This window comes from Pseudomonas sp. B21-010 (assembly GCF_024749325.1).
In the GTDB taxonomy this organism is placed as follows: domain Bacteria; phylum Pseudomonadota; class Gammaproteobacteria; order Pseudomonadales; family Pseudomonadaceae; genus Aquipseudomonas; species Aquipseudomonas kilonensis.
In genome coordinates, this window is record NZ_CP087198.1 from 2,975,286 (window position 1) to 3,436,658 (window position 461,373).

At 60.9% G+C, this 461,373-nt stretch carries 366 protein-coding genes, 3 tRNA genes and 8 pseudogenes (2 of these 377 running past the window's edge); 197 read left to right on the forward strand and 180 right to left on the reverse strand.

The annotated features are described in order from the left end of the window. The 8 genes from msuE to LOY50_RS13175 all read left to right on the forward strand — a co-directional run. Positions 1–35, forward strand: partial view of an FMN reductase gene (gene msuE, locus LOY50_RS13140; protein ID WP_258691084.1) — the end only. 529 nt of this gene lie to the left of the window's left edge; only the last 35 of its 564 coding nucleotides appear in the window; its start codon lies off the left edge, out of view; its stop codon occupies positions 33–35. A gap of 39 nt (positions 36–74) precedes the next feature. Then, the gene (gene sfnG, locus LOY50_RS13145) at positions 75–1,172 is read left to right on the forward strand and encodes a dimethylsulfone monooxygenase SfnG (protein ID WP_027911753.1); all 1,098 of its coding nucleotides are present in this window, start codon (positions 75–77) and stop codon (positions 1,170–1,172) included. A 14-nt stretch (positions 1,173–1,186) separates the two neighbouring features. Continuing rightward, positions 1,187–2,347: an AMP-binding protein gene (locus tag LOY50_RS13150; RefSeq protein WP_258691085.1), complete on the forward strand. Its 1,161-nt coding sequence runs from the start codon at positions 1,187–1,189 to the stop codon at positions 2,345–2,347. A 13-nt stretch (positions 2,348–2,360) separates the two neighbouring features. Further along, entirely contained in the window at positions 2,361–3,143 is a 783-nt protein-coding gene (locus tag LOY50_RS13155; protein WP_253474315.1) for an ABC transporter ATP-binding protein, read from the forward strand. Positions 3,144–3,360: 217 nt separating this feature from the next. Next, positions 3,361–4,242 (forward strand): branched-chain amino acid ABC transporter permease, encoded by an 882-nt coding sequence (locus LOY50_RS13160; RefSeq protein WP_258691086.1) that lies wholly within the window; start codon positions 3,361–3,363, stop codon positions 4,240–4,242. Positions 4,243–4,253: 11 nt separating this feature from the next. Continuing rightward, positions 4,254–5,321, forward strand: a complete 1,068-nt coding sequence (locus tag LOY50_RS13165; RefSeq protein ID WP_258691234.1) for a branched-chain amino acid ABC transporter permease — start codon at positions 4,254–4,256, stop codon at positions 5,319–5,321. A gap of 72 nt (positions 5,322–5,393) precedes the next feature. Further along, entirely contained in the window at positions 5,394–6,719 is a 1,326-nt protein-coding gene (locus LOY50_RS13170; protein ID WP_253474324.1) for an ABC transporter substrate-binding protein, read from the forward strand. Positions 6,720–6,776: 57 nt separating this feature from the next. Then, positions 6,777–7,571 carry an ABC transporter ATP-binding protein gene (locus LOY50_RS13175; protein ID WP_258691087.1) on the forward strand — a complete coding sequence of 265 codons (795 nt, stop codon included), beginning with the start codon at positions 6,777–6,779 and terminating at the stop codon, positions 7,569–7,571. Between the two features lie 165 nt (positions 7,572–7,736). Here LOY50_RS13175 and LOY50_RS13180 read toward each other — a convergent pair whose 3' ends face one another. From LOY50_RS13180 to LOY50_RS13200, 5 genes are all read right to left on the reverse strand, one after another. Further along, positions 7,737–8,840 carry a sigma-54-dependent Fis family transcriptional regulator gene (locus LOY50_RS13180; protein ID WP_258691088.1) on the reverse strand — a complete coding sequence of 368 codons (1,104 nt, stop codon included), beginning with the start codon at positions 8,838–8,840 and terminating at the stop codon, positions 7,737–7,739. Between the two features lie 327 nt (positions 8,841–9,167). Further along, a complete protein-coding gene (locus LOY50_RS13185; protein WP_258691089.1) occupies positions 9,168–10,199 on the reverse strand; it encodes an HlyD family secretion protein in 1,032 nt (343 codons plus the stop codon). A 6-nt stretch (positions 10,200–10,205) separates the two neighbouring features. Next, a complete protein-coding gene (locus LOY50_RS13190; RefSeq protein ID WP_253474335.1) occupies positions 10,206–11,771 on the reverse strand; it encodes an MFS transporter in 1,566 nt (521 codons plus the stop codon). Next, the gene (locus LOY50_RS13195; protein ID WP_309475812.1) at positions 11,768–13,216 is read right to left on the reverse strand and encodes an efflux transporter outer membrane subunit; all 1,449 of its coding nucleotides are present in this window, start codon (positions 13,214–13,216) and stop codon (positions 11,768–11,770) included. The genes LOY50_RS13190 and LOY50_RS13195 overlap by 4 nt, the downstream gene beginning before the upstream one ends. A 329-nt stretch (positions 13,217–13,545) precedes the next feature. Continuing rightward, complete coding sequence (locus LOY50_RS13200) at positions 13,546–13,917, reverse strand: response regulator transcription factor (RefSeq protein ID WP_253474342.1); 372 nt, start codon at positions 13,915–13,917, stop codon at positions 13,546–13,548. 471 nt (positions 13,918–14,388) lie between these two features. Between LOY50_RS13200 and LOY50_RS13205 the strand changes: the two genes are divergently transcribed. The 6 genes from LOY50_RS13205 (at position 14,389) to LOY50_RS13230 (ending at position 25,349) form a co-directional block, all read left to right on the forward strand. Next, entirely contained in the window at positions 14,389–19,878 is a 5,490-nt protein-coding gene (locus LOY50_RS13205; RefSeq protein WP_258691235.1) for an ATP-binding sensor histidine kinase, read from the forward strand. A 117-nt stretch (positions 19,879–19,995) separates the two neighbouring features. Continuing rightward, positions 19,996–20,574 carry a lecithin retinol acyltransferase family protein gene (locus tag LOY50_RS13210; RefSeq protein ID WP_258691091.1) on the forward strand — a complete coding sequence of 193 codons (579 nt, stop codon included), beginning with the start codon at positions 19,996–19,998 and terminating at the stop codon, positions 20,572–20,574. 95 nt (positions 20,575–20,669) lie between these two features. Next, positions 20,670–21,320 (forward strand): response regulator transcription factor, encoded by a 651-nt coding sequence (locus tag LOY50_RS13215; RefSeq protein WP_018601909.1) that lies wholly within the window; start codon positions 20,670–20,672, stop codon positions 21,318–21,320. 167 nt (positions 21,321–21,487) lie between these two features. After that, positions 21,488–22,750 (forward strand): serine hydrolase, encoded by a 1,263-nt coding sequence (locus LOY50_RS13220; RefSeq protein WP_258691092.1) that lies wholly within the window; start codon positions 21,488–21,490, stop codon positions 22,748–22,750. Between the two features lie 118 nt (positions 22,751–22,868). Continuing rightward, positions 22,869–24,206: an alginate export family protein gene (locus LOY50_RS13225; protein WP_258691093.1), complete on the forward strand. Its 1,338-nt coding sequence runs from the start codon at positions 22,869–22,871 to the stop codon at positions 24,204–24,206. A gap of 39 nt (positions 24,207–24,245) precedes the next feature. Next, positions 24,246–25,349, forward strand: coding sequence for a polyamine ABC transporter substrate-binding protein (locus tag LOY50_RS13230; protein ID WP_253474354.1), 1,104 nt, complete (start codon positions 24,246–24,248; stop codon positions 25,347–25,349). Positions 25,350–25,417: 68 nt separating this feature from the next. On the opposite strand, the gene LOY50_RS13235 is transcribed toward LOY50_RS13230, so the two are convergent. Beyond that, positions 25,418–26,029 (reverse strand): TetR/AcrR family transcriptional regulator, encoded by a 612-nt coding sequence (locus LOY50_RS13235; RefSeq protein ID WP_253474357.1) that lies wholly within the window; start codon positions 26,027–26,029, stop codon positions 25,418–25,420. A gap of 478 nt (positions 26,030–26,507) precedes the next feature. On the opposite strand from LOY50_RS13235, the gene gabP reads away from it, so the two are divergent. The 4 genes from gabP (at position 26,508) to LOY50_RS13255 (ending at position 32,652) form a co-directional block, all read left to right on the forward strand. Further along, positions 26,508–27,908: a GABA permease gene (gene gabP / locus LOY50_RS13240; protein WP_214512255.1), complete on the forward strand. Its 1,401-nt coding sequence runs from the start codon at positions 26,508–26,510 to the stop codon at positions 27,906–27,908. Between the two features lie 307 nt (positions 27,909–28,215). Next, positions 28,216–29,937: a type I secretion system permease/ATPase gene (locus LOY50_RS13245; RefSeq protein ID WP_253474360.1), complete on the forward strand. Its 1,722-nt coding sequence runs from the start codon at positions 28,216–28,218 to the stop codon at positions 29,935–29,937. Continuing rightward, positions 29,930–31,300, forward strand: a complete 1,371-nt coding sequence (locus tag LOY50_RS13250; RefSeq protein WP_214512257.1) for an HlyD family type I secretion periplasmic adaptor subunit — start codon at positions 29,930–29,932, stop codon at positions 31,298–31,300. Before LOY50_RS13245 ends, LOY50_RS13250 begins: the two co-directional genes overlap by 8 nt. 2 nt (positions 31,301–31,302) lie before the next feature. Beyond that, the gene (locus LOY50_RS13255) at positions 31,303–32,652 is read left to right on the forward strand and encodes a TolC family outer membrane protein (RefSeq protein WP_253474363.1); all 1,350 of its coding nucleotides are present in this window, start codon (positions 31,303–31,305) and stop codon (positions 32,650–32,652) included. Positions 32,653–33,233: 581 nt separating this feature from the next. Here LOY50_RS13255 and LOY50_RS13260 read toward each other — a convergent pair. Next, the gene (locus tag LOY50_RS13260) at positions 33,234–38,846 is read right to left on the reverse strand and encodes a putative Ig domain-containing protein (protein WP_258691094.1); all 5,613 of its coding nucleotides are present in this window, start codon (positions 38,844–38,846) and stop codon (positions 33,234–33,236) included. A 548-nt stretch (positions 38,847–39,394) separates the two neighbouring features. On the opposite strand from LOY50_RS13260, the gene LOY50_RS13265 reads away from it, so the two are divergent. The 3 genes from LOY50_RS13265 (at position 39,395) to hemN (ending at position 42,693) form a co-directional block, all read left to right on the forward strand. Then, on the forward strand, positions 39,395–39,838 hold the full coding sequence (locus tag LOY50_RS13265; RefSeq protein WP_214512260.1) for a CopD family copper resistance protein: 444 nt from the start codon (positions 39,395–39,397) through the stop codon (positions 39,836–39,838). A 96-nt stretch (positions 39,839–39,934) separates the two neighbouring features. Next, positions 39,935–41,308 (forward strand): coproporphyrinogen III oxidase, encoded by a 1,374-nt coding sequence (locus LOY50_RS13270; protein WP_258691095.1) that lies wholly within the window; start codon positions 39,935–39,937, stop codon positions 41,306–41,308. Beyond that, on the forward strand, positions 41,305–42,693 hold the full coding sequence (gene hemN / locus LOY50_RS13275; RefSeq protein WP_258691096.1) for an oxygen-independent coproporphyrinogen III oxidase: 1,389 nt from the start codon (positions 41,305–41,307) through the stop codon (positions 42,691–42,693). The genes LOY50_RS13270 and hemN overlap by 4 nt, the downstream gene beginning before the upstream one ends. A gap of 160 nt (positions 42,694–42,853) precedes the next feature. On the opposite strand, the gene LOY50_RS13280 is transcribed toward hemN, so the two are convergent. Further along, entirely contained in the window at positions 42,854–45,511 is a 2,658-nt protein-coding gene (locus tag LOY50_RS13280; RefSeq protein WP_258691097.1) for an excinuclease ABC subunit UvrA, read from the reverse strand. A gap of 195 nt (positions 45,512–45,706) precedes the next feature. Here LOY50_RS13280 and LOY50_RS13285 point away from each other — a divergent pair, with 195 nt between their 5' ends. The 9 genes from LOY50_RS13285 to nahK all read left to right on the forward strand — a co-directional run bounded on the left by LOY50_RS13285 (position 45,707) and on the right by nahK (position 59,295). After that, a complete protein-coding gene (locus LOY50_RS13285) occupies positions 45,707–47,185 on the forward strand; it encodes a hypothetical protein (RefSeq protein ID WP_258691098.1) in 1,479 nt (492 codons plus the stop codon). Between the two features lie 353 nt (positions 47,186–47,538). Continuing rightward, positions 47,539–49,707, forward strand: a complete 2,169-nt coding sequence (gene nosR / locus LOY50_RS13290) for a transcriptional regulator NosR (RefSeq protein ID WP_258691099.1) — start codon at positions 47,539–47,541, stop codon at positions 49,705–49,707. A gap of 53 nt (positions 49,708–49,760) precedes the next feature. After that, positions 49,761–51,680 carry a TAT-dependent nitrous-oxide reductase gene (nosZ, locus tag LOY50_RS13295; RefSeq protein WP_258691100.1) on the forward strand — a complete coding sequence of 640 codons (1,920 nt, stop codon included), beginning with the start codon at positions 49,761–49,763 and terminating at the stop codon, positions 51,678–51,680. 25 nt (positions 51,681–51,705) lie between these two features. Next, positions 51,706–53,019: a nitrous oxide reductase family maturation protein NosD gene (locus LOY50_RS13300; protein WP_258691101.1), complete on the forward strand. Its 1,314-nt coding sequence runs from the start codon at positions 51,706–51,708 to the stop codon at positions 53,017–53,019. Continuing rightward, positions 53,016–53,933, forward strand: coding sequence for an ABC transporter ATP-binding protein (locus tag LOY50_RS13305; RefSeq protein ID WP_258691102.1), 918 nt, complete (start codon positions 53,016–53,018; stop codon positions 53,931–53,933). Before LOY50_RS13300 ends, LOY50_RS13305 begins: the two co-directional genes overlap by 4 nt. Further along, the gene (locus LOY50_RS13310) at positions 53,930–54,760 is read left to right on the forward strand and encodes an ABC transporter permease (RefSeq protein WP_046062341.1); all 831 of its coding nucleotides are present in this window, start codon (positions 53,930–53,932) and stop codon (positions 54,758–54,760) included. Before LOY50_RS13305 ends, LOY50_RS13310 begins: the two co-directional genes overlap by 4 nt. A gap of 30 nt (positions 54,761–54,790) precedes the next feature. After that, on the forward strand, positions 54,791–55,318 hold the full coding sequence (locus LOY50_RS13315; protein ID WP_253474387.1) for a nitrous oxide reductase accessory protein NosL: 528 nt from the start codon (positions 54,791–54,793) through the stop codon (positions 55,316–55,318). Between the two features lie 241 nt (positions 55,319–55,559). Further along, positions 55,560–56,723, forward strand: coding sequence for a nitric oxide-sensing protein NosP (nosP, locus tag LOY50_RS13320; RefSeq protein ID WP_258691103.1), 1,164 nt, complete (start codon positions 55,560–55,562; stop codon positions 56,721–56,723). Beyond that, the gene (gene nahK, locus LOY50_RS13325) at positions 56,653–59,295 is read left to right on the forward strand and encodes a hybrid sensor histidine kinase/response regulator NahK/ErcS' (RefSeq protein ID WP_258691104.1); all 2,643 of its coding nucleotides are present in this window, start codon (positions 56,653–56,655) and stop codon (positions 59,293–59,295) included. The genes nosP and nahK overlap by 71 nt, the downstream gene beginning before the upstream one ends. Positions 59,296–59,448: 153 nt before the next feature. On the opposite strand, the gene LOY50_RS13330 is transcribed toward nahK, so the two are convergent. From LOY50_RS13330 to LOY50_RS13355, 6 genes are all read right to left on the reverse strand, one after another. After that, positions 59,449–60,114, reverse strand: a complete 666-nt coding sequence (locus LOY50_RS13330; protein ID WP_014338437.1) for a response regulator transcription factor — start codon at positions 60,112–60,114, stop codon at positions 59,449–59,451. A gap of 59 nt (positions 60,115–60,173) precedes the next feature. Further along, positions 60,174–60,707: a PQQ-dependent catabolism-associated CXXCW motif protein gene (locus tag LOY50_RS13335; RefSeq protein ID WP_258691105.1), complete on the reverse strand. Its 534-nt coding sequence runs from the start codon at positions 60,705–60,707 to the stop codon at positions 60,174–60,176. A gap of 261 nt (positions 60,708–60,968) precedes the next feature. Beyond that, entirely contained in the window at positions 60,969–61,760 is a 792-nt protein-coding gene (locus LOY50_RS13340; protein ID WP_253474399.1) for an ABC transporter permease, read from the reverse strand. After that, positions 61,757–62,488: an ABC transporter ATP-binding protein gene (locus LOY50_RS13345; protein WP_253474402.1), complete on the reverse strand. Its 732-nt coding sequence runs from the start codon at positions 62,486–62,488 to the stop codon at positions 61,757–61,759. Before LOY50_RS13345 ends, LOY50_RS13340 begins: the two co-directional genes overlap by 4 nt. Then, positions 62,485–63,492 (reverse strand): YVTN family beta-propeller repeat protein, encoded by a 1,008-nt coding sequence (locus LOY50_RS13350; RefSeq protein ID WP_253474405.1) that lies wholly within the window; start codon positions 63,490–63,492, stop codon positions 62,485–62,487. Before LOY50_RS13350 ends, LOY50_RS13345 begins: the two co-directional genes overlap by 4 nt. 26 nt (positions 63,493–63,518) lie before the next feature. Then, positions 63,519–64,685 carry an ABC transporter substrate-binding protein gene (locus tag LOY50_RS13355; protein ID WP_258691106.1) on the reverse strand — a complete coding sequence of 389 codons (1,167 nt, stop codon included), beginning with the start codon at positions 64,683–64,685 and terminating at the stop codon, positions 63,519–63,521. A gap of 754 nt (positions 64,686–65,439) precedes the next feature. Between LOY50_RS13355 and pedF the strand changes: the two genes are divergently transcribed. The 11 genes from pedF to LOY50_RS13410 all read left to right on the forward strand — a co-directional run bounded on the left by pedF (position 65,440) and on the right by LOY50_RS13410 (position 78,065). After that, a complete protein-coding gene (pedF, locus tag LOY50_RS13360) occupies positions 65,440–65,901 on the forward strand; it encodes a cytochrome c-550 PedF (RefSeq protein WP_212796077.1) in 462 nt (153 codons plus the stop codon). Between the two features lie 5 nt (positions 65,902–65,906). Next, positions 65,907–66,782: an ABC transporter substrate-binding protein gene (locus tag LOY50_RS13365; RefSeq protein ID WP_258691107.1), complete on the forward strand. Its 876-nt coding sequence runs from the start codon at positions 65,907–65,909 to the stop codon at positions 66,780–66,782. 10 nt (positions 66,783–66,792) lie between these two features. Next, positions 66,793–67,551 (forward strand): quinoprotein dehydrogenase-associated SoxYZ-like carrier, encoded by a 759-nt coding sequence (locus LOY50_RS13370; protein WP_253474411.1) that lies wholly within the window; start codon positions 66,793–66,795, stop codon positions 67,549–67,551. 16 nt (positions 67,552–67,567) lie between these two features. Then, a complete protein-coding gene (locus tag LOY50_RS13375; protein ID WP_258691108.1) occupies positions 67,568–68,506 on the forward strand; it encodes a quinoprotein relay system zinc metallohydrolase 1 in 939 nt (312 codons plus the stop codon). A 308-nt stretch (positions 68,507–68,814) separates the two neighbouring features. Continuing rightward, on the forward strand, positions 68,815–70,590 hold the full coding sequence (locus LOY50_RS13380) for a PQQ-dependent methanol/ethanol family dehydrogenase (RefSeq protein WP_258691109.1): 1,776 nt from the start codon (positions 68,815–68,817) through the stop codon (positions 70,588–70,590). Between the two features lie 286 nt (positions 70,591–70,876). After that, complete coding sequence (locus LOY50_RS13385; protein WP_253474436.1) at positions 70,877–72,397, forward strand: aldehyde dehydrogenase family protein; 1,521 nt, start codon at positions 70,877–70,879, stop codon at positions 72,395–72,397. 334 nt (positions 72,398–72,731) lie between these two features. Beyond that, the gene (pqqA, locus tag LOY50_RS13390) at positions 72,732–72,803 is read left to right on the forward strand and encodes a pyrroloquinoline quinone precursor peptide PqqA (RefSeq protein WP_003243383.1); all 72 of its coding nucleotides are present in this window, start codon (positions 72,732–72,734) and stop codon (positions 72,801–72,803) included. A gap of 132 nt (positions 72,804–72,935) precedes the next feature. Next, a complete protein-coding gene (ercA, locus tag LOY50_RS13395; RefSeq protein ID WP_095963606.1) occupies positions 72,936–74,093 on the forward strand; it encodes an alcohol dehydrogenase-like regulatory protein ErcA in 1,158 nt (385 codons plus the stop codon). After that, on the forward strand, positions 74,077–75,447 hold the full coding sequence (locus tag LOY50_RS13400; protein WP_253474439.1) for a hybrid sensor histidine kinase/response regulator: 1,371 nt from the start codon (positions 74,077–74,079) through the stop codon (positions 75,445–75,447). The genes ercA and LOY50_RS13400 overlap by 17 nt, the downstream gene beginning before the upstream one ends. 520 nt (positions 75,448–75,967) lie before the next feature. Further along, positions 75,968–77,611 carry a malate dehydrogenase (quinone) gene (gene mqo / locus LOY50_RS13405; protein ID WP_258691110.1) on the forward strand — a complete coding sequence of 548 codons (1,644 nt, stop codon included), beginning with the start codon at positions 75,968–75,970 and terminating at the stop codon, positions 77,609–77,611. Positions 77,612–77,918: 307 nt separating this feature from the next. Further along, the gene (locus tag LOY50_RS13410; RefSeq protein ID WP_258691305.1) at positions 77,919–78,065 is read left to right on the forward strand and encodes a hypothetical protein; all 147 of its coding nucleotides are present in this window, start codon (positions 77,919–77,921) and stop codon (positions 78,063–78,065) included. Between the two features lie 248 nt (positions 78,066–78,313). Here LOY50_RS13410 and LOY50_RS13415 read toward each other — a convergent pair whose 3' ends face one another. The 4 genes from LOY50_RS13415 to LOY50_RS13430 form a co-directional block, all read right to left on the reverse strand. Next, positions 78,314–78,502, reverse strand: a complete 189-nt coding sequence (locus LOY50_RS13415) for a nucleoid-structuring protein H-NS (RefSeq protein ID WP_258691306.1) — start codon at positions 78,500–78,502, stop codon at positions 78,314–78,316. A 194-nt stretch (positions 78,503–78,696) separates the two neighbouring features. Further along, a complete protein-coding gene (locus LOY50_RS13420; RefSeq protein WP_258691111.1) occupies positions 78,697–80,004 on the reverse strand; it encodes a CitMHS family transporter in 1,308 nt (435 codons plus the stop codon). 51 nt (positions 80,005–80,055) lie between these two features. Continuing rightward, the gene (locus LOY50_RS13425) at positions 80,056–80,379 is read right to left on the reverse strand and encodes a hypothetical protein (RefSeq protein WP_253474449.1); all 324 of its coding nucleotides are present in this window, start codon (positions 80,377–80,379) and stop codon (positions 80,056–80,058) included. Continuing rightward, complete coding sequence (locus LOY50_RS13430; protein WP_253474452.1) at positions 80,379–81,728, reverse strand: acyclic terpene utilization AtuA family protein; 1,350 nt, start codon at positions 81,726–81,728, stop codon at positions 80,379–80,381. Before LOY50_RS13430 ends, LOY50_RS13425 begins: the two co-directional genes overlap by 1 nt. A gap of 113 nt (positions 81,729–81,841) precedes the next feature. Between LOY50_RS13430 and LOY50_RS13435 the strand changes: the two genes are divergently transcribed. Then, entirely contained in the window at positions 81,842–82,726 is an 885-nt protein-coding gene (locus tag LOY50_RS13435) for a LysR family transcriptional regulator (protein ID WP_253474455.1), read from the forward strand. Between the two features lie 119 nt (positions 82,727–82,845). Here the strand turns inward: LOY50_RS13435 and LOY50_RS13440 are convergent, their stop codons facing one another. From LOY50_RS13440 to LOY50_RS13450, 3 genes are all read right to left on the reverse strand, one after another. After that, a complete protein-coding gene (locus tag LOY50_RS13440) occupies positions 82,846–83,697 on the reverse strand; it encodes a CAP domain-containing protein (protein ID WP_253474458.1) in 852 nt (283 codons plus the stop codon). A gap of 194 nt (positions 83,698–83,891) precedes the next feature. After that, positions 83,892–84,665 (reverse strand): L-iditol 2-dehydrogenase, encoded by a 774-nt coding sequence (locus LOY50_RS13445; RefSeq protein ID WP_253474461.1) that lies wholly within the window; start codon positions 84,663–84,665, stop codon positions 83,892–83,894. 159 nt (positions 84,666–84,824) lie between these two features. Next, a complete protein-coding gene (locus tag LOY50_RS13450) occupies positions 84,825–86,138 on the reverse strand; it encodes a sugar ABC transporter substrate-binding protein (protein ID WP_258691112.1) in 1,314 nt (437 codons plus the stop codon). A gap of 273 nt (positions 86,139–86,411) precedes the next feature. Between LOY50_RS13450 and LOY50_RS13455 the strand changes: the two genes are divergently transcribed. Together LOY50_RS13455 and LOY50_RS13460 are read left to right on the forward strand one after the other, a co-directional pair. Continuing rightward, positions 86,412–87,314, forward strand: coding sequence for a helix-turn-helix domain-containing protein (locus tag LOY50_RS13455; protein WP_258691113.1), 903 nt, complete (start codon positions 86,412–86,414; stop codon positions 87,312–87,314). An 11-nt stretch (positions 87,315–87,325) separates the two neighbouring features. Then, complete coding sequence (locus LOY50_RS13460; protein ID WP_253474470.1) at positions 87,326–87,955, forward strand: hypothetical protein; 630 nt, start codon at positions 87,326–87,328, stop codon at positions 87,953–87,955. Between the two features lie 532 nt (positions 87,956–88,487). On the opposite strand, the gene LOY50_RS13465 is transcribed toward LOY50_RS13460, so the two are convergent. Continuing rightward, on the reverse strand, positions 88,488–90,263 hold the full coding sequence (locus LOY50_RS13465) for a sigma-54-dependent Fis family transcriptional regulator (RefSeq protein WP_253474473.1): 1,776 nt from the start codon (positions 90,261–90,263) through the stop codon (positions 88,488–88,490). Between the two features lie 284 nt (positions 90,264–90,547). Here LOY50_RS13465 and LOY50_RS13470 point away from each other — a divergent pair, with 284 nt between their 5' ends. From LOY50_RS13470 to LOY50_RS13495, 6 genes are all read left to right on the forward strand, one after another. Beyond that, positions 90,548–92,020 (forward strand): benzaldehyde dehydrogenase, encoded by a 1,473-nt coding sequence (locus LOY50_RS13470; protein ID WP_253474476.1) that lies wholly within the window; start codon positions 90,548–90,550, stop codon positions 92,018–92,020. 69 nt (positions 92,021–92,089) lie between these two features. Further along, positions 92,090–92,857 carry a coniferyl-alcohol dehydrogenase gene (locus tag LOY50_RS13475; protein ID WP_253474479.1) on the forward strand — a complete coding sequence of 256 codons (768 nt, stop codon included), beginning with the start codon at positions 92,090–92,092 and terminating at the stop codon, positions 92,855–92,857. 89 nt (positions 92,858–92,946) lie between these two features. Then, positions 92,947–94,596 (forward strand): DUF1302 domain-containing protein, encoded by a 1,650-nt coding sequence (locus LOY50_RS13480; protein WP_253474482.1) that lies wholly within the window; start codon positions 92,947–92,949, stop codon positions 94,594–94,596. Positions 94,597–94,611: 15 nt separating this feature from the next. Then, positions 94,612–95,973, forward strand: coding sequence for a DUF1329 domain-containing protein (locus tag LOY50_RS13485; protein WP_214512292.1), 1,362 nt, complete (start codon positions 94,612–94,614; stop codon positions 95,971–95,973). A gap of 69 nt (positions 95,974–96,042) precedes the next feature. Further along, on the forward strand, positions 96,043–97,146 hold the full coding sequence (locus tag LOY50_RS13490; protein ID WP_258691114.1) for a YCF48-related protein: 1,104 nt from the start codon (positions 96,043–96,045) through the stop codon (positions 97,144–97,146). 52 nt (positions 97,147–97,198) lie between these two features. Next, positions 97,199–99,619 carry an RND family transporter gene (locus LOY50_RS13495; RefSeq protein WP_258691115.1) on the forward strand — a complete coding sequence of 807 codons (2,421 nt, stop codon included), beginning with the start codon at positions 97,199–97,201 and terminating at the stop codon, positions 99,617–99,619. A gap of 444 nt (positions 99,620–100,063) precedes the next feature. On the opposite strand, the gene LOY50_RS13500 is transcribed toward LOY50_RS13495, so the two are convergent. From LOY50_RS13500 to LOY50_RS13515, 4 genes are read right to left on the reverse strand one after another with little or no spacing between them, the layout of a single operon-like run. Further along, positions 100,064–101,431, reverse strand: a complete 1,368-nt coding sequence (locus tag LOY50_RS13500; protein WP_258691116.1) for a 4Fe-4S binding protein — start codon at positions 101,429–101,431, stop codon at positions 100,064–100,066. Continuing rightward, positions 101,419–102,273, reverse strand: a complete 855-nt coding sequence (locus tag LOY50_RS13505) for an FTR1 family protein (protein ID WP_258691117.1) — start codon at positions 102,271–102,273, stop codon at positions 101,419–101,421. The genes LOY50_RS13500 and LOY50_RS13505 overlap by 13 nt, the downstream gene beginning before the upstream one ends. A 22-nt stretch (positions 102,274–102,295) precedes the next feature. Then, positions 102,296–102,658, reverse strand: coding sequence for a cupredoxin domain-containing protein (locus tag LOY50_RS13510; RefSeq protein WP_258691118.1), 363 nt, complete (start codon positions 102,656–102,658; stop codon positions 102,296–102,298). A 2-nt stretch (positions 102,659–102,660) separates the two neighbouring features. Next, positions 102,661–103,191, reverse strand: a complete 531-nt coding sequence (locus LOY50_RS13515) for an iron transporter (RefSeq protein ID WP_063321427.1) — start codon at positions 103,189–103,191, stop codon at positions 102,661–102,663. Positions 103,192–103,395: 204 nt separating this feature from the next. On the opposite strand from LOY50_RS13515, the gene LOY50_RS13520 reads away from it, so the two are divergent. After that, positions 103,396–103,623 carry a DUF3079 domain-containing protein gene (locus tag LOY50_RS13520; protein ID WP_053179517.1) on the forward strand — a complete coding sequence of 76 codons (228 nt, stop codon included), beginning with the start codon at positions 103,396–103,398 and terminating at the stop codon, positions 103,621–103,623. 140 nt (positions 103,624–103,763) lie between these two features. On the opposite strand, the gene LOY50_RS13525 is transcribed toward LOY50_RS13520, so the two are convergent. The 3 genes from LOY50_RS13525 to LOY50_RS13535 form a co-directional block, all read right to left on the reverse strand. Beyond that, positions 103,764–105,503 (reverse strand): dipeptidase, encoded by a 1,740-nt coding sequence (locus LOY50_RS13525; protein WP_258691119.1) that lies wholly within the window; start codon positions 105,501–105,503, stop codon positions 103,764–103,766. 376 nt (positions 105,504–105,879) lie between these two features. Further along, positions 105,880–107,880 (reverse strand): U32 family peptidase, encoded by a 2,001-nt coding sequence (locus LOY50_RS13530; protein WP_258691120.1) that lies wholly within the window; start codon positions 107,878–107,880, stop codon positions 105,880–105,882. Between the two features lie 118 nt (positions 107,881–107,998). Beyond that, positions 107,999–109,567, reverse strand: a complete 1,569-nt coding sequence (locus tag LOY50_RS13535) for a sensor domain-containing diguanylate cyclase (RefSeq protein WP_258691121.1) — start codon at positions 109,565–109,567, stop codon at positions 107,999–108,001. 127 nt (positions 109,568–109,694) lie between these two features. Here LOY50_RS13535 and LOY50_RS13540 point away from each other — a divergent pair, with 127 nt between their 5' ends. Continuing rightward, a complete protein-coding gene (locus tag LOY50_RS13540; RefSeq protein WP_253474506.1) occupies positions 109,695–110,153 on the forward strand; it encodes a metallophosphoesterase family protein in 459 nt (152 codons plus the stop codon). Positions 110,154–110,162: 9 nt separating this feature from the next. Here the strand turns inward: LOY50_RS13540 and LOY50_RS13545 are convergent, their stop codons facing one another. The 3 genes from LOY50_RS13545 to LOY50_RS13555 all read right to left on the reverse strand — a co-directional run bounded on the left by LOY50_RS13545 (position 110,163) and on the right by LOY50_RS13555 (position 113,390). Continuing rightward, positions 110,163–111,065 carry a sugar phosphate isomerase/epimerase family protein gene (locus LOY50_RS13545; protein WP_253474509.1) on the reverse strand — a complete coding sequence of 301 codons (903 nt, stop codon included), beginning with the start codon at positions 111,063–111,065 and terminating at the stop codon, positions 110,163–110,165. Positions 111,066–111,281: 216 nt separating this feature from the next. Next, positions 111,282–112,451: a Gfo/Idh/MocA family protein gene (locus tag LOY50_RS13550; RefSeq protein WP_258691122.1), complete on the reverse strand. Its 1,170-nt coding sequence runs from the start codon at positions 112,449–112,451 to the stop codon at positions 111,282–111,284. A gap of 18 nt (positions 112,452–112,469) precedes the next feature. Continuing rightward, positions 112,470–113,390, reverse strand: coding sequence for a sugar phosphate isomerase/epimerase (locus LOY50_RS13555; RefSeq protein ID WP_258691123.1), 921 nt, complete (start codon positions 113,388–113,390; stop codon positions 112,470–112,472). Between the two features lie 128 nt (positions 113,391–113,518). Here LOY50_RS13555 and LOY50_RS13560 point away from each other — a divergent pair, with 128 nt between their 5' ends. Beyond that, on the forward strand, positions 113,519–114,574 hold the full coding sequence (locus LOY50_RS13560) for a LacI family DNA-binding transcriptional regulator (protein WP_258691124.1): 1,056 nt from the start codon (positions 113,519–113,521) through the stop codon (positions 114,572–114,574). 197 nt (positions 114,575–114,771) lie between these two features. On the opposite strand, the gene LOY50_RS13565 is transcribed toward LOY50_RS13560, so the two are convergent. After that, entirely contained in the window at positions 114,772–115,866 is a 1,095-nt protein-coding gene (locus LOY50_RS13565; RefSeq protein WP_258691125.1) for an alkene reductase, read from the reverse strand. 51 nt (positions 115,867–115,917) lie between these two features. Further along, positions 115,918–116,757 (reverse strand): pirin family protein, encoded by an 840-nt coding sequence (locus LOY50_RS13570; RefSeq protein WP_258691126.1) that lies wholly within the window; start codon positions 116,755–116,757, stop codon positions 115,918–115,920. Between the two features lie 121 nt (positions 116,758–116,878). On the opposite strand from LOY50_RS13570, the gene LOY50_RS13575 reads away from it, so the two are divergent. Then, entirely contained in the window at positions 116,879–117,793 is a 915-nt protein-coding gene (locus LOY50_RS13575) for a LysR family transcriptional regulator (RefSeq protein WP_258691127.1), read from the forward strand. 134 nt (positions 117,794–117,927) lie between these two features. Further along, positions 117,928–118,545 (forward strand): hypothetical protein, encoded by a 618-nt coding sequence (locus LOY50_RS13580; protein ID WP_018613374.1) that lies wholly within the window; start codon positions 117,928–117,930, stop codon positions 118,543–118,545. Between the two features lie 221 nt (positions 118,546–118,766). Here LOY50_RS13580 and LOY50_RS13585 read toward each other — a convergent pair whose 3' ends face one another. Beyond that, positions 118,767–119,969: an NAD(P)/FAD-dependent oxidoreductase gene (locus LOY50_RS13585; RefSeq protein WP_258691128.1), complete on the reverse strand. Its 1,203-nt coding sequence runs from the start codon at positions 119,967–119,969 to the stop codon at positions 118,767–118,769. 246 nt (positions 119,970–120,215) lie between these two features. Next, the gene (locus LOY50_RS13590; RefSeq protein ID WP_253474531.1) at positions 120,216–120,590 is read right to left on the reverse strand and encodes a response regulator transcription factor; all 375 of its coding nucleotides are present in this window, start codon (positions 120,588–120,590) and stop codon (positions 120,216–120,218) included. 351 nt (positions 120,591–120,941) lie between these two features. On the opposite strand from LOY50_RS13590, the gene LOY50_RS13595 reads away from it, so the two are divergent. The 6 genes from LOY50_RS13595 to LOY50_RS13620 all read left to right on the forward strand — a co-directional run bounded on the left by LOY50_RS13595 (position 120,942) and on the right by LOY50_RS13620 (position 128,023). Beyond that, positions 120,942–121,964 carry a LysR family transcriptional regulator gene (locus LOY50_RS13595; RefSeq protein WP_301300420.1) on the forward strand — a complete coding sequence of 341 codons (1,023 nt, stop codon included), beginning with the start codon at positions 120,942–120,944 and terminating at the stop codon, positions 121,962–121,964. Positions 121,965–122,156: 192 nt separating this feature from the next. Then, on the forward strand, positions 122,157–123,173 hold the full coding sequence (locus LOY50_RS13600; protein WP_258691129.1) for an ABC transporter substrate-binding protein: 1,017 nt from the start codon (positions 122,157–122,159) through the stop codon (positions 123,171–123,173). Positions 123,174–123,284: 111 nt separating this feature from the next. Then, positions 123,285–124,277 (forward strand): helix-turn-helix domain-containing protein, encoded by a 993-nt coding sequence (locus tag LOY50_RS13605; protein ID WP_258691130.1) that lies wholly within the window; start codon positions 123,285–123,287, stop codon positions 124,275–124,277. A gap of 69 nt (positions 124,278–124,346) precedes the next feature. Then, a complete protein-coding gene (locus LOY50_RS13610) occupies positions 124,347–125,279 on the forward strand; it encodes a transporter (protein WP_258691131.1) in 933 nt (310 codons plus the stop codon). Positions 125,280–125,291: 12 nt separating this feature from the next. After that, positions 125,292–126,548, forward strand: coding sequence for an MFS transporter (locus LOY50_RS13615; protein WP_258691132.1), 1,257 nt, complete (start codon positions 125,292–125,294; stop codon positions 126,546–126,548). 17 nt (positions 126,549–126,565) lie between these two features. Further along, complete coding sequence (locus tag LOY50_RS13620) at positions 126,566–128,023, forward strand: amidase (protein WP_258691133.1); 1,458 nt, start codon at positions 126,566–126,568, stop codon at positions 128,021–128,023. 266 nt (positions 128,024–128,289) lie between these two features. Here LOY50_RS13620 and LOY50_RS13625 read toward each other — a convergent pair whose 3' ends face one another. Beyond that, positions 128,290–129,777 carry an aldehyde dehydrogenase family protein gene (locus LOY50_RS13625; RefSeq protein WP_258691134.1) on the reverse strand — a complete coding sequence of 496 codons (1,488 nt, stop codon included), beginning with the start codon at positions 129,775–129,777 and terminating at the stop codon, positions 128,290–128,292. A 628-nt stretch (positions 129,778–130,405) separates the two neighbouring features. Between LOY50_RS13625 and LOY50_RS29145 the strand changes: the two are divergent. Beyond that, positions 130,406–130,945, forward strand: a pseudogene (locus tag LOY50_RS29145) (PAS domain-containing methyl-accepting chemotaxis protein); the annotation flags it as partial. Between the two features lie 180 nt (positions 130,946–131,125). Here LOY50_RS29145 and LOY50_RS13635 read toward each other — a convergent pair. Continuing rightward, on the reverse strand, positions 131,126–132,454 hold the full coding sequence (locus LOY50_RS13635) for an alginate export family protein (protein ID WP_258691135.1): 1,329 nt from the start codon (positions 132,452–132,454) through the stop codon (positions 131,126–131,128). A gap of 292 nt (positions 132,455–132,746) precedes the next feature. Here LOY50_RS13635 and LOY50_RS13640 point away from each other — a divergent pair, with 292 nt between their 5' ends. From LOY50_RS13640 to feaR, 3 genes are all read left to right on the forward strand, one after another. Next, complete coding sequence (locus LOY50_RS13640; RefSeq protein WP_258691136.1) at positions 132,747–134,246, forward strand: APC family permease; 1,500 nt, start codon at positions 132,747–132,749, stop codon at positions 134,244–134,246. Further along, a complete protein-coding gene (locus LOY50_RS13645) occupies positions 134,191–134,811 on the forward strand; it encodes a DUF3156 family protein (RefSeq protein WP_258691137.1) in 621 nt (206 codons plus the stop codon). The genes LOY50_RS13640 and LOY50_RS13645 overlap by 56 nt, the downstream gene beginning before the upstream one ends. Before the next feature lie 123 nt (positions 134,812–134,934). Continuing rightward, positions 134,935–135,897 carry a transcriptional regulator FeaR gene (feaR, locus tag LOY50_RS13650; protein WP_214512321.1) on the forward strand — a complete coding sequence of 321 codons (963 nt, stop codon included), beginning with the start codon at positions 134,935–134,937 and terminating at the stop codon, positions 135,895–135,897. A 152-nt stretch (positions 135,898–136,049) separates the two neighbouring features. On the opposite strand, the gene LOY50_RS13655 is transcribed toward feaR, so the two are convergent. The 6 genes from LOY50_RS13655 to LOY50_RS13680 form a co-directional block, all read right to left on the reverse strand. Next, on the reverse strand, positions 136,050–136,817 hold the full coding sequence (locus tag LOY50_RS13655; RefSeq protein WP_258691138.1) for an SDR family oxidoreductase: 768 nt from the start codon (positions 136,815–136,817) through the stop codon (positions 136,050–136,052). Further along, the gene (locus tag LOY50_RS13660; RefSeq protein WP_258691139.1) at positions 136,810–137,610 is read right to left on the reverse strand and encodes an SDR family NAD(P)-dependent oxidoreductase; all 801 of its coding nucleotides are present in this window, start codon (positions 137,608–137,610) and stop codon (positions 136,810–136,812) included. Before LOY50_RS13660 ends, LOY50_RS13655 begins: the two co-directional genes overlap by 8 nt. Next, positions 137,603–138,424 carry a molybdenum cofactor biosynthesis F family protein gene (locus tag LOY50_RS13665; RefSeq protein WP_258691140.1) on the reverse strand — a complete coding sequence of 274 codons (822 nt, stop codon included), beginning with the start codon at positions 138,422–138,424 and terminating at the stop codon, positions 137,603–137,605. Before LOY50_RS13665 ends, LOY50_RS13660 begins: the two co-directional genes overlap by 8 nt. 78 nt (positions 138,425–138,502) lie before the next feature. Continuing rightward, positions 138,503–139,162: a LuxR C-terminal-related transcriptional regulator gene (locus LOY50_RS13670; protein ID WP_258691141.1), complete on the reverse strand. Its 660-nt coding sequence runs from the start codon at positions 139,160–139,162 to the stop codon at positions 138,503–138,505. Between the two features lie 51 nt (positions 139,163–139,213). Beyond that, complete coding sequence (locus LOY50_RS13675; protein WP_024617864.1) at positions 139,214–139,579, reverse strand: cupin domain-containing protein; 366 nt, start codon at positions 139,577–139,579, stop codon at positions 139,214–139,216. Positions 139,580–139,757: 178 nt separating this feature from the next. After that, positions 139,758–141,056, reverse strand: coding sequence for an FAD-binding oxidoreductase (locus LOY50_RS13680; protein ID WP_014338024.1), 1,299 nt, complete (start codon positions 141,054–141,056; stop codon positions 139,758–139,760). 311 nt (positions 141,057–141,367) lie between these two features. Here LOY50_RS13680 and LOY50_RS13685 point away from each other — a divergent pair, with 311 nt between their 5' ends. From LOY50_RS13685 to hpaR (LOY50_RS13695), 3 genes are all read left to right on the forward strand, one after another. After that, a complete protein-coding gene (locus tag LOY50_RS13685; RefSeq protein WP_258691142.1) occupies positions 141,368–142,537 on the forward strand; it encodes a p-hydroxyphenylacetate 3-hydroxylase oxygenase component in 1,170 nt (389 codons plus the stop codon). 57 nt (positions 142,538–142,594) lie between these two features. Then, positions 142,595–143,536 (forward strand): p-hydroxyphenylacetate 3-hydroxylase reductase component, encoded by a 942-nt coding sequence (locus LOY50_RS13690; protein WP_258691143.1) that lies wholly within the window; start codon positions 142,595–142,597, stop codon positions 143,534–143,536. A gap of 274 nt (positions 143,537–143,810) precedes the next feature. Next, a complete protein-coding gene (hpaR, locus tag LOY50_RS13695; protein ID WP_258691144.1) occupies positions 143,811–144,233 on the forward strand; it encodes a homoprotocatechuate degradation operon regulator HpaR in 423 nt (140 codons plus the stop codon). A 206-nt stretch (positions 144,234–144,439) separates the two neighbouring features. On the opposite strand, the gene hpaI is transcribed toward hpaR (LOY50_RS13695), so the two are convergent. The 8 genes from hpaI to LOY50_RS13735 all read right to left on the reverse strand — a co-directional run bounded on the left by hpaI (position 144,440) and on the right by LOY50_RS13735 (position 151,853). Continuing rightward, positions 144,440–145,237, reverse strand: a complete 798-nt coding sequence (hpaI, locus tag LOY50_RS13700; RefSeq protein ID WP_258691145.1) for a 4-hydroxy-2-oxoheptanedioate aldolase — start codon at positions 145,235–145,237, stop codon at positions 144,440–144,442. Between the two features lie 14 nt (positions 145,238–145,251). Beyond that, entirely contained in the window at positions 145,252–146,055 is an 804-nt protein-coding gene (gene hpaH, locus LOY50_RS13705; protein WP_003201609.1) for a 2-oxo-hept-4-ene-1,7-dioate hydratase, read from the reverse strand. 12 nt (positions 146,056–146,067) lie between these two features. Continuing rightward, entirely contained in the window at positions 146,068–147,372 is a 1,305-nt protein-coding gene (locus LOY50_RS13710; protein WP_258691146.1) for an MFS transporter, read from the reverse strand. A 52-nt stretch (positions 147,373–147,424) separates the two neighbouring features. Further along, a complete protein-coding gene (locus LOY50_RS13715; protein WP_077506944.1) occupies positions 147,425–147,817 on the reverse strand; it encodes a 5-carboxymethyl-2-hydroxymuconate Delta-isomerase in 393 nt (130 codons plus the stop codon). Positions 147,818–147,862: 45 nt separating this feature from the next. After that, positions 147,863–148,720 carry a 3,4-dihydroxyphenylacetate 2,3-dioxygenase gene (gene hpaD / locus LOY50_RS13720; protein ID WP_027911702.1) on the reverse strand — a complete coding sequence of 286 codons (858 nt, stop codon included), beginning with the start codon at positions 148,718–148,720 and terminating at the stop codon, positions 147,863–147,865. Between the two features lie 222 nt (positions 148,721–148,942). Then, the gene (gene hpaE, locus LOY50_RS13725) at positions 148,943–150,403 is read right to left on the reverse strand and encodes a 5-carboxymethyl-2-hydroxymuconate semialdehyde dehydrogenase (RefSeq protein WP_258691147.1); all 1,461 of its coding nucleotides are present in this window, start codon (positions 150,401–150,403) and stop codon (positions 148,943–148,945) included. A gap of 5 nt (positions 150,404–150,408) precedes the next feature. Then, a complete protein-coding gene (locus tag LOY50_RS13730; RefSeq protein ID WP_258691148.1) occupies positions 150,409–151,179 on the reverse strand; it encodes a fumarylacetoacetate hydrolase family protein in 771 nt (256 codons plus the stop codon). Further along, the gene (locus tag LOY50_RS13735; RefSeq protein ID WP_258691149.1) at positions 151,176–151,853 is read right to left on the reverse strand and encodes a fumarylacetoacetate hydrolase family protein; all 678 of its coding nucleotides are present in this window, start codon (positions 151,851–151,853) and stop codon (positions 151,176–151,178) included. Before LOY50_RS13735 ends, LOY50_RS13730 begins: the two co-directional genes overlap by 4 nt. A 187-nt stretch (positions 151,854–152,040) precedes the next feature. On the opposite strand from LOY50_RS13735, the gene hpaA reads away from it, so the two are divergent. Next, entirely contained in the window at positions 152,041–152,946 is a 906-nt protein-coding gene (gene hpaA / locus LOY50_RS13740; RefSeq protein WP_258691150.1) for a 4-hydroxyphenylacetate catabolism regulatory protein HpaA, read from the forward strand. 204 nt (positions 152,947–153,150) lie between these two features. Then, complete coding sequence (hpaR, locus tag LOY50_RS13745; protein ID WP_053179583.1) at positions 153,151–153,573, forward strand: homoprotocatechuate degradation operon regulator HpaR; 423 nt, start codon at positions 153,151–153,153, stop codon at positions 153,571–153,573. 169 nt (positions 153,574–153,742) lie between these two features. Here the strand turns inward: hpaR (LOY50_RS13745) and LOY50_RS13750 are convergent, their stop codons facing one another. The 6 genes from LOY50_RS13750 to wecB all read right to left on the reverse strand — a co-directional run bounded on the left by LOY50_RS13750 (position 153,743) and on the right by wecB (position 163,313). Beyond that, positions 153,743–154,000 carry a phage infection protein gene (locus tag LOY50_RS13750; protein ID WP_258691151.1) on the reverse strand — a complete coding sequence of 86 codons (258 nt, stop codon included), beginning with the start codon at positions 153,998–154,000 and terminating at the stop codon, positions 153,743–153,745. 200 nt (positions 154,001–154,200) lie between these two features. After that, the gene (locus tag LOY50_RS13755; protein ID WP_258691236.1) at positions 154,201–154,980 is read right to left on the reverse strand and encodes a hypothetical protein; all 780 of its coding nucleotides are present in this window, start codon (positions 154,978–154,980) and stop codon (positions 154,201–154,203) included. Positions 154,981–155,160: 180 nt separating this feature from the next. Next, positions 155,161–157,707, reverse strand: coding sequence for an NfrA family protein (locus tag LOY50_RS13760; RefSeq protein ID WP_258691152.1), 2,547 nt, complete (start codon positions 157,705–157,707; stop codon positions 155,161–155,163). Continuing rightward, positions 157,704–159,818 (reverse strand): glycosyl transferase family protein, encoded by a 2,115-nt coding sequence (locus LOY50_RS13765; protein WP_258691153.1) that lies wholly within the window; start codon positions 159,816–159,818, stop codon positions 157,704–157,706. Before LOY50_RS13765 ends, LOY50_RS13760 begins: the two co-directional genes overlap by 4 nt. A gap of 12 nt (positions 159,819–159,830) precedes the next feature. Further along, the gene (locus LOY50_RS13770) at positions 159,831–162,044 is read right to left on the reverse strand and encodes a hypothetical protein (protein ID WP_258691154.1); all 2,214 of its coding nucleotides are present in this window, start codon (positions 162,042–162,044) and stop codon (positions 159,831–159,833) included. A 36-nt stretch (positions 162,045–162,080) separates the two neighbouring features. Next, positions 162,081–163,313 (reverse strand): non-hydrolyzing UDP-N-acetylglucosamine 2-epimerase, encoded by a 1,233-nt coding sequence (gene wecB / locus LOY50_RS13775; protein WP_258691237.1) that lies wholly within the window; start codon positions 163,311–163,313, stop codon positions 162,081–162,083. Positions 163,314–164,240: 927 nt separating this feature from the next. On the opposite strand from wecB, the gene LOY50_RS13780 reads away from it, so the two are divergent. From LOY50_RS13780 to LOY50_RS13790, 3 genes are read left to right on the forward strand one after another with little or no spacing between them, the layout of a single operon-like run. Beyond that, on the forward strand, positions 164,241–164,801 hold the full coding sequence (locus LOY50_RS13780; protein WP_258691155.1) for a TRAP transporter small permease: 561 nt from the start codon (positions 164,241–164,243) through the stop codon (positions 164,799–164,801). Then, the gene (locus tag LOY50_RS13785; RefSeq protein ID WP_253474558.1) at positions 164,798–166,078 is read left to right on the forward strand and encodes a TRAP transporter large permease subunit; all 1,281 of its coding nucleotides are present in this window, start codon (positions 164,798–164,800) and stop codon (positions 166,076–166,078) included. The genes LOY50_RS13780 and LOY50_RS13785 overlap by 4 nt, the downstream gene beginning before the upstream one ends. A gap of 50 nt (positions 166,079–166,128) precedes the next feature. Next, entirely contained in the window at positions 166,129–167,148 is a 1,020-nt protein-coding gene (locus LOY50_RS13790; protein WP_258691156.1) for a TRAP transporter substrate-binding protein, read from the forward strand. A 283-nt stretch (positions 167,149–167,431) separates the two neighbouring features. On the opposite strand, the gene LOY50_RS13795 is transcribed toward LOY50_RS13790, so the two are convergent. Beyond that, complete coding sequence (locus tag LOY50_RS13795; RefSeq protein ID WP_258691157.1) at positions 167,432–168,223, reverse strand: transporter substrate-binding domain-containing protein; 792 nt, start codon at positions 168,221–168,223, stop codon at positions 167,432–167,434. Between the two features lie 92 nt (positions 168,224–168,315). Continuing rightward, complete coding sequence (locus LOY50_RS13800; RefSeq protein ID WP_253474567.1) at positions 168,316–168,969, reverse strand: TetR family transcriptional regulator; 654 nt, start codon at positions 168,967–168,969, stop codon at positions 168,316–168,318. Positions 168,970–169,110: 141 nt separating this feature from the next. Here LOY50_RS13800 and LOY50_RS13805 point away from each other — a divergent pair, with 141 nt between their 5' ends. Both LOY50_RS13805 and LOY50_RS13810 read left to right on the forward strand, forming a co-directional pair. Further along, a complete protein-coding gene (locus LOY50_RS13805; protein ID WP_258691158.1) occupies positions 169,111–170,337 on the forward strand; it encodes an arabinose transporter in 1,227 nt (408 codons plus the stop codon). 54 nt (positions 170,338–170,391) lie between these two features. Further along, positions 170,392–171,261, forward strand: a complete 870-nt coding sequence (locus LOY50_RS13810) for an SDR family oxidoreductase (RefSeq protein WP_258691159.1) — start codon at positions 170,392–170,394, stop codon at positions 171,259–171,261. 105 nt (positions 171,262–171,366) lie between these two features. Here LOY50_RS13810 and LOY50_RS13815 read toward each other — a convergent pair whose 3' ends face one another. Beyond that, the gene (locus tag LOY50_RS13815) at positions 171,367–171,999 is read right to left on the reverse strand and encodes a response regulator transcription factor (protein ID WP_214512347.1); all 633 of its coding nucleotides are present in this window, start codon (positions 171,997–171,999) and stop codon (positions 171,367–171,369) included. 31 nt (positions 172,000–172,030) lie between these two features. Continuing rightward, complete coding sequence (locus LOY50_RS13820; RefSeq protein ID WP_253474575.1) at positions 172,031–173,392, reverse strand: cache domain-containing protein; 1,362 nt, start codon at positions 173,390–173,392, stop codon at positions 172,031–172,033. A 314-nt stretch (positions 173,393–173,706) separates the two neighbouring features. Here LOY50_RS13820 and LOY50_RS13825 point away from each other — a divergent pair, with 314 nt between their 5' ends. Next, the gene (locus LOY50_RS13825) at positions 173,707–175,767 is read left to right on the forward strand and encodes a carbon starvation CstA family protein (protein WP_253474578.1); all 2,061 of its coding nucleotides are present in this window, start codon (positions 173,707–173,709) and stop codon (positions 175,765–175,767) included. A 15-nt stretch (positions 175,768–175,782) separates the two neighbouring features. Next, on the forward strand, positions 175,783–175,980 hold the full coding sequence (locus LOY50_RS13830) for a YbdD/YjiX family protein (protein ID WP_003201656.1): 198 nt from the start codon (positions 175,783–175,785) through the stop codon (positions 175,978–175,980). A 553-nt stretch (positions 175,981–176,533) separates the two neighbouring features. Here LOY50_RS13830 and LOY50_RS13835 read toward each other — a convergent pair. Then, positions 176,534–178,330, reverse strand: a complete 1,797-nt coding sequence (locus tag LOY50_RS13835; protein ID WP_258691160.1) for a methyl-accepting chemotaxis protein — start codon at positions 178,328–178,330, stop codon at positions 176,534–176,536. A 290-nt stretch (positions 178,331–178,620) separates the two neighbouring features. On the opposite strand from LOY50_RS13835, the gene LOY50_RS13840 reads away from it, so the two are divergent. Then, on the forward strand, positions 178,621–180,729 hold the full coding sequence (locus tag LOY50_RS13840) for a TonB-dependent siderophore receptor (protein ID WP_258691161.1): 2,109 nt from the start codon (positions 178,621–178,623) through the stop codon (positions 180,727–180,729). A 68-nt stretch (positions 180,730–180,797) separates the two neighbouring features. Here LOY50_RS13840 and LOY50_RS13845 read toward each other — a convergent pair whose 3' ends face one another. From LOY50_RS13845 to ribBA, 8 genes are all read right to left on the reverse strand, one after another. Beyond that, positions 180,798–181,805 carry an acyltransferase gene (locus tag LOY50_RS13845; protein ID WP_258691162.1) on the reverse strand — a complete coding sequence of 336 codons (1,008 nt, stop codon included), beginning with the start codon at positions 181,803–181,805 and terminating at the stop codon, positions 180,798–180,800. 635 nt (positions 181,806–182,440) lie between these two features. Then, positions 182,441–183,484, reverse strand: coding sequence for an LLM class flavin-dependent oxidoreductase (locus LOY50_RS13850; protein WP_253474590.1), 1,044 nt, complete (start codon positions 183,482–183,484; stop codon positions 182,441–182,443). A gap of 30 nt (positions 183,485–183,514) precedes the next feature. Beyond that, positions 183,515–184,000 (reverse strand): flavin reductase family protein, encoded by a 486-nt coding sequence (locus tag LOY50_RS13855; protein WP_013693314.1) that lies wholly within the window; start codon positions 183,998–184,000, stop codon positions 183,515–183,517. A gap of 44 nt (positions 184,001–184,044) precedes the next feature. Then, on the reverse strand, positions 184,045–185,196 hold the full coding sequence (locus LOY50_RS13860; protein ID WP_003201667.1) for an ABC transporter ATP-binding protein: 1,152 nt from the start codon (positions 185,194–185,196) through the stop codon (positions 184,045–184,047). 17 nt (positions 185,197–185,213) lie between these two features. Beyond that, positions 185,214–186,023, reverse strand: coding sequence for an ABC transporter permease (locus tag LOY50_RS13865; protein WP_253474596.1), 810 nt, complete (start codon positions 186,021–186,023; stop codon positions 185,214–185,216). A 6-nt stretch (positions 186,024–186,029) separates the two neighbouring features. Next, the gene (locus LOY50_RS13870; RefSeq protein WP_253474599.1) at positions 186,030–186,959 is read right to left on the reverse strand and encodes an ABC transporter permease; all 930 of its coding nucleotides are present in this window, start codon (positions 186,957–186,959) and stop codon (positions 186,030–186,032) included. Beyond that, entirely contained in the window at positions 186,956–187,981 is a 1,026-nt protein-coding gene (locus tag LOY50_RS13875) for an ABC transporter substrate-binding protein (protein ID WP_258691163.1), read from the reverse strand. The genes LOY50_RS13870 and LOY50_RS13875 overlap by 4 nt, the downstream gene beginning before the upstream one ends. 320 nt (positions 187,982–188,301) lie before the next feature. Beyond that, a complete protein-coding gene (ribBA, locus tag LOY50_RS13880; RefSeq protein ID WP_214512856.1) occupies positions 188,302–189,411 on the reverse strand; it encodes a bifunctional 3,4-dihydroxy-2-butanone-4-phosphate synthase/GTP cyclohydrolase II in 1,110 nt (369 codons plus the stop codon). A gap of 81 nt (positions 189,412–189,492) precedes the next feature. Between ribBA and LOY50_RS13885 the strand changes: the two genes are divergently transcribed. Continuing rightward, complete coding sequence (locus tag LOY50_RS13885) at positions 189,493–189,789, forward strand: DUF1330 domain-containing protein (RefSeq protein ID WP_258691164.1); 297 nt, start codon at positions 189,493–189,495, stop codon at positions 189,787–189,789. A 111-nt stretch (positions 189,790–189,900) separates the two neighbouring features. Here LOY50_RS13885 and LOY50_RS13890 read toward each other — a convergent pair whose 3' ends face one another. The 7 genes from LOY50_RS13890 to LOY50_RS13920 form a co-directional block, all read right to left on the reverse strand. After that, the gene (locus tag LOY50_RS13890; protein ID WP_253474610.1) at positions 189,901–190,464 is read right to left on the reverse strand and encodes an NUDIX hydrolase; all 564 of its coding nucleotides are present in this window, start codon (positions 190,462–190,464) and stop codon (positions 189,901–189,903) included. Positions 190,465–190,466: 2 nt separating this feature from the next. Beyond that, a complete protein-coding gene (locus LOY50_RS13895) occupies positions 190,467–191,219 on the reverse strand; it encodes a GntR family transcriptional regulator (protein ID WP_103309674.1) in 753 nt (250 codons plus the stop codon). Positions 191,220–191,279: 60 nt separating this feature from the next. Next, complete coding sequence (locus LOY50_RS13900; RefSeq protein ID WP_003201685.1) at positions 191,280–191,684, reverse strand: carboxymuconolactone decarboxylase family protein; 405 nt, start codon at positions 191,682–191,684, stop codon at positions 191,280–191,282. A gap of 136 nt (positions 191,685–191,820) precedes the next feature. Then, positions 191,821–192,306, reverse strand: coding sequence for a flavin reductase family protein (locus LOY50_RS13905; protein ID WP_253474613.1), 486 nt, complete (start codon positions 192,304–192,306; stop codon positions 191,821–191,823). Positions 192,307–192,318: 12 nt separating this feature from the next. After that, positions 192,319–193,800: an aldehyde dehydrogenase gene (locus tag LOY50_RS13910; RefSeq protein WP_258691165.1), complete on the reverse strand. Its 1,482-nt coding sequence runs from the start codon at positions 193,798–193,800 to the stop codon at positions 192,319–192,321. Further along, entirely contained in the window at positions 193,797–194,630 is an 834-nt protein-coding gene (locus tag LOY50_RS13915) for an alpha/beta fold hydrolase (RefSeq protein WP_003201690.1), read from the reverse strand. The genes LOY50_RS13910 and LOY50_RS13915 overlap by 4 nt, the downstream gene beginning before the upstream one ends. A gap of 45 nt (positions 194,631–194,675) precedes the next feature. Continuing rightward, positions 194,676–195,266 (reverse strand): amino acid synthesis family protein, encoded by a 591-nt coding sequence (locus LOY50_RS13920; RefSeq protein WP_253474619.1) that lies wholly within the window; start codon positions 195,264–195,266, stop codon positions 194,676–194,678. Positions 195,267–196,077: 811 nt separating this feature from the next. Here LOY50_RS13920 and LOY50_RS13925 point away from each other — a divergent pair. The 13 genes from LOY50_RS13925 to nudC all read left to right on the forward strand — a co-directional run bounded on the left by LOY50_RS13925 (position 196,078) and on the right by nudC (position 213,165). Further along, entirely contained in the window at positions 196,078–197,487 is a 1,410-nt protein-coding gene (locus tag LOY50_RS13925) for a circularly permuted type 2 ATP-grasp protein (protein ID WP_253474622.1), read from the forward strand. 3 nt (positions 197,488–197,490) lie between these two features. After that, positions 197,491–198,441, forward strand: coding sequence for an alpha-E domain-containing protein (locus LOY50_RS13930; protein ID WP_003201699.1), 951 nt, complete (start codon positions 197,491–197,493; stop codon positions 198,439–198,441). After that, positions 198,438–199,235, forward strand: coding sequence for a transglutaminase family protein (locus tag LOY50_RS13935; protein WP_024619080.1), 798 nt, complete (start codon positions 198,438–198,440; stop codon positions 199,233–199,235). The genes LOY50_RS13930 and LOY50_RS13935 overlap by 4 nt, the downstream gene beginning before the upstream one ends. Positions 199,236–199,432: 197 nt before the next feature. Beyond that, complete coding sequence (locus LOY50_RS13940) at positions 199,433–199,930, forward strand: GNAT family N-acetyltransferase (RefSeq protein ID WP_214512846.1); 498 nt, start codon at positions 199,433–199,435, stop codon at positions 199,928–199,930. Between the two features lie 99 nt (positions 199,931–200,029). Next, the gene (locus LOY50_RS13945; RefSeq protein ID WP_253474628.1) at positions 200,030–200,524 is read left to right on the forward strand and encodes a hypothetical protein; all 495 of its coding nucleotides are present in this window, start codon (positions 200,030–200,032) and stop codon (positions 200,522–200,524) included. Positions 200,525–200,613: 89 nt separating this feature from the next. Further along, on the forward strand, positions 200,614–201,285 hold the full coding sequence (locus LOY50_RS13950; protein ID WP_258691166.1) for a DUF3313 domain-containing protein: 672 nt from the start codon (positions 200,614–200,616) through the stop codon (positions 201,283–201,285). A 125-nt stretch (positions 201,286–201,410) separates the two neighbouring features. Continuing rightward, a complete protein-coding gene (gene tpx / locus LOY50_RS13955; protein WP_013693326.1) occupies positions 201,411–201,911 on the forward strand; it encodes a thiol peroxidase in 501 nt (166 codons plus the stop codon). Positions 201,912–202,088: 177 nt separating this feature from the next. Continuing rightward, positions 202,089–203,405: an MdtA/MuxA family multidrug efflux RND transporter periplasmic adaptor subunit gene (locus tag LOY50_RS13960; protein ID WP_258691167.1), complete on the forward strand. Its 1,317-nt coding sequence runs from the start codon at positions 202,089–202,091 to the stop codon at positions 203,403–203,405. Next, positions 203,402–206,497, forward strand: a complete 3,096-nt coding sequence (locus LOY50_RS13965) for an MdtB/MuxB family multidrug efflux RND transporter permease subunit (protein ID WP_258691168.1) — start codon at positions 203,402–203,404, stop codon at positions 206,495–206,497. The genes LOY50_RS13960 and LOY50_RS13965 overlap by 4 nt, the downstream gene beginning before the upstream one ends. 211 nt (positions 206,498–206,708) lie before the next feature. After that, positions 206,709–209,813, forward strand: coding sequence for an efflux RND transporter permease subunit (locus tag LOY50_RS13970; protein WP_214512842.1), 3,105 nt, complete (start codon positions 206,709–206,711; stop codon positions 209,811–209,813). Then, positions 209,810–211,300, forward strand: coding sequence for an efflux transporter outer membrane subunit (locus tag LOY50_RS13975; RefSeq protein WP_258691169.1), 1,491 nt, complete (start codon positions 209,810–209,812; stop codon positions 211,298–211,300). The genes LOY50_RS13970 and LOY50_RS13975 overlap by 4 nt, the downstream gene beginning before the upstream one ends. 215 nt (positions 211,301–211,515) lie before the next feature. Next, on the forward strand, positions 211,516–212,328 hold the full coding sequence (locus tag LOY50_RS13980) for a crotonase/enoyl-CoA hydratase family protein (protein WP_258691170.1): 813 nt from the start codon (positions 211,516–211,518) through the stop codon (positions 212,326–212,328). A 6-nt stretch (positions 212,329–212,334) separates the two neighbouring features. Next, positions 212,335–213,165 (forward strand): NAD(+) diphosphatase, encoded by an 831-nt coding sequence (gene nudC, locus LOY50_RS13985; protein ID WP_258691171.1) that lies wholly within the window; start codon positions 212,335–212,337, stop codon positions 213,163–213,165. On the opposite strand, the gene LOY50_RS13990 is transcribed toward nudC, so the two are convergent. Beyond that, the gene (locus tag LOY50_RS13990) at positions 213,133–213,912 is read right to left on the reverse strand and encodes a TSUP family transporter (protein ID WP_092143641.1); all 780 of its coding nucleotides are present in this window, start codon (positions 213,910–213,912) and stop codon (positions 213,133–213,135) included. The two genes, nudC and LOY50_RS13990, sit on opposite strands and share 33 nt — an antisense overlap. A gap of 393 nt (positions 213,913–214,305) precedes the next feature. Between LOY50_RS13990 and LOY50_RS13995 the strand changes: the two genes are divergently transcribed. From LOY50_RS13995 to LOY50_RS14005, 3 genes are all read left to right on the forward strand, one after another. Beyond that, positions 214,306–214,379, forward strand: a tRNA-Cys gene (locus LOY50_RS13995). Positions 214,380–214,572: 193 nt separating this feature from the next. Then, a tRNA-Leu gene (locus tag LOY50_RS14000) sits at positions 214,573–214,659 on the forward strand. A 193-nt stretch (positions 214,660–214,852) separates the two neighbouring features. Further along, positions 214,853–215,299, forward strand: coding sequence for a hypothetical protein (locus LOY50_RS14005; protein WP_408980866.1), 447 nt, complete (start codon positions 214,853–214,855; stop codon positions 215,297–215,299). Positions 215,300–215,416: 117 nt separating this feature from the next. Here LOY50_RS14005 and LOY50_RS14010 read toward each other — a convergent pair whose 3' ends face one another. Beyond that, entirely contained in the window at positions 215,417–215,779 is a 363-nt protein-coding gene (locus tag LOY50_RS14010) for an NUDIX hydrolase (protein ID WP_003201745.1), read from the reverse strand. A 285-nt stretch (positions 215,780–216,064) separates the two neighbouring features. Here LOY50_RS14010 and LOY50_RS14015 point away from each other — a divergent pair, with 285 nt between their 5' ends. After that, positions 216,065–216,250 carry a hypothetical protein gene (locus LOY50_RS14015; protein WP_253474650.1) on the forward strand — a complete coding sequence of 62 codons (186 nt, stop codon included), beginning with the start codon at positions 216,065–216,067 and terminating at the stop codon, positions 216,248–216,250. Positions 216,251–216,338: 88 nt separating this feature from the next. Continuing rightward, positions 216,339–216,566, forward strand: coding sequence for a PLD nuclease N-terminal domain-containing protein (locus LOY50_RS14020; RefSeq protein WP_003201749.1), 228 nt, complete (start codon positions 216,339–216,341; stop codon positions 216,564–216,566). 25 nt (positions 216,567–216,591) lie between these two features. On the opposite strand, the gene LOY50_RS14025 is transcribed toward LOY50_RS14020, so the two are convergent. The 3 genes from LOY50_RS14025 to LOY50_RS14035 form a co-directional block, all read right to left on the reverse strand. Further along, positions 216,592–217,017 carry a hypothetical protein gene (locus tag LOY50_RS14025; protein ID WP_253474653.1) on the reverse strand — a complete coding sequence of 142 codons (426 nt, stop codon included), beginning with the start codon at positions 217,015–217,017 and terminating at the stop codon, positions 216,592–216,594. Between the two features lie 121 nt (positions 217,018–217,138). Then, on the reverse strand, positions 217,139–217,369 hold the full coding sequence (locus LOY50_RS14030; RefSeq protein ID WP_003201752.1) for a hypothetical protein: 231 nt from the start codon (positions 217,367–217,369) through the stop codon (positions 217,139–217,141). A 154-nt stretch (positions 217,370–217,523) separates the two neighbouring features. After that, positions 217,524–217,778, reverse strand: coding sequence for a DUF6555 family protein (locus LOY50_RS14035; RefSeq protein ID WP_003201754.1), 255 nt, complete (start codon positions 217,776–217,778; stop codon positions 217,524–217,526). 230 nt (positions 217,779–218,008) lie between these two features. Between LOY50_RS14035 and LOY50_RS14040 the strand changes: the two genes are divergently transcribed. Both LOY50_RS14040 and LOY50_RS14045 read left to right on the forward strand, forming a co-directional pair. Further along, a complete protein-coding gene (locus LOY50_RS14040) occupies positions 218,009–218,908 on the forward strand; it encodes a polysaccharide deacetylase family protein (RefSeq protein WP_258691172.1) in 900 nt (299 codons plus the stop codon). A gap of 103 nt (positions 218,909–219,011) precedes the next feature. Further along, positions 219,012–219,203, forward strand: coding sequence for a DUF2188 domain-containing protein (locus LOY50_RS14045; RefSeq protein WP_258691173.1), 192 nt, complete (start codon positions 219,012–219,014; stop codon positions 219,201–219,203). Between the two features lie 138 nt (positions 219,204–219,341). Here LOY50_RS14045 and LOY50_RS14050 read toward each other — a convergent pair whose 3' ends face one another. From LOY50_RS14050 to LOY50_RS14060, 3 genes are all read right to left on the reverse strand, one after another. Continuing rightward, on the reverse strand, positions 219,342–221,138 hold the full coding sequence (locus LOY50_RS14050) for a DAHL domain-containing protein (RefSeq protein WP_258691174.1): 1,797 nt from the start codon (positions 221,136–221,138) through the stop codon (positions 219,342–219,344). A gap of 267 nt (positions 221,139–221,405) precedes the next feature. Continuing rightward, positions 221,406–222,260, reverse strand: coding sequence for a prohibitin family protein (locus LOY50_RS14055; RefSeq protein WP_214512835.1), 855 nt, complete (start codon positions 222,258–222,260; stop codon positions 221,406–221,408). 124 nt (positions 222,261–222,384) lie between these two features. Then, positions 222,385–222,472, reverse strand: a tRNA-Ser gene (locus LOY50_RS14060). Between the two features lie 124 nt (positions 222,473–222,596). On the opposite strand from LOY50_RS14060, the gene LOY50_RS14065 reads away from it, so the two are divergent. Then, a complete protein-coding gene (locus LOY50_RS14065) occupies positions 222,597–223,268 on the forward strand; it encodes a Bax inhibitor-1/YccA family protein (RefSeq protein ID WP_214512834.1) in 672 nt (223 codons plus the stop codon). A gap of 263 nt (positions 223,269–223,531) precedes the next feature. Here LOY50_RS14065 and LOY50_RS14070 read toward each other — a convergent pair whose 3' ends face one another. Both LOY50_RS14070 and LOY50_RS14075 read right to left on the reverse strand, forming a co-directional pair. Continuing rightward, positions 223,532–223,810, reverse strand: coding sequence for a DUF1652 domain-containing protein (locus LOY50_RS14070; RefSeq protein ID WP_003201764.1), 279 nt, complete (start codon positions 223,808–223,810; stop codon positions 223,532–223,534). A gap of 191 nt (positions 223,811–224,001) precedes the next feature. After that, the gene (locus LOY50_RS14075; protein ID WP_258691175.1) at positions 224,002–225,465 is read right to left on the reverse strand and encodes an MFS transporter; all 1,464 of its coding nucleotides are present in this window, start codon (positions 225,463–225,465) and stop codon (positions 224,002–224,004) included. Positions 225,466–225,597: 132 nt separating this feature from the next. Here LOY50_RS14075 and LOY50_RS14080 point away from each other — a divergent pair, with 132 nt between their 5' ends. The 8 genes from LOY50_RS14080 (at position 225,598) to LOY50_RS14115 (ending at position 238,857) form a co-directional block, all read left to right on the forward strand. After that, on the forward strand, positions 225,598–226,503 hold the full coding sequence (locus LOY50_RS14080) for a LysR family transcriptional regulator (RefSeq protein WP_258691176.1): 906 nt from the start codon (positions 225,598–225,600) through the stop codon (positions 226,501–226,503). 332 nt (positions 226,504–226,835) lie between these two features. Then, complete coding sequence (locus LOY50_RS14085) at positions 226,836–228,293, forward strand: serralysin family metalloprotease (protein ID WP_258691177.1); 1,458 nt, start codon at positions 226,836–226,838, stop codon at positions 228,291–228,293. A gap of 132 nt (positions 228,294–228,425) precedes the next feature. Then, a complete protein-coding gene (locus tag LOY50_RS14090; RefSeq protein WP_408980850.1) occupies positions 228,426–228,863 on the forward strand; it encodes an AprI/Inh family metalloprotease inhibitor in 438 nt (145 codons plus the stop codon). Between the two features lie 138 nt (positions 228,864–229,001). Beyond that, positions 229,002–230,801 carry a type I secretion system permease/ATPase gene (locus tag LOY50_RS14095; protein ID WP_258691178.1) on the forward strand — a complete coding sequence of 600 codons (1,800 nt, stop codon included), beginning with the start codon at positions 229,002–229,004 and terminating at the stop codon, positions 230,799–230,801. Continuing rightward, complete coding sequence (locus tag LOY50_RS14100) at positions 230,798–232,132, forward strand: HlyD family type I secretion periplasmic adaptor subunit (RefSeq protein WP_258691179.1); 1,335 nt, start codon at positions 230,798–230,800, stop codon at positions 232,130–232,132. Before LOY50_RS14095 ends, LOY50_RS14100 begins: the two co-directional genes overlap by 4 nt. Positions 232,133–232,146: 14 nt before the next feature. Continuing rightward, on the forward strand, positions 232,147–233,496 hold the full coding sequence (locus LOY50_RS14105) for a TolC family outer membrane protein (RefSeq protein ID WP_258691180.1): 1,350 nt from the start codon (positions 232,147–232,149) through the stop codon (positions 233,494–233,496). A 261-nt stretch (positions 233,497–233,757) separates the two neighbouring features. Next, on the forward strand, positions 233,758–236,850 hold the full coding sequence (locus LOY50_RS14110; protein ID WP_258691181.1) for an autotransporter serine protease: 3,093 nt from the start codon (positions 233,758–233,760) through the stop codon (positions 236,848–236,850). Between the two features lie 153 nt (positions 236,851–237,003). Further along, entirely contained in the window at positions 237,004–238,857 is a 1,854-nt protein-coding gene (locus LOY50_RS14115) for a polyurethanase (protein WP_258691182.1), read from the forward strand. Between the two features lie 172 nt (positions 238,858–239,029). Here the strand turns inward: LOY50_RS14115 and LOY50_RS14120 are convergent, their stop codons facing one another. Next, a complete protein-coding gene (locus LOY50_RS14120) occupies positions 239,030–239,254 on the reverse strand; it encodes a YgdI/YgdR family lipoprotein (protein WP_258691183.1) in 225 nt (74 codons plus the stop codon). Positions 239,255–239,474: 220 nt separating this feature from the next. Between LOY50_RS14120 and LOY50_RS14125 the strand changes: the two genes are divergently transcribed. The 3 genes from LOY50_RS14125 to LOY50_RS14135 all read left to right on the forward strand — a co-directional run bounded on the left by LOY50_RS14125 (position 239,475) and on the right by LOY50_RS14135 (position 245,650). Further along, positions 239,475–241,244 (forward strand): VRR-NUC domain-containing protein, encoded by a 1,770-nt coding sequence (locus tag LOY50_RS14125; protein ID WP_258691184.1) that lies wholly within the window; start codon positions 239,475–239,477, stop codon positions 241,242–241,244. Next, the gene (locus LOY50_RS14130) at positions 241,241–243,571 is read left to right on the forward strand and encodes an ATP-dependent DNA helicase (protein ID WP_258691185.1); all 2,331 of its coding nucleotides are present in this window, start codon (positions 241,241–241,243) and stop codon (positions 243,569–243,571) included. Before LOY50_RS14125 ends, LOY50_RS14130 begins: the two co-directional genes overlap by 4 nt. Before the next feature lie 150 nt (positions 243,572–243,721). Beyond that, positions 243,722–245,650: a PAS domain-containing sensor histidine kinase gene (locus LOY50_RS14135; protein WP_253474716.1), complete on the forward strand. Its 1,929-nt coding sequence runs from the start codon at positions 243,722–243,724 to the stop codon at positions 245,648–245,650. Positions 245,651–245,803: 153 nt separating this feature from the next. Here the strand turns inward: LOY50_RS14135 and LOY50_RS14140 are convergent, their stop codons facing one another. Next, positions 245,804–246,034 carry a hypothetical protein gene (locus LOY50_RS14140; RefSeq protein ID WP_258691186.1) on the reverse strand — a complete coding sequence of 77 codons (231 nt, stop codon included), beginning with the start codon at positions 246,032–246,034 and terminating at the stop codon, positions 245,804–245,806. A gap of 153 nt (positions 246,035–246,187) precedes the next feature. On the opposite strand from LOY50_RS14140, the gene LOY50_RS14145 reads away from it, so the two are divergent. Further along, complete coding sequence (locus LOY50_RS14145; protein ID WP_003201795.1) at positions 246,188–246,724, forward strand: hypothetical protein; 537 nt, start codon at positions 246,188–246,190, stop codon at positions 246,722–246,724. A 148-nt stretch (positions 246,725–246,872) separates the two neighbouring features. On the opposite strand, the gene LOY50_RS14150 is transcribed toward LOY50_RS14145, so the two are convergent. After that, positions 246,873–248,210: a sodium:proton antiporter gene (locus tag LOY50_RS14150; protein ID WP_258691187.1), complete on the reverse strand. Its 1,338-nt coding sequence runs from the start codon at positions 248,208–248,210 to the stop codon at positions 246,873–246,875. A 324-nt stretch (positions 248,211–248,534) separates the two neighbouring features. Between LOY50_RS14150 and LOY50_RS14155 the strand changes: the two genes are divergently transcribed. The 4 genes from LOY50_RS14155 to ligD are packed head-to-tail and all read left to right on the forward strand — an operon-like array spanning position 248,535 to position 254,685. Further along, entirely contained in the window at positions 248,535–249,920 is a 1,386-nt protein-coding gene (locus LOY50_RS14155; RefSeq protein ID WP_258691188.1) for an iron-containing redox enzyme family protein, read from the forward strand. Between the two features lie 10 nt (positions 249,921–249,930). Further along, a complete protein-coding gene (locus LOY50_RS14160) occupies positions 249,931–250,944 on the forward strand; it encodes a class I SAM-dependent methyltransferase (RefSeq protein WP_258691189.1) in 1,014 nt (337 codons plus the stop codon). Then, on the forward strand, positions 250,916–252,079 hold the full coding sequence (locus tag LOY50_RS14165; protein ID WP_258691190.1) for a carboxylate-amine ligase: 1,164 nt from the start codon (positions 250,916–250,918) through the stop codon (positions 252,077–252,079). The genes LOY50_RS14160 and LOY50_RS14165 overlap by 29 nt, the downstream gene beginning before the upstream one ends. After that, positions 252,076–254,685: a DNA ligase D gene (ligD, locus tag LOY50_RS14170; RefSeq protein WP_258691191.1), complete on the forward strand. Its 2,610-nt coding sequence runs from the start codon at positions 252,076–252,078 to the stop codon at positions 254,683–254,685. The genes LOY50_RS14165 and ligD overlap by 4 nt, the downstream gene beginning before the upstream one ends. Before the next feature lie 403 nt (positions 254,686–255,088). On the opposite strand, the gene LOY50_RS14175 is transcribed toward ligD, so the two are convergent. Then, positions 255,089–255,700 carry a Yip1 family protein gene (locus tag LOY50_RS14175; RefSeq protein ID WP_258691192.1) on the reverse strand — a complete coding sequence of 204 codons (612 nt, stop codon included), beginning with the start codon at positions 255,698–255,700 and terminating at the stop codon, positions 255,089–255,091. Positions 255,701–255,867: 167 nt separating this feature from the next. On the opposite strand from LOY50_RS14175, the gene LOY50_RS14180 reads away from it, so the two are divergent. Genes LOY50_RS14180 through LOY50_RS14190 form a run of 3 tightly spaced genes read left to right on the forward strand, consistent with a single transcriptional unit; the run spans position 255,868 to position 257,353 of the window. Beyond that, on the forward strand, positions 255,868–256,368 hold the full coding sequence (locus LOY50_RS14180; RefSeq protein WP_258691193.1) for a CinA family protein: 501 nt from the start codon (positions 255,868–255,870) through the stop codon (positions 256,366–256,368). A gap of 9 nt (positions 256,369–256,377) precedes the next feature. Then, positions 256,378–256,896 (forward strand): hypothetical protein, encoded by a 519-nt coding sequence (locus tag LOY50_RS14185; protein ID WP_258691194.1) that lies wholly within the window; start codon positions 256,378–256,380, stop codon positions 256,894–256,896. 7 nt (positions 256,897–256,903) lie between these two features. Next, positions 256,904–257,353, forward strand: coding sequence for a DUF421 domain-containing protein (locus LOY50_RS14190; RefSeq protein ID WP_024618528.1), 450 nt, complete (start codon positions 256,904–256,906; stop codon positions 257,351–257,353). Positions 257,354–257,513: 160 nt separating this feature from the next. On the opposite strand, the gene LOY50_RS14195 is transcribed toward LOY50_RS14190, so the two are convergent. Next, entirely contained in the window at positions 257,514–258,371 is an 858-nt protein-coding gene (locus tag LOY50_RS14195; protein ID WP_258691195.1) for an SDR family oxidoreductase, read from the reverse strand. Between the two features lie 187 nt (positions 258,372–258,558). On the opposite strand from LOY50_RS14195, the gene LOY50_RS14200 reads away from it, so the two are divergent. Then, the gene (locus LOY50_RS14200) at positions 258,559–258,963 is read left to right on the forward strand and encodes a VOC family protein (RefSeq protein ID WP_253474750.1); all 405 of its coding nucleotides are present in this window, start codon (positions 258,559–258,561) and stop codon (positions 258,961–258,963) included. A 149-nt stretch (positions 258,964–259,112) separates the two neighbouring features. Here the strand turns inward: LOY50_RS14200 and LOY50_RS14205 are convergent, their stop codons facing one another. Further along, entirely contained in the window at positions 259,113–260,261 is a 1,149-nt protein-coding gene (locus tag LOY50_RS14205; protein ID WP_253474754.1) for a MalY/PatB family protein, read from the reverse strand. Positions 260,262–260,561: 300 nt separating this feature from the next. On the opposite strand from LOY50_RS14205, the gene LOY50_RS14210 reads away from it, so the two are divergent. The 3 genes from LOY50_RS14210 (at position 260,562) to LOY50_RS14220 (ending at position 263,764) form a co-directional block, all read left to right on the forward strand. Beyond that, positions 260,562–261,638, forward strand: coding sequence for an alpha/beta fold hydrolase (locus LOY50_RS14210; protein WP_258691196.1), 1,077 nt, complete (start codon positions 260,562–260,564; stop codon positions 261,636–261,638). A gap of 227 nt (positions 261,639–261,865) precedes the next feature. Further along, complete coding sequence (locus tag LOY50_RS14215) at positions 261,866–262,612, forward strand: YkgJ family cysteine cluster protein (RefSeq protein WP_258687811.1); 747 nt, start codon at positions 261,866–261,868, stop codon at positions 262,610–262,612. A 243-nt stretch (positions 262,613–262,855) separates the two neighbouring features. Beyond that, entirely contained in the window at positions 262,856–263,764 is a 909-nt protein-coding gene (locus tag LOY50_RS14220; RefSeq protein ID WP_258687814.1) for an AraC family transcriptional regulator, read from the forward strand. 46 nt (positions 263,765–263,810) lie between these two features. On the opposite strand, the gene LOY50_RS14225 is transcribed toward LOY50_RS14220, so the two are convergent. Next, the gene (locus LOY50_RS14225; protein ID WP_258687816.1) at positions 263,811–266,048 is read right to left on the reverse strand and encodes a xanthine dehydrogenase family protein molybdopterin-binding subunit; all 2,238 of its coding nucleotides are present in this window, start codon (positions 266,046–266,048) and stop codon (positions 263,811–263,813) included. Between the two features lie 12 nt (positions 266,049–266,060). Further along, a complete protein-coding gene (locus LOY50_RS14230) occupies positions 266,061–266,534 on the reverse strand; it encodes a (2Fe-2S)-binding protein (RefSeq protein ID WP_003201837.1) in 474 nt (157 codons plus the stop codon). Positions 266,535–266,794: 260 nt separating this feature from the next. Here LOY50_RS14230 and LOY50_RS14235 point away from each other — a divergent pair, with 260 nt between their 5' ends. Then, positions 266,795–267,535, forward strand: coding sequence for a hypothetical protein (locus tag LOY50_RS14235; RefSeq protein WP_258687819.1), 741 nt, complete (start codon positions 266,795–266,797; stop codon positions 267,533–267,535). A 102-nt stretch (positions 267,536–267,637) separates the two neighbouring features. Here the strand turns inward: LOY50_RS14235 and LOY50_RS14240 are convergent, their stop codons facing one another. The 8 genes from LOY50_RS14240 to LOY50_RS14275 form a co-directional block, all read right to left on the reverse strand. Beyond that, entirely contained in the window at positions 267,638–268,957 is a 1,320-nt protein-coding gene (locus LOY50_RS14240) for an OprD family porin (RefSeq protein ID WP_258687821.1), read from the reverse strand. A gap of 178 nt (positions 268,958–269,135) precedes the next feature. Beyond that, entirely contained in the window at positions 269,136–269,966 is an 831-nt protein-coding gene (locus LOY50_RS14245; protein ID WP_258687828.1) for a phosphodiesterase, read from the reverse strand. A 25-nt stretch (positions 269,967–269,991) separates the two neighbouring features. Further along, positions 269,992–271,023, reverse strand: coding sequence for an ABC transporter ATP-binding protein (locus tag LOY50_RS14250; protein ID WP_214510432.1), 1,032 nt, complete (start codon positions 271,021–271,023; stop codon positions 269,992–269,994). After that, positions 271,020–271,814: an ABC transporter permease gene (locus LOY50_RS14255; RefSeq protein WP_258687840.1), complete on the reverse strand. Its 795-nt coding sequence runs from the start codon at positions 271,812–271,814 to the stop codon at positions 271,020–271,022. Before LOY50_RS14255 ends, LOY50_RS14250 begins: the two co-directional genes overlap by 4 nt. After that, on the reverse strand, positions 271,811–272,665 hold the full coding sequence (locus LOY50_RS14260) for an ABC transporter permease (RefSeq protein ID WP_309475815.1): 855 nt from the start codon (positions 272,663–272,665) through the stop codon (positions 271,811–271,813). The genes LOY50_RS14255 and LOY50_RS14260 overlap by 4 nt, the downstream gene beginning before the upstream one ends. A 15-nt stretch (positions 272,666–272,680) precedes the next feature. Beyond that, a complete protein-coding gene (locus LOY50_RS14265; RefSeq protein ID WP_258687842.1) occupies positions 272,681–273,685 on the reverse strand; it encodes an ABC transporter substrate-binding protein in 1,005 nt (334 codons plus the stop codon). Further along, positions 273,669–274,688: a LacI family DNA-binding transcriptional regulator gene (locus LOY50_RS14270; RefSeq protein WP_258687843.1), complete on the reverse strand. Its 1,020-nt coding sequence runs from the start codon at positions 274,686–274,688 to the stop codon at positions 273,669–273,671. Before LOY50_RS14270 ends, LOY50_RS14265 begins: the two co-directional genes overlap by 17 nt. 136 nt (positions 274,689–274,824) lie before the next feature. Further along, entirely contained in the window at positions 274,825–276,033 is a 1,209-nt protein-coding gene (locus tag LOY50_RS14275; RefSeq protein WP_258687845.1) for an MFS transporter, read from the reverse strand. A 152-nt stretch (positions 276,034–276,185) separates the two neighbouring features. Between LOY50_RS14275 and LOY50_RS14280 the strand changes: the two genes are divergently transcribed. Then, a complete protein-coding gene (locus LOY50_RS14280) occupies positions 276,186–277,067 on the forward strand; it encodes a LysR family transcriptional regulator (protein ID WP_258687846.1) in 882 nt (293 codons plus the stop codon). Positions 277,068–277,332: 265 nt separating this feature from the next. Here LOY50_RS14280 and LOY50_RS14285 read toward each other — a convergent pair whose 3' ends face one another. The 4 genes from LOY50_RS14285 to LOY50_RS14300 all read right to left on the reverse strand — a co-directional run bounded on the left by LOY50_RS14285 (position 277,333) and on the right by LOY50_RS14300 (position 280,526). After that, positions 277,333–278,034 (reverse strand): YafY family protein, encoded by a 702-nt coding sequence (locus LOY50_RS14285; RefSeq protein WP_258687847.1) that lies wholly within the window; start codon positions 278,032–278,034, stop codon positions 277,333–277,335. Between the two features lie 3 nt (positions 278,035–278,037). Continuing rightward, positions 278,038–278,970 (reverse strand): NAD(P)-dependent alcohol dehydrogenase, encoded by a 933-nt coding sequence (locus LOY50_RS14290; RefSeq protein WP_258687849.1) that lies wholly within the window; start codon positions 278,968–278,970, stop codon positions 278,038–278,040. A 182-nt stretch (positions 278,971–279,152) separates the two neighbouring features. Then, positions 279,153–279,542: a putative quinol monooxygenase gene (locus tag LOY50_RS14295; RefSeq protein WP_258687851.1), complete on the reverse strand. Its 390-nt coding sequence runs from the start codon at positions 279,540–279,542 to the stop codon at positions 279,153–279,155. A gap of 78 nt (positions 279,543–279,620) precedes the next feature. Then, positions 279,621–280,526, reverse strand: coding sequence for a LysR family transcriptional regulator (locus LOY50_RS14300; protein ID WP_253474784.1), 906 nt, complete (start codon positions 280,524–280,526; stop codon positions 279,621–279,623). A gap of 174 nt (positions 280,527–280,700) precedes the next feature. Here LOY50_RS14300 and LOY50_RS14305 point away from each other — a divergent pair, with 174 nt between their 5' ends. From LOY50_RS14305 to LOY50_RS14315, 3 genes are all read left to right on the forward strand, one after another. Continuing rightward, positions 280,701–281,000 (forward strand): superoxide dismutase, encoded by a 300-nt coding sequence (locus tag LOY50_RS14305; RefSeq protein ID WP_253474787.1) that lies wholly within the window; start codon positions 280,701–280,703, stop codon positions 280,998–281,000. A gap of 69 nt (positions 281,001–281,069) precedes the next feature. Further along, the gene (locus LOY50_RS14310; protein ID WP_253474790.1) at positions 281,070–281,765 is read left to right on the forward strand and encodes a type 1 glutamine amidotransferase domain-containing protein; all 696 of its coding nucleotides are present in this window, start codon (positions 281,070–281,072) and stop codon (positions 281,763–281,765) included. Positions 281,766–281,793: 28 nt separating this feature from the next. After that, positions 281,794–282,825, forward strand: a complete 1,032-nt coding sequence (locus LOY50_RS14315) for an amidohydrolase family protein (protein WP_309475770.1) — start codon at positions 281,794–281,796, stop codon at positions 282,823–282,825. Positions 282,826–282,863: 38 nt separating this feature from the next. Here LOY50_RS14315 and LOY50_RS14320 read toward each other — a convergent pair whose 3' ends face one another. From LOY50_RS14320 to LOY50_RS14355, 8 genes are all read right to left on the reverse strand, one after another. Then, positions 282,864–283,643 carry an SDR family NAD(P)-dependent oxidoreductase gene (locus LOY50_RS14320; RefSeq protein WP_258687855.1) on the reverse strand — a complete coding sequence of 260 codons (780 nt, stop codon included), beginning with the start codon at positions 283,641–283,643 and terminating at the stop codon, positions 282,864–282,866. 73 nt (positions 283,644–283,716) lie between these two features. After that, entirely contained in the window at positions 283,717–284,976 is a 1,260-nt protein-coding gene (locus LOY50_RS14325) for a TIGR02270 family protein (protein WP_258687863.1), read from the reverse strand. Between the two features lie 15 nt (positions 284,977–284,991). Beyond that, positions 284,992–285,858: a hypothetical protein gene (locus LOY50_RS14330; protein WP_253474799.1), complete on the reverse strand. Its 867-nt coding sequence runs from the start codon at positions 285,856–285,858 to the stop codon at positions 284,992–284,994. Beyond that, positions 285,858–286,775, reverse strand: coding sequence for a DUF4150 domain-containing protein (locus LOY50_RS28975; protein ID WP_301300437.1), 918 nt, complete (start codon positions 286,773–286,775; stop codon positions 285,858–285,860). The genes LOY50_RS14330 and LOY50_RS28975 overlap by 1 nt, the downstream gene beginning before the upstream one ends. Next, complete coding sequence (locus LOY50_RS14340; protein ID WP_258687871.1) at positions 286,772–287,836, reverse strand: 3-oxoacyl-ACP synthase; 1,065 nt, start codon at positions 287,834–287,836, stop codon at positions 286,772–286,774. The genes LOY50_RS28975 and LOY50_RS14340 overlap by 4 nt, the downstream gene beginning before the upstream one ends. Further along, positions 287,833–288,975 (reverse strand): DUF2169 domain-containing protein, encoded by a 1,143-nt coding sequence (locus LOY50_RS14345; RefSeq protein ID WP_024618951.1) that lies wholly within the window; start codon positions 288,973–288,975, stop codon positions 287,833–287,835. The genes LOY50_RS14340 and LOY50_RS14345 overlap by 4 nt, the downstream gene beginning before the upstream one ends. Positions 288,976–288,987: 12 nt before the next feature. Continuing rightward, the gene (locus LOY50_RS14350) at positions 288,988–289,443 is read right to left on the reverse strand and encodes a DUF6484 domain-containing protein (RefSeq protein WP_024618952.1); all 456 of its coding nucleotides are present in this window, start codon (positions 289,441–289,443) and stop codon (positions 288,988–288,990) included. Positions 289,444–289,459: 16 nt separating this feature from the next. Then, positions 289,460–291,685, reverse strand: a complete 2,226-nt coding sequence (locus LOY50_RS14355) for a type VI secretion system Vgr family protein (RefSeq protein WP_258687881.1) — start codon at positions 291,683–291,685, stop codon at positions 289,460–289,462. A gap of 528 nt (positions 291,686–292,213) precedes the next feature. Here LOY50_RS14355 and LOY50_RS14360 point away from each other — a divergent pair. Beyond that, entirely contained in the window at positions 292,214–292,906 is a 693-nt protein-coding gene (locus LOY50_RS14360) for a type 1 glutamine amidotransferase domain-containing protein (protein WP_258687883.1), read from the forward strand. Positions 292,907–293,001: 95 nt separating this feature from the next. Here LOY50_RS14360 and rtcR read toward each other — a convergent pair whose 3' ends face one another. Further along, complete coding sequence (gene rtcR / locus LOY50_RS14365) at positions 293,002–294,609, reverse strand: RNA repair transcriptional activator RtcR (RefSeq protein ID WP_309475771.1); 1,608 nt, start codon at positions 294,607–294,609, stop codon at positions 293,002–293,004. A gap of 206 nt (positions 294,610–294,815) precedes the next feature. Between rtcR and LOY50_RS14370 the strand changes: the two genes are divergently transcribed. The 3 genes from LOY50_RS14370 (at position 294,816) to LOY50_RS14380 (ending at position 297,898) form a co-directional block, all read left to right on the forward strand. Next, the gene (locus LOY50_RS14370) at positions 294,816–296,042 is read left to right on the forward strand and encodes an RtcB family protein (RefSeq protein ID WP_258687885.1); all 1,227 of its coding nucleotides are present in this window, start codon (positions 294,816–294,818) and stop codon (positions 296,040–296,042) included. Positions 296,043–296,046: 4 nt separating this feature from the next. Continuing rightward, on the forward strand, positions 296,047–297,078 hold the full coding sequence (gene rtcA / locus LOY50_RS14375; RefSeq protein WP_258687897.1) for an RNA 3'-terminal phosphate cyclase: 1,032 nt from the start codon (positions 296,047–296,049) through the stop codon (positions 297,076–297,078). Between the two features lie 184 nt (positions 297,079–297,262). Beyond that, positions 297,263–297,898 carry a hypothetical protein gene (locus LOY50_RS14380; protein WP_214510409.1) on the forward strand — a complete coding sequence of 212 codons (636 nt, stop codon included), beginning with the start codon at positions 297,263–297,265 and terminating at the stop codon, positions 297,896–297,898. A 41-nt stretch (positions 297,899–297,939) separates the two neighbouring features. Here LOY50_RS14380 and LOY50_RS14385 read toward each other — a convergent pair whose 3' ends face one another. From LOY50_RS14385 to LOY50_RS14400, 4 genes are all read right to left on the reverse strand, one after another. Then, entirely contained in the window at positions 297,940–298,485 is a 546-nt protein-coding gene (locus tag LOY50_RS14385; RefSeq protein WP_024618963.1) for a hypothetical protein, read from the reverse strand. Between the two features lie 96 nt (positions 298,486–298,581). Next, positions 298,582–299,997 carry an amino acid permease gene (locus LOY50_RS14390; protein ID WP_214510408.1) on the reverse strand — a complete coding sequence of 472 codons (1,416 nt, stop codon included), beginning with the start codon at positions 299,995–299,997 and terminating at the stop codon, positions 298,582–298,584. 172 nt (positions 299,998–300,169) lie between these two features. Next, on the reverse strand, positions 300,170–301,225 hold the full coding sequence (locus LOY50_RS14395; RefSeq protein WP_258687908.1) for an ornithine cyclodeaminase: 1,056 nt from the start codon (positions 301,223–301,225) through the stop codon (positions 300,170–300,172). A 50-nt stretch (positions 301,226–301,275) separates the two neighbouring features. Next, positions 301,276–302,310, reverse strand: coding sequence for a histone deacetylase family protein (locus tag LOY50_RS14400; RefSeq protein WP_258687909.1), 1,035 nt, complete (start codon positions 302,308–302,310; stop codon positions 301,276–301,278). A gap of 119 nt (positions 302,311–302,429) precedes the next feature. Between LOY50_RS14400 and LOY50_RS14405 the strand changes: the two genes are divergently transcribed. Together LOY50_RS14405 and LOY50_RS14410 are read left to right on the forward strand one after the other, a co-directional pair. Continuing rightward, on the forward strand, positions 302,430–302,930 hold the full coding sequence (locus LOY50_RS14405) for an Lrp/AsnC family transcriptional regulator (RefSeq protein ID WP_046062430.1): 501 nt from the start codon (positions 302,430–302,432) through the stop codon (positions 302,928–302,930). Positions 302,931–302,956: 26 nt separating this feature from the next. Continuing rightward, a pseudogene (locus LOY50_RS14410) lies at positions 302,957–303,148 on the forward strand (MerR family transcriptional regulator); the annotation flags it as partial. Here LOY50_RS14410 and LOY50_RS14415 read toward each other — a convergent pair. From LOY50_RS14415 to LOY50_RS14425, 3 genes are all read right to left on the reverse strand, one after another. Then, a complete protein-coding gene (locus tag LOY50_RS14415; protein WP_258687913.1) occupies positions 303,131–304,672 on the reverse strand; it encodes a hybrid sensor histidine kinase/response regulator in 1,542 nt (513 codons plus the stop codon). The pseudogene LOY50_RS14410 and the gene LOY50_RS14415 sit on opposite strands and share 18 nt — an antisense overlap. Positions 304,673–305,081: 409 nt before the next feature. Continuing rightward, positions 305,082–307,175, reverse strand: coding sequence for a bifunctional diguanylate cyclase/phosphodiesterase (locus LOY50_RS14420; RefSeq protein ID WP_258687921.1), 2,094 nt, complete (start codon positions 307,173–307,175; stop codon positions 305,082–305,084). 298 nt (positions 307,176–307,473) lie between these two features. Continuing rightward, positions 307,474–310,158 (reverse strand): EAL domain-containing protein, encoded by a 2,685-nt coding sequence (locus LOY50_RS14425; RefSeq protein ID WP_258687927.1) that lies wholly within the window; start codon positions 310,156–310,158, stop codon positions 307,474–307,476. A 488-nt stretch (positions 310,159–310,646) separates the two neighbouring features. Here LOY50_RS14425 and LOY50_RS14430 point away from each other — a divergent pair, with 488 nt between their 5' ends. Next, a complete protein-coding gene (locus LOY50_RS14430) occupies positions 310,647–325,436 on the forward strand; it encodes an autotransporter-associated beta strand repeat-containing protein (RefSeq protein ID WP_258687936.1) in 14,790 nt (4,929 codons plus the stop codon). Positions 325,437–325,530: 94 nt separating this feature from the next. Here the strand turns inward: LOY50_RS14430 and LOY50_RS14435 are convergent, their stop codons facing one another. Then, positions 325,531–326,253: a response regulator transcription factor gene (locus tag LOY50_RS14435; RefSeq protein WP_258687937.1), complete on the reverse strand. Its 723-nt coding sequence runs from the start codon at positions 326,251–326,253 to the stop codon at positions 325,531–325,533. Between the two features lie 819 nt (positions 326,254–327,072). On the opposite strand from LOY50_RS14435, the gene LOY50_RS14440 reads away from it, so the two are divergent. The 3 genes from LOY50_RS14440 to LOY50_RS14450 all read left to right on the forward strand — a co-directional run bounded on the left by LOY50_RS14440 (position 327,073) and on the right by LOY50_RS14450 (position 329,816). Then, positions 327,073–327,981, forward strand: a complete 909-nt coding sequence (locus tag LOY50_RS14440; protein WP_258687939.1) for a hypothetical protein — start codon at positions 327,073–327,075, stop codon at positions 327,979–327,981. A 451-nt stretch (positions 327,982–328,432) separates the two neighbouring features. Next, positions 328,433–328,720 (forward strand): putative quinol monooxygenase, encoded by a 288-nt coding sequence (locus tag LOY50_RS14445; protein ID WP_253474841.1) that lies wholly within the window; start codon positions 328,433–328,435, stop codon positions 328,718–328,720. 208 nt (positions 328,721–328,928) lie between these two features. Continuing rightward, complete coding sequence (locus tag LOY50_RS14450) at positions 328,929–329,816, forward strand: AraC family transcriptional regulator (protein WP_258687942.1); 888 nt, start codon at positions 328,929–328,931, stop codon at positions 329,814–329,816. Positions 329,817–329,965: 149 nt separating this feature from the next. Here the strand turns inward: LOY50_RS14450 and LOY50_RS14455 are convergent, their stop codons facing one another. Beyond that, positions 329,966–330,313: a hypothetical protein gene (locus tag LOY50_RS14455; RefSeq protein ID WP_258687944.1), complete on the reverse strand. Its 348-nt coding sequence runs from the start codon at positions 330,311–330,313 to the stop codon at positions 329,966–329,968. Positions 330,314–331,205: 892 nt separating this feature from the next. On the opposite strand from LOY50_RS14455, the gene LOY50_RS14460 reads away from it, so the two are divergent. The 5 genes from LOY50_RS14460 to LOY50_RS14480 all read left to right on the forward strand — a co-directional run bounded on the left by LOY50_RS14460 (position 331,206) and on the right by LOY50_RS14480 (position 336,389). Beyond that, positions 331,206–331,481 (forward strand): helix-turn-helix domain-containing protein, encoded by a 276-nt coding sequence (locus LOY50_RS14460; RefSeq protein WP_258687946.1) that lies wholly within the window; start codon positions 331,206–331,208, stop codon positions 331,479–331,481. Positions 331,482–331,756: 275 nt separating this feature from the next. Further along, positions 331,757–333,166: a DUF2130 domain-containing protein gene (locus LOY50_RS14465; protein WP_258687948.1), complete on the forward strand. Its 1,410-nt coding sequence runs from the start codon at positions 331,757–331,759 to the stop codon at positions 333,164–333,166. A 48-nt stretch (positions 333,167–333,214) separates the two neighbouring features. Beyond that, entirely contained in the window at positions 333,215–334,399 is a 1,185-nt protein-coding gene (locus tag LOY50_RS14470; protein ID WP_258687950.1) for an SIR2 family protein, read from the forward strand. Further along, positions 334,396–336,168, forward strand: a complete 1,773-nt coding sequence (locus LOY50_RS14475) for an ATP-binding protein (RefSeq protein ID WP_258687952.1) — start codon at positions 334,396–334,398, stop codon at positions 336,166–336,168. The genes LOY50_RS14470 and LOY50_RS14475 overlap by 4 nt, the downstream gene beginning before the upstream one ends. An 8-nt stretch (positions 336,169–336,176) precedes the next feature. Further along, positions 336,177–336,389: a KTSC domain-containing protein gene (locus LOY50_RS14480; RefSeq protein ID WP_258687954.1), complete on the forward strand. Its 213-nt coding sequence runs from the start codon at positions 336,177–336,179 to the stop codon at positions 336,387–336,389. Between the two features lie 140 nt (positions 336,390–336,529). Here the strand turns inward: LOY50_RS14480 and LOY50_RS14485 are convergent, their stop codons facing one another. Genes LOY50_RS14485 through LOY50_RS14500 form a run of 4 tightly spaced genes read right to left on the reverse strand, consistent with a single transcriptional unit; the run spans position 336,530 to position 342,025 of the window. Further along, complete coding sequence (locus LOY50_RS14485; protein ID WP_258687956.1) at positions 336,530–336,988, reverse strand: hypothetical protein; 459 nt, start codon at positions 336,986–336,988, stop codon at positions 336,530–336,532. Further along, positions 336,985–339,330, reverse strand: a complete 2,346-nt coding sequence (locus LOY50_RS14490) for a hypothetical protein (protein ID WP_258687958.1) — start codon at positions 339,328–339,330, stop codon at positions 336,985–336,987. Before LOY50_RS14490 ends, LOY50_RS14485 begins: the two co-directional genes overlap by 4 nt. After that, the gene (locus LOY50_RS14495; protein WP_258687960.1) at positions 339,330–340,841 is read right to left on the reverse strand and encodes a site-specific integrase; all 1,512 of its coding nucleotides are present in this window, start codon (positions 340,839–340,841) and stop codon (positions 339,330–339,332) included. The genes LOY50_RS14490 and LOY50_RS14495 overlap by 1 nt, the downstream gene beginning before the upstream one ends. Then, positions 340,838–342,025: a site-specific integrase gene (locus LOY50_RS14500; protein ID WP_258687962.1), complete on the reverse strand. Its 1,188-nt coding sequence runs from the start codon at positions 342,023–342,025 to the stop codon at positions 340,838–340,840. The genes LOY50_RS14495 and LOY50_RS14500 overlap by 4 nt, the downstream gene beginning before the upstream one ends. Positions 342,026–342,470: 445 nt before the next feature. On the opposite strand from LOY50_RS14500, the gene LOY50_RS14505 reads away from it, so the two are divergent. Continuing rightward, positions 342,471–342,731 carry a hypothetical protein gene (locus LOY50_RS14505; protein ID WP_258687964.1) on the forward strand — a complete coding sequence of 87 codons (261 nt, stop codon included), beginning with the start codon at positions 342,471–342,473 and terminating at the stop codon, positions 342,729–342,731. Here LOY50_RS14505 and LOY50_RS14510 read toward each other — a convergent pair. From LOY50_RS14510 to LOY50_RS14525, 4 genes and pseudogenes are all read right to left on the reverse strand, one after another. Further along, the gene (locus tag LOY50_RS14510) at positions 342,728–343,153 is read right to left on the reverse strand and encodes a MarR family winged helix-turn-helix transcriptional regulator (RefSeq protein WP_214510389.1); all 426 of its coding nucleotides are present in this window, start codon (positions 343,151–343,153) and stop codon (positions 342,728–342,730) included. The two genes, LOY50_RS14505 and LOY50_RS14510, sit on opposite strands and share 4 nt — an antisense overlap. Further along, positions 343,146–343,634, reverse strand: coding sequence for an ATP-binding protein (locus LOY50_RS14515; protein ID WP_253474920.1), 489 nt, complete (start codon positions 343,632–343,634; stop codon positions 343,146–343,148). The genes LOY50_RS14510 and LOY50_RS14515 overlap by 8 nt, the downstream gene beginning before the upstream one ends. A 195-nt stretch (positions 343,635–343,829) precedes the next feature. Continuing rightward, on the reverse strand, positions 343,830–344,837 hold the full coding sequence (locus LOY50_RS14520; protein WP_253474922.1) for an NAD(P)-dependent oxidoreductase: 1,008 nt from the start codon (positions 344,835–344,837) through the stop codon (positions 343,830–343,832). A 25-nt stretch (positions 344,838–344,862) separates the two neighbouring features. Then, positions 344,863–345,006: pseudogene (locus LOY50_RS14525) on the reverse strand (hypothetical protein); the annotation flags it as partial. A gap of 19 nt (positions 345,007–345,025) precedes the next feature. Here LOY50_RS14525 and LOY50_RS14530 point away from each other — a divergent pair. Beyond that, positions 345,026–345,121, forward strand: a pseudogene (locus LOY50_RS14530) (DNA-binding protein); the annotation flags it as partial. A 29-nt stretch (positions 345,122–345,150) separates the two neighbouring features. On the opposite strand, the gene LOY50_RS14535 reads toward LOY50_RS14530, so the two are convergent. Then, complete coding sequence (locus LOY50_RS14535; protein WP_258687969.1) at positions 345,151–346,530, reverse strand: XAC2610-related protein; 1,380 nt, start codon at positions 346,528–346,530, stop codon at positions 345,151–345,153. Positions 346,531–346,685: 155 nt separating this feature from the next. On the opposite strand from LOY50_RS14535, the gene LOY50_RS14540 reads away from it, so the two are divergent. Together LOY50_RS14540 and LOY50_RS14545 are read left to right on the forward strand one after the other, a co-directional pair. Further along, complete coding sequence (locus LOY50_RS14540) at positions 346,686–347,315, forward strand: LysE family translocator (protein ID WP_214510382.1); 630 nt, start codon at positions 346,686–346,688, stop codon at positions 347,313–347,315. Between the two features lie 63 nt (positions 347,316–347,378). Beyond that, positions 347,379–348,059 carry a bifunctional 2-polyprenyl-6-hydroxyphenol methylase/3-demethylubiquinol 3-O-methyltransferase UbiG gene (locus LOY50_RS14545; RefSeq protein WP_258687972.1) on the forward strand — a complete coding sequence of 227 codons (681 nt, stop codon included), beginning with the start codon at positions 347,379–347,381 and terminating at the stop codon, positions 348,057–348,059. On the opposite strand, the gene LOY50_RS14550 is transcribed toward LOY50_RS14545, so the two are convergent. The 3 genes from LOY50_RS14550 to LOY50_RS14560 all read right to left on the reverse strand — a co-directional run bounded on the left by LOY50_RS14550 (position 348,048) and on the right by LOY50_RS14560 (position 351,508). Then, positions 348,048–348,677, reverse strand: coding sequence for a histidine phosphatase family protein (locus LOY50_RS14550; protein ID WP_258687974.1), 630 nt, complete (start codon positions 348,675–348,677; stop codon positions 348,048–348,050). The two genes, LOY50_RS14545 and LOY50_RS14550, sit on opposite strands and share 12 nt — an antisense overlap. 189 nt (positions 348,678–348,866) lie before the next feature. After that, on the reverse strand, positions 348,867–350,105 hold the full coding sequence (locus LOY50_RS14555) for an OprD family porin (RefSeq protein WP_258687976.1): 1,239 nt from the start codon (positions 350,103–350,105) through the stop codon (positions 348,867–348,869). 119 nt (positions 350,106–350,224) lie between these two features. Next, positions 350,225–351,508 carry an MFS transporter gene (locus tag LOY50_RS14560; RefSeq protein ID WP_214510379.1) on the reverse strand — a complete coding sequence of 428 codons (1,284 nt, stop codon included), beginning with the start codon at positions 351,506–351,508 and terminating at the stop codon, positions 350,225–350,227. A 251-nt stretch (positions 351,509–351,759) separates the two neighbouring features. On the opposite strand from LOY50_RS14560, the gene LOY50_RS14565 reads away from it, so the two are divergent. The 11 genes from LOY50_RS14565 to LOY50_RS14615 all read left to right on the forward strand — a co-directional run bounded on the left by LOY50_RS14565 (position 351,760) and on the right by LOY50_RS14615 (position 362,411). Further along, on the forward strand, positions 351,760–352,707 hold the full coding sequence (locus LOY50_RS14565; protein WP_253474941.1) for a LysR family transcriptional regulator: 948 nt from the start codon (positions 351,760–351,762) through the stop codon (positions 352,705–352,707). Between the two features lie 92 nt (positions 352,708–352,799). Further along, on the forward strand, positions 352,800–353,591 hold the full coding sequence (locus LOY50_RS14570) for a putative hydro-lyase (protein WP_258687978.1): 792 nt from the start codon (positions 352,800–352,802) through the stop codon (positions 353,589–353,591). Positions 353,592–353,631: 40 nt separating this feature from the next. Beyond that, entirely contained in the window at positions 353,632–354,165 is a 534-nt protein-coding gene (locus tag LOY50_RS14575; protein WP_258687980.1) for a hypothetical protein, read from the forward strand. A 58-nt stretch (positions 354,166–354,223) separates the two neighbouring features. Continuing rightward, entirely contained in the window at positions 354,224–355,144 is a 921-nt protein-coding gene (locus LOY50_RS14580) for a LysR family transcriptional regulator (RefSeq protein ID WP_214510375.1), read from the forward strand. A gap of 93 nt (positions 355,145–355,237) precedes the next feature. Further along, on the forward strand, positions 355,238–356,026 hold the full coding sequence (locus LOY50_RS14585; RefSeq protein ID WP_258687982.1) for a hypothetical protein: 789 nt from the start codon (positions 355,238–355,240) through the stop codon (positions 356,024–356,026). A 77-nt stretch (positions 356,027–356,103) separates the two neighbouring features. After that, the gene (locus tag LOY50_RS14590) at positions 356,104–356,919 is read left to right on the forward strand and encodes a fatty acid desaturase (RefSeq protein ID WP_258687992.1); all 816 of its coding nucleotides are present in this window, start codon (positions 356,104–356,106) and stop codon (positions 356,917–356,919) included. A gap of 3 nt (positions 356,920–356,922) precedes the next feature. Next, positions 356,923–357,657, forward strand: coding sequence for a metal-dependent hydrolase (locus LOY50_RS14595; RefSeq protein ID WP_253474951.1), 735 nt, complete (start codon positions 356,923–356,925; stop codon positions 357,655–357,657). A gap of 94 nt (positions 357,658–357,751) precedes the next feature. Further along, the gene (locus LOY50_RS14600) at positions 357,752–359,131 is read left to right on the forward strand and encodes a UDP-glucose/GDP-mannose dehydrogenase family protein (RefSeq protein ID WP_258687995.1); all 1,380 of its coding nucleotides are present in this window, start codon (positions 357,752–357,754) and stop codon (positions 359,129–359,131) included. Between the two features lie 176 nt (positions 359,132–359,307). Continuing rightward, positions 359,308–360,015, forward strand: coding sequence for an HPP family protein (locus tag LOY50_RS14605; RefSeq protein WP_253474957.1), 708 nt, complete (start codon positions 359,308–359,310; stop codon positions 360,013–360,015). A gap of 134 nt (positions 360,016–360,149) precedes the next feature. After that, positions 360,150–361,256, forward strand: coding sequence for an enoyl-CoA hydratase/isomerase family protein (locus tag LOY50_RS14610; protein WP_214510371.1), 1,107 nt, complete (start codon positions 360,150–360,152; stop codon positions 361,254–361,256). Positions 361,257–361,259: 3 nt separating this feature from the next. Further along, a complete protein-coding gene (locus tag LOY50_RS14615; RefSeq protein WP_003202007.1) occupies positions 361,260–362,411 on the forward strand; it encodes an acyl-CoA dehydrogenase family protein in 1,152 nt (383 codons plus the stop codon). A gap of 445 nt (positions 362,412–362,856) precedes the next feature. Here the strand turns inward: LOY50_RS14615 and LOY50_RS14620 are convergent, their stop codons facing one another. The 11 genes from LOY50_RS14620 to pssA form a co-directional block, all read right to left on the reverse strand. After that, positions 362,857–363,630, reverse strand: a complete 774-nt coding sequence (locus LOY50_RS14620; protein ID WP_003202009.1) for an enoyl-CoA hydratase — start codon at positions 363,628–363,630, stop codon at positions 362,857–362,859. Between the two features lie 13 nt (positions 363,631–363,643). Continuing rightward, the gene (locus tag LOY50_RS14625) at positions 363,644–364,771 is read right to left on the reverse strand and encodes an acyl-CoA dehydrogenase (protein WP_079303339.1); all 1,128 of its coding nucleotides are present in this window, start codon (positions 364,769–364,771) and stop codon (positions 363,644–363,646) included. A gap of 9 nt (positions 364,772–364,780) precedes the next feature. Continuing rightward, positions 364,781–365,971, reverse strand: a complete 1,191-nt coding sequence (locus LOY50_RS14630) for an acetyl-CoA C-acyltransferase (protein ID WP_258688010.1) — start codon at positions 365,969–365,971, stop codon at positions 364,781–364,783. Positions 365,972–365,983: 12 nt separating this feature from the next. After that, the gene (locus LOY50_RS14635) at positions 365,984–366,745 is read right to left on the reverse strand and encodes an SDR family NAD(P)-dependent oxidoreductase (RefSeq protein WP_258688018.1); all 762 of its coding nucleotides are present in this window, start codon (positions 366,743–366,745) and stop codon (positions 365,984–365,986) included. A 16-nt stretch (positions 366,746–366,761) separates the two neighbouring features. Beyond that, entirely contained in the window at positions 366,762–368,426 is a 1,665-nt protein-coding gene (locus LOY50_RS14640) for an AMP-binding protein (RefSeq protein WP_258688025.1), read from the reverse strand. Positions 368,427–368,687: 261 nt separating this feature from the next. Next, a complete protein-coding gene (locus LOY50_RS14645; protein WP_258691243.1) occupies positions 368,688–370,145 on the reverse strand; it encodes a glycosyltransferase family 39 protein in 1,458 nt (485 codons plus the stop codon). 67 nt (positions 370,146–370,212) lie between these two features. After that, entirely contained in the window at positions 370,213–370,506 is a 294-nt protein-coding gene (locus LOY50_RS14650) for a lipid-A-disaccharide synthase N-terminal domain-containing protein (protein WP_092143294.1), read from the reverse strand. A 1-nt stretch (position 370,507) separates the two neighbouring features. Then, positions 370,508–371,251 carry a glycosyltransferase family 2 protein gene (locus tag LOY50_RS14655; protein ID WP_214510366.1) on the reverse strand — a complete coding sequence of 248 codons (744 nt, stop codon included), beginning with the start codon at positions 371,249–371,251 and terminating at the stop codon, positions 370,508–370,510. A gap of 32 nt (positions 371,252–371,283) precedes the next feature. Further along, positions 371,284–372,255 (reverse strand): NAD-dependent epimerase, encoded by a 972-nt coding sequence (locus LOY50_RS14660; protein WP_258688028.1) that lies wholly within the window; start codon positions 372,253–372,255, stop codon positions 371,284–371,286. Positions 372,256–372,503: 248 nt separating this feature from the next. Continuing rightward, complete coding sequence (locus LOY50_RS14665) at positions 372,504–373,520, reverse strand: AraC family transcriptional regulator (RefSeq protein ID WP_214510364.1); 1,017 nt, start codon at positions 373,518–373,520, stop codon at positions 372,504–372,506. Between the two features lie 11 nt (positions 373,521–373,531). Continuing rightward, a complete protein-coding gene (gene pssA, locus LOY50_RS14670) occupies positions 373,532–374,875 on the reverse strand; it encodes a CDP-diacylglycerol--serine O-phosphatidyltransferase (protein ID WP_003202029.1) in 1,344 nt (447 codons plus the stop codon). A 121-nt stretch (positions 374,876–374,996) separates the two neighbouring features. On the opposite strand from pssA, the gene LOY50_RS14675 reads away from it, so the two are divergent. From LOY50_RS14675 to LOY50_RS14690, 4 genes are all read left to right on the forward strand, one after another. After that, complete coding sequence (locus LOY50_RS14675) at positions 374,997–375,560, forward strand: TetR/AcrR family transcriptional regulator (RefSeq protein WP_253474980.1); 564 nt, start codon at positions 374,997–374,999, stop codon at positions 375,558–375,560. Between the two features lie 45 nt (positions 375,561–375,605). Further along, on the forward strand, positions 375,606–376,085 hold the full coding sequence (locus LOY50_RS14680; protein WP_046062452.1) for a nuclear transport factor 2 family protein: 480 nt from the start codon (positions 375,606–375,608) through the stop codon (positions 376,083–376,085). Positions 376,086–376,377: 292 nt separating this feature from the next. Continuing rightward, positions 376,378–376,518 (forward strand): hypothetical protein, encoded by a 141-nt coding sequence (locus LOY50_RS14685; protein WP_258691283.1) that lies wholly within the window; start codon positions 376,378–376,380, stop codon positions 376,516–376,518. A 251-nt stretch (positions 376,519–376,769) separates the two neighbouring features. Continuing rightward, positions 376,770–377,171: a hypothetical protein gene (locus tag LOY50_RS14690; RefSeq protein WP_018610475.1), complete on the forward strand. Its 402-nt coding sequence runs from the start codon at positions 376,770–376,772 to the stop codon at positions 377,169–377,171. A 36-nt stretch (positions 377,172–377,207) separates the two neighbouring features. Here the strand turns inward: LOY50_RS14690 and LOY50_RS14695 are convergent, their stop codons facing one another. From LOY50_RS14695 to LOY50_RS14710, 4 genes are all read right to left on the reverse strand, one after another. Beyond that, a complete protein-coding gene (locus LOY50_RS14695) occupies positions 377,208–379,631 on the reverse strand; it encodes a TonB-dependent receptor (RefSeq protein WP_258688042.1) in 2,424 nt (807 codons plus the stop codon). Positions 379,632–379,901: 270 nt separating this feature from the next. Continuing rightward, positions 379,902–380,846 carry a FecR domain-containing protein gene (locus LOY50_RS14700; protein WP_253474986.1) on the reverse strand — a complete coding sequence of 315 codons (945 nt, stop codon included), beginning with the start codon at positions 380,844–380,846 and terminating at the stop codon, positions 379,902–379,904. After that, positions 380,846–381,355, reverse strand: coding sequence for a sigma-70 family RNA polymerase sigma factor (locus LOY50_RS14705; protein WP_253474988.1), 510 nt, complete (start codon positions 381,353–381,355; stop codon positions 380,846–380,848). The genes LOY50_RS14700 and LOY50_RS14705 overlap by 1 nt, the downstream gene beginning before the upstream one ends. 226 nt (positions 381,356–381,581) lie before the next feature. Continuing rightward, positions 381,582–382,103 carry an SgcJ/EcaC family oxidoreductase gene (locus LOY50_RS14710; protein ID WP_013693409.1) on the reverse strand — a complete coding sequence of 174 codons (522 nt, stop codon included), beginning with the start codon at positions 382,101–382,103 and terminating at the stop codon, positions 381,582–381,584. A 173-nt stretch (positions 382,104–382,276) separates the two neighbouring features. Here LOY50_RS14710 and LOY50_RS14715 point away from each other — a divergent pair, with 173 nt between their 5' ends. The 4 genes from LOY50_RS14715 to LOY50_RS14730 are packed head-to-tail and all read left to right on the forward strand — an operon-like array spanning position 382,277 to position 386,899. Further along, positions 382,277–383,461 (forward strand): sensor histidine kinase, encoded by a 1,185-nt coding sequence (locus LOY50_RS14715; RefSeq protein WP_258688049.1) that lies wholly within the window; start codon positions 382,277–382,279, stop codon positions 383,459–383,461. Further along, the gene (locus LOY50_RS14720) at positions 383,458–384,126 is read left to right on the forward strand and encodes a response regulator transcription factor (protein WP_214510355.1); all 669 of its coding nucleotides are present in this window, start codon (positions 383,458–383,460) and stop codon (positions 384,124–384,126) included. Before LOY50_RS14715 ends, LOY50_RS14720 begins: the two co-directional genes overlap by 4 nt. After that, complete coding sequence (locus LOY50_RS14725) at positions 384,123–386,435, forward strand: ATP-binding protein (protein ID WP_258688059.1); 2,313 nt, start codon at positions 384,123–384,125, stop codon at positions 386,433–386,435. Before LOY50_RS14720 ends, LOY50_RS14725 begins: the two co-directional genes overlap by 4 nt. Then, entirely contained in the window at positions 386,432–386,899 is a 468-nt protein-coding gene (locus LOY50_RS14730; RefSeq protein WP_258688061.1) for a response regulator, read from the forward strand. The genes LOY50_RS14725 and LOY50_RS14730 overlap by 4 nt, the downstream gene beginning before the upstream one ends. 254 nt (positions 386,900–387,153) lie before the next feature. On the opposite strand, the gene LOY50_RS14735 is transcribed toward LOY50_RS14730, so the two are convergent. From LOY50_RS14735 to LOY50_RS14750, 4 genes are all read right to left on the reverse strand, one after another. Further along, a complete protein-coding gene (locus LOY50_RS14735) occupies positions 387,154–387,594 on the reverse strand; it encodes a CBS domain-containing protein (RefSeq protein ID WP_003202071.1) in 441 nt (146 codons plus the stop codon). Between the two features lie 162 nt (positions 387,595–387,756). Next, positions 387,757–388,143 carry a nitrite reductase small subunit NirD gene (gene nirD, locus LOY50_RS14740; protein ID WP_003202074.1) on the reverse strand — a complete coding sequence of 129 codons (387 nt, stop codon included), beginning with the start codon at positions 388,141–388,143 and terminating at the stop codon, positions 387,757–387,759. Beyond that, the gene (gene nirB, locus LOY50_RS14745) at positions 388,143–390,704 is read right to left on the reverse strand and encodes a nitrite reductase large subunit NirB (protein ID WP_253475003.1); all 2,562 of its coding nucleotides are present in this window, start codon (positions 390,702–390,704) and stop codon (positions 388,143–388,145) included. Before nirB ends, nirD begins: the two co-directional genes overlap by 1 nt. A gap of 558 nt (positions 390,705–391,262) precedes the next feature. Beyond that, positions 391,263–391,886 carry a TetR/AcrR family transcriptional regulator gene (locus LOY50_RS14750; protein WP_253475006.1) on the reverse strand — a complete coding sequence of 208 codons (624 nt, stop codon included), beginning with the start codon at positions 391,884–391,886 and terminating at the stop codon, positions 391,263–391,265. A gap of 86 nt (positions 391,887–391,972) precedes the next feature. Between LOY50_RS14750 and LOY50_RS14755 the strand changes: the two genes are divergently transcribed. Continuing rightward, complete coding sequence (locus LOY50_RS14755; RefSeq protein ID WP_258688066.1) at positions 391,973–392,599, forward strand: NAD(P)H-dependent oxidoreductase; 627 nt, start codon at positions 391,973–391,975, stop codon at positions 392,597–392,599. 2 nt (positions 392,600–392,601) lie between these two features. On the opposite strand, the gene LOY50_RS14760 is transcribed toward LOY50_RS14755, so the two are convergent. Further along, a complete protein-coding gene (locus tag LOY50_RS14760; RefSeq protein ID WP_258688073.1) occupies positions 392,602–394,164 on the reverse strand; it encodes a murein L,D-transpeptidase in 1,563 nt (520 codons plus the stop codon). 162 nt (positions 394,165–394,326) lie between these two features. Between LOY50_RS14760 and LOY50_RS14765 the strand changes: the two genes are divergently transcribed. Continuing rightward, on the forward strand, positions 394,327–395,010 hold the full coding sequence (locus LOY50_RS14765) for a murein L,D-transpeptidase catalytic domain family protein (protein WP_214510451.1): 684 nt from the start codon (positions 394,327–394,329) through the stop codon (positions 395,008–395,010). A 107-nt stretch (positions 395,011–395,117) separates the two neighbouring features. Beyond that, complete coding sequence (locus tag LOY50_RS14770) at positions 395,118–396,086, forward strand: class I SAM-dependent methyltransferase (protein ID WP_258688075.1); 969 nt, start codon at positions 395,118–395,120, stop codon at positions 396,084–396,086. Between the two features lie 62 nt (positions 396,087–396,148). Here the strand turns inward: LOY50_RS14770 and LOY50_RS14775 are convergent, their stop codons facing one another. From LOY50_RS14775 to LOY50_RS14785, 3 genes are all read right to left on the reverse strand, one after another. Continuing rightward, on the reverse strand, positions 396,149–396,751 hold the full coding sequence (locus LOY50_RS14775) for a LysE family translocator (RefSeq protein ID WP_253475015.1): 603 nt from the start codon (positions 396,749–396,751) through the stop codon (positions 396,149–396,151). 54 nt (positions 396,752–396,805) lie between these two features. Next, positions 396,806–397,642 (reverse strand): AraC family transcriptional regulator, encoded by an 837-nt coding sequence (locus tag LOY50_RS14780; RefSeq protein ID WP_018610404.1) that lies wholly within the window; start codon positions 397,640–397,642, stop codon positions 396,806–396,808. Between the two features lie 563 nt (positions 397,643–398,205). Continuing rightward, on the reverse strand, positions 398,206–398,631 hold the full coding sequence (locus LOY50_RS14785) for a heme-binding protein (protein ID WP_214510345.1): 426 nt from the start codon (positions 398,629–398,631) through the stop codon (positions 398,206–398,208). Positions 398,632–398,910: 279 nt separating this feature from the next. Between LOY50_RS14785 and LOY50_RS14790 the strand changes: the two genes are divergently transcribed. Both LOY50_RS14790 and LOY50_RS14795 read left to right on the forward strand, forming a co-directional pair. Further along, positions 398,911–399,996 carry an aromatic ring-hydroxylating dioxygenase subunit alpha gene (locus LOY50_RS14790; RefSeq protein WP_253475018.1) on the forward strand — a complete coding sequence of 362 codons (1,086 nt, stop codon included), beginning with the start codon at positions 398,911–398,913 and terminating at the stop codon, positions 399,994–399,996. Beyond that, the gene (locus LOY50_RS14795) at positions 399,993–400,943 is read left to right on the forward strand and encodes a PDR/VanB family oxidoreductase (RefSeq protein ID WP_253475021.1); all 951 of its coding nucleotides are present in this window, start codon (positions 399,993–399,995) and stop codon (positions 400,941–400,943) included. The genes LOY50_RS14790 and LOY50_RS14795 overlap by 4 nt, the downstream gene beginning before the upstream one ends. 681 nt (positions 400,944–401,624) lie before the next feature. Here the strand turns inward: LOY50_RS14795 and LOY50_RS14800 are convergent. Further along, positions 401,625–402,338 (reverse strand): GntR family transcriptional regulator, encoded by a 714-nt coding sequence (locus tag LOY50_RS14800; protein ID WP_003202123.1) that lies wholly within the window; start codon positions 402,336–402,338, stop codon positions 401,625–401,627. A gap of 100 nt (positions 402,339–402,438) precedes the next feature. Beyond that, positions 402,439–403,470 (reverse strand): Ldh family oxidoreductase, encoded by a 1,032-nt coding sequence (locus LOY50_RS14805; protein ID WP_214510341.1) that lies wholly within the window; start codon positions 403,468–403,470, stop codon positions 402,439–402,441. A gap of 234 nt (positions 403,471–403,704) precedes the next feature. Between LOY50_RS14805 and LOY50_RS14810 the strand changes: the two genes are divergently transcribed. Together LOY50_RS14810 and LOY50_RS14815 are read left to right on the forward strand one after the other, a co-directional pair. Next, on the forward strand, positions 403,705–408,537 hold the full coding sequence (locus LOY50_RS14810; protein WP_258688090.1) for a dermonecrotic toxin domain-containing protein: 4,833 nt from the start codon (positions 403,705–403,707) through the stop codon (positions 408,535–408,537). 160 nt (positions 408,538–408,697) lie between these two features. Beyond that, the gene (locus LOY50_RS14815) at positions 408,698–409,699 is read left to right on the forward strand and encodes a FecR family protein (RefSeq protein ID WP_258688098.1); all 1,002 of its coding nucleotides are present in this window, start codon (positions 408,698–408,700) and stop codon (positions 409,697–409,699) included. A gap of 204 nt (positions 409,700–409,903) precedes the next feature. On the opposite strand, the gene LOY50_RS14820 is transcribed toward LOY50_RS14815, so the two are convergent. Then, positions 409,904–412,252 (reverse strand): acylase, encoded by a 2,349-nt coding sequence (locus tag LOY50_RS14820; RefSeq protein WP_258688105.1) that lies wholly within the window; start codon positions 412,250–412,252, stop codon positions 409,904–409,906. 295 nt (positions 412,253–412,547) lie between these two features. Here LOY50_RS14820 and LOY50_RS14825 point away from each other — a divergent pair, with 295 nt between their 5' ends. After that, the gene (locus LOY50_RS14825; protein WP_253475038.1) at positions 412,548–412,928 is read left to right on the forward strand and encodes a fe2+ zn2+ uptake regulation protein; all 381 of its coding nucleotides are present in this window, start codon (positions 412,548–412,550) and stop codon (positions 412,926–412,928) included. Between the two features lie 9 nt (positions 412,929–412,937). On the opposite strand, the gene LOY50_RS14830 is transcribed toward LOY50_RS14825, so the two are convergent. After that, positions 412,938–413,126 (reverse strand): hypothetical protein, encoded by a 189-nt coding sequence (locus LOY50_RS14830; protein ID WP_003202135.1) that lies wholly within the window; start codon positions 413,124–413,126, stop codon positions 412,938–412,940. Between the two features lie 158 nt (positions 413,127–413,284). Here LOY50_RS14830 and LOY50_RS14835 point away from each other — a divergent pair. The 16 genes and pseudogenes from LOY50_RS14835 to LOY50_RS14910 all read left to right on the forward strand — a co-directional run. After that, positions 413,285–413,488, forward strand: a pseudogene (locus tag LOY50_RS14835) (methyl-accepting chemotaxis protein); the annotation flags it as partial. 696 nt (positions 413,489–414,184) lie between these two features. Beyond that, positions 414,185–414,631, forward strand: a complete 447-nt coding sequence (locus tag LOY50_RS14840; protein ID WP_258688112.1) for a DUF411 domain-containing protein — start codon at positions 414,185–414,187, stop codon at positions 414,629–414,631. Beyond that, complete coding sequence (locus LOY50_RS14845) at positions 414,631–415,065, forward strand: YqaA family protein (RefSeq protein WP_258688119.1); 435 nt, start codon at positions 414,631–414,633, stop codon at positions 415,063–415,065. Before LOY50_RS14840 ends, LOY50_RS14845 begins: the two co-directional genes overlap by 1 nt. A gap of 85 nt (positions 415,066–415,150) precedes the next feature. Further along, the gene (locus LOY50_RS14850) at positions 415,151–416,182 is read left to right on the forward strand and encodes an alpha/beta fold hydrolase (protein WP_258688121.1); all 1,032 of its coding nucleotides are present in this window, start codon (positions 415,151–415,153) and stop codon (positions 416,180–416,182) included. A gap of 11 nt (positions 416,183–416,193) precedes the next feature. Further along, a complete protein-coding gene (locus LOY50_RS14855) occupies positions 416,194–417,156 on the forward strand; it encodes a D-2-hydroxyacid dehydrogenase family protein (protein ID WP_258688123.1) in 963 nt (320 codons plus the stop codon). Between the two features lie 634 nt (positions 417,157–417,790). Next, complete coding sequence (gene glgA, locus LOY50_RS14860) at positions 417,791–419,362, forward strand: glycogen synthase GlgA (protein WP_214510334.1); 1,572 nt, start codon at positions 417,791–417,793, stop codon at positions 419,360–419,362. Positions 419,363–419,369: 7 nt separating this feature from the next. Next, positions 419,370–421,172 (forward strand): malto-oligosyltrehalose trehalohydrolase, encoded by a 1,803-nt coding sequence (gene treZ / locus LOY50_RS14865; RefSeq protein WP_253475049.1) that lies wholly within the window; start codon positions 419,370–419,372, stop codon positions 421,170–421,172. Beyond that, a complete protein-coding gene (gene malQ, locus LOY50_RS14870) occupies positions 421,169–423,247 on the forward strand; it encodes a 4-alpha-glucanotransferase (protein ID WP_258688131.1) in 2,079 nt (692 codons plus the stop codon). Before treZ ends, malQ begins: the two co-directional genes overlap by 4 nt. Continuing rightward, positions 423,244–426,030 carry a malto-oligosyltrehalose synthase gene (locus LOY50_RS14875; protein WP_258688135.1) on the forward strand — a complete coding sequence of 929 codons (2,787 nt, stop codon included), beginning with the start codon at positions 423,244–423,246 and terminating at the stop codon, positions 426,028–426,030. Before malQ ends, LOY50_RS14875 begins: the two co-directional genes overlap by 4 nt. Before the next feature lie 20 nt (positions 426,031–426,050). Then, entirely contained in the window at positions 426,051–426,395 is a 345-nt protein-coding gene (locus LOY50_RS14880; protein WP_253475056.1) for a DUF2934 domain-containing protein, read from the forward strand. A 243-nt stretch (positions 426,396–426,638) separates the two neighbouring features. Beyond that, on the forward strand, positions 426,639–428,798 hold the full coding sequence (glgX, locus tag LOY50_RS14885) for a glycogen debranching protein GlgX (protein WP_253475059.1): 2,160 nt from the start codon (positions 426,639–426,641) through the stop codon (positions 428,796–428,798). A 250-nt stretch (positions 428,799–429,048) separates the two neighbouring features. Further along, entirely contained in the window at positions 429,049–429,813 is a 765-nt protein-coding gene (locus LOY50_RS14890; RefSeq protein ID WP_258688136.1) for a PIG-L deacetylase family protein, read from the forward strand. Between the two features lie 200 nt (positions 429,814–430,013). After that, entirely contained in the window at positions 430,014–430,814 is an 801-nt protein-coding gene (locus tag LOY50_RS14895) for an endonuclease/exonuclease/phosphatase family protein (RefSeq protein WP_253475065.1), read from the forward strand. A gap of 180 nt (positions 430,815–430,994) precedes the next feature. After that, positions 430,995–433,418, forward strand: a complete 2,424-nt coding sequence (locus LOY50_RS14900) for an autotransporter outer membrane beta-barrel domain-containing protein (protein ID WP_258688138.1) — start codon at positions 430,995–430,997, stop codon at positions 433,416–433,418. A 294-nt stretch (positions 433,419–433,712) separates the two neighbouring features. Continuing rightward, the gene (locus LOY50_RS14905; RefSeq protein WP_258688139.1) at positions 433,713–434,630 is read left to right on the forward strand and encodes an autotransporter outer membrane beta-barrel domain-containing protein; all 918 of its coding nucleotides are present in this window, start codon (positions 433,713–433,715) and stop codon (positions 434,628–434,630) included. 258 nt (positions 434,631–434,888) lie between these two features. Beyond that, a complete protein-coding gene (locus tag LOY50_RS14910) occupies positions 434,889–436,514 on the forward strand; it encodes an NADP-dependent glyceraldehyde-3-phosphate dehydrogenase (protein ID WP_253475074.1) in 1,626 nt (541 codons plus the stop codon). Between the two features lie 19 nt (positions 436,515–436,533). Here the strand turns inward: LOY50_RS14910 and LOY50_RS14915 are convergent, their stop codons facing one another. Beyond that, positions 436,534–437,427, reverse strand: coding sequence for a DMT family transporter (locus tag LOY50_RS14915; RefSeq protein WP_253475077.1), 894 nt, complete (start codon positions 437,425–437,427; stop codon positions 436,534–436,536). A 133-nt stretch (positions 437,428–437,560) separates the two neighbouring features. Between LOY50_RS14915 and LOY50_RS14920 the strand changes: the two genes are divergently transcribed. Further along, positions 437,561–437,998: an Lrp/AsnC family transcriptional regulator gene (locus LOY50_RS14920; protein WP_018601377.1), complete on the forward strand. Its 438-nt coding sequence runs from the start codon at positions 437,561–437,563 to the stop codon at positions 437,996–437,998. Between the two features lie 156 nt (positions 437,999–438,154). Here the strand turns inward: LOY50_RS14920 and LOY50_RS14925 are convergent, their stop codons facing one another. Together LOY50_RS14925 and LOY50_RS14930 are read right to left on the reverse strand one after the other, a co-directional pair. Next, entirely contained in the window at positions 438,155–439,504 is a 1,350-nt protein-coding gene (locus tag LOY50_RS14925) for a hypothetical protein (RefSeq protein WP_258688141.1), read from the reverse strand. Between the two features lie 311 nt (positions 439,505–439,815). Further along, a complete protein-coding gene (locus LOY50_RS14930) occupies positions 439,816–442,302 on the reverse strand; it encodes a UvrD-helicase domain-containing protein (RefSeq protein WP_258688143.1) in 2,487 nt (828 codons plus the stop codon). 237 nt (positions 442,303–442,539) lie between these two features. Here LOY50_RS14930 and LOY50_RS14935 point away from each other — a divergent pair, with 237 nt between their 5' ends. After that, entirely contained in the window at positions 442,540–443,235 is a 696-nt protein-coding gene (locus LOY50_RS14935) for a pirin family protein (protein WP_053180015.1), read from the forward strand. Positions 443,236–443,318: 83 nt separating this feature from the next. On the opposite strand, the gene pgm is transcribed toward LOY50_RS14935, so the two are convergent. The 4 genes from pgm to LOY50_RS14955 all read right to left on the reverse strand — a co-directional run bounded on the left by pgm (position 443,319) and on the right by LOY50_RS14955 (position 449,730). Then, on the reverse strand, positions 443,319–444,965 hold the full coding sequence (gene pgm, locus LOY50_RS14940; RefSeq protein ID WP_258688146.1) for a phosphoglucomutase (alpha-D-glucose-1,6-bisphosphate-dependent): 1,647 nt from the start codon (positions 444,963–444,965) through the stop codon (positions 443,319–443,321). A gap of 91 nt (positions 444,966–445,056) precedes the next feature. Next, positions 445,057–446,454 (reverse strand): aminotransferase class I/II-fold pyridoxal phosphate-dependent enzyme, encoded by a 1,398-nt coding sequence (locus LOY50_RS14945; protein ID WP_258688147.1) that lies wholly within the window; start codon positions 446,452–446,454, stop codon positions 445,057–445,059. A gap of 81 nt (positions 446,455–446,535) precedes the next feature. Continuing rightward, positions 446,536–448,026, reverse strand: a complete 1,491-nt coding sequence (locus LOY50_RS14950; protein WP_253475092.1) for a hypothetical protein — start codon at positions 448,024–448,026, stop codon at positions 446,536–446,538. 678 nt (positions 448,027–448,704) lie between these two features. Beyond that, the gene (locus tag LOY50_RS14955; RefSeq protein WP_003202189.1) at positions 448,705–449,730 is read right to left on the reverse strand and encodes a zinc-dependent alcohol dehydrogenase family protein; all 1,026 of its coding nucleotides are present in this window, start codon (positions 449,728–449,730) and stop codon (positions 448,705–448,707) included. Between the two features lie 257 nt (positions 449,731–449,987). Between LOY50_RS14955 and LOY50_RS14960 the strand changes: the two genes are divergently transcribed. From LOY50_RS14960 to LOY50_RS14970, 3 genes and pseudogenes are all read left to right on the forward strand, one after another. Then, entirely contained in the window at positions 449,988–450,902 is a 915-nt protein-coding gene (locus LOY50_RS14960) for a LysR family transcriptional regulator (RefSeq protein WP_014338228.1), read from the forward strand. An 89-nt stretch (positions 450,903–450,991) separates the two neighbouring features. Further along, positions 450,992–451,149, forward strand: a pseudogene (locus tag LOY50_RS14965) (NAD-dependent phenylacetaldehyde dehydrogenase); the annotation flags it as partial. A gap of 30 nt (positions 451,150–451,179) precedes the next feature. Further along, positions 451,180–451,488 (forward strand): annotated as a pseudogene (locus LOY50_RS14970) (MerR family transcriptional regulator); the annotation flags it as partial. A 13-nt stretch (positions 451,489–451,501) separates the two neighbouring features. Here LOY50_RS14970 and LOY50_RS14975 read toward each other — a convergent pair. After that, positions 451,502–452,545, reverse strand: a complete 1,044-nt coding sequence (locus LOY50_RS14975; protein ID WP_024618784.1) for an NAD-dependent epimerase/dehydratase family protein — start codon at positions 452,543–452,545, stop codon at positions 451,502–451,504. A gap of 118 nt (positions 452,546–452,663) precedes the next feature. Between LOY50_RS14975 and LOY50_RS14980 the strand changes: the two are divergent. Continuing rightward, positions 452,664–452,849, forward strand: a pseudogene (locus tag LOY50_RS14980) (GTP-binding protein); the annotation flags it as partial. A gap of 90 nt (positions 452,850–452,939) precedes the next feature. Here LOY50_RS14980 and LOY50_RS14985 read toward each other — a convergent pair. From LOY50_RS14985 to LOY50_RS15015, 7 genes are all read right to left on the reverse strand, one after another. Then, on the reverse strand, positions 452,940–453,644 hold the full coding sequence (locus tag LOY50_RS14985) for a phosphoribosyltransferase (RefSeq protein ID WP_253475095.1): 705 nt from the start codon (positions 453,642–453,644) through the stop codon (positions 452,940–452,942). A 56-nt stretch (positions 453,645–453,700) separates the two neighbouring features. Then, complete coding sequence (locus LOY50_RS14990; protein ID WP_253475098.1) at positions 453,701–454,591, reverse strand: universal stress protein; 891 nt, start codon at positions 454,589–454,591, stop codon at positions 453,701–453,703. Positions 454,592–454,769: 178 nt separating this feature from the next. Continuing rightward, positions 454,770–455,492 (reverse strand): haloacid dehalogenase type II, encoded by a 723-nt coding sequence (locus LOY50_RS14995; RefSeq protein WP_253475101.1) that lies wholly within the window; start codon positions 455,490–455,492, stop codon positions 454,770–454,772. A gap of 71 nt (positions 455,493–455,563) precedes the next feature. After that, positions 455,564–456,826 (reverse strand): DUF1173 family protein, encoded by a 1,263-nt coding sequence (locus LOY50_RS15000; protein ID WP_253475104.1) that lies wholly within the window; start codon positions 456,824–456,826, stop codon positions 455,564–455,566. Between the two features lie 149 nt (positions 456,827–456,975). Then, positions 456,976–458,424 carry an APC family permease gene (locus LOY50_RS15005; protein WP_258688152.1) on the reverse strand — a complete coding sequence of 483 codons (1,449 nt, stop codon included), beginning with the start codon at positions 458,422–458,424 and terminating at the stop codon, positions 456,976–456,978. A gap of 204 nt (positions 458,425–458,628) precedes the next feature. Beyond that, positions 458,629–459,369: an IclR family transcriptional regulator gene (locus LOY50_RS15010; RefSeq protein ID WP_214510289.1), complete on the reverse strand. Its 741-nt coding sequence runs from the start codon at positions 459,367–459,369 to the stop codon at positions 458,629–458,631. Between the two features lie 58 nt (positions 459,370–459,427). Then, positions 459,428–460,396: a helix-turn-helix domain-containing protein gene (locus LOY50_RS15015; protein WP_258688156.1), complete on the reverse strand. Its 969-nt coding sequence runs from the start codon at positions 460,394–460,396 to the stop codon at positions 459,428–459,430. Positions 460,397–460,610: 214 nt separating this feature from the next. Here LOY50_RS15015 and LOY50_RS15020 point away from each other — a divergent pair, with 214 nt between their 5' ends. After that, positions 460,611–461,373 carry the 5' portion of an aspartate aminotransferase family protein gene (locus tag LOY50_RS15020; RefSeq protein WP_258688158.1) on the forward strand. Its footprint extends 611 nt past the window's final position, so only the first 763 of its 1,374 coding nucleotides appear in the window; its start codon is at positions 460,611–460,613; its stop codon lies beyond the right edge, outside the window.

Here is a 461,373-nt window from a genome sequence, read left to right on the forward strand (position 1 = left end):
TCCCGAGCGTTCGACGCGACGCCAGTGCCGCCTGATCAATTTCTTCTTTCAAAACGAGCCGTGGAGTACATGCAATGAGCCAGGACACGATCAAATTTGCCTACTGGGTGCCCAACGTCAGTGGCGGGCTGGTGGTCAGCAAAATCGAGCAACGCACCGACTGGGGCATCGACTACAACCGCAAGCTGGCGCAGATCGCTGAAGCGGCCGGCTTCGACTACGCCCTGTCCCAAGTGCGCTTTACCGCCGGTTACGGTGCCGAATACCAGCATGAGTCCGTGGCGTTCAGTCATGCCTTGCTGGCCGCCACCACGCGCCTGAAAGTCATCGCCGCAGTGTTGCCTGGGCCGTGGACACCCTCGGTGTTGGCCAAGCAGATCGCAACCATCGATCACCTGACCGGCGGGCGGGTGGCGGTCAACATCGTGTCGGGCTGGTTCAAGGGCGAGTTCACCGCCATTGGCGAGCCATGGTTGGAACACGATGAGCGCTATCGCCGTTCCGAAGAATTCATCACCGCCCTCAAGGGCATCTGGACCACCGACAACTTCACCTTGCGCGGTGACTTCTACCGCTTCCACGACTACACCCTCAAGCCAAAACCACTGCAGCAGCACCCGGAGATCTTCCAGGGCGGCAGCTCGCGGGCGGCGCGGGACATGGCGGCCCGGGTATCGGACTGGTACTTCACCAACGGCAATACCGTGGAAGGCGTCAAGGCGCAGATCGATGACCTCCAGGCAAAAGCCGCGGCCAACAATCACAAGGTCAAGGTCGGTGTAAACGCCTTCGTCATTGCTCGTGACACCGAAGAAGAGGCGCGTGCGGTCCTTGCCCAGATCATCGACCAGGCCGACCCCGAGGCCGTCAATGCCTTCGGCGATGCGGCGAAGCAGGCCGGCAAGTCCAGCCCGGAAGGCGAGGGCAACTGGGCCAAGTCCAGCTTCGAGGACCTGGTGCAGTACAACGATGGCTTCAAGACCAACCTGATCGGCACACCGCAGCAAATCGCCGAACGCATCGTCGCGCTCAAGGCCGTGGGTGTGGATCTGGTGCTCGCCGGCTTTCTGCACTTCCAGGAAGAAGTCGAGTATTTCGGCCGTAAGGTCCTGCCGCTGGTGCGTGAGCTGGAGCAACGCAAAGTGGCAGCCAAAACGGCGGCAGTCGCTTAGGCGCGGGAGGCAGCATGGGCACGTTCACCGACACTCTCGACGCGGCACCGGCCAGCTTGCCCCAGTGGTTGCAGCAACAGGCGCATCGGCATGGCGCGGATGTCGCGCTGCGCCATAAGTACCTGGGTGTCTGGCAGGAGCGGACCTGGGCGCAAGTGGCCGATGAGGTGCGCCGTTTGGCGAGTGCCCTGCAAGCCCGCGGTTTTTCAGCGGGCGCGACCCTGACGATCATCAGCCGACCCAGGCCGCAGGCGCTGCTTGCAGCCTTGGCCGCGCAGTGGCTGGGTGGCGTGGCGAGTCTCTTCGACCCTTTGGAGGTACCGGCCGAACAGGTGCAATTGCTCGGCACGCTGCAGCCGGATTTCGTCCTGGTCGAAGGCCTGGAGGAGATGCTGCGTCTGCGTGCGGCGCAGGTGGTTGCACGTGTACTGGTTTATCTCGACAAGCGTGGCCTGGCCGATTCGACGCCATTCGTTCAAGCGCTGGATTACGCCGCGCTGGTTGCCGAGCGACCAACCGATGAACGGGCACCGCAAGGGCAAGTGCTGCAAACGGCCTTTGTGTTTTATCGCGGGGCTGGGCAGGCGATTGAAGAGCAACGCGTCAGCCACGCCGAGCTGCTGCAGGAGGGCCAGCGGTTGGTGACGCGCGAAGGCCTGGGACGGCAGGAAGAGGCATTGGCCGCCCGGGCGTTCGCCTCGGGCGGACAAGCCCGCTATCTGCTGGCGCCCTGGTTGATAGCCGGTTTTCGCCTGAATTTTCCAGAAAACCTGGCGACCCGTGATCGCGACCGCCGCGAGCTGGGCCCGACGCTGGTGGCTGGAACGCGCGAAACCTATGAGCGTTTGTACCGTTATGCGCTGGAGCGTTTGCCGGTGCCGGGCAGTTGGTCGCGTGGGCTGGTGGACTGGGCGTTGGCGGCCCATCCCGACGTCTTGCAACGGCATTTGGGTGACTGGCTGGTGCGCCGGCCTTTGCGCGACGTGCTGGGGTTCTCCCGGACCCGCGCGCCGCTGCTGGTGGGCGATGCGTTGCTGCCCCAGACCCAGGCGTTTTTCCAGGCATTGGGTATCAGGGTTCGCCAGTGGAGCGATGCGGCCCACTGGGAAGCGCCGACGCATCTTGTGCAGCAAACCACCGATGACTGGAGCGGGCTCCAGTCGCAACTGGCCTGAGAGGAGACGCGCCATGACCCAGACGGCCACCGCGCATTTGCTGGAGCTGGACCATATTTCACTGTCATTCAAAGGCGTCAAAGCGGTCACGGACATCAGTTTTCGTGTCGCCACCGCAGAGATCTGCGCCTTGATCGGCCCCAACGGTGCAGGCAAGAGCTCGCTGCTGAATGTCATCAGCGGCGTGTACCAGGCCCAGGAGGGGCATATCCGTTTTGATCGACAGGAGCGGCGCCGGATGCGCCCCCACGATGTGGCGGTACGCGGCATCGCCCGCACGTTCCAGAACATTGCGCTGTTCAAGGGCATGAGCGTGCTCGACAACGTGCTCACCGGACGCAACCTCAAGCGGCGCAGCACTTGGATCGAGCAGGCGCTGCGCATCGGTCGCGCCAGGGCCGAGGATGACCGCCAGCGCGAAGCGGCCGAGCGCGTTATCGCGTTCCTGCACTTGCAGCCCTGGCGCGACACCCTGGTGGGCACGTTGCCCTATGGCTTGCAGAAGCGCGTGGAGCTGGCCCGGGCGCTGGCGGCGGAGCCTCGGCTGTTGCTGCTGGACGAACCCATGGCCGGAATGAACGCCGACGAGAAGCAGCAGATGAGCCGCTTCATCGTCGATATCAATCGTGAACTGGGCACCACCGTGGTGTTGATCGAGCACGATATCGGCGTGGTCATGGACATCAGCGACCACGTGGTGGTGCTCGATTACGGTCGCAAGATCGGCGACGGCTCGCCCGAAGACGTACGGCAGAACCCCGAGGTCATTTCGGCCTACCTGGGCACTCGCCACTGACACCGGATATTCGACGCCTTCCCGCTGGGCTCTGTAGGAGCTGGCGAAGACTCGGGCCGCGTTCGGACGATCTTTTGACTTTTCGCTTGAGACTTAAGTGTCTGGGGAAAGATCGCAGCCTCGCTCCGCTCGACAGCTCCTACCGCGCAGCCCAGCGGGAGCAATCTCTGGCCACAGGATCCTCGTTTGTATTGACCGAACAGTATTAGGAACAGCGATGGAATTTTTCTTTGAAGTATTGATTGGCGGGTTGTTGGCGGGGGTGATGTACGCCTTGGTGGCCATCGGTTTTGTGCTGATCTACAAGGCCTCCGGGGTATTCAATTTCGCCCAGGGCGCGATGGTGCTGTTCTCGGCGCTGACTTTCGTCAGCCTGCTGGAACGCGGCGTGCCGTTCTGGCTAGCGTTTCTCATCAGCCTGGCGGCAATGCTGCTCATCGCCGTGGCCGTGGAGCGTGTGGTGCTGCGCCCTTTGGTCAACCGTTCGCCGATCACGCTGTTCATGGCCACCCTCGGGCTGTCCTACGTCATCGAAGGGTTCGCCCAGGCGCTGTGGGGCGCCCAGGTGCATGGCCTGGAGCTGGGCATCAGTGACGAACCGCTGGAGCTGGGCGGGATGTTGTTGTCGCAGTTCGACATTTTTGCCGCGTTGACTGCGGCGTTCCTGGTGCTGCTGCTGTCCTGGCTGTTCAACAAGACCCGGCTCGGATTGTCGTTGCGGGCGGTGGCCGATGACCCGCTGGCGGCACTGGCCGTGGGCATCCGCTTGCAGCGAGTGTGGGTGGTGGTGTGGGCGGTGGCGGGGTTTGTCGGGTTGGTCGCCGGGCTGCTCTGGGGCGCTCGCCTCGGTGTGCAGTTCTCGCTCTCGCTGGTGGTGCTCAAGGCCTTGCCGGTGCTGATCATCGGCGGCTTCACCTCCATCACCGGCGCGATTGTCGGCGGCTTGATCATCGGCGCCTCGGAGAAGCTGGCGGAGGTTTACCTCGGGCCCTTCATCGGCAGCGGCATCGAGAACTGGTTTCCCTACGTGCTGGCGCTGCTGTTTTTGCTGGTGCGTCCGGCGGGGTTGTTTGGCGAACGGGCCATCGAACGGGTTTAGGGGAGCGCATGATGTTTTATCGAGAAGCAGGCCAGTTCAACACCCGCTATGCCCAGGACCGCCGAGTCTTCGCGCTGCGCCAGGACCGTCATGGGCTGATCGCGTTGCTGCTGTTTGCCTTTGTCGTGGTGCCCTGGCTGGGCAATGACTACTGGTTCAGCGCGATCCTGATTCCATTCCTGGTGCTGTCCCTGGCCGGGTTGGGGCTCAATTTGCTCACTGGTTATGCCGGGCAACTGTCCCTCGGTTCTGCGGCGTTCATGGCGGTGGGCGCCTTTGCCACTTACAACCTCGAAGTACGGGTCGCCGGTTTGCCGTTGTTGGTCAGTATCGCCCTGGGCGGGTTGACGGCGGCGTTGGTGGCGGTGCTGTTCGGCCTGCCGAGTTTACGCATCAAGGGCTTCTACCTGCTGGTCTCGACCCTGGCGGCGCAGTTCTTCGTGACCTGGGCGCTGACCCGGTTCAGTTGGTTTTCCAACAACAGCGCCTCGGGCGTGATCAGCGCGCCGCGCCTGGAGGTATTGGGGGTGAACCTCGACGCGCCGGCCGGCCGCTATCTGCTGACCCTGACGGTGGTGGTGGCGCTGTTCTGGCTGGGCAAGAACCTGGTGCGCAGCGAGTTGGGGCGCAACTGGATGGCGGTGCGCGACATGGACACCGCCGCCGCGGTCATCGGCATTGCATTGGCAAAAACCAAGTTGCTGGCGTTCGCCATCAGCGGTTTTTTCCTCGGGGTGGCCGGCGCGCTCTGGGCCTTCGCTTACCTGGGCACGGTGGAGCCCCACGGGTTCGACCTCAATCGGTCGTTCCAGATCCTGTTCATCATCATTATCGGCGGCCTCGGCAGCCTGCTGGGCAACTTCCTCGGCGCGGCCTTCATCGTGCTGTTTCCGGTGTTGCTCTCGAACCTGGTGTCGCTGCTGCCCGGCGGGCTGGTGGACGCCGGCCAGGTGGAGAACCTGCAGAAGATGATATTCGGCGCCCTGATCATCCTGTTTCTGATCAAGGAGCCAGAGGGCCTTGCGCGCCTCTGGCAGAGATTTCGCCAGCGCGCTCGGCTGTGGCCGTTGCGCTACTGAGCGATGCGCGCAGCGCGGGTTTGCAGTTCCATTTTGTTGGCTTACCTATGGCTTCATAACAAGGAAAATCCGATGTTCAAACGATCATTCGCCAGCAGCCTGGCACTGGCCCTGAGCCTCACCGCCGCGGCCTTCACCGTCCAGGCGGACAACGAACAATACTTCCCGCTGCAAAGCTATCGCGTCGGCCCTTATGCGGCCGGCGGCACCGGTTTTTTCGGCGGTTTCATCGACTACCTCAAGTACGTCAACGCCAATGGCGGCGTGAATGGCGTCAAGTTGACCTGGAGCGAGTGCGAGACCGAATACGTGGTCGAAAAAGGCGTCGAGTGCTACGAGCGCCTGAAGAAAGGTTTGAACGGCGCGCCAGCGGCGGCCACCAACCCACTGTCGGTGGGTATTGCCTACGCCACCCTGGAGCGTTCGACGGCCGACAAACTGCCGCTGATCACCATCAACCACGGTCGCACGGACTCCACCGACGGCAGCGTGTTTCCCTACGTCTTCCCGTTGCAGTTGAACCCGTATTCCGAAGTGTCGGCGATCATCAACTACATCGGCCAAAGGGCCGGGGGGCTGGACAAACTCAAGGGCCTGAAGATCGTCACCCTGTATCACGGTTCGCCCTACGGCAAGGAAACCAACGAGGTGCTGCAAACCCTGGCCGACAAGTACGGTTTTGCGCTGACCTTGCTGGAGGTGCCGCACCCGGGCAACGAGCAACAATCGCAATGGCTGAATATCCGTCGGGAAAAGCCTGATTGGGTGATCCTGCGCGGTTGGGGCGTGATGAACCCGGTGGCGCTGAAAACCGCACAGAAAGTCGGTTTCCCGGCCGACCACATCATCGGCAACATCTGGAGCAATTCCGAGGATGACGCTGCACCGGCCGGTGCCGCGGCCAAGGGCTTCATCGCCATCACCACGCACCCTTCGGGCACCGATTTCCCGGTGCTGCAGGGCATCAAGAAACAAGTGGTCGACGCCGGCCATGGCGACCTGGCCGACCCCAAGCGTTTCGGCACGGTGTATTACAACCTCGGCGTGGTCAACGGCATTCTCAACGTAGAAGCGCTGCGCATTGCCCAGCAGAAATTCGGCAAGCAACCCCTGACGGGTGAGCAGGTGCGTTGGGGCTTCGAGAACCTCAAGCTCGACGATGCACGACTCAAGGAACTGGGGGCGTTGGGCCTGGTGCAGCCGTTGCAGTTGTCGTGCTCGGACCATGAAGGCGGTGGTGCGGTGCGCTTCCAGCAATGGGACGGTACGCAGTGGAAGCTGATCAGTGACTGGGTACAGGCTGACCGCGCCTTGCTGCGACCGATCATCGAAGCGTCTTCGCACCAGTACGCCCGGGAAAAAGGCATTACCCCGCGTGATTGCAGCAAGCAATCCTGAGGCGTCACGGCGACCGGGCGTGCGTGTCCGGTCGCTACTTGAAAAAGGCGAAACAGCATGACGACGAACGTGCCGATCCTGCAGATCGACGATATTGAAGTCCTCTACGAACAGACCATCCTGGCCGTGCGCAGCGTGTCGCTGGAGGTCGCAGAAGGGCAGGTCGTGGTGTTGCTGGGCGCCAACGGCGCGGGTAAAAGCACCACCTTGAAAGCCGCCTCCAACCTGGTGCGTGCTGAACGGGGCGAAGTGGTGCGGGGGCGGATCGTCTACCAGGGACGGGAGGTGACCCACAGCGCGCCTCACACCTTGGCGGCGAACGGCTTGGTGCAAGTGCTCGAAGGGCGGCATTGTTTTGCCCAGTTGACCGTGGAGGAAAACCTTCTGGCCGGCGCCCTGGCGCGCCAGGTGCCGCGGCGCCAGTTGCTGGCTGACCTGGAGTTGGTCTATGGCCATTTTCCGCGGCTGAAGCTGCGGCGCAAAAGCCTGGCCGGCTACACCTCGGGCGGCGAGCAACAGATGATCGCGATAGGCCGTGCACTGATGGCCAAGCCGCAACTGGTCTTGCTCGACGAACCGTCGATGGGCCTGGCGCCGCAGATCGTCGAGGAAATCTTCGAGATCGTGCGCCAACTCAATCAGCACGAAGGCGTCAGTTTCCTGATTGCCGAACAGAACATCAACGTCGCCCTGCGCTACGCCCACTATGGCTACGTGTTGGAAAGCGGTCGTGTGGTCAGCGAAGGCAGCGCCGAACAACTGGCGGCTCGCGGCGATCTGCAGGATTTCTATCTGGGAGCGAGGGCGAGGGGGCAGGACACGGCCGGGATTGAAGCACAGAGCTCCCCCTAATTGGGCCACTGTCTGGGTTCTGTAGGAGCTGGCGAAGCCTGCGATCTTTTGATCTTTCGCTTGAGGCTCAAGTGTCTGGGGAAAGATCGCAGCCTCGCTCCGCTCGATAGCTCCTACCGTGCCCCCAGCGGGAGCAAGCTCCCTCGCCACGGAGCCCTTTGGAACTCAGGTCGACAGGTTGATCACCCGGCCATCCCGGGTGTCCAGTGCCGGGCGGCGTCGATTGACCACCAGTTCGCCGATCCTGATCAACAACGTGCGGGTGACATTGCGGCTCAGGCCCAACAGGCTGGCGGTGTGGACCTGATTGCAGTTGGCGTAGCGGTAGGCGGTGCGCAGCAACTCGGCCTCGACCTTTTCATACAAGTCGCCATGCTCTTGCTCGAGCAGTTTCTCGAAGGCTTTCTGCAACAGCGTCTCTGCGCTTTGAGGGGCCGACTCCTGCGAGTTGTCCTGGCGTTCGATACGGAAGTTCGACAGGTGCAGGTCCTGTACGCCGATCACGTTGTTGCGGCAAATCAACAGGGTGTGGTGGATGACATTTTCCAGTTCGCGGATGTTCCCCGGCCAGGAATAGTCGAGCAATTTGCGCTGTGCCTGGGCATCCAGCGTCACCTCGCCGTGCCCGAGCCTGCGGCTGTACTCGGCAATGAAGTGGCGGATCAGCGGCAGGATGTCACCGGGGCGTTCGCGCAGCGGCTTGAGCACCAGGCTGACCACGTTCAGACGGTAATAGAGGTCTTCACGAAAGTGCCCGGCATTGATGGCTTTTTCCAACTGTACGTTGGTGGCCGCCAACACGCGCACATTGATCTTGATGCTCTTGCGCGAACCCAGCCGGACCACCTCGCGCTCCTGTAGCACCCGGAGCAACTTGACCTGGATCGGCAACGGCAAATCACCGATTTCATCCAGGAACAGCGTGCCGCCGTCCGCTTCCTCGAACCATCCGGCCTTGGTCGTCAGTGCGCCGGTGAACGCGCCTTTCTCATGGCCGAACAGCTCGGCCTCCACCAAGGTTTCGGAAAACGCCCCGCAGTTGACCGCAACAAACGGTTTGTGGCGACGGGCGCTGAGGTTGTGTACGTGGCGCGCCACCAGTTCCTTGCCGGTCCCGGTCTGGCCGATGATCAGCACGCTGGCGTCACTGGGCGCGACTTGCTGCAAGTGAGCCAGCAAAGCGCGGGAGGTGGGGTCTTCGAAGACCTGGGCCGTGGCACGAATCGAGGTGGCCAGGCCAGGGGAGGGAGGAAGCGTTAGAAGCTGCATGACGGTGGCCCGTTAATGAGATTGCCGTGACTGAAAATGGGTAAATGCCAACGTTCTTGAGGCAGTACCACGAAGCCATTGGGCTTAAGGCTTAATCTAAATGATCTAAAAAACAGACAACAAATAACCTTTAGTTATTTGCTTAGGGCTTCACCTGCACATAGCGAGGGGATCTGTCCTACCGGGTTCTGTAGGAGCTGGCGAAGCCTGCGATCTTTTGATCTTTTGATCTTTCGCTTGCGATTCAAATGTCTGGGGAAAGATCGCAGCCTCGTTGCACTCGTCAGCTCCTACACAACCCAGCTCGTCACAAAAGCCCTGATGGATTTATTCACCAATACGGATATGCGGTGTGACGGACATCCCCACGCGCAGTTTCGCCGCCCCGGGCTGGTCGGGGTCGATGCGAATGCGCACGGGCAAGCGCTGGACGATCTTGGTGAAGTTGCCTGTGGCATTGTGCGGGGCAATGGCGGAGTAGCTGACGCCGCTGGCCGGCCCCAGGCTTTGCACCGTGCCTTCCAGTGCCTGGCCCGGCAAGGCATCCACTTCGATATCCACGGTTTGTCCGGTCTCTACGTGCGCCAGTTGCGTTTCGCGAAAGTTGGCGGTGATGTAGACGGCGTCCAGTGGCACGATTGCCAGCAAGGGTTTTCCGGCATTGACGAAAGCACCGACGCGTATCGATTTCTCCCCGACGGTGCCGCTGATCGGTGCGGTGATGCGGGTATAGGAAAGTTGCAGTTGCGCGATGGCTTGCGCCGCCTCGGCATGGGCGAGGGCCGCCTTGGCCTTTTCCAGATCGGCCTTGAGGATATCCACGTATTGCCGGGCAGCCTGCAACCCCGCCTGGCTCTTGTCCCGGCTGGCCAGTTGGACGCTCAATTGCGCTTCGGCCTGCTGCTGGGCCTGCACGGTGCCCGACCCGTCGGTGGCCAGGTTGCGATAACGGGCCTGATTGACGCTGGCCAGTTTGAGCGCCGCCTCGTCTGCGGTTACCACCGCTTGGGCCTGACGTATGGTGGTTTCCTGTTGGATCAAGTGCGCTTGCAGGCTGGCGATGCCGGCCCGGGCGCTGGCGACCTGGGCTTGCGCCGCGTTCACGGCAGCGACGAAATCGCGGTCGTCGATGGTTGCCAGCAGGTCGCCTTTGTTCACCGGTTGGTTGTCGTCGACCAATACTGTCTCAACCGTGCCCGACACTTGCGGCGCTACCGTGGTGAAGTCGGCGTGGACGTAGGCATCGTCCGTAGACTGTATCGATGCACTGGATTCAGGACGATTGAAATAGAACGCCGCGCCGATGGCCACTGCGAGCAGTGTGGCGCTGATGATCTGGGCTTTCTTCGGTAATGCCATGATGAGTCACCCGTGTGAGGAGGAAGGTGATGAGGCTGCGTGCATGACAGGGGCGGGGATGTAGGTCAGTCGCAACACCAGAGGAATCAACAGCAGCGCCATCAGGCCCAACACGCGATAGGCATCGGCGATCGACAGCACCAGCGATTGCTGGCCGATGAGACTCATCAGTTGCGTCGGCTCAGGCACAAACGCCAGGCTGTTACCGACCAGTGCTCCCTGGTCCAGCAACATTTCTCCATGGAAGCGACCGCGCACGGTGATGAGCTGGGTAACCGCCGCTGCACCGGCCAGCGATCCGAAGGCGCGCAACGTGTTGATCGTGCCGGACACATAAGGCCCTTCAGCAGGCTGTACCACGCTGGTGATCAGGAACAGCATCGAGACCACCGCCATCGGTTGTCCGAGGGCCTGCAGGGTCTGCGCCATGACGAACTGGTCGCGGTTCCATTCGCTGGTCAGTTGTGAGCCGGCCAGACACGCCAGCGCGATCAAGCACAACCCCAGGGCGAACACGACACGCGCATCGATCTTTTTCTGGTACAGCAGCAGCGCCACCACGGGCCCCAGGACCAGTTGCGGCAGCGCGACGATCAGGCCGACCGACGCCATCTGGAAGGGGCGATAGTCCTGCAGTGCGCCGAGATAGTTGGCCGGTAGCAGCGAGCTGGACATCAACACCACCAGCAGCGCGAAGAACAGGGTGCAGCCCAGTCCCAGGTTGCGACGCCCGAGGATCTGCAACTTGATAAACGGTGATGGGTGATACCACTCGGTCAACAAATAGACCGCCAGCAAGGCCAGGCCAACCAGCAGCGAAGACGTGATCAGCGGTGAATGAAACCAGTCCAGCCGCACGCCTTGGTCCAGTGCGACAGTGATCAAACCGAACGCCGGCACACCGCAGGCCATGCCAAACCAATTGGCCTGTCGAAAACGTGGGACCTGGACGGGTTCCTTCGCCAGCCCCCAGGCGATCAGGCCTGCGGCGATGAGGGCGAGGGGAACGATCTGCCAGTACACCCAGCGCCAGTCCTGCAACCCATCCGTCCAGCGCCCGGCCAACCAGATGGACAGATTAGGCGCGAAGGTCGCGGTCATGGCATACAGCGCCAGGCCATACAGCCGTATGGGGGGCGGCAGGAATTTGAGCGCCGCCATCATCAGCAGCGGGATGGTGGTGCCGCTGGCAATGCCTTGCACAAAGCGCAAGGTCAGCAAAAGCTCCAGGTCGTGGATAAAAGGCAGGATCAAGGCGAGTAGCGTACAACTGCCGAGCATCCACAATTCGAAGCGACGAACCGAGAGCGTGATGGCGAACCACGCCGAAAAGGGCATGGCAATCAACTCGCCGGCGCTGTACACGGTGGTGAGCCAGGAGCCGTCGTCGAAGCCCAAGCCCATCGCGCCTCGCACATCTGCCAGGGCCAATGCGCCGACCCGGGTATTCAACCCCGCCATCATGGCGGCGAGAAAAATGCCGACCAGGCCGACCATCGAGCGTTTCGAGGACGAGGCCTGAGGCCCTGCGCTGGCCGCGACGTGCGCTGGCGACAGTGCGACGCTGTTCATTGGGCAACCTCCGGATTCCAGCCGCCACCCAGGGACTTGTAGAGATTGACCACGGTCAGCGTGGCGTCGGTCGTGTTGGCATTGAGGCGGGTTTGGCTGGCAAGCAGGTTGGACTGGGCCGTCAGTACACTCAAATAGTCGGCGGCGCCTTGCTGATAACCTCGCTCGGCGGCATGCAGCGCCTGCTTGTTCTGTTCATAGGACACCAGCAGCTCATCGTGTTGACGCTGTTGGGCCCCCCAGGCATCCAGGGCGTTGTCCACTTCATGCCAGGCTCGCAAGACGGTCTGGCGATAAGCGAGTGCCGCGGTTTTTTGCCGTGACTCGTTCAGGGCCAGGCGTTGCATCAAGCGTCCGCCCTGGAAGATCGGCAGGTAAACCGTGGGGCCGATGGAGAAGAACCGGGAATCCCAACTGGCGAGATCGCCACTGTCGAAGGCTTCCACGCCGATCTTTCCTTTCAGGCCAATGCGCGGATAGAAATCAGCCTTGGCCACACCAATGGCAGCCGTGGCGGCATGCAGTTGGGCTTCGGCGCGCAGGATGTCGGGGCGCCTGTGGGCCAGTTCAGAGGGGACACCAACCGGGACCCCGGAGGGCAGGGCAGGCAAGGGCAGTGCCTTACCCAGTTGCCCATCGAGGGCACGGGGCTGCTCACCCATCAGCAAGGCCAGTGCGTTCATCTGGGCGTTGCGACGTTGGTCCAGTTCAGGAACCATGGCCTTGATCGTGGCCAACTGCGCCCGGGCGGAGGAGGTTTCGAAGCGTGTCCCGACGCCGTTACGCTCGCGGCTTTCAGCCAGGCCGAGGGTGCGCTCCGCGACCGTCAGGTTTTGCCGGGTGATGTCCAGTTGCGCCTGGGTTCCGCGCAATTGCAGGTAGGTGCGTGCCACTTCGGCGGCCAGGGCCACCTGTGCGGCTTCGCGATCATAAATCGTGGCTTCCAGCGTCGCGGCGGCGCCTTCGCGGCCCCGTTGTGCACGGCCCCACAGATCGATCTCCCAACTGGCATCGAAGCCCAGTTGCCAGAAATTGTTGGGCCCGGTCGGAGCACCCAGGGCTGCGAACTTGCCATGTTCGCTGAGGGCCTCCCGCGTGTAGCTGGCATTGGCGCCTACGCTGGGTAGTAATTGCGACGCGGCGATGCCCAGTTGGGCGCGGCTTTGCTCGATGCGTTCGGCGGCCATCTGCAGATCAAGGTTGCCCGCCAGTGCGCGCGATTGCAGCCCGGTGAGCACGGCGTCATTGAACAGTGTCCACCACTGGGACGGCACCGCGGCAGTGGACGTCGGGATGACGCTTGCGTGCTCTTGTCGGGGCGACAGTTGCACAGCGTCAAGCCCGCTCTCAGGTTTCACGAAGTCTGGGCCTACCGTACAGGCGGTCAGGAAAATCGCGCCGATGAGCGTCAAAATGTGTCGAGGTATTCCGAAGAAAGCCGACATAGCCAGTTCCCCGTAAGGTTGCTGCGTCGCTCGACGAGCGCACGCCTGGGGTCAATGAATCAGCGATTGGCTCGCTGTGAATTCATGGTATTGGGGGACGTTTCCAGGCGCACTTCTACATCGGTTCAGCGAAACCATACGTCAGTGGCGGGGGATCTATACGAAGGTGTGGGGTCGGTGGCGTGATGGAAGCATCGTGGCGAGGTGCTGCTCCCGTTCGACGGCTGTAGGAGCTGGCGAAGCCTGCGATCTTTTGATCTTTCGCTTGAGATTCAAGTGTCTGGGGAAAGATCGCAGCCTCGTTGCACTCGACAGCTCCTACACAGCTCCTACTGGCGCAGGGCAGTGTTGATACAGGCCAGCAGTTTGTCGGCATCACAGGGTTTAGGCAGGCAGGCGATCAGCCTTGGTATGTGCGCCCCAAGGTCCGGGTAAGCGGTAATGAAGATGGTAGGGATTTGAAAGCCCATGGCGCCGAGCTGTTCATGCAGTTCCAGGCCACTCATCCCCGGCATCTGGATATCGGAAATCAGGCAGTGGGTAGCCGCCAGGGCGTTTGCGTCGAGGAAGTCCATGGCGCTGCAATAGGTTCGCACGTCATAACCGCTGGACCGTAACAGGCTTTTGAGGGCGGCCCGAACGGATTCGTCATCATCGACAACGGCAATCGTCGTCGTATTGCGCATCGGGGTGTCATGCATATCGGGTCGCTCGCACAAGCGCCTGTCGTCGTTACAAGATACGCGGTCTCCTGGGGCGCAAAAGTATACCTAGGTATAGCGCGCTAAGACCAAAGGGTTGGCGTTGGATACAACGGTTTGTCCCAGGGCTGCTTCCACTGTACGCAGGTACAACTGACCTGGGCTGACGGCTCACCTAGACTGGCACGCATCGTTCCCCCGGGGTTCAACACCAAACCCCTATGGCGCGTTAATTCGCTGTTCCTCTATGAAATCACTTGAAGGGCTTTCATGAGGGGTTAATCTAGAGATCGGCAACACGACCCGTTCTGGATCCCGACAGAGCCCATCCTCATCGGGCGGCCAGCGCAGCCACGGACGTCGCCCCAGCGCGACGATATCGGCCATGCGACGTGACACTGGATGCCAGCCCGACGGCAACGTGCGACGGATAACTCACTACAAATTGCTCGCGTGCCGATGGAAAACCACATGCAGATTTTATGGGACGATGGTGAACGTGTCTTCTGCCGGGAACTGCGTCCGGGTGTCGAGGGCGATTGCAGCGTACTGGTTGCGCGGCCCGCTGCCGAACAACCGCGTCCCGGCTGCCTTGGCCGTCTGGCCCACGAGTTTGGCCTGAAAGACGAACTCGATGGCACCTGGTCGGTGCGACCGTTGGAGATGGTGCGCGAAGGCGCCCAGACGCAGCTGGTGCTTGAGGATCCAGGCGGCACGCCACTCGTGCAATTGCTGATTGCGCCCATGGAGACGGCCACGTTCTTGCGTCTGGCGGTGAGCATCGCCGTGGCCCTGGATAAGCTCCACCAGCGCGGTCTCGTCCATAAAGACATCAAGCCCAGTCATATTCTGGTGAACTGCTTCGACGGACAGGCCAGGCTCACCGGGTTCGGCCTCGCCTCACGGCTGCCACGGGAGCGGCAGGCGCCCGAGACCCTCGCGGGGACGCTCGCCTATATGGCACCCGAGCAGACCGGCAGGATGAATCGCTCGATCGATTCACGCAGTGATCTCTATTCCTTCGGCGTCACGCTGTACCAGATGCTGACCGGCTCGCTGCCGTTCACGGCATCCGACCCGATCGAGTGGGTGCACTACCATATCGCCAAGAAACCCTTGCCACCTCGCGAGCGGGTTGGAACCATCCCTGAGGTGCTGTCCGACATTGTCATGAAGCTGCTCGCCAAGACGGCCGAGGAGCGTTATCAGACCGCCGCGAGTGTGGAATATGATCTGCGGCGCTGCCTCGCCGACTGGCAGCAACAGCACCACATCAATGCCTTTGCGTTGGGCGAGCATGGCCCGTCCGATCGGTTGTTGATTCCCGAGAAACTCTATGGTCGCGAGCATGAGGTCGACACCCTGGTCGAAGCGTTCTCACGGGTCGTTGCAAGCAGTGCGCCGGAGCTCGTCCTGGTCACCGGCTATTCCGGTATCGGCAAATCCTCGGTGGTCAATGAGTTGCACAAGGTGCTGGTTCCGCCGAGGGGACTGTTCGCCAGCGGCAAGTTCGATCAGTACCGCCGCGACATCCCCTATGCGACGCTGGTGCAGGCCTTCCAGAGCCTGGTGCGCACCCTGCTTGGCAAGAGCGACACGGAACTGGCGAGTTGGCGTGACGCGCTGCAGGAGGCGCTGGATGTCAATGCGCGGCTCATGACCGACCTCATCCCTGAGCTCAAGCTCATCATCGGTGAACCACCACCGGTTTCGGCACTTGATCCACAGCAGGAGCAACGTCGCTTCCTGCTGGTGTTCCGGCGTTTTATCGGTGTGTTCGCCCACGAAGATCATCCGCTGGCGCTGTTTCTCGACGATTTGCAGTGGCTCGATGCGGCCACGCTCGATTTGCTGGAGGATCTGTTGACCAGCGCTGATGTGCGACACCTGTTGCTGGTGGGCGCTTACCGCAGCAACGAGGTGGATGTCACCCACCCGCTGACAGGCAAGCTCCAGACCATTCGGAACGCGGGAGGCAACGTCGTCGAGATCATGCTGGCGCCGCTCGCCAAGGTGCACATCGAGCAGTTAATCGTCGAGGCGCTGCATGATGAGCGGGCCCGCATCGAGCCCCTGGCGCAGTTGGTGCTGGACAAAACCGCCGGCAATCCGTTCTTCGTGATTCAGTTCCTGCAAACGCTCGCCGACGGGCAACTGCTGGCCTTCGATCATGACGCCCGGCAGTGGTGGTGGGACCCGGACCGCATTCATACCGAGGGCTACACCGACAATGTCGTGGACCTGATGGTCGGCAAGCTGGTGCGCCTGCCGGGCGAGACGCAGCAGGCGCTGCAGCAGCTGGCTTGCCTGGGTAACGTCGCCGGGATCGAGGCGCTTTCGACCGTGCTGGGCATTCCCGGGACGCAGGTCCGCGGGATGCTCTGGGAGGCGATTCGCCTGGAACTGGTCGAGCGGCTGGACGATGCTTATGGTTTTGTCCACGACCGTATTCATGAAGCCGCTTATTCGTTGATCCCCCAGGAATCGCGCGCCGAGACGCACCTGCGAATCGGACGATTGCTCGCCGCGCAGACATCCGCGCAAGGGCAGGAAGAGGCGATTTTTGAAATCGTCGGCCAGCTCAATCGCGGCGCCGTGTTGATCACCGACCCGGCTGAGCGGGAGCAGTTGGCTGCGTTCAACCTGATTGCCGGCCAACGCGCCAAGGCGTCGACGGCTTATGCGTCGGCGCTCAACTATTTCACCACCGGGACGCAGTTGTTGGGCGAGGACTGCTGGGCGCGTCGCCATGGGCTGATTTTCGCGCTGGAGTTGAATTGCGCCGAATGCGAGCTCCTGACCGGGCAGCTGTCTGCCGCCGACGAGCGTCTCACGGCGTTGTCGGATCACGCCATGACCGTGATCGAGCGGGCCAATGTCGCGTGCCTGCTAATGGATGTCTACTTGCTCCTGGATCGCAGTGACGGTGCGGTTGCGGTCTGCCTGGCCTACCTGCGGCATGTGGGGATCGAGTGGTCGGCCCATCCGAGCGACGATGACGTGCGCAGCGAGTACGACCGCATCGCAGCGTTACTGGGGGACCGGGCAATCGAGGACCTTATCGACTTGCCGTTGATGGAGGATGCGACATCCCTGGTGACCGTCAATGCGTTGGGGAAACTCTTCGCGCCGGCCCTGCAGAGTGAAGCGAACCTGGCGGACCTGTTGATCTGCAAAGCGGTCACCCTGAGCCTTGAGCATGGCAACTGCGATGCTTCATGTTTGCTCTACGCCAATTTATTCAGGGTCGCCGGTCGCCGGTTCGGTGATTACCAAGTGGGCTTCCGATTCGGTCAGCTTGGCTGCGAGCTCGTTGAAAAACGTGGTTTGGCTCGATTCGAGGCGAGCACCTATCTTTGCTTCTCGTGCTTTGCCGTACGCTGGATGAAGCCTGTGGAGCAATGCCGCGACCTGTTGCGTCGTTCGTTTACGGCGGCGAATCGAATCGGCGATCTACCGTATGGGGCCTACGCGGGCAACAACCTCACTGCCGATCTGCTCTTCGCCGGCGAGCTGTTGTCCGATATACAAGGCGAAGCCCAGCGGGGTCTTGTTTACGCCAGGAAAGTACGCTTCGGGTTGGTGACTGATTTCATCATCACGCAACTGGCGCTGATCCGGATGCTCCGAGGCTCGACGCTAACCTTTGGTCGCCTGGACGACGGCGAGCTAATCGAGCCAGGCTTCGAAACCCACTTGACCAGTAACCCGGATCTGGTACTGGCTGAGTGTTTGTACTGGGTCCGAAAATTACAGGCTCGCTACATGGCCGACGATGCTGAGGCGGCATTGGAGGCCGCTGCAAAGGCGCAGCGTTTACTCTGGGTTTGCCAGTCGTTCTTCGAGGAAGCCGAGTTTCATTTCTATGGTGCCCTGGCCCGGGCCGCTCGCTGCGATAGCCTCCCTGTAGACGAGCATGGGCAGCACTTGCTGGCGATAGTTGCCGATCAGCAATGGCTCCAGACCTGGGCGCAGCAGTGTCCGGAAAATTTCGCCAGCCGCGCCGCGCTGGTGGATGCCGAAATCGCCCGTGTTGAAGGGCGCATGATCGACGCCGAGTTGCTTTACGAGCAGGCTATCGATTGCGCGCAAGAGAGTGGCTTCGTGCACATCGAGGCGCTTGCCAATGAACTCGCGTCGCGCTTCTACGCGGCGCGGGGCTTCGGGAAAATTGCTCGGGTCTATTTGCAGGATGCCCGCTACGGTTACCAGTGTTGGGGTGCCGATGGCAAGGTGCGGCAACTGGAGAACAAGTACCCATCGTTGAGGGCCGAAGCGCCTGAACTCGGCCCGACGACAACGATGGCGACACCGGTCGAACATCTTGACCTTGCCACTGTACTCAAGGTCTCCCAAGCCGTATCGGGCGAAATCGTCCTGGAAAAGCTGATCGATATGATCCTGTGCACGGCCATCGAACAGGCCGGCGCCGAACGCGGGCTGTTGATCCTGTCCGATGGCGGCGAGCACCGTGTCGCGGCGCAAGTGACTACTGGCGGCAAAACAACGCAGTTACGCGATGAGCGGGTGAGTGCGGCGCTGTTGCCCGAGTCGATTCTCTATCATGTGCTGCGCACCCGAGAGAGCGTTTTCCTTGACGATGCCGTGGCCGAGGCGCCGTTCGCCACAGACCCCTATATCCGGCAGCAGCGGGCCCGTTCGATTCTCTGCCTGCCGTTGATGAACCAGGCCAAGCTCGTCGGCGCGCTCTATCTCGAAAACAATCTGGCGGCCCGTGTGTTCAGTCCGACCCGGATCGCCGTGTTGAAGCTGGTGGCTTCACAGGCTGCCATCTCGCTGGAAAATGCTCGCTTGTACCGTGAGGTCGCGGAACGCGAAGCGAAGATCCGGCGCCTCGTGGACGCCAACATCATTGGGATCCTCGTGTGGAACGCCGACGGCGAGATCATCGAAGCCAACGATGCGTTCCTTCGTATGCTGGGATACGAACGAGCAGACCTTGCCTCGGGCCATCTGCGCTGGACAGACCTGACGGTCCCTGAGTTTCGAGAACTCAGCGAACGCAGGTTGGCTCACGCTTTGCTGACCGGGCATGCTCGACCCTACGAGAAAGAATATTTGCGCAAGGATGGCAGCCGACTGCCGGTCATCGTCGGCCTGGCGATGTTCGAAGCCGGCAGCAGGGAAGGGGTCGCCTTTGTGCTGGACCTGACCGAGCGCAGGCAGGCGGAGGAAAAGATCCGCGAAAGCGAGCGGCGCTATCGCGAAGTACAGACCGAGCTGGCCCATGCCAACCGTGTCGCGACCATGGGGCAGTTGGTGGCTTCGATCGCCCATGAGGTCAACCAACCAATTGCCGCGGCCATCCTCAACGCCAATGCCGCATTGCGCTGGTTGAACGTGCAACCGCCGGAGATCGGGGAGGTCCGGCAGGTGCTGGACCGCCTCATCTTCGATGCCAACCGAGCGGCGGACGTGCTGGGTCGCATCCGTGGACATATCCGCAAGGCACCACCGCAAAAGGGACCGGTAGACATCAACGCGGCGATCAGCGAGATGATCGACTTCACCCGTGGCCAGATCAGCAAGAGTGGCGCCTCGATACAGACGCAGCTCATGGACGGTTTGCCCGCCATCGAAGGCGACCGTGTAGAGCTGCAACAGGTGTTGCTCAACCTGATCATGAATGCGCTCGAGGCCATGAGCGGTGTCAGCGAAGGCAAGCGGCAGTTGCTGATCTGCACGGTGCGCGATGATGCCGGGTGCATCGTGGTGAGTGTCAGTGACACCGGGCCGGGGTTCGCCTCGGACAGTACCGACCTGGTCTTCACTTCCTTCTACACCACCAAGCCTACGGGCTTGGGGTTGGGGTTATCGATCTGTCGTTCGATCATCGAATCCCATGGCGGCAGTTTGAGGGCAAGCGTCAACCCACCCCGCGGTGCCACTGTTCAATTCACGCTGCCCATCGCAGTCTTGAGCTCAACGACAGCGTCTTGATTAATACTTAGGTTTAAGACCTGTATATCAACCGCTCATTGAAATCAGTCCCATGTACAAATGAAACTCCGCAACCCCGGCGATACAGTGTTTTCAAGGGTTGCGGAGTCTCTTCTCATGAATAATCTAACTGCCCATGCCGTGGATGAGTTTTCATCACTGCGTTCCGTTGTGCTTATTTTCCTGGCACTGATGACAACGAATGTTTGCTATCGCTTGAGTGCGCCCACGTCCCTGGGTCAACTGCCGAAGGACATGTCGGATGTCTCATTGAAACCGGTCAACATCGAGCAAGCCCTGGGCAGCGTGCCCATAGGCGCCCACCTGGTCAGCCCTCGCCGGTTCTACCTGCATCACGGCATATACCTTGGCGGCGCAGAAGTTGCCCATTACTCGGGGTTCAGCGGTTCCCTCAAGTCGGGGCCTATCGAAGTGACCGATCTTGAGCATTTCGCCAAAGGCAAGCCCGTGTGGATAGTTGACGAGCACTGTGAATATTGCGCCGAAGAAGTGGCCCATCGGGCGCGTTCGCGACTAGGCGAAGACCAATACAGGGTCTTATCCAATAACTGCGAGCACTTTTGCAGTTGGTGCACCACCGGGGAAAGTTACAGCAGCCAGATCAATGCATACTTGCATCGGCCTCGTCATCTTTTTGCACTGATATCAGCGCTGCATCCCCAGCTCATTGCATAGCGCCTACATCACGGTTCGGGCCATTACTACCGTACTTTCCGGGCCGAGGCGCTGTGCTACAATTTTTTTCCGCCCACTCCCCAAGAGGATCGTGCATGAACGGCAATTCCCCATCCAATGACCCGAGCAGCAAGGATTCAATTGTGTTCGTGGTGGATGACGATGCCTCAATGCGCGATGCATTAAGCAACCTCTTGCGCTCGGTCGGCATACGCGTCGAGACGTTCGCCTCCACGGCGGACTTTCTCCAACAACCCAAGACCGAAGGTGCCAGTTGCCTGGTGCTCGATGTACGGCTTCAAGGTAGCAGCGGCCTGGACTTTCAACGTCAGTTGGCGGGGTCGAACGTCACTATCCCCATCATTTTCATCACCGGCCATGGCGACATCGAAATGTCGGTCAAGGCAATGAAAGCCGGTGCCGTGGATTTCCTGGCCAAACCCTTTCGTGAACAGGATTTGTTGGACGCGGTGTCAGCCGCACTCCAGGCCGACGTCAAGCGCCGGGCCGTCGAGGGTCAGCTTGCGGACCTGCATGCCCGCTACGAAACGCTGACGGCCCGTGAAAAAGAGGTGATGACGTTCGCAGCCAAAGGCCTGATGAACAAACAGATTGCCGGGCAGATGAACCTGAGCGAAATCACCGTGAAAATCCACCGCGGCCACGCGATGAAAAAAATGCATGCCAAATCCTTCGCTGACCTGGTGCGGATGGCGGAGTCATTAGGTGCCGGGCAGGGCCATTGAACAGAGCGACAGGCCTGCATGAACGCCAGTTCCTGGACTTGCGACGCCGCGCAGGCGGCGACGGTTAGCTAATTGCTGATAAAAAGATTTATTGACTAAAGAATTACATCGGGTAATTATTTCCCTGCATCTGCTTTCACGCAGAGTCATTTTGCAGGGGCAACCCGATGAATCAGAACACCGTGCCTTCACTGGCCAGTCTTTACGTCGAGACTCACGAATCGCCATTTGACGCACGCCTGGCGCCTTCGCTCATGCAAGGCTTTCCCGCCGAACCCCACCGCCGCGTCACCTGGCACAACTGGATGAGCCCACCGTTCAGCCAATGGGGTTTCCGCAACCTGGCGCGCTTGCGTCCTTCCATCGACGTGCAGGCCGGCAGCGGGCCGGTCAGCGCGTTCAAGCAGGCGTTCCAGCCGCTGGATGAGCTGCACTTCGACAGCGAGTGTGGCTTGAGCATCAGCGTGATCGATCACCTGGTCGCCAGCCAGACCGATGCTTTCCTGGTCCTGCAGGGCGACACCGTACTGTTTGAGCGCTACTTCAACGGCCAGCGTCCCGAGGACCGACACATCATGTTTTCGGTGACCAAGTCGCTGATCGGTGCCTTGGGCGAGCAACTGGTCTGCGAAGGCCTGCTGGACCCTACGTTGATGGCCACGCATTACGTACCGGAACTGGCGGGCAGCGCGTTCGGCGATGCGACCGTGCGCCAGTTGTTCGACATGGCGGTGGCCGTCGATTACAGCGAGGTCTATGAGGATCCGGATTCAGAGAGTTCCCAATACGGTTACGCCTGTGGTTTCCAGCCGGCACCAGCACAGTATGCGACCTTCGAATCCCTGTATCAGTACTTGCCCTCACTGAGGAAACGCGGCAGTCACGGCGGCTTTTTCCATTACGTGACGGCCACCACCGAGGCGTTGGCCTGGGTCATGGAGCGGGCGACTGGCAAGGCTTGTCACCAGTTGCTGCAAGAGGTCTGGAGCCAGTTGGGTTGTGAACGTGACGGCTACTTCCTGGCCGATCCCTGGGGCCGCAGCGTCGCCGGTGCCGGTTTCAGTGCGACCTTGCGTGACATGGCGCGCTTCGGTCGCCTGCTGGCCAACGATGGCCGCCAGGGTGGGACACAACTGCTCTCGGCCGAGGCCCTCGCCGGCATCGCCGCAGGGGCCGACCCGGCGATCTATGCCGCATGCGCCGATTTCTCGAGCTGGACCCCAGGCGCGTCCTACCGCAGCCAATGGTATGTCTTCAACGACCACAGCCAGGCGCTCATGGCCGGTGGCATCCATGGTCAATACCTGTTCATCGACAAACCGTCCGGCGTGGTGATCGTCAAGCAGTCGTCCCTGGGCGAGGCTGTCAGCCCATTCGACGGCGACAGCGTGCGCATGTTGCGCGCCATCGCGGCACACCTGACGCCCTGACTTCACCCGATAAACACAACAATTTTGCGTTCCGCTCACCTGGCCCCACCAGGTGTTGGCGCGGGTTTGCGCCGCCATTTACTGCCCTGTAACAACAATAATCACACAGGAGCTCCATATGGTTTCCATGATGCGTTTGTCCCGAACGTTCCTCGTGCTCGGGTTACCCTTGACCGCCCAGGTTGCCTGGGCGGGCTACACCTTCGAGGAGGGCAACCTCAAGGGCGAAGTCAACTTAACGGCCGGTGGCGCAGCCCTGTCCACCCGCAACGTCAATTTTGGCGGCGGCGTGGTGGACATGCGCAGCGGCAAGAATGGCGGCACGAAAATCGACTGGCAGGAGTTCTACGTCAAGCCGGGCATCAAGTTGGAATACGCCGTGCAGCCGGATTTCAGCCTGTTGGCTGGCGGCTCCCTGGTGGGCGCGACCACCTTCGGTGATGGCGATGCCGGTGGCTTCACCCGTAGCTCCGACGGCAAGGTGTCGACCGAAGAGTTCTATGGCGGTTTCCGCGCTGGTGAATGGACGGTCACCGGCGGTCGCCAGAACTACATGATCGGCAACGGTTTCATCGTGATGGATGGCAACCTCGACCAGTTGAACGACGGCGCCTACTGGCTCGCCCCACGCACCGCCTTCAAGGATTCGGCGGTGGTCGCCTGGGACCATGGCGCGTTGAAGGTCCAGGGCTTCAGCCTGGGCACCGACAGCGACCTGGGTGATTTCCGCATGAGTGGCGTGAACCTGGACTACAACCTCGACGACCAGGTGACGCTGGGCGCCACCGCGTTGAAGGTCAAGGCCATGGGGCCCAAGGGCAGCACGTTGCCGCGCCGCCGCGACGGCATGCAGGTGTACAACGTCAGGGCGTTGAACGCCAAGCTGCCGGGCATCGCGGACCTGACCCTCAATGCCGAATATGCCCTGGAGCGAGGCAGCGGCGAAGGCGTGGATTACGACGCCAAGGCCTGGTACGGCCAGGCGGATTACACCTTCGGCACGCTGCCGTTGACCCCGGTGATCGGCTACCGCTACGCGAGCTTTTCCGGCGACGACAACCTCACGGACAACCGACAGAAAGCCTGGGATCCGTTGAGCAAGGGCTTCGTCGACTGGAGCACCTGGCTGATCGGTGATGTCGTCGGCAACTACCTGCTGTTCAACAGCAACGAAAACGTCCAGCAGTTCTCACTCAAGACCCACCTCAACGAAACCCTTACGCTCGGTGCGATCCACTACCAGTTCTGGCTCGACGAAAAAAACTACATGGGCACCGCCGTCAGCGACAAACGGTTTGCCGACGAGAGTGTAGTCTTCCTGGATTGGGCGCCTTCGAAGTCGCTGTCCACCTCGCTGTCCTATAACTGGGTCAAGCCGATGGCAGCGGCCAAGCAAATCTTCGGCGACGACCGGAAATTCAGCGCGCTGGAACTCTACTTCACCTACCGCTATTAAGTGCCGCGAGCCTTCGCGGCCGCGCTGGAGTGTTTGATCATGCGTACATCTTTGCGTAATACCTTGTTGGGCGCTGTCGTTTCGATGCTGGTCAGTGGCGCAAGCCTGGCCGAAGAGCGGACGGTGCGAATCTACAACTGGATCGAGTACCTGCCGCCTGAAATCCTCAAGAGTTTCGAGGAGGAAACCGGCATCCGTCCCATCTACGATGTGTTCGACAGCGTCGAGACCTTGGAGTCCAAACTCCTGACCGGCAACTCCGGGTATGACGTGGTCTACCCGAGCAGTTCCAACGTCAGCCACCTGATTGCCGCCGGTGCCGTCCAACCCCTGGACCGCAGCCAACTGCCGAACTGGGAGCATCTGGACCCCGAGTTCATGAAGTCCCTGGAAGCGGTGGGCGACCCGGGTAACCGCTATGCGGCGCCGTACCTGTGGGGCACGACCCTGATCGGCTACAACGTCGACAAGGTGCGCCAGGTGCTGGGTGCCGATGTGCAAATGAACACCTGGGACATCCTGTTCAAGGAAGAGAACATGGCCAAGCTGGCCAGTTGTGGCGTGGGTCTGCTGGACGCCGCCAACGAGATCGTGCCCATTGCCTTGCACTACGAAGGGTTGGACCCCAACAGCGAGAAACGTGAGGATTACGCCAAGGCACAGGCAGCCATGCTCAAGGTTCGACCGTACATCACCTACTTCAATTCATCGCGCTATGGCATGGACCTGGCCAACGGTGAGATCTGTGTCGGGGTGGGTTGGTCCGGTGGGGTGGCCCTGGCCAAGCGACTGGCCGAAGACGCAGGGAAGGGGGTCAAGGTGGAGATGGCGCTGCCCAAGGAAGGCGCACCGATGTGGTCGGACGTGATGATGGTGCCCACCAATGCGCCTCATGCCAAGGAGGCTTACGCGTTCATCAACTACATCTTGCGTCCCGACGTCATTGCCCGGATCAGCAACAAGATCGGTTACCCCAACCCGAACAAGGACTCCACGACGCTGGTCAATGCTGAAATTCGCAACAACCCCGCCATGTATATACCGGACGAGGCGCGCAAGACTCTGTTCGCGTTGGAGCCGGTGCCGGCGGCGGTGGAGCGGATCCGCACCCGCACCTGGACCAGCATCAAGACGCATCGCTGATCAGTGTGACCCGGCGTTGCGGCGCCGGGTCCGTATCGGTGGAGTGTTCGTATCGGTGAAGTGTTCGCTCAGGCGCGCATGCCCAGGAAGAGCAATTCGGTGATACGTCGGACCTGGGTAGAGTGGGCCTCGATGTCCGGCTGTTCCTGGTTGACCAACCTGAACAGCTGCAAGTGCGAATAGTCGTTCAACAGGAAGGCGGCGAGGTCGACGTCGAGGTCGGCGCGCAGCTTTCCGGCCTGTTGCAATTCCCTGATCAGCCCACTGATTTCGGCCCTGAGCGCATCGTTCATGGCGCGATAACCCTCGGGCAGCCCGTTGTCGCCGCCAAACAGAATCAGCGGCAGCAACTCGCGCCAAAGGCTCGGATGCATGACCTCCAGCGCGTAACCGGTCAACAGTCGTTCCAGATAACACAGTGCTTCGACCGGGTCTTCGATTTCAGGGATCTGGTTGCGGGTGTCCGTGAGTGCGCGCTGGTCGGCGTCGTGCAGGATCTCCAGGATGATCTCCTGCTTGTTGCCGAAGTACTTGAAGACGGTAGGCGCCGATACACCGGCCTGGTTGGCGATCTGCTCGATGGTGGTGTTCTGGAAACCCTGGCGCTCGAACAGTTCGACCGCCGCCTTGCTGATGGCTTGGCGGCGTTCGGCTTTTTGACGTTCACGCAGTCCGCTCACGGGAGGTCCTTGTTGGAAAGCAGCGATTAAAGGCCTTGGTACACCAGCCCTGTGGGAGCGAGCTTGCTCGCGATAGCGTTGGATCAGTCGCATTGAAGTCGACTGAAATACCGCCATCGCGAGCAAGCTCGCTCCCACAGGGTTCCTGGTTAACAACAGACCGGGCATAGGCATGCAAAATACTTAACCCAGTAAAGTTTTTAAAGGGTTTATTTCATGGCTCTCCCTCAAGGACGGGGCTGAATGCCGCGATCCAGACGCCTGGCATGAGGCAAAACGCCATTCCTACTTGGCGAAATCAGGCACGGGGATGGCGCGTTCAGGTAACTAACTCGGGAGGGAAGACAGGTAACGTGGCGCGACTTTTCAACGGCCATGCACACGTTCGCGACGGGGACCGTCTTCAGGAGAGGATGAAATCACAAGCACCGACCGTCCCTAAGCGCGTCTCAATGTTCGATCACAAGAGAATAAGAAAATGACCAGCCCCAGCTTCAAGGATTCGAACGGCCATTTGGCACAGGGCTTCAAGCCTCGTCACGTCACCATGCTGTCTATTGCCGGAATCATCGGTGCGGGTCTGTTCGTGGGATCGGGCCATGCCATTGCCGCCGCCGGCCCGGCCGTCATGCTGGCCTATCTGTTCTCCGGGCTGTTGGTGGTCCTGGTCATGCGCATGCTGGGCGAGATGGCGGTTGCCAATCCGGACACCGGCTCCTTCTCCACCTATGCCGACCAGGCCATCGGACGCTGGGCAGGCTTCACCATCGGTTGGCTCTACTGGTGGTTCTGGGTGCTGGTGATTCCCATCGAAGCGTTGGCCGCCGGTCATGTGCTGAACCAGTGGTTTCCCGCCGTTGATGCCTGGCTGTTCGCCTCGGTGTCGATCGTTCTGTTGGCCGTGACGAATCTGTTCAGCGTGTCCAAATACGGCGAGTTCGAGTTCTGGTTCGCCATGGCCAAGGTCGTGGCAATCATCGGCTTCATCTCCCTGGGTTTCGCGGTGCTGATGGGGTGGATTCCCGAGCGTGAAGCCAGCGGCCTGAGTCGCTTGATGGAGGAGCATGGCGGGTTCGCCCCCAATGGCCTGTCGGCGGTGGTGGGCGCGTTCATTACCATCATGTTCAGCTTCATCGGTACGGAGGCAGTGACCATCGCAGCAGCCGAATCCGATAACCCTGCGCAGAACATTGCCAAGGCCACCCGTTCGGTGATCTGGCGCATTGGTGTGTTCTACCTGCTGTCGATCTTCGTGGTCATTTCCGTGGTCCCCTGGAACGATCCGCTCCTGGCTTCAGTGGGTTCCTACCAGCGGGCGCTGGAGCTGATGAACATTCCCCACGCCAAATTCCTGGTGGACGTGGTGGTGTTGATCGCCGTGGCCAGTTGCATGAACTCCTCGATCTACATCGCCTCGCGGATGCTGTACTCCCTGGGGCGCCGCGGCGATGCGCCAAAGGCACTGAAGGTCACGTCCTCGGCCGGTGTGCCACGGTCGGCGGTGATTGCCAGTACCGTGCTGGGCGCGGGTGTCACCTTGTTCAGCTACTTCATGCCCGCCGGCCTGTTCCAGTTCCTGCTCGCCAGCTCCGGCGCGATCGCCTTGCTGGTGTATCTGGTGATCGCCATCTCGCAACTGCGCATGCGCCGGATGTTGCAACGGCAGAATATCGAGCTGCCTTTTCGCATGTGGTTGTTCCCCTGGCTGACGTGGTTGGTCATCGTGTTCATCTCGGCGGCGCTGGCGGTCATGATGGTCACGCCCGAGCACCGCAGCGAGGTCAGTACCACCCTGGGCCTGGCGCTGATCATTTCCTTTATCGGCCTGGCAACATCGCGGCATTCGCCCCAGCCTGAGAGCGTCGCCTCCCTCGGTTAGCCTGTCATTTCTGCCCTGTTGACGTCACGTTACTGGCGTCAACAAAACCGCCTTTTCAGCCCATTCAGGACGCAAAAACCTCCGTCTTGAAGCGCGGCCCGTCCGCCTGTCACCCACTTGCAAGCACACCCCTGCAAACCGGCACTAACCCGCGCCTGCGTTGTCAGTAATTGGCGCCTGTAGGGATGAGGATCGCCCCTGATAACAGCACGCCAGCTGGATTAGTTTTTTCTCGATCACTCTCGGGAAAAAAGCCTTGCGATGGATTGCGTCCTGGACCGACCATTTCTCTTGCAGGCGATTTCCCATGGGGTTTCTACTCGATCCGCGTCATGACATTGATGCTGCCTTATTGAGCTACCGCCGGGTGTTCTGGGCGCTGGCATTGTTCAGTGGCGTGATCAATCTGCTGGTGCTGGTGCCGTCGCTCTACATGATGCAGGTCTACGACCGGGTCCTGACCAGCCGCAACGAAACCACCTTGTTCATGCTCACCTTGATGGCCCTGGGGCTGTTCATGTTCAGTGCCCTGATCGAGTGGGTCCGTGGCGAGGTGATGATTCGCATGAGCGCGGGGCTGGACGAAGCCTTGGGCGAGCGGATTTTCGACGCCGCTTTTGCCCGCAGCCTGCGCGAGCACAACGCCAACCCGGCGCAGGTGCTCACCGACCTGGCGACGTTGCGCCAGTTGATCACCGGGCAGGGTTTGATCGCGTTGCTCGACGCCCCTTGGCTGCCGATCTTCCTGCTGGTGGCGTTCATCTTTCATCCCTGGTTCGGCGTGCTGACGCTGGTGCTCGCCCTGGTGCTGATCGGCTTGGCGCTATGGGGTGAACTGGCGACGCGCACGCGCCTGGGCGAAGCCAATCGCCTGGGGGTGCAGTCGTCGATCTATGTCAACAGCACGCTGCAGAATGCCGAAGTCATCCAGGCCCTGGGCATGCTTGGACCATTGCGCCAGCGCTGGAGCTTGTTGCAGCAGCGCATCATTGCCGCCCAGGCCCATGCCAGCGACCGCGGCGCGCGCATCACCTCGGCGACGCGGTTCGTGCGCATCTCCGGGCAGTCCCTGTCCCTGGGCCTGGGAGCCTTGCTGGTGCTCGAAGGCCAACTGTCGGCGGGCATGATGATTGCGATGTCGCTGTTGCTGGGGCGGGCCCTGGCGCCCGTGGAAATCGCCATCGGCTCGTGGAAACAATTCAACGCCGGGCGCCAGAGCTACCAGCGCCTGAGCCAACTGCTGGCCCAGCACCCGCGCGAGCGCCTGCGCATGCCGTTGCCACCGCCCACCGGCGCGGTGCGCCTGGAACAGTTGTATGTCGGTCCGCCAGGTGCTTCGCAGCCGATCCTGCGCGGGATCAATTTCAGCCTCGCCAAAGGCGATGTGCTGGCGGTGGTCGGGCCCAGCGCCAGTGGTAAATCGACACTGGCGCGCGCCTTGGTCGGGGTCTGGCCGGCCATGGGCGGGTCGGTGCGGCTGGACGATGCCGAGATCAGCCAGTGGTCCCACGACGCCTTGGGTCCCTACCTTGGATACCTGCCACAGGACATCGAGTTGTTCGATGGCACGGTCGCCGACAACATCGCCCGCTTCGGTGAGCAGGACGCCGACAAGATCATCGCCGCCGGGCGTCATGCCGGCATCCACGAAATGATCCTGCGCTTTCCCAAGGGCTACGACACGCCGCTGGGCCCTGGTGGGCTTGGCTTGTCCGGTGGGCAAAAACAACGCCTGGGCCTGGCTCGCGCGCTCTACGGGCGGCCATCGCTGATCGTGCTCGATGAGCCCAACTCCAACCTCGATGAAGCCGGAGAATTGGCGCTTGTGCAGGCCATCAGTACGCTCAAGGCGGCTGGCAGTACCGTGGTGTTGATTACCCACCGTCCCAACGTACTGGCGGTGGTCGATCACATCCTGGTGCTCAAGGACGGTACTCAACAAGCGTTCGGCCCTCGGGACCGGGTGCTCAAGGCATTGATGCCGGGGCCGAGACCGGCCGCGGTCAGGGAGGCGGGCGGCGATGCGTGATCTGACTCCGGGGGCGCAAGCGTATAGCGAGCAAGGGCTGAGCGTGCGCAGCACCACGACGCTGCCCAGCGCCAGCACCGACGCCGGGAGCGCGGCGCGTTATGGCGTGGGATTCCTGGTCCTGACGCTGGGCGGTTTCCTGCTCTGGGCCTGCCTGGCGCCGCTCGACCAAGGGGTGGTAGGCAGTGGCACCGTGGTGGTGGCGGGGGAGCGCAAGGCCGTGCAGTCGCTGGTCGGCGGAGTAGTGGAAAAGCTACTGGTCAGCGACGGCGACCGCGTCACCCAGGGGCAATTGCTCGTGCAGCTCAATACGGTGCAGGCGCAATCGCAACTGGACGTGACCCTGGGCAAGCTTCTCAATGATCGCAGCATCGAAGCGCGCTTGATTGCCGAGCGCCTGGGCAACGCCGAGATCCAATGGCCCGCGGACCTGCTGGCCCACGCCGACGAACCGCGAGTCAAGGCGGCCATGGCCTTGCAGAGCCAGTTGTTCATCACCCGCCGCGCGGAGCTGGGCAGCCGCTTGCAGATCATCGAGCACGAAGCCGCGGCCTTGCAGCAGCAATTGCTTGGCTACGAAGGCGTCAAGCGCAACTACGACGCGCAGATGCGCTTCCAGCAGCAGGAGCTCGAAGGCCTGCGTGATTTGGCCCGGGAGGGCTACGTTCCGCGCAACAAACTCTTCGAGGCCGAGCGCAACGCAGCCCAGTTGGCGGGGCAGATCGCCTCGGGGGTGGGTGATGTCGGCAGGACTCGCCAGGCGATCAACGAAAGCCGGCTCAAGGCCTTGCAGGCGCAGCAGGAGTTCCGTCGCGATGCCGAAACCCAGCTCAGCGAAGTCTCGGCCGAGGCCGCCGGTTATGCCGATCAGATTCGTGCCTTGCAGTTTGAAGTCGACAACGGTGCGATCCGTGCGCCGGTGGCCGGGCAAGTCATGGACGTGAGCATTCATACCGTCGGCGGTGTGGCACAGGCCGGCCAGACCCTGATGCAGGTCGTGCCGCTGGATGCACCGATGGCGATCACCGCGCGTTTCGAGCCGCTGATGGCCAACAAACTGCGCCCGGGCCTGCCGGTGCATGTGCATTTCACCGCGCTGCAACGGGTGGATACGCCGACGGTGACCGGCACGGTGACGACGGTGTCGGCGGACCAGTTGATCAATGAGCAGACACACCAACCGTACTTCTCCGCCAAGGTCGAGATTCCCGCCGACACCGTGGTTGCGTTGCAGAGCGCCGGCCTGCTGGTGCGCCCGGGCATGCTCGCCGACGTCACGGTGGTGACGGGCGAGCGCACCTTGATGAATTACCTGATGAAGCCTTTGCGTGAACGCTTGCTTGCAGCCTTCAAGGAGGAATGAGCATGGTCGATCGTTGTCGCTACCGTTTGCGTGTATTGCTGAGCCTGTGTGCGGGTTGGGCGGCGCTCAGTCCGGTGTGGGCCGCTGAGGGAGGCCTGAGCCTGACCGCCGCCTATGATGCCTCGCGCCTCAACGATCCGACCGTGCAGTCGGCTGCCCACGCTTTTGAAGCTTCGCGGCATGAAGAGGACATCGGGCGTGGCGGCCTTTACCCGCAAGTGTCGCTAAGCTCGCGCTACGGCTACGGCGGGCGGACCGACGGCGGTGACGACAACACCTACGTCAACAGCAACGATTACCAGGCGAACAACGTGACCCTGGCGGCGCAACAGCCACTCTACGACAAGGCACGCTGGGCGGCGTATCAGGAGGGCAAGGCGCGCGGTCAACTGGGCACCCAGGTGTTCGATGTGGCCGGCCAGACCCTGTATGACCGGGTGGCGAAGGGGTATTTCGATGTCGCTCGGGCCGAGAACGAGATCAAGTTGATCGTCCAGCAGAAGAGCGCCATCCAAGGTTTGGTCGTTCAAAGTAAAAAGCTTTATGAAGGCGGCCAAGGCGCGATCACCGATATCGACGAAGCCCAGGCGCGGCTCGACCTGGTGCAAGCCCAGGAGGCTGAAGCCCAGGCGCGGCGCGTGGCGGCGTTGCGGGCCTTGTCCGGGCGTGCCAGCGTGCCCATCGATGACATCCTGCCGATGCGCGAAGAACTGGCCGCCGGTAGTCCGATCCCGCCGGAGCAGGATTTGCCGTACTGGACGGCGATTGCCCGTGAAGCCAGCCCCGAGCTGGCTGCCCGGCTGGCGGCGGTGAAAGTCGCCGAGGCCCAGGCTGACAGCCAGCGCGCCGGGCATTATCCAACCTTGTCGCTGACCACCCAGTTGACCCGCCGGGAAACCCGTCAATACCAGGAACTCGACCCGCGCCAGGACACCTACTACGTGGGTGTGCAATTGGATATTCCGTTGTACCGCGGCGGGGCGGTACGGGCCTCGGTGGCCAAGGCCGAAGCGCAACTGGCCGGCGCCCAGTCCGACTACGACGTGCAACGCCAGCAACTGGCCGAGGATATCGAGACCGATTACCTGGGCGTCGTCGCCGGGTTTACCAAGAGCAAGGCGATGCAGCGGGCGGTGGAGTCGAACCAGCGAGCACTGACCTCGACGGAAAAAGGCTTCCAGGGCGGTGTGCGCTCCACGGTGGATATTCTTGACGCGCAGCAGCGGCTGTTCCAGGCCCGTCGAGACCTGCTCAATACCAAGCTCGACATGCTGCAAAGCTATGTGAGCCTGCACACTCACACTGGCCAGATGAATCGTGCGGTGCTGGAGCAGGTACAAAGCTTGTTCTAGACCATCAGTGCTCAAGTTTGCACTTATCCCTGTGGCGAGGGAGCTTGCTCCCGCTGGGCTGCGATCTTTTGATCTTTCACTTAACACTCAACAAGGCCTGAAAAGATCGCAGCCTCGCTTCGCTCGACAGCTCCTACAGCGCAGCCGAGCGGGAGCAAGCTCCCTCGCCACAAAAACGGTCCGGGCCCAGTGCTTGCCTTCAGCACAACACGCCCCCCTGTGGCGAGCTTGCTCGCGATTGCGGTGGGTCAGCCAGCATCAATGTTGAATATTCCGAGGCCTTCGCGAGCAAGCTCGCTCCCACTGTTTGATCTGTGGTTGTCCTTGATTTTTATGGCGCCGCCAGTCCCCTTGTGGGAGCGAGCTTGCTCGCGATTGCGGTGGGTCAGCCAGCATCAATGTTGAATATTCCGAGGCCTTCGCGAGCAAGCTCGCTCCCACAGTTTGATCTGTGGTTGTCCTGGAATTTTCTGGCACAGCACGACCCTGTGGGAGCGAGCTTGCTCGCGATTGCGGTGGGTCAGTCAGCATCCTTGCTGAATGTGCCGCCGCTATTGCGGGCAAGCCTGCTCAGGGGGCAATCAGGCGGTGAAGTCGCTGGCGTGCAGCTCCTTGACGCCGACCAGTTCGAATTCGAACTCGGGGGTGGCGTTGGCGTTGGTACTGCCGGAGAGGATGCCATCGACGAAGCGCAGCTGGCCGGTGGCGTTGGTGGGGTCGAAGGCGTTGCTGCCAATGAACGTGAAGGCATCGACTGTGGCGGTCAGCGGGTTGGCGTCCAGGCCGGTGAGGTCCAACTTGTCGAACTCCGCGCTTTTGAAGCCGCTGATCACATCGCGCAAGGCCCCGACGCCCATGTCCGACAGCGCACCAAACGCGTAGGTGTCCGCGCCAGTGCCACCGTTGAGGTTGTCGGTGCCTGCGCCGCCGATCAATCGGTCATCGCCCGAACCACCCACCAGCGTATCGTTGCCGGCCCCACCGTCGAGGACGTTCGCCGCGCTGTTCCCCGACAGCGTGTCGGCGTAGGCGCTTCCCTTCAGGTTCTCGATGAACTTCAAGGTGTCGAGCCCGGACCCCACGGTGTTCTGTTGCGCCGACGTCGAGAGGTTGACGGTCACGCCGGACAGCGCGCGCTCGAAGCTGGCCGTGTCAATGCCATCGCGTCCATCCAGTACATTGTTGCCGGCCCCGGCGAACAGCGTATTGTCCAGCGCATTGCCGGTGCCATTGGCGGCGCCGGTGCTATCGACATACAGGTTCTCGACGTTGTTGCCCAAGGTATAGGCCGCCAGGCTGCTGTGTACGCTGTCGATCCCGCCGGTCACGGTGTTGCTGTTGGTCTCGATCACACTGTCATCGGCATTGTCGACAAAGTAGCTGTCGTTGCCATCGCCACCGCTCATGCTGTCGGCCCCCGCAGCGCCGTCGAGTACGTTATGGGCGGCATTGCCGGTGATGAAGTTGCGCCGTTCATTGCCGGTGCCGTCGATCTCCGACACGCCGGTGAGCACCAGGTTTTCCAGATTGGCGCCCAGGGTCCAACTGACCGAGGCTTGCACCGTGTCGATCTGCGACGTCGAGGTGTTGGTTTCCACCACGCTGTCGAAGGCATTGTCGACCACGTAGATGTCGTTGCCGTCGCCACCGGTGAGGGTGTCGGCGCCCAGGTCGCCGTTCAGCGTGTCGTTGCCCGAACTGCCCACCAGGGTGTCGTCCTGGTCGGTACCGGAGATCATCCCGCCCTGGTTCTGGGCGTTGTCGAAGATGTCCTGCACGCTGTTGTTGTCGTTGGGATTGCCATGGAAGCCCAGGTCATCGGCAATGTAGTCCGCCAGGCGTTGACCGACGATTTCCGCCGACTCCTCGTGCAGGTGCCAGACGTCATCGGGATACACCAGCGGGTCGACTTCGTAGCGCAAGGGCAGGTCGGTGTAGTCCACCGCCAGCTTGACGTCGGCGCGCTCGGCGGCCATGGCTTCCTGGGCGGCGCGCACATAACCGACGCCCTCGACGATGGACGCGATCTTCTCTTCCGAATATCCCCGGGCCCGAGCCGCGTCTTCTGAGTAATGACCGGTTTCCATCAGGTACACACTGAAATTGCCGAACTGGGCGTGCAGGTAATCGAAGACTTTCAGGGTCGCGGCCTTGTACGCCGCCGCAGCTGCGGCTTTGTCCGTGGCGCGGGCGATTTCCTGGGCGGCTTCCTCGCCCTGGCCCCAGATGATGCCCATGGTGACGTTATCGATCGCCTGCAGTTCGGTGCGCTGGTCGCGCAGCAATGTCACTGCCCGCAACAGCGCCTGCCCGGGTTGGTTGGTGTCGGTCAGCCACCAGCACAGCTTGAGTTCCTCGGCGCTGAGCGTGGACAGGCCGTTGACCGTGCTGCCGCCCACCGCGATGTCGATGCCGTTGCCATCGGCATCGGTGAACTGGCTGCGCACGTCATAGGTGGTATAGCGGTCCAGGTCGTTGACCAGCATCGAGGTGCCGGATTGGTTGTCGTCCTCGGTCATGCGCAGCAGGCGCGCGTTGGATTGGCCGAGGGTCGGCAGGTAGAGAATGTCCTGCTGGGCGCGCTCGCCGAAGACGAAGTCGCTGGCGGTGAGGGTGTTGAGGTAGTTGCCGTTGAGGGCGATTTCGAAGCGATTGCCGTCGGCATCGGCTTCGGCGGACTTGATGTAGGTCTTGTCGCCGGCCGCGTTCAGGGTCATGTACAGCGTGCCGTTGCTGCCATCGCCGAGGCCGAGAAAGCCCAGCCCCGAGACGTTGATTTTGTCGACGCCGACGGTGAAGTCATAAATCGTGTCGGTGGCCGTGACGCCCCCGGTGTCGTAGTCGCGGTAGCTGTCGAGCAGGTTGCTGTAGCGGAACGTGTCGGCACCGTCGCCGCCGTACAGCGAGTCGCGTCCGGCGCCGCCATCGACGATGTCCGCACCGGTGCCGGCCTTGATCGTGTCGTTGCCGCCCAGGCCAAGGATCAGGTCCGCGCCGGTCGTGCCGTTGAGGGTCTCGGCATTGTTGGTGCCGGTGATCGTGTTGGCGGGCGCATCGGCCACCACCAGGGCGAAGTTGTCACTGACCGAGGCGCCCGACGGGTCGGTGGCCTTGACCAGCACGTCGTAGTTGCCTGCCGCAGTGCTGGTCGGCGTGCCGCTGAAGGTCAGGCTGGTGGCATTGAAACTCAGCCAGGCGGGCAGGGCGCTGCCGTTGGCGAGGGTCGCGGTGTAGGTCAGTACATCCTGGTTGGCGTCGGTGAAGCTGTTGCTGGCCACGGTGTAGCTGAACGGCGTGCTTTCACTGGCGTTCTGGTCAAGCAGCGGGGTGGCCACGACTGGCGCCACGTGGGTTGGGGTGTTCTGGTCGGCGAAGACAAAGTGACTGGCCGTCAGGCTGCTGAGGAAGTTGCCTGCCATCGAGACCTCAAACCGGTTGCCGTTGGCATCGACCGTCAGGTCCTTGAGGTAGGTGCGGTTGGTCGACGAACTGTAAGTGACCTGCAGGGTGCCGTTGAGCCCGTTGCCCAGGCCGGTATAGCCAAGCGCCGACACATCGATCTTGTCCGCAGTCAGGTCGAAGTCGAGGATCTGGTCACTGGCGCTGGTGGAACTGGTGCGGTAGCTGTCGAGTTTCGAGGTGTAGCGGAACACATCGGCCCCCGTGCCGCCGGTGAGCTTGTCCACCCCGGTGCCGCCGACCAGGATGTCGTTGCCGGCGCCGCCATTGAGGGTGTCGTTGCCCGCGCCACCGAATAATTGCTCATTGGCTGCGGTGCCGGTCAGCGTGTCGTTGTTCGGCGTGCCATTGATCACAATGGCGGTGGGAACGTCCTGCACGGCGAGGGTAAAGCTGTCGCTGACGGTGGCGTTGCTGCCGTCGCTCGCAGTGACCTGGATAGCGTAGGTGCCCGACGCGGTGTCGGGTGGCGTGCCGCTGAAGGTGCGGGTGGCGGCATCGAAGACCAGCCAGCTGGGCAGGGCGCTGCCGTTGGCGAGTTTGGCGGTGTAGCTCAGGCTGTCGTTGTCCGGATCGGTGAAACTGGTGGCCGGCACCACGTAGCTGAACGGAGTGTTTTCGGTCGCGTTCTGGTCCACCAGTGGCGTTGCCAGTACCGGCGCCTGGTTGGTCGGCGAGGTGGTGGCGAAGACGAAGTTGGCGCTGGTCAGGGTGTTGAGGTAATTGCCATCCAGCGCCACTTCGAAGCGGTTGCCATTGGCGTCGGCTTCCAGGGACTTGATGTAGGTCTTGGTGCCGGCACTGTTGAGCACCAGGTACACGGTGTTGTTCTTGCCGTCCCCCAGGCCGGTGAAGCCCATGGCCGAGAGGTCGATCTTGTCGGCGCTGATGTTGAAGTCGGTGATCAGGTCGCCGAGGTTGGCGCCGCCGGTGTTGTAGTTGCGGTAGCTGTCCAGGCGGTTGGCGAACACGAAGGTGTCCGCCCCGGCGCCCCCGGTGAGGGTGTCCATGCCAGCACCGCCGTCGAGCTTGTCGTCGCCGGCGGCGCCACTGAGGCTGTCATTGCCCGCCAGGCCGAGCAGGGTGTCGGCTGCATCGCTACCCAGCAGCGAGTCGCTGCCGTTGGTGCCGGTGATCACGCGATTGAAGATGAAATTACTGGCGGTCAGGGTACTGGCGAGGTTGCCCGTGAGGATCAGTTCGAAGCGATTGCCGCTGGCATCGGCGTCGAAGTCCTTGATGTAGGTGCGGTTGTTGCTGGCGCTGTAGCTGACCTGCAGGGTGCCGCCACGGCCGTTGCCCAGGCCGGTGAAACCGAGGCCGGCGAGGTCGATCTTGTCCTGGGTGACGTCGAAGTCGGTGATGGTGTCATCGAAACTGGTGGTCGCGTTGCGGTAACTGTCCGACTGGGCGACGAACCGGAACGTATCGGCACCGGTGCCACCGGTGAGTTTGTCGATATCGGCGCCACCGACGAGGATGTCGCCACCGGCCGCGCCATTGATCGTGTCGTTGCCCGCGCCGCCATAGAAAATCTCGCTGGCGGCGCTGCCGAGCAGGGTGTCGTTGCCCGCCGTTCCTTGCACGGTGGTCATCGGCACCGTCGCACTGACGTAGCTGCCGTCGCCATAGACCAGCGTGGCGCCATTGCTCGTGTGGCTGATGGTGTTGGCGATGATCGCGTTACGGTCGGTGCCGTCTTCGTTGCGCTCTGCAACGCCGTAGGTCGACAGGTTGCTGCCGCTGATGATGTTGCCCTGGATGGTGTTATCGCTGCCGTTGAAGTACTTGCCGGACACGCCCAGGGTGTCGTCGTAGGACTGGATGATGATTTCCGGTACGGCGCCGCCCAGGGAATTATTGTTGAGGGTGTTGTCGATGATTTCGACGTGGTTGCTGCCGTAGATGCGGATCCCGGCGCTGCTGTTGTCGTGGATGTCGACGCCGGTGACGGTCACTTCGCTGGAGAGCTTTATCAGCACGCCTTCGGCGCCGTTGCCATACACCTCGCCGCCGGTGATGGTGATGTTGTTGGGCGAGGGGATGTCCTCGCTGCCGCGCTGGATCACGATGCCATTGCCGCCGTTGTCGTAGGCGACGTTATTGGTCATGGTGAAATCGTGGGTGCTGGTGACGACGTTGAAGCCGTGGCGGTCGTTGTCGTAGGCGACGTTGTTTTCGAAGGTGCTGTCGCTGAGGAAGTCGGCGACGAAGCCGTCCAGGCCGTTGCCGTGGGACACGCTGTTCTTGATGACCATGTTGACGGTTTGCTCGTGGGGGTCGAAACCGTACCCGGAGCAATCCTTGATCTCGACGCTGTCGAGGGTGACGTTGGAATCGTAGCCTTCCTGGCCTGGAATGTAGCCGTTGAACCAGCCGTCGACCTTGCCGGTGGTGCTGTCACGGTTGCCGTCGATGGTGAGGTTGCTGACGCCGAAGTCGTGGGTCTCCTCGCCGTAGGCCGAGCGGATGATGCCGGTGATCTTGGTGTCGGAGCCGTCGACCAGCTTGACCGTGGTCTCGCCCATGCCGTCGCCGTACAGATAGACGTTGCTCTTGAGCATCAGGCAGCCATCGGAAGGTTCCACTCCTCCCGAAACGATGTAGGTGCCGGTCGGCATGTACACCTGCCCACCGCCGGCCGCGGCCGCCGCATCAATCGCACTTTGGATGGCTGCCGTGTCGTCGGTGATGCCATCTCCTTTGGCGCCAAAATTTTGTACGTTGAAAATCATGAGCTTATCTCCGTATCAGGCTTAAACCTAGGTAGACGTCAACATTCCATCGACGACCTTCGTGTTATGACCCAACGGAGCGCAAAAGTTGTGACCGCATATCGGGGAAAGTGTCAAAAAGCCGGACTAACTGATCAGCGGTTGTGTATGGCTTGCGCAGGCGCAACGTTCCGTTGACGCTTTCTCAACGCCGACGATGCTCTTTCCTGTGGGAGCGAGCTTGCTCGCGATAGCGGTGCACCAGTCAACCTCGATGTAACTGATCCGACGCTTTCGCGAGCAAGCTCGCTCCCACAGAGTTCGTGCTATGCCAAAAATCCAGGACAACCACAGATCAAAATGTGGGAGCGAGCTTGCTCGCGATAGCGGTGCACCAGTCAACCTTGATGCAACTGATCCGACGCTTTCGCGAGCAAGCTCGCTCCCACAGGGTTTGGTGGTGTGGCAGGCAGTGCGGTTTCCTTGATTGGCATCAACCCCACTTTCGGGATGGCGCGATAACCTCGAATAAACCATCGCCCCACTGAAGAGGGCGACTGAGGAACCCCATGAGTTATCCGCTGTTTCTGACCTTGCACCTGTTTGCCGCGCTGGTTTTCATCGGCACGGTTTTCTTCGAAGTCCTGTTCCTGGAGAGCATTCGCAAGCAATTGCCTGCCAAGGTCATGGTGCTGCTGGAGCAAGGCATCAGCCAACGCGCCCGGCAGTTGATGCCGTGGGTGCTGCTGGTGCTGTTCGGCGCGGGCATTGGCATGGTCTGGCTGCGCTATTGGCCGGTGCTCTCGTCACCGTTGCAATCGTCCTTCGGTTTGCTGCTGGGGCTCAAGATCCTGTTGGCGGGCAGTGTGCTGGGCCATTTCCTCTGGGCCATGTGGCTGTTCAGGAGCGGGCGCATGAACGCCCGCTACGTGCACATCATCCATACCAGCGTGTTCCTGCACATGGTCGCGATCGTGCTGCTGGCCAAGGCCATGTTCTACGTCACCTGGTAAGCGCCGGTGGCGTGGTTCCAAGGCGCTTGATACAGGTCAAGGTGACCCGGCGGGTTACCCCGCAAACTGCTTGCGCACAGCCACTCGGAGATTGTCATGTTCGACCCGTTCCATACCCTCGGTGAGCGACCTTCGGGCCGTGCGCCTGTGGTGGCTGATTTCGATTGTCCGGTCGGTACACGTAGATTCCACACAGGCATCGGTTCGCTCGACCTGCTTCGAGGGTTGCGCAGCAGCCGTCAGAAACGACGGCCCCTATCCGTGGCGGTGCACCTGCCTTCGCGCTTGCGGCTGGCGTCGTGTTCGCCCCTGGCCAGTGACTGCCGGTGCGGCGAGATCGAGGGCTACCTGCAACGCCTGACGTATGAGATGGGGCTGGTCGGTTGCCACTTGGGCGCAGGGCGGCACGTCGAGCAGTTTTGCCTGACCGGTGGCACACCGGTGATCGCTCATCTGCAGAAGTTGATGAATGACCTGCGCAAGCGCTTCGACTTCAGTGAATACGATGGCGGCGACCACAGCATCGAGGTGGACCTGCACCACACGGATTGGTCGACCATGGGCCTGATCCGTGACCAGGGTTTCACTCATGTCAGCATCGGCGTCCCCGACATTGGCGTCGACAGCGACCTGTCGGTCGATTGCTACCAGAATCCGGCTCCGATCCATTCGTTGATCGATGCGGCGCGCACCTTTGGTTTTCGCTCCATCAACATTGACCTGGGCTACGGTCACGCTTGGCAGACACCCAGCAGTTTCGCCCTGAAACTGGCGACGCTGATCGAACTGGAACCGGACCGGCTGCACGTTTTCGACTATGCCCGCGCGCCTTATCGTTACCGCTCGAAGAACACCGGGGTGGCCGGTGCCTTTTGCAGCCCGGCTGATAAGGACGCCATGCGGCGGATCTGCTGCGAGCAACTGATTGGCGCCGGTTATCACTACATCGGCCTGGGCCAGTTCGTCAGGGCCGACGATGACCTGGCGGTGGCCCAGGAGCACGGACGCCTGCATCGCAATTGCCAGGGTTTTACCCGTCACGGTTGCTGCGATCACGTGGGCTTCGGGCTGTCGGCCATTACTCAGATCGAGCACCTGTACGTACAGAACACCGACGACCTGCATCAATATTGCCAACAGCTGGACGCCGGGCAGTTGCCGGTGCGTCGCGGCTGGCGCTGTGACGCGCAGGATCAGGTCAAGGCGAGCGTGACCGAGCAGCTGTCCTGTGACCTGGAGCTGGATATCCTGGCCATCGAGGCACGCTTCGGCCTGGTGTTTCGCGAGCATTTCGCGTCCGTCTGGCCGTCGCTGGAAGTGTTGCATGACCAGGGATTGATCGAACTGTCGAGCCGGTTTATCGGCATCCTGCCCGCCGGGCGCTTGAACGTGGATGCGATCTGCAATCTGTTCGACTCAGGACTGGATGACGCAGGCCCACACCCTTTTGAAAAGTTGAACCCATCATGAATGCTGCATCCGGTTTCAATCGTGCCCTGGTGGAGAAATACGACCGCCCGGGGCCGCGCTACACCTCTTATCCGACGGCGCCGCAGTTCCACCAGGCCTTTGCCATGGACGAATACCAGCAGGCTGCCCTGCGCAGCAACCAGGCGCCGCAGCCCAAGCCGTTATCGGTGTACATCCATATCCCGTTCTGCCAGAGCCTCTGCTATTACTGCGCATGCAATAAGATCATCACGCGCAAGACCCATCGTGCCGTCGAATACCTGACCTACCTCAAGCGCGAAATTGCCCTGCAGGCGGGCTTGTTCGATCGCTCGCGCAAACTGACCCAGCTGCATCTGGGCGGGGGCACGCCGACTTACCTGACCCATGAGCAACTGGCCGACCTGATGGACTGCCTGCACCAGTCGTTCGACATGGACGACAGCGACGCCCATGAGTTTTCCATCGAGGTCGATCCGCGGACCATCGATGCGCAACAGATCCAAGGCCTGCGTCAGCTGGGGTTCAACCGCCTGAGCTTCGGCGTCCAGGATTTCGATGCCCAGGTGCAGATCGCCGTCAATCGAGTGCAAAGCGAAACCCAGGTCGTCGAGCTGGTGGAAGCCGCGCGCGTGGCGCGCTTCAAGTCGGTCAGCGTCGATCTGATCTATGGCCTGCCTTTGCAGACCATCGCCAGTTTCGATGTCACCTTGAGCAAGATCATCGCCCTGCGTCCGGACCGGATCGCGGCCTACAGCTACGCCCACCTGCCGCAACGGGTGCGGGCGCAACGGATGATCCGACCAGAAGACATGCCGCCGCCAGAGCGCAAGCTGGAGTTGCTCGAGCTGACCATCAATCGCCTGACTGAAGCCGGCTACGTCTACATCGGCATGGACCACTTTGCCTTGCCGGATGACGAACTGGTGCGCGCCCGCGCCCAGGGCAGCCTGCAGCGTAATTTCCAGGGTTATTCCACCCACGCCGACTGCGACCTGATTGGCCTGGGGGTCTCCTCGATCGGCAAGGTGGGCGACAGCTACAACCAGAACGTCAAGGAGCTTTCCCAGTATTACGCCCGGTTGGATCAAGGCTTGCTGGCGGTGCAGCGTGGTTATCGGCTGAGCGACGACGATCGCCTGCGGCGCGAGGTCATCAGCGAATTGATGTGTCACGCACGCATCGATTTCGGCCGGATCGAGAGCGCCCACGGAATTCGATTTACCGAGTACTTCGCCGATGCCCTGGAGCGGCTCCAGGAGCTGGTGCGCGACGGGTTGCTGGACCTTCGCGACGACGAGCTGGTGTTGTTGCCCCAGGGGCAATTGATGATGCGCAACGTGGCCATGGCTTTCGACGCGTACCTGGGGGCGGACCAGACGGTTCAGTATTCGCGTACGGTCTGATAACCGCTCTTGTGGCGAGGGAGCTTGCTCCCGCTGGGCTGCGTAGCAGCCCCCAGGCCAGTCACCGAGGTGTATCAGTTTGATGTCGTCAGCTTCATTGGGGGCGCTTCGCACCCCAGCGGGAGCAAGCTCCCTCGCCACGGGGGATTTGGGCCAGGTTTTATCTTCCAGGCTGCAAAGCCCTTTTCAGAAACTCCGCCGTCCGGCTTTCCCGGCAGGCCGCGACTTCCTCCGGAGCCCCGCAGGCCACGACGTTCCCACCTTGGGAACCCGCGCCCGGGCCGATGTCGATGACCCAGTCACTCTGCGCCACGACGCGCATGTCATGTTCCACCACAACCACCGTGTGACCGTCCTCCACCAGGCGATTCAACTGCACCAGCAAGCGATCCACGTCTTGGGGATGCAGCCCATTGGTGGGCTCATCCAACACATACAACGTCGCCCCCCGGGCCTTGCGCTGCAGTTCTGTCGCCAGCTTGATCCGCTGGGCTTCGCCGCCGGACAGCTCCGTGGCCGGTTGGCCCAGGCGCAGGTAGCCCAACCCGATATCCTGCAGCACCTGCAATGAGCGCCTGGCCGCCGCTTGTTCGGCAAACACCTCGAGTGCCTGGTTTACGGTCAGTTGCAGCACTTGGGAAATGTCCAGGCCTTGCCAGTTCACCGCCAGGGTCTGCGGGTTGTAGCGCGCGCCGTGGCAGGTGGGGCAGGGCGCGTACACGCTGGGCATGAACAACAATTCCACGCTGACGAAACCTTCACCTTCACAGGTCTCGCAACGGCCCTTGGCGACGTTGAAGGAAAACCGTCCGGCATCGAACCCCAGTGCTTGCGCCTGCGCTGTCGCGGCGAACAGTTTGCGCACGTGATCGAACAGCCCGGTGTAGGTGGCGAGGTTGGAACGCGGGGTGCGGCCGATGGGTTTCTGGTCCACCTGCACCAGCCGCCTGACCGCTTCAAGCCCAGCGGTAACGCGCCCGCCGCTGGTTTGCACGGGTTCGTCTTCCAGGCTTTGCTCATCGGGTTCGGCGCTGGGGCTGGCTTGGCCCAGGTGGGCGCCGACCAGATCCAGCAGAGCCTGGCTGACGAGGCTGGATTTGCCTGAGCCGGAGATGCCGGTCACGGCGGTGAAGCAACCCAAGGGAAAGGCCGCGCTCAAGTTGTCGAGGTTGTTGCGGGTGATGCCTTCCAGGCGCAGCCAATCCCTGGGCGTCCGAGGGCTGCGTGCCGTAACGTGTTCCTCACCAAAGAGGTAGGCGCGGGTGCGTGATTCCGGCACTTGGCCAAGGCCTGCTGGCGGGCCGCTGTAGAGGACTTTCCCGCCTTGTTCGCCGGCGTCCGGGCCGACGTCGATGAGCCAGTCGGCGCGGCGCATGGTATCGAGGTCATGTTCGACCACAAACACCGAGTTGCCCGCTGCCTTGAGGCGTTGCAAGGCGCCAAACAGCGCCTCGCTGTCGGCCGGATGCAGGCCGGCGGAGGGTTCGTCCAGCACGTAGATCACCCCGAACAACTGGGAATTGAGCTGGGTCGCCAGGCGCAGGCGTTGCAGTTCGCCGGACGAAAGCGTCGGCGTGCTGCGTTCCAGGGCGAGGTAGCCCAGGCCCAGGTCGATCAGGGTGACGATCCGCTCCAGCAGCTCGGCGGCGATGCGTTGGGCGGCCAGGCGTTTCTCCAGGGAGAGGTTGGGAGTGTGGCGCGCGTCGGGCCCACCCGCGTGCGGGTTGTCGCCCCTGGCGGCGCGTTGCTCGCGGGCTTCTCGGGTTTGCTGGTGGCTGAGGACGTCCCCGGTTTCTTCGGCCTGTTCCAGGTAGTCGGGTGCCAGGACACGCTTGAGCACTTCGGCCAGTTCAAGCAACGGCAGGTGCGACAGTTCGGCGATGTCCAGGCCGGCAAAGGTCACGGTCAACGCCTGGCGTTTGAGGCGCTTGCCTTCGCACACGGGGCAGGGGCTGGCGCGCATGTATTGCGCCACGCGTTTGCGCATCTGCGCGCTTTGGGAGTGCATGAACGTGTGCAGCAGGTAGCGTCGGGCGCCGCTGAACGTGCCCTGGTAGCTCGGTTCGAGCTTGCGTTTGAGAGCGGCGCGGGTCTGGGCCGGGGTGAGCCCGGCGTATACGGGAACGGTAGGGGTTTGTTCGGTGAAGAGAATCCAGTCCCGCTGCTTCTTCGGCAGTTCGCGCCAGGGGATGTCGACGTCATAGCCCAGCGTCACCAGGATGTCCCGCAGGTTCTGGCCCTGCCAAGCCATGGGCCAGGCGGCCACGGCGCGCTCGCGGATGGTCAGCGACGGGTCCGGCACCATGGACGCTTCGGTCACCTCATAGACCCGGCCCAGGCCATGGCATTCCTGGCAGGCACCTTGTGGCGTGTTGGGCGAGAAGTCTTCGGCGTAGAGCATCGGCTGGTCGGCCGGGTAGCTGCCGGCGCGGGAGTAGAGCATGCGAATCAGGCTCGACAGGGTGGTGACGCTGCCCACCGATGAGCGTGCGCTGGGGGTGCCGCGCTGTTGCTGCAAGGCGACTGCCGGCGGCAGGCCCTCGATGCTGTCCACGTCCGGCACGCCCACCTGATCGATCAGGCGTCGTGCATAGGGTGCGACGGACTCGAAGTAGCGACGCTGGGCTTCGGCGTAAAGCGTGGAGAAGGCCAGCGACGATTTGCCGGACCCCGACACACCGGTGAACACCACCAGGGCATCGCGGGGGATGTCCACGTCGACGTTCTTGAGGTTGTGTTCGCGGGCGCCACGCACCCGGACGAAACCGGTGCCTTGCGGCACGTCAGCGGTTGAAGCGTGGGCGGAGCGTGGGGGCATCGGGCATTCCTTGTGGACGTTGGTGCAACGCTTCAGGGCGTTATGGCGCTGCATTATGGCGATGGCAGAGTGGACTGGATCACAGCGCTGACAATTATGCGACCGGGTTCAACCGTTCGCGTGCGATAAAAATTTACTCCGGGCGCAAGAGATGAGAAAAGCTCTGCAGATTTTTCCCATGGATACGGACGCCTCATGCCTCGATCGAAGTTGTTCTCCACACTGTTCGTCGCGCTGCTGGCCGGTGCCGCGCTCTGGTACATCTGGATGATTGCCAGCGCCAAGCTGGAGTTGGGCGGCGACAGTCCTGACGAGCAACAAGTCGGTGAAGTGAAGGACACCGAGTTGCGAGCGATGACCTCGTATTGCACGGGCGTGACGGTGACGCCACAGGGAACCTGGCTGGTGGCGCGCCTGGAGAGGGAGGCCCGGGAGCTCGAACCGTCCGCGGAGGTGTTGGACCTGGATGCGCTGGTCTATGGCCAGCCGAAGCAGCCCAATGAACCGGAAGAGTCTGGAACCTTTGCCGGTTTGTTTTCTCATGGTGACAAGGAAACCACCTTCATTTCCCGCCTGGACGCCCAAGGGCAATTTCAGCTGGTGGCACATGTCAGCGGCAGCGCTTGTATGGTGGCCAGCCCCGACGGCACCAGTGTGTTCCTGCTCACGGGCCTTCGTCGGCCTGAAACGGCGAATACCCATGATCCCGATCAGACCGTGGTCTTTCGCACGGATGATCAAGGCCAGCGCTGGACCTGGTTGACCAAGGGTTGGTTTCCCGAGGCCGAATCGTTGGCCTGGAGCCTGGCTCCCTATTTCCACGGCTCGAATGAAGTCTGGGCCGTGGGCACGCCGGACGCGGTGGATGAAGACGGCGATGAAGAGAAGCCGACTGCCGTTTCCACCGGTATCTTCTACTCGGCTGATCGGGGGGCGAACAGCGCGCCGATAATGGCGCCCGAGTCGCTGCTGGTGCCCGCCAAATACGCCCACGGCAAACGCCCTGACATCACTGACTGGGGCACGAATACAGATGAACATGGGGAAATCCAGACCAATATCCTGCAACTGGATGCACAGACGGCCTTTATCTGGGTGTCCCAACGCTTCTGGGGCGTCCATCCAGATGGCGTGAGCGACAATATCGCGATCAACGTCACCACACGGGCCCGGTTGCAAGCCAAGGCCGGGCATTGGCAGGTGGCCGACGTACAGCGTGCCGACAACCTGTTTGTGAGCAAGCTGATACAGAACGACGCCGGGCGGGTGATTGGGCTGATTGAGCAGGGTGACGGCGGGCGAGATGTTGTCGCCGAACTGGATACCGCCGCGCTGACCTGGACGACCATGGGTGAGCTGCCCAGTGTGTTTGCACCCCTGGCATCGCAGACCCAGGTGCGCGGCGACAATCTCTGGCTGGGCCAGAACACCCTGCTGATCAACACGACCAGCGATCACCATCCGCCGCGCTGGCTCTACTGGTGGTCGGACGCGAACATCTCCGCCGATGGGGTGTTCTATTCCAGGGATTGGGGGCGCTCCTGGCAGCGCCTCGCCATCGACGGTTACCTGGGCATTCTCGGCTTTCAACCGGCGCAGGACCGGGTGTTCTGGGCCAATGGCAATTGGTACGACAATAATGACGGTCGTATCTATTCCTATGGGTTGCGCTGAGCACAGATAGTCCCTGACACACGCACCGCCGAACCGCTCTTGTGGCGAGGGAGCTTGCTCCCGCTGGGCTGCGGTAGGAGCTGCCGAAGGCTGCGATCTTTTGATCTTTTGACCTTTGACTCAACACTCAACAAGGCCTGAAAAGATCGCAGCCTCGCTTCGCTCGACAGCTCCTACAGCGCACCCCAGCGGGAGCAAGCTCCCTCGCCACAAAAGCAGTTTTCATCTGCTGGACGTCCGCGTCTGCTTACGGATTCAGGGTTAAGTCTCCCAAGTTGATTTCAATCAAGGGCCGAAGAAGGGGCCGGCCCCTACCATGATCGCCAAGATCCTGTCTTTAAGCCCTGGCGTCCATGACCCGTTCCTCTGTGATGTTGTACCCATCCCGCTCCTGGCTCCCCGGGCTGTTCGTTTTCCTGCTGTTGTTCACGGGCCTGGCCCAGGCCAAGGACTACGGCGACACCCCGCAACAGCGCATCCACCACGTCCTGAACCAGACCGACTCGATCTCCGAGCCCGAGGGGCGGTTCAAGGTGCGCACGCTGTCCGCTGCCGGCAAGGTCCTGGGCTATGTGTTCCAGAGCCTGGACGTGGTGGACATTCCCGCCTATTCCGGCAAGCCGATCAACGTCCAGGTCATTCTCGATCCTGCGGGGGTGATCCTCGATGCCTATGTGCTCGAACACCATGAGCCGATTCTGCTGATCGGCATCGCCGAAGAAAAACTCCACGCGTTCAGCGCGCGCTACAGCGGCATCAAGGTCAACCAGCGGGTGGTGGTGGGGCATTCCAGCGACCCGAATGCCGTGACCGTGGATGCCATCGCCGGGGCTACCGTGACGGCAATGGTGGTCAACGAAGTCATCATGCGCGCCGCCCACGATGTCGCGGTGTCCCTGGGCCTGGTCAAGGGCGATGCGGGGTTGGCCGTGGCGCCGGCGCGTGTGCGCGAGGACATCTACGAGGCCGCCGACTGGAAGACCCTGACCGGCAACGGCGCTATCCGCCGTCTGCTCCTGACCCGCGGCCAGGTCGATGCGTCCTTCAAGGGCACCGAAGCCGAACAGGTCGAGACCGCCAGCGGCGAGCAGGTGAATGACACGTTCATCGACCTCTATGCCACCCACCTCAATCCACCCACCATCGGCCGCAACCTGCTGGGCGAGGCGCAATACCGCACACTGATGGCCGAGCTCAAGCCGGGCGAGCAGGCCATAGCGGTGATGGGCAGCGGTCGTTATTCCTTCAAGGGCTCGGGATACGTGCGTGGCGGCATCTTCGACCGGGTGCAGCTGCGTCAGTCCGGCGACACCATCAGCTTTCGCGACTTGGATTTTCAGCGCCTGAATGACGTGGCCCTCGATGACATGCCGGACTTCGATGAAATGGCGATTTTCATCATCCGTGCCTCCCACCGTTTCGACCCTGGCTCACCCTGGAACCTGGAACTGCTGGTGCGCCGCCAGACCGGACCGGTCAGCGGCACCTTCAGCAGCTTCGAGCTGGCCTATCAGTTGCCGGAGCCCTACCTGGAGCGCCCATTGCCCACCGCCGAGCAACTGGCGGCCGCCGAAGAAGCCAGCCGGCCGATGTGGCTGACGCTCTGGTATCAGAAGAGTGTCGAAATCAGCGTGCTTGGGGCCGCGTTGCTGGTGCTGACGGCGATCCTGTTTTTCCAGGATTCACTGGCCCGGCGGCCGACGCTGTTGCATTGGCTGCGGCGTGGATACCTGGTGTTCACTGTGGTGTTCCTGGGCGGCTTTGCGCTGGCACAGTTGTCAGTGGTCAACGTGCTGACCTTCGTCCACGCCTTGTTCGAAGGCTTTCGCTGGGAGCTGTTCCTCACCGATCCGCTGATCTTCATTCTCTGGGTGTTCACCGCCGGCAGCATCCTGCTGTGGGGGCGTGGGGTGTTCTGTGGCTGGCTGTGTCCGTTCGGCGCGTTGCAGGAGTTGATCAACGAACTGGCGCGCAAGCTCAAGGTGCCCCAATACGAGTTGCCGTTCGTCGTGCATGAGCGGCTGTGGGCGATCAAGTACATCATTTTGCTGGTGCTGTTCGGCGTTTCGCTGGAGTCGATGGCCACCGCCGAACGGCTGGCCGAAGTGGAACCCTTCAAGACCGCCATCACCCTCAGGTTCGACCGCCAGTGGTGGTTCGTGGCGTACGCCGTGGGCCTGCTGGTGATCAATATCTTTACCCGCAAAGTCTATTGCCGCTACGTCTGCCCGCTGGGTGCGGCCCTGGCGATGCCGACCCGGTTGCGGCTGTTCGACTGGCTCAAGCGCCGCAAGGAATGTGGCAACCCCTGCCAACTGTGCGCCAAGGAATGCGAGATCCAGGCGATTCATCCCGATGGCCGGATCAATGCCAACGAATGCCATTACTGCCTCGACTGCCAGATGACCTGGCACAACGAAAACAAATGCCCGCCGCTGATCAACAAGCGCAAGAAGCGCGGCAAGGCAACCGCGACCGATCCGCAACTGATTCCCGTGGTGCAGGTGAACCCGGCGCCTTGAGGCACCCCAATGGCCTGTCCCTTGACCGTTTCATTCTTCATGGAGCACACAGCATGAGCGACAAAAAAAACCAGACCCCAGGCTCGGTGGAAGAACCCAGGGGTGTCAGCCGGCGCAGTTTTCTCGGCACTGGCGCGGTAACCGGTGCCGTACTGGCCGGCGCGACGGCGCTGGGGGGCGGGACGTTCACCCGTGAGTCGTGGGCTGCGGCGGCCAAGGAGGCCAAGTCCAAGATCCACGTCGGGCCTGGGGAGCTGGACGAGTACTACGGTTTCTGGAGCGGCGGCCACCAGGGCGAGGTGCGGGTGCTGGGCGTGCCGTCGATGCGTGAGCTGATGCGCATCCCGGTGTTCAACGTCGACTCGGCCACCGGTTGGGGCCTGACCAATGAAAGCAAGCGCATCCTGGGCGACAGCGCCAAGTACCAGAACGGCGATTGCCACCACCCGCACATCTCCATGACCGACGGCAAGTACGACGGCAAATACCTGTTCATCAACGATAAGGCCAACTCCCGGGTCGCGCGCATTCGCCTGGACATCATGAAGTGCGACAAGATCCTCACCGTGCCCAACGTGCAAGCCATCCACGGCCTGCGCCTGCAAAAGGTGCCGTACACCAAGTACGTGTTCGCCAACGCCGAGTTCGTGATCCCGCACCCCAACGACGGCCACACCTTTGATCTGCAGGACAAAAACAGCTTCACGATGTTCAACGCCATCGATGCCGAGAGAATGGAAATGGCGTTCCAGGTGATCGTCGACGGCAACCTGGACAACTCCGATGCTGACTACACCGGCAAATACGCCGCCAGCACCTGCTACAACTCCGAGAAGGCCTACGACCTGGGTGGCATGATGCGCAACGAGCGCGACTGGGTGGTGGTGTTCAACATCCCGCGTATCGAGGCGGCGATCAAGGCTGGCAAGTTCATCAACCTGGACGGCTCCAAGGTGCCGGTGGTCGATGGCCGCAAGACCGATGGCAAGGACTCCGAATTCACCCGCTACATTCCCGTGCCGAAGAACCCCCACGGGCTCAATACCTCGTCGGACGGCAAATACTTCATCGCCAACGGCAAGCTGTCGCCTACGGTCTCGATGATCGCCATCGATCGCCTGGACGATTTGTTCGCCGACCGCTTCAAGGACCCCCGCGAGGTGATCGTCGCCGAGCCGGAACTGGGACTCGGGCCGTTGCACACCACGTTCGACGGGCGCGGCAATGCCTACACCACCTTGTTCATCGACAGCCAGGTGGTGAAGTGGAACATGGACGAGGCCATCCGTGCCTACAAGGGCGAGAAGGTCAACTACATCAAGCAGAAACTCGACGTCCAGTACCAGCCTGGCCACAACCATGCGTCTCTCACCGAAACCAGCGAGGCGGACGGCAAGTGGCTGGTGGTGTTGTGCAAATTCTCCAAGGACCGCTTCCTGCCCACCGGCCCATTACACCCGGAAAACGATCAGTTGATCGACATTTCCGGTGAAGAAATGAAGCTGGTGCACGACGGCCCGGCGTTCGCCGAACCGCATGACTGCATTCTCGCCCGGCGTGACCAGATCAAGACCCAGAAAATCTGGAACCGCAACGATCCGTTTTTCGCCGACACCGTGGCCCGGGCGAAGAAGGACGGCATCAACCTGGAAACCGACAACAAGGTCATCCGCGACGGCAACAAGGTGCGGGTGTACATGACGTCGATGGCGCCGGCCTATGGCCTGACGGAGTTCACCGTCAAGCAAGGCAACGAGGTGACGGTGACCATCACCAACATCGACCAGATCGAAGACGTCACCCATGGTTTTGTCATGACCAACCACGGCGCGAGCATGGAGATCAGCCCGCAACAGACCTCGTCGATCACCTTCACCGCCGACAAGGCCGGTTTGCACTGGTACTACTGCAGCTGGTTCTGCCACGCCCTGCACATGGAAATGGTCGGGCGCATGCTGGTTGAAAAGGCCTGAGTCATTCACTAGGGAGACAGGCGCAATGACCGGGAATATGCAGCATCCAAACGTTCGTCGACTGGTCATTGCCCTGGTGTTCAGCCTGTTGTCGGGCGGCGCGCTCGGTGCGCCGCAGCCGATCACCGATTTGCCTTTGCAGGCCGAGGGCGACCAGCAATGGCGCCTGCCTGCGGGCCAGTACCGGGGCTCGTTCAGTATCGACCAGCCCATGACCCTCACGTGTGCGCCGGATGCGGTATTCCAAGGGCAGGGCGAGGGCAATGGGCTGATCATTCGCGCCCCGAACGTTCAGGTCCAGGGCTGTACCTTCCTGGACTGGGGCCACGACCTGACGGCCATGAACGCGGCCGTGTTCATCCAACCGGTCGCCCAAGGAGCGGTGGTGCGTGGCAACCGCATGCAAGGCCAGGGCTTCGGTATCTGGGTCGATGGCACGCGGGACGTCAGCCTGATCGACAACCGCATCCAGGGCGACCCCAGCCTGCGCTCCCAGGACCGTGGCAATGGCATCCATTTGTATGCCGTACACGGCGCCCGGGTCATCGGTAACCAGGTGCGTGAAACCCGCGACGGTATCTACATCGATACCTCCAGCGGCAATCTGCTCCAGGGCAATGTCCTGGAGGACCTGCGCTACGGCGTGCATTACATGTTCGCCAACGATAATCGCCTGCTGGATAACGTCACCCGGCGTACCCGCACCGGGTATGCCTTGATGCAAAGCCGCCAGTTGACGGTCATCGGCAATCGCTCCGAACAGGATCAGAACTACGGGATCCTGATGAACTACATCACCTATTCGACCCTGCGCGACAACTTCGTCACCGACGTGCGCGACGGGTCCACCGGCGACACCATGATCAGCGGCGCCGAGGGCAAGGCCCTGTTCATCTACAACTCATTGTTCAACCGCATCGAAGGCAACCATTTCGAGCGCAGCGCCGTGGGTATCCACCTGACGGCCGGCTCGGAGGACAACCGCATCGCCGGCAATGCCTTCGTCCACAACCAGCGCCAGGTCAAATACGTGGCCACGCGGTTGCAGGAGTGGTCGGTGGATGGCCGCGGCAATTACTGGAGCGACTACCTGGGCTGGGATCGCAACGGCGACGGCCTGGGCGATGTCGCCTATGAGCCCAACGACAACGTCGATCGCCTGCTGTGGCTGTACCCCCAGGTGCGGCTGTTGATGAACAGTCCGGGGATCGAACTGCTGCGTTGGGTGCAGCGAGCCTTCCCGGTGATGAAATCCCCCGGGGTGATGGACAGCTATCCGCTGATGGAAACGCCTGTCCAGCCCCCGTCACGCAACAGTGCCCAGGAGGACGCGTCTTGAACGTCGTCGAGATCGAAGGGGTCAGCCAGCGCTATGGCGATGTCGCCGTGCTGCGCGGGTTGGACTTGAACCTGGCCCAGGGCGAGGTGCTCGGCCTGTTCGGGCACAACGGTGCGGGCAAGACCACCACCATGAAGTTGATCCTCGGTTTGCTGCAAGCCAGCGAGGGCGAGGTGCGTGTCTTCGGTCGCGCGCCCAGCGACCCGAGGGTGCGGCAGATGCTCGGGTACCTGCCCGAGAACGTGATGTTCTATCCGCAGTTGAGTGGGCTGGAAACCTTGCGCCATTTTGCCCGGCTCAAAGGTGCCGCGCCGGAGCAGGTGGAGCGTTTGCTGGAAGAGGTCGGGCTGGCGGCTGCCGCGACACGGCGCGTGAAAACGTATTCCAAGGGCATGCGCCAGCGTCTCGGTCTGGCCCAGGCGCTGCTCGGCCAACCGCGCCTGTTGTTGCTGGATGAACCGACCGTGGGCCTGGACCCTATCGCAACCCAGGACCTCTATCAGTTGCTCGACCGCCTGCGTTGGCAGGGCACCAGCATCATTCTCTGTTCTCACGTCTTGCCTGGCGTGGAAGCGCACATCAACCGCGCCGCGATTCTCACCCGCGGGCGCCTGTTGGCCCTGGGCAGCCTGGCCCGGCTGCGCGAGGACGCCGGGTTGCCGACGTTGATCCGCGCCTCGGGCCTGTCGCGGGCCGACTGGCTTCGCCAGCATTGGCGCAGCGAAGGGCACGCCACCCAGGGCTGGGGCGCCGAAGGGGTGCAGGTGTCCGCGCCGGATGGCAGCAAGCTTAAACTGCTGCGCCAGTTACTGGCCCAGGATGACCCGACGGATGTCGAGATCAAGCCGCCGTCGCTGGAGGATTTGTACCGGCATTACATGGTCCGTGCCGCAGCCGAGGAGACCAGCCTATGAATCCGGTCTGGAACATGGCCCGCAAGGAATTCAGCGATGGCCTGCGCAATCGCTGGTTGTTGGCGATCAGCCTGTTGTTCGCGGTGCTGGCGATCGGCATCGCCTGGCTCGGCGCGGCGGCGTCCGGTCAATTGGGGTTCACCTCGGTGCCGGCCACGGTGGCGAGCCTGTCCAGCCTGGCGACCTTCCTGATGCCGCTGATTGCCTTGCTGTTGGCCTATGACGCGATTGTCGGCGAGGACGAGAGCGGCACCTTGCTGCTGTTGCTGACCTACCCGTTGGGTCGCGGCCAATTGTTGCTGGGCAAGTTTGTTGGGCACGGCTTGATCCTGGCCCTGGCCACCTTCATCGGTTTTGGCTGCGCGATGCTGGCCATCGCCCTGTGGGTGGACGATGTCCAGTTGAGCCTGCTGCTCTGGGCCTTCGGTCGGTTCATGGTGTCCAGCACGCTGCTGGGCTGGGTGTTCCTCGGGCTGGCCTATGTGCTGAGCAGCTTGTCGGCAGAGAAATCCACCGCGGCCGGATTGGCGCTGGGGGTGTGGTTTTTCTTCGTGCTGGTGTTCGACCTGGCCTTGCTGGCGTTGCTGGTGCTGAGCGAAGGGCGCTTCAGCCCGGAACTGTTGCCATGGTTGCTGCTGTTCAACCCTACCGACGTGTATCGGTTGATCAACCTGTCCGGGTTCGATGCGGCGTCTAGCGGCGCCGCGGTGCTGACCTTGGGCAGCGACCTGCCGGTGTCGGCGCCTTTGCTCTGGCTGTGCCTGGGCCTGTGGATGGCGGTGCCGTTGTGGTTGGCCTATCGGTTGTTCAATCGCCGGTGCCCGTGAATTTCAATCTTGATAAGGGAGCATGCAACGATGAACAGGGTGTATTTCAAGGCGGGTCGCCTTTGGGTCGGGGTGTTGATGTGCCTGGCACTGGCGGCCTGCGGCAAGGCCGAGCCACCTGCGGCCAGCGAGGCGGCGCTGGCGTTCCATCCCAGTGACGAGTGCCATGTGTGCGGGATGGTCATCACTGACTTCCCCGGGCCCAAGGGCGCGGCGGTCGGGGCAGGGGGCGTGAAGAAATTCTGCTCGCCGGCGGAGATGCTGGGCTGGTGGTTGCAGCCGGAAAACCATCGGGCCGACGTCAAGCTGTATGTCCACGACATGGGCCGCAGCCATTGGGATACGCCGGATGACGCCCACCTGATCGACGCCCGGACCGCCTACTTCGTCATCGGCAGCGGGCTTAAAGGCGCCATGGGCGTTGTCCTGGCCTCGTTCTCCGACCCCCAGGCGGCACAAAAACTCGCCAGCGACACCGGCGGCCGGGTGCTGCGCCTGGAAGACATCGACCAGAAACTGCTGGGGCAGGCGACTGCCATGGCGCCGATGAGTCACTGATATTGCTTGTTCGGCAAACCACGCTTGTGGCAGGGGCGGTTGTGGGAGCAAAGCTTGCTCGCGAAACAGGCGCCTCGATTCTGCCAGACCGCATCGCCTCTATCGCGGGCAAGCCTTGCTCCCACATAGAGGGAGCAATCTCATCCCATGGAAGCGTCCACCCGCTACCCAAGTAGCATTCGTCGACCCGGCGCGGCTTCGTACACTCAGGGCTCCTATCACGCACCCGTCGGAGGCGAAGATGCAGCAGGCCCAGAGCGAAGGTGTGGTGAGCGCCATGTCCCAGGCAACGGACGTCCAGCAGGTGGCCCAGGCGTTGGCGCGGCAGCTGTTGCACCCGCACCTGGGCTTCGTGCTGTTTTTCTGTTCCGCCGAATACGACCTCCCGGCCCTGGGCCAGGCGCTGTCCCAGAGTTTCGGTGGGATTCGCCTGGTGGGCTGTACCAGCGCCGGCGAAATCACCGCGCAAGGTTATGGTCGCAACTGCGTGACGGCTGTGGGGTTCGATCACCGGCACTTTTCCATCGCCGCCGAACTGATCGGCGAAATGGAGCACTTCAGCCTGATCGACGCCCAGCAAATGGTCGAGCGCCTGGCGAGCGGCTGTCGCAGCAACGCCTTGGCGCCGATCAAGGGCCACAGTTTCGCCTTGACCCTGCTCGATGGCCTGTCCAGCCGCGAGGAAATGGTGCTGGCGGCCTTGAGCGCTGCGCTGGGGGACATCCCGCATTTCGGCGGTTCGGCCGGCGATGACAACTACCTGACCCACACCCACGTGTTCTTCGAAGGCCAGTTCCACAGTGGCGCGGCCGTGGTGGTGTTGATCAATACCTGGCTGGAATTCGAAGTCTTCACCACCCATCACATCCTGCCCCGGAAGGAGAAACTGGTGGTGACCGGCGCCGACAGCGCCTCGCGACGGGTCTACGAACTCAACGCCGAACCCGCCGCCGAAGAATACGCCCGGCACATCGGCGTGCCCGTGAGCGCCCTCGACTACCGGGTTTTCGCCGCCCATCCACTGGCGGTGCGCATCAACGACCAGTACTACGTGCGGGCGATCCAGCAGGTGCACTCGGACCTGAGCCTGAGTTTCTACTGTGCGGTGGAGAACGGCATCGTTCTCACTGCGATGACCCCCGGGCCCTTGCTGCACAACCTGCAAACGCTGTTCGACGGTTTGCAGGCACGCCTCGGTGACCTGTTGCTGACCATCGGCTGCGATTGCTTTCTCCGGCGCCTGGAGCTGGAAGATCGCGGCGGCCTGGAGCAGATCGGCCAGTTCCTGCGCGAAAAACGGGTGATGGGGTTCAACACCTATGGAGAACAGTTCAATGGCATGCACATCAACCAGACGTTCACCGGAGTTGCCATTGCCCGAAATCGCGTCCCCGGCCATCGCTGAGCTGCAGGCCCAGCTCGCTGCCCTGCAGAATGAAAACCGCAAGTTGCGGCGTATCAATGAGGCGCTGATCGAGCGGGTGGAGTCCGGCATAACCCGGGGCAACGACCCGTATGCGGCGTTCCAGCACTCGGTGGTGCTGGCCGAGCAGGTGCGTGAGCGCACCGATGCGCTGAACCAGGCCATGGCTGAACTCAAGGCCGGCAATCACTTGTTGGGCGAGGCGCGGCTGCGGGCGGAAACGGCCCACCGGCACCTGATCGACGCCATCGAAAGCATCTCCGATGCGTTTGTGCTGTTCGACGAGCAGCAACGCATCGTCCTGTTCAATAGCCGCTTCAAGGCCTTCTGGGCCAACAGCCGGGTGCGCATCATCGCCGGCATGCGCCTTTCCGAGGTCAAGCGCTTGATGACCGCCAACGGGCTGTTCAGCGAAGAACCCCGGGGCCAGGCCGACGAGCATGTGCTGTATCGCTTGCAGAACGGGCGCTGGTTGCAAGTCAGCGAGCGGCCGACCCAGGAGGGCGGCCGGGTAATTCTGTTTACCGACATCACCGACGTCAAACTCAGCGAAACCGTGCGCCGCGAGCAGGCCATCGCGCAGAAATCCCACCTGTTGCAGCGGGCGGTGGACAACCTGTCCCAGGGCGTGGCGATGGTCAACGCCCAAGGCGTGCTGGAGTTGTGGAACCGACGCTTCCTCGAACTCAGCGGCCTGGCACCGGTAGCGGCACACCGGCCATTCAATGAAGTGATCGGCGACAGTGAATTGCAACTGCTGACCCCGGCCAGTCGCGACAGCAACGGCCGGCTGATCCACGAATCCGAGCAGCGCCTGTCCGATGGCCGGGTCCTGGAGATCCGTACGCATCCCTTGCCCACTGGCGGCTACGTCAACACCTTCACCGACATCACCGAACGCTACCAGCACGCCGAGGCGCTGAGCGAAAGCGAACGCTGGATTCGCCTGATCACCGACCATGTGCCGGCGCTGATCGCCTACCTCAACGCCGACCTGGTCTACGAATTCACCAACAAGGTCTACGAGCAGTGGTATTGCTGGCCCCGTGGCGTGATGCTTGGCCAGAGCTTGCGCGAAGCCCATAGCGAGCAGCATTACCAGCGCCTGGAAGCCTACGTGGCGCGGGCGTTGGCGGGTGAGAGCGTGACGTTCGAGTTCGCCGAGACCAACATCAACAACCAGGAGCGCTACATGCTGCGCTCCTATGTGCCCAACCGCCTGGCCAACGGCGAAGTGGTGGGGATTTTCGTGCTGATCCGCGACATCACCGAACGCCGGCGCACCGCCGAGGCGCTGCACCAGGCCTACCAGAACCTGGAACAGCGGGTCCAGGAGCGCACGGCCGAACTGACCACTCTCAACGACCAGTTGCTGCGCGAGATCGACGAGCGCAGCCGGGTGGAGTTGCGCCTGCGCGAAGCCAAGCGCGAGGCTGAGCAGGCCAACCTGTCGAAGACCAAATTCCTCGCAGCGGTCAGCCATGACCTGCTGCAACCGCTCAACGCCGCTCGGCTGTTCACCAGTGCCTTGCTCGAGCGCCGCGAGCCGGTCGCCAACGCGCAACTGGTGCGTAACGTCAGCCATTCGCTGCAGGACGTGGAGAACCTCCTGGGCACTCTGGTGGACATCTCCAAGCTGGACGCCGGAGTGATCAAGGCCGATGTCGCGCCGTTCGCCCTCAGCGAGCTACTCGACAACCTGGCCGCCGAATACGCCCAGATCGCCGGCAGCGAGGGGCTGGCGCTGCACTTTGTCGGCTGTTCGGTGTTGGTGCGCAGCGACATGCAATTGCTCGCGCGTATCTTGCGCAATCTGCTCAGCAACGCGATTCGCTACACCCCCAGCGGCCGGGTGGTGCTCGGTTGTCGGCGACACCGCCAGCGCGTGTCGATCCAGGTCTGGGACAGCGGCATCGGCATTGCCGAGAACCGCCTGGAGGAAATATTCCAGGAGTTCAAGCGCGGCGACGTGCAGCGCCCGAACCAGGACCGTGGGTTGGGCCTGGGCCTGGCGATTGTCGAGAAAATCGCCGGGATCCTCGGGCACCGGATCCAGGTGCGCTCCTGGCCGGGCAAGGGCTCGATGTTCTCTATCGACGTGCCGCTGAGCGCCACCGCGCCCAAGCCGCTGCCATGCCTGGACATGAGCGAGCCGATGCTCGAACGACTGCGTGGGGCGCGGGTCTGGGTACTGGATAACGATGCGGCGATCTGCGCCGGCATGCGTACGTTGCTGGAGGGCTGGGGTTGCCAGGTAGTGACCGCGTTGTCGGAACAGGACCTGGCCCGCCAGGTGGACAACTACCATGCCGAGGCCGACCTGCTGATCGCCGATTATCACCTGGACAACGATCAGAACGGCGTCGATGCGGTGGCCCGGATCAACGCCCGACGGGCCTCACCGATCCCGGCCATGATGATCACCGCCAACTACAGCAACGAGCTCAAGCAGCAGATCCGCGAACGCGGGCATACACTGATGCACAAGCCGGTGCGGCCGATGAAGCTGAAGATTGCGATGAGTCATCTGCTAGGCCAGACCCAGGAGCATTGAGCGAGCGCTGTTGTGGCGAGGGAGCTTGCTCCCGCTGGGCTGCGCAGCAGCCCCGTCCTGAACAAGCCTGACACACCGGCCGCTTCGCGCCCCAGCGGGAGCAAGCTCCCTCGCCACAGGGGTGTTCGGCCTGTCCCTGTAGCGTTCAGCGGTTCAACGCCGCAGGTAAGCCCCGAAATCAATATCCCCGGCACTGAGGATCGCCTGCACCCGGTTGTGCACGTTGAGTTTGCGCAGGATCGCCGAGACGTGGGCCTTGACCGTGGTTTCGGCGATGTCCAGGGTGTAGGCGATCTGTTTGTTCGACTCACCCTTGGTCATGCGTTCGAGCACCAGCAGTTGCTTGCGGGTCAAGGCCTGGAGCAGTTCCGGTGGGAAACTCGGGTTTTCGTTCAGGCGCCGACCCATCGGGCTTTTTTGCGTGCGAATGATGTCGGGCGGCAGGTACACGTTGCCGTTGAGGATCTGCTCGATGGCGTCGGTCATCTGCGAGCGTGGCGAGGATTTGGTGATGAAACCCACCGCACCATAGGTAATGGCTTGCAGCACCACCTGCTTGTCCTGCTCGGCGGAAACAATCACCACGGGGATGGTCGGTGCCTCGTTGCGCAGGTTGATCAGGCCATTGAGTCCGTGCATGCCGGGCATGTTCAGGTCCAGCAGGATCAGGTCCAGGTCGTCGTGCTCGGCAGTCAAGGCCAGGGCACTGTCCAGGTCGGCGGTCTCCATGACCTCGCTGCCAGGAAAACCGTCGCTGATGACGTTGTGGATGGCTTCGCGAAACAGTGGGTGATCGTCGGCTATCAGGATTTTATACATGGCCATTCACCTCGTTATTGTCGTGTGGGGCAGGGCAGTTGCACGCACTTCTTGCAAGATCAGGGAAAGGGTTCGGGCCGGGCCGCTTGCAGGGGCAGGTTGGCCGCCTCCCAGGCATCGAGGCCATCGCGATACCAGTACACATGGTTATAGCCCATGGCAGCGGCGCGTTTTACCGCGTTCCAGCTCAGCCAGCAATCGGCGCGGCAATAAAAGACCAACGGCGAATCCAACCGCCCGCCGGTGGCCGTGCGCAGGTGATGGCTGAAGTAGTCCTGCCAGGTCGGATCGAGGTCGCCATCACCGGTATTGGCCAGCCACAGGCTGCCAGGGAGGTTGGCATGGGGTTCGTTGTCGATGAAACGCCCTTGGACCCACGGCCGGCGATAAACGTCGATCAGCACTGGGGGCGAGGCTTGGCCGAGCAGCTGTTGCAGGGCCTGGGTGTCAAGGGTCTGGGCGCCGTCGACGGTGGCGGGCGTCGGGCTGCGGTATTGGGCGATGCGATAACCCTGCGCTGAAAACAGCGTGGTATCGGCCTGCGCGACATTCAGCGCCAGGCCCAGCAAGAGGATTGCCAGTAAACGGGGCATAGGATTTATCCTTTTTGTTATGCGCCCATTACATGCCAGGGTCGAGGTCTTGTGAATGCGACCATAGACAGGAAAACCAGTACTAAAGTAGTAATTTCGGCCATGGGCCCTGTACAGAAGCCTTGTGGAGAACCTTGTGGGAGCGAGCTTGCTCGCGATAGCGACGGATCATTCGGCAATGATGTTGACTGATACACCGCTATCGCGAGCAAGCTCGCTCCCACAGGGGAGTCCACCCACAAGGGAATTGTGTCAGACAGTTCAACTGGCCTTGCGCAACGCCGCATGCTGCGGATTGAACGTCCACACCGCCAACAGCGCGAACACCAGGGTCAACCCCACGCACACCGCCATCGCCAGCAGGTTGAACTGCTCGTACAGCGCAAAACGCACCAACTCCACGCCGTGGGTGAACGGGCTGACCGCGCAAAGCCAGTACAGCCAAGGGCTGGCTTCCTGCATTTTCCACAGCGGGTACAGCGCCGAAGACAGGAAGAACATCGGGAAGATCACGAAATTCATTACCCCGGCGAAGTTTTCCAGTTGCCGGATGGCATTGGACAGCAGCAAGCCCAGGGCGCTGAGCATCAGGGCCACCAGTAACAGGGCCGGCAGGGCCAGCAGCAGGCCCATGGTCGGTGGCTGGATGCCGTACAGCCAGGCGATGGCGAGAAAGGCATAGACCTGCAACAGCGAGATCAACGACGTCGCCAACAACTTGCTCGCCAGCAGGAACGCCCGGGGCAGGGGACTGGTGAGCAACACGCGCATGCTGCCCATCTCCCGGTCGTAGACCATCGACAGCGAGCCCTGCATGCCGTTGAACAACAGGATCATGCAGGCCAGCCCGGGCACGATGTACACCTCGTAGGGGATGTAGGTGTCGTAGGGCGCGATGATGGCGATGCCCAGCGCCGCGCGAAAACCGGCGGCGAACACCAGCAGCCACAGCAGGGGCCGCACCAGGGCACTGAGCAGCCGGGTGCGTTGCAGCACGAAGCGCAGCCATTCGCGCGTCACGATGCCGCTGAAACATTGCCAGTACGCATTCATGGCCGGACTCCCGAGGTGGTCAAGCGGGTGAAAGCCGAGCCGAGGCTGCCCCCGTGTTCCAGGCTCACCGCGTCGGCCTGGCCGCTGGCGACCAGACGGCCCTGGTGCACGATCAACAGGTCGTCGCTGGGCTGTACTTCGTCCAGCAGGTGAGTGGTCCAGAGCACGCTGATGCCTTGCTCGCTGCACAGTTGCCGGATGTGCAGACCCAGGGCGAGGCGGCTGGCCGGATCGAGGCCGACGCTGGGTTCGTCGAGCAGCAACAGGCGCGGTTCGTGGAGCAGGGCGCGGGCGATCTCGACCCGGCGGCGATGGCCACCGTTGAGGTCGCGCACCCGTTCATGGCGCCGCTCGGTCAGGTGCTGGCGGGTCAGTTCGGCGTCGATGCGGGCGCTGCCCTGGCGCCGCGAAAACCCGTGCAGCGCCAGGTGATAGCGCAGGTTCTGTTCAATGCTCAGGTCCAGGTCCAGGGTGCTCTGTTGGAACACCACGCCCAACTGGCGCAGGGCCGGTCTTGGTGATTTCTGCAGGGAATGACCACCGATGCGGATCTCGCCGCGTTGCAGGTCGTACAGGCGTGTGAGCAGGGCGATCAGCGTCGACTTACCAGCACCGTTGGGTCCCAGCAGCGCGGCGAAACGTCCGGCCGGCAAGCTGAAACTCATCTGCTTGAGGGCTTCGCGCGCGCCATAGGCAAAGCTCAAGTCGCTGACCTCCAGGGCGTTCATGGCGTGACCACCACGCCCCAAGGGTAGCGCCCGACTTTCACCGACTTCAGGACCTTGCGGCTCTCTACATCGATCACCGAGACATCGCCGCTGACGCCGTTGGTCGCCAGCAGCTGCTTCTGGTCCGGGGTGAACGCCAGTTGCCAGACCCGCCGGCCCACCAGCAGGTAATCCAGCACTTCGAAGGTCTTGGCGTCGATCACCGCCACATGGTTGGCCGGGCCCAGGGCGACGAACGCCAGCTTGCCGTCGGCGCTGAGCTTGATGCCCACCGGTTGGACCTTGTCCGGGTGCACGCCCTTGATCTGGAACGTCAGGGTCTTGAGGATCTTGCGCGTCGCCACGTCGAGCACGGTCAACGTGCCGCCGATCTCCGCCGAGGCCCAGAGCTGCGTACCGTCGCGATTGAACTCGACGAAACGTGGCCGCTGGTCCACCAGGGTGTTGTCGGCCAGGGTCTGGGTACTGGTGTCGATCCAGTGCAGCATGTTCGTGGTTTCACTGGTGTTGACCGCCCATTTGCCGTCAGGGCTGACGGCCATGCCCTCGGGTTCGACACCCACGCCGATCTGGCCGAGCACTTCGGAGGTCTGGGTGTCGATCACCGTGACCAGGGCATCGTCTTCGTTGGAGACATACAGCCAGCGGTCGTTGGGGTGCAGGGCGAATTGCTCGGGGTCCTTGCCGGAGGGCAGTTCCTTGATGATCTTGCGGGTGGCGACGTCCATCACCTGGACCCGGTCCGAGTCGCTGGCGCAGATGTACAGCAGGCGATTGTCGTGGGACAGCAGCAGGCCCCGGGGGCGCTGGCCCACCGGCAGGGTCTCGATGACTTCCAGGCTCTGCATGTCGATCAGGCTCAGGCTATTGTCTTTCTCGTTGGAGACCCAGGCGATGCTGGCGGCGGCGCAGGGACCGGCGGCAAGCAACGCGGCGCCCAGGGCGAGGGCTTTGCATAACCGGGTCGGGCAGAGCCGGGCCGGGTGAATCAGGGAGCGGCGCATGGCGGTTTCCTTATTGTTGTTATCGATCAGGGGTAACGGCAGCTCACTTCGGGCTGGTCGTAACCCAGGCTGTCCATTTCATTGGAAGGGTGCAGAAAGCCGTCCTGGGGCGAGGTGCTGACCAGTGCCCGTGGCTGGACCAGCGCAATGGGTTGGCGCAACTGGCCGTTCCAGGGCCGGTAGCTGAGCTTGCGACCCTTGAAACCGTCCAGGGGTAACTGGTCGCTGAGGGCCAGTTGGCGGATGGCGAGCGGGTCGTCCTGACGCAATTTGCCCACGGCGCTGGCGATGCTGCGCACGGCGATCCAGGCAGCAAAGTCGCGGTCGTTCATCCAGCGTCCGGCCAGGGCTTCGAAGCGTTTTTGCAGTTGCGCCGCGCCGTAGGTTTCCACGGTCTTGTGCCAGCCGGTGGGCGTCAGCCCTTGGGTGCCGGCCACCGGGCGTGGGTACCAGGTCTGGTAGGGCAGGTATTCACCGAAGTCGCCGCGCTCGTCGGCCACCAGCACCACGTCGTACTCGGCGGTCTGGGTGAACAGCGGCATGTCGGCTTGGGCGCTGCGGCGCTGGTCGTTGTCGAACTGCCAGGCCTTTTCGGCGACGATCTTCATGCCGAAGCGTTTCATGGCCCGGCGCAATGCGGCGGCGTAGGCCTGGTCCTCGGGCGTCTGGCCGACGATCAGCAAGGCCCGCTGCCATTTGCGCACGACGCTGAACTGCACCAGGGCATCGGCGAGCATGGCGCGGTCGGGCAGGCTGTGCAGCACGTTGCCCAGGCAGTCGGTGGTGCGCAGGCTGTCGTCGGGGCTACCGGCGTTGAACAGCAGGCTGTCGGGCAGGGCGGCGCTGAGTTGGCGCAGGCTGGCGGCCGGTGCGTTGACCACGAACAGCCGCAGGCCCTGGTCGTGTTGGGCCCGGGCGGCCTGGAGCAGCGCCTCGGGCGTGTCGACGCTGGCGCTTTCCAGGCGGTAGTCGTGCTTGAGGAAACGCCCGGTGCTGTTGCTGTCGACGATCGCCAGTTCAGCGCCGCGCAACCCGGCATCGGCCGGTTCGGCAATGACGTTGGACAGCAACGGGCCCGGATCGGGACGATAACCCAGGTAGCCGATGCGCACTTGCAGCGGCGTGATATCGCCCGCGTGAGCGGTTGCCGCTGCCAGCAGAGAAACCAGGGCGTAACTGACGAGCCAGCGCATGACATCCTCCATTGCAGGTAGCGCCAGCATAGGAAGCCCAGGGGCATGGGGAAATATGCAGAAAGTACCGCCGGTGCAGTACCAAGGTAGTAACCCACCGCCGGTGTTGGGGTTTTACGGTACGGGAAATGGTCATTCATCAGGAGTGGACAAAACCTGCAAACCGCCGCAACCCCAGGTGGGAGCGAGCCTGCTCGCGAAGGCGGCGTTACATTCAGCATCTCAGTGACAGGTGCTCCGCCATCGCGAGCAAGCTCGCTCCCACATTTGATTTCATTGAACACCGATGTTGTGTACGGCACAGATCCCCTGTGGGAGCGAGCTTGCTCGCGAAGCCGTCGGCACATTCAACATCACTGCCAGCTGAGCCACCGCCATCGCGAGCAAGCTCGCTCCCACATTTGATTTCATTGAACACAGATGTTGTGTACGGCACAGATCCCATGTGGGAGCGAGCTTGCTCGCGAAGTCGTCGGCACATTCAACATCACTGCCAGCTGAGCCACCGCCATCGCGAGCAGGCTCGCTCCCACAAGATTTATTGGCGGGCCGCCTACAACGACACGGCGGCGCCGTAGCCTACTGCCGGGAAGACTTCCCGAGCCGCCTGTCTTTACGACCTGCATCGGATGGCTTGCTACCAAGGAACTAGACCCCGACCACCAAAGCAGCATTCGGCTGGGGCAAGGGGGTTCCTAAGATGACGGCACGGCTTCTTCACAGAGGTCTGCGTGCAATCTGAGAGGGCATAACAATGACAACAAAACGCAACGCCATCATCGCTACCGCATTACTGATGGGGCTGACCGGCGCAGGCTCCGCATGGGCCCATGGCAACGTAGTGCCCCAGGCAGTGGAAACCAAGGGACTGACCCCGATCAAGGACACCGGTGTCGCACTGGACGGTGACGGCTGGGCCACGGTGAACCCTTACCGCACCTCCCCCGAACACGACCGGGCGCTGGAGATCGGCTCATCGGCCTACAACCAGAACTGCGCGGCCTGCCATGGCCTGGAAGCCAAGTCGGGCGGCATCGCTCCGGACTTGCGCATGCTCGACGCCGCCGACGCCGGTGATGAGTGGTTTGTCGAGCGCGTACGTCACGGTGCGGTGCGCGACGGCCGGGTCTACATGCCGAAAATGGCCGACTACCTGAGCCAGGAAGCCTTGTGGGCGGTGCGCACCTATCTCGACAGCGTGCACGTCGAGGAGTGATCGCCATGCGCCTGTTCGCGTGGGTAATGTGCAGCCTGCTCCTGTGGGGCCAGACGGTACAGGCGCAGGTGCGCAGCTACGACCAGATGATCGCCGCCGGTGAGTTGAAGGTCGCGGTCTACAAGGACTTCGCGCCCTACAGTTTCGAGGACCACGGCCAACCCAGGGGCGTGGACGTGGAACTGGCCCAGGCCCTGGCCAAAGCGCTTGGCGTGCGCCTGCAATTGATGTGGGCTCCGCCGGGCGAAAAACTCGATGACGACCTGCGCGATTACATCTGGCGCAGCAGTCCGTTGCACGAGCGGCAATTGGCCGACTTGATGATGCGTGTCCCGTACGATCACGACTACGTGCAAAGGCGCAACGACGTTGGCGAACTGGCAAACGCCCAGGTGGTGATGTTCGGCCCTTACCAGCAGGAATGCTGGCAAGTGGCATTTGACCGCCGCCGATTGGATTCGGTGGGCAGTGTCGCGGTGTTCCAGGAGCATCCCATTGGCGTTGAAGTCGACAGCGTGCCGTCGTTCTACCTGACATCGGTGTTCAACGGCATGCTCAGCGCCAGGACCCACCATTACCCCGCTGTCAGCCAGGCCTTCAAGGCCATGCAGGCCGGGGAGGTGGACGCCGTCATGGCCATGCGCGGTGAGGTCGATTGGCAAGTGCACGAGGCGGCTGATCCGCAACTGGCGCTGGCGGAAAACGCCTACCCGAACATGGGCAAGCAACGTTGGGAAATCGGCATGGCGGTGCATGAAAGCAACCGTCAACTGGCCTATGCGGTGGAAGAGGCGCTGGAAGGCTTGATCCGCGACGGCAGCGTCAAGACGGTCTATGCCCATTACGGCCTGCGTTACGAAGTGCCGGAGATGTATCAATAGGAGCGCAGGGATGAAATGGGCCATGTGGTGCCTGCTGTGGTGCGGCCTGCCGACGATTGCGCTGGCGGCGGTCGAACCGGGGAAGGACCCGGTGCCGTCGGTGATGTGGGCCTTCTATCACAAGCAATTGCTGGGGGACGCGTCGTTCGTGTTCGACGAACGGGTGCGCCTGCTGGCGCCACCGTTTGCCGAAGACGCACGCCAGGTGCCACTGGAGATCGATGCCCGGGCCTTCACCGGCGACGTCGTGCGGGTGCTGGCCTGGGCCGAACTGAACCCGTTGCCGAAAATCGTCGACTTCCAACCAGGGGAGCGGGTGCTGCCCTGGCTGTCGATCCGCATTCGCATCGAGCAAGCCACGCCGTTGCGCGCCGCCGTGCAGACCCGCGATGGCCTGTGGCACGTCGGCTCGACCCTGATCGACGCGGCCGGTGGTGGCTGCACCGCGCCCAGCGTGGTGCGTACCCAGCCGGGTTGGGAAGAACACTTGGGCGAGGTGCTGGGCGCCCGCTATCCCCGGGGCGATTCGAGCCGCCTGCGCCTGCAGGTGGCGCATCCGATGGATAACGGCCTGGTGAGCGGCATCCCGGAGTTTTTCCTCAACCAGGCGCAACTGCTGGACGCCGACGGTCAGGTGCTGGCGCGACTGGAGCTGTTCCCGGCGGTCAGCGAAAACCCCAACCTGGGCTTCGACATCCGAGGCCCGGGCCAGACCCGCCTGCTGCTGCGCGACAACAGCGGCAATACGTTCGAGGCGGCGATCCCCTGACCACAAGGAGCGCGCCATGCGCTGGTTGTTGCTGATGTTCCTGAGCCTGTGCTGGCCGACGTGGGCCGGTACGGACTACGCACTCAAGCCCCGGCAGATCGCCGAAGGCACCTGGCTGCTGGAAGGCAGCACCGAGAATTTTGCCAAGGCCAACGGCGGCAACATCGTCAATACCGCGTTCATCGTCACCGATGCCGGCGTGGTGGTGATCGACACCGGGCCGTCGAAGCGCTACGGCGAGGCGCTGCGCCAGGCCATTGCCGCGACCACCGATAAACCGGTGACCCAGGTCCTGCTGACCCATCATCACCCCGACCACGTATTGGGCAACCAGGCCTTCAGCGACGTGCCCATCGGTGCCTTGGCGGGCACCACCGATCTGCTGCGACAGCAGGGTGATGCGCTGGCGGAAAACATGTACCGGCTGGTGGGCGACTGGATGCGCGGCACCGAGGTGGTGTTGCCGACCCGGGAGCTGGCGGCCGGGACGTTGAAGGTGGGCAATCATTCGTTGCATCTGCTGCAACTGGCCGGGCACACCGGGGCCGACCTGGCGATTTTCGACGAAACCACCGGTGTGCTGTTTGCCGGCGACCTGGTGTTTTACGAACGCGCCCTGACCACCCCCAACAGCCCGGGCCTGGAGGTCTGGCTCCAGGACCTGGACACCTTGCAGGCCTTGCCCTGGAAGCAGATCGTGCCCGGCCACGGCCCGGTCGCGAACGACGCCCGGCCTTTTACCCAGATGCGCGACTACCTGGGCTGGCTCGACCAACTGCTGCGCAACGGCGCGGCCCGGGGCGACGACATGGCCGAGATGATCCGCAGCCCCATTCCCGAGCGCTTTGCCGGGATCAGCCTGAGTCGCTATGAGTTGATTCGCAGTGTCAGTCATCTCTATCCACGTTATGAGCGGGCGGGGATGAAACGGGTGGATACCCACGACCCTGACTGAACACATACCCCGTGGCGAGGGAGCTTGCTCCCGCTGGGCTGCGCAGCAGCCCCTATGTCAGTCAACCTGGCTATCAATGTTGGCTGGGCTATTTTTAGGGCCGCTGCGCGCCCCAGCGGGAGCAAGCTCCCTCGCGACGGGGGTTGGTGTCACCAGCAAAGAAGCTGGATGCGACGACTCCACATGTGTACCAAGGAACTAGAAAACTCAACACAGCGGGCAATTGTTGGCAACGGCTCCGAGCCCAAGAATCTGTGGCAGACCGGGAAAAATTCCCGGGTATAACAATAACCGCAGAGGTAGCCGTCATGAGTCATCCCGCACGTCGCCAACCCTTCGCCGTGAGCCTGCTGCTCAGTGCCATGCTGCTGTCCGGTTCGGCCCTTGCAGCCGTGACCGATCAGGAAATTCTCCAGGACCCGAAAAACCCGCAGCAGATCGTGACCAACGGCCTGGGTGTCCAGGGCCAGCGCTACAGCCCGCTCGATACCCTCAATGTCGATAACGTGAAGGACCTGCGACCGGTCTGGGCGTTCTCCTTCGGCGGTGAAAAACAGCGCGGCCAGCAAGCCCAGCCGATGATCAAGGACGGGGTGATGTACCTCACCGGTTCCTACTCGCGGGTATTCGCAGTGGATGCGCGCACCGGCAAGAAGCTGTGGCAATACGATGCGCGCCTGCCCGATGACATCCGTCCTTGCTGCGACGTGATCAACCGTGGCGTGGCGTTGTACGGCGACCTGGTGTTCTTCGGCACTCTCGACGCCAAGCTGGTGGCCTTGAACAAGGACACCGGCAAGGTGGTGTGGAGCAAGAAAGTGGCCGACCACAAGGAAGGCTATTCCATCAGCGCCGCGCCACTGGTCATCAACGGCAAGCTGATCACCGGCGTGGCCGGGGGCGAGTTCGGTGTGGTGGGCCAGATCAGTGCCTACGACCCGAAAAATGGCGAACTGCTGTGGACCCGCCCAACGGTGGAAGGCCACATGGGCTACGTCTACAAAGATGGCAAAGCCATCGAGAATGGTATTTCCGGCGGCGAGGCGGGCAAGACCTGGCCGGGGGATCTCTGGAAAACCGGCGGTGCCGCGCCTTGGCTGGGCGGCTACTACGACCCGGAAACCAACCTGCTGCTGTTCGGCACCGGCAACCCGGCCCCCTGGAACTCCCACCTGCGTCCTGGCGACAACCTCTATTCGTCGTCGCGCCTGGCCCTGAACCCGGACGACGGGACTATCAAGTGGCACTTCCAGAGCACGCCTCACGACGGCTGGGACTATGACGGCGTCAATGAACTGATCTCGTTCAACTACAAGGAAGGCGGCAAGGACATCAAGGCGGCAGCGACTGCTGACCGTAACGGCTTCTTCTACGTGCTCGACCGCACCAACGGCAAGTTCATCCGCGGCTTCCCGTTTGTCGACAAGATCACCTGGGCCACTGGCCTGGACAAGGATGGGCGGCCGATCTACAACGAGGCCAGCCGTCCGGGTGCGCCGGGCAGCGAAGCCAAGGGCAGTTCGGTGTTCGTCGCACCGGCGTTCCTCGGCGCGAAAAACTGGATGCCGATGGCCTACAACCAGGACACAGGCCTGTTCTACGTGCCGTCCAACGAATGGGGCATGGACATCTGGAACGAAGGCATCGCCTACAAGAAAGGCGCGGCGTTCCTCGGGGCCGGCTTCACCATCAAGCCGCTGAACGAGGATTACATCGGCGTGCTGCGGGCCATCGACCCCAAGACCGGCAAGGAAGTCTGGCGCCACAAGAACTACGCGCCGCTGTGGGGTGGGGTCCTGACCACCAAGGGCAACCTGGTGTTCACCGGCACGCCTGAAGGGTTCCTGCAGGCCTTCAACGCCAAGACCGGGGAAAAGGTCTGGGAATTCCAGACCGGCTCCGGCGTGCTCGGTTCGCCCATCACCTGGGAAATGGACGGCGAGCAATACGTCTCCGTGGTCTCCGGCTGGGGCGGCGCGGTGCCGCTGTGGGGGGGCGAGGTGGCCAAGCGCGTGAAGGACTTCAACCAGGGCGGCATGCTCTGGACCTTCAAGTTGCCAAAGGATTTGGTGGTCAAGCGCTGAGCCAACTCTGGCAAATGCAGAACCTGTGGAAAATGTAGCACCTGTGGGAGCGAGCTTGCTCGCGATAGCGGTCGATCAGTCACCCTCCATGCTGGATGTGCCGACCTCATCGCGAGCAAGCTCGCTCCCACAAAAAAGCCCGGGTCATCCTCGGATCGCGGCAAAACCTACGACCAAATAACGAGAGTCCCCCCTGCCAACGACGCATTCGTCCGGCAGCCGGGGCTCTCTACCATCGGCCTATCGCCTGTCCCGTGACAGGCATCGACCAGGCAGAGGCCCCATCATGATCTACGCACAACCCGGAACCCCAGGCGCCGTCGTTTCCTTCAAGCCGCGCTATGGCAATTTCATCGGCGGCGAATTCGTCGCGCCGGTCAACGGCGAATACTTCACCAACACCTCCCCGGTCAATGGCGAAGTCATTGCCGAATTCCCACGTTCCAGCGCCGCCGACATCGACAAGGCCCTGGATGCCGCCCATGCCGCAGCCGATGCCTGGGGAAAGACTTCGGTGCAGGACCGTTCCCTGGTGCTGTTGAAAATCGCCGACCGTATCGAGCAGAACCTTGAAATCCTCGCTGTCAGCGAGACCTGGGACAACGGCAAGGCCGTGCGCGAAACCCTCAATGCCGACGTACCGCTGGCGGCCGACCATTTCCGTTATTTCGCCGGCTGTATCCGCGCCCAAGAGGGTGGGGCGGCCGAGATCAACGAACTGACCACGGCCTATCATTTCCACGAGCCGCTGGGTGTGGTCGGGCAGATCATCCCGTGGAACTTCCCGCTGCTGATGGCCGCCTGGAAACTCGCCCCGGCCCTGGCTGCCGGTAACTGCATCGTGCTCAAGCCGGCTGAACAGACGCCGTTGTCGATCATGGTCTTCATCGAGCTGGTCGCCGACCTGCTGCCGCCCGGCGTGCTGAACATCGTCCATGGTTACGGTCGTGAAGCCGGTGAAGCCCTGGCCACCAGCAAGCGCATCGCCAAGATCGCCTTCACCGGTTCCACTCCGGTGGGCTCGCACATCATGAAATGCGCCGCCGAGAACATCATCCCGTCCACCGTGGAACTGGGCGGCAAGTCGCCGAACATCTTCTTCGAAGACATCATGCAGGCCGAGCCGGCCTTCATCGAAAAAGCCGCCGAAGGTCTGGTGCTGGCGTTCTTCAACCAGGGCGAAGTCTGCACCTGCCCATCTCGCGCCCTGGTGCAAGAGTCGATCTACGTGCCGTTCATGGCCGAGGTGATGAAAAAAATCGCCAAGATCAAGCGTGGCAACCCGCTGGACACCGAAACCATGGTCGGCGCCCAGGCGTCCGAGCAGCAATTCGACAAGATCCTCTCGTACCTTGAAATTGCCCAGCAAGAGGGCGCCGAGCTGCTCACTGGCGGTGCTGCCGAGCGACTCGAGGGGGATTTGTCGAGTGGTTATTACATCCAGCCGACCCTGCTCAAGGGCCACAACAAAATGCGCGTGTTCCAGGAAGAGATCTTCGGCCCGGTAGTGGGCGTGACCACCTTCAAGGACGAAGCCGAAGCCCTGGCAATCGCCAACGACACCGAGTTCGGCCTTGGCGCTGGCCTGTGGACCCGCGACATCAACCGCGCCTACCGCATGGGCAGGGCGATCAAGGCCGGTCGCGTCTGGACCAACTGCTACCACCTGTACCCGGCGCACGCCGCGTTCGGTGGCTACAAGAAGTCTGGCGTGGGTCGTGAAACCCACAAGATGATGCTCGACCACTACCAGCAGACCAAGAACCTGCTGGTGAGCTACGACATCAATCCACTGGGGTTCTTCTAACCCTGGGAGATAGCAAGCAGGGCAGTTGCTGTGACCCTGTAGGAGCTGGCGAAGCCTGCGATCTTTTGATCTTTTGATCTTTTGATCTTTTGATCTTTTGATCTTTTGGTCTTTTGGTCTTTCGCTTGAGATTCAAGTGTATTGGGAAAGATCGCAGCCTCGTTGCACTCGACAGCTCCTACACAGCTCCTGCAATTTAGGGGGAGCAAGTGCTCGCTGCTCCAGTAGTACCAACGCACCCCACCCACCGCTTCGAAAGTAGCATTCGAGCCCCAGGCGTGGCGTGCATTAATGACCTTGCCGGAATCGCCCGGTACAAGAAGAGGAAAGACCCATGTGGACTAAACCCGCGTACACCGACCTGCGTATTGGCTTTGAAGTGACGATGTACTTCGCCAACCGATGAGTGCCGGCCCGGCCTGACGCGTTCAGGCCGGGCTACACATTGGTCTGATTGCAATCACGGTGGGATGCTTTAGGCTCAAGGTATCCCAAGACAATAACAACAGGCTTACCGATGAGCCACGTACCTGAAAAGATGAGCCTCAGCCCGCTGCGCAAGTTCGTTTCCCCTGAAATCATGTTCGGTGCCGGTTGTCGGCACAATGTCGGCAACTACGCCAAGACCTTCGGTGCACGCAAGGTGCTGATCGTCACCGATCCCGGGGTCATCGCCGCCGGTTGGGTGGCTGACGTCGAAGCCAGTCTCCAGGCCCAAGGCATCGACTATTGCGTCTACAGCGCGGTCTCGCCCAATCCGCGGGTCGAGGAAGTGATGCTCGGCGCTGACCTTTACCGGGAAAACCATTGCGATGTCATCGTCGCGGTGGGCGGTGGCAGCCCGATGGATTGCGGCAAAGGCATCGGCATTGTCGTTGCCCACGGCCGCAACATCCTCGAGTTCGAAGGCGTCGATACCCTGCACGTACCCAGCCCGCCGCTTATCCTGATTCCCACCACGGCGGGGACGTCGGCTGACGTGTCGCAATTCGTGATCATTTCCAACCAGCAAGAACGCATGAAGTTTTCCATCGTCAGCAAGGCGGCGGTGCCGGATGTATCGTTGATCGACCCGGAAACCACCCTGAGCATGGACCCGTTCCTGTCCGCCTGTACCGGCATCGACGCCCTGGTGCATGCCATCGAGGCGTTCGTGTCCACCGGTCATGGCCCGTTGACCGACCCCCATGCGCTGGAAGCGATGCGCCTGATCAACGGCAACCTGGTGCAGATGATCGCCAACCCGGCGGACATCGCCCTGCGGGAAAAAATCATGCTGGGCAGCATGCAGGCCGGGCTGGCGTTCTCCAACGCAATCCTCGGCGCGGTGCACGCGATGTCCCATAGCCTGGGTGGTTTCCTCGATTTGCCCCATGGCTTGTGCAACGCGGTACTGGTGGAGCACGTGGTGGCGTTCAACTACAACTCGGCGCCGGAGCGTTTCAAGGTGATTGCCGAGACGCTGGGCATCGACTGCCGGGGGCTCAACCACCGGCAGATCCGCACTCGGCTGGTGGAACACCTGATTGCCCTCAAGCGCACCATCGGTTTCCACGAGACCCTGGGCCTGCATGGCGTGAGCACCTCGGACATTCCGTTCCTGTCGCAGCATGCGATGCACGACCCGTGCATCCTCACCAACCCTCGGGAGTCGAGCCAGCGAGATGTCGAGGTCGTCTATGGCGAAGCCCTCTGACGAGCAGCAAAAAGCCCTGGAAGGGCTGCTGGGGCTGGGCAATCACTCGACGCGCAAGAGTCACTATCCGGAACTGGCGGCACGCCTCGATGAGCTGGAGCAGGCCCGGCAACACTTGCAACAGCTCAATGACCAACTGGAACAGCGGGTGGCCGAGCGCACCGACGCGTTGCTGGAGGCCAACCACAACCTGCAGCAGCAGATTGCCCAGCGCGAGCTGGTCGAACAGCAATTGCGCGATGCCCGGGACGTCGCCCAGGCCGCCAACCGCAGCAAGGACAAATACCTGGCCGCTGCCAGCCATGACCTGTTGCAGCCACTCAACGCGGCCCGCTTGCTGATCGCCACGTTGCGTGAACGCGAACTACCTGCCGCCGAGCACGTGCTGGTGGAACGCACTCATCAGGCGCTCGAAGGGGCCGAAGACCTGCTCACCGACCTGCTGGACATTTCCCGGCTGGACCAGGCCGCCGTCAAGCCCGACCTGGCGCCGTATCGGCTGGATGAGTTGTTGGGGCCGCTGGTTTCCGAGTTTCAATCGGTGGCCGGCGCCGCGGGGTTGGAGTTGCGGGTACGGTTTGGCGACGAAGCGGTGCTGACCGACCTGCGATTGATCAGCCGTATCCTGCGCAACCTGCTGAGCAATGCCTGCCGCTACACCGCTCAGGGCGGTATTCTCCTGGCGGCCCGGCGCCGGGGAGGGCAGTTGAGCATCGAGGTCTGGGACACAGGGCGTGGCATCGCTGCCGATTGCCTGGAGTCGATTTTCCTGGAATTCAACCAACTCGACGTTGGCCGGGCGGCGGATCGCAAAGGCGTGGGCCTGGGGTTGGCGATTGTCGAACGCATCGCCCACATCCTCGGTTACCGGGTCCAGGTGCGTTCTCGGCCGGGGCGGGGCTCGGTGTTCAGTATCGAGGTGCCGTTGTCCAGCGAAAAACCCCTGCCCGTGTCCCTGGTTCCGGTACAGGCGGTCGCCGGCAACCCGCTACCGGGGCGCCGTTTGTTGGTGATCGACAATGAATTGAGCATTTTGCAAAGCATGGCGGCGCTGTTGGGGCAGTGGGGCTGTGAAGTCTTGACCGCCACCGACGAAGCGGGCGCCCTTGATGTGCTGCAAGGGCGTGCGCCGGAGCTGATCCTGGCGGATTTCCACCTGGATCACGGGGTCGTGGGCTGCGAAGTGGTCAAGCACCTGCGCGAGCATTTTCACCAGGCGATCCCGGCGGTGATCATCACCGCCGACCGCAGCGACCAGTGCCGCCGCGCCTTGCGCAAGCTGGATGCACCGCTGCTCAACAAACCGGTCAAGCCTGGCAAGTTGCGGGCGGTGTTGAGTCAGATGCTTGGGTAGGTTGGTGCTGTAGATACTCTGTAGGAGCTGTGTAGGAGCTGTCGAGTGAAACGAGGCTGCGATCTTTTAATTCATTCGCTTAAGACTCAAGCGGCCAGGGCAAGATCGCAGCCTCGCTGCACTCGACAGCTCCTACACAGCTCCCACTCAGCTCCTACGCGAATCGGTCCCGTGGGCCATTAAAATGCCGTCATTTGGTCGGCGTTTTTGCCAGGAATGTAAAAAGACGCTTCGGTCTGTTTATTTCCTTATGTAAACTCCCCCTGGCTGCGACAATCGGGCACGGCCATGTCAGGCCCGATGAACACCGTTGCAGCGTCCCTCACCCCAGCTGAAGCCAAGACCTACAAGAAGTCAGCGCCGGAGAGACATAAACGAGAGGCCGACGTATTGCTCGGCCCTGTAGGTCCATCCTCCGGTCCTTCTCGATAGCCGCCCTGCTGGCGTTGCCGGCCATGGACGTGGGCTATCCTTGATCAGGACAGGTGGACGGAATGGCGTTCATCCTAGGGATACACACATGTTGAAGAAAACACACACGGCGCTACTGGGCCTGGCGATGGCGATGGGTCTTGCGACCACGCACGCCGCCGAGCCAAAAAAAGTGGATGTCTTGCTCATTGGTGGGGGCATCATGAGCTCGACACTCGGCGTCTGGCTCAATGAGCTGGAGCCGGGCTGGACCATGGAAATGGTCGAGCGCCTGGACGGTGTTGCCGAAGAGAGCTCCAACGGCTGGAACAATGCCGGTACCGGTCACTCCGCGCTGGCCGAGCTGAACTACACGCCGGAAGACAAGAACGGCAAGGTCGATATCTCCAAGGCCATCGAAATCAACGAAGCCTTCCAGATCTCCCGTCAGTTCTGGTCCTGGCAGGTCAAGAACGGCGTGTTGAAGAACCCGCGTTCGTTCATCAACTCCACGCCGCACATGAGCTTTTTGTGGGGCGACGAGAACATCGTGTTCCTGAAGAAGCGCTACGAAGCCCTCCAGGCCAGCCCGTTGTTCGCCGGCATGCAGTATTCCGAAGATCGCGAGCAGATCAGCAAGTGGGTGCCGCTGATGATGCAAGGGCGTGACCCGAGCCAGAAAGTCGCGGCCACTTGGAGTCCACTGGGCACCGACGTGAACTTCGGCGAAATCACCCGCCAGTTCGCGGCTTATCTGCAAACCAAGCCGAACTTCTCCCTCAAGCTGTCCAGCGAAGTGGAAGAGATCACCCGCAACGAAGACGGCACCTGGCGCGTTTCGTACAAGAACCTGAAAGACGGTACCGAAACCGAGACCGACGCCAAGTTCGTGTTCATCGGCGCCGGCGGTGGTGCCTTGCACCTGCTGCAGAAGTCCGACATCCCGGAAGCGCGTGAATACGCAGGTTTCCCGGTGGGTGGTTCGTTCCTGGTCACCGAAAATCCGACCGTCGCCCAGCTGCACCTGGCCAAGGCCTACGGCAAGGCTTCGGTGGGCGCACCGCCGATGTCGGTTCCGCACCTGGACACCCGCGTGCTCGATGGCAAGCGCGTGATCCTGTTTGGCCCATTCGCAACCTTCTCTACCAAGTTCCTGAAGAACGGTTCGTACTTCGACCTGCTGACCAGCACCACCACCCACAACGTGTGGCCGATGACCAAGGTTGGTATCGAACAGTACCCACTGGTCGAGTACCTGGCCGGCCAGCTGATGCTGTCGGATGAAGATCGCTTCAACGCCCTGAAAGAGTACTTCCCGGAGGCCAAGCAGGAAGACTGGCGCCTGTGGCAGGCTGGCCAGCGCGTACAGATCATCAAGCGTGACGAAGAGAAGGGCGGCGTGCTGAAACTCGGCACCGAAGTGGTCGCGTCCCAGGACGGCAGCATCGCCGGCCTGCTGGGTGCCTCGCCAGGCGCCTCGACTGCCGCACCGATCATGCTGACCGTGCTTGAGAAAGTCTTCAAGGACAAGGTCGCCAGCCCGGCCTGGCAGGAAAAACTGCATCAGATCGTGCCAAGCTACGGCACCAAGCTCAACGACAGTCCTGAGCGTGTTGCCCAGGAATGGGCTTACACCAGCGATGTCCTGCAACTGGACCCGCCACCGGTGATCGGCAAGCCAGGCACCACGGCGGTACCGGCCAAGCCGGCGGCTGCCCCGCAAGCGAATCCAGCGGCTGACATGGCGCTGTAAGCCGGACGCTGTCTGGTGAGGTACAAGAACGCTGCGCATTGAGCGTAATGCTGTTCACTTAAGGATACGGCGCTTTTTCCGAGGGAGGGGAAGGCGCCGTTTTCTTTGGTGTTGGTTTGGTGTTGGTTTGGGGTGGGGTGGGTTGGGTTGGATTGGGTACATATCCGTTGCTGCGGTAACGGCGGCTTAGGGTTCCGCCCTGACGGCGGGTCACTTTTGGAAGAGCGCCAAAAGTAACCAAAAGCGCTTTGCCCCACCACTCGGTGCCTCGCTTAGGCTCGGCATGCCCTCACTCCGGCATTGCTCCGTGGGCCGCCGCGAAGGGCCATCCATGGCCCAGCGCGGCTACCTCGGCATCCATGCCGAGGTGCCCACTGCGCAATGCCTGCGTTCGGCCATCGTGGTTAACGGGGCGCCCCAGATCAAAATCAAGATCAAAAGCGAGGCGGCCTAACGGCCGGCCTGGTTCTCCCGGTCGTACACCCGTCAGCTCTGTGGGAGCAAAGCTTGCTCGCGAGGCGGCCTGACAGCCGGCCTATCTCTTCGGCCGTACCCGATCTTATTGTGGGAGCGAGCTTGCTCGCGATAGCGGTGTGTCAGTCAATATTTGGATTGAATGATGAATTGCAATCGCGAGCAAGCTCGCTCCCACAGGAGAAGTTCCCACAGGAGAAACGCGATCACCCAGAACCAGGTCGGCTACTAGGCCGCCTCGCGGTGGAGGTTGATCTCGGGCGCCCCGTTAACCACGATGGCCGAACGCAGGCATTGCGCAGTGGGCATCCCGGCATGGATGCCGGGATAGCCGCGCTGGGCCATGGATGGCCCTTCGCGGCGGGCCCACGGAGCAATGCCGGAGTGAGGGCACACCGAGCCTAGGCGAGGTGCCAAGTGGTGGGGCAAAAGCGTTTTGGTTACTTTTGACTGGGCCGGCTTCCGGGCTTCTCAAAAGTGACCCGCCGTCAGGGCGGAACCCTAAGCCGCCATGACCGCAACAACGGATATACACACCGCCCCCAAACGCTTGACGCACCAGTGCCTGGACCTCATCAACCGCATCCATCAGCACCGCATTCACCGCTTATTCACACCTGTACCGCTCCAGTCGCCACGGCAAAGGCGAGCATCACCAGGCTGACGCCCCAGGCCCAGAAGAACGTATAGGCGATGTGCTTGCGCAGCTCTACACCAGACAACGCCAGCGCCAGGTACACGCTGGGCACCACCGGGCTGATGGAGAATCCGGTGTTCTCACCGATCAGCATGGCCCGGGCCACGGCCTCGAGGGGGACACCCGCGGCGGCGGCCACGTCCCTGATCACCGGTAGCAAGGCGAAATAGTAGGCGTCCGGTGAGAAGATCATCCCCAGCGGAACGCCGAAGAAACCGACGATCACATGCAGATATTGGGCAGAACCGGCTGGCATGATATCGATCAGTGCCAATGCCATGCCGTCGGACATCTTTGCGCCAGAGAGGACGCCCAGCAGAACGGCGGCGGCCATCATCACCAGGACCATTTGCAGCGCATCGGCCGCATGGGCCTTGAGGCGTTCGGCCTGGGCGTCCAGGGACGGGAAGTTCAAGGGCAGGGCGATGCCCAGTCCCACCATGAAACAGGCATACAAGGGAAAAATGCCGGTGAACAGGCACGCCAGGATCCCACCGGTCAGCGCCACGTTCAGCCAGTAACGCAGTTCTCGTGGGGAGAGGGCGAATTCACGGTCTTGGGGTTGCAGGCTGTCCATGTCACAGGTTGCAGCCGCGCCCAGCGACATCGGTTGGCGACGCTGGGCGCGCAAGCCCAACACGGTCGCGATAACGAGCATGCACGTCAGGCCCACCATCTGCACCGGCAGCAAGCCTAGCCACAGTTGGGTGGCATCCAGCCCCGACACAGCGGCGGCGCGGGCAGTCGTGCCACCCCAAGGGACCATATTGATCACGCCAGCCGTGGTGCCGACCAGGCACAACAGCATCGCCGGGCTCATGTTCAGGCGTTTATACAAGGGCAGCAGGGCCGGGATGGTCAGCAAGAACGTGGCGGCGCCGACGCCGTCGAGATGGACCACTGACGTCACCAAAACCGTCACCAGTGCCACGGCCAGGGGCTTGCCGCCCGTGCTGCGGATCAGCAGATTGACCAAGGGATCGAACAATCCCCGGTCACGCATGATGCCGAAGAACAGGATGGCAAACAGAAACAGTGCTGCGGTCGGGGCCACCGTGATCAGGCCGGCCTTGATGAATTCGCCGATCTGCCCGAGATTGAAACCGGCCAGCAGGCAAACGATCACGGGAAGGGTGGTGAACGCCACCACCGGGCTGATCCTGCGTAGCAATATCAATCCGATAATGGCGAGCATCATCAGGAAACCCAGGGTTGTAATCATGTTGCAGCCTCTCTTTTTATTGTTGTCGAAGGTTCGTGGGCGGTGAGTCGATCAGCCATGCGGTCCGGGCAGGCGCAAGGCCAGAAGCAGGTAACTCAGGCTCTTGCCGTGACGATCAAGACCGCAACTGCGGTTCACACCGCCCTCCAGGGCGTCCTCGAGCACGAAATTCAGCGCATTCAGGTTCGGCAGTTCATAGCGATGCACCTTGGAAGGCTGTCGCGTCGCGAATTGCTCGGCCACTCGGGCGCAGGTCAACTCCCGTAGCAGCCATGGATAGTGGGACGGATCGTGGGGGAACAGGGCGATGCTGAGAATGTTGCCCTTGTCGCCAGCACGGGCATGGGCATAGTCGGCGAGGGTGACCAGGTTCATCAGTACCACTCCAGGGTTGTATGGATTTCATCTCGCGGCAGCAGGAAGCTGCGGGTGGTAACGGTCTCGGCGAGGTGTCGCCGGACGCCACCGCCGCCCGCCGGCCCGTTGGTGTAGAGCGACTCGACCTCTGCCAGCAGGGCCTCCACCAGCTGTCGGTCGGTGTGAGTCAGGCCGATCCGCACGCGCACATCCTCCAGGGCGGGCGCCTGGGCCAGTTGCTGTTGCAGATATCGACCGGCCTGGTCGTTGAAGAGGCTGGCGACCCCGGACAGGTCGATCCAGGGCTGGACCCCGGGTGCCAACAGGTCGAAGCGCTGCAGCAGGATTTCCCGCGCCAGCGCGGCACGCGCCACGGCGCCGGGGCCTGCGTAGGATATTTCCGCCTCGCCGAACCAGAGGCCGCGCACACCCGCCAGGCCCTTGAGCGTGTCGGGACGCGGATGACCCAGCAGGCCGCTGATTTCAACACGGTCATCGCCCAAGTCCTGTACACGGGCCTGGCCCAGGTCCAGGACCACGTCCGGCGTCAGGTAGCGTCGAGGGTCGTGCACTTCGTAAAGGAGCTGCTCCTTGACGGTCTGTTCGCTGACCCGTCCGCCGCAGTGGCGGGTCTTGCCGATGATCAGGCGGCCATCCTGATGGATTTGCGCAATGGGGCAGCCGAGATTGGCCGGGTCCGGAATGTCTTTCATTCCAGGATGGGCAAAATAGCCCCCCGTGACCTGGGTGCAGCACTCCAGCAGATGGCCGGCCGTGGTGGCGATGGCCATTTTCTGCCAATCGTCGGCCGACCAACCCAACCCATGGCGGATCGCCCCCACGGCCAGCGACGGATCCGCGACCCGGCCACACAGCACGATGCCAGCGCCCTCGGCCAACGCCTGGGCGATTCCGTCGGCCCCGGTGTAGACGTTCACCGACACGGGGTGCTCCAAGGGCTCCGAGGACAGCCATTGTTCGTAACGGGGCGGTGATTCTTCCAACAGATCATCACCCAGCACGCAGGCGATTTTCAGTGCAGGGAAGCGGCCGGCCAGCGTCTGGCGCAGCCGTTGCGCGGCCGCCCTCGGATTGGCGGCGCCGCCGTTGGTGATAATCGGGATGCCAGCCTCGATGCACAGGTCCAGCATGGGCTCGAGAAAATCGAACAGGCGCGCGGAGTATCCCGCTTGTGGATCCAGGCGCTTGCGTAGTTGCGCCTCGGCCAGGGTCCGTTCAGCCAGCAGTTCCAGCATGATGTAGCGCTGGCCGCCGCGTTGTGCCAGGTCCTGGGCCAGGCGCAGGGCGGCGTCGGGTCGATCATTGGCGAAACCGGCGCCGCAGCCGACGAGAATTGTTTTTGTCATGTCGCTTTCCACTGAGGGGTGGCACTGAAGAGTGGCCCCATAGTGGAGAGGCTGGATTATTCTGTGAATTTTAAAGATAGAATCAATTGATTCATTAATTTTATGAGTGGGTCATGAACGTTTCTTTTCGTCAGCTTCGTGCCTTCATCCTTATTGCCGAGACTTCGAGCTTTACCCGCACGGCCGAACAGTTGCACCTGTCCCAGCCAGCGCTGAGCTATAGCGTCCGCAAACTGGAAGAGAGCATGGGGTTGCAGTTGCTCGCACGTAACACCCGCAGCGTCGAGCTGACGCCCGCCGGTGAGCACTTCTTGCCCCAGGCCCGGCGCATGCTCCGGGACATGAACGACGCCGTGCGCGATGCTCGCGACACCCTGAGCCTGAGCCGTGGCACGCTCCGACTGGCAGCCTTGCCGACCGCTGCGGCGTCATTCCTGCCGACCGCCATTGCTGCTTTCCAGCATGAAAACCCTGGCGTGACGGTGAGCTTGCTGGACGGCCGCGCCGGGGAAATCATGGGCTGGGTGCAGCGAGGAGAGGTGGACGCCGGCATCAGCTCGTTGCCTGACGATCTGTCCGGACTGAGCTTTGTGCGCCTGTTGGATGACAATCTGGTGTTGCTGAGCCACAAAGACCCGCAGCGTGACGGCCAGGACGACTGGAAGCGGCAACCCTATATTGCCCTCACGCCTGACACCAGCATCCGGCCCCTGGCTGACGCTGCGTTGCGCTATTTGAACATCGACCCTGTGCCGGCCTGGGAAGTGGCGCACATGAGCACGGCCACGGCCCTGGTGCGCGAAGGCTTGGGATTTTCTCTGTTGCCGGCCAGCTGCACGGCGGTGTTCAACATCGGTGAGCAGTGTGCTGTCACCACCATCGACCAGCCGGCGAAGCGCTCGATCGGCCTGTTGCAACGCAAGCCGGTGGCCCAATCACCTTCGTTGAGTCAGTTCATGCAGCATTTGCGGCAGGTGCTGCTCAGCCACGGCCACTGAGGTTGATGGAGCAATGGCTATCGCGAGCAAGCTCGCTCCCACAAGGTGGCGCGTCATGAACATCACTCGCCCCCTGTGGGAGCGAGCCTGCTCGCGAAAGCGATGGCCCGGCCACCGCGCTATTGAGTGCCAAACATCGCCGTCCAATAGATCCCGGCATCGCTTTTCGGATCGCTCGCGTATCCGGCGCCCAATTCGCGGAACTTCGGGTTCATCAGGTTGGCGCAGTGCCCCGGGCTGGCCAGCCAGCCGTCCACCACCTTGAGCGCGGTGTCCTGTCCGGCGGCGATGTTCTCGCCGATCAACTGGCCCAGATAGCCGGCCAGTTCGGCGCGGTCGCCCGGCATGCGGTTGTCGCGGTCCTTGTGGTCGAAGAAATTGTTGTTGGCCATGGCCCGGGTGTGGGTCACGGCGGCCAGGGCCAAGGTGGCGTTCCAGGCCAGCGGCGTGGTGGCGGCGAAGGTTTCGGTGCCACAGCGACGCGGCTGGGTGCGGGCACTGTTGATCAGTTTCAGCAGCTTCTGGCCCTCGGCTTGCCAATCACCCAGGCGCGCCGACAGCAGTGGGCGCGCCAGCACGATGCGCCATTCGCGGTCCAGGCGGCTGACGCCGATGTCGACGAACTGCGGGTCGAGTACCACCTGGCAGAAGCTTTCCTGGACAGCTTTCATGGCCGATTGCGCGTCGCGCGGCCCGGACAGGCTGATGGCCTGCACATTGACCATTGGGTAGGCCGCCCGCGCCAGCGCCTGCTGCAGGTCGCCGATGCCATTGGCCGACAGGATCAGCCGGGAATCCATCGCCAGCGGTGGCAACTCCAGCGAGGCCTGGCCGGCACAGCTCTGGGACTGGCTGCGGTAAAGGTTGATGGACTCGACCAGTTGTGTCTCTTCGGTGGCCGTGGCACTGGTGGCGAACACCAGGCCCAGCGACAGCACGACAAGACCCACGACGGATGAAATGGCACGCATGTAAATCTCCCTTGAGCGGACGGCGCCTATGATGCGCAATTTTTGCCCCGCTGGGGCAACGGTATTCACGCTCTTTTGAAATCCCTTTGAACGGCACCGTTGGGTAGCGTTCGGGATGATCCTCAAATAGTGGGATCAACTTTCAGGCGAATAAGTCCATTTCCGTCGTTTCAAGGCCATAAAAACCCAGATTATCAGCTCATCCAGTTCCCGCCATCGACGTTATAGGTCTGCGCCACCACGTATTCGCTCTCCGCCGAGGCGAGGAAAATCGCCATGCCGGTGAGGTCCTCCGCAGTCCCCATCCGGCCATAGGGCACCTGTTGCCCCACCTGGCGCTTCTTTTCCCCCAGCGGCAGCTTTTCGTGGCGGGCGAACAGCGCGTCCACACCGTCCCAATGCTCGCCATCCACCACGCCGGGGGCGATGGCGTTGACGTTGATCCGATGCTTGATCAGATCCAGCCCGGCGGACTGGGTGAGGCTGATCACCGCTGCCTTGGTGGCGCAATAGACACCGACCAGCGCTTCGCCACGGCGACCGGCCTGGCTGGCCATGTTGATGATCCGGCCGCCATGGCCCTGGCGGATCATCTGCCGCGCCGCCGCTTGCAGGGTGAACAGCGTGCCGGCGACGTTGATGGAAAACAGCCGCTCGTAGCTCTGGCGGGTGATTTCCACGATGGGCGCCAGGTCGAACAGCGCGGCGTTGTTGATCAGGATATCCAGCTTGCCCACCCGGGCCACCACGGCCTCGATGGCCTGGTCGATCGAAGCCTGGTCCGTCACGTCCATTTTGACCGCGTAGGCGCTATCGCCCAGTTCGGCGGCGGTGGCCTGGGCCCGCTCCAGGTCGATATCGGCGATCGCCACTGTGGCGCCCTCGTTGATATAGGCTTGGGCGAACGTCCTGCCGATACCACGGGCGGCACCGGTCACCAGGGCACTTTTTCCTTCCAGTCGTTTCATGGGGTTGTCCTTTTCGAAGTACGAAAAAAGTCCTGTGGGAGCAAGGCTTGCCCGCGATGAAGCAAATGCGGTCACTCAGAAATCGATGTGCCTGTATCGCGAGCAAGCTTTGCTCCCACAGAGGGGTAAACCTTCTAGCCGCAGGGCCGGTGCCAATCATTATTGCTTTGGATACCCGGCCCGCTTCATTTCCCGCTCGGTACTCGATTGCGCCGAGGCCAGTGCCTGTTCCACCGTGATCTGTCCGGTGAGGGCGGCCGTAAACAGCTTGCCGACGGCGGTGCCGATGGCCTGGAACTCTGGAATCGTCACGTACTGGATGCCCACATACGGCACCGGTTCGGCGGTGGGATGGGCCGGATCGGCGTTCTGCATCATTTTCAAGGTGATCCGGGCGAACGGTGCGGCGTTCAGGTAGGCGTCGCTGTAGGTGGACATGCGCGTGCCGGGCGGGACATTGCTGATACCGTCCTGCTGGGCGACCAATTGGATGTAGTCCTTGGACGTGGCCCAGGCCACGAACGCCTTGGCGGCGTCCTTGTGCCGGGAGCTGGTGGGAATCGCCAGTGACCAGGCATACAGCCAGGAAGCACCTTTATGGGTTACTTCGATGGGGGCGGCAGCGAAGCCCACACGGTCGGCGACCTTGCTTTGACTGGTGTCGGTGATGAAGGAGCCGGCGACGCTGGCATCGACCCAGATCGCACATTTACCGCTGTTGAACAGCGCCAGGGTTTCGTTGAACCCGTTGCTGGTCAGGCCCGGCGGGCCGTATTTTTTCAGCGTATCGACGTAGAACTGCGCGGCGGCCTTCCATTGCGGGCTGTCGAACTGCGGTTTCCATTGTTCATCGAACCAACGGGCACCGAAGGTGTTGGCCAGGGTGCTGAGCAGCGCCATGTTCTCGCCCCAACCGGCCTTGCCCCGCAGGCACAGACCGTACTGGCCCTGGTCAGGTTGGTGCAACTTGGCGGCGAATTCACCGAGCTGGCTCCAGGTCGGTTGCTCGGGCATGCTCAGGCCGGCCTGCTTGAACAGGTCCGTGCGGTAATAGGTGACGGTGCTTTCGCCGTAGAAGGGCAGGGCGTAAAGCGTGTCGTTGACCGAGAGACCTTGGCGAACGGCAGGGAAAATGTCCTCCAGGTCATACTCGGCGGGCAGGTTGGTCATCGGTTCGAGCCAGTGCTTGGCCCCCCACAGCGGGGTTTCGTAGGTGCCGATGGTCAGCACGTCGAACTGCCCGCCCTGGGTCGCGATGTCGGTGGTCAGGCGCTGGCGCAGGACATTTTCTTCGAGTACCACCCAGTTCAACGTGATGTCCGGGTGCTCGCTCTCGAAGGTGTTCGAGAGTTTCTGCATGCGGATCATGTCGGCGTTGTTCACCGTGGCGATGGTGAGGGTCTCGGCGGCATGTCCGGCCAGGGCAAAAGACAATCCCGCGAACATGACAAGCGCCTTGGGCACTGTTTTCATGAGCTTCTCCAGAGCTGCGCCTGGGCGCAGAATTATTATTGTTGTGGGGGCCGTGGCGTCGAGCTGGGCGGTTCGTCGCCAATGGCAGGCCGATTACAGCAGCGCCCGTGGAGGCCGACAAACGCAGGGAGGATCGTGCGCTGATACTTTTTTAACGCCCTTGAGTGCGACAGGATCGGGTTAAAAAAGTATCAGTGGCCGGTCAGGCCGAGGCTGGCGAAGCGCTGCGCACTCGGCGTAAGGTGCCCGCTATAACGATAAAAGAGGCGCGACATGCCTGATCACCGAACGCCGCTGTTCGAGCAGCGACCAGCCGAACTGGAAGTCATCCTGCCTGAGCCCGAACACAGTTTTCGCTGGTACGAACATGACTACCCGTACCCGATGGCGCGCTGGAACCATCACCCTGAATTTGAAATCCACCTGATCCGCCAGGGCAGCGGCAAACTGTTGGCGGGCGACTACATCGGTCCGTTTGGCCCTGGCCATGTGGCGATGATTGGCCCGGACTTGCCCCACGACTGGATGGGCGACCTGGCGCCGGGCGAGCACCTGCCCGGGCGTGACGTGGTCTTGCAATTCGACGGTGCAACGCTGCTGACCTTGCGCCGAACCCTGCCCGAACTGGGCGATCTGCAGGGCCTGTTCGAACGCGCCCGCCGTGGCTTGGCCTTCGATGGCAACACCGCGCGGCAGGCCGCGCACCTGCTGGAAGCCATCGGTCCGGCCCAGGGACTGGCGCGGTTGGCGCTGTTCCTGGAACTGCTGCACACCCTCAACCAAGCCCCTGGCGACGAGGTCTTGAGCCTGGCGAGCCCTTGCTACGCGCCAAGCCTCGATGCGCGCAGCTCCGAGCGCATCCATAAAGCCTTCGAATACTTGCAAGCCGAACTCACCGGCGACCTGCGCCTGTCGGTGATCGCCCGCCAATTGGACATGAGCGAGCCGGGCTTCTCGCGGTTCTTCAAGCGCATCACCGGGCACGGCTTCATTGACCTGATGCGCAAGCTGCGGGTCCAGCGTGCCTGTCGCTTGCTGCTGCAGAGCGAAATGCCGGTGACCGATATCTGTTTTGAAGTGGGCTACAACAATTTGTCCAACTTCAACCGGCATTTTCGGATAGAGATGAACCAGACCCCCAGCGAGTACCGGCGGGGCGCTTTTTCCCCTGCTTGATGGAGACGGTCATGTTGCGCATCGTGGAACAGCAAGCCAGTGCATCCCTGCGCCAGCGGATGGAAAAGGCCGGTTGCGCCTTCGATTTCCTGGTGCTTGTGCCCGAGGCGAGTGATGCCGCTGATGAGGTGCTTCATCGTCAGGCTGTGGACCTGTTGTTCCAGCACCTCAAGGCTCAATGGCTGGAGCGTCATCGCCAACTGACCCAAGACCCTCGCTATACCGAGGCTGCGCCCCCCACCATGGATTGGGATTTGAGCAAGGCCGTCGCCAAGCCGCTGAGCCGGGACGAACGGGCCCGACTCATGCGGATCGACAAAGAGGATCAGCACACTTATGCCTTGTACGCGGCCTTCTGCGACCCGCCCTATGGCACCCGTTTCAGCGACGACACCCCGCAAGCGCTGTTCAGCGAATGGCTTGACCTGCTGGGGCTCGAGGACGGCACTGATGGGGTGGTGTTGAGCTGGGTCGACAATTTCAACCTCAACTGGACGGCCAGCGACGAGTACGATCAGGCACGGGAACCCTGGAGCGATTATTTCGACGATGGCCTGGAGTGGTGGGGCGTCTGGTGCCTGAGCATCTGGAACCCGAAGCGCCGAACGCTTGCCGTACTGGCGGCGAGCACGACGGATTGAGTTGCCGTCAATACGAACCCCTGTGGGAGCGAGCTTGCTCGCGATGGCGTCAGCAAGCCGAAATCAATGCCAGCTGACCCACCGCTATCGCGAGCAAGCTCGCTCCCACAGGGGGGTGTGGTGGACACAGACCTTGCAGTCACCCAGAAACTAATGTGGGAGCGAGCCTGCTCGCGATGGCGTCAGCACAGCCAGCATCAATGTCAGCTGACCCACCGCTATCGCGAGCAAGCTCGCTCCCACAGGGGGGTGTGGTGGACACAGACCTTGCAGTCACCCAGAAACTAATGTGGGAGCGAGCCTGCTCGCGATGGCGTCAGCACAGCCAGCATCAATGTCAGCTGACCCACCGCTATCGCGAGCAGGCTCGCTCCCACAGGGAGGGTGGTGGACACAGACCTTGCAGTCACCCAGAAACTAATGTGGGAGCGAGCTTGCTCGCGATGGCGTCAGCACAGCCAGCATCAATGTCAGCTGACCCACCGCTATCGCGAGCAAGCTCGCTCCCACAGAGGGATTTGTGATTGACCCGTTAGTCGGGGACACCCCGTTGATGCTTCTTCAACCGATAGGCGAATTGTGCCCGGCTCAGCCCCAATGAGCGGGCGGCCGCTGCCAGGTTGCCGCTGCTCAGTTGCAGGGCTTCGTTGATCAGCCGTGACTCCAGGCCGTCAATGGAGAAGTCCGAGTCCAGTTGGCTGAGGGACTGGAGCAGCGCCGGTTTTTCCGCAGCGTCGTTGGCGGCCTGGCCCATCGGCGAGAGACCGCCGTGCAGGTCCACGGAATACGCGTCCACTGGCAGTTGTTCATTGCGAAACAGGTGGACCAGGTCAATCGCCTGGCCTTCTTCGCTGGCGATCAGGCCGCGCTCGATGAGGTTCTGCAATTCCCGCACGTTGCCCGGAAAGTCATAGCGCAGCAGGACCTTCAACGCGCGCATGGTCAGGCCCATCGGGGTGCGGCCGTATTCCTGGCAAAAGCGCTTGAGGAAGGCATTGATCAGCAGCGGTATGTCATCGCGACGCTCGCGCAAGGGCGGCAGGGCGATGGGGTAGACGTTGAGCCGGTAGAACAGGTCTTCACGGAACGCGCCGTCGGCCACGGCCTTGCGCAGGTCGATGTTGGTGGCCGCCACGACCCGCACATCGACCTTGATGCCGTGGCCACCGCCGACCCGTTCGATTTCCCGTTCCTGCAAGGCGCGCAGCAACTTGCTTTGCCCGGCCAGGCTCAGGCAGGTGATCTCATCCAGGAACAACGTGCCGCCATGGGCTCGCTCGAAACGCCCGGGGCGTGAATGGGTGGCCCCGGTATAGGCCCCGCGTTCGACGCCAAACAGTTCGGCCTCGATCAGGTTGTCGGGGATGGCCGCGCAGTTGAGGGCGATGAACGGACCATCACGTCGGCGACTCAGTTGGTGCAGCTGGCGGGCGAACATCTCCTTGCCGACGCCGGATTCGCCGCTGACCAGCACGGTGGCGGGGGTCAAGGCCACCCGTTGCAGGGCCTGGGTCGCGGCGTTGAAGGCGGCGCTGGCACCAATCAGCGGCTGTTCGCTGTCCGGCAGCGGGGCGGTGCCGGCAACGCTGTCGGACTGGCTGTCGGTGCGCGCGACGACTGCTGGCGGTGAGGCGTTGAGGTAATTGAGGTCCTGCTCGACATCGCCCCATTGCTCGGCGGTCTTGCCGACGACACGGCAGCGTTCATGCCCCATGCCTCGGCATTCCACTTCGCGGAAGATCACCAGTTGCCCGAACAATCCGCTGACGAAACCGATGGCGTAGCCCAGTTCGGTCCAGCACACCGGATCCTGCCCGGTGCCATAGGCGGCGACATGCTCGTCGGCTTCACAGGAGTGGTGCCAGAGAAATTCCCCTTCATAGAACCCGGAGTCGGCATCGAACTTGAAATGCAGCGGCTCGACCTTGGTCATGCCTTCAAGGGTGTGCAGATGCGTGCCGGCGCGAAATACCGCCGCGGCATCGGCGTGGGGCCAGCGTTCGCGAATCAGCCGGGCATCGCGGGCACCGGAGGAATAGCCGGTGCGGGTGAGCATCCCACGGGCCTGCTCCAGCCCCTGGCGTTCGATGATTTCCCGGCGCAACGCACCGAAGGATGAACTGTGCAGCAGCAACATGCGTTGGTCGTTAAGCCAGATACGGCCGTCGTCGGGGGAGAAAAACAGACACGCGGTGAGTTCTGCCGTCGTGGGCGAACTGTTGTCGGTCAGCTCGTTGCTGTCACCCCGTGGACGGAAGTGCTCGGTGGTGATCCGGTGATCCGGCAACTGGCAGTGGGGATTATTCATTGTTATGCCCCTGATGGCGGGTGATCGAAATGATCATCTGGCGAGATAGTTATTAAGCATAACTTTATCAAATGAACAAGCGGCGGCTGGCCAACGGCCACGTCGGCAGAGGTTGCCTGAGCCTTGTACTCGATGCAGAGTATTGATCCAGAGCCCTGCGCCAGGTTTATCAAGGTCCGCAGGCAAAACCGGCACAGCGCTTGCTCAAGCACTAGCACGGCGTTTGCGTCGATACCTTCCAGGTGCGGCAAACGATGACAACAACAAAGAGCCGGGAGTGTTAAATGTCTGCATCCAAAAGCCACCTGTTGTCCCAGGTGATCGAGTCGGAATGTGTCTTCAACGGTGACTGGGTGCCTGCGTCGGGTCCGCTGCAATCGATCATTGAACCGGCCACCGGTGAGCGGCTGATGCGCTGTGCCACGGCCGACTCCGCCGACATTGCCAAGGCCAGCCGCGACGCAGCCCTGGCGCAGCCGGGGTGGGCGGCGCTGGGCCCGCGGCAGCGCGCGGCGATCTTCCGCAAGGCCGCCGACGTGGCTGAGCAGTCCTTCGAAGAACTGGCGCTGTACGTGGCTCGGGAGACCGGCGCCGCGCTGTTCAAGGGCCAACATGAAGTGCGCGAAGCCATCGTGCTGTTGCATCAGGCCGCCGGCCTGCTGTCCCAGGCCCATGGGGTGGTCCTGCCTAGCGAGGCGGGGCGCCTGTCCTATGCGCGGCGCCAGCCCCATGGTGTGGTCGGCGTGATTTCGCCCTTCAACTTTCCCCTGGTTCTGTCCATGCGCTCCGTTGCGCCAGCCCTGGCGGCGGGCAACGCCGTGGTGCTCAAGCCGGATCCGCAGACCCCGGTGAGCGGTGGTTTCCTCATTGCCCGGTTGTTCGAGGTGGCAGGGCTGCCCAAGGGCTTGTTGCAAGTGTTGCCCGGCGCGGCGGATGCCGGTGAGGCGCTGTGCCGCGACCCTAACGTGCGCATGATCGCCTTTACCGGTTCCACTGGTGCCGGTCGCAAGGTCGCTGAAGTCGCCGGGCGCAACCTGAAGAAGGTCGCGCTGGAGTTGGGTGGCAAGAACCCGCTGATCATTCTTGAAGACGCCGATCTCGACCTCGCCGCCCGCAACGCGGCCTGGGGCGCCTGGCTGCATCAAGGGCAGATCTGCATGGCCACCGGGTTGATCCTCGCCCATGAATCCATCGCTGAAGAACTGACCCGTAAGCTGGTGGAAAAAGCCCGGGCCTTGACCGTCGGCAACGCTGCCCAGGGCGAAGCCGCGTTGGGGCCGCTGATCAATCAGCGGCAACTGAAACGGGTGCATGACATCGTCAGTGACTCCGTGCGCGCCGGGGCTAGGCTGGAGGCAGGCGGCGAGCACGATCGACTGTTCTACCAGGCCACCGTGCTCAGCGGCGTGAAACCGGGCATGCGGGCCTTCGACGAGGAGGTCTTCGGGCCCGTGGCAACGGTGGTCAGCTTCGCCACCGATGATGAAGCTGTCGAGTTGGCCAACCGCACCGAGTACGGTTTGGCGGCGGCGATCATTTCGCCGTCGGTGGGCCGGGCCATGGCCATCGGTGAGCGGTTGCAGTGCGGCATGTTGCACATCAATGACCAGACCGTCGCTGATGAGTGCATCAACCCGTTCGGCGGACGCGGCGCCTCGGGCAATGGCGGCAGCGTCGGCGGCCCGGCGGACTGGGACGAATACACCCAATGGCAGTGGGTGACGGTCAAGGACAAGGCGCCGGTCTATCCTTTCTGACAGGCAGGTTTACAGGGCCTGATGAGCTGAGGGCCCTGCGAGTACACAAAAATAATAAGAGGACTCAACATGAAACTCGACAACAAGATTGTGCTGGTCACCGGTGTCTCGTCAGGCATTGGTGCTGCCACGGCAAGCCTGCTGCGCAGTCATGGCGCCCACGTGATTGGCGTCGACCTCAAGGCGCCGCACATGACCCTGGACGGTTTTGTACAGGGCGATTTGAGTAGCGCCGAAAACATCGAACGGTTGCTGCCGCAGCTACCCGCACGGCTCGACAGCCTGTGCAACATCGCCGGGGTGCCGGGCACCGCAAACCCGCAATTGCTGGCGCGGGTCAACTACCTCGGGTTGCGCCACTTGAGCCGTGCGCTGCTGCCGCGCATCAACGCTGGCGGCAGCATCGTCAATATCGCCTCGATCCTCGGCGCCGAATGGCCGTTGCGCCTGGAACAGCACAAGGCGCTGGCGCGCATCGAAGATTTTACCGCCGCGCAAGCCTGGCTGGCCGACCACCGGGTGCCGGACCAGACCTGCTACCAGTACTTCAAGGAAGCCTTGATCGTCTGGACCTATCTGCAGGCCCAACCCTGGTTTCTTGAGCATTCGGTGCGCATGAACAGTGTTGCGCCAGGCCCGGTGTTCACGCCCATCCTCGACGACTTCGTGAGCATGCTCGGCGAGGCCCGGACCCAGGCCGATGCCCATCGCATGAAACGTCCCGCTTACGCCGATGAGGTGGCGGCGGTGATCGCTTTCCTGTGTGCCGACGAGTCGCGCTGGATCAACGGCGTCAACCTGCCGGTCGATGGTGGATTGGCCTCCACCTACATCTGAATGCGCATCCGTAGAACGCGGTGCAAGCCGCTACCCGAGCGTGTTGGCTGCAAAGCCATGCCAAAAAATAACAATAATGAGAAGCGTCCATGGATAACCTCAAAGATTGCTTTGGTTTCAAGCATTGCGCCCTGTTCCTGGCGTTATGCAGCACCGGTGTGATGGTCGAAAGGGTCCAGGCCATGCAAATGGACCTGGGTGACTCCGACTGGAAACTGCGCTGGGACAACACCATCAAGTACAGCCAGGCCTGGCGCCTGCATGGGCAGGACAGTCGCTTGGTCAACGCGCCAACCGCCAACGGCCTGTACCCCTCGATCCAGAGCCAGGGCGACAAGAATTTCAGCAGTGGCCTGGTCTCCAACCGCCTGGACCTGTTTTCCGAAATGGACCTGAGCCGGCAAAACTATGGGCTGCGCGTGAGCGGCGCAGCCTGGTACGACGATATCTACAACCAGGACACCGACAGCAGCGAGCAACCGCATTTCCTCAGTGAAACCCGCAAGCTCCATGGTCGCGACGCGGAAATTCTCGATGCCTTCGTGTTCTTGCGCGGGGATCTGGGTGAAGACTCCCAGGGCGTGGCGCGCCTGGGCCGACACAGCCTGATCTATGGGGAAAGCCTGTTCTACGGTGGCAACGGCATTGCCAATGCCCAGGGCCCGACCGACGTCGTCAAGTTGCTCAGCGTGCCGGGGACTCAGTTCAAGGAGATCCTGCGCCCGGTCAATCAGATCTCCGGGCAGTTGCAGATCAACCCGCAACTGTCGGTGGGCGCTTACTATCAGTTTGAGTGGGAGCGTTCCAATCTGCCCGGCGCCGGCAGCTACCTGAGCGACGTCGATGCCATCGGCTACGGCAGTGGCCCTCTGCGCGAAGTGTTCGGCAACGACACGGTCAATGGCGGCGATTTGAAACCGCGCAATTCGGGGCAGGGCGGCATGCAGATCCGGTTCAAGCCAACCGGCACCGAGCTGGAGCTGGGTTTCTACGCGGCCCAGTATCACGATAAAGCGCCGATCGGGCTGTACGCGTACCTGGACGGTCCGGCGTCTGCGGCCACTGGCTTGCCGATCCTGGGTTCCTATCGCCAGGTCTACGCCGAAGACATCAAGACTGCCGGCGTCAGCTTCTCCACGGCCTACGGTCCGTTCAACTTTGCCGGTGAAACGTCGGTGCGCTGGAACGCGCCGCTGGTGAGTAATCTGCAAGTAGTGACCCCCGGCATGGTGGCCGATGGTGGCGACAATGAGTTGTTCGCCAGGGGCAAGACCGCCCACGCCAACCTGTCGGCGATCTACCTGTTATCGCCCACCGCGTTCTGGGACGGCGGATCGGCCCTGGCCGAACTGGCCTGGAACCGCACCCTGAGCGTGACCAAGAACGCTGCCGCGCTGGACTCCAACACCACCCGCGATGCCACCGCGCTGCGGGTACTGATCGAGCCGGCGTACTTCCAGATTGTCGACGGAATCGACCTGACCGTGCCGATCGGCATGGGTGTGGTACTCGACGGGCGCTCATCGGCGGTCAACAAATCCGGCTTCGGCAACACCCATTCCGGTGACTGGAGTGTCGGGCTCAAAGCCACCTATCTGCAACGCTGGGATGTCGGCCTCAACTACGTGAACTTCTTCGGCGCACCGAAAGCCGGGCTGCGCGAGGACGGCAATTTCAGTTACGGACAGTCGTTGGCCGACCGCGACTTCGTCTCGCTCTACGTGAAAACCTCATTCTAATAAGGTGGATTCGCCATGCAGAACACAACATTCCTGAACACCTGCGTCCTGACCCTGGCCCTTGCCGGCATGGGATTGGCGCAGGCGGCGGTGTCGCCTGAACAGGCCGCGCGCTTGAAAACCGATCTGACCCCCCTGGGTGGCGAGCGCGCCGGCAATGCCGATGGCAGTATCCCGGCTTGGCAGGGTGGTTATACCCAGGTCACGCCTGGCTACAAACCGGGCGACAAGCGCCCCGATCCATTCGCTGGCGAGAAGCCGCTGTATTCGATCAAAGCCTCGAACATGGAGCAGTACGCCGGCGAATTGGCCGAAGGGACCAAGCTGCTGTTGAAGAAATACCCGGGCTATCGCCTGGACGTGTACCCGACCCATCGCTCGGCCGCCGCTCCGCAATGGGTGTATGACAACACCAGCAAGAACGCCACCCGCGCCGCGCTGGACGTGGACAGCGAGAAGGTCTCCAACGCCTACGGCGGCATTCCGTTCCCGATCCCGGAAAACGGTGCGCAAGTGCTGTGGAATTATCGGTTGTCCTGGCAGGGCGGCGACACCATCAGCGCGCCTTTCGATACCTGGCTGATGACCGCCGGTGGCAAGAAAGTCCAGGCGACCCGGGCTCAGTTCTCCTATCAGTTTCCCTACTACTTCGAAGGCGGCAGCCTGGAAAACTATGCGGGCAAGTACCAGGTGGGCAAGCTGTTGACTGAGTTGCCGTCATCCAAGGCCGGCGAGGGCCTGATGACCCATTGGGACATGGACCCGGCCAATCGGGCGGCCTGGCAGTATCTGGTCGGCCAGCGCCGGGTTCGCCGGGCGCCAAACATTGCCTATGACACGCCGGACTTCGTGACCTCTGGCGTCGGCCTGTTCGACGAAGCATTCATGCTGTTCGGGCCTACCGATCGCTATGACCTCAAGCTGGTGGGCAAGAAAGAGCTGATCGTCGGCTACAACAATAACCGCGCCGCGCTGGCCAAGAGCGACGACCTGGTCAAGGAAAACTTCCTCAATCCTGATCTGGTGCGTTGGGAGAAGCACCGTGTCTGGGTGGTCGAGGCCACGCTCAAATCCGGCAAGCGCCATGTCGTGCCGCGTCGGACCTACTACGTCGACGAAGACTCCTGGCAGATCCTGATGGCCGACGGTTATGACGCCCAGGGCAAACTCGGCCGGCAGATGTATTCACTGACGCTGCTGGCGCCGGATATGCCGGTCCTCACCGCACAGGTCATGTGGGGCAGCTACAACCTCGACACCGGGGCCTACTTCCTCAACGCATCGAGCAATGACCTGGCGGTTCAGTACCAGAAGATCGCGAGACCTTCGGCGTCCTATTTCACGCCGGATGCCATGGCCAACGAAAACATGCGTTGAACCTGTGGCGACCGTGGCGAGGAGGAGGTTCGCCGCGGTCGCTTACGATTTTCCAGGCGGAATAACGATATGAACGTTGAAAAATTTTTTGCGCGCCGCAGTCCGCTGTGGGGTGTTTGCGCCTTGGTGGGGAGCCTGTTGGTGAGCGTGCCCTTGGTTGCACAGGCCACGACATTGGCCGTGCTGCAACAGCCGGCATTGCCGACCGCCAAGGCGCAGCGCTCGGTGTTGCTCGGGCTGGCCCGGGCCGGCGAGCGTCTGGTGGCGGTCGGTGAGCGCGGGATCGTGCTGCTCTCCGATGACGCTGGAGTCAATTGGCGCCAGGCCAAGGTGCCAGTCAGCGTCAGCCTGACGGCGGTGCAGTTCGTCGATGCCGAGCAGGGCTGGGCGGTCGGTCATCTGGGCGTGGTGCTGCACACCCAGGACGGCGGGGAAACCTGGCAGAAGCAACTCGACGGTCAGCGTGCCATCGCCTCGGCGGTGCAGTTCGCTGAGCGCGATGTCAATCAACCCGACGGTTCCAGCCACTTGGCGCAGGCACGGCGCATGCTCGATGACGGACCGGATAAACCGTTTCTCGACCTGTACTTCAGTGACCGCCTGCACGGCTACGTCGTGGGCGCCTACAACCAGATCTTCCGTACCGACGACGGCGGGCTGAGCTGGCAGCCGTGGATGCGGCATGTGGACAATCCGCAGGGCTTGAATTTGTACGGCATCCGCGCCTTGGGCAACGATCTGTGGCTGGTGGGGGAGCGCGGTTTGCTGTTGCGTTCGACCGACGCCGGGCAGTCATTCCAGGCCTTGAAGTCGCCGTATGAGGGCAGTTTCTTCGGTTTGCTCGGCACCCGCGACGGGGCCTTGGTGGTCTATGGCTTGCGCGGCAACGCCTGGTGGTCCGGGGATCGTGGCAACACTTGGCGACGCCTTGACACCGGTATCGAGTCGACGCTGGCGAGCGCCCTCCAACTGCGCGACGGCGGCCTGTTGTTGGCCAGCCAGAGTGGTGAACTTTTATTCAGCCATGACCAAGGGCGAAGCTTTGACAAGCGTCAGAGCCGCAGCGGCGGGACGCTCGCTGCCGTGCAACAGGCGGTCGACGGCAGCCTGACCAGCGTCGGTTTGTCCGGTGTCGCCGCTGACCAGGATCCACGGGCCGCGGGTAAACCTTGAAACTTCACGGTGTAGCGCTATCGGGCCAAGGCTCGTGCAACAGGAGTCAAACTTGAAAGACGACAGAACCCAAACCGTGATCGGCCGCCAGGAAGACTTCGACCGGGCGTCAGGCAACTTTGCTGAGCGGGCGATCTTCAACCATCGACCGCTGGTGATCCTGCTGTGTCTGTTGGTGACGTTGGTGCTCGGTTGGCAAGCCACGCGCATCGGCATCAATGCCAGCTACGAGAAGACCATCCCCACCGGGCATCCCTATGTCGCCAATTTCCTGGAGAATCGCAAGGAACTGAGCGGCCTGGGCAACTCGCTGCGCATCGCCGTGGAGGTCAAGCAGGGGAGTATTTTTACCAAGGACTACCTCGACACCCTGGCCAGGCTCAACGATGAGCTCTATCTGCTGCCGGGCGTCGACCGCCCCTACATGAAATCGTTATGGACCCCGACCACGCGCTGGACCGCCGTGACCGAAGACGGCCTCGACGGCGGCACGGTGATCCCCGACGACTACGATGGCTCGGCCACCAGCCTCGAGCAGGTGCGGACCAACGTGGCCCGCTCCGGGGAAGTCGGGCAATTGGTCGCCGGCAACTTCAAGTCCAGCGTGATCTTCGTGCCGTTGCTGGAAATCAATCCGCAGACGGGCAAGGCGCTGGACTATGGCGAGTTCTCCCGGCAACTGGAGGCGCTGCGAGACAAGTACCAGAGCGATGACCTGCGGATTCATGTCACCGGCTTTACCAAGATCGTCGGCGACCTGATCGAGGGCATGACCCAGGTATTGCTGTTTTTCGTGGTGGCGGTGCTGGTGACTGTATTGGTGCTGTTTGGCTACACCCGTTGCGCGCGAAGCACCTTGGTGGTGGTGATCTGTTCACTGGCGGCGGTGCTTTGGCAACTGGGGCTGCTAGCGCTGCTCGGTTATGAACTGGACCCTTACTCGGCCTTGGTGCCGTTCCTGGTGTTCGCCATTGGCATGAGCCATGGCGCGCAGAAGATGAACGGCATCATGCAGGACATCGGCCGTGGCACCCACCGGGTGGTCGCCGCGCGCTATACCTTCCGCCGCCTGTTCGCCGCCGGTATCACCGCTTTGCTCTGTGATGCGGTGGGCTTCGCGGTGTTGCTGCTGATCAACATTCGGGTGATCCAGGACCTGGCAATCACCGCCAGCCTCGGGGTGGCGGTGCTGATTTTCACCAACCTGATCCTGCTGCCGATCCTGCTCAGCTATATCGGCGTCAGCCCGGCGGCGGCGCAACGCAGCCTGAGTGCGGAAACCACCGAGCAACAGGCGCAGATCAAGCATCCCCTGTGGCGTGTGCTCGATTTGTTCACCCAACGGCGCTGGGCCACGGGCGCCATGTTGACTGGCTTGCTGTTGGCCGCGTTTGGTTTTGCCGTGAGCCTGCACCTGAAAATCGGCGACCTGGACCCTGGGGCTCCAGAGTTGCGTGCCGATTCGCGCTACAACCGCGATGCGTTGTTCATGACCCAGAACTATGCGGCCAGCTCGGATATTTTCGTGGTCATGATCAAGACCCCCGAGGATCAATGCACCCGTTACGCCAGCCTGTCCGCGGTAGACGCGCTGGCCTGGCAACTGGAGCAATTGCCCGGCGTGGAATCGACCACCTCGATGGCCGCGCTGAGCAAGATCGCCACGGCCGGTTATAACGAAGGCAACTTCAAATGGTATGAACTGATCCCCAATGACGGCGCGCTGGGTGCCGTGCAAACCCGTGCCCCGCGAGAACTGTTCAATCAGGGCTGTTCGATGCTGTCGCTGTACGTTTACCTGGCCGATCACAAGGCTGACACCTTGAACCGGGTGGTGGAGGCCAGTGAGCAGTTTATTGCCGGGCACCAGATGCCAGAGGTCAAGTTCATGCTCGCGGCCGGCAGTGCGGGGATCGAAGCGGCGACCAATATCGTGGTGAAGAAGTCCATGCGCGAGATGCTGTTCTGGGTCTATGGCGCAGTCAGTCTGCTGTGCCTGGTGACCTTCCGCAGCTGGCGCGCGACCCTGTGCGCGATGCTGCCGCTGATGCTCACCTCGATCCTGTGCGAGGCGCTGATGGTGGGGCTGGGCATGGGGGTGAAAGTCGCGACACTGCCGGTCATCGCACTGGGTGTGGGCATCGGGGTCGATTATGCGCTCTATGTGTTGAGCGTGATCCTGGCGCGAATGCGGGCAGGTGATACCTTGGCCCAGGCGTATTACCAGGCACTTTTGTTCACCGGCAAAGTGGTGTTGTTGACGGGTATGACTTTGGCTGTGGCGGTGTCGACCTGGGCGTTCTCGCCGATCAAGTTTCAGGCTGATATGGGGATTTTGCTGGCCTTCATGTTTTTGGTGAACATGCTGGGGGCCTTGATCTTGCTGCCGGCGTTGGCTTGGTTGCTGTTGCCGCAGAGGGTGTTTTTAAAAAAGCCTGAGTTGAGTCGGCAGGGGCGGTGGGTTCGGGGCTGAGGGCTTTTGGGGTGAATATCCGTTATTTAGGTAACGGCTACTTATGGTTCCGCTCTTACAGCGGGTCACTTTTGGAAAAGCGCCAAAAGTAACCAAAAGCGCTTTGCCCCACCACTCGGTGCCTCGCCTAGGCTCGGCATGCCTGAACGAAGGCATTGCTCCGTGGGCCGCCGCGAAGGGCCATCCATGGCCCAGCGCGGCTAACCCGGCATCCATGCCGGGTTGCCCACTGCGCAATACCTTCGTTCAGCCAGCGTGGTTAACGGGGCGTCCCAGATCAAGATCAAGATCAAGATCAAGATCAAGATCAAAAGCGAGGCGGTCTGGCGGGTTTCTCCTGTGGGAGCGAGCTTGCTCGCGATGGCGGTGTGTCAGTTTTTGGTGATGTTGAATGTGCCGGCCTCATCGCGAGCAAGCTCGCTCCCACAGGGTGTTGTGAACACATCACCATCCCCAGAACTGCAGCCACCAGCCATAACCCACCAGGCTACTGGCCAAGACCAGGCATGCCATGGCTGGCAATCGTTGGGTCGGTGGAGCCTGCGTCTGCTGCAGGCGTTTGTAGCCCAGCCATAAACTCCAGGCTATCGCCGCTATCAGCAATACGGCCCGAGCCGGTTGTACCCATTCCAGCAGCAGTCCTTCATAGCGCAGCAGTTTGACCGTGGTGGCCGACAAGCCGAGGAACAACCCTGCACCGCCAAGGGGTGTCAGGGTGATGGCTAAGGGCGGATATTGTGTGCTGTCACCCGAGAGGCGTGCCGCCAGGCGCATCAGCAGCATCAGCGAAGTGCCTATCACCAGTGCACTCATGGCCAGGTACGCGACGATGCAAAAACCATCGAGCCAACTGAAACTGTCATTGAGTTGCGGATAGTGCGTCAACAGCCACCAGGGCGCGTTGTCCTGGAGTGCCCAGAGCCAATCATGACTGACCAGCCATTGGGCCAGGCTTTGCTTGAGGTCGATGAACCAGGGGCTGACAGTCCACTGGAAGGCGCCCATGGCCAGGCCGATGACACCGAACAACAGCAAGCGAACATCCCAGGGCGAGAGGGTGTCAGCCGTCGAGTGCAGGATTTCCTCGCTGCTGGAGCGGGCAATCAGCCGTACCGCATCGCGCTGGCCGCTGCAGCGACCACAGGCGTGGCAATCGGCGGCGCCACGCATGCGGCGGATGTCCAGCAAGGGCGCGCAGTTGGGAGGAGGGCGACGCGGTGCCGGGTTTTCCAGCCAGCGTTGTTCGTTCACCTGAAAGTGCACAGGCGCCAAGCGAGCAAGCAGCGAGAAGACGCCACTGACTGGGCACAGGTAACGGCACCACACCCGCTTGCCCCGGGCGAACAACAGGCCGACGATCACCGCGGCGACGGTCGAGCCGCCCAGGATCAGCAACGCCGCCTGGGCGTAGTCGTAGACGCTGATCAGTTGACCGTAGAGGGTGGTCAGGCAGAACGCCAAGGTCGGCCAGCCAGCCCAGCGCAATCCGCGCGGCACCCCGAAGCCTTTGCCGTACTGGCTGGCCCATTCGCTCAAGGCGCCTTCCGGGCACAGCACGCCACACCAGAGTCGCCCGAACAACACGATCGACAGCAACACGAACGGCCACCACAGGCCCCAGAACAGAAACTGCGCCAGCAGCGTGAGATTATCGAACAGGCGTGCCTGGGCGCTGGGCAATGGCAGCAGGGCCGGCACCACCAGCAGCACCGCGTAGAACAGCACCACCGCCCATTGCACGGCACGAATGGTTGCACCGTGGCGCCGCATGCCGTCGCCCAGGCGTTGGAGCCAGGGGTTCAGGTCGGGCATGGCAGGTTTTCCGTCTTACGCGGCCGCAGCCAGCCCGCGACAACGGCCCAATAGCCCAGCCACACCAGCAGCGTCATCGCACTCGGGCTGGCCCGATAGCCGGTGAAGTCCGCCAGGAACCCGCCCAAACCATGGCCGTCGTCGAGTATCGTGCTGCTGTCCCACAGCGCGTCGCCAATGGCGCGATACACCGCCTCGGGCCAATCCATCGCGAGCAGTTGCCCGCCGACCCGCTCGATACCGCTGACCAGCAACGCTGCCCCCAACAGCAGCAGGATCGCTTCGCTGATGGCAAAGAAACGCGGCCATGAGATGAACCGGCGACTGCTGTGCAGCAAGGAGACGGTCAGCAGCGACAGCACCAGCCCGGCCAGCGCGCCCACAGCGAACAAGCCCAGTTGCGGCCCTTGCAGACGCGCACCGGCACCATACAGGAACACCACGGTTTCACTGCCTTCGCGGCTGACCGCCAGCAGCGCCAGCACCAACAGTCCCAGGCCGCCCTGGCGGCTCAGGCGCTGGTCGGCGTGGCGTGTCAGGTCATGTTTGAGCGTCCTCGCGTTTCGATGCATCCAGCCGACCATCTGCACGATCAGCAGGCTGGCGACCAGCGCCAGCGACGCCTGGAACCATTCATTGGCCGTCCCGCTCATGGCCTCGCCGGCCAGCAGGATCAGGCCGGCCAGCACGCCCGAAAGCAGCAGGCCCAGCGCCGCGCCGGTCCATACATAGCGCAGCAGTTGGCTGGCCTGTTGTTGCCGGCTGACCCAGGCCTGGAGAATCCCGATCACCAACAACGCCTCGACGCTTTCGCGCCAGACAATAAACATCGATTGAGTCATGCAAACGCCTCCTGCTGACCGATTACTGGGCGAGAATCCCGCCCTCGGGCAGTTGCGGATTGAATTCGTCGAAAAACGGATAGCGCCCGGGGCGCAACGGGTGGATGACCACGAAGGTCGTGACGCCGGGCGAAAGCACTTTCTCGACGCGCAAAGGCGTGCTTTCGAACTCCGCCGGGCCCTGGCCGATGTTTTTCAGCACGATCTTGAACCGTTGCCCGGCCGGCACTTCCAGTTGCGAGGGCGTGAAATGCCCGTCGCGTATGCTCAGTTCGTAAGTCGGCAATTCGGCTTGGGCGATCGAGGGCAGCAGCAAACCGGCCAGCATCAACCAGGCCAGGTGTCGATGAGGCGCGACGTGCCGTGGGCAGGATGAGCGGCGCATGCTCAGTACCCGCCTTTTTTACCGATCCCGGCGTAGACGAATTCGTAATGCAGTTCGCAGCGTTCGAACCATGGCGCCACACCGGTTTCCTTGTCGGTATGACGGCCGAGCGAGCCATGGCCGCCAGGCGGCAGGAGGGTGAACGTCAGTTGATATTTGCCAGGGCCGAGCAGCTTGACGTTGTCGCCGTAGTGCGGCCCGTCGTTGGCGACCATGGCGTGGAAGTCACCCTTGAGCTCGGTGTCGTTGCCTTGTTTTTTCAGTTGGAACGACACATTGAGGTAGGGCACGAAACTGCCTTCCTGGAAGCCCTGCTTATTGTCCGCCGTGGCGCGGATATCGGCTTCCAGGTGCACGTCGGAATCGGCCGTGGCTCGCATCATCCCGGCCGGGGCCATTTCAATCGGCTGCAAATACACCGCACCGACCTCCAGTCCTGGGCACAGTTGCGGTTCGCCGATGGGGTATTCCTTGGCCTGGGCCAGCGGTGCGAGAAACAGCAGGGCCAGAGGCAGAGTTGCAAGTGTGCGCATGATGACTTCCTGGTTGGCTAAATAATGGCGCCGAGTCTAGGAAGCTTTGCTGCGAATAATAATGATTCTTGTCAATTTTTAGCGCGAATTTTCCCACAACGAATGCCGACTCGTTCCTGCACGGTTGTTCTTGATCGGGATCAAGGGGCACGGCGCCCCGACGCGGTAGGGTGCGGGTACACCCATCAGTTATACGGGGTCGTCATGGCAAAGCCCTTTCCCATCAGTCCCAAACATCCCGAGCGTATTTGCTGGGGGTGTGATCGTTACTGTCCGACCAGTGCGCTGGCCTGCGGCAACGGTGCCGATCGAACGATGCACCCGGCCGAGATGATCGGAGAGGATTGGTACCTGCACGGGGATTGGGGGTTGGAGCTGGTCGATATTACCGCCAAGGTCATCGATCCAAGCGCCACTCACCCGAAGGTGTAGGAGCTGTCGAGTGCAACGAGGCTGCGATCTTCCCAAAGACACTTGAATCTCAAGCGAAAGATCAAAAGATCGCAGGCTTCGCCAGCTCCTACAGAACCGAGCGGGAGCAAGCTCCCTCGCCACAATGGATCACACGCGCCTTAGAGCTTCGGCAACTGCCCGATCCGCCCCATCATCTCGGTCACGATCTGCAAGTCCAACAGGAACTGCTCGACCGTCTTGAACTCGTTGTCGTTGTGACCGGTGTACTTGACGTCGGGCATGGCCAGGCCGAACTGCACGCCATTGGGCAAGTCATGAACCGAAGTGGCGCCGGCAGAGGTGCCGTACTTGTGTTCCATGCCCAGGTTTTCACTTGCCACGGCCAACAGTGCCTTGACCCATTCGCCCTCAGGGTTGCGGTACATCGGCTCGTCAATGGAATAGTCGAAGGCCACCGCAACGTGGGACTTCTTGCTCCAGGCGGCCAGTTTGTCGGCGATTTCAGTCTTGAGGACTTCTGTGCTCTTGCCCACTGGCACCCGCAGGTTGACCGCCAACTTGAAGGTTTTCTCATCCATGCCGACGTAGGTCAGGGACGCGGTGAGCGGGCCCATGAAAGCATCGGAAAAACCAATTCCCAGTTTGCTGCCCAGATAGTCCAGGCCCCAGTTGTCGGCGGCATAGCGGGCGGCGTCGGTGATGTGGTTTCGTTTGAGCGCGACCTTGCCGTCCAGGCTGTTGATGAAGTCCAGCATCCTTGCCACCGGGTTGACGCCTGACTCGGGTTCGGAGGAGTGGGCGGACACGCCAGTGAAGGTCAGTTGGACGTCCTTGCCGACGACCTGGCTGGCCACCTCGAAGTTACCGCCATTGCGCTTGGCATAGTCGGTGCCGGCCTTGAGCAGGCTGGCGGCCAGTTCGGCGGGCTTGTCGCTGGCGAAGGTGGCAACGGACGTCGACGGAATCTGATTGGTCGCCAGGCCGCCCGTCAGCGCGGTCATTTCTGCCCCCTTGCCCTGTGCAGCGCGCCGGGTGAAGTTCGCCATGACGGTGCCATAGCCTTTCTCGGCAATCACTACGGGGTAGCCGCCATCCAGCGCCAGGTTGTAGTTGGGCGTCGGGTTGCGTTCGAAATAATAGGGGATGGCGTCGCCAGTGGTTTCCTCGGTGGTGTCGACCAGCAGCTTGAAGTTGCGCGCCAGCGGCAGTTTCTCTTCCTTGATGATTTTCATGGCATAGAGCGCGACCACGATGCCGTTCTTGTCGTCCTCGGTACCGCGGCCATACATGCGGTCGCCCACCAGGGTGACCTTGAACGGGTCGAGGCGGGTGCCATCTTTCAATACCCAGTTTTCCGGGGTTACCGGCACCACGTCGGCATGGGCGTGAATGCCGACGACTTCGTCGCCGTTGCCTTCGAGGGAAATCTCATAGACGCGGTTGTCGACATTGCGGAAGTTGAGGTTGAACGCCTCGGCCAGGCTTTTGATCTTGTCGGCTATCTTGAGGAATTCGGGGTTCTCGTGCTGGGCGACGCCGTCCTTGCGAAAAGTCGGGATGGCGACCAGTTCCTTCAGCGTCTGGGTGGCCGCCTGGCCGTATTTCACTCGGGCATAGAGGCCCAGCAGGCGATGGATTTCATTCTGCTGTTCAGCTGAAAGGGTTTTGTTGCCTTGGAACGCGCTGATGGCCGGGCCGAGGTTGGCGGTTTTGCCCAGGTCGCTCTTGGCCACGTCGGCCAGGAACTGCCTGAAATCGGTGACTGAGGTGTTGGAGAAGGTTTTGACGATGGCTGCGCCCTGTTGGGCGGTGATGTTGGCGAATGCTGGTGTGGTGATCGAAGCGAGGCTGGACAACAGCAGGGTGGTCACGGCCAGGTGTTTGAGCGAGAAGTCCATTGCTGGGCATTCCTTTGCAGGCGGTAGGAGGGAAGTGTCTGATTTGATGACACAAACGCTTGCAACCTAACACCGCGAGGAAGTGGTGGGGGAGTCCTGTAGGAAAATCTGTCGCACAGCGAAGCAAAAACGGCGCAGAAATGAAAAATGGCGCAGGGCCATCAACCACCTGATATTCAACATCAATGCAAGCAGGCCCACCGCTATCGCGAGCAAGCTCGCTCCCACAGGGGATCAGTGGCGGGCCCAAGTGCCGTGAACACCCGCAACCCACTGTGGGAGCGAGCTTGCTCGCGAAGGCGGCGATACATTCAACATCAATGCAGGCAGGCCTACCGCTATCGCGAGCAAGCTCGCTCCCTCAGGTGCGCATTGCTCAATGCGGCGCGCGGGGGATCGTCTTGAGCAGGTCTTCAGGGCTGATGTGGCCGACCACGGGCTGCGCTGTGCTGCCGGGCAACGGCAGGTCCAGGATGTGCCCCTTGATCTTGCCGACCACATGCATTTCGCAGGGTTTGCAGTCGAACTTCAGCGTCAGTACTTCATCACCGTGGATCAGCTGCATCGGTGCCACCTTGGTGCGCACGCCGGTGACGCCCTTGGCCTGCTTGGGGCAGAGGTTGAACGAGAAGCGCAGGCAGTGCTTGGTGATCATCACCGGCACTTCACCAGTTTCCTCGTGGGCCTCGAACGCCGCGTCGATCAGCTTGACGCCGTGACGATGATAGAAGTCCCGGGCCTTCTGGTTGTAGACGTTGGCCAGGAACGACAGGTGCGACTCCGGGTACACCGGCGGCGGGTTGGTCTCGGCCTTGCGGCCACCGCGTGGGTGGGCTTCGATGCGGGCGGCGGTCAGGGCCTCGATGGCTTCGCGGCGCAAGGCCTTGAGCTGCGAGTTGGGGACGAAGAACGCCTGGGGCGCATCCAGCTCGATCGCGGTGGCGTGGTATTCGGTGGTGCCCAGTTGGCCGAGCAGGTCGTGCAATTGCTCCAGGGCCTGTTCCGGCTTGTTGGCCTGGCCGAACGGTCCGTCCAGGGCGACGCTGGCGCTGATGCCTTCTTCGCTGGTGGCGGTCAGTTCCAGGCGCTCTTCACGCAGGCGTGCAACCCAGGCCAGGCCGACGCGGCGTTCGGAGGAGGTCTTGAGCAACGCTTGCTGCCAGTTGTGGTCCAGGTTGCGGCTCAACGGGTGGTTGGGGCGCAACTGGTACATGCCGGCCGGCATTTCGTTGGGTTCGACACGGTAGCGATAACGCTTCTGGCCGTCCTCTTCGAACTCACCCTTGGGCTCGGCGATGTTGGCGCGGAAACCGACGACTTCGCGCTTGACCAGCACATTGAGGCCGTCGCCGTTGGACAGCGGATCGAAGGTCACCACTTGCAGGTCGCGCTTGCCGACTTTTTCCACCACGCCCACCGGCACGCCGGTAAAGGTCGGCGAATCGAAGGCGCCAATGTCGATCTTGCGGTCGCTGACGAAATAGTCGGTGCTGCCACGGTGGAAGGTCTTGTCCGGGTCGGGGACGAAGAAGTGTGCGGTGCGGCCGCTGGACGCGCGGGCCAGGTCCGGGCGGTCTTCGAGGACATCGTCCAGGCGCTGGCGGTAATAGGCGGTGATGTTCTTCACATAACCCATGTCCTTGTAGCGGCCTTCGATCTTGAATGAACGCACGCCGGCTTCGACCAGGGCGCGGATGTTGGCGCTCTGGTTGTTGTCTTTCATCGACAGCAGGTGTTTTTCGTAGGCAACCACCCGGCCCTGGTCGTCCTTGAGGGTGTAGGGCAGGCGACAGGCCTGGGAACAGTCGCCACGGTTGGCGCTGCGGCCATTCTGGGCGTGGGAGATGTTGCACTGGCCGGAAAACGCCACGCACAGCGCGCCGTGGATGAAGAATTCGATGGCCGCGTCGGTCTCATCGGCGATGGCGCGGATTTCCTGCAGGTTCAGCTCACGGGCCAAGACCAGTTGCGAGAAACCGGCCTGGTCGAGGAACTTTGCTCGGGCCAGGGTACGGATGTCGGTCTGGGTGCTGGCGTGCAGCTCGATGGGTGGAATATCCAGCTCCATCACCCCCAGGTCCTGGACGATCAGCGCATCGACGCCGGCATCGTACAACTGGTGGATCAGTTGGCGGGCTGGCTCCAGCTCGTTGTCGTGCAGGATGGTGTTGATGGTCGTGAACACACGCGCGTGGTAGCGATGGGCGAACTCCACCAGCCGGGCAATATCACCCACTTCGTTGCAGGCGTTGTGACGCGCGCCGAAACTCGGGCCACCGATGTACACGGCGTCGGCGCCATGCAGGATGGCCTCGCGGGCGATGGTTACGTCGCGGGCGGGGCTGAGCAATTCCAGATGATGTTTGGGCAAGGACATTTGTTTTTAGTCAGGCTGGTCACGGTCGAAGCGAGCATTGTAGCCGCCAGGCGCCTTGCAGGCACCTGTGGACTTGGGTTTGCCCGACCTTGACCGATGCGCGGCGGTCCCGCTGGGGTCACCCAGGTGTCGAGTCGGCGCTGCACCAACGGTTGCGCCCGGTGTTCTTGGCCAGGTACAAGAAGGCATCGGCGGCCCTGATCAGCATGGCCGGGGTGACGTCCTCTCCGCTCGGCTGGCAGGTGGTGACACCCGCGCTGATGGTCACGATGCCCAAGGGATGGTCGCCATGTTCAATGTTCAAGGCCCTGACGGCTTCGAGGATTTGCTGCGCGACCTTGGCGGCACCGGCGCTGTCGGTGTTGGGCAGCAACACGGTGAACTCTTCACCGCCATACCGGACCGCCAGGTCACCAGGCCGCTTGATCGTTTGCCCAATGGTACCGGCAATCGCGCGCAGGCAATCGTCCCCGGCAGCATGGCCGTATCTGTCGTTGAAGCGCTTGAAGTAATCGACATCGAGCATGATCAACGCCAGGGAAGAACCCTGGCGCTTGGCCAGGCGTATCTCGTCGGCCAAGGCGATGTCCAGCCGCCTGCGGTTGCCCAGCCCGGTCAGGCTGTCGGTCAGCGCCATGTCGCGCATGGCCTGGTGCGCAGTGCGAATCTGTTTCTCCATGGTCATCCGGTGGCGCAACTGGCTCAGCACGATGAGCCCGAAGACGACGAGGATCATGATCAGGAAAATCAGCACGAAGCTGGTCTTGAACAGGTCGCGCCGCCACGGAGCGATGATGGATTCGCGCGACAACCCGGCTTCCACCACCAACGGGTAGGTGGTCAAGGCCCGAAAGCCATACAGGCGCTCGGTATCGTCGACCACGGCCCTGGCCTCCGCGATGCCCTGGTTCGAGGTGGGCAGGTAGTTCCTGAAGATCACGCTGTTGACCAGGCTCTTGCCGATCACTGATTCGACGAAGGGGCGACGTACCAGAATGGTCCCGCTGCGTGTGGCCAGGACCAGCGCCCCCTTGTCGTCGATCTTGAAGTCGCCGTAGTAGTCGACGAAATAGCTGACCTTGACCGTTCCGAGCAACACACCGGCGAACGAGCCGTCGGGATTGTTCAAGCGACGGGACACCGGAATGATCAGGTCGTTGGTGGACCGGCTCTTGATCACTTCGCCGATGCGCACGCCCCGGTCCTCGTGGGTCCGGTGATACTGGAAGTAGTCGCGGTCGGCGTTGTTCGCCGTTTCCGGGATGACTTCCTTGTCCGTCACCAGCCATTGGCCGTCCGGGCCATAGATAAACAACCCGTGCAGTTGCGGCATGATGGCGGCCTGTTGCACCAATAGCCTATGGATGCGCGCAACGTCCATGTTCTGCAGGCCATCGCCCTCCACCCGTTCACTGAGGGCGGCGGTGACCACATCCACTTGTCGGATGGTATCTTCGGCGTGCTGGGCCGTCGCCCGTGCCAGGTTCGTCACCGAATCCTGGGCGGACGAAAAGGCCGCGCGATAATCCCGCCAGGTGCGCCAGCCTTCGACGGCCAGAAACGCGATGATGACCACCACCATGAAACTCACGGTCAGGCGCAATGCCGCTCCAGCCCGTGCGCTCTGGGGAGAGAAGTGCTCATCAGTGTTTTCGATCTTTGGCTCTGGCCGTTTGCGTCCGAGCATCAATATTTCCTTTTACGACGGGTCTGCGCATTATTGATGCGCAGCCTATCTTATTCGATTTCAGCACGTTAGCTCGCTACGACGAGGCAGGTACAGCCGGCGACACACGATTGGGGAGAAAGATTTCATGAAAGTTGGCGTCATTTCCGACACCCACGGTCTGCTCCGCCCGCAAGCGCTGACAGCATTGCAAGGGTGTGAGCGGATCATCCATGCCGGTGACATCGGCAGCCCCGGGATTCTGGATCAATTGGCGTCGATTGCGCCATTGTACGTGGTGCGCGGCAATAACGACCTGGGGGCCGATTGGGCTGGGCCGCTCGCTGACCGCCTGCAATTCGACCTGTGTGGATGGCAGGTCTTGCTGGTTCATGACATCGCCGATGTACAGGACTCGCTCGACCCGGGCGTGAAGTGGGTGATCAGCGGCCATTCCCACAAGCCGGGCATCGAATGGCGTGGCGACCGGCTGTACCTGAACCCTGGCAGCGCCGGCCGGCGGCGGTTCACGCTGCCGGTGACGCTGGCGTTGGTCGAGGTGAGTGCTGGCGCGATCGAGCCGCGGCTGGTCCGGTTGCTGGAGTGATGGAGACGCTTACTTGAAGTATTTGTCGACGTAGGACTGGATTTCCTTGCGCATGAAGCGCCCGGATTCATCCGCCCGTTCTTCCCAGCCGAACACGCAAGCGGTGACGATGCCGTCGAAGCCGGTCTTGGCCAGTTCACTGAAGAACAGGTCCCAGTCGATCTCGCCCTGGTGCATGTCCATGTGCTGGTGGACGGTGACCTTGGCGCCGGGCGGGTTGACGATGTAGCGCAGGCCGGACGAGGCCTTGTGGTTGTAGGTGTCGGCGATGTGGACATGGGCGATCATCGACCCGGCCTCGGCGATCATGGCTTTCATGTCATCGCCGAAATAGAAGGTGTGCGGCGTGCAATAGAGGAACTTGACGTTGTCCGAGCCGAGGGTCTTGAGCATGTCGAGGGCCGGATTCAGGGTTTCGCACCAGTCTTCGGGGTGAGGTTCGACGTTCAGCGTGACCCCCTCGCTTTCCAGGATCGGCACCAGTTCCTCCATCGAACGCCACCAGGCCGCTTCGCTCGACTCATGGCTGTGCACGCCACCGCAGCAGCTGACTTTATGCCCACGATCAGGCGACGGCCCCCGGCCAAACTCCGAGTTCATCGTCGTGCAACCCATTTCCACGGCGATCTGGATGGCCTCCTTCCAGTAGTTCACCGCTGCCCGGCGTTCGTCTTCGTGGGGGCTGGCCCAGCGATACATCGGCAGTAGCGAGGCCAGTTGCAGATCGTGGTCGCACAGGGCTTTCTTGAACTCGGCGATGCGTTCCTTGTGGGCGCGAGGGCGGACCCACCAGGGCAGGAAATCTTCCCGTGGCGACAGTTCGAGGTATTCGAAACCGAGCTCGGCGGTCTTGCGGCACAGGTCCGGCAGGCTCAGGTGGCGATGCATGTAGGGGTCGAGGGCGATTTTCATTGTTGTTCTCCGTTAAGCAACGCTTATTACCGTGGCCAGAGATTGCTCCCGCTGGACTGCGTGTAGGAGCTGTCGAGTGAAACGAGGCTGCGATCCTTCCCCAGACACTTGAGTCTCAAGCGAAAGATCAAAAGATCGCAGGCTTCGCCAGCTCCTACAGGTCCAGTGGGAGCAAGCTTCCTCGCCACAGGGTTATTTTGACTGACTGGCGTCGGGTCAATAGGCGACCCAACTTGAATCCTGGTTGGCTGACTCCACACAGCGTTCGACCCAGCGCACGCCTTCCACGCCGGCGTCGATGTCGGGGTAGCGCACGGCGGCCAGCGCCTCGCTGTCGCCACGGTTCGCCGCATCCATGGCCAGGGCGAAGCGCCGATAGAGATTGGACCAGGCTTCGAACAGCCCTTCGGGATGGCCGCCACCGATGCGGTCGTCCTCCAGCGCGTCGGCGTGCAGGTAGCCCATGCCGCGTTCCAGGGTCTGCGCGGGTTGGCCCTGGATTTCGAAGCTCAGCTGGTTGGGCCGCTCGTCCCACCATTCAAGGCTGGCCCGGGAGCCGATCACGCGAATCTTCTGCCCGTGCATGGAGCCGGCATTCACAGCGCTGGACCAGACCATGCCCATGGCGCCGCCTTCGTATTCCATCAAGGTGTAGGCGTTGTCTTCCAGCGGGGCGCGGCTGGCGACGAAGCTCTGTCGGCTGCACATCAAGCGTTTGATCTTGAGATCGGGCAGCATCACCTTGGACAAATACAACGGGTGCGTGCCGACATCCCCCAGCACGTAGCTGGGCCCGGCCTGGCGCGGGTCGACGCGCCACTGCGTGGCCTGGTTCCGGGCCTCCACCGGTGCGCTGTGAAAACCATGGGCAAACTGCATGTGCACCATGCGGATCTCGCCCAATTCCTGGGCCGCGATCATCGCCCGGGCCTGTTCTATCAACTGGTGCCCGGCATAGCCGTAGGTCAAGCCAACGATGCGTCCCTTGGCGTGCGCCAGGCTGCGCAGGGCCTCGGCCTGTTCGAGGGTAAAGCACAGCGGCTTTTCGCAGACCACATGCAGCCCGGCTTCCAGGGCGGCCCGGGTGATGGCGTAGTGGGTGCCGTTGGGCGTGGCGATTGACACCGCTTCAATCCCGTCGGGACGTTGTGCTTCCAGCTCGAACAGGCTGAGGTAGTCCGAATAGCAGCGCTGGGGCTCGATACCCAGTTGCTCACCAAAGGCTTGGCCGCGTGCAGGGTCGATATCCAGCGCCGCGGCAACCAGTTCGAAGTTCCGGTCGCGCAGGGCGGCCGAGCGGTGGATGTAGCCGATCTGGCTGTGCTCGCCGCCACCGACCATGGCCCAACGGATGGGCCGCGTGATTGTTTTGCTGCCGTTGATCATGACGTTGTCCTTGTGTGATCAGAAACCGATGCGGGCCAGGTAGGTGCGGCTGGCGGCCACGTCGTCGAGGCTACTCCCGGCGTTGCGCGGGTCACGCTCCTGTTCGACGGTGATGCAGCCCACATAACCCAGTTCATGCACCAGGCTGTGCAGCGCCGGGTAATCGATGACGCCGCGCCCGATGGGGCACATCACGCCCCGGGCGCAGGCGGCGAAGAAGCGGATGCGTTCGTTCAGCACCTGGTCGAACACCACCGGGTCGATGTCCTTGAAGTGCAGGTAGTCCAGGCGATGGGCGTAGGTGCGCAGCGACGCGACCGGGTCCATGCCCGCGTAATAGAGATGCCCGGTGTCCAGGCACAGCCCGGCGACTTCATCGGGAATGTCGTCCACCAGGCGCGCCAACTCGTCGGCGAACTCGATGTAGCCACCGGCGTGGGGATGGATGACGGCGCGAATGCCGTATTGATGCCAGGCAATGTCAGCGATGGCGCGGATGTGCGCCATCATCGTGTTCCAGCGAGCATCGTCCAGGCGCGGGGCGCGGTCCGAGTGACCGGCTGCGTAGTCGCGCGCCTCGTGGCCCCAGTCGATGATCACCAGATAAGGCCCGGCATGGCGCTGGCCGGATTGCTGCGCCATGGGCGGCAGTTGTTTGAGCAGGGCGCAGATGTCGTGAGTCTGGCGCAGCAATTCAGGCAGGTTGGCGGGGTTGACCAAGTCGTCGAAAATCGTCCCGGCGACGATCTGGAGATCGTGTTCAGACAAGGCCTGAACAAGGGTTCCGTCCAGCGGCAGGTAACCATAAGGCCCCAGCTCGATGCCGCGATAGCCAGCCTTGGCCGCTTCGCCAAGCACCCGGCGCCACGGTGGCAGGAACGGGTTCTTGACGTCGTCGACGCCCCAACAGCAGGGCGCTGTGCAGATGTGGATCGCCATGGAGGTACTCCGGCTGTGTTTATTGTTATGGGCTGGGCCTGATGCTATTGCGTCGCCGGGGAGGGGGCCATGGGGCAATGGCTAAATCTGTCAAAACCCCTCATCATGGTCGGAAGAGGTGTCAAGACATGTCAGAAAAACCACGGCGAATGCTTCGCCCCACCATGGCCGATGTCGCCCGGGAAGCCGGGGTCAGCTTGTCTACCGTCGACCGGGTGTTGAACCTGCGCGCCGACGTGCGCGCCGACACCGCCCAACGCATTGCCGCGGCGGCCGCGCGGTTGGGGTTCCATGCCAAGGGCGTTATCGAACAGCGGGTGCTCAACGACCGCCCGACCTTGCGGCTTGGCTTCCTGTTGCAGAAAAGCGGCGTGCCTTTTTACCAAGGGCTTGCCCACGCGTTGTCGAACGCTGCCGCGACCTGCACGCGAGCACGGATTCGCGTGGTCATTGGCTACTTGGACGACCTCGATCCGGTCATCGTGGCGCAACGCATCCTGGCCCTGCGCGATCAAGTGGACGGGCTGGGCGTGGTGGCGGTGGATCATCCCCGGGTCCGGGAGGCGGTTGCGCAATTGCGCGAGACAGGTGTTTCGGTGGTGGCGCTGCTGTCGGAGTTGTCCAGCGCCAGCGGCACGGGGTATGTCGGGTTGGACAATCGACTCACAGGCCGCACGGCAGGCTGGTTCATCAGTCGTCTGGCGAGTCGCCCCGGGGCGGCGGCCGTCATGCTCAGCAGCCAGCGTTTCCAGTGCCAGGAATTGTGTGAGCTGAGCTTTCGCAGTTATCTGGCCGAGCACTCCAGCGAATGGGAGCTGCTCGCGTCGCGCCTGACGCTGGAGGACGATGAGTTCGCGTATGGCAACACGCTGGACTTGCTTACCGCAGAGCCTGACCTGGTGGGGCTTTATGTGGCCGGTGGTGGCATCGCCGGCGTATTGCGGGCCTTGCGCAGCCTCCAGGAACAGCGGATTCGCTTGCCGGTGGTGGTGTGCCACGACCTGACGCCGTTGACACGCGAGGCGTTGAAGACGGGCCTGGTCCAGGCGGTGCTGTCGCATCCTGTCGCGGCGTTGGCTGGGCAGGCCGTCGATACGTTGGTCGAAGCCGCGACAGCCACGCCACCAGGCCTGGCACCGAGGCGGGTGGTGCCGCTTCAGATCGATGTGCCGGAAAGCACCTGACTGTTTGATTGCAGTCTGAGCCATCGCTATCGCGAGCAAGCTCGCTCCCACAAGGGGCTTGCGCCAACTGGAAGATCCGGGAGGACCAGAATCAAATGTGGGAGCGAGCCTGCTCGCGATGGCGCCGGGTCAGTCGGTATGGCCGGTGACTGATACACCGCTATCGCGAGCAGGCTCGCTCCCACAGGTCTTGAACATTAAGCTTCTTGGCCTGCTTGAGCGCCGGCCAAGGTCGGATAGTCCGTATAACCACGCTCGTCACCCTGGTAGAACGTCGATGCATCAGGGGTGTTCAGCGCCTGGCCTTGTTTGAAACGCTCCACCAAATCCGGGTTTGCCAAAAACGGCGTGCCGAATGCCACCAGGTCAGTTTCTCCACGGCTGATGGCAGTGGCGGCCCGTTCGGCGCTGTAGCCGCCATTGGCAATGTACGTTCCGCCGAAGCGACGCTTGAGTTCCAGGAAGTCGAACGGGCCTTCGCCCAATTCCACGATGTGCAGGTAAGCCAGGCCATAGCGGCTGAGCATCCTGGCCGTGTAGTCGAATGTTGCTTGCGGGTTGCTGTCGCTCATCGAGAAGTAGCTGAAGATCGGCGACAGGCGAACGCCGACACGGCTGGCGCCGAAGACTTCGATCACCGACTCGACCACTTCCTTGAGCAAACGTGCACGGTTCTCGATCGAGCCGCCGTAGGCATCGGTCCGTTGGTTGGTGCCGTCACGCAGGAACTGGTCGATCAAGTAGCCGTTGGCGCCATGAATCTCCACACCGTCAAAGCCGGCCAGCTTCGCGTTGGTCGCGGCCTGGCGGAAGTCGGCGACCACGCCGGGGATTTCATCGAGCTCCAGGGCCCGTGGCAGTTCATAGGGCTTGAGGCCTTCAGGGGTGTAGATCTCGCCATCGGCCTTGATTGCCGAGGGGGCTACGGGTTGGGCGCCGTTGACCTGCACCAACGGATGGGAAAGACGGCCTACATGCCAGAGCTGCAAGAAGATCTGCCCGCCCTCGGCGTGGACCGCGTCGGTCACCTGTTTCCAGCCGGTGATCTGCTCAGGGGTAAAGATCCCTGGCGTTCTCAGGTAGCCCTTGCCCTGGGCCGACACCTGGGAACCTTCGCTGACGATCAGGCCGGCGCTGGCCCGTTGGCTGTAGTACTCGGCCATCAGGGGCGTCGCTGCATCGCCAGCGCCCGCGCGGCTACGGGTCATCGGTGCCATGATCATGCGGTTTTTCAGGGACAGCTTGCCGACTTGAGTGCGGGACAACAGAAGATCGAGACCGATGTCAGTCATGATTCACCTCTAAGGGATCGGGTATGAATTAGGGATTGAGTCGAGGGGCGGTCAGGCCAACCGACCCTCTTGTTGCAAAAGGGCGCCGATGCGCTGGATTTCTTTCTCGCCTTTTTCCAGGGCTGCCTGGCTGGTGTGCACCGAGTAGTAGCCCATCACCAGGTCATGGGGATGCTTGACCGCCGAACCGAGCACGAAGGAGGTCGCGCCCCGGGCAACGATGTCGATGGCCTTGCCGGACGCTTCGAATACCACCATCTCTGCGGCATTGACGTGGCCGCCGGCATCCAGGCCGCCGCTGTTGACCACCAGCCAGGCGACGGTGTGCCCGGCCGGCGGCGTGTAGCGCCAGTGCTCGTTGTCCTGCAACTGCACGGCGAGGTAGTTCATGCCTGCTGGCGCCGCAACATTGCTGCGGGCTGCGCCGTATTGGCCGAGCAACACCAGCGCCGGACCTTCACGGGGGATCTCGGAGGGGGCCAGGTAGACGCTGCGGGCCGGGGCATTTTCTTCTGCCGCCGGCAGTGCAACCCAGAGCTGGAAGCCTTGGATCGGCGAACCCGCAACCGGTCGGGCGGTGTGCCATACGCCGTTACCGGCTTGCATCCACTCCATGCCGCCGCTGGGCAGCGTGCCTGACTGCCCCGTGGTGTCTTCGTAGATCACCTGGCCTTCGATCATGTAGGTCAGCGTGGCGATCCCGGAATGAGGGTGCATGCCGAAGCCTCTTTGCATGGCATCGGCGTTGAAGGCGAAGTGATCGAGAAACACGAATGGCTTGCAGAGCTGGCCCAGGTCACCGGGACTCATGAGCCGGGTGATCGGCCCATGGCTGCTGCCGGAGGTGCGGTGGACGATGGCGCGGGGCGGTGCTGCGACGATGCTGTTCATGGGGTGCCTCCAAGTCTTGGGCGCTGGGCCTCGATGCGAGAAGGATAAGTGCCTGCCAATAGATTGATTAGTCGATACAATCGGATTGAACTCATCCACAAAACGAAGGAATGTGCGCGCCATGCTCGATCTCAACGATGTTGCGCTGTTCGTCCAGGTGGTCCGCAGCGGCAGCTTCGCCGAAGCCGCCAGGCGCTTGGGCATGCCTTCCAACACCGTCAGCCGACGGGTCCAGCAGTTGGAGGCGCAGCTTGAATCGCGACTTCTGCAGCGCTCGACCCGCAAACTCACGCTGACCCATGCGGGCCAGGGGTTTTATGACCGCTGCGTGGATGCGGTAGACGGCCTGATGGATGCCGGACAGGAACTGATGATGGGCAGCGAGGAGCCCAGCGGCCTGGTGCGCATCGCGGCGATGGCGGACTTTTTCGATTTCTTCCCGATGGAGTGGGTGGCCGACTTTTTAGCCGCGCATCCGCGAGTGCAGCTTGATTTCGTGCTCAGCGATGCCCGGGTCGATCTGATTGCCGACCGCATTGACGTGGCCTTTCGCGGCGGTCCCTTGCAGGACTCGGGGTATGTCGGTCGCCAACTGCTCAAGAACGACGGTGACGGCATGGTTGCCAGCCCCGCGTACATTGCCGCGCGCGGCGCACCGCTTTCGTTGCAGGACCTGGCTCACCACGACGGCGTGAGTTTCGCTCATCCCGGCGGCATGACCCATTGGCGATTCGTTGGCCCGGACGGCATCGAGGAACAGGTGCAGATCGCCAGCCGCTTCCACGCCAACACCGCCCAGGCGCTGCGCAGGGCGACCGTCGCCGGCCTGGGCATCGCCGTGTTGCCGGGGGCGCTGAGCAGCCTCGACCTGGAAGCCGGAAGGCTGGTGCGGGTGCTTCCGCAATACCAGCGCATCGGCTTCGGCCTGAATGTGCTCTATCCGAGCCGGCGGCAGTTGCCGCTGGCGGTTTCGGCATTCATCGGGTTGGTGATGGAGAAGCTTGAGCTCAAGGCGTTTCCGGCGCGGATGATGTAGACAAGCCTGGGTGCTCCATTTTGCATTTTTCATCCCCGCGGCTAGTCTCACCTGCGTGTTCTGAGGCGCCCTTGAAACTCTGGACGAGTTCAGCTGTGGCCCCATGTCAACCCGATCAAGACAGGGATAATCTTATGCCGGTTGTTTTGCATCAGTTCACCGTGGCCATGGGCGGCGTCATGAACCCAGGTTATCTCGAAGCGTTGGAACTCGCCCGGCAATGCGCGACGCATGCCCATACCCAGGCCCTGCCGGGAGCTGGCATTGCCCACGGCTCCTGTTGGGCCGCATTGGCAACGGTGTCCAATCCGGGCGCAGGTTTTCCCTTGGGGAATGCGGTAGCGGGCGGGGCGGCCTTGCCTTATGGCGTGGTATTTGGAAATTCACGCTTTTCAATCGTTGGCGCCTTCGCTGTTGTGCCCGGCGCGCCTGCGGTCGGGTTTTCCGGTCATGCGGAGCGTAACGCCTTGGTGGTGGCGGGCGGCAATGGCTTGGTGCCCTATGGCCTTGTCGCGCCAAATGCCGGGGACTGGGTGATGTATGTTCAACTGCATCCCTGCCAATACTGCTTGCCATGGCTGCAAGGCGCCGGAGGCGGCGGACTGCTCAATCCTTTTGCGGGGCTGATCGCCGGGGCCCAGAACCTTCATGTCTGGTATCGGTGGGCACACAACCCGGTCGGGTGCGCAGCCAAGGACACCTGGAACGGCCTGCCCCTGGCGACCAAGCTCGCGCAGATCAATACCTGGTGAACAGACGCAGCGATTAGAGAAACAGGTGGGAGTGAGCCTGCTCGCGATGGCGGCGGATCAACCAACATCAATGTTGATTGACACAGCTATCGCCAGTAGCCTCGCTCCCATCGGTTTGGTGCTGGTTTTTCATCAAAAAAACGCCCGCCGAAGAATCATTGGCAGGCGTCTGGGAAAGACCGGCGCAGAAAGGAGAGACTGGCCGGGTTAGGCAGTAAGGGTCAGGCCACCGGAATCAACGGGTCAGCCGCCGCCAGGGCCGCGGTGCGGTCAGCAGCGGGCGGGTAGATCCACACGCTGTTGATCTGGGTCTTGAGATCCTTGGCTTCCTGCCCGACCAGCTTGAGTTGGCGATCCCAACCTTCGGTATACACCGCACCCCAGGCGCCCAGGTCCAGGCAGGTCACGTACTTGGGTTGGCTGTAGGGCATCGGCGCCACACCCAGCAGGTCGGCCGCGACGTTGTTGCCGGCGTAGCGACCCAGGGATATGGCGTGCTGGCAAGACATCGCCGCGTAATTGCCCAGTGTGTCGGTGGCGGCATAGGCCACGTCACCGGTGGCGAATATGTCGTTTTGCCCCAACACTTTCAGATGGCCGTCGACGTGCAGGCGACCCTGCTGATCGCGGGTGCCTGGCACTTGCTGGGTCAGTGGGTGGGCACGGAAACCCACGGTCCAGATCACGGTATTGGACTCGATACGCTGGCCGTTCGACAGGGTGACACCGCCGGCATCCACCGAATCGACTGAAGCATTGAGGATCCACTCGATGCCCAGGTGATCGGACGCTTCGATCACGGAGGGGCGAATGCCGTCGCCCAACGATGCGCCGATCTGCGGCGCGCGATCCACCACGATGACCCGGATGTTCGCGTCCTCACCCAGGGCTGCCCGCAGGCGAGTTGGCATTTCGGTGGCGGTTTCGATGCCGGTGAAGCCGCCGCCGGCCACCACCACGGTGTTGCGGGCAGGGCTGTCCGGCAGGTTCTTGAGGGACTTGATGTGGGCTTCGAGGCGCGTTGCCTGTTCGATTTCATCGACGTCGAAGGCATGTTCGAGCATGCCTTTGAGATCGGGGCGAAACAGTTTGCTGCCTGCCGCCAGTACCAATCGGTCGTAACCCAGGCTGCCCTGGGTGCCGAACACGTCCACGTAGCCGACCTGTTTACCCTCGACGTCGATACTGCTCGCCGAGCCCTGTACGAACTTCACGCCCACTGCATCGAACAGTCCGTCCAGCGGAGCCAGCATGGTGTGGACGTCCGGCTCATAGAAACGAGGCCGGATGCGCAATTCCGCCTGGGGCGCCAGGACAGTAATCTGCACGTCATTTCGATCATGCTGGTCCAGCAGGCGGGCCGCGCTCAATGCGCTCCATACTCCGCCGAAGCCAGCACCAATAACCAGAATTTGCTGTTTCATGATTTGCTCCCGAAGACAAAATCGATACGTTGAATGAATTGAACTGTTCAGCGTGACCGTGGCGCGAAGTACCCAAAAGTGTCTGGCTCAATGATTGAGCATCAAGCACCTTCAACTTTGGTTCGCTGTAGAAGATCGTATGCGCCGGCGCAACATCCGACACTTCTACGTAAGGTCAGTGGTGATATGTCTGGGTATGACGGATCTATACGAAGGTATTAAGGCCAGGTGATCGGCATTGCGGCATCACGTCGGACGATTGAGGACTGATTCGAGACAAGCGATCAGTTCTGCACAGTTGAACGGCTTTGGAAAAAACGCCACTGGCTCCACCGCGTACGCCCTTGTTCTTGGCGGCGCGCTGGGGTGGCCGGTGATAAAAATGGCTGGGATATGAATGCCCCGGGCAGACAGTTCATCGTACATCTGGAGGCCGGTCATTCCCGGCATCTGGATATCCGATATCAGGCAGGCTGTGTTTTCAAATCCGGGTGAAGCCAGAAAGTCGATGGCACTGGCATAAGTTTTAACGCGATGGCCGTGGGAGCGTAACAAACCATCCAATGCAACTCGAACCGATTCATCATCATCAATAATTGAAATAATCGCAGTGTGGGACATTTCGATACCTGGTGGTGATAGCAGGTTGCCGTACAGGCGCCGCTATTACTGCAAGATACGCTGTCCAATAACTCCGCCAAGTATACCTGGGTATGAATTTTTACTGATGACGGCGAACTCCCTGAACCCGCTGGTAGTTCAGGCCGCACACGATTGTGCAGGATCGTCCTGCATACCGAAGTATCAGTGAACCTGCCTAAGGCATGAGTTGGGTGTCCCTACGTACGACAGACATCGGCCTGTCACGGGAATAGCCTTTCAAACATCCCATCGCTGCTGCGCCTTGATGAGGGCTCAAGCGATGATCCTGTCCTCTCCTGATTCAATGGCCTGGCGCCTGGGACGGCTATCATGATGAACAGAAATGACCTGCGTCGTGCTGACATCAATCTGCTGGTTGTCTTCGAAACCATGATGCACGAGCGAAATGTCACTCGCGTGAGCGAAAAGCTTTTTCTCGGTCAGCCAACGATCAGCAGTGCCCTGGCGCGCTTGCGGTTGATGTTCGATGACCCGTTGTTTATTCGTGCAGGCCGGTTGATGGAGCCGACGTCCCGGGCACAGGAGATCTTTTCCAATCTCTCTCCAGCGCTGGACGGCATCGCCGCGGCCTTGAGTCGTTGTCAGGCGTTCGACCCGGGCACCAGCGAGGCGACCTTTCATATCGGGCTCTGCGACGACGTCGAATACGCGTTGTTGCCCGATCTGTTGCGGCGCCTGCGAGTCGAGGCACCGGGCACGACCTTGGTGGTGCGTCGGGTCGATCAATGGCAGATGTCACAGTTGCTGGCCTGCGGGGATATTTCACTGGGGATCAGCCACACCTTGGAGCTGCCGGCCAATGCCCGACGCAAGGCCCTGCGTTCGATTCGACCGATGTTGTTGCGGGCCGATGCGCAGCCTGGCGAACTGACCTTGGACGAATTCTGCCGCCGACCCCATGCGGTGGTCTCATCCATGGGCAATGTTATTGATGACTCGGACCGCGCCTTATGCCTGATGAACCGGCAACGCCGGGTGGTGCTGACGGTGCCTCAGTTCAGCGCCTTGCCAGTGTTGCTGGCCCGGAGCGACATGATCGCCATCGTGCCGGATTACGTGGCGCGGGCGATGGCGGTGGGGACAGGTTTGCGGGCCGAGCCGGCGCCGATATGCTTGCCCGAGCACGAGCTGTCCATGGTCTGGCGCGGCGCCTCGCACAATGACCCGGGGGAACGCTGGTTGCGCGACCGTTGCAGCACGTTCGTCGCCGAGCATGCCGACTCGCAGATAGAGCCCAGGAAGGCTCCGCTGCACACCGATGCGGTGCGCCAGGCCTTGACGGCGGCCACACGCAGCCAGTCCAACAGATCGACACCATCGATCAGCGCCTGACGGATGTTCGGCGCGCCGCGCACGATCAGCGTGTGCGGTTGGGGAGCCGATTAGCGATTCGGTGCTTGTCGGAGGCGTTGGAGTGCACTGAATATTTAAGTGCTATTGATATTCCATACCAGTATTTAAATTAATTTTTTTATAGCTTTAAAGTCAGCCCCCTCGGTTTCTTTCATTTCCTGTGAGGTTTCCATGGCTATGGCTTTCAAGCGTTCTGCGCTCACGGTGTGGTTCGTCTCCGTGGCGGCAGCGGCATTGCTCGGTCCCACGGCCCAGGCAGAGGGCAAGATCAGCATTGCCCAGCAATTCGGTATCGGCTACCTGATCCTCGACGTGGTGCGTGACCAGCAGTTGATCGAGAAGCATGGCAAGGCCCAGGGCCTCGATATCAAGGTGGACTGGAACAGCATTTCCGGCGCAACGGCGATGAACGAAGCCTTGCTGACCGGTGCCCTGGATGTGGTCTCGGCCGGCGTTCCGCCGATGCTGACGATCTGGGATCGGACCCGCGGCAAGCAGAACGTCAAGGCCATCGCCTCGCTGGGGTCGATGCCCAACTATCTGTTGACCAATAACCCGAACGTGAAGAGCCTCAAGGACTTCACCGACGAGGACCGGATCGCTGTCCCGGCGGCGGGCGTCGGGTTCCAGTCACGCACGCTGCAGATCGAAACCGCCAAGGTGTTCGGGAACGATCACTTCAAGAAGTTCGATGATATCTCGGTCAGCCTCCCGCACCCGGATGCGACGGCGGCGCTGATCGCCGGTCAGTCGGAAATCAATTCGCACTTCTCCAGCCCACCGTTCCAGTACCAGGCACTGCAAAGCCCCAACGTACACAAGGTGCTCAGCTCCTATGATGTGCTGGGCGGGCCGGCGACGTTCAACGTGCTCTACACCACGGAAAAATTCCACGACGAAAATCCCAAGACCTACAAGGCGTTCTACGACGCCCTGGTGGAGGCGCAAGGCATCATCAAGGCCGACAAGCCGGCCGCTGCCCAGACCTACATCCGCGTAGAGCAGTCCAAGTTGCCGCTGCCACTGGTGGAAAAAATCGTCACTGACCCCGAAATCGACTTCACTGTCGTCCCGCAACGCACCTACATCTATGCCAAGAAACTGCACGAACTGGGCGTGCTGAAAAACCAGGCCGACAGCTGGAAGGACTATTTCTTTGAAGAGGCCCATGCCGACGCCGGCAGTTGAGTCCTGAGCGATTATCCGTTTTCGGCACAATTGCCCGACCGGCCCACGGGGCGGAATGGAACTTGCCTGAGCTTTGACCCGTATGCCCTGGAATCATCAAAGGTCGGGTCAATGAACAACTCCAACATGGCGCAGCCAGCGATCTCGTCGGACCTGTTGCCGACGCTGCCGATCAATCGGTTTCGTACCGCAGACATCGACGAGCACGCCCGCAACATGGGCGGCTGGCAGGTTTGCTATGACCAGTTGACCCCCGGGCGCTTCGAAGGCGAGTTGGTCGAGTTCCGCTCGGACTGGATGCAACTGGTGCGCGACCGCTCTAATCAGGCACTGACCAAGCAAGGCATGGCCTGGGAGGGCGCCATCACCTTTAGCGTGCCGCTGAGTGCCGATGGGCCGGTCTTTTGCTCCGGGCATCCGATTATCGAGCCCAGCCTATTGGTCGCCCGTGGCCAGAACCTGCCCGAGCTGCGCACACCCCAGCATCTCGACCTGCTCAGTGTCGCCATCGACGAGCAGGCGTTGGAGCATGTGCTGGAACGACAGGGCAGTCGCTTTCGAATTACCGATCTTCCCAAGTGTTACCGTCTCGGCAACTCGACGCTGCCCGCCGAGCTGGCGGCGTTGTTCGATGAGCTTGAAGGTGGCGAGCAGGGGCGTGACTCGTTACTGGGTTACGAGTCGATCCGCCGTGGCCTGCGTGACACGGTGATGCTGCACATACTGGAACTGGTGGCACCGGATGAGGCGCCGCCGCTCAACCCCACGGCGCGCAAGCGCATGGTCGACCGCGCCCGGGAATATGCCTTGACCCATGTCGATGAGCCGCTGTCGATCCTCGACCTGTGCAACCACATCGGTGCCAGCCGACGAAAACTGCAGTATTGCTTCCAGGAGACGCTGGGTATCAACCCCGTGGCCTATTTGCGGGCGTTGCGCCTCAATGCCGTGCGTCGTGAACTGCGCAGCGGCGGCCATGCCCAGGGTGTACAGGAGGTAGCGGCGCGCTGGGGCTTCTGGCATTTGAGTCGGTTTTCCAGCGACTATCGGGTGCTGTTCGGCGAGACCCCTTCACAAACCCTGCGTCGCACGTATCTGTGCTGAAAACGGATAACGGCTGACCGGCCGGCTCCCTAGGATGACCCCAACACCACATGGTTGGAGGGGCATTCGATGTATCAAAATAATAAAACCAACGTCTTGCGCTGTACCTGGTTAAGCCTGGGGTTGATTGCTGCTTGTGGCGCTGCCCATGGCACCGAAAACGGCGCGCCGACCACGGCGTTCGGGGTCTACGACTTCGGCGCGGGAATGATGCCGCCGGCCACGCCCTTTGGCACCGTCGGCCTGCGCACCGCGTTCTACTCGACCAACGTGCAGAAGGATCGTCACGGTAAGTCCGTGGACAACAATTTGTCCCTGGATATCTTGTCCATCGGCGTTGCCTACATGCGCATGACCGATTACACCGTGCTGGGCGCCAAGTATGGCTTCGGCGCCGTCGTACCGTTTTTCCAGATGGACGCTTCGCTACAGGTGCAGACCCCTGTCGGGCCGCTGGACCTGGAAGCCGATCCGTTCCGCATGGCCGATATACAGGTGCTGCCGGTGATCCTGCAGTGGACCTTGTCGCCGAACCTGTTCGTCAACGCCCAGTTCCAGATCCAGACCCCCACGGGCGACTACGACAAGGATCGCTTGATCTCACCGGGTCTCAACCACTGGACCTTCTCGCCGATCCTCAACGCCACCTACATCTCCGACAGCGGCTTCGAAGTGTCTTCCAGCTTCGAAGCCGACATCAACACCCGCAACCACGCCACCGACTACAAGAATGGCGTCGAGTACCGCCACGAGTTTGCCGTGGGTCAACACGTTGGCCCGTGGACCGTGGGTGTGGGCGGCTTTTACTACCGGCAATTCACCGATGACGATGCGCCGGGCCTGGAGGCGGGCAATCGTGCCCGTGTGCTGGCGGTCGGGCCGGCAGTGAGCTACTTCAAGCCCGGCATCCCCCCGGTGTGGCTGCATGTCTACAAGGAACTCGATGCGCGAAACCGCGCCGAGGGCTACACCGCGGCGCTGCGTATTTCTCAAAGTTTCTAAAAGGGGCTCGCCATGAACCAATCACGTTCCGTTTCAACCGCGGCCACCCCGTCCCGCCAGGCCAGTTGGCGTGAAGGGCTGGTGCTGATGCTGGGCAGCAGCCTGACGATCATGGGGGCGGTGATGGTCACGCCCATCCTGCCCAGGTTGGGCGCCGAATTCGGCCCCCTGGAGCCGCGCGCCGATCTGCTGGTGCCGTTGGCGATTACCGGCCCGGCTTTGGCGATTGCCGTGTGCGCACCGTTGGCTGGCTGGTTGGCCGACCGGGTTGGGCGCAAGGCCTTGCTGGTGATTGCCACGGTGCTCTACGCCTTGCTCGGCGCGTTGCCGGCGCTTCTCGATAGCCTGCCTTCGATTGTCGGTGCGCGGCTGTTGTTCGGTTGTACGGAGGCGGCGGTGATGACCTGCTGCGCAACCTTGATCGCGGACTATTGGCAGGGCGAGGAGCGGTTGCGCTACGTCAATCGGCAGGTGGTGACCATTGGCCTGGTGGGGGCGCTGTTTTTCGTGGTGGGCGGGGTGCTCGGCGAGCACTCGTGGCGCACGCCGTTCCTCCTGTATTTGCTGCCATTGCTGCTGGTGCCGGCCATGATGAAAGTGCTCTGGGAGCCGCCAGTGGCGAAGCTGCAGAGGGTCGAGCAGAGCATCGATGCACCGGGTCCGGCCAAGGTCGCCGTGCTGCAGCTGCTGGTTGGCTACCTGATGATCCTGGGCGGCATGATCCTGACGTTCATCATGCCGATCCAGGCGCCGATGCTGTTGGTCAGCCTGGGTATCACCTCCAGCACGATGATCGGCCTGGCCGCGGGGTTGAGCCTGTTGGCGACCCTGGGCGGTTCGCTGATGTGGCCGTTGCTGCGCCGCCGCTTCGGCATCGCTGGTTGCAACGCACTGTTGCTAGGCCTGATGGGCCTGGGGCTGTGGCTGCTGATGCGCGGGCAAAGCTACAACGAAGTGCTCGTGGCGGTGTTCATCCAGGGCCTGGGGGCCGGCCTGCTGGTACCCAACGTGATGGCGCCAGTGATGAATGCGCTGACCGCCAGCACCCGGGGCCGAGGCTTGGGCGGGTTTACCTCGTGCCTGTACATCGGTCAGTTCGTCAGTCCGCTGGTGGTGGCCTCGGTGGTTGTCTTCGCCGGCGACCTGCGTCACGCCATCCAGTGGCTGTCCCTGGCCAGTCTTGCCTTGGCGCTGCTCTGGGTCGTGGCCGGCCTGCGAGCACGGGGCCAGGGGCAGGCGAGCACTCTCGGATCACATCAATCGTCATGACATAAGGAACCTGAGACATGGGTATGCAAGACATCCACCACTTGATGGACATTGAAGATGCCACGGCGCTGGCCGAGTGGGTCAGGCGTGGCGAGGTTCAGCCCGGCGAACTGCTGGAGACGGCCATCGAACGCCTGGAGCGGGTCGAGCCGCAGCTCAATGCGGTGGCCGAGCGCTTGTACGATTCGGCCCGGGAGGCGGCGCGCAAGCCTCAGGCTGGACAAGGCCTGCTGGCCGGTGTGCCGACCTTGATCAAAGACCTGTTTTCACCGGTCAACGGCGCGGCGATGACGAACGGTTCGCGCGCACTGGGCGACTGTCGTGCGGATTTTGATTCGGAAGTCGTCGCGCGGTTGCGGCGTGCCGGATGCCAACTGATGGGCACCAGTACTTCTCCTGAGTTCGGCACCTCGTACTCCACTGAGTCCGTGCGCTTCGGCGCCACCCGCAACCCTTGGAACACCGATCATAGCGCCGGTGGCTCCAGTGGTGGCGCGGCGGCACTGGTGGCGGCCCGCGTGGTGCCGTTTGCCCATGGCAACGACGGTGGCGGTTCATTGCGCGTGCCGGCCTCTTGCTGTGGCGTGTTCGGGTTCAAGCCCAGCCGTGGCCTGATGCCGTCGGGGCCGATAATGGGCGAGGGCTGGGCCGGGATGGGCACGCCTCATGCGATCACCTTGTCGGTGCGTGACAGTGCAGCTCTGCTGGATGCCACCGCTGGGATGGACCTGGGCGCGCCGTACGCCGCGCCGATCCAAGCGTTGCCGTATGTGATGGCGGTGCAGGTTGATCCCAAGCCGCTGCGCATTGCCCTGGTCGAGCAACTCGAGCCCTGGCCTACGTCACCCCAGAGCCTTCAGGCGGTGGGCGAGGCCGCGCGGTTGTGCGAGTCCTTGGGGCACCGTGTCGAACCGGTGAGCCTGCCGGTGGGGTTGCTGGAGTTTCTCGACCACGTGTTCAGCATTATTGGTGCAAGCACCCGTCGCTATGTCGACCTGCTGGGCCAGATGCGTGGGTTCGCCGTGCAGGCGGAAGAACTGGAGGTGCGGACCCGGATCATCCTGCGGGACAAGGGCAACGTCAGCGGCGCCCAATATGTCGCGGCGGTGGAATGGATTCATGCGCTGGGCCGGCAGTTGGCAGTGTTCATGCAGGATTACGACGTGATCCTGACCCCGGTCCTGACCCGTGAACCGGTGCCGATTGGCGAACTGGATCTGCAGGATGTGTGCATGAGCCTGGATCAACTGCTTGAGCGCTACCACAGCTATTCGCCGTTCACCGCGCTGTTCAACGCCAGCGGCCAGCCGGCGATGTCAGTGCCGTTGTCCTGGAGCGCCAATGGCCTGCCGATGGGGGCGCATTTTGCCGGTCGCTTTGGCGAGGAAAGCACCTTGCTGGCCTTGGCCGCCCAATTGGAACGCGCCCAACCCTGGCGCGGCCGAGTCCCACCGGTCAACGCCTGCCGGCGTTAAAACTGTGGGAGCGGGATTGCTCGCGAAAGCGGCGTCAGATTCAGCATCATGGTTGGCTGATAGTCCGCTATCGCGAGCAAGCTCGCTCCCACAGGGGATTTGTGTTGGTCGCGGATGCCTTGGGCGACTCGGAAAAAAAACTGTGGGAGCGAGCTTGCTCGCGATGGCGGCGTCAGATTCAGCATCATGGCTGGCTGATAGACCGCTATCGCGAGCAAGCTCGCTCCCACATGGGGGCTCTGAAGGGGGGCCAGAGCCTTTGAAGGTCAGTAGCGGATCATCACCGACTTCAGTTCGGTGTAGTCGTCGATGAATGCACTGCCGAATTCACGGCCTATCCCTGAAGATTTGCTGCCACCAAAAGGCACCGCCGGGTCGAGCAGGGTGTGCATGTTCACCCAGACCGTGCCTGCTTCGATGGCGGGGACCATGCGCAGGGCTTTGCCCAGGTCGTTGGTCCAGAGGCTGGCGCTCAGGCCGTAGGGGGTGTCGTTCATCAGTTCCAGCAACTCCTCCTCGGTGTCGTACGGGAAGAACGTGGCGATCGGGCCGAAGGTTTCTTCGTTGAGCAGGCTGTCGTCGCGGCGATTAGCGAGGATGATGGTCGGCTCGACATAGCAACCCGGTCCATCGATCAGCTTGCCACCGTGGACGATGGTGTTGTTCTGTGCGCGGGCCTTGGCGAAGAATTCCGCGAGTTTGTGCTGGTGCTGGCGGTTGGTTACCGGGCCGAATTCGGTGCGCTCGTCCAGGGGCGAGCCGATGGTGAGTTTGCTCAGGCGCTGGGCCAGTTTGTCCATGATCGACTCGATCTGCGAGCGATGGACAAAGAACCGTTCCGCTGCAGCACAGATCTGTCCCGAATGCAGGAAGCCCGCCTCGATGATGCCGTTGACCGCTACCTCGGGATCGATATCTCGCAGGAACCCCGCCGCATTCTTCCCGCCCAGTTCCAAGGTTGCACGGGTCAACCCGGCGCCCATGGCCGCTTGGCCCACCGCCAGGCCGGTGGGCACGGAACCGGTGAATGAGACCTTGTTGGTGCCCGGGTGTTCGATCAGCGCTTTGCCCACCAGACCGCCGCCGGTCAGCACATTCAGGGCACCGGCTGGAAGGCCGGCCTCGATGGCCAGTTCAGCGATGCGCAAGATGGTCAGCGGGGTGAACTCGCTGGGCTTGATGATGATGCTGCAACCGGTCACCAGGGCTGAGGCCAGTTTCCAGATGGCGATCATGGTGGAAAAATTCCACGGCACGATACCGACTACCACTCCGACCGGTTCGCGCAAGGTGAAGGCGGTGTAGCGTTCGCCAGCGAAGGAGGGCAGTGATGGGGTGATCGTCTCGCCGTTGATCTTGGTCGCCCAGCCAGCGTAGTAACGCAGGAAATGAGCGGCCTGGTCGACTTCGAAGGCCCGGGAGATGTGGATGATCTTCCCCGATTGGCAGGTTTCGATCTGCGCCAGTTCTTCGCGGTTGCGTTCCAGCAGGTCCGCTAACTTGAGCAGCACATGGCCGCGCACCGCCGGAGCCGTTTGGGACCACTGCTTGAAGCCGCGGCGGGACGACTCCACCGCCACGCCAATGTCGCCGTGGGTGGCGTCGCTGACCTGGGCGATGACTTGGCCGGTGGCGGGGTTGACGACGTCCAGCGTCTGGTTGCTCTGGCTTTCGACGTAGCCACCGTCGATGAACAGGGCGTGATGTCTGCCGAGGAAGGCTTCGACCTGAGGCAGCAGGGCAATATCGCTCATGAGGGTTTCCTGATCACGAATAGGGAAAGCCCCGAGGGTAATCCCGGCAGGACCGTCCAGCTTGACTGTGCCTGCCGCGCCGTATGTCTGTGGCTGCCAGCCTGGGTGGTTGGCAGCCAGGTGCAAGGCCCCGTGCAGGCAGGGACAAGCCAGCCTGGCCGGTTTGCGATCAGATCCGGGTTTCGACTTGATGGCATAGGGGCGGGCGATGTTTCTCCAGACCAACAAACAGAAACGGGCGTTGATCGCACAGGTGCAGCGCGTACTGGCCGGCGAAACGGAGGACACACCGCTGCTCGACGCGTATCCGCCACTGCGCACCGTCCTTGAGCAGCATGCACGGCAGATGGCGAGCGCGACTGCACATCTGCATCAGGTCGAGGCACAAGTGGAGACGCAAACCCTGCACTGGCAGCAAAGCGAGCATGAGTTGCACAAGGTTCGCCAGCAATTGGAGCAAGCCCACGAGCGCGAGCAGGTGCTTGAAATTCGCTTGGGCGAACTCAGCCAGCAGCTGCAGCAACAACGCCGGGATGCGCAGATCTGGGAGCTGCTGCAGTCGACCCTGACAGAAGGCTGCTGGGATATCACGGTCGTCAACGGTGACCTCCAGCACCCGGCCAGTGGCATGCGCTTTTCCAGTCAGTTCCGTGCGCTGCTGGGCTATGGGCCGGATGACTTGCCCGATGGCTGGGATGCCCAGGTCGGCATCACCCACCCGGACGACTTGCCCAAGATCATGGCCATTTTCGACCGGGAAATCCTTGGCTCCCAGGGCAGCGGTGAATACGTCTTCGAATACCGGATGCGCCACAAGACCCGGGATTACATCTGGTGTCGTGAGCGCGGTCGGGCGGTACGCGATTCGCATGGGCAACTGGTGCGGGTCATTGGTGCGGTGCGCGATATCAGCGATGAGCGTTCGGCCCAGTCCACCCATCAGCGCATGCTCGAACAGAACCAGGTGACCTACGCCCAGATTGCCACGGTGGTGGGGGTGATCAAGGGCATTGCCGACCAGACCAATCTGCTCGCCTTGAACGCCGCCATTGAAGCCGCCAGGGCCGGAGATGTCGGGCGCGGTTTCTCAGTGGTGGCCGATGAGGTGCGCAAGCTGGCGCAGAGCACCCGGCAGGCGACCCATCAGATCCAGACCATGTTGCACCAACACAGATAACAGACCAATCGCTATCCCGTAGGACCCGCGTAGGAGCTGTGTAGGAGCTGTGTAGGAGCTGACGAGTGCAACGAGGCTGCGATCTTTCCAAAGACACTTGCATCGAAAGCGAAAGATCAAAAGATCGTCCGAACGCGGCCCGAGCCTGCGGCAGCTCCTACGGTCGGCCTGTCAGAAAGGAACCGCCACCACCAACTGGCTATAGACGTTGGTGCCATTGCCTCCGACCTGATTGCCATCGCTGTGCGCATCCTTCTCAGGCTTGTACAGGCCCACCAGCGGCGTGACGATCAGGTGTTCATTCACCGCCCATTCCACGTACAGGTCCAGCTCCTGCGCATCGAGGTTCAGCGCGTCACGGGTATGCAGGGTCTGGTAGTCGAAGAACAGTGCACCAATGGTCACGGTTTCTGCCGGCTTGAGCTTGAGGCCCACGTGCTGGATGGCGGTGTTGCTGTTGAACGGGCCGGCATAGTTGCCCGCCACCTCACCCTGGAACCAGGTGCCATAGCCGCGGTTCTGGCCGTTGAACATCGAGTCCCAGTCTTTGGAATAGCGGCTGTAGCGATAGGTCAGGTCCGGCGTCCAGGGCAGGTCGGCGAAGGTGTAGCCGGCTTCGGTGTACCAGGCTTTCTCCGGTCCCGCGTCCTTGTCCTGCCAGGCATACTCGAAGGCGAAGTGGGCATTCTCGATGCCAGCATTCCCGGCGCCGCGCAGACTGTAGATGTCCATGCCTTCGCGCTGTTTCTGGAAGTCGCTGGCGTAGCGGTCATCGACATTGATGCCGTGGATGTAGGTCAGCCCCAGGGTGCCAGGTGCGGCGGTGTATTCCAGGGTGCTGGCGGCCATCTCGGTGTTGGCTTGGGCGCGGTTGTCGGACTTGATCCACATCAGGCTGCCATGCACGCCTTCCTTGCCGCCCAGGCGCACGACAGCGGTTTCGTCGAAGGCATGCCGGGCCGCCAGGTAATAGGCGCCGCCACGGTTGAGCTCGCCATCGGCCACGCCTTTGCCCAGGTTCAAGCCATCGTCGTTGATGATGAAACCGTCCCCCAGGGTGATCACCTGGCGGCCGTAGGAAAGATCGACACCGTCCTTGCCCAATGCCGGGAACAGATCCCCCGAACGCCAGCCGGCAAAGGCTTCATCGAACTTGGTGGTGCGTTCCGAGCCGTCGCTCAAGCCGGCTGCGTCGCCATCGCCCCAAGTGCCGGAGCTGACCAGGTTGGCTGTCCCGTAGACACTGCCCAGGCCGCCGAGTGTCTGGTCGATACTCAGGCCATACTTGATGAAGCCTTCGCGCCAGCTCGAACCACCGGCGGTGCCGTCGTAGTTCTTGCGGCTGTTGAACAGCCCGTAGACCGCCAGGAAGTTGCCGGTGATGGTGGTGTCTGCGTCGGTGTAAAGCTCATAGGCCTGGGCCGATGAATCGGCGACCAGCAGGGCAATGCCCAGGCCGATGGCGTTGCGCAGCAAAGGTGTACGGCGTGTGTGCTCCATGGTGGATTCCCCAGTGTGATAGGACAGCAGAGCGCGCATTAAGGGGAGTGGTACCCGGGGAAGTCTTTCACCTGCCTGCCATGGAGTTGACTCAGGCCGCCAGCGCCGCGGTGTTGGCAGGCAGCAACAAAACCGGCGGCAGACATGGGCAAGACGCCCGGGGCGGGGCGGCGCAGAGTAAGGCTGCACGCAACGCCGTTTCGATCAGGGACTGGTTGGGGAAGGCATGATCGCCGGTTCCTGGACGGCTGTGGCATCCATACTAAAAATCCGCTTTCGAGGACCTTGCACCATGTCGATCAATGACAGGCTCACCGAGCACTTGAACCGGGGGGCGGTGGGTTTTCCCACCGCGTTGGCCAGCACCATTGGCCTGATCATGGCAAGCCCCGTGATTCTCACCGCGACCATGGGCTTTGGCATTGGCGGCAGCGCCTTTGCCGTGGCGATGCTGATCGCCGTAGTGATGATGCTGGCCCAGGCGACGACGTTCGCCGAGGCCGCGTCGATGCTTCCGACCACCGGCTCGGTCTACGACTACATCAACTGTGGCATGGGCCGTTTCTTCGCGATTACCGGGACGTTGTCGGCCTATCTGATTGTCCATGTGTTCGCCGGCACCGCCGAGACCATCCTGGCCGGGGTCATGGCCCTGGTGAACTTCGAACACCTCAACACCTTGGCCGAATCGGCAGGCGGCTCCTGGTTGCTGGGCGTGGGGTTCGTGGTGGTGTTTGGCGTACTCAACGCGTTCGGCGTCAGTGCCTTTGGCCGGGCCGAAATCATCCTGACGTTCGGCATGTGGACCACCCTGATGGTGTTCGGCGTGCTGGGCCTGATCGCTGCGCCGGCGGTGGAGCTGGAGGGCTGGTTTGGCGCGTCCGTGGTGGGCACCGATCTGGTCACGGTGTTGTCGCTGGTGGGCATGGCCATGTTCATGTTTGTCGGCTGCGAATTCGTCACACCGCTGGCGCCGGACCTGCGCAACTCTGCGAAAACCATGCCCCGGGCGATGATGCTGGGCTTGTTCAGCGTCGCCACCTGCATGTTCATCTACGGCGCGGCGATGAAGCGCCAGGTGGAAAACGTGCTGCTTGATGCCACCAGCGGCGTTCATCTGCTCGACACCCCCATGGCGATTCCACGCTTCGCCGAACAGGTCATGGGCGATATCGGCCCGATGTGGCTGGGTATCGGCTTTCTGTTTGCCGGTGCGGCGACCATCAACACCCTGATGGCCGGTGTACCGCGGATTCTCTACGGCATGGCGGTGGACGGTGCGTTGCCGAAGGTCTTCACCTATCTGCACCCGCGCTTCAAGACGCCATTGCTGTGCATCCTGGTGGCGATGCTGATTCCGTGCCTGCATGCGTTGTGGCTGGGCGGCAATACCGACAACATCATGCACCTGGTGCTGGCTGCGGTGTGCGCCTGGAGTTTTGCCTACCTGCTGGTGACCGTGTCGGTGGTCAGCCTGCGGATTCGCCGCCCTGATCTGCCTCGGGCCTATCGCTCGCCGTGGTTCCCGTTGCCACAGATCCTGTCCAGTGTCGGCATTGTGTTGGGCATGTGGTTCATCACGCCGCCCGGCATGAACCCGGCAGACATCTACGTGCCCTTCGCGGTGATGCTCGGTGGCACGGCAGCGTACGCCTTGTTCTGGACCCTGGTGGTACAGAAGGTCAATCCATTCAAGCCAGCGTCGGTAGAAGACGTGCTGGCCAAGGAGTTCTCCCATGAGCCAGGGCAACCTGCGGGCGAGTTTATCGACCCTGCTGCAAAAACTGTCTGAATTGTTCAGCGCCCAGCGCGCCCCGGCCGGTTATCGGCCTGGGGCAACCCTGGAACACCTGCGGCGCAACCTGGCGCTGGCGCGATTCGAGGTGGCGGGCCCGGCTACGGCCACGGCAGCAACCGACGACGGCAGCTTGCAGTTGGAGATTGTCGAACGCACCGAGTCGCAGCTGTTGATGCACCTGGTGATGACCGAGTTCGTCCTGCGCGTGCCTGCCTCCCGAGAGGGCACGGCGCGTCTGGAACTGCACCACGGCGGGGCTGTTCGGCGTAGCGGCATTCGTTGCCGGCAGCGGGACGGGCGCAGTGACCTGGCGGCCCGGTTGCAGGCGGCCGTGGAGCAGGATCTTGTGCTGTATCAGGCGCTCATGCCGCTGGATTTCAAACGTCTGCGCATCGATCTGCAAGGACGCCAGTGGTGCGTGCGCCTGGAACACATGGGCGGTAGCGAAGTGGTCAATCGCATGCCGGCCTTTCGTCGCTATATCCCGTTGAGCCGGGAGCAGCGCACCGTCTTGCTGGCGACCTTGAGCGGCCTGCAGCGGGTGTTGGCAACGCTCTGATTCCTTTGTCCTGCCCTGGCATCATTCCTGCTACTGCTCTGGCGATCAGGTACTTGTTGCGCGCATATAGATAACATGTTAACTATTGCCGCACAAAAACAATAAGCCACTGCGGAGAATGCCATGAGCATGCAACAGGTAGGGCAGGACGGTCTGGACACCTGGAACCGGGATCTGCGGGCAACTTGCGGCCACTTCGATACCGAGTTGGCCTTCAATCGTGCGCTGTTCATTGGTGAAGTGTCGAACTTCCATCGGGGGGGCCTTGCCCTCGCGAACCTGCGCACCAACGCCGGTAACATCAAGCGTCACTCGCCCAACGCCGATCACGATGATGACCAGGATTGCCTCCTGGTCAGCCAGCGCAGTGGCCACTGCCGCATTACCCAGAACGGTCGGAGCATCCAGTTGGCGCCCGGTGAATTGTTGTTGATGGATTCCGTTGGGGCGCTTGAAATCACTCCGTTCGGCCTGATCGAGCACGCGGTGCTGTCCTTGTCGCGCCAGGACGTGTCGAGGCAGCTGGGCGGGGAAGCCAAGACCTTCGGCAAGGTGTCGTCCAGCAAGGCGTGTGGGCGGATGCTGCATGTGTTGATGGACCAACTGTGCAAGGACACACCGGATGGCGAGGGCGCGGCGGGAGAGGGTGAAGCCTTGCAGAGTGCCTTCGTTTCGCTGTTGGGCTCGGCCCTGGAACAGGATAGTGATGGCCGTGACGAAGGGGTGGCGTTGCAGGGTAGTCACTTGCGCAGCTATGTGCAGAAGGTCATCGACGAGTCGCTGACCCAGCCGGGCCTCAGCCCGGTGGGCCTGGCCAATCGGCTGAATATTTCGGTGCGGCATCTGTATCGCTTGTTCGAAGAGCAGGATGACAGCGTTTGCCGCTACATCCAGCGGGCCCGGCTCAAGCGCAGCGCCGATGACCTGACCAACCCGTTCCTGCGGGACGAGTCCATTACCTCGATCGCCTACAAATGGGGCTTTACCGATTCGGCGCATTTCAGCCGTTCGTTCAAGAAGCAGTTCGAGCTGTCGCCCAAGGAATTTCGTTCCAGCCGTTTGCAGGTGGGGCAGGGAGTGGCTTGAACAAGGTCGTCGCTGGCTGGACGACCGCTACCGCGAGCAAACTCGCTCCCACAGCGAGGGCTGATGAGGTGGATAAAATGTGGGAGCGAGCTTGCTCGCGATGACGGTGGTCCATCCACCCTCACCGCAAGCTGACTCACCCCCACACAGGTTCAAACCTCCGGCAAGGTCGAACCCCCATCGACCACCAAGGTCTGCCCGGTCACATAACTGGCCAGGCTCGACGCCAGGAACAGCATGGCGCCAGCGATGTCGCTCGGTTGGCCCAATCGACCCAGCGGCACCCGGCGGGCGATGTCCTGATTGACCACATCGTCGCCAAGATTCGCCATGGCCGGTGTTGCAATCATGCCCGGCTCGACGCCATTGACGCGGACATTCTCGGCCGCCAGCTCCAGCGCGGCATTGCGAATGAAACCATTGACCCCGGCCTTGGAGGCCGCGTAGTGGCTGAGCCCTGGATACGCCACCCGCGGGCCGGTAACCGAGGAGGTCACCAGCACGCAGCCTTGGCCCTGGCGCCGGAACATCGGCAACGCCGCCTGGGTCAGCCAGAACAGCGCCGACAAGTTCACCGCCAGCGTTCGCTCAAGTATCGACGGGGTGATCTCGGCGAACGGTGTCAGCGGAAAATAGCCGGCGTTGTGCACCAGGATATCCAGCCTCCCCAAGCGCTGCTCCAGCTCGGCCATCATCCCGAAGACCGCCGTTGCGTCGGCCAGGTCAACCCCCACCGCTTGCACCTGACAGCCCTCGGCGGTCAATTCGCTGGCCACTGCTTCGGCCCGGGCCAGGCCCAGGTCGGCAATGACCACGCGAGCCCCGCGCAGGGCAAACGCTTCGACGATGGCCCGGCCAATGCCCTGGGCGCCGCCCGTGACCAGTACGGTTTGGCCGCTGAAATCCAGATCCTCAGGCATTGCTGGCCTCCATCCGGCTGAAGGCCAGTGTCGGTACGTCGACAATGCTGGAGCCACCATCGGCCACCAGCGTCGCCCCGGTGATGATCGATGCATCAGGCGAGGCCAGGAAACGACAGACGCTGGCGATTTCCTCGGCGCTGGCAGCCCTGCGCAACGGCACATCGGCGCAGACCCGGTCATACGCCTGTTGCAACGTTTCGCCATGGAACTGCATCAATGCCTGCATTTCTTCATCGGCCATGGGCGTGCGGACCCAACCTGGGCAGACTGCATTGACCCGTACGCCGTGAGGCCCGTAATCCCTTGCCAGGGAGCGGTTGAGGCCCAGCAGCGCATGCTTGGCGGTGGTGTAGCCGCACACGTGCGGGCCTGCCGCCAAGGAAGCAATGGAGGCGATCAGCACAATGTTGCCGGCGCTTTCCTGCAGCAGCGGCAGGCACGCCCGGGCGCTGTAGAAGGCGCTGTCGAGATTGCTGCGCAGTGCCGCTTCCCAGGCCGATGGCTGAGTCTCGGTGGCGCTGCCCATGCCCAAGCCACCGGCACAGGCCAGCAGCACGTCGAGTCGGCCATAACGCGTGCGAATCTGCTCGGCGAAGCCGTCCCAGGTGTTCGGACAGGCCGCGTCGCCCACCAGCACCAGGCCGCCGATGTCCTCGGCGAGGGTTTCCAGGGGCTCGCGGCGTCGACCGATCAGCACCAGGTTGGCGCCTTCGGCGGCATACAGGCGGGCGCAGGCCGTACCGATACCGCTGCCGGCGCCCGTGATCACGACGGTGCGTAATTCAGGCATCGGGATACTCCGTCTGGTTGAGCACCTGGCAGTACGAACTGACCGGGAAATTGGAGAACTCATCGAACGACGCACCGGCGTAACCGAAGATCTTGCCGTCGCTGCGATGCTGTTGCAGGTCGATCAGCACCAGGCCCAGGGTCGGGATGATTTTTTCCCGCCAGACGAACAGGTACAGCTGATCGGCGATCTTGTAGGTGTCGCAGCGATCGGTGTCGCACAGGCCTTGTTCAACGCCTTTGAGGCATTGCCACGAGTAGAACTGGTCGTTGAGGTAAATGTGCTCGTAGACTTCGCTCGGGCTGTAGCGATACAGGTTGCGCAGCCCCACCAGTTCGGTGGTCGGTGCATGCGGGCACAGGCCAGGCTGCCAGGGACGATCGAGGCTGCCGTGCAGGAACTGCGCTTGAACCGAGGTCAGGGGCTTGCCGGTCAACGCGCGGCTGTAGAGGCCTTCACCGGTTTCTTGCTGGCTTGGCATGCGGCCGATCACGGCGGTGAAGGACGTGCTGGCGGTATCGAGCACCAGGCTTATCGACGACGTCAGCTCGCCTTCGCGCTTGATGAAGTCCACCAGGTACAGCCCCGGGCGTACGGATGTGGCCCGGTAGGTCGCGGTGCCGCTGGAATGCCCATCGGTGGCGTTCCAGGTCAAGGTGTCCTGTTCGAAGCGATGTTCGATCTGCCAGCTGTTGGCGAAATGCAGGGTGAAGGTCTTGCCGTCCAGGTCAGCCAGGTTTGGCAGGATGAAGGCTTCGGGGGCAAAGCCATCGGCCAGGGCGCCGACGGTGATCCAGTCTGAAGAGGTGCTCATTGCAAGGCTCCGGTGGTTGAATTAGCCACTCGGATCATGCGGTGCCGGGCAACGGCGGCCTATCAACCAAATGGTTGATCAGAGGAACAGTGCGCTGACCAATTCGGTGCGACTGCTCACACCGACTTTGCGGAACAGGTGGATCAGGTGCGTCTTGATGGTCGGCAAGCCCACCTCCAGCTCCCGGGCCAATTGCTTGTTGCTGACGCCCTGGCGCAGCAACCAGGCAATCTGGCGCTCCTTGGGCGTCAAGTCGCCCAGTGGGTCCTCATGGTTAGGCAAATGGGCCACGGCCAGTTGCAGCATGGCCTGCAACGCACTGAGTTGACTCAACTGCTGGCTGGTGAAGACACCTTGCTCGGCAGTGCGCAGCAACGAAATCGCGGCTTGGGGCTGACCGTCCCGATGGGCGAAGACTTCCACAACGTCGACCACGCCGTAGCGCTGCAGGAAGTCGTGATAGCGATGGTTGTCACGTCGCGGTTGGCGGCTCATCGCCAGGCTCAACGGCACCACGGAAAACTCGCTGGACACGCAGTGGCGCGGGTGCAGCGGGTCGAATTGGCGATAGTTGTCCAGGTAGTCGCGGTGCATCTCGCCGCTCATCCCATGCAGGCTGAAGTCATGGACCTGCAGTTGCCGATCAACGCAGTAGAACGCCGCCCGGCTGACGGGAACAAGCTGGGTAAAGGCGTGCAGGCACTGGCCGGCGATGTCCTGGGTGAGGATGACGTTCATGCTTGCACCTTCGCCGAGAGGGCTGCCGGTGGGGCCGGCAGCCAAGTCCGATCAGGCTACCGCGAAGTAGTGTTTGACGAAACTCTCGCTGAGCACTTCCCACAGCACCGGCGTGCCCTTGGTCACGAACCAGCTGTCGCCGGCCTTGTAGCGGGTGCTCTGGCCGGTGGCCTCGTCGGTGAGCACTACTTCACCGGTGACCACGGTGGCTTGTTCGGCGAAGGGGTAGACCATCCGGAACTTGCCTTGGGTGGTGCCGAAGTAGGCGCTGCTGACGGGATCGGTCGGTGCGCCGAAGGTCATCTTGCCGAAGGCTTTGACTTCGCCTTCGAGAATCTGCGAACCGAGATCGGCGACGGTGCCCCAGGCGTCCAGGTCGGACAGCTGGATGTCTTTTTCGAGGGTGATAAGGGGCATGGCAGTGACTCCTGATGATTGAAAAATAGTGAAGTTGGGTGGCGTGCTGTAGGAGCTGGCGAAGCCTGCGATCTTTTGATTTTGACCTTTCGCTCTAGACTCAATGGTCAATGGAAAGATCGCAGCCTCGTTTCACTCGACAGCTCCTACGGCAGCGCAGCGGGATAAATCCCCTCCCTCAGCGACGGCCGTTCCAGTAGCCCGACAGCTGATGCCAGGACTTGCCGGCGGTCAGCAGCAATGGACGAATGGCGTCTTTGCCGATGATGGTCGGGCGATGGATCGAGCTGACCAGGTCGTAGCGCGCCGAGCCTTCGCTCATGCCTTCGGCCAGCACCTTGCAGATGATGTGGCTCGGCGTGACGCCAAAGCCTGAGTAACCCTGGACGAAAAACGCGTTGCTGCGGCCGGGCAGGGTGCCGATCTGCGGGAACAGGTTCGGGCTGCACGCCATCGGGCCACCCCAGGCCAGGTCGATCTTCACGTCCTTGAGGTACGGGAAGATTTTCAGCATCAGGCGCCGGTTCCAGGCCTTGAGGTCCTGGGGGATGTGCTCCACCAACGGCGTCGCGGCACCGAACAGCAGGCGGTTTTCGTTGGTGACGCGGTAGTAGTCGATCACCGGGCGAATGTCACTGTAGGCACCGCGAATCGGGCTGATGCGCTGGATCAGTTCGTCCGACAACGGCTCGGTCATCATCTGGAAGGCGTAGGTGTTGATGGTCGAGCGGTGCAGTTCCGGTTCCAGCTTGTTGAGGAAACTGTCGCAGGCCCACAGCAGCTTGCTGGCCCTGACCGAGCCACGCCCGGTACGCACGGTGATGCGCTCGCCATAACTGACTTCCAGGGCTGGGCTGTTCTCGAAAATCCGCACGCCGTGGCTGACCAGGGCCTTGGCCTCACCCAGCAGCAGGTTCAACGAGTGCACATGCCCGCCGCCCATGTGCAGCAAGGCGCTGCCGTAGGCCTTGGAACCGATGATCTGCTGCACGTCGGAGCCGCCGAGAAAGCGGATCTCGTGTTTGCTGTTGACTGACTTGAAGTCTTTTTCCCAGGCCCGCAGGGTTTTCTCCTGGCGCGCGTTGAAGCCCATGTAGCCGTAGCCGTGGCAGAAGTCGGCGTCGATGGCGTACTTGGCGATACGGTCCTTGATGATGTCGGCGCCCAGGTCGCTGATCTCGAAGATCTGGCGCAGGCCGTCTTCACCCACGTCCTTCTTGATCTTTTCCAGGTCATGACCGATGCCGGCCATGATCTGCCCGCCATTGCGCCCGGTGCCGCCGAACCCCAGGTAACGCGCCTCCAGCACCACGATGTTGGTGATGCCTTTTTCGGCGAGCTCCAGCGCGGTATTGATGCCGGAGAAACCGCCGCCAATGACCACTACATCGGCGTCCACGTCCTGTTCCAGCGTGGGGAAGCTGAGGTTGTATTTCTTGGTGGCCGTGTAATAGGTGGGCGTTTCGATATTGATCATGACGCAACCTGACAAAGTGAAAGGAAACTCCGTTGCAATGCCTACGCAAGGCATTGCAGGGGATGGCCCTATTAAGAGCCCGGATGGGGGCGCGTGTCTTGATCATCCGTGCCGGGGTATTTGACCGAGCGCGCCATGGAGCCGAAGCCTGCCCACGAAAAGTACAATCTTGGATCTGGAAGGTGCATTTTTCACCCGCCGGTGATTGCCCATACTGGACTGGCCTTAATCACTGATCCCGTTGTTTGTGCAGCCTCAGGTTGCCGGGCAAAGGCGGGATTGGCAGATGCCAATAATAAAAGAGCCTGTCCATGAAAAAGCCAAACCCGCTGCTCGAAGACCTCAAGCCCATCCTGCCGGTCATTGCCGCCAATGCCTTCCAGGCGGAGAAAGACCGTACCGTCCCTGCCGAGAATATAGCCTTGCTCAAAAGCATCGGCATGCACCGGGCCTTCCAACCGAAACCGTACGGTGGCATGGAGATTTCCCTGCCGCAGTTCGCCGATTGCATCGCGCTGCTGGCCGGAGCCTGTGCCAGCACGGCCTGGGCCATGAGCCTGTTGTGCACCCACAGCCATCAGTTGGCAATGTTCCCGGCCAAGGCCCAGCAGGAAATCTGGGGCGATGATCCCGATGCCACCGCCAGCAGCAGCATCGCGCCGTTTGGCCGCACCGAGGACGTCGACGGCGGTGTGATGTTCAGCGGTGAAATGGGCTGGAGCAGCGGCTGCGATCATGCCGAATGGGCGATCGTGGGGTTTCGCCGTAAAAACGCCGAAGGCGCCCAGGACTATTGCTTTGCGGTGCTGCCGCGCAGCGACTATGCGATTCGCGATGACTGGTTCGCGGTGGGCATGCGCGGCAGTGGCAGCAAGACGTTGATCATCGACAATGCTTTCGTGCCGGAACACCGGATCCAGAAAGCCAAGGACATGATGGAGGGCAAGTCCGGCGGATTCGGCCTCTACCCCGACAGCAAGATTTTCTACTCGCCATACCGGCCCTACTTCGCCAGTGGTTTCTCCACGGTCAGCCTCGGTGTGGCCGAACGCATGCTGGAGGTCTTTCGCGAGAAAACCAGGAACCGCGTGCGGGCCTACACCGGCGCGGCAGTCGGTGCCGCTACCCCGGCGTTGATGCGCCTGGCCGAGTCGACCCATCAGGTGGCGGCGGCCCGTGCCTTCCTGGAGAAAACCTGGCAGGAGCATGCCGAATACGGCGAGCGCCACGAATACCCCAGCCGGGAAACCCTGGCGTTCTGGCGGACCAACCAGGGCTACGCCACCAAGATGTGCATCCAGGCCGTCGATCGCTTGATGGAGGCGGCTGGCGGCGGTGCCTGGTTCGAAAGCAATGAGTTGCAACGGCTGTTCCGCGACGCCCACCTGACCGGCGCCCATGCCTATACCGACTACGACGTCTGCGCGCAGATTCTCGGTCGTGAGCTGATGGGCCTTGAGCCTGATCCTTCCATGGTTTGACCGCCTGTCCTTAGAACAATAATCGAGGCCGTCCCTTGAGGCGGCCGGGAGTCTTGCATGTCCATTCTTTGTGCTACCGCTTTCGATACCCGCGCGTTCCGCCGGGCCCTGGGTAACTTCGCCACCGGCGTGACCGTGGTCACCGCTGCCACTGAAGATGGCCGCAAGGTCGGTGTGACGGCCAACAGTTTCAACTCGGTGTCCCTGGAGCCGCCTCTGATCCTGTGGAGCATCGACAAGCGTTCCAGTAGCCATGAGGTGTTCGAAGCTGCCAGCCATTTTGCGGTGAACGTGCTGGCCGCCGACCAGATCGACCTGTCGAACAACTTCGCACGACCCAAGGAGAACCGCTTCGCTGAAATCGAATTCGAGACCGGCGAAGGCGGCGCCCCGGTGTTTGTCGATTGCTCCGCGCGTTTTCACTGTGAAAAATTCCAGCAGGTCGATGGCGGCGATCACTGGATCATGATCGGCAAGGTCGTGGCGTTTGATGATTTCGGCCGCTCGCCATTGCTCTATCACCAGGGCGCCTACTCGATGGTGCTGCCTCACACGCGCATGACCAAACGGGAAGAGGACCAGTCCCCCAGCAGTCACTTCCAGGGACGCTTGAGCCATAACCTGTATTACCTGATGACCCAGGCACTGCGGGCCTATCAGGCCAGCTACCAGCCGCGTCAGTTGTCCACCGGTTTGCGCACCAGTGAGGCGCGAATGTTGATGGTGCTGGAGAACGACGCCGGGCTGAACCTGTGCGACCTGCAGCGGGAAGTGGCGATGCCGGCGCGCGAGATCGAAGAAGCCGTGGCCAACCTCAAGCGCAAGGGCCTGGTGAGCGATGAAGGCGAGCGGGTACGCCTGACCGCCAAGGGTATCGATGAGACCGAAGGGCTCTGGGCGATTGCCAAGGAGCAGCAGGACAACGTGTTCGGCCCGTTCAGCGAGGAACAGGTCGAGCATTTCAAGCAAGTGCTCAAGGGCGTGATCAAGGGCGCTTGAGTTCGCAGCGATACCTTCCCTTGCCCCCCGCTGGGCTCTGTAGGAGCTGGCGAAGCCTGCGATCTTTTGATCTTGATCTTTTCGCTCTCGACTCAATTGTCTGGGACAAGATCGCAGCCTCGTTGCACTCGACAGCTCCTACACCGCTCATACAAGCGTCCTTGTCACAGGGCCATCGCTTGATCCAGATTCTGTGAACGGATGGTCCGGCAGGGGTTGGAAGCTGTTAAGATTTAGTTAACTCATTAACTAAATCTTTCTCGCGAACACACTCATGCCCAAGCTGCGCCAATCCTTGACCCTGACCCTGCTCCAGGCCCGTGAAGCGGCCATGGGTTTTTTCCGGCCTTCCCTCAATCAACATGGCTTGACCGAGCAGCAATGGCGAGTCATCCGTATTCTCAGCCAGCACGTTGAGCTGGAGATCAATCGCCTGGCCGAATTGGCCTGCATCCTCAAGCCCAGCATGACCGGCGTGTTGGTGCGCATGGAAGCGGCGGGCATGGTGGTGCGGCGCAAGGCTGAACAGGATCAGCGGCGAGTGCTGGTACGCCTGGCGCCGCAAGGGCAGGCGAGCTTCGATTCGATGAGCCAGAGCATGGAAGAGAATTACCAGCGTCTGCAGGACAAGTTAGGGGAGGAAAAATTGCAGACGTTGCTGGGGTTGCTCAATGAGCTGAAGGCGATCAGGCGCTGATGTCTGCGGAAGGCATAGGGCTTTTGTGGCGAGGGAGCTTGCTCCCGCTGGGCCTGTAGGAGCTGTCGAGCGGAGCGAGGCTGCGATCTTTCCAAAGACGCTTGAATCCCAAGTGAAAGATCAAGATCAAAAGATCGCAGGCTTCGCCAGCTCCTACAGAGTCCAGCGGGCGCAAGCTCCCTCGCCACAGAGAAATGTGATGTTGTTCAGTACACGCCGCCAACCGCAGGCTTCGGTGTGTCCTTGAACATCGCCGCCAGTGTCTGCAAGCCCCGCATCAACACCGTAGTATCCACGCCCACCGCGACAAACGCCGCGCCAAGTTCGATATAGCGCCGGGCCAGTTTTTCATCGGCGCTGAGAATCCCGGCGGCCTTGCCGGCCTGGCGGATGCGGGCGATGGCGTCTTCGATGGCCGCTTGCACCTCCGGGTGACCGGGGTTGCCACGAAAACCCATGGATGCGCTCAGGTCCGCCGGGCCGATAAAGACCCCATCCACACCTTCCACTGCCGCAATTTCATCCAGGTTGGCCAGGCCTTCGCGGCTTTCGATCTGGACCAACAGGCACATCTGCTCATCGGCCTTGTCGAGGTAACCGGGGATGCTGTTCCAGCGTGATGCCCGGGCCAGTGCGCTGCCGACACCGCGGACGCCATGGGGCGGGTAGTGGATGGCGCGCACCAGTTCGCGCGCCTGCTCGGCGCGTTCCACCATCGGCACCAGCAGGGTCTGCACGCCAATATCGAGCACTTGCTTGATCAGCGCCGTGTCACCGATCACCGGGCGTATCACCGGCTGGCTGGGGTAGGGGGCCACGGCCTGGAGCTGGCCGAGCAAGGTGCGCAAGTCGTTGGGCGCGTGTTCACCGTCGATCAGCAGCCAGTCGAAGCCGGCGTTGGCCGCCAGTTCCGCACAGTAGGCATCGGCCAATCCCAGCCACAGGCCGATCTGCGCCTCGCCGCTGCGCAGGCGTTGCTTGAAGGTATTGATGGGCATGTCCATGAAACGGTCTCCGATCAGACGAAACGGCAGGCGATGGAACCGAGCATGTCGTAGTCGACATGGAAGGTATCGCCGGGGTTGGCTGCCACGGGGCGGGTGAAGGAACCACCGAGGATGATCTGTCCCGGTTGCAGGGTGACGTCATAGGCCGCCAGTTTGTTCGCCAGCCAGGCCACGCCTTTGGCCGGGTGATTGAGCACCGCCGCCGAGACGCCGGACTCTTCGATCACGCCGTTGCGGTAGAGCACCGCCGGCACCTTGCGCAGGTCGATCTCGGTCGGGCGTACGGCGCGACCGCCCATGACCACGCCGGCATTGGCGGCGTTGTCGGAGATGGTGTCGAAGACCTTGCGGGTCGCCTTGGTCTGCGGGTCGATCTGCTGGATGCGCGCATCGATGATTTCCAGCGCCGGGATCACCCATTCGGTGGCGTCGAGCACGTCGAATACCGTCACGTTCGGGCCTTTCAATGGCTTGCCGAGAATGAACGCCAGCTCCACTTCTACCCGCGGCACGATGAAACGCTCGAACGGGATGTCGGTGCCTTCGTCAAAGAACATGTCGTCCAGCAGCGCGCCGTAGTCCGGCTCGGTGATGTTCGACGACACCTGCATGGCCCGGGAGGTCAGGCCGATCTTGTGGCCGACCAGCTTGCGGCCATCCTTGATTTTCTGCGCGACCCAGGCGCGCTGGATGGCGTAGGCATCCTCGATCGTGATGTCCGGGTGATCGAGGGAAAACTGCCGCACCTGTTCGCGGGAGCGTTCGGCATGGTCGAGGCGGGCGGCGGCTTGTTGGATGAGGTTCTGGTCAAGCATGGCAAGGGTCTCTTATTGAGGGTTGACGATGGCGGCCCGGGTGCGCAGCACCAGCAAGCCGCCAAGGGCGATGAGCAGGGCCAGCACATACAAGGCGAGGCTGGCGCTCTGGGTGGTGTCGCGCATCCAGCCGATCAGGTAGGGCGCGAAGAATGAGGCGATGCTGCCGAAGGAGCTGATCAGAGCGATGCCGGCAGCCTGGGTGCCGTTGGACAGGAAGGCCGGCGGCAATTGCCAGAACATCGGCAACGCCGCACTGGCGCCCATGCCGGCGACAATCAGGCCGCTGAGCACCAGGGTCGGATTGCCGGGTGAGAGCCCGGTGACCGCAATACCCAGCGCTGCCATCCACAGCGGCACACACAGGTGCCAACGGCGTTCGCGGTGGCGGTCGGAGGAACGCCCGCAGCCGATCATGAAGAAACAGCCGGCCAGGTAGGGCACCGCGCTGAGCAGCCCGACCTTGCCGTCGCTGCCGATGCCGGCGCCATGGATCAGGGTCGGCATCCAGAAGGCCAGGGTGTTCACCGCCAGCATCACGGCGAAGTAAACCGCCACCAACAACCAGACCTGCGGATTGTTGAGGATCGCCGAAAACGAGGTGATGGATTTGCGCTGTTCTTCAAGGCTCAGTTGTTCGCGCAGCTGCTGCTTGGCGTGCGGTGTGAGCCACCTGACCGTCTCGAAATTGTCCGGCAGGCACTTGAGCACAACAAGGCCGAGCAGGATCACCGGCAGCCCTTCGATGACGAACATCCACTGCCAGCCGCGCAAACCGCCAACATCATGGAAGTGCTCGAGAATGCCGCCGGACAAAGGCCCGCCAAGCACCCCGGCCATCGGCACGGCGATGGCAAACAACGCGGTCACCTGGGCCCGGCGCCGGGCCGGATACCAACGGTTGAGAAAGACCAGGATGCCAGGAAAGAAACCGGCCTCGGCCACGCCCAGCAGAAAGCGCAACACGTAGAAACCGGCGGCGCTGTTGATAAGGAACATGCCGGTGGACAAGGCGCCCCAGACCACCATCAGCGTGGCGATCCAGCGCCGCGGACCGACCCGGTCCAGGGCCATGTTGCTGGGCACCCCAAACAGCGCGTAGGCGATGAAGAACAGCCCTGCGCCGAAGCCGTAGACTGTATCGCTGAACTGCAGGTCGGCGCTCATCTGCATCTTCGCGAAGCCGATGTTGATGCGATCCAGGTGGGCAAAGAGGTAACAGACCAGCAGCAGCGGCATCAGCCGCCAGGTGATGGTGGCGTGGGTGCGGTCGTGCGCGATGGTGCCGGCCGTGTTGGCGGTATTGGCTGTGCTCATGATCTTGTACTTTTTGTCAGAGAGGCCGATGGGGAACGCGAGGCAGACGGATTCAGGTGGCCTGGCCCTTGAGGAAGGCGTGGACGTTGTTGGCCTTGAAATTGAGCTGTTCGTGCAGCTCGATCATCTCGAACGACAGGGCCAGCAGGCGTTGGGCCTGGAGCTCGGCGAAGTGCGCGGTGATCACCTCGAAGAGTTTTTCCGCGACTTTCTGGCGCGTGGCCAGGTCACGGCCGTGGCCGACTTTCAAGGTCATGTGTACGAAGGCGTAGTCGTGCTTGCCGTCGGCCATGCGCCAGGTGTCCAGGCGCACGCCGCGGCTGCGGATGCCGCCCAGGGGGAACACGCCGCTGTCGCCCAGCAAGGCGTGGACCTTTTCAAACAGGCCGGGCAGGTCGGCTTGTTGTTCGATGTTGTCGGTGTATTCAGCGATGAAATGCGGCATGAACGGCTCCTTCAGGCCGCACGGAAATGCCATGCGGCCGCAGTATCAAACAGGGAAGACAGCGTTGATCTGTCCGGTGCCGGAGCTGCCGAAAGGCTCGGTGATGATTTCGGCAGGTTTGTCGTAGTCCGGCCCGCCGAGCAACCCCAGCAGCATCGCCGTGTCATGCATCTTGCCTTCGCCGAAGCAGTGTTCGGCGTAGTCCGGGAGCATGGCGCAGAACTCTTTCCAGCGGCCTTGGCGCCACATCTCGACGACGTGCAGGTCGACTTGCTTGTCGAACTCCCGCGTCCAGTTGTGGATGTTGGCTTCAGCGTTGCGATCGTCGGAAAAACGGTGCGACAGCGACCCGGAGGCGAGTACCAGCACCTTGCGGTCGCTTTTTTCGATGGCCCGGCGCACGGCGGCGCCGAAGGTGAAGCTGTCTTGCAGGCGGTGCCAGGCGCACCAGGCGGCAATCGACACGACGTTGAATTTCTGTTCCTGAGGAACATCCATGTGCATGTAGCGCATGGGCACCAGCGTGCCGTATTCCAGCTCAAGACTCGGGATGTTGTGGGCCAGGGTGCGCACGTCGGCGGCATTGGCCTCGGCGGCGATCAGCTCGCCCAGTTCCGGGGCGCCTGAGTATTCGTACTCCATGTTCTTGATGAAGTGCGGCAGCTCGTTGCTGGTGTAGATGCCCTTGAAGTGCGCGCCGCTGTTGACGTGATAGGCGCTGTTGACCAGCCAGTGCACGTCGAACACCACGGCGGTATCGGCCCCCAGTTCCCGGGCGCGGCGACCGATTTCCTTGTGGCCGGCAATCGCGGCGGCGCGGCAACCGTGGTGCTTGCCGGGCAGCTCCGACAGGTACATCGAGGGAACGTGGCAGATTTTGGCAGCCAGGACGACTTCGCCCATGATGATTCTCCTGAAAAATTGTTCTTGTTGAATCTTGGATAACGGGTGAACCGGGTCTCGATGATGAACCGTGGCGAGGGAGCTTGCTCCCGCTCGATTGCGCAGCAATCGCCAGGAAAAGCGGGGCCGCTTCGCAGCCCAGCGGGAGCAAGCTCCCTCGCCACAGGGTGTATCTCTTGCCACAGATGCATCACCTGCTACAGACGGATTACCCGACCTGGGTCATACACCCCACCGCGGTATGTGATGACTGCCCATGGAGATGCAAACGTTCTTGATCTCGGCAAACACTTCAAAGCTGTACTGTCCGCCTTCGCGGCCGGTTCCGGAACCCTTTACGCCGCCGAAAGGCTGGCGCAGGTCGCGCACGTTCTGGCTGTTGATGAACACCATGCCGGCCTCGATGCCATGGGCCAGGCGATGGGCCTTGCCGATGTCCTGGGTCCAGATGTACGAGGCCAGGCCGTATTCGGTGTCGTTGGCCAATTGCAGGGCTTGGGCCTCGTCCTTGAACGGGATCAGGCACACCACCGGGCCGAAGATTTCTTCCTGGGCGATGCGCATGTTGTTGTTCACGTCGGCGAACACCGTTGGCTGGATGAACTGGCCGCGGCTCAAGTGCGCCGGCAAATTGGCCGGGCGCTCCAGGCCGCCGGCCAGGAGGGTGGCGCCTTCTTCGAGGCCGATCTTGATGTAGCCGGTGACCTTGTCGTAGTGGGCCTGGGTGATCATCGAGCCGACCTGGGTTTTCGGGTCCTGCGGATCACCGACGATCAGGCGCTTGGCGCGGGCGGCGAACTCGGCCACGAACTGCGGGTAGACGCTTTCCTGGATGAAGATCCGGCTGCCGGCGGTGCAGCGTTCGCCATTGAGGGAAAAAATCGTGAACAGCGCGGCGTCGAGGGCGCGTTCGAGGTCGGCGTCTTCGAAAATCAACACCGGCGACTTGCCACCCAGCTCCATCGAATACTTCTTCAACCCGGCGGTCTGCATGATTTTCTTGCCAGTGGCGGTGCCGCCGGTGAAAGAGATCGCCCGCACATCCGGGTGGCGCACCAACGCATCGCCGGCGGTTGCGCCGTAACCCTGGATCACGTTCAACACGCCATTGGGCAGGCCTGCCTCGACCGCCAGGCGACCCAGCTCGTTGGCGGTCAGCGGCGACAGCTCGGACATCTTCAGCACGGCCGTGTTGCCCAGCGCCAGGCACGGCGCGGTCTTCCAGGTCGCGGTCATGAACGGTACGTTCCAGGGCGATACCAGCGCGCAGACACCCACCGGTTGGTACAGGGTGTAGTTGAGCATCTGGTCGTCGACCGGATAGGTGTGACCGTCCATCCGCGTGCAGACTTCGGCAAAGAAATCGAAGTTGTGGGAGGCACGCGGAATCAGCACGTTCTTGGTCTGGTGGATCGGCAAGCCCGTGTCGAGGGTTTCCAGTTCGGCCAGTTTCGGCACGTTCTGCTCGATCAGTTCACCGAGCTTGCGCATCAGCCGGGCGCGTTCCTTGGCGGGCGTATTGGCCCACGTTGGAAAGGCCTCCTTGGCGGCGGCCACGGCTTGGGCGACTTCCTCGGCACCGCCGCTGGCGACTTCACCGATGGCCTCGCCGGTGGCCGGATTGTAGTTGACGAACACGTCTTTGCTTTCGACCTCACGGCCGTTGATCCAGTGTTTGATCATGCTGCTCAAGCCTCTTTACGGGATGCGAAGAACTCGGCTTCGCTGACAATTCGATTGACCAGACGGCCGACACCTTCCACTTCCACCACCACTTCATCGCCGGGCACCACGTCCGCCAGGCCTTCCGGGGTGCCGGTGGCGATCATGTCGCCGGGGTGCAAGGTCATGAAGCTGGACAGGTACTCGATCAGATACGGGATATCGAAAATCATGTCCTTGGTGCTGCCTTCCTGGCGCAGTTCGCCATTGATCCAGGTGCGCAGCGTCAGGTTGCTCGGGTCCGGCACATCGGCCACATCGACGATCCATGGGCCGACGGGGGTGGTGGCATCACGGTTCTTCACCCGCAGGTTGGGGCGGTAGTAGTTTTCCAGGTAATCGCGGATCGCGTAGTCGTTGCACACGGTGTAGCCGGCCAGGTATTCCAACGCATCCTCGCGCTTGACGTTGCGCGCCGCTTTGCCGATGACCGCCACGAGCTCGCACTCGTAGTGCATGTAGGCGACGTTGTCGGGACGCCAGGTCGCCTGGTTGTGGCCGGTGTAAGTGCCGGGGGACTTGATGAATGCCAGGGGCTCGGTCGGCGGCTTGAACGCCAGTTCGGCGGCGTGATCGGCATAGTTCAGGCCCAGGGCGAACATGCTGCCGGTGGCCGGTGGCAGCCACTGGACCTGGTCCTCGGCCAGCAGGCGACCGTCGGCCAGGCGTACAGCGTTGTGAGCTTCAACGGTGACGGCTTGATCCTGGCCTTCAAAACGAATGCGCGCGTGTTTCATGAGCCTGCTCCTGTTTCCTCGGCCACGATGGTATTGACCAGACGGCCCAGGCCGCTGATGTCCACTTCGACACGGTCACCGGGCAGTACGTCGACCCGGCCTTCAGGCGTGCCGGTGATCAGCACGTCGCCGGCATGCAGGGTCATGAACTCGCTGATCTCGGCGATCAGTTGGGGAATGTTGCGAACGAAGTTGGCCGTGCTGTTCTGCTGGCGAACCTCGCCGTTGACGTACAGCGTGATCGCCAGGCTGTGCGGGTCGGGCACCTGGGCGGTGGGCAGAAGTTCCGGGCCGATGGCACAGAAACCGTCCCGGCACTTGGCCTTGACGGCGGGGCGGTAATAGCTGTCTTCCGGGAGGCTGAATTCGTTGACGATGGTGTAGCCGGCCACGTAGTCGAGGGCTTCGGCGGCGCTGACGCGACTGGCTGACTTGCCCATGACCACGCCAAGCGCCGGCCCTGGTTGCAGTGTTTCGCCGCGACCGGGGTGAACCACCTCGGCACCGTGCCAGTTGCGGGTGTTGGGGGTCTTGATGAACAGCACGGGCTTGAGCGGCGGTTTCTGATAGGGCGGTTGCTCGAACTCGGCGAGGCGCTGTTTCAGCAGCCCCTGGTAGTTCAGCGCGACCCCGAACAGGGTGCCGGTCGCGACGTCATGCAGGGCACGGCTCATGCTTGTCTCCTGGCGATGCAGAGAGGTGAGGGCTCTGCGGTTATTGTTAATGTGTTAACAGTTATAATTAAGATGTTAACTATCGTCAAGCGTGACAGAATGAGCGGGCACTGGTTGCCTTGCCGGATTCGGTGCAGGATGGGTGCGGCAGGTGCCTGGACCAGAATAAGAAAACGAGTACTGCGTGATGACTGACCGTCAGCCGATCCCCAACATCAACATTGGTCAGGTGTACGACCAGCGCTACAGCGACGCCGAAGTGCATTACGACCGACTCGCCAACCTGGCGGATTTTTTCGGCCGCAACATGCCGGTTCATCGCCACGACCGGTTCTTCCAGGTGCACTACGTCAAGAGCGGCACCGTGCGGGTGTATCTCGATGACCAGCAGTACGTCGAATCCGGCCCGATGTTCTTCCTCACGCCACCGACCATTCCCCATTCCTTCGTGACCGAGGCCGACAGTGACGGACATGTGCTGACGGTGCGCCAGCAATTGGTGTGGCAGTTGATCGACGCCGACCCGAGCCTGGCGCCGGCGGGCGTGCAAATGCCGGCGGCCTGCGTGGCGCTGGCGCAACTGGGGCCCGGGCAGGCGGGGGAGGTGCGGCGGTTGGAATACCTGTTCGAGGAATTGAGCGAGGAGGTGACGCCCGGGCGCCCGGGGCGTAGCGCAGCACTGGACGCTTTGACGCGGCTGATCATGATCAGTCTGCTGAGGTTGTGTTCCAACTCCCTGGAGGCCAGGCCGGCCCGGCATGAAGACCTGAAGATCTTTCACCGCTTCAACGAGTTGATCGAGGCTCACTACCTGCAGCATTGGCCGTTGTCGCGCTACGCCGAAGGCATCGGCGTGACCGAGGCGCGCCTCAATGACGTGTGCCGACGCATCGCCGACCTGCCTTCCAAGCGCCTGATCATGGAGCGGCTGATGCAAGAGGCCAAGCGCCTGTTGTTGTTCACCGGCAGCTCGGCCAATGAAATCTGCTACCAGCTCGGGTTCAAGGACCCGGCGTATTTCAGTCGGTTTTTCCAGCGTTACGCCCAGCTCACGCCGGGGGAGTATCGCCAGCGGCAGTCGGGGTTGCGCTGAATGGTGGGGAGAGGGATTTCTGTGGGAGCAAAGCTTGCTCGCGATGCAGGCGTCTCAATTTCTGAAAGACCGCATCGCCAGTATTCGCGAGCAAGCTTTGCTCCCACACAATCCCCTTCCACAGTGACATAGCGCGGCCATGCTTCTTGCAGCAGCCTGGCTGCCCAACTAAGCTGCCGACTCGCCCATCCACACAGTTCGAACATGGCCAACCCCAGACCCTCATTGACCCTGACGCTGTTGCAAGCCCGCGAAGCGGCGATGGCTTTTTTTCGACCTGCGCTGAACCAACATGACCTCACGGAACAGCAATGGCGGGTGATCCGCATCCTGCATCAGCAAGGGGAGCTGGAAAGCCATCAACTCGCCCACCAGGCGTGCATCCTCAAGCCGAGCATGACCGGTGTGCTCAGTCGCCTGGAGCGTGACGGCCTGGTGCGGCGGCAGAAGTCCAGCCAGGATCAGCGACGGGTCTTTGTCGGGCTGACCGAGCGCGGCCAGCAGTGCTTCGTGTCCATGAGCGAGGGCATGGAAAGCAACTATCAACGGATCGAAGAGCAGTTTGGCGAGGAAAAGATGCAGCAGCTGCTCGCGTTGCTCAATGAGCTGAAGAACATCAAGCCCTGAGCCGACCTGTCAGGCAATCACAGCGAGGACGCGCTGTAGGAGCTGACGAGCGAAGCGAGGCTGCGATCTTTCCACTGCTCATCGAGTCGAAAGCTCAAGATCAAAAGATCGCAGGCTTCGCCAGCTCCTACAGAGCCCAGCGGGAGCAATCTCTGGCCACAAAAACACTTCACACCGCGCTGTGCTCACGCAACTCCTGCAACCGATCAGCCCCACCTTCAGCCACGCGATTCTCGAGCAACCGATCGGAGCCGCCTTCGGCCACGCGATTTTCCAGCAAGCGATCAGACCCGCCTTCAGCCAGCTGTTGCGCCTGGTCGTGAGTCGATGCACTGGCGGCGGTGGCCGAGGCGACATTGGCCAGGCCGACACCGCCAACCAATGTCAGGGCGATAGCCAGGGACGATACTTTCGAGAAATTGAACATGGTGATTTTCCTTGCGCTTGATTGAGTGGGTCCGTGGCAGCGAATGTGTTGCTGTCCGGTGATCACAGTTAAACGCGCGGATGTATCGACGATGTGTGCCAGGAGAGGGTGAGATCCATTGTTTCGTATCGGTCCGCATCTCAGATACAGACCGATACAAACTCAGCAAGCGAGGGCAAGCGAATGGCGTTAAGCCCTGATCAAGGCAGGGCCAGGGCTTGTTTCAACTGGTCCACCAAGGTTGGCGTCATGTAGTGCGGCCCGTCGAACAGGTAGAGCGGATAGCCTGCATAGGCCGCCAGTTGTGGCTTGAGCTCCTCGACCGTGGCGGAGCGGAAGCCACCGCCGTATTTGGGGCGAAAGGCTTCGACGATGATCCGCACGCGATTCTGGCCAAGCCGATCACGCAGGGCGTCGGCGTAGTTGCGGGCAACCGGGGCGGTGCGGGCATAGACGCCAACGCCGTCCTGGAAGAACACGCCGATGTCGTTCGGCAACCATTGCTTGAGCCAGTCTGCGGTAGCGGCGGGGCCGATGTTGGCGCCGTCATAGACGCTGATCCACAGTGGGCGTGGCAGCTTGGCCAGCAAGGCCGGCAGCTCTGTGGCGCCCGACCAGCTGGGGTCGACCTCAGCCGGAAAGTACCAACCGGTGACATGCAATGGCGTCGGCAACCCGGCAATGCGCTCCGACAGCGTCGCCAGTTGCTCGATGTTTTCTCGTGAGCGGTTTTCGCTGAAATAGCCGGCCAGCCCGAGGATGACATCCTGGGCCCACGGCGTCTTGGCGATGCGTGCCCAGTCGGGCAGTACCGGTACGCTGGGCAGGCCGGTGCCGGACACGAAGGCCTGGTCGTCCACCACCGTCCATTGCACGAGCAGCTCGTGCACCCCCAGTTTTTCCCAATTGCCGCTGATGCCGACGGTCTGGTTGTCCGGCTGCCAGACGATGCCGACGATGTTCGGTGTCGTGGTGGTCATTATGTAGTACGTCCCTGTACCTGCGCTGAGGAGTGCGGCCACAAACAGCGCCGCGATGGTCTTGCGATTGATGAACTTTGCGAAGCTATTCAAACAAGTCCCTTCTGGATGCAGTGTAGTCGCGGCTCGGCAAAGCGAGCCGCTTTTCGTACGGACGAACCGAATATCCCACCAACGTCCTCAGTAGGAGTAGGTCAGGCGCGCGAACACGCCTTTGGCGCGATCCTCGCCAAACACCCTGGCCCGGTATTGCAGGGACAGGTCCACATAGGAGCGTGGCGCGTTGTAGACGTCTTCCCGGAACCAGTAACGTACGTTGTTTCCTATCCCGATTCCCCCGGCGTCGCCGGAAGAAAAACCGCCGCCGGCTTCGCTCTTCATCTTGGAATCGTAGTCGATCGCTGCGACAACATGGGGGAAGGTCACCCAGCGCGAGCCGGTTCCACCGATGGCATAGCTGCGGCCCACTTGCCATTCGCTGTTGAAGTAGTCTCGCGAGTCGTTGATGTAGTGGCCGACCTCGGCGTACAGCTGCGAAGTCCACCAGCTCGGCACATCGACCCGCAGATCGGTGCCGATGCTCGAACCGTAGCCCAGTCGCACCAGCCAGTCGCCGTCGACATTGGAAGAACCCAGCGGGAAGGTCCGTTCAAGGGCGGCCATGATGTTGACCGAACTGAAGGGCTTGACCCGCACGCCGAGGGCACCTTGCAAGGCATCCGCGCCCGTGTCCGAATCGCTGTTCTTGCTCCATAGGGTGTCGGTGATGCGTCCGTAGAGTTCGACAAAGCGGCCATTGCGATAGCCCAGCGGACGCCACGACAGTTCGGTGCTGTTTTGCAGCAGGTCATTGCTTTCGCTGCCGCTGCTGCTGGTGCCCGGGGCGGCGCTCAGGCCACTGGAACTGTTGCCGCGATAGCTGGTGGTGCTGGTCAGGCCGATAGTGCGCGAAACATCGCCCACGGTGCGACGGGTATCGAACAGCTGTTGTGCAGACAGCGGAGCCTCCGCGGTTTTTTGCCCATCGATGACACGCTTGAAGTACCCCACGGCTTCGTCGTCTTCATGCAGGCGCATGGCGTTGTAGGCGGCGTCCTGGGCCGCCGTCGTGGTCAGTGGCGTGCTGGCGTCGGCCTTGCGGAACGCCGCGTGGGCCGCCTCGTCGTCGCCGGCCTGCATCGAGAGGTAGGCGACCTGCAGGTCACTCACCGATGCCAGTTCGCCGCTGGCCCGGGCTTCTTGCAGGCGTTCGCGGGCGGTGCGGCGCTGGCCGATGGCGGCATACAGCCCGGCTTCTTCGTAGGCCGGCAGGCTGCCTAGCGCCAGGGCGCGGGTAAAGTCATCCCGGGCACCGGCATCGTCCCCGGACTGCTGGCGCAGGCGTCCACGCATGACCAATAGCCGCGCGTCGTCGCCATGGGTTTGCAGGCCTTCGCTGGCGGCGCTGATGGCTTCGGGCAGATGTTTTTGCTCCGTCAGGGCGCTGACCAGCAGGTGCCGATAAGCCGGGTTCTGCGGCGCGCGCGCCACGGCCTGGTTCGCCAGGGCGACTGCGGTCGCCGGGTCTTTGCGGGCGAGGGCGGCATAGGCCTGGGACGCCAGCGCAGTACCGGCATCATGGGAGCTGCCCGGCCAGATCGCACAGGTCAGGCCGAAGGTGCTTTCCTGGCACTCCAGGGGCGGTGGTGGAAATTGGGCCAGGCTGTTCGGGCCTTTGTTTTTCTGGCGCAGCGCTGCACGGGCTGCACCGCTGCGACGGGTCACCTCATCGCTGTCGTCGTTGCCCAGCGTCTGTAACTGCTCCAACGCGTGCTGAGGCTCGCCGCGTGCCAGGGCGGCGTCGACGGCAAAGAGACGGATGTCCCGGCGCTCGCTTGGCGACAAGCCGGGCAGGGACAGGGCTCGGTTCAGATCGGCCTGGGCTGGCTGTAACTTGCCCTGGCGATCCCGGGCATAGCTGCGCAGGATCCATGGCGCGGCTTGGCGATCGTCCAGCGCCAGCGAGCCCGCGGCAGCCTGTTCGGCAGCGGGGTAATCCTTCGCCGCGAGCAGGGCACTGATGAGCAGTTGCTGGTTGGCGGTGATCTCTGGCGCCCAGGCCACGGCTTTGCGCGCCTGGTCCACGGCGAGGGCGGCGTTGCCTTGCTCCAGGGCGCGATAGCCCTGGATCGCCAGTGGCACGGCCAGTTGACGGCGAATGGCTTTGCGGCGCATCAACAACGTGTTGTCGTTGGCAAAGACGCCAAGGGCATCGGTGGTGGCCCGGTCGGCTTCTTCCAGGCGTTGTTGGCGCTGCAAGGAGTCGATCAGCAACAGGCGATATTCACGGCGACGGGGTGCTTGAGTGATTGCCTTGCGGGCCGATTGCGCGGCCAGGCCGAATTGTTCGCGGTCATAGGCCTTGAACCCCCGGGACGCGGCGACAAAACCCGGTGCCGCGCTGGCGGGGCGAGACGCTGCCAGGGGCTGGGGTTGGTCGCGCAGTTTCTTGTCCCGCTCGGCCAACTCAATCAGGGTGTTCAGGCGTGTTACGTCGGCACGTTGGCGCAGGGCTTCGCGTGCCTTGGCGATGGCCAGGTCGTAGTCCTTGCGTTCGTAGGCGCTGTAGGCTTCGTTGGCGGCGGTATAGGCCGGACCGGACAGCGGCAGCGGCAACGTTTCGGCAAGTGCAAACGCTGGTATCAGGCTCAGCCCCGTGGCCAAAAGGGTCAGGAAGGGGCGGTTCATGCCGGGAGCTCCGTTGGGTAGAGGTCGTGCTGACGGGCCACGGCCTGTTCGATCGTCGAACGTGGCAGCACACCGCTGTCGACCAGGTAATCGCCGATGCGGCCGTGGTGTTGCGGCCGGTACTGGAGCATGACGCGACTGAATTCGTCGCGATCGAGCAGGCCCATTTCGATCAACAGGTCGCCCAGCAGCGGCGCCCGGGCATTTGGCACAGTGCGGCCGTTGCGTACAGGCAGCTTGCGCAACAGCGCGAGAATTTCGCTTTCCCGGGCGATCAGTTGCACCGGCTCGCTGCCTAGCTCGGCGCTGACCTGTTGCAGGCCTTCATCGGGCAAGGGGTTGGCGACGGCGATCTGTTCGCAGCCTTCGCTATTGCGTCCCAGGGGCACGACCCGCCAGCGCAAGGCAAATTCGGGGCTCAACGAGGACGTCGAGGCAGCGGCTTTCTCAGCGACATCAAAGACCCGGGGCAGGTCATTCTGGAACGCGATGGCTTCGGCCAGGGTTTCATCGTCCAGCCAGCCGTTATTGAGCAGAATTCGCCCTAAAGGCACGTTGCGCGACTTTTGTTCGTCGAGCGCGCTTTGCAGGGCCGTGTCGCTGATGGCCTGCCAGGACAGCAACACGCTGCCCAGGCGGCGTGGCGCGATGGCGACCAGGTCGGTGGAAGGAAAGTCGTGCATGGTCTTGTCCCAGACCAGCTTGCGATTCATCACCTTGCCCACCAGGAACATGCGCCAGGCCCGGGAGGCGGCCATGAAGTTGACGAAGTTGCCCACCAGCATGCGGGGCATGGACAGCAAGCCATGCTGCCAACCGTACAGCACGGTGGTGAAGTAATAGCGGTGCAGGATGCGCCAGGCCAAGGCGACGCCGTTGGCCAACAGCAGGTATTTGACCAGACCATTGGTTTCAAACGGGGTGGGGAAGGTGACATCCCACAAGCCGCTGTTGCGCAAAATGATCAAGCCCAGCAGTTGCACCAGAATGATGTAGGCGATGATGCTGACAAACGCCGTCACCACCCCCTTGCGATCACGAAACAGCAGGTATCGGTTGGCCAGCGAGCCGTGCCAGCCCATCTGCTCCCAGCCTTGCAAGCCGATGCCCAGGGTCCAGCGGGCTTTCTGCCGGAAGGCGGTGCGGAACGTGTCCGGGAAAAACTCGCGCACGCACAGTGGCATCGTCAGGGTCGATTCGTAAGGTTTGCGGAACCAGGATTTGCGCAGCACCCGGAACTGCACCGGGAAACGTACGAAAATCGCATTCATGCCGACCTTGGCCAGGCGCGCGCCAACGTCGTAGTCCTCGGTGAGGCTGTCGGTGTTGAACGGCTGGTTTTCGGTTTCACCGGCCAGCACCCGCAGGGCGCGATGGGAAAAGCAAGTGCCAACGCCGGCCGAGGGCACGGTGTCGGTCATGCTTTCACGCACCACCAGGTCCTTGCCGTGCCATTCGGCGAACTCGTCCATGTAGACGCCCGCCACCCATTCGTACCAGTTGCGCTCCAGCGACACCACAGGCAACTGGATCATGTCCTTGCGTGGCAACAGATAGTTGAACAGACGCAGTTCCAGCGGATGCAGCACGTCCTCGCTGTCGTGCAGGACGACGCCAGCGAAGGTCATGCCATGGGTTTTCTCATGCAGGAAAATCGCCTGGATCACCCAGTTCAGGCAGTCGGCCTTGCAGGTCGGCCCGGCATGGGGCACTTCCACGCGATGCAGTTGCTTGTAACGCCTGCGCATCCGTTCGACTTCGTCGATGGTGCGCTGGTCGTTGATGTACGTACCGACGAAGACCACGTAGTTCTGGTAGTCGAGTGTCGACACCATGTTCTCGATCATCGGCGCGATGACGTCGTATTCCAGCCAGGCCGGCACCATGATCGCCAGGGGCTGTTCGTCCCGGGCCAACAATTGCTCGACGGTCAGCGGCCGGTAGCGGCGGTCCACGGTGAACTTGCGGTACAGGCGACGAGACCAGTACCACACGTCAACGATCAGATCGTCCAGGCTGGAGATCAGGATCAGCACCGCGACCACGATGGTCGCGATCTCCAGGTAGTTGTAGTAATGGGCCAGCCAATAGGGCCAATAAAGCGACGTCATCGAAAGGTACCGTTACTGGCGATTGCGACGGGCACTACGGCCTGCCAGCAACAAGAGGAGGAACAGGATAAAGGCGCCTGGAATCAGCCAGAGCAGCGAAGGTTTACGCCAGGCGTCCAGGCCCTTGGGTTCTTCGCGGCCGATCAGCAGGCTACCGCTTGGGTCTTGGGTATCGAAGATCGCCACGGCCCCGTTGTTGCCCAGGATCGCCACGTCGCCACGGGTCAGCACAATCGGCTTGGCCAGGCTTGGCGGCTGGTTGCCCAGGGCCCGGTAGACCAGGCCATGCTGGCCTGCGGTCTGCACCACTTGCAGCGAGGCCAATTGGTTGAGGGGTTGTACGTCCAGCAACACCTGGTCCTTGTGGTTGATGCGCAAGCGACCTTGCTCGTCGACCTGGACCGATTCCTTGCTGTCCTTGAGCGGCAACTCGAAGGCCAGGAAGGCTTTGTCCGGGCTGACGACGGCTTTCGGATCAGCGCTGACCTTGAGCTGCGCGCGCAGCGGCGATACACCGCTGGTATCGGCCACCGAAATGACCCGCGCCAGGCTGCTGGCCGGTTGGTCGAGGTAGGCCTGGGGAACCAGGATCTGGGTGTCCACCGCGAAGCGTGCGGCCATGCCGGAGAAGTCGTCGTCCAGCGAGGTTTTTTCCAGGACGATGTGGCTGGTCGGCAGGACCGATACCGGGAAGGCTTGCGGCGTTTCCAGGCAGCGGTCGCTGACTGGCTGGCGCTGGAACGATACGCGCAAGGTGTTCTTCGAGCCCAAGGCGTAGCGTGGGATGTGGGCCTGGATGCGCTGTGACTCACCATCGGTGGTCAGTTGTTGCGCGCCGATCAGGAAATCATTGAAAAACAGTGAGGCCACCGGTGCTGTAGCGGAAGCCCCCGGTGCTGCGGAGACGTCCACCACGGCCGTGACCGGCAGGCGACCGTCGTAGGCCACGCTGCCCAGAGGGAACGAAGTGCTCCAGTCGAATCGCGAGGCTACGTCGAAGTTGCCAGGGGCGCCGCCCAGCCGCGCCAGGGCCACACGGCCATCGTCGCTCAACGGTGTTTGCGCTTCGCTGACGGTCAATTGGCGACTTTTCGCCAGTTTGCTCCACGCCGAACCGAGCAGCGACAAGGCTTTGCCAGTGGATTGCGGGACGATCATCAGGACCGGGCGAGTGCCGAGCAGCGCCAGGCTTACGTTGTCGGTGCCGGCGCTCGCCAGCGCCGCGTTGACGTGCTGTTCGCGCCATTGGGTCAGTGCGCTGGCGGCCGTTGCGTCGAGGCCTTGGACCTGGCTTTGCAAGGCGTCCAGGGACTGGTTGATGGCCTTGAGCAGTTCCGGGTCGTTGATCGCCAGGTCTGCCTGTACGTTCGGGGTCTGGCCCAACACCAGCAGTGCACCGATCTCGGCCGGGTTGGCCAAGGTGTGCGGGCCTTTGCCGTTGAGGCTGGCGAAGGCTGGAATGCTCAATAACTCGGCAGGGATGCGCAGGCCGCTCAGGTCCACGCTGTCCTGCACGACAGGGAAGGGCAGGATGCGGCTGTGTTTGCCGATGCGCTCCAGTGCGACACCCAGGCGCCAGGCCGAATCGTAGCTGGCGGCGGACAACGAGCCAGGGGCGACGAGGATGCCGGGCTCACCGGGCAGGGCGGCCCAAGCCGCACCGACGTCGCGCAACTGGCTGGCGTCGTAGCTGTAGTTCAGGCGCGTTTCAGGCTGGATGCGCAGCACGTTGCCGATGACCCGATCGTCTTGACACAACGGCCGAGACACTATCGAGGACCAGGCAATGCCCAGGCGCACCAGGCCGTTGTCACGCGCGGCCTTGTCGACGCCGAGTGTGGCGCTGGCATCGCCTTGTGCCTCGCTGAGCCCTTCGGCACGCACCGGGTAGCCATCAAGGGACAGCAGCAGGGTGTTGCGACCGCCTTCGCCGTTGAGGTAGTTGGCATCCAGTTGCAAGGTTGCGTCATTGAGGGCAACGCCGGCGGGCACCGGCAGGTAGAGCTCGCGGCGGGCGTCGCTGGCGCTCAAGAGGATCGGCGCAGTGATGCCCAGGTCGCTCAAGCGCACTTCACGTGTCTGGCGGGTATCGGCGTTGAGTCGATGAATAGCCTGGGTCAGCGGGCTGTCCGCAGCCAGGGCAAAGGTCGGCATGAGCGCGAGCAGGCTCAGGCCACAGGCAAGGGCGCTGAGCGCGCCCGTAGGGATGGCAACGGAAGGCTTCATTCAGGCAAATCTCGATCTGATAAGGGTGGATAGCAGTTATGAGGTGAAATCGGCGAGCAACTCTTGTGGTTCGGACGTTGGCGCGTGTGCCAATTCCTGGAACGAATGCGCCTGGCCCACGACAAAGTCGCTGACCGGGCGGCCCATCAGGGTATCGACGATGCGTTGGCTGGCCTTGCCATCGCCATAGGGGTTGGCGGCCTGTGACGCACGACGCCACAAGGCCTGGTCGTTGAACAGCGCGTCCACACCGGCGATGATCGAGGCCGGGGAGGTGCCTACCAGGCGCACAGTGCCTGCGGCTACGGCTTCGGGGCGTTCGGTGACGTCGCGCATCACCAGCACCGGCTTGCCCAGGGACGGCGCTTCTTCCTGCACGCCGCCAGAGTCGGTGAGGATGACGTGGGCGTGTTGCATCAGGCGCACAAAGGCCAGGTAGTCCAGCGGCTTGATCAAGTGCACATTGAGCAGGTCGCCCAGCTGTTCGGTAACCGGCCCGAGCACGTTCGGGTTGAGGTGCACCGGGTAGACGATCTGGATATCCGGGCGCTGGGCCAGTTGGCGCAGGGCCTTGCAGATGTCCAGGAAACCCTCGCCGAAATTCTCCCGGCGGTGGCCGGTCACTAGCAGCAGCTTGCGTCCGGTTTGCAGGAACGGGAACTGTTGGTCCAGTTCGTCACGCAACCGGGCATCGTCATCGATGCGTCGGGCCGTCAGTTGCAGCGCGTCGATCACGGTATTGCCGGTCACCAGGCAACGGCCTTGCAGACGCTCGCCCAGCAGGTTGTCGCGCGATTGTTCGGTGGGAGCAAACAGCAGGTCGGCGCTGAGGTCGATGCAGCGGCGGTTCATCTCTTCCGGCCAGGGGCTGTAGATGTCACCGGTGCGCAGACCGGCTTCCACATGGCCGACGGGAATGCGTCGATGGAAGGCGGCCATCGAAGCGACCATGGCCGAAGTGGTATCGCCATGGACCAGTACCCGATCCGGCCGGGTCTGCTCCAGTACCGGGTCGATGGCGCTGTACAACGCGGCGGTCAGGGAGTTGAGCGTCTGGTGCGGCGTCATCACGTCGAGGGTGAAGTCGGCCTTGAGGTCGAACAGGTCCAGCACCTGCTTGAGCATGCTTTGATGCTGGCCGGTGACGCAGATCAGCGACTCGATACCGGGTTCTGCGGCGAGGGCCTTGACCAAAGGTGCCATCTTGATGGCTTCTGGACGGGTACCGAAGATCGAAAGGATCTTGATCCGTGAGTCTTGAATAGCGATGACGTCCTTCCTCGCGCAGTTTTCTGCGCCGCACAACAGCCGTCCAAGCACAACAATGTGGTTGGGCAAGCCAGCGGTCTAAGTTAATTGGATCCAATATCAGTTAGATACTTACGAGCACGGGAAGTGACGTAGTGGCATCTTGATCTGGGCCGTCAAATTAATAACATTAAAGCTCGTTGCCGCAAAGTTTTATATGTGAAGTTTAAATATTTTTTTAAAAGGGGCTTCGTGGAAGGGCGAAAAAGAGGCTCTCCTGGAGATCTTTAGAATCTTATTACTATTTGATTAATAAGGATTTTTTTGTCTTTTTTCGAGATGCAGCGTGGCTGCGCGGGCGACAGTAGGCGATGCTGACGGTTTTTTGACAGGCGGCGCCAATGTTTTTGTAAGAGATTTGCTCGCCATTAAAATGGCGCCTACATATTGTCAAAGTTGCTTAGTTCTCTAGTACCTTAGTGCCAATTCTTATAAGTGTGTAAAAAGTTCCATTTAAATTACGTTTTTATTTTAAAAGATTCACGCATGTGCACATTGTCGATGTTTATAAGCGGCGTGATTCTTAATTGGACTGAGTGATGTTTGATACGTTCTTGAATAGCTCTAATGCCCTCGCAAACCCAATTCGCCTCTAGCCGATAATCGCACGCTTTGTAATGTGTTCGCGCCAGGGATATTGACCGAACTAACTGGTTGGTACATTTTAGGCGCCGTACGTCTTGCGACGCATTGCCAAGACCATAATAAAAAAGTAGAGGAACACCTCATGCGGATCTATCTGCAAACCCCCGATGCCTTTCCCTCGCTCTGTCGCACCTGGTCTGGAGCCCCCGGCAATACCTGCGTCTGGATTCGATAGCGGACACCGCTACCGTTCCACCGCGCCGGTTGGACCCCCGGCATCCGACAATCCGAGAGGCCTTCAAGATGACAAAAGTCGTCGATCTGTATTTCAAGCTGCTCAAGCTACTGATCGTGTTGTGCATGGTCGCGATGATCGTGCTGGTGTTCGGCAATGTGGTGCTGCGTTATGCCTTCAACTCTGGCATCAGTGTGTCGGAGGAGCTGTCGCGCTGGTTCTTCGTCTGGATGATTTTTCTCGGTGCCCTGGTGGCGCTCAAGGACCGTGCTCACCTGGGCATGGACAGCCTGGTCAAGCGCCTGCCGCCGGCCGGCAAGCGTATCTGCCTGGTCATCAGCCATCTTTTGATGTTGTACATCTGCTGGCTGATTTTCAGTGGCAGTTGGCAACAGGCAGCGATCAACCTGAATGTAGTTGCCCCGGCGTCAGGATTGTCCATGGCGCTGTTCTATGGTGCCGGCCTGGTGTTTGGCGCCAGTGCCGCAGCGATCCTGCTTTACGAGCTCTACCTGGCGCTGTTCGGCAAGCTGGGGGATGACGAGTTGGTGATGGTCAAGGACAACGACGCCGAGGTGATCACGCCTAATCCCATCACCCCCGACCACATCAAGAGTACCCGCCCATGACACTGGTTATTTTCCTCGGGTCCTTGATTGGCAGCATGGCACTGGGCATGCCCATCGCGTTTGCCTTGCTGGTGGTCAGCGTGGCGTTGATGTTCTACCTGGATCTGTTTGACGCGCAAATCATTGCCCAGAACCTGCTCAACGGGGCGGACAGCTTCCCGCTGATGGCCGTGCCGTTCTTCATGTTGGCCGGCGAAATCATGAATGTCGGCGGCCTGTCCAAACGCATCGTCAACATTGCCATGGCGCTGGTGGGGCACAAGCGCGGAGGTCTCGGTTACGTGGCGATCATCGCTTCATGCCTGCTGGCATCGCTCTCCGGTTCGGCCGTGGCCGATGCGGCGGCACTGGCGGCGTTGCTGGTGCCGATGATGGTGTTGGCCGGGCATAACCGAGGGCGCTCGGCCGGTCTGATCGCTGCCGGTAGCATCATCGCACCGGTCATTCCGCCAAGCATTGGCTTCATCGTCTTTGGCGTGGCGTCCGGGGTGTCGATTTCCAAGCTGTTCCTGGCCGGTATTGTGCCGGGTCTGATGCTGGGGGCTTCGCTGGCCGTTGCCTGGTGGTACATCTCCCGCAGCGAGAACGTCGAGACGCCGCCCAAGCGTTCCCGTGCCGAAGTGCTGCGCACATTGCTCGACGGCAGTTGGGCGATGGGCCTGCCCTTGATCATCATCCTGGGCCTCAAGTTCGGCATCTTCACCCCCACGGAAGCCGCCGTGGTCGCGGCGGTCTATTCGCTGTTCGTGTCCCTGGTGATCTACCGGGAAATGAAAATCAGCCAGTTGTACGAAGTGATTCTGTCGTCGGCCAAGACCACCTCGGTGGTGATGCTCCTGGTGGCGGCGGCCATGGTTTCATCGTGGCTGGTGACCATCGCCGACCTGCCGGGCCAGTTGGCGGAAATGCTGGCGCCCTTCATGGACAACCAGACCCTTTTGTTGCTGGTGATGATGGCGCTGATCATCCTGGTGGGAACGGTGATGGACATGACCCCGACCATCCTCATCCTCACCCCGGTGCTGATGCCGGCGGTCATCCAGGCGGGGATAGACCCGGTGTACTTCGGCGTGCTGTTCCTGATCAACACAGCCATCGGCCTGATCACGCCTCCCGTGGGCACGGTGCTCAACGTGGTCTGCGGGGTGGCGAAGCTGGACTTCGAGGAAATCGTGCGCGGGGTGTGGCCGTTCATGTTTGCGCAGTTTGTGGTGCTGTTCTTGTTGGTCCTGTTTCCGCAATTGGTCCTGGGACCGTTGAAATTCTTCACCGGATAACACCGGTGCTGGCTAGCTCGACCTTAAAACAATAATGATCGGAGAGTGACATGGGACAACTGATGAAAACCCTGTTGGTCGGGGCGTGCGCAACGGGACTGCTGCTGGGTAGCGTGGTCAGTCACGCCGATGAAATTCGCGAGCGCACCCTGCGATTCGCGTTCCAGAACGTCAAGGAACATCCACAAGGGCAGGGCGCGCAAAAGTTCGCCGACCTGCTCAGCGAAAAGAGCGGTGGCAAGATCAAGGTCCGCCTGTTCCCCGGCGGTACCCTAGGCGGCGACGTGCAAACGGTGTCGGCGTTGCAGGGCGGTACGCTGGACATCACCGTGCTCAACTCCGGCATCCTGGCCGCCCAGGCACCGGATTATGCCATGCTCGATTTCCCGTTCCTGTTCAACAACGTCGAGGAAGCCCATGCGGTCATCGATGGGCCGGTCGGGCAGAAACTGGCTGCGCAACTGGACAGCAAAGGGCTGGTCGGGCTGGGTTATTGGGACCTGGGTTTCCGTAACCTGACCAACAGCAAGCACCCGGTGACCAAGCTTGAAGACATGCAGGGCTTGAAGATTCGCGTCATCCAGTCGCCGATCTACCTGGAGACCTTCTCCGCCCTGGGCGCCAACCCGGTGCCGATGGCGTTCCCCGAGGTCTACACGGGCCTTGAGCAGCACACCATCGACGGTCAGGAAAACCCGTTCACCGTGATTGAGGGCAACAAGTTCTACGAGGTGCAGAAGTATCTCTCCGTCACGGGCCACATCTTCAACCCGCAGTCGTTGATCATCAGCCAGAAAACCTGGAACCGCCTCAACGACGATGAGAAGGCGATGATTCGCGCGGCTGCGACTGAGGCGCAGAAGTTCCAGCGTGAAGTCACGGCGGCGGGCATGGACAAGGCCAAGGTGACGTTGGCCGGCGCGATGACGGTGAATGAAATCACCCCGGCCGAGAAAGATCGCTTTCGTGAGCGTGTGCAACCGGTGATCGACAAGTTTGCCAAATCCCTGGACGGCGACCTGGTGAAGACGATGTACGACGAAATCGCCAAGGTGCGGGCGGCGCAGTGAGGCAGATAGGTCAGTCCTGAACAGACCCAACCCCATGTGGGAGCGAGCTTGCTCGCGATAGCGGTGCGTCAGCCAGCATCAATGAGGCTGACCTGACGCCATCGCGAGCGAGCTCGCTCCCACAGGAAATTTGCGGTGGACGCTAATCCCAAGGCCTGCACGACCCCATGTGGGAGCGAGCTTGCTCGCGATAGCGGTGCGTCAGCCAACATCAATGCGGTAGACGTGACGCCATCGCGAGCGAGCTCGCTCCCACAGGTTTTTTTGTTTCGTCAGCGAACGGTTATTGGGCGGCGGGAACGGCCAGCCATTGCCCAATCACTTTCTGGTAGCTGCCATTGGCCTTGCTCAGGTGCAGCCACTGATCGACGTACATCTTCCAGGTGTTGTCATCCCGAGGCAGCAGGTAGGCCTTCTCGCCATATTGCAGGTAGCGGGTCGGGTTGACCGCGCACAGGCCGGGCTTGAGCTTTTGCTGGTAGAGCGCTTCTGACGCGTCGGTAATCATCACGTCGGCTTTCTTGTCCAGCAGTTGCTGGAAGATGGTCACGTTGTCGTGGAAGTTCAACTGGCCGTTGGGCAGGAACGCCCGGACGAAGGCTTCGTTGGTGCCGCCGGCAGGCTCGACAAGACGCACCGAAGGCTGGTTCATCTGCTCGAGGGTCTGGTAGCGCTCCTTGTCTTCGCAACGCACCAGCGGGATCTTGCCATCCACGTCCAGGGTGTTACTGAAATAGGCTTTCTTCTGGCGCTCCAGCGTCACCGAAATCCCACCCATGCCGATGTCGCATTGACCGGCAACCATATCCGGCATCAGGGTTTTCCAAGTGGTCTGCACCCATTGCACTTTGACGCCCAGGCTGGCGGCCAGCGAGCGCGCCATGTCGATGTCGATGCCTTCGTATTCGCCGGTTTCGGTTTTAAAGGTATAGGGCTTGTAGTCGCCGGTGGTGCACACCTTCAGTTCGCCGCGTTGCAGGACCTGGTCCAGCAGCGAAGGTGCCGGTTCGGCCAGGGCGCCGCCGGAGAGCGCCAACAGGCCACAGAGCGTCATCGAGCTTGTTATGTTTTTCATAGTGATTGGACGTCTCGTAACGGAAGGGAACAAGACCGGGGAGTGTAGTGAAAGCGGCTGCTCGCTGTCACGGCGGTGTTGATCGTGAACAGTCAGCCGAGCGTAGTCTCGGGAGGCTGTCGCTGCAGGCTGTCCAGGTAGGCGCAGAACATATCGGCCATGGCGTCGCTATAGATGGCAACTTCCACGGGAGAACGGGGTGCGGATGAAAATCGCTTGCCCACGGTACTCAGCGTGGTGATCACCAGGTCACCTGCCAGGGCGCGGGCCTGTGCCGGGACGGCTGGCAGTGCTTGCAGCATGAAGGTGTCCACCGACTGCTGTACCGCCATCCGTGCGGCCTGGTGCTCGGGGGCGTCGCGGTAGAGTGGTGCGGCGTCGTTGAGCGCGACGCGTATCTGGGCCTCGTCGCATTCGGACTGGATGAACGCCCGCACGAGGTTGCGCAGTCGCTCGAAGGGTGGCTTGCGGTTGTCCTCAAGGATCTCGCGCAGCATATCGCTGGTTTGTCGCCATTCATCACTTTGCAGGCGGAACAGGATCGCCGCTTTGTTCGGGAAGTACTGATACACCGAGCCGACGCTGACGCCGGCTCGCTCGGCAACCCGGGCCACCGTGAAACGTGCCGCGCCCTGGGTCGCCAGAACCTGAACAGCCGCCTCCAGAACGGCGGCGACGAGCTCGGTGGAGCGTGCCTGTTGCGGCTGTTTGCGCGAGGAAATCTGCGGGCTTGAGCGTTCGGACATACGGGCATGAGCCTCGGAAGGGAATGCGAATAGGAAATGCGACGGATTGTTCGTATCTTGAATGCGACGAATTGATCGCATTCTAGTCGGCTCCACAGACAACGTTCAACGTCACATCGCATCCTTTCTGTGAGTAGGGTTATGACTCAAAAAAACGTTCATCAGGGCGCCTCCTTCGCGCCCCAGGCAACCGTTGACGCCAAGCCGGTGCTCAAGCTGTTGCCACTCACGCTGACGGTATTCATCGGTTTTCTGACCCTGGGCATGCAATTGCCGGTCTTGCCCTTGCACCTGCATGACACGCTGGGTATGGGCACGCTGGTCATCGGCCTGGTGGTCGGCGCACAATTTGCCGCGGCGCTGTTGTCCCGCGCCTGGGCCGGCAACTTCGCCGACATGCGCGGTGGCAAGCGCGCCGTCATGGTCGGCCTGGTGACGGCGGCGGTTTCCGGGCTGGCTTATCTGGTTTCCCTGGCGTTCGTTGCCACGCCCGTCACGTCGGTCTGGCTCTTGCTGGGAGGGCGTGTCCTGTTGGCGCTGGGCGAAAGCCTGATCGTCACCGGCGCGTTGGGGTGGGGCATCGGCCTGGTCGGCGCGCAGCATGCCGGCAAAGTCATGGCCTGGAATGGTATCGCCATGTACGGCGCCTATGCCCTGGGCGCTCCGCTCGGCGTGGCGCTGAATAGCGGCTGGGGATTCACCGGCATTGCCGTCGCGACGATTTTCATCCCGCTGCTGGCGCTGGCGATTGTCGCGGGTGTCCGGGCTGTCGCCCCTACGGCGACCCGGCGGGCACCGTTCTACAAGGTGCTGGGCGCGGTGTGGGTGCCAGGCATGGGGTTGGCGTTTTGCAGCGTTGGCTTCGGTGTCATCACGGCTTTTATCGCACTGTTGTTTGCGGCCAGGGATTGGGGCAATGCCTCTCTGGCGTTCACCGCGTTCGGGCTGGCGTTCATCGGTGCGCGCCTGCTCTTTGGGCACCTTCCAGACAAGATCGGCGGCGCGCGTGTCGCCCTGGTCTGTGTGGTGATCGAAGCCGTCGGGCAATTGCTGATCTGGGGTGCCGACACTGCGGTGATGGCCTATCTGGGCGCAGCGCTCACCGGCTTCGGCTATTCCCTGGCCTTCCCGGGCTTTGGGGTGGAGGCGGTGAAGCGTGCGCCACCGCAGAACCGCAGTCTCGCCATGGGGGCCTATGTCGCGTTCCTGGACATTTCCCTGGGGCTGAGCAGCCCGTTGGCTGGGGCGTTGGCGGGCACATGGGGGATCGGCGCGGTTTACCTGGGCGGGGCCGTGACGGTGATGCTGGCCTTTGTCGTGGCGCTGACATTGATGATGCCAGGGGTACAAGGCCGGCAGCCGGCTTGAGCTGCGCCAGAAGTGAGTCTGTGTTGCTCGATGGTTCTAATCAGGAGTTGAAACATGCATGTATTCGTTACCGGTGCCACGGGCTGGGTTGGGTCTGCCGTGGTCCAGGAATTGATCGGTGCCGGCTATCAGGTCACCGGCCTGGCCCGTTCCGATGACAAGGTTGCCGCACTGGCCGCGACCGGCGCGAAGGTGGTCCGCGGGACATTGGATGACCTCGACGTCCTATACCAGGCGGCTTCGACGGCGGACGCGGTGATTCACACCGCGTTCAATCATGACTTCTCGCGGTTTGCCGAGAACGCTGAGCAGGACCGCCATGTGATCGAAGTATTGGGCAGCGCGCTGCAGGGAACCGAACGGCCGCTGCTGGTGACGTCCGGCCTGCTGGGCTTGACCCAGGGGGCGAGCGAGCTGGAGGTGCCCAGCCCAGCTTCGCCGCGTAAATCCGAAACGGCGGCCCGGACGCTGGTCGAGCGCGGTGTGCGCTGCGCGACCGTGCGGCTGGCACCCTCGGTCCATGGCCTCGGCGACCACGGGTTCGTTCCGATCCTGATTCGCCTGGCCCGGGAGACGGGCGTTTCGGCCTATCTTGGAGATGGCGTCCACTGCTGGTCGGGCGTGCACCGGCTGGACGCCGCACGGGTCTATCGGCTGGCGCTGGAGCAGGGCGTGACGCAGTCCGTCTACCATGCCGTCACCGACGAGGCTGTGCCGTTCAAGGACATTGCCCAGGCGATCGGTCGTGGCCTGGGGTTGCCGGTGGAATCCCGGGAGCGTGAGCATTTCGGCTGGTTCGCCCACATGGCGGGCGCGAACATGGCAGTGTCCAGCGCATACACCCGTGCCTTGTTGGGCTGGACGCCGAGCGGCCCGAGTCTGTTGGCCGATCTTGAACAGCCTGGCTATTACCACGCCGATTGAAATGAATAACCTGTGGCGAGGGAGCTTGCTCCCGCTGGGTTGCGCAGCGACCCCAATATCTTACGGTCGCTGCGCAACCGAGCGGGAGCAAGGGCTGTGTGAGGCCTAGCGGGAAATGATCCCGTGGTCGATCGCGTATTTCACCAGGGCTGCGGGTTTGTCGATGTTCAGCTTGCGGCGAATGCTCAGGCGATGGGTCTCGACGGTGCGTACGCTGATGTCCAATTCACGGGCCATTTCCTTGTTGTTCAGGCCCTGGACCATTTTGGACAACACCTGGCTCTCGCGCGGCGTCAGCTCGTTATCGGTGTGCGGGTCGGTGGCGAGCCGCTGGGCGATCTCGGCACTGTAGAACGTGCCGCCGCTGATGATGGCTTCGATGGCCGCGATGATTTCCCGCGACGGCGCGTTCTTGAGTACGTAGCCGCTGGCACCGGAGCGCACGGACTCGCTCACGTACTCGTAATTGTCGTACATGCTGAGGATGAGGATCTTGAGGCTGGGGTATTGCTTGCCCAGCAGCCGGGTCAACTCGAGCCCGTTCATGTCCTTGAGGCTGATGTCCATCAGCAGCAGGTCCGGTTGGCTGCGACCGACCATTTCAATCGCTTGCGCACCGTTCTCGGCTTCGCCCACCACGTCCAGTCGGGGCATTACGGACAGCAGCGCCTTGATGCCGTCGCGGACCAGGGAGTGATCATCGACCAGCGCGACGCGAATCACCGGAGGCAGGTTCATCGGCAGGTGCTCTTGTTGGAAGGGGCGCGCATCAGTTTTCCGTTACCGAGAGGTTCATGGGCAGCAGGATGTCCAGTTCGCTTCGTCCCGGTGCCGAGGTCACCTCCAGGCGTCCGCCGAAATGCTCGACCCGTTCGCGGATATTGCGCAGGCCGATGCCGGCGTGGCCGCGTTCTACTTGCGGGACGTTGAAGCCCATCCCGTCATCCACCACCGTCAGGCGCAAGGACTGGCTGGAGCCGAACAGAGTGATGCCGACGCTTTTCGCCCCGGCATGGCGCTCGATGTTGGTCAGGGCTTCCTGGGCAATGCGGAACAGTGAGACAGGGGCGCCATTTTCCAGGCGGCAATCGAATTCGTTGCTTCGGTAGGACACTTCAAGCCCGCTGCGCTGTTGGAACTCGGTCGCGAGCTGCCCGATGGCGGCGGGCAGGCCCAGGGTGTCGAGCAGGGACGAGCGCAAGTCGTGGGAGATGCTACGGATCTCGCCGATGGCTTCGCCCAACCGGTCGGTCGCGTTCTTGAGGATGCCCAGGCCGTTTTCCTGGCCGTTTTCCAACACATGGCTGGCCAGTTCGAACTGGAATTTTATCGACACCAGCAACTGGCTGATGCCGTCGTGGAGCTCGCGAGAGACCCGCGAGCGCTCTTCTTCCTGCAAGCTGACGATGCGCTGGTTCAGCCGCTGCAGCTTTTTATCGGCCAGGCGATGTTCGCTGACGTTGAGGGTCATGCCGCCGGCAAATACCAGCAGGACCGCTACCAAGGCGATCGCGGCGATGGCTTGCATGGTGCTGTGGATGCCACGGGCAACTTCGTCGCGGGCTTGCTGGGTGGCGCGTTCGACATCCTCCAGGTAAATCCCGGTGCCGAGCATCCAGCCCCATTGATCGAGCATCACGACATAGGCCAGCTTGTCGGTCACCTGGCCGGAGGAGGGCTTGTTCCAGGCATAGCGCTGGAACCCTTCGCCTGACTCGGCGCTTTTGAGCAATGCCTGGATGACCGGCAGGCCGTGGGGGTCCTTCATGTCCCAGAGGTATTGCCCCACCAGTTCCGACTGGCGGGCATGCATGAGGCTGCGGCCCTGGCGGTCATACACGAAAAAATAACCGTTGATGCCGAAGCTGAGCTTGCGCAGTTCTTCCAGGACCTGCTGCTGTGCGCGCTCGTCCCCCCGGCCGTTGTCGTACAGCGGGGCGATCAGGCTCTGCGCCATCTCGACATAGTTCTTCAGCTCCGCGCGCTTGCTCGCCAGGATGCTGTCTTCGATCAGTTGCGCCTGTTGATCGCCCAACTGGCGATTGAGCGAGATCACCAAGGCACAGATGACCGCGATGGCCAGGACCAGCGGCAAAATCCCGAGGGCGACGATTTTGTGTTTGAGCAGCATCTGTACTCCTGTCCGGACTCGGCGGGGAGGCGAATGGCGGCATCATATGCCAAACCCATGGGTGAGGCATAAAACCTGTGGCGCAAGACATGTGGGAGCAAAGCTTGCTCGCGATGCAGGCGCCGCGGTTTATGAAAGACCGTATTGACTCTATCGCGGGCAAGCCTTGCTCCCACAGGGGGAATTGGGGTTCTACGTAGTACTACGGATTTATTTATTGACCCATTACAGGGATATTGGGCCGGCTCCGAATAGCCGGGGCACACTATAAAAACAATCGCCGCAATCCACTGGATATCGGCAGGAGACACGCAATGACAACCCGTCTGGTTAAACACCTCGCCTGGTTTGCCGTGGCTGTTCTGGGAGCCTGTGCGTTGAGTGTCGTGGCCTTGCGCCGCGGCGAACCCATCAACGCCCTCTGGATCGTCGTCGCAGCCGTGGCCATCTACCTGGTCGCCTACCGCTACTACAGCCTCTTCATCGCCAACAACGTGATGCAACTCGATGCGCGCCGGGCCACCCCTGCCGTGCTCAACAACGATGGCCTGGACTACGTCCCGACCAACAAACACATTCTTTTCGGTCACCACTTCGCGGCCATTGCCGGCGCGGGGCCGTTGGTCGGGCCGGTGCTGGCGGCGCAGATGGGCTACCTGCCCGGTACGCTCTGGCTGATCGCCGGCGTGGTGCTGGCCGGTGCGGTGCAGGACTTCATGGTTCTGTTCCTGTCCACCCGCCGCAACGGGCGTTCCCTGGGTGACATGGTCCGTGAGGAAATGGGCCGCGTCCCTGGCACCATCGCGCTGTTCGGCTGCTTCCTGATCATGATCATCATCCTCGCGGTGCTGGCGCTGATCGTGGTCAAGGCCCTGGCCGAGAGCCCATGGGGCATCTTCACGGTGATGGCGACCATCCCGATCGCGATGTTCATGGGCATCTACATGCGCTACATCCGCCCGGGCCGCATTGGTGAAATCTCGGTGATTGGCGTGCTGTTGCTGCTGGGCTCGATCTGGCTGGGCGGGCAAATTGCTGCCGATCCGGTCTGGGCCAAGGCCTTTTCCTTCACCGGGATCCAGATCACCTGGATGCTGATCGGCTACGGTTTTGTCGCGGCGGTGCTGCCGGTGTGGCTGATCCTGGCGCCGCGGGACTACCTGTCGACATTCCTCAAGATCGGCACCATCGTCGCCCTGGCGATCGGCATCCTGGTCACCATGCCCGAGCTGAAAATGCCGGCGCTGACCCAGTTCACCGACGGCACCGGGCCGGTATGGAAGGGCGGTCTGTTCCCGTTCCTGTTCATCACCATCGCCTGCGGCGCGGTCTCGGGTTTCCACGCGCTGATCTCCTCGGGCACCACGCCCAAGCTCTTGGATAACGAAACCAACGCCCGCTACATCGGTTACGGCGGCATGCTGATGGAGTCCTTCGTGGCGATCATGGCCATGGTCGCGGCTTCGGTCATCGAGCCGGGCGTGTACTTCGCCATGAACAGCCCGGCGGCGATCGTCGGCGGTGACGTGGTGGCCGTGGCCCAGACCGTCAGCAGCTGGGGTTTTGCAATCACCCCCGAGGCGCTGCAAGCGGTGGCCAAGGACATCGGCGAGACCACCGTGCTGGCCCGTGCCGGCGGTGCGCCGACCCTGGCGGTCGGTATTGCGCAGATCCTGCACTCGGTGCTGCCGGGTGAGAACACCATGGCGTTCTGGTACCACTTCGCGATCCTGTTCGAAGCGCTGTTCATCCTCACCGCCGTGGACGCCGGCACCCGTGCCGGGCGGTTCATGCTGCAGGACTTGCTCGGCTCGTTCGTGCCTTCGCTCAAGCGCACCGAATCCTGGCCGGCCAACCTGATCGCCACCGCCGGTTGCGTAGCGATGTGGGGCTACCTGCTGTACCAGGGCGTGATCGATCCGCTGGGCGGCATCAATACCTTGTGGCCACTGTTCGGCATCTCCAACCAGATGCTGGCCGGTATCGCCCTGATGCTCGCCACCGTGGTCCTGATCAAGATGAAGCGCCAGCGCTACGTCTGGGTCACGCTGCTGCCGGCGGCCTGGCTGCTGATCTGCACCACCACCGCGGGCCTGATCAAGCTGTTCGACGCCAATCCGGCGATCGGCTTCCTGGCCCTGGCGCGCAAATACAACGATGCCCTGGCCGCCGGCCAGGTCCTGGCCCCGGCCAAGAGCATTGAGCAGATGCAGCACGTGGTGTTCAACGCCTACACCAATGCGACGCTGACGGCATTGTTCCTGTTCGTGGTCTTCAGCATCCTGTTCTACGCGCTCAAGGTCGGCATCGCCGCCTGGGGCACCAAGGAACGCACGGACAAGGAAGCGCCATTCCAGGCCTTGCCGGACGCTTGATAGGGGATTGCAACGATGTTCAATGACTTGAGTCGCCTCGGTAAATACCTCGGTCAGGCCGCCCGCCTGATGGTCGGCATGCCCGACTACGACAACTACGTCGAGCACATGCAAACCAAGCACCCGGACAAACCGTTGATGGACTACGAGGCGTTCTTTCGCGAACGCCAGGAGGCCCGTTACGGCGGCAAGGGTGGGCCCAAGTGCTGTTGAGCTGAGGTCGATCCCCTTGTGGGAGCGAGCTTGCTCGCGATAGCGGAGTATCAGTCACGATGATGGCGACTGACCCGACGCCATCGCGAGCAAGCTCGCTCCCACAGTTGTTTTGGGGGGCTCAGAACTTCCATACCCCACAGTTGTTTTGGGTGGGGCTCAGAACTTCCATACCCCACAGTTGTTTTGGATGGGGCTCAGGACTTCCATACCCCACAGTTGTTTTTGGGTGGGGCTCTCAGGACTTCCATACCCCACAGATCCCTTGTGGGAGCGAGCTTGCTCGCGATAGCGGAGTGTCAGTCACGATGATGGCGACTGACCCGACGCCTTCGCGAGCAAGCTCGCTCCCACATTTTTTTTGGGGTGTTCTCAGGATTGTTTACGCCACAAATTCCCTGTGGCGAGGGAGCTTGCTCCCGCTGGCCTGCGAAGCAGGCCCCCGGCTGTTCGTCAGGCCGACCGTATCAGCCGGTTTTGCGACTGCTGCGCAGCTGAGCGGGAGCAAGCTCCCTCGCCACAGGGTAGTTGTCTGGCTTGGTTCCGGTGTTGATCACTCCGCCAACAACACCGCCGCATCGAAGCCCACTCGCAAATTGCCCCAATGACGGCCGCCGAAGAAGAACGGTACGTCGATCTCGGTCATGATTTCCCCGGTATCGCGCAGGTAGGTCTGGAGCAGGAAACGCTGGACGTTGCCCGCCGCGCGCAGGCCGATCGGGTCGTTGAAGATTCGCTTGTTGCGGCACACCGGCAAATCCACCGCCCGGTCGCCGGTCGGCGGCTTGGAGACCCAGCTGTTGTTCACCGGGCAATAGCCCTTGCTGTCGACAATGAACGAAACCTTGCCACCCGGCGTGCTGCGGGTGAGTTTGTCGCATTCTTCCTGGCAGACCTGGGCAAAGCGTTCGGTATAGCTGGCCATGTACTGCTTGGGATCGGTGCCGGGAATCAGTTGGTAATTCTGATCGAACAGGTTCTGACCTTCGCGTTGCAGCGCCTCCAGGCGGACCTGGAGCGTGTCGCGGCACTCGCTGGCGCGGGTGATGGCGGCATCCAGCTTGCCGTGGCCGAGCACGAAACGACCCAACAGCGCCTGGACCTTTTCGGCCACGCCGGACAGGTCGCGGGTGGCCGTTGCCGAATGCTGCATGCGCTGGTCGATCAACTGGCTGTCGGCGTGGATCTGGGTGACCCGGTCGTTGATCCCCGTGTTGCTGTCGGCGAACTGCTGGATATGGGTCGCGATGTCCGCCAGCTTGCCGTTGGTGGATTCGAAATCGACGATCATGCTTTCAAAATGACCGGAGGCACGCTCCACCACTTTCTGGGTTTCCCGGGCGCTGTGGCTGATCTGGGTGGTCTGTTCGTGGGTGGAGCTGACTTCATCGAGCATGGCGTCGATGTTGCGTGAGATGTCATCGGTGGCCCGGCTGACGTTTTGTGCCAGGGTCCGCACTTCATCGGCGACCACCGCGAAGCCCCGGCCGCTTTCGCCGGCCCGGGCGGCTTCGATGGCGGCATTGAGCGCCAGCAGGTTGGTCTGGGCAGAGATCTGCTGGATCAACCCGACAATCGACTTGATGCTTGAGGAACGCTGGTTCAAGGCGCTCACCAGTGTGGCAAATTCACCGAGGCTGCTGGAGATTTCGCTGATGTTGCCAGTCACTTCCAGCAGCTCGGCATAGGAGTCGCGGGCCATGCTCAGGTTCTGGGCGGTGGTGCTGGAGATGCCCTGGGTCTGGCGCGAGACTTCTTCGATGCGGCCCACGGCGGTGTTGCTCTGGTCCATGACTTCCTTGGCGAAGCGGGCCTGGTGGGTGGCACTGTCGCTGGAATCGCTGATGTTCTTCAACGAGCGGGCCGATTCGACGGCGATGTGCACGGTCAGTGCCTGGACGTTGCTGATGATCTCCCGCTGCTTGGCCAGGAAACGGTTGCAAGTGCCGGCCAGCACGCGGATCTCGTCGTGGGTCACCAGCGGCAGGTCCTTGGACAGGTCACCTTCGCCGTTGGCGATCTCTTCCAGGGCCTTGGTCATGGCGGTGACGGGGCGCACGATGAGGTGACGGAAATACCAGACCATGAAGCTGATCATGCACAGCGTCAGGAACGCGCCGAAGAGCAGGGCATGGGTGAGGCTGTCGAGCCGACCTTCGATCTGCCCCAGCAAGGCGCCGTCCAACTGCGCGTTGCGCAGCTGCAGCAGGATCTCGGCACGGGCGTTGAGGGCCACCCAGTACAGCAAGCCACTGACCAGCACCAACAGGAAAAGGCTCGACAGTTTTTTGGTGAGGGTATCGAAAAACTGCATCTCGATAGACTCGTACAAGGCCTTTAACGTCTGCATGCCGCTGCTCCTGGGCAAAAAAATCTCTCAATGGAATACATTCGACCGCGCGCGCCAAAGCTTTAGGGCAGTTGGGCGATTTGATATCACTGTTCGCGAAATCTGTGGGAGCGAGCCTGCTCGCGATAGCGGTGGGTCTGTTGCATTGGTGTTGAATGTACCGCTGCTATCGCGCGCAAGCTCGCTCCCACAGGGGTTCGGGGGGATCATCATTTGATACAAAAGATTTACTGGGAATCATTCTCAAAGTATATTTGCTCTCATTAACGTCCCTTCTATGAGTGCGCGTCTTGAAACGTTCCACCTCCCTCGCTAATCGCAACGCCTTTATCAAGTGTGTGTTGCCAACGCTGTCCTGCTGCTTTATTGCCAGCCCATTGTGGGCGCAGGACACTCTCGAACTGCCGGCCACGGACATCCAGGGCAGTCGCGTCACTCAGGACGAGGGCTATACGACGTCGCAAGCCAGCACGGCGAGCAAGAGCGATGTGCCGATCAAGGAAGAAGCGCAATCGATCAACGTGGTGACCCAGCAGACCCTGGCCGACTATCAGGTGCGCTCGCTGAGCGACGCGATGAAGTTCGTCAGCGGGGTTAGCCAGGGCAACACCCTGGGCGGCTCGCGAGACTCGCTGGTCAAGCGCGGGTTTGGCACCAACGACGACGGCTCGATCCTGCGCGACGGCGTGCGTTCGAACCTGGGGCACAACTTCAGTGCTACCACCGAGCGGGTCGAAGTGCTCAAGGGCCCGGCCTCGATGCTGTACGGCGCGCTGGAGCCTGGCGGCCTGGTCAACGTCATCAGCAAGAAACCGGAGTACACGCAAACCGCCACGTTGAGCGGCTCGGCCTACAGCGAAGGCGGCGGCACCATGGCCCTGGACACCACTGGGCCGCTGGGGGACACCGGGTTGGCTTATCGCTTGATTGCCGAGCGTGGTCATGAGGACTACTGGCGCAACTATGGGGTCAATGAGAGCACGCTGGTGGCGCCGTCCCTGGCCTGGACGGGGGAGCGGGCTTCGTTGAATCTCAGCTATGAGTACAACGAATATTCCAATCCGTTTGATCGGGGGACGGTGTTCACTGATGGTCATCCAGCAGACATTGACTACAACAAGCGCCTGGATGAGCCGTGGGCCAAGAGCGTGGGGATTCGTGAGACGGCCACCGCTCGGTTCGAGTATGAATTGAGTGAAGCGTGGAAAACTCGTGTGACCTACGGGTGGAACAACGACCGGTACAGTCTTTCGATTGCGCAGCCGCGGCTGTCAAACGGAGTTTTCCAGCGTGCCGCCAACGGCGCGCATTATGACGATGAAACCCGCTACGCCAGTTGGGATTTCATGGGCAAGCAGGAACTGTTCGGCCAGCGTCATGACCTGTTAATCGGCGTCGACAATCAGGTGTCCGATCAATTCCGTGGCAAAACCTATCGCGGCGCTTATCAACCAGGCTTTGACCCTGCGGCACCGGTGTATGGTGGCCTGGGGGAGCCGAGCAGGGTGGATGCGCCGCAAAGCAACTTGAGCAACAAACTGACCTCCAGCTCGGTGTATCTGAAGGACAACTGGCACCTTGATGATCGCTGGATCCTGGTCTTCGGGGGGCGCTACCAGCATTACGATCAATACGCTAACCAAGGCATGATCAAGCGGGTCAATGTTCGCGACGACAATGGCGACGCCTTCGTTCCGTTCCTGGGACTGGTCTATAAAGCCACCGAGACCCTGTCGTTGTATGGCAACTACAGCCGGTCGTTCAAGCCTAATGATGTGGTCGACAAGAATAGTCGTACCTTCCAACCAGAGGAGGGCCGCAGCTACGAAATCGGCGCCAAGTACGATCCGCTGCCGGGATTGAACATCAACCTCGCTTTGTTCGACATCGTCAAAAAGAACGTAGTCACCACCGTTGACGAAGTCTCGGAAGCCGCCGGCAAAGTCGGCTCCCAAGGCCTGGAACTCGACATCACCGGCCGCCTAGCCGACCGCTGGGACCTGATCGGCACCTACGCCTACACCCACACGGAAATCCTCGACGATCCGGATGACGAAGGCCATCGCTTAGCCAACGCCCCAAAACACACCGCCAGCCTGTACCTGAGCCACCATCTGAACGTGCCAGCCGAATTCGGTGCCTGGCACGCCGGTGCCGGCGCCCGCTACGTCGGCGAACGCGCCGCCAACAACGCCAACGATTTCTGGCTCAGCAGCTACACGGTCGCCGACGCCTTCCTGCGCTGGGAGTCGCCGGTGCTGGGGCACAAAACCTCGCTGCAACTGAACGTCGACAACCTGTTCGACAAGCAGTACTACCCGTCTTCCACGGGGAGCGAATTGCAGGTCAACGTCGGCGAGCCGCGTACCGCCAGGCTGAGCGCCAGCGTGACGTTCTGATTCGGCTGCGCTGAAACACAAAATGCCCGGGACCTGCGTTCCGGGCATTTTTGTATGGCAGTCAAAGGCTAAGCCGTCGTGCTGCCAACGGAAACCTGCGTGGCGTCGTACTTAACGCCCGCCCTGAGGGCATGACGAAGCTTCAGCGCCGGTCGCTCGACCCAGTAGTACGAAATACCACTCAAGGCGAACGACAGCACCAGCACTGCCGTGATGATCAGGATGCTGTACTCCACCGGCCAGAATGCCCGCAACACGTACATCACCACAAAATGGTTGAGGAACACGCCGTAGCTGATATTTCCCAGGAACTCATCCAGCCGGTGATGCTTCAACCTGCTGAGCAGAAAAACCGCCGGCAGGCCCAGGGCAATGCCCAGGGTCACCTCGGCGTTGAACGGCCGACGCGGAATGATCCCCACGACAATGGCGAGAAACATCAATGCTGCAACGAATCCGGTAACGAACGCGATCCACAGCCCCCTGGCCTGGGCCCGATACAGGTAGCTGCCGCAGAGGAAAATGAACAGCACACCCGGCAGCAGGCGGTAGCCATAGATGTCGGTGTTGAGGTAACCCAGCGAGGCGACCATGAACACCGTTACGGACAGCGCAAAGGCGATACCTCGTGTCCTGTAGAGGATCAGGAGCGGGATCAACAGGTAAAAGCACATTTCCAGGCCCAGGGACCAAGCGGGTGGCAGGATCTCGGGCACGGTGATGCCAAACATGTAGAAGCCCAGCGGCACGATCGGCAGGCTGGTGGCGATGTTTTCGAGTGTCAGCGCGGCTGCCTGGGGTGTTCCCGGCAGAAGGAAATGGATCACCGCGCAGGACAGGACGAAGTACACCAGAAACTGTGGGTACAACCTTAGCAATCGATCCATGTAGAACAGGCCGATTTGTCCTGGGGTGTTGTAGGTCCTCTCGATCAACGAGGTCATCACGAAGCCGCTGATGATCAAAAAGGACACCACGGCAACGACGCCGGGGTTAATACCCATGAACGTCACGCCCATATGAGAAACCGCTACCAGCATGGCCAGCAGCAACCGATAAACCCCCACGCGCATCATCCTTAATCAGAGTTGATCCGTTTGCGCGGTACGGTATGTGGCTTTGCGAGCCGTTAATAGCGGTTTGCGGAGCGATGGCGGGGCAGTGGGGGCAATTGTCACATTTGACACACATGTTTCAGTTGGAGGGCCATCGCGAGCAGGCTCGCTCCCACAGGACTGGTGGCGTACCCGGATGTTGCGTACGCCGCAGGACCCTTGTGGGAGCGAGCCTGCTCGCGATGGCGGAGTGTCCTTCACAGAGATGTTGAATGTACTGGCCCAATCGCGAGCAAGCTCGCTCCCACAGGACTGGTGGCGTACCCGGATGTCGCGTACGCCGCAGGACCCTCTGTGGGAGCGAGCCTGCTCGCGATGGCGGAGTGTCCTTCACAGGGATGTTGAATGTACTGGCCCAATCGCGAGCAAGCTCGCTCCCACAGGACTGGTGGCGTACCCGGATGTCGCGTACGCCGCAGGACCCTCTGTGGGAGCGAGCCTGCTCGCGATGGCGGAGTGTCTGTCACAGAGATGTTGAATGTACTGGCCCAATCGCGAGCAAGCTCGCTCCCACAGGACTGGTGGCGTACCCGGATGTTGCGTACGCCGCAGGACCCTTGTGGGAGCGAGCTTGCTCGCGATGGCGATGTCACTGATCACCGAAACACCGGCACCACCTGCTGGATAAACAGCTCCAGGGATTTTTTCTTTTCGGCATGGGGCAAGCTGTTGTCGCACCAGAAGCTGAACTCATCCACCCCCAGTTCCTGGTAATACTTGATCCGCTCAATGATTTCCTGCGGAGTGCCGATCATGGTGTTCTTGCGGATGTTCTCCAGTTGGAACTCCGGGCGCTCGGCGAACTTTTCTTCCGGGCTTGGCGCGAGGAAGCCGTTGACCGGCACTTGTTTGTTGCCGAACCAGGCATCGAAGGTGCGATAGAACTTCGAGATCGCCTGGGCGCCGACCTTCCAGCCTTCGGGATCATCCGCCGCATGCACATGGGTGTGGCGCAGCACCATCAATTGCGGGCGCGGTACGTCGGGGTTGTTGTCCAGGGCGGCCTGGAACTTGTTCTTCAGGTCCAGGACTTCCTCATCGCCCTTCATCAACGGCGTGACCATCACGTTGCAGCCGTTGGCGACGGCGAAGTTGTGGGAGTCCGGGTCGCGGGCGGCGATCCACATCGGCGGGTGAGGTTTGCGGATTGGCTTGGGCACGCAGGTGGAAGTGGGGAATTTCCAGATCTCGCCGTCATGGGCGTAGTCGCCTTGCCACAGGGCGCGCACCACCGGAACCATTTCCCGCAGGGCCTGGCCGCCGGAGGAAGCCGGCATGCCGCCGGCCATGCGGTCGAACTCCACCTGATAGGCGCCCCGGGCCAGCCCGACTTCCATGCGGCCATTGCTGATCACGTCCAGCAGCGCGCATTCGCCGGCCACCCGCAGCGGGTGCCAGAACGGCGCGATGATGGTGCCGGCACCCAGGTGGATGGTGGTGGTCTTGCCGGCCAGGTACGCCAGCAGCGGCATCGGGCTTGGCGAGATGGTGTATTCCATGGCGTGGTGTTCGCCGATCCACACGGTGCTGAAGCCGCCGGCCTCGGCCAACAGGGTCAGCTCGCTCAGGTCTTCGAACAACTGGCGATGGCTGACGCTTTCGTCCCAGCGCTCCATGTGTACGAACAGGGAAAATTTCATGGCGCTTTCTCTTTATTGTTGACGATCGGTTCAGGCGAGGACGGGCAGGGCGCCCATCTTGCCGTGGCAATAAACCAGCGGCCCTGGTGTGTGCTGCGGGACGATCAGGTTCTTTACGGCGCCGACCATGATGGCGTGGTCGCCGCCTTCGTATTCGCGCCACAGTTCGCACTCGATGATGGCGGTGGCGTTGCTCAGCAGTGGGTTACCCAACTCGCTCAAGGTCCATTCGATGCCCTGGGCCTTGTCCTTGCCTTTGCGGGCGAAGGCGTAGGCTTCATTCTGCTGGCCGCCGGAGAGCAGGTGGATGGCGAAGCGCTTGTTCTTGATCAGTACCGGATAGGAGTCGGAGCTGTAGTTGGGGCAGAACAGCACCAGCGCCGGTTCCATCGACAATGAGCTGAAGGCGCTGGCGGTGAGGCCGACGATCTGGCCGTCGTCATCGAGGGTGGTGATCACGGTCACGCCGGACGGGAACGAGCCCATGACTTGCTTGTAGACGCTGGCATCGATCATCGGACGATCCTCGGGCTTTATCGGTTGTGAACGCGCAATGTTCATCAGTGGGCACCCGCGGCCTTGTTCAGGTCGCTCTCGGCCCATTGGGTGTAGACGCAGGCGTCGGCGGTGGCCCAGCGCACACGCACCGGGTCGCCGGCCTTGAGAGGCATGCCGGCGGCGGACAGCGCCTTGACGGTCATGGCTGTGCCGCCGGACGTCACTACGCTGCAGGTCTGGCTTTCACCCAGGAACAGCACTTCGACGACCTTGGCCGAGACTTCATTCCAGCCGGCCGCCAAGGGTTCCTGGGCGGCTTGTTCGACGCTCAGGGCAAGGGCTTTTTCCGGACGCACCATCAGCAGCACGTCCTGGTCCGTTTGCAGGCCGGCGGTCAGGCGAATCGACAGTGACTGGCCTTCGAAGGTCGCCACCGCGTTGCCCTGGGCCTTGAGCTTGAGGAAGTTGGAATTGCCCAGGAACGAGGCCACGAAGGCGTTCGGCGGGTTCTGGTAGAGGTCATAGCCGCTGCCCAGGCCGACGATCTTGCCGTGGCTGAAAATGGCGATGCGCTGGGACAGGCGCATGGCTTCTTCCTGGTCATGGGTGACGTAGACGATGGTGATGCCCAGGCGTCGATGCAATTGACGCAGTTCATCCTGCAAGTCTTCCCGGAGCTTTTTGTCCAGGGCCCCGAGCGGTTCGTCCATCAGCAGGATGCGTGGCTCATAGACCAGCGCCCGGGCAATCGCCACACGCTGCTGCTGGCCGCCGGACAGTTGCGAAGGGCGGCGATGGGCGAACTCTCCCAGTTGCACCAGTTTGAGCATGGCGTCGACCCGGCGTTCGCGCTCGGCGCTGGCCAGTTTGCGAATCGCCAGCGGAAAGGCAATGTTGTCGCGCACCGACAGATGAGGGAACAACGAGTAGCGCTGGAACACCATGCCGATGTCGCGTTTGTGCGGCGGTACGTTGACCAGGGATTTGCCGCCCACCAGGATCTCGCCGCTGCTGGGGGTTTCAAAGCCGGCCAGCATCGACAGCGTGGTGCTTTTGCCCGAGCCGCTGGAGCCGAGGAAGGTCAGGAATTCGCCGTCCTGGATCTCCAGGGAAATGTCGTCCACGGCGGCAAAGTCGCCATAGTGCTTGTTCAGGTTGCGCAGGCTGACCAGGGTCTTGTTGTTCTGTTGTGCGGGGTCTTTGACGGCACTCATCGTGTTCTCCTAGGCGCTCAGGCGCTGATTTCATTGCGCCGGCGCAGGGCGGCGGCGATCACCATCACCAAGACCGAGAGGCCGATCAGCAGCGTCGAAGCGACGGCGATCACAGGCGTCAGGTCCTGGCGCAGGGTGGTCCACATCTTGACGGGCAAGGTTTGCAGGGTCGGGCTGGCCATCATCACGCTCAGCACCACCTCGTCCCACGACACCAGGAACGCGAACAGGGCACCGGCGACCATGCCCGGGCGAATGGCCGGGAAGGTCACCTTGAACACCGCTTGCAGGCGTGAGGCGCCGCAGATCACCGCTGCGTCCTCGATGGACTGGTCGAACAGCTTGAGTGAGTTGATGATCGAGATGATGGTGAACGGCAGCGCGACGATGACGTGGCTGACCACGAAGGCGAACATCGTCCCGGTGTAGCCCAGCTTGAGGAACAGCGCATACACCGCCACGGCGATGATCACCAAGGGCACGATCATCGGCAGGGTGAACAGGCCATAGAGCATTTCCCGGCCCGGGAAACGTCCACGCACCAGGGCAAACGCGGTTGGCAGGCCCAGCGCCACGGCGCAGGCAGTGGTCAGTACCGCGACCTTGAGGCTGGTCAGTGCCGCGTTCATCCAGTCGGGGTTGGAAAAGAACTGGCCGTACCATTTGAGCGTCCAGCCCGGTGGCGGGAAGACCAGCCATTGGGACGAACCGAACGACAGCAGTACGATGAACACGATCGGCAGCAGCAGGAACAGCGCGATCAGGCCGGTGGTGAAATACAGGCCGAACCGCATGCGCCGGCTCATGGCATTGGGAGTCAGGAGCATGACGGCTTACCTCGCGTTGCTGGCACCCACCGGGGATTCCGGCTGGAGCTTCAGGTAGAAGTAGAACAACACCAGGGTGATCGCCACCAACAAGGCGGCACCGGCGCTGGCCAGGCCCCAGTTGAGGAACGACTGCACCTGCTGGATGATGAATTCAGGCAACATCATGTTCTGCGCGCCGCCCAGCAGTGCCGGGGTCACGTAGTAACCGAGGGACATCACGAACACCATCAGCCCACCGGAGAACAGCCCCGGCCGGCACAGCGGCAGGAACACCCGGAAGAAGTTGGTCCAGGGGCTGGCGCCGCAAATCGAACCGGCCTGCAGGATCATCGGGTCGATGGCCTGCATGGTCGCCTGCAACGGCAGGACGATGAACGGAATCATGATGTAGCTCATGCCGATCACCACGCCGGTGAGGTTGTGCACCATCTCCAGCGGCTGGTCGATGATGCCCAGCGCCATCAACGCCTTGTTCACCACCCCGGAGGCCTGCAGCAGCACCAGCCAGGAGTAGGTGCGGGCCAACAGGCTGGTCCACATCGACAGCAGTACGATGTTCAGCATCCAGCGCCCCCAACCGCGGGGTACCAGGGTAATGGCCCAGGCCAGGGGGAAACCCAACAGCAGGCTGAACAGTGTCACCAGCCCGGCCACCGAAAAGGTGTTGAACAACACCCGGGCGTAGGCTGAGTTGGCGAACAGTTGCTCGTAGTTGCCCAACCCAGGCACGGGCTCCAGCACACCGCGCAGCAGCAGGCCGATCAGCGGCGCCAGGAAGAACAGACCGAGGAACAGCAGGGCGGGGAGCAGGTTGCCGGCCCCACGCCAGCGCTGTGCCAGCGACGGGGTTTGCGTCGCCGCCTTGGCCTGTACCGCACCGGCAGCGCCAATGGCGCTCCCAGTGCGAGGGGTTGTCGTTGCCGACATTTTCATTTGACCAGCCATTCGTTCCACCGTGTCGCGATGTCCTGACCGTTCTTGGCCCAGTACGCGAAATCAAGCGTGATCTGATCCTTGGCGTAGGCGGTCGGCAGGTTGGGGGCGAGCACCGAATCCAGGCGTGCAACGCTGTCGACGTTGACCGGCGCATAGGCGGTCAGGTTGGAAAAATCGGCCTGGCCCTTGGCGCTGCTGGCGTTGGCCAGGAATTTCATGGCCGCGGCCTTGTTTTTCGAACCCTTTGGAATGACCAGGATGTCGGCCATGACCAGGTTCTGCTTCCAGCTTACGCCGACGGGGGCGCCGTCCTGTTGCAAGGCATAGATGCGACCGTTCCAGAATTGCCCGATGCTGGCTTCGCCGGAGGCGAGCAGTTGCTGGGACTGAGCGCCGCCGCCCCACCAGACGATGTCTTTCTTGATGGTGTCGAGTTTCTTGAAGGCGCGGTCCAGGTCCAGCGGGTAGAGCTTGTCTGCAGCTACGCCGTCGGCCAGCAGGGCCAACTCAAGCACGCCGGGACTAGGCCATTTGTACAGGGCGCGTTTACCGGGATAGGTCTTGGTGTCGAACAGTGCGGTCCAGTCCTGGGGCTTGCCGGAACCGAGCTTGCCTTCGTTGTAGCCGAGGACGAACGAGAAGTAGAACGAGCCGACGCCATGGTCGGAGACGAAGCGCGGGTCAATCTTGTCGCGCTGCACCACCGAGAAGTCGAGGGGTTCGAGCAGGCCTTCGGCGGCGGCGCGCAAGGCGAAGTCCGCCTCGACGTCAACCACGTCCCACTGCACGTTGCCACTTTCGACCATGGCCTTGAGCTTGCCGTAGTCGGTGGGGCCATCCTGGACCACGGTGATGCCGCTGGCCTTGCTGAACGGGTCGGCCCAGGCCTGCTTCTGCGCGTCCTGGGTGCTACCGCCCCAACTGACGAAGTTGACGCTTTCAGCGGCCATCGTCGCCTGGCTGGTGACACTCAGCAGGCCGGCAAAAAGAATTGCGGCTGCACTTTTCTTCAACACCATTTTCACGCCCTCATTGTTGTGTTTATTGAGCGGGCTTTTGTTCGCCCACTTATCGGGAGCATTGGTTCAACTGGCCTTGCGGGCGACCGTGCCAACGGTTGGCTGGAGCGTTCGGTCTATGGAATATCATATTATGGTATTCCAAACTTTCTGCAAGCGTTTTGCCGTACCGGCTATCTGTCCGGGGGCAGATTTTCCCTGTCATTGCAGGGTCGAACCCTGTGGGAGCGAGCTTGCTCGCGATGGCGGTGTGTCAGTCAATATTCATGTCGGCTGATCCTTGGCTATCGCGAGCAAGCTCGCTCCCACAGGTTTTTCTGTTATCCGGTGAAGGGAATGCTCTCCACTACTTCCAAGTCATACCCCGTCAACCCCGCGTACTTGAGCGGTGGTCCCAGGTGGCGCAATTTGCCGACGCCCAGGTCCTGCAGAATCTGCGCCCCGGTGCCCACTTCAGAATAGATTCGCGATTGCGACCGGCTGAATTGTCGTGGCGGCTGGGTCAGTTGCGGCACACGCTCAAGCAGCGCCTGGGAGGACTCGTGGTTGGCCAGCACGACCACCACGCCGCGACCTTCTTCGGCCACTCGTTGCAGGGCCGCCCACAGCGTCCAATTGGAAGGGCCGTGGTATTCAGCACCGACCAGGTCCCGCAGCGGGTCGATCACATGCACCCGCACCAGCGTCGGCTCATCCCGGCGAATCTCACCCATCACCATCGCCATGTGCACGCCGCCTTCGATGCGGTCTTCGAAGGTGAACAAGCGGAAGGTGCCATGCACTGTAGGCAGTTCCCGTTCACCAATGCGCGCCACGGTGTGCTCGGTGCTCAAACGGTAGTGGATCAGGTCGGCGATGGTGCCGATCTTGATCCCGTGCTTGCGGGCGAAAATCTCCAGGTCCGGCCGGCGGGCCATGGTGCCGTCATCGTTCATCACTTCGACGATCACCGACGCCGGCGTGAAGCCCGCCAGGCGCGCCAGGTCGCAACCGGCTTCGGTGTGCCCGGCGCGGGTCAATACACCGCCTTCCTTGGCCCGCAACGGGAAGATATGCCCCGGCTGCACGATGTCGCTGGGCCCCGCATCAGCGGCCACGGCGGCGGCAACGGTGCGTGCCCGGTCGGCGGCGGAAATACCGGTGGTCACGCCGGTGGCGGCCTCGATGGACACGGTGAACGCGGTGCTGAACACACTGCCGTTACTCGGCACCATTTGCTCAAGACCCAGGCGCTGGCAGTGTTCGTCGGTCAGGGTCAGGCAAATCAACCCGCGCGCTTCGCGGGCCATGAAGCTGATGGCCTGGGCGTTGCAACAGTCGGCGGCCAGCAGCAGGTCGCCTTCGTTTTCCCGATCTTCGTCATCCACCAGCAACACCATCTTGCCCAGGCGGTAGTCTTCGATGATTTCCTGAATGCTGTTAAAGGCCATGTCGGGCTCTCTTTGTTCTGATGGGGCTTGCTGGAATGATTCTGTGGTATACCATAATACAAAACAAGCCAAGAGGTCACTATGAAGGCGTACTGGATTGCTCATGTGGATGTCACCGACCCCGATCAATACAGCCAATACACCCAACGGGCGCCGGCGGCGTTTGCCTTGTATGGCGGTCGGATGTTGGCCCGGGGTGGGCGTAGCGAAGCGATGGAGGGCAGGGCCACGCCGCAGCGCAGCGTGGTGATCGAGTTCGACTCCTACGAACAGGCGCTGGCCTGCTATCACTCGGCGCAGTATCAGGAGGCCAAGCACCATCGCGAAGGCGTGGCCCGGGCCGAGGTGATCATTGTCGAGGGTGTGATTCCACTGTAGGAGCTGTCGAGTGCAACGAGGCTGCGATCTTGTCCCAGACAGTTGAGTCTCAAGCGAAAGACCAAGATCAAGATCAAAAGATCGCAGGCTTCGCCAGCTCCTACAGGGGCGTCAGCGGATGAAGTGAATCTTGCCGCTGTCGTCGTTGCCCATGTAGATGCCATAGACCCCGGCCTGGCGTTCCTCGATATAACGTTCGAGGATCTGCCGGATGGCCGGGTAGTAGATGCTGTCCCAGGGAATGTCTTCGGGGGCGAAGAACTGGCAGGCGAGGGTTTCCGGGCCGAACTGGCCGGTGATCTCCAGCGCGATGGCGCGGAAGATGATGTACACCTCGCTGATCTTCGGCACGCTGAAGATCGAGTAGGGCGAAACGATTTCAGCGCGTACGCCGGTTTCTTCCCAGACTTCGCGCAGCGCGGCCTGTTCGGTGGTCTCACCGCCTTCCATGAAACCGGCCGGCAGTGTCCAGGTGCCCGGGCGCGGCGGGATGGCGCGCTGGCACAGCAGGTATTTGCCGTCCTGCTCGATGATGCAGCCGGCAATGATCTTCGGGTTGACGTAGTGGATGTAGCCGCAACCGCCACACATCAGTCGCTCATGGGTATCGCCCGTTGGCAGGCGATGACTCAAGTCATTGCCGCCGCACTTTGGACAAAAGCTCGGGCTGAACATGGTTAGCGACCTATGCGCGGTTCTTTGAGGGCGATGGGCGGGATGATCTCGGGGATTTCACCGGTCTCTTCCTGTTTGCGCTTGAGGTATTCCAGGGCGACCTTGGCGGCGGCGCGCACGTGGTCGACGCAGGCCTGGTGGGCCGCCAAGGGATCGCCGCTCTTGATCGCCTCGACCATGCGTTCCATTTCCTGGTTGCTGTCGCCGCGACGGTTTTCCTGGGACACCGAGGTCGCCCGCAAATAGCTGATGCGTGCCTGCAACTGGCGCAGCTGGGTGGCGGCGACATGGTTGCCGGAGCCTTCGAGCAACACGTCGTAGAAGCCTTGCACCGAATCGATGACCTGCTGCAGTTCGCCCTCCTTGAGGGCCTTGCGGTTTTCCGCGAGGGCTTTTTCCAGGGCCTTGATGTCCTTGGCCTTGGCCCGCAGGGTGAACAACTGGACGATCAGGCCTTCAAGCACGCAACGCAGCTCATAGATGTCCACGGCGTCGGCCAACGTAATAATGGCGACCCGTGGCCCCTTGGCATCGGCAAACTCCACCAGGCCTTCGGATTCCAGGTGGCGCAGCGCTTCGCGTACCGACGTGCGGCTCACACCCAGGCGATCGCACAGATCGCGTTCGACCAGGCGATCACCCGGCAGAAGCTGGAAGTTCATGATGGCGCTTCGCAGTTTATCCAGCACGATTTCGCGCAGGGTAACGGGGTTGCGATTGACCTTGAAGCTGTCGTCGAGTGGCAGGCGTTTCATGGGGTCCGCTCTGTAATATGGCTGTCCATGCCAAACGGGCAACATCCGTGCACGTTCAGATCAAACAGCCGAGGGTTGACTGGAGGCCTCGGCATCGGCTTCGGCGAAGGCTTCGCGGGCAAGCCGGAAACTGTCCACGGCAGCGGGAACACCGCAATAGATACCGACTTGAAGCAGAATTTCGCGTATTTGCTCACGACTCAGGCCGTTACGCAAGGCGCCGCGCACATGCAGCTTGAGTTCGTGCGGACGATTGAGCGCCGAGATCATTGCCAGGTTGATCATGCTGCGCTCCTTGAGCGACAAGCCCTCGCGACCCCAGACATGGCCCCAGCAATACTCGGTGACCATTTCCTGTAATGGCCGGGTGAAATCGTCGGCGTTCTCGATGGAGCGGTTGACGTAGTCCTGGCCCAGCACCTGGGTGCGGATCTTCAGGCCTTGTTCGTACTTGTCGTTGCTCATGCGGACTCCCTGAAAAAAGTGATGAACCTGTGGGAGCGAGCTTGCTCGCGATAGCGGTGTGTCAGGTACATCAATGTCGACTGTTCCACCGCTATCGCGAGCAAGCTCGCTCCCACAGGGGAGGCGTGTACGGTGATCAGGCCAGGGTGGGCAGCGGGCCCAGCTTGCCTTTGTGGTAGATCATCGGCGTTACCGGCTGTTCAGGCAGGATCAGGTTCTTCACTGCGCCGACGATGATCGCGTGGTCGCCGCCATCGTATTCGCGCCACAGCTCGCATTCGATGATCGCCGTGGCTTTGCTCAGCAATGGATTGCCCAGGTCGCTCAGGTGCCAATCGATGCCCTTGGCCTTGTCCTTGCCTTTACCGGCAAAGGCATAGGCTTCGGCGGTCTGGTCGGCGGACAGCAGGTGGATCGCGAACTGCTTGCTGTCGCGCAGCACCGGGTAGGTGTCGGAGGCGTAGTTGGGACAGAACAGCACCAGCGCCGGGTCGATCGACAGCGCGCTGAAGGCACTGGCGGTGATGCCGACGATATTGCCGTCCGGGTCCAGGGTGGTGACCACCGTGACGCCGGACGGGAAGGAGCTCATGACTTCTTTGTAGATGCCGGGTTCGATCATTTCTCTGGACTCCTAGCGCATCACGAACGGATCAGGCATAGGCGCCTGGGACAGGTTGATCCACACCGTTTTCAGTTCGGTATAGGCCAGCACCGAATCGATGCCGCTTTCGCGTCCATAGCCACTGTTCTTGAAACCACCGATGGGCGCCATGGCCGACACGGCTCGGTAGGTGTTGACCCAGATGATGCCCGAGCGCACATCTCGGGCCAGGCGATGGGCACGGCCCAGGTCGCGGGTCCAGATGCCGGCGGCGAGGCCGAATTGCGAGTCGTTGGCGATCGCCAGGGCTTCGGCTTCGTCCTTGAAACGAATCACCGAGGCCACCGGGCCGAAGACTTCTTCCTGCATGATCTTCATCGAGTTGCGGTCGCATTCGAACAGCGTCGGCTCATAAAACCAGCCATCCCCCAGATTCTCTGGACGCTTGCCGCCAGTGCGCAGGCGCGCCCCTTCGGCGATGGCATCGGCCACCAGGCCTTCGACCACGGCCAGTTGCTGCGCGGTGGCCATGGGGCCCATTTCGCTGGCGTCTTCCTGCGGGTTGCCGATGCGGATGCGCTGGGCCCGTTCGACCAGGCGCGAGACGAACTCATCGTAGATTTCGTCCTGTACCAGCAGGCGTGAGCCGGACACGCAGCTCTGGCCGGATGCCGCATAGATCCCGGCAATTGCGCCGTTGATCGCGCTGTCGAGGTCGGCGTCGGCAAAGATAATGTTCGGCGACTTGCCGCCCAGTTCCAGTGACAGCTTGGCGAAGTTCTCGGCGCTGCTGCGCACCACATGGCGAGCCGTGGCCGCGCCGCCGGTGAAAGCGATCTTGCGCACCAGCGGATGGCGGGTGAGGGCGGCGCCGGTGCTCGGGCCGTAACCGGTGACGACGTTGACCACGCCCGGCGGGATACCGGCTTCCAGCGCCAGGCGAGCCAGCTCGAGAATGGTGGCCGAAGCGTGCTCGGACGGCTTGATCACGATGGTGTTACCGGCCGCCAGTGCTGGGGCGAGCTTGATCGCGGTCAGGTACAGCGGGCTGTTCCAGGGAATGATCGCCGCGACCACGCCCATGGCTTCGTGCACGGTGTAGGCAAACAGGTCGGGCTTGTCCAGCGGCAGGGTGCCGCCTTCGAGCTTGTCGGCCAGGCCTGCGGTGTAATGAAAGAACTCCGGCAGGTAGCCGACCTGGCCGCGGGTTTCACGGATCAGCTTGCCGTTGTCGCGGCTTTCCAACTGGGCCAGTTGTTCTTTGTTCTCGGCGATCAGGTCACCGAGGCGACGCAGTAGCTTGCCGCGTGCGGTGGCGGTCAGGCCGCGCCAGGCCGGGCTGTCGAAAGCGCTCTGTGCAGCCTGGACGGCGCGATCTACATCGGCTTCGTCGGCGTCGGGCAACTCGGCCCAGGGTTGGGCCAGGGCCGGGTTCAGGCTTTCGAAGGTCTTGCCGGACAAGGCATCGACCCATTCACCGCCGATGCACATCGAAAAACGTGCGAGTGTCATGCAACGATCCCCTTTATTTGGTTTTGTCGGGCGTTTGCTGTGTCGAGAAATTCCAGCAACAGCTGGTTGACCAGGCGCGGCGACTCTACCGGCATCATATGCCGCTGTTCGGCGAGCACGGCAACCGTGGCGCCGGGAATTCGCTCGGCCAGTTGCCGGGCCATTTCCGGTGTCGAGCCGGGGTCCAGTTCGCCAGTGGCGATCAGCGTCGGCACCTGGATGTTGCCCAGGTCATCGGCGCGGTACATGTCCTGGGTGGCGAACAGTTCATAGGTGGTCAGGTAACCCTGGGGATCATTCTGCGCCAGGGTCTGGCGCAGTGCGGCAATTTGCGCCGGGTTGGCCGCCTGGTATTCACGGCTGAACCAGCGCGACAACGCGGCCTCGGCATTGGCGTCCGGCCCATGCTCGGCGGCCTGGGCCGTGCGGGCGATGACCCCGGCGCGCTGTTCGGCGCTGCGGTTGAACACACTGTTGAGCACCACCAGGCCTTGCAGGCGTTGCGGGTAATGCAAGGCAAACGCACGGGCTACCAGCCCGCCCATGGAAAAGCCGATCACCGTCGCCTGGGGCAGTTGCAAATGATCGAGCAACTCCAGCAACTGGTCGGCGTAGCCCAGCAGCGCGGTACCGCTTTGCGGACGCGGGCTGGCGCCATGGCCGAGCATGTCGTAGGCAATCACACGGTATTGCGTGGCCAGGCCAACGACCTGGCCACCCCACATTTCTTTGTTCAGGCCCACGCCATGGATCAAGACCACGGGTTGGCCTTGGCCGGTTGCCAGGTAGCTGGTGCCGGCCGGGGTGAGTTCAGCGGTGAGCCGAATCATGGAGCGCTCCTGCATGCCTTTTTTATTGTGGTTACCGAGCCTGGATTACTGCGCATTCTCGGCAGCCAGTTCTTCCAGATCGATGTAGCGGTTGCCGATGCGCGGGTGCAGGCGGCCGCCATCGGCGCAGCCCAGCACCACGACGATTTCGTCGGCGCGTGGGGCGTCTTCAATTTGCATCTCCAGGGTGATGTAGTGCGAACGCAGGCCTTCGTCGTCCTTGTGCATCATCGGGATCTGAATCGAGGTGCCAGGGCCGCCGCGCTTGTTGGTGAAGCTCAGGTAGCTCTTGGCCTTGACCGCTTCGCGGTAATGGTTGCCGAAGCGCAGGGTGTGGATCACGGCGGAGGCGTGCTCGATTTCGCCGTCGGCACCGACTACCGCAGCCTTGCCGTAGGCTTCAATCTTCTCGGCGCCGCCGATGATGCCCACCAGACGCTCGACCATCAGCGCGCCGAGGTCGGAGCAGTTGGCGCGGATTTCCGGCTTCAGGTCTTCGACGAAACCGCGACCCAGCCAAGGGTTTTTCATCACCACCGCCAAACCGACCATGGTCACCGGTTTGTCGGTGGTCTTGCCGCCTTCGATAAAGGTTTCTTCGACATAGCTGACGATCTTGCGAATTTCGAAACTCATGAGCTGCTCCCTGGGTGGGTGAATAGGTCTTTGCGTATGATGGTATACCATAATACTGTCGGTGCAAGTGCTGCTGTTGGATTTGTTCGAAGGGAGGCGACGGAAGGCTGGGCTACCCATGTCAGGTAGATAGAGGGCTTGAAGCTGAACAGGACTTTGTGGCGAGGGAGCTTGCTCCCGCTGGTCTGTAGGAGCTGTCGAGCGAAGCGAGGCTGCGATCTTTTCCCAGACACTTGAATCCCGAGCGAAAGATCAAAAGATCGCAGGCTTCGCCAGCTCCTACAGAGCCCAGCGGGAGCAAGTTCCCTTGCCACGGAGTATTCATTCCTTCGAAGTTCGGCGCGTCAGCTATCGTTGGGTCAAGGCCTGCGTTTTAGCGGTGGGTATAAATTTCCCCTTTTCAGGGCATTCGACGCTGGCTTCCCGCCTGGCTGCACCGATTCGACTCGTTCATGGCCTCGACGCCGGAAATGGCAATAAACGTTTCAGCCTCCAAACAGATTTTCGTCGCAAAATCGAAAATAAATTTCGCTTTTTTGTCGTTATGCGACAGTTTTTCCAGCATTGTCTCGATGCACCGCACTTAGGCACAGCCCTTGCTACGACTCCAGGACGAAAGTGCCAGCGAGGGGGTATTCGATACGTAGATAAACAGGGGGGGCGCACGTCATCCGGACGCAAAGGCCTGATCAGAGACCCATTGCCTAACGAGGTACTCAGAGAACCAGGGCTCATAAAAAAGGCAAGGCCGTACTGAGTGGAATGACGACGTAATAAGAAATGCCGTGTACGACACGGCTGGGAGTTGGCTATGCCCCACGCTTTTTTTAATGAAATGTATGACGCCAAGGGTGACTGCCGCCCGCACTACCAAGCCTTCTCGCGCTGGCTGGCGGACACACCGCTTGAGCTGCTGGAGCAACGCCGCCGCGAAGCCGACCTGCTGTTCCATCGAGCCGGTATCACTTTCACCCTCTACGGGGACGAGCAGGGCACAGAGCGGTTGATTCCTTTCGACATCATCCCGCGCAGCATCAAGGCCAGCGAATGGCAGATGGTCGAGCGTGGCTGCATTCAGCGGGTCCAGGCCCTGAACATGTTCCTGGCCGACATCTACCATGGGCAACACATCCTCAAGGAAGGCATCATTCCTCCCGAACAGGTGCTCGCCAACGAGGGTTATCAGATTGCGATGCAGGGCCTGAACCTGCACCGGGGCATTTACGCCCATATCGCCGGTGTCGACCTGGTTCGCGACGGCGACGGCAGCTACTACGTGCTGGAGGACAACCTGCGTACCCCCAGCGGCGTGAGCTACATGCTCGAAGATCGCAAGATGATGATGCGCCTGTTCCCCGAGCTCTTCGCCGCCCAGCGCGTGGCCCCCATCGATCATTACCCGAACCTGCTGCTCGACACCCTCAAGAGCTCAAGCCCCCTCGAGAACCCCACCGCCGTGGTGTTGACCCCGGGGCGCTTCAACAGTGCCTATTTCGAGCACGCGTTCCTGGCCCGTGAAATGGGCGTGGAGTTGGTGGAGGGCGCTGACCTGTTCGTGCGTGACGACCATGTGTACATGCGCACCACCGCCGGCCCCCGGCAGGTGGACGTGATTTATCGTCGCCTTGACGATGCCTACCTCGACCCGCTGTCGTTCAACCCCGATTCGATGCTCGGCGTGCCCGGGCTGATCGCCGTGTATCGCGCGGGCAATGTGGTGCTGGCGAACGCGGTCGGCACCGGCGTGGCCGATGACAAATCGATCTATCCCTACGTCGACGAGATGATCCGCTTCTACCTCACCGAAGAACCGATCCTGAAGAACGTGCCCACCTGGCAGTGTCGCAAGCCCCAGGACCTGTCCCATGTGCTGGCCAACCTGCCGGATCTGGTGGTCAAGGAAACCCAGGGTTCCGGCGGCTACGGCATGCTGGTCGGGCCAGCGGCCACTGCCGCGGAAATCGAAGATTTCCGCGCACGCCTCAAGGCCCGTCCCGAAGCCTACATCGCCCAGCCAACCTTGAGCCTGTCCACGTGCCCGACCTTTGTCGAGAGCGGCATCGCGCCGCGCCACATCGACCTGCGTCCGTTCGTGCTGTCGGGCAAGGAAACGCGCCTGGTGCCCGGCGGGCTGACCCGCGTGGCACTGCGCGAAGGCTCGCTGGTGGTGAACTCGTCCCAGGGCGGTGGCACCAAAGACACTTGGGTAGTGGAGGACTAAGACATGCTTTCAAGAACTGCTTCGGACCTCTATTGGATGTCCCGCTACCTGGAGCGCGCCGAGAACCTGGCGCGCATGCTCGAAGTCAGCTATTCGCTGTCGCTGATGCCCCAGGCCGGGCGCAGCGATGGCCATGCTGAGCTGGCGATGTCGCTGCTGGCGGCCGGTACGCTGGACGACTACAACGCCCGTTATGACGCGCTCAACACCGAGCGCATGCTGCATTTCTTCGCGCTGGATGAAACCAACCCCGGCAGTATCTACAGCTGCCTGCGGGCCGCGCGGACCAACGCCCATGCCGTGCGCGGGCGCATCACCGCCGACATGTGGGAAAACATCAACGCCACCTGGCTGGAAATGCGCAACATCGCCAGCAACGGCCTGGGACGCTACGGCATCAGCCATTTCTGCGAATGGGTCAAGGAGCGCTCGCACCTGTTCCGTGGCGCGACGTCGGGCACCATCATGCGCAACGATGCCTACTGCTTCATTCGCCTGGGGACCTTTATCGAACGGGCCGACAACACGCTGCGCCTGCTGGACGCCCGCTATGAAATGTTCGGCGAGGAATCGGAGGAGGTCAGCGACAACTCGGCCCGCGGCTACTACCAGTGGAGTGCCTTGTTGCGCGCGTTGTCTTCGTTCGAGGCGTTCAACGAGATCTACCGCAATGCGCCCAATGCCGAGCAGGTTTCCGAGATGTTGCTGTTGCGCGCTGACGTCCCGCGCTCGCTGCATGCCTGCATCGAAGAGCTGGACCACATTCTCGCCAGCTTGCCGGGCAACAACGGCCGGCCAGCGCAACGCCTGGCCGCCGAACTGAATGCACGCCTGCGTTATTCGGGGATCGATGAGATCCTGGCGTCGGGCCTGCATCAATGGTTGACCGACTTGATTGGGCAGATCCGCCACTTGGGCCAGACCGTCCATGAGTCTTACCTGGAGGTCGTATGAAACTGTCCATACGCCACGACACGACCTACAGCTACGCCGATGAAGTCTGCACCAGCATCCAGTTCCTGCGCCTGACGCCCCGGGACACTCAGCGCCAGCGCATCCTGGAATGGCACCTGGAACTGCCGCGACTGGTACGCAGCCAGCTTGATCCCTATGGCAACATCCTGCATGTGATGACCATGGACGAGCCCCACGGTGCCTTGGTACTGACGGCTTATGGCGAGGTGGAAATCCATCAGTCCATCGCAATGGAGCCGGACAGCCAGTCGCCGCTGCCTTTTCTGCGCACCAGTCGCCTGACCCAGGCGGATGAAACTCTCAGTGCCTTCGCCGTCGAGCAATGTGCCGGCCGGCGCGATCGCTCGGCCTTGACCGATTTGATGAACGGTTTGGCGGCGCGGATGCCCTACAGCCCCGGCACGACGGCGGTCAACAGCACGGCCGCCGAGGCGTTTGCCGGTGGGACGGGAGTTTGCCAGGACCATACCCACGCGTTCCTGGCCTGCGCCCGCAGCCTGGGTATTCCTGCGCGCTATGTTTCCGGCTATTTGTGCACCGAAGATGAAAGCCACCTGGCGAGCCACGCCTGGGCGGAAGCCTGGCTGGATGATGGCTGGTACAGCTTCGACGTGACCAACCGCCTGACCCTTCCAGACCGCCACCTGAAACTGGCGGTCGGCCTGGACTACCTCGACGCCTGCCCAGTACGCGGCATGCGCCGGGGTGGCGGAGCGGAGCAGATGCAGGCAAGGGTGCAGGTCAGCTCGATGGTGCAGGTGCAACACCAATAGAGGCGGGCTGTATCGCCAACACTCGATCCCACATGGAATGGGTGGCGGACACCCGAGCCCCCTGTGGGAGCGAGCCTGCTCGCGATACCGGCGTATCCGTCAACACGGATGCCAAAACCACCGCTCCCACAGGTTCCTCATAGCGCCTGGCGCGGCTTATAGTGATCGGCCTTGTCACGTCTCCAGGGAGGAGCCGCATGTCCGAATCATCGATCACCCTCGTACGCTTCACTGAAGCCCACATCGCCGGTGTCACCGCGCTCTACAACGATCCGGCGGTGACTCGCCAGGTGCTGCAGATGCCTTTCCAGTCCGCCGAAGTCTGGCGCAAGCGCCTGGCAATGGACGACGAGCGTTTATTGAAACTGGTGGCCCTGCACGAGGGTGAAGTCATCGGCAACCTGGGGCTGGAGCAGTTTTCGCGCGTGCGTCGTGCCCATTGCGGCAGCCTCGGCATGGGCGTGGCTGTCGCCTGGCAGGGCAAGGGTGTGGGCTCGATGTTGCTGGCCGCCGCGCTGGAGGTCGCGGACAACTGGATGAACCTGCGGCGGGTCGAGTTGACGGTGTACGCCGACAACGAAGCGGCCATCGGCCTGTACCGCAAGTTTGGCTTCGAAACCGAAGGCCTGATGCGCGACTATGCCGTGCGTGATGGCCGCTGGGTGGACACCCTGGCCATGGCGCGGCTGCGTTGAAGGACCCAGCGCGCAGGCAAAGAGGGCTTTTACGTACGCCAACGTCTTGAACCTGTCATCATCGCGCTTCGCAGCACTCCCTTAATCGAGGACCGGCCCATGGACGATGTACAGCAATTGGGCGAGATGCTTCGTCACTACGCCGACAGCGAAGCGCACAAGAAACAATTGCACCAGGCCCAGTCGATGGTTTGGGCAGAGCAGATCAAGGCGTTGTACGGGCAAATCGAGCAATGGCTGGCGCCCGTCATGGCGCTCGGCCTGCTGGAATTGAGCCGTGAGACTTATGTGGCGCACGGGCCGAGCGCCCCGGTAGAAACGTCCGGTTTCAAGACTGAAAAACTGACCTTGACCATTACCGGTAAGCCGGTGGAGTTCGTGCCGGAGGTGATGGGCGCGGGCGGGCTGATTTCTTTGTCGATCATGGGCCTGGCCGCGACCCGTCACGGCAGCATTTCCCTGGTTTGCCAACCGCCATCGGTGCAATGGCAATGGCGCCGGACCAACGGGTTGAAGGACCCCGACACGTTTGCGTTCGATGCCAACTTCCTCGCACAACAGTTGCAGAGCCTGATACCGCGCGAGCGCGGCTGAGTCACGCATTCTCAGAGCAGGCAAAAACCTGTCCATTGGCTATACCTGTAGTTCCGGCCCCGCCTCGTGTGGCTTACAGGAGTGACAGCATGAAGTTTTCGTCGATGATCGGCACTGTTTGCATGGCCTCGCTCGCCTTGGCGGGTTGCTCTAGCAAAGTCACCCAGCCGGATGAGTACTCCGGGTTCCTGGGGGATTACAGCCGGCTCAAGGAAGAAAAGTCGCCGTCGGGGGCCGAAGTGATGCGTTGGGTCGATCCGAAGATCGACCCGGGCAAGTACACCAGCCTCTATATCGAGCCGACACAGCTTTACCCCAAGCCGCAGCCGACCGTGAAGATCCCCCAGGCCACGCTGTCGGGTATCACCGCTTATTACGATCAGGCCCTCAAGCGGGAAGCGGGAAAATCCTTGCCCCTGGCGACAGCTCCTGGGCCGGGTGTATTGGTGATGCGGGCGGCCATCACGGCTGTCAGCAGCAAGACCGAAGGCTTGAAACCTTATGAGGTGATCCCGATTGCGCTGGTGGCGGCCGCTGTCAGCACGGCCAGCGGCATTCGCGACCAGGAAACCACCCTGGGCACCGAAGCGGTTTTTCTCGACGGTGGCAACAACGCGGTGGTCGCCCAGGTGGTGCGCAAAGGCACGGGCAAGCCGTTGTCCAACGAGTCCCAGGTGATGAAACCCGATGACGTCAAAGGGGTCATCGATGGTTGGGCGTCGGATTTGCATCAGTCGTTTCTGAAATTCAAGGCTAAATAGCCACCGCCGTTACCTCACGCGCCGGCGTCCAAACCACGACTTTTTATGTCCAACCATAGGTCGCGCAAGCATTTCGTGGTTAACTCCGGCCTCACCATTTTCAAACTGTCAGAAGGAATCCGTTCATGGCTCAAGTCACCCTCAAAGGCAACCCGGTCCAAGTCAACGGCCAGTTGCCACAAGCCGGTTCCAAGGCACCAGCCTTTTCCCTGGTTGCCGGCAATCTGTCGGACGTTTCCCTGAAGGACTTCGCCGGCAAGCGCAAAGTGCTGAACATTTTCCCAAGTGTCGACACGCCGACCTGCGCCACCTCCGTGCGCAAGTTCAATGCCCAGGCCAACGGCCTGACCAACACTGTGGTGCTCTGCATCTCCGCCGACCTGCCGTTTGCCCAGGCGCGTTTCTGCGGCGCCGAAGGCCTGGAAAACGTCCAGAACCTGTCGACCCTGCGCGGTGCCGAGTTCATCCAGGACTACGGCGTGGCAATCGCCGATGGCCCGCTCAAAGGCCTGACCGCCCGTGCTGTGGTGGTGCTGGACGAAAACGACACCGTGCTGCACAGCGAGCTGGTCAAGGAAATCGGTGAAGAGCCGAACTACGACGCTGCGTTGGCCGTTCTGAAATAAGGTATTTATTACAATTGTTAACGGCCTGGCCCTGTCCAGGCCGTTTTCTTTTGTGCGTCAAGGCGTTAGCCGACTATGTGCCAGGTAAGCCCAACGTAAATTGCCGGTAAAGGCGCTTTGCTAAACACCCGCCAGTGCTTATCGTTCAGCCTCCCGTAAAAGAAGTCCACGCGCCCAATGGTTGATCACTCCATGCAATCCTCTGTTTCCCGCAATTCCCGTCGCTGGCTGTTCGGCCTGTTCATCGTATTGGTCGTCGCAGCGCTGGCCTGGAAATTCTGGCCCAGTGGTTCGGCACAGAAGCCTGGGGCAGGGGATAAAGCCGCGGCGGGGCATGTGGGGCGCTCGGGTGGCATGCGGCCAGGGTTTGGTGGGGCGACGGGGCCGATTCCGGTGCGGGTGGCGCCGGCGGTGACCGGGGATTTCCCGCTGTACTTCAAGGCGCTGGGCACGGTCACGGCCCTCAATACGATCAACGTGCGCAGCCGCGTGGGTGGCGAACTGGTCAAGATCGCCTTCGAAGAAGGGCAGATGGTCAAGGCTGGGGACTTGCTGGCCGAGATCGACCCGCGTCCGTACCAGAACGCCTTGCTCCAGGCCGAAGGCACATTGTTGCAGAACCAGGCCCAGCTGAAAAATGCCCAGGTAGACTTTGAGCGGTATCGCGGCCTGTACGCCGAAGACAGTATCGCCAAGCAGACCCTCGACACTGCCGCGGCGCTGGTGGGCCAGTACCAGGGCACGGTCAAGACCAACCAGGCGGCCGTCAACGACGCCAAGCTCAACCTCGAATTCACCAAGATCCGCGCGCCCATCTCCGGGCGGGTCGGCTTGCGGCAACTGGATATCGGCAACCTGGTGGCGGCCAACGACACCACGGCCCTGGCGGTCATCACCCAGACCCAACCCATCAGCGTCGTGTTCACCTTGCCGGAAAACAACCTCGACACAGTGCTCGCCCGTTACCGCAGCGGGGCGAAACTGCCCGTCGAAGCCTGGGACCGGGGCGATGTGAAGCTGCAGGCCAGCGGCGTGCTGCAAAGCCTGGACAACCAGATCGATGTCACCACCGGCACCTTGAAGTTCAAGGCTCGCTACGAGAACCGCGACCAGTCGCTGTTTCCCAACCAGTTCGTCAATGTCCGCCTGCTGGCCGACACCCTCAAAGGCGTGACCCTGGCGCCGACGGCGGCTATTCAGTTCGGCACCAATGGCACCTTCGTCTATGCCCTGGATGGCGACAAGAAGGTCACCATCAAAAAGCTGAAGATCGGCGCCAGCGACGGTGCGAATACCGTGGTCACCGAAGGCTTGGCCGCCGGTGACCGGGTGGTGCTCGAAGGCACCGATCGCTTGAAGGAAGGCAGTGAAGTGGAAGTGGTCAGCGACAGCCAGGAAGTGCCCACCACGCCGACCGAGCACCTGCAGGGCAAGTCCGCAGCGATGCCCGCTGAGCCGGTTGCGGCCGACAAGGCGAAAAAGGGCGGCGCATGAATCTCTCGCGGCTGTTCATCCTTCGCCCGGTCGCCACCACCCTGAGCATGCTGGCGATCATCCTGGCCGGCCTGATCGCCTATCGGCTGCTGCCGGTATCGGCATTGCCCCAGGTCGATTACCCGACCATCCGCGTGATGACCCTGTACCCGGGCGCCAGCCCCGATGTGATGACCAGCGCGGTGACCGCGCCCCTGGAGCGCCAGTTCGGACAGATGCCGGGCCTGACGCAAATGGCCTCCACCAGTTCCGGTGGCGCCTCGGTGATTACCCTGCGCTTCAACCTCGACATCAACATGGACGTCGCCGAGCAGCAGGTGCAGGCCGCGATCAACGCGGCCACCAACCTGCTGCCCAAGGACCTGCCGGCGCCGCCGGTGTACAACAAGGTCAACCCGGCCGACACCCCGGTGCTGACCCTGGCTATCACCTCCAAGACCATGCTGCTGCCCAAGCTCAACGACTTGGTGGACACCCGCATGGCGCAGAAAATCGCCCAGATCAGCGGCGTCGGCATGGTCACCATCGCCGGTGGCCAGCGCCAGGCCGTGCGAATCAAGGTTAATCCCGAGGCCCTGGCGGCCAACGGCCTGAACCTGGCGGACGTGCGCACATTGATCGGCGCTTCCAACGTCAACCAGCCCAAGGGCAACTTCGACGGCCCGACCCGGGTCTCGATGCTCGACGCCAACGACCAGTTGACCTCGCCCAAGGACTACGCCGAACTGATCCTGGCCTACGCCAACGGCGCGCCGTTGCGGCTCAAGGACGTGGCACAGATCGTCGACGGCGCCGAAAACGAACGCCTTGCCGCCTGGGCCAACGAAAACCAGGCCGTGCTGCTGAACATCCAGCGTCAGCCGGGGGCCAACGTCATCGAAGTGGTGGACCGGATCAAGGCCCTGTTGCCGAGCATCACCGACAACCTGCCGGCCGGCCTGGATGTCACCGTGCTGACCGACCGCACCCAGACCATCCGCGCTTCGGTCACCGACGTGCAGCATGAATTGCTGATCTCCATCGTGCTGGTGGTCATGGTGACGTTCCTGTTCCTGCGTCGCGTCAGCGCCACCATCATCCCCTCGGTGGCTGTGCCGTTGTCGCTGATCGGCACCTTCGGCGTGATGTACCTGGCCGGTTTTTCCGTCAATAACCTGACCCTGATGGCCCTGACCATCGCCACCGGTTTCGTGGTGGACGATGCCATCGTCATGCTGGAGAACATCGCTCGCTTCATCGAGGAGGGCGACAGCCCGCTGCAGGCTGCGCTCAAGGGCGCGAAGCAGATTGGCTTCACGCTGATTTCCCTGACGCTGTCGCTGATCGCCGTGTTGATCCCGCTGCTGTTCATGGCCGACGTGGTCGGACGCTTGTTCCGCGAGTTCGCCATCACCCTGGCGGTGGCGATCCTGATTTCCCTGGTGGTGTCCCTGACCCTGACGCCGATGATGTGCGCCCGCTTGCTCAAGCGTGAGCCCAAGGAAGCAGAGCAGGGCCGTTTCTATCGCGCCAGCGGCGCCTGGATCGACTGGTTGATCGCCGCCTACGGACGCAAGTTGCAATGGGTGCTCAAGCACCAGCCGCTGACCCTGCTGGTGGCGGTGGGCACCCTGGTGTTGACGGTGGTGCTGTACCTGGCCGTGCCCAAGGGGTTCTTTCCGGTGCAGGATACCGGCGTGATCCAGGGCATTTCCGAGGCGCCACAATCGATCTCCTTTGCCGCCATGAGCGAGCGCCAGCAGCAACTGGCGAAAGTGATCCTGGCGGACCCGGCGGTGGAAAGCCTGTCGTCCTACATCGGCGTGGACGGCGACAACGCCACGCTCAACAGCGGTCGCCTGCTGATCAACCTCAAGCCCCACAGTGAACGGGATGACAGCGCCACCGAGATCATTGCCCGCTTGCAGCCGCAGTTGGATCGGCTGGTGGGCATTCGCCTGTTCATGCAGCCGGTGCAGGACTTGACCATTGAAGACCGGGTCAGCCGCACCCAATACCAGTTCAGCCTGTCATCGCCGGACGCCGAGTTGCTCAGCCTATGGAGCGGGCGCCTGGTCGAAGCCCTGGCCCAACAGGCGGAGCTGACCGATGTGGCCAGCGACCTGCAGGACAAGGGTTTGCAGGTCTACCTGGTGATCGATCGCGACGCAGCCTCACGCCTGGGCGTCTCGGTGTCGAACATCACCGATGCGCTCTATGACGCCTTCGGCCAGCGGCAGATCTCTACCATCTACACCCAGGCCAGCCAGTACCGCGTGGTGTTGCAGGCCCAGGCCGGGGAACGGATCGGGCCCCAGGCGCTGGACCAGATTCACGTCAAGACCACCGACGGTGGGCAGGTGCGGCTGTCGAGCCTGGCTCGGGTCGAAGAACGCCAGGCGCAACTGGCGATTGCCCACATTGGCCAGTTCCCGGCGGTGATGATGTCGTTCAACCTGGCGCCGGGCGTGGCCCTGGGGCATGCGGTGGACGTGATCGAAAAGGTCCAGCGGGACATCGGCATGCCGGTGGGCGTGCAGACCGAGTTCCAGGGCGCGGCCCAGGCATTCCAGGCGTCACTGTCGAGTACCTTGCTGCTGATCCTGGCGGCGGTGGTGACCATGTACATCGTGCTGGGCGTGTTGTACGAAAGCTACATCCACCCGATCACCATTCTTTCCACCTTGCCCTCGGCGGCCATCGGCGCCTTGCTGGCCTTGATCCTCAGCGGCAATGACCTGGGCATGATCGCGATCATCGGCATCATCCTGCTGATCGGTATCGTCAAGAAAAACGCGATCATGATGATCGACTTCGCCCTCGACGCCGAACGCAACCAGGGCGTCGACCCGCAGACGGCGATCTATCAGGCTGCATTACTGCGCTTCCGCCCGATCCTGATGACCACCCTGGCGGCCTTGTTCGGCGCAATACCGCTGATGTTCGCCACCGGTTCCGGCGCCGAACTGCGCCAGCCCCTGGGCTTGGTGATGGTAGGTGGGTTGTTGGTGAGCCAGGTATTGACGCTGTTCACCACCCCGGTGATCTACCTGTATTTCGATCGATTGGGACGCCGGTTTGCCAGGCCGGATGGGAAAGAGGTGCGGGTGTGACGGCGGTGCAGCGCTTTTCGTGGCGAGGGAGCTTGCTCCCGCTGGGCTGTGGGAGCAAAGCTTGCTCGCGAGACAGGCGCCTCGATTCTGCAAGACCGCATCGCGTCCATCGCGGGCAAGCCTTGCTCCCACATAGCGGGAGCAAGCTCCCTCGCCACAAAAGCCCCGCCAATTCTTGCTGCCAGTGGCTTGAAGTCTGGAGCGGCCGTCAATGAACCTCTCCGGCCCCTTCATCCGCCGCCCCGTAGCAACCATGCTCCTGAGCTTCGCCATCATGCTGCTCGGTGGTGTGAGCTTCGGGCTGCTGCCGGTTGCGCCGCTGCCGCAAATGGATTTCCCGGTGATCGTGGTCCAGGCCAACTTGCCAGGGGCCAGCCCCGAGGTGATGGCTTCGACGGTGGCTACGCCCCTGGAGCGTTCCTTCGGCGCCATCGCCGGGGTCAACACCATGAGCAGCCGTTCCAGCCAGGGTTCTACCCGCGTCATCCTGCAATTCGACCTGGACCGTGACATCAACGGTGCCGCCCGGGAAGTGCAGGCGGCCATCAATGCGTCGCGCAACCTGTTGCCCAGCGGCATGCGCAGTATGCCGACCTATAAGAAGGTCAACCCGTCCCAGGCGCCGATCATGGTGCTGTCGCTGACCTCGGATGTGTTGAAAAAAGGCCAGCTCTACGACCTGGCTTCGACCATCCTGTCCCAGAGCCTGTCCCAGGTTTCGGGCGTCGGCGAGGTACAGATCGGCGGCAGCTCGTTGCCGGCGGTGCGCATCGAACTGGAACCACATCTGCTCAACCAGTACGGCGTGGCCCTCGATGATGTGCGCACCGCCGTTGCCGATAGCAACGTGCGCCGGCCCAAGGGGTCGGTGGAGGACGATCGGCGCATGTGGCAGGTCCAGGCCAACGATCAACTGGAGAAGGCCAAGGACTACGAAACGCTGATCATCCGTTACCAGGATGGCTCGGTACTGCGACTCAAGGACGTGGCGAAAGTCACCGACAGCGTCGAGGATCGCTACAACAGCGGTTTCTTCAACAACGATGCCGCCGTGTTGCTGGTGATCAACCGCCAGGCCGGGGCCAACATCATCGAGACGGTCAACGAAATCAAGGCGCAACTGCCGGCGTTACAGGCCGTGCTGCCGGCCAGCGTCAAGCTGAACCTGGCGATGGACCGCTCGCCGGTGATCAAGGCCACCCTGCATGAAGCGGAAATGACCTTGCTGATCGCCGTGGCCCTGGTGGTGCTGGTGGTGTTCCTGTTCCTCGGCAACTTCCGCGCCTCGCTGATCCCGACCCTGGCGGTGCCGGTGTCGCTGGTGGGCACGTTTGCGGTGATGTACCTGTACGGTTTCTCCCTGAACAACCTGTCCTTGATGGCGTTGATCCTCGCGACCGGGTTGGTGGTGGACGATGCCATCGTGGTGCTGGAGAACATTTCCCGGCATATCGACGAAGGCGTCCCCCCTATGACGGCGGCGTACAGGGGGGCTGAAGAGGTGGGTTTCACCTTGCTGTCGATGAACGTCTCGCTGGTGGCGGTGTTCCTGTCGATCCTGTTCATGGGCGGGATCATCGAGAGCCTGTTTCGCGAATTTTCCATCACCCTGGCGGCGTCCATCGTGGTTTCGCTGGTGGTCTCGTTGACTCTCACACCGATGCTTTGTGCCCGTTGGCTCAAGCCTCACGTGCCGGGGCAGGAAAACCGCCTGCAGCGCTGGAGCCAGCGGCTCAATGAGCGGATGGTCCGTGGCTACGCCATCAGCCTGGACTGGGTGCTGCGCCATCGACGCCTGACCTTGTTGAGCCTGCTGGTGACCATCGGCGTGAACGTCGCGTTGTATGTGGTGGTGCCGAAAACCTTCATGCCGCAGCAGGACACCGGCCAGTTGATCGGTTTTGTACGCGGCGACGACGGGCTGTCGTTCAACGTGATGCAGCCGAAGATGGAAATTTTCCGCCGCGCCGTGCTCAAGGACGAGGCGGTGCAAAGCGTCGCCGGTTTCATCGGTGGCAACAACGGTACCAACAACGCCTTCATGCTGGTGCGCCTCAAGCCGATCAAGGAGCGTAATATTTCTGCACAAAAGGTCATCGAGCGCCTTCGTAAAGAAATGCCCAAGGTCCCCGGCGCTCAGTTGATGTTGATGGCCGACCAGGACCTGCAGTTCGGTGGCGGTCGCGAGCAGACCACCTCGCAGTATTCCTACATCCTGCAAAGCGCTGACCTGGCGTCGCTGCGCGCGTGGTATCCCAAGGTCGTGGCGGCCTTCCGGGCCTTGCCGGAACTCACCGCCATCGATGCCCGCGACGGTGGTGGGGCGCAACAGGTGACGCTGGTGGTGGACCGCGACCAGGCCAAGCGCCTGGGCATCGACATGGACATGGTTACCGCAGTGCTCAACAACGCCTACAGCCAGCGGCAGATCTCGACCATCTACGACAGCCTCAACCAGTACCAGGTGGTGATGGAGGTCAATCCCAAGTATGCCCAGGACCCGAGTACCCTCGAGCAGGTCCAGGTGATCACCGCCGATGGCGCGCGCGTACCGCTGTCGGCCATTGCCCACTACGAGAACAGCCTGGAGGACGACCGGGTCAGCCATGAAGGCCAGTTCGCGTCCGAGGGCATTTCCTTCGACATGGCCGAAGGTGTCACGGTGGAGCAGGGCACCGCGGCCATCGAGCGGGCACTTGCCAAGCTTGGGTTGCCCGAGGATGTCATCGCGAAAATGGCCGGCACCGCCGATGCGTTCGCCGCCACCCAGAAGAGCCAGCCGTTCATGATCCTCGGGGCATTGCTGGCGGTGTACCTGGTGCTGGGTGTGCTCTATGAAAGCTACATCCATCCGCTGACCATCCTGTCTACGTTGCCATCGGCCGGGGTCGGCGCGTTGCTGTCGATCTACGCGCTGGGTGGCGAGTTCAGCCTGATCTCGCTGTTGGGGCTGTTCCTGCTGATCGGTGTGGTGAAGAAAAACGCCATCCTGATGATCGATCTGGCGCTGCAACTCGAACGCGCCGGGCAGACGCCGCTGGAGTCGATCCGCAGCGCTTGCCTGCTGCGATTGCGGCCAATCCTGATGACCACGCTGGCGGCGATCCTTGGCGCCTTGCCGCTGTTGCTCGGTGCTGCCGAGGGCTCGGAAATGCGCCGGCCACTGGGCCTGACCATCATCGGTGGGTTGGTGTTCAGCCAGGTACTGACGCTCTACACCACCCCGGTGGTTTACCTCTATCTCGACAAGCTGCGCCATCGCTTCAATCGCTGGCGCGGCGTGCGCACTGATGCTGCCCTGGAAACTCCGCTATGACCGACCGTTCGCCTTTCAATCTTGTCGCAACACTGGCGACTGCCCGTGGCTCGCGGGTGCTGAGCCTGGTGCTGTGCGTGGCGATGCTCAGTGCCTGTGCCGTCGGCCCGGATTATCAACGTCCCCAGGCCGCCGCCCCGGTGCAATACAAGGAGGCCCAGGGCTGGCGCCAGGCCAACCCCAGCGATGCGTTGGCCAGGGGCGCCTGGTGGGAGCTGTACGGCGATGCGCAACTCAATGGCCTGGTGGACCAGCTCAATGCGTCCAACCAGACCGTGGCCCAGGCCGACGCCCAATACCGGCAGGCCCGGGCACTGGTGCGCAACGCTCGTGGCGCATTTTTCCCCACCGTGGACCTGACCGTTGGCAAGACCCGCTCCAGTCAGGGCACCGGCAGCAGCAGTTCGAGCCTGAGCAGTTCGTCCAGCGGCATTCGCGATACCTATAACGCCCAGGCCGGCGTCAGCTGGGAGGCGGACGTATGGGGCAAGTTGCGCCGCACCCTGGAAGCCGACGAGGCGAGCGCGCAAGCCAGTTTTGCCGACCTGGCGGCGATGCGCCTGAGCCAGCAATCGGAACTGGTGCAGAACTACTTGCAGTTGCGGGTGATCGATGAACAGAAGCGCCTGTTGCAGACCACCGTCGACAACTATCAGCGCTCCCTGAAAATGACCGAAAACCAGTACCGCGCCGGGGTGTCCGGCAAGGATGCGGTGGCCCAGGCGCAAAACCAGCTCAAGACCACCCAGGGCGACCTGATCGACCTGATCTGGCAACGGGCCCAGTTTGAAAACGCCATTGCCGTGCTGGTCGGCCTGCCGCCGGCCGAGTTCAACCTGGCCGAGACCCAGGACATCCCGTCGCTGCCGCAGATCCCGGTGGCGCTGCCGTCGCAACTGCTCGAACGCCGGCCGGATATCGCCTCGGCAGAACGCTCGGTGATGGCCGCCAACGCCAACATCGGGGTCGCCAAGGCCGCGTATTACCCAGACCTGACCCTGAGCCTCAGTGGCGGCTACAGCAGCAGTACCTACGACAACTGGGTGAGCGTGCCGAACCGCTTCTGGTCGGTAGGGCCACAACTGGCGATGACGCTGTTCGATGGCGGCCAGCGTTCGGCAGAGGTCGACCGTACTGTCGCAGCCTACGACCAGACCGTCGCGACCTATCGCCAGACCGTGCTCGACGGCTTGCGCGAGGTGGAAAACTACATGATCCAGCTCAAGGTGCTGGAAGACGAAGCCCGCGTACGCCAGGAAGCCCTGGACGCCGCCCGGGAATCCCTGCGCTTGACGCAGAACCAGTACAAGGCAGGGTTGATTGCCTACCTCGACGTGGTGACCGTCCAGGCGACGGCCTTGAGCAATGAGCGCAGTGTGCTGAGCCTGCAGCAGAGTCGATTGATTGCCAGCGTGCAGTTGATTGCGGCGCTGGGGGGTGGTTGGGACGGGCAACTGCAGGCGAGCGAACAAGCTCCAGCGGACTGATACACACCACTGTCCCTGTGGGAGCGAGCTTGCTCGCGATAGCGGTGGGTCAGCTTGCAGAAATGTTGACTGAGCTGGCCCCATCGCGAGCAAGCTCGCTCCCACAATGGCTTGCGGTGAGGTCAGTCCCGCTTTTGGCCGATGCACTGCCTACGTCCTGTCGCGCTGGCTTGTTATAGTTCAAGCCTCTTTTCAGCCGGTAAAGGATCACTGCCATGTCGCAATACCAAGCGTTCAACGTCGAACTTGCAGACAACATTGCCCATGTGCAGATCAATCGCCCGGAAAAGATCAATTCGATGAACGCCGCGTTCTGGAGCGAGATCATCGAGATCTTCCAATGGATCGACGACACCGATGCTGCACGGGTGGTGGTGCTGAGCGGCGCCGGCAAGCATTTTTCCTCGGGGATCGACCTGATGATGCTGGCGGGCGTGGCCAACGAGCTGGGCAAGGACGTAGGGCGCAATGCACGCCTGCTGCGGCGCAAGATCCTGCAACTGCAAGCCTCGTTCAACGCCGTGGACAACTGCCGCAAACCCGTGCTCGCGGCGATCCAGGGCTACTGCCTGGGCGGGGCCATCGACCTGATTGCCGCCTGCGACATGCGTTACGCGGCCGAGGACGCCCAGTTCTCCATCAAGGAGATCGATATCGGCATGGCCGCCGATGTTGGCACACTGCAACGCTTGCCCCGGATCATCGGGGACGGCATGCTGCGTGAACTCGCTTATACGGGGCGCACCTTCGGTGCCGACGAAGCGCGCAGCATCGGCCTGGTCAATCGTGTCTACAGCGACACCGCCAGCCTGCTCGACGGCGTGATGGGCATTGCCCGGGAAATCGCCGCCAAGTCGCCGATTGCCGTGACCGGTACCAAGGAAATGATCAGCTACATGCGCGGCCACCGCATCGACGACGGCTTGGAATACGTCGCCACCTGGAACGCCGCCATGTTGCAATCGACCGACCTGCGCGTGGCCATGGCCGCCCATATGAGCAAACAGAAACCTGAATTTCAGGATTGATTGACCATGATTTCACGCTGGACCACCGCAGTACTCGATACCGCTCTTGCTGGCGGCTGGGCCGTTGCCCGTAGCCCTGAGGGCTTTCTGTTCGATGACAACGGCGCGCTGTTTCCCCGCGAATGGCTCAAGCGCCAAGACCTGTCGATTCTCGCCGAGCACGGCATCGGTCACCTGGATGGCGAACCGGTCTACCTGTTGGAGCTGCACAGCCCACTGGCCATTCCTGGCTGTAACTGGAAAGGCCTGCGGGCGTTCATGCTCGAGGATGACCACACACTCTACAAAGTGTTGGGCTATGCCGCGCAGATCGGCACCTGGGCCCGGGAGCATCGCTTCTGTGGCAGTTGCGGCAAGCGCATGAGCCAGATTCCGTTGGAACGGGCCATGTATTGCGACGCCTGTGAGCTGCGGCACTATCCGCGGATTTCACCGAGCATGATCGTGTTGATTACCCGCGGCGACGAAGTCCTGCTGGCCCGTTCGCCGCGTTTCGTCCCGGGCGTCTACAGCACCCTGGCGGGGTTTGCCGAGCCTGGCGAGTCGGCTGAGGATTGCCTGGTGCGCGAGGTTCGCGAAGAAGTCAGCATCGAGGTGAAGAACATCCAGTACATGGGCAGCCAGTGCTGGCCGTTCCCCCATTCGATGATGCTCGGTTTCCACGCTGAATATGCCGGTGGCGACATTGTGCCCCAGGAAGATGAAATCGAGGACGCCCAGTGGTTCAACGTCCATGACCTGCCACCGTTGCCGGCTTCGCGCTCCATCGCCCGCTACCTGATCGACCTGTATGTGGCGCGGCGCTTAGGCCACGCTGAACCAGTGCTGCCAGGCTAGGCGCACGGTCAAGCCCAGCACCACGGTGATGAACACCGGTCGGATGAACTTCGCACCGCCGCTGATGGCGGTGCGAGCGCCGAAGAACGCGCCGATCATCACCGACAGGCCCATGCTCAGGCCGATGACCCAGTCCACTTGCCCGGAAAAGATGAACACCGACAGCGCCGCGATGTTGCTGACGAAGTTCATGCTGCGGGCCACACCGCTGGCCTTGACCAGGTCGATGGGGTAGAGCAGCAGGCTGCTCACCGTCCAGAACGCCCCCGTACCCGGCCCGGCCACGCCGTCATAAAAACCCAGGCTAAAGCCTTGGGGCGACTGCCATGTCTTCTTGATCGGTGCGTCGCTGTCCAGTGGTGCCTTGGGCGTGCCGCCGAACAACAGGTACAAACCGCAGGCGAAGACGATCACCGGCAGCATCTTGTTCAGCCACTCGGCGGGCAAGTAATGGGCGACGATGGCGCCGGTCAGGGCCCCGACCAGGGTGCCGACGAGGGCATGAGTCCACTGCCTTGGGTGGAACAGCTTGCGCTTGTAGAAGGTGAAGCTGGCCGTCGCCGAGCCGAAGGTCGAACTGAGTTTGTTGGTCCCCAGGACCAGATGAGGCGGCAAGCCTGCCGTCAGCAGGGCTGGCGTGGTCAGCAACCCACCGCCACCGGCAATGGCATCGATGAAACCGGCAATGAAGGCGACAACAGCAAGGATAGCGAGGGTAGTGAGGTCAACGCTGAGTTCAAAAGGCATGGAATAGGCTTATTTAGCAGGTCGCAGAAGGGCTGCGGGGAAGGCCGGTATGTTACCCATAATGGTGCAGGGCTGCGACAGCCTCTAGGATCGGCGACATTCCCGTGGCGAGGGAGCTTGCTCCCGCTGGGCTGCGCAGCAGCCCCAAAAGCCTTCCACCCGCCACCTGACAGCCGAATGTGTTTGTCTGGCGGAAGCTGGGCCGCTGGACGATTTTTTTTTGAAATCAAGGGGTTGTCAGCCTAGGCAAATGAGTACATAATTGCGCCCATCGAACGCACTGAGACGTAAAAAATCTCAATGTTTTCAAGGAGATAGCGGCACCTAGATGCCCTGCATCCTGATCAGGTTTGTACCGCGGTTGATGTAGCAGCATCGCATCAAGCGTTCTGAGGCCGAATAGCAAAATGGTTATGCAGTGGATTGCAAATCCACCTACGCCGGTTCGATTCCGACTTCGGCCTCCACTTTTAAAAAGCTCTGTAGATCTATGATTTACGGAGCTTTTTTATTTGCGAAGCATTGAAAGCTTTTGTCTTGAAAAGGACATGAGCTACCTTGCTTCGCAGGGGAGGGATGTATATATTCCCCCTCTTGCTGCACCAGCCAGCACATCGGCCATTGGATTTTGCCGATGTTTCCATGGCTAACCGCGCTACCGCCCGAATGGCGAAACTGGTAGACGCATGGGACTTAAAATCCCCCGCTCGTAAGGGCGTGCCGGTTCGATTCCGGCTTCGGGCACCATCTAAAATCAAGGGTTTGCGGGCGAAAGCTAATGCAAACCCTTGTTCGTTTCTGCTTCTGGAAATTGCTGCGGAAATGGAGTCCAAGCCTGCGGGTATTTTCAAGCGCAAGCCTCTACACTGGGTGTCGAGATCCTTTAACCATGGAGAGGTAACGAGTGAAAACAATCGCAACGATGAGTCTATTGGCCTTGATGAGCAGCAGCGCTGACGCCGGGGAGACAACCTCCGTTGATGGGAAAACGCTGGCCGTGAACTTTGGCGAGCCGACCGTCAAGCAGGTTCTGCACTATCGGAAAATGTACGATAAGAAGCCTTTTCCCGATGCAGAAATTTATTACTACAGCAACGGTTTGTACAAGATCATCTCTCAGGGAGAAAACCATTACGGTGTCTACGTCTTGCAGGGCCAACACACCGACGAGACATACACCGTGAAGTTCATCTCCCTGCCTTCCCCGGACTGGGGAAATGAAACGGCGTATCACCAGCTCACCTTTATTCGAGGTGATGCACAAAACGTATTTATCCAGAACGCAATTGTCGACACTGGCGAGGCGATAGCCCAGCAGAATGGGACCTATACGCAGGAAAAAAATACTGTGGTGAATCCGATCAGTACTGCCTGGCAGAAGAAGTGAGCCCGTTGTCCCCAGCGGTTTGAGGGCAGACTTTTGATCATCTAATATTTATAAAACAATGGGTTGCATGATATTCCTCATGCAACCTGTTTGGTGCTGACCGTCGGTGTCGGCGCCTTACAACCGCCGCCGGAACGCCTCGAGAATGTCCCGCGTCCCCTTTTTCATTTGCAGTTGGGCAATGGCGTCCAGCGGGTGCCAGAGGCAATCGCTGATTTCATTCTGTGGCTTGGCCGCCGTCGAGTCGCTGACCGATGCTTCGAACACATGATGTTCGGTCTGCCCGTCACTGATTCGCATCAAGTAGAGCAGGTTCTCGACGTCCAGGCCGGTTTCCTCTGCCAACTCCCGGATGGCTGCCCCTGCATGGGTTTCGCCGCGCTCGACGGTACCGCCTGGCAACGCCCAGCGGCTATTGGCTTTGCGAACCAGGAGGATGTGGCGATTTTCCTCGCAGATGACGGTCGCTCGAATTTTCATGGAGGTGCTCGATCTGTGACTGTCATTAAAGTGAAATATAACTGCAATATTTGCGCCTGGCATTAGCTGCTTCGTTCAAATGTCGAGTTTTTCAAGGTCTTATCCACTACGACCGCGACGGAACGGGAAACACTGAGCTTATTTGTGCCTATCATCGCTTCACTCAATCTCTCCGACCGCTAGCACTAGGTTTTCGACCGGTTATCGCCTCAAATGAATCAGCTTCAAAAAAATGAATCCATGTTGGGTGCATTGGCCGGCCCCGATAGGGGAAGGAAGCGAGAAATGACCACCGTTGAAGACTTCAAGCTCAAATCCCATGAGCTCCTGGTAGAGCTCGATACGGCGACATCGGAAATGATGAAGCTCATATGTGTTCATCAAATGAGCGGATCGACCTGGGATGAGGCGGTCCAGCGTCAACATGAGGCCTATGAGCAATGGGTCGCTTATCTGAACGAGCGGGGATAGCTGCCAATGCGCGTCCCGAAGGTGCAAATTCTTTGAACGGCGCCTCAACGGCTCTGCCTAATCCTTGAACCGACAAGAGGATTAGGCCATGTCTGAATTAGCCAGTTATTTCTGGATCGCTGTTGCGGTGCTTTTGCTGCTCGTCGATTTGTGGGCGATCGTCAGTGTCTTTCGAAGCGACAAGTCGGTCGGGACCAAGGCGGGCTGGGCCCTGCTGCTGATCGTTTTGCCAGTGCTGGGCCTGGTCATCTGGGGCGTAGCCGGGCCTCGCGGAGTCAAGGAAGGTCCGTCATCGCCAGAGCACAGCAAGGGCTAGCCGAGAAGCGGCTGTGGGAGCCACCTCACCGGTTTATCCAATTGCCGCCGGTGGTTTCGCAGTCTTCCTGGGCCTGCTGCAACTGCTCGACGCCGTAGTAGTACCACGTCACTTTTGCATTATCGGGAAGGGTGGCCGACCCACCGCGCTTGTCCTTGCTGGTTGCGTGCGGGTTGGCCAACGCTTCCTGGGTCGGCTTCGCCTGGCATGTCGCCACGTATCCCTCGGCACAACGCTCGACTTTACGCTTTTGGGTCGTGAGCGTTCCCTTGCTTTCATTGCTGCAAGACCAATCGAGGGTTTCGGCGGGCATGCCTTTATATTCGTAGCAACTGTGGCTTTCGATCACTGGAACGGCCTGGCTCTGGGACCGTGTGATGACGTCGCAGCCTTGGGCCAAGGCGGCGGCGGGGCTCGCGCAAACGATCAATAGCAGGATTCTGGCATTCATGAGTTTCTCCCTTTGCGGATTCTGCACCGGTGCCTATCAATTTCGAGGTGCAAAAAAAGCCCACGTTCCATCAGTTTTCCAACCGGTAGAACTCAGGGAGAAACGGGGCTGGCGCAGCGCGTCAGCGAAACTTGGGTAGAGGGGGTTCAGCAGGCTTGAGCGACGTCAGCGCGCTCTGGATCGACGGAGCGTCCTTGTCGATGTCGTTGAGCCGGTCCCGGATGCGCACTGCGGTGGGATGCCCACCTTGGTGGTCGACCCAGTCGGCGATTTCCTTGCAGGCTGCCGTGAGCCTGGCCTGACGCGATTCGAGCAAGGTGAGCAGGGTGGTGATGGACTCTTTTTCGGACATGTCACACCTCCATTCAGGGGTTGATGAGGCAGCACAAAACCCGCCAGGGGGGCGGGCTGCGCCGTGGTTTAAGCGTAGTTGAGTTATTTCAGGTCCGTCGAAGAATCCGGCGTCCGGCTAGACAGCCGGCGTGCCGGAAACAATCCCTGTGTTGTCAGCTGGACTCCTTGACCCAGGACGGCGTGACGCTCGCCCGCCAGCGCACGTCGGTAATACCGTATTTCTCAGCAAGGGGCTTGGAGACCCGCTTGACCTTTTCTCTCCCGAATTTCGGTATGCGCCCGACCCCTGCGTCGCAACTGGCCCAATGCCAAGCCTCGGAGTTATTCATCACTTCTGCGCGAATAATGAATGACTTGGGTTCGCCATGGAGTATGTAGTCGATGATGTAAAGCGATGGCCCGCCCATAAATCCTCCCTAATTAGTCCTATACGGATGGATACAAAGGCATTCGGAAAATTCCATCGAATTTCCAGACGGTCAAATTAATTCCGCCCAGGCTCATGCATCGAGCAGCAGCAAAACAGTCGGAACTCGCGGCAAGGAACCAAACCCGGTTACCCTTCTCCAAGATGAGCTTCAACACCATGGGCCAGGGATCAAAGGCGACGCAGTGCGGCATCAACAAAAGGCAAAACATGAAAAACATCGCCAGGGTGCTGTTCATCGCAGCCCTCGCCATCGGTTTGTCGGGCTGCATTGGCGCCCCCATCGAACTGACGCCGCAAACCGAGCAACGCTTGCGCGAACAACCCCCGATCCGTTTCCTGCTGACATTCGATGATGGGCCCAGCGCCTCGTCTATCTGGAACCCTAGCCTGGAGGTGCTCGACGCACTGGCAGACAATCCGGTACAGCCCGGCATCAAGGCGGTGTTTTTCCTGCAGACCCGCGCACCACGGGCCGGTGGCAGTGATATTGGCCGCTCGGTAATGCGCCGTGAACAGCAGGAAGGTCATTTGCTGGCCTTTCATACGGCGACCTACTGGCACACCAATCACCGGTCGCTGAGCCCTGATGAGCTGGAGCAATCGCTCAGCAATGGCGGGAGCGATATCGCCGCCATTAGCGGCGCGGCACCGATCTTGGTGAGGCCGCCATTCTGGAGCTTCGACAAGCGCACCGCGGCCGCCTACCGACAACATGGCCTGCACATTCTGTTGACCGACTTGAGCGCAAATGACGGCAAAGTCTGGGGCATCACCATGAGCCCGCGGCGGCGGATCAACCTGACCCGGCAACTTTCCGAAGTGCGCGAGCGCATCGCCGCCGGGCAACTGCCAGCGGTGGACGGAGTGATTCCGGTGGTGGTGACGTTTCACGACATCAATCGTTATACGGCCCGGCATGCTCGCGAATACCTGCAAATCCTGCTCGACAGTGCCAAGGCTACCGGCGTGAGGACCGACGCCAAGCCATTCTATGATGACCACCAGGCGCTGGAGCGAGCAGCCTTGGCCCGGACAGTCGATCACAGCACCGAGCCCGTGCATTTGCCGGGGCTGTGGGACTGGTTGTGGGATTCGGACTCCCACTGAGGGCGCCACGAATGCGGCGGGTGTCGCGACATTCGGTTGGTCGCCCGGCGCAATCCGCGTGTATGGTAGGCCGTGCACCCTTGGTTAAAGTCGGAGGTGACCGATGAGTACTGCGATGCTGACGAAAATGCACATCAACGGTTATGACGTGCTTAGCGTAAACAGCGGCTCGTGGAGGGTCTGCACCCAGGCTGACCGGTTGGGTTCCTTTGCTTCCCGTGAGGAAGCGCTGGCCTACGCCGCCGCGTTGCCGACCCGAAGGGCCCGTAGCGGCCGGCCTGTAAACACGAAATAGATGGGGCCGGTACAGCCAGCCTCTTGGTGACAGGTAGGCCGCTATCGCGAGCAAGCTCGCTCCCACAGTTTTTCGGTTGTTCACCAAAAATCCCCTGTGGGAGCGAGCTTGCTCGCGATGGCGTTGGGTCAGCTGTGATCAGGCGCGGGCCAGTTCCAGCGGGACTTCCAGGGTAAACAGGGCGCCTTGCCCCGGTCCGTCGCTCTGTACATGGAGGCGGCCATTCATTTCAACCGCCGCCAGGGCGCAGCTGTGCAAGCCAAACCCATGGCCGTCCTTGCGGGTCGTAAAACCGTGATTGAAGATGCGGGCCAGGTTCTCCGGGGAAATGCCTTCGCCTCGGTCCTTGACGCTCAGGCTCAGTGTCGTTTCGTCGAGGATGCGGATCCCCAGGGTCATCTCCCGCGGATGCTCGCTGATGTGCGACATCGCGAATTTGGCGTTGCTGATCAGGTTGATCAGGATCAGCAGCAACCTGTGTTTGTCCCCCATGATCGCAGGAACGTCCTGATATTCCTTGATGACGGTGACGTGATGCCGACTGAGCGCGCCCGAGTTCATGCGTAGCGCATCTTCGAACAGATCGCTGACATTGAGCGGTTCGATCAGCCTGGCGGCCCCTGCATAGGTTTGTTGAGTGGTGACGATTTCCTTGATGTGATCGATGCTCTTGGTCAACTGCGCCAGCTCATCGATAAGCACGGTTTGTTCTGCGGCGATGGAGTCGACCAGTTCGTTGAAGTAACGCGGCAGCAACCGACCTTTTTCATCATGGGTGATGAACTGGCCAAGATCTTCGGCATGTTCATTCATCATTTTGACCGCCTTGGTGAGCCCGATCGTCTTGCTGTTCCTCAACTTGCGGGTTACGAGTTCGGCTGAAATGTTCACGCTGTTGAGCACATTCCCGACGTTGTGCAACACATTCGTGGCTATTTCGGCCATGCCCGCCATTCGGGCCGCATCCACCAGTTCGCGCTCGGCCTCCATCAGCTCTCGGGTGCGCTCCTGCACGCGCTCTTCGAGCCGCTCGTTGGACGTTTGCAGTTGCTGGTTGATCTGGTTGATGACGGCGTAACTGCGAACCAGCCGCACCGCCAGGTAGATCATCAACAGCGCCATGAGGCTGGCACACGCGCCCAGGTAGATATGGTATTGACGGTCCGCAGCGGCGGTCCTGCGCTGGGTCTCGTTCAATAGTTCGGTGATGCTGTCCAGTTCCTGGGCCACCGGAATCACGCTGATGCGATCCAGCAGATCATTGACGATCGGTTGTTCCTGGATAACGGATTTGACGTGCTGGGCCAGGGCAATGAAAAGGGGCTGGCTGGTCGCGGGCAGTCGGTCGACGTACTTCTCCAGATCACTCAATTGGCGCTGCACTTCCTCGGCTTTGTCCGAGGTGACATAAAGTGCGTACTCCAGCGTCGTCAGTGTCAGCTCACGAACATTGGAAGCTGTTGCCAGACGTTCCGTCGGGCTTTCGGCGCTCATCCCGTCGAGCAAGGTTTGAATACCGTCCTCGACGATCGGCAACTCATCCAGGGCGGTGCGTAGATTGGCGTTGTGTTGCTGGAATTGATCGACCAGCACCGTTTTGTTCTTGACCGCGTCCACGTAGCCGTTGCGTCTGGATGCCCAAAGAGCTGCCAGTGGGCCAGTGTTATTGAGCTGCTCCAACTGCTCCCATCGACTGCCGGCCTCAAGCGGCGGTGCCAACGACAGGTTGTTGTTCACGCCGATCTTTTTCCTGAGGATCTTGACGTTCCAGTTAGCGTCGGCCTGCTTGAGCTGGCGAATGAAGTCGCGGGATTCGAAGTAGGTCGATGAGTCGTACGTGTATGACTTGATCAAAAAGAATATCAGTGCAGCAAACACAATCAGCGCGACGGCCAATAGGGCGGGCCATTTATATTTTTTGATAATAGTGGTCACGCTATTCTCCTGTTCAGGGCGCTTATCGAAGGAGTCGGTGAATTCCCGAGGGGGGAGAGATGCTCGAGGGAGGAGCCGGAAGAGGGGAAAGGTAAACGTCGTACGGATTGGTGTGCCGGTTTGCTGTGGCCTGGGTACACGTTGGGCTCCCTGCTAACGATGAACGTCGGGTTCATGGCTGAGTGTAGCGCTAACGAGAGGGGCGATGCTGCTGCGCGAGTGCGCCGCAGTGAAGCAGGCGCGGCCGGGCAGGCCGCGCCAGTGGCGTTACTTGATGTCGATGAAGGGCAGGGTGCCGTTTGGCAGCACGGTGGTTGGCAAGACGCCATTCCAGCGTTCGGCCTTGGTCAGTTCCACCAGGTTCTGGTTGCTGGCCAGGGCCTGGGCCCGCGCCTTGATGGCTTCGGCTTCGGCTTTGCCGCGCAACTCAGTCGCCAGTGCATCTGCCTTGGCCTGCGCAACTTGCGAATCGGCCTCTGCCTGGGCCTGGGTCACGCGAATCTGTGCTTGCACCTGTTCGGTGGCTAGCTGTTGCTCGCGGGTCTTGACCTGGACTTCCGCGGCCATGCGCGCTTCGATGGCTTTTTCATAGGCATCACTGAAGTCGATGTTCTCGACCTGGACGCTGTCGATGATCACCGGCCCGGTAATGGTGGCCTTGATGGCCGTGGAAATATCGTTGACCAGTTGGACGCGGTTCTGCACGGCAGCCACGGCGTTGAACTTGCCGAATACGTTTTCCACCTGGGTAGGCACTTGGCGGCTGATCATCCGGTCGCGGATACCTTCCAGGTCCTTGAACTGGGTATAGACCTTCGCGACATCGGAAGGCGCGATGTGCCAGGACACGGACACCTTGAGCTGGGCGGACTGTTGGTCCTTGCTGTAGGCCTGCAGGTCTTCATAAGCCGTCACTTGGCTCTGGACGCTGATCAGTCGTACCGACTCGATAAATGGCGTCTTGAAGGACAGTCCCGGTTCAATGACGCCGACCAGCGCCCCGTTGCGCAGCAGCACACCACGCTCGGTTTCGTCGATCGTGTACCAACTGCCAAAGAACACGCACAACAGGACGATGCCCGCGATTGCAGCAAGGATGGAACCGATGGTTTTACTGGTCACTTTTCTTTCCTTGATTGGCTGGGGAGGGTTTGCCATAGCTGTGTCCAATGTTGAAGCTGCAATCGGCATTCTGAATGCCAGACACGAAAAAGCCCTGAATAATCAGGGCTTTAACGTTAGAAAATGGCGGAGGCGATGGGATTCGAACTCATGGACCTGTTACAGTCGACGGTTTTCAAGACCGTTGCCTTAAACCACTCGGCCACACCTCCATATTGCGTTGCGGGCGCCATAATACCCGAATGAAACACACTGTCAAACTCTCTACGTAGCTTGTTACAGAGCGTCTGTTATGATCCTTGCCACTGAATGTTTCAAAACCGGAGGAGTGTCGCCATGCGCGAACAGGATTACGCAGTGAACAACAGCGTGCAGGCTGAGCAGCTAGAGGTTAGCCGCGTCCTGCGCAACACTTATGGCCTGCTGGCACTCACGCTCGCTTTCAGCGGTGTGATGGCCTACGTCGCACAACAGATGCGGGTGGGTTACCCGAACGTCTTCGTCGTGCTGATCGGTTTCTACGGCCTTTTCTTCCTCACCAACAAACTCCGTGATTCGGCCTGGGGTTTGGTGTCGGCTTTCGCCCTGACCGGCTTCATGGGCTTTTTGCTCGGCCCGATCCTCAATCGCTACCTGCAAATGCAGGGCGGTGCCGAAGTGGTCAGCTCGGCCTTCGCAATGACCGCACTGGTATTTGGTGGCCTGTCGGCCTACGTGCTGATTTCCCGCAAGGACATGAGCTTCCTGGGTGGCTTCATCACCGCAGGTTTCTTCGTGTTGCTGGGGGCGACGCTGGCCAGCTTCTTCTTCCAGATCAGCGGCCTGCAACTGGCGATCAGCGCCGGCTTCGTGCTGTTCTCGTCTGTCTGCATCCTGTATCAGACCAGCGCCATCATTCACGGCGGCGAGCGTAACTACATCATGGCCACCATCAGCCTGTATGTATCGATCTACAACCTGTTCGTCAGCCTGCTGCAGCTGTTCGGCCTGATGGGGCGTGACGACTGATTGCATTTGTGATGAGTGAGCAGCCCGCTTTGGCGTGATGCTGTTCACATAGAAACAACGGCGTTTTTCAGAGATGAAAAGCGCCGTTTTTTTTGGTTTTAGGTGCGTTTTTTTGGGGGGCATATCCGTTACCGCAGAAACGGATATACACCCCAAAGCAAGAAAATCCCGAGCCCTCTCAAAAAAAAAACGGCACCTCCCTTGGAAAAAGGGAAGTGCCGCTTTTGGAACCTAGATGAACGGTATCGCCACATGAAGTGGACTTAAGAGGCAAACCGCCGCAACCCCACCGGTGGTACAAAGGCTTCCAGCTCAGCCTCCACCGCCTCGATTATTCGTTCAACATCCGGGGCATTCATCACAGTTGCGCAGGGGATACCCGCAATGGCGATCATGGTCTCGCCGCTGGCACGGTCAAACAGCCGGGCAACCATGCTGCCAGGCGCATCCATGCTCGCTTCGAATCCCATGGGATGGAAGTGCCAGCGCATCAACTGGCAAGCGTTGGGGAACGTAACCTTGCTGAAAGATCCTTTATTCATGTTGCCCGCCTTCTTCAATCGAGCGCTTCCTTTTGCTCATGTCAGGAAGGAAGAGCCATCATGGCTCTACCAGTGAGAACTAAAAATAGCACCTGAAAATGAAGCTCATGTGGATTTTTTCAGTCCATTTTGCGATTGGTTCACTTTTTTTGATCTGGATCACGACTTAAGCGGCTATGTACAGAATGCCATCACGCTTGGCTGGGGTTATCCCGAGACTCGGGCAATGGCTCTGGCACGTGGCTTTTCCAGGCGATGAGCAGGGCCAGGATCATCATCGCCAGGGCGACGGCGAAGGTCGTGTGCAGACCGTTCGTCACGGCGGCAGGGCTGGCGCGGGTGATGTCATTTGTCGCCGCCGCGGCTGCAAACACCGCGCCGAGCACGGAGGCTCCGGTGAAGAAACCCAGGTTGCGCGACAGGTTGAGCAGCCCGGCGATGACGCCTCGCCTCTGGGCAGCTACATCGGCCATGACTGCCGTGTTGTTGGCCGTCTGGAAGAACGCGTAGCCGAGGGTCGTCACCACGATGGCCGCGAGGTAGCCGACGGTGCCAAGGGCAGGGGGAACCAGTGACAGCATCAGGCAGCCGAGGACCATGGCCCCCAGGCCGGCGAGCCGCATGGGCTGCACGCCGAAGCGATCCGCCAGGCGTCCGGCAGGCACTCCGGCCAACGCCGCGACAGCTGGGCCTGCGGCCAGCGCCAGCCCCACGAAGACCGCCGGCAGTCCGAGGGTGATGGACAAGTAAAAAGGCCCCACCAGCAGCGTCGCCATCATGACCGTCGCAACCAGGGCGCTCGTCGCCAGGCCTGATACCAATGATTTGTCGCGAAACACCGTCAAGGGAATCAACGGCGATAAGGCCCGGGACTGGGCCCGAATGAACAGCCCGCCGCCCACGAGTGCGATCAGCAGCAACGCAAGATTCAATCCGCCAAAGCTTCCGCGTCCGGAAGTCATGGACAAGGCATAGGCGGCGAGCGTCATTGCCAACAGCAATGTACCGGTTACATCGAAGCGGGTTCCTTCGGGCTTCGGCGGCACTTCACGCACCGGTAGCGAATACCACGCCAGCCCTAGCGTCAGCAGGCCGAGAGGGATATTGACCAGGAACAAGGCCGGCCAACCGAACCCGCTGATCAACATGCCGCCAAAGGACGGTCCGAGGGCCGTGCCCACTGCCGACAGCGTTGCCAGCAGCCCCATGGCACTGCCGGTTTTTCCCTGATCGACCGTTTCGCCAACCAGCGCCAGGGTCAGCGTCATCATGATGGCGGCCCCCAGGCCTTGCAGCGCCCGACCTGCGACCAATAGCCAGAGCGAGGGCGCCAAGCCGCATACCGCCGATGCCAAGGTGAACAGGGCGATACCGGCCAATAGCAGCTTGCGCCGGCCCATCAGGTCTCCCAAGCGGCCAACACTGACAATCAGCGTGGTGATGGCCAGCAGATAGGCCAGCACCACCCATTGGATCTGCTGGAAAGAGGCCCCGAGCACCTCGGCCAGCGTCGGCAGTGCCACCGCAGCCACACTGGCGCCAAGGGAGGCTAGCAGCGTCGAGAGCGCAAGGCTGGCCAGGGCCCAACGAGGTGAAAAGAGCCGGTGTGCGGGCGCGGTTGCCGGCCGGCTTTGTTGCGTGTTGACGGGTTTCATCGTGTCACCTGTATCCGTGGCGCTCGAAACGGAGCTGTCAGAACGTTACGCCTGGGCATAACATGGCGGAAGACGCAGCATTTGCACGTTATAGCTGCAGCAAACGCCATCTGTTCAATTCGAGATACCGCCATGTCCTCGCCTGACCTCAATCTGCTCATCACCCTTGATGTGCTGCTCTCGGAAGGCAGCGTGGCCCGGGCCGCCCGGCGCTTGCAGCTGAGCCCGTCGGCCATGAGCCGGGCACTGGCGCGGCTGCGTGAAACCACCGGTGACCCGCTGTTGGTTCGGGCCGGGCGAGGGCTGGTGCCGACGCCCCGTGCGCTGGAATTGCGCGAACAGGTCAGCCACCTGGTGCAGCAGGCCCAGGCGGTGCTGCGGCCAGTGACGACCCCGGATCTTGGCCGCTTGAGCCGAACTTTCACGTTGCGCACCCGCGAAGGGTTCGTGGAGAACTTTGCCATCGACCTGATCACTCGCATTCACGAACAAGCGCCCGGCGTGCGCCTGCGTTTCGTGGAAAAGACCGACCGCGACAGCACGGCGCTTCGCGAAGGCACCGTGGACCTGGAGACCGCCGTCGTGGACAAGGACACCAGCCCGGAACTGCGAACCCAGGCGTTGTTCAGCGACCGCTTGATTGGCGTAGTGCGCGCGGGACACCCGCTGAGCCAGACAACAGTGAGCGCCGCCGGTTATGCCGCAGGTGGGCATGTCGGTGTGTCGATGCGCGGCCTGGATCATGGCCTCATCGACCAGGCCCTGGCGGCGCTGAATCTGTCCCGGGAAATCGTCACCACCGTGCCAGGCTTTTCCTCGGCGCTGGGACTGGCCCGCTCCAGTGACCTGATCGCCAGCGTGCCTGAACGCTACACCGCGAGCCTGCGGATCGGCCTGCACAGTTTTACGCTGCCGTTTCCCGTGCCTGGGTTCACGATCGCCGTGCTCTGGCATCCGCGGATGGACGCCGATCCTGTGCATCGTTGGTTTCGAGGTTGTCTGCGAGAAGTGTGTGCACGTAAAACCGTAGAGGTTTAGTAGATATTCATTAATAGCATTACGCTGGCACTTAGTTGGCGAAAGTGCGACGCCGTACGCAAATTACTAGTTATCGATATTTAATATTTAAATAGATTTTTGTCCGACAATCCGCAACTCGGGCGATTTAGTCGGGGCACTAACGAGGCAGAACCCTATTGTTTATGGGCGTTAAGGGCAGTGCGTGAAATTGAACGAAAAAAATTGCTAGACGTTTGATTTCCAATTGTGTCAGGTTTCTTACGTCCTCATTGGGCGAGTGATAGGACGATCTCGCCAGAGATTGTCTGTCTGACTAAAACTGTTCCATTTGCAAACAAGGAAGTATGTTTATGTCGAAAGTCAAAAGCAGCGCTATTGATTCTGCCGAGCAACTCCTCTGGGCGCCGCAATCATTGGCGGCTGCCAGCAATGCGTTCAACCAGATCAATAGTTTCAGCCACCAATACGACCGGGGCGGTAACCTGACCGTCAACGGCAAACCGTCGTACTCTGTCGACGAGGCGGCCACTCAGTTGCTGCGCGACGGCGCGGCTTACCAGGACCGGGACGGCAGCGGCAAGATCGAGCTGACCTACACCTTCCTGACTTCCGCTTCTTCCAGCACCATGAACAAGCATGGGATCAGCGGCTTCAGCCAGTTCAGTGCGCAGCAGAAAGGCCAGGCAGCCCTGGCCATGCAATCCTGGGCGGACGTGGCCAATGTCACCTTCACCGAAAAAGCCAGCGGCGGCGACGGTCACATGACCTTCGGCAACTACAGCGGCGGCCAGGATGGCGCGGCGGCGTTCGCTTATCTGCCAGGGACGGGTGCCGGCTATGACGGGACCTCCTGGTACCTGATCAACAGCAGCTACACCCAGAACAAGAACCCGGACCTGAACAACTACGGCCGCCAGACCCTGACCCACGAAATCGGTCACACCCTCGGCCTGGCCCACCCCGGTGACTACAACGCTGGCGAAGGCAGCCCGACCTACGATGACGCCACTTATGGCCAGGACACCCGTGGCTACAGCGTCATGAGCTACTGGAGCGAAAGCAATACCGACCAGAACTTCAGCAAGGGCGGCGTCGAAGCCTACGCCTCCGGTCCGCTGATGGATGACATCGCGGCCATCCAGAAGCTCTACGGTGCCAACACCACGACCCGTACCGGCGATTCGACCTACGGTTTCAACTCCAATACCGGTCGCGATTTTCTCAGTGCGTCTTCGTCGTCGGACAAAGTGGTGTTTTCGGTATGGGATGCGGGCGGTCGCGATACCCTGGATTTCTCCGGTTTCACCCAGAACCAGAAAATCAACCTCAATGACGCCTCGTTCTCCGATGTTGGCGGCATGGTAGGCAACGTCTCCATCGCCAAGGGTGCCGTCATCGAAAACGCCATCGGCGGCGCGGGCAGCGACTTGCTGATCGGCAACACGGTGGCCAACGAGCTCAAGGGCGGCGCGGGCAACGATATCCTTTGGGGGGCCGGCGGTGCAGACAAGCTCTGGGGGGGCTCGGGGGCGGACACGTTCGTGTTCGCCGCCAGTTCCGATTCGCGGCCGGGGGCGACGGACCAGCTCCTCGATTTCGTCAGCGGCCTGGACAAGATCGACCTGACCGGTATCACCAAGGGCGCGGGCCTGCACTTCGTGAGCGCATTCACCGGTGCGGCGGGCGATGCGGTGTTGTCGACATCGGGTAGCAACAGCCTGCTGTCGGTGGACTTCTCCGGACACGGCGTGGCTGACTTCCTGGTCAGCACCGTTGGCCAGGCAGCGGTCTCGGATATCGTGGCCTGATGCTAAACCCTGTAGGAGCTGTCGAGCGGAGCGAGGCTGCGATCTTTCCCCAGGCACCTGAGTCTCAAGCGAAAAGATCGCAGCCTCGCTTTGCTCGACAGCTCCTACAGGACCCCGGCCAGGATGGAAAAAATGCGTAGAAAATTTATGCCCAGTAGCGTTCAGGCAACCGCCGGGTTGCTCGCTACGCTGATGATGTTTTGTGGAGAAGTCGCCATGGCGCGCAGCCTGTTGTTAGCAGAACCCTCGCAGTTGGCCGGTCAATGGCAGGCTGTTTTGTCGAGCCCGCAGGACAACGCGCAAACCCAGGCGATGCAGGACAAGCCGTCCAACAGTTGCCTCGTCGAACTCAAGATGGACCAGACCCTGGGCGGGCAAACCGACTGCCTGGGCCAATGGTTGGGGGATGAACCGGTTCGTTGGTTCACCGAACCCGACGGACTTTCCCTGATTGGCAAACAAGACTCCAGGACTCACTTGGGGCTGCGTCAGGGAGACCATTATCAAATGACGTTGAAGTCCGGCTTGATACTCAGGCTTGAACGCAATAAATCCCAGAGTGCTCATTAACGAGTGAGTACAGTTGAGTCTTGATCGAAGTGCGCTTGTTTGAACAGGCGTGCTTTTCGGTGTGGGCCGAATTTAAAAACAAAGATTGGTAAGTTGAATAACGGCCCATTCGCGGGCAAGCCAACAGCAAGGAAGATCATGAATAGGGTAAGGAGCGTTGCCGCGGTGCCGCTGTTTAAAGCGCTGGGTGATTATAAAAATATTCTGATCAGTGTTGGATGTTTTACCGCACTGATTAATGTCCTGATGCTCGCGCCTTCGATTTATATGCTCCAAGTATATGACCGCGGGTTGTCATCACAGAACGAGACCACGCTGGCGATGTTGTCATTGATGGTTGTCGGCTTCTTCGTATTCATCGGGCTGCTGGAAATGGTCCGTAGCTTCGTCGTCATCCGCATCGGCAGCCAGTTGGAGAGACGTTTCAATCTCCAGGTGTACAAGGCCGCGTTCGAGCGCAATCTGCGCCAGGGTGAAGGCAACGCCGGGCAATCGCTGGGCGACCTCACGCATATTCGCCAGTTCCTCACCGGGCCGGCGCTGTTCGCTTTCTTCGACGCGCCGTGGTTTCCCATCTATCTGCTGGTGATCTACCTGTTCAACGTGTGGCTCGGCGTGTTTGCCTCCGTCGGCACGCTGCTGCTGATCGGCCTGGCCTGCCTTAACGAGGCCATGACCAAAAAAGCCTTGGGGCAGGCCAGCGTCTACTCGCAACAATCCAGCCAGCTGGCTACCAGCCATTTGCACAACGCCGAGACGATCCAGGCCATGGGCATGCTCGGCGCGCTGCGCAGCCGCTGGTTCGCCGTGCACTCACGGTTTCTCGGCCTGCAGAACCAGGCCAGCGACACCGGCGCGGTAATCAGCTCCCTGAGCAAGACCCTGCGCCTGTGCCTGCAATCGCTGGTGCTGGGCTTGGGCGCACTGCTGGTGATCAAGGGCGACATGACCGCCGGGATGATGATTGCCGGCTCGATCCTGATGGGACGGGTATTGAGCCCCATCGACCAGTTGATCGCCGTGTGGAAGCAATGGAGCGGCGCCAAACTGGCTTACCGGCGTCTCGACGCGCTGTTGCAAGCGTTTGCGCCCCAGGATGACGGCATGATGCTGCCAGCGCCCAAGGGCCAGGTGAGCTTCGAACAAGTGAGCGCGGGACCACCTGGGCAACGCAGCGCGACGCTGCAGCAGGTCAGCTTCAGCTTGGCTGCCGGGGAAGTGCTCGGTGTGCTGGGGGCTTCCGGTTCCGGCAAGTCGACCCTGGCCCGAGTCCTGGTGGGTGTGTGGCCGACCCTCGCGGGTACGGTGCGCCTCGACGGGGCCGACATTCATCGCTGGAATCGCGAGCAACTCGGCCCGCACATCGGCTACCTGCCCCAGGACATCGAGCTGTTCAGCGGCAGTATTGCCGAGAACATCGCCCGGTTTCGCCAAGCCGATCCGCAAAAAGTCGTCGCTGCCGCGCAGCAGGCCGGGGTTCATGAGCTGATCCTGCGCCTGCCCCAGGGCTATGACACGGTGCTGGGGGAGGACGGCGGTGGTTTGTCCGGCGGGCAGAAACAACGGGTTGCGCTGGCCCGGGCGATGTACGACCGGCCGAGCCTGGTGGTGCTCGACGAACCCAACTCCAACCTCGACACGGTTGGCGAAGCGGCGCTCGCCAGTGCCATCGCGCAGATGAAGGCCCAGGGCACCAGCGTCGTGTTGGTCACCCATCGTTCCTCGGCACTGGCCCAGGCCGACAAGTTGTTGGTGCTCGACGAAGGCCGGCTACAAGCCTTCGGCCCAAGCCAGCAAGTGCTGCGGGCGCTTTCCGGCCAGTCGGGCTCACAGGACAACGCGCCGCGCAGCTCACCGCCGAACAGTCCCCAGGCGGCCCCCAACGGACTGAGCATGAGTCGCCAGTACCAGGCCGCCAGCAAACCGGGTGGCGCATGAGCAAGGAGCGCGACATGAATCTCGAACATTCTCAGGACGTTGAGCAGCCGGAGCGCGACGCCCGTTTCTTCACCCGCATGGGCTGGGCATTGGCGCTCGTTGGCGCGGGCAGTTTTTTCACCTGGGCCAGCCTCGCGCCGCTGGACCAGGGCATCCCCGTGCAGGGCACCGTGGTGGTTTCAGGCAAGCGCAAGGCGGTGCAATCGATGAGCAGCGGCGTCGTCAGCCGGATCCTGGTGCGCGAAGGCGAAGCGGTGAAGCAGGGCCAGCCGCTGTTCCGCCTGGACCAGACCCAGGCCGCCGCCGATGTGCAATCGCTACAGGCACAGTACCGGATGACCTGGGCGAGCCTGGCGCGCTGGCAAAGTGAGCGGGACAACCTGTTGCAGGTGAGTTTTCCGGCCGAGCTGAGTCGCGATCCCGATCCACGCCTGGCCCTGGTGCTCGAAGGCCAGCGGCAACTGTTCAGCAGCCGCCGCGAAGCCTTCGCCCGGGAACAGGCGGCGTTGCGTGCAAGCATCGAGGGCGCCGCGGCGCAATTGGCGGGCATGCGTCGGGCCCGCAGCGACCTGACCGCCCAGGCCGAATCCCTGCGCCTGCAACTGGGCAACCTGCAACCCTTGGCCGACAACGGCTACATCCCGCGCAACCGCTTGCTGGACTATCAACGCCAACTGTCGCAAGTACAGCAGGAACTGGCGCAGAACAGCGGCGAAAGCGGAAGGGTGGAGCAGGGGATCGTCGAGTCGCGGCTGAAGCTGCAGCAGCACAACGAGGAATACCAGAAAGAGGTGCGCAGCCAGTTGGCCGACGCCCAGCTCAAGAGCGAAACCCTGCAAGAGCAACTGAAATCCGCCGGCTTCGAGCTGCAGCACAGCGAAATCCTCGCCACCGCCGATGGCATCGCCGTCAACCTGGGGGTGCACACCGAGGGCGCAGTGGTGCGCCAGGGCGACACCTTGCTGGAAATCGTTCCCCAGGGCACGCGGTTGGAAGTGGAAGGGCATCTGCCGGTGCACCTGATCGACAAGGTCGGCCCGCATTTGCCGGTGGACATCCTGTTTACCGCCTTCAACCAGAACCGCACGCCGAGGGTGCCGGGGGAAGTCAGCTTGATTTCCGCCGACCAGATGCTCGATGAGAAGACCGGCGCGCCGTATTACGTCCTGCGCAGCAGCGTCAGCGACGTGGCGATGGACAAGCTCAACGGCCTGGTGATCAAGCCCGGCATGCCGGCCGAGATGTTCGTGCGCACGGGCGAGCGCTCGTTGCTCAACTACCTGTTCAAACCGCTGCTCGACCGAGCCGGCTCTGCGTTGACCGAAGAATAAGGATGTCCGGCGGTATGAAGCGTTTCTATTGGGTGGCCGTGCTGGCCGTTTCCGTGTGCAACAACGCCTGGGCCATGGGACCGTTCGAGTTCTACGAGCAGGCCCTGCGCAATGACCCGGTCTACCTGGGCGCGATCAAGGAGCGCGATGCGGGCCTGGAAAATCGCGCCATAGGCCGCGCCGGGCTGTTGCCACACCTGGGCTACAGCTACAACAAGGGGCGCAACCAGTCCAAGGTCACGTACCTCAACGATCGCGGCGCCAGCCAGCATGACGATCGCAACTACAGCAGCTACGGCTCCAGCCTGACGCTGCAACAACCGCTGCTGGACTATGAGGCTTACGCCGCCTATCGCAAGGGCGTGGCCCAGGCGTTGTTCGCTGACGAAAGTTTTCGTGGCAAGAGCCAGGAGTTGTTGGTGCGGGTGCTGAGTCATTACACCCAGGCGCTGTTCGCCCAGGACCAGATCGACATTGCCCAGGCCAAGAAAAAGGCGTTCGAGCAGCAATTTCGCCAGAACGAGCATCTGTTTCGCCAGGGCGAAGGTACGCGCACCGACATCCTCGAGGCGCAGGCGCGTTATGAGCTGGCAATCGCCGAAGAGATCGAGGCACGCGATGAGCAGGATGCCGCCTTGCGTGAGCTGGGCTCGCTGATTGGCGTCCCGGCCCTGGATATCGGCGACCTGGCGCCGCTGCACGACACCTTCCAGACCTTTGCCTTGCAACCGGCCAGTTTCGACACCTGGCACGAGCTGGCGGTGAGCAATAACCCGAACCTGGCGTCCCAGCGCCAAGCGGTGGATGTGGCGCGTTTCGAGGTGGAGCGCAACCGCGCCGGGCACCTGCCCAAGGTCAGCGCCTACGCGACGATGCGCCAGAACGAATCGGAAAGTGGCAATACCTACAACCAGCGCTACGACACCAACACCATCGGCCTGGAAGTCAGTGTGCCGCTGTACGCCGGTGGCGGGGTCTCGGCGTCGACCCGCCAGGCCAGCCGCAACATGGAACAGGCCGAATACGAGCTGGATGCCAAGACCCGCGAGACGCTGATCGAATTGCGCCGCCAGTTCAGCGCTTGCGTATCGGGGATGAACAAACTGCGTGCCTACCAGAAGGCCCTGAGTTCCGCCGAAGCGCTGGTGGTCTCGACCCGGCAGAGCATCCTTGGCGGCGAGCGGGTCAACCTCGACGCACTCAATGCCGAACAACAGCTCTACACCACCCGCCGCGACCTGGCCCAGGCCCGTTACGACTACCTCATGGCCTGGACCAAGCTGCATTACTACGCCGGCACCCTCGGCCCGCAGGACCTGGCGAAGGTGGATGAGGCGTTTGTGTCCCAGGCGTCAATTCAATGATCGGCGCGTTGTTTTTGTGGCGAGGGATTGTTCCCGCTGGGCTGCGCAACGGCCCCAAAAAAGCCTGCGAGCGCTTCGCACTCGAGCGGGAGCAAGCTCCCTCGCCACAAAAGCCAAGGCAAGCCACAAAGCCAAGGCAAGGCAAGGCAAGCCACAAAACTTAGGTCAGCCAAAAAGCCAAGGCTGCCACAGTGGTTGGGGTAAGTCCCATCAGGCCGCGCAAACCAAAAGGATTTTTGCAACAACTAAGGATGGTTCGTGATGAAAGTCGATAACAAAAAACAGCCCGGACAGACGGGCCGCGTGTTCCTGCTCAAGACCCTCAACCGCGCAGTGCTCTGCGCCCTGGCGACCTTGGGCACGGCCCAGGCGGCGCCTTATGTCGAGAGCGGCAGGGCGGACAATCCGGACAGCTGGCGCAGCAGCGAATTCAACGCCGAATGGGGGCTGGGGGCAATCAACGCGCAGCAGGCCTACGCCGCCGGGTATACCGGCAAGGGCGTCAAGCTGGGGATCTTCGACCAGCCGGTCTACGCGGCGCACCCGGAGTTCTCCGGTACCGGTAAAGTCGTGACCCTGGTCACCAGCGGCATCCGTGAGTACACCGACCCCTACATTCCGGTGAAGGCCGGTGATGCGTTCCGCTACGACGGTTCACCCACCGTCGGTTCCGATGGCAAGCTGGGTTCCCACGGCACCCATGTCGGCGGGATCGCTGCCGGCAGTCGCGATGGCAGCCCGATGCACGGCGTGGCGTACGATGCGCAGATCATCAGCGCCGACAACGGCGATCCGGGCCCAGAAGACGGCATCATCCTGGGCAACGACGGCGCGGTGTACAAGGCGGGATGGGATGCGTTGATTGCCAGCGGCGCACGCATCATCAACAACAGCTGGGGCATTGGCATCACCGATCGCTTCGACCAGGGCGGCCGCGATCCGGCGTTCCCGCACTTCACCGTGCAGGACGCGCAACTGCAATTCGACCAGATCCAGCCGTTGCTGGGCACCAAGCCCGGCGGCGCCTACGAGGGCGCCATCGCCGCGGCCCGCAGCGGGATCGTGACGATCTTCGCCGCTGGCAACGACTACAACCTCAATAACCCCGATGCCATCGCGGGCCTGGCTTATTTTGTGCCGGACATCGCGCCGAACTGGCTCACCGTGGCGGCGCTGCAAGTCAATCCGGACACCGCCAGCGCCGATCCGTACACCATCAGTACCTTCTCGTCGCGCTGCGGCTACACCGCCAGTTTCTGCGTGTCGGCACCGGGCACCCGGGTCTACAGCGCCGTGATCGGCGGCACCAGTGCCGACGACCTGACTGTCGGCTACGCCAACAAGAGCGGCACCTCCATGGCCGCGCCCCATGTCGCCGGCAGCGTGGCGGTGTTGATGGAGCGTTTCCCGTACATGACCGGCGCCCAGGTCGCCAGCGTACTGCGCACCACCGCCACCGACATGGGCGCGCCGGGCGTCGATGCGTTGTATGGCTGGGGCATGATCAACCTGGGCAAGGCCATCGACGGTCCAGCGATGCTGGTGACCGAGCAGGACATCCCCGAGGAATTCCGCATCGAGGGTGCTTATGGCTCCGGTCAGTTCGTGGTGGACCTGCCGGGCATTGGCGCGATCATCGATGCCGGCAAATCCACGGAGCGGGTGTGCAGTGGCATCCAATGTGGCCTGGACGTTTGGCGCAACGACATCGCCGGCCACGGCGGGCTGACCAAGGAGGGCATCGGCACCCTTGTGCTTACCGGCGCAAACACCTACAGCGGGCCAACTCTGGTCAATCAAGGACGACTGGCAATCAATGGCTCGCTGGCGTCGGCCGTTACGGTCAACGACGGCGGCATCCTCGGCGGCAACGGGCGCATCGCCAGCCTCACCGCCAACCGCGGCGGCAGCGTGGCGCCAGGTAACTCCATCGGCACGTTGCAAGTGGCCGGTGATGTGACGTTCCAGCCCGGTTCGAACTACGCGGTGGAAGTCTCGCCCACCTCCAGTGACCAGATCGTGGCCGACGGCAAGGCGTCCATTGACGGGGCGACGGTGTCGTTGTCCCTGGAAAACAGCCCGACGCTGCTGACGGCCAGCGAAGTGAAAAGCCTGCTGGGCAGGCAGTTCAACATCCTCCAGGCCGCCGATGGTATTGACGGGCGCTTCGCTGAAGTCTTGCCCAACTATGCGTTTCTGGGGGGCGACCTGGCGTACAGCGCCAGTGGCATTCAACTGGCGGTCGAGCGTAACGACGCGTCATTTGCCAGCCTCGGCCTGACGCCTAACCAGCGCTCCGTCGCCTCGGCCGCCGAACAACTGGGCGCGGGCAACGGACTCTACGAAGCCTTGCTGCTTTCGCCCAGCGCCGCCGTGGCGCAACAGGCATTCCAGCAACTGTCTGGTGAAATCCATCCGGCCATCGGCACGCTGCTGATCAACGACAGCCGTCAATTGCGCGACGCCGTGGGTGATCGCCTGCGCCAGGACGCGCTGTACGACGCCGGTACGCCGACCGATGCCAGCAGCAATGCCTGGTTCAAGGTGCTGGGCGCTTGGGGCAAGAACGATGGCGGAAATGATCACGCCGGTACGACCAGCTCCATCGGTGGCTTGCTGGCCGGTGTCGACGGCCTGATCAGCGACCAGACACGACTGGGCTTCGTCACCGGCTACAGCGACAGTTCGTTGAGCATGGGCGACGGCACCCATTCCTCGGCCAAGGCCGACAGCTATCACCTGGGTGTCTATCTGGGGCATGAGATCGACGCGCTGCGCCTGACCGTCGGCGGCGCCCACAGTTGGCATCGCATCGACGTCAAGCGTGACCTGCAATGGGGTGACGTCAGCGGCCGGGAGAAAACCAAGCGCGATGCCCGGACCACCCAGCTCTTCACCGAAGCGGCGTATCGCCTCGACGTGCAACCGGTAGACCTGGAGCCGTTTGCCAACCTGGCCTATGTGCACCTGGACAGCGACAGCTTCCATGAAAAAGGCGACAACGCAGCCCTGCATGCTGGCGACGATCGTCGCGATGCCGTGCTCTCGACCCTGGGCGTGCGGGCCAGCCACACCTTGGTCCTGTCGGATCAACAGCAACTGCAGCTGTCCGGCTCCCTCGGCTGGCAGCACAACCTGAGCAGCACCACGTCCGAACAGGACCTGGCATTTGCCGGCAGCAGCAACACCTTCGCGGTGCAGAGCGTGTCCATGGACCGCAACGCGGCCGTGATCGGTGCCCGTGCCGGGCTCGCGGTCGCCAAGGATGTGCGGGTCAATCTCGATTACAACGGCTTGCTCGGCGCCCGGGATAAAACCCATGGCGTGGGCCTGACGCTGGATTGGCAGTTCTGACCAAGAGGAGGCGTTGAACAGGCATCTCCGTGGCGAGGGAGCTTGCTCCCGCTTGAGTGCGAAGCGCTCACAAGAGGGGCCTGCTGCGCAGTCCAGCGGGAGCAAGCTCCCTCGCCACCACAGCATTCCAACAACAAAAAGAGAGCAACAACCATGGGTATCTACGACTACAAGAACCTCGGCACTGCCGAATCCAAGGCTCTGGTCAGTGACGCAATGGCGATCATGCTGTATTCCTACCACAACCTCGACAACGGCTTTGCCACCGGTTACCAGCACAACGGCTTCGGTGCTGGGCTGCCGGCGACCCTGGTCACCGCGCTGCTGGGTGGCACCGATTCCCAAGGGGTGATTCCCGGCGTGCCGTGGAACCCCGACTCGGAAAAACTGGCCCTGGAGGCGGTACAGAAGGCCGGCTGGACGCCCATCAGCGCCGCGCAGCTGGGTTACGCCGGCAAGGTGGATGGCCGCGGGACGTTTTTCGGTGAAAAGGCCGGCTACACCACCGCGCAGGTAGAGATCCTCGGCAAGTACGACACCGAGGGTCACTTGCAGGAAGTCGGCGTGTCGTTTCGCGGCACCAGCGGCCCTCGGGAAAACCTGATTGGCGATTCCATCGGTGACGTGATCAACGACCTGATGGCCGCGCTGGGGCCCAAGGACTATGCGAAAAACTACGTCGGCGAAGCCTTTGGCAACCTGCTCGGGGATGTCGCGAAGTTTGCCCAGGCCCATGGCCTGACAGGCAACGACGTGCTGGTCAGCGGTCACAGCCTGGGGGGGCTGGCGGTCAACAGCCTGGCGGACTTGAGCGCCAGCCAATGGTCGGGGTTCTACTCCAGTGCCAACTACATCGCCTACGCCTCGCCAACCCAGAGCAGTACCGACAAGGTCTTGAACATCGGTTACGAGAACGATCCGGTGTTCCGCGCCCTGGACGGCTCGACGTTCAACCTCGCGTCGGTGGGTGTGCACGATGGGCAGCAGGAATCGGCCACCAACAACATCGTCAGCTTCAACGACCACTACGCTTCGACGGCATGGAACGTGTTGCCGTTTTCCATTCTCAACATCCCCACCTGGGTTTCCCACCTGCCTACCGGCTACGGCGATGGCATGGGCCGGATCATGGGCTCGGTGTTCTACGACCTCACCGAAAAAGACTCCACCATCATCGTCGCCAACCTGTCGGACCCCGCGCGCGCCAATACCTGGGTGCAGGACCTCAACCGCAATGCTGAAACCCACACCGGCAGCACGTTCATCATCGGCAGCGACAGCAATGACCTGATCCAGGGCGGACAGGGCAACGACTACCTGGAAGGCCGCGCCGGCAATGACACTTTTCGCGATGGCGGTGGCTACAACGTGATCGTGGGCGGGCAGGGCAGCAACAGCCTGCAACTGCAGCAGTCGGTGAAGGATTTCAGTTTTGCCCATGACGGGGCCGGGACGCTGTATATGCGCGACGCCCATGGCGCGATCAGCATCACTCGCGACATTGGCACGCTGGTCAGTAAGGAGTCCGGGTCGTTCTGGGGGCTGCTCAAGGATGAGGTGAGCCACAGCGTCACCGCCAATGGCCTGGTGGCCGGCGCCAACCTGACGGCGTATGCCTCTTCGATCAAGGGCAGCGCGGCCAACGACACACTGGTAGCGGGAGCAAAGGGGGACTGGCTGTTCGGGCAGGACGGCAACGATGTGCTGGTGGGCGGCGCGGGTAACGACACCTTCGTCGGTGGTGCGGGCAATGACCAGATGCAAGCGGGGGGCGGCAGTGACACCTTCCTCTTCAACGGCACTTTCGGCCAGGACCGGATCAGCGGCTACGACGCGGGGGACAAGCTGGTGTTCCTCGGCGTGCCGGGCGCCGGGGCAGGTCATGACTACAGCCAGTACCTGTCACAAGTGGGCAATGACACGCTGTTCAAGGTCGGCGACAGTTCCGTGACCCTGGTGGGCGTTGGTCTGGGTCAGGTGGGGGGCGAAGGGATCGTGTTCGCCTGATATCGCTATCGCGAGCAGGCACATCCAGCCTAGCTGTGACTGACTCACCGCTATCGCGAGCAAGCTCGCTCCCACAGTGGATTTGGGGTGTATGCAGTGTTTGTATTCACCACCGAGTCTTTGTGGGAGCGAGCCTGCTCGCGATGGCGGTGCAGAGGCCCGTCACTGGAAATCAGTCTTCCTTGCGAATGGTTGCCACATCATCGGCGCGGACCCGGACTTTCCTGCCGGAAATATCCTCGAACTCGTAGAAACCGTCGACGGTGCGAGTGTTGGGGGTATCCTTGGTCAAATACTGGGTACCGTTCTGCAAAGTCACCACGGTTTGCGACGCGCAGCCAGCCAGAGCCAGAAATGCCACGGCGACCATGGGCAGGCCCAGAAACCTGATGTTCATAACCATAACCTCTCAATCAAAAGGACACGGAGCAGCTGATTCGACCGCGCCATCACATTAGCTAACCGCCATTGGTCTCGCTTGCCGTAGGAAAGTTCATCGCTGGCTGAAGGATTTCACCTTAAATATAGGAGACCGTTCATCTTTTGCTGTTGCCTGGCTGGTTTACAGCTGCTATCTGTATGCATAACCAGTACCCGATATCCTTGGCGTTCTTTCTGTGGCAGTCCGTTCCCTCGACGACCCGTTTTACTACCTGAACAACTTCCAGCAAGTGCTCGCTTGGTTGACGCAGCGTTATGCCGATGTGCTCAGCACCGACGAGCAGCGCTTCATCGAGCACTTCGCCGCGCTGCCGCGTGGCGCCCAGGGCTTGCTGGTGCGGATGGTGATGCGCAAGGGGCTACGGTTTCGCCATAGCAAGCTGCATTACCCGGAAATTGGCGACATCGGCGCCGCCGTCGCGCCACTGTTGGCGCTGGGTTGGGTCGAGGAACAGGTCCCCATCGGGCTCGTCGAGCTGTTCGAGGTGCTGCTCAAGCCGGAAATCCTCCTGTGCCTGGGCCACCTGATCGAACACCCCAAGGCGAAAAAGACCGAATGGCTCCAGGCCTTGGACGAACGCCTCAACCAGCCCCAGCCGTTCGATGCCTGGTGCCCGCAGTTGGACGACCGGCTGTACAGCCTGACGATCATGAGTCTGTGTGACCGGCTGCGGTTGATGTTTTTCGGCAACCTTTACCAGGACTGGTCGGAATTCGTCCTCGCGGACCTGGGCATCTTCACCTACGAAACCGTCGAGTTCAGCGCCGAGTCACGAGGCTTGCGCAGCCGCGAGGACGTCGATGCCTGCCTGTTCCTGCACGACTGCCAGCAGCGCTTCGAAGCTGGCGAACCCCTGGAAGAGATCGTCGCCCAGGTCAACGAACTGTCCCTGGACAATCCGTGGCTGGAGCGGCGCCGGGGCAAGTTGTTGTTCCAGATTGGCCAGCACGGCGAGCGCATCGGCGACTTCGCCTTGGCCTTGGGCATCTATCGCCATTGCACCTACCCGGGCGCGCGGTTGCGGATGATCCGGGTGCTGGAGCGCATCGGCGAATACGCCCTGGCCCTTGAACTGGGCGAGGCGGCGGCCCTCGCACCGCAAAGTGCCGCCGAAACCCAGGCCTTGCTGCGGATCGTGCCCCGCCTGCGGCGCAAGTTGGGCGGCCCGCCAGTGCCACGGGCCATGGCCCGGGAAGTGGAACGCCTGGAGCTGCAGCTGCCGCGCGTCGATCCGACCTTGTCCGTGGAGTACCACGTCCAGGCCCACCTGCACGACGACAGCGCGCCAGTGCATTACGTCGAGAACAGCCTGATCAATTCGCTGTTCGGCCTGCTGTGCTGGCCGGCGATCTTCGCGCCATTGCCGGGCGCGTTTTTTCACCCGTTCCAGCGGGGGCCGGTGGACCTGCTCAACGAAGATTTCCATGCCCGTCGCGCCGAGCTGTTCGCCGCTTGCCTGGCAGAGTTGGACGATGGCCGCTATCGACAGACCATCGGCCGTCGCTACGCCGAAAAGTGGGGCGTGCAGTCGCCTTTCGTATTCTGGGGCGCGCTGTCCGAGCCCTTGCTGGAGCAAGCCCTCGATTGCCTGCCGGCCGCGCATCTCAAGCATTGGTTTGACCGTCTGCTGCTGGACATCAAGGCCAATCGCGCCGGCATGCCGGACCTGATCCAGTTCTGGCCGCAGCACAAGACCTACCGCATGATCGAAGTCAAAGGCCCTGGCGATCGGTTGCAAGACAATCAGCTACGCTGGCTGGAGTTCTGTCATGAACACCAGATGCCCGTTGCCGTTTGTTATGTGCAATGGGCAGAGTCAGCCATCGCGAGCGAGCTCGCTCCCACAGTGGACGAACCACCACAGCCCACCTGTGGCAGTGAACTCGGGGATGAGTCATCACAGATCACCTGTGGGAGCGAGCTTGCTCGCGATGGGGCCGCATGACCCCTGCACCCAGCTACAGCATCGCCGTGCGGGCGATGTGCGAGTTCACCGCCAAGGTGGGTGATCTCGACCTGCGCTTCACGCCCACGCCCACGGCCCTGGAAGGCATTGCCGGCCATCGCACCGTGGCCTCGCGGCGCAGCGAGGGTTATCAGGCTGAAGTGGCCCTCGAAGGTCATTACCAGACACTGACAGTCAAAGGCCGGGCCGATGGCTACGACCCGGCCCGCCAGTGCCTTGAGGAAGTGAAAACCTACCGCGGCGACCTGAGCAAACAACCGGCCAATCATCGCCAACTGCATTGGGCCCAGGCGAAAATCTATGGCTGGCTGATGTGCCAGAAACTGCAGTTGCCGCACATCGACGTGGCCCTGGTGTATTTCGACATCGTCAGCGAAAAGGAAACCTGCATCACCCAACGTTTCGAGTCGACACAGCTGCAAGCCTTCTTCGAAGCGCAATGCGCGTTGTTCCTGGCCTGGGCCGAACAGGAAATGGCCCATCGACAGGCGCGCAATCTCGGCGCGCAATCGCTGGTATTTCCCCATGCGGGTTTCAGGCCGGGGCAACGGCACCTGGCTGAATCGGTGTTCAAGGCCGTCAGTACCGGCCGCTGCCTGATGGCCCAGGCGCCCACAGGCATCGGCAAGACCGTTGGCACGCTGTTTCCGCTGCTCAAGGCCCTGGCGCCGCAGCAACTGGATAAGGTGTACTTCCTCACGGCGAAAACCCCGGGGCGCAAGCTGGCCCTGGATGCGGCGCGCGTGATCACTCACGGCGAGTCGTCAATGCCATTGCGGGTGCTGGAAATGATCGCCCGGGACAAGGCTTGCGAACACCCGGACAAAGCCTGCCATGGCGAATCCTGCCCACTGGCCCGGGGTTTTTACGACCGCTTGCCGGGCGCCCGGGCAGCGGCGAGCCAGGTCACCTTGCTCGACCAGGCGGCGTTGCGCGAGATTGCCCTGGCCCATGAGGTCTGCCCGTATTACCTCAGCCAGGAAATGGCCCGCTGGGCCGACGTGGTGGTGGCCGACTACAACTATTACTTCGACTTCAGCGCATTGCTCTTCGGCCTGGCCCAGGCCAACGGCTGGATTGTCGCGACCTTGGTGGATGAAGCCCATAACCTGGTGGAGCGCGGGCGGCAGATGTACAGCGCGACCCTCGACCAGGCCACGCTGACCAGCGTGCGCAAAACCGCCCCCGAACCGCTGAAGAAATCCCTGGACAGGGTCAATCGCCAGTGGAATGCCTTGCATGCGCCCCAGGTGGCGGCCTATCAGGCCTATGAAAAACTGCCGGAAAAACTGCTCCAGGCCCTGGCCACCTGCACGACGGCTATCGGCGATTACCTCAACGATCATCCCCAGGGCCTGGACAGCGGATTGCAGACGTTCTACTTCGAGGCGTTGCAGTTTGGCCGGGTGGCGGAAACCTTCGACGAGCACTTTTTGTTCGACATCCACAAGCGCGAACTTGGCCGCCAGCGCAGCCTGTCTACGCTGTGCCTGCGCAACGTGGTGCCGGCCGCGTTCCTGCGGCCCAGGCTGACCGCCGCGCGCAGCACCGTGCTGTTCTCGGCGACCTTGAGCCCTCGGCATTACTACGCAGACTTGTTGGGGACGCCGGGCGACACGGTATGGATCGACGTGGAATCGCCGTTCAAGGCCGAACAACTGGACGTGCAGGTTGTCAGCCGCATTTCCACCCGTTTTGCCCATCGCCAGGCGTCCCTGGAGCCCATTGCCGCGTTGATGGCCCGCCAGTTCAACGAGCGCCCAGGCAACTACCTGGCTTTTTTCAGCAGCTTCGATTACTTGCAGCAAGTGGCTGGACTGTTTGCCGAGCGGTACCCGCAAATTGCGCTCTGGACGCAATCGCGCGGCATGGGCGAAGCCCCCCGGCAGGCGTTTCTCGAGCGGTTCATGGAGCACAGCCAGGGCATTGGCTTTGCGGTGCTGGGTGGCGCGTTCGGCGAGGGCATCGATTTGCCGGGTTCACGCCTGATCGGCGCGTTCATCGCCACCTTGGGGCTGGCGCAGTTCAACCCGGTCAATGAGCAGATAAAACAGCGCATGGCCGCGATCTTCGGCGATGGCTACGACTACACGTACCTGTATCCCGGCCTGCAAAAAGTCGTGCAGGCGGCCGGTCGCGTGATCCGCACCCAGCAGGATCGCGGGGTGGTGATGCTGATCGATGACCGGTTTGGCGAGGCCCGGGTGCAGCACTTATTGCCGCAGTGGTGGTCTGTCACTCAGGAAGCACACCCCGCCACCTGTGGGAGCGAGCTTGCTCGCGATAGCGGCCTGCCAGTGACATGAAGGCTGGCTGAAACACCACCATCGCCAGCAAGCTCGCTCCCACAGGGGAATCCATCAGGGCTGGGGTTTGTGAATAGCCTGGGAATAATTTTTCCTGGCACCAGACTTGTTCCATACTCCGAAAAAAGTCCACACGGATGCCCCGGCCAGATGCTTGAGAACGCCCCCAAGACCCCACTCATGAACGAGGAACAGCGCTTTCGCCTGCTCATCGACGCTGTGGTCGACTACGCCATCTACATGACCGACCCCTCGGGCATCATCACCAGCTGGAACTCTGGCGCCAGGCGCTTCAAGGGCTACGAGGAATCCGAGATCCTGGGCCAGCATTTCTCCCGTTTCTACACCGATCAGGACCGCGCTGCCGGCCTGCCGCAACGGGCGCTGGACACGGCCGTGCATGAGGGGCGCTTTGAAGGCGAGGGCTGGCGGGTGCGCAAGGACGGCACGCTGTTCTGGTCCCATGTGGTGATCGATCCGATCATCGACAGCCAGAGCGGCACCTTGCTTGGTTTCGCCAAGATCACCCGCGACCTGACCGATCGCAAGATGGCCGAGGAAACCCTCAAGCAAAGCGAGCAGCAGTTCCGCCTGCTGGTGCAAAGCGTCACCGATTACGCCATCTACATGCTCGACCCGCAAGGCCAGGTCACCAACTGGAACCTGGGGGCGCAGCGGATCAAGGGTTATCTTCCGGCCGAGGCTATCGGCCGGCATTTCTCGATGTTCTACACCCCCGAGGATCGCGATGCCGGCGAACCACAGCGCGCGTTGAGCATCGCCGCCAGCGAAGGGCGCTTCGAGAAGAAAGGTTGGCGCATGCGCAAGGATGGCACGCGCTTCATGGCCCACGTGGTCATCGATGCGATCCGCAGCGACACCGGCATGCTGTTGGGCTTTGCCAAGATCACCCGCGACATTACCGATGCCACCCAGGCCCAGCAGGCCCTCGAGCAGGCCCGCGAGGCGCTGTTCCAATCCCAGAAACTGCAAGCCATCGGCCAGCTCACCGGCGGCATCGCCCATGATTTCAACAACCTGTTGACGGTCATCCTTGGCAACCTGGAGATCGTGCGCAAGCGCATGCCCAACGAGCCGAAACTCACTCAATTGCTGGACAACGCGACCCAGGGCGCGCTGCGCGGGGTTTCGCTGACCCAGCGCATGCTGGCGTTTGCCCGTCGGCAAAAACTGACCTACGAGTCGGTCGAGCTGTCGGCTTTGGTGCAGGGTATCAGCGGCCTGCTGCAAAGCTCCCTGGGCCCGTCGATACACATCCAGACCCGTTTCGCCGAGGCGCTGTCGCCGGTGCTGGCCGATGTCAACCAACTGGAACTGGCGATTCTCAACCTGGCGACCAACGCCCGGGACGCCATGCCCCATGGCGGCCAGCTCATGATTACCGCCGATGAGCGGCAAGGGTGTGATGCGGCCCCGGACAAGCCGATGGTCCCTGGGCGCTACATTTGCCTGGCGATTACCGATGAAGGCGAGGGCATGGATGAAGCCACGCTGGCCTCGGCCGTGGACCCGTTCTTCACCACCAAGGGTGTCGGCAAGGGCACGGGCCTGGGGTTGTCCATGGTGCATGGCCTGGCGGAGCAGCTGGGGGGACGCCTGACGCTCAGGAGCCAGAAAGGTGTCGGTACCACCGCGCAGTTGTGGCTACCGGTGGCGAACAACCCGGCACCGGGCAAAGCGTCGATCCAGGAAGCAACGCAGCCAGTCGATGAGCTGAAAGTGCTGGTGGTCGATGATGACAGCCTGGTGCTGACCAGCACGCGCCTGTTGATCGAGGACCTCGGGCACCGGGTCCTTTGCGCGCCATCGGGCGCCCAGGCACTGGAGCTGTATGAGCGCAACCCAGACATCGACCTGGTAATCACCGACATGGCCATGCCGCAGATGGACGGTGCGCAGTTGGCGAAGCTGTTGCGCGACCGCCAACCGAACCTGCCCATCATCCTGGCCACCGGTTATGCCGAACGCCTGGAAGGTTTCGCCACGCAATTGCCTCGGTTGATCAAGCCGTTCAAGCAGATTGACCTGGTGCAGATCATTGGGCAGACGATGAAATAGTCAGCAATGCAACGTCCGCCTCCTGTGGCAAGGGAGCTGTGTAGGAGCTGTCGAGGGCAACGAGGCTGCGATCTTTCCCCAGACACTTGAGTCCCAAGCGAAAGATCAAAAGATCGCAGCCTTCGGCAACTCCTACAGCACAAGAGCCGGGGCTTATTCGGTATTTTTCTTGAACCCACGCAAATTCATCGCACACAGGCAAAACTGCAACACGATCAATGCATACGCGTGGGTATGAAGCCCCCAGATCACCCACAGAATATTGCTGGCAATAAAACAACTGAATCCCGCCACCCGGTGTCGCGGTTGGCGGGAGCCGATCAACCAGGCGGCCAGCACCGTGACGAGCATCGCTGGCCATTGCACCCATCCAAGATAATCCACACAAGCGTCCTCTTGCCCTTACGAACTAGAGACCCTGGCGGTTGGGGAGCGTTTCCTCGGACGTTGGATGCACCTGCGGTCCATTGGCTTGAACTTGCCGTTTGCCGGGTTCTTCTAATGAGTCCGAATCATCACCGAGGCTCAGCCTGCGCAATGCCCAGAATACTCACCGGGCCAACCCCGGAAGAAGAACTGACGGAACACAACGCCAAACTGTTCGGTTCACCCAAGGAACGACTGGATTTCTATCGCCGGGAGATCCAGTACGAAACCAGCATCCTGGCCAACCGAACCGATGCTTACCTGGCCGCCCAATCTTTCCTGGTGATCGCCTTTGCCTCGTGCATGGCCAACCTGAACCCGGAGTGGGGCAAGTTGTTCACGCTGATCGTGCCGCCATTCCTGGCCTTGCTGGGGTTCCTGAGCTCGCTCAATGCCTGGCCGGGCATCAAGGCGGCCTACGAAATCATCGATCATTGGCATTTCAAACAGAGCGAGTTATTGCGCGCCGAACCCTTGATGGGCCTGGCCTACGACGAATCACCGCTGTTCAGCGAGCGGGAGTCGACGCACAAAGGCTACCGCAAGTCGCTGCTGTTCTCGGTGCGTACGCCATGGATCTTCGCCACCTTCTGGGTATTGCTGGGGGTGTATTCGGTCTATATCCAGATGGGCGATCCTGGCGGTTGAGCCACGCTCTCTTGAGGACGAACATCATTGTGGCGAGGGAGCTTGCTCCCGCTGGGCTGCGAAGCGGCCCCAAGCTTTGCGGTTGCTGCGCAACCGAGCGGGAGCAAGCTCCCTCGCCACAACAGCGTTCATCTCCTGCCGCAGTGCCTCACCTCGGCTGCTTGCGGCGCTCATACCATGCCAGGGTCGGTTGGGTCGTGACGCCATGGGCCAGAATGCTCAACGCCACCACCGACAGGGTGAGGTTGATGCAAAGTTGCGCCACCTCCGGCTGCAGGTCATGGTTCAAGGCGAAAAACAGATAAAACAGGCTGCCGATCCCGCGGATGCCAAACCAGCCGATCAGCAGCCGTTGCGGTCCGTCGAGCAGTCGCCCCCAGGGTAACGCCAGCACACTCAACGGGCGGATGACGGCAAACAGCAGGGCACCGATCGCCAAGGCCCGCCAGTCCCAGTGGTTGGCCAGCACGACCCCAAGCAGGGTGACCAGGAACACTTCCATCGATCGCTCCACCAGGCTGCCGAATGCGAGCATGTCGCTCATCATGACCCCTGCGGCCAATTGACCATCGTCCAGCGACTCGGTGTCACCGAGGACAGCCTGCTGGGGATCGACGGTTTCGTGGCCCACCACCGGTTGCACCAGGTGTTCTGCCGGCGGCGCCGCTTCGTCGGTGGACTTGACCTCGGCCTGGCGCAGCCCCAGGCCGGCGGCGAACACTGATAGAAAGCCGTAGCCCTGGATCCACTCGGCCACGACGTAGGCCAGGGCAATCAGCGCCAGGGCCAGGTAGTCATTGGGCGACAGCGTGCTGTCGGCATTCTTGATGCGCATCGACAAGGTCAGCTTGCCAATGCCGCGGCCCATCCAGTAGCCGACCAGCAAACCGGCCGGCACCGCCCAGAGGACGTTACGCAACAACCATTCACCGAGAAAACCGCTGCCGTCGTCGCGCAGCATCAACAGGCCGAGGATCACAAAAGGAAACGCCGTCCCGTCGTTCAGTCCCGCTTCGCCCGACAGGCCGAAACGTACCCGGTCGTCATCCCGCGCATCGTTGACCTGCACCAGCGCCGCCAGCACCGGATCGGTAGGTGCCAGCATCGCGCCGATCAGCATCGACACGCCCCAACTGAGGCCGAACAGATAATGCAATGCCAGGCACAGGCCGGCGATGCACAGGATCATCACCGGCCCGGCCAGCCCAAAGGCGACACGCCAGGTACGGTTCTTGAGGGGCAAACGCAACTTGAGGCCGCTGACGAACAACGAAAACACCACCGCGACCTCCGTGAGGTGCTCCATCCAGACCGACGAGTCGCTGATGTCCAGCTTCAGCACGTCCAATCCCATCGGCCCGATGACGACGCCCAGCACCAGGCACATCGCCGAGGTGGTGACCGGCATCCAGCGCAGATAGGAGGAGGTCAAGGCCAGGGTCAGCAACACCGCACCAAGCACCGCTACCCATACTGTGAAAGTCATCGTTGCTCCTTGGATAACCGGGTGCCGACTAACCCCGTGGCGAGGGAGCTTGCTCCCGCTCGAGTGCGAAGCGCTCGCGGCATTGGGGCCGCTTCGCGACCCAGCGGGAGCAAGCTCCCTCGCCACAACAGCGTTTTTGTCACATTCAACAGCTGGGCGGTTCTCAATATTCGAGGGCTGGAACGAAACGAGGGTTCCCCTCGTGAACGGACAACCCGTTTATCCGCCTGCCTTTCAACCCAACGGAATTTTTCGCCGTTGCCAGCGCTCTGCAACAGAAGAGACGTTCTGATTCAGCGTCCGCCGAGAACCCAAGAGGCCCTTATGACTGCGCTGACACCCCTTCAATCCCGGCCGGCAACCGTCCAGGCTGTCACCCATAACGGACACGTGCGCCAATGCTATGAACAACTGTTCCAGGGCCCCGACGACGCTGACAAGCAAGCCGTCGCCCAAGCGTTCCTCCAGGAATGCATCGCAAAGGCCGCGGCGCTTCCCCAGGAGATGCCCGATGACCCCATGGCGCTGCCGGCCTGGGTCGAGCAGCACAGCGCCGGAGTGGCCCGGCAATACGCTGACTACCTGGAGCGGCGCAAAAAGGGCGGCGCGCGGGAGTTCTTCAGCGGCAAGGCCCACGCCCTGTACTTCCTGCAGGCGGTGGCGCCGACCAAACGGGTGGACGGCGCCTGGCTGTATGGCGTGGTCAAGCACTGGCACGATCACCGTTTCGAAGGGTTGCTATGCACCTACCTGGAAGAGCTGGGGGACGGTCATCCCGCGCAAAACCACGTGGTGCTCTATCGCAAATTGCTCGCCGAACACGACCTGTCGGATGCCCCGGACATCGACGACGACCTTTATCTGCAAGGCGCCGTGCAACTGGCCTTGGGTTACGCCGGCGACGAATACCTGCCAGAGGTCATCGGCTACAACCTGGGCTATGAGCAATTGCCCCTGCATCTGTTGATCAGCGCCTATGAGCTGAGCGAGCTGGACATCGATCCGTACTATTTCACCCTCCACGTCACCATCGACAATGCCAGTACCGGCCACGCCCACAAGGCCGTGCAAGCGCTGCTGCAATTGATGCCGATGGAAGCCGACCGTGAGGCCTTCTGGCAGCGGGTCACGTTGGGCTATCGCCTCAATGACCTGGGGCAGGGCAGCCGGGCCATCATCGGCACCTTCGACCTGGATCGCGAAGTGCTGGACATGCTCGAACGCAAGCGACCGTTCGGCCAGCACATGCATTCCGATTACTGCAAGTTCGAAGGCAAGACCGTCAACCAGTGGCTCTCAGCGCCGGGCCAGTTGGAAGGATTCCTGGCGGCCATGCAGAACAAAGGCTGGATCAAGCGCCATGAAGACCCGCAAAACAGCCGTTTCTGGACGCTGATCGACGGCGCAGGGGCGGCCATGTTCGGGGTGTTCAGCCCCTACGAAAAACAGCTGCTGCACGACTGGATTGCCGGTGACTGGCTGGACGAGGGCACGAAGTCCGGCGTCCGGCGTGCCCCGGTTGCGGCGTGCGCGCCCGCGACGCCGATGGATGATCCCGATGTGCAAAGTCTGCAACAGGCACTGCAAGGCCGGGCGCCCAACGAACAGATGCAGGTTCTGATGCCGTGGCTCTGTGCTCGGCGTCATAGCCATCCGGCGGGGCTGTTGGCGACTCGCCGCTTCATCGAACTCAAATCCGCACTTCGCTAGGGAGCCCTGCATGAATGAGGAAGAACGCCTGTCCGAGACGGACCTTGCGCTGTTGCAACTGGGCCGGCGCCTGCAAGCCGACGGCTACCGTTTCATTACCCCGACGCCGTTGACCCACGAGCGGGTCAACCAGCGGCCCGGCAATGAACGCGCCAAGACCTTGCGGGACGTGTTCGGCTGGTCGCGGCCGTTTGCGCCGGGACTGATCAGCGCCGATGAACAGCGGCAACTGCAAGAAGCCCAAGTGCTGGAAGAGCGCGACGGCCTGCTGCGCAGCCGGGTGCGCTGGTCGAGCCTGGATGGCTTGCTGTTCGCTCATTCGCAGTTTCCCACGCAGACCACCGATGCGGTGTTTTTCGGCCCTGACAGCTACCGCTTCGCCCAACTGATCCATACTCATCTGCAACAGAACTTCACGGCGGTGCATCGCGCCGTGGACATCGGTTGTGGCGCCGGCGTCGGTGCGATCGTGATTGCCCGCGCCCGGCGTGAAGCGCAAGTGCTGGCGGTGGACATCAACCCACAAGCCTTGCGCCTGAGCGCTGTGAACGCTGCGCTGGCCGAGGTGGGCAATGTCGAGGTCGCTCGCAGCGACGTGCTGCAGGACGTGCCAGGCAACTTCGACCTGATCGTCGCCAACCCGCCGTACATGGCTGATCCATCCGAACGCGCCTATCGCCATGGCGGCGGCGCACTGGGCGCCGGGCTGTCGTTGCGCATCGTCGAACAGGCTTTGCCCCGTCTCACACCGGGCGGCTCGCTGGTGCTCTACACCGGCGTGGCGATGGTGGATGGGCGCGACCCGTTCCTGGAGGCGCTGGGCCAATGGCGTGACTCGGCGGATTTCGGCTGGACCTACAAGGAATTGGACCCGGACGTGTTTGGTGAGGAATTGCTGACGCCGGGTTATCAGGACGTGGAAAGGATCGCCGTGGTGGCGTTGGTTGTAACCCGCATTGGCGCAGGTATCGGCGGGGTTATCGGAGGGATTATCGATGAACAGGCGCATGAAATTCGGCATTGAAGAGGAGTACTTCATCACCGATCTGCAAACCCGTTGCATGCCGGGTGAGCCACCCGCAGAGGCTGTCGCTGCGTGCCAGGCCGAGCTGGGCAAGCATTTCGCGCATGAAATGTTCCTGTGCCAGGTCGAGATGGCATCGCCCATCTTTCGCAGCCTGCCAGAGGCTGCCGACTACCTGAGCCAGGTGCGTACGGGCTTGAACCAGCGGCTGGCACCGTATGGCCTGGGTCTGCTCAGCGCCGGTTCACACCCGATGACGACCCAAGTGCTGCAGCCGACCGACGAGCTGCATTTCCAGCAACTGTTCGATGATTACCAGAGGGTGGCGCGGCGCAGCGTGCTGTCGGGCCTGCATGTCCATGTGGAAGTTCCGGCCACCCAGGATCGGGTGCGGGTCATGAATGAGATCCTGCCCTGGTTGCCGATGTTCCTGGCCTTGAGCGCTTCATCGCCGTTCTGGAACGGTGGCTACAGTGGCTTCAGCAGCTATCGACAAGTGGCCTGCGATGAATGGCCGCGCATGGGCGTGCCGGAGTATTTCGAAGACGAGTCGACGTTCGCCAGCTACGTCGACATGCTCATGCGCACCGGGTCCATTCGCCAGCCCAGCGATTGCTGGTGGGTGATACGGCCGTCCTCACGTTATCCCACGCTGGAACTGCGCATTTGTGATGCCTGTCCGCGGGTCGACGACGTCCTCTGTCTGGTCTCGCTGTTTCGCCTGATGGTGGCCCATGCCGTGGCGCAGCGCCGGCCTGGTGCCCACTACAGCCAGATGTCCCAGTGGGTCCTCAAGGAAAATCGCTGGCGGGCCAAGCGTCACGGGATTCTTGCGGAGTTTATCGTCGAGGGGCAGGAGCAGCCGATGCTGATCGGTGAATGGTTGACCCTGGCCGAGCAAACCTTCGGTGAGACCGCAGCAGAGCTGGGTGTCCAGGACGTATTCAAGCAGGTGCGCCGCATGGTGCAGGAAGGCACCAGCGCCGACCGGCAAATCGTCCTCTTCGAACAGGGGCTGCTGCTGGGCGATTCCGTCGAACAGGCCTTGAGCCGCGTGGTCGATCAATTGCTCGCGGAAACCGCCGGGCTGCCGGTCGCCGATCCGGCGTTGCTACAGGTGGCAGGTGGGCCATGAGCAGCAAGACCCTGGATGACTACAATCGCATGCGTGACTTCGCCGCCACCCCGGAGCCGGCGGCGAAGCGCTCGCGCAAATCGGCGAAGACTGCCCATGCCTTGCAGTTCTGCATTCAAAAACACGACGCCTCGCGGCTGCATTACGATTTTCGGCTGGAGCTGGACGGCGCACTCAAGAGCTGGGCGGTGCCCAAAGGCCCCTCCCTGGACCCGAAAGCCAAGCGCCTGGCGGTGCATGTCGAAGACCATCCGCTGGATTACGCCACGTTCGAAGGCAACATTCCCGAGGGCCATTATGGCGCCGGTGACGTTATCGTCTGGGACCGGGGCGTCTGGATTCCCCAGGATGATCCCCATGAGGCCTATGAAAAAGGCCGGCTCAAGTTCGAACTGCAAGGCGAAAAGCTCAGCGGCCTGTGGAACCTGGTGCGCACCCACATGCCCGGCAAGCAGGAGCAGTGGTTCCTGATCAAGCATCAGGACCAGGCCGCCCGCCCCGAGAGCGAATACGACGTGGTCCAGGCCGAACCGGACAGCGTGCTCAGCGATCGCACCCTCGTGCCCAAGCGTCGCGGCAAGGCCGCCGCAGCCAAAGCGGTGAAACAACCGGAAAAAGCCGTCCAGCCGAAACCGCCGAAACGCCCCTCGAAAACCACCCTCAGTGGCGTGGTCGCCGGGCCGTTGCCGGAAACCCTCAAGCCGGAACTGGCAACGCTGGTGGAAAGCGCGCCCGACGGCGAATGGCTCTATGAGATCAAGTTCGACGGTTACCGGGTCATGGCACGCATCGAAAACGGCGACGTAAGGCTGCTGACTCGCAACGGCCATGATTGGACCCACAAATTGCCAAGGCAGGCCGAAGCCTTGGCTGCGCTGGGCTTGGAATCGGCCTGGCTCGACGGCGAGATGGTGGTTGCCAACGACCAGGGCGTGCCGGACTTCCAGGCCTTGCAAAATGCCTTCGAGGCCGGCAGCAGCGGCAAGATCGCCTATTACCTGTTCGACATGCCTTACCTCAACGGCATGGATTTGCGCAAAGTGCCGGTGCAAGAACGCCGGGCGGCATTGGCTGCAGTGCTGGAGCCCAATGAAAGCCCCTTGCTGCGGTTTTCCGATGCTTTCGAGCAACCCCCCGAAGCGCTGCTCGACAGCGCCTGCCAGATGCAGATGGAAGGGTTGATCGGCAAGCGCATCGGCAGTGCCTATGTGTCCAGGCGCAGCAATGACTGGATCAAGCTCAAGTGCAAGAATCGCCAGGAGTTCGTGGTGGTGGGCTTCAGCGATCCCAAGGGCGCTCGCAGCGCCTTCGGTGCCTTGCTGCTGGGGCTGCATGATGCCGACAGCGGCCAGTTACGCTACGCCGGCAAGGTCGGCACCGGATTCAACGAAACCACCCTTAAAAGCATCTACCAGCAACTGCTGCCCTTGGAGACGAAAAAGGCCGCCGTGGTGAATCCGCCCACCGGTTACGAAGCCAAGGGCGTGCACTGGCTCGAACCGACGCTGTTGGCCGAAGTGGCCTTTGCCGAAATGACCAAGGACGGCTCGGTGCGCCATGCGGTCTTCCACGGCTTGCGCAACGACAAGCCGGCCAAGGACATCACCCAGGAGCTGGCCAAGCCCGTGAAAAAAAACGCTGCCGCAAAAAAAACCAAAGCCAAGGATGAGCCTGGCGCGACACCGGCCAAAACCAAGAGCAAGGCCAAGGCACCGGCCTTGGACGGCAAGGTCCGCATCACCCATCCGGAGCGGGTCATTGACGCCAGCAGCGGCACCACCAAACTGCAACTGGCCGAGTACTACGCCAGTGTGGCCGAATTCATCCTGCCGGAACTGGCGGATCGCCCGGTGGCCTTGGTCAGGGCGCCGGATGGCATCGCCGGGGAACTGTTCTTCCAGAAGAACGCCGAGCGCCTGGCGATTCCCGGCATTACCAGTCTGGACAAGGCGCTGACCGGGCAGCCGGTGATGATCATCAACAACGCCGAGGCGCTGATCGGCGCGGTGCAGATGAGCACGGTGGAGCTGCACACCTGGAATGCCACCTCCGTCGACCTGGACAAGCCTGACCGCTTCGTCCTCGACCTTGACCCGGATCCGGCGCTGCCCTGGAAAAGCATGGTCGAGGCGACGCAGCTCACCTTATCGGTACTCGATGAGCTGGGGCTCAAGGCATTTCTCAAGACCAGCGGTGGCAAGGGCATCCATGTGGTGGTGCCGCTGACGCGCAAGCTGGGTTGGGATGAGGTCAAGGGGTTCAGCCATGCGATTGTCAGTCACATGGCCAAGCTGCTGCCGGACCGTTTTTCGGCGGTGTCGGGGCCGAAGAACCGTGTGGGGCGGATTTTCATCGATTACCTGCGCAATGGGTTAGGCGCTACCACCATTTGTGCCTACGCGGCTCGGACCCGGGAAGGGTTGCCGGTGTCGGTGCCTATTTTTCGTGAGGAGGTGGCTGAGCTCAAGGGGGCGAATTTGTGGAATGTACATAACGTTCATGAGCGTTTGGCGCAAGTGGGGCATGAGCCTTGGGCTGGGCTTAAGCGGACTCGGCAGAGTATTACGGCTGAGATGCGGAGGCGTATTGGTATGAGGAAGACTTGAGGTGTTTTGGGGGGTGAATATCCATTGCTGCGGTCACGGCGGCTTATGGTTCCGCCCTTACGGCGGGTCACTTTTGGAAGAGCGCCAAAAGTAACCAAAAGCGCTTTGCCCCACCACTCGGCACCTCGCCTAGGCTCGGTGTGCCCTCACTCCGGCATTGCTCCGTGGGCCGCCACGAGGCGGCCTAACAGCCGACCTGGTTCCTGTGGGAGCGAGCTTGCTTGCGATGGCGGTGGTTCAGTTATATGGATTTTGAGCTTGCTGGCCTCATCGCGAGCAAGCTCGCTCCCACAGGTTTTTTGGTGTGTCCAGATACTGTGAACACCCGTAAACCCATGTGGGAGCGAGCTTGCTCGCGATGAGCACTGCAACACCGCTGTCATTGGCGGGTGCAGTATTACCTTCAGCCCACCGGCAGTCGCAGATATTCCGGCTGCAGGTAGTTGAACCACAGCAGGATCATTTCCACCAGGATTGTCACCAGGACCAGCAAGCCGACGCCCCAGACACTCGTCGAGTAGAGCAGGCCCTGTTCTTTCCTGAGGTTCATGAACTTGGGCAATCCGACGAACAGCAGGAATGTCGAGTAGGCCGAGGCCAGTAACAACACCGCCACCGCCAGCCAGCGATTCGGGTAGAGCCCGAAGATCCCGGCCAGGAAGTATGGCGTCGCGGTGTAGGCGGCGAAGCCGATGCATTGGTTGACCGTCGGGCGAACGTCGAAGGTGCGGGACATCCAGCGAATGAACAGTCCCATCAGCGCAACGCCGACCACGATGGTCAGGTACAGCAGCACGCACAATTGAAATGCGCTGGCGCGGCTGAGACGTACCGTTTCGTTTTCGGCCAGGCTCCAACCGGTCCAGGTGGTGCCGATGAACAGGCACACCGCGGGAATCAGGGCCAGCAATAGCAAATGATTCAGGTAGTGGCGCGGATGAGCCTGTTCCTGCTCGCGAATGTCTGTCCAGGCGAAATCAGGGTGCGTGAACAGTTTGACGAAAGGTGCAGACATGACGACCTCCTGATCGGGATGGCCTCTGCATGAGGCCCTTATAGGTTTGAGGTACAGCAAAAGACAGGGGTTTCATTTATTTCTCGGCGCAGGGCGAGGGCGCGATAAAGGGAATGAATCACAACGGCAAGAGTCAACCCATCAGCATCCCTGAAGGACCCTTTGCCATGACTGCTGCTCAAATCCTGGTTGATTATCTACGCGAGCATGACCTGCGCCTGACCACGGCCGAGTCCTGTACCGCCGGGCAGATCGTCACGTTGTTGGCCGAGGTCCCGGGCAGTGGTTCACTGATCGAAAGCGGCTATGTGGTGTATTCCCCTGAAGCCAAGCAGCGCTTGCTTGGTGTCAGTCCACGCACCATCGATACCTTCAATCTCACCAGTCGTGAAGTGGCCGAGGAGATGGCCCTTGGCGCCTTGCGCGACGCCAATGCCAATGTCGCAGTGGCGACCACCGGGCTGCTCGGGCCAGACGACAGGGACGGCATACCTGCCGGCACCGTGTGTTTTGCCTGGGCGTTCGATGTGAATGGCCAGCGATCGCTGTTCAGCCGCTGCGAACGCTTCTTTGGCAGTCGCGGCCAGGTGCAACTGTGGGCAGCGCAGTACGCGTTGCAGCAATTGCCGGCCTTTCACCAGCGGGCTGTGGCCGGTGAGCGTCGGTAGGAAGAGATCATGACCGATCAATACGAGCAGGACGACCACCGCAGCCGGCAGTTTCCGGTGCGTGAAGACATGGCCTTCCAGAACAAGGTCTGGCGCTTCGAGCGAGTGGGCTGGTACGTGTTGGTGCTGCTGGTGATCCTGACCTTGCTGGGGCTGTTTTCCCGTGGGCCATTGAGCAGCCGGGAGCTGCAAAGCCGCGACGGTAGCCTCGGCGTCGAATACGAGGCCTTCCACCGCAACGGCTCCACCAACGCCATGGTCATTCGTCTCAAGGGACAACCCAGCGCCGTGCTGGAAGTCGAGTTGGGCGGCGACTGGCTGGAAGGTTTCGAGGTGCAAGCGTTACAACCGGCGCCAATACATTCGGCAGGCGCGGGGCAGGGCATGACACTCCGGGTCCAGGCCGATGAGCGGGGGCAGGCCAGCCTGCATCTGTCATTGCTCGGCGAAGGGCTGGGCACCTACCACAGCCGCATCGCCATCTCCGGCGGTGCTGCGGTCAGTTTCAATCAGTTCATTTTCCCTTAGGTGACCTATGGATTCGGTGCTGCGGGCAACTGCGATTTACCTGGCATTGCTGGTGTTGTTCAAGATCGCCGGACGCCGGTCGCTGGCGGAACTCACCACCTTCGACTTCGTGTTGTTGATGATCATCGGCGAGGCGACGCAGCAGGCGTTGCTAGGGGATGATTTTTCGCTCACCAACGCGCTGATGGTGATCGTGACGCTGATCGCCATCGATGTGGGATTGTCGTTGCTCAAGCAACGTTCCCAATGGGTGTCACAACTGATCGATGGTGGCCCGACTGTCATCGTCGAGGACGGGCGAATCCTCCAGGGCCGGATGCGTCATGCCCGGCTGGTAGAAGCCGACATCATGGAGGCGGCGCGCTCGAGCCAGGGTATCGAGACCCTGGCGCAGATCAAGTTTGCGATCATCGAGCGCAATGGGAAGATTTCGGTGATTGCCAAGGAGCCGTCCTGAGCGCTGTCGTCGGGCACTTTTTTGTGGCGAGAACTTGCTCCCGTCGGGTCTGTAGGAGCTGGCGAAGCCTGCGATCTTTTGATCTTTCACTTGAGCCCCAGGTGTCTTGGTAAAGATCGCAGCCTCGTTGCACTCGACAGCTCCTACGCCGCTTCTATCCCTACAGTATCGGCTTGCCTCCGGTAATCCCGTAGCGAGTCCCGGAGATGTAGCTGGCTTCGTCCGAGGCCAGCAGCACATAGATCGGCGCCACTTCCACCGGTTGGCCGGGGCGCCCGAGCGGGGTCTGGGAGCCGAAATGCTGTACCTCTTCCTCGGGCATGGTCGCCACGATCAGCGGCGTCCAGATCGGTCCTGGTGCCACGCTGTTCACTCGGATGCCCTTGGGGCCGAGCATTTGCGCCAGGCCGCCGGTGAAGTTGGCAATGGCGCCCTTGGTGGTGGCATACGCCAGCAGCGTCGGCTTGGGCATGTCGGAGTTGACCGAACTGGTGTTGATGATCGAGCCACCCGGCTTCATGTGCGGCACGGCAGCCTGGCAGATCCTGAACATCGCCGTGATGTTGATATCGAACGTACGCACCCATTCTTCGTCGGATATTTGCTCGAGACTTTCATGGGTCATCTGGAACGCGGCATTGTTGACCAGGACGTCGATATGCCCGAAGCGGGCGACGGTTTCGTCGACGATTTTGCGGCACTGGTCTTTGTTTGCCAGGTCACCGGGCAGCAACAGGCATTGGCGTCCGGCCTGCTCGACCCAGCGCGCGGTTTCCTTGGCGTCTTCATGCTCGTCCAGGTAGGCAATCGCCACGTCCGCGCCTTCACGGGCAAAGGCAATGGCGACGGCGCGACCGATGCCGCTGTCGGCGCCGGTGATCAGGGCGATTTTGTTCGCCAGTCGTCCGGAGCCGGTGTAGCTCTGTTCGCCGCAGTCCGGGTAGGGGTCCATTTTCCGTTGGTTGCCGGGCACCGGCTGGCTTTGTTTCGGGAAAGGTGGGAAAGGGTATTCGACCATTGTCGTTCTCCAGGCTTGGTTGCGATGGAGGGTGGACTGTGGGGTTTCGGGCAGAGTTCGGTCGGATTTTATTGTCAGTCGATGAGCGTGATGACGAGCGTTTCGTCGGTGAACAGAGCGCTGCGACGAGCGTCAGATGAAGCGATGTTCTTCAATGAACGTACGGGTTTCGATAAGGAGCAGGACCATGTTCAGTCACATACAGATCGGCGCGCGCGACCTGCCGAAAATGGTCGCTTTCTATGACGCCGTCCTCGGCTGCCTGGGACTGGAGCGCATCGAGGGTGAACACGACTCAGGCCCGCCGGGGGAGGGGTGGCAGCGCCCCGGCAAGCATTGGCCACAGGTTTTCGTCCAGTTGCCTTTCAATGGCCTGCCCGCTACGTGGGGCAATGGCATGCAAGTGAGCTTCGCCGCTGACTCGCCGCAAACCGTGCGTGCTGCCTGGGAGCAGGCGATTGCCATGGGCGGTATCGACGAAGGCCCACCCGGCCCGAGGCCACAGTATTGCGAAGGTTATTTCGGGGCCTATTGCCGCGATCCGGAGGGCAACAAGCTGTGCTTTGTCCATGCGCCGGATATGCATGAATAACGCACAAATCCAGCATGGCTAGGCGCTTGTGTGGCGAGGGCGCTTGCTCCCGCTGGGGCGCGTAGCGGCCCCCAAACTATCTGAGGGCTGCTTCGCAGCCCAGCGGGAGCAAGCGCCCTCGCCACAATGGATTGTTGGCGCCTGTTGGATCAGCCCCTGGCCTTCAGGCTACGCTCCATTCGCGCAATCCCTTCCTCCAGCAGCGCCCGCGGGCAGCCGAAGTTCAAGCGCACGAACTGACCGGCGTCGTCGCCAAAATCCAGGCCTGCACTGAGCCCCACCTTGGCTTCTTTCAGGAAAAAGCCTTGCGGGTCATCCAGCCCCAACCCGGAGCAATCCAGCCAAGCCAGGTAAGTGCCTTGGGGCACGGTCATGGTGATGCCCGGCAGGCGAGAGTTCACCGCTTCGACCAGGTAATCGCGGTTGGCTTGCAGATATGCCTTCAAGGCCTCTAGCCACGGGCCGGCCTCGCTATAGGCCGCACGGGTCGCTTCAAGGCCCAGGGCATTGACGCTGTCGACCATGCCGGCCCGGGCGCTGTTGACCCGTTCGCGCAGCTTGGCGTTCTGGATAATCGCGAACGAGGTTTTCAACCCGGCGATATTGAAGGCCTTGCTGGCGGACATCAGGGTGATGGTGCGCTCGGCAATCTCCGGGCTGAGGGAGGCGGTTGGAATGTGCACACGGCCGTCGAAGCACAGTTCGGCATGGATTTCGTCGGAGATGATCCAGGCGTCCTGCTCCAGGCAAATGTCTGCCACGGCCTTGAGTTCCTGGCGGTCAAACACCTTGCCCAACGGGTTGTGAGGATTGCTCAGCAACAGCGCGCCACCGCCCTGCAATGCTTCGCGCAACGCAGCCAATGGCGTGTGGAATTCACCGTTGACCGGGTTGAATGGCAATTCCACTTTGTTCAACTGCCAGTGACCCGGGGCGTTGCGCAGCGGCGGGTAGTTGGGCACCTGCACCACGACATTCTGCTGGGGTTCTACCAAGGCATGCAGCGCCATGTTGAAGCCCGGTTCGACACCCGGCAGGAACACAATCTGCTGGGGTTCGACGCGCCAGGCGTACTTGCTCCACAGGTCGGCCACGACGGCGGCACGCAGATCGTCCTGGGCCACGCTGTAGCCCAGCATCGGATGTTCCAGGCGCTTGTGCAGCGCTTCGATGATCACGGGGGGGGCAGGGAAGTCCATATCGGCAACCCACATTGGCAACACATCGGCCGGGTAGCGGCTCCATTTGGTACTGCCGGTGCCGTGGCGCTCCAATACCGTGTCGAAATCGAAAGTCATGGGGGCTCCCATCAGTCAGCGAGTTGAGATGGCGAACATCATAAAGCAAAGGCCAATGAGAAATGCCGACAACATTGGCATCCTGACCCAGGTGATTCCCTGCACCTCTCGGTTTGTCCGGCAAACCGAGCCTTGCGCATACGCATGTATCTCTGTGTATCCACCACCTGTACAGATACGGATTGTTTCTTTTAAGCGCTTCGATGACACATCCGGGATACCTCGCCAGCGTCAAATGAACCCATCGAGACCGTCCAAGGGGTCTCACGGGCTCACCCGTCGTTTGCAAGGAGATCCACCATGGATACGACTCTGACGCACCACACGTTTGTACCACGCCTTCATCGCCTGCTCGCGCCTTCCATCCTGGTGCTCGCCATGATGCAACTCTGTCCCCTGGGGCTTGCCTCGTCGCAGGCAAACGCCGCCGAAGTACCTGCCAGCACCATCGGCGCCATTACCCCGGGTAGTCACACGTCGTTCGGCCCGTTGAAGCACGTCAAGGCCGGCCTGTTGGACGTTTCCTATGCCGAGGTCGGTCCCGCCGATGGGCCGGTGGTCATCCTGCTGCATGGTTGGCCCTATGACATTCACAGCTACGCGGATGTGGCGCCAGCGCTGGCAGAGAAGGGCTATCGCGTGCTGATTCCGTACGCCCGCGGTTATGGCGATACGCGTTTCCTGTCGGCCAAGACCCTGCGCAACGGCCAGCCTTCTGCACTGGCAAGCGATCTGATTGATTTCATGGACGCACTGAATATCAAGCAGGCCGTGCTCGGCGGTTATGACTGGGGCGCACGCACCGCCGACATTGTCGCGGCCCTTTGGCCGGAGCGGGTGAAGGCGCTGGTGGCGGTGAGTGGCTACCTGATCGGCAGCCAAGAGGCCGGCAAGGCACCGCTGCCACCGGCCGCCGAACTGCAGTGGTGGTATCAGTTCTACTTTGCGACAGAACGTGGCCGCCTCGGCTACGAGAAAAACACCCACGACTTCGCCAAGCTGATCTGGAAGCTGGCGTCACCCAAGTGGAACTTCGATGACGCGACGTATGAGCGAAGCGCCGCCGCCTTGCAGAACCCCGATCATGTCGCCGTTTCAATCTTCAACTATCGCTGGCGCCTGGGCCTGGTCAAGGGCGAGGCCAAATACGACGCGCTGGAAAAGAAACTGGCGACGTTCCCGTCGATCGGCGTGCCGACCATCACCTTGGAAGGTGATGCCAATGGCGCTCCGCACCCGCCTGCCGAAGCCTATGCCAAGCGTTTCACTGGCCAATACGAGCATCGCCTGATCGATGGCGGTGTCGGCCACAACTTGCCGCAAGAAGCGCCGCAGGCGTTCGCCCAGGCGGTGATCGACGCCGATCATCTTCAATGATGCCGCGTTCCCGGCATCTGAAGTGAAGGGTTGCCTGAAACAACGGATTTTCCGCCCAAGGGCTGATACTTGAAATCACCTTGGATCAGGCAAACATGCCGGCGGATCCGGCAAGCGGATTGGCATTTCGCTCCACATACTCTCGCGGTCCTGAGGCCCTGCCACGGATGTCTCCGAGTGGCAGGGGCTTCTGTAGGCCATCGAAAACATGTGTGCGAGTGCTTGATATGGAAAACAACGCGATCCGCTTTGCCTGCAACGGCTGCGGGATTTGCTGCAAAGGTCGGCTGATTCCACTGACGCTGGACGAGGCAAGGCAGTGGCTGCAACGCGGACATGAGGTGGCGGTCGTACTGGAGGCGTTCGATGAGTCGACCTGGCCTTCGGAGCCTCGACAATTTGCCCATAGCGCCCAACGGGCCGTGGAAGTCACCAGTGGCGATGCCCAGATTCGAGTCGTTGCGGTACTGGCGGGCAATGCGCTGACGCAGTGCCGCAATCTCGGCGACGATGGCCGTTGCGGTATTTATGAAGAGCGGCCGTTGGTCTGTCGAATCTACCCGATGGAAATCAATCCGCTCATTGCCTTGCGTCCTGCCGACAAGGTCTGTCCGCCGGAGGTCTGGGAGGCGGAAGAGGTCTTGTTTACCGACCGCGTGGTCGATCCGATCCTGGCCGATCAGATCGAACGTTCCCGCCAGGCGGACAGGGACGATGCCCAGGCCAAGATTGCGCTGTGTGAAGCGCTGGGCATGAACGTCGCCGCTTGGAAGGGCAACGCGTTGGCGGTGTACTTGCCTGATCGGGCGCGGTTGGCTGAAGCGATCATTCGCTACGATCGCGCCCCCGTGGCACCGACAGGCCTGGATTGGAAAGTGCGGGTCGAAACGCCGGACCTGGCCCAACGACTGCAGCAAGTGGGGGTCGCGCTGGATGATCAACAGTCAACCGGCTACATCTTCCAGAATCTTTAGGCACCCAGCCAAACCATCACTTTGTGCCCAGCCAACTCCTGAAACACATAGTCATTTCTGGCCCGAGGTGACTGATGCGAGCTACGGATCGTTAAATCGAGTAAGAAATTGCCTCAATCAGGCAAGCGACTCGAACCGCCGACCCAGCATACTGCGTCCATATTGATCAACGACTTAGGGTGATGCCGAACAGTGTTCGCCATCACCGCAAGTCGTGGGTCCGATGTTTTCAAGGAGTGAACTGTGCACACCGATTTCAACAGCGACCAGGGCGCCAGCGACATCAGTCGCCTGGCCGGCTCGGTCAGCCAGCTTGTGCCCAGCGAAGGCGACCAGATCACCGCCATTGCCGGCTTGAGCCTGCATCGGCGCAACGCGATCACCGCGCCGACGCACTGCATCTATGGCCTGGGTATCGGCGTGACCTTGCAAGGCCGCAAGCAAGCCATGCTCGGGGACGAGATACTGACCTACGCACCCGGCCAGTCCATGGTGACCTGCGTGGATCTGCCGGTCATTTCCCATGTCTCCCAAGCCAGCGTCGCCAAGCCGTTCCTGGGCATGATGCTGAGATTCGACGGCACGATGGTGATGCAGGTGGCCGAGCGCATGCAGTTGTCGCAACGCATGAGGGACGACGCGTTTCGACCGGTTACCGTACAAGCGCTGGATGCCGGGGTGCTGGACGCCCTGCGACGCTTGATAGACCTGCTGGACGAACCGTCGCTGCTTGAGACAGTGGCGCCGCTGATCAAGGAAGAGATCATCGCTCGGCTGTTGAGCGGTGCCCACGCGCCACAGTTGCTGCATGTGATCGCTGCCGGGTCACCCAGCCAGCACATCGCCAAGACAGTCGCCTGGCTGAAACTGAATTTTCGCCAGGCGTTGCGTATGGACGATCTGGCGGCACAAGCGCACATGAGTCCATCCACGTTTCGCCAGCATTTTCGCACCGTGACCGGAATGAGTCCGTTGCAATACCAGAAGCAGCTGCGGCTACAAGCCGCTCGGCAGTTGATGTTGAGCCAGAATGTCGACGCGAACAGTGCAGGGGGCTTGGTTGGCTATGAAAGTGCCTCGCAGTTCAGCCGTGAATACAGCCGCTTGTTTGGTGCGCCACCGCAGCGGGATATCAAGCGCATTCGCTTGTGATCGTGAGGCTTGCCTGGCATTGCGACCAGACAGCCTCACACGCCTGTCACGCCAGTTTGAAAGGCAACTCACGCAACGGTTTCCCCGTCAGGCTCGCCAACGCGTTGGCAAAAGCCGGGGCCAACGCTGGCAGGCCGGGTTCACCCATCCCCGTAGGAGGCTCGGCGCTGGGCACGATGTGGACGGCAAATGTCGGCATGTCGGTAATGCGCGGCACGCTGAAGTCAGCAAAATTGCTCTGCTGCACCACGCCATCTTTCAGGGTGATCGCGCCACCTGGCAGGCACATCGACAATCCCATCAGCGCCGCGCCCTGGACCTGGGCCTCGACACTGCGAGGGTTGACCGCCAGGTTGCAGTGCACACCGGCCGTCACGTTGTGCAGTACCGGACGACCGTCCTGCACCGAGGCTTCGACGACGTAGGCCACCACCGAGCTGAACGACTCGTGGACCGCCACGCCCCAGGCATGGCCCGCCGGTAACTGGCGCTTGCCATACTCGCTCTTGTCCACGGCCAATTGCAGCGCCTCGCGATGGCGTGGGCTCTGCTCGCCAAACAGTTTCATCCGGTAAGCCACTGGATCCTGCTTGGTCGTGCGGGCAATCTCATCGATCAGCGTTTCCATCACAAACGCCGTATGGGTGGAGCCCACGCTGCGCCACCACAGCACGGGAACGTTGAGCTTGGGGTGATGAACCGTCAGCCGCATGGGCACCGGGTACGGATTGCGCAGGCCTTCCGTGGCGGTCGGGTCGATACCGTTTTTCACCCGCCCGCCAAACACGGTGCCGGTGATGATCGATTGACCCACCAGGGCGTGGTCCCAGGCGAGCACCTTGCCGCTGTCGTCAAAACCGATGCGCGCACGGTGCAAGTGCATGGGCCGATAGTAACCGCCCTTGATGTCGTCCTCCCGGCTCCAAAGAGTGCGGATAGGGGCGTTGACCCCGGCGGTGCGCGCGGCCTTGGCGACCTCGCAAGCCAGTACGACAAAATCGTTGGTGGGCACGCCGCGCCGGCCAAAACCACCGCCGGCGGTCTGCACGTTCACCTGGATCTGCTCTGGCTTGAGGCCCAGCACCTTGGCGGCCGCGGCACCATCACCGCCGGGGAACTGCGTACCGACCCACAGTTGAGCACCATCCCCGGCTAGCTGCACGGTGCAATTGAGCGGTTCCATGGGGGCATGGGCGAGGTAGGGGAACACGAACTCGGCGTCCAGTTGATGCGGCGCGGTGGCAAGCGGTGTCATGTCGGCATCAAAGTGCAATGGGCCGGGCTGGCTGGCCAGTTCCCGGTATTGAGCCAATTGTTTCTCGCTGTCCACTTTTTCTACAGCGCTCGCATCCCACTCCACCTTCAGCGCATCGCGTGCCAGCTTTGCCTGCCAGTAACTGTCGGCGACCACCGCAACACCTTCGGCTCCGCCGTCCAGTGGTACGCGCAACACCGCTTTTACACCTTTCGTGGCACGTGCCGCGCTGTCATCCAGGGATGCGATTTTGGCGCCGAACACCGGCGGTCGGGCGACGACAGCGGTGAGCTGCCCCGGCAGATGCATGTCGATGCCAAAATCCTGCTGGCCGCTGCTCTTGGCCTTGGCATCGATACGGGTGGTGGCCTGGCCGATGATGCGGAAGTCCTTGGGATCCTTGAGCGTGATCTGCTCGGGCACCGGCATCGCCATCGCGGCTTCGGCCAGTTCGCCGTAGTTCGCTTTACGGCCTGCCGGGCCGAGTACCATACCGGCCTGGGTGCTCAGGCTCGCCACGTCCACGTTCCAGCGCGCGGCGGCGGCACTCAGCAGCATGGCGCGGGCACGGGCGCCGAGTTCGCGGTACTGGGTATAGCTGTTCTTGATCGAGTTGGAACCGCCGGTGAGGTGGATGCCGAAGGCCGGGTCCATGTAGGCGGCGTCACTGTTGCCGTTGCGACTGCGGACCAGGCTCCAGTCGGCATCGAGTTCTTCGGCAAGAATCATCGGCAAGCCGGTCTGTACGCCCTGGCCGAACTCCAACCGGTTGATGGTCACCGTGACCTCGCCGCTGGGGGCGATTTGCACGAATGCCGAGGGTTGCTGGGTCGGTTTGAGCGACGCAGCGGCGCCATTGGCCTCCTGCGCCAGGGCCAAGTGTGGAAACGCCCCCAAGGCCAGCCCGCCGATGCCGACGATCTTGAGAAAGCTGCGGCGCGGCAGCGTAGCGGGGCCGTCAGCCTCGTCGCGTTCAAGCAGGTGCTGCAAGGCGCGAGGTTGCTCGTTCGGAAAAATCTCGTTCAACATGGTCAGCTCCGATCAGGCAAGGGCTTTGGCGGCATCAGCCACCGCAGCGCGGATACGGGCGTAGGTGCCACAGCGGCAGATGTTGCCGGCCATGGCCGAGTCGATCTCGGCGGCCGTGGGCTGCTTGCCCTTGGGCTGGGCCTTGAGGAAAGCGGTGGCGCTCATGATCTGGCCGCTCTGGCAGTAGCCACATTGCGCCACGTCATGCTTGACCCACGCTTCGTGCACGGCGCTGCCAACCGGGTCGCTGCCGTTGGTTGCCGCTTCGATGGTGGTGATCTTCTTGCCTTCGGCGGCGGCAATGGGCGTCACGCAGGAACGAATGGCCTGGCCATCCAGGTGCACGGTGCAGGCGCCACACAACGCCGCACCGCAGCCGAACTTGGTGCCGGTCATGCCTAGCGTGTCGCGTAGGGTCCAGAGAATCGGGGTGCTTGGGTCTACGTCGACCGTGTATTCACGGCCGTTTATGTTCAGGGCGCTCATAGGGGGACCAGCTCCAGATGGTTTGGCTCTGGTTAACTATAGAAAGCAATGCCGAGGGGCGATTGCACGATCCGGGCGGATAATTGCCTGATCGTGCGAATAGCTGCCGGACATGTCGGCTCAAGTTTCTGTTTTGAAGTACCAGCTTTGCCGGAGCCAGCCTCTAAATTGACGGTAACGTGAGCGTGTGACTTAATGATTGCCACTATATTGGCATCATCTTTGAGAGCGCGACATGACGATTTGGAGCTTTTCAAACAATGGACAGTAATTTCATTTTTACCGGTGATTACCCCGAGCCCCTTAAGCAATGGATTCGCGATGAAGTAAATCACGCGTTCCAAAAATGTCGCACTCAGTTTGGTGGCGCACCGGATAGCCATGGGATATCAAGGGTAAGAATCGCGCCAGGTTACGGTGGTACCGCACATTTCGAGTATCTGCAGCTTTTCATTTCCCCAGGCCTTGAGATCAATCCGAACCATGATGGGGAAAGCAAGGCCCTGGAAGAGATTCAGCGACTCATTCACCATGAAATGGTCCATGTCTTCCAGCATCATTTGCTCGGCAAAGACAAAATATATGCTCTGCCTACGTGGTTCTCTGAAGGAATGGCAGTCGCATTTTCCGGACAATCGATCATTTGGAAACCAAGTGACTTCAAGCAGGAGCTCACGGCGTTCAATTCCCTGCCAGATGCAGAAACTTATTTGCTGATGCAGCAACACGAGCCATTCGATATGAAAAGCGCGCCGTTCGACTCGCTCTACGACATCTGGGGGATTGCCTTTATATATTCGATAGCCGAGGGTGAACGCATGCACCCCGACTACAAAAAAACTGACGGCCCGCACCTGAGCTCAGAGGAATTGCTGCGCGCCGTGGATATAGTTCGCGACACTCCGGAACTAGGCTTTCCTAACTCGCTGCAAAAGCATAGCAACAAGCAAAGCCTGACCCTCTCCAGTCTGGACAACGTAATCTGTGCTTTCATGGCTTAGAGCGTTGTCGTTATCGTAGCCTGCCCCAACTGCCCCAACTGCCCCAGGGCCAGGAAAGCTTCACGTATGAGCGTTGCTCCCTGGCCCTGAAACACTGACCGCTTACATCAACGGAATGCTATAGCTCACGATCAGGCGATTCTGGTCCTGGTCGCGAGCAATATCGCTTCGCGACATGCCGTTGCGCCAGCCGAAACCGACGTTCTTCAACGCGCCGCTCTGGACCACGTAGTCCAGGGAAATATCACGCTCCCATTCACTGGCGTCCTGGCCGCTGGCGGTCTGGATGTTATCGCCCTTGAGGTACATCACTGACGCCTTCAAGCCCGGCACGCCAAGCCCTGCGAAGTCATAGGCATACTGAGCGAATGCCGTGCGCTCGCCGGCCTGGATGAACGTCTGGATGGTGCGGTCGGTGTAGAGATAAAGACTCGCGCCACCTTCACCTTTGCCCACCAGGCCGCCCTGGTTCAGTTGCGTGAAGTTGCTGTCCTCGGACACGCTTTGATAACCGGCGGTAATGGCATGGCCACCCAACGAGTAAATGAACGCTGCGCTCCAGGTGTCGTTGTCGATTTCACCGCTGCCGTCCTTGGTATAACCGCCAAGTTTGTAACCACTGGCGCGACCGGCTGCGCTGCTGTTCTTGCCATCGGACGTGGTCTTGAAATAACGCAGGTCGGTTTTCAACGAGCCGTATTCACCCAACGGTAATACATGCAGCAAACCGGCGAAATGCTGCTGGTAATAATCTTCCAGATTGGCGTAGTAATACTGGGCGGTCAGGTCCTTGGTCAGTTTGTAATCGCCACCGGCAAAGGTGAATTTGTTGCTTTCCTGGATGCCGCCCGCCACGGCCAGGCCGGCGCTGTCACTGGAGGCACGGCCGGTGGCGTGTTCCAGTTGTCCGGCAGTGACGGTCAGGTTGTCGATTTCATTGCTGGTGACTTGGCCACCCTCGAAGGTTTGCGGCAGCAGGCGACCATCGTTGGAAACCAGAATCGGCAATTTTGGTTGCAAGGTGCCATAACGCAGCTCGGTCTTGGAAACACGCATCTTCGCTGTTGCACCGAGACGCGACCATTGGTCCGCCGCCTTGTCACCATTGTTTGGGAACATCGAGCCGCCAACATGACGACCCGCGCCGCTGTCGAGTTTCAGGCCCAGCAGACCCATGGCATCCAGGCCGAACCCCACGGTACCGTCGGTGAACCCGGATTGATAATTGAGCATGAAGGCCTGACCCCACTCTTCGGTCTTCGAAGGTGCAGCGGCGCCGTCACGGTTATCGTTGTTGAAGTAGAAGTTGCGCAAGTTCAAGTTGGCTTTGCTGTCGCTGATAAAATCAGCCGACGCCAATGGACTCAGGACCAGACTCACACCGCCAGTTAAAACACTCAGTACTTGAAATAGAGCTTTCATCAGGACGAACTCCACCGCGGAATCACTGTTCCGGGCATGTTGGAAAGGCAGCAGGAAGCTCTCGGCCGATCACCTGATTGGCCGATGCGTTAAATGACTCGTTAGAAAATCTTCAATGCATAGAGTGGGGTAGGGGATAGATCTCCAAAGAATGCCGTCAATGAAAGTCCCTGGGTTATCAGTCGATCAATCCATGAGCGTCATAAAAGGGGTACGGCCCGGGATATTCGCCAAACACGCCGTTATGGGTCACCAACCCCTGTCCATGCCAGTGATGCAGCAGGTAGCCGGGTGGTTCCAGGTTGAAATGCGCGGGAGCGGTTGGCTGCAGATCCAGAACAATTTGATGGGAGGTGCCGGGACACACGCAGCTCAGGCTGCCGCCAAAGCGTCGCTGCATCGGCCGATGCAAATGCCCGCACAGCAAGCGCTCCACCTGCGGATGACGGGCGATGACCTGCTCCAGCGCCGAGGCGTTGATGAACGGTTCGCGGTCCATGTGGCCGATGCCGCTGATAAACGGCGGATGGTGCAGGACCAGCAGCGTTGGCACGTCGGGACGACCGGCCAACTGTTCATCGAGCCAGCTCAACTGGTTGTCCAGCAACCGGCCGCCATGGCCGCCGGGAATGGTGCTGTCCAGGCCGATCAGACGCAGCGGATGCTCGTCAACCACCCAATCCAACGGGGCGCAGGCCACGCTTGGCAGATAGTCATGATCGGCAAATGCCGCCCGCAAATGCTCGCGGTTGTCATGGTTACCGGGCACCAGGTAGCAAGGCATGTGCAGGCGCGCCAGTTCGGGATGCAGCACGGAGTATTCATCAGGGCGACCGAAGTCCACCAGGTCGCCACTGATCACCACGATGTCGGGACGCGGCACCCGGGCATTCAAATGATCAACGGCATGACGCAACGCGGCGAGGGTGTCGACGACGCCATAGGTCAGTTTTCCCCCGGCCTTGAGATGCAAGTCGCTGATCTGCGCAATGAGAAACGGATGATTCAAAATAAGCCCTCTGAAAACACGAAGATCACGATGACAGGGTGAACAGCACCTGCGGCTCAACGGCCAAGGCAACCAGGGCGCCGGGGGTGTGTATGACGCCGTCGGTACTGTCCACCAGCAATGGTTGGGCGGCGCCGACGTCCACCAACAGGCGGCTTTGGGCCCCCTGGAAAAACTGGCCCACCAGGCGCCCGCGCAGATGCCCCTCGTTGTCCATTACCCGCAAATGCTCGGGACGGCAATAGACGGTGGCGGGCAGCCCGGCACCCAGCCATGGCAACTCTCCGCCATGGACTTTCAAGCCCAGGGGCGTGTGCTTGAGCACTGGAAAAGCGTTGAGGTTGCCGACAAAACTGGCGACGAACGTGTTGGCCGGTTGTTGGTAGATGTCCCTTGGACTGGCCAACTGCGCGACGCGACCGTGTTCCATGACCAGGATCCGATTGCCCAGGGCCATGGCTTCGCCCTGGTCGTGGGTGACGAACACGGCGGTAATGCCCAGATGGCGTAGCAACTGATCCAACTCGCTGCGCAGGCGCTCACGCAACTGCGCGTCCAGTGCCGCCAAGGGTTCGTCGAGCAGCAATACCCGGGGCTTGGGCGCCAGGGCACGGGCGAGGGCGACCCGCTGGCGCTGGCCGCCGGACAACTCGTGGATGCTGCGCTTGCCATGGTCCTGAAGGCCCACCAGTTCCAGCAGCTCCGCGCAGCGCTTGTTCCGTTCGGCAGGCGCCATACCGCGAATCTTCAAGCCATAGACGATGTTGCCGGCCACATCCAGGTTGGGAAACAACGCATAGTTCTGGAACACCATGCCCACGTCGCGCCGTTCGATGGGCAGGCGGGTAACGTCGGTGTCGCCAAAAAACACCTGCCCCACATCCGGGCGTTCGAGCCCGGCGATCAGCCGCAGGGTGGTGGTTTTACCGCAACCGGACGGGCCGAGGATCGCCAGGGTTTCGCCGGCCTCTATGGTCAGGTCCAGGTCATGCACGGCAACGGTGCCGTCCGAGAACGCCTTGCGGCAACCCGCCAGGCGAATGGTGGTTCCGGTCATCGTTTTTCTCCACGGGAAAGGCGCGCGCTGATGGCCTGCAACGCAATCAGCAGCGGCACGATCATCAGCAGGAATATGAGGGTGTAGGCACTGGCGACTTCCAGCCTGGCCGAGGCATAGCTGTCGGCCAGGCCCACCGGTAATGTCTTGGTCATCGGCGTGTGGAGCATCCAGGTCAGGTTGAACTCGCCCAGCGACAGCGTGACAACCATGAGTACCCCGGCGAGGATCCCTGCCTGGCAATTGGGTACCACCACACTGAAGAATCGTCGCAGTGGCCCGGCGCCAAGGCTGGCCGCAGCTTCTTCCAGGATGGGCAGGTGCTGGCGTTGCATCACCGCCATCACCGGACGCACGAGGAACGGCAGGGTGAACAGCACATGGCCAACGAGAATGAACAGCCAACTGCTGCGAAATCCGCCGAACTGCCCATACGTGAGCAGCAAAGCCAAGGCGCTGGCCAGGCCTGGCATCGCCACCGGAAGCACCATCAACTCCTCGAACGCACGGCTGAAGCGGTTGTTCATCCGAACCAGCGCGTAAGCCGCCGGAACACCCACCACGCAGACGCACAGTGCGCAGGCCACGGCCAGTTGCAGGGAGAGCCAGACCGTCGGCGAATAGGCCTGCCAGACTTGCACCAGCCAATCGAACGTCAGGCCGCTGGACACGCCCTGGAAATAATTGCGTGTCAGCCCGGCCAGCAGCGACATCAGCACCGGCACCAACATGAACGCGCAGACCAGCAGGGTGAACAGCAACTGGCCGATAAACAGCGTTGAGCGTCTCACAAGACTGTCCTCGAATTTTTCGCCAGGCGCCTGGCCAATAGCAGCATCGCCCAGGTCAGCGCCCCCAGCACCACCGATAGCGCAGCGGCCACGGCGAAATTGGCGTAGTTGGTGAACACGTTGTAGATCGCCACCGGGGTCACGTTCAGGCGGGTGCCCAGGGTGAAGGCCGTACCGAACGCGCCCATGGAGGTGGCAAAGCAGATCGCTGCGCACGAGACCAGCGCCGGCGCCAGGCCTGGGATGATGACATCGCAGATCACTCGCCAGTGGCCAGCGCCCAATGAATGCGCGGCTTCTTCCAGGCTGCGATCCAGGCTCTCACAAGCGGCCATCACCGTGAGGATCACCCGCGGAATCGAGAAGTACAGGTAACCGATACAAAGGCCCATCAGCGAGTAGGCAAAGATCCAGCGTTCATCCGCCAGCTCGAGGCCAAGGCTGGCGAACAAGCCTTGGCGCCCAGCCAGCAGAATCACCAGGAAACCGACGACCACGCCGGGGAATGCCAGCGGGAAGGTCAACAAGGCGACCAACAACGAACGACCGAAGAAGCGCTGGCGACTGAGGAAAACCCCACTGATGCCACCCACCAACAGCGCCGCGAGGGTCGTCGCCAGAGCCAGCAGGCAAGTCTGTGCCAGACTGCCCAGGTATTGCGCACTGCCCAGTACCTGCCAATAACCGTTTTCGCCGCCGTCGCGACGCTGCCCGCCCAGCACGATCAGGTGCGCCAGCGGCAACAGCCAGAACGCGAACAGCACCGCTGCCGCAGGCGCCAGGGCCCAGGCCGCGGTCAGCCGCAAACGCGGCACCGTGGCCTGGCCCGACGAGACTCCCCGGGCTTTTATTACCGAGGCGGTCACTTACTTGACCTCTTTGAGATAACGCGCGGAAAAGGCTTCCTGCGCCGCCGCCATCTGCTCGTAGTTGACCACGCCGGCCCGGGCGTAATCGCTGTCCGGCAGGAACTGCGCGGCGATGTCGGCAGGCATCTTCATCGCCCGCACCGGCCGCAGGTACGCCTTGGCCCAGAGCGCCTGGCCTTGCTCGGACAGGACGAAATCCAGGACCTTCTCGGCGTTGGTCCGATGGGGCGCGTGGTCGACGATGCTCATCACGTAAGGCACGCTGATGCTGCCTTCCTTGGGAATCACGAAAGCGACGTTGGCCTTGTCCTTGTAGCGCGCCCGGTAGGCGTTGAAATCGTAATCGACCAGGATCGGCAACTCGCCGGACAATACCCGCGCATAAGCGGTCTGCTTAGGCACGATGGGCGCGTTTTTCGCCAGTTTCTGGAAGTAGTCGATTGCTGGCGTGAAGTCATTGAGACTGCCGCCCATGGCCTGGTTGATCGCTACTGCAGACACGTAGCCGACGAACGCGCTGGACGGATCAAGGTAGCCGACCATGCCTTTGTACTCAGGCTTGAGCAGATCGCCCCAGCTTTGCGGCACGGGCAGGCCGCCCAGTGCATCGACGTTGACCATGATGCCCAGGGTGCCGGAGTGAATGGCAAACCAGCGTCCTTGCGGGTCCTTCAAACCGTCCGGGATCTGCTCCCAGCCCTTGGGTTTATAGGTGCCGACTACCCCGGCTTTTTGCGCCTGCAAACCGAAGGTCACGCCGTAATACACCACATCCGCCACTGGCGCGGCCTGCTCGGCCACCAGTTGTGCCAAGGCCTGCCCGGAGTTCTTGTTGTCCAGCGGGACCTGCACGCCCGTGGTATCGGCAATGGCCTTGAGCTGCGTGCCCCAGTCGGCCCATTCCGGTGGGCAGTTGTAGCAAATCGCCGTTTCGGCGGCCTGGGCCAGGCTGGCAACGCCGCAAAGCAGCAACGTCGCCAGGGTTTTACTGAAGCGGATCATCAAGCGTCTCCTCGTAGGGTTGAGTACTTTCGCCCGGCCGGATATGGCAGGGCAGGCAATGGGAAACCGGTGTGGCGCCGCCGATCTGCGCCAGCAGTTGGTCGATCACGGTGCGGGCCAGGGCCTCGATGGGCTGGACGACGCTGCACAGCGTCGGGTGCATCTGAGTGCCGAGGGCGATGCCGTCAAAGCCAATGACCGAAAGCTGCTGGGGAACGTGCCAGCCGTTGCGGCGCAGCTGTGCAATCAGGCTGATTGCCAACAGATCGTTGGAGCAAACCAATGCACTGAGGGCTTGCGGGCCTTGCAGCAATGGCTCGATGGCGGCGAAGTCGGCTTGGGTATGGGCCGGCATTTCAATCACCGGCAGGCAGTCGAGACCGGCCTCACGCATGGCGTCGCAATAACCGGCGTAACGCAGGCGAGCACGGTCCGATTGCAGGGCAGGGCCAGCAACCATGCCAATGCGCCAATGCCCGGCGTCCAGCAGATAACGCGTGGCGAGGGCCATGCCGGCGCGGTTGTCCACCGACACGGCGCTGTAGTCCGGATTGCCCGGCTGGTGATAGGCCAGCACAAAAGGCGTGTCCTCGTTGTCCAGGCTTTGCAGCACGCGGTTGCTCTCGGCGTCGGTCACCGTGAGGACCAGGCCATCGACGCGCTGGCGCAACAACTCCTCGACCACCACGCTTTCGCGCTCGCTGCTGTAATCGGTCGTCGCCAGGAGCAGGTTGTAGCCGCGCAAGCGCGCAGCGCGCTCCATGGCCTGGAATTGTTCGGCGAACACTGGATTGAGCAGGTTAGGGACCACCACACCAATCAGCTTGGTCACCTGCAAGCGCAGTTGGCGGCCAAGACGATTGGGTCGAAAACCCAGCTGGCGCGCAGCGGCGAACACCTGCTCGCGGGTGGCCGGACGCACCACTTCAGGGGAGGCAAAGGTGCGCGCCGCGGTTGCCCGCGAAACCCCTGCCAAACGTGCCACTTCTTTCAAATCAGTCATTGTCACTCGCTTGAGATCGATCTCATTGGCGAGGACAGTACTCAGGGCTTATGGCGTTTTGGCGACGCAGTGATGACGATTTGATGTCAGTGACTGTCGTCTATCGTTGAGGGCTATCCAGGGCGCATCTGCAGACTCAGCGCAGGCTTGCGGTAAACCCGTACTGCCTGGCGGACCACACCACCGTCAACGTCAGCAGCAAGAGCGCGACCAGCACAGGCGCAAACGCAACGACACCCAGGTGATCGAGCAGGATGCCCCCCACGATCCCGCCGCCGGCAATGGCGATGTTCCAGGCCGTGACCAACATCGACTGGGCGAGATCCGCTGCCTCTGCGGCCGTCTTGGCGATTGCCGTCTGGAACAACGTCCCGGCCCCTCCAAAGGCGATTCCCCAGGCCGCTACCGCGATATAGATCGCGGCAGGGCTGTCGCTCATGACGCCTAGCGTCAGTGCCGAGATGGCGAACAGCGCCGTGCTGGCAAGGGTCAATGCCCGTAGATGGCGATCGATCAGCACGCCGACGACCCAGATGCCCAGCAACGATGCGACCCCGAAGACCAGCAGGACCAGGTCGGTCCGCTCGCCCAGGCCCGCCGTCATCAGGAACGGTGCGATATAGGTAAAGAGGATGTTGTGCGCCAGGACAAAAGCCAACACCACGAACAACACCGAGCGAACGCCCGGTAGGGTGAAGACCTGGCCCAAGGCAAGGCGTTTGCCGGTGGTTTGCCCAGGAAAGTCAGGCAGCTTGAGTCGTACCCAGACCATCAAGGCGACGGCGAACAGGCTCATGATGGCGAAGCTCATCCGCCAACCGATCAAATTACCGAGCAAGGTGCCGGCCGGTACGCCCAGGGATAACGCCAAGGGTGCGCCCACCATGGCGATCGCAATCGCCCGACCTTTCTGGCTCTCGGGCACCATGCGGGCGGCATAACCGGCCAACAAGGCCCAGAGCAGCCCGGCCGATACGCCACCCAGCAAGCGGGCGACGATCGTCAAACCATAGTGGGTGGACAGCGTCGTGACGGTATTGGCAACGGCGAAACCGGCGATGGCCAACAGCAAGAGCGACCGGCGTCGCATGCCTTGGGTCGCAGCCGTCAAGGGAATGGCCGCCAGCAAGGAACCTATTGCGTAGACCGTGACCAACTGGCCGGCGAGGGCTTCGGAGATCGCCAGCCCTTCGCTGATCTGTGAGAGAAGGCCGGCGGGCAAGGCTTCGGTGAGGATGGTCACGAACGCCGCCAGCGCGAGGGCAAACAGTGATCCGATGGGGAGCGGCGCAGCGTCGTGAACGACCTCGGCATCAGCGTCGATATGGGTATTGGCAATCGTCATGTGTCACCTGCCTGGAACGCTTCTGAGCCGCCGGATAGCGGCGTCAATCGCAGATTGATAAGTGCCGACTACGGTAAGTGCCCCTCCTTGGCGAGACAAGAATGCTAGAGTGCGCAACACATCGGAAAAAATGTCCGCAATTGGAGCCTGGCGTGGAATCATTGAGCGGAATTGATTTTTTTGTTCGCGCGGCTGAAACCCGCAGTTTTTCAGAAGCGGGCAGGGCGCTTGGCATTTCGTCTTCGGCGGTGGGCAAAAGCGTCGCCCGGCTCGAGGAGCGGCTGGGCGTGCGGTTGTTTCATCGCAGCACGCGCAGTATCACGCTGACGGCGGAAGGGGCGCTTTTCCTTGAGCGTTGCCGGCGCATTCTCTGCGAAGTCGAGGCGGCCGAACTGGAGCTGTCGGAAACCCGCAAAGCGCCACGGGGCAAACTGCGGGTGAGTTTGCCCCTGGTTGCAGACCTGGTCATGCCGACGCTGATCGCCTTCATGCGTCGCTACCCCAGTATCGAACTGGACCTGGATTTCTCCGACAGGTTGGTAGACATCATCGAGGAAGGTTTTGATGCCGTCATTCGGACTGGAGAACCGAACGACTCCCGGCTGATGTCCCGCCCGTTGGGCCCGTTCAAGCTCGTTGTGGTCGGTTCGCCCGAGTACTTCGCCGAACACGGTACGCCGCAGGTGCCGGCGGATCTGCTGCGCCATGCCTGCCTGCTATACAAGTTTCCCAGTACTGGCAGGATGCAGGTCTGGCCGATAAACGGGGAAGGGCAGTCCGATCTCAACCTGCCGGCCACCCTGGTCTGCAACACCACCGAGGCGTTGCTGTACGTCGTGCGCGATGCCTTGGGGATTGCCTGCGTGCCGGACTTCACCGTGCGCGAGGCCATCGCCAGCGGTGAGCTGGTCACCGTCCTCGACGACTTCAATCGGCATCAGAACACCTTCCGCATGCTCTGGCCTTCAAGCAAGCACCTGGCGCCGAAACTGCGGGTGTTCATTGATTTCATGAACAGTGAGTTGTTCAAGTAACTCACCAACTATATGCCCCAATCCCTTGTGGGAGCGAGCTTGCTCGCGATAGCGGTGGTCCAGATACATGGATGTCGGGTTGACTGCCCTCATCGCGAGCAAGCTCGCTCCCACAATGGTTTTTCGGGATAGCAGGATTTGTATTCACCACAAATCCCCTGTGGGAGCGAGCTTGCTCGCGATAGCGGTGGTCCAGATGCATGGATGTTGGATTGACTGCCCTCATCGCGAGCAAGCTCGCTCCCACAAGGGAAATGTGCTGGTCCTAGCTGCAGTCTTTCTGTTTGCACGGGTGCGTTTCCCGGGAGCGCCACTCCTTGACCAGCTGTTGCCTCGGTCGGGCGTAGCGCTCCTCCAGGATAGCCACCTCGACGATCCGGTCCGTTCGGAATAAACGATAGTCGCCACGCAGCTCACACCAGCCGGCGATATAGCGCTGCGATTCGACAAACCCCAGCATGATCGGCCAGAAGGTTCGCTGCGTCTGCTCTCCATTCTCGTCCTTGTAGACGATCCGCATTTTTCGCTGCTCGCGAAGCGCCAGCCGGACCTGCGCCAGATCCAACGCAGCCGGCGCGCCTTGATTGCGACTGACATAGATCGTGTCGTTGTCCAATGTTCGCCGCATGTGCGGCGGCAGGACACTGTCGATTTTTGCCAGGGCGTTTTGAACGGCGCGGGCTAGGCCTTCATCGGTTTGGCGGCTGACCCACTGTGCGCCGGCCATCAACGCCTGGATCTCTTCCTCGGTAAAACTCAACGGCGGCAACAGAAAACCCGGGCGCAAAATGTAGCCAACGCCGGGTTCGCCAACGATGTCCGCCCCCATCGACTGCAGCGTGATGACGTCCCGCCGGATGGTACGCAACGACACATTCAGCTCACGGGACAGCGTGACACCGGAAACCGTCCCGCGATGGCGCCGAAGGACTTGCATGAGGTCGAATAATCTATGGCTTCTTGACACGCTTCAGTCCATCGCCACGAGGGCCTTGCCACGGAGCTTCCTGCCGCCCTCGATGGCCGTGATAAGCTGGATCGCATCGCTGAGCGGCACCACCTCCGCCACAGGAAGCCGGAAGCTGCCATTCTGGGCGGCGCGGGCGAGCGTGTCGAGGACGTCGGGGCGCGGTGTGCAGATGACCGGTTTCAAGCGCTTGTCAAAGAACGAGCGAATGAACTTGCCAGGGCTTGGGTCCAGGTCCAGCAGTACGCCACCTTTGCGCAGCAGGCTGAAGCCGAGCGACAGGGGCATTGTGGCCGCCGTGTCATACACCACATCGAAACGTTCCGGCAGCTTGGAGAGATCGGTTTTGCGATAGTCATAAACCGTATCGACCCCCAGCTGCCGCGCCCGCTCCAGCGTCTCTTCACTGCAAGAACCGGTGACAGTGGCCCCCACCATGCGGGCTATTTGCACGCAGGCTTCACCAACCGCGCCACTGCAACCGTTGATGAAGACACGCTGGCCCGCGCTCAGCCCAGCCTTGTCCCGCAGCCCGTTCCAAGCGGTCATTCCCGGCGTCCCGAGGCAAGCGGCCTGCTCGAAGGAGACGTCATCGGGTTTGCTGGCCAGCAGCGATTCCTTCGTGACCACGGCTTGCGCCAGCGCACCACTTTCCTTGAAGCGAGCGAGACCAAAAACAGCATCACCCACTTTAAACCGCGTCACGTCGCTGCCCACCGCCATGACGGTGCCGGAGAAATCCATCCCCATGGCCCGGGGGAAGGCCCTGCCCGTGACGATCTTCATCTGGCCGCCGCGCAACTTCCAGTCGATAGGATTGATGGCAGCGAAGCTGATTTTCACAGCGACTTCGCGCGGGCCCGGTGAAGCCAACGTGAATGACTCGAGTTTCATCACATCCGGTCCGCCGTAATTGTAATACTGGATACGCTTCATAGCTGACGCTTACTCTGGATGATTGATGAGATAGAAGTAGGGCCGGGGGCAGGGGCGCTGTTTCCAGCGCATCGTTGAGCCTGCGGCCAATCACTTCACTCTAACCATCGACAGGGTCAGTTTTTGTCACCATTGTTTTTCCGCAGGGCACCTGCCTGGCACGGGAAGACATCGTCCCGGTTTCACTTCGAACTCAGTTGGATCGGCGTCGTCTCGATCAATTGCCTGGAGAGGATCATCGACTGGGTTTGCTCTACATACCGTTTGAAATGCGCAGACCCGATGTGGGATAGGTAGGCTTGCTCGTCAGCGTAGATTTCGAAGAAATGGAGCATGTGAGGGCGGTCTTTATCCGCCACCGAATAGATGGCAATCACCCCGGGTTCCACGCGCGCGGAGATCTCCATCTCTTCCTTGACGATCTGGGTATAGCGTTGCAGTTGCTCCGGATCGATTTCGAGCTGTGCGACACGCACCACCACCGTGGATGGATATGTCTGCGCGCTGGCCCCGCCGGATGCAAACAGGCAAAGCACCATCGCGCACTTGGAAAACCACTGACGAATGTTCATGACAAACTCCTGGCAAGGGCTGGGTGAATTCAATGACTCACTCACGGGCGACACGCTGTGGGCGACGGTTTCTCTGGCTCACAGCTTCATGATGTCTGGCAGTCGGCTGGCCAGCACATCAATGATGTGCCGCAGCCGCATGGGCATTTGCCGCATCTGGGGTGAGACGGCATGACAATCCATCGTGGTGGGCGGATGCGTTTCCAGCAGTTGAACGAGAGCGCCCGAGCGCAAGCGATCACGCACCAGCCATGAAGGCAGCCAGCCAATGCCCATGTCGGCCTCGACCGCATCGGCGATCAATGAAAGGTCATTCAAACGAATACGCGGGGAAAGGGACACCGTCTTGAGTTGGCCATCGGTGTCCGTAACGGCCCAGGGCTGCGTGTAATCGCGCCGGTGATACAGCACCGCGTCGTGACCGAGCAATTCTGGCAGGCTGTGGGGCTGCCCGTTTTTGGCCAGGTAACCGGGTGATGCGCATAGCAGTTTTTGCTGGACCGCCAGATGTTGTGTACGTAGGCCGCTGAGTTGCGCCAGCGGGCCAAAGCGAATCGCCAGATCGAAGCCTTCGGCAATCAGGTCTACGGACTGGTCGCTGAAGTGCAATTCAAGTTCCAGCTTGGGATGTTGGCGGGCCTGTTCCAGCAGGATCGGGCCGGCACAGTATTGGCCGAACAGGACCGGCATCGTCACGCGCAGGCGCCCCGTGATCTCTTGCTGGCCCGACTCCAGCAGGGACTGAGCCGAGCGGACTTCTTCCAAGGCGCGCAGGCAATGTTCGTAATACACCTGGCCAGCCTCGGTCAGGCTTTGGGTCCGGGTGGTCCGATGGAACAGGCGAACGCCCAGCCGCTCCTCCACCCGGCCAATCGCTTTGCCCACCGCCGATCGCGTCAGCGACAACTGTTCAGCCGCGCGGGCAAAGCCGCCAGCGTGAACGACTTCGACGAACAGTGCTACGCCATCCAATGGATCTCTCATACGGCCCTGGCTCCTGGATTGGTTCCCTTGATTCAACTTTATGGAGAAAAAATATCGTTAATGGTGATTATTATTCAACTATAAGCTACAGGTTCATTGATATTGGTGTCCAGGCGGAGCCAGTGCGTCGATTCCACTGCGCCTAAGCCCTGCACCCGACCAAGGAGCCGAACCATGAAACTGCTTTGTCTCGACATTCCTCAACCTGGCGCCAGTCTTGAGAAATATCAGCCGCACCTGTTCGACGAAGCCCGACACGCCTGGCAGCTCTACAAGGGCGGCATCGTGCGCGACTTCTATTTTCGCCAGGATCGCCCAGGTGTCGCGATCATCGCTGAGGCCGACACCGTGGAATCCGCGAGGGCGGCATTGAACGAATTCCCCCTGGTCAAAGCGGGGCTCATCGACTGGGAAATCATTCCCCTCGGACCCTTCATGAACTGGGAAATGCTCTTCGCGCCTGGTAACGCCTGACGCTTATTGCGGCGCAGACATCGTGATGAACGCGCCTGTCTTCTTCGTCTCAACCAAGAGCCCGAGACCATGAACAAACAAGCTTCCGAGCTCAAGCCGGTCCTTTTCGTCGTTACCAGCAACGCGGTGAAGGGCGCTTCCGGCATCCCCACCGGCTTCAACCTGGCCGAGGTCACTCATCCATTGGAGAAGCTGCAGGAGGCGGGTATCCGTGTCGAACTGGCCTCCATCAATGGCGGTGCCGCGCCCTTGGACGGGCTGGAGGATATGAGTGATCCCGTCATCGCCCGCTATTGGGCCGATGCGGATTTCCGGCATGCGCTTGAGCACACCTTGCCCATGAACGAGGTAGATCCATCACGCTATTCGGCCATTTTCTTCGCCGGTGGTCACGGCACGATGTGGGACTTTCCTGATAACCCTGCCGTACAAGCGGCGATCCGCGAAATCGATGCGGCCGGCGGCATCGTTTCGGCGGTCTGTCATGGGCCGGCGGCCTTGGTCAACGCACGTCGTGCCGACGGCAGCCTGCTGGTGGCCGGTAAACGGGTCGCAGCTTTCACTGACAACGAGGAAGAAGAAGTGCAGTCCACCCACGTTGTGCCATTCCTGTTGGCGTCGACGCTCAACAGACGCGGTGCGCATCACCAGCTGGCGGCGAACTGGGCCGACAATGTGGTTGTCGACGGTCGCCTCATCACCGGTCAAAACCCGCAGTCCGCCGCCAGCCTGGGCGAAGCACTGCGAGATGCCCTGTTAGGGTGATGACCTGTAACCATGCAAGGGGTGCGACATGAGACTGATCTGTGTTGAAGAGCACGTACTCGACCCCGCCATGGGCGTCGCCACGCAGGCGCTCGTGCAGGCCGAGGCACCCTATCTTTCGGGTTGGGGCAGTCGGGTGATCGATGGTGTACAGGTAGCGGACCTTAGTCGGCCGCATGTTGTTGCGCCCAACGAATCAGCGCGCCAGGCGCTGGAAACAGGCCGGTCACGCTTGGCCGATATGGACGCGGCAGGAATCAGCATGCAGGTGCTTTCCTATGGCGGGTTTCCTCAGCTATTGCCCGCCTCGCAAGCCATTGAGCTGTGTCGTGCCGCCAATGACCAGCTGGCAGAGACGGCGCATGCTCATCCCGATCGTTTCAGCGGTTTTGCCACGCTCCCGTGGCAAGCACCCGAGGCGGCGGCGCGTGAGCTGGAGAGGGCGGTGACGGAGCTGGGCCTCAAAGGCGCGCTGATCAACGGTCGGCCGGGGGATACGTTCATCGACGACGCCCGTTATGCCCCGATTCTTGCCGCCCTCAATGAGTTGAAGGTTGCGTTGTACGTCCATCCGGGGTTGCCGCTGCCTGCCGTTCAAACGGCGTATTACGGCGGGTTCGAGCGTGAACTCAGTGCACGTCTTTCGATGTTTGCCTGGGGGTGGCACAACGAGGCAGGTATTCAAGTCGTGCGGATGTTGCTCGCGGGCGTGTTCGACCAGTATCCCCATCTGCAAGTCATCAGCGGGCACTGGGGCGAAATGGTGCCGTTTTTCCTGCAGCGCCTGGAGGACGCTATTCCCCAGGATGCCAGCGGCCTGAAACGTCCCATCGGGCAGACTTACCGCGAGCATGTCTACGTTTCGCCCAGTGGCATGCTCACGCTCCCGCATTTCCAGTTCATTCACGCGGTCATGGGCGCGGAGCGTATCCTGTATTCCATCGATTATCCCTACCAGAGCCTGGATGGCGCCCGCGCTTTCCTCGATAGCCTGCCCATCACTGAAGCGGACAAGGCGCTCATCGCCCACGGTAACGCCGAGCGATTGCTGGGCCTATGACGCGAATCGTGGCGAGTGCCTGGGGGGGCCTGTTCAGATCAAGGAGCCTTGTTCTCGACCAGGCAGTTTCCGCCATCCACCACCATGACTTCGCCCGTGATGTAGCTCGCCTCTGAAGACGCAAGGAACGCCACCAGCGCAGCGACCTCTTCGGGACGTCCGGCGCGGCCCATCGGCGTATAAGCGGCCGCTTTGGCTTCCTCTGTGGTGGTCGATCCTGTGGTGATCCAGCCGGGAGCGACGCTGTTCACCGTGATCCCTTGCTGGGCGACTTCCAGCGCCAGGCTCATGCTCATTCCAACCATCGCGGCCTTCGCGGCGCTGTAAGCCGCTTCACCGGGGTTACTGCAGCGGGTGCCGGTCGTGGAGCTGATGTTGACGATGCGCCCGTAACGGCGCGCCCGCATGCCGGGCAGAACAGCCCGTGTCAGCAGAAAAGCCGTGGTCAGGTTTCGCGCCAGTGTCAGGTTCCAGGTGTGCAGATCCATGCTTGCCAAGTCGGAAAAAAACTCCGGGCTGCCTTGCATGGCCATGCCCGCGTTGTTGACCAGAATATCGATCTGTCCCCAGAGGGACTCTGCCCACACCATAAACTCACGGACCAGGTTTTCATCGGTAAGGTCGAGGGCCCGGCCTTCGACTTCGAACCCTTCGGCACGCAGTTCTGCAACTCGATCATTGATTCGCGCACTGCTGGCGGTGACGATCAGTCTGGCACCTGCAGTACCCAGTCTGCGGGCGATGGCCATGCCGATTCCGATCTCGCTTCCAACCCCACTGATGAGTGCCACGGGGTTCTGTCCGGTTGGGTTTGGCATGGTGTCTCCAAAGGTTGAAAGTGATGATTAGGTGTCGGAGCCTGAGTTGCGCCTGCCACTATAAACACCCGGATCAACGCCCGAACACCCCCGGCCTTCCCAACAGCTGCTTTTGCCGCCAGGCCGGCGCGCTCGTGGGGAAAAGCACTTCGTTTGGCCGATAGCGGGCGATGCCGAAGGCGGCAGCGATGCGCTGGCGTTGTTGGCCTCGGGCAAGGGCTTGCTGAAAACTGCTTTCACTCTGGGGCTGTCCCAGCACATAACCGACGCCCGCCTGGAAATCGCCACCGTGGGCCTGCCACCAGGCGGTGATTGACTGTGGGTCGGGCCAGGGGAGATTTTCGTCGGGGTCCATCGCCACGTTGGGGTCTTGCGGGTCATCGTTCGGGCCTGCATCGAAATCGGGCAGGTCCTGCAGTTCCAGGTCGAGTAGCGCCAGGTCCGCGCCGGTGATCAGGCTGAAGGCTTCACCGGCGACCCGGGCATAGGGCAGGTCGCTCATCTGCTGGATCAACCACGGTACGCAGACCGGATCGCCCAGCAGCCCAAGGGCTTGGATGCCGATGCGCCGATCCCTGGGATCCTGTACCAACTGGCGTATCCAGGCGATGCTGGGCTCGCGTTCCTGCCAGGCCAGCAGTACGCAGAGCGCGCGGTACTGAAACTCGCCCGGTTGTTCGGCGAATGAGCGCAGAGGCTCCAAGGCCTGCTGATCTCCCATTTGGGTGGTGGCCCAGTTGGCCCAGAAGCGCGCGGCGGCGTCTTCATGCTGGCGGTGGGCACGAATCGCCGGCAGCAGGTCACGCCGGCGCAGCTCGCCAGCCGTGCGCGCGGCACGTGCCAGCACGCTGGGGTCGGCGTGGGACAGTTCGGTCAGCAGGATAGGGCCGGGATCCTGGCGATGCATGCCGCAGGCCGCCAGGCCGAGGCGGCGGAACAAGAGCTCGGGGGAGGCGAGCATGCGCTCGATCCAGGGCGATACACGCTCCCAGTCGAGCCACCCCAGGGCCATCAGGTAACCTCGTTCAGTTTCCGTGGCACTTCTTAAGTGCTCGCTGAGCCGCGACAGCACCTTCGCATTGGCCGCCTCGAAGGCCAGCAGCACACTGGCGAACATCTCGCCGACGGTGTGCGGGTCGAGCTGGGTCAGCAGAGTCTCCAGGCCTGTTGAGCCGGCAATGCGCAGGCCATCGAGATGAGCGTCGATGCGTTCGTCCAGTTTGCTGAGGTCATCAAGGTCATAGTGGGGCGCGCGCACGGCGTGATCGTGCAGGAGGATGAGGAAGCAAGCTTCTTCGGCGTGTTGCTCGATCATTGATGAGATGGGGACCATGACGTCTCTGTCTTGTTACGGCACCAGGTTTCCAAAGAAGTAACGTTTACCGACTTCAAAGTGCAGGGGAGAGGCCATGTATCGGTCCAGGATAGCGGCCGCATTCAGCGGTTGAAACTCGCCGTTTTTTCCGTAGAAGCTGGAACAGTCGACGCCGGAATACACCTCGAATTTACGCCTCCAGATGAGAAAGTTGCTCCAATCGATCCATTCGTCAGTGCCTGAAGGAACCAGGGACTTTCTCATGACCCAGACTTGTTTGTTCATGTCGACGGGCATCCCCCCGGAGATTGAGCAGCGGTCGCTGCCATAAGCGTTCTGCAGTTCGCTAAGTCGTGAATCGACAGCCGCTTTGTATTCGACTTCGTTCAGGCCACTGTCAAAGAACTCGGGCTCGTTTTCGATGGGGTCAAGAAGATTGGTCAAGTTGGCTTCCACGGCGGCTCGGTCGGCCCGACGTGCAAACGTACGCCATGCCTCAACCATGAAAGGTATCAGCCACAGCACACCGGACCACTGGGCTGCCAGGCACGCCTCGATGCGAAGGTAGGTGGGGCCTTCGAGTATGAGCTCGGCAAGGAAATCCAGGTCAGTGTCGAGCCCAGCATCAGCGGTCAGACCGAGACAGGCCGATACCAGCGTTGGATCGCAATCGGGGTCCACTATCCATTTGCGCAGTTGGGCTACGTGGCTGTAGTCGCCATGCTTGGCCTGTTCCAGAATCGCAGCAAGGGCAATCCACGGGTCATCGTTCATCCAGCCGTCAGGTGACAATACTTCTGCCGGAGCGGAGCCACTGTAGTGATATCCACGGCCCTTCCAATAGAAGCTGTCTTGAAGGAAACCGGGTCTTTGGGTGTACTTGTAAATAGAGGCTTTCATCATTCGGGCCTTGGAAAACTATTGATGCGTGTCTCTTGAAGTGCACTCAGCTCTCCTTCGAGCTTCTCACACTTCTTGCCAGTAGGGGCGAGATTCCCTTGCCCGGACGGACAACCACCGGCTGCCTTGGGGACTCTATGTGCCACTGGCTCTCCTTGGCCCACTTCTGGTTTCCAACGCATATAGCCTGGCCGGTTAATTGCCCAATCATTTTCAATGTTGGCTTTCTCTCGTTTGCTCGTTACGTAGTACTTATTGCATCCGCTCGGTTGCTTTCCGGCAGGTGGCAACAGGTGCCTGCACTTGGAGTTGGCCCGGACTTTGGCGAGGACGGCTGCGTTCTTGGGATTTTGTGCGGTGCCGTAGAACTGGTCTTCCGTCATGTACTCCCCGTTCGCTTGAGCCTTGGAGTGCGCCGCGCCGCCACAACATTCACATTTATGTTTGCCCGGCACTTTGGAGTCTTGTTGCACCGGACTGTATTTGGCGGTGTTGACCATGGGCACAGCCGCATTCGCTGCGGGGCTGGCATGATTCGATGTGGTGAGATCGGTATGTCGATCTACGTTCTGACCTTCGAAAAGAACATCCATTGACCATGAAACAAAATAGGTCTTGCCGGTGATGACGTGGGTGATGACACCGGCACCCTGGCTTCTTGTGGCGGCTTCATCGCCCAGCGGTGAGGTTTTATAAAAGGAGCGATTTTTTAACATGATCTCCTTGTTTTCGATCTTGACGGTCTTGCTACCTTTCTTCATATCCTTGGAAAACGAGGTGTCCGGATAGGGCACCGGGATGGGCCCCCCCGGAGGCGGTGGTGGCGTCAGGCAGACATCCGGGAACGCCGCGATGACCTTGCCGCCACCTGCTTTGCATGCGATCTCATCGCCGTTTGCGTAAACGTCGCAGCTCATAGGCCGCCCTCTGGCTGGCTAAGGTCGCGCACGACGGCGGCCGCGCGTGCACCGGCCAGGGCACTGCTCAGACAGATCGCGGTGGTTCCCGGTGCATAGCCTTTGCGAAACGCCTGGTCGGCGAGTATCAATTGGACGATTCCAGCAATGGCCCCGGTGTCACCCATGGCCTCAGCCCAATGCCACAGTGGCTGATCCTCTTTTCGGACTGTCCGAAAAAGCCGGGCCTCCATTAACGGAAGTTCCTTGAACCCGTATTGCTCTCCCGTGACATCGGACAGGCGCAGATCAATTTCATGCAGACCCAGTTTGGCCTGTGCGAGCGCCGTACGAGCGGCGTCGGTCAACCCGCCTGCTCGCAGGGGTTTGCTCGACAAAAGAGGCGCCTCTTCTTGCCCAAAGCCCAGGCCTGAGATTTGCAAGCAGGTGCCAGGTTGCCGATAGGACTGAATCAGGATGGCCGCAGCCCCTTCGCCAGGAAACAAGCCGTCATTGTGAGTGGCCGTTTTCAGCCGGCGATGTTCGTCCAGCCACTGCAGCGTCAAGGCGCTGAGCAGCGAGTCAACACCCGCCACCACACAGGCGGGGACCCGTGTTTCCTGCATTAATCGACTGGTTTCATGAAGTGCATGCATGCCGGCAACGTGGCCGGAGGGGATGACCCTGGAATGCGTTGGATGGAACTGTATGCCCAACTTGGAAGATACGTCCTGTATGACGGCCTGGGCTATTTCCCTGATATTGATTCCGGGGCGCTCCGGTTCAGCCAGGCACAGGAGAAATGGCACTTCTGTCCAATCCAGCTTCGGCGCACCCTGTATCAACTCGACCAGTGCATGCATCATGAGCCCGGACATCCGCACTGCTGCCGGCAGAGCCAAGTCAAGGCTGGGCACCGCCGCGCCGATGATGGGTTCGCACGCGTTGTCAAAAAACGGCAGTTCCTGGAGTGCTGACAGCCCGGCGCGCTTGGCAGCACAGGCGCTGGCGACGCATAAGCCCACGGGACACGCCATGCCCATGCTGGTGACGAAGAGGGGGTGCCCCTGCATGGACGTCATATCTCCTCTTCCGCGGGAGGATAGGCTTCCTTTGTCCACGCGATGAGTTGAGCCAATGACTTGAAGTGTTGTTTTCCTCGCATGCGTTCTTCGTTGGCCTTGGCCTGTTCGAACTGATCGGCGGTTTGCCCGACGATGACCTTGGCCACTTCCTTGATGTTGCGCCCGAGGGGCGAAGAGGCTCGCCATGTCAGCGTCAGGCGATTCGCGTCAGGTTCAAGAATGACTGTGTCGACCACGGCGGCTGCCTCCCGTGTGCTGTCGTCGTGAAAAACGACAAGCATCGCCAGTTTCAGGTTTGCCGGAAGCCTGAATGCCGAGCGGCCTTTATCGCTCAGGTTAAGCAGCGCGACTTCTTCGCCCCCTCGGGGATAATCGATTTGCTGGTCCTCGGGTGCGCATTGGAAATAGCGCAAGTCAAAATCTTCGGGAAGAAATGGAAATTGATGATCAAGCCACGCCTGATCATAAGTGCCGGCCCATTGGATACGCTGCCGCCATGCCCGACCAATCGGGCCAAATGCCATTGGCTTGTAATGTTCGTGGGGAGCGGTGACCGGCCTGTCCAGTTCTTCGGTATTTGGGAGCGGCAAGCCATTGGTCTGGGCACTGCTTGCTGCGGGGTAAAATCCGGCGCCAACCGGGTTCCATGGGTACCATTTGTGTTTGGCCGGGTCTGCATGCGTGCGATCCACGCCGCCAAAAGCCTGCGCGTAGGTAATCGGCATTGTGGTGAATGGAACAGGTTTGCTTATCGAGTGTGAGAGGGCGCTATCCTCATAGATTCGTGCCCCAATCACTTTGAATGCTTTGACGAGAGTCCCCACTTTCAGCGCTACGTTCACCTCCGTCGCCGGCTCTCCATTGGGGGCGTGGCAGTGACCATTGAGCAGAACATCGCAGCGGGGCTTGTGCAGCGCAAAATCGTTTTCGTATAACGCGGCTGATTCGCAGGGCTCCCCTGGGAATACATCGGCCATGATCAGCGGAACCTGTTGTTCGAGCAGGCGCGGCGGATGTCCAGGGTGATCTGGAATGCCGTAGGTTCCTTTCGCCACCACAACCAGCCATTCACGACCCGTTTTATCGGTTGAGGTCGTATAGCCGCCGACGAGGCGGGTCTTGTTTACCAATTCCATGGCGTCACTGCCTCAGTTGATCTGCACCGAACCGCCCTTGATGCGGTTTACACCAGATGATCGGCTCGAGAGGTAGGCCCCTCGGATCAACACCTTGCCTTCGCGCGTGAGGGTAATGCTCGCCTTGCCGCAGCGCAGGACGATCTCCCGTTCTGCGGTGAACTCCAAGCGTTCGCCGTCCAGGTGCGCGACGGCGGGCGTCGTGGTTTGCGGCAGGCGCTGGATACGGCCGATCACCAGTGGCCGGGCCAGGTCGCCGGCCTCGAACATCAGCGCGACCTGGGCGCCAATGTCCTCGCGGCTGAGCGGTGTGGTGGTGCGTGCGGCGAGGCCACCGTCAGCAGGGCAGCCGGGAAATGCCACGACCGGTGCGTCGGCCTTGGGCACATCCAGCAGCAGGCCGATCACGACGCCATCCACGCGCGTCGGCGCAGCGGAGGAGGCGGGCAGGTAGTATTCGACAGTCATCGCACACGCTCCATGGCTAGTTCTGCAGAATCTTCTGGCCTTTGACGACCACATTCTTGCTGGCCTTGATCTTGATGGCGCCGGAGCCGTCGATGGTGATGTTTTTGCCGCTGATCATGATCGTGCCGTCCTTCTTCATGGTGATGCTGGCGTCGCCCGTGGTCAGGCTGATGGAGTCGCCGGCGGTGAGGGCAAAGTGCTTGCCCACGTCCAGGCTGTCGTTCTGCTTGATGTTGGTGGTGCGGTTCTGGGCGACGTCGCGGGATTCGTTCTGGCCAATCTGGGTGCTCTGGTTGCCGCTGATCTCGATGCCTTCGTTGCCCTGGACCGTTTCGTTACGGTTGCCGGTGATGCTGATCGTTTCGTTGCCGCCCACGTCCTCGGTGCGGTTGCTGGCGATGCTGATTTTCTCGTTGGCACCGACTTTTTCCGTGCGGTCGGCACCGATGGTGATGGTCTCGTTACTGCCCACGCTCTCGGTGCGATTGGCGCCAATGGTGATTTTCTCGTTGCTGCCGACATCCTCGGTACGGTTCACACCGATGGAAATGGTTTCGTTATTGCCGACCTTTTCCTTGCGATCCACACCGATGGTGATGGTTTCGTTGTTGTCGACGGTTTCAGTGCGGTCGTGTTTGACGTGCACGGTCTCGTCGTTGTCGATGGTCTTGCTGCGGTCGTGGCCCACCCAGTGGGTCTCGTCGTTCTCGACCTCGATGTCCTGGTTTTTTTCGGCGTGGATAAACAGCTGCTCGGCGCCTTTCTTGTCCTCCATGCGGATTTCATTGAAGTTGGCCGGTGAACCGCCCTTGCTTGAACGGCTTTTCGTCCCGCTCTGAGTGGCATTGGCGGGCAGCGCGTAGGGCACAGTCTGTTCGGCGTTGTAGACGCGGCCGGTGATGATAGGCCGATCCGGATCGCCCTCGAGGAAACTGACGATCACTTCCTGGCCGATCCGCGGGAGCTGCACGGAGCCCCAGTTCTTGCCGGCCCAGGCCTGGGAAACGCGAATCCAGCAGGAGCTGTTTTCGTTGGACTGGTCATGGCGATCCCAATGGAAATGCACTTTGACCCGGCCATACTGGTCGGTCCAGATCTCCTCGCCGCTGGGGCCGACCACCACGGCAGTCTGCGGCCCGCGAACAATGGGCATGGGCGTGAGGGGCAGAGGGCGGAAGGACTGGCTGGCATCCATGCAGTCCAGCTCGCTGACGAACTGTTCGGCGACGTCCGACTGGCCGCTTTCATAGGCTTCCTGACGGATCTGATAACGGGCGACCACCACCAGGTACTCGCGGTTCTGGTCTGCACGGTCGTATCCCGTCAGCGTAAACACATGACCGCAACCGATTCCGCGGGCGCGACCGCGTAATTGCACACGCTCGAACTGGCTGTGAATGGCTTCGATGCGGGTACGCGCGTAGTGATCGCCGTCGTTGCTCTGGACGTATTCACCCGGGTAGTCGTAGAGCGGGTAGTCGGCGTTGGTGTGGGTGCGCGGCACACTGGAACGCACCTCAAGGCTGGCACGTGGGCGCAGGAAGTCATAGTCGTTCAGCGCCAGCGAACCGGGTTGCACTTCCCGCGCCAGTTGCCAGTCGTAGAAATGATCGCGCTCGCGCATTTGCCGATCAGGTGGATAGAAGGGCACCGAGGCATAGTCTGGCGCCGTGGTGTGGGCGCCATAGGCGTCGGCCAACACCAACACATGACGCGCCTCTTCATGGCGAAAGAAGTAATAGATACCTTCCTGCTCCATCAACCGACTGACGAAGTCGAAGCTGGTTTCGCGGTACTGCACGCAATACTCCCACTCGCGGTAGCTGCCGCTCAGGCTGTCCTCGAAATCGGAGAAGCCGAGGTCGCGGAACACCTGCTTGATGATGTCCGGCACCGTCTTGTTCTGGAAAATCCGGCAGTCGGAGGTGCGCGTGAGCAGCCAGAACCAGGGCCGTAGACTGACGCGATAACCGGCGAACTGGCCGTGCCCGGTCAGTTGCCGGCAACTGCAGACGATGCCGTGGAAGTAGCGCTTGCCACCGTCGTACAGCTCCAGGGTCAGGCCCATCGGCTTGCCCAACAACTGGTCGAACGTGATCGCCCGGTCTTCAGAAGTGAGATCCAACTCGTAGTGGAACAACCGCCCCAGCTCTTCGCTGCCGTCCATGCTTTGCAACAACAGGACATCGCCGCCGAGAGGACTGTCGACCTGCACCAAACGGTTGTTTTGCGTGATAGCCATGAACGGCTTCCTTTGGCTCGTGTTCGGGCGTCAGTTGGCCGTCGTAAAGAAGGTGGCGCCGCACGCATAGTCGTCGCCATAGGGGATGCCAGGGGGAATCGAGTCCAACACTTGCTGTACATCCACCACAGGGGGATCTCCTTATCGGTCTTGCAGTCTTCAATCAAACTGAACGTACGAGCAGATCCTTATGCTGCGGATTAACGTGTGTCCGAAGCCATTTGATGGCGTTTCCGAGCCGTCGGATACGTTCCAGCATCCAGCTCGAATTGGCAGATGCTGAGGTCAAGATAGGTGACTGAAAGGGCGTTTGCTTAGTTTCGTTGGCTATATATACGATTATTAAATCGAATAACCAGGAAAGGTACTGACGTCAAAACTCCCGGCCAAAGGCTGCCCATCCGGCGCCGTTGCAGCGGATGGCACTGCTGGACCGTACAACACTTTGAACGTCTCCCCCCACACAGCCTCTGACACTCATGCAGGGCGAGCGCACTTCGTTCATTCACGCGAGGAGGATAGGTTTACATGAAAATTCTAATGGTCCTTACATCTCACGATCAGTTGGGCGACACCGGCAAGAAGACTGGATTCTGGCTGGAAGAATTCGCTGCTCCCTATTACGCGTTCGTCGACGTCAATGCGACGGTGACGCTTGCGTCTCCAAAGGGTGGACAACCGCCACTGGACCCCAAGAGTGACGAAGAGGAGGCCCAGACCGATGCAACACGTCGCTTCGCGTCCGATGCCAAGGCCCAAGCGGCGTTGGCCAACACCGTGCCGCTGGCTGAGGCCGATCCCTATGCATTCGATGCCGTGTTTTATCCAGGAGGCCATGGGCCCCTGTGGGATCTCGCCGAGAACGCCGACTCCAAGACCCTCATCGAAGCGTTTTATGCTGCGAATAAACCCATCGCGGCCGTCTGCCACGCGCCCGGGGTGTTCAAGAACGTCAACGCACCGGATGGCGAGCCCGTGGTCAAGGGTAAAAAAGTGACCGGATTCACCAATTCCGAGGAGGAGGCGGTGGGGCTGACCCAGGTGGTTCCGTTTCTGGTGGAGGACATGCTCAAGGCCAAGGGCGGCGAGTATTCCAAAGGTGCTGATTGGGGAAGCTATGTGGTCGAGGATGGGCACCTGATCACGGGTCAGAATCCCGCTTCGTCCGAAGCTGCGGCCATTGCCCTGCTCAAGCGACTGAAGCAGGAACAGACGGGCTGAATCAACGTTGCAGGGCGGTCAACTCGGCCGCCTGATGACGGGGCTGGGAGAGCCAATAGCGGTGCGGACGATTAAGGCCCATGGTCGATTCCTGTCTATATAAGCTCACTGACCTGGCTCCATGTGATGTTGAATCGAGCCAGAAATTTTCGGATTCGATCGGAGTCGTTAGATGATGCCTTGGCTGATCGGGTATGTGAAAAGAGCTTGCGCCCCGCATCCGCCTGGCTTGCCGCGGTGCTGCATACCTTCAAGACCGACTCCAGTTGCAGGCGATCAAACAAGTCAATCTCAAGACCAGCATTAGCCAAGTGTTCCGACAGCGGGTCGGAGGCGGTCGGTATCCGCCAGTCCAGACGCAGTCGTTCCAGTTCATCCTCCACCAGCGCCATATCGATCCGGCCACTGTCAGCCAATGTGGCCATCCGGGTGATCGACGCAGAGAGTTGTCGGAAGTTTCCTGGCCAACTGGCATCTTTGCCGGTAGCAAAGGACACATATCGGCGCCGAGCTTCTGCATTGAAGCGAACCATTTGAGCATGATCCCTGGCATACCGCAGTAGTTCAAAATCGATGTTCGGCTCGATGTCCTCCCTCCGGTTGGCCAGTCCGGGCAGGACAAAGGTCCAAATGTTGATTCGGGCTAACAAGTCCTCGCGAAACAGGCCTTCGATAACGCGCGCTTGCAGATCACGATTAGTACCGGCGATCAGAGTGAAGTCAGACTCGACCTCTTTATCAGAGCCCATCGGCAAGAACCTCTTCTCCTCAATCGCTTTCAGAAGCATTGCTTGCTCGTCGAGCGGTAACTCTCCAATCTCGTCGAGAAACAGAACGCCTTTGTGCGCCGAGCGCAGCAAGCCCTCTCGCGCCTGTTGAGCGCCGGTGAACGCACCTCTCGTGTGACCGAACAATGTCGACATCGCTGTATCACCACGTAACGTGGCGCAGTTCACCGCGACGAACGGGCCAACGATCTGGTGACGCCCCCGTTTGAGCTCGTAGACCTGCCGTGCCAGAAAGGACTTTCCCGCCCCCGTTGGGCCGCTGATCAAAATCGGCGCCCGGGATCGAACGGCGACCCGTTCGATCTGCTCTATCGTACGGTTGAAGGCCGCGTTGCGGGTCGCAATGCCAGACTTGAGCAGTTCTGTGCCTTCCAAGCGCTCAGCGTGGAATCGCTTCGCGATCTGGTCGTAGCGCTGAAGGTCGAGATCGGTAACAACGTGCTTGCCTGCCGGCGCCGAGTCATCATTGCGCAGGCCATTTGGCTGCGTCTGTATCAGTTTGGCAGGGACGTGCCGGGACTCGGCCAGCAGGAACCAGACGATCTGCTGAACATGGGTGCCCGTGGTGATGTGAACAAGATAATCCTCACTCGCTGTGTCAAAGGGGTAGTCCGCCGCAAAATCATGGAGCGAGGCATAAACCTCTTCGAAATCCCAGGCGTTTTGCATCGCCATGGTGTGCAGGCGGACCTCGGTCTCTGGCGACACCTGAGCAATATCAGCCGCTACCTTCAAGGCGAGATCGGTATCAAAGCGCGCTTGCCCGTGAATCAGTTCAAGGCGATCAATTACCAGGTCGGGCTGTTGGCACAGCGAGACAGTCGGACGCCATTTGTTCCAGCGCTGCTCACCCTTGCCAACTCGGTCGAGCTTGGAGCCTAGGATTCCAATGGCGACTGTCTTCTTGATCTGCATTGCGGAGTATCTCAAAAGATAGGTTGCGATAATAAATTATAGTTTTCTTGTCATGATCATGGATAGCACCGCTGCTTCACGATCTGTTCATTAGAATTTAAAACGTTAAATATCAATCAGATAGTGAAAATTTGCTCCGCCGGCCATAACGTTGGCATGCCGCTCGCTATGGAGCTCCCAAACAGAAAATCACAGGAGCGAAAATAATGACCACCCAAACCTTCGAGCTGCTTGAGGTCGAAAACGGCAAGCCCATCAAAATGTGGACCCGAGGCGTCCCGGTTGAGCCAGAAGCCAAGCAACAGTTGAGGAACACAGCGCAGATGCCATTCGTGTTCAAACACATGGCTGTCATGCCCGACGTTCATTTGGGGAAAGGCTCGACTATTGGGAGTGTGATTCCTACCAAAGGCGCGGTCATTCCGGCTGCCGTCGGGGTCGACCTCGGTTGCGGGATGTCGGCTGTGCGCACGTCGCTGCGCGCCGGCGATCTTCCCGACAGCCTATTCGGCCTGCGTACCGCCATCGAGAAGGCTGTTCCCCATGGACGCACCTCGGGGCGTAGCGGCCGAGATAAAGGGGCCTGGGAAACCGCCCCGGCGCTTGTTGATCAAGCCTGGTCGGCGCTTGAGGGGCGTTTCAGCCTGATCACCGACAAGCATCCAAGCTTGGAAAAATCCAACAACCGCAAACACCTCGGAACACTGGGTACAGGGAACCACTTCGTGGAGGTGTGCCTGGACGAGACCGACCACGTGTGGATCATGCTGCACACCGGTTCCCGTGGCGTAGGCAACATGATCGGTACCTACTTCATCGAAAAGGCCCGCGAGGAAATGCGCAAGCACATGGTAAACCTGCCTGACCGGGACCTGGCCTACCTTCGAGAAGGCACCTCGAGCTTCGATGATTACGTTGAAGCTGTGGAGTGGGCCCAGGACTTCGCCAAGCAGAACCGCGCAGTCATGATGGTGGCGGTGTTGGACGCCGTACGATCGATTATCACCAAGCCTTTTGAGTCACGGCTGATCGCCGTCGACTGCCATCATAACTATGTGGAGCGGGGCACCTACTTTGGAGAAGACATTCTCCTCACCCGTAAAGGAGCCGTCTCTGCGCAGAAGGGGCAGATGGGGATCATCCCCGGGTCGATGGGCGCCAAGAGCTTCATCGTGCGCGGCCTGGGGAATGAGGAGGCATTCTGCAGTTGTTCACACGGTGCAGGCCGGGTGATGAGTCGTACCAAGGCCAAGGCGGTGTTCACTGTCGAGGATCAGGTGCGGGCCACCGCTCATGTGGAGTGCCGTAAGGATGAGGCTGTTATCGACGAGATACCGATGGCTTACAAGGACATCGATGCGGTGATGGCTGCCCAGCGCGATCTGGTTGAAGTGGTTCATACCCTGCGCCAAGTCGTATGCGTGAAGGGTTAATGTAATGCACCAGGACCTGATTCTGATCGACGGCACCCATGGAGGAGGGCAGGTGCTTCGTACGGCCCTCAGCCTCTCGATGATCACCGGGCAGGCATTCCGGATGACAGGAATACGCGGCAAACGCTCCCGCCCCGGATTGTTGCGTCAGCACCTGACCGCAGTACGAGCAGCGACTGAGATTTGTGGCGCCAGAACTGTTGGGGCGGAACTCAACTCGACAGCTATTGAGTTCCATCCCGCAAGCATAAAGAGCGGTGAGTATTCATTCGCGATCGGAACGGCGGGTAGCACGATGTTGGTATTGCAGACGTTGTTGCCTGCACTTTTGCAGGCTGACGGGCCGAGCACAGTCCGGATCACTGGCGGGACACATAATCCCGCGGCGCCGCCCTTCGAGTTCATACAGCGCGCGTGGTTGCCATTGGTACGGCGTATGGGCGCGCAGGTGGAACTGGTGCTACTCAACTATGGTTTCGTCCCCGGCGGTGGGGGCCTGGTCGAAGCCACTATCAGACCTTCGCTCCTCAAACCGCTGGAGCTGGACGGAGGAATGGACCCCGTCACAATCATTTCGGCTGGAGCGCTGGTTTCAGCCATTCCTGTCTCAATTGGGCACCGAGAAGTCAATCGACTTTCGGCAAGGCTGAGGATCGAACAGCACGACCTCTCCGTGACCGACCTGGGCGACCGGGCGGGACCAGGGAATGCTGTGTCTATCACTGCCTTGAGGGCTGGAGTCATCGCAGTTTTCACCAGTATCGGCCAAGAACGAGTGCGCGCGGAGCAGGTAGCGGACGTGGCGATAGACGAGTTCACCGCGTGGACCCAATCGAATACAGCCGTAGAAAACCACCTGGCGGATCAGATGATGTTGCCGATGGCAATTGCCGGCGCTGGCAAGCTGACAACGATGCGCCTGAGCAATCACATCCGAACGAACGCTGTTGTTATCCAGCAGTTCCTCGATATTGGAGTACGCCTCACTCAATTTTGTGATCAAGGGGGCGTTGTTGTTGAGCTTCATGCTCGGTAGGTTGGATTGATCACGCGCCGGTGAACGACACTCAGCCGTAAGCGCCTTCCACAGTAATTGCATGCATTGGAGAAAGCGAATGGACGGGAGTACGGTGTGGTGGCCTTTTGATTTTGAGCGGATCCCGCTAGAATTCGTCCCCTCTCTGTGAGCGGCATTAGTCAAATTACGCAAGGAAGTCGATATGCAATTTGCAAAAGCCATAGGCCTCGCCTTGGCCTTGAGCCTGAGTGGATGCGCCAGTTTCACCAAAGATGAAGTAGCCCCCGTGAATCTGCCTTCAATGGCCAGCTACTCGAACAAGCCGAACGTCTATGTCGATTTCGATTTCTATCAGGGCGACCCCGACAATGCCAAGGCCACCGAGGTGCCGCAGGCTCGCGACATGCTCAAGCCCGATCTGAAGCGAACCTTCGATGAGTCAGGGCTTTTTGGGCGCGTGGTCTTTGACGAATTCCAGAAGCAACCAGGCGATTACAATCTTCGATTGAAGGTCTATAACCATGCGCCAGGCGGTGGGCAAATGGTCCTGGCGTTCCTCAGTGGCTTCACGTTCACGATCATTCCTGCGTTGGCAACCGACCAGTACACCATGAGCCTGGAAACCCTGGACGAGCAGGGCCAGCCGTTGGGCAAGGCCAGCAATCATGATGCGATCAACACCTGGATGGGCATCTGGTTCCTGCCCCTGGCAGGTAATACGCCCAAGGCGGCCATCACCGACACCTTCAACCGCCAGGTCAATGCGCTGTTGAAGAACTGGGTCGACAACAACCGCATAAAATACTCCGCTGTCGACACCCGCATTCCACGGGGCTGACACCGATAGAAAAAGAGCCGCAATCGCGGCTCTTTTTTTGATCACTTCAACGCTTGCGTGAACTGCGGGTCGTTGTACAAGCTCTTGAGCAGGTCTTGCACCATTGGGTTGTAGTTGTTCGCGGCCGCCGGAATGGCGATCGGACCGAAGAAACTGCTGTCCCAATCACGCTGCACGTCTTTAGTGGTTTCGTATAAAACCTGATCACCTTTACGCAGCGTGAAGCGCGCAGCCACTTCGCCATGGCCGCTGCTCATGCCTGCGGTGAGCTGGCTCTTGACCAACTGAACCTGCAGCTGCCGGTCAGCCCGAGGGTCCAACAGACCCGCCTGGCGGAGCTCATCGTTGATCGCGGCCTGGATGTGCAGTGGAACGCTGCCCTCGGGCGATGAAATCGGGTTCAGGCGTACCATCAGCGACCCTTGACCTGAATCCGCATTCACCTGCGTCTCGCGCAAGGGCTGCATGGGTGCATTTTTCTTGAGCTGCTGAACGTTCTGAAAGTTGGGTTCATAGCGGGTCATGGTCACACCACAACCTTGTAGCAGCAGCGCGCAGAACGGTAGAGCCAAGTAGAGCTTCTTCACAGCAAATCCTTATGTGCTTTTTTAGAAGGCGTGATTATCGATAGATGGCCCTGAGCTATCAAGGATGAGTTGAGGTTTACGGTGCCCCCAACCATCTCAGCCGTATTGGCTGGCAGATCCAGCTGCGGTTTTAGGCTTTCTGGAACAGGTCAGCTGGTAAGCAATTGCCAACCATATGAACCACGCCGGCATGACCATCAACGCAATACGGGTGTCAGGTCTCAATGCCAGCAGACAAAGAACAAAGCTCAGAAACGCGAGGGAAAACCAGGCCATTGGCACGCCGCCAGGCATTTTATAGGCCGATTTCGCATGCAGCTCAGGTCGCTTTTTGCGGTAGGCAATATACGACGCAAGGATGGTCGACCAAGTAAAAATCACCAGGATTGCCGATACAGTGGAAACAATGGTGAAGGCGGTCATCACTTCTGGAACGATGAAAAGCAACAGCACGCCCACGAGCATTAATAGCGTGGTAAAGGCCAGACTCAGCAGAGGCACGCTATTGCTCGACAGACGCCGAAAAATCCCCGGGGCGTTGTCCTGGTTGGCCAGTCCGAACAGCATGCGGCTAGACGAAAATACACCACTGTTGGCCGAGGAAGCGGCAGACGTCAGCACCACAAAGTTGACGATACCGGCTGCCGCGGGAAAACCTGCAACCAGAAACAGCTCGACGAAAGGGCTCTTGTTGGGCGAAACCTGTTGCCACGAAGTCACTGCAATAATGCAGGCCAGTGCCAGCACATAGAACAGGATGATTCGCAGCGGAATCGAGTTGATGGCTTTCGGCAGGGTTTTCTCGGGGTTGCGGGTTTCGGCGGCGGCGGTCCCGATCAGTTCGGTGCCGGCAAATGAGAAGATCGCCATCTGGAAACCGGCAAAGAAGCCGAACAGGCCGTTGGGGAAGGCCGCTTGTTTATCCAGCAGATGGTTCAGCGACGCAGTAACACCGCTGGGTGAGACAAAGGAGCTGGCAATCAGCACCATGCTGACGCCAATCAGGGTGATGACGGCAATGATCTTGATGATCGCGAACCAGAACTCCACTTCACCAAAAAGCCTGACCGTCAGCACATTCAAGGCGAACAGGGTCATCAGCATACCGATGGCCGGTATCCAGGCGGGTACATCGGGGAACCAATACTGAAAAAATCCGCCGACCACAACGCAATCGCCTATCACCGCCACGCTCCAACTCAGCCAATACGACCAGCCAAGAAAGAATGCCGCGCGCGGGCCGAGGTAGGCACCGGCAAAATCCGCGAAGGTTTTGAAGTTCAAGTTGGAGAGCAGCATTTCGCCCATGGCACGCATGACGAAATAAACGAACAGACCGATGATCATGTAGATAAGGATGATCGACGTGCCCGAGAGGGCGATGATCTTCCCGGAACCCATGAACAGGCCTGTACCGATGGCGCCTCCCATGGCCATTAACTGAATGTGACGATTGCTGAGGGTGCGCTGCAGCGCGGGCTGTTCAATCAGCCCTGAGGGAGTCGATTTCATTACAAAACCTCTTGATTTTATGTTTTTGAGTTTTGGCAGAAAAGTGGTGTCTTGCGTTTTTGTTAGAGATGCAACGGCTACTGACGGTGGTTTGTGGATAGCGAGATTTGCCGCGTACCCACAGTGGTGCGTAGCCCCTTGGCACTTTGCTCAGGGGCATCGCCTAGGGTTTTCAGCTCACTGTGCGCAGGCGTGAGGGGACGATTGCTGGCTGCTGGTCCAGGATCTGGTAGAGGTCTTTTATGTTGGCAGGCCTCGGCACCAGATGGATGTGCTCACCGATTGCATGCTCTTGGGCCAGGTCTAGCACGTAGCGCAGTGACGAAAAGTCTTCGAGGGCAAAACCGACCGAATCGAACACGGTGACCTGCGCGTCGTTCTCGCGACCCTTGATTTCGCCCTGAACAATCCGGAAAAACTCGACGACGGGAAAGTCGGCGTCCAATTGCTGGATGTCACCTTCAATCCGGGTCTGAGGTTCAAATTCAACGATGACCCGGGCATTGCGCAAGATCTCGGCGTGCAGCTCGGTTTTCCCCGGACAGTCACCCCCTACGGCATTGATATGCATGCCGGGCTCGATCATCTCGGGCGTCAGGATCGTTGCGTAGGCTTTATCTGCGGTGACCGTGGTGACGATGTCTGCGCCCTTGACCGCTTCTTGCACCGAGCCGGCCAGGATGACTTCAAGATCCGGGAACGCGGCCAGGTTGCGCTTCAACTTAAGCGAGGCGTCGCGATCGATATCGAATATGCGCAGTTCCTTGATCGATAGCATTTCATGGAAGGCGAGGGCCTGGAATTCGCTCTGGGCACCATTGCCGATGATTGCCACGATGCGGGCATCCGGGCGCGCCAGGGACTTCGCGACCAAGGCGGAGGTCGCCGCAGTGCGCACAGCGGTGGTCAGCGTCAGTTCACTGAGCAGGGTTGGATAGCCGCTGTGGACATCGGCCAGGACACCAAAGGCCATGACCGTCAGCAAGTTGCTTTGACCGTTGTCCGGATGACCATTGACGTATTTGAACGAGTACTGCTGGCCATCGTCGGTCGGCATCAACTCGATCACACCCTTGGCCGAATGATTGGCGGTGCGAGGCGACTTATCAAACTGCGCCCAACGTGAATAATCGGCTTCGATGTAACCCGCCATTTCGCGGATTGCGCGACGGATGCCCACCGTGGCGAACAGGCGTGCGGCATGATCGACGTCTATGAAAAGAGTCATGTTTTTATTCTCCGGTTCAGTAGTAACAACGTTGCGGGGCAGGGGACGGCTCAGCTGCGTTTGCTCTCGAAACCATGCAGCACATTGACTGCATTGATTCCGATTTCATCGACCATGTAGCCGCCTTCCATCACGAACAGAGTGGGGCAGCCCACACCCGCTATCAGCTCGCCGATGCCGATGAAGTCTTCGCTTTCCAGCAGGAAGTGGCTGATGGGGTCGTCCTTGAACGTGTCGACGCCAAGTGAAATAACCAGCACTTCAGGGGCGAATTGCTGGAGTTTCCTGCAGGCGTGGAGCAGGGCATTGCGATAGCTTTCCCAGATGGTGTTTTTCGGCAACGGGTAGTTGAGGTTGTAACCTTCGCCATGGCCGGCGCCGACTTCGTGACTGAAGCCTGAGTAGTACGGATAAGACACCGCAGGTTCGCCGTGCAGCGACACGAACATGACGTCACTGCGTTCGTAGAAGATGTTTTGGGTGCCGTTGCCATGATGGAAGTCGACGTCCAGTACCGCGACACGTTTCGCGCCTTGAGTGATGGCCTGTTGTGCGGCAATGGCGGCGTTATTGAGATAGCAATAACCACCCATGTACTCACGCGCTGCGTGATGGCCGGGCGGACGGCACAGGGCGAAGGCACTGTCGTGGCCTTCATCGATCAGCGCCAGGCCGGTGAGGGCGATGTCTGCGCTGGTCTTTACGGCTTGCCACGTGGTCGCGGTAATCGGAGAACCGGCATCCATGGCGAAGAAGCCGAGCTTTCCGTCGATGAAAGTCGGGACTTGATCGTTGGACAAATCGCGCACTGGCCACACCAGCGGCAAGGCGTCGTGGGTACGCCCGGTCGCACACCATTCGGACCATGCGCTTTCAAGAAAGCTGACGTAGCGCTCGCTGTGCGCATTGACGTAACACGCCCGGTCAAATGTCCGTGGTTCGACGATCTGGCCAAGGCCTACCTGCTTGACTCGATCATGTACGGTATCGGCCCTGCTGGGCTGTTCGAACGACGGCTTGAGCACACCGTCCTTCAATTCGGTGCCGTGGTGCAAACGGTGGGAATCACTGAAAACTGTAAACATTCTGCGCATCCGTTAATGTGAGCCAGTGCAAATATTCTGTTCTGGACTGGATGCGCTTTCTTTGCTTTATATTCGTGGTTTGCTAGATTTTTCGGGCGTTTTTACTCAGGAATTGCGAAATGCAGAAAAAATCATCCAAACGCATCAGCCTCGACGAGACGGACCTGGCGATACTCACATTGCTGCAAGATGATGCGAGCATTTCCAACGCCGAGCTCAGTGAGCGCCTGTCATTAAGCCTCACGCCTTGCTGGCGCCGGCGTAAGCGAATGGAGGAAGCGGGCGTGATCAAGGGCTATCAGGCCAACCTTGATCGACGCATGTTGGGGTTGGATATCATGGCGTTCGTGCACATCCGTTTTTCCACCCACGCCGATCACGCTCCCGACGCCTTCGAGGCGGTGATTGCGCAATTGCCTGAAGTGTTGTCTTGCCACAAGATCACCGGGGATGCCGACTACGTGCTGCAAGTGTTGGCAGAGGATCTTGATAGCTACAGTGATTTTATCGAGCAGGTGCTCAGGCGCCAGGTGGGTATTGCATCCATTCAGTCGAGCCTGGCGTTGCGCGAGGTCAAGACCAGTAGCCGTATTGCGATACCCAAATCGAGCAAGGAGTGAGTGGGTTGACGATTTTCTCCTCTGCACAACTTTTACACTTAGCTGACGGGGCTAAGCTCATTGAAAAGAAGAGGGTGGAAATCAAATAGAAAATCGCCAACTTACGAAGCATTTATCGGTATCTGGATGAAGAGCGTAAAAACCTCAAGGCCAGTGCTGCCAGGCAACTTGAGCTTCAGCGGTTGAACAACTCGTCCCGCTCAACTGTCAGCTTCTAGAACCGGCAGCTGCAACCGTAAGCGTGTCAGATTCGCTTCGTCGTCAATCTCCAGCTCCAAGCTTCCTTTCTGGGCTTCAGCTAGTAATTTCGCTGAGTAGGTACCAAGCCCCGTACCGCCAGATTTGCCGTTGCTTGCGTATTTTTCGAAAAACCGTGATCGAAATTCTACGGGTACAGCTGGCTGGTTCTCCATTACCAATTCGATATGCTCGGCAGGTATCAATGTCAGCCGCACGCGGCTTTTCTCAGGAGCCGCCTCGCAGGCATTCTTCAGCAGGTTGTTCAGTAGAGAAAAGCACAGCAATTCGTCTCCACTGGCTAGCACCGGTGTTGATTCGTTGGTGTGTTCCGCCACGACCTCGATGGTCAGTTTTTTTGCCTGATAGGTCAGCCTGGCCGATTCGCATAGGCGCCGTACCAGGGGCAACAGTTCGACCGCGACCGGCTTAAGTTCGAAACTACCGGTCTCGATTTTGTAGATGTCGCCAGCCATGTCGATCATTCCTAGCAGGTTCTGGCTGTCGGTTTCCAGGCTTTGCAATATTTGCAACTGGCGCGGCAGCAGATTGCCGCCATCAAGCAGGCTGCGGGCCAAGCCGAGGATATTGCACAGCGGCGCCTTCAGATCATGACGTGAAATACAGCTGGCCTCCTCGCGCAAGCGTTCCAGCTCCAGCATGGTGTCGTATTCCTGCTGTAGAGCGTTGCGCTGTTCGACCAGGCGCAACAGATTGCTCACCCTAAGGTGTAGCGACTTGGGATCGATCGGCTTACTGACAAAATCCACTGCGCCCAGCTCCAACCCGCGTAGCTGGGCTGCCGGATCGCTCATGGCGGTGATAAAGATGATCGGGATGCGGCTAGCGCTGGGATGGCTGCGCAGGTGCTGGGCCAGCTCGAAACCATCCATGTTCGGCATCATTACATCCAGCAGAAGAAGATCTGGCGGGGTCTCGGAAGTACAGATGGCCAACGCACGGCGTCCGTCGCGCGCTGCCAGTATGCGGTACTCGTCCTGAAACAACCCGGCAATCAGCGCTAGGTTGTCCGGTACGTCATCGACAACCAGCAATGTCGGACGGTATTCCTCCTTTGACTCTTGAGTTGGTTCAGCAATTACTGGTGATGAATGCAGCCGAGGACGGTGGGTCATTGCACGCGTTATGCGCTGCGAAAGGTCGTTGGCGGTAAAGGGCTTGATAAGAATGTTGCTGACCCCGGCAGCGATGGCTTCGGTGATTTGGGAGCGGGAGCTCTCTGCGGTAATCATGATGAAAGGCAGCATGGCCAACTTGGGGTCACTGCGGACCTTGCGCAACAGGGTGAGGCCATCCATGACTGGCATGTTCCAGTCGGAAAGAATGACGTCGACCTTACGCGTCCTTAGTAGCGCGAATGCCTCTTTACCATTGGCGGCGGTTAGTATGTGTCGTGCCCCCAAGCGCTCTAGTTGGCTACTGTTGACTCTGCGCATGGTGTCTGCGTCGTCGACGACTAAGAATACGGTATCGGCGGTGATCATAACGCCTAGAGCTCCAAGTAGAAGGATGGGGCAACGCCAGTCAGGTGCCTTTAGCTGACTCTCCCAGCAGCAATTCCGGGGCTCGGTCGAAGTCAAACAGCCCGTTATCGATAAGACAGGTCAAGACCGCCAGGATTGGCGCCAAGCAGTACTGCACCTGGATCAATAAGGAATCTGAAAGAAAGGTTAGACCAGTATTAGGAGCGTAGGAGGCTCGTACCGCCGAGTACGCAATCTTGTTGCGGCGACTCAAAACTGTCCGACCGTCAAGCTGAGTGGTCTCGGATCCCTGGCTGGCCGAGCAACTGCGTCGGATCGTCAGGCACGCCGAGCAGTTCGATGTCGACCAAGCCTTGGAGCTGTTGGAGAACCTGACCTGATATCTTGAACATAAATCGTGCCTGTACTGCTAGTGCTGGGCCTGTGGCCGCTGCAGGATTGCGCCTGAGTCTTTGGAGGTGTTAAAGCTTTCCAGCACCGCCTGTGCGCTCATCGGTTTGCCCAGTAGGTAACCCTGCAAGATGTCGCAACCCAGCTCTGTAAGCATCTCTTGTTGTTCAGAGGTTTCCACACCCTCGGCGACGATCCTCAGGCCCAGCGTTTTGCCAAGCGCCACTATCGCCGAAACGATGGCCGCGTCGTCGTTGTTTTTAGCCAGTTCGGTGATGAAGCCTCGGTCGATCTTCAGCTCATTGGCTGGTAGGCGCTTGAGGTAAAGCAGGCTGGAATATCCGGTACCGAAGTCGTCAATGGAAATACTTACTCCCAGCGATGACAACTGATCGAGGACGATCAGCGCGGCTTCCGCGTCGCGCATGGCAGTAGACTCGGTTACCTCCAGGGTCAGAAAGCGAGGTGGCAGACCGTTGCTTTGCAGTGCTGTACGCACGATGTCAACCAGTCCTGCATTGGCCAATTGTACCGTCGATAGATTGACCGCAATATTCCAGCCTTCTTTACCTAGGGCGTGCCATTCGGCCATCTGCCGACAGGCTTCATTTATTACCCAATTCCCGATTGGCACTATCAGCCCAGTTCGTTCGGCCAGGGGCAAAAAGCGGTCGGGCGGCACTAGGCCCCAGTTTGGACTGTTCCATCGCAACAGGGCCTCAACACCCGTCATAGGGCCGTCGGGAGCAATCATTTTCGGCTGGTAGTGCAGGACGAACTCATTCTGCTCGAGGGCCTTGCGTAGATCCTGCTGCAACTGCAGTTGCTGGTGGGCATTGATATTCATGGTTCTTTCGAAGAAACAGTAGCAGTTTCGACCTTGTTCTTTAGCGTGATACATGGCGGCATCAGCGTTGACCATAAGCTCATGCTCGGTATGACCATCGACTGGAAAAATGGCAATACCAATGCTTGTGGAAACATGTACTGTCTGCCGCCCCAAGACGAATGGAGCCTTGATATCTTCCACCAGGCGTTGGGCGAGAGCCGCAGCGTCATCCGGCTCGGCGAGGTCGATCAGCAGTACGAATTCGTCGCCCCCTAAGCGCGCGCCCGTATCTTCGCCGCGCTTGGCATTATTGATACGCGTAGCCACTTCTACCAGCAACTGGTCGCCGGTGTGATGGCCGTAGGTATCGTTCACCATTTTGAATCCGTCCAAGTCCATGAACAGCACGGCAAACTGGCTCTTTTGCCGGGCGGCTTTCTGAATTGCCTGCTCAAGGCGGTCGTTGAGTAGGATGCGATTGGGCAGACGTGTCAGATTGTCGTGCAGGGCCAGTTCCACTAGCTCACTGTTGGCACGATCAAGGGAGTTGGCCAGTAGGCTGGTACGGACGTCGAGCATCGAGATAATCAGGGCAATTGCGCAGACGGCCAAGGTGACCAGAATCACCAGCACCACCAGCCATTTACTATCGATACCTGTGTTGACCGCACCGCATACACTACCCAGTGGGAATTTTGCTGCTGACATGCCTGTGTAGTGCATTCCGACAATGGCGCAACCCATCACCAGGGACGAGCAGAGGCGCGCGCGATTGATGTACTTGCCTTCTCCGCGCAGGCGGAAGGCTATCCATAGCGCCGCTCCAGAGGCGAGGATGGCGATCAGCACCGACAGTACAAACAGCGACGGAACGTATTCCACCACGGGATTCATCAGCAGCGCCGCCATGCCGGTATAGTGCATGGCTGCAATGCCGATCCCCATCAACACCGCGCCCACCAGCAGCCAGGACAGCGGCATTTCCTTTTGGCATACCAGCCAAAGGGCGAAGGCCGAGGAGGCGATGGCGATCACCAGCGATAGGCCAGTGAGGGTCAAGTCATAGCTCAATTCGATGGGCAGTTGGAAGGCCAGCATACCGATGAAGTGCATTGACCAGATGCCGGTGCCCATGGCGAATGAACCACCAGCCAGCCAAAGTGCCGAGGCTTTTCCTTGGGTGCGCGTGACACGACCAGCCATGTTCAGCGCAGTATAGGAGGCCAAGATCGCGACAATCAGGGATAGCAGGACATATAGTCCGTTATAACTGCTTACAAGCATTGAAACTCCGAAAGTGTAGTCCAGCTCTTTTAGTTATCGGCGGCACGGAAAATTTCTGAAGGAATCAGCTTTGGTGTAGTGACCTGTCAAAGTTGCCTGCGAAAGGTAAGCGTTCAGGCAATACACGCTGCTCACCAGTACTCTATTTTGATCAAGGTGATGTGCTCGCCGAATTTAAATTTACCAGGCCCTGAAAGAATCATGCCGCTTGACAAATCGACGCTCATCGAGCGTGTAACTTCTGCTTTTGAGAGGAGGGAAGGGTGCATCATGCGTGCCCAACGCTACTATAGATGACTCACTTGTTCCGATCCCCCAAACGGCCTAGACGAACTAGATCAATTCCACCTTCGATGTAATCCTCTAATGCATCTATGTCCATGGGGCGACCAAATAAATATCCCTGATAGTTATGGCAACCAATAACAGCCAGCATGTCACGCTGTGCTCGTGTTTCAACCCCCTCGGCAATGACCGACAAGTTCATACTGTTTGCCAATGCGACCACCGTCTTGGCGATCGCAGCGTCGTTTGGGTCCACTAGGATATCGCGTACAAATCCCTGGTCGATCTTGAGTTGGTCCAGCGGCAGGCGCTTGAGATACGACAGGGAGGAATAACCGGTGCCAAAGTCGTCCAGCGAAAAGCCAACACCGATGGATTTCAACGCATTCATCTTGGCAATCACATCCTCGACGTTGGAGACCAGCATACTTTCAGTAATTTCCAACTTGAGACGATGAGGATTGGCACCGCTGCGATTGAGTACAGACCGTATTTGTTCGACAAAGTCATCCTGATTAAACTGTCGAGTACTGACGTTGACGGCGATGGTCAGGTGCGAGAATCCGGATCTCTCTGCCCATACCGCCAACTGCTGACAGGCCATTATCAATACCTGCTGGCCTAGCGGAAAAATCAAGCCAGTCGCCTCTGCCAGTGGAATGAACTCTGCCGGAGAAATCATGCCGTCGCGCAGGCTTTTCCAGCGCACTAACGCTTCCACGCCTGTAATGCGACCTTCATCCGTGACCTGCGGCTGATAGTGCAACAGGATCCGGTGTTGCTTGATGGCCTCGCGCAAACCATCCTCAAGCGTGATTCGCGCGCTGACGATCGCCTGCATTTTGGGGTCGAAAAAGCGCAAGACATTGCGTCCGCACGCTTTGGCCTGGTACATGGCCAACTCGGCGCGTTTCAAGGGCTCGCTTGCATCCTCATTCTGCTCGCCAAACAGAGTAATGCCGATACTGCAGGTTCGGTGCAGTGTAGAGGTACACAGCTGATAAGGCTGCCCGATCTCCAGCAGCGTTTTTTTGCCAATGTTTTCAGCATGGCTCGCCGCCGCCTGCGGATGGGTGCTCTGGTTCTCCAAAATAAAAGCGAATTTGTCGCCCCCAAGGCGGGCGACGGTGTCGCCCTCCCGTACACAGCGCCTCAATCGTCGGGCGATTTCATTCAGGAATAAGTCACCCTGGCCGTGGCCCAAGGTTTCGTTGATGGACTTGAAATCATCAAGGTCGACAAACATCAATGCGCCTATCCATTGATGGCGAGCACTCGAAATCAATGCCTGTTCCAGCCGATCCATAAAGAGTCGGCGATTTGGAAGCCCCGTGAGCTGGTCAGAGAACGATAGTTTCTGGATCTGTTGCTCGGCAGCCTTTCGGTCACTGATGTCCCGGATGATCGCTTGAATGCACAGAGTGTCATCCAGAGTCATAACGTGCGCCGAAACCAGACCGGGCCACGTGCGGCCATCCTTGCTTACAAATTCAGCTTCACGATCAATGAAATATTCATTTTGCTGCAAGAGACGAACCGACGTATGACGCTCTTCCGGATAGCGCCAGATATCGATGTCAAAAACCGTTTTGCCAGTAGTATCCTCCCTCGTCCAGCCAAATACGGGTGTAAATCCGTCATTGACCTCAAGAATTCGCCCATCCTCAAGGCAGGTGATGAATTGACTATCCGGGCTGGTGCGAAACGCGGTACGAAAGAGCTCCATTTTTTTCGCCCTACGCGATTCAGTTTCACGTCTGTAGCTGGTGCGCGTGAAAACAAGAATAACCAGGGTGAAAACGGCCAGTAGTAAAAGCGTTATATCCACTTCCTTTCGCCAGGGAACAAGAAAGTCGTCGGTGCTCTTTGCGACGAAAATATAGAGAGGATAATTCGCAATTTTTCGATAGGTGTAGAGTCGCTCGATGCCGTCTACTGGGGTAACTGCGGTGTAGCTCCCAGCCTCCGGGGACGATCGAGTCGCTTCGGTAGCCTTGGCTGAAACCAACCTGGCGCCAACTTGCCCGCTTTCATTGGCTACTGTCGGATACCGGACGATGAGCGCCATTTCATCATCACGAATAGCAATGACCCCGTGCTTTCCAATCTCAATAGTGGAAAACATGTTGCTGAAATATTCCATCATGCGCAACGAACCCAGCGCCACACCTGCAAAGGAGCCATCAGCGTTGTTGATGCGTCGGGACAGGAGGACCGACCAGGTTTTTGTGGAGCGTCCTATCACAGGCTTGGATACCACCATTCCGAGATGCGAATTCTCATGCAGGCGCTGGAAATACTCTCGATCGGTTATATTCGTTATTTTGCCGGCGGTCATTATTGTTCCCCAGGGAACATCACCTTTCTCATCCGCCACCCACAGCCCTTCGCAGTCCCGAATCTGCGCCTGCTGCTGTGTTAGAAACCCGTTCAGCAACGCCCCATTGATGCCTCCGGCAGCCATTTGCTGTTCTACTTCGCTGGTTATAGCAAACAAGCCGACGTCAACTTTATCAAGGACGCCGGAAACGTTGATTGCCAAGGATCGCGCCAGGTTCTCCGTTGTGGTCACCGCTTGAAGCTCATGCTGGTGTTTGCTCTGGTAGAGCGCCAACCCCGCCAGCGCATAGACAAACAAAATGATGGAAGCAATACCTGCCGTAAGTCGGACCGCTAAAGAATGTGATGGCCACTGCATAATGAAGTCTCGACAAAACCAATTGAGGGCGTAGCGGGACTCTTCGTAGGTTAGTCGGTCAGGAAATACTTGCGTCGAAAAAAATTGACTGCTCGGACGAGATTTTTCGTAGCAACATGCAAGATGGATGCTTTCCAAATCCTCCACGGATAGACATTTTGCGCGTGGTCGTCATTACCCTTAACTTGAGTTGCGCCACTGCCGGATAGCGTCTTTTTTTCGGCATTGCGCGCGCGAACCGCCCCCCGAGGGTGCTCAACCTCCAGAGCGCTCGCAAACTTTAGCCAATCAATTCATGTGCCGCTGGGCATTTCTCCGACCGCCTGTTGGGCGACGCTACGGGCAATTGCGCATTTTCAGAATTTTCTTAGTGATATTTCTGCCTAGATTTGACGTATCGGTGTGCATTGCTGCGTGGGGCGGTCAGCGCGCATCTGTTGAGCGGGAAGCTCGGCAGGGCACACCCAATAAGAAAAAAGGGAAAGTCCATGAATCATGTATTTCGCCTTGTCTGGAATGGACGTGCAGGTACTTTCGTAGCAGTCAGCGAGTATGCGAAATCCCATGGCAAAGGTCGCAGCGGTGGGCGGCGGGGTCGCAGGCTCCAAATACTCGCCTTGTTGCTGTCGGTGGGCATGGCGTTCAGCTCGATGTTGCAGGCAGCCGATCGGTATTGGGATACCAACGGCACGGCACTGGGCTCCGGTGGTACCGGCACCTGGAGTCTTTCCGGCGCTTTCTGGAGTCCCAACAACGACGGTGTCAGCGGCCCCTACAGCATCTGGAACAACGCCGCCCTGGACGACGCCTTCTTCGGTGGCACCGCCGGCACCGTGACCCTGGGCACGCCGATCACCGTGCACAACCTCACCTTCCAGAGCACCGGTTACACACTCAACGGCAGCACCCTGACCCTGGGGGGGATCACGCCCACCATCACCGTCACTGGCGCAGCCACGATCAACTCGATCCTGGCTGGCAGCGCGGGTTTGACCAAGGCGGGGACCGGTACCCTCAGTCTCAACGGCGCCAACACCTTCAGCGGTGGTGTTGTGGTCAATGCCGGCGGCCTGGCCCTCAACGGCGATTCCGCGCTGGGTGCGGCGGGCAACGGCGTCACCATCGCCGGCGGCACAAGCTTGAGCAGTACAGGTGCCCTCGCCACGAGCCGGAACATCACCCTCACCAGCGGCAGCGTCCTGCTGAGCGGCGCCGGCGTGGGCTCGGCCCGCTTCACCGGCGCAGGCGGACTCAGGCTCAATAGCGGTGTCAGCCTCACCAACGCCGCTAGCACCTATACCGGGGCGACCATTTTCGGCAATGGGAATGGCGGTAGCTTTTCGTTCAACTCCATCGCCGATCTGGGCGTGGCCAGTTCCCTGGGTGCGGCAACGACGGTGGCCAATGGCACCATCACGCTTGGGTCCGGCGGTGGCGTTGGTGCAACACTGAGTTATACCGGCAGTGGCAGCAGTTCCAACCGCAACTGGCAACTCAACGCCGCGGGCACCGTGGCGCCGCTCACCTTCCGCAACATTGGGACGGGCGCGTTGACACTGACCGGCAACATGGTCGTGGCCGGTGGTAGCACCTATGGAACTAACTTCAATGCCAATTCGGCCGACATGTCATTGCTGGGCATCATTTCAGGCAATGGGTTGGTCTCCTATACCGGTAGCGCCGGAAGAACCATCACGCTTGGCAACGTCAATACGTATACGACCGCGACCGGCATCAACGGCGTAACCGTGCGGGCCGGTTCGTTCAAGGACATCGGCACCGCCAGTTCCTTTGGCGCCGGCGCGGTGGGGAATAGCATCGGCATCACCAATGGCGCAGTGACCTACACCGGCGCTGGCGACAGCAGCAATCGGACATGGGGGCTAAACGGCGGCGCGATCAACAACGACGGCACCGGCGCGCTTGCGCTCAGCGGCACCCTGGCGCTCACCAACACCGGCACGCTCGGCGGCAGTTACGTGGGTACCGACAACCTCTTCTCGGGCGTCATTTCTGGTACGGGCGGCCTGGCCAAGAGCGACGCCTCCACCTGGGTGGTCAGTGGCGCCAATACCTATACCGGCAGCACCACGGTCAATGGCGGCACGCTCCGCGCCGGTAGCACCACGGCCTTTGGAGCAACCAGTGGGGTCGCCGTGAACAGCGGGGGTACGCTGGACCTCAACGATCTGAACATCACGGTGCGCTCGTTGGCCGGTACGGGCGGCACCGTCGACCTGGGATCGGGGACGCTGACCCTGAACGATGCTGCGGGTATCAGTACCGCCTACGCCGGCAACGTCACCGGCAGCGGCGGCTTCGTCAAGACCGGAGCCAGCACGCAGACCCTCACTGGGACCAACACCTATACGGGCGCGACCACGATCAACGGCGGCACGCTGCGGTTGGACTACGGTGCAGCCACCGCGCCCACCAGCAACATCATTTCCAGCGCCTCGACCCTGAACATGGGCGGCGGGGTGCTCAATGCGATCGGTGCTGCTGGCGAGGCCAACACGCAGACGTTCAACGGTCTCTCCGTCACCGGAGGCAACAACACGATCGGCGCGACATCCGGCACCGGCGGCAGCATGGCGCTCAACCTGGGGACGATCACCCGCACCAGTGGCCTGGTCAACTTCAACCTGCCGGGCAGCGGCAACCTCACCACCACCAATAGCACCCTGGGCGGTTGGGCCACGGTCAATGGCACCAATTACGCCAAGGTGGTCGGTGGCAACATCCTTGCCTTCACCACGGCTGACTATGTCAACAAGGACAATGCGTCCACCTGGCTGAACAACGAGATCCTCAGCGATGCCGGTGGCACTGCGAACTCGCCTTATTCCGGCACGGTGAGCGGCAGCAAGCAGATCGGCGGCTTGCAGTACACCGCGGCAGCCAACTCCACCGTGACCGTGGGCGCCGGTAATACCCTAGGTGTGGACGGCACCATCATCGTCGCGCCGTCGGTCGGGGCCACCAATCAGACAATCACGGGAGGTTCGCTCACCGGTACCTCCGGCGGTGGTGTGCTGGGTATCCAGCAGAACGGAACCGGCAACTTTACCATCGCGTCCCAGATCGTCGATAACGGCGGCAGCATTGGCTTCACCAAGGCCGGCACCGGGCTGGTCACGCTGACTAATGCCAACAACACCCACACCGGCGCCACCACCGTATCGCAGGGGATCCTCTCGGTCGGCAACATCACCAACGGCGGTACGGCGAGCGGCATCGGCGCCTCGTCTGCGGCGTCGTCCAACCTGTTCCTGGGAGGCAGCACACTGCGCTACACCGGTCTTACGACGACCAGCGACCGCGGTTTCACCATCGCCAAATCCGGCGCAATCCTGGGCAGTACCGTCGATGTCACCAGTGCCGCCAGCAACCTGAGTCTCAACGGCCTGGTCACCAGCACCGATGGCGCCAATTTCACCAAGACCGGCGCCGGCACGCTGACGCTGGGCAACGCGGGCAACGACTACACCGGCATCACCTCCGTCACCGGCGGTACGCTGGCGGTCAACGCCCTGGCCGCTGGCGGCCTGGTCAGTGGCATCGGTGCGTCCAGCAATGCCTCGGGCAATCTCATCCTCAATGGCGGCACACTCGATTACCTCGGTGGTACGACCAGCACTGATCGTGGCTTCACCCTCGGCACCCCCGGTGCTGGCGGCAGCGTGGGTGCCATTGGTGTCAACAACGCGGCCACCACCTTGACTGTCAGCGGTACGGCAGTGGGTGATGATGGTTTTCGCAAGGACGGGGCGGGTACCCTGGTGCTCTCCGGCACCAATACCTACTCGGGCGGTACCTCGGTTACTGCCGGTACGCTGCGCGCAGGGTCTACCACCGCTTTTGGCAGCACAAATAACAACCTGAGCGTGGCGAGCGGAGCCACGGCGGATCTCAATGGTTTCAACACCTCGATCGGGGCGCTCCAGGGTCTTGGCAACGTGAACCTGGGCTCCGCCACGTTAACGGCGCTCGCCGGCGGGAGCTACGGCGGAGTCATCAGTGGTAGCGGCGGCTACACGCAGGCCGGTGGCGTTCAGGTCATGTCCGGTTGCAACAATACCTACACCGGCGCTACCGCCATCAACAGCCAGATTACCGTCGACTGCCTGGCCAATGGCGGGCAGGCAAGCGGTATCGGCGCATCGACTGGCGCCGCTTCCAACCTACTGTTCAATAACGGTTTTCTCAATTACACAGGTGGCAGCGTCAGCACCGATCACGGATTCACGTTGCAGGGCGGGTATGGCGTGCTTAACGTCACCAACGCGGCGACCACCCTCAGTATCAGTGGGGCGGTGGGCGGCGCCGGTCCCCTGTACAAGAGAGGGCCCGGCACGGTGGTGCTGTCCGGCAACAATACGTATACCGGTGGCACGGTGGTTGATCAGGCCGGCATCCTGCGCGCCGGCTCAGCCACGGCCTTTGGCAACGGCTACCTGAGCATGGGCAACGTGGCCGGCGCCACGCTGGATGCCAACGGTTTCAATCCTGCGTTCACGTGGTTACAAGGTGGCGGCACCACGGGCGGCAACATCAACCTGGGCGGGCAGACGCTGACGATCAACACCGGCAACAATACAGCTGGCGTTGCCTATGCAGGCAACATCAATGGCACCGGCAACCTGGTCAAGAACGGCGCGCAGACCCAGCGAATGACCGGATGCAACAACGGCTACATCGGCACCACTACCATCAACGGCGGCACCCTGGCCGTCGACTGCGTGGCCGACGGCGGCAGCAACAGTGGTACCGGAGCCAGCAGCGCGGCCGCAAGCAATCTGGTCATCAACGGTGGCGCCACCCTGTCTTACAGCGGCGCGGGCCAAAGCAGCGACCGCCTGTTCACGCTCGGCGCGGGCGGTGGCACGCTGGATTCCTCGGGCACAGGCGCATGGAACCTGACCAGCGTCGGCGCCATTGCGTTGAGCGGCACCGGCGTCGCGCGCACGTTGACCCTTAACGGTACCAACACCGACAACAACACGCTGTCGGCGCAGCTCGACAACAACGGCGCGGGCGTCAGCTCGCTGACCAAGACCGGCACCGGCACCTGGATCCTGACCAACAATAACAGCAGCTATACCGGTGTCACCACCATCAGCGGCGGCGTGCTTGGGGTCAGCAAACTCAGCAATGGCGGTGCGGCCAGCGGTATCGGTGCAGCGTCCAGTGCGGCCTCCAATCTGGTGATCGGCAATGGCTCGACCCTGCGCTACACCGGCGCGGGCGACAGCAGCAATCGACTGTTCACGCTGGCGAGCGGCGTTTCGTTCCTCGAGTCGTCGGGTACGGGCGCAGTCAACTTCACCAATACCGGCACGATCGGGCTATTGAGTCCGAACTTGGCGCGCACCGTTGCCCTGGGCGGCACCAACACTGGCAACAACACCGTGGCCGGTGTGATCGGCAACAGCGGCACCGGTATCACCACGCTGGCCAAGAACGGCAGCGGCTCCTGGACCCTGACCGGCAATAACACGTACACCGGCAACACCGTCATCAACGACGGCAACCTGACGATTGGCGACGGCAACACGTCGGGCAATCTCGGCACCGGCAACGTGATCGTCGATGCGGCGACCTCGAGGTTGTCGATGAACCGCAGTGACACGGTCATCTTCAATGCCACCCTGAGCGGCCCGGGCACTTTTGCTCAAATCGGCACCGGCACCACCACGCTGACCGCGGACAATAGCATCGGCGCCACCACGGTGAGCGCGGGCACACTGGACGCGAATGGCGTGCTGAACACCAGCTCCATCGCCATGACTGGCACCTCGACTCTCAACGTGGACGGCACGGTGCAGGCGGCGGGCGGAACGACTGCCGCAATCACCGGTGACGCAGGCGTCAGCACGATCAACGTCAACAGCGGTGCGACCCTGCGCGCCAGCGGCGACCTGGGCGACGGCAGCGATGCCCTTACCGTGACCGGCACACTGGATACGGGTGCCGCGGTGTTGAACCTGGGCGCAGGCAACGACACCCTGAGCATCAATGACGGCGTGATCAACGGCGCCGGCGTCGACGCGGGTGCCGGTACCGCCGACAGCCTGGTGATCAACGACGTCCTGGCGAAGACCTTCGGTGGTTTCAGTGGCTTCGAGCAACTGACCAAGCAGAGCGCGGGCACGCTGACCTTGACCGGTAACCAGAATTACAGTGCCGGTACCGCGATCAACGGCGGCACGCTGGATGTGAACGGCACGCTTGATACCTCGACCCTCGCGATGACGGACGCCACCACCTTGAACGTGGATGGCACAGTGCGGGGCATGAGCGGGACGACCGCCATCCTCACCGGCAGCGCCGGCGCCAACACAATCAACATCAACAGCGGCGCGACGCTGCAAGCAAACGGCAGCCTTGGCAACGGCACCGACAACGTCATCCTCGCAGGGACGCTCAACACTGGTGGCGCCGCCCTCGATCTGGGTGCGGGGGACGAAACCTTGACCCTGCGTGACGGCGCCGCGATCAGCGGCGTGGGCATCAACGCCGGAATCGGCAACGACCAGTTGCTGCTCGACAATGCCTTGGCGCTGACTTTCAACGGCGGCGCGACCGCGGGTTTCGAAAACCTGCTCAAGCAGAACAGCGGCGTCACCACCCTGACCGGCAGTACAAGCTTCAGTGTCGGTGCCACGATCAACGGCGGCGGGATGAATGTGGTGGGTGCGCTGGAAACGCCGTCGGTGAGTCTGGCCGACAATGTGACGCTCGATGTCGATGGCTCGCTGCAGGGTGTTGGCGGAGCAGCGGCCACGCTCACCGGCAGTGCCGGCGCGAATACTTTGACGGTGGGGGCTGGCGGCAACCTGGTCGCCAGTGGCGATCTGGATGGCGGCAACGATGTCCTGGACGTGGCCGGCACGCTCGACACCGGCGGCGGTACTTTCGCACTCGGCGGCGGCGATGACACGCTGAGCATCCACGACGGCACCCACATCATCGGCGCCGTGACGGCGGGTACGGGCACCGATACTTTCGCCACTGATATCAGTACCAGCGCAGACGTGGGTGCAGTGCAAGGGTTTGAAACCCTGACCAAGATCGGTGTCGGCGCACTTAACTTCAATGGCCCTACGGGTTCGGACTTCACGACCGTCAACGTGCTGGCCGGCATGTTGAACATCAATGCCGCTGCAGGCTTCACCGGCGTATCCGACGCGATGGTCGCCAGCGGCGCGGCGCTGAACGTCAACGGCAGCCTGGGTTTCACCACAAGTTCTGACAGCCTCACCGTTGCCGGCAATGTAGCGGGGACAGGCACCGTCGACATGCTCAATGGCGACGATCAGTTAACGCTACAGGATGGCGCTGATCTAAGCGGTCTGACGACCGCGATCAACGGCGGCCTCGGAATCGATACGCTGACGGCTGACATCGCCACCACCGTGGCCCTGGGGGGCGCGGTCAATTTCGAAACCCTGATCAAATCCAATGTCGGCACGCTCAACATCAACGGCCCGGTGACTTCGCAGTTCGATACGGTGCTGGTGCAGGGCGGGACGCTGAACATCGCCCCGGGGACGATCGTCGATCCGCAGACCACCGTGGTGTCCTCGGGCGCGACCATGACCGTGGACGGGACGTACCAAGGCACCGCAGGCAACGACACATTCACAGTGTCGGGCACGGTCAATGGCACGGGCACGATCAACCTGCTTGGCGGCGACGATGTACTGACCTTGAACGACGGCGCTGACCTGAGTGGGCTGGCCAATCCACTCGACGGTGGCGCGCATGGCGCAGGCGACACGGTCGTGTTGAACAACGCCGGTGCACTTGCCCTCAATGGCGGCAGCATCGTCAACTTCGAATTCCTGCAGAAGGACAACACCGGCACGGCGACGCTGACCGGGACACAGAGCTTCAGCGGCGGCACCGCGATCAATGGCGGCACGCTGGATGTGGAAGGCGCACTGACTACGCCGACCGTGACGCTTGCCGACAATACGACGCTCAATGTCGATGGTTCGCTGCAGGGCGCGGGCGGTACGGCCGCGACGATTACTGGCAGCGCCGGCATCAATACGGTGGCGGTCAATGGCACGCTGGACGCGACCGGCGACCTCGGGGCCGGCGACGATGTGCTCGATGTGGTTGGCACGCTCGATACGCTGGGCGGAACCTTCGCGCTGGGCGATGGCGACGACACCTTCACGGTGCACGACGGCACTGATGTCATCGGCACCATCGACGGTGGCGCCGGCGTGGATACCCGCGTCTACGACATCAATCTGGCCGTCGACCTGGGCCAGTTGCTCAACTTCGAAGGCGTGACCAAGACCGGTACCGGCACTCTCAACCTCAACGGCCCCGGCGCGACCGATCTGCAGGAAGTCAGCGTGCTGGGCGGTACGTTGAACATCGGGCCCGCCGGCAGCGTGACGGCGACCCTGGGCAGCACGCTCAGCACCGTGGTTGGCAGCGGCGCCACCTTGAACGTCGGCGGCAGCTATGGCTGCGGCGATGGCGACGATTCCATGACAGTGTCCGGCACGGTGTCGGGCACCGGCACCATCGACCTGTGTGACGGCGATGACACGCTGACCCTCAACGACGGCGCGGTACTGAGCAACGTCGTCAGCGGCGGCAACTCCATAACCGTCGGCGATATTGTGCTGCTGAACAACGCCAATGCCTTTACGTTCGACGCTGGCAACACGACCAACTTCGAGCGCCTGCAAAAGGAAAACGCGGGTATCGCGACCCTGATCGGAACACAGGGTTTCAACAGCGTTAATGTGATGGCGGGCACGCTGGATGTAGACGGCACGCTGGAGACGTCGAATATGCTTCTGCTCGGCGGCACGACGTTCAACGTTGACGGCGTGGTACGAGGCTCCAATGGCGCCGAAGCGGTCATCTTAGGTGACGATGACGTCAACACGGTAACGATCGGGGCTGGCGGCTTGCTGTTCGCGACAGGCGACTTGGCGGGCGGCAACGACGTGTTGGACGTGTACGGTGAACTCAACACGAATGGCGGCAACTTCAGCGGCGTGCTCTCGCTGGGCGACGGCGACGATTTGTTCACTCTGCACGATGGGGGGAGGGTGGATGGCGTCGTCTACGGCGGCGACGGCACCGACACCGCCATCGCCGATATCAACCTGACCGCTGATCTCGGCGCACTGGTGCAGTTCGAAGTCCTGACCAAGACCGGGAGCGGCACCCTCAACATCAACGGCGATACCGACGGCGTGTTGTTCCCGTCTACCATCCAGAGCGTCAACGTGCTGGAGGGCACGTTGAACATCGGGCCGGATGGCATCGTGGCGGGGCCCGACGACGGTAGTCCGTTCAGCACGCTTGTTGCGAGCGGCGCCACCCTCAACGTGGACGGCAGTTACGGCTGCGGCACCGGCAACGACACAATGACTGTTGGCGGCGCGGTGACAGGCAGCGGCACCATCGATCTGTGTGACGGCGACGACACGTTGACCCTAAACGACGGCGCGGACCTGTCGGGTCTGGCCAACGCGCTGAGTGGCGGAAACGGAACGGATACGGTGTTGGCCGACATCGCCGGCAGTGCGATCCTGGGTGGCGTGGTCAACTTCGAGACGCTGACCAAGACCAACATCGGCACGCTCAATGTCGATGGCCCGGCGTCTTCGTCGTTCACCACGGTCAATGTCCTCGGCGGCACGCTGGATCTCGGTGCCGCCGGCGCGATCAACGGCGTGGTCACCACGACGGTGGCAAGCGGCGCGACCTTGAATGTCGATGGCGTCTACACAGGCAGCGCGGGCAACGACAGCTTCGATGTGTCCGGCACGGTCAGTGGCACTGGTACCATCGACTTGGCCGCCGGCGACGACACGCTGACCCTCAACGACGACGCGCTGCTGAACAACGTCATCGACGGCGGCGCGCATGGCGCAGGCGACACCGTCGTGCTGAACAACGCCAATGTATTGAGCTTCGACGCCGGCAACACGATCAACTTCGAATTGCTTCAGAAGGACAACACCGGCACAGCGACGTTAACCGGGACACAGAGCTTCAGCGGCGGCACCACCATCAACGGCGGTACGCTGGATGTGGACGGTGCCCTGACTACGCCGACCGTGACGCTTGCCGACAACACGACGCTCAATGTCGATGGTTCGCTGCAGGGCGCGGGTGGCACGGCCGCGACAATCAACGGCAGCGTGGGCATTAACACCGTGGCTGTGGGGGCGGGCGGAACGTTGCTCGCCAGCGCCGACCTGGGCGCCGGCAACGATGTGCTCGACGTGGTCGGCACGCTCGACACGCAGGGCGGAACCTTCGCGCTGGGCGATGGCAACGATAGCTTCATCGTGCACGACGGCACTGATGTCATCGGCACCATCGACGGTGGTGCCGGCCTGGACACCCGCGTCTACAACATCAACCTGACCGCCGATCTGGGCGCATTGGTCAACTTCGAAGGCGTGACCAAGACCGGTATCGGCACTCTTAACATCAACGGCCCCGCCGCGACCGACCTGCTGCAAGTCGACGTGCTCGGCGGCACGCTGAATATCAGTCCAAGCGCCACGGTATCGGTGCAGGACACCACGGTCGGCAACGGCGCGACGTTGAACGTGGACGGCAGCTTCACCGGCACGAGCGGTAACGACACAATGACCGTAGCCGGTATGGTAACCGGTACGGGTACCGTGGACCTGCTCGACGGCGACGACACCTTCACTGTCCAGGACGGCGCCGATCTGTCGGGCCTGGCGAATGCCGTGGACGGAGGGGCGGGCACTGATACCTTCCTGGCGGACATCACAGGCATCGCCACGTTGGGCGGGGCGATTAATTTCGAGACCCTGACCAAGACCAACACAGGCACGCTCCACGTCGATGGGCCTGCGAGCTCGAGCTTCACTGTCGTCAATGTGGAGGGGGGCACGCTGGACATCGGTGCCGGCGGTGCGATCAACGGCGTGGTCACCACGACGGTGGAGAGTGGCACGACCTTGAATGTCGATGGCAGCTACACCGGTAGTGCGGGCAACGACAGCTTCGACGTGTCCGGAACGGTCAGCGGCAGTGGCAGCATCGACCTGGCCGCCGGCGACGACACACTGACCCTCAACGATGGCGCGGTGCTGAACAACGTCATCGACGGCGGCACGAATGGCGCCGGCGACACTGTCGTGTTGAACAATGCAGCTTCGATGACATTCGACGGCGGCTACACAACCAACTTCGAATTCCTCACCAAGGACAATATCGGCGTCGCGACCCTGGCCGGCACCAGTACCTTCTCTGGCGGGACTGCGCTCAATGCCGGCACCCTGGACGTGGACGGCACGTTGAATACACCCACCGTCACGCTGGGTGACGACACCACGCTGAATGTCGACGGCAGGTTGCAGGCTGTCGGCGGTACGGCGGCGACGATCACCGGCAGCGCCGGCACCAATACGGTGTCGATCGGTGTGGGCGGCACGCTACTGGCCAGTGGCGATCTGGGCGCGGGTAACGACGTGCTGGATGTCGTCGGCACATTCGATACCGGGAGCGGGACCTTTGCACTGGGTGATGGCGACGACCGTTTCGTGGTCCACGACGCCACTGTGGTGCTGGGCACGGTCGATGGCGGCGCGGGGCTGGACACCCGCGTCTACGACATCAACCTGACCGCCAACCTGGGCGAATTGCTGAGCTTCGAAGGGGTGACCAAGACCGGAACCGGCGTGCTCAACATCAACGGACCGGGCGCAACCGATCTCCAGGAAGTCAGCGTGCTGGGCGGTACCCTGAATGTCGGCCCCAGCGCCAGTGTGGTGGCGACCGTTGGCAACACGCTCGCTACCGTGGTGGGCAGCGGTGCGACGTTGAATGTGGACGGCAGCTACGGCTGCGGTGCCGGCAACGACACGATGAGCGTGTCGGGCACTGTCAGTGGTAGCGGCACCATCGATCTGTGTGACGGTGACGACACGCTGACCCTCAACGATGGCGCGGTACTGAACAACGTCATCGACGGTGGCACGAATGGCGCCGGCGATACTGTCGTGTTGAACAACGCAGTTTCGATGACATTCGACGGCGTCAACACAACCAACTTCGAATTACTCACCAAAGACAATATCGGCGTCGCGACCCTGGTCGGCACCAGTACCTTCTCCGGTGGTACCGCGCTCAATGCCGGCACCCTGAACGTGGATGGCACGTTGAATACGCCGACCGTCACGCTGGGTGACAACACCACACTGAATGTCGATGGCAGGTTGCAGGCAGTCGGTAGCACGGTCGCGACGCTCACCGGCAGCGCCGGCACCAATACGGTGTCGATCGGTGCGGGCGGCACGCTGCTGGCCAGTGGCGACCTGGGCGCGGGCAACGACGTGCTGGATGTCGCCGGCACATTCGACACCGGGAGCGGGACCTTTGCACTGGGTGATGGCGACGACCGTTTCGTGGTCCACGACGCCACTGTGGTGCTGGGCACGGTCGATGGCGGCGCAGGGCTGGACACCCGCGTCTACGACATCAACCTGACCGCCAACCTGGGCGAATTGCTGAACTTCGAAGGTGTGACCAAGACCGGAACCGGCGTGCTCAACATCAACGGGCCGGGCGCAACCGATCTCCAGGAAGTCAGCGTGCTGGGCGGTACCCTGAATGTCGGCCCCAACGCCGGTGTGGTGGCGACCGCTGGCAACACGCTCGCTACCGTGGTGGGCAGCGGTGCGACGTTGAATGTGGATGGCAGCTACGGCTGCGGTGCCGGCAACGACACGATGAGCGTGTCGGGTACCGTCAGTGGTAGCGGCACCATCGATCTGTGTGACGGTGACGACACGCTGACCTTGAACGACGGCGCGGTGCTGGCTGCCGTGATTGACGGCGGCGGCCACGCCATCGGCGATACGGTGGTGTTGAACAATGCCGCGTCGATGACATTCGACAGCGTCAACACAACCAACTTCGAATTCCTCACCAAAGACAATATCGGCGTCGCGACCCTGGTCGGCACCAGTAACTTCTCTGGTGGTACCGCGCTCAATGCCGGCACCCTGAACGTGAATGGCACGTTGAATACGCCGACCGTCACGCTGGGTGACAACACCACGCTGAATGTCGATGGCAGGTTGCAGGCAGTCGGTGGCACGGTCGCGACGCTCACCGGTAGCGCCGGCACCAATACGGTGTCGATCGGTGCGGGCGGCACGCTGCTGGCCAGCGGCGATCTGGGTGCGGGTAACGACGTGCTGGATGTCGCCGGCACACTCGATACCGGGAGCGGGATCTTTGCATTGGGCGATGGCGACGATACGCTGACCATCCACGACGGCACCAACCTCCTGGGCACGGTGGCAGCAGGTGCAGGCACTGACGTCTTCAATGCCGACATCTCGGTGAGTGCTGACCTGGGCGCGGTGCAGAGCTTCGAGACCTTGAACAAGACCGATGTCGGCGTGCTCAACATCAACGGCCCGTTGGGGTCGGAATTCATCACGGTCAATGTGCTCGCCGGCACCTTGATCGTGGGCGCCAACGGCAGCGTCGTGGCGCAAAACACGACGGTCGCCGGCGGTGCCACGCTCGACGCGCAGGGCAGTTACAGCGGTACCGCCGCAGATGATAGCTTCACCTCGAGAGGCACTGTGCGCGGCATGCTGGACTTCGGTGCCGGTAATGACTCGGTCAGCTTCATCGGCGGCGATCTGAGCGGTCTACGCAGTCTGGGTGGGGGGGATGGCGATGACCGCCTCAGTTTCAGCGGTCTGGACCTCAGTACCGGTGCTCCGGTGCTGAACAATTGGGAGCGGGTCGAATTAGCCGACAGCAGCGTCTTCTCGCTGGCCAGTCCGCTCGACCTGAACGGTGGTCTACTGACCATTGGCAGCACTTCGCGCCTGCTCGCCCGCGCCGGTGCAAATGTTGGAGGAAGCGTTCATAACGACGGCCAGATTGATGTCGGATCGCACCGTCTGGCGATCAGCGGCGACTACAGCGGTAACGGTGCCCTCGACGTGCAGGTCGCTGCCTCCGCCGGTACGTCTGGTGGGTTGGACATAGGCGGTGATGTGCTCGGTACGACTCGCGTCAGTTTCGCCAACGATGGTACTGAGGCCCAGCCAGGGGCAACGATCCGAGTCATCAGCAGCCCCAATGACAATCCGTCAACCGCCGGAGGCTTCGTTTCGGACCAGACCGTGCGTTTAAACGGCAGTGTCCTGGCTTGGAATTTCGCTCAGGGCAAGAACGACTCGGACTGGTATTTGAGTTCGGCCGACAAGCTGCTGTTGCCGGAGATTCCCGGCTATACGGTGGTGCCGGATATCGGCTACAGCATGACTCTGGATAACAACCGACTGCTGTTTGACCGCATGGCCGGAGGCCGTGGAGATAACCCCTACTGCAATCGCAGCGAGGAAGAACGCACGCGCATTGGTCTGGAGTGGTTCGGCACCTGCGAAGGGCTGTGGCTGGCCACCATCGGCAGTCACTTGTCGATGGAATCGAATCCGGGGTTTGAATTCGATGGCAACAGCACAGGGCTATATGCCGGCTACGACCACCTGTTTGTGGACGAACAGGCTTACCGCTTGCGTGGTGGCCTGTTCATCGGCCAGCAGCAGGGCAATTACTCGACCACAGGTGACAGTTCGACCGGTCTGGTGAGTGTGGGCAGATCCAATGTGGACATGGAAGCACTGGCGTTTGGCGCCTATGGAAGCCTGGATTGGCAGAACGGCACCTATGCCGACATGAGCCTGACGGTTCTGCTGCCCGATACACATGTCCGCTCGGCCGATGGCTTCAGTGAGCAGATACGCGGCGACATCTTGAGTCTCAGTGGGCAAGTGGGGCACCGATATCCCCTGAGCAACGGATGGGTAGTAGAGCCGCAGTTCCAAGCGAGTGCCATCCAAATGCGCTGGGACGACAAGACTGACTCAAGCGGCAAGCAACTGAATATAAAGGACGATGTACTGGGGTTAGTGAGGACCGCGGTGCGCGTCGAAAAGACCGTCAAGACAGATGGCGGCGCGACCCTAACGCCTTGGCTGGCCGTAGGGTTGCAGGACACCCTGGGGGAGAACTCGACAAACCTGGAAGTCACACTGCCAGGCGGGACTCGGCAGAACTTCTCTGGGCATGACCTGGGATTGAACGCAACACTGGATGTGGGGCTGGAGGCCCAGGTCACTCAGGATCTGAGGGTATTTGGCACAGCTTCGGTAATAGGCGCGAACCTGGGAGGCAACGATGTGAGTCAGCAGCAGGTTAGCGTCGGAGTGCGCTGGTCCTGGTAGGGGAGGCTGACGAGTTGCCGAGATCGCGGTTGCGATCGCCCGGTGTTCCGGGACGATCGCGCTTCACACCACGCGCAGAAAAACCGCTGCAGCGCTACTGCTCCTGTGACGGGTGGAAACAACTGCGACTGGCCGTAGAAACGTTCTGTAATGGCCGTTTTACGCCGCTTGGATCCGTGCAGTCGACCGTCATATCGTTGAGTAGATAGCCCAATCCCTGCGTAGCGAGATAGTTCGCCAGCTCGACGCCGGTCCTCAGTCCGAGTTTATTCAGCGCGTTGTATTTGTGAGCGGCGATGGTCTTGTAGTCGCGGCTCTGGCGTTTAGCTACCAGGTGCAAGCATTCGCCACGGGCCAGCGACAGTAGGACATGCCACTCGAGGTCGCTGAGTGAATACCAGGGATGCTTGTGGGCGCTGCCAAGGTCGATCGCCGGATCGCAAAAAGCCTTCCCAGCTTTGAGCGCTTGGATGGCCTCGATGATCATACGATGTCCGCTGGATTTGCAGACGTAGGCACAAGCGCCTTGTTCCAGTGCAGCGAGCGCCAGGCAGGGTGACTTGTTCCCCGAGAAGACCACCACGCCGAGATGCGGCGCCTCACTCAGCGCAGCCCGTAGCATGGCGATACTTTGTCCGGCGCCAGGCATATTCAGATCCAGAATGAGAAAGTCGTAATGCTTGCTCGTCAAACATTTGAGCATTGTCAGACTATCGGCAGCCGCGTCGATGTGAGTTGCATCGGGAAATGCGCCCTTAAGCAGTTCACTCAAGGCATAGGTGATGATGGGTTGATCGTCTACCAACAAAAAGGCCATTTTTCTACCCCTGCCATCGTGCTGTTGGCGCTGATAGAAAATTGCCCCATCCTGCCAATTGCAATTTGACCCACGGCGGATTGCTGATTTCAACCTCAGCAACTGTGGGTAAATTTAGCAACGGTGCTGCTTTTGAAGCCTTCTTCGATCGTCCAAAACTGCGACTGAATATCTGCCACAAGTGGTCATGCATCGGGTCATCCTTTCCCTAAGATCAAAACGTTTCGTCGTCCGTCGACTGCTAATTTTCTTGTCCGACCAATGCCGTGCTTTTACTCACTACTAGTGAATGAGTGTACTCAGGACGCACCTCGGTGTTTTGCTCGCGGCACCCGGTGACAGCTCTGACGCCGGTATTGGCCGCTCGCATGACCAAAGGATGCGCGTTGGAGGGCAAAGGCTGCAAGATGTTGGACACCCTGTTTTGTTTCGACAATGCCGTAACAACAGCCTGGTTGGCAGCCTGCGGACGCGGCATGAGTGTAAGCAGGTTTACGCGATTCCACACCATCATCCCCCGTGCGACGAGCTTGTAAGCGTCTGCGAAACATCTTGCTCATGTTCAGCGTTTGTCTGGGAGAAGAAAATCTACTTCGTAGATCCCCCGTGCCGCGCGGACGGTGGCAGAACCTAGGCTGTTCGCTGTGCCATTTTCGAAGTCCACTTTCGGATCCATCTACCGGCCAATCATCTGTAAGTCGTTGTAAAAAAATAACAAACTGACAGTGGCAGCCTCTCAAAAGGTGGCCTATACATGGACAGGCTGGCAAATAGAAGTGCCAGCGCTTTTCCAATTTGATCGGACAAGGAGTCCGTTTTATGGCTACAGAACTGGACGCGTTGCTCTCAAGTATTCGCGACTGCAAAACCTACGACGCGGTAAAAAATCGCCTCGCTATCATCACAGAAAAAAAGGACGCTGCTACTGACCCTGATGTGGTGCGGGCCCTGCGGGATGCCCAGGTGTATGCGCTGGTCTGGGGGGTGTTTACTGTCGCTCTCGACCAGGGGGCGCCGATTGTCGCCTACGACAAAGCCCTCAAGGTACTCGAGGCCGCTCAAGCGAGCGCAGATAACAAAACTCTTGAAGCTGCCTACATCGCCTACGAGGCAGCTTATACCGCCCGCCAAGGGGCCCTAGATGCTGACAACAACCTCATCAACGACGCCATCAAATCCGTAACCGATGATGCTGCCAAGGCTGCACCCGGTAAGAACGGCATCGACGCCATTGCCGATGCTGCCGCCGCCGAAATGGCCTCGGCCGACATCGAGCATCACCTCGAAAGCCAAAACGTCATCTACTCCTCCGAAGGGCCTAGTGGAGACTCCTATCAGGAATACTATGACAGGGAGCGGCAGATCAGAAATATCACCAACCCTGTGAAGCAAGCGTGTGATGCTTATGTCAATGAGTATGTCACCCGTGTTCAAGTGGCGGCCCAACTCAAGCAATCACTCAATCGATATCTGCTCGTCTGGCGCGTGAAAACTACCGGAAACGGGAATCCACTGGCCGTACAAGGCATACTGGAAAGCATCGATGAGAAGAGCGGAACGTTCGTGCTGAGAAGTACTGTCTATGAAGGTCAACGCGACACGGTTTCGTTTTCCGACATAGGAACCATCGATAAATCACGGACGGGCTCAGGGGCACTATCCAGTGCAGTCGCACCCGGCTGGAGGAACGTAGATCTGGGCAAATGGGTTCGCTCCGACAAATATTAAAAATACAAAAGCGCTTAATGCCTGCATAGCGTAACCCTTCACGACAGCGCCCGGAGCTAGCATCCGGGCGCTGTTTTTTCGAAACCCGTCCGCTGGGCGTAAGCGTCAGTCCCTCTCGTAACCAAAGATAGGCCGTTTTTTTACCACGCCTGACTCCCCGTTCCCGCAGGCGCCACACGCCATCGGCCGTCACGCAAAAAAAACGCAAGAGTGACTGGAATCGTGCATTTTTAATAATTTTTAATCATTTTCATTTTTTAGCTATATATATAGTAGTTGCTTTCATAGCGAACTTTTTGCGTCATATCGAATCGACACAAAAAACTTTACGTGATGATCTCTAACGAAAGAGGGTTTTTCGCTAGCTGCGCATTATGGCAAAGGAAAAGTCAATTTGCGGTTCCTGCAATCGACGATGTTTCTTGTATTAAAACCCAACTGGAGAAGTAATATGCCTGTCAATCTCATCATCAGCTTTAATGTAAAAGAAGAAAAACTGCAATCGTTCAAGGACATCATGAACGACGTGAAGATCAATCTGCCGAAGGTGGACGGTTGTCAAACGGTCAAGATCCTCAACCATTTGGAAGATCCGCTCGCGTTCACGCTGGTGGAAGCCTGGGATTCGCCTGAAATGCACGGCACCCACGTCGACCAGATGATCTCAAGCGGTCAGTGGAAGGTCATCGTCGAGCATCTGAGCAGTGCGCCGGTCAGCGGCTACTTCAGCGAAGTTTGATGCCGTAACGTCAGCGGCAGGGCGCGTGCGCCGAGTCCGGCTGCGCCATCTCGGACATACACGCGCTACTGCTGTTACTTATTTTCTGCTATTTTCCTGGATGTCCTATTCCGTCCCGAACGTTCTACTCGCTTGGGCAGCAGCGTGTCGCGCTACTGGATGCCGTCTTGTCCAAATAGGGCGGCCAATTTGTTGAGAAGCCATAGCAATGACACTCGAAGTAGTACCGGCGGCGCTTTATTCGATGCGCAACGTAAAGCCTATCCTCGCTGACGGTAGCTCGTCCATCCTCCATAAAACACTTGAAACGAACCTGGAAAACAAGGCGATCTATATCGCCACGCCGTTGATCGTCTACATCAAGCAGGGCAAGCAGATTATTCGCGACTATGACGCCATGGCCAATGTAGTCGACGAGAATCATTTGATTTTCCTCTCCAAAGGTATTTATACGGTATCGGACTACGTCACTGGCAAAGATATCTTCGAGGCGGTGCTGCTGTTTTTCGACGACAAGCTGATCGCCAAATACCTGTCGCGAGCGCCCGGCACAGGCAATTCGAACACGGACGGCCCGCAGAAAAACGTACACGGCACTTATACCCTGCACGCCAATGAACAGATTAAGCGCTATATCGAATCGCTGAATTATGTCTACAAAGGCGCGGAGGGCTCCGACGCGCTGCTGGAATTGAAACTGCTCGAACTACTGCATCTGATCGCCATCCAGGACAAGTCCTTCCGTTTCCTGCGCGAGTTGTCCTGCGGCGGCAGCCGCAAACGCCGCCTCATCACCGATTTCATGGAGCAGTACTATTCGCACAAGCTGAAAATTGAAGACTATGCGCTGCTGACGGGACGCAGCGTATCGACCTTTATCCGCGACTTCAGGCGCAGCTACAACACCACCCCGAACCGCTGGATCATCGAAAAAAAAGTCGACATCGCGCATCAGCTGTTGACGGCAAAAAATTATTCCGTCACCGACGCAGCTGCGGAGGTGGGATATGAAAATACCTCCCACTTCATCAAGGTTTACAAGCAACGGTACGGTGTCACGCCGAAGAAAGCCAAGACCTTCGCGGCAGAACTGTAATGCGACAAGGCTCAAAGGCTGCAAAAGAGGAGGGCGGCCACCCGCAGATGATCCTGAATGATTTTATGAAGGCTACGATCCGGCTCCGTGTCAATGATCATGTCGTTGCTCTGTCAGCATGGAATGTCCACTTATTCCTCAACATTCATTCAGAAGCACATGCCGTGGCTTGAAGGCCAAAAGACCGCTACCAAAAGGCCACCGCAGGTACTGGTCACGGGGACGCGATCGATCTGCGGAAAAAGTACCGTTACAGCTTTGCCGATTCGGGCGACCAGGTTGTCGGTTTGACGACTGCTTTGAAGCCAAATGGCGTAGCCGTCCAATAAAGCCAGAATCGCGTAAAAATGGCAGGACAAGATGGTCTCATCGATATCCAGACCTCGAGTTTCGGCATAGGTGTAGAAAGCCTGGATTGCGTGCAGATGTGCCGCTCCGGTCTGCACGAGCAACGGTACACGCTGGCCAGATGAGTAACGGCACTGAATCAGCTTCATCGGCAGCCACCTCATTCAAGGACTCGCCATGAACACGAGCACATGACCCGTTGAGAGAGCGGACGTCAGAAGCGGGTTTGTCGAATCAGCGCCTTGCGAGGCTCATAAACACATTGTTTAACAAAGAAGGCCGTTTAGGTGCCTGTTGCAATGCCGTGAAAACTAAAATATTCAATTATATCAACAGGATATTCATAAATTATCATCGCATCGGACACAACCTCCTGTTGCGTCATGAAACAACCCGCTTTGTTGCACCAAATGGCAGCCTAGTGAACCCAATTTTTTTCTCAAAAAAAATGGTTCTTGTATCTTAGCTGGCTAGGTCCTTAGGTGCCGAGGCAGTTAGCCTACTCTTTGCGCCTACGGGACTGCACTATTGTCCAAAGTGACCACAACCCTGCCTCGGCTTGAATACTCGGCTTCTAGGCCCGGATCACAATCATTTGTATAGCTCCGACCTCCATCCACGACATAGCAGTAATGGGAGCGGCCTAGCGGAGAGCACGGAACGTAATGAATCTGACGGAGTGGTTCCATCAGCCACCTTCCTCTACCGTTCATTGGTCCTGGCGAAACGAGCAAGATTTCCTCCACACGCCCCGGGCTACGCCTTTGTTGGAGTGATTCCAGTGTGAGGACATCAGAAATCAGTAACATCTCCCTCAATTCCACATCATTACAGGTGTGGACCATCGTCGCGTAGAACCAAGGAAGGTGCAGAATTTGTTCCACGTAGGGCCAGATCTGGAGATCAGGCTCAAGCCGGGAGCTGAGTGGAACGGTAGCGTGGGCGTAGGTTCGAAACATAATGATCTCCAAATGAACACTATAGATTGTAGCCCTATAGTGTTCACAAAGGCTTCATCGTTCCATTTGCGAGCGATGAAAAATGGAACTGAAGAAAGCTTTTGGCTCAGCGTTGAGAAACCTGCGTGTACGCAAGGGGCTCACTCAGGAAGACTTCTCAATTGTCAGCAGTCGGACCTTCCTTAGCTCTCTAGAGCGAGGTATCAAAGGGGTTACCCTTGAAAAAATTGACGAATTGGCCTCGACTATCGGAGTCCACCCTGTGACGCTCATTGTGGCCTGTTATCTTGAGCTTGAGAAAGACACACCTGACGTTCTTGAGAAGCTACTTAACCGCGTCCGTACAGAACTGAAATGACCCCGAAATCTGCCCTGGTAACCCAACAGAAGTAAGGATTGCGCCCCGAGCGTGAGGAAGTCGACCCACTAGACAGAGTGGTGGCAAACAGCTAGCTTCAGCCTTACGTATCGAGTGATCAGTGCTGCTCGCGCTTTGCACTCTACAAAGCCAAGCTCAACACCGACACGTCTTGATATGCCTATGCCGAACGCATGCACGCGAACGAAGCGCGAAGGCCTGAGACCGGGCCGCAGGTGCCAGGAAAACTCAGGAAACTGCACGGAGGCGAAAACATGCATGAGATTATCTGTCCCCATTGCACAAAGGCATTCAAAATTGATGAGGCTGGATACGCAGATATCCTGAAACAAGTTCGAGATACCGATTTCGAGAAGCAGTTGCATGAGCGACTTGAATTGGCAGAGCAAGAAAAGCGGAATGCCGTTGAGCTAGCCATGGCCAAGGCCGCTGCCGAAATGCAGAGGTCAGCGACAACCAAGGATGCAGAAATTCAAGAACTGCGGTCTAGGATTGATGTTGAAGAAGTCGCGCGAAAACTCGCAGTCAGTGAGGCGCTAAGCGCTGTTGGGAAGGAACGGGACACGCTTGCTCACGAGCTTGAACAGACACGCCGCGAGCAAGAGACTGCCTCAAAGTTGGCGGAGGCGAAGCTGCTAAATGAATTGCAGAGGAGCGAAGCGACCAAAGACTCTGAAATTCTGGAACTAAAATCCAAGCTCGAGTTTTTAGAACTCGGCAAAAAGCTCGCGATTACGGAGGCCATTAACTCTGTCGAGAGAGAGCGAGATAAGCTGCAAAGTGGCCTCGAAAAAGCAGAACTAGAAAAGCAGCTTGCAGAAAAATCGCTCAAGGACAAATACGAAACGCAGATAAAAGATCGTGATGATGCTATCGAGCGTCTCCGAGATTTGAAAGCGCGTCTATCGACAAAGATGGTTGGCGAGACACTTGAACAACACTGCGAAACAGAATTTAATCGTATTAGAGCCACAGCCTTTCCAAAAGCATACTTCGAAAAAGACAATGATGCACGGGCCGGAAGTAAAGGGGACTATATATTTCGCGACTCGGATGAGGCAGGAACAGAAATAGTTTCCGTTATGTTCGAAATGAAAAATGAAGATGACCGAACAGCAACTAAAAACAAGAATGAAGATTTCCTAAAAGAACTTGATAAAGACCGCGTCGAAAAAGGGTGCGAGTACGCTGTGCTGGTATCCCTTCTGGAGCCTGAGAGCGAGCTATACAACACTGGAATCGTTGACGTTTTTCACCGTTTTCCGAAAATGTATATCGTCAGGCCTCAATTCTTCATTCCAATCATAACGCTGCTGCGAAACGCGGCCATGAACTCCCTAAAATACAAATCAGAGCTTGCGCTTATGAAAGCGCAAAACATCGACATCACCAGCTTTGAATCTGAACTTGATGGATTTAAATCAGCATTTGCAAAAAATTATGACTTGGCCTCAAAGCGATTTCAAACCGCAATTAGTGAAATTGATAAGTCGATCGAACATCTCCAAAAGACGAAGGAGGCATTACTAGGTACTGACCGAAATCTTCGTCTAGCGAACGACAAAGCGCAGGATGTCACGATAAAAAAACTTACGCGCAGCAACCCAACCATGGCTGCGAAATTTTCCGATCTTAAAAACGATGTCGCAAACCCAGAAAAATAGAATCTACGTAATCACCTGGGTATTCGAATTAATATATTAGGTAAAGAAATGGAAAATACTTCGCACAACCCCGATCAACACATGTTTGGATTTCGCCAGCTTGCCACAAATGGAAGAAAGAGAATAGGAATACTGATCGGTGCAGGAGCCCCCGTTAGCATCAACGTAGGTGGGGAGGGCACGTGGAAGCCGTTAATACCAAATATCGCCGGACTTGAGAAGATTGTGCTAGATGAGCTTTCGGAAAACCAACGAGAAGTTTACAATCAAATAAAATCTTCATTTCCGGATTCAAATCTGGAGAAGGTTCTGTCACGCGTCAGAATGCTTGCAGAGGTTGTTGGCGAAGGAAAGTTGTTTGGCTTCACAGAAAAAGATTTTTCCGAGTTGTCCGAGGCAATATGTAGTTCGATCCGGGAAGTGGTTGCGCAGGACTTGCCATTGGGCGCAAATCCATACTCTGAACTCGTATCCTGGATTAATGGCATTAATAGAAAGTATGCGGTTGAAATATTTACAACGAATTATGATCTTTTAATCGAAAATGCATTGGAGCGGGCTCGAACACCGTATTTTGATGGATTCAGCGGTTCAAAGAGCGCTTTTTTTGATCCTTCAAGCATTTCGAAAAATGATCTACCCCCGCGCTGGGTAAGGCTTTGGAAGCTCCATGGCTCCATTGGCTGGGAGTCAAATGCTAATGGTGAGGTTATACGTGTACCGGATTCTAAAAATGCCAATATGGTTTATCCGTCACACATAAAGTACGATCAAACACAGGCAGCCCCATTTTCTTCGCTTTTTGAACGCTTGAAGAACTTCATACTTGAGCCAGACACATTAATTTTAAGCACCGGATTTTCTTTTGCTGATGCCCACATTTCATCGCGGCTGCTTGAGTGCCTGATGGCGAACCCCACTGCAGCGTTATTTGCCTTTCAGTTCAATTGCTTGGCGGATGAAAGTGCCGCCAAAGAATTAGCACTGAAGTGCCCAGGAATTAGTGTTTTTTGTAGCGATGGCGCTGTGATTAATGGTGTGGAAGCGAAGTGGAAAATCGGTACCCCTCCAACCAAAAATTGGCATGAAATTCGAGCAGAATACTATAAAGACAATAAATTCTTGCTTGGAGACTTCCTGCGGTTAGCTCGTTTCCTGGCAACTGCTGGTAGCGACATATCTCAAGATGCAGTTCCTCCTACACCACAGGAAGTGGGGGGGGAAATAGTATGACAACTATCCAGCCAACGTTTTTGGGCCTTGTAAGCGCCGTTTCAAGCTCCTCAGTGGCCGTTGAACTCGCGGCGTCAGTCGAATCTGGAATTATTGTTCTGGAAGGACGTAATTACCGAATCGGGCAAGTCGGTAGTTTCGTGAAAATCCCCTTAGGGTATAACCACCTATACGGAGTTATTTCAGAATCGAGCGAAACCTCAACTCTCGACGCGGATTCCAAAATGTCCTCCGATCGAAAGTGGATCAGAGTGGAGTTAGTGGGAGAATCCATCGGGGGGAACTTTGATCGGGGAATAAGCGAGTACCCAAGCATTGGCGATCACGTTCACTTTGTCGTCGAGAGTGATCTGAAGTTAATTTTTAGAAAGCACTTGAATAGTCACTTCCAAGTTGGCCGCCTTTCTAGTTCAGAAGGAATTCAAATAAGTTTGGATCTGGACAAGCTTGTCGCTCGCCATTCTGCAATTTTAGGGTCTACTGGATCTGGGAAGTCAACCAGTACGGCTAGCATTCTTCGGTCGATGGTGATCAAGTCTGATCAATCTCCTTTACCATCTGCAAGAGTTTTGCTGATAGATATTCACGGTGAATATGGCCCAGCACTAAGCGATGTCGCCAAGACCTTTTCAATCATGCCCTCGGGTGAAAACCAGCTGTACATACCGTTTTGGTCCATTTCCCCAGATAAGCTTATTGACTTTCTCTGCAATAATCCAAACGACTCTCAGCGTTCATTGTTCATGGATAAAACCGTTGATGAAAAAAGGCTTGGCATCGTTGAGAATGACATCCCTAATATAGATGCAGATAGAATCACAAGTAATACACCGCTCCCGTATAGATTAAAAAAAATATGGTATGACCTTTGTCATGAAGACGGTATAAATTACAGTGATACAGCCATGACTGCACCGGCATATGCTCCTGGCGGAGAGGGGGCTTTTGATGATTTGATAGCACCTAAATTTCTCCCTCCTGGGGCTGGGCAAGCATTACCAAAGAAGGGCGGAACTGGAGCAATGAAAAGGCAGCTTGACTTAATGAAGTCTAGGCTGCTTGATACGCAATACTCATTCTTGCTGGAGCCTGGCGATTGGAATCCAGACAAAGAAGGCAAGATCAAGAAAGATTTAGATGGACTTCTAGAAGATTGGCTGGGGCATGATAAGCCGATAACGATATTTGATTTGTCCGGAATGCCCTCGGCGCGACTGACGCTTCTTTTGGGCGCAGTCCTCGATATTATCTTCGAGGCTGCTATTTGGGGGAGAAATGTCACTGAGGGGATGCGTGAGCGCCCCCTTCTCGTCGTTCTTGAAGAAGCCCACCGTTATCTTGGTAAGTCAGAGAGTGGACACGCAAAAGAAATGGTACAGCGGATCGCTAAAGAAGGGCGCAAGTTTGGTGTCGGTGCCATGATTGTTAGTCAGCGTCCATCCGAGATAGATGAAACTATTTTATCTCAGTGCGGAACCATTATATCGCTCCGCATAAATAACTCAACAGATCGTGGAATAGTTAAAGCAGCCATGTCCGATGGATTGGCCGGAATTGTTGATTCGCTACCCATCCTTAGAACTGGAGAGGCCATTATAGTGGGGGAGGCAGCTCAGCTTCCTACTCGGTGCAGGTTTAATGTTTTACCAGATGATAAATATCCCAATAGCGGAGATCCTAAGATTGGTGAAAAGTGGAACTCTGTACGCAACGAAGAAGACTATTCCAAGCTCGTTAGGGCGTGGAGAAACCAAGATAGTGCACAATAGGAAAAATCATGGAACGTGTATCTGTTAGCTCTTCAAATATCGCCTCTGTTGGACATGATGAGTCATCGCAAATTCTCGAGGTCGAGTTCTTGGACGGAGCGGTGTACGAATATTACGACGTACCTGAACATGTCTACCAAGAGTTGATAACCGCATCTTCCGTTGGGGGTTATCTCGCGCAGCGGGTAAAAAATGTTTACAGCTTCTCTCGTACGGGGTAACCCGTTACGTAACGCTTTTTTTGGAGTGACTTTGGCGGATTATGCTTTAATTAGAGGAGGTTCGCATCACGATGCGAGCCTCCTCTCCGAGTCATGGTTCTATAATGAGCTTTACGAAATGACTTAACAAGACGCCGAGGTTATTCGTTTGTAAGCTTTTTCGGGCTAGGGCCAGAGTAGATTTCAGCGCTTGGCAACGCCCGCAGTTCTATTAGCTTGGCCCTCGTACGCTCCCAATCTTGGAAAAATTTCCGCCATACCGCGATGCCACCCAATTCACCAACCGCTAACAGCATTGCTTTATGGGATGCAATTAGTAAGTCCCGTTCGCTACGTAACTCTTGATACTCTTGCGAAAGCACAGCTAAGCGTTGTTGCAAGTTGGTTCGTGAATGACTATCTGTTTTTTCTACCAGGGCCATTATTTCCTGTTGTCGGGCCTGATATTCATCGAGTACCGCGCGACGCATGGGTTGCCGAGTTATATCACTCGGATTTTTTAGCACGCAGTCGGCCTCTCTAATCACAGAGCGGGCTGTTATTTTAACACCGTTACTAAGCATTCTCTGCAGAATAACCTTTAATTCGTCGGGCTTCATTCAGGACTCCATTTCTTCGAAGTGTCCATAATGCTGCCGCTGACAATTCGCTCTAAGGGGCGGTATCGATCCTGTCCATCTGGAAAAGCTTGCATTGATGGTGGTGTGCTAATCAAAACTTCTAGGCTGCTAAGTCTAGATTTTGCATGATTAAGCTGGTTTTGCCAGCCAATGTTCCGCGCTTCTTGCGGGCTGCGCTCAATGATATTTACAACTTCGACCATCTTAAGCTTCATTTTCTCTAGCGTGTCTTGTTCTTGCGGATTTTCGGAGCGGGCCAAGTGGCGGCAGTCGAAGCATTCTAGGTGTTTGGAGCACGGGTCCACTGTGAAGCTATTAACACAAAACCCATAAGGCGTTACATGTAAACCATCAGCTTCTACCGATAAGTAGTTAAACGCGTGCTCATCACCTAACTCACTCTGGATTTTCAAAAACTCATCAACTATAGGGCCGCGTATTTTTCCAGCCATGATCATTTTCAGAGTCTCACGTGCTCTAGGCGCGATTGACTCTGCTTCTTCTGGAATATCTATGTTTGCAAGCGACTCTGACAGACTCCGGTGGTCATAAACGTAGCTCTGGGCGACACTTTTCCGATTAAATCTTTTTGTAATAATCGTGTCAGCAACGCCAAGCCTGAACAACTCCGCATTTTGAAGGTGCCTAAGTGAATGCGTGTTGAGTTTGAGTTCGCGGTCTACGTCATCTTGGCCGTAACGTGAAAAAACATTATTAGCATTACCTCCAAGATGATTTTGCATGTCGAGGGCCGAGGCTCGCCCTACGGACAAATATCGATTCACATCGAGAATTCCTCCATTTCTCTCCTCGATAAGTGCACGTATAGGCATAAGAAACATCAATTCAGATGGGTATAAAACTTCTGTATTACTCAATCTGAAAGGTGCACAGTCTGGAAGCTTTGTGATCATTGTTTCGCGGATTAGAGCTTCAACCTCGCTTACTCGGAGATACGCATTTTTCCAGTCCACCGTTCCTTCAAATGCATCTCCATTCTTATGCCTAATCACGATAGGCAGTTTCTTTAAATACTTCATGCAGTTTAGCGATACGCCATGCACTGGAATCTGCGCTATCTGTATTCTGCGCATCTCATCAAGATAGACTGGATCAAATGACACACGATATTTATCTATCAAATCCGATGGGAGAGGAGGGGAGGCAAACCATAAAGAGCCCGACATCCGATTATAGATATCCCACGCCGGGACCAATTCAGATTGATTAAACTCTGGCAATAATCGCCCAGTTTTTATTTGGAGCCGGAGCCGGTCACGCAATGGTCTGGTAAGTCTTTCCGCTTCACCAAACGCTTCCGAAACGAGCTCTTCAAAAATGGTCGGGACGTGCTGTATTGTTTCATACAGTAGTACTCCTGACGCATCAGTATCACTAGCCTGTTTTTCCGCGAAATGGCGGATAGCGAGCGAACGCGAGATCCCTCCTTGAGTTCCAGCTAGATTTCCATTGGGTGTATAGTAGTCGTGCCATTTGGCCCAGTTAAGTGGAAGAAGGATGCTCTCTCCGATTCGAAAACCTGTGGCAACCGCCAATTTTAATTGGTTGAATCGGATGGCATCAACGAATGTTTTAGGCTGCTCAGTAAATATTATACGAATTAGCTCCCAAAATGCTTTTTCGCTTGGTAATTTTGCGCTATCTTTTCGTTCTGCCAGCTCCAATTTAACCTTGTCTGTTCGGCGGTATGTATTATTCCCTTTCTTTAGACTAACGACGGATTCATTAGTACCGCCTGCTGCTGATTGGTGAGCGCAATATTGCGCAAGTGGTGAGCGATTAGCGATATGCTGCCCATCAATTATTGTACGCACAATCATCGCGACGTTAGCGGCGAGCTTGCCTGACGTTCCGATGCTTAGAGCTACACGATAGGCGAGAGCCACGGATGCAGCTGTTAAATCCCAAGGTTCTTCGTTTCCCGCACAGGTAGCAATAATCCTCAACGGCCGACCTATATTATTTAAGGCGTGGCCTGGTTTATTCTTTTTTACCAAAATTTCATTTATCAAGACTGCCTGGTAGTAATCTCGCCAGTGCTTAGATAGTGGCTGCGCGCACATCGGCGTAAGAGATTGCTTTTGGCGCAAGTCGTTTAGAACCTCCAAGGCATTGTCATCGTATGATAAGTTGGAATGCCAAAAATAGGGCGGTGTCACCATTCCTGCGATACTAGCAAGGTCCCAGCGTGCGGTTTTTGGTACTTTACCTGACGTGTCGAACGGCAATTCCCATTGAAGCCTCTTCTTCGAGGCTATCGTCTGCGCAGACAGAATGTAATTATTATAAAACGTATTCATCAATTTACCTTGCCATTGCCGCGCTTAATCGTCTCTGAAACGTCAAGTGCTGCCTGGAACATTCGTTTGAGCTGCGTGTACGCTGGACTTTCGTCATTGAATCGAGATGCACTAAGGAACTCGTTCACTATTGGCCTTAAGGTTTCGACGACGGACTCATGGATAACTGGGTCCGCTAAGGGCATAAATTTTCGGCAGGTATAGCAACTTAATATTGGATTTTTCGTGCACACTGACTGGCCTACTGCACACCCTCCAATCCCTGCTATTGGGATACCGTGAGGTACTCCACCTATTTGCTGATCAGCTGGTAAGTTTAGAAGGCTGTTTTTATCGATCGTACGAGTTTTCGCAACATTCGCTACCGTTGAATATATATGAGAGATACCGAGCGCTTGATTGATTCTTTGAGCTTGAGTTTGTGAGGCGTCAAAATAGACATTTGCGCTCAATGTAGTTGAATGCCCCATGAATTCAGATAGAACAATGTGAGCCGTCCCGGCATCGGCTAAGCGCTGAGCTGCGGTGTGTCTCAGATCTGTTGGCGACCAACGGGTACCGGTTAATTGCTCCATAAGGTCACTTAGTTTTATCGAAAGTTGTTTTGGAGCCAGCTTAAAATAGCTATCCAAAGGCACATTGCTACTTATTACTGTGTGGCACCTTTTGGTATACTCTATAAATATAGGGCACCATTCTAGTTTTATTTTTCGAGTGACTTTCCTCATTGCTTCTGTTCCCCTTTGCTTCAAAAGAGGAAGCGACAGATGAACAACACCACTCTCATACGAGCGAACATCAATGCATTTAACTCGTGCAGATTGCCCAGGCCTTAGGCCGTACTGGTGACCGAGTATTAAGAGGCAAGCGTCACGCAGCACAGTGGTCGATATGGAATCCTTGTTTTTCAATACGCGCGCTGCCAGTGTATCTAAATGATCGATGATCAGTGACTGATGTTCCAACGGAAGAAAGCATTCGCCGGTGCGAACGGTTTTATAGATATCCCGCTGGGGTGATTCCAATAGGCTAACGTAGGAGCTTAACTCTGGCCTCCAACCAGCTATAGACAGGTTGCAAAGTGAGTGAAGCATTACTCTTATGTCCCGACAATAGCTCCAGGTCTCAGAAGCTGAGATTTCATTAATCCAGATTCTTCTATATTCCTCAGGGCTTACAGTCAGGGCGCTTATAATATGATTGCGCTTAGTGGAATTATTGATAAGCCCCCGACAGATCTTTTCTGCTCCGGATGGGTCCATCCTTGAAAAAATATCCGCCGCTATATGTTTAATTATACTTTTTAGCGGTACAGGTATCCCTGAAAAATCGAGACGACATTTTTCACCGTCATATTTGATATCCCAGCAATCTGAATGTTCAGGGTCTCGGATCGAATTAAATCCGTCTTCGAAGTCATCATAATATCGAATCACCGCTGAAAGCTTCGGCAGCTCTGCGGCTATGCTTGAGATGCACTCAACTGCTATTTTTTCCTCTGCGTCCATCATAGCGTAACTCCACCGATAGATCTAAGCGTTGAAACTAAACGATCATACGTTTCGCTCCATATATCTGCGGAATCTGATTCGAAATATGCTCTCGCGTAATGCCGAGGCATAGGAGAGGAGGGTGACCATCCAAAAAAGACTCGGAGCTTTTCGCTTGCAAGGTCTAGCTCGTCACCGAGAGCTACATACCGGCCTAGCCGGTAAACTGCACACGTATGGCGTAAATCATGCGCGCTGACATGCGACCTTCCCTGATTTGATAACGCTTTGCTAGCGTGCGGTGAAAGCCGTTCGCTCGCTATCTCAAAGATCCGATGAATAGATCGAAGCGACAAAGGCTTTAGTTTCTGCGAACCTAATAAATAGCTATGAGGAACCCGACGCCGGTTGCCTTGAACAACATCGGCAACCGCCACAATTTCTTCTGATAACGGTAATTGTCTCCGTGAATTTGCAGTTTTAAGGCTCGGTGCGTTGAAACGCGGATCTTCTTCGTGATAGGGATTTTCGGTGATGTTAATCCAATATTTTTCACGCGCCGCGCTGGGATCATAGTCCGACTTGATCGCATCTGAGGACAACATGGCTACTTCGCCGCGTCGCAAACCAAGGTGGAGCATCAATAGAAAGATAAGGAAGTTACGCCACTGGAGTATGGGGCTCCGAAACGGATTACGCTCCGACTCTGGGGAAAATATTTCGAATAGATCTTCAACTACCAAAGCCGGTAACGCGCGAATACTTGCTGGTGGCCTAGGGCGTGTAGGTGAAACTTGAGAGTAAAGGCGATCAAGCCTCAAGAGACGGCTTTGAATATTGCCGTAGTGTGTTTCATTTGAAGCACTAAGGTGCGAGACGATATCGGAAACGAAACTAGTCGCCGAAGCCCAGGCTTGATTGTTGTTGATCCCTCGAAGGTTGCCGTCGTTTCTGAGTGTCGACAGAAAAGTAGTTAACGCGGTTTCGATCAAGGGCATATCAAGCGCGAAGAGCATCCGATCTAACGACCCCGCGCCAATTTTCAGGTCAGTTACCTGGTAGAGCCTTTCAATGGCGTAAAGGTGAGCCCCTCGGGTGGTTTGGGCAAGATTCGCTCTGAGCACATCCGCCCATAAGGTAGCCCAATATCTGGGCAGACTAAGATCGTCGACCAGAAGCCAGCCTTTGGTCGATTGGGGAATCATGGTGTTGCGTAAGTTTATGCATGTCATGGGCCGGGATGCTAGGGACTAACACCTAGACCTGGCAAGAGCTTGGTTTTCACCCAAACCGTTTCAAAGGGGTCCGATGCGCCTATGATTGCAACACCATTGAAACGGCATTCGTTTAACATAATATACATTATGTGTACTTATAGATATTCCCACGGCCCCCATCGATGGCTGGATTTGAAGCCAAGCTCATCCTCTGAATACCGTACTGTGAAGTCTCCGATATTCTTCAGCCAACGGTCGCATAGCTTTGGCATACGCACTGGCATGACCTTGCATTCTTTTTCCCCAATCCAAGTTTCTCCACGCTCCCACAACCCACAACCCACATAACGTACTAAGGTTTAAATCGCCTGCTGAATCGGCGCGACTTCCTGCACGCAGCCACCATGCGACAAACAAGGAAGGAACGAACAGTATGAATGCCAGATCGGAACCTGGCGGTGACGGCATCGTCCTGTTTCGTCCTTATGCACTCGCCGGACAAGGCCTGGCGCGCTACTCCGAAGTATCGTGTGGAGACACGCTGCTGGGGCGTGGCACGGCCGAAGCGAACGACGATATCGTCCGGCCGCTGGAGTCAACCGCCGATGACATCACCGTACGCGTAACCTTTGACGGCTTCTCCCGCACCTACCAATTATTGAGGCTTCGCGCGCTCGACCCGATCTTTTTTTAACCAGACTTACTCCACTCCCCAACCATCGCCTCATAAACCTCTTGGCAAGCGAACTCCGCCGAGACCTTCGCGTCGGCAAAAACCTGATCGCCTGCTGGCGTGAGGCAGGCGTAACCTACACGCGCATCCCGTGGATCACTTTGTCGAGACACCAACCCTATCTTTTCAAGCGGCAGCAGGGACTTGGTGACCGCCGATGCTGTCAGCCCCATGCTGTCAGCCAGATCAGCTCGGCGCAGTCGAGAGTTGTGCGCATGTTTCAAGTGGTACAGGATCATGAAGTCACTGAAGCTCAGGCCGTGCACAGCAGAGAGCTTGGCATCAACTCGCCGAGCCGCTGAGGTGTATGCGCGGGAGAAGCGTATACAGCGATCAAGCGTCGAGCCGTTCGCGACAGGTGCGGTAGATTCGTTGTCAGACATTGCAGCATTGCTCCAATTCTTGTGAGGAAGGACGTTCAAATCGGGACTCCATGAAATCAAACATGATTCCCGTCACCTCGAAGGCGTAGGTCTCGCCTTTATCGGTATTCCTACGCATGACCCGCTCACGCCGCAGTTGAGGTACTGCGTCGATGAAATAGCTGGACACTGGGTATCCGGCTTTACCGGCCAACAGACGAATACGTGTGCGATCAGCTTCAGTCATGAAGCCTTGATCAAGCACTACGTCGCGCCCCGCTTCCAGAACCTGTAGAGACATCTCCCACATCAGGGCTTCGCAACGTTGTACGCGGGCCGATATCCACGCCAGGCTCATAGGCGTCGGCAGATCCGGGCCATAAAGCCCGTGCATCCATTCATCGATGGAGAAGCGTACGCCGGTCACTTTGGTATTTAACTGCCTGGCGAACGTCGACTTCCCGGCCCCAAGAGGGCCAAAAACCATATGGACTGATTGCATGCCCGTCTACTTTCTAAATACTTGAACGCTACAGTATCAAGAAATAAGGTTGCCGCAACCCATGTTCGACGAACGGCCGAAGCTGCCCAAACACGAAACGGGGAAACCAAGCGCACCTCGATGTTGTTTTTGGATAACAATTGATTCAGGACAGTCAGGCCGTCACCTCAGGCGGCCTGACTTGCGATTGATCGCTCATGATTCCTGCAACTGGCGCAACTCACCGCCCTCCTCCTTCAGACGCTCCAGATACGCGGCGGCATCCAACAGTTGATATGGGAAATAAAGCCCTGGCGCCGTTGGTGGCTGACCATCCAACCCTAGCAACCGCTCAAGAATCATTGCGACGCTGAGGCCAGTCAGAGGTGCAGCGCCTGCAGGGTGGACGACGGCATGACGCGTGCGTAGCGGTTCGCCCTTCAGGTCCTCGCCAACGAGTTCGATGATGATCTCGGTAGACATCGGCCTCCCCAGACGTCGGGTTGAGCTAACCGCGGTGGCCAGGTTGAACTGGACATTGGGTGCACCCGTCGCAGCCGCCAGGCCGACGACATCGATGGACGAGAAGCCGGAAGCTTCGATTTGCGTGCCATCCACCGCGCGGAATATTGCCTTGGAGTCGTCCCCTTCGCGCCAGACGAACACACCGTCACGTCGTGTCAGCGCGGCGGGCAGCATTCTGTTCAGGTGCTCGAAGTCGGTGGCGACGGTAGGGCCACCGGTGTCCTGCTCATCGACCAGCGCACTGATACGGATGTCGTGGACCCGGCCGAATGCCCGGGCAATGCTTAGCGTCGACACTGTCGTCGCACCTGCCATCCATTCATAACCGAGAACAATCGGCGAGGCATCAGGCGTGTGCATGTACGTCGCGATTTCCGGCGCAATCTCGAAAACGCCAGAGGAAATGCTGAGGTGCGGCACTGCGCGCTTCTGCGCAAAACGCAATCCGGTAAGGGCGTGATCCATATAAAAGACTGCAACACCGCTGACCGAGCGATCGCCGAGGCCCAGGTCATCTGCGGCGGAATCAATCACCACGCCCTGCGCCCCGCCCATTTGCTCGGCGGCCCGCTGAGCCTTGGCAAGATCGCGACCACCGATCAATAGTGGTACGTCGGGATGGGCGGCGCGCAGCGCCCGGGCGGTGTGATGACCAATAGCGCCAGAACCGCCCATTAACAAGATAGGATCAAGTGACATCGTGTGTTCTCCTTGTTTCCGGGTTTCAACCTATCCGGAGCGTCAAACTCCAACCGGGTGATACTTGGCCGGGAACTCGAGCGATGACCTTGATCTCGAAGTCGAACCCCGCGAGCCAGTTGACACCGATTGCCGTCCAGTTCGGATAGGGTGCTTGCGGGAAGAGTTCACTTTTATAACGCGCCAGCGACGCCCTCCATTTCAACGCACAGAAATCTCACCGCCTGCGCACCGTTTCTGACGAGCAGGCAGAGTTGCTGGTTGTCGTGCATAGCTCGGATTAGGCGGTTTGGATTCGATCAGGCCTGGAGGCTCAACGCTGCTTCAAATACACCCCGGCCAGCCCATCCTTTGAATCCGGTACCGCGTTGTAGCCAACGACCGCGAAGCCTTTCACCAATTGAATGTGATACGGACCGTTCTTCTCCAAGGCTTGCGGCTCGCGCACGATGATCAGGTTTTCGGTGTCCATCGGTACGATGTGATGCTCGGTCACGCTGTCCTTCGTGGTCACAGTGAATTCGGCGACTTCTTTTCCGTTGGCGTCACGGTCCGGCAGGATCTTCAAGTCCAGGTCCGCGTCCCGTCCCAGGGCATCCTGGCGCATCTGGTAATGGCCGCTGCGCTGGTCAGCGTCGACGTCGTCGATGTTGTCGCCATCCAACTCCCGTTCTTCATCGTGCAGCAGGATCGCCAACTTGCGGTCGTCGCCCTGAGTGCCTCTAAACCAGGTGCCGGTGTGATTGTAGGGTTCGACGTTTTCCCGGGAGATCCTCCAGGTACCCGTTTGACGACCATCGCCGGCATATTCATGGAGGCTGACAACGTCGTCATCGTCCTCACGAGTCCCCAACAGCTTGATCGCTTCTCCGTTGCCAGCCTGGGTATAGCGCACCTCGCCAATGATCACTGCGCCTTGCGCCTGGTACCAGAGTTCTACCGGGGTCTTGGCGTCGAGGGTTCCGGCAAGAATCACTGGATCCTCCTTTTCCGGACCTTCCAGGCGTGATTGTTCGCGCCACTGGCCATCTTTCAATTCGCCGGTCGTGCGTAGCGTGTAGCCGCTGGGCATGCTGATATTTTCGCCTGGCTCGGTCGGCTGGATCTGTTCCTCGGTGTCCGAGTAAAGCAGGACCAACTCGTCGTCGCGCATTTTCCAGTGGGTGGCGCGCGTCCAGCAGCAGTCGCGGTCGGTTTGCGAAAGCAGGACGCCGTCCAGCGGGCTGACGGCGAACATGCCTTTGCTATCCTCCTTTGCCAGGCCCGTCAGCGCGGGGTTGAGGACCCATTGGGTTTTCTGCGGGTCTTGCAGGTAGACGTCGAACGCCGGTTTGTAGCTCGCGTCGGGATCGTTGCCGTTACGAATCGCCAAGTCCAGGCGGCCATCGAAGTTGAAGTCGTCGAAGTACAACAGGCTCTGGGGGCCGAGCAGCCAGTTATCGACCTTGCCGTTGCGGTCCACGGGCACATTGCCGGCGGCTGTCTGCAATTGCTGCAGGGTTTCGTGGGTGGCGTTGTCGCGAATGGTGATGAACGCGTGCGCCAGTTGATGCGGGTCTTCCGGCGGCTCCGGGAACAACACTTCAACCAGGTATTGGCCGCTGCGATCATTCACCGAAAACGCCCTTGGCTCGGCCATGACCGGGGTTGCCAGCGTCATGGAAAAAAGCACACTGCTGACGAGCGAACGCATCCACCCACTTCCTTGCTGAAATTCGGGCCAGCAGTTTAGCGATTACCGTGATGCATCGCGAGGAACGACTGTTGCTATCAGATTGGCCCGGACTGTAACTGACGCCCTCCTCGTCATTCGCTTACTGTCGTGGCTCATCCCTCGGAGTGATCCCCATGCCGGATACCGCCAATCTCTACCTGTTCGTGGTTGCTGTCGTGCTTCTGCTGATCGTCCCAGGGCCCAACATGGCCTTCGTCACCAGCCATGCGCTGGCCCACGGCTGGCGTGCCGGCGTTGCCGCCGCCCTTGGCATTTCCTTTTCGGACGTGCTGATGACGATGATGGTCAGCGCGGGCATTGGTGCGCTGGTGATGAGCTGGGCGCCGGCGTTCGACATCCTGCGCCTGGCCGGGGCTGGTTATCTGCTGTGGCTTGCCTGGCAAGCACTGAGAACACCAGCAGCGACTCAGGATAGCCAGCTCCAGGCGGCTTCGCTGTGGAAAATCTTCTGCCGAGGCGCCCTCAACAGCCTCTTGAATCCCAAGGCGCTGCTGTTCTTCATGGTGTTCCTGCCCCAGTTCGTCAACGTCAAGGCTGGCGGCGTCAGTGTGCAGTTGATCTTCCTGGGCGCTTTGCTCGCGCTGATTGCACTCGTATTCCATACGCTGCTGGGTGTTTGCGCCGCTCAGCTCAGGGCGAAGCTGGCAAGCGGCGGGATTTCAAGGCGCCTGGGTACGTATGGTTTTGCCGGGGTCATGGCAGCGCTGGCCGCACGCCTGTTGTTTCTTGATCGCCCGCTTTGACCACTGGCTTCCCTGCGCCAGCGATTGGCCTATGCTTAGCCAATCCATTGCGGAGCTGGATCAATGTCGTCCTCGGAAACCACCCTCCTCCAAAGCTGGCACCACAACGCCCAATCCTGGATCGAAGCCATCCGCACGGGTGCCATCGAAAGCCGGCTGACGGTCACGGACCAGGCCATGCTACTGGCGGTACAGAGCCGTCAACCTGCGCGCGTGCTCGATCTGGGTTGCGGCGAAGGCTGGCTGTTGCGGGCGCTGGCTGAACGGGGCATCGAAGCGGTTGGTGTGGATGGCGACACGACGCTGGTCGATGCGGCGCGGGCGGCGGGTTCCTCGCCGGTGCATCTGGCAAGCTATGACGCGCTGGTGGAGGCAAAGGTGGACGTCGGCAGCGGCTACGACCTGATCTGCGCCAACTTCGCCCTGTTGCACCAGGACATTATCCCATTGCTCGCCGCGATGAATGCCCTGCTCAGCCCAGGCGGCGCGCTGGTGGTGCAGACGCTGCATCCATGGACCGTGGCGGCGGGCGATTATCAGGACGGTTGGCGAGAAGAAACCTTCGATGGGTTCAAGGGCCAATGGCAACGTATGCCGTGGTACTTCCGCACCTTGTCCAGTTGGCTCAATGCCTTGGACATGGCCGGTTTCCGATTGGTGGTCCTGCAGGAACCGCAGCATCCACAAAGCCCGGTGCCGCAGTCGTTACTGCTGGTGGCCGAGCAATCCCCGTCATGGCGTTAGCGACTCGACGGTAAAACACCCCGAGCGATACACCCTGCGCGCCTGCAGTCCGCGCTTTTGCAGGGTTTTCCTGACGGTTCTGAGAAACATGCCGTGAGAGACAACGATCGTGGTCTTCCCCGGTTCGCCGCAACTGTTGTAAAGCTCATCGGCGATACCGAGCGCCCGCTGGTGTTCGGCTTTTCGGCTGGCGGCGCCCAGTGAAATCCCCAGCAACCACAGGATCCTGTGCAAGGCGAACCAATGCCTCACGCCCATTTTCAAGACGGGAATGCTGCTCAGCCGCAAGTCGTATTCACGTAGTCGAGCATCCTGTTGGATACGTGTGGCTTCGAATAGCCGGCATGCCGTCGCGTAGGCTCTGTTGACGGGCGAGGAAATGATGTTGGCTTCGGTCGCCAAAAGCACTTGGGACAAATCCGGTTGGCTCAGGAATGCGGCAATTTCGTCTTCATCGATGGATGAGGTCTGGTTGTATTCATCCAGCAGCAGCTTGGCTGAACGCGCATTGCAGGGTTTGTAATCGATCAGTGGCGTGGCATGGCGTATCAGGTAAATCACAGCGACAGCTCCCTTGTGTTGTCTTGAAAATCCCTTTCGAAGCGCATCTGTATACACGTAACGACGCCATTGATCGAGTTTGGTAAATATCGTGGCGAGGGAGCTGGGTAGGAGCTGTCGAGTGCAACGAGGCTGCGATCTTTCCCCTGACACTTAAATCTCAAGCGAAAGATCAAAAGATCGCAGGCTTCGCCAGCTCCTACAGAGTCCTGCGAGAGCAAGCTCTGGCCAGAAATTGCCGGGAGCTTACCAAAGCGCCATCGTGTAGCTGACGATCAACCGGTTCTCATCCAGGTCGTTGCCAAAATTCGAGCGCACCGTTGCGTTGCGCCATTTCAAGCCCAGGCCCTTCAAGGTTCCATCCTGTACCACATAGGCGATATCCGTGTTGCGCTCCCATTCCTTGCCTTCGCCCGGTGCGCTGCGCTGGACGTTGTCGCCGGTGATGTAGCGGGTCATGAAGGTCAACCCGGGTACGCCAATGGCCGCAAAGTTGTAGTCATAGCGCGCTTGCCAGGAACGCTCGTCGATGTTGGCGAAGTCGCCGATCTGCACGAAGTTGACCAGGTAGGGATCGCTGCGTCCGATGTACGGGAACGGATCGTCGCCGCTCATGCGCTGGTAGCCCAGGCCCAACGCATGGCCCGCCAGGCTGTAGGTGAACATGGCGCCGAAGGCCTGGTTGTCGAGTTCGCGAAAACTGCCGTCTTCGGTGCTGCGCGAATAGCGCACGTCACTCTTGAACGACTGGCCTGCGCCCAGGTCCAGGGTGTGGACGAAGCCGAGGTAGTTCTGCTGGTAGATGTCTTCCAACAGGCTATAGCGGTATTGCGCCGTGAGGTTCGGCAGGAACTGATAGTCCGCTCCGGCGAACTGGAACTTGTCGCTGCTACCGCCGATGCGGTTGGCGGTCATGTCCTGGTAGTCGGTGGAGTCGACAAAATTGATCTGCGTGAGTTGCCCGGCAGTCAGCTTCAAACGATCGATTTCCTGCACGCTCAGCAAGCCGCCCTTGAACGTTCCCGGCAACAGGCGCGTATCGTTGGAACTCACCGCAGGGTCCTTGATCTGCAACGTTCCCAGCTTCAAGGTGCTGTTGGACACACGGACTTTGGCCGTCAGGCCCAGCTCGCCATAGCGGTCTTGCGAACCGCCAGACAGATCCGCTGGCAGCAGGTTGGTGCCCGCCGTACCGCCCCCGGAGTCCAGTTTGAAACCGGCCATGCCCAAGGCATCGAGGCCGAAACCCACGGTCCCGGCGGTGTATCCCGACTCCATCCGCAGCAGAAAGCCCTGCGCCCATTCTTCGGCCTTGTCCCGTGCCCCTTCCTGGCGGAAGTCGCGGTTGAAGTAGAAATTGCGGGCCTCCAGGCTGCCTTTGCTGTCGGCGATGAAGTCGGCCTGGGCGTTCGGTACGCCGATCAGGCTCAGGCCCAGCAACGTACCGGCGGGGGTATAAAACCAGGTGGATGTGAAATGCCCCATGGCATGCTCCTTTTTTATGGACACGAGCGAACCCTCTCGGGGGCGTAGCAATCGCGTCCGATGGTTGTTGTTTTAAGAGTTGTTGTGGCGTCCGCGCTGTGCGCGGACGTCACGGTTGGTCAGGACTCGAGCTGTCTGCCGCGGGTTTCCGGCAGGCTCAACGCCGCCAGGATCACCACGCCATAGGCGCCGGCGGCAAACACGCCGATCCCGGTGCCGATGGGCAAGGTGTTGCTCAACGCGCCGATGAACAATGGGAACAGCGCCGCGATGGAACGCCCGGCGTTGTAGCAGAAGCCCTGCCCCGACCCGCGCATGCGGGTGGGAAACAGCTCGGTCAGGAATGCGCCCATGCCGGCGAAGATGCCCGAGGCGAAGAAGCCCAGTGGAAAGCCCAGCCAGAGCATCCAGGTGTTATCGATGGGCAGTTGGGTGTAGGCCAGGACGATTGCCATGGAGCCGACTGCGAACAGGATGAAGTTCTTCTTGCGGCCGATGGCATCGGTCAGCAACGCACTGGTCACGTAGCCGATGTAGGAACCGACGATGACCATCGCCAGGTAGCCGCCCGTGCCGAGCACACTCAGGCCGCGTTCGGTTTTCAGGTACGTCGGCAACCACGTAGTGATGGCGTAGTAGCCGCCCAGCGCACCGGTGGTCAACAGCGAGGCGCGCAACGTCGTGCTGAGCATCCGTGGGGCAAATATCTCGAAGAATGCCCAGCGAGAGCCCAGTTCCGGCTTGGCCTGGCGCTCCCGCACCGCATGTTCGAAGGTATCCGACTCCTTGACCAGTCGACGGATCACCAGCACAAACAGCGCCGGCACCAGGCCGATCATGAACAATGCCCGCCAGGCGTCTTCCGGCGGCAGGAAACTGAACAGTCCGGCATACAACAGCGCGGTCAGCCCCCAGCCCAGCGCCCATCCGGCCTGCACCATGCCCACTGCTTTGCCACGGTCCTTGGAGCGGATCACCTCGCCGATCAATACCGCCCCCGCGGTCCATTCACCGCCGAAGCCAAAGCCCATCAAGGTCCGGGCCACCAGCAATTGCTCGTAGTTCTGCGCCAGCCCACACAGGAAGGTGAAGAATGCGAACCACAGGACCGTCAATTGCAGGGTCCGTACCCGGCCGATACGGTCGGACAGGATCCCGGCGATCCAACCGCCGGCCGCCGAGGCCAGCAGCGTGCAGGTGCCGATCATGCCGGCGTCGCCCTTGGAAATCCCCCAGGTCGCGATCAGGGTCGGGATGACGAAGCTCAGCATCTGCGTATCCATGCCGTCCAGGGCATAGCCGATCTTGCAGCTCCAGAATGTACGTTTTTCATTTTTCGACAGGGGGCCGTACCAACTGAACGGGCCCGTGCGCCCTGTCCCGGTGGTTACGCAGTCAGTCATGGTCTTTTCCATGGAAGGTTCCTGCGGCAGCAAGCGAAGATGACGGACACGCCTCGTTATTTTTTTGTGAAGGCGTTGTCGTTGGGGATGCGGACGCAGTGGCTGCGTCGTGGAGCGGATTCTTGGTGGCGGATCGGCACAGCGTCAAACGGGAAAAACAACAGATGGGACATAAGAAAATTTGATGCCCCAACGGCCCGATCTGGAGTAACAATTGCAACATAAGAACCACCCGCACCCAGAGAGCCTTCATGAACCTCAAATTCCTCGAAACCTTTGTCTGGGTCGCCCGGCTACAGAGTTTCAGCCTCACCGCCGAGAAGATGTTCAGCACCCAGGCGGCGATCTCCAGCCGAATCGCTTCGCTGGAAGAGGAGTTGGGCCTGCGCCTGTTCGTACGGGATTCGCGCGGGGTTTCGCTGACACCTGAAGGCCTCAAGGTGCTCGACTACGCCGAACAGATGCTCGAAGTGCAGCGGGCGTTGAAGCAGTCACTGGACACCACCAGCCCGCAGCAAGGCCTGGTGCGCATCGGCGTGATGGATACGGTGATCCACACCTGGCTCAGCCCGTTGATGTCGATGCTGATGCAAGCCTTCCCCGCCGTGGAAATCGAAATCACCGCCGACGCCGCGCGCAATCTCTGTGACCAATTGCAAAAAGGCTACCTGGACATCGTGTTCCAGACCGATCTGGTCCGCCACGAAAGCGTGCGCAACCTGGAACTGGGTCACTACCCCATGCACTGGATCGCCGCCAGCCAGTCGATCTATGCCCGCCCCTATGCGTCGCTGGTGGAGATGGCCGGCGAGCGCATCATCACCTTCGTCAAGCATTCGCGACCGCATCAGGATGTACTCAACCTGTTGTACGCCCATGGCGTGGGTGCGCCGCGGGTCAGTTGCGTCAACTCAGTGTCGGCCATGACCCGGCTGATTCGCGACGGATTCGGCATCGGCGCCTTGCCCGCCGCGCTGGTGGCCAAGCCCCTGGCCAGCGGCGAATTGATCCAGCTCGAACCCGGCACCGCCCTGCCCCAGCTCGACGTCGTCGCCTCGTGGCGCGCTGGTGTCGGCCTGGAACTGGTCGAGAATATCGTGCAGATGAGTCGCCAGGTGGTCAGCCAATACGCCGTTGATGTCGGGCCGCAACGCATGGTGGCGGCTCCCGGGCTGAACAGCCAACCACCTCTTGAATAACTTTTAGTTGTCACGGGGTAGCAATATTCCTTGTTGGACGTCATCGCCACGGTGTTCTCAAAGTAGCGAACGAACGCTTGGAGAGCCCCGTAATGATGTCCTTCGAACAACTGCAGCAATGCACGCCCCTGGCCCTGCGCCAAAGCATCGCCGCCGGCCAGTACCAGGGCCACACCAGCGGCCTGGGCCAGGGCCGCGTGCAAGCCAATATCGTGATTCTGCCCGGCGACTGGGCCAATGAATTCCTGCGCTACTGCACCCTCAATCGCCAGGCCTGTCCGGTGCTTGATGTGACCGAGCCAGGCGATCCGTTCTTCCGCAACCTGGGCGTCGCCATCGATATCCGCCACGAGGTGCCTCAATACCGGGTCTACCGCCACGGCGAGTTGAGCGAAGCGCCGCTGGACATCGAACACCTGTGGCAGGACGACCTGGTGGCCTTCGCCCTCGGTTGCTCGTTCTCGTTCGAACAACCCCTGCTGGAGGCCGGCATCCGTTTGCGGCACATTGAGTTGGGGCGCAATGTCGCGATGTTCCAGACCAACATCGACACACGCCCCACCGCTCGCCTGTCTGGCAAAATGGTGGTGACCATGCGGCCGATGAAAGCCGCCGCGGCCATCCAGGCGATCCAGATTACCGGGCGCATGCCCAACGTTCACGGCGCCCCGGTGCACATCGGCGATCCGTCACTGATCGGCATTCAATCCCTGGACTCGCCGGATTACGGCGATGCCGTGCCGGTGGAAGCGGACGAGATCCCGGTGTTCTGGGCCTGCGGCGTGACGCCTCAATCGGTGGTCCAGGCCTCGCGTCCACCGTTGTGCATCACCCACGCCCCGGGCTGCATGCTGGTGACGGACTTATGGAACAGTGATTTGTAAACCTCGGACGAGGCTGTTTTTCAACTTGAAGGGACACACGATGAACACCGCTCAGCAATCGATTCAACAGTACATCAGCGCCAAGGACGGCAACCGCCCTCACCTGCTGGACCAGGCTTTTACGCCGACTGCTATTCTGCACATGGTGGTGCGCACCGGTTCCATCACGTTTCCCGACCACGTCGAAGGCCGTACCGCCATTGGCGACGTGCTGGTCAGTCGCTTTGGCCAGACCTTCGAAAACGTCTACACGTTCTGCCTGGCCGCCCCGCCACCGGCCAACGCCGAGGCGTTCCAGTGCAAATGGCTGGTGGCGATGTCCGACAAGAACAGCGGCGAGGCACGCGTCGGTTGCGGCCTGTATGACTGGCAGTTCGATCCGGCGTCAAGCCTGGCCAAGCGACTGACCATCACCATCGAACACATGAAGACCCTGCCGGCGACCGATCTGCCGATGATCATGGCCTGGGCATCACGGCTGGAGTACCCATGGTGCCAGCCTGAAGCGGTTATCGATAACGTGCCGGACTCAGGCGCGCTTCAGGATGTTATCCGGTACCTGGAAGATCTTTGATCAGGCTGCCCATGCGCTTTCAGGAGTCTTCCACGACTGTTTCAAGGAATCGCCCCAAATGAACATCAAGTTTCTCGAAACCTTCGTCTGGGTCGCCCGCCTGAAGAGCTTTCGCCTCACCGCGGAAAAGCTGTTCACCACCCAGGCGTCCATTTCCAGTCGGATCGCCGCCCTGGAGGACGAAATGGGTGTGCGCCTGTTCGTGCGCGATTCCAAAGGTGTGTCGCTGACCTCCGAAGGCCAGCGCGTGCTGGAGTACGCCGAGCGCATCATGGACACCATGCAAAGCATGAAAGCCGTGATCAAGGATCCGCGCCAGGTGCGCGGTCGGATCCGCATCGGTGCGATGGATACGGTGATCCACACCTGGCTCAGCCCCTTGGTTACGCGCCTGATGGAATGTTACCCAGCCCTGGAAATCGAACTGTCGGCCGACACCGCGAGCAACCTGTGCTCGCAACTGGAGAAAGGCTACCAGGACATCATTTTCCAGACCGACATCCTGCGCCTGGACAGCGTACGCAACGCGCTGCTGGCGCGTTACCCGATGCACTGGGTGGTGCGCACCGGCTCCGCCTATGACCGCTCCTATGCGTCGCTGGAGGACTTGTCGCAGGAACGCATCGTGACGTTCTCGCGCAACTCTCGCCCCCACCAGGACATTCTCAACCTGCTGCACTCGGCCAACATCGTCTCGCCCCGCATCAACTGCGTGAACTCGGCCTCGGCCATTACCCGCCTGGTTCGCGACGGCTTTGGCATTGGCGCCATGCCCGCGGCGCTGGTCGTCGGCGAACTGGCCCAAGGCACATTGACGTTGGTGGACGGTGTGCCGCTGCCCTCGGTCATGGACATCGTGGCCAGTTGGCGGACCGGCGCGGGAATGGAACGGGTGGAAGACATCGTCAGCCTGACCCGCGAAGTGGTCAGCGAATTCGTCGCACAATTACCGGCCGAGTACCGACTCGATATGAATTAAGCCGCCCATTCATTTCGTCATCAGATATTCACACCGGTGACATACCGTGGGCACCGATTGATCCCGTCCCTCGATCGGTGAGCCATCTGCCTGATGCAAGCATTCCTGAAAAACAGCCCCCCCGAAGCGCCGACTAAAACGCCAACTCATAGGGAACACAGGCATGACGCGCAGAACAGCGACAGGTCCCGTGAAGGTGAGATCTGTGTTCGGTTCCTGTCGTGTGCAGACATTCCCTCGCTGCTTGAGCTCGAACAAAAGAAATGGACGGACGATCAGCGGGCCGATGCCGCCATGCTGGCCTCCCGAATCGCCGCATTCCCTGCCCTGAGTGTCGGTGCGTTTTGCACTCGCAGCGGCACCGCGCAGGCATCGCTGTTCATGAAACCGACCCGGCACGACCATATTCGCCAGTGCCCGACCTGGGCAGATTGCGCGAGGAAACAGCACGGTGACGAATCGGCCAGAACGGATGCGTTGTTTGGCATCAGCCTGAGCAGCGTCGATCCGAAAGCGGCCAATGCGATTTTCGAGTTCTTCTGGCCCTATGCGCTGAAACAAGGCTGGTCGGTCATCTATCTGGGATCCCCTGTCCCGGGCCTGAGGGATTGGCGCTCGAAAAACCCCGGTAGCACAGTTGCACACTACATCCTGGGTAAACGCCAGGGAGTGCCGTTGGACCCACAACTGCGGTACTACTTCAAGAAAGGCTTTCGCAAGATCGTCGCCATCAAAGACAACTACTTCCCCCATGAGCCTTCGCTGGATGTCGGCGTGCTGATCCAAGGCAAAGTGCCGCTGTCGGGCCTTTCGTTCATCTGGAAGAGAGTTCCGTTGCCCTGGTTGCAACGCATGAAAAAACTGGTCTTCGTGTGCCTGTGAACACTTCCCGGGCTGTAGCCGTTGCCCGTGCAGTGGCTTTTGCTTCATCGAGCAGCAATCTTCCCAGCTACCTGTTCATGGCACTGTGCGTCCTGAATACCGCCGCGATTGCCTGGTTGGCGACGCACGAGGCATTCGTATGGCTGGCTGTCGCACCGCTGATCGTGCTCCAGGCGATCCTGATGATCGGTGTCCAGGAGATCAAGCATCAAGGCGTGCATCGCCAGTTCCTCGTGGGCACACGCCTCAATGACGCAGTGGGGGTGTTCGCGGCAGGCATTTTTGCGGCCAACTTCGTGGGCTACCGCTACTTCCACCTCGAACACCACCGCAAGACCTGCCAGGCCGATGATCCCGAAGGCTTGATGTACGAACAGACCTGGCCCACCCGCTGGATCAGCCTGCTGGGCGCCGCAGAGCAATTCTGGGTGGCGATCTCCACCAACAGGATCTCCCGCCGCTACCTGCCGCCGAACGCGGTCTGGCGCTGGCGCTGGAACAACGCCTTGATCGTCGTTTTTGCCGGTGCGCTGGCGTTCGGTCTCTATGAGGTGCCTCGCCTGGTCGTCTGCGTCTATCTGCTCCCTTATTGCCTGTTTGCCTGGATGGATTTCTGGCTGACGCAAGCCGAGCACTATGGCGTACGGATCTCGGCCCAAGGCCCGCGCCGCGCGCCCTGTGAGATCACCACGGACGTGCGCCTGCCAAAGGCCCTCTCCTGGCTGATCCTGCATCGTTCGCTGCATCGCACCCACCATCATGCGCCTGCAACCCGCTGGTTCCACGCGCACGCGCAATCGAGGGTGCTCGCCAAAGACAAGCCCGGTGGCATGACAGACCTGCCCACGTTCGTTGCGACATGGATGCGACTCGGTCCCAGACTCTGGAAATAAGCCATGAAAAACAACTGCGAGCCCTTCTGGAACGACACACCGATCAGGACCTACCTGTTCGATGCCTTTTCGGTGCTGCTGCCTGCCGGCGAACAATTTGTGATTTCGGTGGTGGAATCATCCGCGTTGCAGTTGCCGCCAACCTCGCCACTGGCTGACCAGTCACGCGACTTCGTGGCCGAGGAACGCGCCCACCAGCGAGCTCATCGCCTCTACAACCAACAACTGGAAAAGCAGGGTTTTGCAGTCAAGAAATACGAACACGAGATCGAAAAGGACCTCGATGCCCTGCGTGCCAAACTGTCACTCCATGCGCAGCTGTCCCTGGCCGCGGCGTTCGAGCATGTGACGGCCGTCACCTCGCGGATCGCCTTGCGCAGTGGCGGGCTGCTTTCCACCAGCGCCTCCCCGCAAACACGCCTGTGGCGCTGGCACTGCACTGAAGAAGTGGCTCATCAGCACGTCACCACCGATCTGCTCCAGGCGTTGGGTGTCCCCTATTGGCAGCGGATTGTCTATTTCTTGGCCGCATCGGCGCTGATGACCTTCGATGTCCTGCGGCATCTGCATGGTTTTGCTCGCTGGGACATTGCCCGCGGCCGCGTCAGCGCCAGGCAGTTGGGATGGGCCACGGGGCGCCTGCTGCTGCGCGACGGCGCGAACCTGGTGCTGCTGGCAAGCGGATGGGCCGCCTACTTTCTTCCGCTGAAAACGAATGCGGTGGCGGACTGTAAGTGAACTGCAATATCGCCGACTTATTCTGGACCGAGCGCACGGCGGCGAATGGCTGGTTGTGCATGTCGCCCGCTCGGAATGATCCAGGGAGTTCGCCATGAAAATCAGTGTATTCGGAAGTGGTTACGTAGGCTTGGTGCAAGCTGCCGTGTTGGCCGAAGTGGGCCATGACGTGGTGTGCATGGACATCGACGAGCGCAAGGTCGACAGCCTGCGCCAAGGCCAGGTGAGCATTTACGAGCCGGGCCTGGCCGCGCTGGTGCGTGAAGGCCTGGAGGCTGGCCGTTTGCATTTCACCTGCGACGAACAGCTCGCCGTGCAGCACGGCCAAGTGCTGTTTATCGCCGTGGGCACGCCTTCCCGGGACGATGGCAGTGCCGATCTGAGCCAGGTCCTGGCCGTCGGCGAGGCCGTCGCCCGCTACCGCGAGCAACCGCTCATTGTGGTGGAGAAGTCCACCGTGCCGGTGGGCACCGGCGACGTTCTGCGGGCGCACATCGACAAATGCCTGCTCAAGGCCAGTCGCCTGCTGCAGTTCGATATCGTCTCCAACCCCGAATTCCTCAAGGAAGGCTCGGCGGTCGCCGATTGCCGTCGTCCGGATCGCATCGTGATCGGCTGCGAGCGCGAGGAAGTGCGCGAAACCATGCGCGACCTGTACGCCCCGTTCAACCGCAACCACGACCGGGTCCTGTTCATGGACCTGCGCAGCGCCGAGCTGACCAAATACGCCGCCAACGGCATGCTGGCGACCAAGATCAGTTTTATCAACCAGATCGCCGAACTGGCCGAACACCTGGGGGCCGACATCGAGTCCGTGCGCCTGGGCATCGGCGCCGACTCGCGCATCGGCTATCACTTCATCTACCCGGGATGTGGCTACGGCGGCTCGTGCTTTCCCAAGGACATGCGTGCCCTGATCCACACGGCCGAGCAGGCTCATTGCTCCAGCGACCTGCTGCAAGCGGTGGAAGCCATCAACGGGCGGCAGAAACACAAGCTGTTCGAGCGGATCAACGCGTTCTACCAGGGCGACCTGCGCGGCAAGACCTTCGCCCTCTGGGGCCTGGCCTTCAAGCCCAATACCGACGATATGCGCGACGCACCGAGCCGCACCTTGCTGGAATCGCTTTGGGCCGCAGGTGCCAGCGTCCGCGCGTTCGACCCGGAGGCGATGCAGCAGACGCAATTGCTCTACCCCGACGAGCCCCGACTCATGCTGATGGGCACGCCGGAATCGGTGTTGCCGGGGGCCGACGCGTTGGTCATCTGCACCGAATGGCAGCCCTTCAAGGCGCCGGACTTCGACCTGATCCAGCAACGGCTCAAGGCCCCAGTGATTTTTGACGGTCGTAACCTGTTCGATCCGGAGCGCATGGACGACAAGGGTTTCACCTATTTTCCGATGGGTCGCGGGCAGTCGCGCAACCTGCCTATCGCCCAGCAAACGTGGTTCCCAGCTTCGAGAAGCGCGTGACCTGTGGCGTTACCTCAAAATTAATGCACTCAAGCAGCATTAATATGAATTTGTAAGCAAGGGTTGTGAACGGCACACTGTGCAGCGTTCCTCCCCCAACTGTTGGAACACTTAAAGGGCTTTCTGGGACCTCCCCGTAAGCCCCTTTTTTTGTTCGTTTTTTGGATTGTCGCTTAATGCTTTCTCGCTGGTTCCCCGCCGCTATCAATACCCGCCCCACCGAATGGAGCCGCGCCGCCATCGGCATGGCGCTGGGGACGATGTTCAGTGTCTGGCTCTGTGGCCAGGTATTCGGCCTTGAGGTGGCGCAACACCTGATCGGCCCGCTCGGCGCCTCGGCGGTGCTGTTGTTTGCGGTGTCATCGGGCGCCCTCGCCCAGCCCTGGTCGATTGTCGGCGGTTACCTGTGTGCGTCGGTCGTCGCGCTGCTGGTGGCCCATGTATTGGGTCGCACGCTGGGTAGCGCCTGCCTGGCGGCGGGCATGGCGCTGGTGTTGATGTGCTGGCTGCGTTGCTTGCATCCACCGGCAGGCGCCCTGGCGGCGACGCTGGTACTGGCCGCCCCGTCTATCATTACCTTGGACTGGCAAGCCGTTGGCGCGGCGATGCTGGCCGGTTCCGGGCTGCTGGCCTTTGCCCTGGCCTACAACAACCTGACGCGGGTGCGCTATCCCAAGCGAGCCAGCGAACCGGTGGCCGTCATACCGGCTGACCACCCTCCCGTCGACCGCCAGGCGATCACCGCCGAAGACCTGAAACTGGCCTTGGCAGAAATGGAAGCATTCTTTGACGTCACACCGGAAGATCTCGAACAATTGATCCACGTCAGCGAGCGAAATGCCAAGCGCCGCAGCATCGCGGAGGTTCTCTCTAGTCGCGGTTGAGCCTGTGGCTGCTATAAATATGCAGAAAGGACCTGCACGTATCCCTGTTGTGCAATGCAAATTTGCACTGGTACGATCCTGAATGGGTACGCGCGACACAATTCATAAAGAAGAATAAAAGCAGGGAGTTAGCGATGACAGCTCAGGTTTCATCACACGCTGCGGGAACCATCGAAACCGCGGCCTATGAGGTGCTGGTCGAAGTTCGCAATCACATTGGCCATTTGACCCTGAACCGCCCCGCCGGCCTCAATGCCCTCACCCTGGGCATGGTGCGCAGCTTGCAGCAACAACTCGATACCTGGGCTCTGGACCCACAGATCCGCGCCGTGGTGCTGCGTGGCGCGGGCGAGAAGGCGTTTTGCGCCGGCGGTGATATCCGTTCGTTGTACGACAGCCACAAGCAGGGTGACACCCTGCATGAAGACTTCTTCGTCGAGGAATACGCCCTCGACCTGACGATTCATCACTACCGCAAACCGATCGTTGCCTTGATGGATGGCTTCGTGCTGGGCGGCGGCATGGGACTGGCCCAAGGTGCCGACCTGCGGGTGGTGACCGAGCGCAGCCGCCTGGGCATGCCGGAAGTCGGCATCGGGTATTTCCCGGACGTGGGCGGCAGTTACTTCCTGCCGCGCATTCCTGGCGAACTGGGTATCTACCTGGGCGTCAGCGGCGTGCAGATCCGTGCGTCTGACGCCTTGTATTGCGGGCTGGCCGACTGGTATCTGGACAGTCGCAAGCTTGAACAGCTCGATGCGCGCCTCGATCGCCTGGCGTGGGGTGATACGCCACTCAAGGACCTGCAAAGCTTGCTGGCCAAGCTTGGTGTGCAACAGCTGCCTGCCCCGCCCCTGGCCGACCTGCGGCCAGCCATCGACCATTTCTTTGGCCTGCCCGACGTGCCGAGCATGGTCGAGCAGTTGCGCCAGGTCACCGTCGCCAACAGCCACGAATGGGCGATTAAGACCGCCGACCTGCTGGACAGCCGCTCTCCCCTGGCCACGGCCGTGACCCTGGAAATGCTGCGGCGCGGTCGGCATTTGAGCCTGGAAGACTGTTTTGCCCTGGAACTGCATCTGGATCAGCAATGGTTCGAGCGCGGTGACCTGATCGAAGGTGTGCGCGCCTTGCTGATCGACAAAGACAAGAACCCGCGTTGGAACCCGCCGACCCTGGAGGCGCTGGACGCTGACCATGTGGCGAGTTTCTTCGACGGCTTCGACGACCACGGGAACTGAGCCATGCATGACCTCGAACTGACCGAAGAACAAGTGATGATCCGCGACATGGCCCGGGACTTCGCCCGTGGTGAAATCGCCCCCCATGCCCAGGCGTGGGAAAAGGCCGGCTGGATTGACGATGGCCTGGTGGCGAAGATGGGGGAACTGGGCCTGTTGGGAATGGTAGTGCCGGAAGAATGGGGCGGTACCTACGTCGATTACGTCGCCTATGCCCTGGCCGTGGAAGAAATCTCCGCAGGCGACGGTGCTACCGGCGCACTGATGAGCATCCACAATTCGGTGGGTTGCGGGCCGGTGCTGAATTTCGGCACCGATGAACAAAAACAGACGTGGCTGGCCGACCTCGCCAGTGGCCAGGCCATTGGCTGCTTCTGCCTGACCGAACCCCAGGCCGGCTCCGAAGCCCACAACCTGCGCACCCGGGCCGAATTGCGCGATGGCCAGTGGGTCATCAACGGCGCCAAGCAGTTCGTCAGCAATGGCAAGCGAGCAAAACTGGCGATCGTGTTTGCCGTGACGGACCCGGAACTGGGCAAGAAAGGCATTTCGGCGTTCCTGGTGCCCACCGATACGCCGGGTTTTATCGTTGATCGCACCGAACACAAGATGGGCATCCGCGCCTCGGACACCTGCGCGGTCACCTTGAGCAATTGCACCATCCCCGAGGCCAATCTGTTGGGGGCTCGCGGTAAAGGCCTGGCCATCGCCCTGTCCAACCTGGAAGGTGGCCGCATCGGCATTGCTGCGCAAGCCTTGGGCATCGCCCGTGCTGCCTTTGAAGCGGCGCTGGCTTACGCGCGTGATCGCGTACAGTTCGACAAACCGATCATCGAGCACCAGAGCATCGCCAACCTGCTGGCCGACATGCACACCCGCATCAACGCCACCCGCCTGCTCATCCTCCACGCCGCCCGCCTGCGCAGCGCCGGCAAGCCGTGCCTGTCAGAAGCCTCCCAGGCCAAGCTGTTTGCCTCGGAAATGGCCGAGAAAGTCTGCTCCTCGGCCATACAGATTCATGGTGGGTATGGGTATCTCGAGGATTATCCGGTAGAGCGCTATTACCGCGATGCGCGGATTACCCAGATTTATGAAGGGTCGAGCGAGATACAACGCATGGTCATCGCCCGGGAGTTGAAACACTACCTGGTGTGATGGCTGTAAAAGCATCGCGAGCAAGCTTTGCTCCCACTGAATCTGTGCTGCACACAGAATACTGTGCCAGGTCACGGCCCCTGTGGGGCCCGCGATAGCGGTGTATCAGTCATTTATAGGCTGAATGTACCGCCGCCATCGCGGGCAAGCCCAGCTCCCACAGGGTTTAGCGGCGCACACAAATGCTGCGTATCCCTCCGATCTCCTGTGGGAGCGAGCCTGCTCGCGATGGCGGTGTATCTGTCACTGAGATGCCGAATGTTCAGGCCCAATCGCGAGCAAGCTCGCGATGGCGGTGTATCTGTCGCTGAGATGCTGAATGTTCAGGCCCAATCGCGAGCAAGCTCGCTCCCACGGGGTTTGATGGCGCACACAAAGGCTGCATACACCCCAAATCCCCTGTGGGAGCGAGCTTGCTCGCGATGGCGTCAGTGAAAACGCCGCCTTACTTGTCCTGGAACTCCGCCGCACGCTTGGCTACGAATGCCGCCATGCCTTCCTTCTGATCCTGCGTCGCAAACGCCGCGTGGAATACTCGGCGCTCGAAGCGCACGCCTTCGGACAGGCTGACTTCAAAGGCGCGGTTGACGCTTTCCTTGACCATCATGCTGATGGGCACCGACTTGGAGGCGATCAACGCTGCAGTCTTCAGCGCCTCGTCCAGCAACTCATCGGCCGGTAGGATCCGCGCGACGATGCCGCAACGCTCGGCTTCCACCGCGTCGATGAAGCGTCCGGTCAGGCACATTTCCATGGCCTTGGCCTTGCCCACCGCGCGGGTCAGGCGCTGGGTGCCGCCCATGCCTGGCAGCACGCCGAGGTTGACCTCCGGCTGGCCGAACTTGGCGTTGTCGCCGGCCAGGATGAAGTCGCACATCAACGCCAGCTCACAGCCACCGCCCAAGGCAAAACCGTTCACTGCCGCGATGATCGGCTTGCGACGGTTGGCCACTCGGTCGCTGTCGCTGAACAGGTCGTCCAGGTAGATCTGCGGGTAGGTCAGCTCGGCCATTTCCTTGATATCGGCACCGGCGGCAAAGGCTTTTTTCGAGCCGGTCAGCACGATGCAGCCAATCTTCGGATCAGCCTCCAGGCTGTCCAGCGCCTGGTTCAGTTCGCTGACGATCTGCGCATTCAAGGCGTTCAATGCCTGGGGACGGTTGAGGGTGATCAGGCCGACGCGGTCCTTGATCTCCAATAAAATCGTTTCATAGCTCATGCAGGACTCCTGTTCAAAGATTGCGCGAAATGACCATGCGCTGAATGTCGCTGGTGCCTTCGTAGATCTGGCAGACCCGCACGTCGCGGTAGATGCGCTCCAGCGGGAAGTCGTTGAGGTAACCGTAGCCGCCCAGGGTTTGCAACGCCATGGAGCAGACTTTTTCAGCCATTTCCGAGGCGAACAGCTTGGCCATGGAGGCCTCCACCAGCGCCGGCTGGCCGCTGTCTCGCAGGGCAGCGGCGTAGTGCACCATTTGCCGGGCCACGGCGATCTGGGTCGCCATGTCGGCCAGGCGGAACGCCACGGCCTGGTGCTCGATGATCGGCTTGCCGAAACTGGAGCGTTCCCGGGCATAGTCCCGCGCCGCCTCGAACGCCGCGCGGGCCATGCCCACCGCTTGCGCCGCGATGCCCACGCGCCCGCCTTCCAGGTTCGCCAGGGCGATCTTGTAGCCCTCGCCCTCCTCACCCAAGCGATTACCCACCGGCACCTTCACATCCTCGAAGAGAATCTGGCAGGTGTCGGAGGCGTGCTGGCCGAGTTTGTCTTCGACCCGGGCCACGCTGTAGCCCGGCGAATCGGTCGGCACGATGAATGCACTGATGCCACGCTTGCCTGCGCTCGGGTCGGTCACCGCGAACACAATCACCACCCCGGCGTTCTGCCCGGACGTGATGAACTGCTTGCAACCGTTGAGCACGTAATGATCACCCTCCAGCCGCGCCCGCGTCTTGAGGCTGCTGGCGTCCGAACCGGCCTGGGGCTCGGTCAGGGCGAAGGCGCCAAGCATCGCGCCACTGGCCAGGGGCGTGAGGAATTTCGCCTTCTGCTCATCGTTGCCGAACTTGAGGATCGGCACGCAGCCCACCGAGTTGTGCACGCTCATGATGGTCGAGCACGCGCCGTCGCCAGCGGCGATTTCCTCCAGGGTCATCGCGTAGGCCAGGTAACCGGTGTCACAGCCGCCCCACTGCTCCGGCACCAGCATGCCGAAGAAGCCCAGCTCGGCCATTTCACCAATGGCTTCCCGGGGGAAACGGTGCTCGCGGTCCCATTCGGCGGCGAACGGTTTCAAGCGTTCCTCGGCGAACTGCCGGGCCATGTCGCGGATTTGGGTCTGTTCTTCAGTCGGGAGCATGGTGATTCCTTAATACAGGCATTCGACGGCCATGGCCGTGGCTTCGCCGCCGCCGATGCAAATGGCCGCGACGCCGCGCTTCAAGCCTTTCTGGCGCAGGGCTGACAGCAGGGTCACCAGGATCCGTGCGCCAGACGCGCCAATCGGGTGGCCCAGTGCACAGGCGCCGCCGTGGACGTTGACCTTGTCATGGGCAATCTCCAGCTTGTCCATGGTCACCAGCCCTACCACGGCAAAGGCTTCGTTGACTTCGAACAGGTCGACTTGATCCAGCGACCAACCGGTTTTCTGCATCAGTTTCTTCACGGCGCCAATCGGTGCGGTGGGAAACAGGCTCGGAGTATCGGCAAACGCCGCGTGACCGTGAATCACCGCCAAGGGCTTGAGGCCACGCTGGGCAGCCTGGCTCTGGCGCATCAGCACCAGGGCAGCGGCACCATCGGAAATGGAACTGGCGTTGGCCGCCGTCACCGTGCCGCCCTCGCGGAACGCCGGCTTGAGCGAGGCGATCTTGTCGATCCGCGCTTTCGGCGGCTGCTCGTCGTGGCGCACGGTCACTTGCTCCTTGCCGACCATGACCTGCAACGGCACGATCTCGGCTTCGAAACTGCCATCCTTGATCGCCTGCTGGGCGCGGGTGGTGGATGCAATGGCGAAGGCATCCTGGGCCTCGCGACTGAAGCCATTGGCTTCGGCGCAATCTTCGGCGAAAGTGCCCATCAGCCGACCTTTGTCGTAGGCGTCTTCCAGGCCGTCGAGGAACATGTGGTCAAGCACCCGGCCATGGCCCATCCGGTAACCGCTGCGAGCACGATCGAGCAGGTACGGCGCGTTGGACATGCTCTCCATGCCGCCGGCCACCACCACTTCGGCGCTGCCAGCGATGAGCATGTCATGGGCGAGGATCGCCGCTTCCATGCCCGAACCGCACATCTTGTTGAGCGTGGTGCAGCGGGTCGACTTGTCTAGCCCGGCGCCCAGCGCGGCCTGACGCGCCGGTGCCTGGCCCAAGCCTGCGGCGAGTACGCAACCGAACAGCACTTCTTCAACCGCGTCGGGTGCGATGCCGGCTCGCTCCACGGCGGCCTTGATGGCGGCGGCACCCAGCTGCGGGGCGCTGAGGCTTTTCAGTTCGCCCTGGAAACCGCCCATGGGGGTGCGGACGGCGCTGACGATGACAATAGGATCGTTGGACATCATGAATCCTCCTGATTATTTGGCTGCCATACGCAAGGCACCGTCGAGACGGATCACCTCGCCGTTGAGCATGCTGTTTTCAATGATATGCCTGACCAGCGCCGCGTACTCGGAAGGTTTCCCAAGGCGTGGCGGAAACGGCACGCCGGCGGCCAGGGAATCACGGACTTCCGGGGTCATGCCGGCCATCATCGGGGTCTCGAAGATCCCTGGCGCAATAGTCATCACCCGGATACCGAAACGCGCCAGCTCGCGGGCGGCCGGCAACGTCAGGCTGGCGATGGCGCCTTTGGATGCCGCATAAGCCGCCTGGCCGATCTGTCCATCGAAGGCCGCCACCGACGCCGTATTGATGATCACCCCGCGCTCGCCGTCGGCGTCTGCCTCGGTTTCGGCAATGGCCGCAGCCGCCAGGCGCAGCAGGTTGAAGCTGCCGATCAGGTTGACGTTGATCACCTGGCTGAAGCTGGCCAGGGCGTGGGGACCGTTCTTGCCGAGGATCTTCTCGCCGCGCACGATACCGGCGCAGTTCACCAGGCCATTGAGACCGCCGAACGCATCGACCGTGGCCTTGACCGCCGCTTCAGCCGCCGTTTCGTTGCTGATGTCGGCCACCACGCTCCGGCAACCCAGTTTTTGCGCCTGGGCGGCCACGGCGTCGGCGTTGAGGTCCACCAGCATCACTTTGGCGCCGGCCTTGACCAGCATTTCACCGGTGGCCGCGCCGAGGCCGGAAGCACCGCCGCTGACGAGGAAAATCTTGTTGTCGATCTGCATCATGGTTTCCTTGGATTCAAGCTGAAACGTTGGACGCCACGGCCTCTTGAGCCTTGGCGATTTCCTGGTTGCGCAAGATAAAGCGCTGCAATTTGCCGCTCGGGGTTTTCGGCAAGTCGCTGACAAATTCGATTTCACGGGGATAGGCATGGGCCGCCAGGCGCTTGCGCACATGCAGGCGCAGCTCTTCGGCCAGCTCCGGTGAGGCACGGAACTGCGCGCTGAGCACCACGAAGGCCTTCACCAGCTCGGTGCGTTCCGGATCGGGCTTGCCGATCACCGCCGCTTCCACCACGGCCGGGTGTTCGATCAGTGCGCTTTCCACGTCGAACGGACCGACCCGGTAGCCGGAGGTGGTAATCACGTCGTCGCTACGGCCCACGAAGCTGATGCTGCCGTCGGGGTTCAGCTCCACGGTGTCGCCGCTCAAATAGTAGTCACCGACGAAGGCCTTGGTCGGCCCGCCTTCGTAACCGGCGAACCAGCACATGGGCGATTGACTGCGATCCAGCGCGAGAATGCCCGGCTGGCCTACGCCCAGCTCGCGCTGGTTTTCATCCAGCACCACGATCCGATGGCCTGGCGAGGCAAAACCGGCCGCGCCCAGGTGCACCGGATGTTCCAGCCCATGGTGGTTGCACAGCACCATGCCCAGTTCGGTCTGGCCGTAATGGTCGTGGATCACCACGTTCAGGTTATCGGCGAACCAACGGATCACCTCCGGGTTCAACGGCTCACCAGCGCTGCTGACGATGCGCAGCTTGCCCTTGATCGAGCGGGCAAACTGCTCGCCACCGGCGATCAACAGGCGATAGGCCGTGGGCGAGCCGGTCAGGTTGGTGATGCCGTATTTATTGATGACCCGGCAGGTGCTTTCCAGGGTGAACGGGCCATCGTAGAAGGTAATCGGATGCCCCATGGCCAGCGGCCCGGTCACGCCAAAATAGATGCCGTAGGCCCAGCCCGGGTCGGCGACGTTCCAGAAGGCGTCTTCAGGGCGCAGGCCTACGGCGTCACGGGTGTAGCTCTGAAACGCCACGATGGCCTTGAGCGGCACCGACAGCGCCTTGGCAGGTCCCGTGGTGCCGGAGGTGAACATCAGCAGGAACGGGTCTTCGCCGGTGAGCATCAGCGGTTCGCACTGGCTGGAGTAGTTCGCCACTTCGGCCCAGAAACTGTAGTCGCCGCGCACGATGCCCTGGCCCTTTTCGCCGCCGACCGTGACGATGGTGGGGCAACCGGCGACTTCGTCGAGCTTGGGACGGTTGACCGCATCGGTGACGACCAAGCGCGCCCCCGAGCTGCCGAGGCGGTGCTCGATGGCCTTGGGCCCGAATGCGGTGAACAGCGGTTGATACACCGCCCCAATGCGCCAGGTGGCGAGTACCACGATCAACAGTTCAGCGGTGCGCGGCAGCAGGCCGGCCACTTTGTCGCCTTTGCCGACGCCTTGGGCCCGCAGGAAGTTGGCGAACCGCGCGGCGTTGTCCTGCAGGTCACGGTAAGTCCAAGTCGCATCGCTGCCGTCACGGCCCTCCCAGAACAAGGCGATGCGCCCTGGCAACGCATGCCGGTCGCAACACTCGACGCAGGCATTGAGCGCCTCGAGCGAGCCGTGCAGTGCGGTGTTGACAGTGTGCAGGTAATCGAACTGCGAAGTGGCGGACGAATAATCGCGCATGACCAGCATCCCTCTGTGGTTTTTATTGGTTGGGGGAACCGTAATAGCAGGCAAATACTCGCGCCGAAGGGCTGTGGCGGCAATGGTCAAAGCTTTCAAGTTGCTTGACTGGTTTGGCCATGGTCCGAGGGATGTGTTGTCAGTACGGCCGCCATCGCGAGCAAGCTCGCTCCCACAGGGTGTTTGGGCGGTCACAAAGTCGAGGCCCCCCACCAATCCCCTGTGGGAGCGAGCTTGCTCGCGATGGCGGTGGTTCAGCCGCTACAAGGGTTGCTGCCAGGCAAACGAATACACCTTCTCCGGCGCTGGCGACTGGCAGCGCTGGTTGTCCGCATCAGCCCCCACCAGGAACCACTCGGCCCTTGAGGTATCGCCGACCCGGCGAGCCTTTTGCGGGTCGTAACAGCGGGCCAGGTCCCGGGCGGGCACCAGGACGAAGGCCTGGGGGTGGCTGCGCAGCCAGGTGGCGGATTGTTCCAGGGAGTTGCCGTTATAAAAGCCGAAATGCACGATGGGTTGCTGGGCGAACAGCCAATGCCCCTCACGCCACCCCACAAGCACCAACTCGGCATTTGAAGTCATCCCGGCGACATCGCGCATCAAGGTCTGGTGGGGGTTGATGCCTTCCTTGTGGGGCTCGATAAAACCGCGCACAAACCAGGCACACAGCCACAGCGCAGCCAATACGTTGAAGACCACCCTGCCCCTCGGTCGCGCGCCAAACCAGCGGCGCAGCATCCACGGCACAAGCGGCGCCACCACCAGAATCAACGCGGGTAACGCGGGAAAGATATACAGCTTGCGTTTGCCGCTGCTCAGGCTAAAGAACACCAACACCAGTAGTACCCAACCGAGCAGCACCAACACCCGACCGTCGTGCTTGAGCAGTTGTTTACGCCAGGCCGGCAGCAGCCAGGGGAGCATGAACACAATCGGCAGCCAGTACTTCGGAATCACCTGGACGAAGAAATACCAGAATGGCTCGCGATGCTCCCATGCGTTGGCATAACGCCCAGCGGTCTGCTTGAACAGGATTTCCTGGGCGTACGCCAGGCTGTCGGCACTGCCCTGCGCCACAATCATCAGCAAAGGCCCCAGCCATAACGCGATGGCGGCCAATGCTACGACCAGCCCCAGCCACCAGCGTCCCGCCTGGCCAGGCATGGCCACCACCCCTTTCCAACCTTTGCGCAGCGCATAGGCGTAGGGAATCAGCAGTAGCACCGGCAGAAACCCCACGCCTTTGCTGATGATCCCCAACCCCATCGCCGCGCACGCCACGTAGTACCAACGCCAGGCCGGGCCGAGCAGCATGTGCCGGCACAGGCCATAGATCCCCAGGATGGTCCAGAGCGCAAGGAAACCATCGATCTGCCCGGTGCGCAGGATGCTGTAGGTCTGGTAAGTCGCGAGAAACAAGAGCGCCGCGATCACCCCAACACGCCGTCCCCACAAACGTCGGCCCAGGTCATACAGACACGCAGTGGTGACGGCGCCTGCCAGCAGCGCGGGCAAGTACAGGGCAACTTTGGGCAGGTGGGTCTGTTGCACGAACAGCGCCACCGTCCACATGAACAGCGGCGGCTTGTCGGCGTAGATTTCACCGGCACGATGGGGAATGAACCAAGAGCCGTTCTGCAGCATCTCCAGGGCAACGCCAAGGAAGCGCTCCTCATCGACGTTCATCGGTTGGCGCCAGCCCAGGCCCGCGCCCACCATGATCAAGGCCAATACCACAAACGCCAGGAGCTCGAGCCGCGAGGAAGATAATCGTATCCGCACCGTCTCAGCCCTTCTTGGCCAGTTCGGGGTTTTCCTGCTCATGATGCTTGGCGATCAACTGCAAATTGCGCAGGTAAACGATAAAGCCGAAGGACTGGCCGACAATGAACACCGGGTCTTCGCGGTAGATGGCATAGGCCAGCAACAGCGCGCTGCCGATGATGCTCAGGTACCAGAAGCCCACGGGAATCATGCTGCGCTTCTTGTATTCGCTGTACAGCCATTGCAGGGCAAAACGCCCGGTGAATGCCAATTGACCACCGAAGCCAACGGCCAACCACAACGATTCTCTGCCCATTTCAAACCTCGGTTTCTTGTGCGTTGACGTCCAGGCGGGTGCGCTTGATCAGCCACCACACCCCGAACAGATCGACAATGCCCACCAGCGCCCGGTCCAGGTTGCCGTAGTTGGACACCCCGGCCCCGCGCTCACGGTGATTGACCGGTTGAACCAGCATCCGGCCGTTGTGACGGCGGATCAGCGCCGGAATAAAACGGTGCATGTGATCGAAATACGGCAGACGCAGAAACGCCTCGCGCTCGATCAACTTGATGCCGCAACCGGTATCGGGCGTCTGGTCCTTGAGCAGGCTGGCGCGCAATTTGTTGGCAAACCGCGAGGCCCAACGCTTGCTCGCCGTGTCCCGGCGATTGACGCGATGCCCTGCCACCAGCTTGACGCCCGCGGGGGTGCCTTCGGAGCCGCGCACCAGGTCGAGCATTTTCGGCAGGTCGGCCGGGTCGTTCTGACCGTCGCCGTCCAGGGTTGCCAACCAATGCCCGCGTGCCACTTCAGCGGCGTGGTAGATCGAGGTGCTCTGTCCGAGGGAACGGGTGTGGCTGAGCACTCGCAACTGCTGGTAGCCGCTGCCTTGCAGCGTCCGCAACTCAGCGGCGGTGGCGTCGGTACTGCCATCGTCGACCACGATGACTTCAAAAGCCTCGTCGACCAGCGCCGCACGTACTTCTTCCAGCAATGGAATGAGGTTGCCTGCTTCGTTCTTTGCCGGAATCAGGACCGACACATAAGGGGTTTCGTGCATGACGCTCCAGTAAAAAGCTGAGGAATGAGGGGTTAAACGCGGTAATACGCGCGGTACCAATCGACAAACGACTGCACACCGACGGGCACTGCGACCTGTGGGCGAAACCCCACCCGCTCCTCCAGTTCGCGAGTGTCCGCCCACGTGTCGACCACGTCGCCCGATTGCAACGGCAAGAAATTCTTTATCGCGCGGGTGCCCAGCGCCTCTTCAATGCACTCGATAAACTGCAAAAGCTTCACCGGTGAGCCGAAGCCGATGTTGTAGACCTTGTTGCGCACGCCGCTCTCATCGGTCGGCGGCAGCGGTATCAGCCGCACGAGGCCCTCGACGATGTCGTCGATATAGGTGAAATCGCGAGACATCGCGCCATCGTTGTAAACGTCGATGGCGCGCCCATTGAGGATCGCATCGGTGAATTTGAACGGCGCCATGTCGGGCCGTCCCCAAGGCCCATACACAGTGAAAAACCGCAGGCCGGTGGTGGGAATGCCATAGAGATGCGAGTAAGCGTGGGCCATCAGTTCATTGGCGCGCTTGGTCGCCGCATAGAACGATACCGGCTGATCGACGGGGTCGGTGGTGGCATACGGCAGGCGGTCGTTCAAGCCATACACCGAACTGCTCGAGGCGAAAATCAGGTGCGCCGGCCGATGGGCACGGCAGGCTTCCAACACGTTGAGGAAACCTACCAGGTTGCTTTGCGCATAAACGTCCGGATTGTCGATCGAATAACGCACGCCGGCTTGAGCCGCGAGGTGGACGACCTGGTCGAAGGCATGTTCGGCAAACAACTCCAACAGTGCCTGTTTGTCTGCCACATCCAGCAACTGAAAGCGGAAATCGCGGCATTCGGCCAACTGAGCCAGTCGTGCCTGTTTCAGCTCGACGCTGTAGTAGCTGTTGAGGTTGTCGATGCCAATGACCTGATGGCCATCGCTGCACAGCCGCTTGGCGGTATGAAATCCGATGAACCCTGCGACGCCGGTGACCAGTACTCTCATACGCGGCCCAAAACGGTCATTTGCATACATTACCCTGATGGATGGCCCGGCTTTTCCGGGGCCTGCACAGGCTTGTATCAGAAATAAATGACGGTTTTATGAGCGTAGCGAAAACCCCTGTGGGAGCGAGCTTGCTCGCGATAGCGGTGGCTCAGCCGCCTCTTCATCGACTGCCAGCCCCTCATCGCGAGCAAGCTCGCTCCCACAGGGGGCTTGGGTAGGCACAAGATTGGAGGTCAGCCGATGGGTCAATCAGGGTCGTTGAGAATCAGGCTGCGATAATGCCCCGGGTTGGACCCGGACCATTTGCGAAACGCCTTGTAGAAGGAGCTGGCATCGGCAAAACCCAGGCGTGAGGCGATTTCGACGAAACTGATGGAGGGCTCGGCCAGCCAGGTGATCGCCAGATCCTTGCGCACGCTGTCCTTGAGGCCCTGGTAAGTCTGGCCCTCCTCCGCCAGGCGTCGGCGCAGGGTGGACGCGGACACGCACAGCTGCTGGGCCAGGGCCTCGGTTTCCGGCCACTGTTCGGCAGGCAACTGCCGCAGGTCGTGCCGGATACGGCTGGCCAGGCTTTGCGGGTTGCGATACTTGACCAGGATGTTGGCCGGGGCCTGGGCCAGGAAGCGCTTGAGCTCATCAGCGTTGCGCCTGATCGGCAGGTCGAGGCATTCGGCGGCGAAAATCATTCGGGTGCGAGGCCGGTCAAAACGCAGGTTCTGGGAAAACATCACCCGATAGTCGTCGCAGAAATCCGGCGCCGGGCAACGCAGTTCGACGGAAAGAATGGGAATGCGCCGCCCGGCCAGCCAGCAGGCCACGCCATGGACGATCATCCAGTAGGTGAAATAGGTAAAGGCCCGGCGCGGCTCCTGATCGTCTTCCAGCAGCACGATCTCCGCCAGGCTTTGCTGGCGCACCCACTGGGCCGGCAGGTGTTCGAGCATCAGCGACAGAAACCCCAGCCCCGCCGTCAAGCCGCTCGCCAGCGTGGGCTGGGCCATGGCGCACTGGCAGAGAAACGCCAGGCTGCCGGACTTGAGCTTGCGCGGGTCCATGCCAAAAAACTCGTCATCCAGGCGCCGGGCGAGCAAACGCCAGAGCCGCGCATAGGCATGGGCCGGGACCCGTGCCTGGGCGTCGTCGAGCAACGCGGGATCGATGCCCACCTTGCTCAATACCTCATCGGTAGCCGCTCCGGGGGCGCAGCTTTGCAGCAGCGCCTCACGCACCAACTGAATGGAGATGGTGTCTTTTTTCGACATGGCGCGGGTGTTCACAGGATCCGGTAAAGCAGCCGTTCTATCCGCACCCGGCTGACCCGTTTCAGGAACCTGGCCACGGCGTCGGGGTAATCCGGCAGGGTTTCCAGGTCCAGGTAACGTTCGATCCGGCGGGTGTGGCGGTAGATCTGTTCAAGCTCGGCCTGGCGCGGCGCCAGCAACTCGCCCTTGGGGTCATCCAGCAACAGCGCGTTTTCCAGGTCCAGGCGAAAGGCCCGCGGATTGAGGTTATTACCGGTCAGCAAGGTGTAGCGCTCGTCGATCCACATGCCCTTGAGGTGATAGGTGTTGTCCCCGTCACGCCACAGGTGCAGGTTCAATTGACCACTGTCGATAGCGCGCTGATGCCGTTTGGCGAAGCGTCGCAAGCTGATTTCGTAGAGGTATGGCAGCGCCGCGATGATCTTGAACGGCTCGCTTGGCGGAATGTAGAAGTCGTTGGCGGTCTTGTCGCCGACGATGATGTCGATCTTGACCCCACGGGCCAAGGCGCGATTGAGCTCCCGGGTAACCGCCAGGGGCAGGTTGAAATACGGTGTGCAAATGGTCAGTTGCTGGCGACTGCTGGCGATCAGCTCACCGATCACCCGGCTCAGCGGATTGTTCTTGCCCACGCCCAGCAACGGGCTTACCGACAGGCCACTCTTGTCGAGGCTGCCAACGCTGGTGTCATAGGTCGCGTACTTGAGGCGACTGCGCAGGTCGCCGATGTCCTTGCGCAAACTGCGGGTGCTGGGCAGGTTCGGCAGGTCCAGGCGGTGCACGGCCCTGGAGGTGACCAGGCCGTGCTGCACCAGGTGATGCATCGAATCGGCCAGTGCCGTGTTCTGCAGCAGGTGATAGCGGTCGTAGCGGTATTTGTCGAACTTGTGCAGGTAGACGTTATTCAGGCTGGCGCCGCTGTAGAGCACACAGTCGTCAATCACGAAGCCTTTCAAGTGCAGCACGCCGAACAGCTCGCGGGTCTGCACCGGCACGCCGTAGATCGGCACTTCGCTGGCATGGGTGCGAGTCTGTTCCTGGTACCACGCCGAGTTGCCCGGCTGCTTCTTGGCGCCGATCAGCCCGCGCTGGGCCCGCAGCCAGTCCACCACCACGACCACATCCAGTTCCGGACGCGCGGCCTTGGCGGCATGCAGGGCATCGAGGATTTCCTGGCCGGCCTCGTCCTGTTGCAGGTACAGCGCGACGATGTAGATGCGCTGGGTGGCCTGGGCGATTTTCTCCAGCAGGCAACGGCGGAATTGGGCAGCGCCATCGAGGATGGTCACCGCGTCGGCGGTCAGTGCAAAGCTGCGCAGCTTGGGCAGCAGGGAGCGTTTGAAAAGCGACGGCATAGGGCTCGCAAAAGGTCGATTCCGAAGAACGGATGAGCTTACACCATGGATGGGTTTGGGTCTTCCTGTCCTCGAGAAAAAATGACTTGACCAAGGAGAACGATCATTCTACTTTTGTTTCATGAACGAAATCACTGGTAATGAAACACGAGACATCATCCTCGATGTCGCTGAAAAGTTGATCTATAAAAGTGGCATCGCCGCCACCGGCATGGACCTTCTGGTAAAAACCGCCGGCGTCTCCAGGAAAAGTGTCTATCGCTACTTCGCCAACAAGGACGACCTGATCGTCGCCGCCCTCAGGCGGCGGGACGAACGCTGGATGCACTGGTTCTGCACCGAAGTGGACAAGGCGCCGACCCCGACTGCACGGCTGCTCAACCTGTTCACCGTGCTCAAGGGCTGGTTCGACAGCGAAGGTTTCCGCGGCTGCGCATTCATCAACACCAGTGGCGAAACCGGCGATCCACAGGATCCGGTCCGCCAGGTGGCGAAGCTGCACAAACAGAAGTTGCTCGATTACGTAACCCGGCTGTGCGTCGAACAAGGTGTCCAGAACCCGGACGCACTGGCCCGCCAACTGCTGATTCTGATTGACGGCGCCATTACCGTGGCGCTGGTCATGGGCGACCACAGCGCGGCTGACGACGCCCAGGACTTGCTCGAAAAACTGCTGCACGCCTGACCTGTTGAACCCTTGTGCAATTCGTCAATTCACTGGAGATCCGCCATGTCTGCCTCTTCCGAAGTTCGTCCGCCGTTGCCGCCGTTCACTCGTGAATCGGCGATCGAGAAAGTTCGCCTGGCCGAAGACGGCTGGAACTCTCGTGACCCACAGAAAGTATCCCTGGCCTACACGCTGGATACTCAATGGCGTAACCGCGCCGAATTCGCCCATAACCGCGAGGAAGCCAAGGCATTCCTGACCCGCAAATGGGCCAAGGAGCTGGATTATCGGCTGATCAAGGAGCTCTGGGCCTTCACCGATAACCGCATCGCCGTGCGCTACGCCTACGAATGGCACGACGACTCGGGCAACTGGTTCCGTTCCTACGGCAACGAAAACTGGGAGTTCGATGAGCAAGGCCTGATGTACAACCGCTATGCCTGCATCAACGACATGCCGATCAAGGAAAGCGAGCGCAAGTTCCGCTGGCCGCTGGGCCGCCGGCCGGACGATCATCCGGGGTTGTCTGAGTTGGGGTTGTAACGCTTTCGACTGAACCACCGCCATCGCGAGCAAGCTCGCTCCCACATTGGATTTCAGCGAATACACATGGTGTGTCCGACATGGATCCCCTGTGGGAGCGAGCCTGCTCGCGATGGCGGTCTGACTGAGTACATATCCATTTATGCGGTGACGGCGGCTTAGGGTTCCGCCCTTACGGCGGGTCACTTTTGGAAGAGCCGGGAGCCGGACCAGCCAAAAGTAACCAAAAGCGCTTTGCCCCACCACTCGGCACCTCGCCTAGGCTCGGCGTGCCCCACTCCGGCATTGCTCCGTGGGCCGCCGCGAAGGGCCATCCATGGCCCAGCGCGGCTACCTCGGCATCCATGCCGAGGTGCCCACTGCGCAATGCCTGCGTTCGGCCAGCGTGGTTAACGGGGCGCCCGAGATCAACGTCCACGCCGAGGCGGCCTAGTAGCCGACCTGGCTCTCCCGGTCGTACTCCAATCCCATTGTGGGAGCGAGCTTGCTCGCGATGACGGCGGCAAATCCAGCAAGGGTCCAAGCTGACCCACCGCTATCGCGAGCAAGCTTGCTCCCACAGTACAGCGGTGGGCACGCAGTAGCGCCAGACCAGCGGCCCCTCCAACAGGCTTGACCCACATGCCGCCAGGCATCACATTGCCTGGGCCGGCGATACGTTGTGCATCAGACTTTGTGGAGCCCATGACCGCGTCGATTCCGATCCGTCCCCCCTGCCCGCCCGGCGTCTGCGATTGTGGCCGTGATGCCTTGCTGCAAGCGCCTGGTAGCGACCTGCGCATCCTTTGCCTGAATCGCCAGGAAGAAAAACGCCTGCTTGAGCGTCTGGAGAACATCCAGGACCTCGACGAACTCCAGCGCCTGCAGCAACGCCTGTACGAAAACCTGGGGATCCGCCTGAGCGTCGAGCCTGGCTACAACGAAGTGCGGACCATGCGCGGCATCGCCATCGAATTCCAGGACCAGCCCGGCCTGTGCCGCAAGATTCGCCAGTCGATTCCCGCCGCCATCCGCCGTGGGCTGGAAAAACGCCCGGAGATTGCCTGGCGGCTGCTGGATGCCCACGATCTGTTTCGCGACATCTGAACCCAGGCGGCTCCTTCCCTGGAGCGGCACCGCGGCCTAGAAATCCACCGTTGCGGAAAGCAGGTAGGTGCGCGGGGTCGACAGCGTCAATCCTGCCTCACTGTCATCCGATGCGCCGGCCGAACTCCAGTAGCGCTTGTCTGCCACGTTTTCGATGTTGGCCCGCAGGGTGATGTGCTTTTCGTCGACCTTGAACGCGTAGCGGGCGCCCACGTCGAAACGTTCCCAGGAATCGATTTGCTTGGTGTTGGACTGGTCCAGGTACTGCGAGCTGGAGTAGATGCCACGGCTGGTCAGGGTCAGGCCCTGTACCGTCGGCACGTCCCATTCGGCGCCGAGGTTGACGTTGTACTTCGGCGTGGCCGGTGCGCGGTTGCCATCGAAGGTGCCGTTGGTGGTATGGGTCAGTTCGCTGTCGATGTACATCACACCACCCAGTAAGCGGGTTCCCTTCAGCGGCTCACCAAATACACTCAACTCCACGCCGGTGTTTTCTCGCTTGCCGTTCGGGCCGAAGACACGCGTCGTCGCGTCGGTCGCATAGGCCGGCTGCTTGATCCGGAACAGCGCGGCGGTGACGGCGAACGGACCGGCATCATACTTGGCGCCCACCTCGACCTGGCGGCTGATGAATGGCGGGAAAATCTCGTCCTCATTCACCGATGTCGACGGCGCGATCTTGCCCTGGCTCAGGCCTTCCATGTAGTTGGCATACAGCGACAGCCTGTCGGTCGCCTTGAACAGGATGCCGCCCGACGGCGAAACCTTTTCCTCATCGTAGGCGGTGTCGCCCTTGACGTTATTCGTCCAGTCGTCAACCTTCACCCGCTGCCAGCGGGCACCGAGGGTCAGCAGCAAGCGATCGTCGAACAGCCCCAGGGTGTCGGACAACGCCACGCCACTGAAGCGGTTCTCGGTGTAGACCTTGTCGTCCTGTCGCGTCGGGTTGCTCGGCGTCGGGGTCTGTACCGGGTCATACAGGTTGCTGCTGCCGTTGGCGTAACGGGCGCCACCATTTTCGAAGTCCATGTAGAAATAGCTGGCCGCCAGGTTGACCTCATGGCTCACCGGGCCGGTATGGAACCAGTTGCGCACCCCGGCCGTGGCCGTCCGGACATTTTCGTCACGGGTAAAGTCACGGGGCTGGACGGTGAAGTCACCCGCGTCGTTGGTCACCGAAACGTTGTGCCGAAGGAAGTCGTGCTCGCTTTTGCGCGCCCCCACACCGCCATACAGCATGACGGAATCGTTGACGTCGAATTCAGCGTTCACGGCGCCGAAGGTGTCCTTGGTGCGTGCCTTGCTCCAGGACTGGGCGTAGTTGTCACGCACATCACTGGCGTGAGGAACCTGTGTATTGGCGCCCACCTGCACGCGTTCCTGGGGCGCGTCGGTATTACGCTCGGTGCGGCCGATGTCCGTCGACAGTCGCAGGCGCTCACCGCGAAAATCCAGGCCCAGCACCGCCATCTCGCGGTCCACGCTCTGGTGATCCCATTCGGTGTCGCCCGCCTGCTTCACGCCATTGAAGCGAATCCCGAACTTGTCATCCTCACCAAAACGCCGACCGACATCCACGGCACCGCCAAGCTGGTTGTTGGAGGCATAGCTGCCGGTGAACGAGGTGATGGGCTTGTCGGTGGCACGCTTGGGCACCACATTGATCCCGCCCCCCACACTGCCCCGCGGCGAGATACCGCTGATGAGCTGGCTCGGGCCCTTGAGGATATCGACGCGTTCGGCCATCTCCATGTCGATGGTGTAGGTCGGCAGGATGCCGTAGAGACCGTTGTACGCAACATCACTGTTGAACAGGCTGAAACCGCGAATGGTGAACTGCTCAAAGCGTCCGCCCGCCGGGTTGGTGGCACGGACCGAGGGGTCGCTGGCGATCAGGTCGCCCAAGGTGCGCGCCTGCTGGTTCTTGACCGCAGCGCTGGTGTAGGTGGTCATGCTGAACGGCGTTTCCATGAAGTCCCGCGAGCCCAGCAAGCCTTGCGAACCACGCCGCGCCACCTGTCCACCGGCATACGCCGGGCTGTCCGTCGACGCCGTGGCGCCGACAATCGAGGTGGGTGCCAGTTGCAGGCTGCCGCCTTCTGGCGCCGGCATCAGGATGTAGGCCTGCTCACCCACCGCTTGCAATTGCAGGCCCGAGCCCGACAACAGCCGGGCAAACCCCTCCTCTACGCCAAACTCACCCGAAAGCCCGGCGCTGTTGCGACCACTCACCAGGGCCGGATCCACCGACAGGTTGACGCCCGCCAGCCCGGCAAACCGGGTCAACGCCGCGCCGAGGCTGCCGGCCGGCACCTGGTAGCTGCGCCGGTCGGCTTCTTCGGCCAGGCTCGATGAGATAAAGAACGGGCTGGCGCTCAAACTCAGCATAAGGCTCAGGTTCAACAGCGGACGCCAGCCGGCAAAGGCCGGGCGCAAACGCAAAGGTGCAACTGCGGACATTGGAAAGCGCTCTCATTTTTGTTCAGTTGCCTTGAATGACAAGCGAGACAAAAAAAGGGGACAGGCCTCAGGCTCGATTCCTGGCGAAACTTGCAAGCCACCCCCATCTGTGGCGAGGGAGCTTGCTCCCGCTGGGGTGCACTGTAGGAGCTGCCGAAGGCTGCGATCTTTTGATCTTTCGCTTGAGATTCAAGTGCCCGGGGAAAGATCGCAGCCTCGCTTCGCTCGGCAGCTCCTACAGACCCAGCGGGAGATCGACTTCAATTGGCCTCAGGCCATTTTTTTGCGAAGTGTCAACGTGACCCAGTAGCGAGTGCGCATGTGCACGTCCAGCGGCAGGCTGGCTGCAAGCAGCGTGAGGATTCGGTCGGTGTTGTCCAGGCGGAAGCTGCCGGTGATTCGCAGGGATTCCAGGGGTTCGTCCCAACGCAACACCCCGGGGCGATAGCGGCTCAGTTCCCGCAGGAAATGCCCCAGTGGCTGGTCCTGCGCAACCAATACGCCGTCACGCCAACCCAGCTGTGCCACGTCGAACGCCTTCACTGGCCCCGCGCCTGAATCCTGGATGTTGACCTGCTGGCCCGCTTCCAAGCTCAGCAATGGCCCGCGCAAGGGTTGCAGTTGCGCCGAGCCGCTGACCACCGACACCCGGCAATCGCGTTCGCCCAGGTGCACACAGATTTCGCCACGACCGACCGTGATGAGCCCGTAGGGTGATTGAACGGACAGCGGCGTGCGCCCGGCGAGCTTGAGGGCCATTTCGCCGCGCACCAGCACCAGGCGATGCGCCTTGAGGTCCAGGTCGACGGCGCTGTCGGTGTTCAGTTGCAGCGCACTGCCATCGACCAGCGACCAGCGCCGTTGCTCGCCCGTGGCGGTGTGCAAATCAGCGCGCCAGGCCTCCAACGGCATCTCTCGCCCCAGCAACCAAGCGGTCGGGACCAATGCGGCGACGCCCAATGCGCGCTTGAGCACCTCGCGCCGAGCCAGCACTGGGCGGTCCAGGGTCGCCATGCCCAGGGAAGCGGGCACCCCGGCAAAACGCTGGCGCAATCGCTGGGCCTTCTGCCAGGCCGCCTCATGATGAGCGCTGCTGTCGCGCCAGCGTTGCAGGGCCGCCGAGTCGAACGCATCCCCGTCGAACTCCATCAGGGTCAACCAGCGAGCCGCCGCCCGCGCCGCTTCGCGGGCTTCGGGTGAAGGGGCCGAGCGCATCAGAAGTCCACCAACAGGCAATGCTCATAGGCCTGGGCCATGTAGCGTTTCACGGTGCGTTCGGACACGTGCAGGCGTTCGGCGATCTCGCGATAACCCAGGCCTTCAAGTTGACTCCAGAGAAAAGCCCGCCGCACCAGGGGCGGCAGGCCATCGAGCAGTTCGTCCAAGGCTTGCAGGGTTTCCAGCAGCAGCCAGCGTTGCTCTGGCGACGGTACGCAGGCTTCGGGCAGGCTCGCCAGGGCGTCGAGATACGCCTGTTCCAGATTGCGCCGGGAGTAGAAATTGCTCAGCAGGCGTTTGCCAACGGTCAGCAGATAAGCCCGGGGCTCTTGCAGGTCAGCCAATGTCTGGGAACTGGAAAGCACCCGCAGGAAGGTATCCTGGCGCAGGTCCGCCGCATCCCAGGCATTGCCCATGCGCCGCCGCAGCCAGCCTTCCAGCCAGCTACCGTGGTCACGGTATAACGCATGGAGGGAATGCTCCGTCGGCGTAACTGCATCACACATGTCCAGAAGCCTGCGCAAAGTCTTAAATGAGACTGATTCTAATTAATGTTCGCGCAGGAATCCAAGTTGTTTATGCAAAGTATGTCTAGAAACGGGTCGGAAACACCCCACCCTGTGGGAGCGAGCTTGCTCGCGATGGCGGTGTGTCAGAAACATGGATGCTGACTGATACTCCGCCATCGCGAGCAAGCTCGCTCCCACAGGCAGGTTTTTGCGAGCAGTGCGATCAGTGGCTGGCGTGCAAGGTCTTCGGCACTTCAGGCATGGCCGAAGAGTGGTGGTTGATGATCTTCCACTGGCCATCGAGGCGCTCATAGAGGAAGGTGTAGCGCGCCTGGACCTCGCGCTTGGAACCGTCGGCCTGGGTCAGCGTGAAGGTATAGACACCACTGTCCATCGCCGCATCGGGGCCCAGGTGACGGATCTCCCGGTAGTTGATTTGCCCGACCGGTTTGCCGGCCAGGAAATGCTCGAAGTAATCCTGGATCTGCGCCGGCGTGTTGCGCACCTTGTTGGAAACAGTCGGTTGCAAAATCGCATCCGGGGCGTAGAGGCCGGTCACGGCAGTGGCGCTACCGGTTTGCAGCGCGGCGTTCCAGCGGTCAAACAGCGCCGCGATCTCGCGGTCATTCACATTCTTGGGCTGCTCGGCCACCGTGCGATACACGTAAGGCGTAGCCTCAAGCGCCTGGACAAGCGGCGCGGCCAGCAGGAATAAAGCAGCAATGGCGCAGGTTTTCATTTTCATCAAAGTGTTCCTTTGGGTTTCAATGGGGCCACTTTGCCGGCCTTCCCTGCCTTCGCCATCGGCCAACCGGTGCCAATCGCCTATGCCGTTCGGCAGATAGGCCCGGTGCCGGTGACACGTTCTAATGACGCCACCGCGAACCGGACCGGTCCTCTTCCACGCTGGAGTTCCCCATGCAAAGTCCACCCCATGACCCCGGCAGTGCCCTGGCGATCCGCAGCCAATATCGCCAGTCGCAAAGCCGTGCCGCGCGCCTGGGCCTGCTGCTGGGCACCGGCCATGAACTGACGCAGTTGCCCCTGTCGGCCATGCGCCAGCGTGCGTTGCAACGGGCGTGCGCGTTCATGGCCATGGACCATGGCCTGCTGCTGGAGTGGGCGCCGGATCACCCGTTGCGCACCCTCGCCAGCCACGGCAGCGCGGAGCGACTCGAGCTGCTCGCCAACCTGGCCCAGCCACAAACGCCCGGCCCACAATGGCTGGAGTCGCCCGGCAGCGCCCTGCCCCAGGTCTTGCGGGTGCCGTTGCGTGCCTCCGACGGCGTAGCGTTCGGGGCGTTGTTGCTGGGTAACAGCGTGGCCCTCGGCGCGCCGGACAACGAAGACATCGAATCGCTGCAATTGCTCGCGACGCTGTTGGCGGCGCACCTGGAAAACAGCCGTCTGCTCGAAGCACTCCAGGCCCGCGAACGGACCATGTCCGAGTTGGTCCACCGCTTGTTCAGCGCCCAGGAAGACGAACGCAAGCGCGTGGCCTACGACCTGCACGACGGCCTGGCGCAGAATCTCGCTGGTTTGCATCAGCGCTTGCAGGGCTTCGCCGGTCGCTGCCCGTCGCTACCGCCGGCACTGGCGAACGAGCTGCAAAGTATCCTCGACCTGGCCCAAGGCTGCGTCGGCGAAGGCCGGCAACTGATCGGTGGCCTGCGCCCCCACGTGCTGGATGATTTCGGCCTGTACAAAGCCGTCGACAAGGAGGCCGACCGCCTGCGCGACGCGGGCCTGACGGTGAACTGGGCCGAACACAGCACCGCGCGCCTGCCGGGCAACACCGAGATCGCCCTGTTTCGCATTGCCCAGGAAGGCATCAACAACATTCTCAAGCACGCCCAGGCCAGCCATGTGCACCTGGGGTTGGCGGTGGACGATGGCCACGCTTGCCTGCGAGTGGAGGACGATGGCCGTGGCTTTGCCCTGGAACAACCCATCGAGACCAACGGCAGCTGCCATCTGGGACTGGCTGCCATGCAGGAACGCGCGCACTTGCTGGACGGACACTTGAGCTGTTGCAGCCAGCCCGGCGGCGGCACCCGACTGCTGGCCAGCGTGCCGCTACCGGCCCACGGAGTACACCCATGAACTCACCTTTGCGCCTGCTGCTGGCCGATGACCACGAAGTCACCCGCACCGGGTTTATCAGCATGCTCGCCGGCAACCCGGGATTCGAGGTCGTCGGCCAAGCCCGCGACGGACAGGAAGCCCTCGACCTGTGCGAGCGGCTACAGCCGGACATCGCGATTCTCGACATCCGCATGCCCGTCCTCAACGGTTTGGGCGCGGCGCGGATCCTGCAGCAGCGCCAGCCCGGAATCAAAGTCGTGATCTTCACCATGGATGACAGCCCCGACCACCTCGAAGCCGCCATCGGTGCGGGCGCAGTCGGCTATCTGCTCAAGGACGCCAGCCGCGATGAAATGCTCGACGCCCTCAAACGGGTCGCCCAGGGCGAAGAGGCGTTGAACAGTTCGGTCAGCGCGCGCCTGCTGCGCCGCATGGCCGAGCGCGGTGCGAATGGTGCCACTCAAGTCCAGGCCCTGACCGCCCGGGAACGCCAGGTCCTGGGGCTGGTGGCCGGCGGTTTCAGCAACCGTGAAATCGGTGAAAAGCTGGGCATCGCGCCCGGCACGGCCAAGGCCCACGTAGAGCGCGTCATCGGCAAACTGGGCGCCGCCGACCGGACCCAGGCCGCCGTTCGCGGCGTTGCCCTGGGCCTGGTGGCGCAACCCTCCGGGCAATGGCCATGAGGTTTCTCGCCGCCCGCCGCTGGGCCGACCTGCCCTTGCGCGGCAAGGCCCTGGTGGTGATTTCCCTGCCCCTGGTGGTCCTGCTGCTGTCGCTGGTGCTGATCTATATCACCGAACGCCAGACCGCCCGGGCCGAAGAAGATGTGCGCCGGGTGCTGCTGGTCCAGGGTGATATCCAGACAGTCCATACCCTGTTGGCCGAGGCGGCGGCCAGCGTGCGCGGCTACCTGCTGACCCGCCGCGAAGATTTCCTGCCCAGCTACGAGCAGGCCACGCCGCTGATCCAGGCCGCGTTGCAGCGCCTGGATCACAACATTCGCGACGCCAGGATGCGCGAACATCTCAAGACCATCACCCCGCTGATCGCCGACAAACTCGAGGGTTTGCTCGCTTTGCGCAACGGCAAGCGCGACGACCCAGAAGCCATCACCGCGATCCTGATCGAAAACAAACAGGTGCTGGACGTGCTGCGCGAGCAGATCAGCGCCATGCGCATACGCGAGGACGCCCTGCTCGCCGACCGCAGCGCCGCCGCCTCGGCCACGCGCATGCGCCTGTTGTTCGCCACCTTGCTGGCGGCGGTGTGCGGGCTGCTGGGGGCGATTGTCGCAGTGTTGTTCCTGTCCAAGGGCATTGTCGCCCGGGTCCAGCAGGTGCAAGGCAACGCCCAGCGCCTGGCCTTGGGCCAACCCTTGTTGCCGCAACCGCCGGAGCAGGACGAAATCGGCCAGCTCGGCACGCGCCTGGTGGAGGCCGGGCAGTTGCTCGCCGAACGCGAGCGGGCCCTGCGCGACAACGAGGAGCGCTTGCGGCTGATCATCGATGGTGTGAAGGACTACGGGATCTTCGCGCTGGATGCCCAAGGCTACGTCACCACCTGGAACGCCGGCGCGGAGCGGATCAAGGGCTACACCGAGCAGGAAATCCTCGGCCGCCATTTTTCCCTGTTCTACCTGGCCGAGGAATGCCCGGCGCACCCGGACATGGCCTTGCGCGAAGCCACCCGCGACGGTCATTACATGGAAGAAGGCTGGCGTTGCCGTAAAGACGGCAGCCGCTTCTGGGCCAGCGTGGTCATCACCGCCCAATACGATGGCACCGGCGCCCTGCGCGGCTTTTCCAAGATTACCCGCGATATCACTGATCGGCGCGCCGCCGAAATCGCCCTGCGCACCGCCCGCGAAGAAGCCGAAAGCGCCAGCCGGGCCAAGAGCGAGTTTCTCTCGCGCATGAGCCACGAGCTGCGCACGCCACTGAACGCCATCCTCGGTTTCGCTCAATTGCTGGACATGGACTCCACGGCTGGCCAACGCCCCCAGGTCAGCCACATCCTGCGGGCCGGCCAGCACCTGCTGGCATTGATCAACGAGGTGCTGGACATTGCCCGGATCGAGGCCGGGCGCCTGCCGCTGAACATCGAACCGATCGCCCTGTCGACGGTGCTGCACGAAGCCCTGACCTTGGTTTCACCAATGGCCGCCGACGCCGGAATCCACTTGGCCGAGCTGCCAGCGCTGCCCGACGACAGCGGCGTGCTCGCAGACCGCCAGCGCCTGGTGCAAGTGCTGCTAAACCTGCTGTCCAACGCCATCAAGTACAACCGGCCCGGCGGTGAGGTGCGCATCGAGGTCAGCATCCAGGCCCATCAGGTGAGCATCGCCGTCAACGACACCGGCCATGGCATTGCCCCGGAACAGCTGGACCAACTGTTCAAGCCCTTCGAACGCCTGGGCGCCGATCCCCAGGTCGAAGGCACTGGCCTGGGGTTGTCCTTGAGCAAGAGCCTGTTGGAAATGATGCAGGGCAACCTGCAGGTCCACAGCGAGCCCGGACACGGCTGCTGTTTCACCCTGCAACTGCCCGGCACCCAGGTGGTTGGCGCGCATTTGCCGCCTATCGCCGCCCTGGCGGTGACACGTTCGCCTGTGGACTATCACGGCAAAGTCCTGTGCATCGAAGACAACCTGTCGAGCCTGGCGCTGATCGAAACCCTGATGCAACGCCGCCCTGGCATCCAGTTATTGTCGAGCATGCAAGGCCAGATGGGCCTGGACCTCGCTCGCCAGCACACCCCGCAACTGATCCTGCTGGACGTCAGCCTGCCGGACCTCGAAGGCCTGGAAGTCTTGCGGCGCCTGCGCCAGTCCCCGGCCACCGCCGCCACGCCCGTGCTGATGATCACCGCCGATGCCAGCGACCTGACCCACCGCGCCCTGCATGACGCCGGCGCCACGGCGATCCTGACCAAACCTATTCATATCCAGGCCTTCCTGGGCCACCTCGAGCACTATCTACCGGAGCCCGCATGAATCGCGACTTGCGCATTCTGATCGTCGACGATCAGCGCCCCAACCTGGACCTGATGGAACAACTGCTGGCCCGCGAAGGGTTGCACAACGTGCTGAGCAGCACCGAACCGTTGCGCACGCTCGATCTGTTCAACAGCTTCGAGCCGGACCTGGTCATCCTCGACCTGCACATGCCGGCGTTCGACGGCTTTGCCGTGCTCGAGCAGCTCAACCGACGCATCCCGGCCAATGACTACCTGCCGATCCTGGTGCTGACCGCCGACGCGACCCGTGACACGCGCCTGCGGGCCCTGGCCCTCGGCGCCCGGGATTTCATCAGCAAACCCCTGGACGCGCTGGAAACCATGCTGCGCATCTGGAACCTGCTGGAAACCCGTGCGCTCTATAAGGCGTTGCGCGAGTTGATCCCGTCCCAACAGATCGAACTGTTGCGCCAGCACCGTCCCGTCGTCGACCCGGTCTAGCCTGACGGCCGTTTCATCGAAGCCCTCGAAGCATGGACGGCACCGAACGAACAAATGAGGTTCTTGGTGGTGTTGGGAACGATCAAGTGGCCGCACACAAACCATTGTGGGAGCGAGCTTGCTCACGATAGGGCCAGGCCAGTCAACATCGATGGCGGCTGGTCCACCTCTATCGCGAGCAAGCTCGCTCCCACAGGTATTTTCTGCAAGCCATGTAGTTCATTTGATCCGGTAGTGAAAGGAATCGGCGGGGTTTAGTGCCCGCGAATGTAGTGTTCCAACTGCCGGATCAAATCCGCCTGCTCGACAATCGCTTCTTTCACCAGGTCACCAATGGACAGCAGGCCGATCAACTGCCCGTTATCCAGCACTGGCAAGTGCCGCAAGTGGCTGTCGGTCATGACTTCCATGCAGCGGTCGATGCTCTGCTGGCTGTCGGCGGTGACCACCGGCGCGCTCATGATGGTGCGTACCGTCGTCCCCACCGATGAACGCCCCTTGAGCACCATCTTGCGCGCGTAGTCCCGCTCGCTGAACACACCCACCACCTGGCCGTCCTCGATCACCGGCAGCGCACCGACATTTTTCTCGGCCATGATCTGCAGCGCTTCGAGCACCGTCTGCTCCGGTGCGATGCTGTGGACCTGCTGGTTCTGCACACTCTTGAGTCTTACCAGTTGGGCGGCGGTTTTCATTGTTCATCCCCACATTTCAATAAAATCTGACCCGCTGTTGTGGCGAGGGAGCTTGCTCCCGCTCGGTTGCGCAGCGACCGCAAAGGCTTGGGGCCGCTCCGCAGCCCAGCGGGAGCAAGCTCCCTCGCCACAAAAGCACCACGAACGCAGCGATTGCGCAGATCAGTCTTCGCCAATCTCCACCACATCACCATTGAGCCGCACCGGCCACACCCGCAGGCTTTGCTCCGGGTATTCCAGGCAATGGCCGTCTTCCAGGCGGAAATGCTGCTTGTACATCGGCGAGGCAATCACCAGGTCACCCTTGATGCTGCCCAGCAAGCCACGGCCGATGACGTTTGCACCGGACTTGGGGTCGCGGTTGTCGATGGCGTACAGCGGTTTGTCCTGATGCTCGGGCAGGTACAGCAACGCCACTTGGCTGCCGTCGTGCCAGGCGACCACGCCAGAGTTGGGCACCAGGTCCTCGCGGCTGCACAGGGCACGCCATTGCAGCGGTTCTTGGGCAACATCGCGGACAGGAATACGAACGACGTTTGACTGGCTCATCAGAGCACCTCCTCGGTAACGGGAATCAGGTGGAGTTCGTGGGCGTGAACCGGCCGACGCTGGCCGCGTTCCCTGACGAAGTGAACATCCGGATCGCCGCGCCCGTCGTTGACGAAGGTGCGGAAACGCTTGAGTTTGTCCGGATCCTTGAGGGCATTGGCCCATTCGCATTCGTAGCGGTCGACCACCAGTTGCATCTGCGCTTCGAGCTCGGCGCCCAGGCCCAGGCTGTCGTTGATGATCACGTCCTTGAGGTAGTCCAGGCCGCCTTCCAGGCTTTCGCGCCAGACCGAGGTCCGTTGCAGTTTGTCGGCGGTGCGGATGTAGAACATCAGGAAGCGGTCGATGTAGCGGATCAGCGTGGCGTCATCCAGGTCCGTGGCGAACAGCTCGGCGTGACGCGGACGCATGCCGCCGTTGCCGGCCACGTAGAGGTTCCAGCCCTTCTCGGTGGCGATCACGCCGACGTCCTTGCTCTGGGCCTCGGCGCACTCGCGTGTGCAACCGGACACCGCGAACTTGAGCTTGTGCGGCGAGCGCAGGCCTTTGTAGCGATCCTCGATGGTCAGGGCCATCTGCACGCTGTCCTGCACGCCGTAGCGGCACCAGGTGCTGCCCACGCAGGATTTCACCGTGCGCGTGGATTTGCCGTAGGCATGCCCGGTTTCGAAACCGGCTTCGATCAGCTCGGCCCAGATGTCCGGCAACTGGTGCAACTGGGCGCCGAACAGGTCGATGCGCTGGCCGCCAGTGATCTTGGTGTAGAGGTCGTATTTCTTGGCGACCACGCCGATGGCGATCAGCTTGTCGGCGGTGATTTCCCCACCGGCGATACGCGGTACCACCGAGTAGGTGCCGTTTTTCTGCATGTTCGCCATGAAGGTGTCGTTGGTGTCCTGCAACGGCACCAGGGACGGGTCCATGATCGGCTGGTTCCAGCACGACGCCAGGATCGAGCCCACCGCCGGCTTGCACAGGTCACAACCGGTGTGGCCACGACCGTGCTTGGCCAGCAGTTCGTCGAAGCTGATGATGCCTTCCACCCGCACCAGCGCATACAACTCCTGGCGGGTGTAGGCGAAATGTTCGCACAGGCTCTTGTCGACGCTGACGCCGCGGGCAGTCAACTCATGCTCGAACACTTGCTTGACCAGGGCCGCGCAACCACCACACCCGGTACCGGCCTTGGTGTCGCATTTGAGCTGGCCCAGATCAGTGCAGCCACCGTCGATGGCCGAGCAGATCGAGCCCTTGGTGACGTTATGGCACGAGCAGAGGGTGGCGGTTTCGGGCAACGCCGCCGGGCCCAGGGTCGGGGCGCCTGCGGATGAGGGCAAGATCAGGCTGGCAGCGTCCTTGGGCAAGGCGATACCGTTCTGCATGTATTGCAACAAGGTGTCGTAGTAGCTGTTGTCGCCCACCAGCACCGCGCCGATCACGCGCTTGCCGGCGGCGTCCACCACCAGTCGCCGGTAGCTGGCGCTGGTTTCGTCGATGAATTGGAAGCTGCGCGACCCCGGGGTGTTGCCATGGGCGTCGCCGATGGAGCCAACGTCCACACCGAGCAACTTGAGCTTGGTCGACATGTCCGCGCCAGTGAAGGCCTCAGCGCTTTCGCCGCACAGGCGGGCCGCGACATTGCGGGCCATTTGGTAGCCCGGGGCGACCAGGCCGAAAATGCTGCCGTTCCAGGCCGCGCATTCGCCGATGGCGTAGATGTCTGGGTCGCTGCTCTGGCAATGGTCGTCGATCACCACGCCACCGCGCGGGCCGATCTGCAGGTCGCTTTGGCGCGCCAAGGCATCCTGGGCACGGATGCCGGCGGAAAACACGATGAGGTCGGTTTCCAGGAAATCGTCATCACCGAAATTCATCCGATAACGGTACTGCTCACCGGCGCCGATGGACTGGGTGCCCTTGGACAGGTGCACGCCGACGCCCAGCTTCTCGATACGGGCCTTGAGGGCCAAGCCGCCCTGGATATCCAATTGCACCGGCATCAGCCGGGGGGCGAATTCCACCACGTGGGCCTCCAGGCCCAGGGTCTTGAGGGCATTGGCCGCTTCCAGTCCCAGCAGGCCCCCGCCGACCACCACACCACGACGGGCATTGCTGGCGGCGGCGCGGATCGCGTCCAAGTCTTCCAGGGTACGATAGACCAGGCACGAATCGCCTTCGGCACCTTCAATCGGTGGCACGAACGGGTAGGAACCGGTGGCGAGCACCAGTTTGTCGTAGTGAAGGCGATCATGGGCGGTCACGACCTGATGCGCGTCACGGTCGATTTCCAGCACCGGCACACCCAGGTGCAACGTCACGCCGGGGGTCTGGTACAGCGACGCTTCGCCAAGGGCCAGGGACTCGGCATCGCGGCCCGAGAAGTACTCGGACAGGTGCACACGGTCGTAGGCACGCATCGGCTCTTCGCTGAACACATGCACACGGTAATGATTGAGGGCACCGCGCTCGATCAGTTGCTCGACGCAGTGATGGCCGACCATGCCATTGCCGATCACGATCAGCGTTTGCAGCTTGTTCAGAGAAGCAACGTTGGAATTCATAAAAAGCACCCGACAAAAGCCCATCACGATTTTGAAAGCAAAAAAAAGACGCCTGAAACCTTGCGGTTCCAGGCGTCTTTGCCTGTTCTGTGCGGTATCGGCCCGGCGACTGCGCCCTGACCTACCGTTGTCCCCCGGCCTGCTGGCACTCGATCTTCGTTGACCGACGGGGCTGCCCACTCGACTGTGTTCGCGGCGGGCCTGGATAGCCTCTTGCAGCGAGCGTGCCAAACCTGCGTCCCCGCTTATTCACGCCCTCCCGTTCACCCACAATCCCCTGTGGGAGCGGGCTTGCCCGCGAAGAGGCCAGCTCAGTCACCGCAAGCCAACCGGCGCCCGCCGCCGTTTCGCAAGCACCGCCAACTGCCTTGCGATGGTGCGATCACCCCGCCTGCGGCTTCATAAAAGTGCAGCCCGCCCTCAGGAGAGGCTTGCTCTCGATATCAGTCGGTCAGTGGGTAAAGATGCCGGATGTGCCGCCGCCATCGCGAGCGAGCTCGCTCCCACAGGGGTAAGTGGTGAGCTTGTGGGAGCGAGCTTGCTCGCGATAGCGGTGGTTCAGTTTGAGGGGATATTGGCGGTCCTATCCACCATCGCAACGATACTGACCAGCAGTTCTTCCTTCGCCTCGCCAGCGCTGATTTCCCCGCTGGCGGCGGCATTGGACAAGGCCTCCGCCGCTCCCAGCATCGCTCGCAAACCGGCTTGAGTGATGCCCTTCGTGCCGGCGAACGGTTCCAGCACGGCACGGCACTTGTCGAGGAAAATCCCCTCGTATTCGCGCTTGATACGTTCCAGTTCCGGCGAGCTGGTCAACGCCGCGATCACCCCAGGGATCTCTCGGCCCTGCAACAGCACGCATTCGACGTAGGACGAAGCAATCACCGTCGCGCGGCTTTGCAGGGTGGCTTCGCTGGCGTCCAGGGCTGCGTCCATCAACGCGGTCTGGCGGGCGTCGAAATCCTGGTACAGCGCCGCCAGCAACCCGGACCGGGTGATGAAGTGGTCGTAGACGATGGGCTTGGTCACCCCCGCCTGATCCGCCAGCCGGGCCAATGTCAGGGCGTCGCTGCCCTCCTCCCGCACCAGTCGCCAGGCGACATCCAGTAATTGTCGCTGCCGGTCATGCCGGGATAAACGACGACGAGGTGAAGACTGCGGATTTTCGTCAGTGCTTGACATGCTAACTTTACCAACCGTAACTTACTAACCGTAACTTAACCCAGCATACCTGTCTTACAGACTGCGTGACCAGAAGGAGTTTCGCCATGCATGCATTGATCGTTGTGGCTCACCACGACCCTCGTTCCCTCACCCACAGCCTGGCCGGAAAAATCGCCGAGGGCATCACCCGCGCCAACCCCGCCGATACGTTCGAGATCGCCGACCTGGCCGCCGAAGGCTTCGATCCGCGCTTCAGCTTCGCCGACCATGCCGTTCACCACCGCGAAGCCTCGCCGCCTGCGGACGTGCTGGCCGAACAAGCCCGGATCGATCGTGCCGATACGTTGGTGCTGGTCTATCCGATTTACTGGTGGTCCATGCCGGCGCTGCTCAAGGGCTGGATCGACCGGGTGTTTTCCAACGGCTGGGCATTCGATTTCAGCCTCGACAAGCCGTTTGTCCAACAACTGCAGCACTTGCGGGTGCATCTGGTGGCAGTTGGCGGCGCCGATGCCGACAGCTTCCAGCGCCACGGCTATGGTGAGGCGATGACCACGCAGATCGACCATGGCATTTTCGATTACTGCGGCGCCCGCGTGGTGAGCTCCCAACGTTTGCTCGAATCGGAAACCGTCGATCCGCACCAGCATTTGCAGGCCGCCAGCGTTATCGGCCAGCGGCTGTTCACGACGCTCGACGAGACCACACACGCCGCCACCGCCTGCGCGTGACCTCAGAGTGCTCGACCCTGGGCAGCAGACAGTGTCGCATCACGAGCATAGATATCCGGGATGTACACCGGCTGGCCCTGGCTGTCCGCTTGTGCTGTCCAGTACCCCAGCAGGATCGGCACGGGCCGGGCCAACCGGAATTCATGGGTCGTCTCGGTAGCCAGCAGCGTATCGGTACGCGCGCGTTCGGCCGGGCTGACCAGCAGGTCGCGCAAGCTCATCACTTGCTCGATCCGCACACAACCTGAACTGAAGGCTCGCGGGCCTTTGCTGAACAGCGCCTGGCTCGGGGTGTCATGCAGATACACCGAGAACGGATTGGGAAAGCGGATCGCCATTTTGCCCAACGGGTTCTTCGGACCTGGATCCTGGCGCAGCATGAGGTTGCCCGGATGTTCCCAGTCGATATCCTCCGCCAGCAACGGCTGGCCTTCACTGTCGAGAATCCGCAGGTTGTAGCGGTTGAGAAACTCCGGATCACGGCGGATCTCGGGCAGTTTGTCTTCGCGCATGATGGTTGGGGGGATGGTCCAGGTCGGGTTGAGCGTCAGTCGGGTGACATGGGACTTGAGCAACGGTGTCTGCCGTTGCGCACGGCCCACCTGGGTGCGGGTTTGCCAGACCGGCGCGCCACCTTGGTAAACCGTCAGTTGGGCCGCCGCCACGTTGACCAGGACACTATCGGCCTCCACGTCCTGGGCCAGCCAGCGCATGCGTTCCAGGTTGATGCGCAACTGCTCGCGGCGCATGGCCGGGCTGATGTTCAGCTCGGTCACGGTCCACGGCCCCACCACCCCATCGGCCTGCAGCGAATGCTGGAGCTGGAAGCTCTTCATCGCCTCCACCAGCATGGGACTGTAGTGCTCGTCGGTCACCAGCGGTGGTGTACTCAGGTAACCCTCGTTGAACAGTCGCTGGGCCAGGGCGGGGACGCGGGCGTCCTGCTTGTCCGGTTGCAGCAACGGCCCGCCGGGCACGGGTTGCCAGTTGGATAAAGGTTGTTGCCGCAGGCGGGCATAAAGGCCGCGCAGGTTGCGATAAAGGTCCAGGTTCGGCCGGGCCTGTTCAAAGGCACTGGCGACGTTCTGCAGGCCCAGCCCGGCGATGGCCAGCACCACGGCCGGGTGGTCCTGTGGCGGCGGGTTGGCCTTCCATACCGGTTCCAGCCGGTCTTGGGGCAAATAGCCGAAACGCAGGTCATGCAAGGCTTGCAGGTAGCGCTGGCTGATGGCGATGTCGACACAATGAGCGCCCTGGTCTGCCCCCTGGGCCGGCAGGCTGTAGCGGGTTGGATCCAGGCCGTCGTCGGCCAGTTGTTGCAACTGGACCTGCAACGCCATCCGTCGTTCGTCGTCCGTCCAGGCTTGCTGGCCTGCGTTTTGCTGATAGAACGCCTGCAAGTCGAGCAACGTCGGAAAGTCGACACTCGTCGCTACTTTTGGACACGCGACCGCCAATTGCGCCAGGGTGGTCTGCACGAGCGCCGGATCGCTGTCTTCGGCTGTCGCGACCAATGGCGCAGTGAGCAATAAAAGGCTCAGGTAACATGCGGACTTTTTGAACAACTGCTTTACTCCACTCCATGGCCGTCTCGTTGACGGTGAATTTTGCGACAGGTACGACCCGCCATCATGCAAACAAACGAAATCGGACGGGATGCCGCGAACGAACACCACGCTGGAAACGCTTCGCCTGTACAGGGCTTTTTGCGCCGATTCTGTCTGGTCATGCTGGGCTTGGGCGTCATTTGCAGCCCGGCACTGGCCGAAAAGAAGACGAATTCGCAAACGCTTTACAACAGCCTCGCCCACGCAGCGCCGGAACTCAATCCCCTGGCACTCAAAAGTGCCTTGAGCGCCATGCAATGCGCGGTCGCCAATGGTGCCAGCCAGGCCCGCCACCTGGCGGTCATCGACTACTCGCAACCCTCCACGGCCCGTCGCCTGTGGATCTTCGACCTGCGTCAGCAGAAACTGGTATTGCGTGACCTGGTGGCCCACGGGCAAAAATCCGGGGAAAACTTCGCGACACAATTCTCCAATCGCCTGGGCAGCTACCAATCCAGCCTGGGTCTGTTTCGTACCCAGGAAAGCTACCAGGGCACCCACGGCTATTCGCTGCGCATGGACGGCCTGGAGCCGGGTTTCAATGACCAGGCCCGTGATCGGGCAATCGTGATCCATGCCGCCGACTACGTGAACCCGTTGTGGAGCGTGCGCCAGGGCCGTATCGGGCGCAGCCAGGGCTGCCCTGCCGTACGCCCGCAGGTGGCGCGCCAGGTGATCGACAAGCTCAAGGGCGGTCAATTCATGTTTTCCTGGTACCCGGACCCGGGTTGGCTCAAGCGTTCGGCCTATCTCAACTGCCAGCCGCAACAGGTTGCCAGCATTTTGGCTACAAGCGGTAGTTGATGCGGCTGCTTCGCAGCCGAGCGGGAGCAAGCTCCCTCACCACAGGGATTGCGCCGGGGTGGCCTGCGGTTAAAATGCCGGCCTTTCGAATCCCTGGCGTTGCCTGAATGAATTGCGTAGCCCTTCAAACCCTTCACGCCCATTTGCTGACCGCCCTGGAATCGGTGCCGGAAGAAACCCGGCGCCTGTTCCATGGCCGCGGACGCTGCTGGCCAGGCCTGGAGCAGATCACGGTTGACTGGTTGCAAGGGGTGGTGCTGGTCTCGCTGTTCAAGGAGCCTGAACCGACGCACCTGGACGATTTGATCGCAACACTGCTGGCGCTCACTACGTCGCCGGCCTGGCAACACAGCAAGGCCCATACACTGGCGTTGCAGCACCGCTACCTCCCGCAAAGCCTCACCCAATGGCTGGTGGGCGACCCCATTGACGAATGGACCTTGACCGAAGGTGGCCTGCGCTACCGGATCGATCTGGGCAAGAAGCAGAACAACGGCCTGTTCCTCGACATGCGTTATGGCCGCGACTGGGTCCGGGCCAACGCCGAGGGCAAACGGGTACTGAACCTGTTCGCCTACACCTGCGGCTTCTCCGTGGCGGCCATCGCCGGCGGCGCCCGGCATGTGGTCAATCTGGACATGTCCCGTGCGGCCCTGAGCCGAGGCCGCGACAACCATCGCCTGAACGGCCACGACCTGAGCCAGGTAAGTTTCCTCGGCCACGACTTGTTCAAGTCCTGGGGCAAGGTGATCAACAGTGGCCCGTACGACCTGGTGATCATCGATCCGCCGACCTTCCAGAAAGGCAGCTTCCTGCTGACCAAGGATTACCAGCGGGTATTGCGCCGCCTGCCGGAACTGCTGACGGCCCACGGCACAGTCCTGGCCTGCAGCAACGACCCGGCCACCGGCCCGGACTTCCTCATCGACGGCGTTACCCAGCAAGCGCCGGGGCTGGTCTTCGAGAAACGCCTGGAAAATCCGCCGGAATTTCCTGACGTCGATCTGGAGTGTGGCCTCAAGGCCCTGGTCTTCAAGACGACGGCGCCCGTGGCGAGGGAGCTTGCTCCCGCTTGAGTGCGAAGCGCTCACCAAAAGGGGCTGCTACGCAGCCCAGCGGGAGCAAGCGCCCTAGAGACTCAAACCACCAAGGTCAACCACGCCGACACCAGCAGCATCACCGCCATGACCCGATTGAATCGGCCCATCGCCACGGCGGAACGGCAGAACCTGGCGGCGCCGCGGCCCAGGTAGGCCCAGACGGTCATGCACGGGATCGAAATGGCAAAGAACGCCAAGGACAGCCAGAGGACCCGCACGGTGCGGTCGGCCTCCGCCCCCGCGAAGACGCTGACCACCGCCAATGCCATCATCCAGGTTTTCGGGTTCACCAACTGCAAACCGGCAGCCCCCGCCAGTCCCAGCCGCGGGCCTTCGACCGGCCGATCCGGGTCGATGGCCTGGGCCGGGGCGCTGAAAATCTGCCAGGCCATCCAACTCAACCAGGCAATGCCCGCCCAGGAGAGCAGCGTCTGAATCGTGGCATGGCGCGCCAACACGTCTCCCAACCCGGTGCCGACCAGAAGCACCAGCAAGGCCGCCGCCGCGCAGGCGCCGAGGATGATCGGCAAGGTGGTTGCCAGGCCGAAGCGCGAGCTATGGCTCAGCACCAGGATATTGGTCGGGCCCGGGGTGATGGAGGCGACAAACGCGAACAAGGCAAACGGCAGTAACTGGTCCATGGAGCAACATCTCGGTGAATGATCGATGGCTTGATCATCCCCATGAAGCCGTGGTCAGTCTGGAACAATTGAGCAGCGCTTGCGGTAGTCCGCCGGGCTCAGGCGATAGGCGCGCTGGAACCAGCGGCCCAGGTGGCTTTGGTCGGCAAAACCGAGCATGGCCGCCACTGCCACGGCACTCTCGCCACGCGCCAGCAGGCGCCGGGCGCGGGCCAGGCGCAACTGGATCAGATAGGCATGGGGCGCCAGGCCAAAAGCCGCCTTGAACGCGCGGGTCAGGCGGAAACGATCCACGCCGGTGACCTGCGCCAAGTCATCCAGGCCGATGTCTTCGCTCAGGTGACTGTGCAGATAATCCCGGGCCTGCTGCGCCACCAATGGCAGCCGCGGATCCGGGTTGATCCGCGCCCGCCAGTGCAGGTGTTGGGTCAGGTTGGCCAACAGCGTATCGAGGGCCGTCTGGCGCACGATGCGGATCTCCTGCTCGTGCAGGCTCTGGAAGGCCATGGCCGTGGCACTCGCCAGCCGCGCATCGTCGGTCAGGGTCGCGGCAAACCCCAACTGGGCGTTGTCCGGCGCCACGTCGAACAAGGAACGCAATTCGCGCTCCAGCCATTGAGGCTCCAGGTACAACGTGCGGTAGGTAAACCCGTGGTCGTGGGGGGCATTGCCATCATGCAGCTCGCCGGGCTCGAGCAGGAACACTTTGCCCGGCGTGCTGTTGTGCTGCTGGCGGCGGCAATGAAACTGCTGCACGCCCTGCTCGGTCACGCCCACCAGATAGGCGTCATGCCAGTGGGGATCATAGGCATGCCCCTCGAAATGCGCGCGCACGGTCTCGATCCCGGACGTGGCGTCCTGCTTGAGATCGATCCAGTTGCGCGCCGTCATGCCCTATCCCGCTTGGTGAATGTGCTCTTGGCAGATTAACTGCTGATGAGGAGAGTGTCTGGAAGATTTGTGCAAGCCTTGTGGCATTCGGGTCTGCTCGCGATGGCGTTCGGTCTGTAGATGCATCTGTAACTGCCCCACCGCTATCGCGAGCAAGCTCGCTCCCACACTGGATCTTCAGAGGGCAAAAAACTTGTGTTCGGCACAAATCCCTCTGTGGGAGCGAGCTTGCTCGCGATAGCGGCGGGTCAGCTTGCATCAATGCTGCATGTGCCGCCGTCATCGCGAGCAAGCTTTGCTCCCACAGAAAAAACGCGGTCTCCACCAAGAACCAGGTCGGCTACTAGGCCGCCTCGCGGTGGACGTTGATCTCAGGCGCCCCGTTAACCACGCTGGCCGAACGTAGGCGAGGCACCGAGTGGTGGGCAAAATCGCTTTGGTTACTTTCGACTGGGCCGGCTTCCGGGCTTCTCAAAAGTGACCCGCTGTAAGAGCGGAACCCTAAGCCGCCGTTACCGCGAAAATGGATATGTACCCGATCAACAAAACCGCCCGATCCCACCTCAGGCATCCGGAGTGATCGCTGGCAACACCGTCTCCACCGCCAAACGAGCCAATTCAGCATCCTGCTCAGCCTTGACCCCTGACACCCCGATGGCACCAATGCACTGGCCGTCATGACGAATGGCCACCCCACCTTCAAGCATCCCCTGCAGGTGCGGAGCGCTGAGAAACGCGTAACGACCACCATTGATCATGTCTTCGAAAACCTTGCTATCACGCCGCCCCATGGCGGCCGTGCGGGCTTTTTCGGTGGCGATATAGGCCGACAACGGCGAGGCATCGTCCAGGCGCAGCAGCCCCAGGGGATGACCACCGTCGTCCACCACACAAACCGACACCGCCCATTGACGCTGATGAGCCAGCTCCTTGGCCGCCACCAGCAATTGCGCAACGTCCTGCTCAGTCAATACCGCTTTGGTTTTCATGGATCACTCCGTGCTATGCCACAGGAGGCCCGCGAGACAATCAGGCGCCCGCCCAGCAAGCCGAGGAATATTTCCTTCTGCGAACCATAGCGCACATCCAGCGGTTCATTGAAGCCCGGGGCCGGCGATCTACCGCGGGGACACGAACATCCACTTCATATCAATGGATCCACGACATCAACCAATTGTCCGCAAACACGGCAAAATCGTTGACAACGAAATTAGTTAAGAGAGTTAATGGATCCACAGACAAGAACAACATCCGCCTGGAGATCCCTCATGTACCCCAAAAATGCCTGGTACGTTGCCTGCACCCCCGATGAAATCGCCGACAAGCCCCTGGGTCGCCAGATCTGTGGTGAGAAGATGGTTTTTTACCGGGGGCATGAAGGCAAGGTCGCGGCGGTGGAAGACTTCTGCCCCCATCGCGGCGCCCCGCTCTCCTTGGGCTACGTCGAAAACGGCAACCTGGTGTGCGGCTATCACGGCTTGGTGATGGGCTGCGACGGCAAGACCGTCGAGATGCCGGGGCAACGGGTACGAGGCTTCCCTTGCAACAAGACCTTTGCGGTACAGGAACGCCATGGGTTCATCTGGGTCTGGCCCGGTGACCAGGCGCAGGCCGACCCGGCGCTGATCCATCATCTGGAATGGGCTGAAAGCGATGAGTGGGCCTACGGTGGCGGCCTGTTCCATATCCAGTGCGACTATCGCCTGATGATCGACAACCTGATGGACCTGACCCACGAAACCTACGTCCATGCCTCGAGCATCGGCCAGAAGGAAATCGACGAGGCGCCGCCGGTGACCACGGTCGACGGCGATGAAGTGGTCACCGCCCGGCACATGGAAAACATCATGCCCCCGCCGTTCTGGCGCATGGCTTTGCGCGGCAACAACCTGGCCGACGACGTGCCGGTGGACCGCTGGCAGATCTGCCGTTTCACCCCGCCCAGCCATGTGCTGATCGAAGTCGGCGTGGCCCATGCTGGCAACGGCGGCTATCACGCCGCGCCGCAATTCAAGGCGTCGAGCATCGTGGTGGATTTCATCACGCCGGAAACCGAGACGTCGATCTGGTACTTCTGGGGCATGGCCCGGCACTTCCAACCACAGGATGACGCCCTCACCGCGTCCATTCGCGAAGGCCAGGGCAAGATTTTCAGCGAAGACCTGGAAATGCTCGAACGCCAGCAGCGCAACCTGCTGGACCATCCCCAACGCAATTTGCTCAAACTCAACATCGACGCTGGCGGCGTACAGTCTCGCCGGGTACTGGAGCGCTGGCTCGCACGGGAACGGGAAGCACAGGCCGGGCTGATCGCCAGCAGCCATCAACCGCAACAGGTGGAGCAACGGTCATGATCGAAGTCCAGGTCGCGGCGCGACACAACGAAGCCCTCGATATCTGCAGCTACGAATTGATGCGTGTCGATGGTCAGCTGTTGCCGGCCTTCACCGCCGGCGCCCATATCGATGTGCACTTGCCTGGCGGGCTGATTCGCCAGTACTCGCTGTGCAACCATCCCGAGGAGCGGCACCGCTACCTCATCGGCGTGCTCAAGGATCCGGCGTCCCGCGGTGGTTCGAGCAGCCTGCATGAGCTGATCCAGCCAAGTATGCGCTTGCATATCAGCGAACCGCGCAACCTGTTCGCTCTCGCCCCGCAAGCCCGGCGCAGCCTGCTGTTTGCCGGAGGCATCGGCATTACGCCGATCCTGTGCATGGCCGAGCACCTGGCCCAGAGCGGCGCGGCGTTCGAGCTGCATTACTGCGCTCGCGCCCGAGACCGTGCAGCCTTTGTCGAGCGCCTGCGCCAGTCTCCTTATGCCGACCGGGTCTTCCTGCATTTCGATGAAGAACCTGAAACCCTGCTGGACGCCGCCAGGGTGCTGGCCGCGCCCAGTGACGACGGGCACCTCTACGTCTGCGGCCCTGGCGGGTTCATGCAACACATTCTCGACACCGCCAAGAGCCAGGGCTGGCAGGAAGCCTGCCTGCACCGCGAATACTTTGCCGCCGCCCCTACCGACACCCGTGCCGATGGCAGTTTTTCGGTCAAGCTGGCCCGCAGCGGCCAAGTGTTCGACGTGCCAGCGGACTGCAGTGTGGTGCAGGCGCTGGAGCGCCATGGCATCGAGATTCCGATCTCCTGCGAACAAGGTGTCTGCGGCACCTGCCTGACCCGTGTGCTGGAAGGTGTGCCTGAGCATCGGGACATGTTTCTGACCGAGGCTGAACAGGCCTGCAACGACCAGTTCACGCCGTGTTGTTCCAGGTCCAAGACACCGATCCTGGTACTCGACCTCTAACACAGGACATTGTGGGAGCGAGCCTGCTCGCGATGGCGTCAGCTCTGCAGTATTGATGGTGACTGACCCACCGCTTTCGCGAGCAAGCTCGCTCCCACAGGGGATTGGTGGTGAATAGAATTCCTATAACCACCGGAAGACATTGTGGGAGCGAGCCTGCTCGCGATGGCGTCAGCTCTGCAGTATTGATGGTGACTGACCCACCGCTTTCGCGAGCAAGCTCGCTCCCACAGGGGATTGGTGGTGAATAGAATTCCTATAATCGCCGGAAGACATTGTGGGAGTGAGCCTGCTCGCGATGGCGTCAGCTCAGCAGTATTGATGGTGACTGACCCACTGCTATCGCGAGCAAGCTCGCTCCCACAGGGGGATTGGTGGTGAATAGAATTCCTATAATTTCCGGAAGACATTGTGGGAGCGAGCCTGCTCGCGATGGCGTCAGCTCAGCAGCATTGATGGTGACTGACACACCGCTATCGCGAGCAAGCTCGCTCCCACAGGGGATTGGTGGTGAATAGAATTCCTATAATCGCCGGAAGACATTGTGGGAGCGAGCTTGCTCGCGATGGCGTCAGCTCAGCAGCATTGATGGTGACTGAGACACCGCTATCGCGAGCAAGCTCGCTCCCACAGGGGATTGGTGGTGAATGACAATCCAGCTGTTATCTGCAACCGGGCGGGTTACTCCGAACGCAGAATCACCGTCATCCGCTCGTCAGCCAGCGTCGAGCCGAACACTTCGGCGTAGCGCAGGGTCGCGTTGGCATGCTCGCGCATGATTGCCTCGGCACGGCCGCTCTGGCGGTTGATCAGGGCGTCGAACACCGAATGGTGTTGCATATGGGCATAGTTGAAGCGGCGAAATTCGCCGGCCATGTTCTGGCGATCCACCGCCAGGGCGGTGACTGAGGCGAATGGCAGATGATCGTTGCGGGCCAGGGCATCGGCAATCGCCGGGTTGTGGCTGCCTTCGACGATCACTTGGTGAAAACGCATGTTGAGGTCGTGATAGACCTCCAGGTCGTCCTCGGTCACATAGCCCTTGGCGAACAGTTCATCGCCCTGCACCAGGCATTGCTCGAGTATCGCGCGGGCCTCTTCAGACAAACCGTGCTCGGCCGTCTGCCGTGCCGCCAGGCCTTCCAGCACGCCACGCACCTCCACCGCTCCGGCGATCTGCTCGGCGCTGACCGAGCGCACCTGGAAACCTCGTCCGCCGAAGCGCACCAGCAACCCTTCCTGCTCCAGGGTGCGGAACGCCATGCGCACCGGCATGCGCGAAACGCCGAACAGCTCGGCCGTGGGGATTTCCATCAAGCGCTCGCCAGCGGCCAACTCGCCCGAGGCGATCATCTTGCGCAGCGCAACCAGCACCGTTTGGCCGGGCTTACTCATCCAGGCGATTCCACAGAAAAGAAGCCGTCATAGTAGAAGGCTTGGCGCAGCGTGTCACGGCAAGGCAGTGGCAGCCAGGCTGGCCGCCACAGCGGGTTGTTCAAATCCCCGCCAACTCGCGCAACTGCGCCAAGGTCTGTTCGTCCAAGCTAATCCCATGCTCATTGGATTTGCTGCGTTCGCGATGGCGACGGTCTCCCGGCAAGCGCCGCAACCCGACGCCATGCATCTGCCTGACCAGTTCCTGGCTGCGCTCGGCAAAGTTTTGCCCGGCGGTCTTGCTCGGGTCGATCACGATCAACAACTGACCGGTCCACGGGGTCTTGGCACCCGGATGGTTGTGCCAGTCGAACTCGAAGGAAAAATTGCCGCCAGTCAGGGCTGCCGCCAGCAACTCGACCATCATCGACAGCGCCGAGCCCTTGTGCCCGCCAAACGGCAAGAGCGCTCCACCTTCGAGAATCGCCTTGGGGTCGCGGGTCGGCTGGCCGAGGCTGTCCACGCCCATTCCTGGAGGCAACAACTCGCCCTTGCGTGCAGCAATCTGTACGTCGCCGTGGGCAATGGCGCTGGTGGCGAGGTCGAAGACAATCGGCTCACCGTCAGCCCGTGGTGCGGCGAAGGCAATGGGGTTGGTGCCGAACAACGGGCGGTCCGCGCCATGGGGCACCACACACGTCATGCTGTTGACCACACTCAACGCCACCAGGCCTTCATAGGCAAACGGCTCGACATCCGGCCAGAGGGCGGCAAAGTGATGGGAGTTGCGAATGGCCAGGATGGCGATACCGGCACTGCGGGCCTTCGCCACCAGCAATGGACGCGCGGCGGCCAGGGCGGGCTGGGCAAACCCGTTGCCGGCGTCCACCGCGACAAACCCTGAAGCGACGTCCTCGACCACTGGCACGGCCTTGCCGTTGACCCAACCGCTGTCGAGCGTCGAGACATAACCGGGAATGCGAAACACCCCGTGGCTGTGGGCGCCGTCACGCTCGGCCCCGGCGCAGTTTTCAGCCAGGCACCGAGCGACTTCGGTCGACGTGCCATGACGCAGGAAAATTTTCTCCAGCAAGCTCACCAGAGCATCGAAAGACAAGGTGCAAGAAGCGGCATGATCGGATGGCGCAGACATCTGAAGCTCCAGAATGATTGTTGGAGGTAGCAACAGCGTAAAGGGACCCGCCGGGTGATTAAACACCGTTTCAGGCGCGCACTGTCAATCCTTGTCCACGGCATCTGCCCGGCCTGGCAGGTCGAACACCAGCATGCGGTAACTATGTACCACCTTTGCTCATTTATCGTTGCCTAGTCTGGTGGCTTCCTCCACGTTCGCGCCGTTTTGAGGCGCCCTGATCGAGAAGCAACGATGCTCACTGAAACCACGCCACTTTTATTTCCCGAGGTATTGCACGCCCATCGCCTGGACGAATTAACCGCCACCCATGGCCTGACGCAGACAGACCTCGACTGGTTGCAGCACATCGCCCTGCCCGGCCACACACAGCGCGCAGCGCAGACACCCTCGATGTTCGCCGAAACCATTCTGTTGCAAGCCGATGAAAAACCGCCCATTGCGCTGGCCGGCTGCTTTGTCCTCAGCACCTCGTCTAACAGCAGCGAAACCAGCACCCACCCGGTGTTCCTCTACACGCCAAGGGGGGGCATCGAAAAATTCGACAACCTGGCATCCGTCGAAGAAAAGATTGACCGGATGCGCCGGGACACTGCGCAACGCGACGACCTGTTTCGTCTCTTGTCGATTTCCCAACGCAGCGAACTGAACAGCACCACCGACATCAGGCAGACCCGGCAACTCATAGAGGAGGATGTTTTCAAGACCCAGCTCGAATCCATCGAGCACGCCCAGAGCCTCAATGCCTTGGCCATGGTGAAGGAACTGATCAAATTGCCCTCGTTAAGATCGATGCTTGACCAGGTATTGAACGAGGCGCTGCCGGACCTGGATCATCGACAGATCCGCGTGGCGTTCACCAAGGAGATTCACCCGCAAGATCCAAAGGCAATCCCGGTGACGGAAAGCATCCCACTGAGCGATGCAGTCCTGGACTACTTCCATCACCAGGGGTGGCGTGCCGGGCATGACATCGATCTGACTCATCCGGGTACGCCCGCATCGTCCTACAGTCCGCAGCAATGGGAAAACATCATAAAAGACATTGCCACAACACTGATTCCAACGCTGATCAGCTGCATCGATGCCTTCTGGGAGGGAAGAGCCGCCTCTTTCTATATGTCACGACGCAAACTTCTATCTCGCGTCATTCACGATGAGTTATGGGCGTCCATCCTGATCGAACGGGAGAAAGGACAACTGACGGATGAGCAGAGTCGTGAGCTGCTTCGGTTATTCCGTCCCTCTCGCCGAGACGAAACGCTGCTGTTCATCGAAACGATTCGACTCTGGGAATATGAACCGAACTACGTGGAGCTTGCCGGCTCCATGATGATCAGCGCCAAGGGGCATTATCTTTATACGCCCCTCGACGGTGTTCAAAAGATAACCAACTATTCGGGCTTCAAGGACAGGTTGTACGGTCAATCCGCAAGCACTGTAGAAAAAGAGAAAATCTATAGCCTCTTGAGCCTGGAAGAGCGTAACCGCTTCCAGCGCTTCGATGAGCCGCAGCTTTCGGGCAAGTCACTGGACTTACCGGTCGCCGAAACCCTGGCAAGCGCGATAATTGAAAAGCAGAAGAACAACTTCCATTACGCATTGGAGATGTCTCGCCAGGCCGATGTCGACATCCACTCGCTCATCGACAAGGCGCTGGATATACGCGCTTTCATCAGCAAGCGACTGTTGGCGCAGCCAACCGCCGGACATTGGGGAACGCGTCCCGCGTTCCATGGGGACCTGCGCCCATCCAATTTCATGGCTGATCAACTGGAAAAAAGGGGCAAGAGCTATACCGATGTGGAAGAGGCTTTCGACAGTCTCTTTCGTCAGTTACCAACGTCCCCCAACGTTTCGCTGCACAACGGGCTCAGGCCGCTACTGGCTGAGCTGACCAGTGTTTTTTCTTTGGGTATCCGCGCCGAGGCCGAACTCAGGGAGCTTGGTTCGAGTCTGCCGTCGATTGCAAATAATCTGATCAGAACAGTTTTCGTCTACGACCCAGACTACCCGGACCGCGCGCAACGCAAAACGGTCAGGGGCTTTCGGCCGGATGTCTATTCGTTGACGCTCGCCTGTGGCGATGAAGGCCGAACGGTCCTGCTGCCACTCGCCAATTGTTTTTTATTAACCGAGCGTGGGGGGCTGGATACTCCCCACTCAGGCATGGCGATCCTTTGGACACCTGCCGATGGCTTGCGGGCTTTTCCTTCCGTAGAGGTGACCACCCGGCAATTGAATCAAGATCTGCTCGACTCCCAAAGACGCTTTGCATTGCTTGAAAATTTACCGGTCACTCAACGCCTGCCCCATAGGCGCTACCAACTCCAGGCCTATGAATTGATCGACGACAACGTACTGATCAATCGGATGAGTTCGTTTATCAAATACTTTGAGGCCGAGTATGGCTATCTGAGCACATTAAAAACCGGTGATTGGCAACTGACCGGATCGGCATTGGTCAACAGTCTTCAGGCGCTCCTGAACAAAGGCGCCCCCACCAATCTGAAACGCGCTACCGCTATCGCTCAGGCAAATGAACGCCAACAGAAACTACCTGCCTGGCTTGGCACTGCGTCCCTTGAAGAAAAACGCCTGCACGTAGAAGTGCTTGAGCAATATAAAAACAGCGTGTCCGATGGCAAGGATTACCTGGACGGTATCGAGCCCCTGCGCACCTATGTGCATAAAACACTGCAAACGCTATTGGACGCGCGCTTTCCTCAGAAAAACCTGAACCCCGAAACGATCCAGATCACGCCCAACCTCGCGATCGTGGGACCGGCCAGCTCGCTGACCGATTTTGCGTTGAATCACATCGAGGTGACCGAAAAGGGTTTCAAGGTTTCGTCAACATCCACGCAGCCGTTGCCTGATGGTTTGAGCGAGACCGCCGTACGGCAAATGTTGTCGTCGCTGGATATCCCTACCACCTATAAAAACCATGTAACCCAAGCACTTTCCGGCAGCGTTGTGGATGTCCAGCCGAGAAAGCGGCGCTTTCGGCAACAGTTGCCATGGCAATTGTTGCAGTACGCTCACGCACGGTATCTCCAGCAACACCTTTCCCCTCCGGCATTCGATCTGTTCCGGCAAGTCATGGACATGCCGGACGCCATCGCTCGTCAAGCGGTCGAGGGCGTCAGCGCATTCTTCCGCCCTTTGGAGCTGATCAAAACCGAAGGCGGTGCTGCGATCAAAGCATTGGGGCTTTACCTGTTCAGTTCGGCTACCGATGCAACCAGCTCTCACGTCCTGTATTCGCCCTACCATGACGGCGAGCTGTTACAGGAGTTCAAGGATGAAGCGAGCATCGTGGCGGCATTCAATACGCCCGGCGCACTCCAGGATTTGTTGATTCGCCGGCTTCCCCAGGACCAACAAGCCACGTTCAAAAATCTCTTCGCAGCCACGCGCGGAAAACAATCGGAAATGACCCTCGGCTTCAGCCCCATCAATACAAATATTCTGCATACGCTGTATGACGACAACACAGCGTTGCTGGCAGATATGTTGACCGCGCAAAACCAGGACCATCGTCAGTCCGATTGGGCAACGGTGCTGCATCTGTTCAGCTCCGGGGTCAGGATGTTGGGAAGACAGTTACCGGCCAAACTGACTTTCCTGGAAACGCTCTGGGAGAGTTATCAGGACTTCAAGGGCTCGGCCGAAGCCTTGCAACAACATGACTGGAAAACAGGCCTGCACAATTTTATCGCAGGCGCCGCGGAGATGGTCTTGCTTGGCTTCTTGAACCGCGAGGATACATTCGGTCTTCTCGACCCTATCGGACCGGTTTCTGGAAGCGCTACACCCGCGACAAACTGGAAGGACATCGCGTGCACGGCTCCGATGCGCACCGACCTCCAGGTCTTCGAAGCCTCGGACGTCAGCCTCTCGAATCTTCAACTGAACCTGAGCGACGGGATCTATAAGGTCGCGGCGAATGGCAAGTCTTTTATCCCACTCGCCGGCAAGGTCTATCAAGTGGCAAAAGCCGGCCAGACCTGGCGAATCATTCACGAACACGGTGAAGGGCCTTTATTGAAAAAGTCCCCGGACGGCCGGACATGGGAAATCGACCCGCAACGCCAAACCATTCGATTCGGCAAGGCCGGGTCGAAGATGGCCATCACCTATAGCGACTTCAAGGCCAAAGGTTCGTTGAACATTGAGGCACGGGGCATGGCCGAGATACACAGGAAATATCCGTACCGGGCAAATGCGATCGTGCAGGCACTGGAGACCGCGAGGTTCTACTCATCCAACGCCCTTCACAACTTCGAGCAATTCAAGCGACAACCACTTGCGGGCTCTCGGCTGAATCATTTCCTGAGATTGTTTTTTGGGGTCAACAGCGTCGACGCCCGTCTTATCAGCAAAATTGAGGCGGCGATTTCACCAATATGCCAAGCATTGGCCAACCCCTCCTGGGCACAACAGAATGCGGACCGCATCATTGTCGGCAGCCTTAAACAACTGGGAGATAGAGCCACAGCCTTTGTGCTCGAACCAGCAGCCGTCGGGAGAATTTATATCACCCAGTTTTTCTTCGACATGGGATTGGATTGGTATAGATCCGTTGTACCGGAATCCTTCAATGTCGACGCTCATGCCCAGGGAGCGACGTTCATCCATGAAGTCTCCCATCAGCTTTTCAATACAGTCGATATCATCTACCTGGATGCGGCACTGCCGTTCCTGGACTTGATTTCAACAGCCACTCATCTAGGAAGGGAGAAATATGAAACGCAAAAAGGACTGCAACAGGATGGGCTTTCGTTGAGCACCCCGAAATCGAAATTGTTTACGCAATGGGATGATAAAGACAATACGTACAAAAGCATGGAGCATGTATTTGGATACAGGGAGACGGCTCGGGAGGTCCTGAAAATAACCGGCGCCAAAAACATGAACGAAGCGCGTGACGCGTTCCTCGATCCGCTTTTGCCGGAGAAGCGCATCGACGTCATACTTCGCAACGCAGACTCGCTCACACTCTTGATTTGTGAATTGGGACGCCAACTCGACCCCACTCCATCACAGCAAATTACCCTGCCGTAAAGGGTTTGGGTGGTTGATCTTTTTTTCACGCAATGTATGCGACGGTAGGCGACAACGAGTGCTTGAGTAAAAAAACAGGCTCATTGATGCGTAAACGCCATGACGGTTGTTCTCGGCAGCTCATGCCGAAGGTTAGAATGCGGCAAACCAGGAAGAGTCAATGACCGAACATCCCCTCTCGGAAGCCGAATACGACGCCATTACCGATGCCGCTGCCCATTGGTGCATGCGCTTGCATGCCGCCGATTGCACCGATGCCGAACGGCAGGCGTTCAAGCGATGGCACGATGCCGAACCCCTGCATGCTTTCGAATACGAAGCCATGCTGGAGATCTGGGCTGTTGCCGATCATCTGCCGCGTGTCGAGGCAACGCCGACTGCTCCAGTACGCCGCACCCGGTCGCGCTGGAGCCGGTTGGCGGTCGCCGCTGCGGTGTTAGTAGTGGGCATACCCCTGGCCGCTTACACCGGCTGGAACCTGGGCTGGGTTGCCAATTCCTACCAGCGCTTCGAAGCGGGCGCCAGCGTACGTCATGTCACCCTGGGTGACGGCAGCCAGGTCGAACTCAACCTTGGCAGTGAGCTGGTATTTGCCAACTACAAAAACGAACGCCGGGTGACGCTGAAAAAGGGTGAGGCGTTTTTTGACGTCAGTCATGACAAACAGCACCCGTTTGTCGTTCGGGCCGGGCAAGGCCAGGTGCGTGTGACCGGAACACGCTTCAACGTATGGATGTACCAGGACCAGGTACGGATCACGCTACTGGAGGGCTCGGTGAGGGTAACCAGCAACCAGGCACTCACCCGTGACGGCCTGCCGCTTTCCCCGGGCATGCAAGCCAGCTACAAGGCGGGCGACCAACAACCACAAGTTCGTGATACAGACGCCAATGACAGTTCGCTGGCGTGGCGCAACGGCAAGCTGGTGCTGGATAACCTTGCCCTGAGCGATGCACTGCCGCTAATCAACCGCTACCTCGACCGCCCCGTCATGCTGGCCGACAACAGCACCGGTGGCCTGCGTATCGGTGGTGTCTACAACATCAGCGAAGTACAGAACCTGGTGCCTTCGCTGCCCAAAGTCCTGCCGGTCTACCTGACCCAGAACAAGGATGGCAACCCGGTCCTCAACTCCGTCGGGCAACGGCCGGCCACTAACTGAAAGCTTTTCTCTGTGGGAACAAAGCTTGCTCGCGAAAGCGCCAGGTCAGCTTGCCTCGATGTTGAATGTGCCGCCGTCATCGCGAGCAAGCTCGCTCCCACAAATAAGATCGGTGCCAGCCTGCGGTTTCCCGGCCAACACAAATCCCCTGTGGGAGCGAGCTTACTCGCGAAAGCGCCGGGTCAGCCGACTGCTCACCAGCAGCTATTGCGTCGCCACCCTGCCCGTCTCATCACGCTCGCGGATAATCAACGCCTGATAGTGCGGATCGGCTTTGATCTGCTGTTCGGTGAATGGCAGCACACTCCACTGCTTCTGCGAAAAGGCCTGGGTCTGGTCCGCCGAATAGGGCGATGCCGGGTCGCTGGAGAGGGAGAATGCCAACAACCCCTGGGCCTGCGGACCTTTGCCGTCAAACGTCACCACTTGCAGATAACTGGTCCCGCTGACCACCTCCCGTTTGCCGTTCGCCCCGGGCACACTCTGGATCGCGTTGTAGATGCCCAGCTCCCCGGGACCGCCGTGAATCGGTGTCTGTCGGCCGCCGCTGCTGGCCACCTGGAGGTCTTGCCATTGGCTGTCCTTCGACAAGCCGGCGACCTTCACCGTCTCCACCGAAGCCAGCATGGCATCGCGCACGGCCTTGAGCACGGCTGGCCGCTCGATCGCCAGGCCACGCGGTGTGTGTTGCGGGTCTTTGGGGTCGAACGCGACGCGCCATGAATCAGGCACCGCCTGCAACCGGTCCATGATGTGCTGGAAATGCACGAACCCCAGTCCGCTCTTCAGGCCGGCCTTGCGATCCCAGGCCTTGAGGCTGGCACACGCCTCGACCAATGCCGAAGCGTCAGCCCCCAGGTCACCGGCGCACACGCCGAGCAGGTCCGGCATCACCTGGTCAGCCAGGTAAACCTGATCGTCCATGACCATGCGCTGCAAATCCTCAACCTTCACCGGCCCGCTCTTGGCCAATTGGCCGATCCGGTCCAGCGCAAAACGCGACCGCAGTCCCAGGGGCTGGCCTTGCTGGCTGATCAACGGGGAGTAACCGGACAGCGGCTGCGCAGGGTTGACCATCCAGGCCGAATCGTTGGAGTTCTGCACATAATCGCGGCGCAGCAACTGCGGAAGCCTGTCGGCGGCATAGGTGCCTTTTTGCACGGCTTTGGAATCGATGCCCCAGGCACACTCGCTGCGAGAGCCGTCCAGCACGATCAGTCGCAACCCGGCCCGAGGATCGCTGCACCGGGCCAGCTTCTCGGCGTTGACGTTCGGCACCACCGACACGTTCATGTAAAGGCTTTGCCCCTGGTCGTCCACCGCCAGGGTATTGACCCAGGGAATACCCTGGATCTTATGGACGGCGTCCTGCAGATCCTTGAGCGTGACCGCCTTGTTCATGGCGTACCACTGCGCCAGCACACGATCGTTTTCCAGGTTCGCGTCCCGCAGGCTGTAGGCGAACCGGTTATCCCAGTCCAGCCGGCCAGGCCATTGCACAATCGGGCCGAACTGCGAGCCATAGACCACTCGGGAAATCGTCTGCACCTGGCCGTCAGGTTGCTTGACGTCCACCGCAACCGTCTGCTGGTTCATCGGCACAGACTTGCCGTCGAGCAGATAGCGGGTCGGGTCCTTGGGGTCGAGTTGCAGGCGGTACAGGGTGAAATGCTTCGAGCTGTCGACGGTGTGGGTCCAGGCCAGGTGCTGGCTGAAACCGATGTTGATCATCGGCAGACCTGGCAGCGCCGCGCCCATGACGTCCAGCTTGCCGGGAATGGTCAGGTGCATCTGGTAGAAACGCATGCCGCCCAGCCACGGAAAATGGGGGTTCGCCAGCAACATCCCGCGGCCGTTGAACGAGCGCTCGCTGCCGATGGCCAGTGCATTGCTGCCACGCTCCAGGGCAAAACGCTGCTGCCGGGTTGCGGCGGCCGCGAAACCGGTGACCGGGGTGCCCCCAAGCGCGGTCGCCTGGGGCGGTTGCGCGCCGGCCAGGGCCTCGGCGAACTGGCCGACGCCGCCTTCCACCAACAACCGACGGGTCAACTTGACCAGGTCCAGCGCCGTGATCGGCCGCACCCACTCACTGGCGCATTGTTCGGGCAGGCCTTTGGCCTTGCGCTCGACCAGCGCACGGTTGTAACCCGCCACGTAGCCTTCGACCAGTTGTTGCACTTGAGGCGTCTGGGCCTGCCAGAAACCAGAAACTGCTTGCGGCGTGTTGAGCCAGCTGAAGAACAGATCGCTGACGCGGTTCTCCCGCTGCTCGACCGTGACCTGCTCCGGCCCAAAATAGCGCGAGCGTTGGGCGTTCACCGTGACAATCTCGTTTGCCAACAGGCACAGGTTGTCCTGGGCATAGGCATAGCCGATGCCATAACCCAGCCCGCGTTCATCCTGGGCCCGGATATGCGGTACGCCAAAACGGGTTCGACGGATTTCGGCACTGGCCTGCTGCCCATCGTCTTGCGCATTGACCACGGGGCTGAGCCCGAGGGCGATCCCCAGAAAAGCGCCTGCGAGGCCAATCCTCGATAACTGCCCGGACATTCTCACATTCACTCCTGATAAAACTTCAGAAACCAGGACGGCTACCGGTGCGACAGAAGACAAACACTCGACCCGCCTGGGAAATCACATGCCGCTTGCTGAACCGGAATGTGCCTACCTTGAAAACGAACCGGATGAAAAAAAATTAATGGCTGGCGGCCTTTTGAATGTGGGGGTTTGACGCAGCAAAGGCATTTTTTTCACATCATGGTCCTCATGATTGTGCGTCCTCGTTCGTCCTATTACAGGAGAGTATCCGTGACCTTTTCTGATCAGGCTGGTAAGGAGTTTTTGCATGCGTAACGCGCAACTGCCCATGGAGGGCAAGCCAAGGGCGACCGGCGTCTCGCTGAGCGCCCCCCACCGTGTATTCGACAGGCCGGCGGAGCGAGGCGGCAATGACCACATCAGGCGCTTGCTCAAGAGCTTCGGGCTCAGGACCAGCCTGATTCGCCTCAAAGTCATCGACGCGCTGCTCAAGGCCGCCCAGGAAAACCGCCCCTTGGGCGTGCGCGGGGTGCACAGCCAGTTGTTGGGGCTGGACATTCCATTGTCCTTTCTCAGCGTGCGCGAGGTGTTGAAGCGCTTGTGCAGCGAGGGCGTCGTTACTCTCAACCCGGATAAAAGCTACTGCCTGCACCCCCGTGCGATGGCCGTGCTTGAGGCCGAGGATTGAAGCCGGCGCTCAGGACTTGACCTTGCGCCGCATGACGCCGTTGATCACCACCACGATGACCGCCACGGCGATGGCGATGTATTGAAACAGCTGCTCGCTGATCATGCCCTTGCCTTGCATCCACGACAGCCCAAGCATGATTGCCAGGACGACGAGGACGATCAGAATCGAGTATTTCAAACGTTGTGAATGAGTCATTACCAATTTCCTGAATGTATCCGTTCTGTATCCGAAGGCTCGCCAAGCCCATACCCTATTGCGGGAATGGCGGGCTGCCAACGGGGTCCCATGGTACAGCCGAAGAAGCGTATTCGCGCAACCGCGGCGGTTAATCATGAGGAATTATGTATGTTTCGTCGTATCAGCCTATCAACAGCCTGAGCACCCAGATCGCCACCGCCGCCGAGCAACAGAGCGCGGTGACCGAGGAAATCAATCGCAGCATGGTGCAAATCCGTCACATGGTGGAGGAGCTGGTGGACGGCGACCTGGCCAGTGAGGCCAATACCCGGCAATTGCTGGAAGCGAATACGATCATGGGGCGGTTCAAGGTGCGCTAAGGCGTCCCCATTCTCCTGTGGGAGCGAGCTTGCTCGCGATAGCGGCCTGACAGTTGGCCCGGGGGGTTGTTGACTGGGTACATATCCATTGCTGCGGTAACGGCGGCTTATGGTTCCGCTCTTACAGCGGCTCACTTTTGAGAAGCGCAAAAGTAAGCAAAACGCTTTTGCCCCACCACTTGGTGCCTCGCTTAGGCTCGGCATGCCCTCACTCCGGCATTGCTCCGTGGGCCGCCGCGAAGGGCCATCCATGGCCCAGCGCGGCTAACCCGGCATCCATGCCGGGTTGCCCACTCCACAATGCCTGCGTTCGGCCATCGTGGTTAACGGGGCGCCCCAGATCAAAAACAAAAGCGAGGCGGCCTGATAGCCGACCTGGTTCTTACGGTCGTACACCCGTCAGATCTGTTTGAGCAGGACCTGTGGGAGCAAAGCTTGCTCGCGAGGCGGCCTGACAGCCGGCCTGGTTCTCCCGGTCGTACTCAGATCCCATTGTGGGAGCGAGCTTGCTCGCGATGGCGGGGTCAGCCTCGATGGATGTCGAATGGGCTGATGCCTTCGCGAGCAAGCTCGCCCACAAGACTTTATTCGCCCTTGCAACCTGACAATTCTGTAATCCCCGCCTCAGCCCCCCGTCAGCTCGCGCTCGCTACTCTGTTATCCTCCCTCCAAACCGTTCGACACGAGACCACCCCCATGGCCCATCCTCTGCACCTGCTCACCTTGAGCGCCCTGTTCATGACCACCCTGGCCCAGGCCGCCGAACCGGTCACCATCGATGTACACCGCGATGCCAATTGCGGCTGTTGCAAAAAGTGGATCTCGCATCTGCAAGCAAACGGCTTCAAGGTCAACGACCATGTCGAGGCCGACATGAGTTCGGTCAAGCAGCGCCTGGGCGTGGCGCCGAACCTGCGTTCCTGCCACACCGCCGAGATCAACGGCAAATTCGTCGAAGGCCATGTCCCGGCCGACCAGGTGCTGGCGCTGAGCAAGCGCGATGACTTGCTCGGTGTCGCCGCACCGGGCATGCCCATGGGCTCGCCTGGCATGGAAATGGATGGCATGAGCGATGCCTACCAAGTGATCGGCCTGAAGAAAGACGGGACCCAAACCGTAATGGCGGATTACCCGGCCCACTGATGGGCGAAGCCTATATCGGCTTGTTCCTGGCGGCTTTCGGCGCGGCAACCTTGTTGCCGTTGCAATCGGAGGCGGTGTTGGTCGGCTTGTTGCTCAGCGAGCGCCATCTGGTCTGGCTGTTGCTGGCGGTTGCCACGCTCGGCAATATCCTGGGTTCGCTGGTGAACTGGTGGCTGGGCACGCGGCTGGAGCACTTCAAGGATCGGCGCTGGTTTCCGGTCAGCCCGGCCCACCTGGACAAGGCTCGCGTGCATTACCAACGCTTCGGTCACTGGTCACTGCTGCTCAGCTGGCTACCGATCATCGGTGATCCGTTGACCCTGGTGGCCGGGGTGATGGGCGAGCCGTGGCGGCGTTTCCTGCTGCTCGTGAGCCTTGCGAAGGGTTTGCGCTATGGCGTCCTGGCCCTGGCGACACTGGGCTGGATGGACTGAACGTTCGGGCTGTTCGGTTGCCTGTGGTTAATGTCGCCATAATCGGGTCGCGCCAGGATCGGCGGCGGCCACAAGGAGATTGACCATGCCCCGCACCACTGCGCGCTGGTTGCCCAGCCTGTGCCTCACCGCCGCCCTGCCCCTGTTCGCCCAGGCCGCCAACCCGCCCGAAGGCCCGGCCTACGGAGCGCTGTTGGAGGGCTTCGAATACCCCTACACCCTCAAGCACTTCGCCTTCCCGTCCCAGGGCCAGTCGTTGCAGATGGGCTATATGGACGTGCCGGCCCAAGGCAAGGTCAATGGCCGCACAGTGGTGCTGATGCACGGCAAGAATTTCTGCGCCGCCACCTGGGGCGATTCGATCAAGGTGCTCAGCGAAGCCGGATACCGGGTCATCGCGGCGGACCAAGTCGGTTTCTGCACATCAAGTAAACCCGAGCATTACCAGTACAGCTTCCAGCAACTGGCGAGCAACACCCAGGCCTTGCTCAAGGCCCTGGGCGTACAGAAGGCCGTCGTCCTTGGCCATTCCACCGGCGGTATGCTCGCCACCCGCTACGCCTTGCAGTTTCCCGACGAAGTCGAACGCCTGGCGATGGTCAACCCCATCGGCCTGGAAGACTGGAAAGCCTTGGGCGTACCCTATCGCACCGTGGACCAATGGTACGCGCGTGAGCTGAAAGTCACCGCCGAGGGGATTCGCAACTACGAGCGCACGACCTATTACGCAGGCCGCTGGAAACCTGAGTTCGAGCGCTGGGTAGACATGCTCGCCGGCCTGAACAAGGGCCCGGGTCATACGCAAGTGGCGTGGAACTCGGCGCTGATCTACGACATGATCTTCACCCAGCCGGTCTATTACGAGTTCAAGGACCTGACAGTACCCACCCTGCTGCTGATCGGCACCTCGGACACCACCGCCATCGGCAGCGACATCGCGCCGCCGGCGGTCAAGGCCAAGCTCGGCCACTACGAGGTATTGGGCAAGCAGGTCGCCCGGCTGATTCCCCGCTCGACCCTGGTGGAGTTCCCCAATCTGGGGCATGCCCCGCAGATGGAAGAGCCGGATCGGTTCCACAAGGCCCTGTTGGGCTGGCTGGACAAACCCATTCCCTGACGAGGTGCTCCATGGCGGTGCAGATAGCAGTCATAGACGATTGGCAAGATGTGGCACGTGGCGTGGTGGACTGGTCGGTGCTGGACAGCGTCGGCCAGGTGACGTTTCTCCATGACTATCCCGCTGACCGCGACACCCTCGCCGAGCGCTTGCAGCGCTTCGAAGTGATCTGCGTGATGCGTGAACGCACGGTGTTCGACGAAGGCCTGCTGCGCCGCCTGCCCAATCTCAAGCTGTTGCTCACTGGCGGCATGCGCAATGCCGCCCTGGACCTGAAGGCTGCCGCCGAGCTGGGTATCCAGGTGTGCGGCACCGACAGCTACAAGTACGCCACGCCCGAATTGACCTGGGCACTGATCATGGCCCTGACCCGCAACCTGGTGCAGGAAGCCAACGCCCTGCGCGCCGGCCTGTGGCAGCAAGGCTTGGGAGGCGACCTGCACGGCAAGACGCTGGCGATCCTCGGCCTGGGCAGCATCGGTACGCGGGTGGCGCAGTTCGGCCAGGTGTTTGGCATGCGGGTCATCGCCTGGAGCCAGAACCTCAGCGCCGAGCGCGCCGCCGAAGTGGGCGTGACCTACGTAAGCAAGCAGGCATTGTTCGAGCAGGCCGATATTCTGTCGATCCACCTGGTGCTCGGCGAACGCACCCGCGGCCTGGTGGATGCCCAGGCCCTGGCCTGGATGAAACCCGAGGCGCTGCTGGTCAACACCTCCCGCGGGCCGATCATCGATGAAACCGCCCTGATCGACGCGCTCCAGCACAAGCGCCTGGCCGGCGCCGCCCTGGACGTATTCGCCCAGGAGCCCTTGCCCGCCGCCCATCCGTTCCGAACCCTGGATAACGTACTGGCCACACCGCATGTGGGCTACGTCAGCCGCCAGAATTACCAGCGGTTCTATTCCCTGATGATCGAAGACCTGCTGGCCTGGTCGGCGGGCCAGCCGATCCGGTTGCTGACGCCAGCAGGCTAAATCTAGAGCATCAACACACCACCCTTGTGGGAGCGAGCTTGCTCGCGATAGTGGCGGAGTCAGTTGCACGGTTTGTGACTGGCACACCGCTATCGCGAGCAAGCTCGCTCCCACAGGAGACATTGTGTTTTATTGGCCATTAAAACGCCTCTATGCCACCCGCCCTCCAATGGTGCATCGCGCCATTCCATCGCGCACGCCGATGAAACAACGCCGCTCCCCTTACACCCTTCTGGTTTCAGAAAACTGCACTTCGTCGGTGCGTATCCCCCTTCGTCATGTAAGAGATTGCCGACAAAAACCGTGATTGTCGGACAATGCGACGAACCGAGCCGCACCGCTCTACGTTCTGACCTAGACTGCCTAACCGGGGGGAAAACCAACCGGTCATCCAGACGAAAAAAAGTCGAAACTTTTCGCAACGGCGACAGGTCAGGTTAGAGGTAGGGCAACCGCGACTGGTGCAGTCCTTGCACTAGTCATTGCAACAGCTCCTTCAGCTGATTCGCTTCGCCGCATTGGGTAGCCGTTCGCTTTCCTTGCGTTGCGCTTGTGCGCCTGGCCGCAGGATTTGGCCAATGAAACAACAGCTCTGGCGCTTGCCGGAAACAGATCGAGAAAATGGGAGATATTTATGATCAGTGCTGCCTTGGAACCACAACAAGTCCGTTCGCAACTACCGCCCGCGGCTGAATCGCCAACGGCACCGGTGCTGGCCACCGGCGGCAAGGCACTGCTCCCCGTCGTTCGACAGAATCCCAACCGCAAGAAAGTATTGTTCGTCACTTCGGAAATTGCCGACCTGGTAAAGACCGGCGGCCTGGGCGATGTCTCCTCCGCACTGCCCCGGGCCATGGCCGGGCTGCATGATGTCCGGGTGCTGATCCCCGGTTATCCGCAAGTGATGAACAGCGGCAATCCGATCCACATCATCGGCGAACTGGGCGGCCACGCAGCACTGCCGCCCTGCAAGATCGGACGCATGGACATGGCCGACGGCCTGGTGATCTACGTCCTGATCTGCCCTGAGCTTTTTGCCCGCGAAGGCTCCCCCTACGGTGCCAACAACGGTCGCGACTGGCCCGACAACCACATTCGCTTCGCCCGCCTGGGCCTGGCCGCAGCCGACATCGCCGCCAACCTCGCGCAGATCCACTGGTGCCCGGACCTGGTCCACGCCCACGACTGGCCAGCCGGGCTGGCGCCGGCCTATATGCACTGGCGCGGGCAACGCACCCCGACCCTGTTTACCATTCACAACCTGGCCTACCAGGGCGTCGTCAGCCTGGCGTCCTGCCCGGAACTGGGCATCCCCGAACACGCCCTGCAACAGGAAGGCATGGAGTTCTACGGCAAACTGTCGTTCCTCAAGGCCGGGATGGCCTACTCCAGCCATATCACCACCGTCAGCGCCACCTACGCCCAGGAGATCACCACCCCGGCGTTTGGCTGCGGGCTCGACGGCTTCCTAGCTGCCAAGACCCAACAAGGCTTGCTCAGCGGCATCCCCAACGGTATCGATGAAAGCTGGGACTCGGCCACCGACACCCACCTGTTCCGTCAGTTCGCCATGGGCGACTGGGACGGCAAGGCGGTCAACGCGTCCCATGTGCGCGAACTCTTTGGCCTCGACGACTCCACTGGCCCGCTGTTCGCCGTGGTTTCGCGCCTGGTCTACCAGAAAGGCCTGGACCTGACCGAAGCGGTCGCCGAGTTCATCGTCGAGTCCGGCGGCCAGATCGCCATCATTGGCCGTGGGGAACCGGAGGAAGAACAGGCCATGCGTGAACTGGCCCTGCGCTTCCCCGGACGCATCGGCGTGCGTATCGGCTTCAACGAAACCGACGCGCGGCGGATGTTCGCCGGCAGCGACTTCCTGCTGATGCCTTCGCGCTACGAGCCCTGCGGCTTGAGCCAGATGTACGCCCAGCGCTTCGGCTCGCTGCCGGTAGCGCGCAATACCGGAGGGTTGGCGGACACCATCGAAGATGGCATCACCGGTTTCCTGTTCGATGAGTCCACCGTGGAAAGCTACAAACAGGCCTTGAGCCGCGCCTTCAAGGTCTTCGAGTTCCCCGACCTGCTCAACGCCATGCGCTGCCGGGCCATGTCGGCGCCGTTCAACTGGTGCCAGGCCGTGGAACCCTACGCCGAACTCTACGAACAGCTGGTGGCTAAGTCACTGGGAAAATCGGCCAGACAATGAGGTAACAATGACGTCAAGGACGCCTGAGACATGGACCCACGGGGCTGTCATGCTGGATGACGAGCACACCCGCTTCGCCCTCTGGGCCCCGGATGCATTTTTTGTCAGTGTCGAGCTCGACACTGGAGATTCAATACCGCTACTGCCCCAAGCCGACGGCTGGTTCATGATCCAGACCCGTTGCCCCGCCGGCACCCGCTACCGCTACAACATCGATGGCGAGCTGGAGGTGCCGGACCCGGCCTCGCGCGCCCAGGCCGGCGACATCGACCGCCACAGCGTGGTGGTCGACCCGCATGCCTACTCATGGCGACACACCCAATGGTCCGGCCGCCCCTGGCACGAAGCCGTAATCTACGAGTTGCACGTCGGCGCCCTGGGTGGTTTCGACGGCGTCGAACAGCATCTGGCACGCCTGGCCGGGCTGGGCATCACCGCCATCGAACTGATGCCACTGGCGCAGTTTCCCGGTGATCGCAACTGGGGCTACGACGGCGTCCTGCCCTACGCCCCCCAGGCCTCCTACGGCACGCCCGAACAGCTCAAGCATCTGATCGACAGCGCCCACGGCCATGGGCTGTCCGTCATCCTGGATGTGGTCTACAACCACTTCGGCCCCGACGGCAACTACCTGCACCGTTATGCCAAGGGCTTCTTCCGTGAGGACAAGCACACGCCCTGGGGCGCGGCGATTGATTTCCGCCGCCGCGAAGTGCGGGACTTCTTCATCGACAACGCGCTCATGTGGCTGCTGGAGTACCGTTTCGACGGCCTGCGCCTGGACGCGGTACACGCCATTGAAGACCCGGACTTTCTCCAGGAGCTGGCGACCCGGGTGCGCGAGCAGGTGGACCCGATCCGGCATGTCTGGCTGACCGTGGAAAACGAACACAACCAGGCCCACCTGCTGGAGCATGTCTACGACGCCCAGTGGAACGACGACGGGCACAATGCCCTGCACGTGCTGCTGACCGGTGAGACCGACGCCTACTACGCCGACTATGCCGAGCAGCCAACCGAACAACTGGCACGTTGCCTGAGCCAGGGCTTCGTCTTCCAGGGCCATCTCAATCGCCATGGCGAAGCCCGGGGCGAGCCCAGCAGTCACCTGCCGCCGAGCGCGTTCGTGCTGTTCCTGCAGAACCATGACCAGATCGGCAACCGTGCCTTGGGCGAACGCCTGCATCGGCTCGCCGCCCCCCAGGCCCTGCAGGCAGCGACTGTCTTGTTGCTGTTATCACCGATGATCCCGCTGCTGTTCATGGGCGATGAGGTGGCGGCCGAACAACCGTTCCTGTTCTTTACCAGCCACCACGGCGAGCTGGCAGAGCTGGTGCGCGAAGGCCGACGCAACGAATTCAAGGCCTTCAGTGCCTTTGCCGATCCGCAGCAGCGCGAACGAATTCCCGACCCCAACGCCGCCAGCACCTTCGAGGCTTCACGCCCAAGCCTGGAGTCGCGAGGCCCGGAGCAGCAGGCCAACGAGGCGCTGTATCGGCAACTGCTGAAAATCCGCCGTGAAGAGATCGTCCCGCGCCTGCCCGGTGCCCAGGCCCTGGGCACCGATGTGCTGGGCCATGGCGCCATCAGCGCACGCTGGCGGTTGGGCGATGGCAGCGTGTTGCGCATCGACTTCAACCTGAGCGATCAGCCCGTCGAACACGATGCCCCGGAAGAGGCACGCATTCTTTTCGAACATCCGCAGCAGGTCATGGGTCTGTTGCAACAGGGCGCCCTTGCGCCCTACAGCGCGCTGGTCAGTCTGACGCAGGCGACAACCTTGCCCAACATCACTGGAGAGCGCCTATGAGCGATGCGCAACTGGAAATCCTCGCCAGCCGAGCGGGCCTGGCGGTGGATTGGATCGACGCCAATGGCCGGGCCCAGAAAGTCTCGCCGGCGGTCTTGCGTTCGGTCCTCACCGGCCTGGGCCATCCGGCCGGCAGCGCCCAGGAAATCGACGCCAGCCTGCTGCAATTGCAGGAAGCTCAACAGAACCATCAATTGCCACCGCTGATCACCGCCGACGTCGGGGTCAGCCTGGACTTGAGCCGCTACTTCGAGGCCGGGACGCCCTGCGAAATCAAACTCGAAGATGGCGCGACACTGAACCTGAACCTTGATGCCGATGCCAAGCTGCCGGGGATGGTCCCGGTGGGTTATCAGCACATCAGCATCCGGGACCAACATTTCACCCTGGCCGTCGCGCCGGCCCGCTGCTACAGCGTGGCCGATGCGGTGGACGACCCGACGCCACGGGCCTGGGGCTTGAGCGCGCAACTGTATGCCCTGCGCCGCCCCGGTGACGGTGGCTTCGGTGACACCCAGGCCTTGGAGGAGCTGGCGCGGGTGGCCGGCGAGCGCGGCGCAGAGGCCGTTGCCATCAGCCCGATGCACGCGATGTTCAGCAGCGACACCGGGCGCTACAGCCCCTACTCACCGTCGAGCCGACTGTTCTTCAACAGCCTGTACGCCGCGCCGGGCACCATCCTCGGTGAACGCGCGCTGCGCACCGCCATCGACGCCACCGGCTTGACCAATCAGTTGCGCACCCTGGAAGAGCAGCCGCTGATCGACTGGCCGGTCGCCGCCCAGGCCAAGCAGAAAATCCTCCGCGCCCTGTACGACGGCTTCAGCCAGGGTGAGCATCCACTGCATGAGGACTTCAGCAGTTTCCGTCACACCAGCGGCGAAGCCCTGGAAAACCATTGCCGCTTCGAGGCCTTGCAGGCCGAACGCGCCGCCCGGGGTGAAAGCCTCGACTGGCGCCACTGGCCGGAAGAATGGCGCGATCCGCGCAGCCCCGCCCTGGCCCATTTCGCCGAGGAAAATGCCGATGAGATCGGCTTCTACGCTTTTTGCCAATGGCTGATTGCCCGCTGCCTGGAGCGCGCCCAGAGCGCAGCCCGATCCAGCGGCATGGGCATCGGCCTGATCGCCGACCTGGCGGTGGGTGCCGATGGCGGTGGCAGCCAGGCCTGGAGCCGGCAGGACGAACTGCTCGCCTCCCTGACCGTGGGCGCCCCGCCGGACATTCTCAACCGCTCCGGCCAAGGCTGGGGCATCTCGGCATTTTCCCCCGAAGGCCTGGTGCGCAACGGCTTTCGCGCCTTCATTGAAATGCTGCGGGCCAACTTCGCCCACGCCGGCGGCTTGCGCATCGATCATGTCATGGGCTTGCAACGGCTCTGGGTGATCCCTAACGACGCGCCCCCTTGCGATGGCGCCTACCTGTATTACCCGGTAGACGACCTGCTGCGCCTATTGGCGCTGGAATCCCATCGTCATCAGGCGATCGTGCTCGGCGAAGACCTCGGTACCGTGCCCGACGGCCTGCGGGACAAACTCATTGCCCGCTCGATCCTGGGCATGCGCGTGCTGTTGTTCGAACAGGACAACACCCACTTCAAGCCCATTCTCGACTGGCCGGACAATGCCCTGGCCACCACCAGCACCCATGATTTGCCAACGCTCAATGGCTGGTGGCACGGTCACGACATCGACTGGAACGCCCGGCTGGACCTGATCGATTCCCACACCGAAATGGACTGGCGCAAACACCGCGAGCGCGAACGCGAAGGCCTGCGTCACGTGCTGAACCAGGACCCGCAGAACTTTCGCGAAGAACACCGCGAGACCGACCAGGTGCTCGATGCCAGCGTGCGCTTCCTCGGTCACACCCGCGCGCCGCTGGTGTTGTTGCCGCTCGAAGACGCCCTGGGCATCGAGGAACAGGCCAACCTGCCGGGCACCATCGACACCCACCCCAATTGGCGCCGCCGCCTGGCCGGGCAAAGCCAGGCGTTACTGGATAACCCGGACGCTGCCCGGCGTCTGGAAATACTCGCCTGTGCCAGACTTCAGGCGAACGAGCGTGACCGATGAAACAGACGTTGATCCAACCCCTGCGGGCAACATTGCGCTTGCAGTTTCATAAAGGCTTCACCCTGGACGACGCCATCCCCCAGGTGCCGTACTTCGCTTCGCTGGGCATCAGCCACCTGTATGCCTCGCCGCTGCTCAAGGCCCGCGCCGGGTCCATGCACGGCTACGACGTCGTTGACCCTACCCTGGTCAACCCTGAACTGGGTGGCGAAGCTGCGCTCAAGCGCCTGGTCGCGACCTTGCGCGAGCATCGGATGGGCTTGATCCTCGACATCGTGTCCAATCACATGGCCGTCGGCGGCAACGACAACCCCTGGTGGCTGGACTTGCTGGAATGGGGCCGCCTGAGCCCCTACGGCGAGTTCTTCGACATCCAGTGGCACTCCCCCGACCCACTGATGGAAGGCCAATTGTTGCTGCCGTTCCTCGGCAGTGACTACGGCGTGGCGTTGCAGGAAGGCACCTTGCAACTGCACTTCGATGCCAGCCAAGGCAGCTTCTACGTCGAGCACTATGAGCACCGTTTCCCGATTTGTCCGATGCACTACGGCGAACTGCTCAAACCCACCGAAACCTTGCCCACCGAGCAAACCGAATCGCTCAAGGCCCTGGCCGAGCGCTTCACCACGCTGAATTACCAGACCGATGCCCACACCCTCGCCCGCCCGTTGCAAAAAGAGTTGCAGGAGCTGGCGGCTCAAGCAGGCATCCTCGCCGCCATCGAGGACAACCTGGGCGGCTACGACTCTACCGCCCCCGAAGGCTTCGAGCGCCTGCACCAACTGCTCGAGCGCCAGAGCTACCGGCTCGCCAGCTGGCGCACGGCGGCGGACGACATCAATTGGCGGCGCTTTTTCGATGTCAACGAACTGGGTGGGCTGCGGGTCGAGCGTCCGGCGGTCTTCGAGGCGACCCATGCCAAGATTTTCCAATTGATCGGCGAAGGCCTGGTGGACGGCCTGCGCATCGATCACATCGACGGCCTTGCCGACCCTCGCGGTTACTGCCGCAAATTGCGCAGACGGGTCGATTCGCTGTCGACGACCCGACACCTGCCGATTTTCGTCGAGAAGATTCTTGGCGATGGCGAGACCTTGCGGCGGGACTGGAGCATCGACGGCAGCACCGGTTACGAATTCATGAACCAGGTCTCGCTGCTCCAGCATGACCCGGCCGGCGCCGCCCCCCTCGCCGAATTCTGGAGCCGGCATAGCGAGCGGCCAGCGCACTTCATCGAAGAAGCCCGCCTGGCGCGCCAGCAGATCCTCAATGGCTCCCTGGCCGGAGACTTCGAAAGCGTCGCCCAGGCCCTGCTGCAAGTGGCCCGGGACGATGTGATGACCCGCGACCTGACCCTCGGCGCAATTCGACGAGCCTTGCAGGAACTGATCGTGCATTTCCCGGTGTATCGCACCTACATCACGCCTCTGGGGCGCTCGGCCGAAGACGAGGTGTTCTTCAACCAGGCCCTGGAAGGCGCCCGGCAAACCCTCAGCGAAGCCGACTGGCCGGTGCTCGATTGCCTGGCCGGCTGGCTCGGTGGGATGCCCTGGCGGCAACGTCCGCGCGGCAACCAGCGTAAACGCCTGCGCCATGCCTGCGTGCGTTTCCAGCAACTGACCTCGCCGGCCGCCGCAAAAGCGGTGGAGGACACCGCGCTCTATCGCTCGGCGGTGCTGTTGTCACGCAATGACGTGGGCTATGACACCGAGCGCTTCAGCGCCCCGCCTCAGGTGTTCCACCACGCCGGCCTCGAGCGGCTCGAGCATTTTCCCGACAACCTGATCACCACCGCCACCCACGACCACAAGCGCGGCGAAGACACCCGCGCCAGGTTGGCGGTGCTCAGCGAACGCGCCGATTGGTACAGCGCCTGCGTGGAGCAATGGCGCATTCTTTCGCCTTCGCTGCACAGTGACCCGGCGGCGCCCTCGGCCGGTGATGAACTGATTCTGTACCAGGCCTTGCTCGGCAGCTGGCCGCTGGACCTCGACCTCCAGGACCACAAGGCCCTGGCCGCATACAACGAGCGCCTGTGGCAATGGCAACGCAAGGCCCTGCGGGAAGCCAAGCTGCAAAGCAGTTGGGCGGCGGTCAACGACGCTTATGAACAAGCCACCCAGATGTTCCTCGAACGGTTACTGCTGGGCGATGAGGGGTTGCCCTTGCGCAGCGCCATCGCCGAGGCGGTCCAGGCCATCGCCCCGGCGGGCGCCCTCAACAGTCTGGCGCAAACTTTGCTGCGCATGACCGTACCCGGCGTACCGGACCTGTACCAAGGCAACGAGTTCTGGGATTTCAGCCTGGTGGACCCGGATAACCGTCGCCCGGTGGATTTCCAGGCACGCCGCGAGGCGTTAGGGGCCGACAGCACGCCAGCCGCGTTGATACGCGATTGGCGTGACGGCCGAGTCAAACAGGCATTGATCGCCAGGACACTGGCCGTGCGAGCCGAGTATCCGCTGCTATGGCGCCAGGGTCGCTACCAGCCGCTGGAAGTGCTCGGCGAACAAGCCGAGCGAGTATTGGCCTTCATGCGTGAAGACTCGCAACAACGGGCGATCATTGTTGTACCTGTCCATGCGGCGCCGTTGCTGGAAAACAGTGCCGTGCCGCTGGTGGCTGCGTCGGATTGGGGCGATACCCGTGTGTCGTTACCGTTCGCCGCCGGGGATGAAAAACTGAAGGGACTTTTTTCAAGCGCAGCAGTCACACCCCAAGGGGAGCTGCTGATCAGCACCGCGCTGGGGAATTTCCCGGTCAATGTCTTTATCCAACCTTGAGTTGAATCAGGAGCACTGCGATGAGTACCGACGATAAACGCATTCGCGAATTCGCCTATCAGATCTGGGAGTCCGAGGGTAAGCCCGCCGGGCAGGAGAAACGCCACTGGGAGATGGCGCGCAAACTGGCCGAAGCCGAAGCGCTGGCGCCGAGCAAGCCACCCAAGGCGGCGAGCAAATCAGCGGCCAGCAAAACCGATGGCGCCAAGCCTGCTGCCACCAAGAGCACCACGGCCAAGACCGCCGCAAAGAGCACGACCCCCAAGGCCAAATCGGCGGCCAAACCTTCTGCAGCGGTAGTGCCACCGGCCAGCAAAGCAGCCGACAAGAAGCCCCGGGCACCGCGCAAGCCGCCGGCGGCTTGATTCATCCTATCGGTCTCCTCGTCAGGTGGGAGCAACGCCTGCTCGCGAAACAGGCGCCTCGATTTCTGCAGGCGCGCATCGCTTCATCGCGGGCAAGCCTTGCTCCCCTAGAGAAGCAACTTTGTCCCACATAGCGGGGCGGTGCGACGTTTCGCTAAATCCCCTCGCCACAAGTGAAGGGTGGAGCCACCCACCCCAAGTGAACCGTATCGCTGAATCTGTCTGTCTTTTGCAGGAGCAACTATGACCCGTCCAAAAAAAAACACGCCGCCGCCCGTGATCGAGGCTTCGCGGATTCGTGAAGGGCTGCCTTTTCCACTGGGTGCAACCTGGGATGGCCTCGGGGTCAATTTCGCGCTGTTTTCAGCCAATGCCACCAAGGTCGAACTGTGCATTTTCGACGATGCCGGCGAAGTCGAACTCGAACGCATCGAACTGCCGGAGTACACCGACGAGATTTACCACGGTTATCTGCCGGATGCCCACCCGGGCATGATCTATGGCTACCGGGTCTACGGCCCATACGACCCGGCGAACGGCCACCGTTTCAATCCGAACAAGCTGCTGATCGACCCGTATGCCAAGCAACTGGTCGGCCAATTGAAGTGGTCCGAAGCCCTCTTCGGCTACACCATCGGCCATCCCGATGGCGACCTCAGTTTCGATGAGCGCGACAGCGCCCCGTTCGTCCCCAAGTGCAAAGTCATCGACCCTGCACACACCTGGGGCCACGACCATCGCGTCAGCGTCCCCTGGGACAAGACCATCCTGTATGAGACCCACGTGCGCGGCCTCACCATGCGTCACCCTTCGGTGCCCGAGAACCTGCGCGGTACGTTCGCCGGGCTGATGGTCGATGATGTGCTGGAGCATATCCGCAAGCTGGGTGTCTCTTCGGTGGAACTGCTGCCCATCCATGCCTTCGTCAATGACCAGCACCTGCTGCACAAAGGCATGACCAACTACTGGGGTTACAACAGCATCGCCTTCTTTGCCCCGGACCCACGCTACCTGGCCAGCGGCAAGATCGCCGAGTTCAAGGAAATGGTTGCCCACCTGCACGAGGCCAACCTGGAAGTCATCCTCGACGTGGTCTACAACCACACCGCCGAAGGCAACGAACAGGGCCCCACCCTGTCCATGCGCGGCATCGATAACGCCTCGTACTACCGGCTGATGCCCGACGACAAACGCTACTACATCAACGATTCCGGCACCGGTAATACCCTGGACCTGAGCCATCCTTGCGTTCTGCAAATGGTCACCGACTCCTTGCGCTATTGGGCCACGGAGATGCACGTCGATGGCTTCCGCTTCGACCTGGCGACCATTCTGGGCCGTTACCATGACGGCTTCGACGAGCGCCACAGCTTCCTCGTGGCCTGCCGCCAGGACCCGGTGCTGCGCCAGGTGAAAATGATCGCCGAGCCTTGGGACTGCGGCCCCGGGGGCTACCAGGTGGGACGCTTCCCGCCGGGCTGGGTCGAGTGGAACGACAAGTTCCGCGACACGGTGCGGGCCTTCTGGAAGGGCGACGACGGCCAGCTAGCCGATTTCGCCAGTCGAATGACGGCCTCGGGCGAGATGTTCAACCAGCGTGGCCGGCGTCCGTACGCCTCAGTGAACTTCGTCACCGCACATGACGGTTTCACCTTGCATGACCTGGTGTCGTACAACGACAAGCACAACGAGGCCAACGACGAGAACAACCAGGACGGCAGCAATAACAACCTGTCCTGGAACCATGGCGTCGAAGGGCCGACGGACGATCCAGAGATCAACGCGCTGCGTCATCGGCAGATGCGCAACTTCTTCGCCACCCTGCTACTGGCCCAAGGCACGCCGATGATCGTCGCCGGCGACGAATTTGCCCGTACCCAGCACGGCAATAACAACGCCTATTGCCAGGACAGCGAGATCGGCTGGGTCAATTGGAACCTGAGCGAGGATGGCGCGACGCTGCTCAAGTTCGTCAAGCGCCTGATCAAGTTGCGCCTGACCTATCCGATCCTGCGACGCGGACGGTTCCTGGTGGGTAACTACAACGAGGACATCGGCGTCAAGGACGTGACCTGGCTGGCCCCGGACGGCAGCGAAATGACCATTGAGCAATGGCAGGACAGCCATGGTCGCTGCCTCGGCATGCTGATGGACGGCCGCGCCCAGGAGACCGGCATTCGACGCAAGGCCGGCGATGCGACGCTGCTGCTGGTGGTCAACGCCCACCATGACATCGTCAACTTCCGCTTGCCGGAAGTCCCAGAGGGCAGTTTCTGGACCTGCATGGTCGACACCAACCAGCCGACCGTTCGTGGACAAGAGCGCTTCGATTTCGATTCCGAATACTCCGTCACCGGGCGCTCGCTGCTGCTGTTTGAGCTGCAACGCGAAGAAGAGGAATGAAGTACCGGTTGTAAACAGCCAGAGAAACCGCAAGGACGCGGTTTTTCGATGCATACAGCCCAGTTTGAAGAAAAAAATGCAGTTCAGACACACATCTCGCAAGACGAATCGGCCGCCATGGTCAATACTTCACATGCGGTAGTCTCCAGGATTCGGAGCGCTGTGAATCGCAGCCATACCCACGCGGGCGTCATCGGACAGTAGGCCCGGTAGATGGCTGAAAGATTGAATACACACAAGGATGTCTCTCATGAAACCCGCCTCTCGCTTGCCCGGCCGGCAGCATCCGCAAATCTGGAACAGTGCTGCGCAACTGGCCGATATCCCGATTATCAGTACCCAGACGCTCATTCCCGCCGGCGCCCGCGCGGTCGTCCTCTCCCCGCATCCGGGCGATGAGATCGGCGCCTGTGGCGGATTGCTGCAGTTGCTGAACAACCTGGATCAACCCATGTTGCTGATCTCGGTCTCCGATGGAGCCCTGATCCATCCCGGTTCACCGTTGTGGACCGATGAGCGCCTGCGTACACACCGCCCTCACCCGCAGGAAAGCGTGGACGCCCTGCATCGCCTGGGCATAGCAGCCCATGGCCTGCAATGGGTGCGCGGCGGCTTCCCGGAAAAGGCCCTGGCCGAACACGAGGCCGAGCTCACCGAATTTATTGCACGTCACCTGCGCCCCGGTGACGTGGTGTTCAGCACCTGGCGCCAGGATGGCGACAGCGACCACGAGACCGTCGGGCGCGCCGGGGCCTTGGCCGCCGACAGGATCGGGGTGACATTCAACGAACTACCGGTGTGGGCCTGGCACTGGCCGGTCCGCGAGCAAAACAAGATCCCCTGGCACCGGGCCCGCAAACTGCGCCTGGATGTCTGGACTACCGCCCGCAAGCGTCACGCCATGTACGCGTACGTCAGCCAACTCAACGGCGAACCGGCGAGCGGCATCGCCCCGCTGGTACCCCGGGTGATCCTGGATCGGATGGGTATGCCGTATGAGATTGTCTTCATCTGAACACGTGCCTGTGATGGCGCTGGTTCAGATACACCGCTTTCGCGAGCAAGCTCGCTCCCACAGGAGTTGTTGCATACCCCGCAAATCCAATGTGGGAGCGAGCTTGCTCGCGATAGCGATCGACAAGGACATGAAAAATCCGGAACTGCCGACGCCTTGGGTCAGTCGCATGAACAGGTGCGTCTGATTCAGGAGGGAACGTGACTCAAGATCCCGATTGGCGGGCCGTCGAACCAAGGCCATCGGAGCTGCCTGCGGCGGTTCATCGGTTGCGGATCCTGACGGTCAATACCCACAAGGGTTTCACCGCCCTCAACCGTCGCTTCATCCTGCCTGAATTGCGCGAAGCGGTGCGCAGTACCGGTGCCGACCTGGTGTTCCTGCAAGAGGTGCTGGGCGAACATGACCGACACGCATCACGCTACGACAACTGGCCCCGGACATCCCAGTACGAATTCCTCGCCGACAGCATGTGGAGCGACTTCGCCTATGGCCGCAATGCGGTCTACCCCGATGGCCACCATGGCAACGCCCTGCTCTCCAAATACCCGATCCGCCAGTTCCGCAATCTCGACGTGTCCATCACCGGTCCGGAGCGGCGCGGGTTGTTGCACTGTGTACTGGATGTGCCCGGGCACGCCGCTGTCCACGGGATCTGCGTGCACTTGAGTCTTCTGGAAAGCCATCGCCAATTACAGCTCAAACTGCTCTGCCAGCTGCTCGATTCACTGCCCGAGGACGAGCCGGTGATCATCGCCGGCGACTTCAACGACTGGCAGCTGCGTGGCAACCTCGCCCTCGCCCGCCGTGGCTATCTGCATGAAGCCTTCGAGCACCACCACGGTCGCCCCGCCAGGACCTATCCGGCCCGCTTCCCGCTGTTGCGCCTGGACCGCATTTACCTGCGCAACGCCAGCAGCCACGCCCCGCAAATCCTGGGCAACAAACCCTGGACACACCTGAGCGATCACCTGCCGCTTTCGGTGGAAGTGCATTTGTAGGGTAGGCCTCTGCAGCGCGTTCTACGCGCGGACCTGTAAGTTCTGACAGTAGCGACGCTGGTTTTTCATTGCTAGGGTGCCATCCCATACAGCGAGCGTTGCCAGGCCCTGTGTGCCATCTGTTGTGCAACCGATGCTGAAACCGGTGTCCACGGGGATGCCGATGCAGAGGGATAGCACATGATTCGGCACGATAAAGGATTCAATCGGCTGTTCAACGCTGTGTGGATATCAGCCCCCTTCCTGTTACCCGTCCCGGCCGCCATGGCCGCTTGCACGCTGACGCCAACCGCTGGCGATGACGCTTATGTCTGCGACAGCGGCACCAGCCCCGGGCTGACGGACCTTTCGGGTAACAACAGCCTGACAATGCCCGCCAACGGCAGTGGCGTCATTAGCGGCGACGTCACATTCGGTACCGGCGTCGACCGCATCGTGATCAATGCCAACGGCGTGATTGACGGTGATGTCCAGCAAGGCTCCGGCGTGGACGCCTTCATCATGAATGGCGGCAGGATCCTGTCCCTGGCACAAGGTGACGGTCTCGATACGTTCCTGATGACCGGCGGCACCATCGTCGACGCGTTCGAAGACGGCGACGTTGCGAAGATGACCGGGGGCACTATCGGCCGGGTCGACATGAAACTCGATGACAACGTTTTCGATATGTCCGGTGGAAATATCATCGGCAACCTGGTGACCGGTTTCGGCCAGGACACCATCATCCTCTCCGCAGGCCGCATCGGCGGCAATGTCAGCGTCAGCGGCGGCAATGACAGCATTACCGTCAGCGGTGGCGAAATCATCGGCGAGGTCCGGGCCAGTGCCGGCGATGACCAGTTGCAGTGGAGCGGCGGCCTCATTCATTCGGCCATTTTGATGGGCGACGGCAACGACACGGCGCTGTTGAGCAACCTCGATGAAAGCCTGCTCGCCACCACGCCCAGCCTGAACGGAGGGTTGGGCCAGGACGTCCTGACCTTTGCAGGCAGCACCTCCAGCACTGGTGCCCGTTACCTCAATTGGGAAGCAATCAACCTCACTCGAGGCTCGCAACTGGACCTTGACGACACGCTGACCTTGGGTGACAGCGCCACCGGCACCGGGACGCTCAACATCGAAAGCGGCAGCACGTTGACGGCGACCCAAGGCGTCATCGCCCCTTTTACTGCCGGTCAGTTGGCGACACTCAACAACGCCGGCACGATAGACCTTACCCAGGGCAACACCCGCACCAACGACACCCTCACTGTCCAGGGCAACTACGTCGGTAACAACGGCCAGTTGCACCTGCAAACAGTACTCGGCGCCGACGACTCCCCCAGCGACAAGCTGGTGGTCAATGGCGGGACGCTTACCGGCAACACCGCCATCTTGGTCACGAACCTGGGCGGCACGGGCGCACAGACGGCTCAGGATGGCATCGAAGTGGTCCAGGCCCAAGGGGGCGCGGTCAGTGATAGCGGCGCCTTTTCGCTGGCACAATCGGTCTCCGCCGGGGCATTTGATTATCGCTTGTTCAAGGGCGGCGTAACCGGCAATAAAGACAACTGGTACCTGCGCTCCACCGTGGTCGCCGGACCGGTTCCAGCCCCCGTGCCAACGCTGCCGCCCTTGCCAACGGCGGTGCCCGGCGCGGCGCCTATCCCGTTGTATCGCCCGGAAGTGCCGACCTGGTCGGTATTGCCCCCGGCAGCGGCACAACTGACCCTGATGGCCCTGGGCACGTTCCATGACCGCCAGGGCGACCAGCGCCTGCTCACCGAAAACGGCGCGTTCGGCGCGGGCTGGGGCCGGGTCTATGGCAAGGACCTGGATCAAACCTGGGCCGGCACGGTGACGCCGCGGTTCGATGGATCGATCAAGGGTTTCCAGGTGGGCAATGACCTGTACAGCTCGCCGCTGGCCAATGGGCAGACCCAGCGCATCGGTTTCTTCGTCGGCCATACCGAATTGAACGGCAACGTCGATGGCTTCAACCTGGGTTTCAAAGGCCGACGCGCCGGCAAGATAGAACTCGACGGCGACAGCTACGGACTCTACTGGACGCTCACCGATCCCACTGGTGGCTACGTCGACGCCGTGGTGATGGGCACGCGACTGGACGGCGACAACCGCTCCGAGCGTGGGCTGAAAATCGACAATCGCGGGCACGCCCTGACCCTGTCGGCGGAAGCCGGTTACCCCTTCGCCGTGGCCACCGACTGGGTCCTGGAACCCCAGGTGCAGATCATCCACCAGAAGGTCTCCCTGGACACGCAAGACGACGGGGTCTCCAGGGTCGAGTTCGACTCCGACGGTGCCTGGACCGGCCGTCTCGGCGCCCGCCTGAAGGGCCGCTACCAGGTCAGCGGCATGCCCGTGGAACCGTACCTGCGCGCCAACCTCTGGCACACGTTTTCCGGCACCGATACGGTGACGTTCGACGACACTGAACGGGTCGAGACCCAACAGCGCGCGTCCACCGGCGACCTGGGCGTGGGTGTCATCGTGAGCCTGGCGCCCGCAGTCAGCATGTACGCCGCAGCGGACTACAGCAGCAATCTCGACAGCCATCAGCAACGCAGTGTGGCGGGTAATCTTGGCGTGCGGTTCAGCTGGTAGACAGGTTCCGCGACGATGATTTGACGCCTAAATATGCGTCTAAATAACCAATTGAAATCAGTGTTTTATTGACACTGATTTCATCTTGCCATTCATCGTTCATTTTCTTGACGCACTGCCATCGGTCTTCTTGACTACACCGTACTACCCCCGGAAATACAGTCAGGGGCAGGCCTCTGGAACCCGCCAAGACGGGCCGCCAGAGGCTTGCCTCAATCCATTCGGTCGCCCCTCATTCGGGGTAGGAGAGACGCCAAAAAGCGAGAAACGCATGCGATTGCAAGGCAGGCCCCCATGAAAACGTCCCTCCGGCCACAAGAGATCTCCAGCGCTACCTTCCACACCCTCTCCACTTCGTTGCTACTGCTCTCATCCATGGAGGTACAGGCCTGGCCTGCCGAGGAGGCAGCGCAGCCCTGGTATGGCGCAGCGCAGTCCAGCAACCGCAATACCGCAGCCATCGGCAGCGACCCCGTTGCCGGCAAGAGCCCTGCCCTGTTCACATTGCGAAACGACAGCGGCCATACCCAGCGCATGGGCCTGATCAGTGGACAAAACCAGATCATTTCTACGGGCAGCGGCCTGCTGGTGACGCCTGCGATGGCCGAACCGGGCAAAGATGCCCTGAACCTGAAAGGCTCGAGCCTCGGCGCCTATTGGAGCCTGACCGGACCAGCTGGCTGGCACGTGGACCTGAGCGCCAGCGGCGGCCGGGTCAATGGCTACAGCCGCACCGAACAAGGCCAGCGCCAGGCCACCGAAGGCAATGCGGTGACGCTGTCGGTCGAAGGCGGCTTTGCGATTGGCATCGGGACCCACTGGGTCGTCGAACCCCAGGCCCAACTGATCAACCAACGCATCACCCTCGATACACCGAATGCCGAGAACGGCACCGGCAATGAACTGAGCAGCTGGAGCGGCCGCGTCGGTGCACGACTCAAAGGCAATTACCGAGTCAACAGCCTCGGCATGGAGCCCTATGTGCGAACCAACCTGTGGCACACCGTCCAGAACGCCGATACGTTGTCCCTGGATAAGGTCGACAAGATCAGCAGCAGCCGAAAATCCTCCACCGTCGAAGTCGGCCTGGGCCTGGTGGCCCGGGTCACACCGGCAGTAAGCCTGTATGTCAGCGCCGATTACAGCAGTGACGTCGACGACAACGACCTAAACGGGATCATTACCAGCATGGGGGTGCGGATGCGCTGGTGAGTTATCGATATCCAATCGCCGATTGACCTGTAGGAGCTGTCGAGCGAAGCGAGGCTGCGATCTTTTGATCTTCGCTTGAGATTCAAGCGCCTGGGAAAAGATCGCAGCCTCGCTTCGCTCGACAGCTCCTACAACGTAGCCCGGCGCAAGCAATCTGCCGCCACTTAAAAAACACCTCCATTAAGGCGTATAACGCTAAAAGCGATTCATACCTGCAAGCCGTCTGCCCCTGGCTCATTTCATTGATGGAGTAACGACATGACCACCGACCCCTTCCTCGCCAACCTTTTCCCCAGCGCCGCCGACATCCCGCAGGCCTACCGCCTCGAAGGCCGGATCGAACAGCGCGAATACCTGGTCGACGGCGTCCTGGAAACCTGGCAAGGGCCACTGGCCGTCGTCCGCAGCCCCGTTTACCTGGCGGGTGAGCTGGGCGATGAACAAGTGATTCTCGGCAGCACGCCACTGCTGGATGCCGAGACCGCCCTCACCGCCCTGGACGCTGCCGTGCGGGCTTACGATCGCGGCCAGGGCCAGTGGCCCACGATGCGCGTCGCCGAGCGCATCCGCCATGTGGAAACCTTCCTGGCACGCATGCGCGAGCAACGCGAGGCCGTGGTCAAGTTGCTGATGTGGGAAATCGGCAAGAACCTCAAGGATTCCCAGAAGGAGTTCGACCGCACCTGCGACTACATCGTCGACACCATCAACGCCCTCAAGGAACTGGACCGCCGCTCCAGCCGCTTCGAGCTGGAACAGGACACCCTCGGGCAGATCCGCCGCGTGCCCCTGGGCGTGGCCTTGTGCATGGGCCCCTACAACTACCCGCTGAACGAAACCTTCACCACGCTGATCCCGGCCTTGATCATGGGCAACACCGTGGTGTTCAAGCCAGCCAAGCTCGGCGTCCTGCTGGTGCGGCCGTTGCTCGAAGCCTTCCGCGACAGCTTCCCGGCGGGCGTGATCAACGTAATCTACGGCAGCGGCCGCGAAACTGTCAGCGCGCTGATGGCCAGCGGCAAGATCGACATATTCGCCTTTATCGGCACCAACAAAGCGGCCAGTGACCTGAAGAAGCTCCACCCGCGGCCACACCGCTTGCGTGCCGCCCTGGGGCTGGATGCGAAGAACCCCGGGCTGGTGCTGCCGGACGTCGACCTGGACAACGCGGTCAACGAGGCGCTGACCGGCTCGCTGTCATTCAACGGCCAGCGCTGCACGGCGCTGAAAATCCTGTTTGTCCATGAGGATGTGGCGCCGGCGTTCATCGAGAAGTTCAATGCCAGGCTCGCCACCCTGAAACCCGGCATGCCCTGGGAAGACGGTGTGGCGCTGACGCCGTTGCCCGAAGCGAGCAAGGTCGATTACTTGCATTCGCTGGTCGCCGATGCACTCGCCAAGGGTGCAGAAGTGAAGAATGCCCATGGCGGCGAATCGCGCAGCTCGTTTTTCTACCCTGCGGTGCTGTACCCGGTAAACACGGCAATGCGGGTCTACCATGAGGAACAGTTCGGTCCGGTCGTGCCCATCGTGCCGTACCGCGACCTCAATACCGTAATCGATTACGTACTGGAGTCCGACTTCGGCCAGCAACTCAGCATTTTCGGCACCAACCCGGCACAAGTCGGCAAACTGGTGGACACCTTCGCCAACCAGGTCGGACGCATCAACATCAACGCCCAGTGCCAACGTGGCCCGGACACGTTCCCGTTCAATGGCCGGAAGAATTCGGCCGAGGGCACCTTGTCGGTCCACGATGCGCTGCGCACCTTTTCCATTCGCACGCTGGTGGCGACCAAGTTCCAGGACAGCAACAAGGCGTTGATCAGCGACATTATCCGTGAGCGGGATTCCAACTTCCTGACCACGGACTACATCTTCTGATCCACGCCCGAACGTTGGACTACGACAGGGCTGGGCGCCGCGACTTGATGCCCCAGCCCTGTTGCATGCCGGCAGCCGCCAGCAGGATTGCCGCCACGCCCAACCATTGCAGCGGCTCCAGGCGATGGCCAAAGGCGAACCAGTCGACGAAGATCGCCGCGATCGGGTAGATGAACGACAGCGCACCGGTCAATGCAGTCGGCAAGCGTTGTATGGCGCCGTACAGCAACACGTACATCACGCCGGTGTGCACCATGCCCAGGGTCAGCAGGCTGGCCCAGGCTTCGGTTTGCTGCGGCAACGCCGAGAAGTTCGCCCAGGGCGCCAGCAGCAACACGCCAGTGCTGACCTGGATCAGCGCGATCAGATGAGGCGGCGTGCCGGTCAGGCGCTTGATGATCAACGCCGCGATGGCGTACAGCAACGCAGCCCCCAGCGCCAAGGCAATGCCCAGCAAATAGTCGCCGCCGCTCTGCCCTTGCTCACCATGGGCACTGACGATGGCCAGCATTCCGAGAAACGAAACCGCCAGCCAGAACAGTTTCTGCGCGGTGATTTTTTCCCCCAGGAACAACGCCGCCAGCCCCACCAACATGAACGGCTGGACGTTGTACACCGCCGTGCCGATGGCAATCGAGGCGCGGGAATAAGAGGCAAACAACAGTACCCAGTTGCCGACGATCGCCACACCGCTGAGTACCGCCAGCAGGAACGTGGTACGGGTGAGAATGCCGGGGCGCAAAAAGCCGAAACCGGCGCAGATCAGCAGCAAGGTCGCGGCACCGAACACGCAGCGCCAGAACACCACATCCAGCACCGGCAGGCCGGAAACCAGCACGAACCAACCAATGGTTCCGGAGATCAGCATGGCGGCAGTCATTTCCAGCGAACCGCGGCGTAAGGTCTTGTCCATCTTCAGGCTCCTTCAGCAAGTGGGCACAGTATGCCGAGCGGACCGGGGTCTTCTCCATGGCTTGAAAAAGGCTAAACTGCGATTCGACCTTTTTTATCAAGGCAACTTCACACATTCGCCTAATGGAGTTGATATGACTGACGATATTGATCAGATCCTCATCAGTGCCCTGATGGAGGATTCCCGACGCTCCCTCAAGGCCCTGGCAAACCTCAGTGGCTTGTCCTCCCCCAGTGTCGCCGAGCGCCTTCGCCGGCTCGAGGAGCGTGGCGTGCTCAGGGGCTACACCGTCGAGGTGGACCCCAAGTGCTTTGGCTATCAACTCCAGGCCATCGTGCGTATCCGCCCGCTGCCGGGGCAGTTGCAGGAAGTGGAGCGGCAGATCCAGGCCATCGCGCAATTCACCGAATGCGACAAGGTGACCGGCGACGACTGCTTCATCGCCCGCCTGCACGTGCGCTCGATGGAACAGCTGGATACCTTGCTGGACAAACTCAATGTCCATGCCGAGACCAATACAGCCATCGTCAAGAAGACGCCCGTCAAGCGACGGTTGCCGCCGATGGCTTAGGCGTCTGCCTGGTTCGAGCGAACGCATTGCCCTGTGAGAGCGAGCCTGCTCGCGATGGCGGCGGGTCAGTCACCGCGTGGATGTGCCGGCCTCTTCGCGAGCAAGCTCGCTCCCACAGGAGGTCCGCCCTCGGCGCTTGTCCGAGGCCGGGACACGCTACTTGACGTCTTCCAGTTCAGGGCTGCGCTGTACTTTGAACACCTCTTGTTCAGGCGCATTGCTCGCCTTCATCAGGTTAAGGACCTTTACGTTGGCGCAAGCATTCTTGCCGTCGGCATAGATTCCGCTGAGGTTGCATTTCCATTCATAGAAGTTCGCCAGGGCGCCGGACAATTGCAGGCTGTAGTCCGTGCTCCGGGTGCCCGGCGAAAACGGCTGTCCGGCCGGGATGTTCTGGAACCATTTCATCCATTCCTCGCCTCCCACCGGTGGCGGGTTGGCTTGGAAGGTCGGATTCATCGGCGCCAGTTGCTGGTATTCAGCGGTCATATGGCAACTCAGGCAGGAGGCCTGGGGGTTGTCCACGGGGCCGTTGAGGCGGCCGTTCCAGCCCAGGTGGGTCGGTGGCAGCTCCTTGGCGTTGGCATTGATCGCGGTCTGTTTCAGCGCCGGGTTGATCTTGGTTTCAGTCGGCGTCGGGTTGGTGAACGCGTTACCGTTCTCCTTCGGATCGTTCCCCCACATGATTCCCACTGGCACCAGGTTGTCCCAACCCGATTTACCGGTCATCGCACCGTTGTACTGAAAGGTGCCGAACAACCAGCCGGTGTCTTTGACGCGCGTGTCCCGAACAGCGATGTCCATCTGAATCAACGCGACTTTGGTGATGGCTCGCTTGGTTGAGTAGAAGTCCTTGGCGGTGTAGGCACTCCAAAGTACCGGATTGACCAGCGAGGGCACCGTATTGATATCGATGTCTGCGAACAACGCCTTGCACACCACCGTGCCATTGGGAAACCCCTTTGGTTGCGAGGTGTAGCTCGGGTCAGGGTTCTGTGGGTCCTTCCAAACCTGGCCGATGGTGTACGCACCTATATCGTTATAGATGCCGACCGCATAGGTCTGGCCATTCCCGGTTTGGGTACTCGCCAACTGTTTGGGCTGGATCGGCGCCTCTTTGGTCAACCCGTGAATAGCTTCACGACCGTTGGGGCCATAGTGCTGCCAAGGCATGTGATACCACTGGCGAACCTTGTTTTTCTGCACGTTCCAGCCGACTTCCGTATTGCCCTCCAGGCAGTAGTTCTTCACCTCGTTCATATAAGTGCGCCAGCTTTCAAAATCATTGCTGAAATTGGCGGGCAACTGCTTGAAAAACGACGGCATCGAAGACGGGCCCGGCGCCACGGTGGGGTAGTCCTGACTGAGTCGGAAAAATGGGGAGGGATACGAACTCTTGGGAGGCGCGAAGCCGTAATCAGGGAACGTCCCGGCCTGGGCGCCGGCCATGGACAACGCGCCTGTCAGGGCCAGTAGTGCAGCGATCTTTCCTTGGGGATGGTTCATCGATATCTCCTTATAGGGAGACGCCTGCCGTCCCAGCGAAGGGTCGAGCGATGCGCAGGGCCTCCTTCTGTTATCAGGCGGTGGCACGATGCCAGACCTGCTCACGGTCCACGCTCAGCGATGTGACGCACCTCCTTGGCGCCCGCCAAGTGGGCACGGTCAGGCCTGGCTCTGGCAGCCGGGTGGGAACGTTATCGAGGGAGTGTGGCGAAGATTTCGCGCGGCGATCGACCGATCAACCGCATGCCGACCTTGGCAATGCAATCCCTTGCCTTAGGTGTAGATCATTTATCCAAAGGTGCCATCATGTTTCAGGCTTTTTGCCGGCCATTGGCCACACCCCGGCGATGATCAGCAAAAAAGGGCTTGTCCCCGGCAATACGATCCGAGGCCTTGGGCCCATTGGCCGCCTGGCCGTCCTGGCCATCGACGTACCAGTAGCAGTGCTGCACCGCACGCGTGATACCCACATACGCCAGGCGCAGGATTTCGTCCTTTTGCGCCGAGTCGTAAGGTTCGGCATCACCATCCTGGCTTAGCCCGGCCATTCGATAGACCTGGTTCTTGTAGGGTGAACTGCTCAGGTGCTGGCAGTCGCCCAGCAGGAACACCGCATCGGCCTGGAGCCCCTTGGCACTGTGATAAGTCATTTGCCTGAGCCGCCGTGCCTCGTACGGCAAGCTAGAATCAACATTAACCGTTGACTGAATATACTTTTCTATCAATAGTTTATCGCTGCTTTTTCGATACAACATCAAGATCGAATCGCCCTTGCGATAGTGCTCATCCAGTCGCCGCGCCAGCCCTTCGTCGTCTCGATCCAACACATTGACCGGGCTCAGCGAGCGAGACACGCCACTGGCCTTGGCCTTTTTACCTGGGATAGCCGCAGCGGCGCGAACAATATGCTCGGCCGCATCGATGATGTGTTGGTGGCTGCGGTAGTTGTCAGTGAGCATGACCCGGGTCGTCGTCGGCGACGGGAATTGCTTGTTGAATGCCATGAAATAGCTCGGTGAACTGCCGCGCCAGCCATAGATCGATTGCCAGTCGTCCCCAACACATAACAATGAAGAGCGGTGGGCGCCGCGCCCCACGTGCATCGCGGGACCACGGCTGCGTATTTCCCGAAGACTGGCGCGCAGCCAGGAGACGATCTGCGGTGACACGTCCTGGAATTCGTCGACCATCAGGTGCGAAAGCGGCCTGAGCAACGCATCCCCCAGCAACTTGAAATTTTCCGGCGAGTGCTCGCTGAACAGCGCAAACATGCGGTTGTAGGTCATGACCGGCGGCGATTGGTCGAGCAGATGGTCTTCGAATGCCCGCCAGTAGCGACTCAGCGCCTCGAAGAAATACCGATCGGGGTCATCCTGGGCAAAGGACATCCGACCCACGGCATCCGGGACGTCCAGGCCCAGGTTCTCGATAAAGCCTGCCGCCGCGACAAAACAGTCCAGCAAAGGCGCTGAGCCCAGCTCGCCCTTGACCTTGTAGTCGAACCCAGGCCCGGCGCTGGCATCGCCGGCCATTGACGCTAATACACGCTTGGATGCCTCATAACTTTCCAGCCATATCAGTGGCTTACGACAGAAAGCTTGAAACAGGGTTCGCTTTACCGCCCATTCCGCACGGATACTCAACTTGGCGCCCGGACGACTGAGCCGGGCATCTTCCCGTGGATCGAACCCCAGTATCACCCAGGCATCCAGGGAAGGCGCGTAGCCATGGCAGTGGAACGTCGAACCATTGATTTCGAACGTTTGTCGTTTCGGCTCGATACCCTTGATCGGCCAGGCACCGGCGCGAAACCAAAGGTCTTCGATGGCATCGCACAATTCTTCGTCGCGCTGGGCTGCCAGCTCGGTCACGGCGACGCGCTTCTGCACATCCGGGTGATCGCGCTCCAGCTCCTTGAGCTGCAGCGCGTGGCGGGACAACGGCAGGATCAGCTCACGGAAACGCCCGTCACGCTGGTAAAGGTTGTAATAGCAGGCGTTGAGTTGCTGGCGCTGGGCGTCGTTGATGCGCAAATCAAAGGGATTGCCCTGGGCATCATCGTCACCCGCTTCGGCGCGATGGCTCAGGGTCTCGAACGCGTGGAGCCGTTCGAACCCCGGCAGGCTGCGGACCATGGGCAAGATGCGCGAATGGAATGTCCGCACCAGGTCACGGGCTTCCTTGAGGCTGACGGTACGCCCCCACAGGGCAAACACTTCGATCAGTTTCTGGATGAAGTCCTTGCGCGACTCCCGGGTAAACGTCACCACGGTCATCGAGTCCAGTTCGAAACCCAGGTAATGGGACAACAGCACAATGCGCAACACCAGGGTGGTGGACTTGCCCGCCCCGGCCCCGGCGACCACCGAGGTCGAGGGCGTGTCGCTGAAAATCATCTTCCATTGCGCGGCGCTCGGTTGTGCATGCGCCGGTAGCAATCGGGCAACATCTGCCTTGATGCGTTTCTTCAACTCGGCGGTCAGCGGCAGGCGCCAGTCATCGAACAGCAGATCATCGACCTGCGGCGCCGGATGTTCCGTGCTGCGTGAATCACGGATCAACAGGACCTGACGACCCTCCTCAAGCCCTTCGGCCCGGCCTTCCTTGTAGCCATAGTCAAAACCGGCGGTATGACCGCTGCGGAAACCGTCGGCCTGGCCATGCAACCAGGAGGCACGATGTTGGGCGCGCAGGCGTGTCAGGCCATGGCCGAAGAACCGGGCGGCCAGGCGCTTGAACAGCGGCATCTGGGCCAGGGATAAAAGCTCGGGGGGAAGATCAGGAGTGTGTTGCGCCACGCTGGGGACTCCGGTGGTCATGAAACATGACGGCTATGGTGTCTGTATTTGCCGCCAGGTTCCACCCAAAAGCTTTTAAGTCATGAGTTTAGGCGATGAAGTGAAAGTTGGCTCGCGGTTTTATATCTAAATAGACGATAGCTTTGACGCGTTTTTTACGCTTTTTATCGATGTTTTCATTGGCGAAAATAGCCCATCAACCATCGCTTTCGCTGCTCAGCGGAAAAGGACACGAACATGCTCGAACTCAGGCCCTTCGCCACCTTGGGCGCCGCCAACCACGGCTGGTTGGATGCCCACCACCATTTTTCGTTCGCCGAGTATTACGACCCACAGCGCATGAACTGGGGTAACTTGCGGGTCTGGAACGACGATGTCATCGCCCCTGGCAGCGGTTTTCCCCAACACCCGCACCGGGACATGGAAATCATCACCTATGTGCGCGAAGGCGCGATCAGCCATCAGGACAACCTGGGTAACAAGGGCCGCACGGAGGCCGGTGATGTACAGGTCATGAGCGCCGGCACCGGGATTGCCCATAGCGAATACAACCTGGAATCGACAGCCACCCGCATCTTCCAGATATGGATCATCCCCAACGAAGAAGGCCTGGCACCGTCATGGGGCGCCAAGCCGTTTCCCAAGGACTCGCGCGAAGGCTTCGTGACGTTGGCCAGCGGCAAGGCCGGCGATGACCAGAGCCTGCGCATTCGCGCCGACGCACGTCTGGTAGCGGCCAATCTCAAGGCGGGTGAAAGTGCGGAGTATCGACTGGACGCCGCACGTCGAGCTTATCTTGTGCCGGCCACAGGATTGATAGAAATCAATGGTTTGCGCGCACAAGCTCGAGACGGTGTTGCGATTGAAGATGAAGGGATATTGCGGGTAACCGCCATTGAAGACAGCGAAATCGTGCTCGTCGACCTGGCCTGAACCCTGCGACGCTAGCAGCACTGTGGCTCTTGTGGCTAGGGAGCTTGCTCCCTAGCCACAAGTTCACATCACTTGCACTTGCATCACTTGCTGGTGATAGCCCCATCCACCAACGTTTGCGCCTCAGCCACCAATTGCTTGAGGTGCGCGTCGCCAATGAAGCTTTCGGCGTAGATCTTGTAGATATCCTCGGTCCCGGACGGGCGTGCCGCAAACCAGCCGTTTTCGGTCATGACCTTCAGGCCGCCAATGGCCTGGTCATTGCCCGGCGCATGACTGAGGATGTTCTGGATCTTCTCCCCGGCCAGTTCGGTGGAGGCCACCTGATCGGGCGACAGCTTGCTCAACAGCGCCTTCTGTTGCGGGCTGGCCTTGGCATCGACGCGTACCGAGAACGGTTCGCCCAGCTCGTCAGTCAACGCGCGGTAGGCCTGGCTCGGGTCGCGACCGGTGCGCGCCGTCATTTCAGCTGCCAACAGCGCCGGGATCAAGCCGTCCTTGTCGGTACTCCAGACGCCGCCGTCCTTGCGCAGGAACGAAGCACCGGCACTTTCTTCACCACCAAAGCCCAGGGAACCATCGAACAGGCCGTCGGCAAACCACTTGAAGCCCACCGGCACTTCATAAAGACGGCGACCCAGGCGCTTGGCCACACGATCGATCAGGCCACTGCTGACCACAGTCTTGCCAACGGCGGCATCGGCGCGCCATTGCGGGCGATTCTGGAACAGATAGTCGATGGAGACCGCCAGGTAGTTGTTCGGCGCCAACAGGCCACCGGACGGCGTCACGATGCCATGGCGGTCATGGTCCGGGTCGCAGGCAAAGGCCACGTCGAAACGCTCCTTCAGGCCAATCAACCCTTGCATCGCATGGCTGGAGGACGGGTCCATGCGGATCTGCCCGTCCCAGTCGACGGTCATGAAACGGAAGGTGGAATCCACGTGGGTGTTCACCACTTCCAGGTCCAGGCGGTAATGCTCGGCAATGGCCGGCCAGTAGCGCACGCCTGCGCCGCCCAACGGATCGACGCCCAAATGCAGCCCAGCGGCGCGGATGGCATCGAAATCGATGACATTGACCAGGTCCGCCACGTAGGTGTTGACGTAGTCGTGACGGTGGGTGGTGTCGGCCTTCAGGGCTTGCTCGTAGCTGACGCGCTTGACGCCGGCGAGCTGGTTGGCCAGCAGTTCGTTGGCCTTGGCTTCGATCCATTTGGTGATGTGGGTATCAGCCGGGCCACCGTTGGTAGGGTTGTACTTGTAGCCGCCACTTTGCGGTGGGTTGTGGGACGGCGTGATGACGATACCGTCCGCCAGGCCCGAGGTGCGGCCACGGTTGTAGCAGAGAATGGCGTGGGAAATCGCCGGTGTCGGGGTGTATTCATCGCCCTCGGCGATCATCACGGTAACACCGTTGGCCGCGAATACTTCCAGCGCGCTGGCACCCGCCGGGGTCGACAGCGCGTGGGTGTCGATACCGACGAACAGTGGCCCGTTGATGCCCTGGGCTTCGCGATACAGGCAGATCGCCTGGCTGATGGCCAACACGTGCCACTCGTTGAAGCCCAGGTCGAAGGAGCTGCCACGGTGCCCGGAGGTGCCAAAGGCCACGCGCTGGGTCGCAACCGAGGCATCGGGTCGGCCGGTGTAGTAGGCCGTCACCAGTCGCGGGATATCGATCAACAACTCTGCCGGTGCCGGCTTGCCCGCAAATGGACTGACTGTCATGCAAAACCTCTGAGTGGAGTGGCTCGGTAAATGGAGTGCAGTTTACTGACAGTTCGACCATGGCGCGATGGGTTCGATCCATTGTCGCCGATTACGCTTGTTCGAGCCTCAAGGCGTCGGCCAGCGCGCAGAGCGCAGCGTCCATGTCCTGCGGCCCGTTCAGGGCATGGGTCAGGCGCATATGTTGTGCGTACAGACCCTGGAGACTGAACAACTCCCCCGGCGCGATGACGATTCGCTGGGCAAGCAGCCGATGGAAAACCCGTCGCAAGTCGACCCGTCGCGTCGACTGCATCCAGATCGTTGCGCCACCCTGGGGTTCTGCCCATTGCAGGCTGTCTCCCAGCCGTTCGCGCAGCAATTGTGTGGTCGAAACCGCACTTTCGCGCAGCAGGCGCCGCAACACCAGCAAATGCTGGTCAATCCGACCGTTGCTGTACAGCCGGGCAATGGCTTTCTGGCGAATCGGCGACAAGCGAAACGCACGCAACAGGAAATGTCGTTGCAGGTGCAGGGTCAACTGGCGCGACAGCACGTAACCATACGGCGCCTCTGGACCGATGGTTTTCTCGAACGTCGAATAGACGATCAGCCGGTCCGGATCGAGCAAGTCTCGAAAAGGCGTCATCCTTGCCTCGAACGCCAGCTCTGTATGGCTATCGTTCTCCAGCACCCAAGTCCCGTGCCGTTCCAGCAGATGCGCGATGGCCCGCCGGTTCTCTTCAGGAACCAACGTCCCCCTCGGCATGTTCAAGACCGACGACAGCACCACCAGGCTTACCGTTTCGTTCACCAGCAGTTGTTCCAGTTGCTCGACATTGAGCTCGCCGCCGGCCAACAGTGGCAGCTCGATGACGTTGACCTCCGCCGCCTGCAGCAGGCGCAACACCGCCCAGTCGCAGGGCGATTCGATCACCACGGTGGCCCCCCTGAGTGCCAGCACCGCGATAAGAATTTCCAGGACGCCCCGCAGGTCGGCGCCAATGTAGACGTCATCGGCATTCCAGCAACGGGCCGGCGAAGACGTGTAGCGGGCAGCCAGTGCGGTGCGAAGCTCCAGCTCGCCCCAGGGTTGCGAGGGTGTCTGCGAGGAGCGTGGGTACTGGCGCAGCAGTTCGCGCTCGAGCAGCAACAGCGGGCTGTCCAACGGCTGCATCAAGGCCGGTTCGTCCGCACTGAGCACCTGCATGCCTGGTCGTCGGGCATTGACGTACAGGGTTTCGAGTAAATCGTCACCGCCGTCCAGGGTGGCCATGCTGGGCACGGGCAGCGCGTAGTAACCGGACTTGGCGATCGAATAGACCCGCCCTTCCTTTTCCAGCAACGAATACGCGTACTGAATGGTCGATATCGACACGTTCAGACGCTCGGCCAGTTGCCGCAGCGACGGCAGGCGAACCCGCGCATCAACCTCCAGCTCGTTGATCAGCGTGGTCAGGTAGCGATAAACCGCCTGATAGGCGAAGTCTGTCTCCCGGCAATTTTTCATCGGCTCAGGCCAGGACAGCGGGTCGCAGCGCCGGGTACAAGGACTGGGGACGAGGTAGATGAGTCCGTCAAACCTCGTTCCTCAATGCCTTGCCGAGCGTTCGTGCAGCCCGTCTGCAGATGAACCGGCTTCTGCAGCGTCAACACCATCGGTGGCCTGCTGCGGATTGACGCCCGTGGCGATTTCCGGTTGTTCCGGTAGTGAGACACTCGCCCGGTACAGCTTGCCAAGGATGTCGATGGGCAGGCCGCTGACATCGACCATCCACTGCGCAACCTGATCGACGACGGTCGCGCCCTGCATGGCCTTGTGCAGGTCCGGCATCGCCACCAGCATGCCGGGGTGGCAGCAACGCAGGAAATGCTCAAGGCCCGTACCCTGCCCCACGAAGGGCGCGAATAGCATGCACACCAGTTGCGTTTCGTTGAGCCCCAGGATCTTTTGCGCTTCAAGGGCGGCGTAGGCGCGACGCTCGGGAATCGACGACGGTGAGCCGAACAGCGCCCGAGCCTGTTCGCAGGCGTGTTCCGGCAGTTGCTTGCGGTGCATGATCATGATCGTCCGCTGCGCGTAGTCCCCGTAGCCGGTTTCATAGCTGCGTCCGTGCAGGTAGCAGGCCTGCAGGCCGTGCAAATGAGCCGACAGTAGCGGGCTGAGGTATTCGTTTTCAGGCGCCGATGGGACAAGGCCCTCGGTCTGCACCCGCAGGAACTCATTGAAGAGCGGCCAGTTGGTTCCCTCCGAACGATCGACGATCAGGTCGTCGATGCCGACGTGCCCCACTCGCCGGCAGGCCTCGAAGTGACCCTCGGGCTTCCAGGCTTCGAGGCGCTCCGGCCCATAGAAATGCCGGTAGACATCACCGCCCAGGGTATCGAGGTGGGCAAAGAGGTTGTCGAAACCCCAGGCGTGCTCGGTCAGCAGGCCGATCTTGCGAGTCGCGCGGCGCAGGCCCGATATGAATTGTTTTTGCTGACGCGGTGTATCGCTGCTGACCAACGAGTCCACGCCCGACTCCCAGCGAGCCATGTGCCGATAGAACTCGGCCATCGCCAGGTAGCCGTCATCCCCAATCTCCAAGGGGCTGTCGACCGCACGAAGGTGCCCCAGAACCAGCAGGTCCGTGCGATTGGCTTCGTGCCCCGCCATCGACAGCGGCTGCCGGTGATTGAACGGCAACACCTCGCGGTTATCGGCCATCAGTAATTCGACCCGGGGATCATCGTAGACAAACAGCGCGCTGTAGCAGCGGTGGATGTTTTCCAGCGTCGCCTGGGTGGTTTCGCTCAGGCGTGGCGTGGCGACACGCAAGGTGAAGGTCACCGGATGCCGCCCCGCGATGCTCAGCTGTGCGGCCCGCAAGGCGGTTAGCACATAAAAACTTTCCCTGCTCCCGTTCTGGACCGTCAACACGCGATAATCGCCAATCCGCTCGATGCCTCCGGCGGCGACAATTAAACGCTGGATCAAAAGCTGCAACGCGGTACGTTCTGCCCGGGAATAAAAACCTGACAGTCGTTGCAGTATCTGTTGATACACGTGAGTCATTGCCTGCTCATGAATTGCACTCATAGCCATTTACCTGGAAATTCAACTATCGGCGTCGCACCCGCACCAACGTGACTGCGCGACGTGTTGGTCTAGATGGTTGTTCTAGCACTCAAAGAGTATTAGCAATACGCTCGAGCATTGCTTGCTGTAATTATTTGATACATATACTGAGAGTAGGCTCGCGCCCCACCGAACCTCCGCCGAAACCCGCGAAAACAGGGGGCCTAACCGACCGAGCGGCACGTCCTAGGAGAATTCCGACAACGTCCCACAGACAATGAGTACGAGAAATAAAGAACTGGCCGAACTTTAATTGGCCCTCTACCCCGCCCTGTTTTCCCCAGGGTCGATAGATAGCTCCGCACCCATTAACGTTTATTGCCCCTTGAATGCATCTTGAAGGATGAAGACCTTCGAAAAAGTTATACCGCACCACGATTTCTTCCTTGATATTGAAATCAGCGTTCAATTATCAAGACTTAAACAATGATTAGAAGATACAGATTGAGAGCAAAAACCAGTTCAGATGTTGGCCGGCAGACCGTTTCAGTCTTGAGCGAACCGGGACAGGCCATTGAAGGCGCGAAAGGCGAGGTGCGAACGCAGCACCGCCAGGCAGGAGGTGCCATAAGAAAGGATGGGGGGTCAGGACGAAGGCAGCGCAAGAGCCCGGGCGATGACTCTTGCGCAAGACAGGGTTCAGGCCGGGTCGACGACCTGAAGGGCAACACGTTCACGGCAAGGGCATTCGCCCATGTAACGGTGAGCCTCGACAAACTCGGAGAACGGGAAGACCCGAGTCTTGAGTGGCAACAGCACACGGTCGGCGGTCAGTTGATTGATATCGCGCAGTGCTCGTTGCAAGGCCACCTGGTCCTGGAGAATGCCCAGTTCCGGTTTGCCGGTAAAATTGCCGATGCAGTGTACAAAGAACTGAATGTTCTTCTGGAACGCCGCGCAGGCTGGGAACGGCGTCTGGTTGCCGCCCTGCAAGCCATACAGCACCAGGCTGCCACGCGGCGCCAGCACGTCACCCAGCAGCGACATCTGCGGCCCGCCGAGGCCGTCGAAGACCACGTCGACGCCACGATTGTCGGTGAGCTTGTTGATTTGCATCAGCAAGTCCTGCTCTTCGGTGACGATGACCTTCTCGGCGCCCAGCGACAACAGGTACTCACGCTCGTCAGCCGTCTTGGTGGCCGCGATCACCCGCACACCCAGGGCCTTGCCCAGTTGTACAAAGGAAGGACCGGCGCAATGACTGGCATCGGTGACCAGGGCGAATTGCCCCGGCTTGACCCGCGCCAGGTCCATGTAGGCGAAATACGCGATCAGCAGCGGCGTGTAATGCACGGCGGCTTCGATCGGGCTGAGCACGTCGGGATAACGGGTCAGTGCGGTGCGTGGCAGCACGATGACTTCACCGTACACCGGATAATCGTTCGGGCTTTCGGCCGGGAAACTGGCGACCTTGTCGCCCACGGCCAAGTCATCGACGCCGTCGCCGACGGCCGTTACCACGCCGGCCATTTCATGGCCCAGGCCCGAAGGCAGGCGCGCCTGGGACGAGGCCAGGTTCTGGCGCCACAAGGTGTCGTACCAACTGATGCCGATCGCTTCGACGCGGACCTGCACTTCTCCTGGCGCAGGAAGAGCCGCCGCATGCTCTTCGCATTTGAGCACCTCGGCACCACCAAACTTGTGAAAACGGATCGTGCGGGACATCGCAAACCTCGTCAAAGTAACCTCTAATGCCATGAACTCTATCCGGGCTTTGTACCCAAGACCATCAGTGGCTATTAATAGTCGACATGCCTGTCATTGATTCCGCAGTAAGAAAAACCAACCAATCCTGTGGGACTTAACCTAAGAAAACTCAATTAGCCGGTGCAGAGTACCAGCCTTTCCCCGTAAGATTCATGCCGGCCATTGTTCCCATATGGCCGCTCACGTCAAGCTTGCCGAATCTGCCAGGACCCCAGATGAATCGTAATGACCTGCGGCGTGTCGATCTGAACCTGTTGATCGTGTTCGAAACATTGATGCATGAACGCAGTGTGACTCGCGCGGCCGAGAAACTGTTCCTAGGCCAACCGGCCATCAGCGCCGCGCTGTCGCGCCTGCGCAGCCTGTTCGATGACCCGTTGTTCGTACGTACCGGCCGCAGCATGGAGCCTTCGGCCCGTGCGGTCGAAATCTTCGCCCTGCTCTCCCCGGCCCTGGATTCGATTTCCACGGCGGTCAGCCGCGCGGCGGAATTCGACCCGGCCACCAGCACCTCGGTGTTTCGCATTGGCCTGTCGGACGACGCCGAATTCGCCCTGCTGCCAATGCTGCTCAAGCGCCTTCGGGCCGAAGCGCCCGGCATCGTGCTGGTGGTGCGCCGGGTCAACTACATTCTGATGCCTGGTTTGCTGGCGTCCGGTGAAATCTCCATCGGTGTCAGCTACACCGACGACCTGCCGGCCAACGCCAAGCGCAAGGTCTTGCGGCGCAGCATGCCCAAAGTATTACGGGCTGACACCGCCCCAGGACGACTGACCCTGGACGAATTCTGCGCTCGCCCCCATGCCCTGGTGTCTTTCGCGGGTGACTTGAGCGGCTTCATCGATGAAGAGCTGGCAAAACTCGACCGCAAGCGCCACGTGGTGCTGGCCGTGCCGCAATTCAACGGCCTGAGCACCCTGCTGTCGGGCACCGACATCATCGCCACCGTGCCCGACTACACCGCCGACGCGCTGACCGCCGCCGGCGGCGTACGCGCCGAAGACCCGCCCATACCGGTGCGCAGCTTCGAACTGCACATGGCCTGGCGCGGCTCCCAGGACAATGACCCTGGGGAGCGCTGGTTGCGGTCGCGGATTCAGATGTTCTTTGGCGACCCTGAGAGTCTCTAGGCGTCGTCGGGCAGGCTGTTTATCTGATCATTTTTGACTTTCCACAAACCATGGAGCTCCATTCACTTCCAGTGGATTGCTCCACTGGGGGCAAAGCCCAGCGCATGGTGCCCGCCATCGAAGCCAGCACGATGCTGGACCCAGCGGTGCCTTTTGGCGGCAAAAATCCTCGTGGATAGGCCGGCGGTTCGGCAGCGCACTCATTGATGATTACTTCGAGCTGAAGTCGTTGATGATTGGCTACTGAGCCCAACCTCGACATTTAAGGAATCGACAGATGTTCATTGGACGACTCGCCGAACTGACCGGCTGCACTCCAAAAGCCATTCGACTGTACGAGCAAATGGGCCTGATCAACGAGCCGGAGCGTGAGGGGCGGTATCGTCTCTACAATGCTCATCACTTGGAAATCGTCCACCTGATCCGCAAAGCGCAGACTGCCGGGTTCAAGCTGGCCGAGATGCACCCGCTGATTGCCGCAAAAAACAAACTGAAGTCATTTCCCCTGGCGTTGGCCAACCAGGCCGTCGACGACAAGCGCCGCCAGGTCCAGGACAGGATCGCTGAACTGCAGGCGCTTGATCTTCACTTGATTGAACTCAAAAGCGAGATGAACTCAATGTTTGCGCCTCGCCCTGTGGAGGGTTTTCATAAGGTTGATGCGCTTGTCTGTACAGATAAGCAAACGCTTGCCTCAAAGCCACTTCAGGCGGCCGAGGGTTGAAACCCAATTCATGTTTCGCCTTGGTGATGTTGTATTCCTGCGCCACGTTGTGAAACAGGCGCACCTGGCTCAACAGTAGCTGGGCGGGCTTGCCGACTAATTGCGCCCAGCGCTCCTGGAGCCAGGCCACGCCCAGCAATAACCAGCGTGGCGCTGAGACAGGCTGGCGATAGCCGGGAGCTTGGGTGTTGGCGGCCTCGATCAAATCGCTGAGTGGCGACGAATGCTCATTGGCCAGGATATAGCGCTGCCCCGGCCGGCCCTTTTCGGCAGCGAGTATCATCCCGTGTGCCACATCGCGAACATCCACGAAGTTGAAGCGAAAACCCGGATCAAACGGCATCCGCCGCTGCCGAACCGATTGAAGAAATCCCATGGTATCGGTGAGGTGGCCAGCATTGGGGCCAACCATCGCCGAAGGCAATACCGACACCATGCTCAACCCCAGCGCCTCCGCGCACTGCCAAGCCACCTGCTCGGAGAGAATTTTCGATTTGTAGTAGGCGTTTTCGCTCTCCGTATTCCAGTGCGCCTCATCCAGCGCCGTACCATCATGGCCGACGGCGGCCACCGAACTGACGTAGACCACACGCTGCACACCCGCCCGTGAAGCTGCCTCCAGCACACGTCGCGTACCCTGGATATTCGGCTCGACAATCTCGGCCTGCGGGTTGCGAGCCCAGTGTTTGAACACGGCAGCCACTTGAAACAGCACCTGCACCCCCTCCAGCGCCTTGTCCAAGGCCGCACGGTCCAGCAACTCGGCATACACCAACTCGCAGTCCAGCCCGGCAAAGGGTGTGTGGTTACATATGTCACGAACCCCGGCTCGAACCCGATAGCCCTGACCGAGCAGCGCTCGCACCAAGGTATTGCCCAGATGGCCGTTGGCACCTGTCACCAGACATAAACCTTTCACAGGAACTCCTTGTTGGCAGCGCGCCAGAGTGGGCGCTGGAAAAAAGCATACGAGGTGTCCCATGGGGCAGAGTCAAGTACCCGTTTTAGATTTCAGCATCTAGACCTATTTATAGTGCGGGCGCCTGTTGCGCAGCAAAGGTAACCTCTGGCTCGCCAGCCGACACTTGGAAACCGGCCTGCTGGCACAAAGTGGCAGGCCGTTCCAATGGGACGATGTCGGGCGCTGGTGGAATTTCATCGAACAGTCGCAATGGCCGCGGGATGAATACAGGTTGCATGGCATCATGGCCAAGTGGGACAGCCAATTGGACGAGCGCCTGACGAGACGTCAATGCGGTTCAGATTAAGCCTGCAAGCCGACCGACCACCGCCACCTCCGCGCGTACTGAGGTTCAAGCGTCGGGACGCTCCGCCCTGCAACCACTCGCCGCTTCCCGCTGCCAGGCCTGGCACATGAGTTCAATGACTTCTGCGTCCGAAGTCTGGGCAAAATTCAAATACCAATAACCGATCGACATCATCCACTCGGGAATGAGCGGGCAAATCAATTCATTTACTTCGCTGCGCAACGCCTCGACCGTTTCCAGCGGAGCAACCGGCACCGCGACAACGATGCGCGCCGGGGACTGCGCGCGTACCGCATGGACCGCTGCCATCATGGAGGAACCGGTTGCCATACCGTCGTCAACCAGAATCACGACCTGGTCCTTGAGTTGCAACGGCGGGCGGTTTCCCCGATACACCTGTTCGCGTCGCGACAACTCCTGCGTTTCCCGAGCGACCACGGCCTCGAAACCGTCGCGATCGATCGGGTGCACCCGCAGCGCGTCGTCATTGAGGATTTGTATACCACCGCTGGCGATGGCGCCCATGGCAAACTCCGGGTGCCCCGGGATGCCGAGTTTGCGCACCAACATCAGGTCCAGGCGAACCTTCAGGGCCGCAGCGATTTCATAAGCCACCGGGACGCCACCACGGGGCAAGGCAAGGATGACAGCGTCAGGCCGGTTGGCGTATCTGAGCAAGGGCTCCACCAGTCGCCGACCGGCCTCGGCGCGGTTCGGCAAAGTGGTTTGCAATGAGGGGCTCTGGATCATGGGAACCTCCTGAGACAATCATGCCTGTCGCTTCGTCATGGGCGATTCTGGTCGCGTTAGATGGCCAGGACGCTGCAAGGCACCTGATACAGGGTATGTTCGGTCGTGCTACCCAAAAGCTTTTCCAGGCCATGGGACTGGACCCTGCCCATCACAATCACATCCATATGCTGCTCATCGGCGAACGCATTCAGCACCGCGACAGGGTGTCCTTCAATGAAATGACGTCGGTCAGCGGCCACGCCATGTCGGTCGGCGAGGTCGAAAAAGGATGTTGCATGTTCTTTGCGCAACTGCGCGCCCAGGTCCGAGAGTGTTAGCCCGCCGCCGCCCATATCGCCCATGTACACCATCGAAATGTCGCAGGCGTACAGCAGGTGCAGCTCGGCATCACATTGGATGGCGAGTCCGCGTGCCTGCTGGATGATCCGCTCATTGAGCTCGTTGTCCTGCGCCAGGGTATTGGAAGCGTCGACCGCTGCCACGACCTTGCGCGGCAAGGGAAGATCACCTTCACCCATCAGGTACACCGGAACCGAGCAGTGGCGCAGCAAACGCCAGTCCAGTGGAGTGAAAAAAGCCCGTTTGAACGCGGACTCATGCTGCACCTGCTTGATCAACAGGTCGGGTTGCATTTCGACGACGTGATCGAGGATGTCTTGCGGCATGTCATCGGCCCAGGCCACCTCCGTCGTCACCTCGATGCCTCTTTCACGCAGGTGATTTGCCTGGTCTTTGAGCCAATCATGATGGTCTTGCAGGTAGGCTTCGCGCGCCTGTTCCCGGTCGCCTTCTTCAAGCAGCGACAACAGTTTCCAGGAAGGGATCAAGGCCGCGATGTGCAAGCGCGCACCGCTGGCCTTGGCCAGGGCCGCGGCATGCTCCAGGGTTTGGGACTGGCGCAGGGCCGGGTTGATGATCAGCAATAACCGTTGATACTGGCTCATGATCGGACTCCATGGAACTTGCACGTTTCTCACGGCCTGCCACGGCGGGCCACTGTCGTGTTTGCCGCTGCAACGGGCACCTTCGTTGTAGGTTCACCATCCTCCGTCAGGGCAACCGTGACGTTGATATATATCAAGTACCATCGTCAGCCAGGCATTCAACGGCTCATGCGCTTGATCAGGTAGACATCACCTGAAGCTTGCGATCAAGGTCGATGAAACCATCGGCCTGCCAGTCCCAATCCTGGGCTTGGGCTGCATCGGGGGCAGGTGCTCCACCGTACTCCATGGGTCGGTCGATATAGGCCGTCATCAGGCCGCACTCCCTGGCGGCCGCAAGATCGCTGTGGTGACAGGCCACCAGGCAGAGTTCAGCGGGTTTGATGTCCAGAGCCCTGGCCGTGGACAGGTACGCCGCAGGGTCCGGTTTGTAGGTTTGCGCGAACTCCGCCCCCAGCAGCGCGTCCCACTGCAAACCGTTGTAGCGGTTCATGGCGATCATCAAGGCCACATTGGCATTGGACAAGGTCACCACCGCAAAGCGTCGACGCAACAGGGCCAGGCCCTCGGCCACATCAGGCCAAGGGTCCAGGCGACGCCAGGCATGGGCAAGCGTGTGCAATGCCTCGGGGGCAACCTGCTCGACTTCCAGGCCGTAAGTCGTCAACAACTGGACCAGCGTCTCGTAGTGCAACGTGTCCAGCACGACGAAGCCTCCATGCCCCTTGATGCACTCGCGCAGCGCTGGCGCATACAACCGGCGCCATTGCATTGCAAATTCTGCGGGGCTGACAGCGGGCAGGTAGGTCGATACGAATGGACTCGCCTCACGTGCGATGCCTGAATGCCAGTCAACCACGGTACCGAACACATCGAATGCCAACGCTCGTGGAAGCGTCATCGCAAGACTCCTCTGCTATTTACGACCCCTGGCGCGCCGGGCTGCGGTGCAAGACTTCCCCGCCGTAGCGACTACCTCGTCGCAGGCGGCAGAGCAGGACTGGTTGCCACGTCGCTGTTCTGATAAGCATCCCAAAACCACCACCCCAAGCGCTGTGAATACTTAGTCTGATAGTGGAGAACTTTGTCGGCCTTGCGTTGCAAATACTCCGGCGTGTTCATCCCAAACACTTCCATCGGAAACTCCTCATCCAGATCATTCAGCCAGAAGTCAGGGATCGTTTTGTCATCGCCATCGAAACGCAGCGGCTTTGAGAATTTACGCTTTTGCTCACGGAGCATCGCCTCGACCTTGCCCTCCAAACCGGAGTCCAGGGGAATCAACATGTCGCTCACGTGCATCAAGGCAACCTCGAGAACATCGCTATAACGATCGTTTTTTTGTCGAAGCTCCAAAAATGCGATGGCAATGATCTTGGCACCCTTTTTCCACGCACCAATCTCCCGGCCAAAGCTTTTTTGTGCATCCGGCCAAGTACGCCCGTTGAGGTACATCATGGGCATGCCTTTACTGTTCATCAGCGAAAGGGTTTGCATCTGATCTACGGGCTCACCCTCGATGTAAGGCATAAGTACACCGACGGTGACCAGCCTGTACTTGAGTCGACCTGCCTTTTTCACAATTGCAAAGTTTCGAGCTCCACACTTGGGCCCCTCTTGTGCTGGACACAAAAGAACGTTGTCCAGCGTCATTCGATGGGTCTTGATGTGTTCCGCCGTTTGCTTGAGCTTCCATTGAAGAATCGAGTCATCCCGCTTGCCTTCCATGTTGGGGTGCCAGGTATTTAGATCACTGCGCGTCCACAGCAGATCCAGCAATCCCCGGAGCTTCATTGCACGCTGTGTTCGCCCCGGTTTTCGGGGATTGAGTGGGAGGTCGACTTTGACTTTGACTTCGGCGTCATCGTTCTTCTTCCTGAGCTGGATCGCTTGAGAGAGACGAACAGTGACGTCATCCTCATCCCCCTCCACCACCACGCCCTCAACGTAGGATTGCAATCCCGTCCGATACTCGGCTTCGCTGAAAAAGCGACAATCCAAGGCATGCTCAGGGCCTGTGTTCGCATACCTAGCGAGAACGTACCGCTTCAGAACCTTGAGGTGTCGGATATTGAGGTGCTTTGAGCCGTTGCCTTTACATAAACACTTGGCCTGCTGGCCATGGGCACTTTTCAGCAACAGTTGCCATTGATCGGCACTCTCGGCAAGCGTCTGGTATGTTTTCGTGCACGGGTGTTTCGCACCCGGCACTTCCACGCTGTAAATCTCTGACATGTCGTCCCTTTCTTGTCGGCGTCGGATCCGCTGTGACGGTGAATAGTGAGGCAAAGCTTACGGAGTTGGCGAGAAGAAGCACAGCCAGCCCCATAAATCCTCGGTTTCGTTCACTCATGTCCAGCCGACCCGCTCTCCAGCACAGGCTCCTAAAGCTTATGACTCCCCAGCACCAAATACCGCTGCGGCGCTACTTTGCGCAGTCGTGCCGCGAGGAACACGCCAGCCAGCAGGGCTGCGGGAATGATGGCGCAGAGGCCGTATGACAAGGCCTTGCTCGCGCCCGTCAGCACATCGAAATGCACCACCGCGATAAACAGCACCGCCAATAGCGCAAGGCAAGAGAACCCCGGGAAAATCCGTCCACGCCAGATCCCCAGCTTGAGCTCGGGGTGGCGCTGGGCAAAGGCCCATACCGCCGCGGATGTGAGCGCCATCAGCAAAATCACGCAAAGCGTCGCCAGGTTGGACAGCCAGGCGAACAGTTGCAGGATCGGATCGGCATCCATCGCGGCGAAAATCAATACGACCACGGCGGAGATCAAGCTCTGCAACGCCGAGCCCATGTGCGGGCTCTGATGGACGCGATGGGTGGTCCCCAACCGGCTGGGCAGCAAGCCGTCACGCCCGATGGCGTAGAAATAACGGGCTGCGGCATTGTGGAACGCCAACAGCCCGGCGTAGATGCTGACCATGAACAGCACGCGGATGACTTGGGTCAGGTGCGGGCCGACAAAGTGATCGGACATGCCATAGATAAACGTCGTGGGGTCCTGCAAGGCCTGAAGCGTGGAGACGATTTTGTCCGCCCCTACGCCAATCACCATCGACCAGACCGACAGCGCGTAGAAACCACCGATCAGCAAGACCGAACAGTAGGTGGCAATCGGGATCGTACGTTGCGGGTTCTTGGCCTCTTCGCCGTAGATAGTGGTGGCCTCGAAGCCGATGAACGCGGCGAAACAGAACAGCAGGCCGATCGACGGGGTGCCGCTGAACACGTGGCGGCTCGCAAACGCGTCGAGATTGATGCCACTGTCGCCGCCGGTCCTGAGAATGGCGAAGTCCAGCAGCAGGATCGCCAGGTATTCGGCGATCACAATGACCGACAACACCCGCGCCGACAGATCGATCTTGCGATAGCCGAGAATCGCAACGCTGGCCATCGCCATCAGCGAATACGACCACCAAGGCCACACCAGGCCGAACACGCTTTCCATCGTGCCGCTGACCACCCCACCGAACATGCCATACAGGCCGACCTGGAGGATGTTGTAGGCAAACATCGCCAGCACCCCCGCCGCCCCACCGGCCAGGCCACCCAGGCCGCGCGAGGTGAACGCATAGAAACCGCCGGCGTTGGTGACGTGCCGGGACATGGTCGTGTAGCCGACCGAGAACGCCAGTAACACCAGCAGAGCCAGGATCAGCAACGCCGGCGTGCCGGCACCGTTGCCCAGCATGATGCCGATGGGGAAGCCACCGGCGATGACACTCAAGGGGCTCGCCGCCGAAACCACGAAGAAGATGATGAAGCCGACACCCAGGGCCCCACGCTTGAGCTCCGTGGAGCTGTTGACCGGGAGAGGTACACTCATGTTTTCTTGACCTTATTGTATGAGGCAGGCGTTGTAGGATCGATGCAGTCAACCGCTCACCGTCACCGGATAGCGTTATTGTTCTTGTCGCGCGCTGGATTCGATCCTATGCCTCTCCCTGAACCTCCCACTATCCCAAATCGGTAACCAGAGACCTGTGCTCGGAAAAAACCGGACGGATCATCATCCATCCCCCCTACCCCCTCATTGCAAGGCGATACGTGCCGTCAGTTCCGATGCCGCGCCGGTAACCAGGTCGCACAGGTAGCCCGGTTGAAACGCCCGGAACCGTTCACTGCGCCCGACCAGGGTCATGCTCCCAAGGACGCGCTGTTTTTCGTCGAAGATCGGCGCCGCAACGCCACTGCGTCCCGGGTACAACTCGCTTTCGCTGATACAGTAGCCCTGCTTGCGGATAGCGAGCAGGCTCTTGGTGAACGGCTTCCACGCCAACCCCAGGTGCAACAATCCGGACGGGATCGCGTGAGCGTCATAGATGCGTCGGATCTGGCGCGGCAGCAGATACGCCAACACGACCCGCGAGGTCGCGCTGTGGAAAAGATCAATCGGCCGCCCCCTGTCGCCACCGACCGGGCCGACATCGGAACCCCGCTGGATCAGCACGTTGACCACTGAATCGCCATGCCACTCACTGACCAGCGCATCCAGGCCGGTATCGTCGACCAGTCTGTCGACCAGGTCCCGGCTGCACGCCAGCAACGGATCGTAGTTCGCCATCTGATGTTCCAGCGTGACGATTCGAGGGCCGAGTGCGTAGCCGCGTGGCAACCGCTTCAAGAAGCCCGCGTCGCCGAGTTCGCGCAGATAACGATAGGCGGTGGCAGGCGTGTAGCCGAGCTCCTGGCAAATGATGCCCACGTCGATGACCGGCTGCTCAGGGCGAAACAAGTCGAAGACCCGGAGCAGGCGGCGAAGGCTATTCATCGTTTCTACATCCTTGTGAAGTCAAGCCAGCCCGTTGCGCAATGCAGCAGGCAGATATTCAAGCAAGCGCGCAACCGCTGATGGCAGCGCGCGCGGTTTGAGACGGCAGTTCGGCGAACAGTTCCTGGTATTGCGCGGCAAAATGGCTGAGGTGATAGAACCCCCATTGGGCGGCGGCATCGCCGATCGAAAGACGCGACGCCTGGGTGGTCATCAAGGTCCGGCGTACACCGTTGAGCCGCACGGAGCGCAAGTAATTGAGCGGGGTCGTCTCGGCAACCGAGCGGAAGCTGTTCTGCACGGTACGTCGACTCACCTGGAGTCGCTGGCACAACTCGTCGACGCTGGGCACGTTGTTCAGCTCCGCAGTCGCCAGGCGATGGCATTTCTCGACAATGAAGCTGCGCGTGGAGCTTGGCGAACGCTGCTGCTTGTCGCAGGCCGGGTCGGTCATGAGTTGCAGCAACTCGTCGAGCATGGCCTGTTCCAATTCCAGTTCCCGGTCTTGCGCGTTGTCGAGCTCTGCGTTCGAGAGCGCCTGGGAGAATGCCGCCAGCATCCGACGTCGAGCGTCAGCGTAACGTTGCGTGGGGAGCCTGATTACGGGTTGGCGTAGTAGCTGGCTGATTTCCTTGGCCGACGCGGTTTGCGCCAGCGCCTGTTCGAACAATTCACGTTCGAAGGTAATGGCCAGCAGTTCCATGCCCATTGGCATGTGGAACATGAACTCTTCGCCGCCATGAAGAAAGAACAGGCTGCTCTCGTCCACCTCCCGACCCTGCATCCGAATCGACCCCGGGACGGTGATCGGCACGGCAAAGCACATCTTGCCTCGGGGGGCCACGCCATGCTGCACCACGCGTTGGTTGATCTGCTCGCGGAATACGTGGCAACGCCCTGTCGACAACTGGATCAGCGAACTCTCAGCCGAACCGGCGGTTAACTGGTTGTAGTCCTGGTTCCACTCCTGGACGGTGGCGGCGTGGACATGGATGTCACGAAAATGGCTGATGTTCAGATTTTTCATGGTGATGCAGCCTCGGCCAATATTCTTGTTTTTAGAATGCCTCGTTGCGCGATATTCTCACAATAAGAGAATTATGCAAATTCTCTTTTGGTCATGTCAGTGCTCTGCTGCTGACGCTCGAGGCGGCCCGCCCAATGTGCCGATTCGGGCTACCGGCCAGGAATGAGCCACGAGGATGATCGGGACACTGAAACCGACATCCTGAGAGACCGTCATGAGTGAAGCCAAACTAGAATCCCTCCATTTCGCCGATGCCCCGCGGATTACCACCGCCATTCCTGGCCCCAGGACCACCGAGGCCCTGGCGCTGTCGGCGCGTACCGAGTCGATGGCTCGCGGCGGCGGACGCATGCCCGTGGCCATGGACCGGGCCTTCGGCGCGACCTTCAAGGACGCCGATGGCAACACCTACATCGACCTGTCCGCTGGCGTGGGCGTCAGCAGCGTAGGCCGCTGCCATCCGAAGGTGGTGCAGGCCATTCGCGAACAGTCCGAAGTGCTGATGCATGCCTTGGAAGTCAACAGCACCCGGCGCACCGAACTGGCCGCCAAGCTCTCCGAGATCGCGCCCGACGGCTTGCGCGGTGACTGCATCACCTTCTTCACGCAAAGCGGCAGCGATGCGCTGGAGGCGGCGATCAAGTTCGCCAAACGCGTCACCGGGCGGCACCAGATCATCGCCTTCCACGGCGGCTACCACGGCGTGTGGAACGCCTCCGGTGCGCTGACCACAGGCACGGCCTACCGCAAGGGCTACGGCGCCCAGATGGGCGGGGTCATTCATGCGCCCTACCCTTATGCCTACCGTTTCCCGTTCGACACCACGCACAAAAGCGCCGAGCAGATTGCCGGCGACTACGTGGATTACCTGCTGAACACCCCCTACACCGCCGCCGATGACGTGGCCGCCGTGATTGTGGAACCGGTGCAGGGCGAAGGCGGCTATGTACCTCCCTCACCCGAGTTCCTGCAGCTGT

What these genes read in the sequence shown, in the direction of transcription:
- LOY50_RS13595 (WP_301300420.1), top strand. Translation starts at nt 120,942, where the DNA reads ATGATGAACAGAAATGACCTGCGTCGTGCTGACATCAATCTGCTGGTT.
- tpx (WP_013693326.1), top strand. Translation starts at nt 201,411, where the DNA reads ATGGCTCAAGTCACCCTCAAAGGCAACCCGGTCCAAGTCAACGGCCAG.
- rtcA (WP_258687897.1), top strand. Translation starts at nt 296,047, where the DNA reads ATGCACCAGGACCTGATTCTGATCGACGGCACCCATGGAGGAGGGCAG.
- LOY50_RS14340 (WP_258687871.1), bottom strand. Translation starts at nt 287,836, where the DNA reads ATGACGTCCATGCAGGGGCACCCCCTCTTCGTCACCAGCATGGGCATG.
- ercA (WP_095963606.1), top strand. Translation starts at nt 72,936, where the DNA reads ATGAGCCTCAGCCCGCTGCGCAAGTTCGTTTCCCCTGAAATCATGTTC.
- LOY50_RS14090 (WP_408980850.1), top strand. Translation starts at nt 228,426, where the DNA reads ATGCGTAGAAAATTTATGCCCAGTAGCGTTCAGGCAACCGCCGGGTTG.
- LOY50_RS13960 (WP_258691167.1), top strand. Translation starts at nt 202,089, where the DNA reads ATGGTTGATCACTCCATGCAATCCTCTGTTTCCCGCAATTCCCGTCGC.
- LOY50_RS14580 (WP_214510375.1), top strand. Translation starts at nt 354,224, where the DNA reads ATGAACATCAAGTTTCTCGAAACCTTCGTCTGGGTCGCCCGCCTGAAG.
- LOY50_RS14030 (WP_003201752.1), bottom strand. Translation starts at nt 217,369, where the DNA reads ATGTCCGAAAAAGAGTCCATCACCACCCTGCTCACCTTGCTCGAATCG.
- LOY50_RS14215 (WP_258687811.1), top strand. Translation starts at nt 261,866, where the DNA reads ATGGAAAACAACGCGATCCGCTTTGCCTGCAACGGCTGCGGGATTTGC.
- LOY50_RS14085 (WP_258691177.1), top strand. Translation starts at nt 226,836, where the DNA reads ATGTCGAAAGTCAAAAGCAGCGCTATTGATTCTGCCGAGCAACTCCTC.
- LOY50_RS13750 (WP_258691151.1), bottom strand. Translation starts at nt 154,000, where the DNA reads ATGTTCAATTTCTCGAAAGTATCGTCCCTGGCTATCGCCCTGACATTG.
- LOY50_RS14540 (WP_214510382.1), top strand. Translation starts at nt 346,686, where the DNA reads ATGCCGGATACCGCCAATCTCTACCTGTTCGTGGTTGCTGTCGTGCTT.
- LOY50_RS14850 (WP_258688121.1), top strand. Translation starts at nt 415,151, where the DNA reads ATGCCCCGCACCACTGCGCGCTGGTTGCCCAGCCTGTGCCTCACCGCC.
- LOY50_RS14960 (WP_014338228.1), top strand. Translation starts at nt 449,988, where the DNA reads ATGAATCGTAATGACCTGCGGCGTGTCGATCTGAACCTGTTGATCGTG.
- LOY50_RS14680 (WP_046062452.1), top strand. Translation starts at nt 375,606, where the DNA reads ATGTCTGCCTCTTCCGAAGTTCGTCCGCCGTTGCCGCCGTTCACTCGT.
- LOY50_RS14380 (WP_214510409.1), top strand. Translation starts at nt 297,263, where the DNA reads ATGCAATTTGCAAAAGCCATAGGCCTCGCCTTGGCCTTGAGCCTGAGT.
- LOY50_RS14295 (WP_258687851.1), bottom strand. Translation starts at nt 279,542, where the DNA reads ATGAACATTCGTCAGTGGTTTTCCAAGTGCGCGATGGTGCTTTGCCTG.
- LOY50_RS14205 (WP_253474754.1), bottom strand. Translation starts at nt 260,261, where the DNA reads ATGACTTTCGATTTCGACACGGTATTGGAGCGCCACGGCACCGGCAGT.
- LOY50_RS13225 (WP_258691093.1), top strand. Translation starts at nt 22,869, where the DNA reads ATGGTTTCCATGATGCGTTTGTCCCGAACGTTCCTCGTGCTCGGGTTA.
- hpaI (WP_258691145.1), bottom strand. Translation starts at nt 145,237, where the DNA reads ATGGACATGCCCATCAATACCTTCAAGCAACGCCTGCGCAGCGGCGAG.
- gabP (WP_214512255.1), top strand. Translation starts at nt 26,508, where the DNA reads ATGACCAGCCCCAGCTTCAAGGATTCGAACGGCCATTTGGCACAGGGC.
- LOY50_RS14655 (WP_214510366.1), bottom strand. Translation starts at nt 371,251, where the DNA reads ATGCACGAAACCCCTTATGTGTCGGTCCTGATTCCGGCAAAGAACGAA.
- LOY50_RS14490 (WP_258687958.1), bottom strand. Translation starts at nt 339,330, where the DNA reads ATGAATACGTTTTATAATAATTACATTCTGTCTGCGCAGACGATAGCC.
- LOY50_RS15010 (WP_214510289.1), bottom strand. Translation starts at nt 459,369, where the DNA reads ATGAATAGCCTTCGCCGCCTGCTCCGGGTCTTCGACTTGTTTCGCCCT.
- LOY50_RS14720 (WP_214510355.1), top strand. Translation starts at nt 383,458, where the DNA reads ATGAACTCACCTTTGCGCCTGCTGCTGGCCGATGACCACGAAGTCACC.
- LOY50_RS13830 (WP_003201656.1), top strand. Translation starts at nt 175,783, where the DNA reads ATGTTCAATGACTTGAGTCGCCTCGGTAAATACCTCGGTCAGGCCGCC.
- LOY50_RS13640 (WP_258691136.1), top strand. Translation starts at nt 132,747, where the DNA reads ATGTCGATCAATGACAGGCTCACCGAGCACTTGAACCGGGGGGCGGTG.
- LOY50_RS14395 (WP_258687908.1), bottom strand. Translation starts at nt 301,225, where the DNA reads ATGACTCTTTTCATAGACGTCGATCATGCCGCACGCCTGTTCGCCACG.
- LOY50_RS14425 (WP_258687927.1), bottom strand. Translation starts at nt 310,158, where the DNA reads ATGCAGTGGCCATCACATTCTTTAGCGGTCCGACTTACGGCAGGTATT.
- nirB (WP_253475003.1), bottom strand. Translation starts at nt 390,704, where the DNA reads ATGAATTCCAACGTTGCTTCTCTGAACAAGCTGCAAACGCTGATCGTG.
- LOY50_RS13970 (WP_214512842.1), top strand. Translation starts at nt 206,709, where the DNA reads ATGAACCTCTCCGGCCCCTTCATCCGCCGCCCCGTAGCAACCATGCTC.
- LOY50_RS14175 (WP_258691192.1), bottom strand. Translation starts at nt 255,700, where the DNA reads ATGTCTGCACCTTTCGTCAAACTGTTCACGCACCCTGATTTCGCCTGG.
- sfnG (WP_027911753.1), top strand. Translation starts at nt 75, where the DNA reads ATGAGCCAGGACACGATCAAATTTGCCTACTGGGTGCCCAACGTCAGT.
- LOY50_RS14300 (WP_253474784.1), bottom strand. Translation starts at nt 280,526, where the DNA reads ATGAGAGATCCATTGGATGGCGTAGCACTGTTCGTCGAAGTCGTTCAC.
- LOY50_RS14075 (WP_258691175.1), bottom strand. Translation starts at nt 225,465, where the DNA reads ATGAAACCCGTCAACACGCAACAAAGCCGGCCGGCAACCGCGCCCGCA.
- LOY50_RS13555 (WP_258691123.1), bottom strand. Translation starts at nt 113,390, where the DNA reads ATGGCGATCCACATCTGCACAGCGCCCTGCTGTTGGGGCGTCGACGAC.
- LOY50_RS14840 (WP_258688112.1), top strand. Translation starts at nt 414,185, where the DNA reads ATGGCCCATCCTCTGCACCTGCTCACCTTGAGCGCCCTGTTCATGACC.
- LOY50_RS13910 (WP_258691165.1), bottom strand. Translation starts at nt 193,800, where the DNA reads ATGACACTCGCACGTTTTTCGATGTGCATCGGCGGTGAATGGGTCGAT.
- LOY50_RS13280 (WP_258691097.1), bottom strand. Translation starts at nt 45,511, where the DNA reads ATGCCCCCACGCTCCGCCCACGCTTCAACCGCTGACGTGCCGCAAGGC.
- ligD (WP_258691191.1), top strand. Translation starts at nt 252,076, where the DNA reads ATGAGCAGCAAGACCCTGGATGACTACAATCGCATGCGTGACTTCGCC.
- LOY50_RS14945 (WP_258688147.1), bottom strand. Translation starts at nt 446,454, where the DNA reads ATGAAAAATTGCCGGGAGACAGACTTCGCCTATCAGGCGGTTTATCGC.
- glgX (WP_253475059.1), top strand. Translation starts at nt 426,639, where the DNA reads ATGACCCGTCCAAAAAAAAACACGCCGCCGCCCGTGATCGAGGCTTCG.
- LOY50_RS14450 (WP_258687942.1), top strand. Translation starts at nt 328,929, where the DNA reads ATGACACTCGAAGTAGTACCGGCGGCGCTTTATTCGATGCGCAACGTA.
- LOY50_RS13980 (WP_258691170.1), top strand. Translation starts at nt 211,516, where the DNA reads ATGTCGCAATACCAAGCGTTCAACGTCGAACTTGCAGACAACATTGCC.
- hpaR (WP_258691144.1), top strand. Translation starts at nt 143,811, where the DNA reads ATGCCCAAGCTGCGCCAATCCTTGACCCTGACCCTGCTCCAGGCCCGT.
- LOY50_RS13920 (WP_253474619.1), bottom strand. Translation starts at nt 195,266, where the DNA reads ATGAGTTTCGAAATTCGCAAGATCGTCAGCTATGTCGAAGAAACCTTT.
- LOY50_RS14955 (WP_003202189.1), bottom strand. Translation starts at nt 449,730, where the DNA reads ATGTCCCGCACGATCCGTTTTCACAAGTTTGGTGGTGCCGAGGTGCTC.
- LOY50_RS14095 (WP_258691178.1), top strand. Translation starts at nt 229,002, where the DNA reads ATGAATAGGGTAAGGAGCGTTGCCGCGGTGCCGCTGTTTAAAGCGCTG.
- LOY50_RS14110 (WP_258691181.1), top strand. Translation starts at nt 233,758, where the DNA reads ATGAAAGTCGATAACAAAAAACAGCCCGGACAGACGGGCCGCGTGTTC.
- LOY50_RS13945 (WP_253474628.1), top strand. Translation starts at nt 200,030, where the DNA reads ATGGACGATGTACAGCAATTGGGCGAGATGCTTCGTCACTACGCCGAC.
- LOY50_RS13885 (WP_258691164.1), top strand. Translation starts at nt 189,493, where the DNA reads ATGAAGGCGTACTGGATTGCTCATGTGGATGTCACCGACCCCGATCAA.
- nahK (WP_258691104.1), top strand. Translation starts at nt 56,653, where the DNA reads ATGGCATGCACATCAACCAGACGTTCACCGGAGTTGCCATTGCCCGAA.
- LOY50_RS13170 (WP_253474324.1), top strand. Translation starts at nt 5,394, where the DNA reads ATGTTCAAACGATCATTCGCCAGCAGCCTGGCACTGGCCCTGAGCCTC.
- LOY50_RS14190 (WP_024618528.1), top strand. Translation starts at nt 256,904, where the DNA reads ATGGATTCGGTGCTGCGGGCAACTGCGATTTACCTGGCATTGCTGGTG.
- LOY50_RS13730 (WP_258691148.1), bottom strand. Translation starts at nt 151,179, where the DNA reads ATGAAACACGCGCGCATTCGTTTTGAAGGCCAGGATCAAGCCGTCACC.
- hpaD (WP_027911702.1), bottom strand. Translation starts at nt 148,720, where the DNA reads ATGGGCGAAGTCGTCCTGGCTGCCAAAATCTGCCACGTTCCCTCGATG.
- LOY50_RS13935 (WP_024619080.1), top strand. Translation starts at nt 198,438, where the DNA reads ATGAAACTGTCCATACGCCACGACACGACCTACAGCTACGCCGATGAA.
- LOY50_RS14350 (WP_024618952.1), bottom strand. Translation starts at nt 289,443, where the DNA reads ATGACTGTCGAATACTACCTGCCCGCCTCCTCCGCTGCGCCGACGCGC.
- LOY50_RS14595 (WP_253474951.1), top strand. Translation starts at nt 356,923, where the DNA reads ATGAAAAACAACTGCGAGCCCTTCTGGAACGACACACCGATCAGGACC.
- LOY50_RS13425 (WP_253474449.1), bottom strand. Translation starts at nt 80,379, where the DNA reads ATGAACCTGGTCACCCTCGCCGACTATGCCCATGCCCGTGCTGGCGAC.
- nirD (WP_003202074.1), bottom strand. Translation starts at nt 388,143, where the DNA reads ATGAGCCAGTCAAACGTCGTTCGTATTCCTGTCCGCGATGTTGCCCAA.
- LOY50_RS13810 (WP_258691159.1), top strand. Translation starts at nt 170,392, where the DNA reads ATGCATGTATTCGTTACCGGTGCCACGGGCTGGGTTGGGTCTGCCGTG.
- LOY50_RS14520 (WP_253474922.1), bottom strand. Translation starts at nt 344,837, where the DNA reads ATGTCACTTGATCCTATCTTGTTAATGGGCGGTTCTGGCGCTATTGGT.
- LOY50_RS14605 (WP_253474957.1), top strand. Translation starts at nt 359,308, where the DNA reads ATGCTTTCTCGCTGGTTCCCCGCCGCTATCAATACCCGCCCCACCGAA.
- LOY50_RS14535 (WP_258687969.1), bottom strand. Translation starts at nt 346,530, where the DNA reads ATGCGTTCGCTCGTCAGCAGTGTGCTTTTTTCCATGACGCTGGCAACC.
- LOY50_RS13900 (WP_003201685.1), bottom strand. Translation starts at nt 191,684, where the DNA reads ATGAGCAACGACAAGTACGAACAAGGCCTGAAGATCCGCACCCAGGTG.
- pedF (WP_212796077.1), top strand. Translation starts at nt 65,440, where the DNA reads ATGACAACAAAACGCAACGCCATCATCGCTACCGCATTACTGATGGGG.
- LOY50_RS14160 (WP_258691189.1), top strand. Translation starts at nt 249,931, where the DNA reads ATGAATGAGGAAGAACGCCTGTCCGAGACGGACCTTGCGCTGTTGCAA.
- LOY50_RS13505 (WP_258691117.1), bottom strand. Translation starts at nt 102,273, where the DNA reads ATGACTCAATCGATGTTTATTGTCTGGCGCGAAAGCGTCGAGGCGTTG.
- LOY50_RS14345 (WP_024618951.1), bottom strand. Translation starts at nt 288,975, where the DNA reads ATGGAATTGGTAAACAAGACCCGCCTCGTCGGCGGCTATACGACCTCA.
- LOY50_RS14235 (WP_258687819.1), top strand. Translation starts at nt 266,795, where the DNA reads ATGGACAGTAATTTCATTTTTACCGGTGATTACCCCGAGCCCCTTAAG.
- LOY50_RS13560 (WP_258691124.1), top strand. Translation starts at nt 113,519, where the DNA reads ATGTCAGAAAAACCACGGCGAATGCTTCGCCCCACCATGGCCGATGTC.
- LOY50_RS13330 (WP_014338437.1), bottom strand. Translation starts at nt 60,114, where the DNA reads ATGTATAAAATCCTGATAGCCGACGATCACCCACTGTTTCGCGAAGCC.
- LOY50_RS13160 (WP_258691086.1), top strand. Translation starts at nt 3,361, where the DNA reads ATGGAATTTTTCTTTGAAGTATTGATTGGCGGGTTGTTGGCGGGGGTG.
- LOY50_RS14715 (WP_258688049.1), top strand. Translation starts at nt 382,277, where the DNA reads ATGCAAAGTCCACCCCATGACCCCGGCAGTGCCCTGGCGATCCGCAGC.
- LOY50_RS14565 (WP_253474941.1), top strand. Translation starts at nt 351,760, where the DNA reads ATGAACCTCAAATTCCTCGAAACCTTTGTCTGGGTCGCCCGGCTACAG.
- LOY50_RS13300 (WP_258691101.1), top strand. Translation starts at nt 51,706, where the DNA reads ATGACCGGGAATATGCAGCATCCAAACGTTCGTCGACTGGTCATTGCC.
- LOY50_RS13890 (WP_253474610.1), bottom strand. Translation starts at nt 190,464, where the DNA reads ATGTTCAGCCCGAGCTTTTGTCCAAAGTGCGGCGGCAATGACTTGAGT.
- LOY50_RS13610 (WP_258691131.1), top strand. Translation starts at nt 124,347, where the DNA reads ATGTATCAAAATAATAAAACCAACGTCTTGCGCTGTACCTGGTTAAGC.
- LOY50_RS14875 (WP_258688135.1), top strand. Translation starts at nt 423,244, where the DNA reads ATGAAACAGACGTTGATCCAACCCCTGCGGGCAACATTGCGCTTGCAG.
- LOY50_RS13370 (WP_253474411.1), top strand. Translation starts at nt 66,793, where the DNA reads ATGAAATGGGCCATGTGGTGCCTGCTGTGGTGCGGCCTGCCGACGATT.
- hpaE (WP_258691147.1), bottom strand. Translation starts at nt 150,403, where the DNA reads ATGATCAAACACTGGATCAACGGCCGTGAGGTCGAAAGCAAAGACGTG.
- LOY50_RS14230 (WP_003201837.1), bottom strand. Translation starts at nt 266,534, where the DNA reads ATGAGCGCCCTGAACATAAACGGCCGTGAATACACGGTCGACGTAGAC.
- LOY50_RS13855 (WP_013693314.1), bottom strand. Translation starts at nt 184,000, where the DNA reads ATGATCGATGCCAGCGTCTACAAGCAAGTCATGGGCTCGTTCCCGTCC.
- LOY50_RS13250 (WP_214512257.1), top strand. Translation starts at nt 29,930, where the DNA reads ATGCGTGATCTGACTCCGGGGGCGCAAGCGTATAGCGAGCAAGGGCTG.
- LOY50_RS14065 (WP_214512834.1), top strand. Translation starts at nt 222,597, where the DNA reads ATGCGCGAACAGGATTACGCAGTGAACAACAGCGTGCAGGCTGAGCAG.
- LOY50_RS13340 (WP_253474399.1), bottom strand. Translation starts at nt 61,760, where the DNA reads ATGAATGCGTACTGGCAATGTTTCAGCGGCATCGTGACGCGCGAATGG.
- LOY50_RS13585 (WP_258691128.1), bottom strand. Translation starts at nt 119,969, where the DNA reads ATGAAACAGCAAATTCTGGTTATTGGTGCTGGCTTCGGCGGAGTATGG.
- mqo (WP_258691110.1), top strand. Translation starts at nt 75,968, where the DNA reads ATGTTGAAGAAAACACACACGGCGCTACTGGGCCTGGCGATGGCGATG.
- LOY50_RS13525 (WP_258691119.1), bottom strand. Translation starts at nt 105,503, where the DNA reads ATGGACTTCTCGCTCAAACACCTGGCCGTGACCACCCTGCTGTTGTCC.
- LOY50_RS13490 (WP_258691114.1), top strand. Translation starts at nt 96,043, where the DNA reads ATGAACGTTGAAAAATTTTTTGCGCGCCGCAGTCCGCTGTGGGGTGTT.
- LOY50_RS14195 (WP_258691195.1), bottom strand. Translation starts at nt 258,371, where the DNA reads ATGGTCGAATACCCTTTCCCACCTTTCCCGAAACAAAGCCAGCCGGTG.
- LOY50_RS14005 (WP_408980866.1), top strand. Translation starts at nt 214,853, where the DNA reads ATGAGCAGCAGCGCTGACGCCGGGGAGACAACCTCCGTTGATGGGAAA.
- LOY50_RS13420 (WP_258691111.1), bottom strand. Translation starts at nt 80,004, where the DNA reads ATGATTACAACCCTGGGTTTCCTGATGATGCTCGCCATTATCGGATTG.
- LOY50_RS14705 (WP_253474988.1), bottom strand. Translation starts at nt 381,355, where the DNA reads ATGTGTGATGCAGTTACGCCGACGGAGCATTCCCTCCATGCGTTATAC.
- LOY50_RS14460 (WP_258687946.1), top strand. Translation starts at nt 331,206, where the DNA reads ATGGAACTGAAGAAAGCTTTTGGCTCAGCGTTGAGAAACCTGCGTGTA.
- LOY50_RS13680 (WP_014338024.1), bottom strand. Translation starts at nt 141,056, where the DNA reads ATGATCAATATCGAAACGCCCACCTATTACACGGCCACCAAGAAATAC.
- LOY50_RS14790 (WP_253475018.1), top strand. Translation starts at nt 398,911, where the DNA reads ATGTACCCCAAAAATGCCTGGTACGTTGCCTGCACCCCCGATGAAATC.
- LOY50_RS14830 (WP_003202135.1), bottom strand. Translation starts at nt 413,126, where the DNA reads ATGACTCATTCACAACGTTTGAAATACTCGATTCTGATCGTCCTCGTC.
- LOY50_RS14400 (WP_258687909.1), bottom strand. Translation starts at nt 302,310, where the DNA reads ATGTTTACAGTTTTCAGTGATTCCCACCGTTTGCACCACGGCACCGAA.
- LOY50_RS14735 (WP_003202071.1), bottom strand. Translation starts at nt 387,594, where the DNA reads ATGAAAACCGCCGCCCAACTGGTAAGACTCAAGAGTGTGCAGAACCAG.
- LOY50_RS14040 (WP_258691172.1), top strand. Translation starts at nt 218,009, where the DNA reads ATGAAAAACATCGCCAGGGTGCTGTTCATCGCAGCCCTCGCCATCGGT.
- LOY50_RS14920 (WP_018601377.1), top strand. Translation starts at nt 437,561, where the DNA reads ATGACTGACGATATTGATCAGATCCTCATCAGTGCCCTGATGGAGGAT.
- LOY50_RS13670 (WP_258691141.1), bottom strand. Translation starts at nt 139,162, where the DNA reads ATGAACGTCATCCTCACCCAGGACATCGCCGGCCAGTGCCTGCACGCC.
- LOY50_RS14690 (WP_018610475.1), top strand. Translation starts at nt 376,770, where the DNA reads ATGACCGCGTCGATTCCGATCCGTCCCCCCTGCCCGCCCGGCGTCTGC.
- LOY50_RS14370 (WP_258687885.1), top strand. Translation starts at nt 294,816, where the DNA reads ATGACCACCCAAACCTTCGAGCTGCTTGAGGTCGAAAACGGCAAGCCC.
- LOY50_RS14770 (WP_258688075.1), top strand. Translation starts at nt 395,118, where the DNA reads ATGAATTGCGTAGCCCTTCAAACCCTTCACGCCCATTTGCTGACCGCC.
- LOY50_RS13470 (WP_253474476.1), top strand. Translation starts at nt 90,548, where the DNA reads ATGTCTGCATCCAAAAGCCACCTGTTGTCCCAGGTGATCGAGTCGGAA.
- LOY50_RS15000 (WP_253475104.1), bottom strand. Translation starts at nt 456,826, where the DNA reads ATGTCAGAGATTTACAGCGTGGAAGTGCCGGGTGCGAAACACCCGTGC.
- LOY50_RS13260 (WP_258691094.1), bottom strand. Translation starts at nt 38,846, where the DNA reads ATGATTTTCAACGTACAAAATTTTGGCGCCAAAGGAGATGGCATCACC.
- LOY50_RS13675 (WP_024617864.1), bottom strand. Translation starts at nt 139,579, where the DNA reads ATGCCCCTTATCACCCTCGAAAAAGACATCCAGCTGTCCGACCTGGAC.
- LOY50_RS13715 (WP_077506944.1), bottom strand. Translation starts at nt 147,817, where the DNA reads ATGCCGCATTTCATCGCTGAATACACCGACAACATCGAACAACAAGCC.
- LOY50_RS13165 (WP_258691234.1), top strand. Translation starts at nt 4,254, where the DNA reads ATGTTTTATCGAGAAGCAGGCCAGTTCAACACCCGCTATGCCCAGGAC.
- LOY50_RS13365 (WP_258691107.1), top strand. Translation starts at nt 65,907, where the DNA reads ATGCGCCTGTTCGCGTGGGTAATGTGCAGCCTGCTCCTGTGGGGCCAG.
- LOY50_RS14020 (WP_003201749.1), top strand. Translation starts at nt 216,339, where the DNA reads ATGTCTGAATTAGCCAGTTATTTCTGGATCGCTGTTGCGGTGCTTTTG.
- LOY50_RS13475 (WP_253474479.1), top strand. Translation starts at nt 92,090, where the DNA reads ATGAAACTCGACAACAAGATTGTGCTGGTCACCGGTGTCTCGTCAGGC.
- LOY50_RS13780 (WP_258691155.1), top strand. Translation starts at nt 164,241, where the DNA reads ATGACAAAAGTCGTCGATCTGTATTTCAAGCTGCTCAAGCTACTGATC.
- LOY50_RS14855 (WP_258688123.1), top strand. Translation starts at nt 416,194, where the DNA reads ATGGCGGTGCAGATAGCAGTCATAGACGATTGGCAAGATGTGGCACGT.
- LOY50_RS13205 (WP_258691235.1), top strand. Translation starts at nt 14,389, where the DNA reads ATGCAGATTTTATGGGACGATGGTGAACGTGTCTTCTGCCGGGAACTG.
- LOY50_RS13590 (WP_253474531.1), bottom strand. Translation starts at nt 120,590, where the DNA reads ATGTCCCACACTGCGATTATTTCAATTATTGATGATGATGAATCGGTT.
- LOY50_RS14665 (WP_214510364.1), bottom strand. Translation starts at nt 373,520, where the DNA reads ATGTCGAAAAAAGACACCATCTCCATTCAGTTGGTGCGTGAGGCGCTG.
- LOY50_RS14555 (WP_258687976.1), bottom strand. Translation starts at nt 350,105, where the DNA reads ATGGGGCATTTCACATCCACCTGGTTTTATACCCCCGCCGGTACGTTG.
- LOY50_RS13915 (WP_003201690.1), bottom strand. Translation starts at nt 194,630, where the DNA reads ATGATTCGGCTCACCGCTGAACTCACCCCGGCCGGCACCAGCTACCTG.
- LOY50_RS13975 (WP_258691169.1), top strand. Translation starts at nt 209,810, where the DNA reads ATGACCGACCGTTCGCCTTTCAATCTTGTCGCAACACTGGCGACTGCC.
- LOY50_RS14935 (WP_053180015.1), top strand. Translation starts at nt 442,540, where the DNA reads ATGCTCGAACTCAGGCCCTTCGCCACCTTGGGCGCCGCCAACCACGGC.
- nosZ (WP_258691100.1), top strand. Translation starts at nt 49,761, where the DNA reads ATGAGCGACAAAAAAAACCAGACCCCAGGCTCGGTGGAAGAACCCAGG.
- LOY50_RS14725 (WP_258688059.1), top strand. Translation starts at nt 384,123, where the DNA reads ATGAGGTTTCTCGCCGCCCGCCGCTGGGCCGACCTGCCCTTGCGCGGC.
- feaR (WP_214512321.1), top strand. Translation starts at nt 134,935, where the DNA reads ATGAGCATGCAACAGGTAGGGCAGGACGGTCTGGACACCTGGAACCGG.
- LOY50_RS14035 (WP_003201754.1), bottom strand. Translation starts at nt 217,778, where the DNA reads ATGGGCGGGCCATCGCTTTACATCATCGACTACATACTCCATGGCGAA.
- LOY50_RS13710 (WP_258691146.1), bottom strand. Translation starts at nt 147,372, where the DNA reads ATGAGCACAGCCAATACCGCCAACACGGCCGGCACCATCGCGCACGAC.
- LOY50_RS28975 (WP_301300437.1), bottom strand. Translation starts at nt 286,775, where the DNA reads ATGAGCTGCGACGTTTACGCAAACGGCGATGAGATCGCATGCAAAGCA.
- LOY50_RS13380 (WP_258691109.1), top strand. Translation starts at nt 68,815, where the DNA reads ATGAGTCATCCCGCACGTCGCCAACCCTTCGCCGTGAGCCTGCTGCTC.
- LOY50_RS14320 (WP_258687855.1), bottom strand. Translation starts at nt 283,643, where the DNA reads ATGCCAAACCCAACCGGACAGAACCCCGTGGCACTCATCAGTGGGGTT.
- LOY50_RS13580 (WP_018613374.1), top strand. Translation starts at nt 117,928, where the DNA reads ATGCCGGTTGTTTTGCATCAGTTCACCGTGGCCATGGGCGGCGTCATG.
- LOY50_RS13895 (WP_103309674.1), bottom strand. Translation starts at nt 191,219, where the DNA reads ATGAAACGCCTGCCACTCGACGACAGCTTCAAGGTCAATCGCAACCCC.
- LOY50_RS13865 (WP_253474596.1), bottom strand. Translation starts at nt 186,023, where the DNA reads ATGCTCCTGACTCCCAATGCCATGAGCCGGCGCATGCGGTTCGGCCTG.
- LOY50_RS13615 (WP_258691132.1), top strand. Translation starts at nt 125,292, where the DNA reads ATGAACCAATCACGTTCCGTTTCAACCGCGGCCACCCCGTCCCGCCAG.
- LOY50_RS14105 (WP_258691180.1), top strand. Translation starts at nt 232,147, where the DNA reads ATGAAGCGTTTCTATTGGGTGGCCGTGCTGGCCGTTTCCGTGTGCAAC.
- LOY50_RS13535 (WP_258691121.1), bottom strand. Translation starts at nt 109,567, where the DNA reads ATGCTCGGACGCAAACGGCCAGAGCCAAAGATCGAAAACACTGATGAG.
- LOY50_RS14825 (WP_253475038.1), top strand. Translation starts at nt 412,548, where the DNA reads ATGCGTAACGCGCAACTGCCCATGGAGGGCAAGCCAAGGGCGACCGGC.
- LOY50_RS14755 (WP_258688066.1), top strand. Translation starts at nt 391,973, where the DNA reads ATGCATGCATTGATCGTTGTGGCTCACCACGACCCTCGTTCCCTCACC.
- LOY50_RS13645 (WP_258691137.1), top strand. Translation starts at nt 134,191, where the DNA reads ATGAGCCAGGGCAACCTGCGGGCGAGTTTATCGACCCTGCTGCAAAAA.
- LOY50_RS14730 (WP_258688061.1), top strand. Translation starts at nt 386,432, where the DNA reads ATGAATCGCGACTTGCGCATTCTGATCGTCGACGATCAGCGCCCCAAC.
- LOY50_RS14025 (WP_253474653.1), bottom strand. Translation starts at nt 217,017, where the DNA reads ATGAATGCCAGAATCCTGCTATTGATCGTTTGCGCGAGCCCCGCCGCC.
- LOY50_RS13375 (WP_258691108.1), top strand. Translation starts at nt 67,568, where the DNA reads ATGCGCTGGTTGTTGCTGATGTTCCTGAGCCTGTGCTGGCCGACGTGG.
- LOY50_RS14120 (WP_258691183.1), bottom strand. Translation starts at nt 239,254, where the DNA reads ATGAACATCAGGTTTCTGGGCCTGCCCATGGTCGCCGTGGCATTTCTG.
- LOY50_RS15005 (WP_258688152.1), bottom strand. Translation starts at nt 458,424, where the DNA reads ATGAGTGTACCTCTCCCGGTCAACAGCTCCACGGAGCTCAAGCGTGGG.
- LOY50_RS14315 (WP_309475770.1), top strand. Translation starts at nt 281,794, where the DNA reads ATGAGACTGATCTGTGTTGAAGAGCACGTACTCGACCCCGCCATGGGC.
- LOY50_RS13735 (WP_258691149.1), bottom strand. Translation starts at nt 151,853, where the DNA reads ATGAGCCGTGCCCTGCATGACGTCGCGACCGGCACCCTGTTCGGGGTC.
- LOY50_RS13465 (WP_253474473.1), bottom strand. Translation starts at nt 90,263, where the DNA reads ATGAATAATCCCCACTGCCAGTTGCCGGATCACCGGATCACCACCGAG.
- LOY50_RS14590 (WP_258687992.1), top strand. Translation starts at nt 356,104, where the DNA reads ATGGCACTGTGCGTCCTGAATACCGCCGCGATTGCCTGGTTGGCGACG.
- LOY50_RS13805 (WP_258691158.1), top strand. Translation starts at nt 169,111, where the DNA reads ATGACTCAAAAAAACGTTCATCAGGGCGCCTCCTTCGCGCCCCAGGCA.
- LOY50_RS14485 (WP_258687956.1), bottom strand. Translation starts at nt 336,988, where the DNA reads ATGAAGCCCGACGAATTAAAGGTTATTCTGCAGAGAATGCTTAGTAAC.
- LOY50_RS13385 (WP_253474436.1), top strand. Translation starts at nt 70,877, where the DNA reads ATGATCTACGCACAACCCGGAACCCCAGGCGCCGTCGTTTCCTTCAAG.
- LOY50_RS14810 (WP_258688090.1), top strand. Translation starts at nt 403,705, where the DNA reads ATGCTCACTGAAACCACGCCACTTTTATTTCCCGAGGTATTGCACGCC.
- LOY50_RS13265 (WP_214512260.1), top strand. Translation starts at nt 39,395, where the DNA reads ATGAGTTATCCGCTGTTTCTGACCTTGCACCTGTTTGCCGCGCTGGTT.
- LOY50_RS14145 (WP_003201795.1), top strand. Translation starts at nt 246,188, where the DNA reads ATGCCCAGAATACTCACCGGGCCAACCCCGGAAGAAGAACTGACGGAA.
- LOY50_RS14795 (WP_253475021.1), top strand. Translation starts at nt 399,993, where the DNA reads ATGATCGAAGTCCAGGTCGCGGCGCGACACAACGAAGCCCTCGATATC.
- LOY50_RS14310 (WP_253474790.1), top strand. Translation starts at nt 281,070, where the DNA reads ATGAACAAACAAGCTTCCGAGCTCAAGCCGGTCCTTTTCGTCGTTACC.
- LOY50_RS13835 (WP_258691160.1), bottom strand. Translation starts at nt 178,330, where the DNA reads ATGCAGACGTTAAAGGCCTTGTACGAGTCTATCGAGATGCAGTTTTTC.
- LOY50_RS15015 (WP_258688156.1), bottom strand. Translation starts at nt 460,396, where the DNA reads ATGAAAAATCTGAACATCAGCCATTTTCGTGACATCCATGTCCACGCC.
- LOY50_RS14635 (WP_258688018.1), bottom strand. Translation starts at nt 366,745, where the DNA reads ATGCAGATCGACAACAAGATTTTCCTCGTCAGCGGCGGTGCTTCCGGC.
- LOY50_RS13345 (WP_253474402.1), bottom strand. Translation starts at nt 62,488, where the DNA reads ATGAACGCCCTGGAGGTCAGCGACTTGAGCTTTGCCTATGGCGCGCGC.
- rtcR (WP_309475771.1), bottom strand. Translation starts at nt 294,609, where the DNA reads ATGCAGATCAAGAAGACAGTCGCCATTGGAATCCTAGGCTCCAAGCTC.
- LOY50_RS14100 (WP_258691179.1), top strand. Translation starts at nt 230,798, where the DNA reads ATGAGCAAGGAGCGCGACATGAATCTCGAACATTCTCAGGACGTTGAG.
- LOY50_RS14630 (WP_258688010.1), bottom strand. Translation starts at nt 365,971, where the DNA reads ATGATGTCCAACGATCCTATTGTCATCGTCAGCGCCGTCCGCACCCCC.
- LOY50_RS14115 (WP_258691182.1), top strand. Translation starts at nt 237,004, where the DNA reads ATGGGTATCTACGACTACAAGAACCTCGGCACTGCCGAATCCAAGGCT.
- LOY50_RS14560 (WP_214510379.1), bottom strand. Translation starts at nt 351,508, where the DNA reads ATGACTGACTGCGTAACCACCGGGACAGGGCGCACGGGCCCGTTCAGT.
- LOY50_RS14905 (WP_258688139.1), top strand. Translation starts at nt 433,713, where the DNA reads ATGAAAACGTCCCTCCGGCCACAAGAGATCTCCAGCGCTACCTTCCAC.
- LOY50_RS13575 (WP_258691127.1), top strand. Translation starts at nt 116,879, where the DNA reads ATGCTCGATCTCAACGATGTTGCGCTGTTCGTCCAGGTGGTCCGCAGC.
- LOY50_RS14500 (WP_258687962.1), bottom strand. Translation starts at nt 342,025, where the DNA reads ATGATTCCCCAATCGACCAAAGGCTGGCTTCTGGTCGACGATCTTAGT.
- LOY50_RS14915 (WP_253475077.1), bottom strand. Translation starts at nt 437,427, where the DNA reads ATGGACAAGACCTTACGCCGCGGTTCGCTGGAAATGACTGCCGCCATG.
- LOY50_RS14045 (WP_258691173.1), top strand. Translation starts at nt 219,012, where the DNA reads ATGAGTACTGCGATGCTGACGAAAATGCACATCAACGGTTATGACGTG.
- LOY50_RS14015 (WP_253474650.1), top strand. Translation starts at nt 216,065, where the DNA reads ATGACCACCGTTGAAGACTTCAAGCTCAAATCCCATGAGCTCCTGGTA.
- LOY50_RS13460 (WP_253474470.1), top strand. Translation starts at nt 87,326, where the DNA reads ATGTTGCGCATCGTGGAACAGCAAGCCAGTGCATCCCTGCGCCAGCGG.
- LOY50_RS14330 (WP_253474799.1), bottom strand. Translation starts at nt 285,858, where the DNA reads ATGAAAGCCTCTATTTACAAGTACACCCAAAGACCCGGTTTCCTTCAA.
- hpaA (WP_258691150.1), top strand. Translation starts at nt 152,041, where the DNA reads ATGACTGACCGTCAGCCGATCCCCAACATCAACATTGGTCAGGTGTAC.
- LOY50_RS14625 (WP_079303339.1), bottom strand. Translation starts at nt 364,771, where the DNA reads ATGCTCCCGACTGAAGAACAGACCCAAATCCGCGACATGGCCCGGCAG.
- LOY50_RS13455 (WP_258691113.1), top strand. Translation starts at nt 86,412, where the DNA reads ATGCCTGATCACCGAACGCCGCTGTTCGAGCAGCGACCAGCCGAACTG.
- LOY50_RS14900 (WP_258688138.1), top strand. Translation starts at nt 430,995, where the DNA reads ATGATTCGGCACGATAAAGGATTCAATCGGCTGTTCAACGCTGTGTGG.
- LOY50_RS14880 (WP_253475056.1), top strand. Translation starts at nt 426,051, where the DNA reads ATGAGTACCGACGATAAACGCATTCGCGAATTCGCCTATCAGATCTGG.
- LOY50_RS14250 (WP_214510432.1), bottom strand. Translation starts at nt 271,023, where the DNA reads ATGACCGGAACCACCATTCGCCTGGCGGGTTGCCGCAAGGCGTTCTCG.
- LOY50_RS13195 (WP_309475812.1), bottom strand. Translation starts at nt 13,216, where the DNA reads ATGTCGGCTTTCTTCGGAATACCTCGACACATTTTGACGCTCATCGGC.
- malQ (WP_258688131.1), top strand. Translation starts at nt 421,169, where the DNA reads ATGAGCGATGCGCAACTGGAAATCCTCGCCAGCCGAGCGGGCCTGGCG.
- LOY50_RS13255 (WP_253474363.1), top strand. Translation starts at nt 31,303, where the DNA reads ATGGTCGATCGTTGTCGCTACCGTTTGCGTGTATTGCTGAGCCTGTGT.
- LOY50_RS14775 (WP_253475015.1), bottom strand. Translation starts at nt 396,751, where the DNA reads ATGGACCAGTTACTGCCGTTTGCCTTGTTCGCGTTTGTCGCCTCCATC.
- LOY50_RS14010 (WP_003201745.1), bottom strand. Translation starts at nt 215,779, where the DNA reads ATGAAAATTCGAGCGACCGTCATCTGCGAGGAAAATCGCCACATCCTC.
- LOY50_RS13760 (WP_258691152.1), bottom strand. Translation starts at nt 157,707, where the DNA reads ATGAACCGCCCCTTCCTGACCCTTTTGGCCACGGGGCTGAGCCTGATA.
- LOY50_RS14355 (WP_258687881.1), bottom strand. Translation starts at nt 291,685, where the DNA reads ATGGCTATCACGCAAAACAACCGTTTGGTGCAGGTCGACAGTCCTCTC.
- LOY50_RS14200 (WP_253474750.1), top strand. Translation starts at nt 258,559, where the DNA reads ATGTTCAGTCACATACAGATCGGCGCGCGCGACCTGCCGAAAATGGTC.
- LOY50_RS13655 (WP_258691138.1), bottom strand. Translation starts at nt 136,817, where the DNA reads ATGCCTGAGGATCTGGATTTCAGCGGCCAAACCGTACTGGTCACGGGC.
- LOY50_RS13755 (WP_258691236.1), bottom strand. Translation starts at nt 154,980, where the DNA reads ATGACCACCACGACACCGAACATCGTCGGCATCGTCTGGCAGCCGGAC.
- LOY50_RS13600 (WP_258691129.1), top strand. Translation starts at nt 122,157, where the DNA reads ATGGCTATGGCTTTCAAGCGTTCTGCGCTCACGGTGTGGTTCGTCTCC.
- LOY50_RS14180 (WP_258691193.1), top strand. Translation starts at nt 255,868, where the DNA reads ATGACTGCTGCTCAAATCCTGGTTGATTATCTACGCGAGCATGACCTG.
- LOY50_RS14210 (WP_258691196.1), top strand. Translation starts at nt 260,562, where the DNA reads ATGGATACGACTCTGACGCACCACACGTTTGTACCACGCCTTCATCGC.
- LOY50_RS14270 (WP_258687843.1), bottom strand. Translation starts at nt 274,688, where the DNA reads ATGACTGATTTGAAAGAAGTGGCACGTTTGGCAGGGGTTTCGCGGGCA.
- LOY50_RS13635 (WP_258691135.1), bottom strand. Translation starts at nt 132,454, where the DNA reads ATGGAGCACACACGCCGTACACCTTTGCTGCGCAACGCCATCGGCCTG.
- LOY50_RS13765 (WP_258691153.1), bottom strand. Translation starts at nt 159,818, where the DNA reads ATGACGTCGCTTTATTGGCCCTATTGGCTGGCCCATTACTACAACTAC.
- LOY50_RS13825 (WP_253474578.1), top strand. Translation starts at nt 173,707, where the DNA reads ATGACAACCCGTCTGGTTAAACACCTCGCCTGGTTTGCCGTGGCTGTT.
- LOY50_RS13485 (WP_214512292.1), top strand. Translation starts at nt 94,612, where the DNA reads ATGCAGAACACAACATTCCTGAACACCTGCGTCCTGACCCTGGCCCTT.
- LOY50_RS14585 (WP_258687982.1), top strand. Translation starts at nt 355,238, where the DNA reads ATGCAAGCATTCCTGAAAAACAGCCCCCCCGAAGCGCCGACTAAAACG.
- LOY50_RS13350 (WP_253474405.1), bottom strand. Translation starts at nt 63,492, where the DNA reads ATGCGCCGCTCCCTGATTCACCCGGCCCGGCTCTGCCCGACCCGGTTA.
- pgm (WP_258688146.1), bottom strand. Translation starts at nt 444,965, where the DNA reads ATGACAGTCAGTCCATTTGCGGGCAAGCCGGCACCGGCAGAGTTGTTG.
- hpaR (WP_053179583.1), top strand. Translation starts at nt 153,151, where the DNA reads ATGGCCAACCCCAGACCCTCATTGACCCTGACGCTGTTGCAAGCCCGC.
- LOY50_RS14290 (WP_258687849.1), bottom strand. Translation starts at nt 278,970, where the DNA reads ATGAAGCGTATCCAGTATTACAATTACGGCGGACCGGATGTGATGAAA.
- LOY50_RS14505 (WP_258687964.1), top strand. Translation starts at nt 342,471, where the DNA reads ATGAATGCCAGATCGGAACCTGGCGGTGACGGCATCGTCCTGTTTCGT.
- LOY50_RS14600 (WP_258687995.1), top strand. Translation starts at nt 357,752, where the DNA reads ATGAAAATCAGTGTATTCGGAAGTGGTTACGTAGGCTTGGTGCAAGCT.
- LOY50_RS14610 (WP_214510371.1), top strand. Translation starts at nt 360,150, where the DNA reads ATGACAGCTCAGGTTTCATCACACGCTGCGGGAACCATCGAAACCGCG.
- LOY50_RS14130 (WP_258691185.1), top strand. Translation starts at nt 241,241, where the DNA reads ATGACCCCTGCACCCAGCTACAGCATCGCCGTGCGGGCGATGTGCGAG.
- LOY50_RS14570 (WP_258687978.1), top strand. Translation starts at nt 352,800, where the DNA reads ATGATGTCCTTCGAACAACTGCAGCAATGCACGCCCCTGGCCCTGCGC.
- LOY50_RS14620 (WP_003202009.1), bottom strand. Translation starts at nt 363,630, where the DNA reads ATGAGCTATGAAACGATTTTATTGGAGATCAAGGACCGCGTCGGCCTG.
- LOY50_RS14695 (WP_258688042.1), bottom strand. Translation starts at nt 379,631, where the DNA reads ATGTCCGCAGTTGCACCTTTGCGTTTGCGCCCGGCCTTTGCCGGCTGG.
- LOY50_RS13940 (WP_214512846.1), top strand. Translation starts at nt 199,433, where the DNA reads ATGTCCGAATCATCGATCACCCTCGTACGCTTCACTGAAGCCCACATC.
- LOY50_RS13245 (WP_253474360.1), top strand. Translation starts at nt 28,216, where the DNA reads ATGGGGTTTCTACTCGATCCGCGTCATGACATTGATGCTGCCTTATTG.
- LOY50_RS14990 (WP_253475098.1), bottom strand. Translation starts at nt 454,591, where the DNA reads ATGAGCCAGTATCAACGGTTATTGCTGATCATCAACCCGGCCCTGCGC.
- LOY50_RS13335 (WP_258691105.1), bottom strand. Translation starts at nt 60,707, where the DNA reads ATGCCCCGTTTACTGGCAATCCTCTTGCTGGGCCTGGCGCTGAATGTC.
- LOY50_RS14750 (WP_253475006.1), bottom strand. Translation starts at nt 391,886, where the DNA reads ATGTCAAGCACTGACGAAAATCCGCAGTCTTCACCTCGTCGTCGTTTA.
- LOY50_RS13315 (WP_253474387.1), top strand. Translation starts at nt 54,791, where the DNA reads ATGAACAGGGTGTATTTCAAGGCGGGTCGCCTTTGGGTCGGGGTGTTG.
- LOY50_RS14465 (WP_258687948.1), top strand. Translation starts at nt 331,757, where the DNA reads ATGCATGAGATTATCTGTCCCCATTGCACAAAGGCATTCAAAATTGAT.
- LOY50_RS13530 (WP_258691120.1), bottom strand. Translation starts at nt 107,880, where the DNA reads ATGTCCTTGCCCAAACATCATCTGGAATTGCTCAGCCCCGCCCGCGAC.
- LOY50_RS13860 (WP_003201667.1), bottom strand. Translation starts at nt 185,196, where the DNA reads ATGAGTGCCGTCAAAGACCCCGCACAACAGAACAACAAGACCCTGGTC.
- LOY50_RS13435 (WP_253474455.1), top strand. Translation starts at nt 81,842, where the DNA reads ATGAACGTTTCTTTTCGTCAGCTTCGTGCCTTCATCCTTATTGCCGAG.
- LOY50_RS14650 (WP_092143294.1), bottom strand. Translation starts at nt 370,506, where the DNA reads ATGGGCAGAGAATCGTTGTGGTTGGCCGTTGGCTTCGGTGGTCAATTG.
- LOY50_RS14700 (WP_253474986.1), bottom strand. Translation starts at nt 380,846, where the DNA reads ATGCGCTCGGCCCCTTCACCCGAAGCCCGCGAAGCGGCGCGGGCGGCG.
- LOY50_RS13270 (WP_258691095.1), top strand. Translation starts at nt 39,935, where the DNA reads ATGTTCGACCCGTTCCATACCCTCGGTGAGCGACCTTCGGGCCGTGCG.
- LOY50_RS14420 (WP_258687921.1), bottom strand. Translation starts at nt 307,175, where the DNA reads ATGCTTGTAAGCAGTTATAACGGACTATATGTCCTGCTATCCCTGATT.
- LOY50_RS13190 (WP_253474335.1), bottom strand. Translation starts at nt 11,771, where the DNA reads ATGAACAGCGTCGCACTGTCGCCAGCGCACGTCGCGGCCAGCGCAGGG.
- LOY50_RS14785 (WP_214510345.1), bottom strand. Translation starts at nt 398,631, where the DNA reads ATGAAAACCAAAGCGGTATTGACTGAGCAGGACGTTGCGCAATTGCTG.
- LOY50_RS14165 (WP_258691190.1), top strand. Translation starts at nt 250,916, where the DNA reads ATGAACAGGCGCATGAAATTCGGCATTGAAGAGGAGTACTTCATCACC.
- LOY50_RS13770 (WP_258691154.1), bottom strand. Translation starts at nt 162,044, where the DNA reads ATGAAGCCTTCCGTTGCCATCCCTACGGGCGCGCTCAGCGCCCTTGCC.
- LOY50_RS14805 (WP_214510341.1), bottom strand. Translation starts at nt 403,470, where the DNA reads ATGTCTGCGCCATCCGATCATGCCGCTTCTTGCACCTTGTCTTTCGAT.
- LOY50_RS14495 (WP_258687960.1), bottom strand. Translation starts at nt 340,841, where the DNA reads ATGATGGACGCAGAGGAAAAAATAGCAGTTGAGTGCATCTCAAGCATA.
- LOY50_RS13230 (WP_253474354.1), top strand. Translation starts at nt 24,246, where the DNA reads ATGCGTACATCTTTGCGTAATACCTTGTTGGGCGCTGTCGTTTCGATG.
- LOY50_RS13180 (WP_258691088.1), bottom strand. Translation starts at nt 8,840, where the DNA reads ATGCAGCTTCTAACGCTTCCTCCCTCCCCTGGCCTGGCCACCTCGATT.
- LOY50_RS14155 (WP_258691188.1), top strand. Translation starts at nt 248,535, where the DNA reads ATGACTGCGCTGACACCCCTTCAATCCCGGCCGGCAACCGTCCAGGCT.
- LOY50_RS14405 (WP_046062430.1), top strand. Translation starts at nt 302,430, where the DNA reads ATGCAGAAAAAATCATCCAAACGCATCAGCCTCGACGAGACGGACCTG.
- LOY50_RS13500 (WP_258691116.1), bottom strand. Translation starts at nt 101,431, where the DNA reads ATGCCCGACCTGAACCCCTGGCTCCAACGCCTGGGCGACGGCATGCGG.
- LOY50_RS13875 (WP_258691163.1), bottom strand. Translation starts at nt 187,981, where the DNA reads ATGGTGTTGAAGAAAAGTGCAGCCGCAATTCTTTTTGCCGGCCTGCTG.
- LOY50_RS14640 (WP_258688025.1), bottom strand. Translation starts at nt 368,426, where the DNA reads ATGCGCGATTATTCGTCCGCCACTTCGCAGTTCGATTACCTGCACACT.
- LOY50_RS14780 (WP_018610404.1), bottom strand. Translation starts at nt 397,642, where the DNA reads ATGACGGCGCGCAACTGGATCGATCTCAAGCAGGACGCCACGTCCGGG.
- LOY50_RS13565 (WP_258691125.1), bottom strand. Translation starts at nt 115,866, where the DNA reads ATGACTGACATCGGTCTCGATCTTCTGTTGTCCCGCACTCAAGTCGGC.
- nosP (WP_258691103.1), top strand. Translation starts at nt 55,560, where the DNA reads ATGCAGCAGGCCCAGAGCGAAGGTGTGGTGAGCGCCATGTCCCAGGCA.
- LOY50_RS14575 (WP_258687980.1), top strand. Translation starts at nt 353,632, where the DNA reads ATGAACACCGCTCAGCAATCGATTCAACAGTACATCAGCGCCAAGGAC.
- LOY50_RS14435 (WP_258687937.1), bottom strand. Translation starts at nt 326,253, where the DNA reads ATGGCCTTTTTGTTGGTAGACGATCAACCCATCATCACCTATGCCTTG.
- LOY50_RS14545 (WP_258687972.1), top strand. Translation starts at nt 347,379, where the DNA reads ATGTCGTCCTCGGAAACCACCCTCCTCCAAAGCTGGCACCACAACGCC.
- LOY50_RS13845 (WP_258691162.1), bottom strand. Translation starts at nt 181,805, where the DNA reads ATGATGCGCGTGGGGGTTTATCGGTTGCTGCTGGCCATGCTGGTAGCG.
- LOY50_RS14950 (WP_253475092.1), bottom strand. Translation starts at nt 448,026, where the DNA reads ATGAGTGCAATTCATGAGCAGGCAATGACTCACGTGTATCAACAGATA.
- LOY50_RS14615 (WP_003202007.1), top strand. Translation starts at nt 361,260, where the DNA reads ATGCATGACCTCGAACTGACCGAAGAACAAGTGATGATCCGCGACATG.
- LOY50_RS14240 (WP_258687821.1), bottom strand. Translation starts at nt 268,957, where the DNA reads ATGAAAGCTCTATTTCAAGTACTGAGTGTTTTAACTGGCGGTGTGAGT.
- LOY50_RS14325 (WP_258687863.1), bottom strand. Translation starts at nt 284,976, where the DNA reads ATGGTCCCCATCTCATCAATGATCGAGCAACACGCCGAAGAAGCTTGC.
- LOY50_RS14925 (WP_258688141.1), bottom strand. Translation starts at nt 439,504, where the DNA reads ATGAACCATCCCCAAGGAAAGATCGCTGCACTACTGGCCCTGACAGGC.
- LOY50_RS13445 (WP_253474461.1), bottom strand. Translation starts at nt 84,665, where the DNA reads ATGAAACGACTGGAAGGAAAAAGTGCCCTGGTGACCGGTGCCGCCCGT.
- LOY50_RS14440 (WP_258687939.1), top strand. Translation starts at nt 327,073, where the DNA reads ATGGCTACAGAACTGGACGCGTTGCTCTCAAGTATTCGCGACTGCAAA.
- LOY50_RS14800 (WP_003202123.1), bottom strand. Translation starts at nt 402,338, where the DNA reads ATGAGTAAGCCCGGCCAAACGGTGCTGGTTGCGCTGCGCAAGATGATC.
- LOY50_RS14675 (WP_253474980.1), top strand. Translation starts at nt 374,997, where the DNA reads ATGAACGAAATCACTGGTAATGAAACACGAGACATCATCCTCGATGTC.
- LOY50_RS13660 (WP_258691139.1), bottom strand. Translation starts at nt 137,610, where the DNA reads ATGCCTGAATTACGCACCGTCGTGATCACGGGCGCCGGCAGCGGTATC.
- LOY50_RS13150 (WP_258691085.1), top strand. Translation starts at nt 1,187, where the DNA reads ATGGGCACGTTCACCGACACTCTCGACGCGGCACCGGCCAGCTTGCCC.
- LOY50_RS13550 (WP_258691122.1), bottom strand. Translation starts at nt 112,451, where the DNA reads ATGATCAACGGCAGCAAAACAATCACGCGGCCCATCCGTTGGGCCATG.
- LOY50_RS14910 (WP_253475074.1), top strand. Translation starts at nt 434,889, where the DNA reads ATGACCACCGACCCCTTCCTCGCCAACCTTTTCCCCAGCGCCGCCGAC.
- LOY50_RS14445 (WP_253474841.1), top strand. Translation starts at nt 328,433, where the DNA reads ATGCCTGTCAATCTCATCATCAGCTTTAATGTAAAAGAAGAAAAACTG.
- LOY50_RS13925 (WP_253474622.1), top strand. Translation starts at nt 196,078, where the DNA reads ATGCCCCACGCTTTTTTTAATGAAATGTATGACGCCAAGGGTGACTGC.
- hpaH (WP_003201609.1), bottom strand. Translation starts at nt 146,055, where the DNA reads ATGCTTGACCAGAACCTCATCCAACAAGCCGCCGCCCGCCTCGACCAT.
- LOY50_RS14390 (WP_214510408.1), bottom strand. Translation starts at nt 299,997, where the DNA reads ATGAAATCGACTCCCTCAGGGCTGATTGAACAGCCCGCGCTGCAGCGC.
- LOY50_RS14710 (WP_013693409.1), bottom strand. Translation starts at nt 382,103, where the DNA reads ATGAAAATGAAAACCTGCGCCATTGCTGCTTTATTCCTGCTGGCCGCG.
- LOY50_RS14305 (WP_253474787.1), top strand. Translation starts at nt 280,701, where the DNA reads ATGAAACTGCTTTGTCTCGACATTCCTCAACCTGGCGCCAGTCTTGAG.
- LOY50_RS13950 (WP_258691166.1), top strand. Translation starts at nt 200,614, where the DNA reads ATGAAGTTTTCGTCGATGATCGGCACTGTTTGCATGGCCTCGCTCGCC.
- LOY50_RS14890 (WP_258688136.1), top strand. Translation starts at nt 429,049, where the DNA reads ATGAAACCCGCCTCTCGCTTGCCCGGCCGGCAGCATCCGCAAATCTGG.
- LOY50_RS13690 (WP_258691143.1), top strand. Translation starts at nt 142,595, where the DNA reads ATGTCCATTCTTTGTGCTACCGCTTTCGATACCCGCGCGTTCCGCCGG.
- LOY50_RS14135 (WP_253474716.1), top strand. Translation starts at nt 243,722, where the DNA reads ATGCTTGAGAACGCCCCCAAGACCCCACTCATGAACGAGGAACAGCGC.
- LOY50_RS14515 (WP_253474920.1), bottom strand. Translation starts at nt 343,634, where the DNA reads ATGCAATCAGTCCATATGGTTTTTGGCCCTCTTGGGGCCGGGAAGTCG.
- LOY50_RS14150 (WP_258691187.1), bottom strand. Translation starts at nt 248,210, where the DNA reads ATGACTTTCACAGTATGGGTAGCGGTGCTTGGTGCGGTGTTGCTGACC.
- hemN (WP_258691096.1), top strand. Translation starts at nt 41,305, where the DNA reads ATGAATGCTGCATCCGGTTTCAATCGTGCCCTGGTGGAGAAATACGAC.
- LOY50_RS13480 (WP_253474482.1), top strand. Translation starts at nt 92,947, where the DNA reads ATGGATAACCTCAAAGATTGCTTTGGTTTCAAGCATTGCGCCCTGTTC.
- LOY50_RS13185 (WP_258691089.1), bottom strand. Translation starts at nt 10,199, where the DNA reads ATGGCATTACCGAAGAAAGCCCAGATCATCAGCGCCACACTGCTCGCA.
- LOY50_RS14080 (WP_258691176.1), top strand. Translation starts at nt 225,598, where the DNA reads ATGTCCTCGCCTGACCTCAATCTGCTCATCACCCTTGATGTGCTGCTC.
- LOY50_RS13510 (WP_258691118.1), bottom strand. Translation starts at nt 102,658, where the DNA reads ATGCGCCGCTCATCCTGCCCACGGCACGTCGCGCCTCATCGACACCTG.
- LOY50_RS13520 (WP_053179517.1), top strand. Translation starts at nt 103,396, where the DNA reads ATGGCAAAGCCCTTTCCCATCAGTCCCAAACATCCCGAGCGTATTTGC.
- LOY50_RS13790 (WP_258691156.1), top strand. Translation starts at nt 166,129, where the DNA reads ATGGGACAACTGATGAAAACCCTGTTGGTCGGGGCGTGCGCAACGGGA.
- LOY50_RS14765 (WP_214510451.1), top strand. Translation starts at nt 394,327, where the DNA reads ATGCTGGGCTTGGGCGTCATTTGCAGCCCGGCACTGGCCGAAAAGAAG.
- LOY50_RS14815 (WP_258688098.1), top strand. Translation starts at nt 408,698, where the DNA reads ATGACCGAACATCCCCTCTCGGAAGCCGAATACGACGCCATTACCGAT.
- LOY50_RS14275 (WP_258687845.1), bottom strand. Translation starts at nt 276,033, where the DNA reads ATGACGATTGCCAATACCCATATCGACGCTGATGCCGAGGTCGTTCAC.
- LOY50_RS13795 (WP_258691157.1), bottom strand. Translation starts at nt 168,223, where the DNA reads ATGAAAAACATAACAAGCTCGATGACGCTCTGTGGCCTGTTGGCGCTC.
- LOY50_RS13175 (WP_258691087.1), top strand. Translation starts at nt 6,777, where the DNA reads ATGACGACGAACGTGCCGATCCTGCAGATCGACGATATTGAAGTCCTC.
- LOY50_RS13355 (WP_258691106.1), bottom strand. Translation starts at nt 64,685, where the DNA reads ATGCGCTGGCTCGTCAGTTACGCCCTGGTTTCTCTGCTGGCAGCGGCA.
- LOY50_RS13965 (WP_258691168.1), top strand. Translation starts at nt 203,402, where the DNA reads ATGAATCTCTCGCGGCTGTTCATCCTTCGCCCGGTCGCCACCACCCTG.
- glgA (WP_214510334.1), top strand. Translation starts at nt 417,791, where the DNA reads ATGATCAGTGCTGCCTTGGAACCACAACAAGTCCGTTCGCAACTACCG.
- LOY50_RS13870 (WP_253474599.1), bottom strand. Translation starts at nt 186,959, where the DNA reads ATGAAAATGTCGGCAACGACAACCCCTCGCACTGGGAGCGCCATTGGC.
- LOY50_RS14415 (WP_258687913.1), bottom strand. Translation starts at nt 304,672, where the DNA reads ATGATCACCGCCGATACCGTATTCTTAGTCGTCGACGACGCAGACACC.
- LOY50_RS13820 (WP_253474575.1), bottom strand. Translation starts at nt 173,392, where the DNA reads ATGCTGCTCAAACACAAAATCGTCGCCCTCGGGATTTTGCCGCTGGTC.
- LOY50_RS14070 (WP_003201764.1), bottom strand. Translation starts at nt 223,810, where the DNA reads ATGAATAAAGGATCTTTCAGCAAGGTTACGTTCCCCAACGCTTGCCAG.
- LOY50_RS14820 (WP_258688105.1), bottom strand. Translation starts at nt 412,252, where the DNA reads ATGTCCGGGCAGTTATCGAGGATTGGCCTCGCAGGCGCTTTTCTGGGG.
- LOY50_RS13540 (WP_253474506.1), top strand. Translation starts at nt 109,695, where the DNA reads ATGAAAGTTGGCGTCATTTCCGACACCCACGGTCTGCTCCGCCCGCAA.
- LOY50_RS13815 (WP_214512347.1), bottom strand. Translation starts at nt 171,999, where the DNA reads ATGAACCTGCCTCCGGTGATTCGCGTCGCGCTGGTCGATGATCACTCC.
- LOY50_RS13800 (WP_253474567.1), bottom strand. Translation starts at nt 168,969, where the DNA reads ATGTCCGAACGCTCAAGCCCGCAGATTTCCTCGCGCAAACAGCCGCAA.
- LOY50_RS14360 (WP_258687883.1), top strand. Translation starts at nt 292,214, where the DNA reads ATGAAAATTCTAATGGTCCTTACATCTCACGATCAGTTGGGCGACACC.
- LOY50_RS14185 (WP_258691194.1), top strand. Translation starts at nt 256,378, where the DNA reads ATGACCGATCAATACGAGCAGGACGACCACCGCAGCCGGCAGTTTCCG.
- LOY50_RS13450 (WP_258691112.1), bottom strand. Translation starts at nt 86,138, where the DNA reads ATGAAAACAGTGCCCAAGGCGCTTGTCATGTTCGCGGGATTGTCTTTT.
- LOY50_RS13310 (WP_046062341.1), top strand. Translation starts at nt 53,930, where the DNA reads ATGAATCCGGTCTGGAACATGGCCCGCAAGGAATTCAGCGATGGCCTG.
- LOY50_RS13570 (WP_258691126.1), bottom strand. Translation starts at nt 116,757, where the DNA reads ATGAACAGCATCGTCGCAGCACCGCCCCGCGCCATCGTCCACCGCACC.
- LOY50_RS13665 (WP_258691140.1), bottom strand. Translation starts at nt 138,424, where the DNA reads ATGAGCACCTCTTCAGACTGGATCACCGTCGGCGCCCTGGCCGATGGC.
- LOY50_RS14430 (WP_258687936.1), top strand. Translation starts at nt 310,647, where the DNA reads ATGAATCATGTATTTCGCCTTGTCTGGAATGGACGTGCAGGTACTTTC.
- LOY50_RS14645 (WP_258691243.1), bottom strand. Translation starts at nt 370,145, where the DNA reads ATGGTGGGCGCGGGCCTGGGCTGGCGCCAACCGATGAACGTCGATGAG.
- LOY50_RS14510 (WP_214510389.1), bottom strand. Translation starts at nt 343,153, where the DNA reads ATGTCTGACAACGAATCTACCGCACCTGTCGCGAACGGCTCGACGCTT.
- LOY50_RS14845 (WP_258688119.1), top strand. Translation starts at nt 414,631, where the DNA reads ATGGGCGAAGCCTATATCGGCTTGTTCCTGGCGGCTTTCGGCGCGGCA.
- ribBA (WP_214512856.1), bottom strand. Translation starts at nt 189,411, where the DNA reads ATGGCCTTTAACAGCATTCAGGAAATCATCGAAGACTACCGCCTGGGC.
- LOY50_RS14265 (WP_258687842.1), bottom strand. Translation starts at nt 273,685, where the DNA reads ATGATCCGCTTCAGTAAAACCCTGGCGACGTTGCTGCTTTGCGGCGTT.
- LOY50_RS14995 (WP_253475101.1), bottom strand. Translation starts at nt 455,492, where the DNA reads ATGACGCTTCCACGAGCGTTGGCATTCGATGTGTTCGGTACCGTGGTT.
- pssA (WP_003202029.1), bottom strand. Translation starts at nt 374,875, where the DNA reads ATGCCGTCGCTTTTCAAACGCTCCCTGCTGCCCAAGCTGCGCAGCTTT.
- LOY50_RS14985 (WP_253475095.1), bottom strand. Translation starts at nt 453,644, where the DNA reads ATGATCCAGAGCCCCTCATTGCAAACCACTTTGCCGAACCGCGCCGAG.
- LOY50_RS13545 (WP_253474509.1), bottom strand. Translation starts at nt 111,065, where the DNA reads ATGAAAATCGCCCTCGACCCCTACATGCATCGCCACCTGAGCCTGCCG.
- LOY50_RS13215 (WP_018601909.1), top strand. Translation starts at nt 20,670, where the DNA reads ATGAACGGCAATTCCCCATCCAATGACCCGAGCAGCAAGGATTCAATT.
- LOY50_RS13905 (WP_253474613.1), bottom strand. Translation starts at nt 192,306, where the DNA reads ATGATCGAACCCGGCATCTACAAAGAAGTCATGAGCTCCTTCCCGTCC.
- LOY50_RS13930 (WP_003201699.1), top strand. Translation starts at nt 197,491, where the DNA reads ATGCTTTCAAGAACTGCTTCGGACCTCTATTGGATGTCCCGCTACCTG.
- LOY50_RS13685 (WP_258691142.1), top strand. Translation starts at nt 141,368, where the DNA reads ATGAAAAAGCCAAACCCGCTGCTCGAAGACCTCAAGCCCATCCTGCCG.
- LOY50_RS13850 (WP_253474590.1), bottom strand. Translation starts at nt 183,484, where the DNA reads ATGAAATTTTCCCTGTTCGTACACATGGAGCGCTGGGACGAAAGCGTC.
- LOY50_RS13155 (WP_253474315.1), top strand. Translation starts at nt 2,361, where the DNA reads ATGACCCAGACGGCCACCGCGCATTTGCTGGAGCTGGACCATATTTCA.
- LOY50_RS14455 (WP_258687944.1), bottom strand. Translation starts at nt 330,313, where the DNA reads ATGAAGCTGATTCAGTGCCGTTACTCATCTGGCCAGCGTGTACCGTTG.
- LOY50_RS13430 (WP_253474452.1), bottom strand. Translation starts at nt 81,728, where the DNA reads ATGACAAAAACAATTCTCGTCGGCTGCGGCGCCGGTTTCGCCAATGAT.
- LOY50_RS14475 (WP_258687952.1), top strand. Translation starts at nt 334,396, where the DNA reads ATGACAACTATCCAGCCAACGTTTTTGGGCCTTGTAAGCGCCGTTTCA.
- LOY50_RS14660 (WP_258688028.1), bottom strand. Translation starts at nt 372,255, where the DNA reads ATGAGAGTACTGGTCACCGGCGTCGCAGGGTTCATCGGATTTCATACC.
- nudC (WP_258691171.1), top strand. Translation starts at nt 212,335, where the DNA reads ATGATTTCACGCTGGACCACCGCAGTACTCGATACCGCTCTTGCTGGC.
- LOY50_RS13625 (WP_258691134.1), bottom strand. Translation starts at nt 129,777, where the DNA reads ATGAGCGATATTGCCCTGCTGCCTCAGGTCGAAGCCTTCCTCGGCAGA.
- LOY50_RS13785 (WP_253474558.1), top strand. Translation starts at nt 164,798, where the DNA reads ATGACACTGGTTATTTTCCTCGGGTCCTTGATTGGCAGCATGGCACTG.
- LOY50_RS13620 (WP_258691133.1), top strand. Translation starts at nt 126,566, where the DNA reads ATGGGTATGCAAGACATCCACCACTTGATGGACATTGAAGATGCCACG.
- LOY50_RS13515 (WP_063321427.1), bottom strand. Translation starts at nt 103,191, where the DNA reads ATGCGCACACTTGCAACTCTGCCTCTGGCCCTGCTGTTTCTCGCACCG.
- LOY50_RS13200 (WP_253474342.1), bottom strand. Translation starts at nt 13,917, where the DNA reads ATGCATGACACCCCGATGCGCAATACGACGACGATTGCCGTTGTCGAT.
- nosR (WP_258691099.1), top strand. Translation starts at nt 47,539, where the DNA reads ATGACCCGTTCCTCTGTGATGTTGTACCCATCCCGCTCCTGGCTCCCC.
- LOY50_RS14470 (WP_258687950.1), top strand. Translation starts at nt 333,215, where the DNA reads ATGGAAAATACTTCGCACAACCCCGATCAACACATGTTTGGATTTCGC.
- LOY50_RS13440 (WP_253474458.1), bottom strand. Translation starts at nt 83,697, where the DNA reads ATGCGTGCCATTTCATCCGTCGTGGGTCTTGTCGTGCTGTCGCTGGGC.
- LOY50_RS14480 (WP_258687954.1), top strand. Translation starts at nt 336,177, where the DNA reads ATGGAACGTGTATCTGTTAGCTCTTCAAATATCGCCTCTGTTGGACAT.
- LOY50_RS13605 (WP_258691130.1), top strand. Translation starts at nt 123,285, where the DNA reads ATGAACAACTCCAACATGGCGCAGCCAGCGATCTCGTCGGACCTGTTG.
- LOY50_RS13285 (WP_258691098.1), top strand. Translation starts at nt 45,707, where the DNA reads ATGCCTCGATCGAAGTTGTTCTCCACACTGTTCGTCGCGCTGCTGGCC.
- LOY50_RS14225 (WP_258687816.1), bottom strand. Translation starts at nt 266,048, where the DNA reads ATGTTGAACGAGATTTTTCCGAACGAGCAACCTCGCGCCTTGCAGCAC.
- LOY50_RS13220 (WP_258691092.1), top strand. Translation starts at nt 21,488, where the DNA reads ATGAATCAGAACACCGTGCCTTCACTGGCCAGTCTTTACGTCGAGACT.
- LOY50_RS13400 (WP_253474439.1), top strand. Translation starts at nt 74,077, where the DNA reads ATGGCGAAGCCCTCTGACGAGCAGCAAAAAGCCCTGGAAGGGCTGCTG.
- LOY50_RS13990 (WP_092143641.1), bottom strand. Translation starts at nt 213,912, where the DNA reads ATGCCTTTTGAACTCAGCGTTGACCTCACTACCCTCGCTATCCTTGCT.
- treZ (WP_253475049.1), top strand. Translation starts at nt 419,370, where the DNA reads ATGACGTCAAGGACGCCTGAGACATGGACCCACGGGGCTGTCATGCTG.
- LOY50_RS13210 (WP_258691091.1), top strand. Translation starts at nt 19,996, where the DNA reads ATGAATAATCTAACTGCCCATGCCGTGGATGAGTTTTCATCACTGCGT.